The sequence below is a fragment of the Pseudomonas sp. B20(2017) genome, from assembly GCF_002113125.1.
Classification (GTDB): Bacteria; Pseudomonadota; Gammaproteobacteria; order Pseudomonadales; family Pseudomonadaceae; genus Aquipseudomonas.
The window spans coordinates 1-454959 of record NZ_NEJP01000001.1 but is presented as its reverse complement, the minus strand read 5'-3'; the positions used below and the strand labels follow the sequence as shown (position 1 = coordinate 454959).

445 protein-coding genes, 6 tRNA genes and 2 riboswitches (1 of these 453 only partly in view) are annotated in these 454959 nt (G+C 60.2%); of the genes, 294 read left to right on the top strand and 157 right to left on the bottom strand.

The features are described from left to right. From CAF63_RS02255 to CAF63_RS02215, 9 genes are all read left to right on the top strand, one after another. On the top strand, window positions 1–691 hold the 3' portion of the coding sequence (locus tag CAF63_RS02255; RefSeq protein ID WP_085683246.1) for an acyl-CoA dehydrogenase family protein. It extends 215 nt beyond the left edge of the window; the window shows 691 of its 906 coding nt (coding positions 216–906); its start codon lies off the left edge, out of view; its stop codon occupies window positions 689–691. Window positions 692–722: 31 nt separating this feature from the next. Then, a complete protein-coding gene (locus CAF63_RS02250) occupies window positions 723–1802 on the top strand; it encodes a serine hydrolase (RefSeq protein ID WP_085683245.1) in 1080 nt (359 codons plus the stop codon). After that, the gene (locus CAF63_RS02245; protein WP_085683244.1) at window positions 1799–2101 is read left to right on the top strand and encodes an amidase; all 303 of its coding nucleotides are present in this window, start codon (window positions 1799–1801) and stop codon (window positions 2099–2101) included. Before CAF63_RS02250 ends, CAF63_RS02245 begins: the two co-directional genes overlap by 4 nt. A gap of 143 nt (window positions 2102–2244) precedes the next feature. Further along, a complete protein-coding gene (locus CAF63_RS02240) occupies window positions 2245–3420 on the top strand; it encodes a M20 aminoacylase family protein (RefSeq protein WP_085683243.1) in 1176 nt (391 codons plus the stop codon). A gap of 79 nt (window positions 3421–3499) precedes the next feature. After that, a complete protein-coding gene (locus tag CAF63_RS02235) occupies window positions 3500–4810 on the top strand; it encodes a citrate-proton symporter (RefSeq protein WP_085683242.1) in 1311 nt (436 codons plus the stop codon). Further along, complete coding sequence (locus CAF63_RS02230) at window positions 4807–6264, top strand: amidase (RefSeq protein ID WP_085683241.1); 1458 nt, start codon at window positions 4807–4809, stop codon at window positions 6262–6264. Before CAF63_RS02235 ends, CAF63_RS02230 begins: the two co-directional genes overlap by 4 nt. Before the next feature lie 59 nt (window positions 6265–6323). After that, window positions 6324–7094 carry an IclR family transcriptional regulator gene (locus CAF63_RS02225; protein WP_085683240.1) on the top strand — a complete coding sequence of 257 codons (771 nt, stop codon included), beginning with the start codon at window positions 6324–6326 and terminating at the stop codon, window positions 7092–7094. An 81-nt stretch (window positions 7095–7175) separates the two neighbouring features. Continuing rightward, window positions 7176–7766 carry a YceI family protein gene (locus tag CAF63_RS02220; RefSeq protein WP_085683239.1) on the top strand — a complete coding sequence of 197 codons (591 nt, stop codon included), beginning with the start codon at window positions 7176–7178 and terminating at the stop codon, window positions 7764–7766. Window position 7767: 1 nt separating this feature from the next. Further along, window positions 7768–8925 (top strand): phosphatidylserine/phosphatidylglycerophosphate/cardiolipin synthase family protein, encoded by a 1158-nt coding sequence (locus tag CAF63_RS02215; protein WP_085683238.1) that lies wholly within the window; start codon window positions 7768–7770, stop codon window positions 8923–8925. Window positions 8926–9065: 140 nt separating this feature from the next. On the opposite strand, the gene bglX is transcribed toward CAF63_RS02215, so the two are convergent. After that, a complete protein-coding gene (gene bglX, locus CAF63_RS02210; RefSeq protein WP_085683237.1) occupies window positions 9066–11357 on the bottom strand; it encodes a beta-glucosidase BglX in 2292 nt (763 codons plus the stop codon). Here bglX and CAF63_RS28220 point away from each other — a divergent pair. From CAF63_RS28220 to CAF63_RS02190, 5 genes are all read left to right on the top strand, one after another. Continuing rightward, window positions 11356–11565, top strand: a complete 210-nt coding sequence (locus tag CAF63_RS28220; protein ID WP_143492416.1) for a hypothetical protein — start codon at window positions 11356–11358, stop codon at window positions 11563–11565. The genes bglX and CAF63_RS28220 overlap by 2 nt on opposite strands. Window positions 11566–11616: 51 nt before the next feature. After that, window positions 11617–12225 (top strand): LemA family protein, encoded by a 609-nt coding sequence (locus CAF63_RS02205; RefSeq protein ID WP_085683236.1) that lies wholly within the window; start codon window positions 11617–11619, stop codon window positions 12223–12225. A 13-nt stretch (window positions 12226–12238) separates the two neighbouring features. Further along, window positions 12239–12991 (top strand): YgcG family protein, encoded by a 753-nt coding sequence (locus tag CAF63_RS02200; RefSeq protein ID WP_085683235.1) that lies wholly within the window; start codon window positions 12239–12241, stop codon window positions 12989–12991. 28 nt (window positions 12992–13019) lie between these two features. Further along, window positions 13020–13637 (top strand): TPM domain-containing protein, encoded by a 618-nt coding sequence (locus tag CAF63_RS02195; RefSeq protein ID WP_085683234.1) that lies wholly within the window; start codon window positions 13020–13022, stop codon window positions 13635–13637. 90 nt (window positions 13638–13727) lie between these two features. Continuing rightward, a complete protein-coding gene (locus tag CAF63_RS02190) occupies window positions 13728–14945 on the top strand; it encodes an SAM-dependent methyltransferase (RefSeq protein ID WP_085683233.1) in 1218 nt (405 codons plus the stop codon). A 79-nt stretch (window positions 14946–15024) separates the two neighbouring features. Here the strand turns inward: CAF63_RS02190 and CAF63_RS02185 are convergent, their stop codons facing one another. Continuing rightward, window positions 15025–15930 carry a DMT family transporter gene (locus CAF63_RS02185; protein WP_085683232.1) on the bottom strand — a complete coding sequence of 302 codons (906 nt, stop codon included), beginning with the start codon at window positions 15928–15930 and terminating at the stop codon, window positions 15025–15027. Window positions 15931–16098: 168 nt separating this feature from the next. Here CAF63_RS02185 and CAF63_RS02180 point away from each other — a divergent pair, with 168 nt between their 5' ends. Beyond that, window positions 16099–16680 carry a DJ-1/PfpI family protein gene (locus CAF63_RS02180; RefSeq protein ID WP_085683231.1) on the top strand — a complete coding sequence of 194 codons (582 nt, stop codon included), beginning with the start codon at window positions 16099–16101 and terminating at the stop codon, window positions 16678–16680. A gap of 22 nt (window positions 16681–16702) precedes the next feature. Beyond that, window positions 16703–17047 (top strand): YegP family protein, encoded by a 345-nt coding sequence (locus tag CAF63_RS02175; protein WP_085683230.1) that lies wholly within the window; start codon window positions 16703–16705, stop codon window positions 17045–17047. Window positions 17048–17203: 156 nt separating this feature from the next. On the opposite strand, the gene CAF63_RS02170 is transcribed toward CAF63_RS02175, so the two are convergent. After that, window positions 17204–18085, bottom strand: a complete 882-nt coding sequence (locus CAF63_RS02170; protein WP_085683229.1) for a dihydrodipicolinate synthase family protein — start codon at window positions 18083–18085, stop codon at window positions 17204–17206. A gap of 26 nt (window positions 18086–18111) precedes the next feature. Continuing rightward, window positions 18112–18894 carry an aldolase gene (locus CAF63_RS02165; protein WP_064594034.1) on the bottom strand — a complete coding sequence of 261 codons (783 nt, stop codon included), beginning with the start codon at window positions 18892–18894 and terminating at the stop codon, window positions 18112–18114. Between the two features lie 108 nt (window positions 18895–19002). Between CAF63_RS02165 and CAF63_RS02160 the strand changes: the two genes are divergently transcribed. Continuing rightward, on the top strand, window positions 19003–19545 hold the full coding sequence (locus CAF63_RS02160) for a helix-turn-helix domain-containing protein (RefSeq protein WP_085683228.1): 543 nt from the start codon (window positions 19003–19005) through the stop codon (window positions 19543–19545). Between the two features lie 102 nt (window positions 19546–19647). On the opposite strand, the gene CAF63_RS02155 is transcribed toward CAF63_RS02160, so the two are convergent. Then, window positions 19648–20667 (bottom strand): DUF4917 family protein, encoded by a 1020-nt coding sequence (locus tag CAF63_RS02155; RefSeq protein ID WP_085683227.1) that lies wholly within the window; start codon window positions 20665–20667, stop codon window positions 19648–19650. Window positions 20668–20822: 155 nt separating this feature from the next. On the opposite strand from CAF63_RS02155, the gene yiaY reads away from it, so the two are divergent. From yiaY to CAF63_RS02130, 5 genes are all read left to right on the top strand, one after another. Then, on the top strand, window positions 20823–21971 hold the full coding sequence (yiaY, locus tag CAF63_RS02150; RefSeq protein ID WP_085683226.1) for an L-threonine dehydrogenase: 1149 nt from the start codon (window positions 20823–20825) through the stop codon (window positions 21969–21971). A gap of 68 nt (window positions 21972–22039) precedes the next feature. After that, window positions 22040–22948 (top strand): LysR family transcriptional regulator, encoded by a 909-nt coding sequence (locus CAF63_RS02145; RefSeq protein WP_085683225.1) that lies wholly within the window; start codon window positions 22040–22042, stop codon window positions 22946–22948. Window positions 22949–23050: 102 nt separating this feature from the next. Beyond that, window positions 23051–24244 (top strand): CaiB/BaiF CoA-transferase family protein, encoded by a 1194-nt coding sequence (locus CAF63_RS02140; protein WP_085683224.1) that lies wholly within the window; start codon window positions 23051–23053, stop codon window positions 24242–24244. Further along, window positions 24241–25167: a hydroxymethylglutaryl-CoA lyase gene (locus tag CAF63_RS02135; protein WP_085683223.1), complete on the top strand. Its 927-nt coding sequence runs from the start codon at window positions 24241–24243 to the stop codon at window positions 25165–25167. Before CAF63_RS02140 ends, CAF63_RS02135 begins: the two co-directional genes overlap by 4 nt. An 81-nt stretch (window positions 25168–25248) precedes the next feature. Then, on the top strand, window positions 25249–26580 hold the full coding sequence (locus CAF63_RS02130) for an MFS transporter (RefSeq protein WP_085683222.1): 1332 nt from the start codon (window positions 25249–25251) through the stop codon (window positions 26578–26580). A 34-nt stretch (window positions 26581–26614) separates the two neighbouring features. On the opposite strand, the gene CAF63_RS02125 is transcribed toward CAF63_RS02130, so the two are convergent. After that, a complete protein-coding gene (locus CAF63_RS02125) occupies window positions 26615–27103 on the bottom strand; it encodes a DMT family transporter (protein WP_085683221.1) in 489 nt (162 codons plus the stop codon). A 78-nt stretch (window positions 27104–27181) separates the two neighbouring features. Between CAF63_RS02125 and CAF63_RS02120 the strand changes: the two genes are divergently transcribed. The 8 genes from CAF63_RS02120 (at window position 27182) to CAF63_RS02085 (ending at window position 33005) form a co-directional block, all read left to right on the top strand. Next, entirely contained in the window at window positions 27182–28093 is a 912-nt protein-coding gene (locus CAF63_RS02120) for a LysR family transcriptional regulator (RefSeq protein ID WP_178081253.1), read from the top strand. A 20-nt stretch (window positions 28094–28113) separates the two neighbouring features. Further along, window positions 28114–28848, top strand: coding sequence for a hypothetical protein (locus CAF63_RS02115; RefSeq protein ID WP_085683219.1), 735 nt, complete (start codon window positions 28114–28116; stop codon window positions 28846–28848). A 35-nt stretch (window positions 28849–28883) separates the two neighbouring features. Beyond that, complete coding sequence (locus CAF63_RS02110) at window positions 28884–29603, top strand: hypothetical protein (protein WP_085683218.1); 720 nt, start codon at window positions 28884–28886, stop codon at window positions 29601–29603. A gap of 3 nt (window positions 29604–29606) precedes the next feature. Beyond that, a complete protein-coding gene (gene fos / locus CAF63_RS02105; RefSeq protein WP_085683217.1) occupies window positions 29607–30023 on the top strand; it encodes a fosfomycin resistance glutathione transferase in 417 nt (138 codons plus the stop codon). 60 nt (window positions 30024–30083) lie between these two features. Beyond that, window positions 30084–30722 (top strand): LysE family translocator, encoded by a 639-nt coding sequence (locus CAF63_RS02100; protein ID WP_007957940.1) that lies wholly within the window; start codon window positions 30084–30086, stop codon window positions 30720–30722. Window positions 30723–30802: 80 nt separating this feature from the next. Next, window positions 30803–32152: a bifunctional diguanylate cyclase/phosphodiesterase gene (locus CAF63_RS02095; protein WP_085683216.1), complete on the top strand. Its 1350-nt coding sequence runs from the start codon at window positions 30803–30805 to the stop codon at window positions 32150–32152. A gap of 118 nt (window positions 32153–32270) precedes the next feature. Further along, complete coding sequence (locus CAF63_RS02090; protein ID WP_077045875.1) at window positions 32271–32426, top strand: KGG domain-containing protein; 156 nt, start codon at window positions 32271–32273, stop codon at window positions 32424–32426. A 75-nt stretch (window positions 32427–32501) separates the two neighbouring features. After that, the gene (locus tag CAF63_RS02085) at window positions 32502–33005 is read left to right on the top strand and encodes a DUF4142 domain-containing protein (protein WP_085683215.1); all 504 of its coding nucleotides are present in this window, start codon (window positions 32502–32504) and stop codon (window positions 33003–33005) included. 48 nt (window positions 33006–33053) lie between these two features. On the opposite strand, the gene CAF63_RS02080 is transcribed toward CAF63_RS02085, so the two are convergent. Continuing rightward, window positions 33054–33464, bottom strand: a complete 411-nt coding sequence (locus CAF63_RS02080; protein WP_085683214.1) for a low affinity iron permease family protein — start codon at window positions 33462–33464, stop codon at window positions 33054–33056. A gap of 214 nt (window positions 33465–33678) precedes the next feature. Here CAF63_RS02080 and tam point away from each other — a divergent pair, with 214 nt between their 5' ends. Next, window positions 33679–34449, top strand: coding sequence for a trans-aconitate 2-methyltransferase (tam, locus tag CAF63_RS02075; protein WP_085683213.1), 771 nt, complete (start codon window positions 33679–33681; stop codon window positions 34447–34449). A gap of 40 nt (window positions 34450–34489) precedes the next feature. Here tam and CAF63_RS02070 read toward each other — a convergent pair whose 3' ends face one another. Beyond that, on the bottom strand, window positions 34490–35218 hold the full coding sequence (locus CAF63_RS02070; protein ID WP_085683212.1) for a bifunctional 2-polyprenyl-6-hydroxyphenol methylase/3-demethylubiquinol 3-O-methyltransferase UbiG: 729 nt from the start codon (window positions 35216–35218) through the stop codon (window positions 34490–34492). A 531-nt stretch (window positions 35219–35749) separates the two neighbouring features. On the opposite strand from CAF63_RS02070, the gene CAF63_RS02065 reads away from it, so the two are divergent. Further along, window positions 35750–36118 (top strand): DUF6124 family protein, encoded by a 369-nt coding sequence (locus tag CAF63_RS02065; RefSeq protein WP_085683211.1) that lies wholly within the window; start codon window positions 35750–35752, stop codon window positions 36116–36118. 80 nt (window positions 36119–36198) lie between these two features. Here CAF63_RS02065 and CAF63_RS02060 read toward each other — a convergent pair whose 3' ends face one another. The 16 genes from CAF63_RS02060 to CAF63_RS01985 form a co-directional block, all read right to left on the bottom strand. Then, on the bottom strand, window positions 36199–36558 hold the full coding sequence (locus CAF63_RS02060) for a type II toxin-antitoxin system HigA family antitoxin (RefSeq protein ID WP_085683210.1): 360 nt from the start codon (window positions 36556–36558) through the stop codon (window positions 36199–36201). After that, window positions 36558–36860 (bottom strand): type II toxin-antitoxin system HigB family toxin, encoded by a 303-nt coding sequence (locus CAF63_RS02055; RefSeq protein WP_085683209.1) that lies wholly within the window; start codon window positions 36858–36860, stop codon window positions 36558–36560. The genes CAF63_RS02060 and CAF63_RS02055 overlap by 1 nt, the downstream gene beginning before the upstream one ends. A 218-nt stretch (window positions 36861–37078) precedes the next feature. Continuing rightward, the gene (locus CAF63_RS02050) at window positions 37079–37486 is read right to left on the bottom strand and encodes a type II toxin-antitoxin system HicB family antitoxin (RefSeq protein WP_007957951.1); all 408 of its coding nucleotides are present in this window, start codon (window positions 37484–37486) and stop codon (window positions 37079–37081) included. Between the two features lie 34 nt (window positions 37487–37520). After that, window positions 37521–37700 (bottom strand): type II toxin-antitoxin system HicA family toxin, encoded by a 180-nt coding sequence (locus CAF63_RS02045; protein ID WP_085683208.1) that lies wholly within the window; start codon window positions 37698–37700, stop codon window positions 37521–37523. A 444-nt stretch (window positions 37701–38144) separates the two neighbouring features. Continuing rightward, window positions 38145–38218: transfer RNA gene (locus CAF63_RS02040), tRNA-Gly, on the bottom strand. Window positions 38219–38388: 170 nt separating this feature from the next. Beyond that, the gene (locus CAF63_RS02035) at window positions 38389–39273 is read right to left on the bottom strand and encodes an alpha/beta fold hydrolase (protein ID WP_085605494.1); all 885 of its coding nucleotides are present in this window, start codon (window positions 39271–39273) and stop codon (window positions 38389–38391) included. Window positions 39274–39589: 316 nt separating this feature from the next. After that, complete coding sequence (locus CAF63_RS02030; protein WP_085683207.1) at window positions 39590–40282, bottom strand: pseudouridine synthase; 693 nt, start codon at window positions 40280–40282, stop codon at window positions 39590–39592. 33 nt (window positions 40283–40315) lie between these two features. Continuing rightward, complete coding sequence (locus tag CAF63_RS02025; RefSeq protein ID WP_085683206.1) at window positions 40316–40534, bottom strand: cysteine-rich CWC family protein; 219 nt, start codon at window positions 40532–40534, stop codon at window positions 40316–40318. A 5-nt stretch (window positions 40535–40539) separates the two neighbouring features. Continuing rightward, complete coding sequence (locus tag CAF63_RS02020) at window positions 40540–42027, bottom strand: sensor domain-containing diguanylate cyclase (RefSeq protein WP_085683205.1); 1488 nt, start codon at window positions 42025–42027, stop codon at window positions 40540–40542. Between the two features lie 157 nt (window positions 42028–42184). Further along, window positions 42185–43957: an allophanate hydrolase gene (gene atzF / locus CAF63_RS02015; RefSeq protein ID WP_085683204.1), complete on the bottom strand. Its 1773-nt coding sequence runs from the start codon at window positions 43955–43957 to the stop codon at window positions 42185–42187. A 25-nt stretch (window positions 43958–43982) separates the two neighbouring features. After that, a complete protein-coding gene (uca, locus tag CAF63_RS02010) occupies window positions 43983–47597 on the bottom strand; it encodes an urea carboxylase (RefSeq protein WP_085683203.1) in 3615 nt (1204 codons plus the stop codon). A gap of 280 nt (window positions 47598–47877) precedes the next feature. Then, window positions 47878–48519 (bottom strand): urea amidolyase associated protein UAAP2, encoded by a 642-nt coding sequence (locus tag CAF63_RS02005; RefSeq protein WP_085683202.1) that lies wholly within the window; start codon window positions 48517–48519, stop codon window positions 47878–47880. A gap of 11 nt (window positions 48520–48530) precedes the next feature. Further along, on the bottom strand, window positions 48531–49256 hold the full coding sequence (locus CAF63_RS02000; RefSeq protein ID WP_085683201.1) for an urea amidolyase associated protein UAAP1: 726 nt from the start codon (window positions 49254–49256) through the stop codon (window positions 48531–48533). Between the two features lie 12 nt (window positions 49257–49268). Continuing rightward, a complete protein-coding gene (locus CAF63_RS01995) occupies window positions 49269–50057 on the bottom strand; it encodes an ABC transporter ATP-binding protein (protein ID WP_085683200.1) in 789 nt (262 codons plus the stop codon). Then, a complete protein-coding gene (locus CAF63_RS01990; protein WP_085683199.1) occupies window positions 50054–50869 on the bottom strand; it encodes an ABC transporter permease in 816 nt (271 codons plus the stop codon). Before CAF63_RS01990 ends, CAF63_RS01995 begins: the two co-directional genes overlap by 4 nt. An 18-nt stretch (window positions 50870–50887) precedes the next feature. Further along, window positions 50888–51955 (bottom strand): putative urea ABC transporter substrate-binding protein, encoded by a 1068-nt coding sequence (locus CAF63_RS01985; protein ID WP_085683198.1) that lies wholly within the window; start codon window positions 51953–51955, stop codon window positions 50888–50890. Window positions 51956–52018: 63 nt separating this feature from the next. Next, a riboswitch (guanidine-I (ykkC/yxkD leader) is annotated at window positions 52019–52119 on the bottom strand. Between the two features lie 284 nt (window positions 52120–52403). Here CAF63_RS01985 and CAF63_RS01975 point away from each other — a divergent pair. The 6 genes from CAF63_RS01975 to CAF63_RS01955 all read left to right on the top strand — a co-directional run bounded on the left by CAF63_RS01975 (window position 52404) and on the right by CAF63_RS01955 (window position 61114). Continuing rightward, window positions 52404–52667 (top strand): hypothetical protein, encoded by a 264-nt coding sequence (locus CAF63_RS01975; RefSeq protein ID WP_085683354.1) that lies wholly within the window; start codon window positions 52404–52406, stop codon window positions 52665–52667. Window positions 52668–52845: 178 nt separating this feature from the next. Beyond that, window positions 52846–53244, top strand: coding sequence for a hypothetical protein (locus CAF63_RS01970; RefSeq protein ID WP_085683197.1), 399 nt, complete (start codon window positions 52846–52848; stop codon window positions 53242–53244). A gap of 203 nt (window positions 53245–53447) precedes the next feature. Then, complete coding sequence (locus CAF63_RS01965; protein ID WP_085683196.1) at window positions 53448–54647, top strand: glycosyltransferase family 4 protein; 1200 nt, start codon at window positions 53448–53450, stop codon at window positions 54645–54647. 46 nt (window positions 54648–54693) lie between these two features. Further along, the gene (locus CAF63_RS01960; protein WP_085683195.1) at window positions 54694–55554 is read left to right on the top strand and encodes a hypothetical protein; all 861 of its coding nucleotides are present in this window, start codon (window positions 54694–54696) and stop codon (window positions 55552–55554) included. Window positions 55555–55556: 2 nt separating this feature from the next. Then, window positions 55557–55940: a hypothetical protein gene (locus CAF63_RS28215; protein ID WP_143492415.1), complete on the top strand. Its 384-nt coding sequence runs from the start codon at window positions 55557–55559 to the stop codon at window positions 55938–55940. Then, window positions 55937–61114 carry a calcium-binding protein gene (locus CAF63_RS01955; RefSeq protein ID WP_256574479.1) on the top strand — a complete coding sequence of 1726 codons (5178 nt, stop codon included), beginning with the start codon at window positions 55937–55939 and terminating at the stop codon, window positions 61112–61114. Before CAF63_RS28215 ends, CAF63_RS01955 begins: the two co-directional genes overlap by 4 nt. A 77-nt stretch (window positions 61115–61191) precedes the next feature. Here the strand turns inward: CAF63_RS01955 and CAF63_RS01950 are convergent, their stop codons facing one another. Next, window positions 61192–62304, bottom strand: coding sequence for an enoyl-CoA hydratase/isomerase family protein (locus tag CAF63_RS01950; protein ID WP_085683194.1), 1113 nt, complete (start codon window positions 62302–62304; stop codon window positions 61192–61194). Between the two features lie 132 nt (window positions 62305–62436). Here CAF63_RS01950 and ung point away from each other — a divergent pair, with 132 nt between their 5' ends. Next, window positions 62437–63132, top strand: coding sequence for a uracil-DNA glycosylase (gene ung, locus CAF63_RS01945; RefSeq protein ID WP_085683353.1), 696 nt, complete (start codon window positions 62437–62439; stop codon window positions 63130–63132). Between the two features lie 3 nt (window positions 63133–63135). Here the strand turns inward: ung and CAF63_RS01940 are convergent, their stop codons facing one another. The 4 genes from CAF63_RS01940 to CAF63_RS01925 are packed head-to-tail and all read right to left on the bottom strand — an operon-like array spanning window position 63136 to window position 67170. Beyond that, window positions 63136–64167 carry an AbrB family transcriptional regulator gene (locus tag CAF63_RS01940; RefSeq protein ID WP_085683193.1) on the bottom strand — a complete coding sequence of 344 codons (1032 nt, stop codon included), beginning with the start codon at window positions 64165–64167 and terminating at the stop codon, window positions 63136–63138. Further along, entirely contained in the window at window positions 64160–65674 is a 1515-nt protein-coding gene (locus CAF63_RS01935; protein ID WP_085683192.1) for a tripartite tricarboxylate transporter permease, read from the bottom strand. The genes CAF63_RS01940 and CAF63_RS01935 overlap by 8 nt, the downstream gene beginning before the upstream one ends. A 1-nt stretch (window position 65675) precedes the next feature. Beyond that, complete coding sequence (locus CAF63_RS01930; RefSeq protein WP_085683191.1) at window positions 65676–66134, bottom strand: tripartite tricarboxylate transporter TctB family protein; 459 nt, start codon at window positions 66132–66134, stop codon at window positions 65676–65678. Between the two features lie 58 nt (window positions 66135–66192). Further along, entirely contained in the window at window positions 66193–67170 is a 978-nt protein-coding gene (locus CAF63_RS01925; protein ID WP_085683190.1) for a tripartite tricarboxylate transporter substrate binding protein, read from the bottom strand. Between CAF63_RS01925 and CAF63_RS28740 the strand changes: the two genes are divergently transcribed. The 3 genes from CAF63_RS28740 (at window position 67169) to CAF63_RS01915 (ending at window position 69670) form a co-directional block, all read left to right on the top strand. Next, window positions 67169–67495 (top strand): hypothetical protein, encoded by a 327-nt coding sequence (locus CAF63_RS28740; RefSeq protein WP_158090780.1) that lies wholly within the window; start codon window positions 67169–67171, stop codon window positions 67493–67495. The two genes, CAF63_RS01925 and CAF63_RS28740, sit on opposite strands and share 2 nt — an antisense overlap. Window positions 67496–67620: 125 nt before the next feature. Then, the gene (locus tag CAF63_RS01920) at window positions 67621–68292 is read left to right on the top strand and encodes a response regulator (protein ID WP_085683189.1); all 672 of its coding nucleotides are present in this window, start codon (window positions 67621–67623) and stop codon (window positions 68290–68292) included. Then, window positions 68285–69670, top strand: a complete 1386-nt coding sequence (locus CAF63_RS01915; RefSeq protein WP_085683188.1) for a sensor histidine kinase — start codon at window positions 68285–68287, stop codon at window positions 69668–69670. The genes CAF63_RS01920 and CAF63_RS01915 overlap by 8 nt, the downstream gene beginning before the upstream one ends. Here CAF63_RS01915 and CAF63_RS01910 read toward each other — a convergent pair whose 3' ends face one another. Beyond that, window positions 69671–70492 (bottom strand): HDOD domain-containing protein, encoded by an 822-nt coding sequence (locus tag CAF63_RS01910; RefSeq protein ID WP_085683187.1) that lies wholly within the window; start codon window positions 70490–70492, stop codon window positions 69671–69673. A 35-nt stretch (window positions 70493–70527) separates the two neighbouring features. Continuing rightward, the gene (locus tag CAF63_RS01905) at window positions 70528–71469 is read right to left on the bottom strand and encodes a folate-binding protein YgfZ (RefSeq protein ID WP_085683186.1); all 942 of its coding nucleotides are present in this window, start codon (window positions 71467–71469) and stop codon (window positions 70528–70530) included. A 149-nt stretch (window positions 71470–71618) separates the two neighbouring features. On the opposite strand from CAF63_RS01905, the gene CAF63_RS01900 reads away from it, so the two are divergent. Both CAF63_RS01900 and CAF63_RS01895 read left to right on the top strand, forming a co-directional pair. Beyond that, window positions 71619–71873, top strand: coding sequence for a succinate dehydrogenase assembly factor 2 (locus tag CAF63_RS01900; RefSeq protein WP_065257636.1), 255 nt, complete (start codon window positions 71619–71621; stop codon window positions 71871–71873). Further along, window positions 71857–72309: a protein YgfX gene (locus CAF63_RS01895; protein ID WP_085683185.1), complete on the top strand. Its 453-nt coding sequence runs from the start codon at window positions 71857–71859 to the stop codon at window positions 72307–72309. Before CAF63_RS01900 ends, CAF63_RS01895 begins: the two co-directional genes overlap by 17 nt. Here CAF63_RS01895 and nadB read toward each other — a convergent pair. Beyond that, complete coding sequence (gene nadB, locus CAF63_RS01890) at window positions 72278–73894, bottom strand: L-aspartate oxidase (protein WP_085683184.1); 1617 nt, start codon at window positions 73892–73894, stop codon at window positions 72278–72280. The two genes, CAF63_RS01895 and nadB, sit on opposite strands and share 32 nt — an antisense overlap. 557 nt (window positions 73895–74451) lie before the next feature. On the opposite strand from nadB, the gene rpoE reads away from it, so the two are divergent. The 4 genes from rpoE to CAF63_RS01865 all read left to right on the top strand — a co-directional run bounded on the left by rpoE (window position 74452) and on the right by CAF63_RS01865 (window position 78278). Continuing rightward, window positions 74452–75033, top strand: a complete 582-nt coding sequence (gene rpoE, locus CAF63_RS01885) for an RNA polymerase sigma factor RpoE (RefSeq protein WP_003172477.1) — start codon at window positions 74452–74454, stop codon at window positions 75031–75033. Window positions 75034–75064: 31 nt separating this feature from the next. Continuing rightward, the gene (locus CAF63_RS01880; RefSeq protein ID WP_011332903.1) at window positions 75065–75652 is read left to right on the top strand and encodes a sigma-E factor negative regulatory protein; all 588 of its coding nucleotides are present in this window, start codon (window positions 75065–75067) and stop codon (window positions 75650–75652) included. A gap of 8 nt (window positions 75653–75660) precedes the next feature. Further along, complete coding sequence (locus CAF63_RS01875; RefSeq protein ID WP_085683183.1) at window positions 75661–76623, top strand: MucB/RseB C-terminal domain-containing protein; 963 nt, start codon at window positions 75661–75663, stop codon at window positions 76621–76623. Window positions 76624–76829: 206 nt separating this feature from the next. Continuing rightward, window positions 76830–78278: a DegQ family serine endoprotease gene (locus tag CAF63_RS01865; RefSeq protein ID WP_085683181.1), complete on the top strand. Its 1449-nt coding sequence runs from the start codon at window positions 76830–76832 to the stop codon at window positions 78276–78278. Between the two features lie 78 nt (window positions 78279–78356). Here CAF63_RS01865 and CAF63_RS01860 read toward each other — a convergent pair whose 3' ends face one another. Next, window positions 78357–79790 carry a M48 family metalloprotease gene (locus CAF63_RS01860; protein WP_085683180.1) on the bottom strand — a complete coding sequence of 478 codons (1434 nt, stop codon included), beginning with the start codon at window positions 79788–79790 and terminating at the stop codon, window positions 78357–78359. Between the two features lie 97 nt (window positions 79791–79887). Here CAF63_RS01860 and CAF63_RS01855 point away from each other — a divergent pair, with 97 nt between their 5' ends. Continuing rightward, complete coding sequence (locus tag CAF63_RS01855) at window positions 79888–80127, top strand: sulfurtransferase TusA family protein (RefSeq protein WP_007958011.1); 240 nt, start codon at window positions 79888–79890, stop codon at window positions 80125–80127. A gap of 32 nt (window positions 80128–80159) precedes the next feature. Next, window positions 80160–81230 (top strand): AI-2E family transporter, encoded by a 1071-nt coding sequence (locus tag CAF63_RS01850; RefSeq protein WP_007958012.1) that lies wholly within the window; start codon window positions 80160–80162, stop codon window positions 81228–81230. 123 nt (window positions 81231–81353) lie between these two features. Here the strand turns inward: CAF63_RS01850 and CAF63_RS01845 are convergent, their stop codons facing one another. Both CAF63_RS01845 and CAF63_RS01840 read right to left on the bottom strand, forming a co-directional pair. Then, window positions 81354–81827, bottom strand: coding sequence for a peroxiredoxin (locus CAF63_RS01845; protein WP_085683179.1), 474 nt, complete (start codon window positions 81825–81827; stop codon window positions 81354–81356). Between the two features lie 10 nt (window positions 81828–81837). Next, window positions 81838–82398, bottom strand: a complete 561-nt coding sequence (locus CAF63_RS01840; protein ID WP_007958014.1) for a glycine cleavage system protein R — start codon at window positions 82396–82398, stop codon at window positions 81838–81840. Window positions 82399–82710: 312 nt separating this feature from the next. On the opposite strand from CAF63_RS01840, the gene dapA reads away from it, so the two are divergent. The 6 genes from dapA to CAF63_RS01805 all read left to right on the top strand — a co-directional run bounded on the left by dapA (window position 82711) and on the right by CAF63_RS01805 (window position 87202). Continuing rightward, window positions 82711–83589: a 4-hydroxy-tetrahydrodipicolinate synthase gene (gene dapA / locus CAF63_RS01830; RefSeq protein WP_085683177.1), complete on the top strand. Its 879-nt coding sequence runs from the start codon at window positions 82711–82713 to the stop codon at window positions 83587–83589. Between the two features lie 17 nt (window positions 83590–83606). Then, on the top strand, window positions 83607–84722 hold the full coding sequence (gene bamC, locus CAF63_RS01825) for an outer membrane protein assembly factor BamC (RefSeq protein WP_085683176.1): 1116 nt from the start codon (window positions 83607–83609) through the stop codon (window positions 84720–84722). A gap of 4 nt (window positions 84723–84726) precedes the next feature. After that, window positions 84727–85485 carry an MBL fold metallo-hydrolase gene (locus CAF63_RS01820; protein ID WP_007958017.1) on the top strand — a complete coding sequence of 253 codons (759 nt, stop codon included), beginning with the start codon at window positions 84727–84729 and terminating at the stop codon, window positions 85483–85485. Between the two features lie 28 nt (window positions 85486–85513). Continuing rightward, window positions 85514–86227 carry a phosphoribosylaminoimidazolesuccinocarboxamide synthase gene (purC, locus tag CAF63_RS01815; protein WP_007958019.1) on the top strand — a complete coding sequence of 238 codons (714 nt, stop codon included), beginning with the start codon at window positions 85514–85516 and terminating at the stop codon, window positions 86225–86227. 84 nt (window positions 86228–86311) lie between these two features. Beyond that, a tRNA-Ser gene (locus tag CAF63_RS01810) sits at window positions 86312–86401 on the top strand. Window positions 86402–86662: 261 nt separating this feature from the next. Continuing rightward, on the top strand, window positions 86663–87202 hold the full coding sequence (locus tag CAF63_RS01805) for a YfbU family protein (RefSeq protein ID WP_158090779.1): 540 nt from the start codon (window positions 86663–86665) through the stop codon (window positions 87200–87202). Window positions 87203–87242: 40 nt separating this feature from the next. Here CAF63_RS01805 and CAF63_RS01800 read toward each other — a convergent pair whose 3' ends face one another. The 9 genes from CAF63_RS01800 to CAF63_RS01755 all read right to left on the bottom strand — a co-directional run bounded on the left by CAF63_RS01800 (window position 87243) and on the right by CAF63_RS01755 (window position 93657). After that, a complete protein-coding gene (locus CAF63_RS01800) occupies window positions 87243–88460 on the bottom strand; it encodes an Arm DNA-binding domain-containing protein (RefSeq protein ID WP_085683174.1) in 1218 nt (405 codons plus the stop codon). After that, complete coding sequence (gene xisR, locus CAF63_RS01795; protein WP_085683173.1) at window positions 88457–88672, bottom strand: excisionase family protein; 216 nt, start codon at window positions 88670–88672, stop codon at window positions 88457–88459. The genes CAF63_RS01800 and xisR overlap by 4 nt, the downstream gene beginning before the upstream one ends. Then, complete coding sequence (locus CAF63_RS01790) at window positions 88669–90471, bottom strand: DNA cytosine methyltransferase (protein ID WP_085683172.1); 1803 nt, start codon at window positions 90469–90471, stop codon at window positions 88669–88671. The genes xisR and CAF63_RS01790 overlap by 4 nt, the downstream gene beginning before the upstream one ends. After that, window positions 90464–90829, bottom strand: coding sequence for a hypothetical protein (locus tag CAF63_RS01785; protein ID WP_256574478.1), 366 nt, complete (start codon window positions 90827–90829; stop codon window positions 90464–90466). Before CAF63_RS01785 ends, CAF63_RS01790 begins: the two co-directional genes overlap by 8 nt. Next, on the bottom strand, window positions 90826–91257 hold the full coding sequence (locus tag CAF63_RS01780; protein WP_085683170.1) for a hypothetical protein: 432 nt from the start codon (window positions 91255–91257) through the stop codon (window positions 90826–90828). Before CAF63_RS01780 ends, CAF63_RS01785 begins: the two co-directional genes overlap by 4 nt. A 56-nt stretch (window positions 91258–91313) precedes the next feature. Continuing rightward, window positions 91314–91631 carry a pyocin activator PrtN family protein gene (locus CAF63_RS01775; RefSeq protein WP_085683169.1) on the bottom strand — a complete coding sequence of 106 codons (318 nt, stop codon included), beginning with the start codon at window positions 91629–91631 and terminating at the stop codon, window positions 91314–91316. Between the two features lie 158 nt (window positions 91632–91789). Further along, window positions 91790–92071 (bottom strand): phage antirepressor KilAC domain-containing protein, encoded by a 282-nt coding sequence (locus CAF63_RS01770; RefSeq protein ID WP_085683168.1) that lies wholly within the window; start codon window positions 92069–92071, stop codon window positions 91790–91792. A 10-nt stretch (window positions 92072–92081) separates the two neighbouring features. Continuing rightward, window positions 92082–92672 carry a hypothetical protein gene (locus tag CAF63_RS01765; protein WP_085683167.1) on the bottom strand — a complete coding sequence of 197 codons (591 nt, stop codon included), beginning with the start codon at window positions 92670–92672 and terminating at the stop codon, window positions 92082–92084. Between the two features lie 259 nt (window positions 92673–92931). Then, window positions 92932–93657, bottom strand: a complete 726-nt coding sequence (locus tag CAF63_RS01755) for an XRE family transcriptional regulator (protein WP_085683165.1) — start codon at window positions 93655–93657, stop codon at window positions 92932–92934. Between the two features lie 100 nt (window positions 93658–93757). On the opposite strand from CAF63_RS01755, the gene CAF63_RS01750 reads away from it, so the two are divergent. The 32 genes from CAF63_RS01750 to CAF63_RS01595 all read left to right on the top strand — a co-directional run bounded on the left by CAF63_RS01750 (window position 93758) and on the right by CAF63_RS01595 (window position 120297). Beyond that, window positions 93758–93982: a helix-turn-helix transcriptional regulator gene (locus tag CAF63_RS01750; protein WP_178081252.1), complete on the top strand. Its 225-nt coding sequence runs from the start codon at window positions 93758–93760 to the stop codon at window positions 93980–93982. A 327-nt stretch (window positions 93983–94309) separates the two neighbouring features. Next, entirely contained in the window at window positions 94310–94828 is a 519-nt protein-coding gene (locus CAF63_RS01745) for a phage regulatory CII family protein (protein ID WP_085683164.1), read from the top strand. Then, on the top strand, window positions 94821–95048 hold the full coding sequence (locus CAF63_RS01740; protein ID WP_085683351.1) for a TraR/DksA family transcriptional regulator: 228 nt from the start codon (window positions 94821–94823) through the stop codon (window positions 95046–95048). Before CAF63_RS01745 ends, CAF63_RS01740 begins: the two co-directional genes overlap by 8 nt. Further along, the gene (locus CAF63_RS01735) at window positions 95038–97257 is read left to right on the top strand and encodes a VapE domain-containing protein (RefSeq protein ID WP_085683163.1); all 2220 of its coding nucleotides are present in this window, start codon (window positions 95038–95040) and stop codon (window positions 97255–97257) included. The genes CAF63_RS01740 and CAF63_RS01735 overlap by 11 nt, the downstream gene beginning before the upstream one ends. Next, window positions 97250–97609 (top strand): hypothetical protein, encoded by a 360-nt coding sequence (locus tag CAF63_RS01730; protein ID WP_085683162.1) that lies wholly within the window; start codon window positions 97250–97252, stop codon window positions 97607–97609. Before CAF63_RS01735 ends, CAF63_RS01730 begins: the two co-directional genes overlap by 8 nt. 527 nt (window positions 97610–98136) lie before the next feature. Further along, window positions 98137–98481 (top strand): phage holin family protein, encoded by a 345-nt coding sequence (locus tag CAF63_RS01725; RefSeq protein ID WP_071550918.1) that lies wholly within the window; start codon window positions 98137–98139, stop codon window positions 98479–98481. Between the two features lie 166 nt (window positions 98482–98647). Further along, window positions 98648–99250, top strand: coding sequence for a terminase small subunit (locus tag CAF63_RS01720; RefSeq protein ID WP_085683161.1), 603 nt, complete (start codon window positions 98648–98650; stop codon window positions 99248–99250). Between the two features lie 4 nt (window positions 99251–99254). Further along, on the top strand, window positions 99255–101288 hold the full coding sequence (locus CAF63_RS01715; protein ID WP_085683160.1) for a phage terminase large subunit family protein: 2034 nt from the start codon (window positions 99255–99257) through the stop codon (window positions 101286–101288). A 1-nt stretch (window position 101289) separates the two neighbouring features. Continuing rightward, on the top strand, window positions 101290–101496 hold the full coding sequence (locus tag CAF63_RS01710; RefSeq protein WP_085683159.1) for a phage head-tail joining protein: 207 nt from the start codon (window positions 101290–101292) through the stop codon (window positions 101494–101496). Beyond that, on the top strand, window positions 101496–102980 hold the full coding sequence (locus CAF63_RS01705; protein ID WP_085683158.1) for a phage portal protein: 1485 nt from the start codon (window positions 101496–101498) through the stop codon (window positions 102978–102980). Before CAF63_RS01710 ends, CAF63_RS01705 begins: the two co-directional genes overlap by 1 nt. Beyond that, entirely contained in the window at window positions 102977–104119 is a 1143-nt protein-coding gene (locus CAF63_RS01700) for a head maturation protease, ClpP-related (protein ID WP_085683157.1), read from the top strand. Before CAF63_RS01705 ends, CAF63_RS01700 begins: the two co-directional genes overlap by 4 nt. Further along, window positions 104116–104460 (top strand): head decoration protein, encoded by a 345-nt coding sequence (locus CAF63_RS01695; RefSeq protein WP_085683156.1) that lies wholly within the window; start codon window positions 104116–104118, stop codon window positions 104458–104460. The genes CAF63_RS01700 and CAF63_RS01695 overlap by 4 nt, the downstream gene beginning before the upstream one ends. 64 nt (window positions 104461–104524) lie before the next feature. Further along, a complete protein-coding gene (locus tag CAF63_RS01690) occupies window positions 104525–105520 on the top strand; it encodes a major capsid protein (RefSeq protein WP_085683155.1) in 996 nt (331 codons plus the stop codon). Window positions 105521–105522: 2 nt separating this feature from the next. Further along, window positions 105523–105843: a hypothetical protein gene (locus CAF63_RS01685; protein ID WP_085683154.1), complete on the top strand. Its 321-nt coding sequence runs from the start codon at window positions 105523–105525 to the stop codon at window positions 105841–105843. After that, a complete protein-coding gene (locus CAF63_RS01680) occupies window positions 105840–106496 on the top strand; it encodes a hypothetical protein (RefSeq protein ID WP_085683153.1) in 657 nt (218 codons plus the stop codon). Before CAF63_RS01685 ends, CAF63_RS01680 begins: the two co-directional genes overlap by 4 nt. A 1-nt stretch (window position 106497) precedes the next feature. After that, complete coding sequence (locus CAF63_RS01675) at window positions 106498–107037, top strand: hypothetical protein (RefSeq protein WP_085683152.1); 540 nt, start codon at window positions 106498–106500, stop codon at window positions 107035–107037. Then, window positions 107034–107621: a phage baseplate assembly protein V gene (locus tag CAF63_RS01670; RefSeq protein ID WP_085683151.1), complete on the top strand. Its 588-nt coding sequence runs from the start codon at window positions 107034–107036 to the stop codon at window positions 107619–107621. The genes CAF63_RS01675 and CAF63_RS01670 overlap by 4 nt, the downstream gene beginning before the upstream one ends. 58 nt (window positions 107622–107679) lie before the next feature. Further along, on the top strand, window positions 107680–107943 hold the full coding sequence (locus CAF63_RS01665; RefSeq protein ID WP_085683150.1) for a hypothetical protein: 264 nt from the start codon (window positions 107680–107682) through the stop codon (window positions 107941–107943). A gap of 5 nt (window positions 107944–107948) precedes the next feature. After that, on the top strand, window positions 107949–108275 hold the full coding sequence (locus CAF63_RS01660; RefSeq protein WP_085683149.1) for a GPW/gp25 family protein: 327 nt from the start codon (window positions 107949–107951) through the stop codon (window positions 108273–108275). Next, window positions 108272–109156: a baseplate J/gp47 family protein gene (locus CAF63_RS01655; RefSeq protein WP_085683148.1), complete on the top strand. Its 885-nt coding sequence runs from the start codon at window positions 108272–108274 to the stop codon at window positions 109154–109156. The genes CAF63_RS01660 and CAF63_RS01655 overlap by 4 nt, the downstream gene beginning before the upstream one ends. 1 nt (window position 109157) lies before the next feature. Continuing rightward, window positions 109158–109763 (top strand): phage tail protein I, encoded by a 606-nt coding sequence (locus CAF63_RS01650; protein WP_085683147.1) that lies wholly within the window; start codon window positions 109158–109160, stop codon window positions 109761–109763. Next, complete coding sequence (locus CAF63_RS01645) at window positions 109760–111718, top strand: phage tail protein (RefSeq protein WP_085683146.1); 1959 nt, start codon at window positions 109760–109762, stop codon at window positions 111716–111718. The genes CAF63_RS01650 and CAF63_RS01645 overlap by 4 nt, the downstream gene beginning before the upstream one ends. A gap of 2 nt (window positions 111719–111720) precedes the next feature. Beyond that, on the top strand, window positions 111721–112164 hold the full coding sequence (locus tag CAF63_RS01640; RefSeq protein ID WP_085683145.1) for a phage tail assembly chaperone: 444 nt from the start codon (window positions 111721–111723) through the stop codon (window positions 112162–112164). Window positions 112165–112267: 103 nt separating this feature from the next. Beyond that, window positions 112268–113434, top strand: a complete 1167-nt coding sequence (locus CAF63_RS01635) for a phage tail sheath family protein (protein WP_085683144.1) — start codon at window positions 112268–112270, stop codon at window positions 113432–113434. 12 nt (window positions 113435–113446) lie between these two features. Continuing rightward, a complete protein-coding gene (locus tag CAF63_RS01630) occupies window positions 113447–113950 on the top strand; it encodes a phage major tail tube protein (RefSeq protein ID WP_085683143.1) in 504 nt (167 codons plus the stop codon). Between the two features lie 13 nt (window positions 113951–113963). Beyond that, window positions 113964–114278, top strand: a complete 315-nt coding sequence (locus tag CAF63_RS01625; protein WP_085683142.1) for a phage tail assembly protein — start codon at window positions 113964–113966, stop codon at window positions 114276–114278. Window positions 114279–114434: 156 nt separating this feature from the next. Then, the gene (locus tag CAF63_RS01620; protein ID WP_085683141.1) at window positions 114435–116984 is read left to right on the top strand and encodes a phage tail tape measure protein; all 2550 of its coding nucleotides are present in this window, start codon (window positions 114435–114437) and stop codon (window positions 116982–116984) included. Window positions 116985–116993: 9 nt separating this feature from the next. Next, window positions 116994–117839, top strand: coding sequence for a phage tail protein (locus CAF63_RS01615; protein ID WP_085683140.1), 846 nt, complete (start codon window positions 116994–116996; stop codon window positions 117837–117839). After that, window positions 117814–118020, top strand: a complete 207-nt coding sequence (locus CAF63_RS01610) for a tail protein X (protein ID WP_085683139.1) — start codon at window positions 117814–117816, stop codon at window positions 118018–118020. Before CAF63_RS01615 ends, CAF63_RS01610 begins: the two co-directional genes overlap by 26 nt. A gap of 88 nt (window positions 118021–118108) precedes the next feature. Further along, on the top strand, window positions 118109–119158 hold the full coding sequence (locus CAF63_RS01605; RefSeq protein WP_085683138.1) for a phage late control D family protein: 1050 nt from the start codon (window positions 118109–118111) through the stop codon (window positions 119156–119158). A gap of 30 nt (window positions 119159–119188) precedes the next feature. Then, window positions 119189–119752 carry a glycoside hydrolase family 19 protein gene (locus CAF63_RS01600; RefSeq protein WP_085683137.1) on the top strand — a complete coding sequence of 188 codons (564 nt, stop codon included), beginning with the start codon at window positions 119189–119191 and terminating at the stop codon, window positions 119750–119752. Next, window positions 119734–120297 (top strand): lysis system i-spanin subunit Rz, encoded by a 564-nt coding sequence (locus CAF63_RS01595; protein WP_085683136.1) that lies wholly within the window; start codon window positions 119734–119736, stop codon window positions 120295–120297. The genes CAF63_RS01600 and CAF63_RS01595 overlap by 19 nt, the downstream gene beginning before the upstream one ends. Before the next feature lie 48 nt (window positions 120298–120345). Here CAF63_RS01595 and CAF63_RS01590 read toward each other — a convergent pair whose 3' ends face one another. Further along, complete coding sequence (locus tag CAF63_RS01590; protein ID WP_085683135.1) at window positions 120346–120780, bottom strand: hypothetical protein; 435 nt, start codon at window positions 120778–120780, stop codon at window positions 120346–120348. A 173-nt stretch (window positions 120781–120953) separates the two neighbouring features. Here CAF63_RS01590 and CAF63_RS01585 point away from each other — a divergent pair, with 173 nt between their 5' ends. Then, window positions 120954–121748 carry a DNA adenine methylase gene (locus CAF63_RS01585; protein WP_085683134.1) on the top strand — a complete coding sequence of 265 codons (795 nt, stop codon included), beginning with the start codon at window positions 120954–120956 and terminating at the stop codon, window positions 121746–121748. 59 nt (window positions 121749–121807) lie between these two features. On the opposite strand, the gene CAF63_RS28205 is transcribed toward CAF63_RS01585, so the two are convergent. Further along, window positions 121808–122617 carry a hypothetical protein gene (locus CAF63_RS28205; RefSeq protein WP_143492411.1) on the bottom strand — a complete coding sequence of 270 codons (810 nt, stop codon included), beginning with the start codon at window positions 122615–122617 and terminating at the stop codon, window positions 121808–121810. A 107-nt stretch (window positions 122618–122724) separates the two neighbouring features. Next, window positions 122725–123405, bottom strand: coding sequence for an SOS response-associated peptidase (locus CAF63_RS01580; protein WP_085683133.1), 681 nt, complete (start codon window positions 123403–123405; stop codon window positions 122725–122727). A gap of 95 nt (window positions 123406–123500) precedes the next feature. Between CAF63_RS01580 and CAF63_RS01575 the strand changes: the two genes are divergently transcribed. Both CAF63_RS01575 and umuC read left to right on the top strand, forming a co-directional pair. Next, a complete protein-coding gene (locus CAF63_RS01575) occupies window positions 123501–123926 on the top strand; it encodes a LexA family transcriptional regulator (RefSeq protein WP_085683350.1) in 426 nt (141 codons plus the stop codon). Further along, window positions 123919–125196 carry a translesion error-prone DNA polymerase V subunit UmuC gene (umuC, locus tag CAF63_RS01570; RefSeq protein WP_085683132.1) on the top strand — a complete coding sequence of 426 codons (1278 nt, stop codon included), beginning with the start codon at window positions 123919–123921 and terminating at the stop codon, window positions 125194–125196. Before CAF63_RS01575 ends, umuC begins: the two co-directional genes overlap by 8 nt. 93 nt (window positions 125197–125289) lie before the next feature. Here the strand turns inward: umuC and CAF63_RS01565 are convergent, their stop codons facing one another. Both CAF63_RS01565 and CAF63_RS01560 read right to left on the bottom strand, forming a co-directional pair. Further along, a complete protein-coding gene (locus tag CAF63_RS01565) occupies window positions 125290–125790 on the bottom strand; it encodes a hypothetical protein (protein WP_085683131.1) in 501 nt (166 codons plus the stop codon). A 90-nt stretch (window positions 125791–125880) separates the two neighbouring features. Further along, window positions 125881–126900, bottom strand: coding sequence for a DUF4238 domain-containing protein (locus CAF63_RS01560; protein ID WP_085683130.1), 1020 nt, complete (start codon window positions 126898–126900; stop codon window positions 125881–125883). A gap of 171 nt (window positions 126901–127071) precedes the next feature. Here CAF63_RS01560 and CAF63_RS01555 point away from each other — a divergent pair, with 171 nt between their 5' ends. Then, a complete protein-coding gene (locus CAF63_RS01555) occupies window positions 127072–127407 on the top strand; it encodes a hypothetical protein (protein ID WP_085683129.1) in 336 nt (111 codons plus the stop codon). 991 nt (window positions 127408–128398) lie between these two features. Beyond that, the gene (locus tag CAF63_RS01545) at window positions 128399–128947 is read left to right on the top strand and encodes a hypothetical protein (RefSeq protein WP_085683127.1); all 549 of its coding nucleotides are present in this window, start codon (window positions 128399–128401) and stop codon (window positions 128945–128947) included. Window positions 128948–129202: 255 nt separating this feature from the next. Here the strand turns inward: CAF63_RS01545 and CAF63_RS01540 are convergent, their stop codons facing one another. After that, window positions 129203–130099 carry a DUF2950 domain-containing protein gene (locus CAF63_RS01540; RefSeq protein ID WP_085683126.1) on the bottom strand — a complete coding sequence of 299 codons (897 nt, stop codon included), beginning with the start codon at window positions 130097–130099 and terminating at the stop codon, window positions 129203–129205. After that, a complete protein-coding gene (locus CAF63_RS01535; RefSeq protein ID WP_085683125.1) occupies window positions 130096–131586 on the bottom strand; it encodes a DUF3300 domain-containing protein in 1491 nt (496 codons plus the stop codon). The genes CAF63_RS01540 and CAF63_RS01535 overlap by 4 nt, the downstream gene beginning before the upstream one ends. A gap of 258 nt (window positions 131587–131844) precedes the next feature. On the opposite strand from CAF63_RS01535, the gene ppk2 reads away from it, so the two are divergent. Beyond that, a complete protein-coding gene (gene ppk2, locus CAF63_RS01530) occupies window positions 131845–132669 on the top strand; it encodes a polyphosphate kinase 2 (protein ID WP_085683124.1) in 825 nt (274 codons plus the stop codon). Between the two features lie 59 nt (window positions 132670–132728). Here the strand turns inward: ppk2 and CAF63_RS01525 are convergent, their stop codons facing one another. After that, on the bottom strand, window positions 132729–132920 hold the full coding sequence (locus CAF63_RS01525; protein ID WP_085683123.1) for a DUF1508 domain-containing protein: 192 nt from the start codon (window positions 132918–132920) through the stop codon (window positions 132729–132731). Window positions 132921–133198: 278 nt separating this feature from the next. Here CAF63_RS01525 and CAF63_RS01520 point away from each other — a divergent pair, with 278 nt between their 5' ends. The 6 genes from CAF63_RS01520 to CAF63_RS01495 all read left to right on the top strand — a co-directional run bounded on the left by CAF63_RS01520 (window position 133199) and on the right by CAF63_RS01495 (window position 138779). Further along, window positions 133199–134167, top strand: a complete 969-nt coding sequence (locus CAF63_RS01520) for a glycosyltransferase family 2 protein (protein WP_085683122.1) — start codon at window positions 133199–133201, stop codon at window positions 134165–134167. Between the two features lie 3 nt (window positions 134168–134170). Continuing rightward, window positions 134171–134881, top strand: a complete 711-nt coding sequence (locus CAF63_RS01515) for a bifunctional 2-polyprenyl-6-hydroxyphenol methylase/3-demethylubiquinol 3-O-methyltransferase UbiG (protein WP_085683121.1) — start codon at window positions 134171–134173, stop codon at window positions 134879–134881. Window positions 134882–134901: 20 nt separating this feature from the next. Next, complete coding sequence (locus CAF63_RS01510) at window positions 134902–135264, top strand: GtrA family protein (RefSeq protein ID WP_256574476.1); 363 nt, start codon at window positions 134902–134904, stop codon at window positions 135262–135264. Further along, window positions 135261–137357, top strand: coding sequence for a DUF6311 domain-containing protein (locus CAF63_RS01505; RefSeq protein WP_085683119.1), 2097 nt, complete (start codon window positions 135261–135263; stop codon window positions 137355–137357). The genes CAF63_RS01510 and CAF63_RS01505 overlap by 4 nt, the downstream gene beginning before the upstream one ends. 72 nt (window positions 137358–137429) lie before the next feature. Further along, complete coding sequence (locus tag CAF63_RS01500) at window positions 137430–138356, top strand: LysR substrate-binding domain-containing protein (RefSeq protein WP_085683118.1); 927 nt, start codon at window positions 137430–137432, stop codon at window positions 138354–138356. A 57-nt stretch (window positions 138357–138413) separates the two neighbouring features. Further along, window positions 138414–138779, top strand: coding sequence for a 5-carboxymethyl-2-hydroxymuconate Delta-isomerase (locus tag CAF63_RS01495; protein WP_085683117.1), 366 nt, complete (start codon window positions 138414–138416; stop codon window positions 138777–138779). A 3-nt stretch (window positions 138780–138782) separates the two neighbouring features. On the opposite strand, the gene CAF63_RS01490 is transcribed toward CAF63_RS01495, so the two are convergent. Beyond that, window positions 138783–139718, bottom strand: coding sequence for a LysR family transcriptional regulator (locus tag CAF63_RS01490; protein WP_085683116.1), 936 nt, complete (start codon window positions 139716–139718; stop codon window positions 138783–138785). A 209-nt stretch (window positions 139719–139927) separates the two neighbouring features. Then, window positions 139928–141112: a cyanate transporter gene (locus CAF63_RS01485; protein WP_085683115.1), complete on the bottom strand. Its 1185-nt coding sequence runs from the start codon at window positions 141110–141112 to the stop codon at window positions 139928–139930. Window positions 141113–141409: 297 nt separating this feature from the next. Here CAF63_RS01485 and CAF63_RS01480 point away from each other — a divergent pair, with 297 nt between their 5' ends. The 4 genes from CAF63_RS01480 (at window position 141410) to CAF63_RS01465 (ending at window position 145652) form a co-directional block, all read left to right on the top strand. Continuing rightward, on the top strand, window positions 141410–143059 hold the full coding sequence (locus CAF63_RS01480) for a phosphoethanolamine transferase (RefSeq protein ID WP_085683114.1): 1650 nt from the start codon (window positions 141410–141412) through the stop codon (window positions 143057–143059). A 130-nt stretch (window positions 143060–143189) separates the two neighbouring features. Then, the gene (rnd, locus tag CAF63_RS01475; protein ID WP_085683113.1) at window positions 143190–144323 is read left to right on the top strand and encodes a ribonuclease D; all 1134 of its coding nucleotides are present in this window, start codon (window positions 143190–143192) and stop codon (window positions 144321–144323) included. Beyond that, window positions 144320–144613 (top strand): YcgL domain-containing protein, encoded by a 294-nt coding sequence (locus tag CAF63_RS01470; RefSeq protein ID WP_085683112.1) that lies wholly within the window; start codon window positions 144320–144322, stop codon window positions 144611–144613. The genes rnd and CAF63_RS01470 overlap by 4 nt, the downstream gene beginning before the upstream one ends. A 106-nt stretch (window positions 144614–144719) precedes the next feature. Further along, window positions 144720–145652, top strand: coding sequence for a D-2-hydroxyacid dehydrogenase (locus CAF63_RS01465; protein WP_085683111.1), 933 nt, complete (start codon window positions 144720–144722; stop codon window positions 145650–145652). A 126-nt stretch (window positions 145653–145778) separates the two neighbouring features. On the opposite strand, the gene CAF63_RS01460 is transcribed toward CAF63_RS01465, so the two are convergent. Further along, a complete protein-coding gene (locus CAF63_RS01460) occupies window positions 145779–146372 on the bottom strand; it encodes a nitroreductase family protein (protein WP_085683110.1) in 594 nt (197 codons plus the stop codon). A gap of 279 nt (window positions 146373–146651) precedes the next feature. Here CAF63_RS01460 and CAF63_RS01455 point away from each other — a divergent pair, with 279 nt between their 5' ends. Together CAF63_RS01455 and CAF63_RS01450 are read left to right on the top strand one after the other, a co-directional pair. Continuing rightward, window positions 146652–147101, top strand: coding sequence for a YcgN family cysteine cluster protein (locus tag CAF63_RS01455; protein WP_085683109.1), 450 nt, complete (start codon window positions 146652–146654; stop codon window positions 147099–147101). Window positions 147102–147121: 20 nt separating this feature from the next. Continuing rightward, complete coding sequence (locus CAF63_RS01450) at window positions 147122–148351, top strand: hypothetical protein (RefSeq protein WP_085683108.1); 1230 nt, start codon at window positions 147122–147124, stop codon at window positions 148349–148351. A 134-nt stretch (window positions 148352–148485) separates the two neighbouring features. On the opposite strand, the gene CAF63_RS01445 is transcribed toward CAF63_RS01450, so the two are convergent. From CAF63_RS01445 to CAF63_RS01430, 4 genes are all read right to left on the bottom strand, one after another. Beyond that, entirely contained in the window at window positions 148486–148863 is a 378-nt protein-coding gene (locus tag CAF63_RS01445; RefSeq protein WP_085683107.1) for a DUF2892 domain-containing protein, read from the bottom strand. An 81-nt stretch (window positions 148864–148944) separates the two neighbouring features. Beyond that, window positions 148945–149415, bottom strand: coding sequence for an RNA methyltransferase (locus tag CAF63_RS01440; RefSeq protein ID WP_007958066.1), 471 nt, complete (start codon window positions 149413–149415; stop codon window positions 148945–148947). A gap of 209 nt (window positions 149416–149624) precedes the next feature. After that, window positions 149625–149996, bottom strand: a complete 372-nt coding sequence (locus CAF63_RS01435) for a YajD family HNH nuclease (protein WP_007944009.1) — start codon at window positions 149994–149996, stop codon at window positions 149625–149627. A 49-nt stretch (window positions 149997–150045) separates the two neighbouring features. Next, window positions 150046–150732, bottom strand: coding sequence for a hypothetical protein (locus CAF63_RS01430; RefSeq protein ID WP_011332930.1), 687 nt, complete (start codon window positions 150730–150732; stop codon window positions 150046–150048). A 79-nt stretch (window positions 150733–150811) separates the two neighbouring features. Between CAF63_RS01430 and CAF63_RS01425 the strand changes: the two genes are divergently transcribed. Beyond that, on the top strand, window positions 150812–151105 hold the full coding sequence (locus tag CAF63_RS01425; protein WP_085683106.1) for a hypothetical protein: 294 nt from the start codon (window positions 150812–150814) through the stop codon (window positions 151103–151105). On the opposite strand, the gene CAF63_RS01420 is transcribed toward CAF63_RS01425, so the two are convergent. Further along, the gene (locus CAF63_RS01420; RefSeq protein WP_085683105.1) at window positions 151102–151575 is read right to left on the bottom strand and encodes a cyclic nucleotide-binding domain-containing protein; all 474 of its coding nucleotides are present in this window, start codon (window positions 151573–151575) and stop codon (window positions 151102–151104) included. The genes CAF63_RS01425 and CAF63_RS01420 overlap by 4 nt on opposite strands. Before the next feature lie 219 nt (window positions 151576–151794). Further along, window positions 151795–153849 carry a S9 family peptidase gene (locus CAF63_RS01415; protein WP_085683104.1) on the bottom strand — a complete coding sequence of 685 codons (2055 nt, stop codon included), beginning with the start codon at window positions 153847–153849 and terminating at the stop codon, window positions 151795–151797. Between the two features lie 228 nt (window positions 153850–154077). On the opposite strand from CAF63_RS01415, the gene CAF63_RS01410 reads away from it, so the two are divergent. From CAF63_RS01410 to CAF63_RS01400, 3 genes are read left to right on the top strand one after another with little or no spacing between them, the layout of a single operon-like run. Beyond that, entirely contained in the window at window positions 154078–154578 is a 501-nt protein-coding gene (locus CAF63_RS01410; protein WP_039772625.1) for a hypothetical protein, read from the top strand. 16 nt (window positions 154579–154594) lie between these two features. Next, complete coding sequence (locus tag CAF63_RS01405) at window positions 154595–155371, top strand: class II glutamine amidotransferase (RefSeq protein WP_025110635.1); 777 nt, start codon at window positions 154595–154597, stop codon at window positions 155369–155371. Window positions 155372–155384: 13 nt separating this feature from the next. Further along, window positions 155385–155927 carry a DUF2937 family protein gene (locus CAF63_RS01400; RefSeq protein ID WP_085683103.1) on the top strand — a complete coding sequence of 181 codons (543 nt, stop codon included), beginning with the start codon at window positions 155385–155387 and terminating at the stop codon, window positions 155925–155927. A gap of 36 nt (window positions 155928–155963) precedes the next feature. Here the strand turns inward: CAF63_RS01400 and CAF63_RS01395 are convergent, their stop codons facing one another. Beyond that, the gene (locus tag CAF63_RS01395) at window positions 155964–156875 is read right to left on the bottom strand and encodes a LysR family transcriptional regulator (protein ID WP_085683102.1); all 912 of its coding nucleotides are present in this window, start codon (window positions 156873–156875) and stop codon (window positions 155964–155966) included. A 146-nt stretch (window positions 156876–157021) separates the two neighbouring features. On the opposite strand from CAF63_RS01395, the gene CAF63_RS01390 reads away from it, so the two are divergent. From CAF63_RS01390 to CAF63_RS01375, 4 genes are all read left to right on the top strand, one after another. Next, window positions 157022–158308: an MFS transporter gene (locus CAF63_RS01390; protein ID WP_085683101.1), complete on the top strand. Its 1287-nt coding sequence runs from the start codon at window positions 157022–157024 to the stop codon at window positions 158306–158308. Between the two features lie 61 nt (window positions 158309–158369). Further along, window positions 158370–159122, top strand: a complete 753-nt coding sequence (locus CAF63_RS01385) for a 5-oxoprolinase subunit PxpA (protein WP_085683100.1) — start codon at window positions 158370–158372, stop codon at window positions 159120–159122. Continuing rightward, window positions 159119–159823, top strand: coding sequence for a 5-oxoprolinase subunit PxpB (gene pxpB, locus CAF63_RS01380; RefSeq protein ID WP_085683099.1), 705 nt, complete (start codon window positions 159119–159121; stop codon window positions 159821–159823). Before CAF63_RS01385 ends, pxpB begins: the two co-directional genes overlap by 4 nt. Further along, the gene (locus CAF63_RS01375; RefSeq protein ID WP_085683098.1) at window positions 159820–160737 is read left to right on the top strand and encodes a biotin-dependent carboxyltransferase family protein; all 918 of its coding nucleotides are present in this window, start codon (window positions 159820–159822) and stop codon (window positions 160735–160737) included. Before pxpB ends, CAF63_RS01375 begins: the two co-directional genes overlap by 4 nt. A gap of 134 nt (window positions 160738–160871) precedes the next feature. Here the strand turns inward: CAF63_RS01375 and CAF63_RS01370 are convergent, their stop codons facing one another. From CAF63_RS01370 to CAF63_RS01360, 3 genes are all read right to left on the bottom strand, one after another. Further along, the gene (locus tag CAF63_RS01370; protein ID WP_016771218.1) at window positions 160872–162050 is read right to left on the bottom strand and encodes a VWA domain-containing protein; all 1179 of its coding nucleotides are present in this window, start codon (window positions 162048–162050) and stop codon (window positions 160872–160874) included. Window positions 162051–162062: 12 nt separating this feature from the next. Next, the gene (locus CAF63_RS01365) at window positions 162063–162908 is read right to left on the bottom strand and encodes a MoxR family ATPase (protein WP_007911294.1); all 846 of its coding nucleotides are present in this window, start codon (window positions 162906–162908) and stop codon (window positions 162063–162065) included. Window positions 162909–163197: 289 nt separating this feature from the next. Then, a complete protein-coding gene (locus CAF63_RS01360; protein WP_085683097.1) occupies window positions 163198–164274 on the bottom strand; it encodes a DUF748 domain-containing protein in 1077 nt (358 codons plus the stop codon). Window positions 164275–164402: 128 nt separating this feature from the next. Between CAF63_RS01360 and cysK the strand changes: the two genes are divergently transcribed. Beyond that, on the top strand, window positions 164403–165377 hold the full coding sequence (gene cysK, locus CAF63_RS01355; RefSeq protein ID WP_085683096.1) for a cysteine synthase A: 975 nt from the start codon (window positions 164403–164405) through the stop codon (window positions 165375–165377). A 187-nt stretch (window positions 165378–165564) separates the two neighbouring features. Next, window positions 165565–166503: an aspartyl/asparaginyl beta-hydroxylase domain-containing protein gene (locus CAF63_RS01350; RefSeq protein ID WP_085683095.1), complete on the top strand. Its 939-nt coding sequence runs from the start codon at window positions 165565–165567 to the stop codon at window positions 166501–166503. A 43-nt stretch (window positions 166504–166546) separates the two neighbouring features. Here the strand turns inward: CAF63_RS01350 and CAF63_RS28195 are convergent, their stop codons facing one another. Both CAF63_RS28195 and CAF63_RS01345 read right to left on the bottom strand, forming a co-directional pair. Further along, window positions 166547–166726, bottom strand: a complete 180-nt coding sequence (locus tag CAF63_RS28195; RefSeq protein ID WP_143492410.1) for a hypothetical protein — start codon at window positions 166724–166726, stop codon at window positions 166547–166549. A 48-nt stretch (window positions 166727–166774) separates the two neighbouring features. After that, a complete protein-coding gene (locus tag CAF63_RS01345; RefSeq protein ID WP_085683094.1) occupies window positions 166775–167308 on the bottom strand; it encodes a hypothetical protein in 534 nt (177 codons plus the stop codon). Window positions 167309–167758: 450 nt separating this feature from the next. On the opposite strand from CAF63_RS01345, the gene CAF63_RS01340 reads away from it, so the two are divergent. Continuing rightward, the gene (locus tag CAF63_RS01340; RefSeq protein ID WP_085683093.1) at window positions 167759–168622 is read left to right on the top strand and encodes a DMT family transporter; all 864 of its coding nucleotides are present in this window, start codon (window positions 167759–167761) and stop codon (window positions 168620–168622) included. Window positions 168623–168679: 57 nt separating this feature from the next. Here CAF63_RS01340 and CAF63_RS01335 read toward each other — a convergent pair whose 3' ends face one another. Both CAF63_RS01335 and CAF63_RS01330 read right to left on the bottom strand, forming a co-directional pair. After that, a complete protein-coding gene (locus tag CAF63_RS01335; protein ID WP_085683092.1) occupies window positions 168680–169588 on the bottom strand; it encodes a DMT family transporter in 909 nt (302 codons plus the stop codon). A gap of 84 nt (window positions 169589–169672) precedes the next feature. Next, window positions 169673–171298 (bottom strand): methyl-accepting chemotaxis protein, encoded by a 1626-nt coding sequence (locus CAF63_RS01330; protein ID WP_085683091.1) that lies wholly within the window; start codon window positions 171296–171298, stop codon window positions 169673–169675. A 416-nt stretch (window positions 171299–171714) separates the two neighbouring features. On the opposite strand from CAF63_RS01330, the gene aceK reads away from it, so the two are divergent. The 5 genes from aceK (at window position 171715) to CAF63_RS01300 (ending at window position 179974) form a co-directional block, all read left to right on the top strand. After that, window positions 171715–173436 carry a bifunctional isocitrate dehydrogenase kinase/phosphatase gene (gene aceK, locus CAF63_RS01325; protein WP_085683090.1) on the top strand — a complete coding sequence of 574 codons (1722 nt, stop codon included), beginning with the start codon at window positions 171715–171717 and terminating at the stop codon, window positions 173434–173436. 196 nt (window positions 173437–173632) lie between these two features. After that, window positions 173633–177544 (top strand): ATP-dependent RNA helicase HrpA, encoded by a 3912-nt coding sequence (gene hrpA, locus CAF63_RS01315; protein WP_085683088.1) that lies wholly within the window; start codon window positions 173633–173635, stop codon window positions 177542–177544. A 331-nt stretch (window positions 177545–177875) separates the two neighbouring features. Beyond that, a complete protein-coding gene (locus tag CAF63_RS01310; RefSeq protein ID WP_085683087.1) occupies window positions 177876–178997 on the top strand; it encodes a beta-ketoacyl-ACP synthase III in 1122 nt (373 codons plus the stop codon). 135 nt (window positions 178998–179132) lie between these two features. Next, window positions 179133–179744 carry an RNA polymerase sigma factor gene (locus CAF63_RS01305; RefSeq protein WP_085683086.1) on the top strand — a complete coding sequence of 204 codons (612 nt, stop codon included), beginning with the start codon at window positions 179133–179135 and terminating at the stop codon, window positions 179742–179744. Beyond that, window positions 179738–179974, top strand: coding sequence for an anti-sigma factor (locus tag CAF63_RS01300; protein ID WP_085683085.1), 237 nt, complete (start codon window positions 179738–179740; stop codon window positions 179972–179974). The genes CAF63_RS01305 and CAF63_RS01300 overlap by 7 nt, the downstream gene beginning before the upstream one ends. Window positions 179975–180103: 129 nt before the next feature. On the opposite strand, the gene CAF63_RS01295 is transcribed toward CAF63_RS01300, so the two are convergent. Then, window positions 180104–181426 (bottom strand): putative porin, encoded by a 1323-nt coding sequence (locus tag CAF63_RS01295; protein WP_039772596.1) that lies wholly within the window; start codon window positions 181424–181426, stop codon window positions 180104–180106. A 279-nt stretch (window positions 181427–181705) separates the two neighbouring features. On the opposite strand from CAF63_RS01295, the gene CAF63_RS01290 reads away from it, so the two are divergent. Beyond that, window positions 181706–182830 carry a GNAT family N-acetyltransferase gene (locus CAF63_RS01290; RefSeq protein ID WP_085683084.1) on the top strand — a complete coding sequence of 375 codons (1125 nt, stop codon included), beginning with the start codon at window positions 181706–181708 and terminating at the stop codon, window positions 182828–182830. Between the two features lie 102 nt (window positions 182831–182932). On the opposite strand, the gene aqpZ is transcribed toward CAF63_RS01290, so the two are convergent. From aqpZ to CAF63_RS01265, 5 genes are all read right to left on the bottom strand, one after another. Beyond that, a complete protein-coding gene (gene aqpZ, locus CAF63_RS01285; protein WP_085683083.1) occupies window positions 182933–183628 on the bottom strand; it encodes an aquaporin Z in 696 nt (231 codons plus the stop codon). A 269-nt stretch (window positions 183629–183897) separates the two neighbouring features. Beyond that, window positions 183898–185730, bottom strand: a complete 1833-nt coding sequence (locus tag CAF63_RS01280) for an ABC transporter ATP-binding protein (protein WP_085683082.1) — start codon at window positions 185728–185730, stop codon at window positions 183898–183900. Window positions 185731–185818: 88 nt separating this feature from the next. Continuing rightward, a complete protein-coding gene (locus CAF63_RS01275; protein ID WP_085683081.1) occupies window positions 185819–186382 on the bottom strand; it encodes a peptidylprolyl isomerase in 564 nt (187 codons plus the stop codon). A 3-nt stretch (window positions 186383–186385) separates the two neighbouring features. Then, window positions 186386–187189 (bottom strand): alpha/beta fold hydrolase, encoded by an 804-nt coding sequence (locus tag CAF63_RS01270; RefSeq protein ID WP_085683080.1) that lies wholly within the window; start codon window positions 187187–187189, stop codon window positions 186386–186388. Between the two features lie 14 nt (window positions 187190–187203). Continuing rightward, entirely contained in the window at window positions 187204–188127 is a 924-nt protein-coding gene (locus tag CAF63_RS01265; protein ID WP_011332960.1) for a LysR family transcriptional regulator, read from the bottom strand. Between the two features lie 49 nt (window positions 188128–188176). Here CAF63_RS01265 and CAF63_RS01260 point away from each other — a divergent pair, with 49 nt between their 5' ends. From CAF63_RS01260 to CAF63_RS01250, 3 genes are all read left to right on the top strand, one after another. Continuing rightward, complete coding sequence (locus tag CAF63_RS01260) at window positions 188177–188491, top strand: hypothetical protein (protein ID WP_011332961.1); 315 nt, start codon at window positions 188177–188179, stop codon at window positions 188489–188491. Between the two features lie 159 nt (window positions 188492–188650). After that, window positions 188651–189250, top strand: a complete 600-nt coding sequence (locus tag CAF63_RS01255) for an FMN-dependent NADH-azoreductase (RefSeq protein ID WP_085683079.1) — start codon at window positions 188651–188653, stop codon at window positions 189248–189250. A gap of 359 nt (window positions 189251–189609) precedes the next feature. Next, complete coding sequence (locus CAF63_RS01250; protein WP_039772587.1) at window positions 189610–190491, top strand: carboxylate/amino acid/amine transporter; 882 nt, start codon at window positions 189610–189612, stop codon at window positions 190489–190491. Here the strand turns inward: CAF63_RS01250 and CAF63_RS01245 are convergent. After that, complete coding sequence (locus CAF63_RS01245; protein ID WP_085683078.1) at window positions 190436–191341, bottom strand: LysR family transcriptional regulator; 906 nt, start codon at window positions 191339–191341, stop codon at window positions 190436–190438. The two genes, CAF63_RS01250 and CAF63_RS01245, sit on opposite strands and share 56 nt — an antisense overlap. A gap of 170 nt (window positions 191342–191511) precedes the next feature. On the opposite strand from CAF63_RS01245, the gene CAF63_RS01240 reads away from it, so the two are divergent. Then, complete coding sequence (locus CAF63_RS01240) at window positions 191512–192153, top strand: hydrolase (protein ID WP_007956548.1); 642 nt, start codon at window positions 191512–191514, stop codon at window positions 192151–192153. A gap of 147 nt (window positions 192154–192300) precedes the next feature. Here the strand turns inward: CAF63_RS01240 and CAF63_RS01235 are convergent, their stop codons facing one another. After that, window positions 192301–193599: a mechanosensitive ion channel family protein gene (locus CAF63_RS01235; protein WP_085683077.1), complete on the bottom strand. Its 1299-nt coding sequence runs from the start codon at window positions 193597–193599 to the stop codon at window positions 192301–192303. Between the two features lie 191 nt (window positions 193600–193790). Here CAF63_RS01235 and CAF63_RS01230 point away from each other — a divergent pair, with 191 nt between their 5' ends. After that, window positions 193791–195131: a DEAD/DEAH box helicase gene (locus tag CAF63_RS01230; protein WP_085605653.1), complete on the top strand. Its 1341-nt coding sequence runs from the start codon at window positions 193791–193793 to the stop codon at window positions 195129–195131. Window positions 195132–195195: 64 nt separating this feature from the next. Here CAF63_RS01230 and CAF63_RS01225 read toward each other — a convergent pair whose 3' ends face one another. From CAF63_RS01225 to CAF63_RS01210, 4 genes are all read right to left on the bottom strand, one after another. Next, window positions 195196–195795 carry a hypothetical protein gene (locus CAF63_RS01225; protein WP_085683076.1) on the bottom strand — a complete coding sequence of 200 codons (600 nt, stop codon included), beginning with the start codon at window positions 195793–195795 and terminating at the stop codon, window positions 195196–195198. Between the two features lie 12 nt (window positions 195796–195807). Then, window positions 195808–196392: a papain-like cysteine protease family protein gene (locus CAF63_RS01220; RefSeq protein ID WP_085683075.1), complete on the bottom strand. Its 585-nt coding sequence runs from the start codon at window positions 196390–196392 to the stop codon at window positions 195808–195810. A gap of 251 nt (window positions 196393–196643) precedes the next feature. Next, window positions 196644–196919 carry a hypothetical protein gene (locus CAF63_RS01215; RefSeq protein ID WP_085683074.1) on the bottom strand — a complete coding sequence of 92 codons (276 nt, stop codon included), beginning with the start codon at window positions 196917–196919 and terminating at the stop codon, window positions 196644–196646. Between the two features lie 80 nt (window positions 196920–196999). Then, window positions 197000–197734: a thioredoxin family protein gene (locus tag CAF63_RS01210; protein ID WP_085683073.1), complete on the bottom strand. Its 735-nt coding sequence runs from the start codon at window positions 197732–197734 to the stop codon at window positions 197000–197002. Window positions 197735–197909: 175 nt separating this feature from the next. On the opposite strand from CAF63_RS01210, the gene CAF63_RS01205 reads away from it, so the two are divergent. Beyond that, window positions 197910–198299, top strand: coding sequence for a transcriptional regulator (locus tag CAF63_RS01205; protein WP_085683072.1), 390 nt, complete (start codon window positions 197910–197912; stop codon window positions 198297–198299). A 124-nt stretch (window positions 198300–198423) separates the two neighbouring features. On the opposite strand, the gene CAF63_RS01200 is transcribed toward CAF63_RS01205, so the two are convergent. From CAF63_RS01200 to CAF63_RS01190, 3 genes are all read right to left on the bottom strand, one after another. After that, a complete protein-coding gene (locus CAF63_RS01200; protein WP_085683071.1) occupies window positions 198424–199293 on the bottom strand; it encodes a DUF6279 family lipoprotein in 870 nt (289 codons plus the stop codon). A 77-nt stretch (window positions 199294–199370) separates the two neighbouring features. Further along, a complete protein-coding gene (locus CAF63_RS01195) occupies window positions 199371–200087 on the bottom strand; it encodes a TorF family putative porin (protein ID WP_085683070.1) in 717 nt (238 codons plus the stop codon). 217 nt (window positions 200088–200304) lie between these two features. After that, window positions 200305–200493 (bottom strand): hypothetical protein, encoded by a 189-nt coding sequence (locus CAF63_RS01190; protein ID WP_016985943.1) that lies wholly within the window; start codon window positions 200491–200493, stop codon window positions 200305–200307. Window positions 200494–200842: 349 nt separating this feature from the next. On the opposite strand from CAF63_RS01190, the gene CAF63_RS01185 reads away from it, so the two are divergent. The 3 genes from CAF63_RS01185 to CAF63_RS01175 all read left to right on the top strand — a co-directional run bounded on the left by CAF63_RS01185 (window position 200843) and on the right by CAF63_RS01175 (window position 203330). Continuing rightward, the gene (locus CAF63_RS01185) at window positions 200843–201679 is read left to right on the top strand and encodes a S1 RNA-binding domain-containing protein (RefSeq protein WP_085683069.1); all 837 of its coding nucleotides are present in this window, start codon (window positions 200843–200845) and stop codon (window positions 201677–201679) included. A gap of 45 nt (window positions 201680–201724) precedes the next feature. After that, complete coding sequence (locus tag CAF63_RS01180; RefSeq protein WP_085683068.1) at window positions 201725–202129, top strand: DUF2177 family protein; 405 nt, start codon at window positions 201725–201727, stop codon at window positions 202127–202129. A gap of 268 nt (window positions 202130–202397) precedes the next feature. Beyond that, entirely contained in the window at window positions 202398–203330 is a 933-nt protein-coding gene (locus CAF63_RS01175; protein WP_085683067.1) for a DMT family transporter, read from the top strand. Here CAF63_RS01175 and CAF63_RS01170 read toward each other — a convergent pair. Further along, window positions 203275–204456, bottom strand: coding sequence for an MFS transporter (locus CAF63_RS01170; protein WP_085683066.1), 1182 nt, complete (start codon window positions 204454–204456; stop codon window positions 203275–203277). The two genes, CAF63_RS01175 and CAF63_RS01170, sit on opposite strands and share 56 nt — an antisense overlap. Before the next feature lie 104 nt (window positions 204457–204560). On the opposite strand from CAF63_RS01170, the gene CAF63_RS01165 reads away from it, so the two are divergent. Beyond that, complete coding sequence (locus CAF63_RS01165) at window positions 204561–205454, top strand: LysR family transcriptional regulator (protein ID WP_007956575.1); 894 nt, start codon at window positions 204561–204563, stop codon at window positions 205452–205454. Window positions 205455–205596: 142 nt separating this feature from the next. Further along, window positions 205597–205725: a PA1414 family protein gene (locus CAF63_RS29115; RefSeq protein ID WP_003184145.1), complete on the top strand. Its 129-nt coding sequence runs from the start codon at window positions 205597–205599 to the stop codon at window positions 205723–205725. A 94-nt stretch (window positions 205726–205819) separates the two neighbouring features. Here CAF63_RS29115 and CAF63_RS01160 read toward each other — a convergent pair whose 3' ends face one another. The 6 genes from CAF63_RS01160 to speB all read right to left on the bottom strand — a co-directional run bounded on the left by CAF63_RS01160 (window position 205820) and on the right by speB (window position 211424). Then, entirely contained in the window at window positions 205820–206068 is a 249-nt protein-coding gene (locus CAF63_RS01160) for a hypothetical protein (protein ID WP_007956577.1), read from the bottom strand. A gap of 44 nt (window positions 206069–206112) precedes the next feature. Then, entirely contained in the window at window positions 206113–206838 is a 726-nt protein-coding gene (locus CAF63_RS01155) for an MBL fold metallo-hydrolase (RefSeq protein WP_085683065.1), read from the bottom strand. An 84-nt stretch (window positions 206839–206922) separates the two neighbouring features. Further along, window positions 206923–208302: a sodium:solute symporter gene (locus CAF63_RS01150; RefSeq protein WP_085683064.1), complete on the bottom strand. Its 1380-nt coding sequence runs from the start codon at window positions 208300–208302 to the stop codon at window positions 206923–206925. A gap of 171 nt (window positions 208303–208473) precedes the next feature. Next, window positions 208474–209985, bottom strand: coding sequence for a cytosine permease (locus CAF63_RS01145; protein ID WP_085683063.1), 1512 nt, complete (start codon window positions 209983–209985; stop codon window positions 208474–208476). A 55-nt stretch (window positions 209986–210040) separates the two neighbouring features. Next, window positions 210041–210463, bottom strand: coding sequence for a nuclear transport factor 2 family protein (locus tag CAF63_RS01140; protein WP_085683062.1), 423 nt, complete (start codon window positions 210461–210463; stop codon window positions 210041–210043). A gap of 10 nt (window positions 210464–210473) precedes the next feature. After that, window positions 210474–211424: an agmatinase gene (gene speB / locus CAF63_RS01135; protein WP_085683061.1), complete on the bottom strand. Its 951-nt coding sequence runs from the start codon at window positions 211422–211424 to the stop codon at window positions 210474–210476. 313 nt (window positions 211425–211737) lie between these two features. Here speB and CAF63_RS01130 point away from each other — a divergent pair, with 313 nt between their 5' ends. Both CAF63_RS01130 and CAF63_RS01125 read left to right on the top strand, forming a co-directional pair. Further along, on the top strand, window positions 211738–212631 hold the full coding sequence (locus CAF63_RS01130) for a LysR family transcriptional regulator (protein ID WP_039772530.1): 894 nt from the start codon (window positions 211738–211740) through the stop codon (window positions 212629–212631). A gap of 4 nt (window positions 212632–212635) precedes the next feature. Then, complete coding sequence (locus tag CAF63_RS01125) at window positions 212636–213229, top strand: tRNA-uridine aminocarboxypropyltransferase (protein WP_085683060.1); 594 nt, start codon at window positions 212636–212638, stop codon at window positions 213227–213229. A gap of 145 nt (window positions 213230–213374) precedes the next feature. On the opposite strand, the gene CAF63_RS01120 is transcribed toward CAF63_RS01125, so the two are convergent. The 3 genes from CAF63_RS01120 to CAF63_RS01110 all read right to left on the bottom strand — a co-directional run bounded on the left by CAF63_RS01120 (window position 213375) and on the right by CAF63_RS01110 (window position 218486). After that, window positions 213375–214736, bottom strand: coding sequence for an HlyD family type I secretion periplasmic adaptor subunit (locus tag CAF63_RS01120; RefSeq protein WP_085683059.1), 1362 nt, complete (start codon window positions 214734–214736; stop codon window positions 213375–213377). 10 nt (window positions 214737–214746) lie between these two features. Continuing rightward, window positions 214747–216906: a type I secretion system permease/ATPase gene (locus CAF63_RS01115; RefSeq protein WP_085683058.1), complete on the bottom strand. Its 2160-nt coding sequence runs from the start codon at window positions 216904–216906 to the stop codon at window positions 214747–214749. Window positions 216907–217127: 221 nt separating this feature from the next. Continuing rightward, the gene (locus CAF63_RS01110; RefSeq protein WP_085683057.1) at window positions 217128–218486 is read right to left on the bottom strand and encodes a TolC family outer membrane protein; all 1359 of its coding nucleotides are present in this window, start codon (window positions 218484–218486) and stop codon (window positions 217128–217130) included. A 531-nt stretch (window positions 218487–219017) separates the two neighbouring features. On the opposite strand from CAF63_RS01110, the gene CAF63_RS01105 reads away from it, so the two are divergent. Then, window positions 219018–227675: a retention module-containing protein gene (locus CAF63_RS01105; RefSeq protein ID WP_085683056.1), complete on the top strand. Its 8658-nt coding sequence runs from the start codon at window positions 219018–219020 to the stop codon at window positions 227673–227675. 157 nt (window positions 227676–227832) lie between these two features. On the opposite strand, the gene CAF63_RS28735 is transcribed toward CAF63_RS01105, so the two are convergent. From CAF63_RS28735 to CAF63_RS01075, 6 genes are all read right to left on the bottom strand, one after another. Continuing rightward, window positions 227833–228210, bottom strand: a complete 378-nt coding sequence (locus tag CAF63_RS28735; protein WP_085683055.1) for a DUF6124 family protein — start codon at window positions 228208–228210, stop codon at window positions 227833–227835. A 1043-nt stretch (window positions 228211–229253) separates the two neighbouring features. Further along, window positions 229254–231626, bottom strand: coding sequence for an AAA family ATPase (locus CAF63_RS01095; RefSeq protein WP_085683054.1), 2373 nt, complete (start codon window positions 231624–231626; stop codon window positions 229254–229256). Further along, on the bottom strand, window positions 231623–232327 hold the full coding sequence (locus tag CAF63_RS01090; protein WP_085683053.1) for an ABC-three component system middle component 1: 705 nt from the start codon (window positions 232325–232327) through the stop codon (window positions 231623–231625). The genes CAF63_RS01095 and CAF63_RS01090 overlap by 4 nt, the downstream gene beginning before the upstream one ends. After that, window positions 232324–233757, bottom strand: coding sequence for an ABC-three component system protein (locus CAF63_RS01085; protein WP_085683052.1), 1434 nt, complete (start codon window positions 233755–233757; stop codon window positions 232324–232326). Before CAF63_RS01085 ends, CAF63_RS01090 begins: the two co-directional genes overlap by 4 nt. 860 nt (window positions 233758–234617) lie before the next feature. After that, window positions 234618–235013 (bottom strand): YbaN family protein, encoded by a 396-nt coding sequence (locus CAF63_RS01080; RefSeq protein ID WP_085683051.1) that lies wholly within the window; start codon window positions 235011–235013, stop codon window positions 234618–234620. A 10-nt stretch (window positions 235014–235023) separates the two neighbouring features. Continuing rightward, on the bottom strand, window positions 235024–235611 hold the full coding sequence (locus CAF63_RS01075) for a YecA family protein (protein WP_007958400.1): 588 nt from the start codon (window positions 235609–235611) through the stop codon (window positions 235024–235026). A 276-nt stretch (window positions 235612–235887) separates the two neighbouring features. Here CAF63_RS01075 and recQ point away from each other — a divergent pair, with 276 nt between their 5' ends. From recQ to CAF63_RS01060, 3 genes are all read left to right on the top strand, one after another. Next, window positions 235888–238017, top strand: coding sequence for a DNA helicase RecQ (gene recQ / locus CAF63_RS01070; protein ID WP_085683050.1), 2130 nt, complete (start codon window positions 235888–235890; stop codon window positions 238015–238017). 134 nt (window positions 238018–238151) lie between these two features. Further along, window positions 238152–238586 carry a MarR family transcriptional regulator gene (locus CAF63_RS01065; RefSeq protein ID WP_085683049.1) on the top strand — a complete coding sequence of 145 codons (435 nt, stop codon included), beginning with the start codon at window positions 238152–238154 and terminating at the stop codon, window positions 238584–238586. 127 nt (window positions 238587–238713) lie between these two features. After that, the gene (locus CAF63_RS01060; protein ID WP_085683048.1) at window positions 238714–240501 is read left to right on the top strand and encodes a FimV/HubP family polar landmark protein; all 1788 of its coding nucleotides are present in this window, start codon (window positions 238714–238716) and stop codon (window positions 240499–240501) included. A gap of 6 nt (window positions 240502–240507) precedes the next feature. Here the strand turns inward: CAF63_RS01060 and CAF63_RS01055 are convergent, their stop codons facing one another. Beyond that, window positions 240508–242697, bottom strand: coding sequence for a patatin-like phospholipase family protein (locus CAF63_RS01055; protein WP_085683047.1), 2190 nt, complete (start codon window positions 242695–242697; stop codon window positions 240508–240510). Between the two features lie 72 nt (window positions 242698–242769). Here CAF63_RS01055 and CAF63_RS01050 point away from each other — a divergent pair, with 72 nt between their 5' ends. Beyond that, complete coding sequence (locus CAF63_RS01050) at window positions 242770–243057, top strand: SelT/SelW/SelH family protein (RefSeq protein ID WP_011332993.1); 288 nt, start codon at window positions 242770–242772, stop codon at window positions 243055–243057. Here the strand turns inward: CAF63_RS01050 and CAF63_RS01045 are convergent. Next, window positions 243051–243944 carry a DMT family transporter gene (locus CAF63_RS01045; protein ID WP_085683046.1) on the bottom strand — a complete coding sequence of 298 codons (894 nt, stop codon included), beginning with the start codon at window positions 243942–243944 and terminating at the stop codon, window positions 243051–243053. The genes CAF63_RS01050 and CAF63_RS01045 overlap by 7 nt on opposite strands. Window positions 243945–244016: 72 nt before the next feature. Next, window positions 244017–244781 carry an AraC family transcriptional regulator gene (locus tag CAF63_RS01040; protein WP_085683045.1) on the bottom strand — a complete coding sequence of 255 codons (765 nt, stop codon included), beginning with the start codon at window positions 244779–244781 and terminating at the stop codon, window positions 244017–244019. A gap of 132 nt (window positions 244782–244913) precedes the next feature. On the opposite strand from CAF63_RS01040, the gene CAF63_RS01035 reads away from it, so the two are divergent. Further along, complete coding sequence (locus CAF63_RS01035; RefSeq protein ID WP_007958385.1) at window positions 244914–245729, top strand: UDP-2,3-diacylglucosamine diphosphatase; 816 nt, start codon at window positions 244914–244916, stop codon at window positions 245727–245729. 117 nt (window positions 245730–245846) lie between these two features. On the opposite strand, the gene CAF63_RS01030 is transcribed toward CAF63_RS01035, so the two are convergent. Both CAF63_RS01030 and CAF63_RS01025 read right to left on the bottom strand, forming a co-directional pair. Next, the gene (locus CAF63_RS01030) at window positions 245847–246437 is read right to left on the bottom strand and encodes an HD domain-containing protein (RefSeq protein ID WP_085683044.1); all 591 of its coding nucleotides are present in this window, start codon (window positions 246435–246437) and stop codon (window positions 245847–245849) included. A gap of 24 nt (window positions 246438–246461) precedes the next feature. After that, window positions 246462–246773 carry a DUF962 domain-containing protein gene (locus tag CAF63_RS01025; protein WP_085683043.1) on the bottom strand — a complete coding sequence of 104 codons (312 nt, stop codon included), beginning with the start codon at window positions 246771–246773 and terminating at the stop codon, window positions 246462–246464. Between the two features lie 167 nt (window positions 246774–246940). Between CAF63_RS01025 and CAF63_RS01020 the strand changes: the two genes are divergently transcribed. Next, complete coding sequence (locus CAF63_RS01020; protein WP_218191758.1) at window positions 246941–248002, top strand: AraC family transcriptional regulator; 1062 nt, start codon at window positions 246941–246943, stop codon at window positions 248000–248002. Here the strand turns inward: CAF63_RS01020 and CAF63_RS01015 are convergent. Next, window positions 247959–249413, bottom strand: a complete 1455-nt coding sequence (locus CAF63_RS01015) for a TrkH family potassium uptake protein (protein ID WP_085683041.1) — start codon at window positions 249411–249413, stop codon at window positions 247959–247961. The two genes, CAF63_RS01020 and CAF63_RS01015, sit on opposite strands and share 44 nt — an antisense overlap. A gap of 121 nt (window positions 249414–249534) precedes the next feature. On the opposite strand from CAF63_RS01015, the gene CAF63_RS01010 reads away from it, so the two are divergent. Next, window positions 249535–250101, top strand: coding sequence for a nitroreductase family protein (locus tag CAF63_RS01010; protein ID WP_085683040.1), 567 nt, complete (start codon window positions 249535–249537; stop codon window positions 250099–250101). A 108-nt stretch (window positions 250102–250209) separates the two neighbouring features. Here CAF63_RS01010 and CAF63_RS01005 read toward each other — a convergent pair whose 3' ends face one another. The 6 genes from CAF63_RS01005 to CAF63_RS00980 all read right to left on the bottom strand — a co-directional run bounded on the left by CAF63_RS01005 (window position 250210) and on the right by CAF63_RS00980 (window position 254418). Continuing rightward, window positions 250210–251550, bottom strand: a complete 1341-nt coding sequence (locus CAF63_RS01005; RefSeq protein ID WP_085683039.1) for a HAMP domain-containing sensor histidine kinase — start codon at window positions 251548–251550, stop codon at window positions 250210–250212. Between the two features lie 168 nt (window positions 251551–251718). Beyond that, window positions 251719–252168 carry a Spy/CpxP family protein refolding chaperone gene (locus CAF63_RS01000; RefSeq protein WP_085683038.1) on the bottom strand — a complete coding sequence of 150 codons (450 nt, stop codon included), beginning with the start codon at window positions 252166–252168 and terminating at the stop codon, window positions 251719–251721. A gap of 136 nt (window positions 252169–252304) precedes the next feature. Then, entirely contained in the window at window positions 252305–252982 is a 678-nt protein-coding gene (locus tag CAF63_RS00995; protein ID WP_085683037.1) for a response regulator transcription factor, read from the bottom strand. 7 nt (window positions 252983–252989) lie between these two features. Continuing rightward, the gene (locus CAF63_RS00990) at window positions 252990–253400 is read right to left on the bottom strand and encodes a translation initiation factor 2 (RefSeq protein WP_085683036.1); all 411 of its coding nucleotides are present in this window, start codon (window positions 253398–253400) and stop codon (window positions 252990–252992) included. Window positions 253401–253520: 120 nt separating this feature from the next. After that, a complete protein-coding gene (locus tag CAF63_RS00985; protein ID WP_064378589.1) occupies window positions 253521–253820 on the bottom strand; it encodes a YciI family protein in 300 nt (99 codons plus the stop codon). A gap of 1 nt (window position 253821) precedes the next feature. After that, window positions 253822–254418 carry a septation protein A gene (locus tag CAF63_RS00980; protein WP_011333003.1) on the bottom strand — a complete coding sequence of 199 codons (597 nt, stop codon included), beginning with the start codon at window positions 254416–254418 and terminating at the stop codon, window positions 253822–253824. 87 nt (window positions 254419–254505) lie between these two features. On the opposite strand from CAF63_RS00980, the gene CAF63_RS00975 reads away from it, so the two are divergent. The 8 genes from CAF63_RS00975 (at window position 254506) to arfB (ending at window position 262197) form a co-directional block, all read left to right on the top strand. Further along, on the top strand, window positions 254506–255369 hold the full coding sequence (locus tag CAF63_RS00975; protein ID WP_085683035.1) for a PHP domain-containing protein: 864 nt from the start codon (window positions 254506–254508) through the stop codon (window positions 255367–255369). Between the two features lie 13 nt (window positions 255370–255382). Then, window positions 255383–256012, top strand: coding sequence for an L-threonylcarbamoyladenylate synthase (locus CAF63_RS00970; protein ID WP_139831754.1), 630 nt, complete (start codon window positions 255383–255385; stop codon window positions 256010–256012). Between the two features lie 120 nt (window positions 256013–256132). After that, a complete protein-coding gene (locus tag CAF63_RS00965) occupies window positions 256133–256831 on the top strand; it encodes a ScpA family protein (protein WP_170929752.1) in 699 nt (232 codons plus the stop codon). 11 nt (window positions 256832–256842) lie between these two features. Then, window positions 256843–257862 carry an SMC-Scp complex subunit ScpB gene (gene scpB, locus CAF63_RS00960; RefSeq protein WP_085683032.1) on the top strand — a complete coding sequence of 340 codons (1020 nt, stop codon included), beginning with the start codon at window positions 256843–256845 and terminating at the stop codon, window positions 257860–257862. A 2-nt stretch (window positions 257863–257864) separates the two neighbouring features. Next, window positions 257865–258056 (top strand): DUF1289 domain-containing protein, encoded by a 192-nt coding sequence (locus CAF63_RS00955; protein WP_007958358.1) that lies wholly within the window; start codon window positions 257865–257867, stop codon window positions 258054–258056. A 153-nt stretch (window positions 258057–258209) separates the two neighbouring features. After that, entirely contained in the window at window positions 258210–259427 is a 1218-nt protein-coding gene (gene rluB, locus CAF63_RS00950; protein WP_085683031.1) for a 23S rRNA pseudouridine(2605) synthase RluB, read from the top strand. An 846-nt stretch (window positions 259428–260273) separates the two neighbouring features. Continuing rightward, a complete protein-coding gene (locus tag CAF63_RS00945) occupies window positions 260274–261692 on the top strand; it encodes an amino acid permease (RefSeq protein WP_085683030.1) in 1419 nt (472 codons plus the stop codon). A 91-nt stretch (window positions 261693–261783) separates the two neighbouring features. Further along, window positions 261784–262197 carry an alternative ribosome rescue aminoacyl-tRNA hydrolase ArfB gene (gene arfB, locus CAF63_RS00940; protein ID WP_011333010.1) on the top strand — a complete coding sequence of 138 codons (414 nt, stop codon included), beginning with the start codon at window positions 261784–261786 and terminating at the stop codon, window positions 262195–262197. Here arfB and CAF63_RS00935 read toward each other — a convergent pair. The 6 genes from CAF63_RS00935 to phhA form a co-directional block, all read right to left on the bottom strand. After that, a complete protein-coding gene (locus CAF63_RS00935) occupies window positions 262194–263381 on the bottom strand; it encodes an MFS transporter (protein ID WP_085683029.1) in 1188 nt (395 codons plus the stop codon). The two genes, arfB and CAF63_RS00935, sit on opposite strands and share 4 nt — an antisense overlap. A 94-nt stretch (window positions 263382–263475) precedes the next feature. Then, window positions 263476–263658, bottom strand: coding sequence for a hypothetical protein (locus CAF63_RS00930; RefSeq protein ID WP_085683028.1), 183 nt, complete (start codon window positions 263656–263658; stop codon window positions 263476–263478). A gap of 74 nt (window positions 263659–263732) precedes the next feature. Further along, window positions 263733–263864, bottom strand: coding sequence for a hypothetical protein (locus CAF63_RS28925; protein ID WP_007958347.1), 132 nt, complete (start codon window positions 263862–263864; stop codon window positions 263733–263735). 275 nt (window positions 263865–264139) lie between these two features. Beyond that, the gene (locus tag CAF63_RS00925; RefSeq protein ID WP_085683027.1) at window positions 264140–265333 is read right to left on the bottom strand and encodes an amino acid aminotransferase; all 1194 of its coding nucleotides are present in this window, start codon (window positions 265331–265333) and stop codon (window positions 264140–264142) included. Next, window positions 265333–265689, bottom strand: a complete 357-nt coding sequence (locus CAF63_RS00920; protein WP_003222798.1) for a 4a-hydroxytetrahydrobiopterin dehydratase — start codon at window positions 265687–265689, stop codon at window positions 265333–265335. The genes CAF63_RS00925 and CAF63_RS00920 overlap by 1 nt, the downstream gene beginning before the upstream one ends. 116 nt (window positions 265690–265805) lie before the next feature. Continuing rightward, complete coding sequence (gene phhA / locus CAF63_RS00915) at window positions 265806–266597, bottom strand: phenylalanine 4-monooxygenase (protein WP_039765515.1); 792 nt, start codon at window positions 266595–266597, stop codon at window positions 265806–265808. Between the two features lie 391 nt (window positions 266598–266988). On the opposite strand from phhA, the gene CAF63_RS00910 reads away from it, so the two are divergent. From CAF63_RS00910 to flhB, 54 genes are all read left to right on the top strand, one after another. Next, the gene (locus CAF63_RS00910; protein ID WP_085683026.1) at window positions 266989–268548 is read left to right on the top strand and encodes a sigma-54-dependent transcriptional regulator; all 1560 of its coding nucleotides are present in this window, start codon (window positions 266989–266991) and stop codon (window positions 268546–268548) included. 320 nt (window positions 268549–268868) lie between these two features. Then, window positions 268869–269609, top strand: a complete 741-nt coding sequence (locus CAF63_RS00905; protein ID WP_007958343.1) for a flagellar basal body rod protein FlgF — start codon at window positions 268869–268871, stop codon at window positions 269607–269609. 45 nt (window positions 269610–269654) lie between these two features. Continuing rightward, window positions 269655–270440, top strand: coding sequence for a flagellar basal-body rod protein FlgG (gene flgG / locus CAF63_RS00900; RefSeq protein ID WP_007958342.1), 786 nt, complete (start codon window positions 269655–269657; stop codon window positions 270438–270440). Between the two features lie 53 nt (window positions 270441–270493). Next, the gene (gene flgH, locus CAF63_RS00895; protein ID WP_085683025.1) at window positions 270494–271189 is read left to right on the top strand and encodes a flagellar basal body L-ring protein FlgH; all 696 of its coding nucleotides are present in this window, start codon (window positions 270494–270496) and stop codon (window positions 271187–271189) included. A gap of 27 nt (window positions 271190–271216) precedes the next feature. Beyond that, a complete protein-coding gene (locus tag CAF63_RS00890) occupies window positions 271217–272305 on the top strand; it encodes a flagellar basal body P-ring protein FlgI (protein ID WP_039765528.1) in 1089 nt (362 codons plus the stop codon). A gap of 11 nt (window positions 272306–272316) precedes the next feature. Continuing rightward, complete coding sequence (gene flgJ, locus CAF63_RS00885) at window positions 272317–273609, top strand: flagellar assembly peptidoglycan hydrolase FlgJ (RefSeq protein WP_085683024.1); 1293 nt, start codon at window positions 272317–272319, stop codon at window positions 273607–273609. Window positions 273610–273630: 21 nt separating this feature from the next. Then, complete coding sequence (gene flgK, locus CAF63_RS00880; protein ID WP_085683023.1) at window positions 273631–275676, top strand: flagellar hook-associated protein FlgK; 2046 nt, start codon at window positions 273631–273633, stop codon at window positions 275674–275676. A 13-nt stretch (window positions 275677–275689) separates the two neighbouring features. Next, the gene (locus CAF63_RS00875) at window positions 275690–277261 is read left to right on the top strand and encodes a flagellar hook-associated protein 3 (protein WP_085683022.1); all 1572 of its coding nucleotides are present in this window, start codon (window positions 275690–275692) and stop codon (window positions 277259–277261) included. A 117-nt stretch (window positions 277262–277378) separates the two neighbouring features. Next, on the top strand, window positions 277379–280972 hold the full coding sequence (locus CAF63_RS00870) for a glycosyltransferase (protein ID WP_085683021.1): 3594 nt from the start codon (window positions 277379–277381) through the stop codon (window positions 280970–280972). Window positions 280973–281195: 223 nt separating this feature from the next. Further along, window positions 281196–281459, top strand: a complete 264-nt coding sequence (locus CAF63_RS28920) for a hypothetical protein (protein ID WP_256574473.1) — start codon at window positions 281196–281198, stop codon at window positions 281457–281459. Window positions 281460–281484: 25 nt separating this feature from the next. Further along, the gene (locus tag CAF63_RS00865) at window positions 281485–283170 is read left to right on the top strand and encodes a calcium-binding protein (RefSeq protein ID WP_256574472.1); all 1686 of its coding nucleotides are present in this window, start codon (window positions 281485–281487) and stop codon (window positions 283168–283170) included. A 245-nt stretch (window positions 283171–283415) separates the two neighbouring features. Beyond that, window positions 283416–284189 carry a glucose-1-phosphate cytidylyltransferase gene (gene rfbF, locus CAF63_RS00860; RefSeq protein ID WP_085683020.1) on the top strand — a complete coding sequence of 258 codons (774 nt, stop codon included), beginning with the start codon at window positions 283416–283418 and terminating at the stop codon, window positions 284187–284189. Next, window positions 284171–285253 (top strand): CDP-glucose 4,6-dehydratase, encoded by a 1083-nt coding sequence (gene rfbG, locus CAF63_RS00855; RefSeq protein WP_085683019.1) that lies wholly within the window; start codon window positions 284171–284173, stop codon window positions 285251–285253. The genes rfbF and rfbG overlap by 19 nt, the downstream gene beginning before the upstream one ends. Next, on the top strand, window positions 285250–285810 hold the full coding sequence (gene rfbC / locus CAF63_RS00850) for a dTDP-4-dehydrorhamnose 3,5-epimerase (protein WP_085683018.1): 561 nt from the start codon (window positions 285250–285252) through the stop codon (window positions 285808–285810). Before rfbG ends, rfbC begins: the two co-directional genes overlap by 4 nt. Beyond that, window positions 285807–287033 carry a class I SAM-dependent methyltransferase gene (locus CAF63_RS00845; RefSeq protein ID WP_085683017.1) on the top strand — a complete coding sequence of 409 codons (1227 nt, stop codon included), beginning with the start codon at window positions 285807–285809 and terminating at the stop codon, window positions 287031–287033. The genes rfbC and CAF63_RS00845 overlap by 4 nt, the downstream gene beginning before the upstream one ends. Next, window positions 287030–287881: an NAD(P)-dependent oxidoreductase gene (locus CAF63_RS00840; RefSeq protein ID WP_085683016.1), complete on the top strand. Its 852-nt coding sequence runs from the start codon at window positions 287030–287032 to the stop codon at window positions 287879–287881. Before CAF63_RS00845 ends, CAF63_RS00840 begins: the two co-directional genes overlap by 4 nt. Continuing rightward, window positions 287878–288951 (top strand): class I SAM-dependent methyltransferase, encoded by a 1074-nt coding sequence (locus tag CAF63_RS00835; protein WP_085683015.1) that lies wholly within the window; start codon window positions 287878–287880, stop codon window positions 288949–288951. Before CAF63_RS00840 ends, CAF63_RS00835 begins: the two co-directional genes overlap by 4 nt. A gap of 17 nt (window positions 288952–288968) precedes the next feature. Next, a complete protein-coding gene (locus CAF63_RS00830) occupies window positions 288969–289706 on the top strand; it encodes a cephalosporin hydroxylase family protein (RefSeq protein WP_007958324.1) in 738 nt (245 codons plus the stop codon). Window positions 289707–289761: 55 nt separating this feature from the next. Then, window positions 289762–292677 (top strand): TIGR00180 family glycosyltransferase, encoded by a 2916-nt coding sequence (locus tag CAF63_RS00825; protein WP_085683014.1) that lies wholly within the window; start codon window positions 289762–289764, stop codon window positions 292675–292677. A gap of 25 nt (window positions 292678–292702) precedes the next feature. Continuing rightward, window positions 292703–293704, top strand: a complete 1002-nt coding sequence (gene pseB, locus CAF63_RS00820; RefSeq protein WP_011333032.1) for a UDP-N-acetylglucosamine 4,6-dehydratase (inverting) — start codon at window positions 292703–292705, stop codon at window positions 293702–293704. After that, window positions 293701–294858: a UDP-4-amino-4,6-dideoxy-N-acetyl-beta-L-altrosamine transaminase gene (gene pseC / locus CAF63_RS00815; RefSeq protein WP_085683013.1), complete on the top strand. Its 1158-nt coding sequence runs from the start codon at window positions 293701–293703 to the stop codon at window positions 294856–294858. The genes pseB and pseC overlap by 4 nt, the downstream gene beginning before the upstream one ends. 31 nt (window positions 294859–294889) lie before the next feature. Next, on the top strand, window positions 294890–295510 hold the full coding sequence (locus CAF63_RS00810; protein WP_085683012.1) for a pseudaminic acid biosynthesis-associated methylase: 621 nt from the start codon (window positions 294890–294892) through the stop codon (window positions 295508–295510). Then, window positions 295507–296202: a pseudaminic acid cytidylyltransferase gene (gene pseF / locus CAF63_RS00805; RefSeq protein WP_085683011.1), complete on the top strand. Its 696-nt coding sequence runs from the start codon at window positions 295507–295509 to the stop codon at window positions 296200–296202. The genes CAF63_RS00810 and pseF overlap by 4 nt, the downstream gene beginning before the upstream one ends. Then, window positions 296199–297701 (top strand): UDP-2,4-diacetamido-2,4,6-trideoxy-beta-L-altropyranose hydrolase, encoded by a 1503-nt coding sequence (pseG, locus tag CAF63_RS00800; RefSeq protein ID WP_085683010.1) that lies wholly within the window; start codon window positions 296199–296201, stop codon window positions 297699–297701. Before pseF ends, pseG begins: the two co-directional genes overlap by 4 nt. Continuing rightward, on the top strand, window positions 297698–298750 hold the full coding sequence (pseI, locus tag CAF63_RS00795; protein ID WP_085683009.1) for a pseudaminic acid synthase: 1053 nt from the start codon (window positions 297698–297700) through the stop codon (window positions 298748–298750). The genes pseG and pseI overlap by 4 nt, the downstream gene beginning before the upstream one ends. Window positions 298751–298976: 226 nt before the next feature. Further along, on the top strand, window positions 298977–299903 hold the full coding sequence (locus tag CAF63_RS00790) for a ketoacyl-ACP synthase III (protein WP_085683008.1): 927 nt from the start codon (window positions 298977–298979) through the stop codon (window positions 299901–299903). Window positions 299904–299989: 86 nt separating this feature from the next. Further along, window positions 299990–301282, top strand: coding sequence for a motility associated factor glycosyltransferase family protein (locus CAF63_RS00785; RefSeq protein ID WP_085683007.1), 1293 nt, complete (start codon window positions 299990–299992; stop codon window positions 301280–301282). Next, window positions 301279–301545 (top strand): hypothetical protein, encoded by a 267-nt coding sequence (locus CAF63_RS00780; protein WP_085683006.1) that lies wholly within the window; start codon window positions 301279–301281, stop codon window positions 301543–301545. The genes CAF63_RS00785 and CAF63_RS00780 overlap by 4 nt, the downstream gene beginning before the upstream one ends. Before the next feature lie 243 nt (window positions 301546–301788). After that, the gene (locus tag CAF63_RS00775; RefSeq protein WP_007958307.1) at window positions 301789–302649 is read left to right on the top strand and encodes a flagellin domain-containing protein; all 861 of its coding nucleotides are present in this window, start codon (window positions 301789–301791) and stop codon (window positions 302647–302649) included. A 71-nt stretch (window positions 302650–302720) separates the two neighbouring features. Then, entirely contained in the window at window positions 302721–303077 is a 357-nt protein-coding gene (locus CAF63_RS00770; protein ID WP_085683005.1) for a flagellar protein FlaG, read from the top strand. A gap of 81 nt (window positions 303078–303158) precedes the next feature. Continuing rightward, entirely contained in the window at window positions 303159–304622 is a 1464-nt protein-coding gene (gene fliD, locus CAF63_RS00765) for a flagellar filament capping protein FliD (RefSeq protein ID WP_085683004.1), read from the top strand. Window positions 304623–304751: 129 nt separating this feature from the next. Next, window positions 304752–305150 carry a flagellar export chaperone FliS gene (gene fliS / locus CAF63_RS00760; protein ID WP_064594357.1) on the top strand — a complete coding sequence of 133 codons (399 nt, stop codon included), beginning with the start codon at window positions 304752–304754 and terminating at the stop codon, window positions 305148–305150. 10 nt (window positions 305151–305160) lie between these two features. Beyond that, window positions 305161–305457 carry a flagellar protein FliT gene (locus CAF63_RS00755; protein WP_085683003.1) on the top strand — a complete coding sequence of 99 codons (297 nt, stop codon included), beginning with the start codon at window positions 305161–305163 and terminating at the stop codon, window positions 305455–305457. Between the two features lie 172 nt (window positions 305458–305629). After that, window positions 305630–307105, top strand: coding sequence for a sigma-54 dependent transcriptional regulator (locus tag CAF63_RS00750; protein ID WP_003222863.1), 1476 nt, complete (start codon window positions 305630–305632; stop codon window positions 307103–307105). A 110-nt stretch (window positions 307106–307215) separates the two neighbouring features. Continuing rightward, window positions 307216–308427, top strand: a complete 1212-nt coding sequence (locus CAF63_RS00745) for an ATP-binding protein (protein WP_085683002.1) — start codon at window positions 307216–307218, stop codon at window positions 308425–308427. Window positions 308428–308432: 5 nt separating this feature from the next. Beyond that, a complete protein-coding gene (locus tag CAF63_RS00740; RefSeq protein WP_085683349.1) occupies window positions 308433–309824 on the top strand; it encodes a sigma-54 dependent transcriptional regulator in 1392 nt (463 codons plus the stop codon). A gap of 127 nt (window positions 309825–309951) precedes the next feature. Beyond that, window positions 309952–310281 carry a flagellar hook-basal body complex protein FliE gene (gene fliE / locus CAF63_RS00735; protein WP_011333048.1) on the top strand — a complete coding sequence of 110 codons (330 nt, stop codon included), beginning with the start codon at window positions 309952–309954 and terminating at the stop codon, window positions 310279–310281. 15 nt (window positions 310282–310296) lie between these two features. Then, window positions 310297–312084 carry a flagellar basal-body MS-ring/collar protein FliF gene (gene fliF, locus CAF63_RS00730; RefSeq protein ID WP_085683001.1) on the top strand — a complete coding sequence of 596 codons (1788 nt, stop codon included), beginning with the start codon at window positions 310297–310299 and terminating at the stop codon, window positions 312082–312084. Then, the gene (gene fliG / locus CAF63_RS00725; RefSeq protein WP_007958288.1) at window positions 312077–313096 is read left to right on the top strand and encodes a flagellar motor switch protein FliG; all 1020 of its coding nucleotides are present in this window, start codon (window positions 312077–312079) and stop codon (window positions 313094–313096) included. The genes fliF and fliG overlap by 8 nt, the downstream gene beginning before the upstream one ends. Before the next feature lie 4 nt (window positions 313097–313100). After that, complete coding sequence (fliH, locus tag CAF63_RS00720; RefSeq protein WP_085683000.1) at window positions 313101–313907, top strand: flagellar assembly protein FliH; 807 nt, start codon at window positions 313101–313103, stop codon at window positions 313905–313907. Beyond that, on the top strand, window positions 313897–315255 hold the full coding sequence (fliI, locus tag CAF63_RS00715; protein WP_085682999.1) for a flagellar protein export ATPase FliI: 1359 nt from the start codon (window positions 313897–313899) through the stop codon (window positions 315253–315255). The genes fliH and fliI overlap by 11 nt, the downstream gene beginning before the upstream one ends. A gap of 6 nt (window positions 315256–315261) precedes the next feature. Continuing rightward, window positions 315262–315714 carry a flagellar export protein FliJ gene (gene fliJ / locus CAF63_RS00710; protein WP_085682998.1) on the top strand — a complete coding sequence of 151 codons (453 nt, stop codon included), beginning with the start codon at window positions 315262–315264 and terminating at the stop codon, window positions 315712–315714. Between the two features lie 101 nt (window positions 315715–315815). Further along, complete coding sequence (locus CAF63_RS00705) at window positions 315816–316121, top strand: STAS domain-containing protein (protein WP_085682997.1); 306 nt, start codon at window positions 315816–315818, stop codon at window positions 316119–316121. 5 nt (window positions 316122–316126) lie between these two features. Beyond that, complete coding sequence (locus tag CAF63_RS00700; protein WP_085682996.1) at window positions 316127–317830, top strand: fused response regulator/phosphatase; 1704 nt, start codon at window positions 316127–316129, stop codon at window positions 317828–317830. A gap of 30 nt (window positions 317831–317860) precedes the next feature. After that, on the top strand, window positions 317861–318208 hold the full coding sequence (locus CAF63_RS00695) for an Hpt domain-containing protein (protein WP_007951942.1): 348 nt from the start codon (window positions 317861–317863) through the stop codon (window positions 318206–318208). A gap of 105 nt (window positions 318209–318313) precedes the next feature. Continuing rightward, on the top strand, window positions 318314–319675 hold the full coding sequence (locus tag CAF63_RS00690; RefSeq protein ID WP_085682995.1) for a flagellar hook-length control protein FliK: 1362 nt from the start codon (window positions 318314–318316) through the stop codon (window positions 319673–319675). A gap of 212 nt (window positions 319676–319887) precedes the next feature. Then, complete coding sequence (fliL, locus tag CAF63_RS00685; protein ID WP_085682994.1) at window positions 319888–320391, top strand: flagellar basal body-associated protein FliL; 504 nt, start codon at window positions 319888–319890, stop codon at window positions 320389–320391. Window positions 320392–320400: 9 nt separating this feature from the next. Continuing rightward, window positions 320401–321369: a flagellar motor switch protein FliM gene (fliM, locus tag CAF63_RS00680; protein WP_003222890.1), complete on the top strand. Its 969-nt coding sequence runs from the start codon at window positions 320401–320403 to the stop codon at window positions 321367–321369. A 56-nt stretch (window positions 321370–321425) separates the two neighbouring features. Next, window positions 321426–321884, top strand: coding sequence for a flagellar motor switch protein FliN (gene fliN / locus CAF63_RS00675; protein ID WP_085682993.1), 459 nt, complete (start codon window positions 321426–321428; stop codon window positions 321882–321884). Then, the gene (gene fliO / locus CAF63_RS00670; RefSeq protein ID WP_085682992.1) at window positions 321885–322343 is read left to right on the top strand and encodes a flagellar biosynthetic protein FliO; all 459 of its coding nucleotides are present in this window, start codon (window positions 321885–321887) and stop codon (window positions 322341–322343) included. It begins immediately after the preceding gene. After that, window positions 322343–323101 carry a flagellar type III secretion system pore protein FliP gene (gene fliP / locus CAF63_RS00665; RefSeq protein ID WP_085682991.1) on the top strand — a complete coding sequence of 253 codons (759 nt, stop codon included), beginning with the start codon at window positions 322343–322345 and terminating at the stop codon, window positions 323099–323101. Before fliO ends, fliP begins: the two co-directional genes overlap by 1 nt. After that, the gene (fliQ, locus tag CAF63_RS00660) at window positions 323098–323367 is read left to right on the top strand and encodes a flagellar biosynthesis protein FliQ (protein ID WP_007951951.1); all 270 of its coding nucleotides are present in this window, start codon (window positions 323098–323100) and stop codon (window positions 323365–323367) included. The genes fliP and fliQ overlap by 4 nt, the downstream gene beginning before the upstream one ends. 3 nt (window positions 323368–323370) lie before the next feature. Then, window positions 323371–324156, top strand: coding sequence for a flagellar biosynthetic protein FliR (gene fliR / locus CAF63_RS00655; protein WP_085611525.1), 786 nt, complete (start codon window positions 323371–323373; stop codon window positions 324154–324156). A gap of 3 nt (window positions 324157–324159) precedes the next feature. Beyond that, window positions 324160–325299: a flagellar biosynthesis protein FlhB gene (gene flhB / locus CAF63_RS00650; protein ID WP_085682990.1), complete on the top strand. Its 1140-nt coding sequence runs from the start codon at window positions 324160–324162 to the stop codon at window positions 325297–325299. 184 nt (window positions 325300–325483) lie between these two features. On the opposite strand, the gene CAF63_RS00645 is transcribed toward flhB, so the two are convergent. After that, on the bottom strand, window positions 325484–325858 hold the full coding sequence (locus tag CAF63_RS00645; protein ID WP_085682989.1) for a DUF6124 family protein: 375 nt from the start codon (window positions 325856–325858) through the stop codon (window positions 325484–325486). A 524-nt stretch (window positions 325859–326382) separates the two neighbouring features. On the opposite strand from CAF63_RS00645, the gene CAF63_RS00640 reads away from it, so the two are divergent. Continuing rightward, window positions 326383–327051 (top strand): hypothetical protein, encoded by a 669-nt coding sequence (locus CAF63_RS00640; protein ID WP_085682988.1) that lies wholly within the window; start codon window positions 326383–326385, stop codon window positions 327049–327051. A 150-nt stretch (window positions 327052–327201) separates the two neighbouring features. Here the strand turns inward: CAF63_RS00640 and CAF63_RS00635 are convergent, their stop codons facing one another. The 4 genes from CAF63_RS00635 to CAF63_RS00620 all read right to left on the bottom strand — a co-directional run bounded on the left by CAF63_RS00635 (window position 327202) and on the right by CAF63_RS00620 (window position 333906). Beyond that, entirely contained in the window at window positions 327202–327576 is a 375-nt protein-coding gene (locus tag CAF63_RS00635; protein ID WP_085682987.1) for a DUF6124 family protein, read from the bottom strand. A 477-nt stretch (window positions 327577–328053) separates the two neighbouring features. Beyond that, window positions 328054–330360, bottom strand: coding sequence for a hypothetical protein (locus CAF63_RS00630; RefSeq protein WP_085682986.1), 2307 nt, complete (start codon window positions 330358–330360; stop codon window positions 328054–328056). Between the two features lie 242 nt (window positions 330361–330602). Further along, entirely contained in the window at window positions 330603–330962 is a 360-nt protein-coding gene (locus CAF63_RS00625) for a DUF6124 family protein (protein WP_085682985.1), read from the bottom strand. A 568-nt stretch (window positions 330963–331530) separates the two neighbouring features. Continuing rightward, on the bottom strand, window positions 331531–333906 hold the full coding sequence (locus CAF63_RS00620) for a hypothetical protein (RefSeq protein ID WP_085682984.1): 2376 nt from the start codon (window positions 333904–333906) through the stop codon (window positions 331531–331533). A gap of 222 nt (window positions 333907–334128) precedes the next feature. On the opposite strand from CAF63_RS00620, the gene flhA reads away from it, so the two are divergent. The 14 genes from flhA (at window position 334129) to CAF63_RS00550 (ending at window position 348518) form a co-directional block, all read left to right on the top strand. Then, a complete protein-coding gene (flhA, locus tag CAF63_RS00615; protein ID WP_085682983.1) occupies window positions 334129–336258 on the top strand; it encodes a flagellar biosynthesis protein FlhA in 2130 nt (709 codons plus the stop codon). An 11-nt stretch (window positions 336259–336269) separates the two neighbouring features. Next, window positions 336270–337610: a flagellar biosynthesis protein FlhF gene (gene flhF, locus CAF63_RS00610; protein WP_085682982.1), complete on the top strand. Its 1341-nt coding sequence runs from the start codon at window positions 336270–336272 to the stop codon at window positions 337608–337610. Window positions 337611–337723: 113 nt separating this feature from the next. Beyond that, window positions 337724–338554 carry a flagellar synthesis regulator FleN gene (fleN, locus tag CAF63_RS00605; RefSeq protein ID WP_003222917.1) on the top strand — a complete coding sequence of 277 codons (831 nt, stop codon included), beginning with the start codon at window positions 337724–337726 and terminating at the stop codon, window positions 338552–338554. Next, window positions 338551–339291, top strand: a complete 741-nt coding sequence (gene fliA / locus CAF63_RS00600) for an RNA polymerase sigma factor FliA (RefSeq protein ID WP_085682981.1) — start codon at window positions 338551–338553, stop codon at window positions 339289–339291. The genes fleN and fliA overlap by 4 nt, the downstream gene beginning before the upstream one ends. Before the next feature lie 167 nt (window positions 339292–339458). Beyond that, window positions 339459–339830 carry a chemotaxis response regulator CheY gene (locus tag CAF63_RS00595; protein WP_003183998.1) on the top strand — a complete coding sequence of 124 codons (372 nt, stop codon included), beginning with the start codon at window positions 339459–339461 and terminating at the stop codon, window positions 339828–339830. A 17-nt stretch (window positions 339831–339847) separates the two neighbouring features. Next, complete coding sequence (locus CAF63_RS00590) at window positions 339848–340636, top strand: protein phosphatase CheZ (protein ID WP_085682980.1); 789 nt, start codon at window positions 339848–339850, stop codon at window positions 340634–340636. A 39-nt stretch (window positions 340637–340675) separates the two neighbouring features. Then, window positions 340676–342955 carry a chemotaxis protein CheA gene (locus CAF63_RS00585; protein ID WP_085682979.1) on the top strand — a complete coding sequence of 760 codons (2280 nt, stop codon included), beginning with the start codon at window positions 340676–340678 and terminating at the stop codon, window positions 342953–342955. Between the two features lie 49 nt (window positions 342956–343004). Beyond that, window positions 343005–344141 carry a chemotaxis response regulator protein-glutamate methylesterase gene (locus tag CAF63_RS00580; protein ID WP_085682978.1) on the top strand — a complete coding sequence of 379 codons (1137 nt, stop codon included), beginning with the start codon at window positions 343005–343007 and terminating at the stop codon, window positions 344139–344141. Then, entirely contained in the window at window positions 344141–344881 is a 741-nt protein-coding gene (locus CAF63_RS00575) for a flagellar motor protein (protein ID WP_085683348.1), read from the top strand. Before CAF63_RS00580 ends, CAF63_RS00575 begins: the two co-directional genes overlap by 1 nt. 12 nt (window positions 344882–344893) lie before the next feature. Next, a complete protein-coding gene (gene motD / locus CAF63_RS00570) occupies window positions 344894–345784 on the top strand; it encodes a flagellar motor protein MotD (protein ID WP_085682977.1) in 891 nt (296 codons plus the stop codon). A 43-nt stretch (window positions 345785–345827) separates the two neighbouring features. Further along, window positions 345828–346616 (top strand): ParA family protein, encoded by a 789-nt coding sequence (locus tag CAF63_RS00565; protein WP_085682976.1) that lies wholly within the window; start codon window positions 345828–345830, stop codon window positions 346614–346616. A gap of 2 nt (window positions 346617–346618) precedes the next feature. Beyond that, window positions 346619–347566, top strand: coding sequence for a CheW domain-containing protein (locus CAF63_RS00560; protein ID WP_085682975.1), 948 nt, complete (start codon window positions 346619–346621; stop codon window positions 347564–347566). Window positions 347567–347639: 73 nt separating this feature from the next. Then, a complete protein-coding gene (locus tag CAF63_RS00555) occupies window positions 347640–348125 on the top strand; it encodes a chemotaxis protein CheW (protein WP_007959223.1) in 486 nt (161 codons plus the stop codon). Then, entirely contained in the window at window positions 348126–348518 is a 393-nt protein-coding gene (locus tag CAF63_RS00550) for a DUF2802 domain-containing protein (protein ID WP_085682974.1), read from the top strand. A gap of 112 nt (window positions 348519–348630) precedes the next feature. On the opposite strand, the gene CAF63_RS00545 is transcribed toward CAF63_RS00550, so the two are convergent. Next, window positions 348631–348960 (bottom strand): EscU/YscU/HrcU family type III secretion system export apparatus switch protein, encoded by a 330-nt coding sequence (locus CAF63_RS00545; RefSeq protein WP_007959228.1) that lies wholly within the window; start codon window positions 348958–348960, stop codon window positions 348631–348633. Further along, window positions 348957–350531, bottom strand: a complete 1575-nt coding sequence (locus CAF63_RS00540; RefSeq protein WP_085682973.1) for a flagellar hook-length control protein FliK — start codon at window positions 350529–350531, stop codon at window positions 348957–348959. The genes CAF63_RS00545 and CAF63_RS00540 overlap by 4 nt, the downstream gene beginning before the upstream one ends. A gap of 197 nt (window positions 350532–350728) precedes the next feature. Between CAF63_RS00540 and ccmA the strand changes: the two genes are divergently transcribed. From ccmA to CAF63_RS00480, 12 genes are all read left to right on the top strand, one after another. Beyond that, window positions 350729–351364 carry a cytochrome c biogenesis heme-transporting ATPase CcmA gene (gene ccmA / locus CAF63_RS00535; protein ID WP_085682972.1) on the top strand — a complete coding sequence of 212 codons (636 nt, stop codon included), beginning with the start codon at window positions 350729–350731 and terminating at the stop codon, window positions 351362–351364. Beyond that, window positions 351361–352029: a heme exporter protein CcmB gene (ccmB, locus tag CAF63_RS00530; RefSeq protein ID WP_007959235.1), complete on the top strand. Its 669-nt coding sequence runs from the start codon at window positions 351361–351363 to the stop codon at window positions 352027–352029. The genes ccmA and ccmB overlap by 4 nt, the downstream gene beginning before the upstream one ends. 78 nt (window positions 352030–352107) lie before the next feature. Then, on the top strand, window positions 352108–352863 hold the full coding sequence (gene ccmC, locus CAF63_RS00525) for a heme ABC transporter permease (protein ID WP_011333084.1): 756 nt from the start codon (window positions 352108–352110) through the stop codon (window positions 352861–352863). Then, the gene (gene ccmD / locus CAF63_RS00520; RefSeq protein WP_011333085.1) at window positions 352860–353036 is read left to right on the top strand and encodes a heme exporter protein CcmD; all 177 of its coding nucleotides are present in this window, start codon (window positions 352860–352862) and stop codon (window positions 353034–353036) included. Before ccmC ends, ccmD begins: the two co-directional genes overlap by 4 nt. Next, complete coding sequence (gene ccmE / locus CAF63_RS00515) at window positions 353033–353488, top strand: cytochrome c maturation protein CcmE (protein ID WP_011333086.1); 456 nt, start codon at window positions 353033–353035, stop codon at window positions 353486–353488. Before ccmD ends, ccmE begins: the two co-directional genes overlap by 4 nt. Window positions 353489–353491: 3 nt before the next feature. Further along, window positions 353492–355480 carry a heme lyase CcmF/NrfE family subunit gene (locus CAF63_RS00510; protein WP_085682971.1) on the top strand — a complete coding sequence of 663 codons (1989 nt, stop codon included), beginning with the start codon at window positions 353492–353494 and terminating at the stop codon, window positions 355478–355480. Continuing rightward, window positions 355477–356013 carry a DsbE family thiol:disulfide interchange protein gene (locus CAF63_RS00505; protein ID WP_085611514.1) on the top strand — a complete coding sequence of 179 codons (537 nt, stop codon included), beginning with the start codon at window positions 355477–355479 and terminating at the stop codon, window positions 356011–356013. Before CAF63_RS00510 ends, CAF63_RS00505 begins: the two co-directional genes overlap by 4 nt. Next, window positions 356010–356480 carry a cytochrome c-type biogenesis protein gene (locus tag CAF63_RS00500; protein WP_085682970.1) on the top strand — a complete coding sequence of 157 codons (471 nt, stop codon included), beginning with the start codon at window positions 356010–356012 and terminating at the stop codon, window positions 356478–356480. Before CAF63_RS00505 ends, CAF63_RS00500 begins: the two co-directional genes overlap by 4 nt. Further along, complete coding sequence (ccmI, locus tag CAF63_RS00495; protein ID WP_085682969.1) at window positions 356477–357679, top strand: c-type cytochrome biogenesis protein CcmI; 1203 nt, start codon at window positions 356477–356479, stop codon at window positions 357677–357679. Before CAF63_RS00500 ends, ccmI begins: the two co-directional genes overlap by 4 nt. Window positions 357680–357704: 25 nt before the next feature. Further along, window positions 357705–358112 carry a hypothetical protein gene (locus CAF63_RS00490; RefSeq protein ID WP_085682968.1) on the top strand — a complete coding sequence of 136 codons (408 nt, stop codon included), beginning with the start codon at window positions 357705–357707 and terminating at the stop codon, window positions 358110–358112. A 236-nt stretch (window positions 358113–358348) separates the two neighbouring features. After that, window positions 358349–358561 carry a type II toxin-antitoxin system HicA family toxin gene (locus tag CAF63_RS00485; RefSeq protein WP_085682967.1) on the top strand — a complete coding sequence of 71 codons (213 nt, stop codon included), beginning with the start codon at window positions 358349–358351 and terminating at the stop codon, window positions 358559–358561. After that, window positions 358561–358965 carry a type II toxin-antitoxin system HicB family antitoxin gene (locus CAF63_RS00480; RefSeq protein WP_085682966.1) on the top strand — a complete coding sequence of 135 codons (405 nt, stop codon included), beginning with the start codon at window positions 358561–358563 and terminating at the stop codon, window positions 358963–358965. The genes CAF63_RS00485 and CAF63_RS00480 overlap by 1 nt, the downstream gene beginning before the upstream one ends. 47 nt (window positions 358966–359012) lie before the next feature. Here the strand turns inward: CAF63_RS00480 and CAF63_RS00475 are convergent, their stop codons facing one another. After that, window positions 359013–360200, bottom strand: a complete 1188-nt coding sequence (locus CAF63_RS00475) for an MFS transporter (protein ID WP_085682965.1) — start codon at window positions 360198–360200, stop codon at window positions 359013–359015. Between the two features lie 241 nt (window positions 360201–360441). Here CAF63_RS00475 and CAF63_RS00470 point away from each other — a divergent pair, with 241 nt between their 5' ends. Beyond that, window positions 360442–361062, top strand: a complete 621-nt coding sequence (locus tag CAF63_RS00470) for a DUF5666 domain-containing protein (protein ID WP_085682964.1) — start codon at window positions 360442–360444, stop codon at window positions 361060–361062. A 55-nt stretch (window positions 361063–361117) separates the two neighbouring features. Here the strand turns inward: CAF63_RS00470 and CAF63_RS00465 are convergent, their stop codons facing one another. From CAF63_RS00465 to gcl, 8 genes are all read right to left on the bottom strand, one after another. After that, a complete protein-coding gene (locus CAF63_RS00465) occupies window positions 361118–362116 on the bottom strand; it encodes a sulfate ABC transporter substrate-binding protein (RefSeq protein WP_085682963.1) in 999 nt (332 codons plus the stop codon). 106 nt (window positions 362117–362222) lie between these two features. Beyond that, window positions 362223–363047: an ion transporter gene (locus CAF63_RS00460; RefSeq protein ID WP_085682962.1), complete on the bottom strand. Its 825-nt coding sequence runs from the start codon at window positions 363045–363047 to the stop codon at window positions 362223–362225. Window positions 363048–363068: 21 nt separating this feature from the next. After that, entirely contained in the window at window positions 363069–363983 is a 915-nt protein-coding gene (locus tag CAF63_RS00455; RefSeq protein ID WP_085682961.1) for an urea transporter, read from the bottom strand. A gap of 151 nt (window positions 363984–364134) precedes the next feature. Next, window positions 364135–365550: a pyruvate kinase gene (gene pyk / locus CAF63_RS00445; RefSeq protein ID WP_085682960.1), complete on the bottom strand. Its 1416-nt coding sequence runs from the start codon at window positions 365548–365550 to the stop codon at window positions 364135–364137. Further along, entirely contained in the window at window positions 365547–366821 is a 1275-nt protein-coding gene (locus tag CAF63_RS00440; protein WP_085682959.1) for a glycerate kinase, read from the bottom strand. Before CAF63_RS00440 ends, pyk begins: the two co-directional genes overlap by 4 nt. Window positions 366822–366981: 160 nt before the next feature. Then, entirely contained in the window at window positions 366982–367875 is an 894-nt protein-coding gene (locus CAF63_RS00435) for a 2-hydroxy-3-oxopropionate reductase (RefSeq protein ID WP_064594449.1), read from the bottom strand. 150 nt (window positions 367876–368025) lie between these two features. Further along, entirely contained in the window at window positions 368026–368808 is a 783-nt protein-coding gene (hyi, locus tag CAF63_RS00430) for a hydroxypyruvate isomerase (protein WP_085682958.1), read from the bottom strand. A gap of 51 nt (window positions 368809–368859) precedes the next feature. Next, window positions 368860–370635 (bottom strand): glyoxylate carboligase, encoded by a 1776-nt coding sequence (gcl, locus tag CAF63_RS00425; RefSeq protein ID WP_085682957.1) that lies wholly within the window; start codon window positions 370633–370635, stop codon window positions 368860–368862. Window positions 370636–370903: 268 nt separating this feature from the next. On the opposite strand from gcl, the gene CAF63_RS00420 reads away from it, so the two are divergent. Together CAF63_RS00420 and CAF63_RS00415 are read left to right on the top strand one after the other, a co-directional pair. Further along, window positions 370904–371344, top strand: coding sequence for a heme-binding protein (locus tag CAF63_RS00420; RefSeq protein ID WP_007959289.1), 441 nt, complete (start codon window positions 370904–370906; stop codon window positions 371342–371344). A gap of 210 nt (window positions 371345–371554) precedes the next feature. Continuing rightward, window positions 371555–371980: a transposase gene (locus tag CAF63_RS00415; RefSeq protein WP_085682956.1), complete on the top strand. Its 426-nt coding sequence runs from the start codon at window positions 371555–371557 to the stop codon at window positions 371978–371980. Between the two features lie 107 nt (window positions 371981–372087). On the opposite strand, the gene CAF63_RS00410 is transcribed toward CAF63_RS00415, so the two are convergent. Next, complete coding sequence (locus CAF63_RS00410; RefSeq protein ID WP_007959290.1) at window positions 372088–372693, bottom strand: TetR/AcrR family transcriptional regulator; 606 nt, start codon at window positions 372691–372693, stop codon at window positions 372088–372090. A 134-nt stretch (window positions 372694–372827) separates the two neighbouring features. On the opposite strand from CAF63_RS00410, the gene CAF63_RS00405 reads away from it, so the two are divergent. Continuing rightward, window positions 372828–373742, top strand: coding sequence for a DUF808 domain-containing protein (locus CAF63_RS00405; RefSeq protein ID WP_085682955.1), 915 nt, complete (start codon window positions 372828–372830; stop codon window positions 373740–373742). 63 nt (window positions 373743–373805) lie between these two features. On the opposite strand, the gene CAF63_RS00400 is transcribed toward CAF63_RS00405, so the two are convergent. Continuing rightward, window positions 373806–374594: a VacJ family lipoprotein gene (locus tag CAF63_RS00400; RefSeq protein ID WP_085682954.1), complete on the bottom strand. Its 789-nt coding sequence runs from the start codon at window positions 374592–374594 to the stop codon at window positions 373806–373808. Next, on the bottom strand, window positions 374587–375885 hold the full coding sequence (locus CAF63_RS00395) for a serine protein kinase PrkA (protein WP_007959293.1): 1299 nt from the start codon (window positions 375883–375885) through the stop codon (window positions 374587–374589). The genes CAF63_RS00400 and CAF63_RS00395 overlap by 8 nt, the downstream gene beginning before the upstream one ends. Window positions 375886–376108: 223 nt before the next feature. Here CAF63_RS00395 and CAF63_RS00390 point away from each other — a divergent pair, with 223 nt between their 5' ends. Further along, a complete protein-coding gene (locus tag CAF63_RS00390) occupies window positions 376109–376477 on the top strand; it encodes a hypothetical protein (protein ID WP_085682953.1) in 369 nt (122 codons plus the stop codon). 121 nt (window positions 376478–376598) lie between these two features. Here CAF63_RS00390 and CAF63_RS00385 read toward each other — a convergent pair whose 3' ends face one another. Then, window positions 376599–378194, bottom strand: coding sequence for a beta (1-6) glucans synthase (locus tag CAF63_RS00385; protein ID WP_085682952.1), 1596 nt, complete (start codon window positions 378192–378194; stop codon window positions 376599–376601). Between the two features lie 287 nt (window positions 378195–378481). Here CAF63_RS00385 and CAF63_RS00375 point away from each other — a divergent pair, with 287 nt between their 5' ends. From CAF63_RS00375 to CAF63_RS00365, 3 genes are all read left to right on the top strand, one after another. Beyond that, complete coding sequence (locus tag CAF63_RS00375) at window positions 378482–379333, top strand: glycine betaine ABC transporter substrate-binding protein (RefSeq protein ID WP_007959306.1); 852 nt, start codon at window positions 378482–378484, stop codon at window positions 379331–379333. A 230-nt stretch (window positions 379334–379563) separates the two neighbouring features. Then, on the top strand, window positions 379564–379875 hold the full coding sequence (locus CAF63_RS00370; protein ID WP_085682951.1) for a DUF485 domain-containing protein: 312 nt from the start codon (window positions 379564–379566) through the stop codon (window positions 379873–379875). Further along, window positions 379872–381530 (top strand): cation acetate symporter, encoded by a 1659-nt coding sequence (locus tag CAF63_RS00365; protein ID WP_085682950.1) that lies wholly within the window; start codon window positions 379872–379874, stop codon window positions 381528–381530. Before CAF63_RS00370 ends, CAF63_RS00365 begins: the two co-directional genes overlap by 4 nt. Before the next feature lie 839 nt (window positions 381531–382369). Here the strand turns inward: CAF63_RS00365 and gltA are convergent. After that, window positions 382370–383659: a citrate synthase gene (gene gltA, locus CAF63_RS00360; protein WP_007959044.1), complete on the bottom strand. Its 1290-nt coding sequence runs from the start codon at window positions 383657–383659 to the stop codon at window positions 382370–382372. Window positions 383660–384023: 364 nt separating this feature from the next. On the opposite strand from gltA, the gene sdhC reads away from it, so the two are divergent. The 12 genes from sdhC to CAF63_RS00300 all read left to right on the top strand — a co-directional run bounded on the left by sdhC (window position 384024) and on the right by CAF63_RS00300 (window position 398426). After that, window positions 384024–384398 carry a succinate dehydrogenase, cytochrome b556 subunit gene (sdhC, locus tag CAF63_RS00355; protein WP_011333113.1) on the top strand — a complete coding sequence of 125 codons (375 nt, stop codon included), beginning with the start codon at window positions 384024–384026 and terminating at the stop codon, window positions 384396–384398. Next, window positions 384392–384760, top strand: coding sequence for a succinate dehydrogenase, hydrophobic membrane anchor protein (gene sdhD, locus CAF63_RS00350; RefSeq protein WP_007977503.1), 369 nt, complete (start codon window positions 384392–384394; stop codon window positions 384758–384760). Before sdhC ends, sdhD begins: the two co-directional genes overlap by 7 nt. Window positions 384761–384763: 3 nt before the next feature. Beyond that, window positions 384764–386536: a succinate dehydrogenase flavoprotein subunit gene (sdhA, locus tag CAF63_RS00345; protein ID WP_085682949.1), complete on the top strand. Its 1773-nt coding sequence runs from the start codon at window positions 384764–384766 to the stop codon at window positions 386534–386536. An 11-nt stretch (window positions 386537–386547) separates the two neighbouring features. Beyond that, the gene (locus CAF63_RS00340; RefSeq protein ID WP_085683347.1) at window positions 386548–387252 is read left to right on the top strand and encodes a succinate dehydrogenase iron-sulfur subunit; all 705 of its coding nucleotides are present in this window, start codon (window positions 386548–386550) and stop codon (window positions 387250–387252) included. A 253-nt stretch (window positions 387253–387505) separates the two neighbouring features. Next, a complete protein-coding gene (locus tag CAF63_RS00335) occupies window positions 387506–390337 on the top strand; it encodes a 2-oxoglutarate dehydrogenase E1 component (RefSeq protein WP_085682948.1) in 2832 nt (943 codons plus the stop codon). 42 nt (window positions 390338–390379) lie between these two features. After that, window positions 390380–391606 (top strand): 2-oxoglutarate dehydrogenase complex dihydrolipoyllysine-residue succinyltransferase, encoded by a 1227-nt coding sequence (odhB, locus tag CAF63_RS00330; protein ID WP_085682947.1) that lies wholly within the window; start codon window positions 390380–390382, stop codon window positions 391604–391606. Between the two features lie 97 nt (window positions 391607–391703). Then, a complete protein-coding gene (gene lpdA / locus CAF63_RS00325) occupies window positions 391704–393140 on the top strand; it encodes a dihydrolipoyl dehydrogenase (RefSeq protein ID WP_085682946.1) in 1437 nt (478 codons plus the stop codon). A gap of 199 nt (window positions 393141–393339) precedes the next feature. Then, window positions 393340–394506 (top strand): ADP-forming succinate--CoA ligase subunit beta, encoded by a 1167-nt coding sequence (gene sucC, locus CAF63_RS00320; RefSeq protein ID WP_007959029.1) that lies wholly within the window; start codon window positions 393340–393342, stop codon window positions 394504–394506. Further along, a complete protein-coding gene (gene sucD, locus CAF63_RS00315) occupies window positions 394506–395390 on the top strand; it encodes a succinate--CoA ligase subunit alpha (RefSeq protein ID WP_011333119.1) in 885 nt (294 codons plus the stop codon). The genes sucC and sucD overlap by 1 nt, the downstream gene beginning before the upstream one ends. Window positions 395391–395719: 329 nt before the next feature. Further along, a complete protein-coding gene (gene brnQ / locus CAF63_RS00310; protein ID WP_007959023.1) occupies window positions 395720–397033 on the top strand; it encodes a branched-chain amino acid transport system II carrier protein in 1314 nt (437 codons plus the stop codon). Window positions 397034–397287: 254 nt separating this feature from the next. Further along, a complete protein-coding gene (locus tag CAF63_RS00305) occupies window positions 397288–398025 on the top strand; it encodes a DUF599 domain-containing protein (protein ID WP_011333121.1) in 738 nt (245 codons plus the stop codon). Next, complete coding sequence (locus tag CAF63_RS00300) at window positions 398025–398426, top strand: MAPEG family protein (protein WP_085682945.1); 402 nt, start codon at window positions 398025–398027, stop codon at window positions 398424–398426. The genes CAF63_RS00305 and CAF63_RS00300 overlap by 1 nt, the downstream gene beginning before the upstream one ends. 77 nt (window positions 398427–398503) lie before the next feature. On the opposite strand, the gene CAF63_RS00295 is transcribed toward CAF63_RS00300, so the two are convergent. Further along, window positions 398504–398740 carry a hypothetical protein gene (locus tag CAF63_RS00295; RefSeq protein ID WP_085682944.1) on the bottom strand — a complete coding sequence of 79 codons (237 nt, stop codon included), beginning with the start codon at window positions 398738–398740 and terminating at the stop codon, window positions 398504–398506. Between the two features lie 158 nt (window positions 398741–398898). On the opposite strand from CAF63_RS00295, the gene CAF63_RS00290 reads away from it, so the two are divergent. The 4 genes from CAF63_RS00290 to CAF63_RS00275 all read left to right on the top strand — a co-directional run bounded on the left by CAF63_RS00290 (window position 398899) and on the right by CAF63_RS00275 (window position 402607). Further along, complete coding sequence (locus tag CAF63_RS00290) at window positions 398899–399375, top strand: PaaI family thioesterase (RefSeq protein ID WP_085682943.1); 477 nt, start codon at window positions 398899–398901, stop codon at window positions 399373–399375. Next, a complete protein-coding gene (locus CAF63_RS00285) occupies window positions 399372–399824 on the top strand; it encodes a PaaI family thioesterase (RefSeq protein ID WP_085682942.1) in 453 nt (150 codons plus the stop codon). The genes CAF63_RS00290 and CAF63_RS00285 overlap by 4 nt, the downstream gene beginning before the upstream one ends. Window positions 399825–399905: 81 nt before the next feature. After that, window positions 399906–401810 carry a molecular chaperone HtpG gene (htpG, locus tag CAF63_RS00280; protein WP_085683346.1) on the top strand — a complete coding sequence of 635 codons (1905 nt, stop codon included), beginning with the start codon at window positions 399906–399908 and terminating at the stop codon, window positions 401808–401810. A 68-nt stretch (window positions 401811–401878) separates the two neighbouring features. Beyond that, complete coding sequence (locus CAF63_RS00275; protein ID WP_085682941.1) at window positions 401879–402607, top strand: dienelactone hydrolase family protein; 729 nt, start codon at window positions 401879–401881, stop codon at window positions 402605–402607. A 42-nt stretch (window positions 402608–402649) separates the two neighbouring features. Here CAF63_RS00275 and CAF63_RS00270 read toward each other — a convergent pair whose 3' ends face one another. Together CAF63_RS00270 and CAF63_RS00265 are read right to left on the bottom strand one after the other, a co-directional pair. Further along, the gene (locus CAF63_RS00270; protein WP_085682940.1) at window positions 402650–403540 is read right to left on the bottom strand and encodes a pirin family protein; all 891 of its coding nucleotides are present in this window, start codon (window positions 403538–403540) and stop codon (window positions 402650–402652) included. Between the two features lie 61 nt (window positions 403541–403601). Beyond that, complete coding sequence (locus CAF63_RS00265) at window positions 403602–404018, bottom strand: OsmC family protein (RefSeq protein ID WP_039769799.1); 417 nt, start codon at window positions 404016–404018, stop codon at window positions 403602–403604. Window positions 404019–404165: 147 nt separating this feature from the next. Here CAF63_RS00265 and CAF63_RS00260 point away from each other — a divergent pair, with 147 nt between their 5' ends. Together CAF63_RS00260 and CAF63_RS00255 are read left to right on the top strand one after the other, a co-directional pair. Further along, on the top strand, window positions 404166–405203 hold the full coding sequence (locus tag CAF63_RS00260; protein WP_371807385.1) for an amidohydrolase family protein: 1038 nt from the start codon (window positions 404166–404168) through the stop codon (window positions 405201–405203). Window positions 405204–405333: 130 nt separating this feature from the next. Continuing rightward, complete coding sequence (locus CAF63_RS00255) at window positions 405334–406959, top strand: methyl-accepting chemotaxis protein (protein ID WP_085682938.1); 1626 nt, start codon at window positions 405334–405336, stop codon at window positions 406957–406959. Window positions 406960–407020: 61 nt separating this feature from the next. On the opposite strand, the gene CAF63_RS00250 is transcribed toward CAF63_RS00255, so the two are convergent. From CAF63_RS00250 to purM, 3 genes are read right to left on the bottom strand one after another with little or no spacing between them, the layout of a single operon-like run. Next, complete coding sequence (locus tag CAF63_RS00250) at window positions 407021–407734, bottom strand: DUF3108 domain-containing protein (protein WP_007950391.1); 714 nt, start codon at window positions 407732–407734, stop codon at window positions 407021–407023. 8 nt (window positions 407735–407742) lie between these two features. Then, window positions 407743–408393 carry a phosphoribosylglycinamide formyltransferase gene (gene purN, locus CAF63_RS00245; RefSeq protein WP_007950392.1) on the bottom strand — a complete coding sequence of 217 codons (651 nt, stop codon included), beginning with the start codon at window positions 408391–408393 and terminating at the stop codon, window positions 407743–407745. Beyond that, on the bottom strand, window positions 408393–409451 hold the full coding sequence (gene purM / locus CAF63_RS00240; protein ID WP_085682937.1) for a phosphoribosylformylglycinamidine cyclo-ligase: 1059 nt from the start codon (window positions 409449–409451) through the stop codon (window positions 408393–408395). Before purM ends, purN begins: the two co-directional genes overlap by 1 nt. A gap of 376 nt (window positions 409452–409827) precedes the next feature. On the opposite strand from purM, the gene CAF63_RS00235 reads away from it, so the two are divergent. The 5 genes from CAF63_RS00235 (at window position 409828) to CAF63_RS00215 (ending at window position 414501) form a co-directional block, all read left to right on the top strand. Continuing rightward, window positions 409828–410886: a DUF2066 domain-containing protein gene (locus tag CAF63_RS00235; protein ID WP_085682936.1), complete on the top strand. Its 1059-nt coding sequence runs from the start codon at window positions 409828–409830 to the stop codon at window positions 410884–410886. A gap of 35 nt (window positions 410887–410921) precedes the next feature. After that, window positions 410922–411995 carry an AI-2E family transporter gene (locus tag CAF63_RS00230; RefSeq protein WP_085682935.1) on the top strand — a complete coding sequence of 358 codons (1074 nt, stop codon included), beginning with the start codon at window positions 410922–410924 and terminating at the stop codon, window positions 411993–411995. A gap of 210 nt (window positions 411996–412205) precedes the next feature. After that, window positions 412206–412910, top strand: a complete 705-nt coding sequence (hda, locus tag CAF63_RS00225) for a DnaA regulatory inactivator Hda (RefSeq protein WP_085682934.1) — start codon at window positions 412206–412208, stop codon at window positions 412908–412910. 214 nt (window positions 412911–413124) lie between these two features. After that, complete coding sequence (locus CAF63_RS00220) at window positions 413125–413745, top strand: C40 family peptidase (RefSeq protein ID WP_007950397.1); 621 nt, start codon at window positions 413125–413127, stop codon at window positions 413743–413745. Between the two features lie 219 nt (window positions 413746–413964). Further along, window positions 413965–414501 carry a C40 family peptidase gene (locus CAF63_RS00215; RefSeq protein ID WP_011333136.1) on the top strand — a complete coding sequence of 179 codons (537 nt, stop codon included), beginning with the start codon at window positions 413965–413967 and terminating at the stop codon, window positions 414499–414501. Between the two features lie 65 nt (window positions 414502–414566). Here the strand turns inward: CAF63_RS00215 and CAF63_RS00210 are convergent, their stop codons facing one another. Then, a complete protein-coding gene (locus CAF63_RS00210; protein WP_085682933.1) occupies window positions 414567–415880 on the bottom strand; it encodes a sorbosone dehydrogenase family protein in 1314 nt (437 codons plus the stop codon). A gap of 65 nt (window positions 415881–415945) precedes the next feature. Further along, window positions 415946–416530 carry a hypothetical protein gene (locus tag CAF63_RS00205; protein ID WP_085682932.1) on the bottom strand — a complete coding sequence of 195 codons (585 nt, stop codon included), beginning with the start codon at window positions 416528–416530 and terminating at the stop codon, window positions 415946–415948. 166 nt (window positions 416531–416696) lie between these two features. After that, window positions 416697–416922: riboswitch (cobalamin riboswitch) on the top strand. A gap of 82 nt (window positions 416923–417004) precedes the next feature. Between CAF63_RS00205 and cobO the strand changes: the two genes are divergently transcribed. From cobO to CAF63_RS00140, 14 genes are all read left to right on the top strand, one after another. Beyond that, window positions 417005–417616: a cob(I)yrinic acid a,c-diamide adenosyltransferase gene (gene cobO / locus CAF63_RS00200; RefSeq protein ID WP_007950401.1), complete on the top strand. Its 612-nt coding sequence runs from the start codon at window positions 417005–417007 to the stop codon at window positions 417614–417616. Beyond that, on the top strand, window positions 417613–418908 hold the full coding sequence (locus tag CAF63_RS00195) for a cobyrinate a,c-diamide synthase (protein ID WP_085682931.1): 1296 nt from the start codon (window positions 417613–417615) through the stop codon (window positions 418906–418908). Before cobO ends, CAF63_RS00195 begins: the two co-directional genes overlap by 4 nt. Next, window positions 418905–419555 carry a 5,6-dimethylbenzimidazole synthase gene (gene bluB / locus CAF63_RS00190; protein WP_085682930.1) on the top strand — a complete coding sequence of 217 codons (651 nt, stop codon included), beginning with the start codon at window positions 418905–418907 and terminating at the stop codon, window positions 419553–419555. Before CAF63_RS00195 ends, bluB begins: the two co-directional genes overlap by 4 nt. Further along, window positions 419552–420460, top strand: a complete 909-nt coding sequence (gene cbiB, locus CAF63_RS00185) for an adenosylcobinamide-phosphate synthase CbiB (RefSeq protein ID WP_085682929.1) — start codon at window positions 419552–419554, stop codon at window positions 420458–420460. Before bluB ends, cbiB begins: the two co-directional genes overlap by 4 nt. Next, window positions 420453–421460: a threonine-phosphate decarboxylase CobD gene (cobD, locus tag CAF63_RS00180; protein ID WP_085682928.1), complete on the top strand. Its 1008-nt coding sequence runs from the start codon at window positions 420453–420455 to the stop codon at window positions 421458–421460. The genes cbiB and cobD overlap by 8 nt, the downstream gene beginning before the upstream one ends. Beyond that, window positions 421457–422959: a cobyric acid synthase gene (locus tag CAF63_RS00175; protein ID WP_085682927.1), complete on the top strand. Its 1503-nt coding sequence runs from the start codon at window positions 421457–421459 to the stop codon at window positions 422957–422959. The genes cobD and CAF63_RS00175 overlap by 4 nt, the downstream gene beginning before the upstream one ends. 99 nt (window positions 422960–423058) lie before the next feature. Beyond that, window positions 423059–423580, top strand: a complete 522-nt coding sequence (gene cobU, locus CAF63_RS00170) for a bifunctional adenosylcobinamide kinase/adenosylcobinamide-phosphate guanylyltransferase (protein WP_085682926.1) — start codon at window positions 423059–423061, stop codon at window positions 423578–423580. Beyond that, the gene (gene cobT / locus CAF63_RS00165; RefSeq protein ID WP_085682925.1) at window positions 423577–424632 is read left to right on the top strand and encodes a nicotinate-nucleotide--dimethylbenzimidazole phosphoribosyltransferase; all 1056 of its coding nucleotides are present in this window, start codon (window positions 423577–423579) and stop codon (window positions 424630–424632) included. Before cobU ends, cobT begins: the two co-directional genes overlap by 4 nt. Further along, window positions 424629–425204 (top strand): alpha-ribazole phosphatase family protein, encoded by a 576-nt coding sequence (cobC, locus tag CAF63_RS00160; protein ID WP_085682924.1) that lies wholly within the window; start codon window positions 424629–424631, stop codon window positions 425202–425204. The genes cobT and cobC overlap by 4 nt, the downstream gene beginning before the upstream one ends. Before the next feature lies 1 nt (window position 425205). Beyond that, a complete protein-coding gene (locus CAF63_RS00155) occupies window positions 425206–425937 on the top strand; it encodes an adenosylcobinamide-GDP ribazoletransferase (RefSeq protein ID WP_085682923.1) in 732 nt (243 codons plus the stop codon). Between the two features lie 56 nt (window positions 425938–425993). Then, on the top strand, window positions 425994–426398 hold the full coding sequence (locus CAF63_RS00150; RefSeq protein ID WP_007950413.1) for a MarR family winged helix-turn-helix transcriptional regulator: 405 nt from the start codon (window positions 425994–425996) through the stop codon (window positions 426396–426398). 53 nt (window positions 426399–426451) lie between these two features. Then, complete coding sequence (locus tag CAF63_RS00145; RefSeq protein ID WP_039769832.1) at window positions 426452–427660, top strand: MFS transporter; 1209 nt, start codon at window positions 426452–426454, stop codon at window positions 427658–427660. Continuing rightward, a complete protein-coding gene (locus CAF63_RS28915; RefSeq protein WP_256574471.1) occupies window positions 427657–427779 on the top strand; it encodes a hypothetical protein in 123 nt (40 codons plus the stop codon). Before CAF63_RS00145 ends, CAF63_RS28915 begins: the two co-directional genes overlap by 4 nt. 55 nt (window positions 427780–427834) lie before the next feature. Next, window positions 427835–428395: a glutathione peroxidase gene (locus tag CAF63_RS00140; protein WP_085682922.1), complete on the top strand. Its 561-nt coding sequence runs from the start codon at window positions 427835–427837 to the stop codon at window positions 428393–428395. Between the two features lie 97 nt (window positions 428396–428492). Here the strand turns inward: CAF63_RS00140 and CAF63_RS00135 are convergent, their stop codons facing one another. The 3 genes from CAF63_RS00135 to CAF63_RS00125 form a co-directional block, all read right to left on the bottom strand. Continuing rightward, window positions 428493–429764 (bottom strand): OmpP1/FadL family transporter, encoded by a 1272-nt coding sequence (locus tag CAF63_RS00135; protein WP_085682921.1) that lies wholly within the window; start codon window positions 429762–429764, stop codon window positions 428493–428495. 146 nt (window positions 429765–429910) lie between these two features. Then, window positions 429911–430393, bottom strand: a complete 483-nt coding sequence (locus CAF63_RS00130; RefSeq protein WP_085682920.1) for a hypothetical protein — start codon at window positions 430391–430393, stop codon at window positions 429911–429913. A gap of 276 nt (window positions 430394–430669) precedes the next feature. Next, window positions 430670–430894: a hypothetical protein gene (locus tag CAF63_RS00125; protein ID WP_007950419.1), complete on the bottom strand. Its 225-nt coding sequence runs from the start codon at window positions 430892–430894 to the stop codon at window positions 430670–430672. 954 nt (window positions 430895–431848) lie between these two features. Here CAF63_RS00125 and CAF63_RS00115 point away from each other — a divergent pair. Together CAF63_RS00115 and rmuC are read left to right on the top strand one after the other, a co-directional pair. Then, window positions 431849–432172 (top strand): hypothetical protein, encoded by a 324-nt coding sequence (locus tag CAF63_RS00115; RefSeq protein ID WP_081493545.1) that lies wholly within the window; start codon window positions 431849–431851, stop codon window positions 432170–432172. Window positions 432173–432347: 175 nt separating this feature from the next. Continuing rightward, the gene (gene rmuC, locus CAF63_RS00110) at window positions 432348–433727 is read left to right on the top strand and encodes a DNA recombination protein RmuC (RefSeq protein ID WP_178081256.1); all 1380 of its coding nucleotides are present in this window, start codon (window positions 432348–432350) and stop codon (window positions 433725–433727) included. Here rmuC and CAF63_RS00105 read toward each other — a convergent pair. Then, on the bottom strand, window positions 433724–437194 hold the full coding sequence (locus CAF63_RS00105) for a hybrid sensor histidine kinase/response regulator (protein ID WP_085682918.1): 3471 nt from the start codon (window positions 437192–437194) through the stop codon (window positions 433724–433726). The genes rmuC and CAF63_RS00105 overlap by 4 nt on opposite strands. Window positions 437195–437328: 134 nt before the next feature. Further along, window positions 437329–437871 (bottom strand): TetR/AcrR family transcriptional regulator, encoded by a 543-nt coding sequence (locus tag CAF63_RS00100; RefSeq protein ID WP_085682917.1) that lies wholly within the window; start codon window positions 437869–437871, stop codon window positions 437329–437331. Window positions 437872–437962: 91 nt separating this feature from the next. On the opposite strand from CAF63_RS00100, the gene CAF63_RS00095 reads away from it, so the two are divergent. From CAF63_RS00095 to CAF63_RS00080, 4 genes are all read left to right on the top strand, one after another. Further along, a complete protein-coding gene (locus CAF63_RS00095; protein ID WP_085682916.1) occupies window positions 437963–439150 on the top strand; it encodes an MFS transporter in 1188 nt (395 codons plus the stop codon). A gap of 53 nt (window positions 439151–439203) precedes the next feature. After that, the gene (locus tag CAF63_RS00090) at window positions 439204–439515 is read left to right on the top strand and encodes a cupin domain-containing protein (RefSeq protein WP_085682915.1); all 312 of its coding nucleotides are present in this window, start codon (window positions 439204–439206) and stop codon (window positions 439513–439515) included. Between the two features lie 105 nt (window positions 439516–439620). After that, window positions 439621–440772: a TDT family transporter gene (locus CAF63_RS00085; protein WP_085682914.1), complete on the top strand. Its 1152-nt coding sequence runs from the start codon at window positions 439621–439623 to the stop codon at window positions 440770–440772. A 111-nt stretch (window positions 440773–440883) separates the two neighbouring features. Then, window positions 440884–442758 carry an MFS transporter gene (locus tag CAF63_RS00080; RefSeq protein WP_085682913.1) on the top strand — a complete coding sequence of 625 codons (1875 nt, stop codon included), beginning with the start codon at window positions 440884–440886 and terminating at the stop codon, window positions 442756–442758. 121 nt (window positions 442759–442879) lie between these two features. Here the strand turns inward: CAF63_RS00080 and sugE are convergent, their stop codons facing one another. The 3 genes from sugE to rdgC form a co-directional block, all read right to left on the bottom strand. After that, the gene (sugE, locus tag CAF63_RS00075) at window positions 442880–443194 is read right to left on the bottom strand and encodes a quaternary ammonium compound efflux SMR transporter SugE (RefSeq protein ID WP_085682912.1); all 315 of its coding nucleotides are present in this window, start codon (window positions 443192–443194) and stop codon (window positions 442880–442882) included. 118 nt (window positions 443195–443312) lie between these two features. Then, a complete protein-coding gene (locus CAF63_RS00070; protein WP_085682911.1) occupies window positions 443313–444278 on the bottom strand; it encodes a bile acid:sodium symporter family protein in 966 nt (321 codons plus the stop codon). Between the two features lie 148 nt (window positions 444279–444426). Further along, window positions 444427–445347: a recombination-associated protein RdgC gene (gene rdgC, locus CAF63_RS00065; RefSeq protein ID WP_085682910.1), complete on the bottom strand. Its 921-nt coding sequence runs from the start codon at window positions 445345–445347 to the stop codon at window positions 444427–444429. A 159-nt stretch (window positions 445348–445506) separates the two neighbouring features. Between rdgC and CAF63_RS00060 the strand changes: the two genes are divergently transcribed. The 4 genes from CAF63_RS00060 (at window position 445507) to CAF63_RS00045 (ending at window position 446040) form a co-directional block, all read left to right on the top strand. Beyond that, a tRNA-Val gene (locus tag CAF63_RS00060) sits at window positions 445507–445582 on the top strand. 19 nt (window positions 445583–445601) lie between these two features. Continuing rightward, window positions 445602–445678, top strand: a tRNA-Asp gene (locus tag CAF63_RS00055). Window positions 445679–445868: 190 nt separating this feature from the next. Then, window positions 445869–445944 (top strand) — tRNA-Val (locus tag CAF63_RS00050). 19 nt (window positions 445945–445963) lie between these two features. Continuing rightward, window positions 445964–446040, top strand: a tRNA-Asp gene (locus tag CAF63_RS00045). Between the two features lie 146 nt (window positions 446041–446186). On the opposite strand, the gene CAF63_RS00040 is transcribed toward CAF63_RS00045, so the two are convergent. Both CAF63_RS00040 and CAF63_RS00035 read right to left on the bottom strand, forming a co-directional pair. After that, the gene (locus tag CAF63_RS00040) at window positions 446187–447323 is read right to left on the bottom strand and encodes a catalase family protein (RefSeq protein ID WP_143492421.1); all 1137 of its coding nucleotides are present in this window, start codon (window positions 447321–447323) and stop codon (window positions 446187–446189) included. 26 nt (window positions 447324–447349) lie between these two features. Then, window positions 447350–449158 carry a di-heme-cytochrome C peroxidase gene (locus CAF63_RS00035; protein WP_085682908.1) on the bottom strand — a complete coding sequence of 603 codons (1809 nt, stop codon included), beginning with the start codon at window positions 449156–449158 and terminating at the stop codon, window positions 447350–447352. Between the two features lie 270 nt (window positions 449159–449428). Here CAF63_RS00035 and CAF63_RS00030 point away from each other — a divergent pair, with 270 nt between their 5' ends. The 6 genes from CAF63_RS00030 to CAF63_RS00005 form a co-directional block, all read left to right on the top strand. After that, window positions 449429–450145: an FKBP-type peptidyl-prolyl cis-trans isomerase gene (locus CAF63_RS00030; RefSeq protein ID WP_085682907.1), complete on the top strand. Its 717-nt coding sequence runs from the start codon at window positions 449429–449431 to the stop codon at window positions 450143–450145. 294 nt (window positions 450146–450439) lie between these two features. Next, window positions 450440–450895: a YkvA family protein gene (locus tag CAF63_RS00025; protein ID WP_007950434.1), complete on the top strand. Its 456-nt coding sequence runs from the start codon at window positions 450440–450442 to the stop codon at window positions 450893–450895. A 114-nt stretch (window positions 450896–451009) separates the two neighbouring features. Continuing rightward, window positions 451010–451351, top strand: coding sequence for a helix-turn-helix transcriptional regulator (locus CAF63_RS00020; protein ID WP_007950435.1), 342 nt, complete (start codon window positions 451010–451012; stop codon window positions 451349–451351). Then, window positions 451348–451719: a hypothetical protein gene (locus tag CAF63_RS00015; protein WP_003223109.1), complete on the top strand. Its 372-nt coding sequence runs from the start codon at window positions 451348–451350 to the stop codon at window positions 451717–451719. The genes CAF63_RS00020 and CAF63_RS00015 overlap by 4 nt, the downstream gene beginning before the upstream one ends. After that, window positions 451720–452127 (top strand): SEL1-like repeat protein, encoded by a 408-nt coding sequence (locus CAF63_RS00010; protein ID WP_085682906.1) that lies wholly within the window; start codon window positions 451720–451722, stop codon window positions 452125–452127. A gap of 225 nt (window positions 452128–452352) precedes the next feature. Beyond that, the coding region (locus CAF63_RS00005) for a DUF6531 domain-containing protein (protein ID WP_143492406.1) at window positions 452353–454959 on the top strand (2607 nt) is incomplete at its 3' end.

Below are 454959 nucleotides of genomic sequence, written 5' to 3'. Positions count from 1 at the left end.
CGGTGCGTTGTGTGCGACCGAACAGCGCAGCCTGCGTCCGGCGGACATGCAGACCCGGCTCACGGATCTGCGCCTTACCGGGCAAAAGGATTTCGTCACCGCCGGCGATGCGGCGGACTGGCTGCTGATCGCCGCGCGCAGTGAGCAACCCGGCGAATCACCGCGCCTGAGCCTGGCGGTGGTGTATCCCGGCGAGCCCGGCGTGCGGGTGGAAAAACTCCCGGCGCTGCCGTTGATGCCGGACATCAGCCATGGCCGGTTGCATCTCGACGAGGCGTTGTGTGAGTTACTCGCGGGGGATGGTTGGGATGCCTACGTCAAACCGTTCCGCACCCTTGAAGATGTTTACGTGTTGAGTGCAATGACCGCGTGGCTGTACGGCGTCGGTCAGGACGGCGGCTGGCCGCAGCCGCTGCAATTGCGTTTGCTGGCGCTGTTGGCCGGGTGTTCCGAAGTCAGTCGTCAGCCGCCGAATAATCCCGCCGGGCATGTGTTGCTCGGTGGATTGTTTGCGCAGTTCGACGGGCTCAAAGCGGAGGTTGATCAGGCCATGCGTGACGGCAATCCTGAGTGGGCAGCGATGTGGCAGCGCGATCAATCGGTCATGCAACTGGCAGCAGGTGCGCGGGCCAAACGACTGGCAAAGGCGTTGGTTGAAAGCCAAAACACATCTGTCATGAACGCCGGCTAGTCTTCTCAGGTTCATCCCCAGAGCCCTCACCATGTTCAAAGGCCTGTCCCTGTTTCTGCTGTTGATCAGCTTCACGGTTCAGGCCGAACAATGGCCGGGCGAGCAATGGCCGACCGGCCCGAAACTCAACGGCCAGGCCGTCGAGGCATTGGAGGTCTACACCTTCCCGCCCCGCGATGACAACACCCGAAAAGGCATCCGCACCGACGCCTTGCTGGTGATCCGCGACGGCCAGCTCATCTACGAACGCTACGCCGCCGCGACCACCGCCGACACACCGCACCTGACCTGGTCGATCAGTAAAAGCCTGATGGCCACGGTGTTCGGCGTGGCGTACGGCGAAGGCCTGTTCAAGCTCGATGACCCGGCCGCGCAATATTACCCGGCGCTGGAAAAACACCCGGCCATCACCGTCAAGGATCTGCTGCACTGGGCCTCGGGCATCGACTGGCAGGAAGACTACGAATACGCCCCACTGAAATCCTCGGTGGTGGCGATGCTCTACACCCGTGGCCACCGCGACATGGCCGCCTTCACCGCCGATCACGACAGCTACGCGCCAGCGGGTCAGGCGTTCCGTTATTCCAGCGGCGACAGCAATCTGTTGGCCGCCGCACTGAAAACCATCGTCGGCCCACAGCGTTATCCGGACTATCCGTGGACAGCACTTTTCGATCCCCTGGGCATCCGGCATGCCACGTGGGAAACCGACGCGACGGGCACCTTCGTCGCCTCTTCCTACGCTTATATGACGGCCCGGGATCTGGCGCGAATCGGCCTGTTGATGGAACGTGACGGACGCTGGAACGACCGGCAGTTGCTGCCCAGGGATTGGGTCGCCTTCAACCGCCAGCCCTTCGCCGGCTACAAGGCTCATCAGGACGAAGCCGTGCCCGGCGGGCAGTGGTGGCTCAATCGCCCGGCAGACGGCGCGCCTTCTCCGTGGCCTGACGCACCGCCCGACACCTTCGCCGCCCTCGGCCACTGGGGCCAGGCGCTGTACGTGATCCCGAGCGAAAAACTGGTGATCGTGCGCTACGCCGATGACCGCGACGGCAGCTATCGCCACAACGAATTGCTCAAGCGTGTGCTCGGGGCGGTGCGGCCATGAAACTGTTCAAACGAATCCTGTTGGTGCTGCTGGTCGTGCTGCTGGGCTGGGGCTGGCACGAGCGCGAAAACCTGTGGGCCTTCCCGGACATCATCAGCGCCTACACCGCCAAGGAATATTGTTCGTGTCGTTACGTGATGAACAACGACGCCGAGTATTGCCGGGGCTATGTGACGCAGTGGTTGCCCAGCGAACTGACCGATGACCGCACGCAAAAAATCGTCACCGCCAGCGGCCTGGGACGCAGCAACAGCGCCCAGTGGCAAGGCGAACGCCAGGGCTGTCGCCTGCAACCCTGATCCGGTTCCACCCTGTGGAACCACATTCGATTGTCCTCTCGCGTGTCTCACGGTTATCTGGCGGTGAGCACGACCTGCCGCTCATGTGTCGTGAATTCATAGCGAACAACAAGACCGGGAACACCCGCGCGAGGAGAACCGTCATGCCCCGACATCAGCACATTCTGGCCTGGCTCAACGATGTGGCCAGCGACCTGCACGCCACCCGCCAGGACATTCACGCCCACCCTGAACTCGGTTTCGAGGAAAGCCGCACCTCGGCGCTGGTCGCCAGGTCGCTCGAAGACTGGGGTTATGAAGTCCACACCGGCGTCGGCAAGACCGGCGTGGTCGGCGTGCTGCGCAACGGCAGCAGCACACGCAAACTCGGGCTGCGGGCCGACATGGATGCGCTGCCGATTATCGAGAACACCGGTGTCGCCTACAGCAGCCGCAATCAAGGCTGCATGCACGCCTGCGGCCACGACGGGCACACCGCGATGCTGCTCGGCGCGGCGCGTTATCTGGCCGCGACCCGTCAGTTCGACGGCACCCTGACGCTGATTTTCCAGCCCGCCGAAGAGGGCCAGGGCGGGGCCGAGGCGATGCTCGCCGATGGCCTGCTCGAACGCTTTCCGTGCGATGCGCTGTTCGGCATGCACAATATGCCGGGCCTGCCGGCGGGACATCTGGGCTTTCGCGAAGGGCCGATGATGGCTTCGCAGGATCTGCTCACGGTGACCATCGAAGGCGTTGGCGGTCACGGCTCGATGCCGCATCTGGCGGTGGACCCGCTGGTCGCCGCAGCCAGTGTGGTGATGGCTTTGCAAACCGTGGTCGCGCGCAACATCGATGCGCAGCAGGCGGCGGTGGTGACGGTCGGCGCATTGCAGGCCGGCGAGGCGGCAAACGTGATTCCGCAACAGGCGATCCTGCGCCTGAGCCTGCGTGCGCTGAATGCCGAAGTCCGCGTTCAGACACTGGACCGCGTGCGCTCGATCATCGAAGCCCAGGCCGAAAGCTTCGGCTGCACCTCGACCATCGAGCACCGTCCGGCCTACCCGGTGCTGGTCAACCACGCCGCTGAAACCGAGTTTGCCCGTCAGGTCGGCGTCGAACTGGTCGGTGCTGACGCCGTCGATGGCAATACACCCAAACTGATGGGCAGCGAGGACTTTGCCTGGATGCTCCAGCGCTGCCCCGGCGCCTACCTGTTCATCGGCAACGGCGTGGCGCGGCCGATGGTGCATAACCCGGCCTACGACTTCAACGACGACATTCTGCTGACCGGCGCGGCGTATTGGGGCGCGCTTACCGAGAGCTGGCTCAAGCCGGTCTGATTTCTTCACTTTTTGCTGCCGCTGGAACGCAGGTGCGCACGTGCCTGCGTGGTCAACCAACAGCTTCTGGAGAATCCCCATGCAGACTTCGAACGCAGGCGTTTCGCGCACCCGGCAAGTGGTCGCCGCCGTCATCGGCAACGCCCTGGAATGGTACGACTTCATCGTTTACGGCTTTCTGGCGAGCATCATCGCCCGGCAGTTTTTCCCGTCCGACGACGACTACGCTTCGCTGCTGATGGCGCTGGCGACCTTCGGCGTCGGCTTTTTCATGCGCCCGGTGGGCGGCATCCTGCTCGGCATTTATTCCGACCGCAAAGGGCGCAAGGCCGCGATGCAGATGATCATCCGCCTGATGACCGTTTCCATCGCCCTGATCGCGTTCGCGCCGAACTACGCCGCCATCGGCATGGGCGCGCCGCTGTTGATCGTGGTGGCGCGGATGCTCCAGGGTTTTGCCACGGGCGGTGAATATGCGAGCGCCACGGCGTTTCTGGTGGAGAGCGCGCCGGCCCATCGCAAGGGCTTGTACGGTTCGTGGCAACTGGTCGGGCAATGCCTGGCGGTGTTCAGCGGCGCGGCCATGGTGGCGCTGGTCACACACCTGTTTTCCCCCGAAGCGCTGGACAGTTGGGGCTGGCGGATTCCATTCGTGCTCGGTCTGCTGATCGGCCCGGTGGGCTTGTGGATTCGCAAGCACATGGAAGAACCGGAAGAGTTTCTCGAAGCGCGCAAGAAGGCCAAAGGCGCAGCACCGGGCCTGTGGCAGGTGCTGCGCGAACATCGCCGCAGCCTGCTGGTGTCGATGGGCTTGGCGTGCGGGGCAACGGTGTCGTTTTACGTGGTGCTGGTGAACATGCCGACCTTCGCCCACAAGAACCTCGGCCTGCCGCTGGATCAGGTGTTGCTGGTGCAGATGCTCGCGGTGGCGTTGATGACCGTGGTGATTCCGCTCGCCGGCGCACTGTCGGATCGCCTCGGTCGGCGGCCGGTGCTGATGGCGTTTACCCTGGCGTTTTTCGTCATGGTCTATCCGCTGTATGTGTGGGTCGCGGCCGCACCGTCGATCGAGCGTCTGCTGGTGATGCAACTGCTGCTGTGCACGGCGATTGGCGGGTTCTTCGGCCCGGCTCCGACGGCGCTGGCCGAGCAGTTTCCGATTGAAGTGCGCTCCACCGGCGTGTCAGTGGCCTACAACGTGGCGGTGATGGTGTTCGGCGGTTTCGCGCCGCTGATCGTCACTTGGTTGAGTAAAGTTCTGAACACCCCGGTGGCGCCGTCGTTCTATGTCTTGTTCGCTTGCCTGCTGACCCTGCTCGGTACTTACTGTTTGCAGGAGGCACCCCGCGCAAAGAAATCCGTTGCGCTCAACCTGGGAGTGAAACCGTGAGTCCGTTAGCCATTGATCCGATTGTCGCCCTCGACGCCGATGCGCTGTCCCGGGCGATCCATGCCCGCAAGGTGTCGTGCCGCGAGGTGATGCAGGCGTATCTGACGCACATCGACCGCTTCAACCCGGCGGTCAACGCGCTGGTCTCGCTGCGCCCGCAGGACGTGCTGTTGCGCGAAGCCGATGAATGCGACCGGCAACTGGATCGCGGCGAGTCCCGAGGCTGGATGCACGGCATGCCTCAGGCGATCAAAGACTTGGCGGCCACCGCCGGGTTGCGCACGACGCTGGGCTCACCGCTGTTCGCCGAGCAAGTGCCGCAGCACGATGCGATCAGCGTGGCGCGGGTTCGCGATTGCGGCGCGATCATCATCGGCAAGAGCAACGTTCCGGAGTTCGGCCTCGGCTCGCAGACCTACAACAGCGTGTTTGGCACCACCACCAACGCCTACGATCCGGGCCTGATCGCCGGCGGCAGCAGCGGCGGGGCGGCAGTGGCGCTGGCCCTGCGCCTGCTGCCGGTGGCCGACGGCAGCGACATGATGGGATCGCTGCGCAACCCGGCGGCGTTCAACAACGTGTTCGGCTTCCGCCCATCCCAAGGCCGCGTGCCTCACGGCCCGATGCCGGAAGTGTTCGTCCAGCAACTGGCCACCGAAGGACCGATGGGCCGCACGGTCACCGACGTCGCGCGATTGCTCTCGACCCAGGCCGGCTACGATCCGCGCGTGCCGCTGTCGCTGGCTGATGAGCCACGGGATTTCGGGCTGGATCTGCAACAGGACTGCAGCGGTCTGCGCCTCGGCTGGCTCGGCGATTACAACGGCTATCTGCCCATGGACGACGGCGTGTTGAGCCTGTGCGAATCGGCGCTGGCGGATTTCAGTGCCTTGGGCTGTCAGGTCGAGGCCTGTCAGCCGGACTTCTCCATGGAACGCCTGTGGCAAACCTGGCTCACCCATCGGCATTTCCTGGTGCAGGGCAGCCTCGGCGCGGCCTATGCCGATCCGCAAAAACGGGCGCTGCTCAAACCCGAAGCGCAATGGGAAATCGAGGGCGGTCTGCGTCTGACGGCAGCCGAGGTCTATCAGGCGTCGGTCGCGCGCAGCGAGTGGTATCGCGCGTTGAGCGAGTTGTTCGAACGTTACGATTTCCTGCTGTTGCCCACCGCCCAAGTGTTCCCTTTTGATGCACAGCAAGCGTGGCCGCGAGTTGTCGGCGGGCAGACCATGGACACCTATCACCGCTGGATGGAGGTGGTGATCGGCCCGACGCTGGCGGGGTTGCCGAGCATCAGCGTGCCGGTGGGGTTCAGCCCGGCCGGGTTGCCGATGGGCCTGCAAATCATCGGCCCGGCCCAGGCGGATCGGGCGGTGCTGCAACTGGCCTATGCCCATGAACAGCTGACCCGCTGGGTCGAACGGCGACCGCCGGCATGCCTGCAATCGACCTGAGCGGCCCGCATCTTGCTGCACGAAGTGATCTTTCATCCGTATCCATGGAGGTCGAACACATGGGCAGCAAGGCAGACACCGGCAGCGTGCGCTCGGTCGAACGGGCGCTGGCCATCGTCGAGTTGCTCGGCGAGCATCAGGCGTTGGGGCTGGAGGAGTTGCACTACCTGACGACCCTGCCCAAGGCCACGGTGTCGCGGATGCTCGCGACCTTGCAGGAGCAGGGCTGGATCTATCGCGGCCTCAGCGACCGCCGCTACCGGTTGTGCGCCAAGCGCCTGTTCGGTGATCGCCAGCAACGCTTCAAGCGCCATCTGGTGGAAAGCGCCGCGCCGATGCTGCTGGAACTCAGTGAGCGCACCGGGCTGGTGGCGGATCTGTCGTGTTTCGACGGTGAACGGGTCGAAGTGATGGAAAGCGCGATTCCGCAGGTGTTGCGAAAACGCTATCCAACCAACTGCCAGATCGTCGGCCATCACGCCAGCCTGTTCCATTCGGCGATGGGCCGCGCATGCCTTGGCGAGCTCGACAGCCAGGACGTCAAACGTCTGGCCGAACGCGAACAGTTGGCGGACGACGGTGTATTGCAAGCCACCGAGCAAGCCTTGCATCAGGGCTTCGGCCAGCGCACCGAAGGTTACTGGGAATATCCGGTGCGCCTGCCGTTCCTGATTCGTGCGGTGGCCTTGCCGATCCGTGCCCAAGGGCGATTGGTCGGCAGCATGGCGCTGCACTGGCCGATGGACCAGGCGCCGGTGGAGCGGGTGCTGAGCCTGCACCTCAACAGCCTCGCGTCGACCATCGGCGAGGTGCAGCAGGCGCTGGCCTGAGCGTTTGCAGAGACGGACAGTTTGCAATAACGCCACGGCCAGTTAAGGTTCGTGCAGGTTTATCAGCCCCACGAGTCTTCAATGTTCAACCGTTCTCTGTGCAACGCCTTCGCCGGCCTGCTGCTGGGCGCCGCTGCGCTGCCGGCCCAGGCCAACTGGTATCTGGACGGCGAGTCGTCGCGGCTGTCGTTCGTCAGCACGAAAAACGCCAATATTTCTGAAGTGCAGCGCTTTCTGGTGCTGCACGGCAAGGTCGATCCCGATGGCCGCGCCGTGGTCGAAGTCGAGCTGGATTCGATCAACAGCGGCATCCCGCTGCGCGACGAGCGCATGCGCAAGGAGCTGTTCCAGATCGAGCAATTTCCCGAAGCGACCATCACCACCCGGATCGACCTGCGCCCGATCAACGATCTCGCCCCCGGCGCGCAGCTTGAATTGCGCCTGCCGCTGACCGTCACCCTGCACGGCAAACAGCATGAGTACCCCGCCGAACTGCTCGCCACGCGCCTCGATGACCGACGCTTTCAAGTGGTGACCCTGGAGCCGCTGGTGATCAGCGCCGAGGATTTCGATCTGCTGCCGGGCCTGGAAAGCCTGCGCAACATGGCTGGCCTGTCGGCCATCAGTCTGTCGGTGCCGGTGGGTGCGGTGCTGATCTTCACGGCGCGCTGACATGCGCGGCGCGGTGTTTCCGTGGCGTGATGGCAACCGCTTCGAGCTGTTGATCGATGGCCCGCAATTCTTCCCGCGCATGCTCGACGAGATCGCCCGCGCCCGCGAGCAGATCGAACTGGAGCTGTATCTGGTGGAAGCTGGCGCCTGTGCCGAAACCATCGTGCAGGCGCTGGTGCTGGCGGCGGAGCGGGGCGTGCGGGTGCGCTGCCTGTTCGACGATTACGGCAGCCTCGCCTTCACCCTCACGCTGCGCCGGCGGCTGACCGGGGCCGGGGTCGAGCTGCGTTTTTACAATCGGCTGAACTGGCGGCGCTGGGTCGGCAATTTCTATCGCGACCATCGCAAGCTGTTGCTGATCGACCAGCGTCTGGCGGTGGTCGGCGGCACCGGGGTGACCGATGAATTCTGGACACCGGGCCACGACACCAGCGAATGGCACGAGGTCATGGTGGAAATCACCGGCCCGTTGGTGCTCGATTGGCAATTGCTGTTCGACCGCCAATGGATCGCCAACCGCCATCGCCGGGCCTGGCGGCCCAACGCGCATTTCGGCCTGCCACGGCTGCCCCGCGTGCCGGACACGGGCGAGGGCATGGGCCGCGTGGCCTACGCCGACGCCCGTCAGCATCGGGACATTCTGCAATCGCTGTTCCGCGCGCTGAACAGCGGCCAGCAGCGGATCTGGCTGGCGACGCCGTACTTTCTGCCGACCTGGAAAATCCGCCGCTCCCTGCGCAAGGCCGCTGCCCGTGGCCTCGACGTGCGCCTGCTGCTGACCGGGCCGCGCACGGATCATCCGTCGGTGCGTTATGCCGGGCATCGCTACTACCCGCGCCTGCTCAAGGCCGGGGTGAAAATCTTCGAATACCAGCCGTGTTTCCTGCACCTGAAAATGGTGCTGGTGGACGACTGGGTGAGCATCGGTTCATGCAATTTCGATCACTGGAATCTGCGCTTCAACCTTGAGGCGAATCTGGAAGCGCTGGACCCGTCATTGACGGCAGCGGTGGCGGCGAGTTTCGAGAAGGACTTCGGCCTGAGTCAGCAGGTGAGTCTGGAGGAATGGCAGCGCCGGCCGTTGTGGCGGCGGGTGAAGCAGCGGATCTGGGGCTGGGTGGATCGGGTGGTGGTCAACTTGCTCGACAGACGCGGCTAAGCGCAATTGATCGTTCCCACGCTCTGCGTGGGAATGCCTCAATGGACGCTCTGCGTCCGCTTTGGGACGCGGAGCGTCCCGGGCTGCATTCCCACGCAGAGCGTGGGAACGATCAGATCCGAACGATCAGGGTGCCGGGATTACAGCAATTCAAAGCTCTGCTGCGTCACGTCCTGGGAGTCCAGGCCGATCTGCACGTTGAACTTGCCAGGCTCGGCCGCGTACTTGAGCTGGGCGTTGTAGAACTTCAGGTCATCTTCGGTGATGGTGAAGTGCACGACTTTCTGCTCGCCGGCCTTGAGCATGATTTTCTGGAAGTTCTTCAGCTCCTTGACCGGACGGATCATCGACCCGGTGACGTCCTGGATATACAGCTGCACCACGGTTTCGCCGTCGCGCTTGCCGGTGTTCTTGACCATGACGCTGGCGTCGAGCTTGCCGGTGGCGTTCAGGGTGGTCGAGGACAGCGCCATGTCGCTCAGGCTGAAGTCGGTGTAGCTCAGGCCGTAACCGAACGGAAACAGCGGCCCGGTCGTGTCATCGAAATACTGCGAGGTGTAGTTGCCCGGTTTGCCCGGCGTGAACGGCCGACCAATGCTCAGGTGGTTGTAGTAGGTCGGGATCTGTCCCACGGAACGCGGGAAGGTCACCGGCAGTTTGCCCGACGGGTTGTAGTCGCCGAACAGCACGTCGGCGATGGCGTTGCCGCCCTCGGTGCCGCTGAACCAGGTTTCCAGAATCGCGTCGGCCTGTTCTTTCTCTTCCAGAATCGTCAGCGGACGGCCGTTCATCAGCACCAGCACCAATGGCTTGCCGGTGGCTTTCAGGGCACGGATCAGCTCGCGCTGGTTTTCCGGGATGTTCAGGTCGGTGCGGCTCGACGATTCGTGGGACATGCCACGGGACTCGCCCACCGCTGCAACCACAATGTCGGCGTCCTTGGCGGCTTTCACCGCTTCGTCGATCAACACGTTGGCCGGGCGCGGGTCATCGACCACTTCCGGCGCATCGAAGTTGAGGAAGTTCAGGTAGTCGAGAACCTTCTTGTCGCTGGTGATGTTGGCGCCACGGGCGTAGATCAGGTTCGCCTTGTCGCCGATCACATTGCTCATGCCGTCGAACAGGGTCACCGATTGCGCCGGACGACCGGCGGCCGCCCAACTGCCCATCATGTCGATCGGAGCCTTGGCCAGCGGGCCGACCAGCGCAACTTTGGCGGTTTTCTTCAGCGGCAGGGTTTCGTTCCGGTTCTTCAACAGCACCAGACTGCGACGCGCCACTTCACGGGCGTCGGCGCGGTGCAGACGGCTGTCGGCGTAGGTGTCGGCCGGATCGTCTTCAGCCTTGCCGATGCGCAGGTACGGGTCCTTGAACAGGCCCATGTCGTACTTGGCGGCGAGCACTTCACGCACGGCGTTGTCGATGTCTTTCTGTTCGATCTCGCCGGACTTGAGCAGCCCCGGCAGCTCTTTGCCGTACAGGGTGTCGTTCATGCTCATGTCGATGCCGGCCTTGATCGCCAGCTTCGCCGCTTCACGACCGTCGCGGGCCACGCCGTGCTTGATCAGTTCGAAGATCGCGCCGTGGTCGCTGACCGCCAGGCCCTTGAAGCCCCAGTCCTTGCGCAGCAGGTCGTTCATCAGCCAAGTGTTGGCGGTGGCCGGGATACCGTTGATCGAGTTCAACGCCACCATCACGCCGCCGGCACCGGCGTCGATGGCCGCGCGGTACGGTGGCAGGTAGTCCTGGTACATCTTCACCGGGCTCATGTCGACGGTGTTGTAGTCGCGACCGCCTTCAACAGCGCCGTACAGGGCGAAGTGCTTGACGCTGGCCATGATGCTGTCGGCCGCGCTCGGGGTTTCACCTTGGTAAGCCTTGACCATGACTTTGGCGATGCGCGAGGTCAGGTAGGTGTCTTCACCGAAACCTTCGGAGCTGCGGCCCCAGCGCGGGTCGCGGGAGATGTCGACCATCGGCGCGAAGGTGATGTCTAGACTGTCGGCGGCGGCTTCTTTGGCAGCCACGCGCCCGGACTGACCGATGGCGTCCATGTCCCAGCTCGATGCCAGGGCCAGCGGAATCGGGAAAATCGTACGGTGACCGTGGATCACGTCGTACGCGAAAAACATCGGGATCTTCAGGCGACTGCGCATGGCCGCGTCCTGCATCGGACGGTTTTCCGGGCGGGTGATCGAGTTGAACGTGCCGCCGATGTTGCCGGCGGCGATCTCTTTGCGGATCAGCTCGCGGGGCATTTCCGGGCCGATGCTGATCAGGCGCAACTGGCCGATCTTCTCGTCGAGGGTCATTTGCTTCATCAGGTTGCTGATGAACGCGTCCTTGTTTTCCAGGGGTACCGGGGTCGTGGCGGCCAGTACTTGATGACTGGCCAGGCTGACGAACAGGCCCAGCAAACACAGCTTCTTCATGAATAGTTTTCTCAAGGGCCTAAACGGCGTTGCAACGCCGGCCAGCCAAAATGTAGGGAGCGACTATTGTTGTTCGGGTGCTGATTCAGAAAACGACAGCCGAATGTACGTCGAACGTCTCGGCGACATGATCGCGCAGGGCCTCTTTTTAGCCCATCGGCCCGCCGCAATCCAGTGGCGGGGCGATTATGCCGCAACCGCCGGCTAAGAATGTTTCGCGATTCATTATTCATGAAATGTGCAAGGGAGCACCCGTCCGATGAATGTCAGTCCTGTCTACCGCTCGCGTTTGCAGGTCGCCACCTTGCTGGTGCTGGCCACGTTGTTGACCGCTTGCGGCATCAACAATATCCCGACCCTCGACGAACAGGCCAAGGCCGCCTGGGGCCAGGTGCAGAACCAGTACCAACGGCGCGCCGACCTGATCCCCAATCTGGTGGAAACCGTGAAGGGTTACGCCAAGCACGAGGAAGAAACCCTGACAGCGGTGATCGATGCCCGGGCCAAGGCGACGTCGATCCAGGTTGATGCCAGCACCCTCGACAACCCGGAAAAGCTCAAGCAGTTCGATCAGGCCCAGAATCAACTGACCGGTGCCTTGAGCCGGTTGATGGTGGTGTCCGAGCGTTACCCGGACCTGAAGGCCAACCAGAATTTCCTCGCCCTGCAATCGCAACTTGAGGGCACGGAAAACCGTATCGCCGTTGCGCGCCGGGATTTCATTCTGGCGGTGCAGAAGTACAACACCGAGATCCGCACCTTCCCGGGTCGCCTGTGGCACAGCGTGATGTACAGCAACCTGCCGATCCGCGAGACCTTTGAAGCCACTAGCCCCGGCGCGGACAAGGCCCCGGAAGTGAAGTTCTGAGCCGGGGATGCCCATGCGTGTGTTGAAGATGGGCCTGGTGCTGATGCTGTGGCTGTTCGCCGTCAGCGCCCGGGCCGAGTTGACCTTTCCGGCGCTGACCGGGCGGGTGGTGGACGAGGCGCAGATGATCGAGCCGTCGGTGCGCACGCAACTGAGCCAGCAATTGCAGGCCCACGAGCAGGCGACCGGCGAACAGTTGGTAGTGGTGACGTTGCCGAACCTGCAAGGCGCGACCATCGAGGACTTTGGCGTCGAACTCGGCCGGCACTGGGGCATCGGCCAGAAGGACAAGAACAACGGCGCCCTGTTGATCGTCGCCCGGGACGAGCGCAAGTTGCGCATCGAAGTCGGCTACGGGCTGGAGGATCGCCTGACCGACGCGCAGAGTTCGGTGATCATTCATCAGGTGATCACGCCATCGTTCAAGGCCGGCAATTTCAGTAAGGGCATCAGCGACGGTGTCGCGGCGATGCTGGTGGTGCTGGGCGGCAATCCGCTGGACGAACCGTCCACGGTGTATGAATCGGCTGGCGATCCCGCCGATGATTTCGTCTCGCGGCACCCGGCGTTGTTCGTATTTCTGGTGATGTTGTTCATTCTGACTGTCTTTGTCTGCCAGATGCTCGGTATCCTTCCCGCCGGCCGGGGCGGCTCCGGAGGAGGGGGCGGTTTCGGTGGTGGTGGATTTGGCGGCGGCGGTGGAGGCGGGGGCTTCAGCGGCGGCGGTGGCAGTTTCGGCGGGGGTGGGTCCTCCGGCGGCTGGTGATAACAATAATGAGCAGGCACTTCACGACATGGCATTACTGACTGAACACGAACAACGCAAGGTCGCCGAGGCCATCGCCCGGGTCGAGCGCGACACCGACGCCGAACTGGTGACGGTGCTCGCGGCCCGCGCCGACGACTACGCGTACATCCCGCTGCTGTGGGCCAGCCTGCTGGCGCTGGTGGTGCCGGGGATCGTGCATTACCTGACGGGCTGGCTGACGATGCACAGCCTGTTGCTGGTGCAGTGGGTCAGTTTTGTCGTGCTGTGCCTGGTGTTTCGTCTGCCGAAGGTCACCACTCATCTGATCCCGCGTCATGTCCGGCACTGGCGCGCCTCGAATCTGGCGCGGCGGCAGTTTCTCGAACAGAACCTGCATCACACGGTGGGCGGCACCGGCATGCTGATTTTTGTCTGTGAGGCGGAGCGGTATGTGGAAATTCTGGTGGATGAGGGGATTTCCAAGAAGCTGGATAACAAGAGCTGGGACTCGATTGTCGCGGCGTTTACCGAGCAGGTGCGGCAGGGGCAGACGTTGCAGGGCTTTGTTACCTGTATCGAGGCGTGCGGCGAGTTGCTCAAGGTGCATGTGCCGGTGACGCAGGTGAGGAATGAGTTGCCCAATCGCCTGGTGGTGCTGGGATAAGCCGTTCGGGAAATTAGCCGTGCCCTTGAGCGCCATCCCCCCTAAACTAGCGGCCATTCCCGATTTGCCCGTCCGAGGCCGCTTTTTCTCATGTCTGTTACCGCCCCATCTGCCAAACCGGCACCGGATCATCACGTCCAATTCATCGAGCTGCTGCAAACCAGCCTCGAACAGAACGGCTTCATCAAACTGGTGCTGGCCAAGTACGTCGGCGAAGAAGCGGATCTGCAGCGGATCATCATCAAACCGGTGACGGTCAAGGCGCAGCCGAACCTGTCGTTCGTCTATCGCTACAAGACCCGCGACATCACCAAGAACCTGCCATTGGACGAAGCGGTAACGACGATTGCCGGGCTGCTGCCGGCGGCGTTCAAAAATGCGCATTTGCTGGCGCTGACGGACGAAGCCCAGCTCGAATACAGCAAAAAGGGCAAGAGTTCGCTGTTCAAGAGCAAACCTCAGCAATTACGCGAAGTGCCGTCCGCCGAGCACAACCGCGAGAAAAACCGCTTTCTCGATCTGAACCGACCGTTCCTCAAGGACCTGGGCGTGACCAACGCGCAACACGAGCTGATCCCGGCGATGTCGCGCAAATGGAAGCAGATCAACAAGTTCATCGAAGTCTTCAGCCACGCGCTGACCTCGTCGCCGCTGGCCCTGGACAAACCGGTGCGGGTGGCGGATTTTGGTTCGGGCAAGGGTTACCTGACGTTCGCCATCCATGACTATCTGCGCAACACGTTGAAGGCCGAAGGCGAAGTCACCGGCGTCGAATTACGCGAAGAAATGGTCAACCTGTGCAACACCGCCGCCACGAAGCTGGAACACCCGGGGCTGGTGTTCAAATGCGGCGATGTGCGCAGCGTGGCGCCGAGCGAGCTGGACGTGATGATCGCCCTGCATGCCTGCGACATCGCCACCGACTACGCGATCCACACCGGTATCCGCTCCGGCGCCTCGATCATCATGTGCTCGCCGTGCTGCCACAAACAGATCCGCTTGCAGATCCAGAGTCCGGCGCTGCTCAAGCCGATGCTGCAATACGGCCTGCACCTGGGCCAGCAGGCGGAAATGGTCACTGACAGCTTGCGTGCGCTGTTCCTCGAAGCCTGCGGTTACGAGACCAAGGTGTTCGAGTTCATCTCCCTGGACCACACCAACAAGAACAAGATGATTCTGGCGGTGAAGCGCGCCGAGCCGGTGGACCCTACTCAGCTGTTGGTGAAGATTCAGGAATTGAAGGCGTTCTATCAGATCAGCGAGCACTGCCTCGAAACCCTGCTGCTCGCTGACGGTTTGCTGGCTTGACCGTTGCCCTGTGGGAGCGAGCTTGCTCCGGGCGGCGATCCGACGAAGGGGCCATAACAGGCGACATCATCGTTGACTGTCAGTCCGTCTTCGCGAGCAAGCTCGCTCCCACATGGGGTCTGATGGCGGTCTTGCGCCCGAGCATCACTGTCGCGATCACCCCGCAGGCGAACAGCCAGGTGATCGGCTCCACGTGTTCGCCGAAGAACAGCGCGGAAAACGCGATGGTGAAGAAGATCTGCAACAGCTGGATCTGACTGACCCGTGCAATGCCACCCATGGCCAGCCCGGCGTACCAGGCGAAGAAGCCCAGAAACTGCGAAAACAGCGCGACGTAACCAAACGCCCACCAGGTTTTCGCCGACACCGCGCCTTGATGCTGGAAAGCCAGATACAGCACCGGGCCGATCAGCAGCGGCGTCGACAGCACCAGTGCCCAGCAGATCACCTGCCAGCCGCCCATCTCCCGGGCCAGACGCCCGCCCTCGGCATAACCCAGACCGCCCACCGCAATCGCTCCGAGCATCAGCAAGTCACCGGCCTGAATGCTGCCGGCGCCGGTGTACAACGCATAACCCAACACCAACGCACTGCCCAACGCGGCGCAGGCCCAGAAGGCTTTCGACGGACGTTCATGGGACAGCCACGCGGCGTACAGCGCCACGCACAGCGGCTGCAAACCGTTGACCAGCGCACCGTGGGACGCCGGCAAGGTCTGCATGGCCCACGCCGACAGCACCGGGAAACCGAGAATCACCCCGGCGATCACCAGGCTCAGGCCTTTGACTTGCTTCCAGGTCGGCCACTTTTCCCGTCGCCACAACAACAGCGCCGCCGCCGGAATCGCCGCGAACAACGCACGGCCCAGGCCGTTGAGCAGCGGGTGCAGTTCCTGCACCACGATGCGGGTGAAGGGCAGGGTAAGGCTGAAAATCACCACGCCGAGCAGGCCGAGGGCCATGCCGGTGTTTTCGCGCGAAGACATGAGAGCAAACCGATTCAAAGGTGGCTGGGAGGTGCCTTCATCTAGCCACAAACCACGGCAATCGGGCTGTTACAGCTGAGCGCAGAGTTATCCATACAGTTTGCGACGCCATCGCGATCCTTGGACTACTGTGAATATTCCTGCGCATTCACCAGAGGAGTCCTGCCCATGGCCGCGAAAAAGATTCTGATGCTGGTCGGCGATTACGTCGAAGACTACGAAGTGATGGTGCCGTTCCAGGCCCTGCAAATGGTCGGTCACACCGTGCATGCCGTGTGCCCGGACAAGGCTGCCGGCAAGACCGTGCGCACCGCGATTCACGACTTTGAAGGCGACCAGACCTACAGCGAAAAGCCCGGTCACCAGTTCGCCCTGAACTTCGATTTCGCCAAGGTCGATGCCAAGGATTACGACGCACTGTTGGTGCCCGGTGGGCGTGCGCCGGAATACCTGCGGCTGAACGAAAAAGTCCTGGATCTGGTGCGAGCCTTCGACAAGGCCGGCAAACCGATTGCTGCTGTCTGCCATGGCGCGCAACTACTGGCGGCAGCGGGGATTCTCGAAGGGCGCGAGTGCAGCGCCTATCCGGCCTGTGCCCCGGAAGTCCGGCTGGCCGGCGGCACCTACATCGACATCCCGGTCACGGACGGCCATGTCCAGGGCAACCTGGCCACCGCGCCCGCCTGGCCGGCGCACCCGAAATGGCTGGCGGGTTTCCTCGGGTTGCTTGGAACCAAAATCACCCTGTGACGCATCGATAAGGAGAAACACCATGTCCGGATGGTATGAGTTGAGCAAAAGCAGCAACGGCCAGTACAGGTTCGTGCTGAAAGCGGCGAATGCCGAAACCATTCTGACCAGCGAGCTGTACACGAGCCGCACGGCCGCCGAAAACGGCATCGCCTCGGTGCAGACCAACAGCCCGCTGGACGAACGCTACGAGAAAAAATCGACGAAGGACGGCCACCCCTACTTCAACCTCAAGGCAGCCAATCACCAGATCATCGGCAGCAGCGAATCCTATTCATCGGACGCGGCGTGTGCCAAAGGCATTGCTGCCGTGAAGACCAACGGGCCGACGAAGGTGATCAAGGACAAGACCTTGCCGGTTCTTTGAATCCAGCACAAAAACCTGTGGGAGCGAGTTTGCTCCGGGCGGCGATCCGACGATGACGGTTCATCAGTCGACATCGTTGTCGGATCTGATGGCTTCATCGTCGGATCGCCGCCCGGAGCAAGCTCGCTCCCACAAGGGGTGGTGTGTACCTTGAGATCAGCTCAGGCTTTTGAGAATGGCCTGCAACTGATTACGCCCGGCCTCGCTCAGCGGGAACACCGGCAAACGCGGATCGCCGACTTCCAGATCGGTCAGGCGCAGACCGGCCTTGATCGTCGCCGGCAAGCCGCCCTTGAGGATGAAGTCCAGCAGCGGCAACTGGCGGTAGAACAGCTCCCGCGCCTTGCCCAGATTCCCCGCCAGTGTGGCTTCGTACAAATCCAGATTGAGCTGCGCAATCAGGTTCGGTGCTGCCGTGCACCAGCCCTTGGCCCCGGCGGCGAACGCTTCCAGCGCCAGCGGATTGCAGCCGTTGTAGAACGGCACCCGGCCTTCGCCGAGCAGTTGCAGCTTGTGCATGCGCTGGATGTCGCCGGTGCTCTCCTTGACCATGGTCACGTTTTCCACGCCGTTGACGATGCGCAGGATCAGTTCCACCGACATGTCGGTGCCGCTGGTGGCCGGGTTGTTGTAGAGCATGATCGGCACGCCGATGCTGTCGCCGATGGCGCGGTAGTGGGCGAGGATTTCCGCTTCGCTGAGCTTCCAGTAAGAGGTCGGCAGCACCATCACCACGTCGGCGCCGTGGGCTTCGGCGAAACGTGCGCGGCGCACCGCTTTGGCGGTGGTCAGGTCGGACACGCTGACCACCGTCGGTACGCGTTTGGCGACGTGCTTGATGCTGAACTCGGCGACCTGATCCCACTCCGCATCGCTCAGGTAGGCGCCTTCGCCGGTGCTGCCCAAGGGAGCGATCGCGTGGACGCCGCCGGCGATCAGACGGTCGATCGAGCGGCCGAGGGCCGGCAGGTCAACGCCTTCGCCGTTGGCGCTGAACGGGGTGATGGTGTAGCCGATGATGCCGTGAATGTTGGACATGAGAGTGCTCCGCAAGGATGAGGTGTTCAGTTCAGGCAATCGGCGTGCTGACGCAGGTTCTGCCGGGCGTAGTAATTGAAGGCCGCGGCGTGGCGTTTGGGTTTGGAGACCCAGTCATGCGCTTCGCGACCCAGCTCGGGAATGATCGGCTTGATCGTCCCGGCGGCCATCGCCAGCAGTTGCAGTTTGGCGGCGCGCTCGATCAGTTGCGCGATGACACACGCTTCCTCGATGGTCGTGCCGGTGGACAGCTGACCGTGGTGGGAAAGCAGGATCGCCCGTTTGTCGCCCAACGCCCCGGCAATCAACTCGCCTTCTTCGTTGCCCACCGGCACCCCCGGCCAGCCTTCAAGGAACGCGCAATCGTCGTACAGCGGGCACAGGTCCATGTGGGAAATCTGCAGCGGCACTTCCAGCATCGATAGCGCGGCAATGTGCGTCGGGTGAGTGTGGATGATGCAGTTCACGTCCGGCCGGGCGCGGTACACCCAGCTGTGGAAACGGTTGGCCGGGTTGGCCATGCCGTGGCCTTCGAGCACTTCCAGGTCTTCGTTGACCAGCAGCAGATTGCTCGCGGTGATTTCATCGAAACCCAGTCCCAGTTGCTGAGTGTAGTAAGTGCCCGGCTGCGGGCCACGGGCGGTGATCTGCCCGGCGAGGCCCGAATCGTGGCCGTTCTCGAACAGGATCCGGCAGGTCAGGGCCAGCTTTTGCCGGTCTGTCCACGTATTATCCGCCAGGGTTTTTTGCATCTGGGTCAGCGCTTGCTTGACCAGTTCGTCTTTGGGTAGTGCTAATGTCTTCGCCATATCCGTGTCCTGTGGTGGTTGCCATGGATGACACTTACGAGGCTATATGACACTTTGTGTCATTGGCAAGGACAAATCGTCTTTCCTTTGCTGGATTAATCGCTTCGCATGTCTATCCGTTTGAAATTATTGAGAAAAAAACTTGGCGTAACCCTTGAGGCGCTGGCCGAGAAATCCGGCATGACCAAGAGTTACCTGTCGAAGGTCGAGCGCGGATTGAACACACCGTCGATTGCCGCCGCGCTGAAACTGGCCAAGGCGCTGAACGTGAAAGTCGAAGAGCTGTTCTCCGAAGACAACGTTAGCCTCGACAGCTACAGCCTGGTGCGCAGCCACGAACGCCAGTCGCTGGCGGCCAACGATCACAGTCTGGGTTATGCGGTGCTGGCCCATCAGGTCAGCGAACGCAGCCTGCTGCCGTTCATCATTTACCCGCCGAGCGAATTCACCGACAAAACCTTCAAGGAACATTTGGGCGAGGAGTTTCTGTTCGTCCACGAAGGCCAGGTCGAAGTAGACTTTGTGAACGAACGGGTGCTGCTGGAGCGGGGCGATGCGCTGCACTTCAATGCGCAGAAACCCCATCGCATCCGCTCAGTGGGCGAGGTGCAGGCGCAGTTGCTGGTGGTGGTGCACAGCAGCGAGGAGTGAGTTGACTGGACGTACGCCATCGCTAGCAGGCTAGCTCCCACAGTTGGAATGCACTTCCTTGTGGAAGCTAGCCTGCTAGCGAAGACGCCAAAAGCGTCGCCACTAAACCTCGACCGGCACTGACAGCTTCGGATTCCCTAGCGCATGGCTCTTGGAATCAAAGAACCGCAACTCGACGCCCGTGCCCTCGAACAGCTTCGCGTAGTGGCGCTTCTGGTGCTGGATGAACGCCGCGCTGCGCGGGTAGATCGAGATCGCCACGGTCTTCGGTTTCGCCAGACGCAGGGCGCGCACGACGTGGCTGTCCTGTTCGCCCAGGGCGTGGCCGAAGATGCACAGGTTGTCACCGTGACCGAGTAACTGGTCGTAGCAGAACGACAGGTAATCGGAACTGCGGATGGTCTTGAGCTTGTCGGCACTCGGCCCTTCGTTGACGAACAGCGGTACGTCGTCGAGCGTCTTGATCGTGTTGTTGATCGCGAAACTGCCGAGCAGCGTGCCCTCGGTGGCGGTCAGCTTGCGGGCGGTGCCGTCCTGGTTGCGCACCAGATGCAGACCGCCGTGCAAGTACAGCAGACGCGGTTTTTCAGTGCTGCTTTCACACAGATCGAAACTCGCATCGGGGCCGTTGAACAGGTCGTCGATCGCCTCGCCCTGATGTTGCAGCGCCCAGTAATTGAGCAGGTCGTAATTGGTGGTGAACACCGTGCGATAACTGGCCAGTTCGCGGTTCAGGATCGTCAGGGTCGACGCTTCGACCAGTCGCCACGGAATGTGCAAATCGTGGACGGCATTGATCAGCGCTTCCTTGATCGCGTAATAGCGATTGCGCGGCGCGGCCGAGCTGACAGCCAGTGCCTTGTTGACCCGGCTGGTGGTTTTCAGCGCGCCGAGTACCTGCTCGAAACTGCGCGTCTGCATGGCGTCGAACACGCTCAGTTCCGATGGGCTCAGGGGCTTTTCTTCCACCGTGCGGGCGTTTTCGAACAGCGAGTCGTAGCCGAAATCGTCCCACACCGCACGACTGGCGCCGTTGCCCAGCAGCAAACCGCTGAAGTCGGTGGTGGCGCGCAACGCGTTCCAGTCTTCGAGGGTGGCGTCGACATCCAGTAAATCAGTCATTGCAGGGCACGTCTCAAAACAAAGGGGCAGATGGACGGCGACTTTATCATGAGCGGGCATTGAGCCAGATCAACATCCGCCGTGACCGATCGGTCGATCCTGTGTGCACCCGCCGGATCGCAGAAGTCGATTTGGTCCCTGTCAGGAGACGCGCCATGAGCAGCACCTTTTTCATTCCAGCAGTCAACATCATGGGCAGCGGCTGCCTCGACGAAGCCATGAATGCCATCCGCAACTACGGTTTTCGCAAGGCGCTGATCGTCACCGACGCCGGGTTGGCCAAGGCCGGCGTGGCGACCATGATCGCCGAGAAACTGGCGATGCAGGACATCGACTCGGTGATCTTCGACGGCGCCAAACCCAATCCGAGCATCGCCAATGTCGAGGCCGGGCTGGCGCTGCTCAAGGACAACCGCTGCGATTTCGTGGTGTCCCTCGGCGGCGGCTCGCCCCACGACTGCGCCAAGGGCATCGCGTTGTGCGCCACCAATGGCGGGCAGATCCGCGACTACGAAGGCGTCGATCAATCGGCCAAGCCGCAACTGCCGCTGATCGCCATCAACACCACGGCCGGCACCGCAAGTGAGATGACCCGGTTCTGCATCATCACCGACGAAACCCGTCACGTGAAAATGGCCATCGTCGACCGCAACGTCACGCCGCTGCTGTCGGTCAACGACCCGGCGCTGATGGTCGCCATGCCGAAAGGCCTGACCGCCGCCACCGGCATGGACGCACTGACCCACGCGATCGAAGCCTATGTGTCCACCGCCGCCAACCCGATCACCGATGCCTGCGCGTTGAAGGCCATGACCCTGATCAGCAACAACCTGCGCCTGGCGGTACGCGACGGCAGCGATCTGGCCGCGCGGGAAAACATGGCGTATGCGCAGTTCCTCGCGGGCATGGCGTTCAACAATGCATCGCTCGGTTATGTGCACGCGATGGCGCACCAGTTGGGCGGTTTCTACGATCTGCCTCACGGGGTGTGCAACGCAGTGTTGTTGCCGCATGTGCAGACGTTCAACGCGCTGGTCTGCGCCGATCGTCTGACCGATGTGGCCCACGCCATGGGCGCCGACATTCGTGGTTTCAGCCCGGAGGAGGGCGCAAAAGCCGCGATTGATGCGATCCGTTGCCTGGCCCGAGACGTCGATATTCCCGGCGGTCTGCGTGATTTGGGCGCCAAGTGCACCGACATCCCGGTGCTCGCCGCCAACGCCCTGAAAGACGCCTGCGGCTTTACCAATCCGCGGGCGGCGGATCAACGGCAGATCGAGGAGATTTTCCGCAGCGCCTTCTGAGGCGGGCGCGAGGCGGGCGAACAGCGCTATGCTGCGTGTCCGTCCGCGCTGCCATCGCCGAGTCCTGCATGCTGCAAAAAAGCCTGATCCGCCGCCTCGACCTGATTACCCTGCAACTGTTCGTCGCCGTCCACGAGGAAGGCACGCTGACCCGTGCCGCGTCCCGCGAGGCGATTGCCGTGTCGGCGGCGAGCAAGCGCTTGATGGAGCTGGAGGAAGCGCTGGGCATCAGCCTGTTCGTGCGTCAGGCCAAGGGCATGACCCTGACCCCGGCCGGCGAAACCCTGTTGCATCACGCTCGGCAGATGTTGTTCAACGTCGAAAAAATGGGCCTCGAACTGGGCGAGCACAGCCACGGCGTGCGCGGCTATGTGCGGATGCTGGCGAACCTGTCGGCAATCATTCAGTTTCTCCCCGAAGACCTGCGCGACTTCGCCGCGCAACACCCGCAGGTCAAGACCGACCTTGAGGAACGGCCCAGCGCCGGGGTGGTTCAGGGCGTGCTCGATGGTGTGGCGGATCTGGGCATCTGCTCCTGCGACAGCGACATCAAAGGCCTGCACAGCGTGCGCTATCGCCGGGACAAACTGGTGGTGGTGATGCTGCCCGAGCATCCGTTGGCAGTGCGTGAATCCGTAGCGTTCTGCGAAACCCTCGACAGCGATTACGTCGGCCTGCATGCCGCCAGTTCGATCAACATGCGCACCCACGCCGCCGCGCGTCAGGCCGGCAAGGTGCTGCGCATCCGCATTCATGTGCCGGGTTTCGACGCGGTGTGCCGGATGGTGCAGGCCAACATGGGCATCGGCATCCTGCCGCAACGCGCCTATGAATTGTTCGGTCGGGCGCTGGGGCTGCAAGCGGTGCCGTTGACCGATGGCTGGTCGGATCGCGACTTGATCGTGGTGGTGCGTGACGAGGCCGGGTTGTCGCCGGTAAGCCGGATCCTGTTCGAGCATTTGCGCGCGGGCAGTTGAGCGTTCGCGTTTGGCGAACGGCCGTTGCCGAGTGACGGCTGGATTGCAGCAATCACGTTCCTCTAGCCTTGGCCGCAATTCCAAGAACAAGAGGTACCCGCGATGACTGCCCCCTTGAGCGCGATCAAAGTGATCGAAATCGGCACCCTGATCGCCGCGCCGTTTGCCGCGCGCATGCTCGCCGAATTCGGCGCCGAGGTGATCAAGATCGAAGCCATGGGTCAAGGCGACCCGCTGCGCAAATGGCGCAAGCTGCACGAAGGGACGTCGCTGTGGTGGTACCTGCAATCGCGCAACAAGAAATCCCTGGCGCTCAATCTGAAATCCGTCGAAGGCATCGAGCTGGTCAAGCAACTGGCGTGTGATGCCGACGTGATCATCGAAAACCTGCGCCCCGGCGCCCTGGAAAAACTCGGCCTGGGCTGGGACGTGCTGCACGCGCTCAATCCCGACCTGACCCTGGTGCGCATTTCCGGCTACGGCCAGACCGGTCCCTACCGCGACCGCCCCGGCTTCGGTGCGATCGGCGAGGCCATGGGCGGCATTCGCTACACCACCGGTACCCCCGGTTCGCCACCGGCGCGAGTCGGTGTCAGCCTCGGCGATTCGCTGGCTTCGCTGCACGCGGTGATCGGCGCGCTGATGTCGCTGCTGCGGGTCAAGACCGGGCAGGGCGGCGGGCAGATTGTCGACGTGTCACTGGCCGAAAGCGTGTTCAACGTCATGGAAAGCCTGGTGCCGGAATACGACATGCTCGGCCATGTCCGCGAACGCAGCGGCGGCGCGTTGCCGGGCATCGCACCCTCCAACACCTACCTCACGGCCGATGGCGCCTACGTGGTGATCGCCGGCAACAGTGACCCGATCTACAAGCGCCTGATGCAGGTGATCGGTCGAAATGATCTGGCCGACGCCGAAGAGTTCGCCCACAACGACGGCCGCGCCGCGAAGAGCGGTCTGCTCGACGCCGCGATTACCCACTGGACGAGCAGCCTGCCGATCAATGACGTGCTGGCGGCGCTGGAAGCCGCCGAGGTGCCGGCCGGTCGCATCTACTCGGTGGCCGACATCGTTGCCGATCCACACTATCAGGCCCGGGACATGTTGCTCGACGCCGAACTGCCCGGCGGGGCGACCGTGAAGATGCCGGGCATCGTGCCCAAGCTTTCGCAAACCCCCGGCGGGGTGAACTGGTCGGGCCCCGGCCTCGGTCAGCACACCGACGGCATCCTTGCCGGTCTCGGCCTGACCGCCTCGGACATCGAACGCCTGAAAAGTCAGGGGGTGGTGCAATGATCAGCGATTACTCGCAGAGCTTGATCGTCCAGGAAGTCTCGCCCCGGGACGGCCTGCAAATCGAACCGACCTGGGTCGAGACCGAAGACAAGATCGCCCTGATCGATCAACTGTCACAGGCAGGATTCAGCCGCATCGAGGCCGGCTCGTTCGTTTCGCCGAAAGCGATCCCGGCCCTGCGCGATGGCGAGCAGGTATTCAAGGGTATCCAGCGTCAGCCGGGGGTGATTTACGTTGCCTTGATTCCCAACCTCAAGGGCGCGCAACGGGCGCTGGAGGCCGGCGCCGATGAACTGAATCTGGTGATGTCCGCCAGCCAGACCCACAACCTGGCAAACATGCGCATGCGTTGCGAAGCCTCGCTGGCGGCGTTCGGCGAGATCGTGGGCTTCGCCAGCGGCTCGGGCGTGCGGCTCAACGGCAGCATCGCGACGACCTTCGGTTGCCCGTTCGAAGGCGCGATCGACGAGGACCGCGTGTTGCAAATCGTCGAGGCCTATCAGGAGCTGGGCGTTCAAGGCATCACCCTGGCCGACACCACCGGCATGGCCAATCCGCGACAGGTTGATCGACTGGTGCGACGGGTATTGCAGCGGGTTTCGGCGGCGGATCTGACCCTGCATTTCCACAACACCCGAGGCCTGGGATTGTGCAACGTGCTGGCGGCTTACGAAGCGGGTGCCCGGCGTTTCGACGCGGCGTTGGGCGGGCTTGGCGGCTGTCCGTTTGCGCCGGGTGCATCCGGCAATATTTGCACCGAAGACCTGGTCAACCTATGCGATGAAGTCGGTATCCACACCGGCATCGACCTGCCGTTGCTGCTGAAACTCTCCCGTGGCCTGCCCGCGCTGCTGGGCCACGAAGTACCCGGGCAACTGGCCAAGGCCGGACGCAATTGTGACCTGCACCCGATCCCCACCTGATTTCACACGCTCACTGACTCACCCGAACCAGACAACAAAAACAATCGGACGCCCACCGGCAGTCCGCCTGGAGAAAAAACTATGAGCCTCAATGTAATGGAGGCGGGCGCGAGCCCGTCCGTCGATCACGACGCCGAAAAAGCCCTGATCAGCAAAGTCGCTTGGCGCCTGATGCCGTTGATCATGGTCTGCTACCTGTTCGCCTTCTTCGACCGTATCAACATCAGCTTCGCCAAGTTTCAGTTGCAGGCCGACCTGAGCCTGAGCGACACCGCCTACGGTCTCGGTGCGGGGCTGTTCGTGGTCGGTTACGTGCTGTTCGAAGTACCGAGCAACATGATGCTGTACAAGGTCGGCGCGCGGCGCTGGATCGCCCGGATCATGATGTCCTGGGGTGTGGCGACGGCGCTGATGGTGTTCGTCAACAGCGAATGGCAGTTCTACGTGCTGCGCTTTCTGATCGGGGCGATGGAGGCCGGTTTCGCCCCTGGCGTGCTGTATTACCTGACGCTGTGGTTCCCGCAGCACTTCCGTGGCCGCATCACTTCGATGCTGTTCCTGGCCTCGGCGTTTGCCGGGCTGGTCGGCGCGCCATTCTCCGGACTAGTGCTGGAACACCTCGACGGTGTGCTGCAAATGCGCGGCTGGCACTGGTTGTTCCTGCTCGGCGGCGTGCCGTGCATTGGCCTGGGTTTTCTGGTGCTGACCTTGCTCAAGGACCGCATCGAGGATGCGCACTGGCTGACCCTGGAGGAGAAAAAATTGCTGGCCAGCCGCATCGCCCATCACGAACCGCACAAGAGCGGCGGCTCGTTGCTGGCGGCGCTGAAAATTCCGGGTTTCCTGACGCTGGGACTGATCTACTTCCTGATCCAGGTCGCGTCCTACGGCCTGAATTTCTGGGCCCCGCAACTGATCCGCAGTGCCGGTACCGAAAGTCCGGTGATGATCGGTCTGCTGACCTCGATCCCGTATATCTGCGGCGCGATCAGCATGGTGGTGATCGGTCGTCTGTCCGATGCCACTGGGGAGCGGCGCAAGTTTGTCGCGGGGCTGGTAATCGTCGGCGCCATCGGCTTCTTCAGTGCGGGGATTTTCGCCAGCCACACCACGTTCCTGATTGTCGCCCTTGGATTGCTGGGCGCCGGGATCATCGCGTCGATTCCGAGCTTCTGGACCCTGCCACCGAAGTTGCTGGCCGGCGCTGGAGCCGGTGCGGCGGGCGGGATTGCGGTGATCAACACCCTGGGGCAGTTCGGCGGCATCGTCAGCCCGGTAATGGTCGGCCGGATCAAGGACCTGACCGGCAGCACCACGCCGGCGCTGTACGTCATCGGCGTGGCGGCGCTGATCGCGGCGGCGTTACTGCTGTGGGGCCTGCCGCAGAAATTGCGCACGCTGGACAAGTACTGAGGCTTCGGGCTGGTCGTTCCGATAACGCGAACGATCAGCCCGCCGGTGCCATGGACCTGGCAGCCGAGTCACCAAACTGGATCAGTACCACTCCCGCCATCAACAACATCGCGCCGAACAGGCGCGGCAACGTCAGATGTTTCTCCACCAGCCCAAACAGGCCAAAGTGATCCAGCACGATTGACGTGATCATTTGCCCGGCCAGGGCCAGCGCCAGAAATCCCGAGGCCCCCAGCTTCGGCAGCAACACCACCGCCAATGCCACGAAGCACACCCCGAACGCGCCGCCGGTCCACATCCACAATGGCAGCTTGCTGGCGAGGGCCAGCGACGGCAACGGCAGGCGCAGGGCGACAAGCACCGGCAACAACACCAGCACGCTCACCACCAGCGAGGTGAGTGTTGCCCACAGCGGATGCCCCAACCCGCGCGCCAGATTGATGTTGATCGCACTCTGAAACGGCACCACCGCCCCGGCGAATACCGCCAACAGCAGCAATCCGACCCACTGCATCGTTCCCATGATCGTTCTCCGGCAAGATTTTGCTGGACTCTAGGGTATTCGTCGCGCAGATTTAAATTCTATTTTGGTATCCGGAACATGCATCGAATGAATGATCTACGCCGCATCGATCTCAACTTGCTGGTGATTCTGGACATGTTGCTAAGCGAGCAACACGTGACCCGAGCTGCCGAGCGTCTGCACCTGAGTCAACCGGCGGTCAGCCATGCGTTGGCACGTCTGCGCGACTTGCTCGGTGATCCATTGCTGGTGCGTGCCGGTTCGGGGCTGGTGCCCACCGCGCGAGCGCTGGAGTTGGCGGCACCGCTGGCCGAAACCCTGGCTCAGGTGCAATCGCTGCTGGCGCCGAATACCTTTGATCCGACCAGCGCCCGTCGGACCTTTCGCCTTGCGATGTCGGACTACGGCGCGGCGATCATCCTGCCCGGACTGATTCGCACCTTGCGCGCGGAGGCGCCGGGCATTGACCTGCAAATCAGCCATGCCAGCCGCGAAGGCATGGTCGAAGGCCTGCTAAACGGCGACATCGACCTCGCCGCCGGCGTACTCCCCGAGTTGCCCGGCGAACTGCGCAGCACGCCGTTGTTCGAGGAACGCTACGTCTGCCTCCTGGATCGCCAGAGCCTTCCCGCCGGAGGTGTTCTCGACCTGCCAACCTATCTCTCCCGTCCCCATGTCTTGCTGGAAATGCGCGGCAGCGGCACCCCGGAAATCGAACGCACCCTGACCGCCCTGCGCGAGCGCCGCCGAGTTGCCGTCAGTCTGCCGCACTGGAGCGTCGCGCCACGCTTCATCAGTGGCACGGATCTGATCCTGACCGTGGCTTCGCGGGCGTTGAATGAGGTGGATGACGAAGCACTGATCGTCGTGCCGGCACCGTTTGAAATTGCGCCGTTCACGTTTGTCTCGGCGTGGCACAAGCGGCGGGGTGGGGATCAGGCGTTGAACTGGTTGAATCGGCGGATTGAGCAGGGGATAGTGCGCGGCTGAAAAACATCAAGGAGCGGGGCGTGACAGTGAAGTCTGGGGTTGTTGTGGGACTGGCGCTTTTTGGGGCGCTGATGGCGGGGCAGGTGCTGGCTGATTGTGTGCCTGAGCCGGTGACGGGCGCGCGGGATTTTTCAGTGTGCAAGGCGTGGCCGGCTTATCCCGGCTTGAACCTGAATGCGGTCTCGAAGTTTGCACCCGATCCGGTGTATGGCAAGGACAATGACGTCGGCAGTTATGACCTTGGGTTGTCGGTAACGACAGATGAATCCAAAACGATTGCCACCTATCACTTGCCCTCTGCATTCATGTCTGATGCGATCGCATTGGAAAGCGTGGAGTTCGATACGGCGCGTTACAAGCTCACTCCCGAGCTTCGGGCTTTTGGCGTTCGTGTGAGATTCAAGGGCTCTTCCCGCGTCAATCCTATGGATCAAGTTCTGTTGTCGCTCTATGTGAAAGAGGGCGACAAGTTGCGTCCGGTGCTGGATCGACTGGTGATGTATGACTACGGTGGCGAGTGGGATGGTGGTTGTGCGGGGGAGCGTTATTACACGGATCGTACTATTGAAATCGGTAAAACCAGTTCGAACGGCTACGCCGACCTGATTGTTAAATCAGTCACTACCAGCCTTGTGGGCGAGGGGCCACCGGACACTTGTGAATTGAAGACCACGGCCGATAAACCCGTAATGACAACGCTTCGGTATGACGGAAAGTCCTACGTCCTGCCTAAAGGTTTCAAAGCCATCGAGTGATACAGAACCAATGCGACTTATTTCAAGGAAGAACAATGCTCAGCCCAACACGATTTTTCATCGCCCTAAGCTTTCTGGCCGTCACCACTCAGGCCCACGCTGCCTGTCAGGTAAAAAAACTCGACGGCCACTCCCTGTCACGCTGCAAAGTGTGGCCGGCCTTCCCCGACAAGGCGATTTCGGCGAAGTCCACGTTCGTGCCCGATTCCGAAGGTGACCAGGATGGAGTGTTCGACCTGGAACTGTCGCTGCTCAACGCTTCCGACGCCAAACCGCTGGCGACTTATACCAAGCCCGGCGCCTACAACTCTGATGCTACCCGGTTCGATGATCTGAAGATCGATACCGCCCGTTACCGTCTCGCATCGGACGTTCGCGCGTTCGGTCTGCGCTCGGATTTCTCTGTCCATCTCTCCAGAGCCAATCCCTATGCGAGGACAGACTTGGCGCTGTACGTTCGCGAAGGCGCCAAGCTTCGACCTGTTCTGGAAGGACTGGTCATTCGGAAGGAGTTCGGCGAGGGTACGGGGGAGTGTGAAAACAAGGACACGCAAATCCGCAGAACTGTGGAAATCGGTCCGTCCAGCCATAATGGCTTCTCTGATCTGATCGTTTCCTCAAGTGGTGTGATGTACACCTCGACTCTGTCAGGCAAAGAGTGCGTTTCCAAAACCACTGACCTGAAGAAAACCCAAATCACCCTGACCTACGACGGCAAGCAATACACTATCCCCGAAGACCTCCGAGGTTACTGACCGATGCTCACCGGCCTCAACCATCTGACCCTCGCCGTCAGCGACCTGGATCGCAGCCTCACGTTTTACCGCGACGTGCTGAAGCTGCGAGTCGAGGCCACCTGGGACGCCGGTGCCTACCTGTCGCTCCCGGGCCTGTGGTTGTGCCTGTCCCTCGATGCGCAACGCCAACCCCATCCCGCCCCCGACTACACCCATTACGCCTTCAGCCTCGACGCGGCGGATTTTCCACGGTTCGTGCAACAGCTTCGCGCCGCCAACGTGCAGGAATGGCGCGACAACCGCAGCGAAGGCGCGTCGTTCTACTTCCTTGACCCGGACGGGCACAAACTCGAAGCCCACGTCGGCGATCTGACCTCGCGACTGGCCGCGTGTCGGCAAAAGCCCTACGCGGGCATGCGTTTTTTCAACGAGCCATGAACATTCGCCAGACGCTGGGATAGACTGGCGGCCACGTTTTCCGGGACTTGCAGGTTTTCCATGACTCCATCGTTGCTAATGGCCGTGCTGGCCTCGGGTTTCATTTACGGCATCACGCCGGGACCGGGTGTGCTGGCGGTATTCGGCATCGGCGCCGCACGTGGGCGGCGGGCCGGGGCGGGATTCCTGTGCGGGCATCTGCTGGGCGATGTGATCTGGTGCAGCACCGCGCTGATCGCGATTGTCGGTGCCCGGGAAATCGGCAGCACTGCGTTCGATGTGCTTGGTGTGCTCAGCGGTCTGTACCTGTTCTGGCTCGGCTGGCGCGCGGTGCGGGCCAAGCGCAGCAACGGCGAACAGCCTCAGGGCGCGGCGCGTCAGCCGTTCTGGCACGGCATCCTGTTCGGCCTGACCAACCCCAAAGCCTACCCGGTGGCGGTGGCAACGTTCACTGCGTTGCTGTCGAGCCGCGCCGAACTGCTTAATTGGTCGATGCTGCCGATGCTGATCGCGTTGAGTTTCCTCGGCGGATTGCTCGCCTACGCTATCCTCATTGGCATCGTCGGGGCGCGGCAGGTGCGTACGCTGTACCAGCGCCATGAACTGGCGATCACCCGGTTGTGCGGGATCATGTTCATCGGTTTTGCCATCAATGCGCTGGTGCATGCGCTGCCCGGGCTGATGCCGAACAAGGCTTGAAATCATCGGACGCAGGATGCGAAGTTGCCAGGTCAGGGACGGTTGATCAGTGCTGCATTGCCGGACAGACACGCTGAACCATGGAAAACCGAAATTCCGCGCCCCTGGCGAGTTACATCGACCTGTTGCTGGACGCCGTTTGCGCCGTCGACAAGCAAGGCCGTTTCGTCTTTGTCAGCGCAGCCTGCGAGCGGATTCTCGGGTACACGCCTGACGAACTGATCGGCCAGTCGATGATCGACTACGTCTATCCGGCCGACCGTGAGCGCACCCTGGCCGCCGCCAGCGACATCATGGGCGGCGAACCGAAAAACAACTTCGAAAATCGCTACGTGCGCAAGGACGGCAGCGTCGTGCATATCCTGTGGTCGGCGCGTTGGTCCGAGGTCGACCAACTGCGCATCGCTGTGGCCCGGGACATCACCGAGCGAAAACTCGCCGAGTCGCGTCAGGCGGCCCTGTATGCAATCTCCGAAGCGGCCCATGCGGCGGAGGATCTGCTGGCGCTGTTCAAGCGCATCCACATGATCATCGGCGAATGGCTGCCGGCGCTGAATTTCTCCGTGGCGCTGTACGACGATCATTGCGCACAGCTGAATTTTCCCTATCACGTCGACGATGACGAGTTGCAACCGGAGCAACCCGGCACGGTCACCGGACGCCTGTGCGCGGAAGTGATCCGCAGCGGTCAACCAATTCTGCTGACCCCGGATTGCCCACATGCGCCATCGGGTTTCGCCGAGCTGGTGACGGGGCAGCAGTCTCCGTGCTGGCTCGGCGTACCACTGAGCTCGAAAGACCGCACCATCGGCGCGCTGATCGTCAAAAGCCTGCCCGGCGGCGAGCGCTACACCGAGCGCGACAAGGAGTTGCTGCAATATGTCTGCGCCCAGATCGCCACGGCCATCGAACGTCAACAACTGCATGCGCGTCTGCGGCGCATGGCGCAATACGATCAATTGACCCAGTTGCCCAACCGGGATTTGCTGCGTGAACGCTTCAAAACAGCGCTGGCCGGTGCGCGGGAGCAAGCCGGGTTCATGGCGTTGCTGTACGTCGATCTGGATCGTTTCAAACAGGTCAATGACACCTTTGGTCACGCTGTCGGCGACATGCTTTTGCAAGCAGTGGCCAATCGACTCAAGGGGTGCGTACGCGAGACCGATACGGTGGCGCGCATCGGCGGCGATGAGTTCGTGGTGCTGTTGCACAGCATTCACGCCGCGAACGATGCGGACAGCGTGGCTGACAAGATCCGTCAGGTTCTGGTGCAACCCATGCGGCTGGAGGGGCACAACCTGCACATCGAACCGAGTATCGGAGTCGCCCGTTATCCCGAGCATGGCGAAGAGGAACAGCAGCTGTTTCGCCATGCCGACCAGGCCATGTACGCCGCCAAACGCCTGAATCATCGAGCACCGGACAACTGATCGAGGGCCCGCCGTTCGTCGCGGGACCGGCAACTTTTCTAAACCTTTGGCGGTCAGGAAATTCTCAATCTAGGCGGGCACCTGCTCGCTTACGATCAATGCCAAGAGGTAGAGAATCATGCCTAACTCAAGAAACTCGAACTCGGGAAACTTCGCCAACGATCGAACGAAGGCGTCTGAAGCCGGCCGCAAAGGTGGGAAAACCACCACAACGACTGTCGACAAAGAGCCTAAAACCGACATGGGCCGCAAGCCTGCTCAAAAGTCGAAATAGTCGGTGAAGGTAGTTTTGATTGAGAGGCGGGGGCGCAAGCTCCCGCTTGAATTTTGAATGAAGGAGGGCGCGACCATGAGCCGGATGGCCACCCGAGTACGTAACATCAGTTTTGTCAGCCTGCTGGGGTTGTTCGCCAGCAGCGCGTTTGCCCAGTCGCCCGCCGACTTCATCAACGAGGCTTCGGCCAAAGGCATGGCCGACATCGAGGCCAGTCGTCTGGCGCACAGCAAGGCCGAGTCCAAAGAGGTCAAGGATTACACCATCGTCGTCATCAACGACCGCACCACCGCCAACCAGCACCTGGCGAAAATCGCCAAGAAACTGGACCTGCCGGTCGCGCCCCGCGAAGAAGTCGCCGACAAGGCCAAGGCGTTGATGCCGGAGGTCAAAGAGGGCGCCAGCTTCGATCAGGCCTACGCCGCCAGCCAGGTCAAGGCCACGGAAGAGGCCATCCAGCAGATCCAGCAGGAGGCTCAGACCACCGACGTGCCGGAGATCAAGGCGTTTGCCGACGAGACCCTGCCAAAACTGCAGAGTCATCTGGAAATGGCGCGAGCCCTTCAGGCCAGTCGCTGAATCGGCAGCAATGAAAACGGCGCTTTTTTAGCGCCGTTTTTTTGCCTGTCAGCACTCATTCAGATCCTGCTTCGGCTTGCTCTTGTCCCCCAGACCTTCCAGGTCAAACACCTCGTTCTCGCCCATCGCCCGGTAATGCCGACGCAGCGCCTCCAGCTGCTTGAGATCCAGCGACTCCAGCCCGAGCATCGCGTTCTGCGCCTCCTTGTTCACCCGCAGCAGTTCATCGAGTTTCAAATGAATGATATCGGTGTCGCGGTTCTGAGTGTTCTGGATCAGGAACACCATCAGGAACGTGATGATCGTGGTCGAGGTATTGATGATCAGTTGCCAGGTGTCGTTGTAATCGAAAATCGGCCCGCTCAACCCCCAGAGCCCGATCAGAATCAAAGCCCCCATGAACGTCTTGGGGCTGCCGGCCCAGAGGGCGAGCTTCTGGGAGATTTTTGCGAATTTCATGGTTGTGTTCCTTGTGGGGGGCGCTTGAAATTCAGACATCGGAGGGGGGCGGAAAATTCTACTTACAGTTTTCTGAGTTCCTGTGGGCACGGCGAAGACAGCGGTCCCGGCGATATCGGACATACGTAGGGGAGGGCAGATAAACACGATCGCTGTATCGTGACGGCAGCCGCTTTTCCACGTTTCGCCAGAACGTCCACGACAGGAGAACGCAATGACCTGGTCCGCCAAGCAATACGTCACTTTCGAAGATGAACGCACCCGTCCGGCCCGCGACCTGCTGGCGGCGATTCCCACGCCCGAGGCGCGTTCCGTGGTGGATATCGGGTGTGGTCCGGGCAACTCGACCGAGTTGCTGGTGGAGCGTTTTCCGGGGGCGAAAGTGCAAGGGCTCGACAGTTCGCCGGACATGATCGATGCCGCGCGCAAGCGTCTGCCGCAATTGCAGTTCGCGGTGGCGGACATCGATAAATGGGCCGATGAAGGGCCGTTCGATGTGATTTTTGCCAATGCGGTTTTGCAGTGGGTGCCGGATCACGCGACGTTGCTGCCGGCGCTGGCGGGCAAATTGGCGCAGGGTGGCAGTCTGGCGATTCAGATGCCGGACAACCTCAACGAGCCGTCCCATCGGTTGATGCGTGAGGTGGCTGCCAACGGACCTTGGGCCAGCAAACTGGCCGGTGCGGCAGGGCAGCGGACCGAGATGGCGGACGCCAGTGCCTATTTCTCGATGCTGCGGCCGCATTGCGCGCGGGTCGATGTGTGGCGCACCACGTATCACCACCAGTTGGCGGGCGGGGCCTCGGGTGTTGTCGAGTGGTTCAAGGGCAGTGGTTTGATTCCGTTCCTCAGTCCGCTGACGGAAACCGAGCGGGAGGAGTATCTGGCGCAATATCTGGCGGAGGTCGCGAAGGCGTATCCGGCGCTGGCGGATGGTTCGGTGCTGTTGCCGTTTCCACGATTGTTCATTGTCGCCACACGTTGAAATGAAAAAGGGCCGATTTGATCGGCCCTTTCTTTTGCGGTCAGCGCTGTACGGCGACCAGCATCATCATCGGTCGCTCACGCTCTTCAGCGAGGGCCGGTTGCGCGGCCACTTCGGCATCGCTCGGGCCCCATTCGTTGACGTGTTGAATCGTGAACCCGGTGTCGATCAACGTGTTGAGCAAAGTCCCGACCGTACGATGCTGCTTGATCACCCCGTCGGCCAGCCAGTTGGTCACCCGCTCGCCTTCCATCTGATAACTTTCCAGCGGCCAGCGCTTGTTGCCTTCGCTGTCGATCAGCCAGCCCGGATTGCGCGGCGCCATGAAGATCGGGTGCTCGATGGAAAACACAAAGTGCGCACCGGGTTTAAGCGCCGCGTGCAGCGTGGCAAACAACCCCGAGAGATCCTTGATGTAGTGCAGCGCCAGCGAGCTGTAGGCCAGATCGTAAGTGCATGCAGGCAAGTCGAGGTGTTCCAGGTCGGCACGTTCGTAGCGGATGTTCGCGGCCGAGGTGGTTTCTTTCGCTCGTGCGAGCATTTTCTCCGAGACATCCAGCCCCAGCACCTCGGCTGCGCCATGTTCGCTGGCCCAACGACAGAACCAGCCATAGCCGCAGCCGAGATCCACCACCTGCAAACCGTGCAGGGAGGGCAACAAGGCTTTCAGCGCGGGCCATTCCGGCGCGGCATCGAGGCCGCCGATGGAGCGGTTCATCTGGCTGTAGCCCTGGAAAAATTCAGGATCGTCGTAGATGTTCTGGGTCATGGGTTTGCTGCTCTTTTGAATTTGATATGGGTGGCTCGGAGGCCACGGTTTTTGAATCCCTCGGAAGGTGATGGCGCGTATTCGTCGATGGCCGCGCAGGGGGAGGGTGGTGGGCGATGGGGAAATGCTAGCGGGTCGTGGCGAGTGTGAGAACCGGGCGAGTGTTGGGGATCTGTAAGCGTGGTTTTTCGATTCGGGATGTTTAAAGAGTTGGCCCTGTTTACTGAACCTTCCCACAAGGTTTTCAGGTTGTCCGTCGGAAGTGCGGTCTCTAGCCTGTGAGGGTCGCTGATGAATCGGCGATCGGGATTGGAACCCCGGCGACTTCCCGAAAAAGCAAAAGCAGCTTTCATGACGTATGCTTGCCCGCCTTCATGGTGTGCATTCTTGTTATGGCGGCTGTGCGCGAGAGACTTCGAGTCTGTCGGGTTTTTGGCTTTTTTCGCCCGGGTTCCAACTCGCGTACAGCTGCCACCTCTTCGATTGGAACCGAGTAGGTCAGCTCCACCTATCGACCAGAAAGAAGCCATTATGAAGAAGCCAACCCCGAATCCCCCAGAAGTCGAAACCGACCCAACGTCCCCGTACGCCTCGATCGATTGCAGAAAACTCCACGACGCAGCGAACCGCGCCCTCGACCACTACCTCTGCCCAGGCGCCCATGTCATGGGCACAAACAACCAACCCGACCCGATGTACTTCGCCAACCCGGCCTACGACACCGAATCCCTGCTGGCCAACGCCAGCGAATCACTGGGCTCGGCATCCGAGATGCTCAACAACTTCGCCGCCACCCTCGACCCCGCCCACCGTAGAACCGCGATAGGCATTGCGCAGTTGGTGATGCTGGGGGAATTGGCGGTGAATCAGGCGCTGGATCATGTTGAGGTGAAGGACTGAATTGCAGCTGTTCTGGCAGGCATAAAAAAACCGGTCATCGCGACCGGTTTTTTCATTCCCGTATCCCTGGATGTTTTCTGTCAAGAAACGCCCGAAAGCAAACTTTCATAAGGAATTCGCAATCCATCGTGCAGACGTTTAATCATCGACAGGCTTAATTTTCGTTTGCGGTTCAGTACTTCTGACACGCGTCCGCTGGTGCCAATGAAAGGCTCCAGGTCACGAGGAGTCAGGCCTTGCTGTTCCATGCGAAATTTAATCGCCTCAATCGGATCAGACGGCGGTATTGGGTAATGTTCTTCTTCGTACTTCTCGATGAGTAGCACGAGGATTTCCAGTTCATCACCTTCAGTCGAGCCGACTTCGGCTCCCCAGAGCTGTTCCACTCGTGTCAACGCCGCAGTCAGGTCTTCCGGGCTGCGAATTGGCTTGATGTTCATTACACGGTCTCCGCGTTGATCTGGTCATATTGGGCATGGGTGCCGACGAACCGGATGAAGCCAAGCTGCCGCTGGTAATCAATTGCCAGGATCACTCGATATTTGTTGCCACCGATATTGAAGACAACCCTTGCACCCTTGAGGATGCTGGCTGTTCTGAGCTCGGCCTTGATCTCTTGTGGCGTGCGGTAGAGTGCCTTTTCCATATGGCGATACCATTCAACCAGCGGGGTCTGGGAATCAAGATGAGCCGGATTGCTCTCCCAAAATTCCCGTAAGGTTGCTCTTGCAATTATCCGCATCCATGCCTCCTCCCGTTTTGGGAGATATTAGTCTTCGCCTAACAGAGATGCAATCTCTGATATCCATAGAGCAAAGCGGGTGAGTCGCTTTGTCGTAAGCGTAGGGGCACACGTTGAAGCATGTGATCTGAATTATTTATCAAGGAGTGACGGCCTGAGGTTCCATCAAAGACAGACATTAAAAAACCGGTCATCAGGACCGGTTTCTCAATTCACTTTCAACGTTGTTGCAAAACCTTGAGCGCCGCCGAGGCCAGAAATCCGGAGCGGCTTTTCTCTTCCGGATGGTGCAACACGTACTCATCGATTCGATTGAGCAGGTAGCCCGGCAATGTGATGTTGAGTTTCTGAGCTTTGCCCAGGTATTTGGTCACATCGATATCCACCACCGCCCAAGTGCAGCCGGCGTATTTAGGGTTGGCAGCATGCAGCGTGACCTTGTTGGCTGGCGGGATAGGCGAGCCGTCTTCGGCCAGAATCTCGAAATGGCCTTCGATGGCTTCGCGAGCCATGGCCATTGCGTCGTCCAGATCATCTCCAGCGGAGAAGCAGCCCGGAATATCCGGCACCTCCACTCCCCAGGCATGTCCTTCATCACCCACTGAAATCGCGATCGGGTAAAGCATATGTCGTCCTCCACGGCGCAATTGACCTGACGGGTCAAAGTAGCGCCTGCTGCAAAATACTGATGGCCGTTTTCTTGAGCAGATCCTTCTTCGGGTGAGGCACTGTGACCAGACCAGGTTTGGTCGGATGCTTGAAGTGATGATGACTGCCCCTTACCCGCACCAGATACCAACCGTCTGTGACGAGCTGGCCAATTAGAAAACGGCTATTCACAACACCTCCCTGTGGTGCGCTTGGTGGGTACTATACCCACGATTTTTTATCGATCAACACTATAACCACCGAGCGGTCATCGTCCTTTGATGGGGGGCGGCGGTCACGAAGAAGTCTAGGCGGGGATACTCCAGCAGGATGGGGAGTGTATTGCAGGCCGTTTCCATGAAATCCAATGGGTTGGCGTTGAGGCTCAACAGGTGTGGGTTCCTGGCCAAAGTAAGTTTCTGAGGCGGCCTCTAATTCCAATATTTTGTGGTTTATCGCGATTTTGGCGTGATAACCCACAATGAAATGGAGTTAATGAAGTACAAGTAATGTCCGCTCTCGGAGTAGTGAACGGGATTTGCCCTAAACCCCAGACACAAAAAAACCGGCCATCAAGGCCGGTTTTTTCTATTTCCGCATCCCCCGTCAAACCACGACGCAGGACATAAATTCGATTGGAGCGGGTGAAGGGAATCGAACCCTCGTTATCAGCTTGGGAAGCTGGAGTAATGCCATTATACGACACCCGCTCAGAGCGGCTGACTTTGTACCAGACTCGGCCACGGATTTGAAGTTTTCTTTGCATGCGAACTACGGAAAGTCTTGAAACAGAGCCGAAATCGGTCAATCGCGGGCAAGCGCTGCGGGCTGGAGGACGGCTGAATCTCAGCTCTGCAGGCTTGCTCGCGAGGACGCTGTTTCAAATGGCCAATGCATGGTGATCCTGGACTAACTGGTAACGCGTTCGGCTGGCCTGTTGCGCCGGTTTCAGGAAACCGAGCAGGGCGTTCTGGCTGTCCCGGCAGGCGGACTTGTGTTCCATGTCGAGGAAGTGTCCGGTGGCCTGCAGGGTGGTGAAGGTGCTCTGTGCGACATGGCTGCCGAACAGGCGCGCATCTTCGGCGGCGGTGTATTCATCCCATTCGCCATTCATGAACAGCACCGGCACGTTGATTTTCTTCGCCGCGTTCAGATAGCACTGACGGTCGCTGTGCAGCACGTCGTTGATGTGGAAATGCATCTGCCCGTATTCGTGCTCGGCCAGGCTGCTGACGTGGCGATAGTTGAATCGCTTGAACAGCGACGGCAGGTGTTTGCCGATGGTGTTGTTGACCAGGTGCCCGACCCGGTCGCCGTCACGTTGGCCGAGGCATTCGACGCCGCGTTCCAGGTAATCGAGCATGTGTGCATTGATCACCGGGGAGAACGAGCTGATCACGGCTTTTTCAATGCGCCGAGGCTGATGGGCGAGGGCGACCATGGTCGCGGCACCACCCCATGAGAACGACAAAACGTGTTCGGCCGCGAAGTGATCGATCAGCTCCAGCAGGATCAGACCTTCGACTTCTTTCGTCAGATGTTTCTCGTGGCGATTGTGGACTTTCGACTTGCCCGCGTAGGGCTGGTCGTAGCAGACCACATTGAATTGCGGGTGCAGGTTTTTCACGGTTTGTGCAAACGACGCAGTCGTGGCCATCGAGCCGTTGACCAGGATGATGGTCTTTTCTGCGGCGTCTGCGCGATAGAACTCCGTGTAAACCCGATACTGACCCTGTATATCCAGCACAGCGATTTCTGGCCTCATGTCATAAGACTCCTGGCAAGCAAGCGGGTATGCGCGCAAATAGAGATTGCACGAGCTTTGTGACAGGTAGGCATACGCCTGGAATTTTGGAGCCCATGTCGATCCGGAACGGCAGGTCGACGGGTATTGTTATTGGCGGGCAATCTGCCGGCTGAGGCGCAGCCCGGAGGGCTGTCTACCGGCAAAAAGTTTCTTGGATGTTATGTGTGACTCATCGGTCACAATTTGGCCGACGACCTGATTCAAGCAGGGGGATCGGGATCGCGCAAGTGCCGTTGGTAAATTGTTCGACAACTTCTGCTGAGCGGTCGGCTGCTTAGAACAAATGAATCTCTTCGGTGCGCAAGGCGCGGTACTCGCCCGGTTTTAGCGCGTGATCCAGCGGCAGCGGGCCCATGGATTCGCGGTGCAGGCGCAGCACTTTGTTATTGAAGTGGCCGAACATGCGCTTCACCTGATGGTAACGACCTTCGACGATGCTCAACCGCGCAGTTCGCGGGCCGAGCACTTGCAGCTGCGCCGGTTGGGTGGTCAGGTCCTCAAAGGCGAAGTAGATCCCCTCGGCGAACTTGATCGCATATTCCGGGCCGATCTCCTGTTCGGTCTCGACGTAATAGACCTTCGGCAGTTTGGTCTGCGGCTGGGTCAGGCGCCGCGACCAGCTGCCGTCGTTGGTGATCAGCATCAGCCCGGTGGTATTGAAATCCAGACGCCCGGCGATGTGCAGGTCGTCCTTGTCCGGCTCGTGGATCAGGTCGAGCACGGTCGGATGTTCGGGGTCGCGGGTGGCGCTGACGCAGCCCTGCGGTTTGTACAGCATGAAGTAGCGCGCCGGTTTGCCGCTTTGCAGCACTTCGTCGTCGACTTCGACGCGGCTGAATTCCAGGACTTCGCTGTGGGGATCGCTGACGACTTTTCCGTCAATGCGCACGCGCTTTTCCACCAGCAACAGTCGAACCTGTTTGCGGTTGTAGCGGGGCAGGTTACTGAGGAAACGGTCGACACGCATGATCAGGAATCGGCAGGAAGCGGGGCGCGCATCTTACGGGATCGACGGCTTGGCCGCTTGCAGTTGCGCCTCGACCTGGGCGCAACGCGGGCATAGGCAGGACTTGTCGCGCAGTTCCGGCGGCAGGGCCTCGAGCACTGCCGGATCGATGGAAACGCCGTAGCACCAGCAGGCGCGGTCGGCGGTGCGCGGGTCGGCTAGGGTGCAGTCGTTGCGGGCGCCGCAGGCCGGGCAGAGGTCAGGTTTGGTCATGAGTGTCAGGCATAGGTCGAGTGAGGCATTTCCACGCAGGTGCGGTTACGGCCGGTCTGTTTGGCCCGGTACATCGCATGATCGGCCCGGGACAGCAGACTGTGCAAGGTGTCATCCCGTTGCAGGGTGGTGGCGCCGATGCTGACCGTCAGATTCAGGGTATGGCCGTTGTAGGCATATTCATGCTGTTCGACGTGCTGGCGGATCTTCTCGGCAATCTTCTGACCGGTCTCGCCGTCGGTGTCCTTCAGCAGAACGATGAATTCCTCACCGCCCCAACGGCAGACGATGTCGGAATGGCGCAGGCAGCTTTGCAGGTCACGGGCGAACCCGATCAGCACCTGATCGCCGGCCATGTGTCCGTAGGTATCGTTCAAGACCTTGAAGTGATCCAGATCCAGCAGCAGCGCGGTCAGCGGTTTCGGCTCGCGGTGCGCTTCGTGCAGCGCTTGCATGGCGAGCAGGTCGAAGCCACGGCGGTTGGGCAATTCGGTGAGGCTGTCGAGGGTAGCCTGGGCGTGGATCTTTTCCTGATAGCGGCGGATCAACCGGTTGACCAATGCCAGCACGATCAACGTCACCAACAGGCAGATCAGCAGGTTGAGGTACAACGACTGGCGGATTTCGCTCAGCGCGCCGTCTTCACGTTTGTCGACGAACAGGTACCAGTTCAACTCCGGAATAAACCGCACGTTGAGGAAATGTCCCTGGCCGTGGGCTGAATATTCGTAGCTGCCGCTGTGGGGTTTGGGCAACTGGCTGACCAGGCTTTTCATGCTGTCGAGATCGTTGAGGCTTTTCCCGACCCGCGCACCTTCCGGGCCGCCCTCGGCACCGGTCAAGACCAGTCGGCCGAAGGTGTCGACGAAGTAAACGCTGCGTTGATAGCGCTGCTGGTACTTGTCGATCAGCTTGATCACCGCATCCACCGTCAGCCCTACGCCGGCGGCGCCGATGAAGCGATCGTTGTAGTCATAGACCTTGTAGTTGATGAAGAAGGTCAGGTTGTCTTTGTTGGCCAGGTCCGGGTCGACGTTGATCTCGTACGGATCCTTCATGTCGCGCACGCGGAAGTACCAGGTGTCGCGCGGCTCGTCGATTTTCACCTGCTTCAACACACCTTTGGCGTGGTAGTAGGTGTGGGTGCTGTTGGAGACAAAGAACGCGGTGTAGGCGCCGTAATGGGTCATGACCTCGTCGAGGTAACGGGTCATCTGGTCGCTGTCTTTCTCGCCGTTCACCACCCAGTCGCGCATGAAGGTGTCGCGGGACATCATCGAGGAAATCAGGATCGGTCTGACAAGGTCTTTCTGGATTTCCGAGTACACCGTGTCGGAAGTCAGCGGCAGTTCGGTGTTGACGATGTTGTCGCGGATCGACGCGCGCGAGGCGTAGTAGCTGAGCAGCGAGGTGGCGAGGAAACCTGCGCCGAGGAGGGCGACCAGAGTCAGTACCAGCGAACGTTGGGAGTAAAGCGCAGATCTGAGCGGCATTGGCAATTCCGTCGACGGTGGCCCGATGGCAGCATTCTAGTGAGATGGCCGGGAAAAAACTGCGGGATTTGTGCCTGAAATGACGGGTAATCAGACGCCGCTCTTTCACCGACCCTCTCCAGCAGGGAGAGGGTCGGCGATTTGCCGGGTTTTCGGGTCAGTCGCGGCTGGCGAGGTAGGCGCGCCAGCCACCCAGATGGCTGATGTCGATCGCACCTTCCAGGCCGTAGGGTTCACAGATGAATCCGCTTTCCCAACGACCATCCGCCAGTTGCACCTTGCCCAGCCCGAGCGGGGCCGGAATGCCGGTCAGGAATGAACCGAGTTCGCTGCTCGGCAATTCCCAGACTTCCACCTCGATTGCCACGCCGCCCTCCGCCACGCGCAGCATGCCCGGACGCAATGGTGGGCCGCCGGCCAGCGCGTAGAGTTTGTAGTCCTTCGAGCTGTGGGTGGCTTCGATCAGGCGTGCGCCGCGTTGCTGCAACTGCCAGTTCAGGGCCAACCCATCAAGGTGCGCGCCACAGACCACCAGTCGCGCCCGGTCATTGCGCGCCGGACTCGCCGGTGTCGGCAGCGCCGGATTCTGCTGGCGCTGCAAGGCGTCCGCCAGGCCCAGCAGATACTGGTCGGTGAACGCCCGGCCAAACAGCGTTACGCCCCACGGCAAACCATTGTTCATGAGCGCACTGGGCACGGCGACGGCCGCATAATCCAGCAGGTTCATGAAATTGGTGTAGTAACCCAGTTCGGCGTTGCGCAGCACCGGCTCGGCGTCCAGTTCGGCCAGGGTCACCGGGCGGCCGATGGTGGGCGTGAGCACGCAGTCGAGTCCGTCGAGGGCCTGATCGCAAACAGCTTTGAGCGCTTGCAGTCGATACTGCGCACGGAACGCTTGCACGCCCGTCACCGCCGGGGCCTTGGCCAGCACCGCGCGGATCACCGGCAGCACGGCTTCGGGACGCTGTTCCATCAATTCGCCGGCGACGCTGTAACGCTCGGCGACCCATGGCCCTTCGTACAGCAACCGCGCGGCTTCGAGGAACGGTGACAGATCCAGTTCGACCGCTTCGCCGCCCAGAGCCTTCAGACGGTCGATGGCATCGCCGAACAGCAGCGGGCCTTCGGGGCAACCGAAAAACTCAAGATCCTGAGCACGCGGAACGCCAAACCGGAAGGGTTTGGGGGCGCCGAATGCCGAACCGTCATTCCACGCCGGATTGCTGCGGCTGTATTCATCCCGAGAGTCGAAACGGGCGGTCAGTGCCAGCAACTGGCTGGCCTCGCGTGCGGTGGCGGTGAAGGTCGTGACGCAGTCCAGCGTGCGGCAGGCCGGTACGACCCCAGCGGTGGAGATCAGCCCTTTGCTGGCCTTCAAACCCACCAGGTTGTTCAGTGCCGCCGGCACCCGTCCCGAGCCTGCGGTGTCGGTGCCCAGTGCAAAACTGGCGACGCCGAGCGCCACCGCCAGCGACGAGCCGGCGCTGGAACCACCGGAGGGATATTCCGGCAGCACGCTGTTCGGGCAAGCGCCGTACGGTGATCGGCTGCCATTGAGGCCGGTGGCGAACTGGTCGAGGTTGGTCTTGCCCAGCGGAATCGCGCCGAGCGCCAGCAACTGTTCGACGATGGTGGCCGAACGTTCGGGAACGTAGGCGAATGCCGGGCACGCGGCCGTGGTCGGGATACCGGCGAGGTCGATGTTGTCCTTGATCGCGAACGGCACACCATACAGCGGTAAGCTCTCTGGATCACGGCCGTCGAGGCTGGCCAGGTACCGCTCCAGTTCCTCGACGCTGAGCAGATGAATAAACAGGTGATAGTCGGGATTCAGCGCAGCGGCTTTTTCCCGCAGGGCCAGCAGCAATTTGCGCGGTGTGGTCTGGCCGTCGCGGTAGGCCTGGCGCAGGGCATCGAGTTGCAGATTCATGGGGTCATCCTTTGCAAAAATGGGTTCAGTCGAGTTCCAGCACCACGACCCGTTGACCGGCGCGTACCGCCGAACCGGGTTGCACGCGAATCTCTCGGACCACGCCGGGCAGCGGCGCGAGCACGGGGATTTCCATCTTCATCGACTCCAGAATCACCAGCGCATCACCGGCCGCGACGCGACTGCCGACCTCGACCTGGACCTGCCAGAGGTTGCCGGCGATGTGGCTGTCGACACTCTGTTGGCCGCTTTCCAGTGGTGTGTCTTCGGTGTTGTCCGGCAGCGTTTCTTCGCTGTCGAAGTGCGCCTGGCCGCTGGCGATCCAGCGTTCGCGCTCGGCGTTGAACGCGGCTTGTTGCTGCAGGCGAAAGGCGTGGATGCTCTCGGCCTCGCGGTTGAGAAACCCTTGATAGTCGCCGAGGTTGAGCTGGCTCTGTTCGATGTTCAGGTCGAAACGCCCGAGGGGAAAATCCCGGCGGATGCGCAGCAGTTCGTCGGCGCTGACCGGGTAGAAGCGGATCTGGTCGAAGAAACGCAGTAGCCACGGTTTGCCGTCGAACGCTGCGACTTCGCGATAGCGGTTCCACATCTGCAAGGTGCGCCCGACGAACTGGTAACCGCCGGGGCCTTCCATGCCGTACACGCACATGTAGGCGCCGCCGATGCCCACCGAGTTCTCGGCGGTCCAGGTGCGCGCCGGGTTGTACTTGGTGGTCACCAGCCGATGGCGCGGGTCGAGCGGTGTGGCGACCGGCGCACCGAGGTAGACGTCGCCGAGGCCCATCACCAGATAGCTCGCATCGAACACCGTGCGTTGCACCTCGTCGAGGTTGGGCAGGTCATTGATGCGGCGGATGAACTCCAGATTGCTGGGGCACCACGGCGCGTCCTTGCGCACGGTGGTCATGTATTTCTCGATTGCCAACTGGCAGGCCGGATCGTCCCAGGACAGCGGCAGGTGGACGATGCGCGACGGCACTTGCAGGTCAGTGGCGCTGCACACGGCATCCCACTCGCCAGCGACGATCCCGAGCAGATCGGCCAGCGGCAGTTGTTCGGGCTGATAGTGGATCTGCAGCGAACGAATGCCGGGTGTCAGGTCGATCACGCCGTGCAGGTTTTTGCTGTCCAGCGCCTGCATCAGCGCGTGGGCCCGGAAGCGCAGGACCAGATCCAGTTCCGGCGCGCCGATCTCCAGCAGCAGATGCGTATCGCCGGACAATCGGGCGACCAGTCGCGTGTCCCCCTGACCCACATCCAGCACCACAGGTGAAACCAGACCTTGTGGGAGCTGGCCTGCCAGCGATGAAGTGGGTGCGGTGTCTGCTCGAGCCCCATCGCTGGTCTCCCATTTCAGGGCGAGATCGCGTGCGGTCTTGAGGTCGACGGGAACGAACTGCACTTTGTCCCCGGCCTTGAGCTGGCCCAGTTGCCAGAGATCCGCCTCGATCACCGTCACCGGGCAGACAAACCCGCCAAGACTCGGGCCATCCGGGCCGAGGATCACCGGCATGTCACCGGTGAAGTCCACCGCACCGATGGCGTAGGGATTGTCGTGGATGTTCGACGGATGCAGCCCGGCCTCGCCGCCGTCGGCGCGCACCCACTCTGGTTTCGGCCCGATCAGGCGCACGCCGGTGCGGCTGGAGTTGAAATGCACTTCCCATTGCGTGGCGAAAAAGGTGCCGATGTATTTTTCAGTGAAATATTCAGGCGCGCCATGGGGGCCGTAGATGACGCGGATCCGGCGCACGGCAGGTAATACGCTGACGTGATGGGGGGCCAATGTCTGCCCGGCGCTGCGCTCACTCAAGGCCGGCACATGCAGCACGTCACCGGCGCGCAAGGCCCGTCCGCCATGGCCACCGAATTGACCGAGCGTGAAGGTGCTTTTGCTGCCCAGATAATCCGGCACTTGCACGCCGCCGCGCAGGCACAGGTAGCTGCGTGCCCCGGCGCCCACCAGATTGCCCAGATGTAATTGACTGCCTGCCGGGATCAGCAGGGCGGTGTTCATCGCCTGCGGCTGGCCGTCGAGTGTCAGGGCAATCGGTGCGCCGGTCACGGCCACCACCGCATCGCAATTGAAGCGCAGCAACGGCCCGCTCATGGTGATTTCCAGCGCCGCCAGGCCTTCATCGTTGCCCAGTAAACGATTGCCCAGACGCAACGCGCGGCTGTCCATCGGCCCCGAGGGTGGCACGCCGACCGCCCAGTAGCCGAGGCGGCCGGGGTAGTCCTGGACGCTGGTCTGGGTGCCGGCGCTCAGCACTTCAAACGTGTTGGCCCGGTACACCAGGCCTTCCAGGCAACGGGTCCAGGGCTGGCCGCTGGCGAACGGCGTATCGAGCAGAATCTGCCGCAGGTAGTCGCGGTTGGTTTCCACTCCGTACAGCTGGCTGTCGCCGAGGGCCTGATGCAGACCGGTGCGGGCCTGTTCGCGGGTCTGCGCCCAGCTGATGATTTTGGCGATCATCGGATCGAAGTAGGGCGGGATCTCACAACCGGCCTCGACCCAGGTGTCGATGCGCAGGTGCCGGCCATCGGCGACCGGGAAATCGACCGCCGTCAGCAGGCCGGGGCTGGGCTGGAAATCGCGGCCCGGATCCTCCGCGTAAAGCCGTGCCTGAATCGCGTGGCCCTCCGGTTTCAGACTCTCAAACAATTCGCTCAGCGGCGGTAGATCTCCCGCCGCCAGTTCAATCATCCAGCGCACCAGATCGACGCCCCATACCTGTTCGGTAACGCCGTGTTCGACCTGCAACCGGGTGTTCACTTCGAGAAAATAGAAGCGCTGCGCATCGCTGTCGAAAACGAATTCGACGGTGCCGGCGCTGCGGTAATTCACCGCTTTGGCCAGTTTGATCGCCGCTGCGCACAGCTCATCCGCCATGCCTTCGGGCAGGTTCGGTGCCGGGGTTTCTTCAAGGACTTTCTGATTGCGCCGCTGCACCGAGCAGTCGCGCACGCCGAGAGCGATCACCGCGCCGTGGCCGTCGCCGAACACCTGCACTTCCAGATGCCGCGCACGCTGGATGTACTTCTCGATGAACACGCCGGCGTCGCTGAAGTTGTTCTGCCCGAGGCGCTTCACCGCGTCGAACGACTCGCTCAGTTCGCTGGCGTTGCGGCACACGCGCATGCCGATGCCACCGCCACCGGCGGTGCTTTTGAGCATCACCGGATAACCGACCTGTTCGCCGGCAGTGAGTGCGGCCTCGAGGCTGTCGAGCAGTTCGGTGCCTTCGAGCATCGGCACACCGTGCTGTTTGGCCAGGGCGCGTGCGGTGTGCTTGAGGCCGAACACCCGCAGTTGCTCCGGTGTCGGGCCGATGAAGGCGATGCCATGGTTTGCGCAGGCTTCGGCGAACGCGGCGTTTTCCGAGAGGAAGCCGTAACCGGGGTGGATCGCAGTGGCGCCACTGGCTTTGGCGATGGCGAGAATCTTGTCGACGGCCAGATAGGTACCGGCCGCTGCGCCTTCGCCGAGGCTGTGCGCTTCTTCAGCTTGCAGGATGTGCAGGCTGGCGGCATCGGCTTCGGAGTAGACCGCGACGCCTTCGACGTGCAGTTCACGCAAGGTGCGCAGAATGCGGCAGGCAATCGCGCCGCGGTTGGCAATCAGGACTTTTTCGAACATGGCAAAACCCCTGAAGGGGATGCGGGCCGTCCCGCAGTTTTTCGATGAGCGCCGGGGTCGTCCCCGACGGCAAAATCACAATTTCGAAAGTCACCATTGACCTTGTGGGAGCGGGCTTGCCCGCGATGGCGGCGTGTCAGTCATCATCAATGTTGGCTGTGTCGACGCCATCGCTGGCAAGCCAGCTCCCACAGGGTTCAGGGGTGTTTTGGGGATTTCAGACACTGGCCGGAACGGGCCTGGCACAGGGCGAAAAGCCAACGGCGCAGACGGACGAATTTCAGTTCCATACCAGCAGCTCCGCAGGTGTCGGGTTGTAGGCGTTGCACGGGTTGTTCAGTTGCGGGCAGTTGGAGATCAGCACGATCACGTCCATCTCCGCGCGCAGGTCGACGTATTTGCCGGGGGCGGAAATCCCGTCTTCGAAGGTCAGGCCGCCCTCGGCAGTCACCGGCACGTTCATGAAGAAATTGATGTTCGGCCCGATGTCTCCTTTGCCCAGGCGCCCGTCGTGGGCGCAGGCGCGCAGGTAGTTGTCGCGGCAGCTGTGCATGTAGCGTTTTTCCAGGGCGTAGCGCACGGTGTTGCTCTCTTGCGCGCAGGCGCCGCCGAGGGTGTCGTGGCGGCCGCAGGTGTCGGCGATGATGGTCAGCATCGGTTTGCCGAGGTTGGAATACAAAACGCTGCCGGTGCTCAGGTAGACGTTGTTTTGTCGACGCAATGTGCGCTGCACGTCGTAGCGCTCACGGGGATTGGCGGCGCTGTAAAACAAGGTGTCGACCGCCTGATTGCCTTCCAGATCGAGGATGCGCAGGGTCTGGCCGGCCTTGACCTCCATCAGCCAGGGTTCGCCGGCGGGAATGGTGGCGCGGTATACCGCAGTGTCCGGTTGTTTTTGCGAAGTGGCGATAGCAACTGACATGGCGACGATCCTCAGGCGAACAAACGGTCGGTGTTGATAAAGCCGCGCTCGTTCTCCGGGCGCGAGGTACGGCAGTGCTCGGCGACGCTGGCGTCGGCGTTCATCCAGCTCAGCTTCAACGGTTTGGGGGCGTAGTCGGGCGATGGATCCATCGGGTGTTGCAGGGCGGTGAGGACGACCAGGGTGTCCATCGGCGCGTACAACTCGATGTAGTCGCCGGCTTTGGAATTGCCCTCGACGAAGTGGAAGTGCCCGGCCTCATCGACATTCACACGGCTGAACAGGTTGAGGGTCATCAGCAGGTCGGACAGGCCCAGCCCCCACTTGCCGAGCTCCACCAGCAGGTTGTCGGTGCCGTTGCGAAAGAAGCCGTTGCGCAGTTCCTGATAGCGGCCCTGGCCGTACTTTTGCGCGACTTCCTCGGCGCACAGCACACCGCCGAGACTGTCACTCCAGCCGCAGGTATCCGCCGTGATCGCCGCCAGCACGCGGCCCATGTCTGAGTAGAGGCAATGGCCCGCGGTCAGCTTGGCGGTGTGTTGACATTTGAGGCTGTCGGGCAGGTTCAGGCGCTCGGTTTTTTGGTTGGCGTTGAGCAAGGTCAGGCTGACGTTGGCACCACCGCGCAGATCCGTCAGGCGCAGCAGTTGTCCGCGTTTCAAGACGAAGGAGCGATGGCCGCCGCCGGGCAGGGTTTCTTCGGCGAAGGGCGGGAAAATTCGGGTTGAATCAGTCATGGGAAATTCCTCTCAAGCGGTTCGAAGGGCGCTTGCCAGTTGCACCGGCAGGGCGTCGACGGCGGTGCGTTGGGCACGGCGGTCGCTGTTCAAAGGGATGTCGTAAGTGATCCGGGCGCCATAGGCACCGGGGGCGTGCGGGTCGAGGCGGACCTTGTCGAACACCAGCAGACGGGTGCCGAGGCTGAAACCTTCGGACAGGTCGTGGGTGACCATGAACACGGTCAGTTGCGTCTCGCGCCACAGCTCCAGCAGCAGCGCGTGCATGTCCTTGCGAATGCCCGGATCGAGCGCGCCGAACGGTTCGTCGAGCAGCAACACGCGCGGCCTCATGATCAACGCTTGGGCGATCGCCAGCCGCTGTTGCATGCCGCCGGACAGCTGCGCCGGGTACTTATCCAGCGCATGGCCGAGGCCGACTTTTTGCAGCAGCGCCGTGGCCTGTTCGCGGGCGTCGCGTTTGGCGCTGCCGAACAGACGCCCGAGCAGTGGCGCCCGGGGCAGTTCGAGGCCGAGGGCGACGTTGTCCAGCACGCTCAAGTGCGGGAACACCGAGTAGCGCTGGAACACCACGCCACGGCTGGCATCCGGTTCGCGGGCCAGTGGCTGGCCGTCGAGCAGAATCTCACCGCGACTGGCGGTTTCCTGACCGAGCAGCAAGCGCAGGAAGGTCGACTTGCCGCAACCCGAGGCACCGACCAGCGTGCAGAACTCGCCCTCGCTGACATTGAGGTTCAAGCCTTCGAGCACCACTTGGTCGGCGTATTGCTGCCAGACGTTATTCACTGTGATGAAGCTCATTTGGCTGCCCCCTCATACCAGGGGAATGCGCGCCGGGTCAGGCGCTTGAGGCCCCAATCCATCAGCCAGGCGAGCAGGGTGATCCACACCACGTACGGCAGGATCACATCCATCGCCAGGTAACGGCGCACGAGGAAAATCCGGTAGCCCAGACCGTCGGTGGAAGCGATAGCTTCGGCGGCGATCAGGAACAGCCACGCCGAACCGAGCATCAGCCGCAGTGAAATCAGCAGGCGCGGCAACAGTTGTGGCAGCACCACACGCAGCATCAAGGTCCAGGTCGAGGCGCCGAGGGTCTGGGCCTTGATCAGCAGTTCGACGGGGATGTCCCGGGCGCGCTGTTCCAGATCACGGGCCAGGGCCGGGGTGATACCGATCACGATCAGCATCACTTTCGACAGCTCGCCAAGGCCGAAGACGATGAACAGAATCGGCAGGATCGCCAGGGGTGGCACCATCGATAACACCGTCAGCATCGGCGACAACGGTGCGCCGAACAGCGGCAGGGTGCCGGCCGCCATGCCCAGGCACAGCCCGGCCAGCGCCGCGATGCCGAGGCCGATGGCCAGGCGTTGCAGGCTCGCGGCGGTGTCCTGCCAGAGCAGATATGCACCGGTGCGGCTGTCGGCATTGAATGCCAGGCGTTTCACCGCATCGGTCATCTGCACGGCACTGGGCAGCAGTTTGTCGTTGGGGTTCTCCGCCAGACGTTCGGCCGAGCCCATGAAATAGGCGAACAGCACCAGGGCGAACGGCAGGATCACCAGCAGCAGACGACTGGCGCGATCCGGGTGGCGATTGATCAGGCGCATGGCCAAATCCTCCGTGGCTTACAGCTTGGCGTCGGCGGCCATCTGCACGTAGGTCGGATCGAAACGCAGCTTGAGATTGGCGGTATCGCCGCTGGTCACGCCGTTGGCGAACGCCATGCCGACCGCGCTGGTGTCCTTGGCGCCTTCGCCGAGCAAGCCGTGCTGGAACGAAAACTCGGCGACCCTGCGCATGGTTTCCGGCAGTTGCTTGCTGGTGGCGAACGCCAGGGCTTCTTTCGGCGTGGCGAACAGTCTGGTGGTGTCCAGTTGCGCCTGGAATCCGGCCAGGTCGGTGCCCGAGGCTTTGGCCATGTGCTCCAGCGCGGCTTTGCTCGCAGCGTTTTTCGCGTTCATCAACTCGACCACTTCGAACCATGCGCCGGTCAGCGCCTTGCCCAGCGCCGGGTTGTCTTTGAGGGTGGCGCTGTTGACCACCATCATGTCCATGATTTCGCCAGGGATCTGGCTGGAGTTGAAGACTTCGGTCACGCCCGGTTTGGCCTTGATGTCCGAAAGCATCGGGTTCCAGGTGGTGACGGCGTTGACCTGCTCGGTGTTGAAGGCGGCGGAAATGTCGGCGTCGGAGGTGTTGACCACTTTCAGGTCTTTTTCGGTCAGGTCGACCGAGTCCAGCGCGCGGGCCAGCAGGTAATGCGAGACCGACAGTTCGACCAGGTTGACGTCCATGCCCTTCAGGTCGGCGACTTTCTTGCCGTCGCCCTTGAGGACGATGCCGTCGTTGCCGTTGGAGAAATCGCTGACGATCAGCGCGGTGCTGTCGACGCCGCCGGCGGCCGGGATGGTCAACGCGTCCATGTTGGTCATGGTGCAGCCGTCGAACTGACCGGCGGTGTACTGATTGATCGATTCGACGTAATCGTTGAGCTGGACCACGTCGATCTTGATCCCGTATTTCTTCGCCCATTTATCGACAATGCCCTGGCTGCCGGCGTATTCCCATGGCATCCAGCCGGCGTAGATCGTCCAGCAGACACTGAAATGGTCTTTCTGGGCAGCCTGTGTCTGGCTGCTGAGGAGGGCGGCGAAGGCGGCGGCGAGCAGGGCGGGCAAACGTAGTCGGGACATGGTGGCTTCTCCAGTTGATCAAGGGCGGACAGGAAGGCAACGCGGCACCGCGAACGGTGGCTTGTCTCCCGGGCTTTTGTCCCGCCGTGTAACCTCAACTGGAGGTCGCCAACTCTCGGACCAGCCACTCGCAGATGCGAGCCGGAACCCTAGTCAGCCATTGCAAATTGTGGTGCCGCGAACCTGTGATGACTCCTGCACGGATTGGCTAAAGCGAGAGACGTGCCAAGTCGCGGCGAGCCGTCTGCCATGTGGCTTGCGGGTAGCAGGGCTCAGTTGGCAGGTGCCCGCGACGCTTTGTGTTGGTGCGCGCCTGCACCGTGATGCAGCGCGATGGCCGCTGATCCGATGCTCGGTGGGGCGTGGGCACTCGGTAACGGTTAGCCAGTCAAACCTGATGTCAGCCGGTCTGTGCCGACTGCTGTCACAGGTCTTTCAGGAGGCCGCCATGCGTATTTCAAAATGGCTGCGTCGGGTGCTGCTGGGAGCAGTGCTCGGTCTTGGGTTGTCCGGCTGTTACTACTACGCCGGCGGCTACGATGTTTATTCCTCGCCCTATTACTATCCCGGCTATTACTCGCCCTATTACTACGGTGGTTATTACGGTCCGCGCTACTACGGCGGTGCCCGCTATTACTACGGCGGTTATGGCTATCGCGGCGGCTATGGACGGGGTTATCACGGCGGCGGATACCACGGTGGGCACCACTAATCAGCGGCTGAATGACGGCGTTTGTGCATGAATAAGGTTTCATGAGCCACTTGTTTCAAGTTGTTGCAGAAACGCACCAGATTCCGAAAACGCTGTCAGATGTTTCGTCAGTCGCCGAATAAAAGACTGACGCCTGCCAGCGTCGCTGGTGTGGCTACCCGCGGTCCAGGAGGCCGCCATGTATCGCCGAATTCTTCTGTTTACCGTGATGCTTTTTTCCCTTGGCGGATGCGTCCCTTATTCCTACGGAGATGGCTACTACAGCTCAGAGGTCTACACATCGCAGGCACCTTCGTATTACAGCGGCGGCACTTATTACACGGGCGGTGGCTCGTATTACTCGGCCCCGCGTTACTACCAGCCAGCGCCACGCTATTACCAACCGGCACCACGCTACTACTCGGTGCCTCGTTACTACCAACCGGCCCCGCGCTACTACGAGAACCGTCGCTGGCACGGCCATGATCGCGGGCGCTGGGATGACCATCGTCGCGGTGGCTGGGATGACCGCCGGGGTCGTGGCAACTACGACCGTCACAGTGGACGCGGCGATTACAGACACGGCAACCGCTGGTAACCACCCACAAAAAAGCGGCGCATTGAGCGCCGCTTTTTTTGTGCCTGTTTTTTGTGTGAGTGTGGATTGCACCATCTCCTAGGAGGTTCTCGGAACCCTCCTACAGTTTTATTTCTGACCATTTGTTAGCGTTTGTATGCACATGTTGACGTTGAAAAACTTCAATTTCATGGATGTGTATAAGCGCGGGTTATTGCTCAGATATGAATCTTCTTATCATTCATCAGAATTTTCCCGGTCAATTTCGTCATGTGGCGTTGGAAGCATTGCGCAGGTGTTTTGGCGTCATTGCAATTGGACGCGATACAGCGCCAAGTATTGCCGGGGTGAAGTTATTTCGATATCGACCATCAAGGAAGATGACTAATGGCGCTCATGACTATTTGCATAAATATGAAGAAGCTGTTGCGGACGGGCAACAAGTTCAACGAATACTGAAGAGCATCAGTCAGGCAGGCTTTTGGCCTGATGTAGTTCTCGCTCATCCTGGGTGGGGTGAATCGCTATTCGTCAAAGATGTTTACCCCGATGTACCTCTGGTTCATTTCTGTGAGTACTATTACCGAGCGCACGGGGCCGACTCTGGTTTTGATCCTGAATTTCCCTGTGCGATGGACGCGACCTCAAGGCTTAGAGTCTTGAATTCGATGCATCTCCTGAATGTTGAACAGTGTGATGCCGGGATTGCACCTACACAATGGCAGCGCGGTCTTTTTCCTAAAACATATCAGTCTAAAATTCGCGTCATTCACGAAGGCATTGTTCAATTTGCCGAATCAGAAAAGGTCGAGTCTGTAACGCTGCCGAGTGGGTGCGTGATAAGAGCAGGTCAGCCTATCGTGACTTATGTCGCCAGAAACCTGGAACCTTACCGAGGCTTTCATAGTTTTATGAGATCCATTCCCTATATTCAGGAAAAGTGCCCGAGCGCGCAGGTCATTGTAGTGGGTGGGGATGATGTCAGTTATGGGCGGATGCCCATTGGATACCCGAACTGGCGAAGCAAGATGGTCGCGGAGGTGGATGTTGATATTTCCAATGTTCACTTTGTTGGGAAGTTGCCTTATCAAACATACAGGTCGGTTCTGAGTCTTTCAAAGGCTCACGTGTATTTGACATATCCCTTTGTTTTGTCTTGGTCTCTGTTGGAATCCATGGCATCTGGCTGTGTTGTCATAGGTTCAAATACCGCTCCCGTGCAGGAAGTTATCGAAGATGGAATCAGCGGGATACTTGTTGATTTTTTTGACGCTGAAGAAATCGCCACGGCAGTGTGCAGGGTTTTAACGTCTTTCGGTAGTTTTGAGTCTATGAAGGATGCGGCGAGGTTGAAGGCAAGCGAATTCGATGTGGTTAAAGGGGTAAGCGGTTACTTTGAAGTGTTTAAGGAGTTGATGAGGTGAGTTGTTTCGAGTGATGTGATTGGTCATTTTAAAATGGAGATTTGAAATGCTTAAGATGTCTCGCAAGGAAGTTTTCCGCCAGTGCAGAAGGGGAATTAAATATGGCGTGTTACTAGCGATCTGTTACTGGGTCGTTGATTTCTGTATCCGATGGGAGGAGGCCGCAGAAGCGCGGGAGATTTATCAGAAGAAACAAGGGGAATGCAGCAGGAAGCTGGCGGGTATGGAGCAGGTCCCGATACTTGGCGGCAGCCTGCTGGATCGTACAAGGATTCCAGGGTTCTATTTTGGATCGACATTAAGGAGCGACGGTTCCTGTATTGCCGATCTTCTTGATGGGTCATTCTGGTGGACGGGAAAAGAACTGGTTCCTGTGTATGAAACTCTTGGGGTAGAACCACCCACCAGCTGGACGCATTACCACGTTACCGCCAGGCTTTACACCAGAAGGGATACCACGGAACCGCACAATATGGGCGGGCGGCATGTGGATTGGCCGGATGAACTGATTGTTAAGCTGAAAAATTATCCAGGCCTGGAACTTTGGCTTACCGCGCCTCCACCCAGTATCAAAAATGAATTCTCTGTTCGAATTTTTGTTATGCAGGACTGGCGCCGGCGTGATGGAACACCACGGAAGATAAATTGTATTGGTTTAAACTCGCCCGAATCTAAAGCTTCTGCCAGTGGTTTGAGTAAAGCATATCTTTTGAAAATGGATAAGGAGCAGTTGGAGAATTTGGAGTTTGGGAGTTTACGTACGTATTGTACGGTCGAGTTGCACCATTTCGACTTTGCAGGTGGGGATGCTCGTATACATTTGGGTACCGAGGGCTTGCGGGGTGCTCCAGAAGCGCTTAAGGCTGTCAGCGACTATCTTTCACATTCAATTATTACAGGGAAGTGAATATGAGCTATATATTCAGTGATTTGGAAAAGTCGGAAATTTTGCAGGCTGCAAATATTTGTGAGGGAATGAAATTCAATGTCGAGGAGGAAGAGTATTTTGCGATGGCAGTGGAGGGGCGAAACTGCGCTGTACTTTATCGTACATTGTCGAATATTTTGGGTGGGAAATTTTTAGGCGGTTTTGCGTTCGATGAGAGCGTAATGGGCATTTTTAAAGATGCCAAACTCTGGCTCGATGTAGCAATTGATGCAAATGGCGGAGTGGGCGCTTATTCTGCATTGATCCGAACTTATACCCTGCGGCAGGGGGAGTTAAGGTTAAATAAAAAATCAGCGATTCGAAGATGCAACAGTCATCTAATCAGGTGGCTGTCAATCTCATGAATACGTTGATAAAAGGCTCCGTTGAGCATGATTTGGCTCCATGGACTGTGCCCTCCATAAGCCAAATTGCAGAAATCGATGCGAGCGCTATTGGTAAAGTATTATTTCGTGAAGATGTTGGTGACATTGATACAGCTACCAGTCGTAATGCGGGATGGTCTGGAACAATCGGCTTCAGCCTGTTGGGTGGAGAAAGACCCTATGAAACCTGGCGATTGATCTCCGCCGGTGATCCGGACTCCCACATCAAAGGTAATCATGATCTCGCCAAGTTCAATAGGCTGGACGATCTAAAGAATATTCTGTTTGCCGTGGACTCATACAGTGTTGCATTGCAGGCAGTGATTAAAAACTTCGGGTCGAATATGGTTGAAAGCCTGTTTTCAGTCCTGCCCGAACAGATAAACATCGCTCTTGCCAGTGGCAGCATCAATCCGCTGATTCAGCATGTGGTGAAAGGTACGCCCATCTCACCTATTGTCAGCCTGATATTGCGATATAACCTGAATGATTTTTTTGACATGCTCAGGCGAACCTACGACGGAAACTCGGCCGCCACGCCTACCACCGACGAAACCTTCGCCTCCAATGCCTACACATTTTTCTCCGCACTTTCTCCGTCTCAATCGCAAAGCATCGTTACCAGAACCATTGGCGAGTATGGCAGTGCCAAGGACTGGGCAACGTTGGCCAGTCAGGCAACGCCAATCGGCGCCGCGTTACGCAATTCCCTCAAGCAACTAAGCGAAATCGTGATTGAGCGAGCCGACGGTTTTTCCGGACGCGAACTGGAGCTTTACGATCCCGAAACGGGGGAGGGTTTCATCACTGAGCAGTGGCTTGCCGATCGTTCTGAAATGCTGGCCCGGCTGATTTCCCGAACCAATGGATCGTTCGGTCGAAACACCGTCCAGACCTTTTCCTATTCGGATTTGGCTTCAGGCAAACAGGCCCCGATGACCACAGGCGTCTCAAACCCTCTGGTCATGTTTGGTGATGACGGCGGACGATCATTTGGTGGCGGAACGAATACCGATCATCTTTACGGCGGTGGTGGCAACGATTCAATCAGCGGACTTTCCGGTAATGATTTTATCCAGGGGGCTCGCGGTAACGACTTTTTGAGTGGAGGCGATGGGAATGACGCGTTGCACGGGATGGTTGGTGATGATGTTTTGGTGGGTGGAAAGGGCAACGACTCTCTGACGGGAGGGGCGGGTAACGATCGATACGAGTTCTCCAGCGGAGATGGAGTCGACGAAATTTTTGATGCGGACGTTGGTGGCGCGTTGCTGATAAATGGACTTCCGATCCCACCTCTCGAACGCAGTGCTCCGCTCAGCAATATCTGGCTTACGGAAGATCGAGCCATCAGCTTGACGCTCATTGAAGATCTGGCTGAAAACACGCTGAACATTAAATACGGACTGAGTGATCTCATCGTCGTAAAGAATTTCAAGCCAGGGATGCTCGGCATTGATCTTCCTGATTACCAAAGCCAGACCCTCTCCGTCCCCGACCTGGTCCTTCAAGGCGACTGGAAAATTAAAGATAACGACCCCAATGTTCGCGGAGATCAGCCTTCCTTTGATGAGTTGGGCAACGCCGTGCATTTGCCCAATGTTAAGCAGAGGAACAAAGCTGACTTGCTTTATGGATCACCGAAAGACGACCTGATCGTTGGTCTTGGCGGTTCTGACCGATTGTTTGGCAAAGACGGGAACGACCGCTTGTTCGGCGACAAGCAGTCGACGCTTGAAAAAGCCTTGGCTGATGCCGCAAAGGGAAAGGCCAGCCGCGGCGACTGGCTGGATGGTGGGCAGGGTGATGACCTGCTTGTCGGCACTGCCGCGGGAGATGTGCTGCTCGGTGGGAATGGTCGAGATACCTTGGTCGGGGGGGCTGGTGATGACAATTTATCCGGTGATGAAGCAACGGGCGCACATGAGCAAAATTGGGAATACAAGCAAATCAACGTTCAAATCCCCGGTGGAGTCACTAGCTTTCGTACCGTCTTCGAGAACTCCTCTTTGAACCAACCCTTGGAGGGAGGCAATGACGTTCTCTATGGCCAAGGGGGCCGGGACTTTATCAATGGAGGCTGGGGAGATGATCTGCTTGACGGCGGAAGTGAAGACGACACGTTGGCCGGGGAGGGAGGTAATGACACGCTGGCTGGCGGGAGTGGCAATGACACATTGTTTGGAGACAACCTCGATTGGGGTGGCGGTCTCCACGGCAGCCACCATGGCAACGATTTTTTGCAGGGCGGCGATGGCGATGACGCTCTAGCCGGCAACGGTGGTAACGACGTGCTGTACGGTGGCGCTGGCAATGATGTTCTGAACGGAGATGACAGCGTACTGCAAGGAATTTCGGGTGATGCGGCGCATTTTTTCGGGAGTGATTTTCTGGATGGCGGCGCGGGGGACGATACCCTCTGGGGCGGAGGTGCGGATGACTTACTTTTCGGTGGCAGCGGTAACGACGAATTGGTTGGTGATTACCATGAGCACCCAATTCGTTACCACGGTGATGATTATCTCGATGGCGGTGCGGGTGACGACAAACTCCGTGGGTTGGGTGGCTCCGACACACTGATAGGCGGATCAGGCGCCGACGCTCTGGATGGCGATGAGCCCAACTTGCAAACGGGCGGAACCAACGATGATCACATTCAAGGTAATTCAGGAAACGATACGCTCTGGGGTGGTTTGGGCGCCGATACGCTTTTGGGCGGTGCCGATGATGACTTTTTGATGGGGGACTACGAGCAAACATCCGAAGCAGAACATGGCGCTGATTATCTTGATGGCGGTTCAGGCAACGACACTTTGCTGGGCGGTGGCGGAAACGACACGCTGGTTGGCGGGGAGGGAGTCGATTATTTACGCGGCGGCCCTGGCGATAACGTGTTTGAGGGTGGTGCCGGCAACGATTATCTGGAAGGGATGCAGGGTAACGATGTTTTTTACTTCGGAGTGGGCGATGGACTGGATGTTGTTACCGATACAGGTGGCAACAATGTCGTAAGTTTTGGTGATGGATTTTCTGCGGAGAACTTGCAGGCCAAGATCGTCAATCTTGATGTGGGCACGGCGTTGCGGCTGTCGAATGGTATTGGTGACGCGCTTCTGATTCTTCACCATGAAAAGTGGGCAGGTTCTACGTTCAGGTTCAGCGACGGCGTGATCCTGAATTTCCAGGATGTAATCAAATTGACGGTGCAACCGGTAGATGTAACGGATCCTTCTGCGACATTTGCTGCGGTACCCGATCCCGAAAAAAAGCAGGACATTGAGAGTGAGAGCGAAGCAGTCGTCCAGACACTGCCCGATGACTTAGCCGCTTCTACTGAGAGGGAAGGCAGTGAAACGGGTCGTCACACCCGGTGGGATAGCCTTTTTCGTTCGGAACTGAACACAAAGCGCTCAGCGGCCCGGCAGGCATCAGGATTTGCACTGAACGATCAGGGTGTTTGGGTTAGAAGTCATATTGCTACCGACGAAAGTGGCTATGCCATCAGCGCCGAACTGATCCATGAGGACGTTGAAGCCGGAGTCTTTTCCAATACACCTGAGTGGATGAAGGCGATTGCCGCAGACGCCGTGGTGAGTGAAAGGCAGTCAATTTCTGCAACGAAAACCACGTTCAAGTTTGTAAAAGCTGAAACTGCGCAATTACCGAAACAAAAGCCAAAATATTACCCGTCTGGCTCCAGTTATTCGGGGTTCTCGTTCAACGTGGGTGATGCTGTAGTCGAAGATATAGACCACTCGGGCGCTATTCTGGGGTGGTACGTGTACCCCGCTGGCAGTTTTGAAAATCATGAAACTGTTCGTAAAGCGTTTCGCTGGAGTTCTACTACCCAAACGATCAAACATAAAGTTGTTCATGGTAATGACGCTGGCGGCAGGGTAAATCTCGAAGTGGGAAATCTCTTTCATGGCGGTGCAGGAGATGACTTGGTGGTTACCTACGCTGATTCAGTGCTTGAGTACGGCGGAGTGAACGACAGGATCCCGGGTGCATTTTTATCGGCTGGCGCAGGCAACGACACGCTGCTCGGCTCTGCGGGAGCCGATTATTTGATCAGTGGGCCGGGAGAAGATTGGCTTTACGGTGAAAACGGTCCCGACACTTACATAGTTGAAGCGCATGATGGCGCAACCACCATTATTGCCGACGTGCTTAACCCTGTTTTTTTGCGTCCCGAGGTTGGAGTCTCTGGGTGGCATGAAGAGTTTGCGGGGCTTGATGTTGATACAGTCGTTCTTCCGGAAGAGGCGAAACCAGATAAGTTGACGCTAACCTGGGGCGCTGTGTTGGTTGAGACGGTAAATATTGAACTCTCACCGGCCCCACTGCGTGGTGCTCATCGTCAACCGCCTCGAGCCCAGATGCTGTACACCACACTCGATATCGAATGGGGCGGAACTCAAAAAGTACGAATCGTTTTGCCCAATCCGAACGATCTCAGTGGTTCCGGAATTGAAAGGGTGAGGTTTGCTGATGGTTCGAGCATCAATTTTAAAGACGTCGTTAGCCGCTTAGGCATTGCCCCCGATACTTATCATCATGGCATCACCGTTCAGTACGCTACTCAGGTTAAGTCTTTTCGAGACAGCCGTTTTCTACCGCTCGTGGGCGGTCGCGGTAATGACACCCTCAGCGGCGCTGGTGAAATAAGAGGGATGCAAGGAGATGATCTGCTCGGCGGTGGTTCAGGCGATGACGTGCTTTACGGTGGGCCGGGCAATGACACCTTGTCCGGTGGCGGGGGCAATGATGTTTATAAATATGATGGACTTGGGCGAGACCTGGTAGTCAATGCCGGTGGCGGAACCGACGGTATAGACTTTTCGGAGGCCGGACTGTCGATTGATCAACTCAAGTTTCACCGTGAACGGGATGATCTCGTCATCGTAGTGAGTTATGGCATGTCTCCAAAGATTAGTGTCTCCGAACACTTTTCAGGAGACGATGCCGCTATCAGCTTCATCAGCGTTCAAGGAGAAGAGGGCGCTGTTAAAAGTTACACGGCGAACCAACTCGCTGAGCTTTTGCACCCTCTACCTCCGTTACGGGACGTAGAGGACATCTTGGCGAGAAATGATGAGGAGGCGTTGCGGGCAATGAAGGAAATAATCGCGTTTTACGAGTTGAATGTTTGATCGCAGATATTTTCGCAACGGGCTCAAACTTCCCGCGACAGAGCTTAGGAGACTGCCATCGCGGGCAATGATCAGTTTTAGTATTGCGACAGATCCGCCAGCGGATGCCGCCCCTCCCACACCTTGTGAAAGTGCGCCTCGACCACCGCGTCCGGCACCCGGGCGATGTCCGGCCAGTGCCAGTGCGGTTTGTGATCCTTGTCGATCAATCGCGCCCGGACCCCTTCGCTGAACTCCGGATGCCGGCAGCAATTGAGGCTCAGGGTGTATTCCATCTGAAAAACTTCGGCCAGCGACAAGTGGCGGGCACGAATGATCTGTTCCCAGACCAGATGCGCGGTCAGTGGCGAGCCTTCGCTCATGGTTTTCGCGGCACGGGCAATCAACAGGTCGCTGCTGTCGCGATGCAGGCTGATGGCTTTCCAGGCGCAGGTCACGTCGCTGACATCCAGCCATTCATCGATCTGCTGCCGACGCGGCAGCCATTGGGCCTCCGGCATTTGTGCGACGGCTTCCTGCTGCAACGCCTTGAGCAGGCTGTTGAGCTGCATGGCGGTCTGTTCCTGCCAGTTCAACTGCAGCAAGCCGTCGATCAGTTCCTGCTGTTGTTCGTCGAGCAGGAAGCGGTCGGCCAGGTCCAGATCGATCGCATCGCGGCCATTCATGTGCGCGCCGGTCAAACCAAGGAACAAACCGAGCTTGCCCGGCAGACGCGACAGGAACCAACTGGCGCCGACATCCGGGTACAGGCCGATGCTGATTTCCGGCATCGCCAGACGACTGCTCGGCGTGACGATCCGGATGCTCGCGCCTTGTAGCAGGCCCATGCCGCCGCCGAGCACATAACCATGGCCCCAGCAGATCAACGGTTTCGGGTAGGTGTGCAGGCTGTAGTCCAGCCGATATTCAGCGTTGAAAAACTGTGCGGCCAGCGGTGGTACTTCACCGGGATGGGCGCGACAGGCTTCCACCAGGCTGCGCACTTCGCCGCCGGCGCAGAAGGCCTTGGCGCCATTGCCGCGCAGCAGCACGCAGACGATTTGCGGATCCTTGGCCCAGGCGTTCAGTTTGTCGCTCAGGGCGTGGATCATCGGCAGGGACAGCGCATTGAGCGACTTTTCGGCGTCCAGCGTGGCCACGCCGAGGCGCGCGCCATCGGTGCCGGTGAGTTCTTCGAAGTGCAGATTCATCGTGACCTCGATCGGGAATTTGAACGATCAGTATGATCGCTGTGTGGGAAAGTGCCGGATCTGCGTCAGATCAATTGACAAGCGTGGTCGGCTTTCCTAGGGTTCGCCCCATTGTTTTTGCCGGGTATGACCATGACTGCTGACGACCGTATCAAACTCGAACCGAGCTGGAAGGAGGCACTGCGTGCCGAATTCGACCAGCCCTACATGGCAGAGTTGCGCACTTTTCTGCAGCAGGAGCGGGCGGCCGGCAAGGAAATCTATCCGCCGGGACCGCTGATTTTCAATGCGTTGAATTCCACCCCGCTGGACAAGGTGAAAGTGGTCATCCTCGGCCAGGACCCGTACCACGGCCCGGGCCAGGCACACGGCTTGTGCTTCTCGGTGCAGCCGGGCGTACCGGCGCCGCCTTCGCTGGTCAACATCTATAAAGAGCTGAAGCGCGACCTGAACATCGACATCCCCAACCATGGCTATCTGCAGAGCTGGGCCGATCAGGGCGTGTTGATGCTCAACACCACCATGACCGTCGAGCGCGCTAACGCCAATGCGCACAAGGACAAGGGCTGGCAGTTCTTCACTGACCGGATCATTGAAGTGGTCAGCCAGCGCCAGCCGCATCTGGTTTTCATGCTCTGGGGCTCCCACGCGCAGAGCAAACAGAAGCTGATCGACGCGACCAAACATCTGGTGCTGACTTCGGTACACCCGTCGCCGCTGTCGGCCTATCGCGGTTTCCTCGGTTGCGGGCATTTCAGCCGCACCAATAAATTCCTGGAGCAGAACGGCGAAGCGCCGATCGAGTGGCGCCTGCCGTCGGTGGTCTGAAACTCAGGGCTGGCGGTTCCAGTATTTGAACAACGGTTCCGCCAGAAACAACACGAACAGCAACCGCATCACCTGCATCGCCGTCACCAGCGGCACTGACAATTGCAGGGTTTCTGCCGTCAGGCTCATCTCGGCGATTCCGCCGGGCATCATGCCCAGGGTCAGTGATCGCAGATCCAGATGAGTCAGTGCACTCAGCCCCAATGCCGCCAGGGTCGCGATCAGCATGGTCAGCGCCGTGCCGATCAACGTGCGTCCCATGAACGATGGCGCGCGGCGGAAGAACTGCCGGTTGAAGTGACAGCCCAATCCGCTGCCGATCAGCCACTGACCAATCTGACTGCCGCCATTGGGCAGGCCAATGTGCAGATCCCAGCCTATGCTCACCGCCGCGCTGACCAGCAGCGGGCCGAACAGCCACGGATTGGGCTGACGCAAACGTTGCCAAAACCAGGCGAGCAGGCCGCCCGCCGGAAAAAGAATCGCCAGCCAGCGCCAATCGACGCTGCCAGCGTGTGAAATCGGGGTGCCATCACCCAGCAGATATTTGAATGCCGCCGGCACACACAGCACCACCACCAGCACCCGCAAGCTCTGCCCGGCCGCGACATGGCTGAGCATCGCGCCGTTGCGGGCGCCGAGGTTGACCATCTCGCCGGAGCCGCCGGGCATGCTGGAGAAGAATGCCGTGGCGCGATCCTCGCCGGTGCGGCGCATCAGCCACACGCCGACCACCGCCGACAGGCTGGTGACCAGTGCGCCGAAGAAGATCAGGCCGAAGTGGCTGAGCACCTGCTCCATCACCAGCGGGGTGAAGTGCAAACCGATGCCGATCCCGACGATCCACTGGCCGCATTTGCGGCCGCCAGGGATTTCGGTCAATTGCCACGGGGTCAGGCAGCGCACCAGGATGATCGCCAGCAACGAGCCGACCATCCACGGCAGCGGCCAGCCGATCTGGCTGGCGATGTAGCCGCCAAGCAGACCGACCAGCGGGGTTCCCCACCAGGTTTTAAGGGAGAGCCGATCAGACATCGGCGATAGCGCGTTGCGCGGCAGAGCGTTTGCGCCAGATGCGCAGCAGTGGCATCAGCAACATGATCGCTGTCAGCACCCAGACACCGAAGGTGATCGGGCTCGACCAGAGAATCTCCAGCGCACCGTTGGAAATCGACAGCGCCCGGCGCAGGTTCTGCTCCATCAGGCCGCCGAGGATGAAGCCCAGCAGGACTGGCGACAGCGGGAAATCCAGTTTGCGCAAGATGTAGCCGAATATGCCGATGCCGACCATCAGGAACAGGTCGAACGTGGTCGCGTGCACGGCGTAGACGCCGATCCCGGTAATGATCGCGATCACCGGCACCAGTGCCCAGTTCGGCACAGCGAGGATGCGGGTGAAGATGCGGATCATCGGGATGTTCAGGATCACCAGCATGATGTTGGCGATGAACAGCGAGGCGATCAGGCCCCAGACGATGTCCGGTTGTTGCTGGAACAGCAGCGGGCCGGGAGTGATGTTGTACAGCGACAGAGCGCCGATCATCACCGCCGTGGTGCCCGAACCCGGAACGCCGAGGGTCAGCATCGGCACCAGCGCGCCGCAGGCGGAGGCACCGATCGCGGTTTCCGGGGCAGCGAGGCCGCGCGCGTCGCCCTGACCGAACTTGCCGCTGGCTCCGGCGATGCGTTTCTCGGTCATGTAGGCAACGGCGCTGGCCAGGGTCGCGCCGGCACCCGGCAACACACCCATGATGAAACCGAGCAGGCCGCAACGGATGTTCACCACGAACACCGAAGCCGCTTCCTTGAAGTTGAACATCATCCGACCGGTGGCTTTCACCGCTTCCTGGCCGCGATGGGTTTTCTCCAGCAGCAGAAGGATTTCGCTGATCGAGAACAGGCCCAGCACCAGCACCACGAACTGAATGCCGTCAGTCAGGTGAATGTTGTCGCCGGTAAAGCGGTACACGCCGCTGTTGGCGTCGATGCCGACGCTGGACAGAAACAAACCGATCAACGCCGCGATGAAGGTCTTCAACGGTCGGTCGCCGGCCATACCGCCGAGGCAGACAATCGCGAACACCATCAACACGAAGTATTCCGCCGGCCCGAAGGCTATCGCCCATTTCGCCAGCAGCGGCGCGAACAGCACCATGCCGCAGGTGGCGATGAAGGCGCCGATGAACGAGCTCCATGCCGACAACGACAGCGCGACGCCAGCCAGGCCTTTGCGGGCCATCGGGTAACCGTCGAGAGTGGTCATCACGGTGGAGGCTTCGCCCGGAATGTTCAGCAGGATCGAGCTGATCCGGCCGCCGTATTCGCAACCCAGATAAACCGCCGCCAGCAGGATCAGTGCCGACTCCGGCGGCAGCCCGAGGGCGAATGCAATCGGGATCAGCAACGCCACGCCGTTGATCGGGCCCAGGCCCGGCAACAATCCGACCACGGTGCCGATCAGCGTGCCGGTCAGGGCTGTGACCAGGTTGTACGGACTCAGCGCGACGCCGAAGCCCTGACCCAAATAACCGAGAGTATCCATATCAGTTCTCCAGAACGTCGAGCAGGCCGAGGGGCAGCGGTACGTCCATCACGCGGTCGAACAGCACGTACAAACCGATCGCCATCAGCGTCGTGACAATGATGCTGGGCACCCAGCGCCCGCCATACAGGCGCGCCATCGGGATGCCGATCAGAATGCTGCTGAGGATGAAGCCCAGCGGTTCGAACAAGCCGGCGAACACCAGCAGCAGGGCGACGCAGATCGAGATCTTGGTCAGGGTTTCGCGATCCAGCGGCGGTTCGTCCTCACTGTGTTTGATGGGCGCCGGGCGAAACACCATGTACAGCAGCGCCAGGCCCATCAGGCCCAGCATCAGCAGGGGGAATGCCCGAGGGCCGACCGGTTCGTAGGAAAAAGCCGCCTGATACGGCCAGGCCATCAGTGCCAGGCTGGCGCAGACCAGCAACAGCACCGAGGCAAAAATGCGTTGAATAAGCATGGGGAGCTCCTGGGTCACGACCCTGCGTGGCAGGGCCGTGAGCGCTAGACAGAGACGATCACTGAATCAGGCCGAACTCTTTGGCCAGCACCTTGTAGTCCGCCACTTGTTTCTTGACGTAGGTGTCCAGCTCGGGGCCGGTCATGGCGAAAGGGAACAGCTCACGCTGATCGCGCAGCTTGGCGAAGTCGTCGGAGGCCAGCAGTTTGTCGAAGGAGTCTTTCCACCAGGCGTAGTCTTCGTCGCTGACTTTCGGCCCGAGGTAGAAACCGCGCACCACCGGCCAGACGATGTCGTAGCCTTGCTCGCGGGCGGTCGGGATGTCTTTCATTTCCGGCTCGTCCAGGCGTTTCTCGGCAAACACGGCCAGCAGGCGCATGTCACCACTCTGGATGTGCGGCATGGAGTCGGAGATGTCGGTACTGCCGACCTGGATGTGGCCGCCGAGCAGGGCGGTGGCGATCTCGCCGCCACCTTCGAGGGCGACGTAACGCAGGTCGCGCGGGTTGATCCCGGCGGCTTTTGCAATCAGTGCGGTCTGCATCCAGTCCTGGCTGCCGACGGTGCCGCCGGAGCCGATGACCACGGAGCTCGGATCTTTCTTCAGCGCTTGCACGAGATCGTCGAGGGTTTTGTAGGGGGAGTCGTTTTTCACCGCGATGGCGCCGTAGCTGGTGCCGACCGCCGCCAGCCAGCGCACGTTGGTTTCATCGAACCGACCGAACTTGCCTTGGGCCAGGTTCAACAGTGAACCGCTGGACCACGCCACCAAAGTGCCCGCATCAGCCGGACGCTGCGCCACGACGGCGTTGTACGCCACCGCGCCGACACCGCCGGGCATGTAGGTCACGCGCATCGGCTTGGTCAGCAGTTTTTCGTTGACCAGCGCGCTTTGCGCCAGTTTGCAGGTCAGGTCGAAACCGCCGCCGGGTGAGGCGGGGGCAATGCATTCCGGACGTTTGGGTTCGGCCATCAGTTGGCCGGCGAACAATACGCAACCGGCGGCGAGGGCGAAACGGCGCAGGGATCGGTTCATGAGTGTCTCCATGGGAGTTGTTGTTTTTGGGGATATTTCAGGTGCGGCAGTTTCGCGCGTGCAGGCTGACAGGCTCAGACCCGGACGGGTTGAACGCCGCGCAGCCGACGATGGCGCTGACAAGCGAAAACAGGGAAATACGAGAGGAAGAATGAAACGGGTCAACCTGAAGCTGTGTGGACAGCATGATGCAGTACCTCGTTATTGTTCTTATTGGCGAAAACGCATCGTGGCGTTTTTCGAGAGCTACGTTTTGAAGCTATGGTGCAGCAACGGAGAAAACGGCGAAGGTCGGCAGTCGGGACCCTCGGTGAAGCGACTGTAACGGCCCAACCTTTCGCTAACCTTTCAGTATTCTTTCGCGTGTTTTCGGGCTTCACAGTGGCGGTTGCGGCTGTAAACTCCGCCGCAAAGAATGGCGTCGGCCATCCCTGAATGAGGTAGAGATCCATGCGTGTCCTGCTCGTCGAAGACCATTTGCCGCTGGCCGAAAGCGTTGCCCAGGCGCTCAAGAGCACCGGTCTGACCGTGGATGTCTTGCACGATGGCGTGGCTGCCGACCTGGCCCTGGGCAGTGAGGAATACGCGGTGGCGATCCTTGATGTCGGCCTGCCGCGCATGGACGGTTTTGAGGTGCTGGCGCGCCTGCGGGCCCGGGGCAAGAACCTGCCGGTGCTGATGCTGACCGCCCGCAGCGACGTCAAGGATCGGGTCCATGGGCTCAATCTCGGCGCTGACGATTATCTGGCCAAGCCGTTCGAGCTCACCGAACTCGAAGCGCGAGTCAAAGCCCTGCTGCGCCGTAGTGTGCTCGGCGGCGAACGCCAGCAGCGTTGCGGCGTGCTGGCCTATGACCTCGATACCCGGCGCTTCACCCTCGGCGAAGAATTGCTGACGCTGACCTCTCGCGAACAGGCAGTGCTCGAAGCGCTGATTGCTCGTCCGGGGCGGGTGATGAGCAAGGAACAACTGGCTGCGCAGGTGTTCGGTCTCGACGAAGAGGCCAGCCCCGACGCCATCGAAATCTACGTGCACCGCCTGCGCAAAAAGCTCGACGGCCATTCAGTGGCCATCGTGACCTTTCGCGGTCTGGGCTATCTGCTGGAAAGCCGCGATGCATAAGCCCAGCAGCCTGCGCTGGCGGTTGGTGTGGAACCTCGCGCTGCTGCTGGTGGTGTTGATGCTCGCCAGCGGATTGAGCGCGTACTGGAACGGTCGCGAAGCCGCCGACACCGCCTACGACCGCACACTTCTCGCGTCAGCACGAACCATCGCCGCCGGTCTGTCCCAGCGCGATGGCAGTCTCAGTGCCGACGTGCCTTACGTGGCGCTCGATACCTTTGCCTACGACAGTGCGGGGCGCATTTATTACCAGGTCAACGACATCAACCAGAAGTTGATTTCCGGCTACGAAAACCTGCCGGGCCCGCCGCCGGGCACACCGAGAACCGACAGCTATCCCGCCTTGGCGCGCTTTTACGACGCGAAATATCAGGGGCAGAACGTGCGCGTGGTGAGTTTGCTCAAGGCAGTGAGCGAACCGAACATGAACGGCATGGCGGAGATTCGCGTTGCCGAAACCGACGAGGCGCGCGTCAGCATGGCCCGCAGTCTGGCGGCCGATACGCTGCTGCGGCTCGGGATGCTGGCGATTGGCGCGTTGTTGCTGGTGTGGTTTGCGGTGAGTGCTGCGCTGCGGCCGATCGAGCGTTTGCGCACGGCAGTGGAAGAGCGTCAGCCCGATGATCTGCGGCCCTTGCCATTGGTGGAAGTGCAGCACGAATTGTGGCCGCTGGTGCGGGCGCTCAATCACTTTACCGAGCGCCTGCGCGGGCAGTTCGAGCGGCAGGCGCAATTCATCGCCGATGCGGCCCACGAATTGCGCACGCCACTGGCGGCGCTCAAGGCGCGGCTTGAACTGGGCTTGCGCTCGAACGAGCCGCAGACCTGGCGCGACACGTTGGAATCTTCGGCGCAAAGCACGGATCGCCTGACCCATCTGGCCAACCAGTTGTTGTCGCTGGCCCGGGTGGAAAACGGCGCCCGGGCGATTGCCGAGGGCGGTGCGCAGTTGCTCGATCTGAGTCAGTTGGCGCGGGAACTGGGCATGGCCATGGCGCCGCTGGCCCACGCGCGGGGTGTCGCGCTGGCGCTGGAGGCGGACGAGCCGGTCTGGCTGCGTGGCGAGCCGACGTTGCTCAACGAGTTGCTGAGCAATCTGGTGGATAACGCGCTGGCGCACACGCCGCCGGGCGGCAACGTGATCCTGCGGGTCACGGCGCCGGCGGTGCTGGAGGTTGAAGACGATGGGCCGGGCATTCCGCTGGAGGAGCGGGATCGGGTGTTCGAACGCTTTTACCGGCGCAACCAGCAGGTGGCCGGTTCCGGGCTCGGGCTGGCGATCGTCGGGGAAATCTGCCGCGCGCATCTGGCGCAGATCAGTCTGCACGATGGCGAGCAGGCGGGTTTGAAAGTGCGGGTGAGTTTTGTCGCCGGTTGATCAGTAGAACATCGACCGCGATTCTTCCAGATCTGCACACAGCGCCTTGTTTTCCGGGTCGATGCCAAGCTTGCGGAATGCCGGCACGCTGAACGGATCGATGCGGGCTATCGGGTGATCGGTGTCCTTGTGGCAATACAGACTGGCCACTTGCACGATGTCGACGTAATCGATCTGCTGCGATTCGCGTTTGAGGTCTTGATACAACCCCGGCAGCTCCACCAAGCGCTCGGGAAACTCCCAGACCCGCAGCAGCTTGTCGCCGAGCAGCGGATGGATCTGATCGATCACATGATTGAGGCTGACCGGATCGGACAGCAATTCGTAGTGGTCTTCGGCATAGGTCAGGATCGGCAGCACGCCGATCTGATGAACCAGTCCTCCGAGCGCGGCCTGATCGGGCTTGAGCTGGGTATAGCGGCGGCACAGGGCGTAACTGACACCGGCGATTTCCAGGCTCTTGCGCCAGACTTCGCGCATCTTCTGTTCGACCACGTCGGAGCGGGCGTGGAAGATCTGCTCCATCACCAGCCCGATCGCCAGGTTGCTGCTGTAGTTGACGCCGAGCCGGGTGATGGCGGTGTGCAGGTCGGTGACTTCCTGAGTGGCGCGCAGCAGCGGACTGTTGACCACTTTGATCAGGCGCGCCGACAGCGCCGTGTCGCGGCCGATCACTTTGCTCAGGTCGCTGACGCTGATGTCCGGATCTTCAGCGGCCTTGCGAATCTGCAGGGCCACTTCCGGTAACGTTGGCAGAACCAGGTCATCGTTATCGATGGCCTCAACCAAATCCTGTTGGACCTTATCCGCCAGCTCACTCATGTCGTTTCTCTAGGGTGTTGCAACAAATGCTGCGATCAACGCTGGATTTCGCGGTCGCGATCCAGTTCGTAAGGCAGGTCGAGCAAGTGCAGCGCCGGACCTTCGGCCGTGCCCAGATGCAAATCGCCTGCGTCGGCAGCTTCGGCCTGCAACACCGCCAGCAGTTCAATATTCTTTTCGGTACGGGCGGCCAGCACCACTTCGCCGATGGAGCTGCCGTGGCTCGGGGCGAACAGCGGGGTGCCCGGCTCCGGCAATTCACTGGCGTCCAGTTGCACGCGGTACAGGCGACGCTTGAGTTTGCCCAGGTACTGCATGCGCGCGACGATTTCCTGGCCGGTGTAGCAGCCTTTCTTGAAGCTCACGCCGCCGACGGCCTGCAGGTTGAGCATCTGCGGGATAAACAGCTCGCGGGTGCTCGGCATGACCTGACCGATGCCGGCGCGGATCTGGCCCAGCAGCCACTGATTGAGTTCGGTTTCGGTCAATTGCGCGGACAGCTTGCCTTTGACGGTGTAGGCCTGATCGGCTGGCACCCAGAGTTCGGCCCGGTTCGGGGAGACGCGAATCGCGATCAGCCCTTCGTGGCGAGCCACGCTGTCGGTATCCGCCGGCAGTTCCAGACCCAGGCTGCTCAGGGCGGCATCGCCATGATCCAGACCGAAGCGCACCCAGGAGGCGCTTTCATCGGTCAGTTTCGATTTGGAGAACACTGCGTACTTTTTCAGATCCGCCAGTTGCGGCTCCAGCAGCTCGCCGGCCATCGCCAGCAGTACGCCGTCGCCTTCCAGCACGATGCGGAAACTCGACTGCATCCGGCCTTTCTGCGTGCAACGGGCACCAAGGCTGGCCTGGGTTTCACTCAGGTAATTGATGTTGCAGGTCAGCTGGCCTTGCAGGAATTTGCCGGCATCCGCGCCGCGAACCGCGAGAACGCCTTCATGAGACAGGGTGCAGAAAAAAGCAGAATCGGCCATGGGTCATCGCTGGGTAAATAGACTGGGGCACATCATAAGGGGGCGGTGTTGAAATGGGTAGTTGATAAAGGATCGGTGGTGCCCGACCAAAGCCGACTGTTCGGCCCGCTTCGGGCCTGTATACTTGCGGCCTATTTGAGGAGGGCTCCATGGTCGAACAAGTTGAACTGAATCGCCTCTTTTGGCACAGCCGTCGCGGCATGCTGGAACTCGACGTGTTGCTGGTGCCGTTCGTGAAAGAGGTCTATTCGAATCTGAACGAGGTGGATCGCGCGCTGTATGTCCGCCTGCTGGAGTGTGAAGATCAGGACATGTTCGGCTGGTTCATGGAGCGCAGCGAATCGGAAGATCCCGAGCTGCAACGCATGGTTCGCATGATTCTGGATCGTGTCCAGCCCAAGTAATACGTTCGAATGCCGCTGGCATGCCTCACGGCAGTTGCTGGCGGCTTATCTTCTGGCCCAGGCATTCGCGCTGGGTTCTCTGTTTCTGTTATCGATTCCATTCTGGGCAGGTTTGCTCGGGGCTTTCGCGTGTCTCGGCCATGCTGCCTGGGTGTTGCCGCGGCAGATTCTGTTGACTCATCCCACGTCTTTTAGCGGATTTCGGCGAGACGCCGATGGTTGGCAGGTGTGGAACCGGGCCCATGGCTGGCAAACGGTGCAATTGCGCCCGGACAGTCTGGCGCTGCCGCTGATCGTGGTGCTGCGCTTTCGGTTGCGTGGTGAGCGGCGGGTCAGGTCGATCTGTGTGCCTCGGGATGCGCAGGCGACGGATTTGCACCGACGCCTGCGGGTACGGCTCAAGTTCAGCCGACGTAGGTGGGCGGCACCAGAATAGTGTCGAGTGCTTCGGGCAGCAGGTCCGGGTAGTCGAGGGTGTAATGCAGGCCCCGGCTTTCCTTGCGCTCCATGGCTGAGCGGATCATCAGTTCCGCCACTTGTGCCAGGTTGCGCAGCTCGATCAGGTCACGGCTGACTTTGTAGTTACTGTAGAACTCGTCGATTTCGTCCAGCAGCAGACGCACGCGATGTTGTGCCCGTTGCAGGCGCTTGTTGGTGCGCACGATGCCGACGTAGTCCCACATGAACCGCCGCAATTCGTCCCAGTTGTGGGCGATGATCACGTCTTCATCGGAGTCGGTCACCTGGCTGGCGTCCCAGGCGGGCAGGGCGCGCGGGATCGCGACGTCGGGCAGTTGCTCAAGAATGTCCGCCGCTGCCGAACGGGCGTAGACGAAGCATTCAAGCAGGGAGTTGCTGGCCATACGGTTGGCGCCGTGCAGTCCGGTGAAGCTGGTTTCGCCGATGGCGTAGAGACCGGGCACATCGGTGCGGCCCTGTTGATCGACCATCACGCCGCCGCAGGTGTAGTGCGCCGCCGGTACGACCGGAATCGGTTGCTTGGTGATATCGATGCCGAATCCGAGGCAGCGCTCGTAGACCGTCGGGAAGTGCGATTTGATGAAGGCTTCGGGCTTGTGGCTGATGTCGAGGTAGACGCAATCGACACCCAGGCGCTTCATTTCATGGTCGATGGCGCGGGCGACGATGTCCCGTGGTGCCAGTTCTGCGCGTGAGTCGAAACGTTGCATGAAGCGTTCGCCGTTCGGCAGCTTCAAATGGGCGCCTTCGCCGCGCAGGGCTTCGGTTACCAGGAAACTCTTGGCTTGCGGGTGATAGAGGCAAGTGGGGTGGAACTGGTTGAACTCCAGGTTTGCCACCCGGCAACCCGAACGCCACGCCATGGCGATGCCATCACCGCAGGCACCGTCAGGGTTGCTTGTATATAGATAGACTTTGGCAGCGCCGCCGGACGCCAGGATCACGAAGCGTGCACCGAAGGTATCGACTTCTCCGGTTTTGCGGTTGAGCACGTAGGCGCCGAGGCAGCGTTCGCCTTCCAGCCCCAGTCGACGTTCGGTGATCAGATCGACCGCTACCCGTTGTTCGAGCAATTCGATGTTCGGGCGTTCTTTGGCCTGGGCCAGCAGGGTTGTGAAGATCGCGGCGCCAGTGGCATCGGCTGCATGGATGATCCGTCGATGGCTGTGTCCGCCTTCGCGGGTCAGGTGGAATTCGAACCCCCCGTCTTCAGTACCGGATTGTTCATCGCGGGTGAAGGGCACGCCCTGGTCGATCAGCCACCGGATCGCTTCTTTGCTGTGCTCCACGGTGAAACGCACCGCGTCTTCATGGCACAGGCCGCCGCCGGCATTCAGGGTGTCATCGACATGGGACTCGACGGTGTCGGTGTCGTCCAGTACTGCCGCGACGCCACCTTGTGCCCAATAGGTCGAGCCGTTGGCGAGGTCGCCTTTGCTCAGTACGGCGATGCGCAGGTGACCGGGCAGGGTCAGCGCGAGACTCAAACCGGCAGCGCCGCTGCCAATCACCAGAACATCGTGTTGAAACTGTTGGCTCATTTCAGGATTCCGCTCAAAGCGACCCGGGTCGGGGTTGGCGCAGGACAGGCGCAGGGGCGAGTCGAGGCAGCCACACAGCCCACTAGTATATAGAGGGGTGGAGCGGCACAATAGCCGGGCCGATATGGCATTGTGAAACTACCGTGACGGAAAAATCCCGACGCTTTGTCGTCAGTTTTTTCAGCAGTTTTGGGGAAAAGCGACTGTATCGACGATGAAACAGGCTTTTTCCGCTCACGGTTGCCCAAGGTCGGTGCGACACGTCTATAAATATTTGGAACTTTTGCCAGAGGCCCAAGATCAATAGACAGTTGCCCGAAACAAGGGACAGTGTCGGCTTCAATGCGGAACCTGCGGTTGGGTTCTTGCCGGCGAGCCGATGACAAGATTATTCGCGCAGCCGGTTCATCCCGCGCTGCGTTTTTCGTGCGTGCCAAATCAGAGCTCGCAGGAAACTTGCTTGGAGGGGGAGAACTTTTGCGAAAAGCCCGAGTCTATGTTTGCAAGTCCGGTCGATTGGTCATGCAAGCCTCCTCCGAGTTTATCGAGGAGTGTTCATGCTAACCCAGGAAGAGGATCAGCAGCTGGTCGAACGCGTTCAGCGTGGCGACAAGCGAGCTTTCGATCTGTTGGTGCTGAAGTATCAGCACAAGATTCTCGGGTTGATCGTGCGATTTGTGCACGACACCCATGAAGCCCAGGACGTCGCACAAGAAGCCTTTATCAAGGCGTATCGAGCGCTTGGAAATTTCCGCGGCGACAGTGCGTTTTATACGTGGCTGTACCGTATCGCCATCAACACGGCGAAGAACTATCTGGTTTCACGCGGCCGTCGGCCGCCGGATAGCGATGTAAGTTCCGAGGATGCAGAGTTCTATGACGGCGATCACGGCCTCAAAGATCTCGAATCTCCTGAGCGTGCATTGCTGCGGGATGAGATCGAAGGCACCGTCCATCGAACCATTCAGCAACTGCCAGAGGATTTGCGCACGGCGTTAACTTTGCGCGAATTCGATGGTCTGAGTTACGAGGACATCGCGAGCGTCATGCAATGTCCGGTTGGTACCGTGCGCTCCCGGATTTTCCGCGCCCGGGAGGCCATCGATAAAGCCCTGCAGCCGTTGTTGCAGGAAAACTAAAGACAGCGGCGATAGCCAAGAGAGGAACGCCATGAGTCGTGAAGCCCTGCAGGAATCGCTGTCCGCAGTGATGGATAACGAAGCGGACGAACTGGAATTGCGTCGAGTGCTCAATGCACTGGACGATGTTGAAACCCGTGAAACCTGGGCTCGTTACCAGATCGCTCGGGCAGCCATGCACAAGGATCTGTTGCTTCCACGTCTGGATCTCGCTGCAGCCGTTTCTGCTGCGCTGGAAGACGAAGCGACCCCTGCCAAAGTGTCTCGCGGCCCATGGCGCAGCCTCGGTCGTCTGGCCGTAGCCGCTTCGGTGACCGTTGCTGTTCTCGCAGGTGTTCGTCTTTACAACCAGGACGAAATCGCCGGCGTCGAACTCGCTCAGCAATCCAATCAGCCAGTGTTGGCCACTCCTCAGGTCAAAGGTCCGGCGGTATTGGCAGGCTATAATGAGAGTTCGGAAGCTACTGGCCCAATGGCCAATGGCGTACTGCAAGGTCAGCCAGGCTGGCACGATCAGCGTCTGCCAGGTTACCTGCGTCAACACGCTCAACAGGCTGCCTTGAAAGGCACCGAGAGCGCGCTGCCATATGCACGTGCAGCAAGCCTGGAAAACCGTTAAGGGGGATCATGCGCGCCATACCTCTACTTTCGCTTCTGCTCAGCGGCTGGTTCATTGTTCCAGCTCATGCCGACGAGGCTCAGGACTGGTTGACCCGCCTGGGCCAGGCCGAGCAGCAGCAAAGCTTTCACGGCACATTCGTTTACGAGCGCAACGGTAGCTTTTCTACCCACAACATCTGGCATCGCGTCCAGAATGGCCAGGTCCGCGAGCGTTTGCTTCAGCTCGACGGTTCGGCCCAGGAAGTTGTGCGCATTGATGGGCATACTCAATGCGTCAGCGGTACTCTGATTGCGGGCCTGGGAGATTCTCCCAATTCCGCAGCTCGTCCTCTCGATCCTCAAAAGCTGAAGAACTGGTATGAGCTTGCCGTCGTTGGCAAGTCGCGTGTGGCCGGGCGTGAAGCGGTGATCGTATCGCTGATGCCACGTGATCAGCACCGCTACGGTTTCGAACTGCATCTGGACAAAGAAACGGGTCTGCCGCTCAAGTCGCTGCTGTTGAACGACAAGGGGCAGCTACTCGAGAGGTTCCAGTTCACGCGGCTGGATACTTCTGAAGTTCCATCTGATAAAGACCTGCAAGCCAACTCCGATTGCAAGACAGTCACGCTCGACAGTGACAAGGCATCTGCGGTCAAGACCGCGCAGGTCTGGCGTTCCGACTGGCTGCCTCCTGGTTTCGAACTCACCAGTAGTTCTTCGCACAAGGATCCGGAAACCAAGACCCAGGTCAACAGCCTGTTGTATGACGATGGTCTGGCCCGTTTCTCCGTTTTTCTCGAACCGCTGAACGGCGCAACCGTCACCGATACCCGGACTCAACTGGGCCCGACCGTTGCCGTATCCCGCCGTCTGACTACACCTCAAGGCGAAATGATGGTGACCGTGGTTGGCGAGATTCCAATTGGGACCGCCGAACGGATTGCCCTGTCGATGCGCAATGATGGCGCTGCAACCAGCAAGCAGTGAGCTGATTCCAGCTATCTCCACTTCGTCTTCGAGACGTGAAATGTTTGCTGAGCATTTTCATTTGCAAAACACCCGAAAATTTTTTATAGGTCAGAGCCTCTCGGCTCTGGCCTTGTTTGTTGTTCCCGGAACAAAAATGCCGGCCTGTGGTTTCCGGTGTTCCTTGCTCCATATCGCTTAACCCTGCTCGTCGTAACGGGAGCTGTATGTCGATACCAAGCTTGAAGTCTTATCTCTCCATTTTCGCCACTGTGCTGGTGCTCGGTCAGGCTGTTCCAGCAGTCCAGGCGGCTGAGGCGGCCAGCCCGGCCAATCTGCCGGATTTCACCCAACTGGTCGAACAGGCCTCGCCTGCGGTGGTGAACATCAGTACTACGCAAAAGCTGCCGGATCGCAAAGTGAACCAGCAGATGCCTGACCTGGAAGGCTTGCCGCCGATGTTGCGCGAGTTCTTCGAACGCGGCATGCCGCCGCAACAGCGCTCTCCGCGGGGTGATCGTCAACGTGAAGCGCAGTCGCTGGGTTCGGGCTTCATCATTTCGCCGGATGGCTACATCCTGACCAACAACCACGTGATCGCCGATGCCGATGAAATTCTGGTTCGTCTGGCTGATCGCAGTGAAATGAAAGCCAAACTGATCGGCACCGACCCACGTTCCGACGTGGCGCTGCTGAAAATCGAAGGCAAGGATCTGCCGGTACTGAAACTCGGCAAATCCCAGGATCTGAAAGCCGGTCAGTGGGTCGTGGCAATCGGCTCTCCATTCGGCTTTGACCACACCGTGACCCAAGGCATCGTCAGTGCCGTCGGCCGCAGTCTACCGAATGAAAACTACGTGCCATTCATCCAGACCGACGTGCCGATCAACCCGGGTAACTCCGGTGGCCCGCTGTTCAATCTGAACGGTGAAGTGGTCGGGATCAACTCGCAGATCTACACCCGTTCCGGTGGCTTCATGGGCGTGTCGTTCGCCATTCCGATCGACGTCGCCATGGACGTTTCCAACCAGCTGAAAAGCGGCGGCAAAGTCAGCCGTGGCTGGTTGGGTGTAGTCATCCAGGAAGTGAACAAGGATCTGGCCGAATCGTTCGGTCTGGACAAACCGGCCGGTGCGCTGGTTGCACAGATTCAGGATGAAGGCCCGGCTGCCAAGGGCGGTCTGCAGGTAGGTGACGTGATTCTGAGCATGAACGGTCAACCGATCGTCATGTCCGCTGACTTGCCACATCTGGTTGGCGCGTTGAAGGCTGGCGCCAAAGCCAATCTCGAGGTCATTCGTGACGGCAAGCGCAAGAATGTCGAGCTGACAGTCGGCGCTATTCCTGATGAAGACAAAGAGCTGGACGCCCTGCCGAAATCCGGTGCCGAGACTAACAGCAATCGTCTGGGTGTTTCGGTTGCAGAGCTGAGCGCCGAGCAGAAGAAAACCTACGACCTCAAAGGTGGTGTGGTGATCAAGGAAGTGCAGGACGGTCCTGCGGCCCTGATCGGTCTGCAACCGGGCGACATCATCACGCACCTGAACAATCAGGCCATTGGTTCTTCCAAGGAGTTTGCCGAGATCGCCAAGGCGCTGCCGAAGAACCGTTCGGTGTCGATGCGCGTTCTGCGTCAGGGCCGTGCCAGCTTCATCACCTTCAAACTGGCTGAATGATCCAGCTCTCTCAGAAGTAAAAAAAACCGCCTCGAAAGAGGCGGTTTTTTTATGTCCGGAATTTGTCTCGGCGCGGGCTTAACCCATCATGTCCTTGACCATGCGCTCCTGCTCCATCAGCTCGCGTTGGCGGGCATCGATACGCGACGACAGCGGGAAGTTGCTGCCGGCCTTGCGCTTGGCAAAGTCCAGTTGCTGGATCGCCTGACGGTAATCGCCTACCAAGGCGAAATACTCGGCACGGGCCTGATGCAGGCCAATGATGTTGCCGGACAATCCGCGTGTTTCTGCAACCTGATACCAGACGTCCGGATCGTCCGGTCGCGATTTCAACAAACCGTCCAGAGCTTTTTCCGCGTCGGCGGTACGGTTCTGTTTCAGCAACAGATCGACGCGCACCTGATTCAGCGGGTAATTGCCAGGATACTGACTGAGCATTCGGTCAACCCGGGACTGGGCATCGGCCAGCTTGTTGTTGGTGATGTCCAGATCGACCTGTGCGAGGTTGTAGATGATCTCGTTCGGCGATTTCTCCAGCAGTTGTTTGAGGTTCTCTCGCGCCTCATTCAGTTGGCCGCCCTTGATCTGAGCGATCGCCAGGCCGTAGCGGGCCACGTCATTTTTCGGGTTTTCATCCAGCTGTGCGCGGAAGCGTTTGGCGCCGAGACCTGGTGTTTCCTCGTAGATCAACTGCACCCGCGCCCGGATCAGTTGATAGCGCTTGCTGTCTTCGATACCTCCGGGCCTGGCCTGTTCGGCGCGGTTGCGGGTGTCGGCGATCCGCGATTCGGTGACCGGGTGAGTCAGCAGGAACTCTGGCGGTTTGGCGTCGTAGCGGTATTGACGCATCAAGCGCTCGAACATGGTCGGCATGGATCGTGGGTCGTAACCGGCTTTTTCCAGATTGAGAATACCGATCCGATCGGCTTCCTGTTCGTTCTGGCGCGAGAAGGTCCTTTGCGATTGAATCGCTGCCGCTTGGGTGCCGGCAATGGTGGCGATCCCGGCATCGCCGCCACCGGCAGCCGCGATGACGATCCCGGCCAGTAGCGCCGCCATCATCGGCACCTGCATCCGCTGCGAAGCCTCGACGCCGCGAGCGAAGTGGCGCTGGGACAAGTGAGCCAGTTCGTGAGCCAGTACCGAGGCATATTCGCCCTCGGTCTGAGCGTTGAGGAACAGGCCGCCGTTGACCCCGACAATCCCGCCCGGCGCCGCAAAGGCGTTGAGCTGCGGGCTATTGATCAGGATGAATTCCAGGCGTCGGTCATTGACTTGGCTGGTTTCCACCAGCTTATAGACGCTGGACTCGACGTAGTCCTTGAGCTGTGGATCGTTGAGCTGTGAAACCTGGCTGCGCAGCAACGCCAGCCAGGCGCGACCCAATTGATATTCCTGTTGTGGCGAGACGATGGCAGAGCTGGCGTCACCGAGTGACGGCAGGTCGTCGGCGAAGCCCGGTGAGGCGAGCAGGCAAGCGAGCGTCAGCAGGGTAGGGCGCAAAAAAGTCATGCACAAAGCCTTAGTCGACAAAGACCTTACTGTAGCCGGACACCGGGCTTGCGACCAGATATTCTAGGCAGCCTGACCACCTGATCCGGAGTGACGCATGACCGACGCTGTAGCCCATGACTGTGAACTGGACGCCAGTGGCCTGAATTGTCCGTTGCCGTTGCTGAAGGCCAAAATGGAGCTGAACAAGCTGCCCAGCGGAGCGGTACTCAAGGTGATTGCCACGGATGCCGGCTCGCAACGCGACTTTCGCACCTTTGCCAAATTGGCCGGTCATACGCTGCTGCGTGAAGAGGACGAGGCGGGTGTCTACCGTTACTGGCTGAAAAAAGCCTGAAACCGACCGCGTAAATGACTTAAGGAATATTGATGTTCAAAGTGTTGCGCGACTGGATTCAGCGCTACTTCTCCGATGAGGAAGCGGTGGTGCTGGCGGTTTTGCTGTTTCTCGCCTTCACCGCTGTGCTGACGCTGGGGGGAATGCTCGCGCCGGTGCTGGCCGGGATGGTGCTGGCGTACCTGATGCAGGGGCTGGTGGTCACGCTCGAGCGCCTGCGTGTTCCCGGCGGGGCGGCGGTCGGTCTGGTGTTTGCGCTGTTCATGGGCGTGTTGATGGTGTTCATCGTCGTGGTGCTGCCGTTGCTCTGGCATCAGTTGATTACGCTGTTCAACGAGCTGCCGGGAATGCTCGCCAAGTGGCAATCGCTGCTGTTGTTGCTGCCGGAGCGCTATCCGCATCTGGTTTCCGACGAGCAGGTGCTGCAAGCGATCGAAGCGGCACGGGGCGAGATCGGCAAGTTCGGCCAGTGGGCGCTGACGTTCTCGTTGTCGAGCCTGCCGCTGCTGGTGAACATCATGATCTACCTGGTGCTGGTGCCGATCCTGGTGTTCTTCTTCCTCAAGGATCGTGCAATGATCGGCGAGTGGGTGCGCGGCTATTTGCCGCGTGAGCGGGCGCTGATCACCCGGGTCGCCGAAGAAATGAACCGGCAGATCGCCAACTACATTCGCGGCAAGGTCATCGAGATCGTGATCTGTGGTGGCGTGACTTACATCGCATTCGTCGCGCTGGGACTCAACTACGCGGCGCTGCTGGCGCTTTTGGTTGGCGTGTCGGTGGTGGTGCCTTATGTCGGGGCCGTGGTGGTGACCGTGCCGGTGCTGCTGATTGCGCTGTTCCAGTGGGGCTGGAGCGATCAGTTCATCTATTTGATGGCGGTCTACGGCATTATTCAGACGCTGGACGGCAACGTGCTGGTGCCGTTGCTGTTTTCGGAAGCGGTCAACCTGCACCCGGTGGCGATCATCTGCGCGGTGCTGTTGTTCGGCGGGTTGTGGGGGTTCTGGGGCGTTTTCTTCGCGATTCCGCTGGCGACGCTGTTCAAGGCTGTGCTTGATGCGTGGCCACGCAAGGAGCCGGTTGTAGCTCCGCTGCTCTAGAAACCGGATTATTCGTTGGCTCTTATGGCCCCTTCGCGAGCAAGCCCGCTCCCACATTAGACCTCGGTCAACTGTGGGAGCGGGCTTGCTCGCGAAGGCGTCAGTGAAGTCGACGCAGAAATATCAGGCCTTGTTCAGCGCCTGAGCCGCAGCCAGCACTGCATCGACATGTCCTGGCACCTTCACGCCGCGCCATTCCTGACGCAATACACCGTTCTTGTCGATCAAGAACGTGCTGCGATCAACGCCCAGGTATTCCTTGCCGTAGAGCTTTTTCAGCTTGATCACGTCGAACAGCTGGCAGACCGCTTCGTCCTTGTCGCTGATCAGCTCGAACGGAAACTCCTGCTTGCACTTGAAGTTCTCGTGAGACTTCAGGCTGTCGCGGGAAATCCCGAAGATTTCCGTGTTGGCAGCCTTGAATGCAGCGTATTGATCGCGAAAGCCCTGGCCTTCGGTGGTGCAGCCCGGGGTGCTGTCCTTCGGATAGAAGTAGATCACCACTTGCTTGCCCTTGAGGGACGACAGGCTGACGGTCTGCCCGCTGGTGGCAGGTGCTTCGAAATCCGTAACCGGTTGGTCGATGACAACGGCCATGAAAGCTTCCTTACATTGGGTTCTGTGGGCGCCAAGGTTCGATCAGTGCATCCAGGTTCATGGCGTCGGCGAAATCCAGGAACTGGTCGCGCAGCCAGCTGATCTGGGTGCCGGCGGGCAGGGTCACGGTGAACGTGGCGTTGAGCATGGTGCCGCCGGTCTGCGGTGCCTGATAGGTATCGCACGTCAGGTTTTCCAGCTCGACGTTGTGATCCATGAAGAACTGGCACAGCTCGTTGATGATGTCCGGGCGGTAAGCCGAAGACACGTAAGCCACGTACGGCAGGGCTTGCGGGCGATTTTCCAGGGCGGCGCTGCGCACCACGTTGACGGTGAACGCATGACGCTTGGCCAGCACCGGCAGGCTGCCCTCCAGGCGAGCCAGGGCGTCCCAGCTGCCGGAGACTTCGAGCACCAGCGCGCTGCACTCGCCGTGGCGGGTCAGGCGCGAAGTGACGACCGCACAGCGATTTTCATGGCTGGCGCGGCACAGGACGTTGGTCAGCTCCATGGGATTGGCGCCGAGGGCACTGATGACAAGGAATTGTTCGCGAACTGTGGGGGTGGACATGCAGCATTCCTAAAGCGATGAGCGGTCGGTAGGGAGAGGGCGTTGATTGCCGGGGCAATGACTGTCCGGAAGGCCCGATTCGTGTGGCGCTACGGCTCCATTAAAAGGAAGCGTACGGCAACGACACTGGAACGGGGCCCGGGAGGCCGAAACGGGAGACTGGAACCCGGCGTACAAGCTGATCAGTACCGATCAAAGTCTGAAGGGTAGCGAAAAGCGGCGCCAAGGGGAATGGCGGCACAGTACTTCGCTTGTGCAAGCATCTTGGCGCCAGTACCATTACCGCTCTCTTTTTCCGGCAGGAGCGGTTTCATGATTGCGGGCAGTATGGTGGCACTGGTCACACCCATGGATGCACAAGGGCGTCTTGACTGGGACAGCCTCAGCAAACTCGTGGACTTCCATCTCAAGAACGGCACCCATGCCATTGTCGCGGTCGGCACCACCGGCGAGTCGGCAACCCTTGATGTAGAAGAACACATCGCCGTCATCAAAGCCGTGGTCAAACAGGTTGCCGGTCGCATTCCGGTGATCGCCGGTACCGGCGCCAACTCGACCCGCGAAGCGGTCGAGCTGACCCGCAATGCCAAGGAAGCCGGCGCCGATGCCTGCCTGCTGGTAGTTCCGTACTACAACAAGCCGACCCAGGAAGGCCTGTACCAGCACTTCAAGCACATCGCCGAAGCGGTCGACATCCCGCAGATTCTCTACAACGTTCCTGGCCGCACCTCCTGCGACATGCAGGCCGAGACCGTGATCCGCCTGTCCACCGTGCCGAACATCATCGGCATCAAGGAAGCGACCGGCGACCTGAAGCGCGCCAAGGCGATCATCGACGGCGTGAGCAAGGACTTCATCGTGCTGTCCGGCGATGATCCGACCGCCGTAGAGCTGATCCTGCTGGGCGGCAAGGGCAACATCTCCGTCACCGCCAACGTCGCCCCGCGCGAAATGGCCGACCTGTGCGAGGCCGCGCTCAAGGGCGACGCCGAGACCGCACGGGCCATCAACGAAAAACTGATGCCGCTGCACAAGGACCTGTTCATTGAAGCCAACCCGATTCCGGTGAAGTGGGCTTTGGTCGAAATGGGCCTGATGCACGAAGGCATCCGCCTGCCGCTGACCTGGCTGAGCGCTCCTTGTCATGAAACGCTGCGCTCGGCCCTGCGCCAGTGCAACGTCCTGGTTTAATTGAGGAAGTACAACGCATGAAGCGAATGGCCGGACTTTCCGCACTTGCCTTGATTATCTCCAGCACCAGTGGCTGCGGATGGATCTGGGGCCCGGAAGGTTATTTCCGTGACCGTGGTAGCGATTACCTGGAAGCGCAACAGACTGCCCCGATGCAACTGCCACCGGACGTCAGCACCTCCAAGCGCCTGGATCCGCTGCTGCCGATCCCGCGCAACGTGGCTGACGACACCGCCAAGGGTGAATACATCGTTCCGCGTCCTCAACCGCTGTCGGCCGTTGCCGATGCCAGCGACTACTCGCTGCAGAAGAGCGGTGACTCTCGTTGGGTCATGGCCCAGCACCCACCGGCCGAAGTCTGGCCAGTGGCGGTGCAGTACTTTCAGGACAACGGTTTCCGTCTGGATGAACAGCGCCCGCAAACCGGCGAATTCACCACCACCTGGCAGCATTCCGACGAACTGTCCGCCGCCATGGCCAAGCGCCTGAGCGCTGCCGGCGTCAGCACCGACAGCGAAACCCGCGTGCGGGTGCGCATCGAGCCGGGCGTGCAGCGCAACACCAGTGAAGTCTACGTGGTCAGCGCCGAGCGTCCTGCCGGCAGCACCGCCGACGTGGCCTTCACCAACCGTTCGGTCAACACCGGCCTCGACGCTGCGCTGGTCGACGACATGCTTGCGAGCATGAGCCGTACCTCCGAGAAGGGTGGTTCGGTGTCGATGCTGGCGTCGCGTGATTTCGATACCCCGAGCCGTGTCAGCCTGAGCGAAGACGGCAGCGGCAACCCGGTACTGAACGTCGGTACGGACCTGGATCGTGCCTGGTCGAGCGTCGGTCGTGCGCTGGAGCAGGGCGAATGGCGCGTTGAAGACATCAACCGCAGCCTGGGTCTCTACTACATCAACTTGTCCGAAAAGGCCGAGAAGAAAGACGAGAAGCCTGGTTTCTTCAGCAGCCTGTTCGGCAGCGCGCCGACCAAGGAAGAAGTTGAAGCCCGCGCCGAACGTTATCAGGTTCGCCTGAGCAAGGTCGGCGAGAACGTTCAGGTGACCGTCGAGAAAAACATCAACACCGTTGCGCCGGCCGATGTGGCCCGCAAAGTGTTAAGCGTGATTCAGGACAACCTGGGCTGATCCAATGCGTTTTGCCGTTCTCGGCAGCGGTAGCCAAGGGAACGGCACGCTGATCGCCAGTGCTGATACGTATGTGCTGGTGGATTGTGGTTTTTCCCTGCGGGAAACCGAAAAACGCCTGTTGCGCCTGGGTGTGAACCCGGCGCAACTGAGCGCGATACTCGTAACCCACGAACATGCCGACCACGTGCATGGCGTGGGTTTGCTGTCTCGGCGCTACAATTTGCCTGTCTACCTCAGTCGCGGCACACTGCGCGGGATGCGCAAACCGATTGAACCTGCCGGTTTCGTGACCGGTGGCGAGCAACTGCAGATCGGTGCTCTGAACATCGGGGTCATTGCCGTGGCCCACGATGCACAGGAACCGACCCAATATGTATTCAGCGATGGTGAGCGGCGTTTCGGCTTGCTGACCGATCTGGGTTCATACTGCGAGCGGGTGCTGGACGGTTATCGGGACCTCGATGCGTTGATGATCGAGTCCAATCATTGCCGAGACATGCTGGCCCGTGGTCATTACCCGTACTTTCTCAAGCAGCGGGTGGGCGGCGAGCTGGGACATTTGAATAACCATCAGGCGGCATTCCTGGTGGCCGAGTTGGGCTGGCAAGGCCTGCAACACCTGGTCCTGGCCCATCTGAGCAGCAAGAACAACCTGCCGCAGCTGGCCCGGCAATGTTTTGTCGACACCCTCGGGTGCGACCCGGACTGGCTGCAACTGGCCGATCAAGATTCAGGGCTCGACTGGCGCCACATCGCCTAGCCCATCTACTTAGCAAGCGGAGCCCATCATGGAAAAACGTGAAGAACTCTACCGCGGCAAAGCCAAATCGGTTTACAAGACCGACGACGCTGACCGCTTGATCCTGCTGTTTCGCAACGACACTTCGGCGTTCGATGGCAAGCGCATCGAGCAGCTCGACCGCAAAGGCATGGTGAACAACAAGTTCAACGCCTTCATCATGCAGAAACTCGAAGCGGCCGGTATCCCGACCCAGTTCGACAAACTGCTGGCCGACAACGAAGTGCTGGTGAAAAAACTCGACATGATCCCGGTCGAGTGCGTCGTGCGTAACTACGCCGCCGGCAGCCTGGTCAAGCGTCTGGGCGTCGAGGAGGGCATGAAGCTCAACCCGTACACCTTCGAACTGTTCCTGAAGGACGATGCCAAAGGCGACCCGTTCATCAACGAATCCCACGTCGTGGCCTTCGGCTGGGGCACCGCCGAGCAACTGGCGCGCATGAAAGAACTGTCGCTCAAGGTCAACGAAGTCCTGAGCAAACTGTTCGACGACGCAGGCCTCTTGCTGGTGGACTTCAAACTTGAATTCGGCGTGTTCAGCGACGGCTCCATCGTCCTGGGCGACGAGTTCAGCCCGGACGGCTGCCGTCTGTGGGACAAGGACACCAAGAAAAAGATGGACAAGGACCGCTTCCGCCAGGGCCTTGGTGACGTCATCGAAGCCTACGAAGAAGTCGCCAACCGTCTGGGCGTACCGCTTTAATCGACGCAAGCATCTGATAGCACGGAAAAAATTTCGTTTAGGGGTTTCCCATTCAGCGAAAGTGTTGTTATGATGCGCGCCGTTGGAGAGATGCCAGAGTGGCCGAATGGGACGGATTCGAAATCCGTTGTACCTTCACCGGTACCTAGGGTTCGAATCCCTATCTCTCCGCCATTATTGAACAAGATGAAACCCCCGTAATCATTGATGATTACGGGGGTTTTTTCGTTTATGGCGATTTGGTTAGGGCATTTTTAGGGCAAGAAACGCTGCTGTTACATCGCTCACGACCAGCGTTTGCATTTCTGAGAGGTTGCGTTTGCATGTGAGTCGGCAGTGGTGGCCGTTTGTCACTATGCTTGGTTCGGATCCCTTTTGCTTGAATGAAGTGTATCCACCGCATCCACTCTCAGAGGCAAGGAAATGCAACCTACAGTGATTGAACAGCTCACAGTTCACATGCTTTGCGCGATCTACAAAAAGCTCGGGATCGAAGATAGTTTTGATCCAAATCTCGTAAGCAGCGCCATTGCATCGAATGACCTATGGGTTCTCGAATGGGCTTACGATATTAAAGATGAGCAAAGTCATAACCCGCCGTACGTTACTGCCGTCGTTGATACTCTGGATATGTATTCGTTTCTTCGAGATAGCTTCGAAAGACTTTCTCCTGCTGAACAGGCGATAGTCGAGGGAGAGGTGCCTAACGCGGCTTTCCAGATTCAATTCCGTGGATATGACGGCAATAACGAACTTGACCACAGACGAGCTGCTCGTTACCTGGTGAATGATCTGGATCGATTCGAAACGATGAAAGATGTCGCTACATTGAATTCGCATAGTCCGGTAGTCGAAATGTATGCGCGGATGTATGAGGTATTTGAACCGATACGTACGCAACTCGGACGCCGCCTGATGGAGCCGCATGAGATTGTGGCTGTATTGCAGGCAGCAGTTCATCCAAGTAACCGCTGAAGCGAAAACGGATCATGCCCACCAATAAGTGGGCATGTCGTTAATTCTCCCGAAACCCAAGCATTTTTGACACTATTCCAGCCATGCTCTTGGTGTCCTTCGGTATCCATCTACCGTAATGCTTTCTCACCATTGTTGTGTCGGCATGTCCAAGTTGTCTGGCGACCCATTCGACAGGCACATAGCTAGAAAGCATTTGGCTGGCGAAGGTGTGGCGGCACTGATTGGCACCTCGGTGGCGTACCTCGGCCTTTCTCAGATGCGCTGTGAACCAGTTGCTCAATGTTTTACCGCTCCATATCAACCCGCTGGTGGAGCTGCGGAAAAGAAACCTGACTTTCATCTTTTTCGTCGTGATGTTGTCACGCTGGATGACGGTGATCTCTTCTGTGGGGGCTTCCTTGGCCGCAGCAACGATTTCTCGCATCAGCTCAAGTGCAGGATCTATCAGTTCAATGACCCGTACCCGGGAACGTTCCTTGGGGACTTTGTACTCGCCAACGACTAGCGCCCGACGGACCTGCACCAGGCCGGCGTCAAGATTGATATCCTCGACAGCGAGTGCAATGAGTTCGGATAGCGATAGTCCGGCCCAGCAGTTGAACTCAATCATCCTGGCATCAGGTCGTCGGTCCGGATCCGCTTTGCCGATCAAGTCGATTTCGGTACGACTGAAGGGATCGGCGTGCTCCAGGTCGACGTCCGAACCGACGTTGCTGATTCGGTCCAGCGGGTTGGCTTTCAAAATGCCGTCCCCAAAGGCGTCAGCCCAGACGCCTCGGACCACGGTGAAGATGTCGTTTACTGTCTTTGGGGATAGGCCTTGCTTCAGCAGTTGCGCTTGGAACAGCTCTATATCGCTCTTGCTAATGTCCACTATTCGGCGTTTGCCGAATTTATTTTCGACGTGCTTGGCCTTGCTGATGTAGTTAACGACGGTACTTGATGCTTTGAGTGCGCGCTGAACCTCCAGCCAGCGATCAATACCTTCCTTCACGGTACGCTTCAGCGAAGGGCCGCCAGTGCCGGTGAACATTGCAGCCCTGGGAGAGTTGGGGAAGTGGGCCGCATAGTCGAAGCGGCCCTCTTTGATCTCTGCGAGAATGGTACGGCGCTTGTTGTCGGCATAGGCAATCGCGGCTTTGTTTACCTTTGAAATCCCTTCCAAGGGTTCACGGCATCGCTGGCCATTGAAGATGAACCAGATGCGTAGCTGTTTGCCGTTCATCTCGACGCCTGTGGGCATCTTGTCACTCATGGTTGACCTGCCATCCACTTTTCGATTGCTTCCTTGTTGTAAACCAGCACATTGGCCGGATCTGTCCTGTAGTGCTTTCCCTCCAGCCAAAGCCCGCGGGACCGATACTTGCGGACCGCTTCTGTACTGAGCCCGAACACGGGATAGAGCAGGTCCTGGCGAAACCAGGCACCTGGTGTTATTTGAAAATCAATTTTCTCTGCGGCGCTCATGCTGCCTCCTCCATCTGGCCCACGCTCAATCCAACAGCGACTGGGCGCACCCACACCGGCATGTTGTTGAGCATGAAAGTCTCGCCAGCCTCTGCCAGCAATAGGGTCATTCCCATCACATGCGCGATGGCTTCGGCAGCTGCTGGTGGAACTGCGTTGCCAATGCGCTCTCGCCAAGCTTGATCACTCAAGCCGTCCAGTTCGAACTGTTCCTCCGGCTCGACCAGGCTCTGCAGTGCGGCCAGCTCCAACGTGGTGAATGGGCGGTGCCAAGTGCCGTCTAGGCTTTCGATCACACACGCCACTCGATCATCCGCCGCCGGCATGCGGGGATCCGCCACCGACCACCTACCGTTGTCTTGGCGAGCGCTCGCTGATACTGCACCCGCTTGATCTCCCCAACCGACAACACCGTAGTGTCCACCAGTCAGGTAAGCGTCGCCTTTCTGTCGCTTCATTCCTGGGCGAGGATCTGCGATGGAGAGGGCACCGCTGGCCACCTGCTGCGAGCCGGTGACAGTGCCAGCGGTGCTTGCCCATGGGCACACGCCTAGCTTGCGGTTGCTCGCTCCGGGGTGCCAGTTGTGATAGCGCGGATCCTGCACAGCGAATGCGCCTTGGCCAGTTGTGCTGCCAGCGATGACAGTGCCGGCGGATCGATCGAATGGGGTAACAAGGTACTTGCCGAATCCGTCACCCGGCCGACGTGGGTCAGCCACGCTGAATGTTCCTTGCCCGGGCGACTTCACGCCGATGACTGCACCGCTAGTCTCGTTCCATCGGCGAACACCGTACTGTTGGTATTGCAGGGCGCCGGCCTTTGCGCGTGGATCAGCTACTGAAAACGCGCCATTGGTGGGGTTGCTGCGTCCGGCTACGGTACCGGCAGTGTCGCGCCACTCGTGCACGCCTAGATACCCTGCGCGGTATTCAGGCACGATCACCAGGTCGCGTAGATAGCCATCCTCGATCACCAGATCATTGAGGCTGCGCCAGTCCTTGCCGGCCTGTACAAGGGCAAGACGAACCCAGGTCTTCCATTGCAGAGCCGGAACACGGTGCATTGGTCCGGCAGCTTCGATATCGCCGGCGAGAGGCATGCGTCCCAGAATCGAACCGACTGACTGCAGCGTCTTTTTTTCCGGTTCATAAAGGAACGGTGGCACTTTCTCGACGTGACGAGCCACGAGCAGGAAGCGCTTGCGGCTCTGCGCCAAACCACCAATGACACCACAATCGTGTGTGGTCTCGGCCACGGCGTAACCATAGTGGTTGAGTAGCTTGTTGATCTGGTCGAGCAGGTGCCGCCCGCGAGTGGCCAGACGCGGCACGTTCTCGAACACGATCAGAGAGACCGGGTCGTCCTTCCAGGCTTCGCACATCAGCCAGATGCAGCGCAGTGTCAGTTCGTTCAACGCCTGGTACTTCGGCGTGAGGCTCATTGTTTCGGACAGCAGGCCCGAGGCGCCTTTGCATGGGCTGGAAATGAACACCGCGTCTGGACGTTCGTTGTTCGCGGCGCGGCGAAGGTCATCGGCGCTCGCCTCCTTCCAGCCTGCGGGCGGCTCTTTACCGTGGAAACGGGTGTACTGATCGCGGGTGAACAGATCCATCAGCGTGCCAGGAACGCCGGACAGTCGCTCGAAGTCGCGCAGGCCGGCCGGATCTACGTCGACGCCACCGATGCATCGCCACTCGGCTTGGATGTGCCCAACGACAGGTTTGGCACGGTTGAAGCCTTTGGCACCACCGCCCAGGCCGCAGCACATATGGAAGTGATTGAGAACGCGCTTAAGCATTGGCGTTCTCCTCGGCGGTGCTCGTATACCCCTCAGCAGGCTGCGCGGGCGGGCGATTCGGAGCGGTTAGCGTTGCATTGGGTGTGGCTGCCTCGCGCAGCTTTTCGTGGGGTATAAGCGCCTCGGTGGTGCTGCTGGAAGGAGCAATAATGCCTGCTGCTGCGCAGCAGAAGCTGTTTGTTTCTAGTGTGTCGACGCTGGCTTTCTCGCGGAGCAAAGCGGTGGTGGATTGGGTTTCGTGCTGGTCCCTTTGCATACCGCTTTCCTCCGAGGTTCGATTGCGCGTTGGTGCATCGGGCGCTGGTGAGGCGTGAGCCGGATTGTGGTGTGTGTGGGATTGGGAGCAGGCCTGGCTCATGCGGCGTTCTCCTGATCAACTGGCTCCAACAGTGCAGCGATAGCGAGCGCTTGGTCGCGCAGGACGCGGGTTTCGCGTTCGAGTTTTTTTCCCGTGCGAAAGGCGGCGAAAGTCTCGGACGCGATCCGCAGTTTCTCGGCAATCTCCAGCAGGGTGATCCGTGCAGGTTCTCCAAGTTGTGAGGCCTCTACGGCGCGTCTGTAAAAGTCGTAGAGTTGCTCGTGTTTGTTTTGAACCTGCTTCAGCGATAGCGTGAGATTGCGGATCTCTTCAGATTTGTCAGCGCTCTGAACGGCTATGCCTTCGCTGTAGCCTTCTGTATGGCCCTCAGTGAGGCCGTTGTTGAATCCGTTCCGGTAGGCGAGCCAGTAAATGCCGGCGGTCATGAGGACGATTGCTATCAACGCGTAGATTTGAATTGCGGTCATTTGGTTTGCTCCTGGTTCAATTGCGGACTGGTGGTGGCAGTCCTTGTGATGTTGATTTAGTCGGTGGTCTCGTCCTGCTGCGATTGCATGTCTTCGTCGGCTTGGTAGGCACGAATGTCGATGAGCGATGCAACATGCCGAATGTGTGCGTATTTGGGCGCTTTCCGGCTTGAATCCAGCGTGGTGATCGGAAGCTGGATCCGGCCGCTGTTGATTTCCGACACGAACTTTTGCTCGTTGAGGTTGCGGAAATACTTCTCGCGCACCGTCTCCAGCGGAATCAGCACGTCACCGAAGGTGCGATAAAGCAGCTCGATGGTGGTGGATTCAGGGGCGGGACGTAGCCGTAGTGGAGCTTGGGCTGCGTTATTCATGGCTTTGTGTGGCCTCCTTGCGTTGTTTTCTTGCCGGATGGTTCCAAGCGTTCAGGCAGTGCCGTTTGGTCAGGTCCCGCAGATGCTCGGGCACCTCAAGGAGCGCGGCGTTGCGCTCCTCACGTGTCCGCATGGCGATGATCTGTCGGGCGTAATCCCTAGGCCACGTCACGGCGGTCTGCCGGGATGGCGGGTAGGTCGATGTCCAACTGGTCGGCCAGCCAACGAATGCCTGGTTGTTTCACTCTTGTCGATTGGCTGTACTGCATCCCAAACTTTTCGTGAAACCATTGGCCGTCCTTGACGCGCAGATACTCTTTGTCGCGTGTGGGGTAAGCAGGCAGGTTGCCCTTGAGCAGGTCTTTTTCCCGCATGAGGGAAATCAGCTTTGGACGGGTCAAGCCGAGTTGCGCTGCGGCTTGAGCGAGTGTGCGTTCCATGGCGTCTCCCTCATGCCGCGTGCGCAGCGGGAGTAGCCGCTGCGGCAAGGTGGTTGATGGACTCAATGACCTTTGCGTAGATCTCGGCATCGGAGTCGTACAGGGTGAAGCAGCGCGTATGCGGGCTCTTGTTGCCGATGCTCAAGATGGCGGTGACGCCGCGGCGCGAATGGGTGCGATGCAGCGCCACATGCAGTGGAAGCTCAAAACCCATGTCGAGGCTCAACACGCCACCGGTGTGCACCAGTTCGAATACGCGCTGCTTGTCCTGGACCTCAAAACGGCCGTATTGACGATCGGCATGCGCGAGATGCACCAGGTCGCTGGAGTTGCTCGCGTCGAACGGACCGTTGGCAATCTCTTCAATGAAGTCGGCCAGTTTGAGGTGCATCTTCTTGTCGTTTGGCAGGGTCAGCGTGTGGCGTTCGCTGCCCAGCTCTACTACAAAAGTGCTTTCCACGGTGCCGCGTTCAGCCTTCAGGCGGAATGCCAGGCATTCACGCTTCGGTGCTGTGCGCAGGACATGGTTGAAGGTCTCGGTCAGGTTGACCTGGGCGTTGAGCAACTGCAGGGTGCGGTTGTCGATCTTGTACTTGATCATGCCGCTTGCCCTCCATCGTTCGGATCGATAGGAGAGGGCTGGCAGGACTTGGCGACAAGCTTGGGTTTGCTGTTATGAATGACGACCAGACAGCCCGTGTCGAGCTGTAGCTGTTCGATCAGTTTGCGATTGCTGACGCACGCCGGATGGACGTGAAGGGTTGCGCAGGTTTGCATGGTTTTGCCTCGCTCTGTGGTGAAAGAGTGAGGCAAATATCACGCAGTGTGTTTTTTAAGTCAACACGATTTGTGTTTTTTAGTCACGTTGCGTGCAAAAAACGTGATGACTTGAGGATGCCGCCGACGAGGTGAATCTCAATCACGTCGGTCGCGGCGATATGGATTGGCGGGTGTTCGGCATTCACGCTGTCCAAGCGGTACATCCCATCTCTCAGGTAAATGAATTCCTTGATCATCGTTCGGCCTTCTGCGGTTCTGACCACAACCTCATCGCCGCTGAAGTAGCTTTTGTTGGGTTCTATCAGCACGTACTCACCATTTTTTATCCTGGGAAGCATGCTGTCGCCGGTAACCTTTAATCCGTATGCATCAGGGTCATCGCTGTGGATGCTCAAGTAGCCATCGCCGTGGCCTGGAGGAAAATCAAGCGCCTCAAAATATCCTTCATTGCCTAGCTGTGCTGTTCCAACCACCGGAACACTCCCTGTTTTCGCTCGTCCTACTGATGTTAATCCTTCGCTCTGGCTGGTCTTAAGCCGAGGGGGAAATCTGATGTCGAAAATGTTTCCATGTGCATCACCAGATAAATGGGGTAATGGTCCCTCGACATCTTTGACCAGCTCTGTCAGCGGCGTTTTCAGGGCGGCAGCAATTTTCCCTAGGTCCTGAAGGTTGGGTTGGCGTTGATCCTTCTCATAGTTACCAATACGAGACTGTGATTCCCAGCCACAGGCAAGTGCCAGATCTTTCTGGCTCATACCTTTAGCTTTTCGGAGTGATTTGATGCGTGAGCCTAGTGTGTTCATTTGTCTTTTTTACCACGCATTGAAATAAATTTATCGCACTTTGCGTGTTGTAAAAATCACGAATCGTGTTTATTCTGCGCTCCAGTTACAGGAGATCTTTATGAACAGGATTGCTGACCATCGAGAGAAGGCTGGTATCAAACAGCGTGATTTGGTTTTGATTCTGGGTTGGACGCAGACGCGGATTAGTAATTATGAATCCGGGCGCCGCATAGCCGGACTTGCAGAATCTCGTGCAATTACGGCTGCGTTGAATCAGCTCGGAATCAAATGCTCGCTTGATGATGTTTTTCCGCCGGAGATGGATTTCAAGAAAGTAGCTTAGAAAAAAGGCGACCCAAGGGTCGCCCAGTTCCTCCCGGCACGCACCACCACAGCGCTGTCGGGCCGCGATCGGCGTTGGCGGGCAAACCAAATGCAAAACCGCCCACACCTTTCGCGTTTTCCAAGGCTCGGAAGCCTTGGTGTTGCTGCCATTTCCACCACAGAGCTGGCAGCTGTTGCGCCAGGGGTGAACAACGGATTGTTCGCCTCGGCACGGTGCCGGTGTTGGTCTTAGGAACCTCGCCGGCGTTTGGGCCTATCAAGCCACACGACAAATGTATCACCACTCTCTGTCGTGCGGCACTGGCAACTTACAAGGATTAATGCCATGAGCCGTATCATTCTGAGCTCTCTAGACCGGGCGCAGCGGGAAGTCCTGCCGCTCGATCTTGCGCTTTACCATGCCGCACGGGACTACCCCGGTGGTGCCGCCGCTATCGCCGCCACCACCGGCCGGAATGCGACGACGCTGCAGCACAAGCTTTCCCCAACCCACCCAAGCCACACGGTGAACATTCAAGAGTTCGGCGAGATTCTGGAGCTGACCAAAGATCGCCGCATTCTGGATGCGGTGCATTCGTTAGTCGGTGACACGATCTGGCAGGAGCTGGCTGAGGCGTACACCAATGACATGCCTGAGACGTTGACCACCGGTATCGCGGAATACTTTCGCAAGGTGGCGGATCTGGCGGACACCTGGGCCAAGAGCATTGGTGACGGTGTCGTCACTGATGAGGAACTGGCCGCGATTCGCCTGCAAGTGTTTCGTGGGATTCAGGGGCTGCTGGGAATGTTCAACCGCGCCACGTACGTCAACCAGACCACGCGGGGTGTTGATCGTGGCTGATATCGCTGACTTTGCTAATGACTTGGTGCAAGAGCGCATCGATCAGGCGCTCGCTGCGCGCAACGCCACCAAGCCCGCCTTGGTGGCGCATTCGTTTCTGTTCTGCGAAACGTGCGATGACCCGATCCCGGAGGCCCGTCGTTTGGCGCAGCCCGGTTGCACGCAATGCGTGGGATGCCTTTCTCTCGCGGAACTGAAGGGGGCTCGCCATGCTGGATGATGTTCTGAGGCAGTTCGCCGATTACGGGCTTGAGCCAGCGCAGCCGCTCGTGTTTGGGAAGCTGACCCGCTGCAAGACGGCGCAGGATAAGGGCAAGGAAAAGAACGGCTGGTATGTCGTTCACGAGCAGCGTACGGAAAAGGGCGAGACGCTGATTTTCGGAGCGTTCGGTGATTGGCGCTCGGGCGAGTCGCAGAAGATCAAGGTCAAGGCTGGCCGAATGTCGCCAGAAGAGCGTGAGGTCATGCGCGCTCGGCAAGAAGAAGCCAAGCGCCGGGCTGCCGAGATCTCGGCCAATGCTGCACGTCGCGCGGCAAGTCGGGCGGCGGGGATGTTCAAGCGCATGCCGGAAAAAGGCCGTAGCGACTATCTTGATCGCAAGCAGATCGTCGGCTTCGGCGTTCGGTATGCGCCGCGAACCGGTGCATTCCTGGTGCCGATGAGCAATGTGCGCGACGAAATTGTCGGGCTGCAGGTGGTGTTTCCGACCAAGCAAGAAGACACCGGCCGGGACAAGTCCTATTGGCCTTACGGCATGTCGAAGGAGGGTGCTTTCCATCTGATCGGGCCGCACCCGGATCCGGGCGAGCCGGTGCTGGTGTGTGAGGGCTACGCCACGGGCGCAAGCCTGCATATGGCGACGTCGCTGACCGTGGCCATCGCGTTTGACGCCGGCAACTTGCTGGTGGTGTGCAAGGCGATGCGTGAGCGCTTCGCCGGCTGCCCGCTGATCATTTGCCGGGACGATGACTGGAAGACCACGAAACCGAACGGCGATGCCTGGAACCCTGGTGAAGAGAAGGCCAACAATGCGGCGCTGATCGTCGGTGGCCAGGTGGTCGCGCCGATCTTCTCCGGTGAGCGGGAGATCAAGTGGACCGACTTCAACGACCTGCATGTGGCCGAAGGTTTGGAGGCTGTGCGCCGTCAGGTACTGGCGGTGGTGAAGCCGCCGGCTGCTGGTGGCTGGAAGGACATGCTGGCTCGGAGTGAAAGCGGTGCGTTGATTGCGCACATGCAGAACGTCGAGTTGATCCTGGCCAACGATGAACGTTGGGCCGGGGTGATCAGTTACAGCGCGTTCAGTTCGAAGATCGTGAAGCTGCGTGCGGCGCCGTATGGCGGCGGTACGGGCGATTGGGCGGACATCGATGATGTGCGGGTGATGAAGTGGCTCGCGCAGCAGTACAACTTGCGGGTCAAGGCGTCGCATGTGATCGAGGCGGTGAGTGTTGTCGCGCATGACCATGCGTTTCATCCGGTACGGCAGTACCTGCGCAAGCTTGAGTGGGATCGCGTGCCGCGCCTGGAAAGCTGGCTCACAGACGTCATGGGCGTGAAGGCCACCGATTACTCTAGCAAGGTCGGTAAGCGTTGGATGTTGTCGGCCGTGGCGAGAGTAATGAAGCCGGGCTGCAAGGCTGACTCGGTGATGATTCTCGAGGGGGCGCAGGGCGCCGGTAAGTCGACGGCGATGAGCATTCTCGGCGGCGAGTGGTTCATGGATACGCCGTTCGCGCTGGGCGACAAAGATGGGTTTCAAGCGATCCGGGGCAAGTGGATCGTCGAGCTGGGCGAACTGGACAGCTTCAACAAGGCTGAAAGTACTAAGGCCAAGCAGTTCTTCTCGGCGTCCACCGATACCTACCGCGAGAGTTACGGCCGTCGCACGATGGATGTTCCGCGTCAGTGCGTGTTCGTGGGAACGACGAACCAAGACGAGTACCTGAAGGATGCGACCGGTAACCGCCGTTATTGGCCGGTGGCGTGTACAAAAGTGGATCTTGAGCTGTTGCGTTCGATCCGCGAGCAGCTGTGGGCTGAGGCGGTGTTCTGTTACGACGCGGGCGATCTCTGGTGGGTGACGCTGGATGAAGCGGCGATGTTCGGCGAAGAGCAAGACGAGCGCTTCGTAGTGGACGAATGGGAAACGCCAATCTTGACCTGGTTGGAAGAGTCGCAGATCGGTGAGACCACGACAGGCAGTGAGGTGTTGACGCAGGCGCTCAAGCTAGACCCGGGGCATTGGGGCAAGCCCGAGCAGATGCGGGTCGGGGCGATCCTGCATCGGTTGGGATGGCGACGATATCGGCTCGGAGCTATGACCAAGAGCCGGCAACGCCTGTGGGGATACAAGAAACCTGCGGATTGGGGCAGGGCGCCTGCTTTGGAGCAATCTGCTTTCGAGGAGCCTTGCTTCGATGATTAAGGAGATTGATTCGTTGCTGAAGCTGTGGGCTCAGGAGCTGCATTCCGAACATTCGAAAGGGGGGCTTGCTGGGGGGAACATGGTTGCCATGATGATGGAGAGCAATGGGCAACTGATTCGCGGGCGTCGTGCCTTTCGTGCACCGCTGGAGAGCTCTCTCGACATCGAGCTGATCGTGAATAAGCATCTGGCGCCCGAGCTGGTGACGGTTGTGCGGGAGCATTACTGCACACTCGATGTGGATATGCGCTTGCGTTACGCCCATTGCGGTTGTGGTCGCGACACCTACTACCAGCGTCTGCATGACGCACATCTGGTTATCTGGGGCATGTTTATGGGGGTGGCTGCTTGACCCCAGGCATGGCTCCGGCAGTTGTTGTCCTACCGGCCCGCCTTGTCCCACTATGTTTTGACGTAGTGGGACAGGTGCGGGCCTTGTCTTTTCAGGGTTGTCCCACCGTCCCACCTTGCAACGTCACCCGCCCGCATATGCGTAGCAGGCAGCAGTACGCGCGCTTCACGCGCAAGCGTGTTCTTTAAGTTCTTCCTTTACACGAGAAAGTAGAGAAAAAAGTAGGACGGTGGGGCAAAGCCCCGAGTTTAGGCGCTCTCAGGCGTCCCACTTCAATTCTGAATGGTGGGACGCATGGGACGCCGCCGAAACAACAGCATGCCGGGATGAGTTATTCGCCTACATTCGCTAGACGTTCACCCCACATTCACCACTTATTCACCGGGTGGCATTAAACCGGGGTTGCTGCCATCGGAATCGACCTGTAAAAAGTAGTCATCTTCGATAGGTGCGACCGCAGAGAGCGGCAGGCACCACACCACCAAACCCGGCCACTGCGCCGGGTTTTTGCGTTCATGGGGTAGGCGATGACAAGCGAGCAACAAGCACTGGCAGAGATGCCGATCTGGTTAGTGATCGTCCTGGCCCTGGTCGGCGGCGTATCGGGAGAGATGTGGCGGGCTGACAAGGACGGGGCGCGAGGCTGGGCGTTGTTGCGACGTCTTGCGCTTCGGTCAGGTGCCTGCATTGTCTGCGGAGTGTCGGCGATGATGCTGATGATCGCGGCCGGTATGACGATCTGGACGGCAGGAGCCTTGGGTTGCCTGACGGCGATGGCCGGTGCCGATGTGGCCATCGGGTTGTACGAACGCTGGGCTGCCAAGCGGCTGGGCGTCAGCGAAGTCCCGCCAGCCGGGGGCGAACAGGGGTGATGCACCGATCTGGGGCGCCGAAAACCGCCGGGGACCCTAGGGGTATCTGAAGGACACGGGGTCGGAAACCCGCGGGAAAGTGTTAGCGGGAGCGCCCCCAGCTTACTGAAATTCAATCCATTGAAATTGAAAGGTCTGCATTGAAAAGCCGTTGAAAGGAGGGCTTATGACAGAACCAACCTACCTGTCGAAAAGCGCCTTCGCGGCGCGGATCGGCAGGGCGCCGAGCTACATCACCTGGTTGAAAAACAACAACCGTCTGGTGCTGTCGCCGAACGGAAAACTGGTGGACGTGCAGGCCAGCGAAGCGTTGATTCGCGACACCGCCGACCCAAGCAAAGCCGCCGTCGCCGACCGACACCAACAAGACCGGATTCAGCGCGACGTGTACAACCAACTGTCCACGTCGGCAGAACCGACTTCCACGGCTGCGCCGCCGCAGGTTATCACCGGCGATGGCAAGCTCCCCGACTTCCAGAAAGCCCGCGCTCTGCGTGAGCACAACATGGCCAAGCTGGCCGAGATCGAGCTGGGCAAAGCCCAGGGCTCACTGGTCTCCAAGGAAGCCGTCGAGACCGGTGCCTACAACGCCGGCCGGTTGCTGCGCGATCAACTGTTCGGCCCCTTGCCGCAACTGTCCCACGACCTCGCGGTAATGACCGATCCCTGGCTGATCGAAAAACACCTGACGGCCACCTTCCGTCGAACGCTGGAGGAAGCCGAGCGCCTCTCTTCAGCCGACCTTGAACACGCCATGACAACGGACTGAACCCATGCACACGGAATTTCCTGACGGTGCAGAGGTGTACCGTGAGGCTTATTTCCGTGGACTACGCCCCGACCCAGATCTCTGGATCGATCAATGGGCCGACGAGTACATGCGGATCCCGCGAGACACCGGCGCTCCAGAGCCCGGCCAGTACCGCACCTCACGGACACCTTACGCCCGCGAGCCGATGCGTTGCCTGTCGCCGGCTCACCCCTGCAGGCGCGTGGTCACCATGGTGGCCTCGCAGTTGATGAAAACCCAGATCGCCCTGAACTGGATGGGCGGCCTGATTCACATGGCGCCCTCGAACATCCTGGCGCTGCTGCCGAGTCTGAGCCTGTCCAAACGGGTCTCCGGGCGGATCAGCAAGACCATTAAAGCGACACCAGTTCTGCGCGAGCGTGTCGCTGCTACCCGCTCGCGGGATGCACGTAACACGATGGACACCAAGGAGTTCGAGGGCGGCTCGCTGTATGTCACTACCGCCGGCTCTGCGGCCAACTTGTCAGAGCTGTCGGCGCGTTACATCTATGGCGATGAGGTTGACCGCTGGGAGAACGACGTCGGCCAGGAGGGTGATCCCATCCGACTGGCGGAGACGCGGGCGACCAACTTCGGCCGCAACGCCAAGATCTACTTTTCCAGTTCGCCAACGATCAAGGGCGCCTCGCGAATCGCGGATCTGTTCGAGTCCAGCGACCAGCGCCACTACTACGTGCCTTGCCCGCACTGTGGGCACATGCAGGTACTTGAGTGGGAAAACCTACTCTACTCGGCCGATTTCAGCGTAGTGCATTACAAGTGCGCGGCGTCCGGGATGGATTGTGATGTTCTGATCGAGGAGCATCATAAGAGCGATATGCTCGCTCGAGGCGAGTGGCGCGCTCATGCTAGTGGCGATGGCAAAACCGTTGGCTTCCATCTCAACGCACTGTACTCGCCGACCGGTTGGATGGATTGGGCATCGCTCGCCGTGGAGTTTGAAGACGCCAAAAAAGCTCAGGCCCAAGGCGACACGAGCCTGATGCAAGTGTTCTACAACACCCGACTTGCCAAGGTCTGGGATAGCGCACTCGAACAGACCAAGGCAGAAGTGCTGATCGCTCGGGCGCGGCAAGAGACCTATACCCTCGGCACGATGCCGGCCGGTGTGCTGATGCTGACTGGTTCTGTCGACGTGCAAGCCAATCGCCTGGAAATGATGGTGATGGGTTTTGGCGTCGGCATGGAGCGCTGGGTGGTCGATCACCAGGTCATCTGGGGCGATCCGGCCGACGAGCGCACCTGGGCAGTGCTGGACGAAAAACTCAAGGCTCGCTACCGGCATCCTTGCGGTGTCGGCTTGGGCATCCTTGCCGTTGGCGTCGACTCCGGCGGTCACCACACCGACGAGGTCTATCAGTTCTGCCGCGTGCGTCGTTGGCGCAACGTCTTCGCCATCAAAGGCGCGAGCAAACCGGGTAGACCGGTCATCGCACAGCGCCCGTCCCTGGTCGACGTGACCTGGAAAGGCCAGACCGAACGCAACGGCGCCGAGCTCTGGTTCGTCGGCACCGACACGGCAAAGGACTGGATCTACAACCGCTACCCGTTCCCGGACGGGCCGGGTTCGCTGCACTTTGCCAATGACCTGCCGGACGAGTTCTTTGCCCAGTGCGTCGCCGAGCGCAAGGTCGTGCGATACGTGCGCGGCCACAAGCGTATCGAATGGGTGAAGGGCAAGGCTGAGCGCAACGAAGCGCTCGACCTGATGGTGTACTGCCTCGCGATGGCTCATTACCTCGGCATCAACCGCTACCAGGAACACGACTGGGACCGGGTCCGTCAGGCGCTGGCCCAATCCGGTCTGTTCGACGATGCCTTGGGCATCAAGCCGGTTCAGGGGGAGCGCGTCGACGAAGGCGAAACGCCTGAACCTGCAGCTGTGCGGCAGGCTCAAGCCGCGCCACCACCACCTGCTGCGCCGGTCGTGCAGACACGTCCAGCCGCACCCCCTCAACGCCGCAGTTCCACCAGCGGTTATCTGAAGAGACGCTGATATGTCCTTTACCCAGAAACACCTCGAAGTCATCGAGCGTGCTATCGCGCGTGGCGAAAAGACCGTGCGCTACAGCGACCGAACGGTGGAATACCGCGACGTTGATGAGTTGCTCCGCGCACGGGAAGAAATACGCAGTTCGCTCTGCAGCGCTGTCGCTCCGCGCTCGCGGGTCGTGCGACTCAGTCACGGAGGCAAGGGAATCTGATGTCTCGACAATTTCCGGCACTGACGCGTAGCGGATTTTTGCTGCCATCGAACATCAAGGCCAGCTACGAAGGCGCCGGAGAGGGCCGTCGTTCGGCCAGTTGGGATGCTTCCGATAACGGAATCAACAGCATCAACACCCCGGCGCTACGCAACCTGCGAGCCCGGTCGCGGGCAGCGGTACGCAACGACCCGTACGCGGCCAACGCGATCAACAAACGCGTCAGTAACCTGATCGGCACTGGCATCACGCCGCGACCGAAGGTCAAGGACGAAGAACTGCGCAACCTGCTGCAGGAACTATGGGACGACTGGGCCGACGAGTCGGATGCAGACGGCCTCTGCGACTTCTATGGGCAGCAGGCGTTGGTCGCTCGCACCGTCGAAATGGCGGGCGAGTGCTTTGTCCGGTTGCGCCCGCGTGGTCTCGACGAGGGGCTGGTCGTGCCACTGCAATTGCAGACCCTGGCACCGGAGTTCGTTCCTCACGACAAATTCGAAACCACCCGCGACGGCAACATCATCCGCGCCGGGATCGAGTTCAACCCGGCCGGCAAGCGCGTGGCCTACTGGATGTACCGCTCGCACCCGCGTGACGCGTCGTCGCTCAACAGCGGCTACAACCAACTGGTGCGCGTGCCCTCCAGCCAGGTGCTACACATCTTCGAACCGCTGGAACCGGGTCAACTAAGAGGCGTGCCTCGCATGTCACCAGTGCTCAAGCGACTGCGCAGCCTGGACAACTACGACGACGCGGTGCTGTTCCGGCAGGAGGTCTCCAACCTGTTCGCCGGTTTCATCAAACGTCCGTCGCCGGACACGGGACAGGTTCCTCGCGACCCGGTCACCGGCCAGTTGATCACCGCCGACCGCGATGGCTTCACACCGATGGTCGCGCTGGAGCCCGGCACCATGCAGGAGTTGGGCGCGGGTGAGGAGGTCGAGTTCTCCAAACCACCGGACGCCGGCAACAACTACCCGGACTTCATGCGTCAGCAACTGATGGCCGCAGCGGCTGGTACCGACACGCCCTACGAGATCCTTACCGGTGACATGAAAGGCATCAACGACCGGGCGCTGCGTGTAGTGCTGAACGAGTTCCGACGCCGCCTTGAACAGCTGCAATTCAACGTCTACATCCACCAACTCTGTCGACCGGTACGCGCCGCGTGGCTGGACATGGCAGTGCTGGCCGGCGTGATCGAACTGCCGGACTACGCCAGTCGCCGCCGCGAATTTCTGCGCACGCGCTGGGTGCCGCAAGGCTGGGCCTACATCCAGCCAGTACAGGACGTGCAAGCGCGAATGCTGGAGGTCAACGCCGGATTCGCCTCGCGCAGTGAGATGTGTCTGCGCACTGGCTACGACGCCGAAGCCGTCGACGCGGAGAACGCGGCCGACGCCCAACGTGCCCGCAAGCTGGGCCTCAATTACCGAACGCTCGTCGAGGTCGATACCCACCCTGACGATCAGGAGAAACCATGAAACCGCCGTTCCCTCTACGGATCTTTAACAAACTGGACGGGCAACTGTCCGTGCAAGACAAACACTGGTACAGCCTCCGGGCCAGCGGGGAAGCCGAACAACGCACCATCGAGGTGTACGTTTACGGCGAGATCGGCACTTGGGGCATCACCGCCAATCAGTTTGTGCGTGATCTCGCCGAGCTGGATGACGGCACATCACCGATTGTGGTGGCGTTCAACAGCATCGGCGGCGACCTGTTCGACGGTCTGGCCATTAATAACGCCCTGAAGCGTTTGGGCGAGCGCTGCACCGGTCGGGTTGATGCTCTCGCTGCCAGTGCGGCGAGCGTTGCAGTCTGCGGCGCTCATCGGGTTGTAGTCGCGGAAAACGCAGCGCTGATGATTCACAACCCGTGGACGTACGCCTCGGGTGATGCCGAGGACATGCGCAAGGTCGCGACCGCGCTGGATCAAGCGCTGGAGCTCATAATCACGGCGTATAAAACCAAGGCGCCGAACATCGACGAAGTCGAGTTGCGGCGCTTGGTCAATGCAGAGACCTGGCTGACGGCCCGCGAAGCGGTGGCGCTTGGATTGGCCGACGAGGTCGGCGACGGTGTCCAGATCAAAGCATGCCTGGGGCAGGGCACGGTGATGCAGAAATACCAGCATACGCCCCAGGCGCTGTTAGATCTGCTCAACGAGCCCGCGAAACCGACCGAACCGGTGATCGACGATCCTGAAACACCTGAGCCTGGTGCGGATGCAGCGGCGCTGGCTCTGCTGATCAGCAAGTCCTGTAACCAAGGCGGAATGAGCAACCTCATCGAGCCACTACTGGCCACTACCAAGTTGGTCGATGAGGCGACCGTGAAGGCGGCCATCACTCAGGCCAAATCGATCCGCGATCTGTGCGTGGCCGCCCGGTTACCAGAGTTCGCGGTGGAGTTTGTGCAAGCTGGACTGGATGCCAGCGCCGTGCGTGCGCGGCTCTTCGACAAAGTCGTGGGGAAGGGCGGAGGCTTCGAGATCGACAACAGCCTGCCTCAGAGCGAAGACCCGCCGCCCAAAATTCAAGCCAAACAACCCGATCCGTCCTCGATCTGGGCAGCCCGTCAGGCCGCTCAGTCCCCAACCTCGAAAGGAGCAAGACCATGAACTCCAAACTGGAACCGATGCACGCAGGCGAATTCCTGCTGTCCGAGGGCGCCGGCAACATCTCCCGCGAAGCGATCAACGTCGCGGCAGGCCCGGCGCTGGAGCCCGGACAGATCCTCGGACTGGTGACTTCGAGCAGCGAATTCGCCCCGTACAACCCGACTGCCGAAGACGGCACGGAAAACGCCATGGCCATTCTCTACGGCCCACTCGGCGAGTCAGATGTCGTTCGTCGCGGTCGCGCTGTGGTGCGTCTGGCCGAGGTCAGCGAGGCCCATCTGACTGGCCTCGACCCGGCCGCCGAGAAAGCCTTGGCCGCGCACTTCCTGATCGTCCGCTAAGACGTTCCATCTTTCATATGCATCCCGCCGAGTGCGGGACTTTTCGTTTCTGGAGAGTACACCCATGGCCGATATCGCCATTTTTGAAGACGACGCCTTCAGCGTGCCCTCGCTGACCGCTGCGATCAACGAACAGGAATACCTGCCCGGCCGCATCAGCAGTCTTGGACTGTTTCGCGAGGAAGGCACTACCAACCTCACGGTGCAGGTCGAGAAGGACGGCGACACTCTCGCCCTGGTGCCGGCTGGTGAGCGCGGCAGTTCAGGCCTGGTGGTCGGTGGCAGCAAGCGTAATCTGATCCCTTTCAACACCGTGCACCTGCCGGAGCGCTTCACCATCAAGGCCGATGAGATCCAAGGCATCCGGGCTTTCGGTACGCGAACCGAGTTGCAGTCGGTACAGGACGTGGTCAACCGTCGACTTGCCAAGGCGCGGCGCCAGTTGGACGCCACTCATGAATTTCAGCGGATGGGCGCTCTGAACGGCCAGATCCTCGATGCTGATGGCAAGACGGTTTTGCTGGACATCTACAAGTCCTTTGGCGTGAACCGTCAGAAAATGCCCATGGGGCTCAATGACCCTGAAGCTGACCTGCGAGTGAATGCTGGTGAAGCGTTGGACATGCAGGCGGATGCGTTGGGCAGTGTGACCAGCTCGGGTTCTCGTGCCTTCTGCGGCAAGAACTTCTGGAACAAGCTGGTCAGTCACAAGTCGGTCAAGCAAACCTATCTCAACACTCTGCAAGCAGCGTCTCTTCGCGGTGATGCCCGCGAGAGCTTTGAATTCGGCGGCATTGTCTGGGAGCGCTATCGCGGCAAAGTGGCGGGCGTGCTGTTCGTGCACGATGACAAGGCGCTGCTGGTTCCCGAAGGTGTGCCGGATCTATACATCTCGGTCTTCGCACCGGCCGACTACATGGAGACGGTCAACACCGAAGGTCTGCCGTACTACAGCAAGCTCGAACCCTTGCCGTTCAACAAGGGTGTGGCCGGCGAAGCCCAGTCCAACCCGTTGCACCTGTGCACGCGACCACGGGCACAGATCCTCCTGGAACTCTGACCATGTCTTTCCGCGAGCTGCTGGAAGACATTGACGATACGGTGTTCGAAACGCTCGGCGACACGGCTCGGATCGAGGGCTACGACGAACCGGTGCTCGGCATGTTCGCTGCACCGTGGATGCAACCCAAGATGGGCAGCCTCAAAACGGCGTTGCGCGAGCCGAAGTTCGAGATCCGTGTCCGTGATTCGCACGGCCTGAAAAAAGGGCTGCTGGTGACCGTTGATTTACCGGCGTTGGATGGCGGCGGTGACTACGACCTGATGCAGCTGGAGCCAGGTGGTGACGGATTGGTCGCTTTGATCCTGAGGAAACGCCCATGAGTGTCGGCAGCTACTTTAAGCCCTCGGCCGGCGGCGGGATGATCTCCCTGCAGACCTCGGCGGCCGACCTGAAAGCCTTTCAGGATTTCGCCGCGCTGGTGCCGAAGGCCGCTGCTGCGGCACAGCGGCGAGCCATCAACAAAACGTTGCGATGGCTCGCCATGCAAATTGCTCGCGCCGTTGGCCGACAGGAGCGCATTGCGGTTGCTGCTGTGCGGCAGCGGCTGCGAGCTTACCCGGTCAGCGGTAGCGCGAACAGCGGTAAGCTGTGGTTCGGCCTCAACGCCATGGAAGCCAGCCGCATTGGCCGGCCTCGACAGAGCCGTTCCGGTGTGTCAGTGGCGGGGCGCCGTTTTCAGGGGGCGTTCTTCAAGAAGGTTTACGGCAACAGCGCGGATGTCTGGATCCGAACGGCCAGTAAGCATTTCGACGCCAGTGACTATCCCGATAGCGATGTCAGCGGGGCGGGCGGGGCCAGTTCGGGCTGGATCGCCGAACACGGCAGCCGCTTTCCACTGGCGAAAGCCAAGGTGTCGCTGGAGCAGGCGCGGCCACACTTCGAAAGCTGGATCCGCAAGGCCGATGAACAGTTGCTGCACGTCCTGCAGCAGGAACTCAATTTTGAACTGCAGAAACACCTGAAGGGGACATGACATGACGGATCAAGTCGATGAGCCGTTCAGCCTGGAGCAGTTGTATCAAGCCATTGAACGGCATATTCAGGATCACCTGCCAGGTATTCAGACTGTTGCAGTCTGGCCGAACATTGATGATCGCATCGCATTGCCGGCAGTTCTGATCGAGTTGGCGGAGATGGAGCCGGGACTCGATCCGGGAACGGGCGAAACGGGTCTGTCCTGCAAGTTCGAGGCGCGGGTGATTACCGACCCGATCCAGCCCGATCACCATCAGCAAGCGGTATTCATCGCCGGTCAGTTGGCCGTGCTGCTGCGAATGCAGTCGTGGGGCGTCGAAGTCGAACCGGCGGAGTTTGTTCAGGCCATGCAGGACTGGACCAAGCCGGAGCTGGATGGCTACACCGTCTGGGTTGTGGAATGGACGCAGCAGATCTACCTCGGCGAAACAAAATGGCCGTGGCTCGATCAGCCACCGGGCACGTTGCTGTTCGGCGTGGAGCCTGACACCGGCCTGGCCAACAAGGACAAGTACTTTTCGCCGGAGAATCTACCATGAGCGCCGGCTACGTGAGCGCCCAGCATGACCGCATGCTCGCAGGCCTGGTCAAGGACTGCTACGTGGTGGCGGTGGATCTAACGGCATCACCACCGGTGTGCCGCGTTTCGGACGGTGAATGGGTCAGCGGTTGGGTGCGCTGGCACAGCGTCGCCGCCGGCAAGGCACGGCACTGGCGAGCGCCAAGCCTGAATGAGCAGGGCACCTTAATCAGTGCCAGTGGCGAAGTGGCACAAGGCACGTTCATTCCCGGTTTATACGGTAACGGCGGGCCACCGCCTGACAACCGTGACCATGTCGAAGTCTGGCATTTCGAGGATGGCGGGCGCTTGGTCTACGACTGGCAGGACAGCATTTACAGCATCACGCTGCCCACCGGCACGGTCGTCATCAAGGTCGGGACAACCCTGGCCGAAGTGACCGACAACGCCGTCACCGTGAAGTCGGGAACGATCGATCTCGAAGGCAAAGTGAACATCAAGGGACCGGTGCATATCGACGGGCCACTGCACGCCACGCAAAACATCACCAGCGACGGTGCGATCCTGGACACCACCGGCAACACTGCCAACCACAAGCATTGATCACCCACCCATCCACCCAGCCCGCCGCGCGCGGGCTTTCTTATGCCTGGAGATACTCATGACCAAGGTCAAATCTGAAGTCGAGGCGTTCGCGGAAGCACTGCCAGTATCAGGGCTTGTCCCTGTTGCTCAGGGATTCCCCGGCCATGCCTCTGACCAGCTCATCAAGTTTCGCGACGCCCTCTACACCTCCCGCACGGTGGTTCTGCCGGACGGTCGCACCCTTCCCGTGGTCAATAGCCTGGTCATGGTCGAGGCGGGCGATGACGTCGCGCTGAAATACCTCAAGGTTCACCCTGAATACGAGCAGCTCAAGGAGTAGACCCGATGATCGGAATGGATCGCCACACCGGGCAGCCCATCTCCGGCATCGAGCATCTACGTCAGTCGGTTGCGGACATCCTCGGCACACCGTTGCTGAGCCGCCGCGAACGGCCGGAGTACGGCAGCAAGCTGCGGCGCATGGTCGACCTGCCGATCAACGAAGGTTGGAAGAGCGCGGCGCAGGCTGAGGCCGTGCGGGCACTCAACCAATGGGAGCCGCGACTCAAGCTTGAGCGCATCGTGGTTGTCTCCGTCCTCGGCGGGAAAATCAATTTCAAGATCAGCGGCGAATACCTCGGTGAGCGCGGCACGTTGGAGGTGTGGGTATGAGTACCCTGGTAGATCTGTCGGAGCTGCCGGCACCGGACGTGCTGGAACCGCTGGATTTTGAAGACACGTACAGCGAAGCGCTGGGCGTGTTCCGAGGGCACATGGGGCAGAACTGGACCGCCTCGCTGGAAAGCGATCCGGTGACCAAGCTGCTGGAGGTTGGCAGCTACATCAAGCTCGGTAACCGGGCACGTGTGAACGACGCGGCCAAGGCTCAGTTACTGGCCTACGCCACCGGCGCCGATCTGGATCACCTGGCCGCCAACGTCAACCTCAAGCGCCTGGTGATCCAAGCGGCGGATCCGCTGGCTGTGCCGCCGATTGCGGCGGTCATGGAGTCTCATGATGCGTTGCGCGAGCGTGTACAACTGGCCTATGAGGGGCTGACCACGGCCGGCCCCCGCAACAGCTACATCCTCCACGCACGAAACGCCTCGGCGCTGGTCGCCGATGCCACGGCGGAAAGCCCGGCGCCGGCCTGCGTCGACGTGACGGTGCTGGGATTAGAGGGCGATGGCACGGCTGGCCCGGAGTTATTGGCCTTGGTCGCTGTGGCTGTGAATGACGATGACGTGCGGCCGGTGGGCGACCGCGTCACCGTGCGCGGCGCCGAGATCCTGCGTTACCGGGTCGACGCCGTGCTGCACATGAAAGGCGCCGGCCCGGAGAACGACGCGGCGCTTACCGAGGCGATCCGTCGATTGGAAGCCTGGATCAATCCACGGCGCCGGCTGGGCATCGAGGTAGCCCGGTCTGGGGTCGATGCGCAGCTGCATGTCGCCGGTGTTGCGCGAGTGGAACTGAAAGATTGGCAGGATCTGAAACCCACCAAGGCGCAGGCCGCTTATTGCACGGGTTACACCGTTGTACTGGGAGGCTGACATGCGCAGTCTTTTGCCGCTCAACAGCACTCCCCTGGAACGGGGTATCGAGGCGACATTCGCCGAAACCACGTTGATTCCGTTGCGAACGTTGTACAACCCCGACACCTGTCCGGAGCACCTGCTGCCGCATCTGGCCTGGGCCTGGTCGGTCGACCGCTGGGATCCAGCCTGGTCGGAACCGGTCAAGCGCGCGGCCATCAAGGCGTCGTTCTTTATCCACAAACACAAGGGCACCATCGGTGCCTTGCGCAGAGTCGTCGAACCGCTGGGCTACCTGATCGAGATCGTCGAATGGTTCAACACGGTGCCAGAAGGCGTGCCGGGCACTTTTGCGTTGAAGGTCGGGGTACTGGATACCGGCATCACCGAGGAAATGTACCTCGAACTCGAACGCCTGATCGATGACGCCAAACCGGTCAGCCGCAAGTTGACGGGGCTGGCCATCAGCCTAGAGACGCAAGGCAACCTGAATGTGGGGGCATGCTTCTACGACGGCGACGAACTCGACATTTACCCGCCTGAAATGCAGGACATCAACGTCACCGGCAACTTCGGTGTGGTTGGGCGGGAACACTCCATTGACACCTTGGACATTTATTCATGATTGATGAGAATTCGAAGTTCTTCGCGATCCTCACGGACGTGGGTGCCGCCAAGCTGGCGAATGCCAACGTGCTTGGGGTTCCCTGGAACATTACACAGATGGGCCTGGGCGATGCGAACGGCACTGACCCGCAGCCCAGCGCCAAGCAAACCAAACTGATCAACGAGTGGCGCCGGCGGCCGCTGAATCAGCTACGCATTGATCCGGTCAATGCGGCAGTAATCATCGCCGAGCAGGTGATTCCAGCCGATGAGGGTGGCCGCTGGATTCGTGAGGTCGGACTGTACGATGCGGACGGCGACCTGATCGCGGTGGCCAACTGCGCGCCGAGCTTCAAGCCAATTCTGTCGCAGGGCTCGGGACGTACGCAGGTGGTGCGGATGAACCTGATTGTTTCCAGTACCGCGCAGATCAGTCTCAAGATCGATCCGGCGGTGGTGCTGGCGACGCGTGAGTGGGTCGACTCACGCATTCTGGAGGAACTGAGCAAGCTCGACATCAAGCAGTCGGTGCGAGCAGCCACCACGGCCAATATCAACCTGGTTGGTTTGCAGGTGGTGGACGGCGTTTCGCTGAACGCCGGTGACCGGGTGCTGGTGAAGAACCAAACGTTGGCCAAGGACAATGGCCCATGGGTGGCGGCGGTAGGTGCTTGGGTGCGAGCCAAAGATGCTGACAACAACACCAAGGTGACGCCGAATCTGACGGTGGCGGTCGAGGTTGGCGCAACTCAGGCCGACACGATCTGGCAGCTGGTAACGGATGGCCAGATTGTTGTGGGCACCACCGCACTGACGTTCAAGGACATCACCGACGGTTTTGCACGGTTGTTCTCGCCGACGTTCTCCGGCAACCCCACGGCCCCCACGCCTGCGCAGTTCGATAGCAGCAAGTCGCTGGCGACGACTGAGTTTCTCAAGCGGCGCGGTATCGAGTTCTCGGGGTTCACGACCAGCGATGCGAGCCTGGTGCTTTCGGCGGCGCACGTCGGAGGCCTTCACAGTTTCTCCGCCGCAGCACAGCTCACGGCGACCTTGCCGCCGACAGCAGGTGTTGCGCAGGGAGCCACGATCACGTTGGTCAGTGCTGGCCCGGGTGGCTTGAAAGTCGTGGGTTCGGGTACAGATGTGGTGTACACCTCGACCGGTGTGGCCGGGCCTCTGGTGTTGGCCCTAGGCGACACGGCCGAGTTTATCCGCCTGCAAGACCAGTGGCGACTGGTCGGCGGTTCGGCGCTATTGCGCTTTGCAGGCACGATGAGCGGCGCGCACTTCATCACGCAGCCGCAGTTCGATAGCGGCAAGGCGCTGGCCACGACGGAGTTTGCGCAGCGAGCACAGGGGAATTTTGCTGGGCGTGTGGATATCGGAGCATTGCCCGCAACGCTCAGTGCCTCGGCCGCGGGCTGCCGTATTGTGCTGGCGGCGTCCGGAACGCTGACCCTACCGCCTCTGGCGTCGGTGCCCAGCGGCACGAATTTTTATTTATTCAACTCCGCGCCTGGTGTGATCACCGTTGCTCGTCAGGGTGCGGATTTTATTGCCGCGCTTACCGGCAATTTGCTGACTTCTGTGACTCTGCAATCGCTTTCAACCATCGTGATAACGGCGGGGAACGGGCAATGGGTCGTTGAAAGCGGATTGTCTGCTTTGAAGTACGCGCCCGAGTTCGCTTGTAATAATGCCGTGGCCGGCTGGGTCAAGAACCCCAGCGGTTTGATCGAACAATGGGGCGTAGGGACAACGGATGCCAATGGTCAAGTTTACGTTTCTTTCCCGTTAGCCTTTTCCGGGGCCGGTGTGCGTAACGTTTCCCTATTGCATCAAGGCGGGCTGCCTGTGATGGCGTGTGTCGTCGCAGGAACTTTGAATAATTCCGGCTGCACTCTGCGCGTTGCGCAGGCCTCAGGCGGTCAAGCGGGATGGTCGGTTCTTTGGCGAGTAATAGGTTTCTAATCATGGATAAAGTCATTTTCTTTAGTCCTTCCACCTGCGGGGCTTACAGGTTGGATGTGCATGGCTCTGATATGCCAGCGGACGTAGTGGAGGTGCCCGAGGGCAATTGGCTTGGACTGCTCAAAGAGCTTGAAACCAGTCCTAAAAAAATGTCGTCCCGCCCCGATGGTCAGCCGGTGCTGATCGATCCGCCGCCGCTGGATGCTGCCGAGCTGGGGGCAGTCGAGCGGGCTTGGCGTGACGCACAGTTGGCCCTGACTGATCCGCTGGTTTCACGGCATCGCGACGAGCTGGAAGAAGGAGGCGAATCCTCGCTTACGGTTGATCAGTACTCGGAATTGCAGGCCTACCGCCGGCAGTTGCGCGACTGGCCGCAAGGCTCACAATTCCCGCTCGCGGAACACCGTCCGCCGGCGCCGACCTGGCTGGCAACGCAAACCACCTGAGCGCCCCGCACTGACGGGGCGTTTTTCATTCCGCCTCACGCTACATAAACACCTCAAGCCTCGCAGACAAGCGGGGCTTTTTCGTTTCTGGAGAACGAGCCTTATGAGTTTCTTTCACGGCGTCACGACCACAGCGGTCGACACCGGCGCGCGCACCATCACGCTGCCGTCTTCCTCGATCATCGGTTTGTGCGACACCTTCACGCCGGGTGTGTTGGGCGGCGGCACTGCCAAGGCTGGGGAACTGAAGCTGATCACCACCGAGCGCGAGGCCATTGCAGCGTTCGGCGCGGAATCGGCAATTACCCGAGCCTGCCAGGCGATCTACAAAAAAGCTAAGGCGGTGATCGTCGCCATCGGCGTGCCGAAGATGGACGATCCTGCGCTGCAGACATCGGCCATTATCGGCGGCGTGTTGGTTTCGGGTCAGCGTACTGGCCTGCAGGCACTGCTCGATGGCAAAAGTCTGTTCAACGCCCAACCGCGTTTGTTGATTGCACCTGGTCATTCGGCCACTAAGGCGGTGGCCACCGCCATCGATGGTCTGGCGCAGAAGCTGCGCGCCATCGGCATCATCGACGGGCCATGCACCACCGACGAGGAAGCCATGGCCTACGCCGACAATTTCGGCAGTCGCAACTTGTTTATGGTCGATCCCGGTGTGCAGTTCTGGGATACAGGAGTAAGCAAGACGGTGGATGCTCCCGGCTCTGCCTGGACCGCCGGCCTGTTTGCTTGGACGGATGCGACCTACGGTTTCTGGGCCTCTCCGTCGAACAAGGAGTTCACCGGCATCACCGGTACGACCCGCGCCGTCGAGTACCTGGACGGTGACGAAACCTGTCGGGCCAACCTGCTCAACAACGCCAACATCACCACGATCATTCGCGACGACGGCTACCGCCTTTGGGGTAACCGCACGCTGTCGAGCGATCCGAAGTGGGCGTTCGTCACCCGCGTACGCACGCTGTTCATCCTCATGGATGCGGTGCAGGCCGGCCACAAGTGGGCGGTCGACCGCTCGATCACCAAGACCTACGTCAAGGACGTCACCGACGGCCTGGAAGCGTTCATGCGCGACCTGAAAAACCAAGGTGCGGTGATCAACTTCGAGGTATTTCCGGATCACGAATTGAACACCGCCAGCCAGATCGAGCAGGGCAAGGTGTACTGGCGCATCCGATTCACCGACGTGCCGCCGGCTGAAAACCCGAACTTCCTTTTTGAGGTCACCAACGAGTGGATGACCGAAGTGCTTGAACCTGCCTAAGGAGGCACCCTGATGATTCCTGAAGTTCTCTCCAACTGCGCCGGGTTTATCGACGGCGTCAGTTTTGCCGGCGAAATGCCGAGCCTGACCCTGCCCAAGGTGGTGCTGAAAACCGAAGCCTATCGAGGCGGCGGTATGGCCGGTGAGGTCGAGATCCCGACCGGCGTGGAAAAACTGGAAGCCGGCTTTACCACCAACGGTGTGCGGCGCGAAGCGCTCAAATTCTTCGGTTTGTCCGACCGCACCGCCTGCAGCGCTGTATTCCGAGGTTCGTTCAAGGGGCTCAAGGGCAAGGTCACCCCGGTGATCGTCACCATGCGTGGCGGTATCAAGGAGGTCGACATGGGCGACTGGAAGGCCGGCGAGAAGGCCGAGACCAAACACAACATGGCATTGACTTACTACAAGCTCGAAGTCGCCGGCCGGGTGATTTACGAGATCGACATGCTGGGCATGGTGCTGGTCATCGATGGCGTCGACCAGCTCGCAGACGAACGTGCGGCCCTGGGCCTTTAAGGAAAAATACGAAATGAGCCAAGACATCCAACCGACAACCGAAAAACCGTTGCCGAAGTGGCTGCAGCTGTCTGACGACGGCTTTCGCATCAGCCTCAAGTACCCGACTGAACTGTCCGGTGTCACGGTCGACACCCTGATGATGCGCGCACCGTGCGTGCGTGATGTGCGAGCTGCGCAGGCGGCCTCCAATGGTGATGCCGAGCAGCGCGAAATGTCGTTGTTCGCTTCGCTGACCCAGACCCCTGAAGCGGATCTGATGGGTCTGAAGATGGTCGACTACCTGCGCCTGCAGGCCGGCTACTTTCGCCTGGTCACGGACGAGTAAATGCGACGGTTCTACGTTGAAGATCCTGGCCAAGCGCATGGCCAGGGAGACCGGGTTCTCTGCAGCTGAGATCACGGCCATGCCCTTCAACGAACTGGTGTGGTGGCTCTCCGACTGAGCCACCGCTCAACTCTTTCCGACGCATAAGGCACGCACATGGCGAAGAATCTCGCGCTTGGCTTTGTCATTGGCGGCGCCGTCGATCCGACGGTAGGCAAAGCGTTCAAGGACGTCGAAAGCAAGATCAAACACCTGGATTCGGTCGGTAGCAAAGCCCGAGTCCTGCAGAACACCATCGGCGACACCATGCGTCTGCGCGATGAGTGGCGCAAGGCGCACACGACCGGCGCCGAAGGCGCCGACAAGCTGCTGGCCAAATATGAAAAGAATCTCGAACTGCTAAAGAAACAGGGCGTTGAGGTGGGACGGTTGAGCAAGGCTTACGCCACGATGGGGCGCGTGGCCGCCGGTGCCGAACTCAAAGCACTCGGGCATCGGCAGATCGAGGAGGGCCGGTCCGGCCTGAAAAGCACCCTCGGTCAGGCTGGTGCGCTGACCGCCGCTGCTGCCATCCCGACCAAGGTCAGTGCTGATTACGGCGCGATCATTCGCGACATCGCGATCAAGGCCAACATTGCCAATTCACCGGAAGAGGCGCAGTTGTCCAAGACGGTGATCGACACGTCGCGCGACACCGGCATGGCGCGCAACCAAGTGGCCGAGGTAGTCAACGCGCTGGTCGGCGCCGGTATGGAGCTGGACAAGGCGTTGGCTTATGCACCGACGGCGGCCAAGTTTGCCGTGGGCCAGGGATCGGATGGCACTGAAACGGCCAAGATGATCAACGCACTGGGTCAGAACGCCAAGATCACTGACCCCAAGGTGATGGAAAAAGCGCTGGAAGCCATCGCCTATCAGGGCCAGGCAGGCAGCTTTGAAGCGGTCGACATGGCCAAGTGGTTCCCCGAACTGTTGGCCGGGATGGGCAAGCTGGGCATCACCGGCATGGACTCGGTGACGCAGCTGGGCGCCATGCTGCAGGTGCAAATGAAAACGGCCGGCGGTTCGGATGAGGCGGCCAACAACCTCAAAAACTGGATGGAAAAAATCGGTTCAGGCGAGACGGTCGACGCTTACAAAAAAGCCGGTATCGACTACAAAGGCTCGATGCAGACTGGTTTGCAAAACGGCATGTCCACACTGGAATCCAGTTTCGCCCTGGCGCAGAAGTACATCGAAGCGACCGATCCGAAACGGGCCGCCGAGATGGCCAAGGCCACAGCCGCGATCAGCAAAGAGGCTGATCCTGAGAAAGCCAAGGCCATGATGAAGTCTTTGGAGGAGGCTTTGCGTACCGGTGACCTGTTTGCCGACATGCAGGTGAAGGCGGCTCTGACCGCGTACATGCAGAACAAGGATCTGTACAACCAGCTGAAAAAGGATTCGGCCGGTGCCACCGGGATCCTCGACAAGAACCTGGCTGAGCGTCGACAAACCTCAGCGCAAAAATGGTCCGAGATGGCGCAGTCCATGGATGACGCCATGCGCAGCATTGGCGATGCGATCCGGCCCGTTACCGACGCAGTGGCTGACGGCATCAACAACGTCAGCCGCAAGCTATCAGGCTTCGCCGATGAGTTTCCACGGGTCACGCTCGGCATTGGTACGGCCGTGGCTGGGCTGGTCGCACTCAAGGGCGTCGTCAGCGCGTTTAAGGTCGGCAAGGGCCTGATGAACCTCGGTCGCGGCACGCTGATGGGCAACCCGAACATCCCGCAAAAAGTGATCGTCACCAACCTGCCGGGTGCCGGCGGTGGATTGGATGCCGGTGATCTGGATGGTGGCGAAGGCAAGAAGGACAAAGGCGGGAAGGACGGGAAGGCCGGCGACGGCAAGAAGAGCAAGGGCAGTAGGGGCGGCGGTCACGAAGGCGGCGGTCGCGGTGCCAAGATCGCCGAAGGCGTCAAGGGGCCGGCGTTCTTCGCGGTGGTTGACGCCGGCTTCAAAGCCTATGACACCTACGAAAATGCGGTGACTCAGGACGAAAAGGCCGAAGGTTACGGCGAGGCAGCCGGTGGGCTGGCCGGCACTTTGGCCGGTGCAGCTGCAGGCGCCGCCATCGGGTCGGCCGTGCCGATCATTGGCAACATCGTCGGCGGCATGATCGGCGGTTATCTCGGTTACATGGGCGGCGATGCGGCGGGTGGTTTTCTGGGAAAAAAACTGTTCGGCACCGACGAGTCGCTCAAGCGTGTACCGGACGCCGGGCCATTGATGATGGCCGATGCCGGAAAAAACCTGCCGCCGGTGATGGGGGACATTGCCCGGTCATTCGCGCCGAAATCCGCCACCGGCCCGCTTGCGCCGGGTGCAACACCACCTGCAGTGCCCACGGTCAGCAAGTTGCTCCCTGAGCGCGCAGACGACGCTGCAGCGCTGGGCGATGTCGCCCGCTCGTTGACCACGCCTGCCAGCGCTCCGATTCCACCACCTCTGCTGGCCGCGCCGATCCCGGCACCCCGATCCGAAACACCGAAGGTCGAACAACGGGTTGAGATCTCCGCGCCGCTGCACATTACCGTGCAGGGCGATGCCAAGGATCCGGCGCAAATGGCGCGAGAGCTGCAGCCCTACATCGCGCAGCAAATGCAGCAGGCCACGCAGCAGCTGCAGAACCGCAAACTCTATGATGAACCGCATGTGTAAGGAGGACTGATGGCTTACATGGAACAGTTGCAGTCGGGGCTCAAGCAACTGGCAGCGGCGGGGGAAACCGGGCGGCGTAGCCTCGACGGCATGATGGGACCGGTCAACGGCGCGATCAGCGAGATCAGCGGCGCGGCCTCGGAGCTGGAAGGCATACCAATTGTCGGTCCGGCAGTCGGTGAAAAACTGCAGCGCGTGATGCGCGGGGTAAACGCCGCCCAGGCCAAGGTCGGTCAGGTGGTGGCCACCTACAACAAGGCCACGCGTGCCGTGTCAGAGATCGATGAGCGCATGAGCCAACTGAATGAGCAAGCCGCCCGGGCGTCGACGGCGATCAACAAGATCGCCGGCAAGGTCAGCCCATCGCTGGGAAACATCCTGCCGACCGGTGCACTGGCCGGCAACGCGACGCCGGTACCGGAAGCGGTGAAGCCATTCCCGCACCTGTTGATCGTGCAGCCACTGGATCCCAAGGCTGTTCCGTATTACTTCAACCTGGACACTGCTGCCTTCGATGAACTGCGGCGCTCGACCGAATATCGCTGGGCCTCACAGGAACGCTTGACCCGGCGACCGGCGCAGCAAGCGGTGGGTATCGGTGAGGAAAAGATCACCCTCAAGGGCGCCATCTTTCCGGGGTTCAAGGGCGGCATCAAACAACTGGACACTCTGCGCAGCCTCGGCGCTCAACAACTACCGCTGACGCTGACCACCGGCTATGGTGACGTACTCGGCACCTGGTGTTTGAAGAACGTCGAAGAAGAACAGAGCGCGCTGCTGCAGGGTGGTATCCCGCGTAAACAGTCGTTCACCTTGGAGTTTGTACGTTATGGCGATGACCTGCAGAACGTCTGACGGGGATCTGCTCGACACCCTGTGTTACCACGCCTATGGGCATCTCAGCGGAACGGTCGAGGCGGTGCTGGATGCCAATCAGGGCTTGGCCGATGAGCCGCAGCCTTACCGTGCCGGTATTGTGATCGAGTTACCAGATCTGCCACAGCCGTCGGAGGACGGCATAGCGCTATGGAGTTGATGAACTAAAGTCACCCTTAGTTCTCGTTGCTCCTTTAGTTTCACCCCCTTCAAAGCCCGCCCTGTGCGGGCTTTTTTTGGAGCAAATAATGACCCCGACCTTTCGCATCGTCGCCGACGGTGCCGACATTACCCAGCGGATCAATGACCGCCTCCTGCAGCTGAAAACCACAGATAAACCGGGCATGGAGTCCGACGAGTTCGAACTGCGTATCGATGACCGCGACGGTGCGGTGGTTCTGCCCTCGCGTGGGGCCAGCATCGAGATCTACCTGGGCTACGCAGAAACCAGACTGACCCGCATCGGCCGCTACGTCGTTGATGAAATCGAGCTGTCCGGCCCGCCTGACACGTTGGTGATCACCGGCAAGGCCAGCGACATGCGCGGCAGCGGCAAGACCACTCGCAGCGGCAGCTGGGAAAACGTGCCATTGTCGCGGATCGTCGCCGACGTCGCCGCTCGCAACGGCTGGCAGGCGGTCTGCCCGGTGCAGACCAAGGTGCCCCGCGCCGATCAGCTCAACGAATCGGACTTCAATTTCATCACGCGTCTGGCCAGGCAGTACGACTGCACGGCCAAGGTGGCCGACGGCAAGCTGTTGGTGATGCCACGTCAGGGCGGGGAGAGCGCGTCGGGCAAAACGTTCGGTGTGGTGACAATCCGCCGTCCGGACGTGAGCCGCTTCCAGTTCAGACTCGGTGATCGCAACACCCACAAGGCCGTGTCGGCCAAACATCAGGACAAGAAGACCGGCAAGCTCGCCGTGGTCACCCTCGACAATGACGAATCTCCGGACGGCTTGCCGCCGGTGCATACCGACCGGCACATCTACCCGAACAAGTCAGCTGCCGAAGCGGCAGCCCAGGCGCGTCTCACCGCCTTCAACCGCTCCACGGCCGGCGTCCGGCTGGAGATGGCGGGTCGCACTGATCTGTTTGCCGAACGATCGATCAATGCCCAAGGCTTTAAGGTCGGGCTCGATGGCGAATATCTGGTCGACTCGGTGGAACAGGTATTCACCCAGGCCGGCTGGAGCACGACGGTCGAGTGCAACGGCGGCAAAAAAGGCAAGGCGAAAGCCAAAGGCAAGAAGAAAAAGCCGGCGAAGGATCTGAAGGTTGTTCAGATCAAGCAGTAGCGCTGCATTCCCATAACCCAGGAGAACTCCATGTCACTGACGGAACAAAAGCTACAACGCATCATGCCCAACGCCCGCCGCCAAGCGGGCGTTTTTGTTTCTGCGCTCAATGCCGCCATGGTCCGCCGGCAGATCAACACGCCGCAACGCCAAGCCGCGTTTCTCGCCCAGGTCGGGCACGAATCTGGCGAGCTGAATTACGTGCGCGAATTGGGCGGTGACCAGTACCTGAGCAAGTACGACACCGGCACTCTGGCCGTGCGGCTGGGTAACACGCCCGAGGCCGACGGCGATGGCCAGCGTTACCGGGGCCGGGGCCTGATTCAGATCACCGGCCATAACAACTACCTGCGCTGCAGCTTGGCGCTGTTCGGCGATGAGCGATTGCTGCGCACGCCGGAGCTACTGGAGTTGCCGCAGTGGGCTGCCGAGTCGGCCGCGTGGTTCTGGTGGGTTCGCGGGCTGAATGCCCTGGCGGATCAGGGCGAGTTCGAGGCAATCACCCGCAAGATCAACGGCGGCCTGAACGGTCTGCAGGAGCGCCTGCAGTTGTGGGGACGGGCGAGGGCGGTGTTATGCGCCTCGGCGAACTGATCCCGACGCCGTATCGGCTGTTTGGCGAAGTGGTGCTGCTGGCCACTCTGGTTGTCGGATCCGCGGCCATCACTTGGCAAGTGCAGGATTGGCGCTACGGCAAAGAGTTCGCCGAGCAGTCCCAGCTACACACCGAAACCCTCAATCAGTTGGCCCAGGCCTCGGCCGCGCAGCAGCGTGCCGACCAAGACAAACGCCTCGCGCTCGAGCAGCGCTTGGCATCCAGTGAACAAACCCACTACCGAGCCTTGAGCGATGTCCAACGTGATCAAGGTCGCCTGCGCGACCGTCTTGCCACTGCTGATCTGCGCCTGTCAGTCCTACTCGACGCCACCACCGGCGCCGGCAACGGATCGATGCCAGCCACCGCCACCACCGGCAGCGTGGTTTATGGCCCCACAAGAGCCGAACTTGACCCGGCGCATGCTCAACGAATTGTCGGAATCACCGACGAAGGTGACAGAGGATTGATGGCTCTGAGTGCGTGCCAAGACTATGTACGTCTGATATTTGACCGTGAGCGCGCGAGTGGCACTGCGCCATGAACACCGCTGAGTTTGGCGTTCATGGTTCAGATTTGAATGGTAGTGGTGCTATTTATTCGTGACGGTGGCGTTCGTTACTTTTCCGTCCGAGAACATCACCGTCAGCCCAGGACAAGGCACGTCACTCTCACTGCAAAGATAAGTGACTGACTTGGCGGTTAACTCTCCGGCCTTGTTCTTGTAAAACGAGATCTTGTGCCGGTCCAATCCGTATGCCGCATAGGCCAAACATTCAGGGTCGCCTATCTGCACACTCCGTTCAATCGCACGTGCCGCTTGTTCGCTCGTGAGTTGATGCGATGCAACGAGACGATCCATCACTGATGGATCTTGAAAGCCTTTCTTGACGCGAAAACTGCCACACGCTGCATACGCGTCTTCGTTGGTGTCGCCAGTCCAACCACTTTCATAGGCACTTGAGGGTTGGTTAGAGCATGCAGCCATTTGGGATACAACCAGCAGCAACAGCAATTTTTTAATCATGGAGGCAGCGTCCTTAGTCAATAAATGAAGCGGTCGGAATGGATGCGTCAACATTCAATCCGACCGCCGTCCCCGCAGATTGCCCCTGCAAGTCCGGCCTAGGCTCCAGCTTCGTGCACAAAGCGCGGCGAGCCTAGCACCTGTTTATTCATACAGTAAAGGTCTTGCTCTTAATGTCTACACCTATCATTCCTTGGATGGGCGGCAAACGCCGTCTGGCCGACCGCCTCATCCCGCTTTTTCCGCCACACGAATGCTACGTCGAAGTCTTTGCCGGCGGGGCCGCGCTCTACTTCATGAAGCCCCAGCCATCGCCCGTCGAAGTTCTCAACGACATCAACGGCGACCTGGTCACGCTTTACCGCGTCGTGCAGAACCACCTCGAAGAGTTTGTGCGCCAATTCAAATGGGCGCTCAGCTCGCGGCAGGTGTTCGAATGGCAGAAAATGACCCGCCCCGAGACCCTCACCGACATCCAGCGCGCCGCCCGTTTCTTCTACCTGCAGCACCATGCCTTCGCCGGCAAGGTCTCCGGTCAGACATTCGGCACGGCAACTACCGCACCGGCCATCAACCTGCTGCGCATCGAGGAAAACCTCTCGGCCGCGTGGCAACGCCTGTCAGGCACCTACGTCGAAAACCTCCCCTGGCTTGAATGCGCAGAACGCTACGACCGTGTCCACACCTTCCACTACATGGATCCGCCTTACTGGCAGACCGCCGGTTATGGCGTGGACTTTCCGTTCGAGAATTACGAACGGATGGCCGACTTCATGCGCCGCTGCAAAGGCAAAGTGATGGTCAGCATCAACGATCATCCCGATATTCGTCGCGTGTTCGACGGCTTCCACTTCGAGACGCTGGATATCCGCTATACCACCGCCAATCAACGACAGGGCAAAGCTGAGGTCACCGGTGAATTGGTGATCATGAACTGGGAGCCGGCGGCGCTTGGTGGATTGTTCTAACCTATGCGTAGCGCGAGATTCGTAAATCTCGCTCGCTACGCTGGATGACGCTTAAAAGCTCACCATATAAACCTTCCATCATACTCTTCGCCTTTTGCGTTTTTAATAATTTGAAAATCATACATTCCGAATTTGTACTTTTTTGTAATTTTCAACACAAAGCTCGCTTGCATCTGTAAAGAGTGTTCAGCGGAGCTAGGTTTTATTGCATAGTTTCGAGAAGATTCCAGAGCTACGCCGCTATAGGCAATTGCATCTAATTCGGGGTTTCGACTAAAAATTAAATTAGCAAGAATTCTTGAGTGAATATAGTTCGTGTTTTTTGCATTTTTGTCTTTTAATAATGAGGAGAGAAAGGAATCTGTGAATACAAAGCTTTTGCCGAATTCATGAGGCATGTTGCTCATGAATTTGTTTAGTAGGTTTCCTACAGTTTCAGACGTTAAGCCGCTGCCCCATCTGTTCATGTGGGTTATTTCGCCAATAGTCCCGCAGCGGATGGGGCGGTCTGCTAGTTGTTCATAGGCGACAATGTGTATATGGTCACCTTCTTCTGCTTTGATCTCGTCTAGAGTTGAATACTGATTGATTGATGTATACAGAATGGGGTCATTGACTTCGTTGAGTCTTCCTTCTCGCGTCAGCTCCTTAGGAGGGGGGCCAAGCTCTGATATATTGCCGAATCCATTTTCATCATTGCATTTTCTCGCACGCCAAAATGCATGGCTATAATGGAATTCGTAATTAATGACTTGATAATGATCAAGTATGAGGTTGAGTTTTTCACGAATGAATATAGGGTCTGTGCTTTTCAATATTAAAGATGATAGCTCGTCAAGGTAGCTGAGGTGCAGCGTGCTAAATTTCATTGAGAGACCCTGTTGATTTGGTGGACCCGCTACTCTGTGAGTTCCATTGGGAGTACCTGACTGTTGAACACTGTAAAGCAGTAGACGCCAAATTAAAGCTGACTAAATTAATCTATTCGGTTGATCAATTCAGGCCCGTGATTTCGTACATTGCCGATTGCTGGGTCCACCTTGAACCACTCGAACGCCTCGGTGTGCTCACCCTGCAGCAGCGCTATCTGCTCGGCGCGGTCTTTTGGCGTAGCCGGGTCCAGCCATTCGCGAGCCAATTCCGGCGATAGCGTCACAGGCCGACGGTCGTGAATGTCCACCATGCCACCAGCGCTGTCTGCCGTGATGATCACAAAGCCGTCGTGCTCCCCTGGTGGGTGTTCGGTGCTGGGGTACTGCCCAATCGCGGCGCACAGGATCGGCGCTCGGTCTCGCCGGCGAATCAAGTAGGGCTGCTTCTTGGGGCCGCCTTCGTCGACCCATTCAAACCAGTTGTTGATTGCAATTATCGCCCGGTGCGGCCAGATCGCACGGAAGAAGGGGCCATGGGCGACTTTCTCTACCCGGGCGTTGATCGGCGCGGCGCGGTCCTTCGCCCAGTGTGGACGCCATCCCCAGCGGACCATGTCGGCATGCAGGTACTGACCCTCCTGATGGAAAATCGCCAGCTGGGTGGTAGGAGCCGCGTTGTACCGCTCGAAAGGTTGGTCGCCGGTGTGATTGACCAGCGCGTTGGGCATGCTCAGCGCCGCTACAAAGTCGTGGATGCCGTCGTATTGTGAAAGTCGTCCGCACATATGTCGCCCGCCTATCAGATAATTCCTACAGAAATTGACCGCGAGCGCTTCTGAAAGTTAACTGTATGTTCGTACAGTATTGGAAGTCGTGCGTCATGAGCTATTCGATTTTAGGCCCAATTGCCGAGGTCGGCCTAAAGCTGCCTCTTTGTTTGTTCCAGGTGCCCGCTGGGTTTCCTTCGCCGGCGGCGGATCACATTGAGGCACACATCTCCTTAGATGAGGTGCTCAACATCCGTGCCCCGCATGTCTATCTTGTGAAAATCACCGGGGAAAGCATGCAGGGCGCGGGCATCTTTGACGGAGACCTAGCGGTAGTAGATCGTTCGCTGGAGCCGGCCCACGGTCACATCGTCGTTGCGCTGCTGAACAACGATCCGCTCTGCAAACGACTATGCATTCGGGGAAAGGACGTGATCCTTCTGTCTGAGAACCCCAAGTATCCGCCTCGCTATGTGCTGGAAGGTGATGAACTAGCCATCTGGGGCGTAATCATCGGCAGCGTGCGCAGCCATGTCTAAGGTGGCGCCGGTATTTGGCCTGATCGATTGCAACAGTTTCTACGCCAGTTGCGAACGCGTGTTCCGTCCTGACCTGGCCAAGGTACCCATTGTGGTGCTGTCCAACAACGACGGCTGCGTCATCGCCCGAAGCTACGATGCCAAGCCTTACGTGAGAATGGGCGAGCCGTACTTCCAGATCAAGCACAAGCTCAAGCAGCACGGTATCGTCCCTTTCTCCTCGAACTACGCGCTGTACGGCGACATGAGCGAACGCGTCATGACCCTGATCGAGGCAATGGTGCCGGCCGTTGAGGTGTACAGCATCGACGAGGCTTTTGCCGATCTCACAGGAATTGAAGGTCTGGACTCGCTGGGTCGGCAGATCCGCAGCAAAGTGCTGCGTTGCACCGGCATTCCGGTCGGGGTGGGAATCGCTCACACCAAAACCCTTGCGAAGTTGGCAAATCACACTGCCAAGCGGCTGCAGGTGCAAACGGGCGGCGTGGTTGATATCTGCGACCCGTTCAAGCGCGACTGGGTACTGCGTAATACCGACGTGTCTGAAGTGTGGGGCGTCGGTCGCAAGATGACACTTCATCTGGACGCCATGGGTATCAAGACTGCGATGGATTTGGCGAAGGCCGACCCATGGACGCTACGTAGGAAGTTCAGCGTGGTGATCGAGAAGACTGCCCGCGAGCTTGGCGGCACGCCGTGCTTGGAGCTGGACGAGCCGGATCCGCCCAAGCAGGAGATTTGCTGTAGCCGGATGTTTGGTAAGCGGCTCACGGAGCTGGCATCGATCAAGGAGGCGGTGGCCACCTACATGATGCGCGCCTCGGAAAAGCTGAGGGCCCAGAACTCGCTTTGTAAGAAGATCCGCGTCAGCATTCGCACAGGCATGTTCAATCCGGATGAGGCCAAGTACGCAAGCGGCATACTGATCGAACTGCCATATCCCACTGATGATGTGCGCCTGCTGACCAACGCCGCCGTAAACGCTGTCGAGCGCGTATTCCGGCCCGGATTCAAATACAGCAAGGCAGAGGTGATGCTCGTCAATCTTTGCCAGCCTGGTGAATTCACCGAGGATCTATTTGCCACTACGCAATCGGCGCGGGCGACGAACCTGATGACGGTGCTGGATAAGATCAACGAGAGGTGGGGCAGGGGAACATTGCGGTCTGCGGGGGTGCCGATCAATCCCGATTGGGCAATGCGGCGCGAGATGATGAGTCAAAGCTTCACGACCAAGCTTGATCAGTTGTGGACTATCCCGTGTAACTGAAACGAAGAATCCGTTGTAAGCCAAAAAATGCTAAAAATATAAAATTATGGCCTGTTGATAATGGCCGTCCATTTAATCGTGCGTCGGGCGTGGTTATCTAATTTTCCTCAGGATCTCTCGCATGCTCATGCGTTTGAGCATGCCATGCGAAATTGCCCTGAACGACAAGAAAAAGGTGCCAAACGAACCTAAGATGAGCATTATTGGAATGAAGAAAATTAGAAGTAGTTTAGACTGTGCTCCGTCGTCTCCAGTAGAGAGTTTTAATTGCACAATTAATGTGGCGATGATGGCGCCGCTTCCAAATCCTAATGCGAATAAGACTGTCGATTGGAGTGCTCTCTCTGCGGCATACAAAGAGCGGCGCTGAACAGGGCCAGGTTGGAATGCTCGTGAGCGATTATATAATAGCGCGGAAAATCCAAACAGTACCGCTAAGATGGGAAAGCAGAGAGTTGCTAAGACAAGGAAGTCTCTTTGTCGCAGATAATGATCCATTGCGCCAAAAAAAATAGTTGCACCAAATATCCAAATTGTAAAAAAGAAAAGTCTTGTAAATAATCTGTCAATTAATCGTAATATTTTGGCTGCCATATTGGTTCCATATTTAATGGGTAATGAAGTCTGCTTGAGAACTATCCAGTTGGCGCTGCTCCACCGGTTGTTAGCTTGTTTACGATCGTATTATCTCAGTTCGGCCTCCGCCTCGCACTGATTTTTATGCCAGCTTTCCCAAGCCTCAGTCTCTTGCTTATAGGTTTCCGCACATACGAGTCGAGGTTGAATTATATCGACATCGCATGGGTCTAGCGAAAAAACGTAACGATCCGAATGTTGAATGATGATTTTACGTAATAGGTGAGCCATACCAGTTTCTAACACCGTACCGCGCATCCAGGAACGCTTGCCAATGCTCGTATGCAAAAGATGTTTCGGGCTCAGTGGCAGGAGTATGTCAGTGTTCGTCACCCCCCATCCCCCCCCGAAGTTATAGTTGTTAGGGTCTTGATAGTTAAGTCTGATTAGAGGATTGTCTGACGTCGGCCATGATACACCTGCCGGAGCGTGGAGCACAGTCCAGCGTTGTCGGGGAATACGTTTTAAGGTGCTGGTTAGAAGGTGTTTTATATTCCAAAGCCACATCCCTCTACCGATCGTTGCCTCGGCCTGCACCTTCCAACTTCCTGATGGAGGTTTCTCTATAGTAATTTTCAAAGGAAGCTTACCAGCCCCATCGATTTCATTAACCTGAATAGTACGTTTTTCAGCGAGGCTTCGTTCCAGATCATTAACGGTTTGCGCCAATGTCTTATCCATCAGCGGTTTCAATGTTTTATTTTGGCGAACAAGAAACTCTTTAAGCCGTGCAGGGGTGCGCACATCTTGAGCTATAGCAAAGCGAACCAAATGCCTCCAGTGATCAGGCGTGAGGCGCTGCTCGTTGATGACGCGATATATCGCTTCTTTAGCCGGACTTTCAAACTCCCTATCAAGCCAGCGTTCAATCTCATCTGTCTCCTCTTGCCCGATCAGAGCGGTATAGAGATGCCGACGAAAGGCAATACTTTTTAGGGGTAACCTTTCCCATAGAGGAAAACTGTCATGAGGAACCAGAAGCCGGTAAGTGGGAACTCTACCTTCATGCTCCCACTGCTTTAGATAAAGCTCCGGAACGTAATGGTTTCTAACGCGTAGCTGTTGCATTCGCTCTCCTTGCTCGACGGATGACCGTGCAGGCCATTATATGCTACACAACCTTGCGCTCTCTTGCGGTTCAACGATCAATTGCGGTCCATCACGCCCTGATATTGCCTAGCTCTCCTTGCAAAGGTGATATCGTTATGCCGGTGCGGGTCCTAATCCTGGGAGGAAATGATGAGTGAAGTGAAGGCTTTGGAAAAGCTTCTGGAAACCGGCAGCCTTGATAATGAAGATGCCAAGGTACGCGGCATTGCTCAACTCGCGGTGGACAAGGGCTTCGATCATTTGAGTGAGCCTCAGAAGAATGTTTTGCGGCCACATTTGACGAAGTCATGTGAAGGCGTGACGGATCCAGGTGGTTACCATAATGATTGTCAGACGGATCTTGAGGGTGATGAACTGGCGACTGCCCTAGAGAACCAAGCCTATTACGGCAGCCTCCTTTGCGAAAAATGTATTGATGAAGCAGAGCAATATGCTCGAGAGTGGGAGCGGATTGATCGAGAGTAGCCGTCACACGCCGGAGGGACTGGCCAAAAAAAAGCCGCCTAGTAAGGGCGGCTTTTTCGTGGCAAGTCCGGTTAGTGGCCGGGTTTACCTACTCACAGGGAGCATTCACGAATTCACAGGGTACAAGGTGGCACCAGTCCGCGCAATAATTAACGATTGGCGGTTTATTGGTGAGGAGCGCTTAACCCCATCGTGCCGGGGGAAGTATTTTTTGATTGTTTTTTGAGTAAATCCCTCACAATCCAAAAAATATCGAAAAAATGATTTCCTGCCAAAGCCCTACTGCGCCTTGCTTTGACCGCAAAACTACCCTTCTCGAACGCTCAATGTGCCGTTTCGCCGCGCCATGACGATATAAATGTCGTTAACATTAGGTCAGTTTCACGGGTGTCCCGGGTTATATGGGGAACATCCGCGTGACTACCTCCTGACACGGGCTAGTAATCCGTGCGGATAGCTCAGGTGGTGTCCACGAGCTTAGCCGTCTCACAGGGAGCATTCACGTGATCCCGAAGGCACACAAAACCGGTGAGTGTGCTGGAGGTTTGGCCCAACTATGGGAGGACCTGGCATGCGGAAAATTTTGAAGCATGTCTGGGGCGTCGTGGTGGTTTGTGTACGTGTGCATCACGTCTACGAATTACTGCGAGACTATTTTGACGGTCCGTAAGGATCAAGAAGTGCACCGCTTCGGCTTCGGACGAGGCGGTTTTTTTCGCGCATAGAAATGGCTATTGTCGTCGAGGTGCTGGTGTCTGTTATATACGTTAGGCGTTTGTGGAAAGCAAAAACAGACACCTTAACGGACACCAAGGAGAGGCGGAGTAGGCTGGAGGCCTTGAAAATAGTGGAGCGGGTGAAGGGAATCGAACCCTCGTTATCAGCTTGGGAAGCTGATTTTTGGGTGATATTGTTTTGATAGCGCGAGCGTAACTGTCTGAGTAGAAGCTCGCCCAATTCAATACGTACCACTGAAGGTAGGAAAGGCTTGATGAATAAGGCTGTTCTTTTGCTTGTCCCTGTTTTGCTGAGTTCTTGTTCCGCAATCCAGCATAAGCCGGTCCAAATTACCCCGCATACCGTTGAATTTCACGGCGCTAAGAACGCCATCAGTCCTGCAGCATCCGGCACGCCGAAGAGTGAATATCCATCCAATGGCCAGCCCAGGGCTACCCCGTATGAGGAGGTTTTTCCTCTGTCATACGCGGTGGAATGTAACGCTGCGAGGACTGCCTGCAAGCATGCTGTCGTTCAAACAGACCTGACATACGAAATTCACGAGGTAGGTTCTGAAGTTGAGATTACCGGGAACCTCAAGTCGACGATGGGTAGGAAGTTTACACAGAGGGTTGGGGGCCAGAACGGCTCATACCACCAGACCTCCCTGTCGGTGAGCGAAGATGTGGAGGTAATTGGAACTGGAACAGTTATCAAGCCATTTTCGTTCACCTACAGCCCAGGGAAGCGAGTAGTCGTTGACGGGCTTGGAGGCGTACAGGTCATCATCACCTTCGATCCTTTGAAGAAACCATCGGTGTAGTCTCCTATTCGCTGATGAGCAGCTGAGATCGATGGTTGAGTTTTAGGGCAAATTTAGGGCAGAACGTAGACCGTTGAGGGCCGGTTCTGGCCCATCAATCTGACGAATTCTCCCCATACTCACGGCCTGTAACGGTCTGTGATATGGGAGGCTCGGGTTCGAATCCCTATCTCTCCGCCATATATAGAAAAAGCCCCGTAGCTGAGAAGCTGCGGGGCTTTTTCGTTTCTGATCTTTTGTAGCTCGAAACACCAGCTACTTCTGCTCCGGATTCACTTCTTTCCAGCTGTCATCCGGATCAAAGCGCTTCATCGCCTTCGCAACCTTCTCCGAGTCAGGCCCCAGGTCCTTTTCGAATACCTGCCCCTCGTGACTGATCATGAAACTCATCACTCCGGTATCGGCATATTTCGCCGGCCATGCGATCAGCGCAAATCCCCGGCTCATCTTGTCGCCGATAAGGTAGCTGTAAGCGCCGCCGGGTGCGGACGGGCCTTGGCCATCGAGGATGCGGAAACGGTAACCGTGCCAGGCCTCGTCGTTGATGGCCTGGCCGAATGCCGGGCCCAGAGGGCTGATCTGATCGGTGTCATCGTCCGGCCAGTAGAGTCCGTCGTGTTTGCCGGGGGAGCTGATGATTTTCTGTGCGTATTCGAGGGCGCCGTCGCCGTCGCGATCCTCCGAGGCGTAGTCCATTTGTGCATCGTGATAGGCCAGGGCCGCTTGCACGGCATCCAGTTCGTTGCGGCCGATTTGCCGGGTGCGAATTTCGGTTCGAGCAGACTTCATATCGAAGCGCCAACCCGATGCTCCTTTGACGAGAGGAATGGGCAGCGTCCAGTGATCGGGTCCTACGGCAAGCACGGCTTTGTTGTCGCCGGTTTTTTCCAGTGTGTGCTGTTCGCGGTATTGCTGCAAAAAGGCATCGACATCACTGCGTTGTACGCCCTCCCGGGGAATGAAACTGTGCCATTCCTCGCCCAGCAGTTCAGTCAGGCGTTTCTGGTCGGCGTGGTCTGTTCCTAGGGCTTCGACGAAGGCCTCGACGGCTTTTTCCGGGGTTGGAAATGTCTGCTGGGCCATGGCAAAGCTTGACCACGCGAGGCCAAGTCCGATGGCCAGACAGCCCTTCACAAGAGAGTGGATGCTCATCGACGGCCACCTCCTCTTTGACGCATTCCCCCGCCGGATGGCCGGTTGATCTGATGTCCGACGGCTCGCGAGGTGTTCGGGCGTTGCGCGGACATCTGGCTGGCCCGGCCTCGGTCAGCCTGTAGTCGGGTTTGCGATGGCGAGCGGGCGCCGGCGAAGGCGTTATTGCGCGCACTGCCTGCGGCAGGCCGGGTTTGCGGCGTTTGGCGCGCTTGAGGCGTGCGCGCTTCACGCTGATTGGCACCGGGTTGCCGGGCCTCCCGCGTATTGTTTGCGTTCTGCCGGGCATCGCGAGCGTTGCCTTGAGCGCGGTCGGCCGTCCTGGGTCTGTCTGCGCCTCCTTGCATCCGGTTGCCGGCATTGGCGGATTGCGCTTCGCGAACCTGATTGCGGGCTTGCTGATTGCTGGTGGCGGGGCGTTCGAAACCGGCCCGGTCCATCGAACTGCGAGCTCTTTCTCGGGCCTGGGCTCGTTGCGCGTTGTCCCCACGATAGGCTTCGCGCTGAGCCGCACCGTCCAGTTGCCGGCCGTACTGGGTGCGGCTGCGGTTGTCTCGATAAGGCACGCCGTCGCGATGCACGGTGTTGTGTTGCCATTTGTTTTGGTTGTTGGTGATCCGGTTGTTGGCGTTGATGTTGTTGTAACGGTTCACATCGATGTCGATGTCGTTGTTGCCCCAGTCACAATTTCCCCACAACGACGCGACGACGGCCACGCCGGTCCCGAAGGCCAATCCGGCAACCAATGCCTGACCAGGGTAATAAGCGGGAGGCGGAGGGTAATAAACCGGTGGCGAGGCCGGATACGGCCAGGTGCCGTAAGTGGTGGTCGGGTTATAAGTCGGGACATACACGACCTGCGGATCGGCCGGTTGAATGATGATGGTGGAGGGGCTGGCGGCTGAATTGGAGGGTGTTGAAGTCGAAGTCGGGGCAGCAGGTGCAGGCGCCGTGACGTTCTGTACCGTCACATTCTGATATTGATTGCTTTGCAGGTTGCCCGCCGCCTGGGCCTGATGCCGCAAGCGCTGGACGCCCGCCATCAGATCGTCAGGCTGCGCCAAAAAGGCATCCCCCAGACGTTGTACCCAGACCGGATCCTGCCCCAGTGTCACCAATACCTGGGGAAATGCCACCAGTGCCTGCACGCTCGGATCCCATGTCTGGGTCGCTACTTGCTTGACGGCATCATCACCCTTGGCATTCGGATTGGCTTTGGACCAGGTCACTGCCTCGGCGACTTCTCCCGGATAGGTAGCGGCCATCAGCACTTGGGCGAGCAACGGATCCGGATACAACGCAATCGGCGCCAGCATCTGATCCAGCTGCTCCTGGGTAAACACGGCATCTTTGGCCGGAGCGGCGGCAGGACTGGTAGGCGCTGCCTGAGTAGTGGGCGCCGGGGGGGGATCCGCAGCTCGCACCAATCCGGGCGCAACGCTCAGGGCGAGCATGACTGAGGCGGCATAAAACAGTGAAGTGTGCATTACCTCTTCCCCACATCGAGTGGCAGGTTAGAGAAGTCGAGGTGCCAACGGCGAGCATTGGATGCTGCACCGTGATGGAGAATGGTTCGCTAATGGCGTTCCGTCAAAATCCGGCACAGTCTTTTTTGCAATAAGCACGTTGTCCGCGCAATGCCGCCGTTTACTTGCGTTTTGCGATAAATGACTAAACTTTCCGGTTCCAGGTCATGCGATGCCAGGGGGGCCCTGGCAGCCACTTTCAACCCGAGAGGTCTGGTCATGGCAAAGGGAAAGAAGAAAGACTCGCCCCGAGAGAAACCTGACGAACATACAAAACTGTCAAACAAGGACTACCTTGCCGAGCTGCGCCGTTTGCATATCGAACTGGTAAAAATGCAGGAATGGGTGAAGGCCGAAGGCATCAAGATCTGCATCATCTTTGAAGGCCGTGACGGTGCGGGCAAGGGCGGCACCATCAAGGCGCTGACCGAACGGGTCAGCCCGCGAGTCTTTCGCGTCATCGCGTTGCCGGCCCCGACCGACCGCGAAAAGAGCCAGATGTACATGCAGCGCTACTTGCCCCATTTGCCGGCGGCCGGCGAAGTGGTGATCTTCGATCGCAGTTGGTACAACCGAGCCGGCGTAGAGCGGGTGATGGGCTTTTGCACGGATAAACAGGTCGACAAATTCCTCAAGAGCGTGCCGCTGGTGGAACGAGCGGTTGTCGGTTCGGGGGTGATTCTGCTCAAGTACTGGCTGAACGTCAGTCAGGAAGAACAAACCCGTCGGCTGGAGGCGCGAATCAACGACGGTCGCAAAATCTGGAAGCTGTCGCCCATGGATCTCAAGTCTTACAGTCGCTGGTATGACTACTCCAGGGCGCGGGACGAGATGATCGAAGCGACCGACACCGGTTATGCCCCGTGGCTTGTGGCCAACTCGAATGACAAGCGTCGGGCGCGGCTCAATATCATCTCCGACCTGCTCAGTCGCATCCCCTACAAAGAGGTGCCGCGAGAGAAGGTGACATTGCCCAAGCGGCAGAAACCGGGGGGGTACAAGGAGTCGGATTATCCGTTCAGGCACATTCCCGAAAGGTTTTGAAGCAACTTCAGAAGTCGCCGGAGCTGCCAACACAGGCAGCCCGGCGTCTTGCGCAGTCCTCAGATCTCCTTGACCGGGGTCTCTCCCTGCACACCCTTGATCAATTCGATCACATGCAGACAATCCGACTTGTTCATATACGACTCCCCGCTGGCGACCGTCTCGTGGTTGCCTGCCCGTAGCCGCCAGCGCCATTGGCCCTTGCCGGTGCTCGGGGTGCCTTTGGACTGCCTGTAAATCTCGAAATACATTCGGTTCGCTCCATGCGATGTGTTTGTGCGACAACCTGTGTGTCGCCTCGACGCAAGCCTAGCGGAGCGCGGCTTTTTGGCTATCGGGGATTTGTTTCCAATCGTTCGTGAATGTTTCTGGAAAGCACGGGCCAGAGCGCTTGGATCGGCCTTTGGATTGGCCGGAACGCCGTTGTTTCACCCTTGCATGACATTCCGGGCTGCTGCTTAATACGGGGCGGCTCATGGCGTCGAACAGCGTTCGGCGACCGACAATCACTATAAGAAAGAGCAGTCCATTGACCCATTCGCACGGAACGCAACACGCGGGCCCGGTGACGTTGTCGCTGGTAGTGCCCGTATTCAATGAAGAGGAGAGCCTCGACGGCTTTCTCCTGCGCATTCGTCAGGTTTTCGAACAAGAGACGCTGGTCGAGCTGGAACTGGTGTTCGTCAATGACGGCAGTTCCGATACGACGCTGGAGCGCTTGCTGCACTGCCAGCGGAGCGATTCGCGCATCCGCGTTGTCGATCTGAGTCGCAATTTTGGCAAGGAAGCGGCGCTGTCCGCCGGTTTGCAGACGGCCACCGGGCAAATCGTGGTGCCGATCGATGTCGATCTGCAGGATCCGCCCGAGGTCATTCTGCAAATGATAGAGCGCTGGCGCGAAGGTTTTGAAGTGGTGCTTGGCCACCGCATCAGCCGGCGCAACGACTCCTGGGCCAAGCAGACCTCCGCCAGCTGGTTCTATCGTCTGCACAACAAAATTGCCGAACAGGCATTGCCGGAAAACGTCGGTGATTTTCGGCTGATGGATCGCTGCGTGGTCGACGCGCTGCTGACATTGCCCGAATCCCGGCGCTTCATGAAAGGCCTGTTCGCCTGGGTCGGATTTCGTACCACTCAGGTCGAGTACGAACGCCCGGAGCGGGCGGCGGGGCAAAGCAAGTTCAATGGTTGGCGGCTGTGGAATTTCGCCCTCGAAGGCATCACCAGTTTCAGCACCGAACCGTTGCGGATCTGGACGTATCTGGGGGCGCTGGTCTCTCTGGTGTCGTTTGCCTTTGCGATGTTCATTGTGTTGCGCACGCTGATCCATGGCGTTGACATGCCCGGTTACGCCTCGCTGATGGTTGCCGTGACGTTTCTCGGCGGCTTGCAGTTGATCGGCATCGGCGTGCTCGGCGAGTATCTGGGCCGCACCTATATCGAAGCGAAGCGCCGGCCGGTTTTCCTGGTGCGCCGCATCTACGAATCCAAGGACTGAAGCATGGACCTCAAGGAAACCGACATCCTCGGCGACAGCATCGGCGAGCATTGGTATTACTGCTCCAAAGCGGCCGCGACCCGCCGTTTGCTGGGTGAAGCGCCGATCAAGCGAATACTCGACGTCGGCGCCGGTTCAGGATTCTTCTCCCATCATTTGTTGACCCATACGGCGGCGCGAGAAGCATGGTGCGTGGACATCAGCTATCCGGCCGATTCGAGCGCCACCACCGCCGGAAAACCCGTGCATTACCGCCGTTCCATCGATGCGGTGGACGCTGATCTGGTGTTGTTGATGGATGTGCTGGAGCACGTTGATGACGACGTCGGGCTGCTCAAGTCCTATGTTGAAAAAGTGCCGTCCGGCAGCCGCTTTCTGATGACCGTGCCGGCGTTCCAGTTCATGTGGAGCGGGCACGATGACTTCCTCGAACACAAACGTCGATACACCTTGGCGCAGTTCGAAACCCTGGCCGCTGATGCGGGTTTGCAGGTGGAGCGGGGCGCCTATTATTTCGGCGCGGTGTTCCCCATCGCGGTTGCGTCCCGACTGTTGCCTGGCGCGGCGCATGGCTCGGCTCCGCGCTCGCAACTAAAGCGCCACCATCCGCTGGTCAACTCCGTGCTGAAGACGTTGTGCCGTCTTGAATTGCCTTTGATGGGCATGAATCGCCTGGCCGGTTTGAGTGTGTTTGTGCTGGCGCGAAAACCGTGACGGGCACCGAGAGAGCTGCGTTGATTCAGCGCGGCTTGCGCTTCGCTGTGACCGGTCTGTTCGTCACGGCGCTGCATGCGCTGGTGGCGATACTGTTCATCAACTTCGTCAGCCACCAGCCGCCCCTGGCCAACGGCGTAGCCTTTGCCGTGGCGACGGTGGTGTCCTACGTGATCAACACCACCTGGAGCTTTTCGGCCCGACTGCACGGTAAAACCTTGCTGCGTTTCATGCTGGTTTCGGCGGGCGGATTTCTGTTGGCGATGTTCGTGGCCTGGGCGGCACAAATGGCCGGGTTGCACTATCTGGCGGGTATCGGTGCCGTGGCGCTGACGATTCCGGCGTTCACGTTCGTACTGCATAACTTCTGGACGTATCGATGAAGGATTCACGCGAGCATCCGGCTCTATTTCTGTTGCCGTTGTTATTGGGTGTGCTGGTGTTCTTTGTGGTGGTCGGGCCGCAGGCGCTGAACCCGCAGAACATCGCCTGGCTGGAGCAGGGCGATCCGGCGACACATTATCTTGGCTGGGAATTTTTCCGGCATTCGCCTTGGACATTTCCTCTCGGGCTCAACCCGAATTACGGACTGGAGCTGGGTAGCGCGATCATTTTTTCCGACTCCAATCCACTGCTGGCGTTGTTGTTCAAACCGTTCAGTGCGTGGTTGCCGGACACCTTTCAGTATTTCGGGTTGTGGCTGCTGGCATGCTGCATCCTGCAAGCCTGGTTTGGCTGGAAACTGCTCGGGCTGATTACGGCCAATCCCTTGATCCGACTACTGGGCGCCGGGCTGCTGGTGTTCTCACCAGCGATGTTCTTGCGCATGGGCGGCCACCTTTCACTGGCGGGCCATTTCCTGATCCTGGCTGCGCTTTACCTTGCGCTGCTGCCAAATCTGCGTCGACGGCGCCTCGCCTGGGGAGCTTTGCTGGCGGCGACGGCTTGGGTGCATGCCTACCTGCTGGCCATGGTTGCGCTGATCTGGGTGGCGGATCTTCTGGGCAAGACGTTCAATCAGACAATGACCCGGCGTCAGGGGCTGATCGAAGGGGGCATGCTTTTCGCGCTGGTGAGCGTGTGTTGCTGGCAGGCCGGGTACTTCAGCATTGCCGATGGCGCGGCATCCGGTGGTTTTGGTTTGTACCGGATGAACCTGTTGTCGCCCGTCGACCCGGCCGGCTGGTCATTGATCCTGCCTGATCTGCCGGAGGGGGACGGGGATTACGAGGGTTTCAACTACCTTGGCCTGGGCGTTCTGGTATTGGTGCCGCTGGCGTTGCTGGCTTGGTTTCGAGATCGCCAGGCCTTGAAAGATCAAGTGCGCGCACGTCCATGGCTGTTGATGGCCTTGATCGGCTTATGGCTGTTCGCGCTGTCGAATCAGATCGGCATCGGGGCGTTGAACCTCGATTATCCGTTGCCGAAAAGTCTCATCGCGTTGGCCAATATTTTTCGTGCTTCGGGCCGGATGTTCTGGCCGGTTCTGTACGTCTGCATCCTGGCTGCGATTTTTCTGGTGGTGCGCGGTTATCGACCGCGTATCGCCATCGGTCTTCTTGCGGTGGCGCTGCTGATTCAGATCGCCGATACCCGCAACGGCTGGATGGGGCTGCGACAGGGAAAACAGGTGGCGTCTTCGTCGGAATGGGCCAGCCCGCTGACTGATCCATTCTGGGCAAATGCCGCTACGCGTTATGCCAATGTCCGCAGCCTGATGCCACAGAATCAGGGGGAGCGCTGGCAGATGATCGCCGGTTTCGCAGCGACCCACGGGATGAAAACCGATGCGGTGTATCTGGGACGCATGAGCACTTCAGCGCTGGCGCGGGCACAGCAGAAAGCTCGCGCGATGCTCGATTCGGGGCAGTACGACGCAGACTCTTTGTACCTCCTGGACGACGATGCTCTGGTCGATGTCGCCAGAACCATCAACAGTGAAACCGATCTGCTGACGCGCGTGGATGGGGTGGCGGTGCTGGCGCCGGGCTGGAAGCGGTGTGCGCAGTGTCTGTCCATGCAGGATGAGGGGCGGCGGATGTCACTGATCCCGCTCACTCGCTCGGGGCAAGCGCTGACCTTCAATTATCGAAACCGACAACTGGCCAGCGGCTGGTCGACGCCGGAAAGCTGGGGGACGTGGACGGAAGGGCAACAGGCGAAGATCGAATTGCGGGTGTTGCCGCCGGCGAATTCGATCCTGATCGACGCCTTGGCATTCATTCAGCCCGGCCACCCCGGCCAGCGGGTGATCGTCAGTCTGAACGGCCAACAGGTACTGGAGACCCGTTTGACGCAGTTTCAAGGCAATCGCCTGGAAATCCCGATCAGCGCCCAGCTTAGCCAGCGCCTCGGGAACGATGACCGGCTCGACATCGAATTGCAGCTGCCGGATGCCGCCAGCCCTAGACAGCTGGGTATCAACGACGATTCGCGGATCATGGGCCTCGGGCTGAAGACCTTGACGGTGCAATGACACGCCGTTTCGATGGACGCCGCCCCCAAGGCCTTTCTACACTGCCGCCATCTGGGGAACGGGGGGCAATGGATGAACCGCAATGAACTACGCAAGGCCGACATCAACCTGATGGTGGTGTTCGAGACGTTGATGCTCGAACGCAACGTGACCCGGGCCGCCGAGAAGCTGTTTCTCGGCCAGCCGACCATCAGTTCGGCGCTCAACCGTCTGCGCACCATGCTCAACGATCCGTTGTTCATCCGCGTCGGCCATCGCATGGAGCCGACCGCCCGCGCCGAAGACATCTATCGTCATCTCAAGCCTGCGCTCGACTCGCTGTCGGTGGCGCTGAGCCTGACTCGCGATTTCGATCCTGCCGTCAGCACCATGACTTTTCGCATCGGCCTGTCGGATGACGTCGAATTCGGTCTGCTGCCGCCGCTGTTGCGCGCCTTGCGCCAAGAGGCGCCGAGCGTGGTGTTCGTGGTGCAGCACGTCGATTACTGGCGGATTCCCGATCTGCTGGCCGCCGGCGATATCACCGTCGGCATCAGCCAGACCCGTGGCCTGCCGGCCAACGCAAAGCGCAAACTGCTGCGGCACATTCAGCCGAGCATCCTGCGCGCCGACAAATCCGACACGCCGCTGACCCTCGATGAATATTGCGCACGCCCTCACGTGCTGGTTTCCCACACCGCCAATGTCAGTGGCTATGCCGATGAGTGGCTGGCGGACATCGGTCGCACCCGTCAGGTGGTGTTGTCGGTGCCGCAATACAGTTCGTTGCCGGCGCTGCTGGCCGGCACCGATCTGATCGCCAGCCTGCCGGACTACACCGCCGAAGCCATGGCCGCTTCCGGGTTCTTGTTCAAGGAGCCTTTCCCGTTCAAGACGCCGACCCTCGATCTCTCGATGGTCTGGCTCAGCCACGTCGACAGTGACCCGGCCGAGCGCTGGCTGCGTTCGCGGCTGGAGCAATTCATGAGTGAGCGGCCGGTGATGTCGTCGCTGGCGTGAGTCAGGCGTTGCTGTGTTATATGTACGACCTTTCCGCCGAACCACTGGAGCACCGAGATGCCACACTTGCACCTGGAATACACCGCCAACCTGCCGCAACTGAACGCCGACGTGGCGTTGATCCGGCTCAATAACACGCTGGTGGGTTCCGGTCAGTTCGCGGCGGAGTTCGATATCAAGAGCCGTGCGCTCAAGGTTGAAACCTTCAAGGTCGGCACCGCCATGAACGAGCGCGCCTTTGTCGCGGTGAGGCTGGCGCTGCTCAGCGGTCGTTCCCCGGAGATCAAGAAACAACTCTCGCAAAACCTGTTGGCGGTGCTGCAGGACCTGTGCGAATGGCCGGTCGGTGTCGAAGTGCAGTTGAGCGTGGAACTGCTCGATATCGACCGCGAGTCCTACAGCAAAGTCGCCATCGGCGTGTAAGACTCAGGCTGCCTCCAGCTCCGCGCAGGTCTTGATGACCTGCTCGCGCAGCCAGAGGTTGGCGCTGTCCTGATCGACGTTGTGGCTCCACTGCATGTCAAGGGTGAAACCCGGCAAGCCGTTCGGCGCCTCGCAGTGGTTGAACACGGCGTCGTTGGTCAGCAAACGCTGGATCCGCCGGGGCAGGGTGAGGATGAAATCGGTGCCGGTGATCATCTTCAACGCCGCGCTGTAACTGTTGGAGCGGGCGACGATCTGGCGTTTCTGTGCCTGGCGCGCCAGCCAGCCATCGACCATGTTGGTGGTCGACGTCCACGGTGTAGGGAACACATGTCGACGTTCGGTGAAAGCTTGCAGGCTCAGGCGCGGCTCCAGCGGTGTGGCGCGTTTGTCGAAGACGCAGACCAGGTCATCTTCCAGCAGCATGCGTGATTTCAGGTCGGCGTGGCTGCGATGAAAGTGCGGGCCGAAGCAGATCACCAGATCGAGGCTACCATCGCGCAACTCATCGACCGGCACGTCGGTTTCGAACTTGTGCATGTTGACCATCACCGGCAAGTCATCGAAGTCGAAGCGCTTCAACATTCGCGGCAGGATCAGTTGCTCGAAGTATTCCGGGGCGCAGATGTTGAAGGTCACCGGTTGCGCCATCGGGTCGAAGGTCGGGGCGCCGGCGTGGCAAAGGTTGATGCTTTCGAGGATTTTCTGCACATGGCCATACATGCTGCTGGCCTTGTAGGTCGGACGCATGCCCGTGCGGGTGTTGACGAACAAATCGTCTTCGAAGCTGGTGCGCAGTTTTTTCAGGCAGTAACTGACGGTGGACTGACTGACGAACAGCGCCTCCGACACGTCGGTGACGCTGCTTTGCTCATACACGGCGACAAACACCATGAGATCCTGCATGTCGAGCTTTCTAAGCAAGTTACTGTTCAGCATCCGTTCTGTCTCGCTGTGCTCCTTGCGCCGAATCCGCGCAAACGTGTGCGCATGATCGTAACGGAACGATGGTGCCAGGAGAAAGCCCTGTAGGACTTTTCACGGTCAGTTGTGGGACAGAAAGTTTTAGTAACACGACGTACACAATCAACCACGGAAAAGGTGGCCAGAAGCCTTTATCCAGACGGGTCGGCCTGCCATTCGCCCGATCAGCCGATGTGCCGGGCGTAATGCCGCGGGTTGAAACGAAGCACCATCAACAGCATGAGCGCCATCACCGCCGTCAGTGACCACCAAGCCCACTCGAAGCTGCCCAACTGATCGCGAACCACCCCGGCCATCAGGGGCGACAGCCCGGCAATCAGGTAGCCGATGCCTTGTACGAATGCGGTCAGCCCGCCGGCGCGTTGTGGTTCGTCGAGGTGATCGAGGGATACGATCAGGCTCATCGGAAACAACCCGCCGATGCCCAGACCGAGCAGGCAGGGCCACAACAGGCTCAGGTGCTGCGGGTTGAGGATCAGCCCCAGGAATCCGGTGATGATCAGGCCGAGCAGGGCGCCAAGCACCAGGCGTCGGTCACGGCTGCGATTGGCAATGGCCGGCACCACCAGCCCGGAAATCACCTCCACGGCCGTCAGAAACCCCAGCATCAGGCCGGCATTTTGTTCGCTCCAGCCCTTTTCCACGTAGTACGGCGCCAGCCAGGCGAGCACGCAGGTGTAGGACGCGGTGCCGAGACCGAAGAAGATCGCGAGCAGCCAGGCGCGGGAATTTGTGAAGAAGGTTTCTTTTCTGATAACAGATTGGGTGACGTCCGGTGACGTAGTTCGGGTTGCCCACCACACAGGAATGGCGAGCAATGCCAAAACCGCCCAGACCGCCAGCCCCGCCCGCCAGTTGCCGGTTTGCATCATCACCCACGGTGCGAGCGAAGCGGTCAGCGCCGCGCCGCCCATGATCGAAGTGACGTAAAGACCCATGCACAGCGCCACGTTGTCGGGAAACCGCGATTTGATCAGCGCGGGCATCAGGGCCTGGATCAGGGCAATGCCGATCCCGGCCAGCACGGCGCTGGCGATCAAGCCGCCCGCCGAGTCGAGAAACAACCGCGAAAACGTTGCCACGCCAATGATCAGCAACGATAGCAGTACCGTGCGCTGTTCACCGAGGCGCTGGCTGACCGCCATGCCGAAAAACATCGCCAGCCCCATCGCCATCACCGGCAGCAGGGTCAGCAGCGCTGCGAGACTGAAACTCAGCGCCATATCGCCGCGAATGGCCGAGAGCAAGGGCCCGACCGCCGCCATTGATGGGCGCAGGTTGAGGGCGACCAGGATGATGCCGAGCATCAGCCAGACAGCGGGGCGGGCAGTGGCGCGAACGTTTTCCATCTTCAGACCTTTGAACCAGAGGCGGTTGATTAGGCGGGCAGGCGAGCGGGGCGGCAAATCAGAAAGTCGGGAGCGTTATCGAGAAATTCGATACGGCACCTCGTCGCCCGCGACTGAACCACAGCTGAACCATTCTCAAATACTCTGCAAGTTTCACGGTTATTTTACGGGCCAACTAATCGTTGGCTTCTTTTTCACAAAAAATTGATGGTTGCCTGCTTAAAGTTTGTGTTGTCTGAGTCAATGAAATTTTCACAATTGACGATGGCACTTCTTTCAAGGAAATAGCCCCTCGCCATGTTCAAGTTAAAAGCCGTGCGCCCGGAATGGGTGACGTTGTTTGCCAGCGCCTTTCTTTTGACCGGATTCAATTTCGTTCTCTGGCAACATCTGTTCGACATCACCACTGCGGACGGCAAGGGCATTGCCATGCGTATTGCGTTCGGGGTGATGATCTTCGCGGCGTATAACATCGTGCTGACGTTGCTGGCGTTTCGACCCGTGTTGAAACCGGTGTTGACGTTGTTGTTCATGGTCAGCGCCGGCGTGGCTTATTTCATGAGCCAATACGGTGTAATGATCGATGCCGGCATGTTTCGGAACTTTGCCGAAACCAATGCCACCGAAGTTCGCGACCTGCTTTCTTTTAAGTTGCTGGCTTATATCTTGTTTTTGGGTGTCTTGCCGTCCTGGTTGTTGTGGAAAGTTCCAGTCAACTATCGTCGCTGGCATCGCGAGTTATTAAGCAAAGTTGTGGTAAGTGTCGCGTCGGTCGCGGTCATTGGCGGCGTTGCGCTGGCTAATTATCAAGGGTTGTCCTCGCTGTTTCGCAATCACCACGAAATTCGCTTGATGCTGGTGCCGAGCAACTACATCGGCGCGTCGGCCGGGTATCTGCGGGAGCAGGTTGCTTCGGCGCAGCAACCGTTCGTCAAGATTGGCGAGGATGCCCAGCGTAACGCCGCCGTGCAGAACCATCAGCGTAAATCCCTGACAGTGCTGGTGGTGGGGGAAAGTGCCCGGGCGGAAAACTTCGGCATCCTCGGTTATGGCCGCGACACCACACCGAAACTGGACAAGGAAGCTGGCCTGATCGCCTTCACCGACGTGCATTCCTGCGGCACGGAAACCGCCGTGTCGGTGCCGTGCATGTTCTCCAACATGGGCCGCAAGGATTACGACGCCAGCAAGGCGAAGAATGAGGAAGGGCTGCTGGACGTGCTCAAACGTGCCGGGATCGACGTGATCTGGCGCGACAACCAGTCCGGCTGCAAGGGCACCTGCGATCGCGTCACCCTGCAGGATGTCAGCAACCTGAAAGACCCGGCACTGTGCGCCAACAGCGAATGCCGCGACGAAATCCTGCTGCAAGGCCTGCAAAGCTTCATCGACCACCTGGACAAGGACACCGTGCTGGTCCTGCATCAGATGGGCAGCCACGGCCCGGAGTACTTCAAGCGCTATCCCAAGGAGTACGAGCATTTCACTCCGGTGTGTGAAAGCAACGCGCTGAACAATTGCAGCCGCGAGAGCATCGTCAACGGCTACGACAACACGCTGGTGTACACCGACCATGTTTTGTCGAGCCTGATCGATGTGCTGCGCAGCAATCAGGACAAGGTTGATACCGCCATGCTGTACCTGTCTGACCACGGCGAATCCCTGGGCGAGTACAACCTGTTCCTCCACGGCACGCCGTACATGCTGGCGCCGGAGCAGCAGAAACACGTGGCGATGCTGGCGTGGTTCTCCGACAGCTATCAGAAGTCCTACTCGGTCGACACACATTGCCTGCAAATGAGCCGCGACAAGCCACTGAGCCAGGACAACCTGTTCCATTCGATGCTCGGTCTGCTGGAAGTGCAGAGCAAGGTCTACCAGCCGGATCTGGACATGTTTGCCGGCTGCCGGGGTGCGGTGATCGACGGGGTGTTGGCCAAGGACTGAGCCGGCAGACTCACTCTGTAAGACTATTCTTTCCTTCAGGCAGGAGATTTCATCAAGCTCTTGCCCTGTAGAGGCGCGGAAAGCGCCGGTGGCGATATATACTGCGCGCCATTCTTGAAGGGAGAGCCGTGTGGCCATCGATATTCACTGGATTCGCGACAACGATAGCCTCGCGCAGTTTTGCGCCGAGTGGCAGCAGCTGCCGTTCGTTGCCCTCGACACCGAATTCATGCGGGTCGACACCTTCTACCCGATTGCCGGCCTGTTGCAGGTCGGCGACGGCAAACGCGCCTACCTGATCGACCCGCTGACCATCAACGCCTGGCAACCCTTGGCCGCGTTGCTGGAAAACCCGGCGGTGCTCAAAGTCCTGCACGCCTGCAGCGAAGACCTCGAAGTCCTGCTGCGCCTGACCGGCAGCCTGCCGGCACCGCTGTTCGACACCCAACTGGCCGCTGCCTACCTGAACCTCGGGTTCTCGATGGGCTATTCGCGTCTGGTGCAGGAAGTGCTCGGCATCGAACTGCCGAAGGGCGAAACCCGATCCGACTGGTTGCAGCGTCCGTTGTCCGACACGCAAATCAGCTATGCCGCCGAAGACGCGGTGCATCTGGCGGAGGTTTTTGTCGAGCTGCGACCCAAACTGTCTGACGACAAATTCGCCTGGGTGCTGGAGGACGGCGCCGAGCTGGTCGCCAACCTGCGCCGCGAGACCGATCCGTACGAGGTGTACCGCGAGGCCAAACTGGCGTGGAAACTTTCCCGCGCCCAACTCGCCGTACTGCGCGAACTCTGCGCCTGGCGTGAACGCGAGGCCCGTGCCCGCGATCTGCCGCGCAATCGCATCGTGCGTGAACACTCGCTGTGGCCGCTGGCCCGGACCCAACCGGACAACCTCAGCGCGCTGGGCAAGATCGAAGACATGCACCCGCGTACCGTGCGTCAGGACGGCGAGTTTCTGCTTGATCTGATCAAGCGCTCTGGCAGTGTGGGGCCTGATCAATGGCCGCCAGCTGTGCCGGAGCCATTGCCGATCGAAGCCGCCGCACTGATCAAACAGCTGCGGGCGCTCGGTCAGGCCGAAGCTGAGCGTCTGGGCATCGCGCCGGAACTGATGCTGCGCAAGAAAACCCTCGAAGCGCTGGTCAAAAGCGGCTTCCCCGAGGGCCCTTACCAATTGCCTGATTCGCTGCGTGGCTGGCGCCGCGAGTTGATGGGCCAGAAGCTGCTCGACAGCCTGGCCACCGCCGGAGAACAGCCTTGAAACGTATTTGTTCCATTTATCAAAGTTCGAAGAAAAGCGGCATGTACCTGTACGTGCTCAAGAGCGACGCGCTGGAGCGCGTGCCGGAAGCTCTGATGGCGGCGTTCGGCAAGGCGAAGCATTCCTTCGATCTGGTACTGACTCCCGAGCGCAAGCTGGCCAGCGAAGATATCGCCGTGGTCCTGGAAAACCTCGACAAGCAGGGCTACCACCTGCAAATGCCGCCGGCCGAGGAAGAGTACATCGAGCACTTGCCGGAAGAGTTGCTGCGACGCAACGACCCGGTCTGATCCGCGAGGCCCTGTCCTGGGCCTCTTGTAACCCCTGGAACGGTTTTTACGGCGACGGCTGCCACGAAGTGGACGGCCGCCTGCACGGTTTGCGAAAGGTTTGAAGATGCGCGTTCTGATTGCTGAACACGACCACGCGATATACGCCCGACTGCTGCGTCAGGCGGCCCCGGAGCTTGAAGTGCTGACCAGCGGCGACTCCGCCGAACTGGCCCGCCAGGCCGTCGATTGCCCGGTTTGGCTGGGCCAGCCGGATCTGCTGGCGACCCTGTTGCGTCAGGGCCACCAGCCACAATGGCTGCAATCGACCTGGGCCGGGATCACGCCGCTGCTGGCCGACGGCCTGCGCCGGGATTATCGGTTGACCCGGGCGGTCGGCATTTTCGGTCAGGTCATGGCTGAATACGTGCTGACCTACATGCTCGGGCACGAGCGTGAAGTGCTGGCACGACTGGTCAGCCAGGTCGAGCGCAAATGGGACAACCGCACCGGCCAGAGTCTGGTCGGGCGCAAGGTGCTGATCGTCGGCACCGGTGATATCGGCCAGAGCGTGGCGCAGTTCCTGCTGCCGTTCGGCGTCGAGTTGTACGGCATCGCCAGCAGCGCCCGCGAGCAGGCGCCGTTTGCCGAAGTCGGTTCGATGGCGGACTTGCCGCGTCTGGTGGGCGAGGCGGATTACGTGGTCAATCTGCTGCCCAACACTGAGCACACTCACGACATTTACGACGCGGCGCTGTTCAAGCAATTCAAGCCGACCGGGTTGTTCATCAACGCCGGGCGCGGTGTGGCGGTGGTCGATGCAGATCTGGTCGAAGCGTTGAAGGAAGGCCATCTGGCCGGTGCGGTGATCGACGTTTGCCGTCAGGAGCCGCTGCCACAACGGCACCCGTTCTGGACCGCGTGGGGCTTGCTGCTGACCGGGCACAGCTCGGCGCCGACCTCGCCGCCGATGATGGTGCAGTTGTTTCTGGATAACTTGCGGGCGTATCAGGCGGGTGAAGCGCTGCGCGGGGAAGTGGATTTCGCACGCGGTTACTGATTCACCGCAGTGAAAAATGTGGGAGCGGGCTTGCTCGCGAAAGCGGTTTATCAGTCAGCCAAGTCGTCGACTGGTAAGCCCTCTTCGCGAGCAAGCCCGCTCCCACAGTTCGTTTTGCAGTGTGGCTTAGAGGGTGAAATCGCCTTCAGCCGCCAGCTCGCTCAGCGGACGACGCGGGCTCGGTGTTTCCCGTGCTTGCAGGTATTCCGCCAGGGTTGCCTTGTCACCCAGCTTGCCCACCGCAACGGCGGCGTGCAGCGCATAACCTTCTGGAATGTTCAGCTCCTTGCGGGTCAGCTCCTGATCGAAGCCGGCCATGCCGTGGGTGTGCCAGCCGCTCAGGCTCGCTTGCAGCGCCAGATGCCCCCACGCGGAACCGGTGTCGAAGGTGTGCCACAGCGCTGGCGTTTCCTCGGTCGCGCCCGGTGCGGTGAAGGTGGTTTTCGAAATCACGATCACCAGCGCCGACGCATGCTGTGCCCAGCTGCGGTTGAATTCGTTGAGCAGGCCCAGATAACGCTCCCAGTTCGGCGTGTCGCGACGGGCGTAGAGAAAACGCCACGGCTGCGAGTTGTACGCCGACGGCGCCCAGCGTGCGGCTTCGAAGAAGCTCAGCAGGGTTTCCTCGGAAATTGCTTCGCCGGTAAAGGCGCGGGGCGACCAGCGATCGGTGAACTGCGGGTGGATGGCGTATTCGGCAACGCGAGGGTTGGCACTCATCGAGAGATTCCTTGCTACGTTTGATGACAGGTTGGAAGCGAAACCCGGCGGGATCAGTTGGGCTGAACGATGGGGTCGTGGCGCAAGCCTGCAGTTCACCGGGTGCAACGCGGTCGAGCGTTAATGGCATCCGGCAAAGGCTTGGTGAGACCGGCAAAGCTACTTGGCCGCGCAAAAACTGACAAGCCCCGCACAACCGGCAGTCGCCAGCGCTTGGATCACGGGGCCTTGGGCACTAGACTGGCGACCTTTTCACCACCTGATGTTGATGCTTGAGCCATGGCCGCCAAAGTCGAACCGTTCTGGATACGCAAAACCCTCGATCAACTCGATCACGAGGAATGGGAATCGCTGTGCGACGGATGCGGTCTGTGCTGCCTGCAGAAGCTCGAGGATGAAGAAGACAACAGCGTCTATTACACGCGTATCGCCTGCAAACTGCTGGACCTGAAAACCTGCCAGTGCAGCGATTACCCGAACCGCATGAAATTTGTCCCGGACTGCATCCAGCTCACCCCGGGCCAGGCCGAACAATTCAAATGGCTGCCGCCGACCTGCGGTTATCGGCTGGTCAGCGAAGGCAAGGATCTGCCGCTATGGCATCACCTGGTCTGTGGTGATCGCGACGCGGTGCACCACGAACGGATTTCCCAGTCCGGGCGCATGCTCGCCGAAGGCAGCGTTCCGGAAGACGATTGGGAAGATCACCTGATTTTCCGCGCAGGTTAACGATTGACCAAGGAGCAGGTATGGCGACGGGATTGCGCCGGGCGCTGATCGTCACGCTGCTGGCGCTGAGTGCGCCGGTGTGGGCGGCGAAGAAAGCCGATCTGGATTATCAGGTACGCCTGCTGCCGCAGAGCGATCAGGCCGAAGTACGCATGACCCTCGCCAAGGGCGAAGCGGTGCGCAGCCTGGATTTCGACCTTGGCGATGGCAGCCGCTACAGCGATTTCAAGGCCGACGGCCAGTGGCAACTGACGCCGGGCAAACCGGCGCGCGGGGTCTGGCGCCCGACGGCGGACAAGGCCAGCCTGACCTACCGCGTGCGCATCAGCCATGGTCGCAAGAACGGCAGTTTCGACACGCGCATGACCCCGACCTGGGCGCTGATGCGCGGCGATGAACTGGTGCCGCCAGCCAGGCTCGATCAACAGGACGGCATCGAACTGGTCGCACGCCTGCACTTCGAATTGCCCGACGGCTGGAAAAGCGTCGAAACCGCCTGGCCGCGCATCGGCAAGAACAAATTCCGCATCGATAATCCGTCCCGCCTGTTCGACCGCCCGACCGGCTGGATGCTCGCCGGCCACCTCGGCAGCCGCCGCACGCGGCTGGGCGAGACCGAAGTCACCGTGGCCTCGCCGCAAGGGCAGGGCATGCGCCGGATGGATGTGCTGACGCTGCTGACGTTTGTCTGGCCGCAGGTGCAGGCGGTGTTTCCCCGTCATCCGACCAAGTTGCTGATTGTCGGCGCCAACGATCCGATGTGGCGCGGCAGCCTGGCGGCGCGGGAGTCGATCTACCTCAACTCGCGCTTGCCGCTGGTCAGCGAAAGCGGCAGCAGCGCGCTGGTGCGCGAGTTGGCGCAGGTGTTCGGACGGATCAACGACGAGCAGCGCAGCGACTGGATCAGCGAAGGGTTTGCCGAGTATTACGCCATCGAACTGGTGCGCCGTGCGGGGGGCATGAGCGACGAGCGTTATCAGGCGTTGCAGGCGAAACTCGTGAAGGACAGCCAGAAGGTCACGACCCTGCGCGGCGAGCAGATCAGCCCGACGCAGGTGTCGAAAGCGGTGCTGCTGTTACAGGAGCTGGACGGCGAGATTCGTCTGAAGACACGCAACAAGCGTTCGCTGGATGATGTGCTGCGCGGGGCGATGCATCTGGGGACGGTGGACACCAAAGAGTTCGTGCAACTCGCCGAAAGCATTCTCGGCGAGTCGTCCAAGGTCCTCGATACCGCATTACTGCAGTAATACCGCCTTCGCGAGCAAGCCCGCTCCCACATTTGATCGCATTACAGCTGACGGAGCGCGGTTGAATGTGGGAGCGGGCTTGCTCCGGGCGGCGATCCGACGAAGAGGCCAGAAGCTTCACCGCAAGTTCAGGATCAAACCCCGGCTTTCGGCGATTTCACCGAATCATTGCCGGTCACCGTGGCGGTGTTGGTCGCCGCTTCGGCATTGGCTTTGAGCTTGCTCAGCTCGTCGCCGGCCCGCTCGATCTTTGCCCGCACGTTGTTCATGTCCTGACGGCTTTTCTCCAGCAGGCTTTTCACCGAGCTGTGACCGGTGATGCCGCGGGCCATGGCCACGCCGCCAATCGCCACCTGAATCAGCCCGAATACGCCGCCACGGCGCAGGCCCTTGCCGACCATGATCACGCCGCCGGCCAGCGAGCCGATGCGCTCCCAGCCTTCGACGTTCTGCTCGGAACGGCTCTGGAACGGGGTGGATTCGATACGCTCGACGCGTTTGAGCTCGGTCATGATCTTTCTCCAGGCAATGAGTAATCGATAAACAAGCTGACTGCGCAGGCGGTCAGCTCGTTCCATCGGATGTGCGGTGTTTCAGCGGAATTTCGGCCCGGAGCGGGTGTTCAGGCCTTTGGCCATGCGGTCGTAAAGCACGACGTTGACCGTGGCGGCGAGGTTCATGCAACCGGTGGTCGGGATGTACACGACGTCTTCGCACCAGTCGCGGATCTCCTGATCCAGCGAACCATCTTCGGGGCCGAAGATGTACAGGGCTCGATCGGGGTGGGTGTATTCCGGCAGCGGGCGGGCGCCGTCGACCAGTTCCACGGCGACCGGGACGCAGTTCAGCGGCAGGATCTTTTTCAGGTCGTCGATGCCGATCAGCGGGATGTCGTAGTGCACGCGCTTGGTGTCGGTCACGAAGTCGGCGGCGCGCTCATAGCGCTTGCCGGTGTAGAACACGGTCGACACGCCGTAGCAGCCTGCGGCGCGCATCACCGAACCGACGTTTTCCGGTGATTTGGGATTATACAAACCAATGCAGCTGTACCGTTTGTCTGCCACGAGCGGGGTGCCTTCGGGAAAAAAGAGGGCGATTATACGGGGATTGGGGGAGGGGTGTTCAGTTTGAGATTGGTGGTGTCCGAGACACCGCCATCGCTAGCAAGCTAGCTCCCACAGTGATCTCTATCGTTCACAAATTCTGAGTACACCAGAGAAACCTGTGGGAGCGGGCTTGCCCGCGAAGAGGCCGGTGTGGCCAATGAAGATCTTCAGTCTTCTTTCTTCATCAACCCGGCCAGGGCAGCAAACGGATTATGTGTGGCCTTGGCGATTTTCGGCGTGCTCAGCGAGCCTTCGCCGAAGTACTGCTGGTCGGTGTAGCGCGAGTGTTCGTTGTCGTGGCAGTACAGGCACAGCAGCTCCCAGTTGGAACCGTCCTGCGGGTTGTTGTCGTGGTTGTGGTCGCGGTGGTGCACGGTCAGTTCGCTCAGGCGCTTGCCGGAAAACTCACGGGCGCAGCGGCCGCACACGTGCGGGTACATCTTCAGGGCCTTGTCGCGGTAGCCCATTTCCTTGTCACGCTGGTTGTCGGCGAGAATGCGATCCAGCTTCGAAGTGTTGGTCGGGGTGGACGAACTCATGGGTTCACCTTTGTAGAAAGACTAATGACGGTTATGAGGCAAGTTTAGCTCAGCCCTTGAGCTTCTCGGCAATCCAGATCGTGTGGCGCGTGCCCTTGTTGCCGTGGGCGAAGACCTGGACTTCCTCGGCCTTGAAGCCGGCCTTCTTCAGTTTGTCGGAAAACTGCCGGTCGGCGCTGGCCGACCACACCGCCAGCACGCCCTTGGGTCGCATCGCCTTGGCGCACGCGGCCAGGCCTGCGGCGGAATACAGCCAGCTGTTGGCCTTCTGGGTCAGGCCTTCGGGGCCGTTGTCGACGTCGAGCATGATCGCGTCGAAGCCGTTCGGCTCGCTTTGCAGCACCTTGGCCACGTCTTCCTGACGGATCACCGTGCGCGGGTCGAGCAACGGACGTCCGGACTTTTCACCGAGCGGGCCGCGATTCCACTCGACCACACCGGGCACCAGTTCGGCGACTACCACTTCGGCGCTCTTGCCCAGATGCTTGAGCGCGGAGGCGAGGGTGAAGCCCATGCCCAGGCCGCCGATCAGCACGCGCGAGTTCGGCCGGCCGGCGACCTTGCGGCACGGGATCTCGGCCAGCGCGTCTTCGGAGCCATGCATGCGGGTGTTCATCAATTGGCCGCCATCGCCGCCCTGGATCTTGATGACGAAGTCTTCGCCATACTCGAACAGGCACAGGGCGCCGCCGTTGTCAGGGATCGGCGTGGTGTCGAGCAGAACGAAACGTTTCATGGAAATCTCTACAGGGGGGAAGGCAAGGCGGCGCGTTGGGAGTAGCCTGAAGGCAGACTTCAGGCCAACGGAGCCCTTGATGAAGCGCACCATTCTAACGGTCATTACCCTGGCCGCGCTCTCGATAACTGCCGTACAGGCGCAACAGACGATTCCCGTCAACCCGATGCCGCCAGCCGGGTCGCCCGGTTCGCCCGGCACCGCGACGCCGACGCCGTATCCGCAGATCAACCCTGCACCCATTCCCAGGACCGGCCCCGGCAGCGGTGGCCCACCGTTGGTGCCGATCGAAATGCCCAGTCCGCCGACCAAGGATCAGCCATTGCCGGGTCTGGAACAGAACGACAACAAACCCAAATCCCCGGGAGGCTAGATCTGCTGGGCGGCGAGTTGGCCGTCAGCCATGCGCAGGCGTTTGGAGAGGGATACGGCGAGGGCACGGATGATCTTGGCGGCGATCTTCGGCGCGTCGTTGAGCATTTTTTCCAGTGAGTCCTTGCCGAGGTTGAGCAACTGACAGTTGCTCGCCGCGACGCAGGTTGCCGAGCGGCGTTCGCCATCCAGCACCGCCATTTCGCCGAATGCGCGACCGCTGCGCAGGGTAGCCATGGTCACGACCTGGCCGTCGCCGCCGGTTTTCTGCACGGCCACCTGGCCGGTGTGAATGATGCACATGAAACTGCCGGCATCGCCTTCGCGAAAGATCGCTTCGCCTTCAGTCACGGTGCTGATGCTGAAGTAGCCCGAGGCAGCGGCAAAATCCGCCAGTTGCAATTGATCGAACAGGCCGCAGTCCATCAGCCAGTCGCGGATTTCGTTGTTCAGTAGAGTGGGTTCTGACATGTCGTCACAGTCTTTTTGTTTTCACAGGTTGCAGGCACTACACGGATCGTTGTGGGAGCGAGCTTGCTTGCGAATGCGGTGGATCAGCCAATATCAGTCTCCACTGACCTGACGCCTTCGTCGGATCGCCGCCCGGAGCAAGCTCGCTCCCACAATGGGATCTGTGGTGTATCGACCGCCGGGGTCTGGAATTAAGACCCAAGTGACCGGCGGAGTTCCTCAGGCAATGCCCAGAACCTTGAAAACAAATGCATATTCGAGCGCTACGTCACGTAATCCCTGATAACGCCCGCTCATCCCGCCGTGGCCGGCGCCCAGTTCGGTCTTGAGCAGCAATGGATTGTCATCGGTCTTGGTCGCGCGCAACTTCGCTACCCACTTGGCTGCTTCCCAGTACTGCACGCGGCTGTCGTTGTAGCCGGCGATCACCAGCGTTGCGGGATACGCCTGCGCGGTGACGTTTTCGTACGGCGCGTAGGCCTTGATCCGCTCGTAGACCTCCGGCTCTTCGGGATTGCCCCACTCGTCGTATTCAGTGACGGTCAGCGGCAGATCCGGGTCGAGCATGGTGTTGAGCACATCGACGAACGGCACTTCGGCAATCGCCACGCCGAACAGATCCGGACGTTGGTTGAGCACCGCACCGATCAGCAAGCCACCGGCGCTGCCGCCGCTGATCGCCAGTTGTGGCGCGGTGGTGATGCCGTTGAGGATCAGGAATTCGGCGCAGGCAATGAAGTCGCTGAAGGTGTTGTGCTTGTGCTCCTGCTTGCCGGCGCGGTACCAGGCTTCGCCCAGTTCACCGCCGCCACGCACGTGGGCGATGGCGAACGCCATGCCGCGATCCAGCAGGCTCAGGCGAGCGTGGGAGAACCACGGATCAAGGCTCGAACCGTAGGCACCGTAACCATACAGATACAGCGGCACCGCTTTGCCGACCATTTCCCGTTTCATCACCACACTGATCGGCACCTGGGTGCCGTCCGGCGCAGTGGCCCACAGGCGTTGGCTGACGTAGGCGTCGGCGTCGAACGGACCGAGCACCGGGGTTTCCTTGAGGACGGTCTGTTCGCCGGTGGCGAGAATCAGTTGCCGAACCTGAGCCGGACGGTTCAGCGCTTCATAGCGCAGGCGAATGCGGTCGCTTTCGAATTCCAGGCTGTTTTGCACGTAGAGGCTGTAGGCCGCGTCCGGCAATTGCACGCGATAAGGCGCCAGACCGTGTGGGCGAACTTCAATGATCGGCAGACCACCTTCGCGCAGGCTCAGGGTCAAGGCTTCGGCATTGAGGGTCACGCCATCGAGCATCACCGAATAGCTGTGCGGGATCAGGTTCTGCCAGTCGGCTTCGCTCGGTACGATACCGGTGTCCGGCGCCTGATACAGGGCGAAGTTGATGCCGTCGCGGTTGGTGCGGATGAACCAGGTCCATTCGCCATCGAGCTTGCCGTGGTCGACGTCGTATTCGTGATTCTCGACCCGTGGCGCCAGGCAAGTGAACGGCTGCTGCGGCTGATTGGCGTCCAGCGCCCAGACTTCGCTGGTGGTCTTGCTGCCCAGCGACAACAGCAATTGCTGCTCGGAGCTGGCGCGGTAGCAATGCAGGAAGAAACGCCCGTCCGGCTCGTGGAATACTTCTTCGGCGGCAGTGCCGTCCAGGCGATAGCGGAACAATTTATGCGGGCGATGAGTGTCGTCGAGCACACCGAAGAACAGCGTCAGGCTGTCATTGGCCCAGGTCATGCTGCCGTCGCAGTCCTGGAATTCCAGTTCGCTGACGCGGTCGCTGGATAATTCCTTCACGAACAGCGTGTAAATCTCATCGCCCGAGGCGTCGACGCTGTAGGCCAGACGCTGGTGATCCGGGCTGATGCTGAACGCGCCGAGGGAGAAAAAGCCGCCGTTGGCCAGTGCGTTCGGGTCGAGCAGCAGCTGTTCGCGGCTTTCATCGAGGGTCAGGCTGTCGTCGGCCGGGCGCGGGCAACGATAGTGACGGGCATATTCGTCACCCGCTGTGGTGCGGGTGTAATACAGGTACGGGCCCCATGGCGAGGGGAGGGACAGATCGGTTTCGAGGATCCGGCCCTTGATCTCCTCGAACAGGGTTTCGCGCAGTTCGGCTTGATCGGCGGTCTGTGCCTGCTGATAGTCGTTTTCAGCCTTGAGGTAGTCGAGCACCGCGTCGGTGTCGCGTTCCTGCAGCCAGGCGTACGGGTCGTGACCGGCAGCCTTGTGGGCAATCGGGGCGCTGCTGACGTTGGCGGATACGGGCATGGAAAGCTCTCGAAAATATAACGGAATAGGGTTTCGCAACCTGTGGGAGCGAGCTTGCTCGCGAAAGCGGAGGCTCAGTCAATAATAGTGTTGAATCTGACGGACTCTTCGTCGGATCGCCGCCGGACCAAACTCGCTCCCACAATGTCCGGGGCTGACCGACTGGCATTGGGACAAGCCTGACGTGCGAAAAGTCGTTACTATAAGCGCCTCTTTGCCTGCCTTGCCATGGACACCATGACCGAGAACGACTATCTGATCGCCTGGGGCCTTTACGCCTTTGCCGCCGTGGGCTGCCTGCTGGTGTGGATGCGCATGACCCGCTGGATGTGGCGCTGGCTGCGCGAGCCGCTGCGTGTATTGATGGCGGTGTTGCTGTTCAGCCCGACCATCATTGACCCGGTGAAGGAAAAATTCGCCCCGGCCATCGCCATCACCGCGCTGGATCTGGCGTTCAAGGTCGGCAACAACGCCTGGCGTGCGATTTCCGAACTGCTCATGTACGCCATGATCGCGTTCGGCCTGTACCTGATTTTTGTGCTGATCCGCCTGCCGATCGAACGCGCCTCCAAGGCCCGCCGAGAACAGGCTGAAGCCGCCCGCGCAGCGGCCCGGGCCGATGACGAGCGGGACGCCGATCAACCGTTCGGTGGCGCCGGCGATGACCGCTATGGTCGCCCGCCAGTGCCGAGCAACCCGCAGCGCATGCGGGTCGAGCCGCGTCTGTAATCACGAGAGTCCGCACATGTGTGAATTACTGGGCATGAGTGCCAACGTGCCGACCGACATCGTGTTCAGCTTCACCGGGCTGATGCAGCGCGGCGGTCGCACCGGGCCGCACCGAGATGGCTGGGGCATTGCCTTCTACGAAGGTCGTGGGCTGCGTCTGTTCCAGGACCCGGCGGCCAGCAGCGAGTCGGAAGTGGCGAACCTGGTGCAGCGCTATCCGATCAAGAGCGAAGTGGTCATCGGTCATATCCGTCAGGCCAACGTCGGCAAGGTCTGCCTGTCCAACACCCATCCGTTCGTCCGCGAACTGTGGGGACGCAACTGGTGCTTCGCGCACAACGGCCAGCTCGCCGATTTCACCCCGATCAAGAGTTTCTACCGCCCGGTCGGCGATACCGACAGCGAGGCGGCGTTCTGCGATTTGCTCAACCGCGTACGTGCAGCGTTTCCGGAACCGGTCGATATAGAAGTGCTGCTGCCGGATCTGGTCGCGGCTTGTGCCGAATACCGCAGCAAAGGCGTGTTCAACTGCCTGCTCAGCGACGGCGACTGGCTGTTCTGCTATTGCTCGACCAAACTGGCGCAGATCACCCGACGCGCCCCGTTTGGCCCGGCGCGGCTCAAGGATGTCGATGTGATCGTCGATTTCCAGGCCGAAACCACGCCCAACGACGTGGTCACGGTGATTGCCACCGAACCCTTGACCGAAAACGAAACCTGGACCCGCTACGAACCGGGCCAATGGAGCCTGTGGCGACGCGGCGAATGCGTCAGCCAAGGCACGACCGAATAAGGATTGCACCCCCATGTTGCTCAGTTATCTACGGCTGGTGTTGTTTGCGGCGGGCCTGTTGATCGGTGTCCAGGTGCCAGGCTTCATCAACGATTACGCCAAGCGGGTCGAAGCGCACCTGATCGAGGCGCAGACCGGTCTGCGCGGTTTCCAGGGCACCGCCGAGCAGTTCTTCAAAGGTGATATCCAGGCACTGGTCGCCCACTATCGCGCCAGCGAGGACCCGGTGTTTCGCAGCGATGCCGACAGCCTGAGCGCCTTGCTCAACCGTCAGCTGGCGCTGGACAAGCAATTTCAGGCGATGCAGGGCCCGTGGTACATCCGCTTCCTGCAAGTGGTGCTGGCCGCCGACCCGGACATCCGCAAGGAAACCTGGAACGGCTACAGCTACCAGATCCTGCTGACGCCTGAGGCGATGATCTGGGGCATGAGCGGCGCGTTGCTGCTGTCGTTTGGTCTTGAATGCCTGTTCCGTCTGATCGACTGGGTGGTGCTGGGCGGCAAGCGCCTGCGCCAGAGCAGGCCGATCGAAGACCGGGATGTGCGCGGGCTCTGAGCTCCATGATCGTTCCCACGCAGAGCGTGGGAACGATCAACTTAGAACAATGTAATCCGTACCTACCTTGCGCGCGTATCCCTCCAGCACCTGCTGACACAGCGTCACGATCTCCTCGACCCATTCCACACCGACTCGCCACGACACCACCACCTGCAGATTCGGCGGGCGCTGTTCGATGTCGAGCAGGGTCAGTTCGCCCCGCGCCAGTTCCTCGGCCACCAGCACTGGCGGCAACGCGCCAATGCCGAATCCGTCGCGCAACAGCCGGGTGATCGCCGACACCGAATTCACACAGTTCAAGCGTGGCGCCAGCACACCCTGGGCCTGCATCAGCGCCAGGATGTCCTGATGTGGCCGGGAGTTTTTCGAGTAGGTGATGATCCGCTCCTGCGCCAGGTCGGCGAGGTTTGCGTAGTCGCGGTTGTAGATCGAGTTGCTGGCGACGATCCAGCCGATAGGGTGGCTGGCGAGTTCCAGGCTGCGCACACTTTCCTGGCGCACCAGATCGGTTTGCAGAATCAGATCGAGAAAGCCTTTTTGCAGCTGATCGCAGAGGTTCAGCGAGGTATCCGCCACCAGTTCGATTTCCACCCGAGGGTACAGATCGGTCATCTGCGCCACCAGCGGGCTGAGCCAGGTGTGAATCACCGTGTCCATCACCCCGATCCGTACCTGGCCGACCTTGCTCGAACGGGTCTCGATCGACTGCTTGAGCGCCTGCATCGTGTCGAGCATCTGCTCGGCATAGTCCAGCACTTTCAAACCTTCGGGCGTCAGGCTGACGCCGCGTGAATCACGCAGGAACAGCTTCACCCCGAGCTCGCCTTCGAGCACCGCGATCCGGCTGGAGATCGAGGCCTGGGTGGTGAACAGCTTGTCGGCGGTCAGGCGAAAACTTTTCAGCCGGGCGACCCAGACGAAGGTTTCGAGAAACTTCAGGTTCATGGCAACAAATTTTTCTTATGTCTTGGGCGGGTTTTTATTCGTTGGACGCGACCGGGTGACGCACCCAAGAATCGACGCATCCGGTTCCCACGATAGGCGTCGTCGGAGCTTCGAACAAGACCAATAAAAGCCTGCGGAGACATGCCATGAGTGCGCCCGACACCCTCGACCTCCCCAAAACTGCGGCCCGTCCCGGCCCGTTCGACTGGTATCGCAACATCAATCAGCAGGAGCGCCGGACCTTCTGGAGCTGCAAGATCGGCTACGGTCTGGACGGCATGGACACCCAGATGCTCAGCTTCGTGGTGCCGACCCTGATTGCGATGTGGGGCATCACCACCGGAGAAGCCGGCCTGATTCACACCAGCACCCTGATCGCCTCGGCCATCGGCGGCTGGGTGGCGGGGATTCTCTCCGACCGCATCGGCCGCGTGCGTACTTTGCAACTGACGGTGCTGTGGTTTGCCTTCTTCACTTTCCTTTGCGGTTTCGCCCAGAACTACGAGCAACTGCTGATCGCCCGTACCCTGATGGGCTTCGGTTTCGGCGGTGAATGGACTGCCGGCGCGGTGCTGATCGGTGAAGTGATTCGCGCCAAGGACCGTGGCAAAGCGGTGGGCATGGTGCAATCCGGCTGGGCCTTGGGTTGGGGCCTGACGGCGATTCTCTATGCGCTGCTGTTCTCGGTGTTGCCGCCGGAAGACGCCTGGCGCGCACTGTTCATCCTTGGCATCGTGCCGGCGGTGTTCGTGATTTTCGTCCGCCGCCTGGTGAAAGACCCGGAGATCTATCGCGAAGCCAAGGCCAGGCAAACTCCGGACAGTCCGTCGAAGTTCTACGAGATCTTCGCCCCCGGCATGCTCTTCACCACGATTCGTGCCTCGCTGCTGACCACCGGCGCCCTCGGCGGTTACTACGCGATCACCTCCTGGCTGCCGACTTTTCTGAAGAACGAACGCGGCTTGAGCGTACTCGGCACCGGCGGTTATCTGGCGATGGTGATCATCGGTTCCTACGCCGGTTATGTGATCAGCGCCTATTTGACCGACCTGTTGGGCCGCAAGAAGAACTTCATTCTGTTCGCGGTCGGCTCGTTCACCATCGTTCTGCTCTACACCCAATTGCCGGTCAGCAACGGCGTGATGCTGTGGCTGGGCTTCCCGTTGGGCTTCTTTGCCTCGGGGATTTTCAGTGGCATGGGCGCGTTTCTCACCGAATTGTTCCCGACGCGGATTCGCGGCTCGGGGCAGGGCTTCTGTTACAACATCGGCCGGGCGCTGGCGGCGTTGTTCCCGCTGTTGATCGGACTGCTCAGCCAGAAAGTGCCGCTGAGTGTAGGCATCGGTGCCTTTGCGGCAGTGTCCTACGGCGTGGTGATTCTCGCGGCGTTGAGCCTGCCGGAAACCCGTGGCAAACAACTGGACGCGCAGTAACTGATAACCTGCGACAACTGTCCTACAGCATAAAAAGACAACAGCTACAGGAGTGTTCACCGTGAGCCGCCTGCTATTGAACTGTGACATCGGCGAGAGCTTCGGCAGCTGGACCATGGGTCTGGACGCGGAAGTCATGCCCTTCATCGACTGCGCCAACATTGCCTGCGGTTTCCACGCCGGCGACCCGAGCATCATGCGCAAGACCGTCAGCCTGGCCCTCAGTCATGGCGTGCAGATCGGCGCGCATCCGGCCTATCAGGATCTGGTGGGGTTCGGCCGACGTTCCATGGCCTACACCGCCCAGGAACTGCAAGACATCCTGCATTACCAGATCGGGGCCCTGGACGGCATTTGCCGCGCCCAGGGTGGCAAAGTCAGTTACGTCAAACCCCACGGCGCGATGTACAACGACATGATGGCCAACCCGGCGCAGTTGCGGGCGGTGATTCAGGCTGTCGCGGCTTACGACCGCAGCTTGCCGCTGATGCTGATGGCCACCCGCGACAACACGGCCGCGCAACAGCTCGGCGATGAATACGGCGTGACCCTGTGGTTCGAAGCCTTCGCCGACCGCGCCTACGACAGCGCCGGCCGACTGGTCTCGCGGCAGCTGCCGGGCGCGGTGCACCACGATTCCGAAACCATCATCGGGCAAGCGCTGACCATCGCCCGTGGCGACAACCTCACCGCCAGCGACGGCAGCGCGCTGCATCTGCAAGCCAACACGCTGTGCGTGCATGGTGACAACGCCAGTTCAGTGGCAGCCGTGCAGCGCATTCGTCAGGCCCTGAACGAGCAGAGCGCACCATGAATCCGCGGGTGGAAGTGGTGGCGCTGGATTGCCTGATGCTGCGCCTGTTCGATGAAATCGCCGAAGCCAACATGCCGTGGATGCTCGCCGCCAGTGAGCGGCTGCGCACGGTGTTCGGTGAACATCTGATCGATCTGGTGCCGTCGTACACCACGTTGATGGTGCATTACGACCTGACCGCGTTGAGCCCGAATCAGGCCCGGGAATTGATCGCCGAAGCACTGATCGACCTGTCGCCGAATGCGCGTACCGGCGGCCAGTGTCACGTGTTGCCGGTGTGGTACGACCTGAGTGTCGGCCCGGAATTGAGCTTGCTGTCGCAACGCAGCGGTTTGTCGGTGGAAGAAGTGATCCGCCGTCACAGCGCTCGGGAATATCAGGTGTTCGCGCTCGGTTTTGCACCGGGTTTTGCCTTCATGGGTTTGGTGGAAGAGGTTCTCGCCGCACCGCGTCTGAATACCCCACGCAAGAAAGTCGCCGCCGGCAGCGTCGGCATCGCCGAGCGGCAGACGGCCGCGTATCCGGTGGTGTCTCCCGGTGGCTGGAACCTGATCGGTCGCACGCCGGCAAAACTGTTCGACCGTGAGCGCGATGGCTACAGCCTGATGCAGCCCGGCGATACCGTGCGTTTCGAAGCAGTGAGCCACGCCGAATTCATCCGTCTTGGCGGTGACGACACGCCTCTGGAGGCCTTGGCATGAGCCGACTGACAATTGAGGCGAGTACGCCGCTGTGCCTGTTACAGGACGCCGGGCGGTTTGGCGTGCGCCATCTGGGCGTGACCCAGGGCGGCGCGGCGGACTGGCGGTCGATGGCCTGGGCCAACTGGCTGCTGGGCAATGACCTGGACTTGCCGGTAATTGAAATCACCCTCGGCGGGTTTACGGTGGTGGCTGAAGAAGATTGCTTGCTGGCATTGGCCGGCGCCGATCTTGGCGCACAGATCGACGGTGAAGTGCTGGCGCCGTGGCGCAGTTTCAAACTGCGCAAAGGACAGACCTTGAAGTTCACCCAGCCGTTGCTCGGGGCGCGGGCCTATCTGGCAGCGCCCGGCGGTTTCAACGCGCCGAAAGTGCTGGGCAGCAGTGCCACGGTGATCCGTGAGGAACTGGGTGGTCTCGATGGTTTTGGCTTGCCGTTGGCCAAGGGCGCCTCGCTGAGTTATCAGGGCGAAACCCTATTGGTGCGTGACGTTCCGGCACAGCATCTACCGGACCTGCGCCTCGACGCGCCGCTCGATCTGGTACTCGGCGCGCAGATCGGTCAGTTCAGCGGGCAGAGCCTGTTCGATGTCTTCAACAGTGCCTGGACGCTGGACAGCCGTGCTGATCGCATGGGCATCCGCCTGTTGGGGACGGCGTTGCAGTATCAGGGCAAGCCGATGATTTCCGAGGGCATTCCGCTGGGCGCGGTGCAGGTGCCGCCGGACGGACAGCCGATCGTGTTGCTCAATGATCGGCAGACCATTGGCGGTTATCCGCGACTGGGCGCGTTGACGCCGTTGGCACTGGCGCGTCTGGCACAGTGTCTGCCGGGGGCGAAGGTCAGGTTGCGCCCGGTGGTGCAGGACGTGGCGCACCGGGAGCACATCGAATATCTACAGCGATTTACTTGATCGTTCCCACGTCGAACCGTCTGCGTTTGATCGTTCCCATGCTCCGCGTGGGAATGCCGCCCGGGACGCTCTGCGTCCCAGTGACGCAGAGCGTCACTTGATACATTTCCCCGCAGAGCATGGGAACGGTTCGGTTATTTGGACAGAAACCGCATCCCTTCTTCCAGCCCGCGCAACGTCAGCGGATACATCTGATCCTCGATCAAATCCCGCACGATATTGGTCGACGAGGTGTAGCCCCAGGTGTCTTTCGGGTACGGGTTGATCCAGATGAGCTTTTTGTACTTTTCCATGAAGCGCTGCATCCACACGTAACCCGGCTCTTCGTTCCAGTGCTCGACGCTGCCGCCGGCCTGGGTGATTTCATAGGGCGCCATCGCGGCGTCACCGATGAAGATCACTTTATAGTCGGCACCGTACTTGTGCAGCAGATCCTGGGTCGACGTGCGCTCGGAAGTGCGGCGCATGTTGTTCTTCCACACCGACTCATAAATGAAGTTGTGGAAGTAGAAGTACTCCAGATGCTTGAACTCGGTCTTGCAGGCCGAGAACAGTTCCTCACAGATCTTCACGTGGGCGTCCATCGAACCGCCGATGTCGAACAGCAGCAACAGCTTCACGGTGTTGCGCCGTTCCGGGCGCATCTGGATGTTCAGCAGGCCGGCGTCCTTGGCGGTGTGGTCGATGGTGCCGTCGATGTCCAGCTCTTCCGCCGCGCCCTGGCGAGCAAATTTGCGCAGGCGGCGCAGGGCGACCTTGATGTTGCGGGTGCCCAGTTCCACGGAGTCGTCGAGGTTCTTGTACTCGCGCTGATCCCAGACTTTCACCGCTTTGCCCTGGCGCTTGCCGGCATCGCCGACCCGGATGCCTTCCGGGTTGAAGCCGCCGGAACCGAACGGGCTGGTGCCGCCGGTGCCGATCCATTTGTTGCCGCCGGCGTGGCGCTCCTTCTGTTCTTCCAGACGTTTCTTGAACTCTTCGATCAGCTTGTCCAGACCGCCGAGGGACTGGATCTGCGCGCGTTCCTCGTCGCTCAGCGAGCGCTCGAATTCCTTGCGCAGCCAGTCTTCGGGAATCAGCGCCTGCAAATGATCGTCGAGCTTTTCCAGGCCATTGAAGTAGGCACCGAACGCACGGTCGAACTTGTCGAAATGCCGTTCGTCCTTCACCAGAATCGCTCGGGACAAGTAGTAGAACTCGTCCATGTCGGCGAAGGTCACGCGCTGTTTCAGCGCGTTGATCAGGTCGAGCAGCTCACGCACCGACACCGGCACCTTGGCTGCACGCATTTCATTGAACAGGTTGAGCAACATGGCATCAGCCTCTTAGCGGGTGCCGCGACGGCTCATGAACGCCAGGCGCTCAAGCAGTTGCACGTCCTGTTCGTTCTTCACCAGCGCACCGGCCAGCGGCGGGATGGCTTTGGTTGGATCACGTTCGCGCAGCACCGCCTCACCGATGTTGTCGGCCATCAGCAGTTTCAGCCAGTCCACCAGTTCGGAGGTCGAAGGCTTCTTCTTCAGGCCCGGCACCTTGCGCACGTCGAAGAACACGTCCAGCGCTTCGCTGACCAGGTCTTTCTTGATGTCCGGGTAGTGAACATCGACGATTTTCTGCAGGGTGGTGCGGTCGGGGAAGGCGATATAGTGGAAGAAGCAGCGGCGCAGGAAGGCGTCCGGCAGCTCTTTCTCGTTGTTGGAGGTAATGATGATGATCGGACGTTTTTTGGCCTTGATGGTCTCGTCGATCTCGTAAACGTAGAACTCCATCTTGTCGAGTTCTTGCAGCAGGTCGTTGGGAAACTCGATGTCGGCCTTGTCGATTTCGTCGATCAGCAGAATGACGCGTTCTTCGGACTCGAACGCTTCCCAGAGCTTGCCCTTCTTCAGGTAGTTGCGCACGTCGTGGACTTTTTCATTGCCCAGCTGCGAGTCGCGCAGACGGCTGACCGCATCGTATTCGTACAAGCCCTGATGGGCCTTGGTGGTGGACTTGATGTGCCAGGTGATCAGCTTGGCGCCGAACGATTCGGCCAGTTGCTCGGCGAGCATGGTCTTGCCGGTGCCCGGTTCGCCCTTGACCAGCAGCGGCCGCTCCAGGGTGATGGCGGCGTTGACCGCCAGCTTCAGGTCATCGGTGGCGACGTAGGCCTGGGTGCCTTCGAACTTCATCTGCTAATCCTCGAACGGTAACGCCGACCTGAACGGGCAGGGCGGGGACGAAATAATCGGATGCCCGACTATAACGCGCGGCCCGGTCGACTGTGAACGCAGACGGCTTATTCAGTCTCTGAATGGGGCGTCACATGTTGACTCAGTTTCGGCACGAGGCCAGCATTCAGAGACCATCGGTTTGGAAGTAGCCTGCTGAACCTGTCTGATTAGAGGATCGGAACCGATGTCGCCCAAGAAATTCAGATCGGCGCAGACACCTTGTATCTGGATGCGCTCACGCAGTGCGCTAACCCGCATCCGGCTTCGGCCGTTCATACCGGGCATTGAAGGCCTGGATGAATCCATTGCGCAAAATCTGCAAAAACGCTTCGAACGCGCTGATATCCTGCTGGTGTACGCTGCCACTGAGTTCGACCCGGGTGGCGAACTGGTTCTTGCCCTGGTTTTTCAGCACGGTTTCGGTGCCGCCGACCAGTGCTTCCCAGATCGAGCGGAAGATCCCCTTGTTCTTGTTCTCGACATCCTGCTGCCAGTTGAATACGTCGACGTCGCGCAGCAGCGGTTTGATGTAGCCCTTGAGCTGGCCCTTGGTGGCGGCGGCTTCGATGACCACATCGCCGTGGCCGGCGTTGAAGTCGAATTTGCCGTAGGCCGAGGCGAAGTCGTTCATGCGTTTTAGTTCGATGTCCCGGGCCCGCAGGCGAAATTCGAAGTCTTCGAAATTGCTCAAGGGGTCGAAGGTGGCTGTGGTTTCCAGCGGGGCATGGCCCAGCAGCAGAGCCTTGCCTTCGAAGCGAGCGTCGCGTTTGCCCTCCTTGTCGACCACGTTGGTCAGGTTATAAATGCTGGCGTCGACGTTGGTTGCATTCATGTTCACCGGTGGTTTGGAGTTGAAGTTGCGAAAGCTGATGCGGCCATCGTTGATCTGTACTTCGTCGAGGGTGATCGGCAGCAATTTGCCCAACTGCGCGCGCCAGTCGGTGCCCTGACCGGTCTGGGAATTCTGCTTGTCGGCCCCACCATCGACGAAGTTCACTTGTGGTCTGAAGAACTTTACCTGCGCCACCACGGCATGGTCGTACCAGAGCGAATGCCAGCTGACGGACAGGTCGATCAGCGGCGCATCGACGAACGGCACCGGCACCTTGCCGTCAACCTTGACGATTTTCAGGCCGTTGATCTTGTAGGCCCCGCGCCAGAGCGCCAGATCAACGTCGGTGATCTGGCCGCGGTAATCGCCCATGTTGGCCAGTTTGTCATTCAGATAGTCACGCACGAGGTAGGGCAGGGCGATGTGCAGGGCGACCAGCAACACCACGATAGTGGTGAGAACCCACAACGGCCAGCGGTAGCGACGCTTCATGGCAGCAAATCCTGAACGGTGTAAAGCGATTGACTGCCGCCCGCCGCAGACGTTCGGCCCGACTGGACTGACAGGGGCAACAGGCTTACCTTGGAAGGCTGAATTCAACGCTGCACAAGGACCCAGCCATGAGCCGTATTTTTGCTGACAATGCCCATTCCATCGGCAACACGCCGCTGGTGCAGATCAATCGCATCGCGCCCCGTGGCGTGACCATTCTGGCCAAGATCGAAGGTCGCAACCCGGGCTACTCGGTCAAGTGCCGGATTGGCGCCAACATGATCTGGGACGCTGAAAGCAGCGGCAAACTCAAGCCGGGCATGACCATTGTCGAGCCGACCTCCGGCAACACCGGCATCGGCCTGGCATTTGTTGCTGCCGCTCGCGGTTACAAATTGCTGCTGACCATGCCGGCCTCGATGAGCATCGAGCGGCGCAAGGTGCTCAAGGCGCTGGGCGCCGAGCTGGTGCTGACCGAGCCGGCCAAAGGCATGAAGGGCGCGATCGAGAAGGCTGCGGAGATCGTCGCCAGCGATGCGGGCAAATATTTCATGCCGGCCCAGTTCGATAACCCGGCCAACCCGGCCATCCACGAAAAGACCACCGGACCGGAAATCTGGAACGACACCGATGGCGCCATTGACGTGCTGGTGGCAGGCGTCGGTACCGGCGGAACCATTACCGGTGTGTCGCGGTATATCAAGAATACGGCGGGCAAACCGATTCTGTCGGTGGCGGTGGAACCCGTGTCTTCGCCGGTGATTACCCAAGCGCTGGCGGGCGAAGAGATCAAGCCGAGCCCGCACAAGATTCAGGGCATCGGTGCCGGTTTCGTGCCGAAGAACCTTGATCTGTCGATGGTTGACCGGGTCGAGTTGGTGACGGATGACGAATCCAAGGCCATGGCCCTGCGCCTGATGCAGGAGGAGGGGATTCTGTGCGGGATTTCCTGCGGTGCGGCCATGTCGGTGGCGGTGCGCCTGGCGGAAACCCCGGAAATGCAGGGCAAGACCATCGTCGTGGTACTGCCCGACTCCGGGGAGCGTTATCTGTCGAGCATGTTGTTCAGCGATCTGTTCACCGAACAGGAAAACCAGCAGTAAGTGGCGTGTTGATTCAGGTCAGCCAAGGTTCAGGATCGTTATGTTAAGAAGTGCTTTGTTGCGCAATCCTTAACAGTGAATCCTGAAACGGGCGGGTGTTTCCCGAAGCCGGTAATGTTTATCATGGCCGGCTGCCATGTCGGGTAAATGGCATTGCGCAGCGTTGTCTTTTTTCAAGGAGTTGTTGATGACCTTTCCGTTAGCCGCCAAGGTGTCGGTGTTGCTGCTGTTCGTGGGCAGCATCCTCTACGTGCATTTGCGCGGCAAGGCGCGTTTGCCGGTGCTGCGTCAGTTCGTCAACCATTCGGCGCTGTTCGCGCCCTACAACGCTTTGATGTACCTGTTCTCCGGTGTGCCATCCAAGCCCTATCTGGATCGCAGCAAATTCCCGGAGCTGGACGTGCTCCGCGATAACTGGGAAACCATCCGCGACGAAGCCATGCACCTGTTCGACGAGGGCTACATTCGCGCCGCCGAGAAGAACAACGACGCCGGTTTCGGCTCGTTCTTCAAGAAGGGCTGGAAGCGTTTCTACCTCAAGTGGTACGACAAACCGCTGCCATCGGCCGAAGCCCTGTGCCCGAAAACCGTGGCGCTGGTCAGTGCCATCCCCAATGTCAAAGGCGCGATGTTTGCGTTGTTGCCGGGCGGCAGCCATTTGAACCCGCACCGCGATCCGTTCGCCGGTTCCCTGCGTTATCACCTTGGTCTGTCGACGCCGAACTCCGACGATTGCCGGATTTTCGTCGACGGTCAGGTCTACGCCTGGCGCGACGGTGAAGACGTGATGTTCGACGAGACCTACGTGCACTGGGTCAAGAACGAAACCGACAAGACCCGGGTCATCCTGTTCTGCGACATCGAGCGGCCGCTGAGCAATCGTCTCATGACCCGCATCAACCGCTTCATCAGCGCCTGGCTGGGGCGCGCCACTGCACCGCAGAACCTCGACGACGAACGTGTTGGCGGGATCAACCAGGCTTATGCCTGGACCAAGAATTTCAGCGACAAGTTCAGCGGTGGGGTCAAACAGTGGAAACGTCGCAATCCGAAGGCCTATCGCGTAATGCGGCCGGTGCTGGCGGTGGTGGTGTTGACGTTGCTGGGGTATTGGCTGTTTGGTTGAGGCTGGATGCAGAAACAAAAAACCGCTCGTTCGAGCGGTTTTTTTATGCGGGGAAGGTAAAGGATGCGCCGGCGAGAACACCTCCCGGCTCTTCCGCTGCTGGATTAGCCAACGCCTCTCTGATTCGGAGTAACTCCTTTTCAGATAATTCTCCAGCAGAGCGCTTTTCTTTGGCCCTGGTCAATTTGGCGCCTGGCGCTTTGTTCTCAGCGACAGCTTTCATGGCGTCTCCGGCGTTGATCATTTAATGAACAGTGATTCGATACTAGACTTAGTCAATGGGCTTCACAAGACGACCTTCCGAGTCGAACTCAAACCCCAGTTGCCGATAAAGCGGTATTACTCCGGGAACAGGCTCCTGAATTTCGATTTGCTTGCTGCCTACGATTCGCGCGAAGTGAGTCACGGCGGTCAAGGCAAATGTTGCGATTCGGCTCTTGAGCGGGTGATCGTTTCCCGGCTTTCCTTCCAGGCGCACGATTTTTACTCTCAATCGGCTCTGGTTCGGGTTCGCAAAGCAGAGTCCGCATAGCTCATGATCAAACCAGATTGCTAAATCGAATCCCAGTGGTTCTCTGGCCTTCCACCTGACAACTTCCTGCCAGGAGAAATAAGGGTCCAGCCATTGTTCATAGGCATTCAGTGCCAAAGCGTCGATAGCTTCGAAACGAACTCTGGAGTGATCGACATCTACGATCCCTTTTTGCTCCAGGTCTTCTTGCAGCTTTGCGAAAGTGATGCCCGCGTACTTCCTGGCTTGCGATTTGTACAACTGATACCGCAGATGATTCCGTTCCCTTGGCATATGATCTCGCGCATTCCATGTCCCCCATCAATGGTCGTTGCAATTGCAAACGAGCCTATAAGCCTGCCTCCTGCCTGTCGCTACTGGCCCTTTGTCCAAGTCATTGCAATCCATGTCCCGCGCTGGTTATAGTCGGCGCTCGTGAGTCGCATGACTCACCTTCCAACCCTTCAAAAAAGATCAGCCCAGATGCCTGCATCCCTCATCAACGCGGTAGTCGATTCAGCGGTCAACGCTGGCGTCGTGCCGTGCGGGAATCAGCAGCCTGTGCAGATCAGTCATTACCCTCCACCTGTCAGTAGCACGCCGGTGTGCGCAGTCGTATCACCGCCGGGCGTTGGCGTTTCGGGCTGATCAGCGTTTTCTGCTGACCCCTGTGCCCGCCTGAAAAAACCTACTGAATTTCAGCTTCGGCTGAGTTGGCTATTTGCCTGACTACAGGTGGTATTCATGTTTGTCCTTTCGAAAAAATCCGCGCTCGCGGCGGCGTCCACGAGCCTGTTCGTTCTGCTGTGGAGCAGCGGGGCGATCTTCTCCAAGTGGGGGCTGGCCCACGCTTCGCCCTTTGCCTTTCTGTTGATCCGTTTTGTGATTGCCCTGTGCGGGCTAATGCTGCTGGTGCCGTTGCTCAAGTTGAGGTTGCCCAAGGGCGGCAAGCCGATGCTGTACGCGACGGCCACCGGCGTGGTGCTGTTGGGGGCCTATCAGATCTTTTATCTGCTGGCGCTGGATCTGAAAGTCACGCCCGGCGTGATGGCGACCATCATGGGCGTGCAGCCGATCCTGACGGTGGTGATCATGGAGCGGCAGCGCTCGGCGAGCCGGATCTTTGGTCTGGCGCTGGGATTTGCCGGTCTGATCATGGTGGTTTACCAGGGCATCGGTCTGGCCGGGATGTCGCTGGCGGGGATGCTGTTCGGTCTGCTGGCGTTGGCGAGCATGACCTTCGGCTCGATCATGCAGAAGCGCATCACCGACAACCCTCTCGGCACGCTGCCGGTGCAGTATCTGGCGGGGCTGTTGCTGTGCGGGATTTTCGTGCCGTTTCAGCCGTTCCACTTCGAGCACAGCGCCGGTTTCATCGTGCCGGTGTTGTGGATGGGATTGGTGGTGTCGGTGCTGGCGACGTTGCTGCTTTACCGGCTGATCGCCCAGGGCAATCTGGTGAATGTCACCAGCCTGTTCTATCTGGTGCCGGCCGTAACGGCGGTGATGGATTACCTGATCTTCGGCAATCGCCTGGCCGCGTTGAGCGTGCTGGGAATGCTGTTGATCATCGTCGGTCTGGTGTTCGTGTTCCGTAAGTCGGCGTAACCGCCGCGCATGAAAAAGGCCCGGGAGGAGACTCCCGGGCCTTTGTGCATCTGCGAATCAGCGAGTGGCGATTTCTGCCGGCTTCACCGCAGCGGGTTTCAACACCAGCCACAGCGCAATCGCGATCAATACCCCGCCATACAAGTGGGCCATCGACAGCGGTTCATCGAGAAACAGCGCCCCCCACAAGACGCCGAACGGCGGAATCATGAAGGTCACCGTCATCGACTTCACTGGCCCGATGGAACTCAGCAGGCGGAAATAAATGATGTAGGCAAACGCGGTGCAGCCCAGACCGAGGCCCAGCAGCGACAGCCAGACATTCCAGCCACCCCAGCTCACCGGCGGCTGGGTGATGACGCTGTAACCGAACAGCGGCAACAGAAACAGGGTCGCACCGAGCATGCTGCCCAGCGCCGACAGACGACTGTCGAGCCCGCCGGCCTGATCCAGCCAGCGTCGGGCAAGGAACCCGGCGAAGCCATAGCAGGTGGTTGCGAGCAGGCAGGCGAGAGCCCCCATCAGCAATGTCAGATCAAACGCTACCGGGCCTGCCCGGGTCAGAACACCCACCCCCAGCAGTCCGAGGAAAACGCCGGTCAGTTTGGCCACCGTGAGTCGTTCACTGAAGAACAGTCCGCCGATCAACACCCCCATCAATGGCGTGGTGGCGTTGAAGATCGCCGAATACCCGGCGGGCAGAACCTGAGCGGCGACGGAGTACATGGTTGCCGGGAGGCCCGAGTTGATCACGCCCAACAGCATCACGGTCTTGAGCTTGCCTTTGAAGTCCCAGCTGATGCGCATCAGACCGAGGATCACCAGCAGACCGACGGCAGCAATCGAAACCCGAAAGAATCCGGTCGGAACCGTACCGATCGCGGGGGCGATGATGCGCATGAACAGGAAGCTCGCACCCCAGATCGCAGCCAGCGACAACATGCGGAAAATATCGACAGGGCTCACGGGCCACTCCTTCCTTGATCGGGACGAGAGTGTTGCCGAGCGCCCTGACGATGGCAACCGCTAATCGGGCATTTAATTTTCCCGTCAGAGCACGAAGCGCGTCACCAGACCGTTGAGGTCGACGGCCAGACGCGACAGTTCCTGACTGGCGGCAGACGTCTGGGTGGCGCCGGCAGCGGTCTGGGTCGACAGATCGCGGATGGTCACCAGATTTTCGTCGACTTCCCGGGCCACCAGTGCCTGTTGCTCGGCGGCGCTGGCGATCACCAGATTGCGCTGGTTGATCTGCGAAATCGACGCGGTGATTTTCTCCAGTGCATGGCCGGCGCTGTTGGCCCGGCGCAGGGTTTGGCTGGCCTGCTCGGCGCTGTTTTGCAAGGCGCCGACGGTGGCTCCGGTGCCTTGCTGGATGCTGCTGATCATCAGCTCGATTTCTTCGGTGGAGTTCTGCGTGCGCTGGGCCAGCGAGCGAACCTCGTCGGCGACCACCGCAAACCCGCGTCCGGCCTCACCGGCCCGCGCCGCTTCAATGGCGGCGTTCAGGGCCAGCAGGTTAGTCTGCCCGGCGATGCCGCGAATCACCTCCAGCACCTTGCTGATGTCCTGGGCCTGAGTCGCAAGGCCCTCGGCCTGTTCGGACGCACCCAGCACCGCGCTGACCAGTTCCTGAATCGAACTGATGGTCTCGCTGACCTGCACGTGCCCGTGTTTGCTGTCTTCGTTCGAGGCTTCGGACGCCTCGGCGCTGGACACCGCATTGGCGGCCACTTCATCGACCGCTTTGCTCATCTCGGTGACCGCCGTGGCGGCCTGTTCGATCTGGTCGTTCTGCTGTTGCAACCCGCGGGTGCTTTGTTCCATCACCGAACTCATTTCCTCGGCGGCGGAGGCCAGTTGCTGGGCCGACTCGCTGATGCCGCGAATGGTCGAGCGCAGATTGCTCTGCATCTCGCTCAGTGCATCGAGCAACTGCGCCGCTTCGTCCCGGCCTACGCTGTCGATGCGACCGCTGAGGTCTCCCGAAGCAATTCGCCGTGCCACGTTCAGTGCCTGATTGATCGGCGCGGTGATGCTGCGTGTCAGCAGCCAGGCCAGCAGTAACGTGGCAATCAGGGCGATGACGATGATCGTGGCGACGATCCACAGCGCCTGCTGGTACATCGCCGCCGCGGACCTGGCCGCGACATCCGCGCCTTGCTGATTGAGGCTGATCATCTGCTCCAGGGTCTTGTCGAGCACCGATCCCTGGGGCGCCAGTTCATTGGTCAGGCGCGCGTAGGCCTGATCGTTCTGCCCGGCGTCGATCTGTTTGATGATCTGGTCGAGGATGCTCAGGTACTTGGCCGTATCGGCGCTCAGACCTTCCAGCATTGCCCGCTCCTGTTCATTGGCGATCAGGGCCTTGTGATCGTCGAGGCGCTTGAGCAATTCCTGGCGTTGCGCGGTGAGAAGGCCTTTGCTGCGTTCGCGAACGTTAGCCTGGGTGCTGGTGATAAGGCGCAGGGATTCGAGACGGATGCTGGCGATGTTCGCCGCTGTGTCATGGATGCTTTCGATGCTGGGCATCCACGACTCCTCGATCACCGCCGCGCTCTCGCGCAGGGTTTTCATCTGGCCCAGGCCGAACAGGCCGACCACCACCAGCAGACTGGCCAGAACGGCAAAACACAAACTGGCGCGCAAACCGATGCGCAGATTCCGGATAGACATCAATGTGCTCCTTAGGATGAGAGAGAGGATGTCCTCGTGAACCGAGGATCTTGTTGTGAGGCGGGTAATGGCGGGGTGTATATCAAAGTGCCATCATCTTGGTAAGGCCGGATTAATGTTCGAGGCCGTACGAAGTAGGCAGGCGTGGTCAATCAGGGAAAAGCCGCGGACTAGAGATGTCGCTTAACAATTGAATCCCAAGCCCAACGAAACCGTGGGCTGGCGCCGGCGCGGTCGGAGAACGGAGCGAGACGTTAATTGACCGAACGGTCGATTAAAAAAACTTTGATAAAAACTGTGTCGCTGTACAACCCGGTCGAGGATTTGGCAGAAATTGCGCTTCTCCTGCGCCCGCTTCCGTGGCTAAGCTCAGGCATTCGAGCACAGATTCTCCAATTCCCGCAGAGGTCTCATCTATGCCGCAGCAATGGCCAGCCACCGACATCGCCCGTCTGATCCTCGATGGCTTTGACGATTACCGCGAGCATTTCCGGCGGATCACCGACGGCGCCCGGGAGCGCTTCGAGCAGGCCCGCTGGCAGGACACGCAAACGGCGTCGGCGGCGCGGATCAACCTCTACGAAGAAAAGGTCGGTGAAACCGTCGCCCGCCTGCGCGAGTATTTCGAGCCGGACACCTTGATGGACGTCACCTGTTGGCCGCTGGTGAAAAGCGCCTACATCAGCATCATCGACCTGCGCTTCGACGATGAACTGTCCGAGACCTGGTACAACTCGATTTTCTGCGGCCTGTTCAGCCACGACCTGATCAGCGACGGCTGCATGTTCATCCACACCACGCGCCCGAGCCTGCGCCGGGCACGGGCGGCGCAAACCCGCACCTACAAACCGCAAGGGCAGATCTCGGGCATGCTCGCGAGCATCTTTGCCGATTACCGCTTCAGCGAGGCCTACGCCGATCTGCCCCGGGATCTGCAACGCCTGGAAGCGCAACTGCGCGAGAACCTGCCGGACTGGGTGTGCAAGGACCCGGAGCTGAGCGTCGAGCTGTTTTCCTCGGTGCTGTATCGCAACAAGGGCGCATACCTGGTCGGGCGCATCTACACCAACGACGATCAATGGCCGCTGGTGATTCCGCTACTGCACCGCGAAGGGCGGGGGATTCAGATCGACGCATTGATCACCGACGAAGCGGAGGTGTCGATCATCTTCTCCTTCACCCGTTCGTATTTCATGGTTGATGTGCCGGTGCCGGCGGAGTTCATCGGATTCCTCAAGCGCATCCTGCCGGGCAAGCACATCGCCGAGCTGTACACCTCGATCGGCTTCTACAAGCACGGCAAGTCAGAGTTCTACCGTGCCCTGATCAATCACCTGGCCAACACCGACGACCAGTTCATCATGGCGCCTGGCGTGCGCGGCATGGTCATGAGCGTGTTCACGCTGCCGGGCTTCAACACCGTGTTCAAGATCATCAAGGACCGCTTCTCGCCGTCGAAAAACGTCGACCGCGCCACGGTGATCGAGAAGTATCGATTGGTGAAAAGCGTCGACCGCGTCGGGCGCATGGCCGATACCCAGGAGTTCGCCGACTTCCGTTTTCCCCTGAGTAAATTCGAGCCGGCGTGCCTGGCGGAACTGCTGGAAGTCGCGCCGTCTACGGTGTCGCTGGAAGGTGAAACCGTGCTGATCCGCCACTGCTGGACCGAGCGCCGGATGACCCCGCTCAACCTGTATCTGGATAGCGCCAACGAAGCCCAGGTGCGCGAAGCGCTGGAGGATTATGGGCTGGCGATCAAGCAACTGGCGGCGGCCAACATCTTTCCCGGCGACATGCTGCTGAAGAACTTCGGCGTCACCCGCCATGGCCGGGTGGTGTTCTACGACTACGACGAGATCTGCTTTCTCACCGAAGCCAACTTCCGCCACATTCCGGCACCGCGTACGCCCGAGGACGAAATGGCTTCAGAGCCTTGGTACTCAATCGGGCCGCTGGATGTTTTCCCCGAGGAGTTTCCGCCGTTTCTGTTTGCTGACTCGGCGCAGCGCAAACTGTTCGATCAGTTGCATGGCGAGTTGTACAACGCCGACTACTGGAAGGGGCTACAGGAGGCGATTCGGGCCGGGAAAGTGATTGATGTTTTCCCGTATCGGCGCAAGGGCCTGGATAACGAATAACCCGTTAATGATCGTTCCCATGCTCTGCGTGGGAATGCCTCACCGGACGCTCCGCGTCCGCTTTTGGGACGCGGAGCGTCCTTGGCTGCATTCCCACGCAGACGGTTCGACGCCTCGACGTGGGAACGATCACAGTCAGGCATAAATCTGCGACAATCGCGTCCTTGCGCCACTAGACGACCGAATTGCGTACCCGATGACCGACGAATCGCCCTCCATCGACAAACTGCTGAAAAACCTCGATCACGCCATGCTCGCCGACCGTCACCGGCTGCGGCGGCAGTTGCTTGAGCTGCGCAAGAAACCCGACGAGGCCAAGCTGGCCCAGTGGGTGGCGCGCATGCAGGCGTCCTGCGATCAGGTGCTGGCGCGCAAGGCCAGCCTGCCGGTGATCCGTTACGACGACAGCCTGCCGATCGCGGCCAAGCGTGACGAGATCAAGAAAGCCCTGGAAAAGCACCAGGTGCTGATCATCGCCGGCGAAACCGGCTCGGGTAAAACCACCCAGTTGCCGAAAATCTGTCTGGAGATCGGTCGCGGCCAGCATGGTCTGATTGGCCACACCCAGCCTCGCCGAATTGCGGCGCGCAGTGTGGCCAGCCGGGTGGCCGAAGAACTCGGTACGCCGCTGGGTGCGCTGGTCGGCTATCAGGTGCGCTTCGAGGATCAGAGCGATTCCAACACCCTGATCAAGCTGATGACCGACGGCATCCTGCTGGCGGAAACCCAGAACGATCGCTACCTCGAACGCTACGACACGATCATCGTCGACGAAGCCCACGAACGCAGCCTCAACATCGACTTCCTGCTCGGTTACCTGAAAACCCTGCTGCCGCGTCGTCCGGACCTGAAAGTCATCATCACCTCGGCGACCATCGATCTGGAGCGCTTCTCCAAGCATTTCGACGATGCACCGATTGTCGAGGTTTCCGGCCGTACTTTCCCGGTGGAAACCTGGTATCGCCCGCTGACGCTTGAGCAGGATGAAGAGGGCAACCGCGTCGAAGACGACCTGACCGTGGATCAGGCGATCCTCGCCACCCTCGACGAAATCGCCGCTTACGAGCGCAGCGAGCGCCGCAGTCCCGGCGATGTGCTGGTGTTCCTGCCGGGCGAGCGCGAGATACGCGACGCCGCCGACATGCTGCGCAAGGCCCAGCTCAAACACACCGAAATCCTGCCGTTGTACGCGCGCCTGTCGCCGGCCGAGCAGCAGCGGATTTTCCAGTCGCATCCGGGCCGTCGAGTGGTGCTGGCGACCAACGTCGCCGAAACCTCGCTGACCGTGCCGGGCATCCGTTACGTGATCGACAGCGGTACCGCGCGGATCAGCCGCTACAGCTACCGCGCCAAGGTGCAACGGCTGCCGATCGAAGCGATTTCCCAGGCCAGCGCCAACCAGCGTAAAGGTCGCTGCGGTCGGGTCGAGCCGGGTATCTGCGTGCGCTTGTACAGCGAAGAGGATTTCCTCGGTCGCCCGGAATTCACCGATCCGGAAATCCTGCGTACCAACCTTGCCGCCGTGATCCTGCAGATGCTGCATCTGCGCCTCGGCGAGATCACCGCGTTCCCGTTTATCGAGCCGCCGGACGGCAAGGCGATCAGCGACGGTTTCAACCTGCTGCAAGAACTCTCGGCGGTGGATCGCAACAGTCAGTTGACCCCGCTCGGCCGTCAGCTGGCGCGCCTGCCGGTGGATCCGCGCATGGGCCGCATGCTGCTGGAAGCCGCCAAACTCGGCAGCCTGCAGGAAGTGCTGATCGTCGCCAGCGCCATGTCGATTCAGGACCCGCGCGAGCGTCCGCCGGAGCGTCAGCAAGCCGCTGACCAGGCTCACGCCCAATGGAAAGACGTCGATTCCGACTTCGCCGGGCTGGTCAATTTGTGGCGCGGTTTCGAAGAGCAGCGCCAGGCGCTGACCGCCAGCCCGCTGCGTAACTGGTGCCGCAAGAATTTCCTCAACTACCTACGCCTGCGCGAATGGCGTGATTCCCATCGTCAGTTGAGCCTGATCTGCCGCGACTTGCAGCTGAGCCTGAACAAAGAGCCGGCGGATTATCCGAAGCTGCACAAAGCGGTACTGGTCGGCTTGCTCAGCCAGATCGGCCAGAAAACCGAGGACGGCGATTACCTCGGCGCCCGTCAGCGGCGGTTCTGGATTCACCCGTCTTCGGGCATCGGCAAGAAGCGCCCTCAGTGGGTGATGACCGCCGAACTGGTGGAAACCACCAAGCTCTACGCGCGGATGGTGGCGAAGATTGATGCCGACTGGATCGAACCGCTGGCCGGGCATCTGATCAAGAAGAACCACTTCGAACCGCACTGGGAGAAGAAACGCGGCCAGGTCGTCGCGTTCGAACAGATCACCCTGTTCGGCCTGATCGTGGTCGGCCGTCGACCGGTGCATTACGGTCCGGTGGATCCGGTGGTTTCGCGCGAGCTGTTCATCCGCGAAGGCCTGGTGCGTGGCGAGATTCAGTCCCGGGCCAAGTGCCTGACCGCCAATAAGCAATTGCTGGAACAGCTCGACGAACTGGAGGCCAAGGCCCGTCGCCGGGACATTCTGGCCGACGAGGAAACCCTCTACGCGTTCTACGATGCGCGACTGCCGGGGGAGATCCACCAGACCGCGACGTTCGACAGTTGGTATCGGGTCAACAGCCAGAAAGACCCGCAACTGCTGATCATGCGCGAAGAGGACGTGCTGGCTCGCGAAGCCAGTGAAGTCACGGCCCAGCATTACCCGGATACGCTGCACATCGGCGATCTGGAACTGGCCCTGAGTTATCACTTCGAACCTAATCACCCACGCGACGGCGTGACCTTGCGTGTGCCAGCGCCACTGTTGCCGATGCTGCCGCCGGAGCGCCTGGAATGGCTGGTGCCGGGGCTGATCGAGGCCAAGTGCATCGCGCTGGTGCGCAACCTGCCCAAGGCCTTGCGCAAGAATTTCGTGCCGGTGCCGGACTTCATCAAGGCCGCGCTGCAACGCATGACCTTTGCCGAGGGTTCGTTGCCGCAAGCGCTGGGCCGTGAACTGCTGCGCATGACCGGCGCGCGAGTCAGCGACGAGGCTTGGGCCGAAGCGGCGCAGCAGGTCGAAAGCCATCTGCGGATGAACCTGGAAATCGTCGACGGCCAGGGCAAGTTCCTCGGAGAAGGCCGAGATCTGGCGGAGCTGACTGCACGTTTCGCCGAAGCCAGCCAAGCTGCGTTGGCCGTGCCGCAGAGTGCGAAAAGCCAGCAACCAGTGGAGGCCAAGGTTTTCGCCCCGGTGGCGGAAAAGACGCAGCAGAAGATTGCCGGGCTGTCGATGACGGTCTATCCGGCGCTGGTGGAAGAGGGCGGCACGGTCAAGGAAGGTCGCTTCTCGACCCCGGCCGAAGCCGAGTTCCAGCACCGCCGCGCCTTGCAACGTCTATTGATGCAGCAACTGGCCGAGCCGGCGAAGTTTCTGCGCGGCAAATTGCCGGGCCTGACCGAACTGGGTCTGCTGTACCGCGAACTGGGCCGGGTCGATGCGCTGGTGGAAGACATTCTGCTGGCCAGCCTCGACAGCTGCATTCTCGACGGCGAAGACCCGTTGCCTCGCGACGGCGCAGGGCTGGCGGCACTGGCCGAGCGCAAACGCGGCGGCTGGACCGAGCACGCCGAGCGCGTGGCACGTCTGACTCTGGAGATCCTCAAGCTCTGGCACGGTCTGCAAAAACGCTTCAAGGGCAAGATCGACCTGGCTCAGGCGGTGGCACTTAACGACATCAAACAGCAGCTCAGTCATCTGGTGTATCCGGGCTTCGTGCGGGAAACGCCGATGCTCTGGCTCAAGGAATTGCCGCGCTACCTGAAAGCGGTCGAGCAACGTTTCGAGAAACTGGGCGCGCAGGTGCAGAAGGATCGGGTGTGGAGCGGCGAACTCGCCGGCCTCTGGACGCAATACCAGACCCGCGCGGCCAAACACGCACAGGAAGGCAAGCGCGATCCGCAGCTCGAGCTGTATCGCTGGTGGCTGGAGGAGTATCGGGTTTCGCTGTTCGCCCAGCAGTTGGGCACGAAAGTGCCGATCTCCGACAAGCGTCTGAACAAACAGTGGACGCTGGTCGAACCCTGATTCCGAGGTTTGCACAATCACTTGTGGGAGCGGGCTTGCCCGCGAAAGCGGTGGGTCAGGCAACATTGATGTTGGATTTGGTGGCCCCTTCGCGGGCAAGCCCGCTCCCACAGTGGTATGTGATTGCTCCTGCAAAAGGGGCCAAAACCTTGGGTTTATGGCAAACTTCGCCACCATAAATGCCGTTTTCGCGTCCCAGAGCCTTTGCCGGGGCCGCGCAGCGGAATAAAGCGATGCCAGGTTTTTGCGTCCCTTGATACGGGAATGGACCCTTTGCGTGTTGGCACGTCGGTGCCAGCACTTTCTGCCTGAACAGATTAGAGAAACGACCATGCATAACGTCGTCATCAGCGGCACCGGCCTGTACACCCCGGCCAACAGCATCTCCAACGAAGAGCTGGTGCAGTCTTTCAATACCTACGTCGCCCAGTTCAACGCCGACAACGCCGAAGCCATCGCCAGCGGTGAAGTCCAAGCCCTGACCGAATCCAGCGCCGCGTTCATCGAAAAAGCTTCTGGCATCAAGAGCCGCTTTGTCATGGACAAGGACGGCATCCTTGACCCGCAACGCATGGCGCCACGCCTGCCGGAGCGTTCCAACGACGAATGGTCGGTGCTCTGCCAGATGGCCATCGGTGCCGCCGAACAAGCCTTGCAGCGTGCCGGCAAAACGGCTGCCGACATCGACGGTGTAATCGTCGCCTGCTCCAACCTGCAACGCGCCTACCCGGCCATCGCCATCGAAGTCCAGGAAGCGCTGGGCATCCAGGGTTTCGGTTTCGACATGAACGTTGCCTGCTCCTCGGCGACCTTCGGCATTCAGCAAGCCGCCAACACCGTGCAACTGGGCCAGGCCCGGGCGATCCTGATGGTCAACCCGGAAGTCTGCACCGGTCACCTGAATTTCCGCGACCGCGACAGCCACTTCATTTTCGGTGACGCCGCTACTGCCGTGATCATCGAGCGCGCCGATCTGGCCACCTCCAAGCACCAGTTCGACGTGGTCAGCACCAAACTGCTGACCAAGTTCTCCAACAACATCCGCAACAACTTCGGCTTCCTCAACCGCGCAGCGGAAGAGGGCATTGGTGCCCGCGACAAACTGTTCGTGCAGGAAGGCCGCAAGGTGTTCAAGGATGTTTGCCCGATGGTGGCCGAGCTGATCGGCGAGCACCTGGAAGAAAACAAGCTCAACGTCGGTGACGTGAAGCGCTTCTGGCTGCATCAGGCCAACTTGAGCATGAACCACCTGATCGTGCGCAAGTTGCTGGGCCGCGAAGCCACCGAAGAAGAAGCCCCGGTGATTCTCGACACCTACGCCAACACCAGCTCCGCCGGTTCGGTGATCGCGTTCCACAAGTATCAGGACGATCTGGCGGCCGGTTCGCTGGCGGTGTTGAGTTCGTTCGGTGCTGGCTACTCGATCGGTAGCGTGATTCTGCGTAAACGCTAAGAGCGGGTTCATTTCCTCTTAATCGCGCTGATATTTCCTACATCTGAATCGGCGCGAACGCTGTAATTTTCGAAAGTGGCGGCAGGCGAAGTCCTGCCGCTATCATTTTTGAAGTCAGGAAAAGGGGATTGGTGGATGGCGGTTGACGATACACAACTGCTTGGGCGGTTGTTGGCAGGCGAACAGAAAGCCTTCAAGGAACTGGTCAGCACCTATCAAAGCCCCATGCGCGCAGTGGCCTACGCGATTGTCGGCCAGCGTCATGTCGAAGAAGTGGTACAGGACGCCTGGCTGTCGGTGGTGCGCAATATCGGCCGTTTCGAGGGGCGCTCCAGCCTCAAGACCTGGCTGCTGACCATCACCGCCAACTCGGCCAAGAGCCGCTACAAACTCAATCGTCGCGAAGTGCTGCTGGATGATCTGCCATCACCCCACGGCACTATCGACGACGATCGTTTTTCTCCCGGCGACGGCCACTGGCTGGTTGCACCGTTTGCCTGGCACCAGGACACCCCCGAAGCGCTGCTGACGGAAGGCGAGCTGCGTGAATGCCTTGAGCACACATTGTTGAGCCTGTCGGAATTGCAAAGCAGCGTACTGTTGCTGCGCGAGCGTCAGGGGCTGGAGCTTGAGGAGATCTGTAATCTTCTGGAGATCTCGCTCTCCAATGTCCGCGTGCTGCTGCATCGGGCACGCTTGAAGGTCTTCGCGACCGTGGAGCATTTTGAGGAGACCGGCGAATGTTGACGTGCAAGGAGCAAGTAGCGCGGTCCAGCGATTATCTCGATGGCCAGTTGAGCTTTCGCGAGAAACTGATGGTGCGTCATCACCTGATGTTCTGCCGCAATTGCCGGCGTTTCATTCGCCAGATGCGTTTGATGCAGGCGACGTTGCGGGCGATGCCGCAGAAGCCTGAAAAGGACGTGGACGCGTTGGCCGAGCAGTTGGCACAGCTGCGGCGCAAGGATCGATCCTGAAAACACAGACTGGCGCGGCCGCAGCGAACGGATGATGGGGATCGCTGCTGCCGCGCCAGTCTGTTGAAGCCTCTTCAAACGATGGAACCGGATGTACAACCCATCGTTTGAAGTCTGTTGCCGGGTTGCTTAGAACTTCGCTTCCGCGTCCAGCTGCAGGGTATTGGTGTCGGCATCACGCTGGGTACGGCTGGAGAAGTCAGCCTTGGTCAGGAAGTAAGTCGCACCGATGGCGAAGTTCTTGTCGATGTCGTAACCGACCTTGAACTTGTGGCCACGGGAACCGGTGGTGCCGTTGGCGAAGTCCGAATCGGTGAAGGCGCCGACCACAGCGTTGCGCTGCACGTCACGATAGTTGTAGTCGAGGTTCAGGCCGAAGACTTTCGACTTGGCACCTACCAGCCACGCGGTGTCCTGATCGGTCACTGCATCGTTGTTCTTCACGTACTGACCGTAGAACGACAGCGGCATTGGCAGGCCGCCGATGTCGACCTGGCTGAAGCCTTCGTACAGACGGAATTCGTTGTCGGCCGAGTTGCCGTTGACGGCCAGGGCGCACGGCGTGGAGGTGCCGGTGCAACGGCTGTCTTCGTCGTTCTGGTAGGCGTAGACGCTGCCGCCCAGAGTCAGTTTCAGGTTGTCGGTGATCGCGAAGCGGCTGCCCAGCTGGCCGGCGGTCAGGCGCAGGTCGTGACGGAATTGCACACCGTCGCCGTCGACGTTGTCCTTGAGGTTGTAGTTACCCAGGCTGCCGAACAGTTCGACGCTGCTGCCCAATGGATACTTGTAGGTAACGGCCAGACCTTCCGGGTTGATGTCGCTGTCCCAGATCACATCGCCCATGCTCACCCACGGTTGCAGCATCTTGCCGCCGATGATGTGCAGGTTCTTGATCTGATCCGGGTGGTAGTCGATGTAGCCCAGGTCGAGCCAGATCTGCTTCTTGTCGAAGTAGTTGTCCTGGTCCTGGTTGGTCGAACGGGCGTCGTCGCCGCCGCCGGTGGCGATACGGATACCGGTGTCGACTTGCGGGTTGATCTCGGTGTAGGCACCCAGACGGGCACGGATGCGCTGACGATCCTTGTCGCGGCCGCCGTTGTTCGGCTCGCCATCGATCTTGATGGTTTCCTGACGGATACGCACGTCGCCCTTGAACTGGGTCTTGGCGGCCCAGGCCAGTTTCTGGTCGAAACTGCTGAGCTCGTTGGTTTTCTTCGCGGTCGCCGCGATTTGCTCGTTGGTTTCTTGCTGCGCCTGCTGCGCGATTTGCTGGGCCTTCTGATCCTTGGCCAGTTCAGTTTGCAGTTCAACGTACTGCGCCTGGGAAATCGAACCGTTAGCCTTGAGCATGTCGAGCAGTTTGGCGTCGACTGCGGCACTGGCCGGAACACTCATGGCCAGCAACAGGCCACCGCACAGGGCCGCCGCAGTTTTCGTGGAAGCAAGACGCATAGCAATCTCCGAAGATGAGAGGGATGGCTGAACCATCCTGGGCACAACCGACGGTTTGACGGTCGGAAAACAGTGTCCGGGTAGAACCCGGCGCTCTAAAAACAGGCGCCAGTATCGCGATGGTTTATGACAGAGCAGTGGCACGATGATGGCAGGTTGATGACGATACAAATGGCCGTGAACTATTGATCCAGAGCGGTGTCGCGCAATCTGACGTGGGCAACGCCCGGCCGATCAGCGATACTCGCCGGGCGTTCACGCCCGAAAGTGGAGAGGAAAATGCCGCTGCAACGTCTGCATAAACTGTTGGAAATTCCAGCGTCCGACTGGGATGTTCTGGTGCCGCAAAACCAGCCGTTTCTGCGCCACGCCTTCTTGGCTTCGCTGGAGGACAGCGGCAGCGTCGGCCCGCACACGGGCTGGCAAGCGGAGCATTTGCTGCACGCCGAAGCAGGGCGTGTAATCGCCGCATTGCCCGGTTATCGCAAGTGGCATTCCTACGGCGAATACGTGTTCGACCACGGCTGGGCCGATGCCTGCGCCCGGGCCGGCATCGATTACTACCCCAAGTTTTTAAGCGCGGTGCCGTTCAGCCCGGTCAGCGGTCCTCGGTTGCTGGCGGCGAACGTCGAAGACGGATTTGAACTGCTCAAGAGCCTGCCGGGGTATCTGGAAATCGAAGAACTCTCCAGCGCCCACATCAATTTCACCGACGCGTTCACCGATGCCGCCATGGCCGAGCAGCCGGGCTGGCTGCAACGTATCGGCTGTCAGTACCACTGGCAGAATCGCGGTTATCGCGATTTTCAGGATTTCCTCGACGTGCTCGCCTCGCGCAAGCGCAAACAGATGCGCAAGGAGCGCGAGCAAGTGGCGGGGCAGGGCTTCGAGTTCGAATGGCTGGAAGGTCGCGAGCTGGACGAGGCGCAGTGGGATTTCGTCTACGCCTGTTATGCCAACACCTACGCGGTGCGTCGGCAGGCACCGTACCTGACCCGGGAGTTCTTCAGCCTGCTGGCCGAGCGCATGCCGGAATCGATCCGCGTGGTCCTGGCCCGGCAGGGCTCACGGCCGGTGGCGATGGCGTTCAGTCTGGTGGGCGGCGACAGCTTTTACGGGCGCTACTGGGGATGCCTGGCCGAGTTCGACCGGCTGCACTTCGAGACTTGTTTCTATCAGGGCATGGACTATGCGATTGCCCAGGGTTTTCAGCGTTTCGATGCCGGTGCCCAAGGCGAGCACAAACTGATTCGTGGCTTTGAGCCAGTGATCACCCATTCCTGGCATTACCTGCGTCACCCTGGCCTGAAGGCTGCGGTCAAAGATTTCCTGCACCAGGAGCGCGCCGGTGTTCTGGCCTATGCCGAAGAGGCAAGAGCAGCCTTACCCTACCGCCAGGCCTAGATTCCAATGTGGGAGCGAGCTTGCTCGTGAAAGGTTGGTGTCAGTCAATATTTGCCTCATTGACACACCGCTGTTCGCGAGCAAGCTCGCTCCCACAGGAAATCAGTTGTCTTCCTTGCCCAGCCAGCGATAGATCACGCCGCCAACCACCGCACCGAGCAGCGGCGCGACCCAGAACATCCACAACTGCGCGATGGCCCAGCCGCCGACCATCAGTGCCGGGCCCGTGCTGCGGGCCGGGTTGACCGACGTGTTGGTAACCGGGATCGAGATCAAGTGGATCAGCGTCAGGGCGAGGCCGATGGCGATCGGTGCCAGCCCTGCCGGGGCGCGCTTGTCGGTGGCGCCGAGGATGATCACCACGAACATGGCGGTCATCACCAGTTCGGTGACGAAACCAGCGGCCATTGAATATTTACCCGGCGAGTGCTCGCCATAACCGTTGGAGGCCAGGCCGTTGGCGACTTCGAAACCTTCCTTGCCACTGCCGATGTAGACGATCAGCGCCGCCGCGAGAATCGCCCCGATCACCTGGGCGATGATGTAAGCGGGCAGCTCTTTGGCCGGAAACCGACCGCCGACGGACAAGCCGACCGACACTGCCGGGTTGAGGTGGCAGCCGCTGATATGGCCGATTGCAAACGCCATGGTCAGTACCGTCAGACCAAACGCCAGGGCCACCCCCAGCACTCCGATGCCCAGCGGTGAAGACGCGGCGATCACCGCACTGCCGCAACCACCCAACACCAACCAGAAAGTACCTAACAACTCAGTGACTGAACGTTTGAACAGAGACATGAGAGTGTCCTTGATAGGCGTGCTATCGAGACTGTATCGAGTTGTGCTTCCTTGCAGATTTACGACAGGTTCCGTTCCGGAGCCTTCGCTGATTACAGCAGGGTTTGTGCGGATTTCCAGCAGGCGATAAAAAACCGCCAGAGCCCGTGATTAAGGGGCTCTGGCGGTTTTTATCTCGCGTTGATCGTTCCCGCACAGACGGTTCGATGCCTCGACGTTGATCGTTCCCACGCAGAGCGTGGGAACGATCAGACCAGGCGTGAAAATGATCAGTCGATGCCGACAAACCCTCCGGTCTGGTGCGCCCACAGTCGCGCATACAATCCGCCGTGGGCCAGCAGTTCGGCATGGTTGCCGCTTTCGGCGATCTTGCCGTTCTCCAGCACCACCAGCCGGTCCATGCGGGCAATCGTCGAGAGGCGGTGAGCAATGGCGATCACGGTCTTGCCCTGCATCAGGGTTTCCAGGCTTTCCTGAATCGCCGCTTCAACCTCAGAGTCCAGCGCCGAGGTCGCTTCGTCCATGATCAGGATCGGCGCGTCCTTGAGCAGCACCCGCGCGATGGCGATCCGCTGCCGCTGACCACCGGACAGCTTCACCCCGCGTTCGCCGACATGTGCGTCGAATCCGGTGCGCCCCTCGGCGTCCGACAGCAGCGGGATGAACTCATCGGCGCGAGCTTTGCGCACCGCTTCCCAGAGCTCGGCGTCAGTGGCGTCGGGCTTGCCGTACAGCAAGTTGTCGCGGATCGAGCGGTGCAGCAGCGAAGTGTCCTGGGTGATCATGCCGATCCGCGCACGCAGGCTTTCCTGGCCGACTTCGGCGATGTTCTGGCCGTCGATCAGTATCCGCCCGCCCTCGACGTCGTAGAGGCGCAGCAGCAAGTTGACCAGGGTCGATTTGCCGGCGCCGGACGGGCCGATCAGACCGATTTTCTCACCCGGTTTGATGGTCAGGTTGAGGTCGCCGATGATGCCTTTCTTCTTGCCGTAGTGGAAATCCACGTGCTCGAAGCGCACTTCGCCACGGGCTACGGCCAACGGTTTGGCCTGCTCTTTATCGGTGACGCTGACGGGTTGCGCGATGGTCTGCAGACCGTCCTGGACCATGCCGATGTTTTCGAAGATGCCGGTGACCACCCACATGATCCAGCCGGACATGTTGACGATGCGGATCACAAGGCCAGTGGCCAGGGCGATCGCGCCGACACTGATCAGCGATTGCGTCCACAGCCACAGCGCCAGCGCCGTGGTGCCGACAATCAGCAGACCGTTCATGGTGGTGATGGCCACGTCCATGCTGGTGACCACGCGACCCGCCAGTTGGGCTTTTTCGGTCTGTTCCTGGATCGCTTCGCGGGCGTAATGCTGTTCGAAATTGGTGTGGGCGAACAGCTTGAGGGTGGCGATGTTGGTGTAGCCATCGACGATCCGGCCCATCAGCTTCGAGCGCGCATCGGAGGCTTCCACCGAGCGGTCCTTGACCCGTGGCACGAAGTAATAGAGCGCGCCGATGTAGGCCGCGATCCACGTCAGCAGCGGGATCATAAGACGCCAGTCGGCCTCGGCAAACAGCACCAGCGAACTGATCGCGTAGATCAGCACATGCCACAACGCATCCACCGCTTGCACAGCGGAATCGCGCAGCGAGTTACCGGTCTGCATGATGCGCTGGGCAATGCGCCCGGCGAAGTCGTTCTGGAAGAAATTCAGGCTCTGCTTGAGCACGTAACTGTGATTTTGCCAGCGGATCAGGCTGGTCATGCTCGGGCTCAGGGTCTGGTGCACCAGCATGTCGTGCAGGGCCAGGAAAAGTGGTCGCAGCAGCAGGGCCACTACGGCCATCCACGCCAGTTCGGCGCCATGCACTTTGAAGAAATCGACGTTCGGCGTGCCTTGGGCCAGGTCGATGATGCGGCTCAGGTAACTGAACAGCGCCACTTCGATCAATGCACCGAACAGGCCGACAATCAGCAGGGCGGCGAAACTGGGCCAGACCTGCTTCAGGTAATAGGTATAGAAGGGCAGCACACGATCCGGCGGGGACGCCGTCGGTGCGTCGCGGAATATGTCGATCAGTTGTTCGAAGCGGCGATAGAGCATCAGATAACCGCCCGGAGTACGGGCTCTCCTTTTATCAGTGTGAGCGGCGTGACATCAGGTCAGCGCCGCTCGATATGCCCTGTAAAGCTTAGTCGATGCGCTTGGCCGACTTGATGATCACAGGGTCGACAGGCACGTTTTGCATGCCCTGTTTGGTAGTGGTCTGCGAGTTGACGATGATGTCGACCACGTCCATGCCCTTGACCACTTTGGCGAACACTGCGTAACCGGCGTCACGGCCCGGATCAAGGAAGGCGTTGTCGGCGACGTTGATGAAGAACTGGCTGGTGGCCGAATCCGGATTGGAGGTACGCGCCATCGACAGGGTGCCACGAACGTTATGCAGGCCGTTGCTGGCTTCGTTCTTGATCGGGGCCTTGGTTTCTTTTTGCTGCATCTGCTGGGTGAAGCCGCCGCCCTGGGCCATGAAGCCCGGGATCACGCGGTGAAAAATCGTGTTGTTGTAAAAGCCGCTGTCGACGTACTCGAGGAAATTCTTGGTACTGATCGGCGCCTTGACCGGGTCCAGCTCGATTTCGATCGTGCCGTTGGTGGTCACCAGTTCGACGTGTGGCGCCTTGGCCGGCGTGGCAGCCATCAGGTTGGCAGCGAACAGCACGGTGCCGGCGGCGAGGGCGAGTTTTTTCAGCATGGGTCAGTGATCCTGAGGGTGATTATCGGCTGTGGCGAGGAACTCCAGCAGCGTTTGATTGAAGCGTTCGGGCTGGTCGAGCGGGGTGGCGTGGCGCGAATCGGCGATCACCACCAGCCGCGCATCGGGCAGCAGTCTGACATAGGTTTCTTTCAGCGAAACGGGGGTGTAGTCCCGGTCGGCGCTGACGACGAGGGTTGGACAGGTGACCCGGGAAAGTCGTTCCTGGACCCCCCAGCCAACAATCGCATCGAAGCTGGCGAGATAAGCACGTTTGTCGTTTTTTGCCCAGCGCTCTGCCATCTTCTGACGCAAATCGGCCTGCTCCGGTTTGGGGAACAGCTTGGCGCCAAGGGCTTTGCCGATGGTGGCGAGGCTGAGCAGATGCATCAGGCTCCAGCGTTTGAACCACTGCCAGTAGTCGTCGCGACTGCGCACCTTGACCTCGGGCGCACTGTTGACGATGGTCAGGCTCTTGAGCATCCGGGGCTCATCGACGGCCAACTGAAAGCCGATCATCCCGCCCATCGACAGCCCGACGTAATGTACCGGGCCGAGCTTCAGGTGCTCGATCAGGGCAACGATGTCGGCGCTGAAACCGGCGATGCTGTAGCGCTCGCGGGGTTTGTCGGAGCGACCGTGACCGCGCACGTCCGGGACGATCACCCGGTAGTGCGCGGCCAGCGCGGGAATCTGCATTTCCCAGTCCAGGGTGCTGGAGCCCAGACCGTGAACCAGCAGCAACGGATCGCCGTGGCCATATTCCTCGTAGTGCAGGTTGCAACCTTCATGCTCGAAATACGCCATCGGTGAACTCCGTGTCAGGCTTGTTCGGGGGCGGCGAACGGTGCGTCCAGCGGCAGGGTGTCGAAGGTGCGCAGCAGTTCGATGAGGATTTGCGTCGCTGGGCCCAAGGGTTTGTCCTTGTTCGAATACAGATAGAAACTGGAGTTGCGGTTGCCGCCTCTGTCCAACGGTAGCAGCTTGAGCGAGCCGTCTTTCAGTTCCCGCTCGATCATGTGGCGTGGCAGCCAGGCGAATCCCAGGCCACTGCTGACGAACGTCGCAGCCGTGGCGAGACTGCCGACGGTCCAGCGCTGCTCGGCGCCGAGCCAGCCGACGTCCCGAGGTTGCTGGCGGCCGGAGTCGCGGATCACCACTTGCATCTGGGTTTCCAGGTCTTGAAAGCTCAGCTCGCGGTTGAGCCGGTGCAGCGCATGATCAGGATGGGCGACGGCGACAAATTCGACATCGCTCAATTCCGCGCCAAGGTAACCGGGAATGCTCAGCCCGGTGATGGCCAGGTCGGCCACGCCTTCGAGCAGCACTTCTTCGACGCCCGACAACACTTCCTCACGCAGCCGCACCCGGCAGCCTCGACTCTGAGGCATGAACGCGGTCAAGGCGCGGACGATACGTGCGCTCGGGTAGGCGGCGTCCACGACAAGCCGCACTTCGGCTTCCCAACCCTGCTCCATGTGATGGGCGAGGTCTTCCAGTTGGCTGGCCTGTTTCACCAGTTGTCGCGAACGGCGCAGCAACACGCCGCCGGCCTCGGTCAGCACAGCCTTGCGGCCGTCGATGCGCAACAGCGGCACGCCGAGTTGATCCTGCATGCGGGCGACGGTGTAACTCACCGATGATTGCGAGCGATGCAGGGCCTCGGCGGCCTGGGCGAATCCGCCGTGGTCGACCACGGCCTGCAACGTTCGCCATTGATCAAGGGTCACGCGGGGCGCTTTCATCAATAGCTCCTCTTGTCCTAAGCTGGCGGTCCCTCATGGAGACTGCCGAATGAAAAAATTCTGTTGTGTGTTGCTGGCGCTGCTTCCGCTGACTGCGTTCGCGTACCCGATCGATGTGGAAAAAGACCTCAACGGCCTGAAGATCGACTACAACGCGTTCGACACCGATAACGACATCGGCTCCATTCAGGTCAACAACTACGGCGACGTCGACGCGACCTGCAAGGTGGTATTCACCAACGGCCCGGAAGCGCCGCGCACGCGCAATATCGAGGTGGCGGCGGGCAAGCATAAAAACGCCACGGCCAAATTCACCCGGACCATCATCAAGCTGCGCATCAAGCTGAGCTGCACCCCCAAATAGCGGCACGGGCCTGTGGGAGCGGGCTTCCACAGGCTGAGGCTTGCATCTAAACGAATTTTTCGATGCTTTGCAGCAATTATTTGCGCTTTTTCATCGATTCGACACTGTTTAACCTTCACTCCATCGACTTACAACATTCTCGGATGGAGGCTACACAACATGTCCCGCGTTCTGATCATCGAAAGCAGCGCCCGCCAGCAAGACTCGGTTTCCCGTCAACTGACCCAGACCTTTATCAGTCAGTGGAAAGCGGCGCACCCGGCCGATCAGATCACCGTACGTGACCTCGCCGTGAACCCAGTGCCACACCTGGACATCAATCTGTTGGGCGGCTGGATGAAGCCCGCTGACCAGCGCAACGCCAATGAACAATCCTCGCTGGATCGTTCCAACGAACTGACCGATGAATTGCTGGCCGCCGACGTGCTGGTGATGGCAGCGCCGATGTACAACTTCGCCATCCCGAGCACCCTGAAAGCCTGGCTCGACCACGTGCTGCGTGCCGGCGTGACCTTCAAGTACACCGAAACCGGCCCGCAAGGTCTGCTCAGCGGCAAGCGTGCCTACGTGCTGACCGCTCGCGGCGGGATCTACGCCGGCGGCCCGGCGGATCATCAGGAACCGTACCTGCGTCAGGTAATGGGTTTCATCGGTATCCACGACGTGACCTTCATCCACGCCGAGGGCATGAACCTGGGCGGCGACTTCCAGGAGAAAGGCCTCAACCAGGCCAACGCCAAACTGTCCCAGGTCGCTTGATATGTTAATCGCCAGATAATCGCCGATTGTTCTAGTGACCTGGCGCAACCCCTTCAAGGCTCTACGCGCATCGAACCTCCCTTTGCACTTGTTGCTCCTGAGTGCTCTAGCCCGATTGAACGCTTTAGCGAGATCGGGCTTTTTTTTGCCCGGGATTTTTGCAACGCAGCACATCCCCTGTGGGAGCGGCGGTGCGACGACTCGACTTGCACGCGATGGCGGCGTGTCAGCACACAAATCTATGGCTGACACTCCCTAATCGCGGGCAAGCCCGCTCCCACAGGGTCCACCGTTGTCTGAGGGTTCGCGATCAGAAGCAAAAACCGCTATCGTCGCCGCCATTCGAAATCGAGGCGAGCATGGGCTATCTACTTTTTGTCACGCTGATCCAGGCGTTTTCCTTCAGTCTGATCGGCGAATACCTGGCCGGTCATGTCGACAGTTACTTTGCGGTGCTGGTGCGGGTGGTGCTGGCCGGGCTGGTGTTCATCCCGCTGACCCGCTGGCGTTCGGTGGAACCGGCGTTCATGCGCGGCATGCTGCTGATCGGCGCGTTGCAGTTCGGCGTGACCTACGTCTGCCTGTATCTGAGCTTCCGCGTGCTGACGGTGCCGGAAGTGCTGCTGTTCACTATCCTCACGCCGTTGCATGTGACGCTGATCGAAGATGCGCTCAACCGACGCTTCAACCCGTGGGCGCTGATCGCGGCACTGGTGGCGGTCGCAGGCGCGGCGGTGATTCGCTACGACCGGATCAACCCGGACTTCTTCATGGGCTTCCTGCTGCTGCAACTGGCCAACTTCACCTACGCCGCCGGGCAGGTGCTGTACAAACATCTGGTGGCGAAGCACCCGAGCGATCTGCCGCACTACCGGCGATTCGGCTTCTTCTACCTCGGTGCACTGGCGGTGGCGTTGCCGGCGTTCCTGCTGTTCGGCAAATCCAACTTCCTGCCCGAAGCGCCGCTGCAATGGGGCGTGCTGGTGTTTCTTGGCCTGGTATCCACCGCGCTCGGTTTGTACTGGTGGAACAAGGGCGCGTGCCTGGTCAACGGCGGCACCCTGGCGGTGATGAACAACCTGCACGTGCCGGTGGGCTTGCTGCTGAACCTGCTGATCTGGAATCAGCATGAAGAGCTCGGGCGGTTGTTCCTCGGTGGCAGCGTGATTCTGGCGGCGGTGTGGATCAGCCGGTTGGGGATTCGCCAGTCGGCGCCAGTTGCTCCACCAGAAACCCGATAAACGCCCGGGTCTTCTGCGGCACCCGCCGCGCTGAGGAATACACCGCGTTGATGGTGATCGCCGGGGCTTGCCACTCGCACAGCACCGGCACCAGACGCCCGGCCGCCAGTGCTTCTTCGACGATGAAGTCCGGCAGCAGCGCAATGCCCATCCCGGCCTCGGCCGCTTGCGCCAGCAAGTCACCATTGTTGGCATGTAGCGGCCCGGTGACGTTGACGCGCTGGGTTTCCTTGCCGTTGCACAGTTGCAGGCTGACGCCGCTCTGCAGATAGCCGTAGTTCAAGCATTGATGCGAGCGCAGATCCTGCGGCGACCGCGGCGTGCCCGCGCGTTCGAGGTAAGCGGGGGAGGCGACCATGATCCGCGGCGCTGGCGCCAGTTGTCGGGCGATCATGGTCGAGTCAGGCATGCTCGCAATGCGGATCGTCACATCAAAACCGCCGCGCACCGGATCGACCTGCTGGTCGCTGAGCACCAGTTGCAGCTCGATGTTCGGGTGCTGTTCGTGGAACAGCGGAATCAGCTTGCCCAAGCGCCGCAGACCGAACGACATCGGTGCGTTGACCCGCAACACCCCGCGCAATTCACCCACCCCGTCCCGAGCTCGCTGCTCGGCCTCGTCCAGCGCCGCAATCACTTCCCGCGCCGCTTCGAAATACTCCGCTCCGGCCTCGGTCAGGTGCAGGCTGCGGGTGGTGCGTTGCAGCAGTTGCACACCGATGGCTTCTTCCAGCGCCTGAATCTGTTTGCTGACTTTCGAGCGGGGCACGTCCATGGCTCGTGCGGCAGCTGCGAAGCCGTTTTCGCCGACCGTTACCACGAAGGCGCGCATGCATTCGATGCGATCCATGATTGTCCCTTTTTTAGAATCAATGATTCTCGATTTTAGGGAATTGTCCCTTTATCGGCTAGCCCCTAAAGTGACATCCAAGCCGAGACAACAACGCCGAACACGGCAAGCCACTCGACTCACCCATTACCCAATCGAAATTTCTGAATCGACATCAAAAGGAACGCGCCATGTCTATCCGTGAACTGCTGAACCCAACCAATTCCGCCCTGATCCTGATCGACCACCAGCCGCAAATGGCGTTCGGCGTGCAGTCGATCGACCGTCAGACCCTGAAGAACAACACCGTCGGCCTGGCCAAGGCAGCGAAGATCTTCAACGTGCCGACCATCTACACCTCGGTCGAAACCGAAAGCTTCAGCGGCTACATTTGGCCGGAACTGCTGGCAGTTCACCCGGAGCAGAAGCCGATTGAGCGCACCTCGATGAACTCCTGGGAAGACAAGGCGCTGGTTGACGCGGTAAAGGCCACCGGGCGCAAGAAACTGATCATCGCCGCGCTGTGGACCGAGGTCTGCCTGACCTTCCCGGCACTGGAAGCTCTGGCCGAAGGCTACGAGGTGTACATCGTCACCGACGCGTCCGGCGGCACCACCAAGGAAGCCCACGACATGTCGGTACAGCGGATGATTCAGGCCGGCGCCGTACCGGTGACCTGGCAGCAGGTGCTGCTCGAGTACCAGCGTGACTGGGCGCACAAAGACACGTATCAGGCGGTGATGGACCTGGTGCTGGAACACAGCGGTGCGTACGGCATGGGCGTCGATTACGCCTACACCATGGTGCACAAGGCGCCGCAACGGCAGGCCTGATAAATCGGCATTTCGAAATAGATGCAGTACCTGTGGGAGCGACGGTGCGACGATTCGACTTGCTCGCGAAGGCGGTGGTTCAGTCAGTGATGAAGTGACTGATACTCCCTCATCGCGAGCAAGCTCGCTCCCACAGGTTTTGTGGCGTTACATCAGATGTTTTTCGGCTTGTGGAATGTGGCTCGCGCCAAGGACGGCCGGCAATATCCCGGAACGCAAATCCCCACCACTCGGCTGCTGATACAGGCTCAGCCCAAACTCCGGCAGCACCGCCAGCAGGTAATCGAAAATATCCCCTTGGATCCGCTCGTAATCGGCCCACACCGTGGTGGTGGTAAAGCAATAGATTTCCAGCGGAATGCCCTGGGCCGTGGTCTGCATCTGGCGGACCATGCAGGTCATGTTCGGCTGGATCTCCGGATGGCTCTTCAGATAGGCCAGCGCGTAAGCGCGGAAGGTGCCGATGTTGGTCATGCGCCGGCGGTTGGCCGACATCGCCGCGACATTGCCCTGCGCTTCGTTCCAGGCCTTGAGCTCGGCTTTCTTGCGGCCCATGTAGGCGGTCAGCAGGTGCACCTGAGAGAGTTTTTCTTCTTCATCGTCGCGGATGAAGCGCACACCGCTGGCGTCGATGAACAGGCTGCGTTTGATCCGTCGACCGCCGGACTGCTGCATGCCGCGCCAGTTTCGGAACGACTCGGACATCAGGCGCCAGGTCGGGATCGAGACGATGGTCTTGTCGAAGTTCTGCACCTTGACCGTGTGCAGCGTGATATCCACCACGTCGCCATCGGCGCCGACTTGCGGCATTTCGATCCAGTCGCCGACCCGCAGCATGTCGTTGCTGGTCAGCTGCACGCTGGCGACGAACGACAGCAGCGTGTCCTTGTAGACCAACAGGATCACTGCCGACATCGCACCCAGACCCGACAGCAGCAACAGTGGCGAGCGGTCGATCAGGGTGGCGACGATGATGATCGCGCCGAACACGTACAGAACCATTTTCGCCAGTTGCACATAACCCTTGATCGAGCGGGTGCGGGCGTGTTCGGTGCGGGCGTAGATGTCCAGCAATGCATTGAGCAGGGCGCTGACCGACAGCAGCAGGAACAAAATGGTGAATGCCAGTGCGACGTTACCGAGGAATACTGTGGCGGTTTTGCTCAGCTCCGGCACCAGGTGCAGGCCGAACTGGATCACCAGCGACGGCGTCATCTGCGCCAGACGCTGAAACACCTTGTTATGCCGAAAGTCGTTGATCCAGTGCAGGGCGGGTTGGCGACCGAGCATGCGGCTGGCGTGCAGGATCAGGTAGCGCGCCACTCGTCCGAGGATGAGCGCGATCACCAGCAGCAGAATCAAAGCCAGGCCGGCGTGCAGGAGCGGGTGCTGTTCGAGGGTGCCCCAGAGGTCTTGGGCGTTGAGCCAGAGCTGTTTGAAATCCATGAGAGAGACGATTCTTCTGTAAGACGCGACGGGCGATTAGAGCATTTAAGACGCTGTGTATTACCGTTGGAGACAAATCGAGCAACAAAAAAGCCACGGATTACAGCGTATTTCATAAAGAAACTCGGCCTGAGCGCTCGAAACCGGTAACCTATGCAGCTGATTTTTTGCATATCTTCGAGGTAGCACCCGTGTTTTCCCAATTCGCCCTGCACGAACGCCTGCTCAAAGCCGTGGCCGAGCTGAAATTTGTCGAGCCAACGCCTGTGCAAGCCGCGGCCATTCCGCTGGCGCTTCAGGGGCGTGACCTGCGGGTGACGGCGCAAACCGGTAGCGGCAAGACCGCCGCTTTTGTCCTGCCGATCCTCAACCGCCTGATCGGCCCGGCCAAGATCCGCGTCAGCATCAAGACCCTGATCCTGCTGCCGACCCGCGAGCTGGCCCAGCAGACCCTGAAGGAAGTCGAGCGCTTTTCGCAGTTCACTTTCATCAAGTCCGGCCTGATCACCGGCGGTGAAGACTTCAAGGTCCAGGCCGCCATGCTGCGCAAGGTGCCGGACATCCTGATCGGCACCCCGGGCCGGATGATCGAGCAACTGAACGCCGGCAACCTCGACCTCAAAGAAGTCGAAGTGCTGGTGCTCGACGAAGCCGACCGCATGCTCGACATGGGGTTCGCCGAAGACGTGCAGCGTCTGGTCGACGAATGCCCGAACCGTCAGCAGACCATGTTGTTCTCCGCCACCACCGGCGGCTCCGGCCTGCGCGAGATGATCGCCAAGGTGCTGAACAACCCTGAGCACTTGCAGCTCAACGCCGTCAGCCAACTGAACGACACCACCCGTCAGCAGATCATCACCGCCGACCACAACCAGCACAAAGAACAGATTGTGAACTGGCTGCTGGCCAACGAGACCTACCAGAAGGCCATCGTCTTCACCAACACCCGGGCCATGGCCGACCGCATCTACGGTCGCCTCGTCGCCCAGGAATACAAGGCGTTCGTGCTGCACGGCGAGAAAGACCAGAAGGATCGCAAGCTGGCGATCGACCGCCTGAAGCAGGGCGGCGTGAAGATCCTGGTGGCCACCGACGTGGCGGCCCGTGGTCTGGACGTTGATGGCCTGGATCTGGTGATCAACTTCGACATGCCACGCAGCGGCGACGAATACGTACACCGCATTGGTCGTACCGGCCGTGCCGGCAACGACGGTCTGGCGATCTCGCTGATCTGCCACGGCGACTGGAACCTGATGTCGAGCATCGAGCGTTATCTGAAACAGAGCTTCGAGCGCCGCACCATCAAGGAAGTCAAAGGCACCTACGGCGGACCGAAAAAGGTCAAGGCCTCGGGCAAGGCCGTCGGCGTGAAGAAGAAAAAGACCGACGCCAAGGGCGACAAGAAAAAAACCGCTGCCAAGACCCCGACCAAGCGCAAGAGCGCCAACCGTCCAAAGCCGGACGCACTGGTGAGCAGCGACGGCATGGCCCCGCTGAAACGCCGCAAGCCGGCAGCGCCAGCGGCGGAATAAGTCGTTTCAGGCTGGCAATAAAAAAACCCGGACATAGTCCGGGTTTTTTTATTGCCAGCATTTATCAGCTGCCCAGCAGGCCAGTGGTGTCGGCATCAAAGCGCCGCTTGGCCTGATCGGCTGCCGGTTTGAGCTGTGCGAGCAGGGCGGCCTCGCTGTACAGCCCGGTCAGCGCCAGCTCTTTTGGTGTTGGCTCGATCGGGATCAGCACGTCTTCGCCCGCTGCATGCAGCCAGATCGCCACGAGGTGCAGCGCCGACACAAACAACATCCGCAGTTCAACGGTTTTACCCTTCAGCTGCGGCGATTGCTCCGCCAGTTTCAGTGCATCAACCGTGGCGCTCGCCAGGTTGCCGTGGTTCAACGAGGCGAACTCGACGTGACCGCGTACTTCGGCCAATTGCGCATCGGCAATCGACACCCCGCCGGAAAACACCAAGTAATGCCAGTCGCCGACTCGGGCGTTTTTCAGGCCTTTGCCCTGGCTCAAGTCGTCCAGACTGAGCGAGTAACCGCGATAGGCCTCGCTGAGGCTGATCCCGGCGGGCACAGCACTGGCGAACTGGCGGTTGATGCCAAAACCCTGGGTCTGCAACGCGGCCTGCAGGGCCGGACGCAAAGTCTGCACGCCGTTGGAAGGCGCCTTTGGATAAGTCAGTTGCATGATGTCGCCCTCCTAATTTTTTGCCGTGAAGTAAGTGTGGGTCCAGTTGCCGCCGCCGTTGTAGGAACCGGGGAAGGAGCTCAGTGCGCGAGTCGAATAGCCGTAGATCGAATCCGCGACCAGCACGTAATTGCCGTTGGTGCCGTAGATCGCCAGAAAGTGCGCACCGCCGCCGTACCAGGCACAGCGCAGACCGATCGGGCGGCCCATGTTGATCTGGTTCTGGATGGCCGACATTTGCAGCGAGCCCGAATTCATGCCGTTGAAACTGCGGGTGATCTTCAGCGCAACGTCCAGATAGCCGTACACGTTGCACGGCCCTGGTTGATTGCAGCAGTTGCGATCCAGCGCGGCGCTGGCAACGGCGCATTGGGTCCAGGACCCGGTGCCGTAATAATTGCCGACCGAGGCGGAAGCGGCAGCCCAGCACCAGTTGGTCTGGGTCTGTTGCTGCATCGTGAAGTTCAGGCTGGCGGCGGCCAGGGCACTTTGTTGTACAGCTGCTTCGACCTCTACCAGTTGCGGGTCGAGCAGATGGCCGATCAGACATTCGGGCAGGGTGTTGCCGGTGAATGCCGTTGTTTCAGTGGTTAACATTTTTCAATCCTCCATGAATGAAAACAAACGTTCCGCGTTTGCGGGATAACGGTATCGCCGAGCGATCGGTGGGGAAGGGTTGCCATCTCCGATGGCCGGTTCCGATCAGGCTCGGGGTAACCCTAGGTATGAATATGCATTTGTGCAAATAACAAAATGCACTAATGCAAATCTCCGGATAAAAGGAAGCAGGCTTTTGGCATCGATCCCGCCTGATCGGTGCCAAAGCCTGCCGTTGTCTGAGCGGGCGGTTATCCCTCGGTTTTCTTTTCGGCTGACCCCAGCTCTTTCAAGCGCTGATCGATCAACTGGCATTTGTCTGGCAGATCGGCGGATGCCGTGCCCAGGTCCATTTTCTGCAATTCGGCGTTGATCTCCTTGGCCTTGGTCGGATTTTGCTCGGTGAGCTTCCCGACTTCTTTGGCCAGTTGCTCGCGTTTGGCGGTGGCTTCTTCCGGGGTACAGGCCCAGGCGGGCAATGCGCAGGCGAGGGTGGCGGCGAGGGTCAGCTTGAGCAGGGTTTTCATGGGGGCAGGCCTCGGTTCCGGTTAAGGCGGGTTAACCGGTTGAGGGCTGTGGCCGGTGAAAAGTTCAGTGTGTTTGGGGCTCAGTCACCATGGCAGCAACTGGATTTTGCTGCCCCGTCGTACCGGTCATGGTGCCGTACCCACTCCATGATCTCGTCCTCGTTCCGGCCCTTGGGCGTGAGGTCGAGGTAGTTGTAGGCGCCGACCAGCATGTCCAGGCCACGAGCGTACGTTGAGTAGGTGTGGAAAATGTCGCCGTTGTCGGCACGATAAAACACACTGAGCCCGGGCATTTCTTCCTCGGCGCTGTCGGTCTTTTCGTAGTTGTAGGTAGCCTTTTCGGCTTCGACATCTTCAGCGCGGGCACACACGCCAAAGTCGTAGTTGAAATCGCAACCGTCCGACGACACCCAATCGAACTTCCATCCCATCCGCCGCTTGAAGGCCTGGAATTCGGCGAATGGTGCGTGCGACACCGCCACCAGCGCAATGTCGTGATGGGCCAGGTGCTGATTGGCGCCGTCGATATGATCGCTGAGGAACGAGCAGCCCGGACAGCCTTCTTCCCAGCCCTTGGCGAACATGAAGTGGTAAACGACGAGTTGGCTGTGCGAGCCGAACAGATCAGCCAGTTTCAATTCACCGTTCGGCCCCATAAAGCAGTAATCCTTGTCGACCTTCACCCAGGGCAGAGCGCGGCGTTTGGCGCTGAGGCGGTCGCGTTCTTTGGTAAAGGCTTTTTCATCTGCCAGATGCTGCTTGCGGGCGGCGAGCCATTCTTCGCGCGACACCACCGGATGATTCTCAACGTTCATGATGATTTCTCCTGCGGGGTTGAAACCGTCTGTCTCAGACTAGTCGTTCAACAAACCGGGAAATCGACAGACCGCTGGTCGGTCGTTGCGGTAAATGAAGCTGAACGGCTATTACCTGCTCGGGTCACAACCTAAGACAGCGCCATTAATCACGCGCACCGGAGGTTGAATCAGGATGACGACTTATAACTGGGATTTGATTGAACGCCTGTTGCATGAAGTGCAGAACGGCGCGGGCCAAAGCTTTGCACCTCGGACCTTTGCCGAAGACTACGCGGCTGACAAAGCCGCAGCAGGTGAGCCAATCGAGAATCTGGATCACCTGAAAACGCTTGCCTGTGACTACGAAAAACTGCTGCTGGATCGCGGTTACATAACCCCTCGTGAAGAAGATGGCAGTACCGGCAATAACTTCAGCCTGACGCCGCGCGGTTCGAGCCTGTTGAGCCTGATCGACAGCAGCATTCCCGGCAATGATCATCCGCGTGAAGTGCTGGATGATCAGGAAGATGCGCTGGATGAGTCGACGTTTGATGAGGTGGCCTCCAAGGCGCAGATTGCCTGAGGCATTGCACAAAAAAATGTGGGAGCGAGCCTGCTCGCGATAGCGACCTGGCATTAGAAATCAGGTTGACTGACAAACCGGTATCGCGAGCAGGCTCGCTCCCACATTGGTTTTTTCATTGCTCTCAGCTTTTTTGTGCGGCCTTCAGGCACTTCAAATCAGTGAAGTCCTTGCGCACCCCTTCGATCTTTTTCAAAAGGCGCTGGCGCTGCTGCGGCGTGCTGTCAGCCATCAGGTCGACGAACAGCGAACGGGCCTGCGCCTCGGTATTGGCGTAGGCCTTTTGGTAATCCGCTGTCCATAAACGCTCGCGATCGACCAGAAGCGTCTCGATCCGTTGTGGGAATTCAGGACTTTTGCGTTGCGCCACCGCCGCGCTGAATTGCTTCTGCCAGTGGGCGCGGTTGGCGATCCACTGGGTGTTCTGATCGCCCAAGGCCGTCGACCAAGCCATCACCCGTTGTTCCTGAGCAGCGCTCAACGGGCCGAGCCAATCATTGAGGCGCTTGTCCATGCGCGCGCCACGTTCGGCAATCTGTTGTGACAGCGGTGGCTTGAGGTACTCCTGCTGGCGTTTACGCAGATCCTTGGCAAACGCCTCATTCATTTCGGCGACCTGCTGGTCATCCAGCCCTTGCAGCAATTCAATCGCCGACGGCGTGATTTCCCGGGCGGTTTCGGCGATCGCCTGCTTGGCTTCGGTGGTGCGAGCCTGAAGTGCTGCATCGGTCACTTGATTGGTTTCGACCATGCTTTGCAGGCGATCGAGCCAGTCGAGATAACCCGGTAACTGTGTGGTGCAATGCCAACTCAAATGTTCCTGCAGGCGCTCGTTGAACCAGCCCTTCTGTTCACCGTTCATGTCAAGGTAGTCGCTGAGCGTCCACGGAATGATCACGTCAAGATTGCGATACGCCAGGCCAACGCGGCTGCAGGCACCAAGGGCAAAGAGGATGAGCAGGAGGGTGGTGATCTGTGTGAACCAGCGAGACATGGGCGAATCCTTGCGTGAGCCTGGCTTCGAGGTCTGATTCTCATGTGAACGCAGGATGGACCCGGCAGTTCAGCCAATCAATAGAACGCGCGTTCGGCCTTGAGCGTCACCAGCCCGTCGCACTGGCTGTTATGCCCGGAATAGGCCGAGCAATCGCTGCCGCTGAGGCTGGAGTTGCTGTAGATCAGGTCGAGGTCGATGCCCATCACCGGGCGCGAAAATTTCACCGACCAATCGGTAAAACTGCTGACATAACCGCCATCCACCGAGACCGGCGTATTGAGCTGATGGGTGGTGTATTTCATGCTGATTCCGATGCCGAACGGCTGATTGCCGCCGAGGTCGGCAAACAGGGTGTTGTTCTGTTTATCCGGATCGTTGCTCAGTGCGATGCCGAAACGGCTGCCGAGCAGAGTCAGGCCACCGAAGAGTTCCTGACTGTCGAGGGTGTCGACCTTGGGATAGCTGTAATGGATCATCCCGACTTCGTAGCCGAGGGTCTGATCGAAGGGATGTTTAAAGCCGACGTAGGAATCGATTTCGAGATTCTTGCCTGGCGTGATGCCCATGCTCGGAGCGTACTGGCCGACATAGAGGCCGCTGTCGTGACTCAGATCCAGCCCGCCGTGAAACGAACCGGCAGCCGACGGTTTGACCAGTCCCTGGGCCATGCTGCGGCTGGGCGTGGTGCCGAGCTTGAGGTCGAAGTCGCCGAGCTCGCGCTGGAAAATCTGCGCGTGCGCCACCGGGCTCGCCAGCAGGGCTACAAGCAATAAACGGGAAGATTTGAGCATGCGTCACTCCTTGAGCAGCGAGCGCAGTGCGATAAAGACTGCTGAAACGCTTGATCCAGACGCGTGCAAGGATACCGGCGAATGATCGGCATCGAGGGCCGTTCGTCGATTTCTGTTGTTTTGTTGAGTTTGATTAAACGCGAGAGAGGTCTTGCGAGGGATCCGGTCCAGACGCTTCGAAGCTCAAAGCGCCTTTGGACTGGTGTGCTGCGGGGTGTTACTTCTTGCCCAGGCTGATCTGCTTGGACGGGCCGAACGTCTGGCCGCTGACGCCCTTGGCAATTTGCTGGATCTCGCCGCCAGACTTGAGGAACGCTGCGATCTGATCATTGATCGATTCGCTGGTTTCAACGGCTGGAGCTGGCTTTGCTTTGCTGGTGGATGCTTTTACACGCATGGCGGCCATTAACCTGTAGAAAAGTAACTCGGCCAGGCATCGTACAGGAATAACTTGACAATTGCTTGGTAAATATCCCTCGGATAACCCAGCGTGCAGGTGGATTATTCTTGATTAATTATTCGAAATATCCCGCTAACCTGCTGTTTTAAATAACAACATTTATTCGATTTCAGAATGCCGGGCCACGTCGTAATCACACGAATCCCGTCCCACTGGTCTGACGAGTGGCGCGCGCCAGACGCGAAAATCAACAAAATCAAGGCCTCGCGCACATTTTCAGCCGGCCCGTCGATCTGACGGGCAACGAACCCGGCAAACCGGGTAGAATGCCGCCCACGCAATGAGGGTATTGGAAATGGCTTTAGTCGGGCGTTACAACAGTTTGCAAGTGGTTAAACACACTAACTTCGGTTTATATCTGGACGGCGGTGCCGACGGCGAAATTCTTTTGCCCAACCGTTATATCCCCAAAGATATTCCCAGCGAAGATGAAGACTGGCTCAATGTTTTCATTTATCTGGACAGTGACGACAAACTTATTGCCACCACTGAAAAACCAAAAGTTCAGGTCGGTGAATTTGCCAGTTTAAAAGTTGTTGAAGTCAACAGCATCGGTGTGTTCCTCGATTGGGGCTTGCCGAAGGATCTGCTGCTGCCTTACTCCGAAGAAAAACGCCAGATGACCGCCGGCGAATACTGCGTGGTGCATGCCTACCTCGACAAGCACACCCGCCGCATCACCGCGACCGCGCGCCTGGATCGTTATCTGGACAAGACCCCGGCCAACTACAGCGCGGGCCAGGAAGTCGATCTGCTGGTGGCTGAAGCCACCGACATGGGTTTCAAGGCGATCATCAACAACAAGCACTGGGGCTTGATTCACAAGAATGAAATCTTCAAGTTCATGCGTGCCGGCATGCGCGAGAAGGGTTTCATCAAGGAAGTGCGCGCCGACGGCAAGATCAGCCTGAGCCTGCAACCGGTGGGGCAGGAAGCGGCCAGCAGCCTGAACTCGAAGATCCTCGCCAGGTTGCGCGAAAGCAACGGCACCCTGGCGGTCAGCGACAAGAGTGATCCGGCGCTGATCAGCAGTCTGTTCGGTGTCAGCAAGGGCAACTTCAAGAAGGCCATCGGTGCGTTGTACAAGAACGGCCAGATTGTCATTCATGCGGATCGCATTGAACTAACCTGAGCCTTGCGTGGCCCATCTTGCATGGGCTCATTTGAGGTCGGGCGAATGAAAAAAGTACTGATTGCCTACGTTGCCACACTGGTGACGTTTCTTCTGCTCGACGGGCTCTGGCTCGGCGTCCTGATGGCGCAGACCTATCGCGACCGGCTCGGTTCGCTGATGCTTGAAAAACCGTTGCTGGTGCCGGCAGCGGTTTTTTATTGCCTGTATGTTTTCGGATGTGTGGCGTTTGTGGTGTTGCCGGCGATGAGCTGGCAGCGCGCTGCACTTATGGGCGGGTTTCTCGGGCTGGTGGCTTACGGCACTTATGACCTGACCAATTGGGCGACGCTGCGAGGCTGGCCGGCGCAGTTGTCTCTGATTGACTGGGCGTGGGGTACGTTTGCGACGGCGATCGCCTGTACGGTGGGATGGATGGTGGCCACAAGATTCGGTCAATCCGCCGGATAATGTTTGTTGCCTGAACTGAGTCATCGCGAGCAGGCTCGGTCCCACAGTGAAATGCGATCCCACGTGGGAGCGAGCCTGCTCGCGATTGACGGCGCAGCCGTCAGCCAACCACCACTGACGCTTCAGGAGATTCTAATGTCTTTTCCAGACGGCTTTTTCTGGCTGACTGGTTAATAATCCACTCACTACTTTTCGCCCCGGACACAGAGCCGGGGCTTTGTTTGACCATTGGAAAAACTGCCATGTCGTGTGTGTTCGAGGTATTACGGTGAGCGCCGATCGGCGCAGCGCCGACGGTTTTGCCCTGCAAGTGATGATCGGCCTGTGCCTGATCTGGGGCGTGCAGCAAGTGATGATCAAGTGGGCGGCGACCGACATTGCGCCGGTGATGCAGGCGGCGGGGCGGTCGGGGATTTCCGCGTTGCTGGTGGGATTGCTGATCTGCTGGAAGGGCGGCTGGGATCAGGTCGGGGCCACATGGCGCGGCGGCTTGCTGGCCGGTGCCTTGTTCGGGCTCGAGTTCCTGTTCATTTCCGAAGGCTTGCAGTTGACCACGGCGGCGCATATGTCGGTGTTCCTCTACACCGCACCGATCTTCACCGCACTGGGTGTGCATTTTCTGTTGCCCAGCGAGCGCCTGCGGCCGGTGCAATGGCTGGGGATCTTCCTCGCGTTCGTCGGCATTGCCGTCGCGTTTGCCGGCGGCGTGTCGTGGGACAACCTCGACCGCCGCATGTTGATGGGCGATGCCCTCGGCGTGCTGGCCGGTGCCAGTTGGGGCGCGACCACCGTGGTGGTGCGCGCCTCGCGCCTGTCGGAAGCGCCTGTAACCCTGACCCTGTTCTATCAACTGATCGTCGGTTTCATCGGCCTGTTGCTGATCGCACTGCTCAGCGGCCAGATCACCCACGTCAGCCTGACCGTCGTGGCGGTGGGCAGCGTGCTGTTCCAGGGGCTGGTGGTGTCGTTCTTCAGCTACCTGACCTGGTTCTGGCTGCTGCGCCGTTATCTGGCGGCCAACCTCGCGGTGTTCTCCTTCATGACGCCGTTGTTCGGCGTGACCTTCGGCGTGGTCCTGCTCGGCGAAGAGTTGAGCCTGAACTTCGTTATCGGTGCCGTGCTGGTGTTGCTCGGCATCACTTTCGTCAGCGCGGAACAGTGGGTGCGTCGGCGTTTGCGCAAGGCGCTCGGTCAGCCGTAACCGATTTGCACGCCAGACCGCCGGCAATCAGCAGGCCGCTGCCGGCAATCACCAGCGCCGGTTGCAGGCCACCGCTGAAATGGCTGCTGACCGCCGCCAACAACGGCCCGCTGAGCTGGCCGATGGCGAAGCATGCGGTGAGCAGGCCGGCGTTGCGCTGGGTGTCGTGGGGCGCCAGTTCCCGGGAGCGTTGCATCACCAGTTGCATGCAGGCCAGGAACGGCGTGCCGCACAGGATCACGCCCAGTGCCAGGCCGAGGCCGCTGCCCAGCAGGCAAGCGAACACCCCGGCAGCCTGCAGCCACAACGTCGCCATCAACCAGTGCCGGGTGGTTTGCGAATCATGCCGACGCAAGCTCACCAGCAATACGCCAATCGCTGCGCCCAGGCCGAAGCAGGGCCAGAACAGATCGGCCTGCCATGGCCCGTGAAACTGCGCGTTGGCCATCTGCGACAGGAACGTGGCGGGGATGATGTAGCCCACACCGTACAACGCATAAACAATCGCTAAACGCCCTATGCCACGATTGGACGAACCGACCGCAGTCGGTGTGGCCGGCACACCGACGCCCGGTTGCGGCAGGATCCGCACGATCCCCAGCAACATCACCAGCGCCACGGCGGCGTAGATCAGCCACAGGGTGGCGGAAGTCTGCTGCGCCAGATGTGAGAACAACGCCAGCAGCCCCGTCAGAAAAATCCCCAGTCCCGGACCGGCAAACACAAGCGCTCCCAGACGTGGACGACCCGCCGCCGCAGCCAGCGGCTGACTCAACGCAGTAATCATCACCAGCACCCAGGCGCTCGCCACTCCGGTGCCGAAGCGCAGCAGCAGGTGCGACCAGAAACCGTTGGCCCAGAACGACGCCAGCGTCAGCAATACACACAACCACAGACCGCCATGCAGGCGCCGCTGCGCCTGATCCGGCCGGCGGGAAAACATCGCATCCACCGCGCCGAGCAGATAACCGAGGTAGTTGGCCGCCGCAATCAGACCGGCGCCGGTCAGGTCGATCTGCCCTTCGCTGAGCAGGTGCGGCAGTTGCGGGGTGAGGGCGAAACGCCCGATGCCCATGGCCATCATCAGGGCAATGAAACAGGCGGATAAGCGAATCAGCGGTGACATGGTCTGAATTCCGTTGGAGGTTCAATGACCGTCAGGCTAGGACTGATTGACTTTCTTTAAAATTGAATAATAGTGAGTAACTTGTTCTGTTCAGGAGAAAGGTTGTGGAGTTCAGCCAGTTGCGGATCTTCCAGGCCGTGGCGGAGGAGGGCTCGATCACCCGCGCCGCCGAACGTTTGCACCGCGTGCCATCAAACCTGTCGACCCGGCTTAAACAGCTGGAGGAGCAACTGGGCGTCGAACTGTTCGTCCGTGAGCGTCAACGTTTGCAGCTGTCGCCTGCGGGAAAAGTCCTGCTGGACTACACCGGCAAACTGTTCGCCCTGCGTGATCAGGCCAGTGCAGCGGTGATGGGCGGGCAACCGGCGGGGGATTTCGTGCTCGGCACGCTGTACAGCACGGCGGCGATCCATTTGCCGGCGCTGCTGGCGCGGTATCACAAGCAATATCCGGCGGTGAATCTTCAGGTGCAGTCCGGGCCCAGTGGCGAGTTGCTGGAAGGGTTGCTCACCGGGCGTCTCGATGCGGCGCTGGTGGATGGCCCGCCGCAACTGGCCGGGATCGACGGGGTTCCGCTGTGCAACGAGCGGCTGGTGCTGATCAGCGAGGCCGATCACCCGCCGATACGCAGCGCCAGGGATGTCGAAGGTCGGGCGGTGTTCACCTTCCGTCATGGCTGCGCCTATCGTGCGCGGCTAGAAGCGTGGTTCGCCCACTATCAGGCAGCGATGGGCCGGGCGATGGAGATCGAGTCCTATCAGGGCATGCTCGCCTGTGTGATTGCCGGCAGCGGTGTGGCACTGATGTCGGAGTCGATGCTCGCCAGTCTGCCGGGGCGCGAAAGCGTGGCGGTGCATCCGTTGGCCGAGCCTTTTGCCAGTGCGACAACATGGCTCATGTGGCGTCGGGGCATGGTCGGCGCCAATCTCAATGCATGGATTGAACAGCAGCAGGCGCTCTATCCCGTGGCTGGCGAAGATGTGCGGGAAACAGCTTGAACGATCGGTCAGGGATTCTGATCAATCCAGTAACAGATCATTGCGGATTTGGCCGAGCATTGCGTAGGACTTCGGACTATTATCAGTGCGAAGCGGCCTCAGAATTCCGGACGCTCAGCACCACCCTGAAGGGGGCATGACGATGAAAGAGAAAATTCAAAACTGGCTGCACGATTTGGGTGTTGCCCTCGGCTTGATCGAACCGCCTCTGCAACCGGTCCCGATTCGCACCGATGACGAACAGCGTCGGCGTCAGCCACGTCGGCGGTAATGCCCCGCTTTGAAGGATCAAAGGATTTAAACGACAGAAGATCGCACCCGGTTGCCATTCCATGGAGTGGCGACCGGGGCGATCTTTTGTTTTTTCAGTGACGCCCGATTTCCATCAGAAACCGGCTCAGGTCATTCGCGGTTTTCGCGGTCTTGAGCATCCGGTCCTCTTCGGCGGTGAAGGCCGTCAGTCCGAATTCATCTTCCAGATGGAAGATCAGATCCTCGATATCCGCTTTTTCCAGCCCCAGCTGCGCGAGGCTGGTGTTGTCGTCGAATTCACGATTTTCCAGCAGGCGCAGGATGAACCGGTGCACGGCAGCACGCACGGCAGCTCTTCTCATGGCAGATCTTTATTAGGGTTGGTCTGACTGGAGTACAGCAGGCCTCAGGCGTGCTGGCGCAACCATTCGTCAATCATCCCGCGCAGATGCGCTCCGGAAAAACTGCCGAAGTGTCCGCCATGCACCGTGCGGATTTTCAATCGCTGCAAACGGCGCAGGCTGGCGGCGTAGTCGTCGAGGTTGGAGTGGTAGGCGTCTTCAATCAGCGGGCCGTCGTAAATGATGTCGCCGCTGAACAGGGTTTCCGTGGCCGCTTCGTAGAGGCTGATCCCGCCCGGTGAATGCCCCGGCGTGTGCAACACCTGCAACGTGCGGTTGCCCAGGTCCAGCACATCGCCGTCCTCGACAAAACCGGTGGCCGGCGCGGCCTTGACCCGGTATTCGGCGTAGCACAACGGGCAATCCGGGTGCGCCTCGAACATGTCGTCGCCGACGAAGGCCCGGCTCAGATCATTCTCGCCATCCGGCGCTGCCAGAATGTCCGCCTCGGCGGGATGCACCAGCCGTTCAGCAAACTCGTGATGCCCGGCGATGTGGTCGAAATGGCAATGACTGGCCACCGCCACCAAAGGTCGTTCGGTGAGCCACGGCAGTTGTTCGCGCAGGCTCACCAGTCCCGAACCGCTGTCGAGCAGCAGATCCTTGTCCCGCCCCTGAACGTGCCACAGGTTGCAGCGGTAGAACGGGCGGATGAACGGCTCGTGAATCAGCCGAATGCCGTCGCTCAGGGTTTGCACTTCGAACCACTGATCGCGAGAAACAATCTTCATCAAATCTTTTCTCCAGACGAAAAAAACGGGTGTGGCAACCGACGCCACACCCGCCGAAGAAAGCATCAAGTTGTCGTGTTCAGCTTAGACCGCGCTGGCTACCACATTCGGGCGGCGGGACATCAGGCTGACCACCACAAAACTCACCAGACCCACAGCCAGGCTGTAGTAGATCGGGGTGTTGGCGTCCAGGCCGTCCTTGAACATGAACAGCAGGGCGGTGGCGAAGCCCATACCCATACTGGCGATGGCGCCGGCGGTGGTTGCGCGTTTCCAGAAGATTGCACCGATCAGCGGGATCAGCATGCCGCCCACCAACAGGTTGTACGCGAGGGTCAGGGCGCTGATCACGTCGTTGACCACCAGCGCGATGGCCAGGACCACTGCACCGGTCAGCAGGGTGAACAGGCGGTTCACACCCAGGCTCGACTGTTTGCCGCCACGCAGTTTCGGCAGCAGGTCTTCGGTCAGGGTAGTGGCCGCGGCGAGCAGGCCGGCGCTGGCGGTGGACATCATCGCGGCCAGGGCTGCGGCGATCACCAGGCCACGGATACCGTCCGGCAGCGACAGTTTGACGATCGCGGCGAAGGCGTTGTTGACGTTGTCCAGATCCGGAATCAGTACGTGTGCCGCCATGCCGATCAGAGCACAGGCCAGACCGTAGAGAATGCAGTAGATGCCCGCGAGGCTACCGGCGTACTGAGCCACTTTTTCGTTCTTGACGGTGAACACCCGTTGCCAGATGTCCTGACCGATCAGGATGCCGAAGAAGTAGATCATGAAGTAGGTGATGATTGTGTCCCAGCCGATGGTGGTGAAGTTGAACGCCGTCGCCGGCAGTTTCAGCACCAGCTCATCCCAGCCGCCGACGCGGTACAGGCAGATTGGCAGAAGGATGAACATCAGGCCCACGGTCTTGATGATGAACTGGACGATGTCGGTCAGGGTCAGCGACCACATGCCGCCGATGGCCGAGTACACCACCACCACGCCACCGCCGAGCAGCACCGAGACCCAGAACGGCAGGCCGAACAGCACTTGCAGCACGGTGCCGATGGCGAGGATCGAGGTCACGCCGATCATCAACGCGTAGGCCAGCATGATCGCCGCGCTCGCCGAGCGGGCCATCGGGTTGTAGCGTTTTTCCAGCACCTGGGTAACGGTGTAGATCTTCAGTTTCAGCAGCGGCTTGGCCAGGAACAGGTTCAGCGCCACGATGCCGCAACCCAGTGCCGCGCACAGCCAGAAACCGGAGATGCCGTGCACGTAGCCCAGACGCACGGTGCCGACGGTGGACGCACCACCGAGAACGGTCGCGGCCATGGTGCCCATGTACAGGCTCGGGCCGAGGTTACGCCCGGCGACGAGGAAGTCCTCGTTGGTCTTGGCCTTGCGCATGCCGAAGTAGCCGAGCAAGAGCATGCCGGCGGCGTAGATGAGGACGACGAATAAATCCAAAGCCATGATGGCGTGTCTCCGATTGTCTTTTTTATGGTGAAACAAATTGGTTCTATGAGGCTGCCCTTGTGGGAGCGGGCTTGCTCCGAGCGGCGATCCGATGAAGGCGTCGACACATTCAAAAGTGATGTGACTGACAGATCGCATTCGCGGGCAAGCCCGCTCCCACAGGGTTGATCAGGCGGCCTGACGCAGCGCCGCTTCAGCCGGCGCAAGCGCGCCTTTGCTCCGGGGATCCTTCGGGCCGTAGACCAGCGCCGGTTCCGGGAACAGGCTCAGCAGCATCAGGTACATCACCGAGGCCAGACCGAGGGTCACCAGCAGGCTGATGTCGATGCCGCCGGCCAGTTCACCCAGCGGGCCGACGAACTGCCCAGGCAGGTTGACGAAGCACAGGCCGACCGCCGCGCTCGGGATCCACGCGCCCAGGCCGCGCCAGTTCCAGCCGTGGCTGAACCAGTAGCGTCCGCCTTGCTCGCCGCGAGTGAACACTTGCAGGTCGTCCGGGCAGTAGAAGCCGCGACGCACCACCAGGCCGATGATCATGATCACCATCCACGGGGTGGTGCAGGTGATGATCAGCACGGCGAAGGTCGACACGCTCTGCACCAGGTTCGCCGCAAAGCGCCCGATGAAGATGAACGCAATCGACAGCACACCGATCAGCAACGTCGCTTTCACTCGCGACAGCAAACGCGGGAACACGCTCGACATGTCCAGCCCGGTGCCATACAGCGAGGTGGTGCCGGTGGACATGCCGCCGATCACCGCAATCAGGCACACCGGCAGGAAGAACCAGCTCGGCGACACCGCCAGCAGACCGCCGACGTAGTTGTTGGCCGCGATGTAGTCCGGTGCCTGGATCGCCACGATGGTCGCGGTGGTCAGGCCGAACAGGAACGGAATGAACGTAGCGATTTGCGAGAAAATCACCGCCGCCATGATCCGCTTGCGCGAAGTCTCACGCGGGATATAACGGGCCCAGTCACCGAGGAACGCGCCGAAGGAAATCGGGTTGCTCATGGCTACCAGCGCGGCGCCGATGAACGCGGCCCAGAAGCCCGGCTGGCCGAGGCTGACGGTGCCGGCGTAGTGCGAATCGAACGGGCCGGCGAAGGCAAAGATGCCCAGCAGGAACAACAGGCTCGCGCTCCACACAGCAACCTTGTTCACCCACAACAGGAAGCGGAAGCCGTAGATGCACACGGTCAGCACCAGAATCGCGAACAGACCGTAGGCCAGGCCCAAAGTCAGGTCGGTTTCCGGCAGGCCGATCAGGCGTTTCGCACCACCGATCAGCGCATCTCCCGAACTCCACACCGAGAGCGAGAAGAAGGCGATGGCGGTCAGCAGCGACAGGAACGAACCGACGATCCGCCCGTGTACGCCGAAGTGCGCACCAGACGACACGGCATTGTTGGTGCCGTTGAGCGGGCCGAACAGGCCCATCGGTGCGAGGATCAGCGAGCCGAGCAGCACGCCCGAGACAATCGCCCAGACGCCCGCCTGAAAAGACAGGCCGAACAGCACCGGGAAACTGCCGAGCACGGCGGTGGCAAAGGTATTCGCGCCGCCAAAGATCATGCGGAACAAGTCCACGGGACCGGCGGTGCGTTCGTTGTCCGGGATCTGTTCGACCCCGTGGGTTTCAATCTGCGTAAGGCTTTGGTCTTTGTTGTTGTTATTCATGATCTGCTCCGATCACAAAGGCGCGCTCATCGTGCGTGAGCGTCACCTGTATTGGCTAAGGGGGTGGCAGCCCTTCCGGCATTGCGGACAAATGTTCGTGGCAGGCCAGCCAATGGCCTTGTTGTTCTAGGCTCGACGCTTGTTTCCTGAAAACAATCGTCTCGCGCTCCTGGCTGAAGTGTTGCTCCCCTTGCATGCGCAGCTCGGTGGCCACGTCATGGATGAAAATCGCCACGTCACCCTGCAGGCTGACGAAGGCGTTGCTCGAGGTGCAGGACAGCACCTCGAAGCCATCCTCGGCGCGCCAGCTGTCCCACAAGGCCTGGTAGGCATCGCGCGACAGCAGGGGCTGTTCGAGGGTGTAGAACACGAAGCTCGCATCGGCGCTGAACGCGCCGAAGTAGGCTTCGCGATCGTTGCGGGCGAAGGCGGACACCAGATCGGCGGCCGCTTTCAGAACCTGATCACGTTCGTTCATGACCCGACCCTCAGCGGTGGACCACGCCCGGCAGTACGCAGAGCATTTCGTACAGCAGGTTGGCGGCCAGCAGCGAGGTGTTGCCGGTGGTGTCATAAGCGGGCGAGACTTCTACCAGATCGCAGCCGATCAGGTCGAGGCCCTGGCAGCCGCGAACGATTTCAATCGCCTGAATGGTCGTCAGACCACCGATTTCCGGGGTGCCGGTGCCAGGCGCCCAGGCCGGGTCGATGCCGTCGATGTCGAAGCTCAGGTACACCGGGCCGCCACCGACTTTCTCGCGTACTTCGGCCATCAGCGGTTCCAGCGACTTGTGCCAGCACTCTTCGGCCTGCACCACGCGGAAGCCCTGATCGCGGCTCCAGTTGAAGTCGTCAGCGGTGTAACCCTGCGCACGCAGACCAATCTGCACCACGCGATCGCAGTCCAGAAGACCTTCTTCGACGGCGCGACGGAAGGTCGTACCGTGGGCGATCTTCTCGCCGAACATGTGATCGTTCACATCAGCGTGGGCGTCGATGTGCACCAGACCGACCTTGCCGTGCTTTTTGTGGATCGCACGCAGGATCGGCAGGGTGATGGTGTGGTCGCCACCCAGGGTCATCGGGATCACGTTGTGCTCGAGGATGTTGTCGTAGGCTTCTTCGATGATGCGCACGGCGTCGAGCAGGTTGAAGGTATTGATCGCCACGTCACCGATGTCGGCAACCGACAGCGAATCGAACGGCGCAGCGCCGGTGGCCATGTTGTACGGGCGGATCATCACCGATTCGGTGCGGATGTCGCGCGGCCCGAAGCGGGTGCCGGGGCGCAGCGAAGTACCTATGTCCAGTGGCACGCCGACGAAGGCAGCGTCCAGACCGGCAGCGGAATCAAGGTGGGGGAGTCGGAGCATGGTGGCGATGCCGCCGAAGCGCGGCATTTCGTTGCCGCCCAGTGGTTGGTGAAGAATCTTGTCCACGGGTAGGGCCTCATCGTCTTTGTTTTATTTATGTCGGCGCGCCGCATTCGCAAGGTCACGGGCACCGCTGTGGGCCGATTCTGCGAAATGTAGTGCGGCGGAAGAATCGCTACGGGCAAATACTTAGTTCAGAATTTTCTAAACTAATGCCAGGGAGGTGGATAGACTTCTCGCTGATCGTTCCCACGCTCTGCGTGGGAATGCATCCGGTGACGCTCCGCGTCACAGCCGTGAAGCGGACGCAGAGCGTCCTGAGCGGCATTCCCACGCGGAGCATGGGAACGATCTACGCAGAACGATCCTTGGAGTAGACATGGCCAACGCTTTACCCGACCTGAAACTTTTGCGCATCTTCGTCAGCGTCGTGCGCCATCAGGGGTTTGCCAACGCGCAGCAGGAACTCAACTTGTCGACCTCGGCGATCAGCACCTACATGAGCCAGCTTGAGGCCGCGCTCGGTCTGGTGCTGTGCCATCGCGGGCGCGGCGGTTTCAGCCTGACCAGCAAGGGCGAGCTGTTCCATCAGGAAACCCTGCGCCTGCTGGCCGAGCTCGAAGGTTTCGAGCAATACGCGGCAGCACTCAAGGGCGAATTGCGCGGCACGCTCAACCTCGGGGTGATCGATTCCACGGTCAGCGACAAGGCCCTGCCATTCGCCGAGGCCATCGGCGCCTACAGCCAGGAACACCCGGCGGTGCATTTGCATCTGTCGGTGATGAGTCCTTACGAACTGCAACTCGGCGTGCAGGACAACCGCCTCGACCTGGCCATCGGCGCGTTCTCCACGCGCATGAGCGGTCTGGTGTACATGCCGCTGTACCGCGAGCAGCACTGGCTGTATTGCAGCAACCGTCACCCGTTGTTCAACGAGCGGCGGATTCCCGAGCAAGTCATCACCCAGCAGCGCATGGTCGGGCGCGGTTACTGGAGCCAGGCCGAATTGGCGCGCCACGGTTTCAAACACAGCGCCGCGACCGTGGAAAGTATGGAGGCGCAGCTGATTCTGGTGCTGTCCGGCGCCTACATCGGCTACCTGCCGGAGCACTACGCCCAGGCCTGGGCCGACAAGGGCGACCTGCGGGTGTTGCTGCCGGCGACCTTCGGTTATCAGGCGCCGTTTTCCATGATCATGCGCCGGGGCCGCAGCCGCGAGCCGCTGATCCAGACTTTCCGCGATCTGCTCAAAGCGCAGCTCAATCAGGCATAAGAACATGTCCAGACCCCAATGCCCGCGCTGCCTGCGCCCACAAACCCATTGCCTGTGCCCGCTGATCCCGAGTCTCGACAGCCGCACCCGCGTGTTGCTGTTGCAGCACCCGAGCGAGGTCAATCACGCACTCAATACGGCACGACTGGCGGCGCTGGGGTTGAACAATGCCGAGCTGATCGTCGGTGAAGTGTTCGAGGATTTGCCCGCGTTGTTGAACCGGCCGGGGTATCGGGCGCGATTGCTGTTCCCGGCGGAAGATGCGCAACCGATGCAGGCTTACGCCGCGTCCGATGAACCGCTGTTGCTGGTGGTGCCGGATGGCACGTGGCGCAAGGCGCGCAAGATGTTGCACCTCAATCCCTTGCTGGCGGCGTTGCCTCGGGTGACGCTGGCCGAGGGCGGGGTTTCCCGGTATCGGCTGCGCAAGGCACCGGGGCCGGGGGCTTTGTCGACGATCGAGGCGATTGTTCAAGCGTTGCAGACGCTTGAGGCGCCGGCGTCGTTCGAGCCGTTGCTCAAGCCGTTTGAGGCGCTGATCGAGGGGCAGATTGCGGCGATGGGGGAGGAGATCTTTCAGCGCAATCATTCAAAATGATCGCTGCCTGTCCCGACGCCTTCGCGAGCAAGCTCGCTCCCACAATGTCCCTGTCGAACACAAAACTTGAGTACGACGCCATACCTGTGGGAGCGAGCTTGCTCGCGAAGAGGCCAGATCATTCAGCATTCAATCCGGATCATCACTAGCGTTCGCGCATCGCTTCGGTCCGGGCCTTGAGCACCGGTTTGAGCAGGTAATCCAGCACGCTTTTCTCCCCGGTGATGATGTCCACCGTCGCCACCATCCCCGGAATGATCAGCAGCGGTTTCACATCCCCGCCCAAATGGTTTTTGTCGGTGCGCACCTGGATCAGGTAGAAGCTGTTGCCCTTGTCGTCAGTGATGGTGTCGGCGCCGATCAGCTCAAGCCTGGCGCTGAGCCCGCCGTAGATCGTGTAGTCGTAGGCGCTGAACTTGACCATGGCTTTCTGGCCCGGATGCAGGAACGCTACGTCCTGCGGCCGGACCTTGGCTTCGATCAGCAGGTTGTCTTCCAGCGGCACGATTTCCACCATGTCGCTGCCCGGTTGCACCACGCCGCCGATGGTGTTGACCTTCATTTGCTTGATCACCCCGTGCACGGGGGAAGTCACCGTGGTGCGGCTCACACGGTCGTCGATGGCGATGCTCGAAGCTGTGATTTTCGACAGGTCGGTGCGTTTCTCGTTGAGCTCCTTGGCCGCTTCGGAGCGGAAGGTCTGTTCCGATTCATCGATCTTGCTGCGGATCTCGGCGATGGCCGATTCGGCGCGGGGGATTGCCAGTGTCGTGGCATTCAACGAACCGCGGATCTCCACCGCGCTACGCTTGAGCCGCAGGATCTCCACTGGCGATACCGCACCCGTCTTGACCAGCGGTTCGGACATGTTCATTTCCTGATTGACCAGCGCCAGGCTTGAGCTGAACTGGCTTGCTTTCGAGCGAAACTCCGCCAGCTCCTGGGTTTTTTGCCGCAGTTGTTCTGACAGTGTCCGCTGTTCGCTGGCCAGGCGCCGTTGCCGTTGCTCGTACAGCGAGCGCTCGTCCTCGGCGACTTGCGGAGCCTTGGCGATCACCTCTTCCGAGAGCTTGAACGGCCGGCCTTCGGCTTCGGCGGACAAACGTTCGACCTGCGCGGTCAAGGCATAACGATCGGCCTCGCTTTCACCCTTGTTCGACAGAAAACGCGTGTCGTCCAGACGCAGCAACTTGTCGCCCTTGTCAACCATTTGCCCTTCACGCACGAAGATTTCGGTGACGATCCCGCCCTCGAGGTTTTGAATCACCTGAACCTTGCTCGACGGAATCGCCTTGCCTTCGCCCATGGTCACTTCCTGGAGCACGGCAAATTTGGCCCAGACCAGCGCGCTGATCAGCAGCGCCGCCGCCAGCCACACGGTGATGCGCGACCAGCGCGGCGAATCCTGCAGCGAAGCGCCGGCGGTTTCCGGCATGAATTCAGCCTCGGCGCTTTTGCCGAAACTGTCGAAGTAACCGCGCGGTTTTGAAGAGGACGAAGCAGACATGGGGCAACTCCTAGACCGCCGCCGAGCCGACCCGGCCCTTGCGCAGTGCATCGATGACCGCTTCTTTCGGACCGTCGGCGACGATCCGGCCGTTGTCCAGCACCAGCAACCGGTCCACCAGACTCAGCATCGAAGTGCGGTGGGTGACCAGCAGCAAGGTTTTGCCCTGCATCCAGCCGTGCAGTTTCTGACGCAGAACGTCTTCGCTGCTGTTGTCCATGGCGCTCGTGGGTTCGTCGAGCAACATGATCGGCGGGTCGAGCAACAGCGCCCGCGCCAGCAACACCGCCTGACGCTGGCCGCCGGAGAGCAGTTGCCCACGCTCGCCCACCGGCCGGTCGAAGCCTTGCGGATGCTGCCGGGCGAGCTCGGTGACGCCGGTCAGTTCGGCCACTTCAAGCATCCGCGAATCGCTGATATAGCGGGCACCGAGGGTCAGGTTGTCACGCAGGCTGCCGGCCAGCAGCGGCAAATCATGGGCGACGTAACCGATCTGCTGGCGCAGGTCGGCGACATCCAGCTGCCGCACGTCCAGGCCGTCGAGCAGCAACTGGCCTTCTTCCGGTTCGTAGAACCCCATCACCAGCCGCGCCAGAGTGCTTTTGCCCGAGCCGCTGCGGCCGATAATGCCGATCCGCTCGCCGGGTTTGACGCTGAAACTGACATTGCTCAGGGCCGGCGCGTTCTGGCCGTTGTAGTGGAAAGTCACCGCGTTGGCGTCGAGCGCCCCTTGCAGTTGCGTGCGCTCCAGCGGCCGCTGTTTGCCGTCGCGCTCTTGGGGCAGGGACATCAGCGCGTCGGTGCTTTTCATGGTCAGTTGCGCTTGCTGGTAGCGGGTGATCAGCCCGGCGATCTGGCCCAGCGGCGCGAGCACGCGGCTGCCGAGCATGTAAGTCGCCACCAGTGCGCCGACGCTGAGATTGCCGGCGATGATGCTGTAGACCCCGGCGACAATCGTCGCCATCCCGGAAAACTGCTGGATGAACAGCGTGCCGTTGGTGGCCAGCGCCGAGAGATTGCGCGCATGGCTGTCGAGGCGGGTGAGGGCGCCGTGGGTGCTTTCCCATTTGTGTTGGCGCTCGCTTTCGGCGCTGCACGCCTTGAGGGTTTCCAGGCCACCGAGGGTTTCGATCAGCAACGCCTGACGCTCGGCGCCGAGGCTCAGGCTTTTCTGCACGGTGTCGCGCAGGCGGGCCTGAATGATCATCGCGAACACGATCGTGATCGGAAACGCCAGCAGCGGAATCACCACCAGCCAGCCACCGAGCAGGCCGATCACCACCAGCATCAACACCACGAAGGGCAGGTCGATCAGGCTGGTCAGGGTCACGGCGGTGAGAAATTCGCGCAGCCCCTGAAAGTCGTGAATGCTCTGGGCGAATCCGCCGATGGTCGCTGGCCGGGCCTTCATCGCCATGCCGGTGATGCGCTCGAATAAAGTCGCGGAAAGGATCACATCGGTCTTCTTGCCGGCGGTGTCCAGCAGGTGCGCGCGGACCACCCGCAGCACCAGTTCGAAACCGGTGCCGATAAGCAATCCGATGGCCAGCACCCACAGGGTCGAGGTGGCCTGGTTCGGCACCACGCGGTCGTAGGTCTGCATGACGAACAGCGGCACCATCAGGCCCAGCAGGTTGATCAGGAAACTGGCGAGGATCGCGTCGCTGTACAGCCATTTCGACAGCTTCAGAGTGTCGCGAAACCACGCCTGCACCCGTGGCACCAGCGGCGAGCGCAGGTCTTCCAGCTCATGCCGTGGCCGGGCAAACAAGGCCTGGCCGCTGTAGTGTTCGGTGAGCTCTTCACGGCTGACCCATTGCTCGCCGCCGTCGGCTTCGCTGGGCAGGATCAGCGCCTTGCCGTCTTCGGCAAACCGCCGCAGCACCGCCGTGCGCCCGTTGCCCAGCAGCAACAGCACCGGCAGGTTGAGCGGGGAGATGTCCTTGAGGTCGCGGCGCAGCAGCCGCGCCTGCAAACCGGCCCGGGCGGCGGCACGGGGCAGCAGGTCCAGGCTCAGGCGTTGTTTGTCCAGGGGCAGTCCGGCGCTCAGGCTGGCGCGACTGACCGTCGCGCCATGGAGTTTGCAGAGGATCAACAGACCGTCGAGCAGCGGGTCATCGAAGCTCAGCCGCGGATCGATCCCGGTGTTACCGGGTTGCATGCTGGTCATATTGATCGCTCCCGTTGAGCTGGCTCGGCTATCCACATCAACCCTGTATTACTGCGAGGCGTTTAACCGTACTGATCGTTCCCACGCTCTGCGTGGGAATGCAGCCCGTGACGCTCCGTGTCACCGGACGCGGAGCGTCCCTAAAGGCATTCCCACGCGGACGGTTCGACGCCTCGACGTGGGAACGAGGTTGCGGCCTTCGGCAGCGCCTGCACGCGGGACTACTTCAGCTCGGGCAAGCGTGCTTCGTTTTTGACTTCGGTCGCGGCAATCGCATCGGCCGGCAGCACGATCCGCTGCTTGTTCAACAACTGGCCCATGTTCGCCAGCACGCGGTACATCGAATATTCCTCGGTGTAGCGGATCTCGGTGTAGCGACGGTTGGCGTTGTACAGCTCGTTTTCACTGTCGAGCAGGTCGAGCAGGGTGCGCTGGCCGAGCCCGAACTGATCTTGATACGCGGCGCGCACACGCTTGGTGGTTTCGGCGTATTCGCGGGCGGTCGGGGTCTGTTTCTTGGCGTTGACCATGGCGTTCCAGGCCAGGTGAATGTTCTCGTTGAGCTGACGCAGGGCGTTGTTGCGGATGTCCATCGCCTGGTTGATCTGGTGCGCATCGGAGGCCAGTCTCGCCTTGTCGCTGCCGCCACGGAACAGGTTGTAGTTCATCACCACACCGACCCGCCATTCGTTGTCATGGCCCTCGTCGCCCTGCACGTTGTTGTTGGCGCCGACCGCCGCTTCCGCATCGAAGCGTGGATAGAACGGCGACTTGGCGACTTCGTACTGGCTCTCGGCCGATTGCACGTCAGCCTGGGCGGATTTCAGATACGGGTTGTTTTCGACCATGCTCTGCTGGGCTTCGGGCAGAGTGGCGGGCAACTCGCCGCGGGTCGAGGCGGGGGTTTCCAGTTCATCCGGCATACGCCCGACCACGCTGTAGAAGTTCGACTCGGCGTCGGCCAGATCAACTTCGGCGGTGTCGAGGTTGTTCTGCGCCAGCGCCTTACGGGCAACCGATTGATCGGAGTCGGCGGTGCTGCCCACGCCGCGCTCGGTACGCAGGCCGATCTGGTCGTTGACGCGCAAATGCGCCTGCAGGTTGTTCTTGGCCAGGGTCACCAGTTCACGACGCTTGAGCACTTCGAGGTAGACCTCGATGGTGCGCAGGGCCAGGTCCTGGGCGGTGCCTTGCGCGTAATAGGCGCGCGAGTTGGAAACGCCCTTGGTGCGCTCGACCTCGTTGGCAGTGTTGAAACCGTCGAACAGCATCTGCCGCAGACGCAGCTCGGACTGGGTGTAATTGAGGATTTCGGTGTGGTGGTTACCGAAGGCCCGGGTGTTGGTGTTGTCGCTGTAGCCGCGCCCGTAGGCAGCGTTCAGATCCACCGACGGATAGAAGCCGCCCTTGGCGACCTTCACCTGTTCATCAGCCGACAGGCGCGCGTCCACGCGCGAGGCCAGTTCCGGGTGAGTCGCGATGGTGCTCTGAATCGCCTCGGTGAGGTTCATGGCCTGTGCCTGGGAAGTGCAAGGCATGGCCAGCAAAACCGCGCTGCAGAGGGGGGTTAGTACGCGCATGGGTGCATCTCCCTGAGTCCTGATGGTGTTCCGCTGTCGCCAATTTGTTGACGATATTTTTAGTAAAAAGCGTTTCATGCCTGTAACAACAGAGCTAAGAACATCCTGAAGCGTAGCTAAGAAAAAATTTTCATATGGGTTATGCCAAAAAAAACTTATGCGGTTCGCCAAATCCAGCACATTGTTCCACTCGAAAGCCTTTGTTTTATGCGCGTTAGGGAGCACAGAAAGGCTTGAGGAAAGTTCCACTCACTTTGCGACATACGGCGAAGTACTGCTAAAGGGGAGGGACGCGTAGCGGCTGATGAGCGACAGTTTTTTGTCACTCGGGTGATTCACCACCGTTACGTAGCGCTAGTGGGAATGCAGCATTTAACAGAGACTCCAACTACTTGATGGCATTGGCGTTTCTGGATTTGTGCAACCTGCGAAACGAACTGTCGAGGCGCGAGCGTCGCCCCGACAACCCGCTTGAGCCATGGGCTGCTTCGCGAACCAGCGCCGACGGTGGTCGGCAGCGGAGGAATGCACATGGCAACGCTCATCGGGATCGTCACTAAAGTCATTGGTCAGGTTTTCGCTCAGTCAGCTGACGGCAGTCGGCGCCCATTGGTCGAAGGTGATCGTCTGTTTGCAGGAGATCAATTGATCACCGGGGCGGAGGGGGCGGTTGCCGTCCATCTGCAAAATGGCCAGGAACTGACCCTCGGTCGGGACAGCAGCCTGACCATGACCGGGCAGTTGCTCGCCGATCAGGCCGCCCACGTCAATGCCCCGGAAGCGGTGACCCCGAGCGAGTCGCAACTGACCGACGTCGAACAGATCCAGAAAGCCATTGCCGCCGGCGATGACCCGACCCAATCCGCCGAAGCGACCGCGGCCGGCCCCGGAGCCACCGGTGGTGCGCCGGGCGCGCTGGGTGGCGGTCACAGTTTCGTGTTGTTGACCGAAGTGGCGGGCCGGGTCGATCCGGTCATCGGTTTCCCCACCGCCGGTTTCAATGGCATTCCCGAGTTTCCCGAAGAGCGGCATAACGCCGTGATCGACAACGGCGACGGCCAGGCCGCCCCGATTGTTCCGCCACCACCACCGGTCAACAATCCGGTGACCCTCTCCGGGCTGTCCGTCGCGGGCGGCGAACTGACTCTCAACGAAGCCAATCTGCCGGACGGCTCTGCTGCCAACTCCGGTGCGCTGACCCAGAGCGGCAGCTTCACCGTAAATGCGCCCGACGGGCTGACCAGCCTGATCATCGGCGGCATCAATGTGATTGTCGGCGGCGTGCCGATCGGTTTCCCGCAATCGATCACCACGCAACTGGGCAACACCCTGACCATCACCAGTTACAACCCGGCCACCGGCACGGTCAGCTACAGCTACACCCTCAACGGCAACGAAACCCACGCGGCGGGCGACGGTGCCAATAACCTCAGCGAACAATTCACCGTGATCGCTGGCGACAGCAACGGCGACACCGCCACTGGCACGCTGGACGTCAACATCACCGACGACGTCCCGAAAGCGTTCGATGACAACAATGGTACGGCGACAGAGACTCAACTGACGCTGACCGGCAACGTGCTGACCAACGACGTGCAAGGCGCCGACCGCGTACCCGTCGGCGAAAACGCCGGCCCGATCACCCCCGGTACATTCATCGGGACTTACGGCACTCTGGTGCTCAACGCCAACGGCACGTACACCTACACGCTGAACACCAATGATGCGGACTTCAAGAATCTGCATGGCGGTGGCAATGGCACCGAGACTTTCACTTACACCCTGACCGATGCCGATGGCGATACCAGCACCGCGAACCTCGTACTGCAGATTCACAACAACGACGATCCGGTGGTCATCAACGGGTTGAACGTCGAGGGTGGCGAACTCACCGTCTACGAGAAAAACCTCGGCGACGGCAGCAGCCCCGATGCTCCAGCCTTGACCCAAAGCGGCACCTTCACCATCACCGCGCTGGACGGCGTCACCACGCTGACCATCGGCGGCATCGCCGTGGTCACTAACGGCGTGGCAGCAGGCTTCCCGCAATCAACCGTAACTCCGTTGGGCAGCACGCTGACCATCACCGGGTTCAACGCGGCGACCGGCGTCGTCAGCTACAGCTACACCCTCGTCGATAACGAAGCTCACCCGACTGCCAACGGCGCCAACGTGCTCAACGAGCAATTCGCCGTGACCGTGGTCGATGACAACGGCACCACCGCCAACGGCACGCTGGACGTGAACATCGTCGATGACCTGCCAAAAGGCGTGGACGACAGCAACGCCGGCACCGCTTCGGAAACCAACCTCACGTTGAGCGGTAACGTCCTGACCAACGACGTGCAGGGCGCCGACCGCGTGCCGACCGGCCCGAATGCCGGCCCGATCACCGCCGGCACTTTCACCGGGACTTACGGCACCCTGGTGCTGAACGCCAACGGCACCTACACCTACACCCTCAACACCAGCGACGCCGATTTCAAAGCGCTGCACGGGGGCGGCAACGGCACCGAGACCTTCACCTACACCATCACCGATGCCGACGGCGACACCAGCACCGCGAACCTCGTCCTGCAGATCCACAACAACGACGACCCGGTGATCATCAACGGCCTCGACGTGAACGGCGGCGAACTCACTGTTTACGAGAAAAACCTCGGCGACGGCAGCAGCCCCGATGCTCCAGCCTTGACCCAAAGCGCCACCTTCACCATCACCGCGCTGGACGGCGTCACCACCCTGACCATCGGCGGCATCGCCGTGGTCACCAACGGTGTGGCGGCAGGCTTCCCACAATCGGTGACCACACCACTGGGCAGCACGCTGACCATTACTGGTTTCAACGCTGCAACCGGCGTCGTCAGCTACAGCTACACCCTGGTCGACAACGAAGCGCATCCAGCCGCCAACGGCGCCAACGTGCTCAACGAGCAATTCGCCGTGACCGTGGTCGATGACAACGGCACCACCGCCAACGGCACGCTGGACGTGAACATCGTCGATGACCTGCCAAAAGGCGTGGACGACAGCAACGCGGGCACCGCTTCGGAAACCAACCTCACGTTGAGCGGTAACGTCCTGACCAACGACGTGCAGGGCGCCGACCGCGTGCCTGTCGGAGAAAACGCCGGCCCGATCACCCCCGGCACTTTCACCGGCACTTACGGCACGTTGGTGCTGAACGCCAACGGCACTTACACCTACACGCTGAATACCAGCGACGCCGATTTCAAAGCCCTGCACGGCGGCGGCAACGGCACCGAGACCTTCACCTACACCATCACCGATGCCGACGGCGACACCAGCACCGCCAACCTGGTGCTGAACATCCACAACAACGACGATCCGGTGGTCATCAACGGGTTGAACGTCGAGGGTGGCGAACTCACCGTCTACGAGAAAAACCTCGGCGACGGCAGCAGCCCCGATGCTCCAGCCTTGACCCAAAGCGGCACCTTCACCATCACCGCGCTGGACGGCGTCACCACCCTGACCATCGGCGGCATCGCCGTGGTCACCAACGGCGTGGCAGCAGGCTTCCCGCAATCAACCGTAACTCCGTTGGGCAGCACGCTGACCATCACCGGGTTCAACGCTGCGACCGGCGTCGTCAGCTACAGCTACACCCTCGTCGATAACGAAGCGCACCCGACTGCCAACGGCGCCAACGTGCTCAACGAGCAATTCGCCGTGACCGTGGTCGATGACAACGGCACCACCGCCAACGCCACGCTGGACGTGAACATCGTCGACGACCTGCCGAAAGGTGTGGACGACAGCAACGCGGGCACCGCTTCGGAAACCAACCTCACGTTGAGCGGTAACGTCCTGACCAACGACGTGCAGGGCGCCGACCGCGTGCCGACCGGCCCGAATGCCGGCCCGATCACCGCCGGCACTTTCACCGGGACTTACGGCACCCTGGTGCTGAACGCCAACGGCACGTACACCTACACCCTCAACACCAGCGACGCCGATTTCAAAGCGCTGCACGGCGGCGGCAACGGCACCGAAACCTTCACCTACACCATCACCGATGCCGACGGCGATACCAGCACCGCGAACCTGGTGCTGAACATCCACAACAACGACGATCAGGTGTATCTCAACGGCCTCGACGTCAACGGTGGCGAACTCACCGTCTACGAGAAAAACCTCAGCGACGGCACCAGCCCCAACACCCCGGCACTGACCCAGAGCGGCACCTTCACCGTCACCGCGCTCGACGGTCTGCAAACCCTGACCGTGGGCGGCATTGCCGTGATTACTAACGGCGTCGCGGCAGGCTTCCCGCAATCTACGGTCACGCCGCTGGGCAGCACGCTGACCATCACCGGTTACGATCCGGCCACTGGCGTGGTCAGCTACAGCTACACCCTGGTCGACAACGAAACCCATCCGACCGCCAACGGCGCCAACAGCATCACCGAGAACTTCAACGTGGTGGCGACGGACACCGATGGCAGCACCGCCACCGGGCAGATCAACGTCAACATCATCGACGACCTGCCAACCGCCAAACCCGATGCAACGTCGGTGCAAGAGGGCGGCACCGTCAGCGGCAACGTGCTGGACAACGATATCGGCGGCGCCGACGGCCCGGCAGCCAGTGGCGCGGTAGTGGGCGTGCGCGCCGGCTCCGACACCTCGACCTCGGCCATCGGCGGCCTCAACAGCAACATCAACGGCACCTACGGCTACCTGACCCTCGACGCCAACGGCAACGCGGTCTATCACAGCAACCCGAATGCCGTGAGCGGCCCGGGTGCGGTGGACGTGTTCGTGTACACCGTGCGCGATTCCGACGGTGATGAAAGCACCACCACTATCACCATCGACGTCTACAACAGCTGCCTCAAAGCGGTCAGCGACACCGACGTCACCGTCTACGAAAAAGCCCTCGATCTGACCAAGGACGGCCAGGATCTGGCCGCCGGCTCGGTAACCGGCAGCGATCCGACCAGCACCGGGGAAACAGCGTCCGGCACGCTGGTCGGTTCGGTCACCGGCGCGGTCGGTGCGATCAGCTATGCGCTGGTCGGCAGCGCCACCGGCAACTACGGGCAGATCGTGCTCAACCCCGACGGCACGTACACCTACACCCTGACCTCACCGGCCAGCACCACCCCGCACGCCGATGACGGCGCCAACACCCTGACCGAAACCTTCACCTACCAGGCCACCGATTCGCTGGGCAACATCGTCACCAGCACCATCGTGGTCAACATCGTCGATGACGTGCCGAAGGCGATCAACGACAGCAACGCCAGCACCGCGTCGGAAACCCAGTTGACCCTCAACGGCAACGTGCTGACCAACGACGTGCTAGGTGCCGACGTGGTGGCGACCGGTCCGAATGCCGGCCCCATTACCCCTGGCACCTTCACCGGCACGTACGGGACTCTGGTGCTGAACGCCAACGGCACGTACACCTACACGCTGAACACCAATGATGGGGACTTCAAAAACCTGCACGGCGGTGGCAATGGCACCGAGACCTTCACCTACACCCTGACCGATGCTGACGGCGATACCAGCACTGCGAATCTGGTGCTGAACATCCACAACAACGACGATCCGGTGGTCCTCAACGGCCTCGACGTGAATGGCGGCGAGCTGACCGTCTACGAGAAAAACCTCAGCGACGGCACCAGCCCCAACATCCCGGCGCTGACCCAGAGCGGCACCTTCACCGTCACCGCCCTCGACGGTCTGCAAACCCTGACCGTGGGTGGCATCGCCGTGATGACCAACGGCGTGGCAGCCGGCTTCCCGCAATCGACCGTCACTCCGCTGGGCAGCACGCTGACCATCACCGGTTACAACCCGGCTACCGGCGTGGTGAGTTACAGCTACACCCTGGTGGATAACGAAACCCACCCGAACGCCAACGGCGCCAACAGCATCACCGAGAACTTCAACGTGGTGGCGACCGACACCGACGGCAGCACTGCGACCGGGCAGATCAACGTCAACATCATCGACGACCTGCCGACCGCCAAGGCCGACACCGGCTCGGTGGCGGAGGGCGGCACGGTCAACATCAGCGTGCTGGGCAACGACATCAGCGGTGCAGATGGCGCGGCGATCGTGGTCGGCGTGCGCGCCGGCGGCAACACCGCGACTTCGGCCATCGGCGGCCTCAACAGCAACATCAACGGCAACTACGGTTACCTGACCCTCGATGCGGCCGGCAACGCGGTCTATCACAGCAACCCGAACTCGGTGAGCCCGCCGGGCGCTACCGACACCTTCACCTACACCATTCGCGACAGTGACGGCGACGAAAGCACCACCACCATCACCGTCAACGTCGCCGACAGCAAACTCGTGGCCTCGACCGATCAGGACGTGACCGTCTACGAAAAAGCCCTCGATCTGACCAAGGACGGACAAGACCTGGCCCCCGGCACGGTCACCGGCAGCGATCCTTCCAATACCGGCGAAACTGCCAGTGGCACGCTGGTCGGTTCGGTCAGCGGCGGCAGCGGGGCGATCACCTACACCCTGGTCGGCAGCGCCACTGGGACTTACGGGCAGATCCAGCTCAACGCCGACGGCACGTACACCTATACCCTGACCTCGGCGCCGAAAACCACGCCGAACGCTAACGACGGGCCGAACACCCTGAGCGAAAGTTTCACCTACAAAGCCACCGATGCGCTGGGCAACAGCACCACCAGCAGCATCGTGGTCAACATCGTCGACGACGTGCCCAAAGCAGTAGCGTCGGATCGTTCGGTGGCGGCGGTGGAGATCGACTCCAACATCCTTATCGTCCTCGACATCTCCGGCAGCATGGCCGACGCCTCCGGCGTTCCGGGTCTGTCGCGGCTGGAACTGGCCAAGCAGGCGATCAGCGCCTTGCTCGACAAGTACGACGATCTGGGTGATGTGAAAGTGCAGCTCGTCACCTTCAGCAGCAACGCCACTGATCGCACTTCGGTGTGGGTCGATGTCGCCGCGGCCAAGACCCTTCTGGCCGGCCTGAGTGCGGGCGGCGGCACCAACTACGATGCGGCCGTGGCGACCATGCAGACTGCGTTCAACACCTCGGGCAAACTCACCGGGGCGCAGAACGTCGGCTACTTCTTCTCCGACGGCAAACCCAACGAGGGTGATATCAACGCGGCTGACGAAGCCGCCCTGAAAAACTTCCTCGATGCCAACAACATCAAGAACTACGCGATCGGTCTGGGCAGCGGCGTGAGCAACGCCAACCTCGATCCGCTGGCGTACGACGGCATCACTCACACCAACACCAACGCAGTGGTGGTCACCGACCTCAACCAGCTCAACTCGGTGCTCTCCGGCACTGTTGAGGGCGCGCCGGTCACCGGTTCGCTGCTGGGTGAGGGCGGCACGTTCGGCGCCGATGGCGGCTTCATCAAATCCATCGTGGTCGACGGCACCACCTACACCTATGACCCGAAAGCCAACGGCGGTCAGGGTTCACTGGTCGCCAGCGGCGGCGCCAACCACGGCACCTTCAACACGGTGAACAACACCCTGAGCATCGCCACCAACAACAGCGGCACGCTGGTGGTCAACCTCGACACCGGCGACTACAGCTACACCTCGCAGAAAACCACCACCGTGGTGATCACCGAAAACATCGGCTTCACCCTCAGCGACAACGACGGCGACCTCGCCAGCTCGACCCTGACCGTGAAAGTGATCCCCAACGCGCCTCCGGTGGCGGTGGACGACCACATCATCACCAACGTGCTGTCGGGCAACATCGTGGTGCCGGGCGAACTGTTGCTGGCCAACGACACCGACCCGAACGGCGACACCCTCAACGCCACGCCAACCTCGTTCAATACTGGCTGGATCTCAAAATCGGCGGACTTCACCGGCACCGGCGCGATCAGCTTCACCGGCACCAACGCCAACACCGCCGCCAACCAGAACCTGGCCAACGTGCGCAATTCGTTCAGCGCCAACGCCGCGACCATGACCGCCGTGCTGGTGGTCAGCGGCTACCTCGGCGCGGTGACCAACACCAACGCCAACGATGAAGACCGCATCACCGTCAACCTGCGCCAGGGCGAAACCCTCAACCTGGACCACAACCTGGCGGCCGGTCACATCACCATGGAGTACTCGATCAACGGCGGCGCCTGGATCGCCCTCGCGGACGGTCAGACCCTGACCGCGACGTCCGACGGCGTCTACCAGATCCACATCACCAACATCAGCAACACCACGGGCAACAACGTCAACGCGGCGGAAAACTACCAGTTGACCATGACCCTCAACTACGCCGGGGCCCACGACATCACTCCGGACTACCACGGCACCTACACCGCCAACGACAACCACGGCGGCAGCGACACGGCGAACGTGACCATCAGCTATCAGGACGGCCACACCCTGACCGGCACCTCGGGCGATGACGTGCTGGTGGCCGGCACCGGCGACAACATCATCAACGCCGGCGACGGTAACGATGTGCTCACCGCAGGTTCCGGCAACAACGAACTGCACGGCGGCGCCGGCAACGACTTGCTCTACAGCGGCCCGGGCAACGACCTGCTCGACGGTGGCACTGGCATCGACACCGCCAGCTACGCCCACGCGACCGCCGGGGTGACGGTCAACCTTGGCCTGCTCGGTGCGCAAAACACCATTGGCGCCGGCACAGACACCCTGACCGGCATCGAAAACCTTGTCGGCTCAAACTTCAACGACACCCTCACCGGCGACAACAATAACAACGTGATCAACGGTGGTCTGGGCAACGACATTCTCAACGGCGGCGGGGGCGATGACCTGCTGATCGGCGGGATGGGCAACAACACCCTCACCGGCGGGCCGGGCGCCGACACCTTCCAGTGGTTCAAGGGCAACAGCGGTCACGACCTCGTCACCGACTTCACCCCCGGCACCGACAAGCTCGACCTGTCGCAACTGCTGCAAGGTGAAAACGGCACGTCGGCATCACTGGATGACTACCTGCACTTCACCGTCACCGGCAGCGGCGCCTCGGTCATGACCAGCATCGACGTCAGCGCAATGGCCGGCGCCACGCCGAACCAGACCATCGACCTGGCCGGCGTCAACCTCGCCAGCCACTACGGTGTAACACCGGGGGCGGGCGGGTTGATCGCCAGCGGGCACGACACGGCGACCATCATCAACGGCATGTTGAATGATCATTCGTTGAAGGTGGACACGGTGTGAGCCGGGGCTGAAACGACAAAACCCGCCGCCCCGAGTAATCGGGACGGCGGGTTTTTTGCGCGTTGATCGTTCCCACGCTCTGCGTGGGAATGCAGCCCGGGACGCTCCGCGTCCCAAAATCCCGAGCCGAACACAGAACGCGGGAGCATGGAAATGATCAGGCTACAGCGGGCGCCTCAGCCTTCACCTCCAGATTATCCAGCACCCGATTCACCGCCAGCTCACCCAGCATGATCAGCTGCGCAATTCCCAGCAGCACATGCCGATGCGAACCGTCCACCAGCCCGGCGAAGTCATTGGCCATGACCTTGGCCGAAGTCAGTGTTTCGCAGGCGTCGGCCAGCAGTTCTTCGCTGTCGATGCCGGGAGCAATGCGGTAGCGGGTATTGGGTTTGAGCAGCGGTTTTCGGGGGAGCAGCGGATTGAGGTAATGATCGAGGGCGCGCTCGGCGGCCTCGTGGAATTTCTTGGAATCGAGGGTTTCGTAGGGGGAAGTCGTATCGGCTTCCGGCGGGTTTGGCGTGGGTTTGATCATGGCGAATCTCCGTGATTGGACTGAGCCGCCACGACTCATCGCTAAACAAGTAAAGGTGGCGGCTGTACGCAGGTTAGCGATCCGGGTCACAGAAACCCCGGGTAGACCCGAAGGTCTCCCACGCACAGCCACCATTACGCCAAGCGCAGAGAAAAGACTGCAATTGGTATTGGGCGTTGTTGCGTCTGTAGGGAGCCGGATCGCTAAACCCGATCGCTGCTTTTCAGCGACCGCCAAACAATAGAACCCGCCCCCAAGGCGCACAAGCCGGCGGATTCTGGCGGATGCGTAGGCAAAGGCGCAAGGTTGCGTGGCTTTGCGGACATAAGCTTAAACACTATTCAACAATGGTTTCCGAAGGCGCGAAAAAGACAAAGCCCACACTTTCGGTTCAAGGATGCGTGGGCTTTCATGGTCGGGAATGGCAAATAAATGAATCCTCTTTTCTATCTATTCCTTGTTAAACCAGGTTGGGTCGGTTTCACCTAAATCGCTCTGGTGAGAGATGATTAAGCGAGTTCTTTGAATTTACCCAAGAGATAGTCGCGCGTAGCGGAAAGTCCCGCTGAAGTTAATTAAGAAAGAATGCCAAAATCCGTCTCTCTGCAAAGTTATGGATGTGGGGGGGGCCGTAGCTGAGGCTGAGATATTAGCGATGAGAAAACGTGCAATTGTAGCCCATGCACTCACGCATAAGTTGCATGCTGGGGCGCTGAGCACCGCCGCTTCCCGCTAAGGTATGAATAGCATTCATCGGTAGCCCCGCAAATGTTGGAAGTCGTAAGCATTCAGAAGCTGGATGAGAAAGCTTCATGGCGCGGTGCATGCAAGCACGGTGGCGAATTCCTGAAGCCGGTAATCTAGAGTTTTAAGCGAGCATTGCTGACTGCAATAGATCGCAGCGGTGCGACCCTCCGGTGACATACCGCTTTGCCTGACGCCTTGTCCCCAAAGGTGAGATTTCCATAAATACAGAGTTGTAGGGGGCACAGGAAAAGCGGTAATAGGACATCGGCAATCTAAAGGCGAGGAGCAGCCTTTAACTAAGAGTTCGTGCTGTATTTGTATCTATTGCTTGGTACATATTCTCTGCGTTGCATTAGGTTCACGACTTTAACGCTCTCGCTATGCTTAATGTATTTGTATGTGAAGTATCTTGAAACTTTATCTTCATGAGTGGATAGTACGATTTGCTTGTCTTGGAAGTCGTTGCGTAATAGTTCTACCAATGAGGACATGTTGATATCATCCATCGTCTGGACTGGGTCATCGATTAAGATGGTTCCGAATTTTTTGGAGTAAACACGGTGCAATGCTAGCGTCAAAGCGATTACAACGGCAGAGATTTGTCCTGAACTCATTGTGTTTAGGATGTCGTGGTCGCTCTTCCAGTCCGAAACAAGGCGAACATTTTTTAACTCGTCCTCTCCGGTTGGATCTTTAATGAAGATGCCGTGACCGATTCCAGCTTGGTGGCTTTGAAGAATTTTTCCCGAGTAAATATAGAAGGGGATTTCAATATCTGTAATGAGATCTTTTCTGTATCTTCTGATCTGAGATCTGACAGTGGTTATGAGGTCTCCAATGTCGGAGAGTGCTCGATCAAAAAGCGAGTCGCTTTTTTGGAGCTTTTGCAGCTCAATAGCATGCGCTCTCATGTCGTTGCCATATTGCTCTTTTATATATGTCTCTTTCTGGATGAGGAGGTCTATAGGGTAAGCTGTTAATCTTTCAGGAGTCTTGTTAAAGTAATCTTTGAAAATACGGTCTAGCGTTGAAGGTGTGTGAGTTTCGTAAAAGTTATCTGGGGCTGGTCCGATAAGCGCTCTAATTCTTTCACATAATGCATCTGTCGCTTCGGCGATGTATCTGTCGCGGGCCGCGACGGGAAACTCTTCAGCGAGGAGGTCTTTATGTTCAATGTTCTCGGCGATCAGCCATTGTCGAATGTTTTCTAAGCGGTCTTTAGATGCGAACGCCTCTGCGAGTTTGTTCAGGTCAGTCTGGCCAGGCTCTACATTCACATCTAAGTAGACCTCGCATGCGTTGAGCAAATCTACTAGATGCTGCTTGGAGAAGTCCTCTCGAGCAGTTACAATTGCTTTATCTTTGTCTGAAAGCTCACTGCGGAGTAAATCGCCATGTTTGACGACGGCTGCTTTCAACGCGTCGTGAGTGTGATGGTCATGGCCACAGAAGAAGCAAAAATTTTCGGCAGGAGTAACTTCTAGAATGGGAGATAGTTTGGAGTGGTGGTTCAGGATTTCTGTGTAAACTGAATTAAGGCCCTTATTTTTTAAGATCAACGTGTTGAGTGATGTCAAGGCAGCACGGAAGTCGGCTCTGCCAGGTAGCTTGAGCACAGTATAAAGATTTTCTAAGCGGGAATTTTTAAGTATGTCGCTAATGTCCTCTTGCTGAAGAAGATCATATGAATTTTTAACCTCCTGATAGATTTTGCTATATTCTTGATGGCCATGGTAGTTCAGGTGTGTATTAGCATAGCCTACATAAAGCTCAAGCAGATTGCGTTGGTGCAATGCTGCATGATAATGGCGATTTCTCAAGTAGAAGCCACGGTTGTTTACTAGCCATTTTATGGCGTCTATTTCGGCGAGAGATGCACTCAACCTTTGTTCGGTCAGTTCGGATATTGTTTCTAAATCCCAATAGGGAGAGGTGTTGTTTTCAGCCAGCCAAGGAAACGCATACTGATGTGACTCTGTCGGCTCAGTCATGATTGCCAACTCAGAATCGAGGTGATATGTACGCTGTAGTTCGGAGATTCGATTTGTAATGGACTTTCTAGCGAGGTTGATTTTCTTTTGTTTGCTGATGAGCTTTTCTAGATTTTCGTCAGCCTCGCGAGTGTCCCCAAAAAGCTGCGCAAGCTCAGTGGCACGCTGAGTTTCATTATTTGTTTTTAGAAATCTTGATGTTTCTTCTTGCTGCACATAATGGAACAACAAAAAGTCTCTGGCGAAATCTTTGCTGTCAAAAAAATGTTCAAGAGCATCTTTCTTTGCTGGCTCGGCAATGCCATCGATGATCTCATTCAGCTCCCACAGTTCTGCGAATCTAGCTATCCGCTTCGAGGGGGCGGTAATATTGCTTTTGAGTTTACGTTGGAAAATTCTTGTGTTGGAGTTTTCGCCTTTGAACTCTAGCAATATTTCAACTGCGGCTGCATTTTTATGTGCTACAACGATATCCGCAGGGTTTTGGCGGTTGTCTAGGGTGATGAGCCTACTAATATTTCCCGTTAGCGCTAACTCGACCGCATCGAATATCGAAGTTTTACCATATCCATTCGGCCCATCTAGCAGAATGAGCTTGCTCCCTTCGAAACCAATAGAATAAGGTTCGCCGCCGAAAATCTTAAAATTTACCAACGTAATTTTGGTCAAGAATATCATGGTTCGACACTCCAGATTTTAGTCACCTCATCCAATATATTATCATCATCCCATTCGGTTTCTAAGGAAATAAGTTTTTTGTAGACTGAGTTGAGATTGGTTGTAAGGTTGTTTTCAATGTCTAATGCAAGATTGCTTAGCTTTTGCTCTTGAGGGGTGTAGATTAGGAAGGGTAGTTTGAGAGTGGTCTTGAGAACTATCGAGTACAATCCCTTTGTGGTACTTTGCTTGAATTCGAGGAAATTTTTTCCCCCATTAGAATTCAAAATATTATTAATCACGTCGTTGGTTATTTTTTCAATCTTGTTGTCTGAAAGATAGGTCTGCAAAGCAAGCAATTCACCCGTGGAATAAGTAAGGACGTTCTTTTTGAAGTTGTAGGGATCTTCCTCCAATGAAAATATTGTCTCTTTTTTTATTTTCATCGCTTCATGGCACACAATCATTGTGCAGTTTTTTTCAAAGAAACGTTCGGTCTTACCTGAGTTTCGAATTTTTTCAAAAATGATTTGGGCTTTTTCTTCCAAAAGCAGTATGGCCACTTCGTTTTCTTGCTCTTCAGCTTGAAGCGAAAGGAAGTACTCTTGCTTGCTCTCGTCGCTGGCTTTGAAAAGCATGATCATAAAGCCCGGTTCATCAAGGCCGAAGTCAACCCTTTGGTAGCCACTGTTAGATATAATATTGTTTATCAGATTTATCATTTGGCTAGCTCAATCTTGGCCTTTTGAAGTGGAATAATGCTAATGCTTTTAAAAGTCTCGGTTCTTTTTAGACGTTGATCAGCATCAGTTTCCATTGGTGCTTCGGTGTTTTTTTCAGCATCCGGATAGAATATATGCTCTGTTTCTCCGCAATGAATCAAGTTTTCTATTTCGTATAGAACTTCCGACAAGCAGGGATTCGAATGCATCTGCTTTGAGGTTAAATCAAGCCTTCCATTGTTTGTAATAGTGGTGGGTAGATAGTTTTGGAGTGGAGGGGTTTTGGAACGATAGGTGAATTGGTGACGTGTGGCATTGTGTTCAGACTTGGCGATGTCCACAGTGTGTAGAATCTTGAGCAGGTAGAGACGTATACCTTCATCATTATAAGTGAAAGCATTATTTGTATTGCTTGAGTCATCCAGAAGTAAATGGGGCGAAAAGCTTCGATAGTGCTCCCACAGATCGCGCGGGTGTAATGCTAGTAAAATGGCACATGCAGCTTGGAGGTTGCAAGGCTGATCATCACCTATATCAGGGTAATCTAATTCGTCACCCATGTATTGGTCGATTTGATATGAGAATCTTTCTTTGAACTTGGAAGACAGATAGTCCTTGCTGATATCTTCCAAGTCGGTCTCGAGTACGAGAATCAGCGTATTAATGCTTATGGAGATCTTTTTCGCATCAGCTATTGTTTTGTGGCGACCAATGATATGCCTGTCAATCATGCCGAGGTAGTGGTGAAAGGTTTTGTCGAGATGATCGTCGGTAATGATTTTTTTGCGAGCTTGAAAAGCAAGAGTGATTTGATTTTTTATCTTTTTATTGATGTCGTCTAGGTCGCAATATTTTTTCTTGTCGTCATACTCGTAGCTCTCAACTCTGCTCAGGGCATCATTTTTACCAGTAAGAACCTCCATCAAGATAGTGTAAAGGTCATCAGCCGACTTAGTAGGAAATGCATAACGTAAAATTGCTGAAGTTTTTGTAATTTTTTTAGAGTCTGAAGCTGCTTTCCCTATCGTCGTATCGACTTTGTCAGTGCTATCCTTGTACTCATTGCAAATGAGGGTAAGGTCATTTTTTATAGAGTCGGTCAGAGTAGTGAAACTAGGTCTGTTGTTGATGGCTTTCCAAGTGTGGACGAAGCCATAGACGGTTGGCTGTTTGTAAAGTTCAAGAGTTATTTCGATTAGCGCATTTGAGTATTTTTCGAAGGTGCTCTTGTTGTAAGCCTTTACTTGATGAATTGATACCGATTTATCATTTTTTTTTATCTCAAAATCTTCAGTTGACTCAAGCATAAGGCTATATGCTGAGAGGTCCGCGTCGGTAGTTTCTTTGTTTATCAGGACTAAAGCATAATAAAGCGCTACTTTTCCCTGGTAATTGAAACCGCTCCAAGAGGGTGATGCATCGAAAGCCATTAACAAAGTCTCCAGCACCAATTTCTGAGAGAGTGCGCGGGTGGAGCTATCGAATGCTTGTGCCCTAGCGCCTCCCTACGCGAAAACCAATACTAGGCTAGCTGGCTAGCATAATGCCATCTTTTGTGTGGATATTTGGAGCGTAGCAATACTACGCCTAGCGCGTTAGATGGGGCTGGGGCAGCCTCAATAGCGGTTTTCACGACGCACTGAAAAAACGGAGTTTGACCGAACTGCTGTGACTGCCATAGTGGCAGCGGCCATGATTGCTAGTCGGGGGGCTTAAAACATTGCGAAATTGTTGAGTCCACAGGAAGGATTCCCTCGGACGAAGGGCTCCCGCGCTGGGCAAGCCAACTACCCCTCCGTATTCTTGGACACTGCTGTAGACATCCCTCCCTGATCTGGTGAACAGACGCCCAGACAAAACTCACTTTCGTGTTCGTCGCTTAGGAAAACTCAAATCATTATCGGTATTGGGGGGACTTACGCGATTGGGTTCCGGGAACCTGCCGGGCCCTTGGATTTCTTGCCGGAAATCGTCATCGACAGGTCAGTGCTGCTGCCAATACGCTTGAATTACTTCATAACCTTTTCCATCGTATTAGTTTCCTCATCCCAAGCACTTGGATAACTGAGCGCGCTCAGGGAGGAATCGTGCTGAAGCAGGGCCGGTAGCATCTCAGGGTATTGCTGTAACGGAAGTCCCACACGCTGAGAAACTTTTTCCTAACATGAGACGATGTTGATTTCGCATCTGGAAGTGGGTGTTGCAGAGGCATTTTTATTGAACCTGTGGGGAGGAAGGAGGGGCAGGTCTAACAGGTGCTCAAGGTTTATCGACGAGCGGTTACCAGTGATCAGCGCTTGTTCAGCGTCTTCTGCCGCAAGATATAAACCGTCACCAACACCGCACTCGTCAGCATGAACCCCCGAGCCCACACCAGCGGCACCAGATAGCAGGAAAACAGAATGCTCACCCACATCAGCCCGATCGCGTAGACCTTGCCTTTAAGCGGTATACCGTTGCCATCGAGGTAGTCACGGATCCACGGCCCGAGCCGGGGATGCTCGACCAGCCATTGATAGAAACGCGGAGAGCTGCGGGCGAAGCAGGCGGCAGCCAGCAGCAGGAAGGGGGTAGTGGGGAGAACAGGCAGGAAAATCCCGATCACCCCCAATGCCACGCTAAGCCAGCCGACGGCCAGCAGGATGTAGCGCAACATCAGGGGGCGGTTGCCTATGGGGTTGTCCATAGGCTGATACTTAGTGGTGACGTGGCTTGAGGATCGCCGGTTTTTCGTCGGGTGCCTGGCACAACAGGTACAGCGCGGTCAGGGCTTCCGGGATCTGGACGATCATGTCGTCCATCAGATTGGCGTCTTTGGCGATGTCTTCGAACTCGGGCTGTTCGTCGAACAGGCCCGAACCGACCATGATCGGCAGCAACATTTCGCTGACTTCTTCTTCGGCGGTTTCGAACCAGGCCGCTTCACGCAGGAACACGCCTTCCATGAAACCGATGCACCAGCCGCGCAGTTCGGAATCGTCCGGGTCGTCGCCCAGGTCCAGTTCGCATGGCAGCTCGAATTCCTCATCCGACGCCAGTTGGCGGGCGATGTGAGCTTTCAGGCCGATCAGCGTGGCTTCGATCTCTTCACGCTGGGCTTCGCTGCTGTAATGCGGCTCTTCGGCGAACAGGGCGTCGATCCACTCACGATCCGGCACCACATCGGCGCAGATCGACAGCGCAGTCAGGTAACCGTGAGCGGCCACGTAATCCAGCGCCTCTTCATGCAGCTCGTCGGCGTCGAGGAAGACTTGCAGGCGGGTTAGTTGCTCGGCGAAGGACATTAAAGGGCTACCTTGGGGAATAAACAATGCGGGAATTCTAGGCCTTCTTGAGCCCTCAAGCCAGCCGCACGGCAGATTTGCCCGCACAAGCTTCTTATCGGCGGTGCCCTTTGCCGGGGAGGGCTCGGGTATACTGCCGCGCTTTGCGATCCCTGCCGGTGTCGCGGCTGATTATCCAGGGCGCGATGCAATGCGCCCTTACGTTTTGTTTAAAGCAGCCTCGGCTGTCTTGAACCAGCCTGTGCAGGGATGTTTCGGTGGATTTTTGGAGTTTTTATGCTCGAACAGGCTCAACGCGTCCTCAAGGACATCTTCGGCTACGACAGTTTCCGTGGCCGTCAGGGTGCAATCATTGAGCGCGTGGCCAGTGGCGGTGATGCCCTTGTCCTGATGCCGACCGGCGGCGGCAAGTCCCTGTGCTTCCAGGTGCCGGCCCTGCTGCGCGACGGCCTGGCGGTGGTGGTGTCGCCGCTGATCGCGCTGATGGACGATCAGGTTGCGACCCTCGAAGAGCTGGGCGTGGCCGCCGCCGCGTTGAACTCCACCCTGAGCGCCGAACAGCAGCGCGACCTCGCCACCCGGATCAAGCGTGGCGAAGTGAAAATGCTCTATCTGGCGCCGGAGCGTCTGGTGCAGCCGCGGATGCTGTCATTTCTGCAAGGTTTGAACATCGCCCTGTTCGCCATCGACGAAGCGCACTGCGTGTCGCAATGGGGCCACGACTTCCGCCCGGAATACCTGCAACTGGGGCAACTGGCGGAAATGTTCCCCGACGTGCCGCGCATCGCCCTGACCGCCACCGCCGACAAGCGTACTCGCGAAGAAATCGTCACCCGTCTGCATTTGCAGAACGCCGAGCGTTTCCTGTCGAGCTTCGACCGGCCGAACATCTTCTACCGCATCGTGCCCAAGGAGCAGCCGCGCAAACAGTTGCTGGCGTTTCTCGCCGAGCGGCGCAGCGATGCCGGCATCGTCTACTGCCTGTCACGCAAGAAGGTGGAAGAGGTGGCCGCGTTTCTCACCGAGCAGGGTTTCCCGGCGCTGCCGTACCACGCCGGTCTGCCCAACGATCTGCGCGCCTATCACCAGAAGCGCTTCCTCAACGAGGAAGGCCTGATCATGGTCGCCACTGTGGCGTTCGGTATGGGCATCGACAAACCCAACGTGCGCTTCGTCGCTCACCTCGACCTGCCGAAATCCCTTGAGGCGTATTACCAGGAAACCGGGCGCGGAGGCCGTGACGGTCTGCCGGCGGACGCGTGGATGGCCTACGGTCTGCAAGACGTGGTGATGCTCAAGCAGATGCTGCAGAACTCCGAGGGCGACGAACGCCACAAGCGTCTGGAGCAACACAAGCTCGACGCCATGCTCTCGCTCTGCGAAGAAACCCGCTGCCGCCGTCAGGCACTGCTGGCGTATTTCGACGAAGACATGCCCGAGCCATGTGGCCACTGCGACAACTGCATCGACGGCGTGCAGACCTGGGACGCCACCGAGCCTGCGCGTCAGGCGCTATCGGCGATCTATCGCACCGGGCAGCGTTACGGCGTTGGCCATCTGGTGGACGTGTTGCTGGGCAAGGACAACGAAAAGGTTCGCAGCTTCGGCCATCAGCACCTGTCTGTGTTCGGCGTGGGCAAGGCGCTGGGGGAGAGCGAATGGCGTTCTCTGTTCCGCCAATTGGTCGCCCGTGGCCTGGCGGACGTCGATCATGAAGGCTACGGCGGGCTGCGTTTGAGCGACACCTGCCGGCCGCTGCTCAAGGGCGAAGTGAGCCTGGAGCTGCGCCGCGACCTCAAGCCGCAAATCACCGCCAAGAGCGGCAGCAAGAGCCAGGCCAGCCAGCTTGTGCGTGGCGAAGAGCGCGAACAGTGGGAAGCGCTGCGTGCCCTGCGGCGCAAACTGGCGGAAGAACACGGCGTGCCGCCGTACGTCATCTTCCCCGACTCGACCCTGCTGGAAATGCTCCGCAGCCAGCCGACCTCGCTGGCTGACATGGCCCGGGTCAGCGGCGTCGGTGCGCGCAAGCTGGAGCGTTACGGCGAGGCCTTCCTCGAAGTGCTCGGCGGCGAGGCCGAGACACCGAAAGTGGTGGCCGACGTGCGCCACGAACTGATCACCCTGGCCCGCGCCGGCATGACACCGTTGCAGATTGCGGGTCAATTGCAGTGCTCGGAAAAGAACGTCTACACCATGCTCGCCGAAGCCATCGGCAAGCAGCAGCTGTCGCTGGAGCAGGCGCTGGATTTGCCGGAGGATCTGATGGGTGAAGTCCAGGATGCGTTCCTTGATGGCGAAGGCGAGTTGCCGTCGGTCGCCGAAGTGGCCGAGCTGTTTGCCGGTCGTGTTCCGGAAGGCGTGCTGTATTGCGTACGGGCTGCGCTGCAATCCGAGTTTGAAATGTAAGAGGGCGTTTGTGCCAACCGTTATACGGTTGTAACGATTCAGTACCGGACGCCTCTTGCCTATAGTCAAATGTCATGCTTAGCTGACTAATAATTAGTTTTTCTCTATTTGTTCAGTCTAATCATGAGTGTTTTATGCCGTTAACCGACCAACACCGTTTTGGCATGCAATTGGCCCAGATGTCCCGTGGCTGGCGTGCCGAACTGGATCGCCGGCTGGCCGGCCTGGGATTGTCCCAGGCACGCTGGCTGGTGCTGCTGCATCTGGCGCGTTTCGAAGAGGCGCCGACCCAACGAGAGCTGGCGCAAAGCGTCGGCGTCGAAGGGCCGACACTGGCCCGTCTGCTCGACAGTCTGGAAAGCCAGGGCCTGGTACAACGCCAGTCCGTGATGGAAGACCGCCGGGCGAAAAAAATCGTGTTGTGCTCACCAGCCCTGCCGCTGATCGAACAGATCGAAACCATCGCCACGCAACTGCGCAAGGAATTGTTCGAGGGCATCGATGAGGCGGACATGAAGGTCTGCATGCGGGTTCACGGACACATTCTGGCCAACCTGGAAAAGTCTTGAGGCATAACTGCGTGCCGATTCTTTGAGAGATCACGCTGGGCAGACTATAAGAACTACTAGGCAATATCGTGTTCGTACCGGATGTGCGAACGCATAGAAGTCGGTTTTGCTTATTTAAGGGATGCTCATGCTCGGAAGTCGGCACGTAGTACTGCGTTGCGCCAACTCGCTGCTGGTGGCCGGTGTATTGACCTGGTCCACCGCCTCATTGGCGCTGGGGCTCGGTGACATCACCGTGCACTCAGCCCTCAATCAACCACTCACGGCCGACATCGCCCTGGTGGATGTTGCAGGCCTCAGTGAAAGCGACCTCAAGGTCAGTCTGGCCACAGCGGACGAATTCGGCCGCGCCGGTATCGAGCGCGTGTTCTTTCTCAATGACCTCAAGTTCACCCCGATCCTGCGCGGCAATCGCAACATGATCCGTGTGACTTCGACCAAACCGGTCAACGAACCCTTTCTGAATTTCCTCGTGCAGCTCGATCAGCCCAACGGCCACCTGCTGCGCGAATACACCGTGCTGATCGACCCGCCGGGTTCGCCGGGAATCGTCCCGGCTACCGACGAACCGAATGCTCGTGCGCAATCGTCGGAGTTCCCGACCCCCGAGGCTCCGTCCGCAAAAGCTCCGACCAAACCTGCTGCGCCTTTGCAGCCACCGGCCTCGGTTGCGGACGCGCAGGCCGAGCAACTGGCGGCGAGCCTTGTGCAGAACCAGCAACTGCAAAAAACCATCGATGAATTGAACGTGAAGCTTCAGGCGCAGGAAGTCCTGATCGCTGACGGCAAGAAACAGCTCGGTGATTTGCAGGCCCGCCTGATTGAAGTGCAACAGGCGCCGCCGGTACCAGTAGCGCCCGTGGCGCCTGTGCCGGCGCCGGTCATTGCCCCGGTCGAGGCTCAGGAGGATTCACTCAATTGGCCGCTGCTCGGCGGACTGGTGGTGGTCTTGGGATTGCTGGTGGCAGGGTTGTATGTGCGCCGGCAACGTCAGCAGGCGCAAGGGGCTTCTGCGCCGACGCCGTTCCTGCCAGCACAAAACGAATCTCCGGTCGACGACGCCGAACCGATGCAGCCGAGTGCCGTTCACACTGCTGTCGAACATCGTGAGGACCACGCCAACGGCGATGTGCTGGAAGCGGTCGGCATTTATCTGGCCTACGGACGTTTGGGCGAGGCTGCCGGTTTGCTGCGTGATGCGTTGCTGCGCGAGCCGGAACGCATCGACCTCGGCGTGCAGTTGCTTGAAGTGCTAGGGCGGCAGGGCGATACGCCGGCCTACGACCGGCAGGAAAGCCACCTGCGCCAGCTCGGGGTCGAGGATCAGCGCTTGCAGGAGATTCGCGCCCGCTATCCGAAACTGGTCAGCGCTGCACCTGTGGTGGCGGTGGCCCCGGTGATTGCCGCGCTGCCGATCGAACCCACCACGCCTGTCGAACCCGTAGCCGAAGACAATTTCGAACTGAACCTGGATCAGCTCTCGATGGCCTCCAGTTGGGATCTTGAGGAAACTCGCCCGACCACTTCCGAACCTGAACAGGCGCCATCAACGCTCGGCTCCGATCTGCAGGTATTGCCACAGGATTTTGAATTGCCGGAAAGCCTGCCTGACGATGCCGAATCCGCCGAGCTGGAATGGATCGCCGAACCAGAAACGCAGCCGCTGGACGAGGACTTTCTCAACGAGTTTGGCGATCCCGGTTCGTCGCTGTCGCTGGAACCGCTGGAGCTGCATGCCCCGGAACTGGAACCCGAACCCTCGGACGCCGCCAACGCCGGCAAGCTCGAACAGGCCCAGACCTGCATCGACGACGGTGATATCGACAGCGCCATTGCTTTGCTCAACGAATTGCTCAAGGAAGCCGACGAACCCCTCAAGCAAACGGCGCGCACGCTGTTGGCGGGGATTCGCTGACCGCCGTCAGAAGGTCTGCCCGAGGTTCAGGTACACCGCCTGTTCATCCGCATCGTTCAGGCCATAGCTGAAATTCAATGGCCCCAGTGGCGTATCGAAGCCGATGAACACGCTGGCCGCATTGATGTAGCCGCTGTCGAATTCATTGTCGTTGTTCCAGGCCCGGCCGCGTTCCAGTGACGCACCGGCGTACAACGGGAAGTCCAGCGGCAGGTAAGAGCGCGGCGTGAGGCGGCGGTAATACACTGCGCGCATCAGACTGACGTTCTGTCCGGAGATCGCGTCCTCGCGGAAACCGGACAATTGCCGAGCGCCGCCGAGCAGGAAACTGGAGGTCACCACATTGGCATCGTCCAGCGTGCGGCCGTAACGGCCACCCAGAATCAGCGTATCCGGGCCACTGCTCATGGCCTTGTCCAGTTTGAATTCCCACTGCCGGTAGCGCGTGTCGGAACCCAGGCTCGGTTCGAACTGCACCAGCGTCAGGCCGATGTCTTCGCCTTCGTGGGGGTAGTAGACGTTGTCCAGCGAGTCGAAGGAATACTTCAGGGCATAGAACCCTTCGTTGAAGTTTTCGCTCGGCAGATCCTGATCGCCGATCCGCACATCCGCCTTGCCCCAAGCCTCGCCGACGCCGAAACGGACCTCGCCGCTGTTGCCGATCTGCCGCCCGACATTGAGGCCGAAGCCGTAGCGCTCGACGCGATACTGGGCGATCGGATCGTTGTCCAGAACCGAATCGACGTTCTGCGCGGCAAACGACGCATAGGGCGCCACGAAGTAGCGAGAGCCAACGTCCAATGGCTGATAGAACTCGCTGTACAACTCTTGTTTATCGCCGATCTGTGCCCGGGTAAGCCATTCCGCGCCGAGGCGGTTGATGCCGTTCATGCGGTAACTGGCGCCGAGGTTGAAGGCGCTGTCGCCGCGCATGTCATCCGACAGGTTGAGGCCGACCCGCAGATAGTCGGTGCCGGTGCGCTTGCCTCGCGCGCTGATCACCAACGTGTGATCCTGGCCCTTGTGCACCACGCGGTATTGCACCTGTTCGAAGTAATCGAGGCCGTACAGCGTGCCCATGTCGGTTTGCAGACGACCCAGATCCAGCGGTTCGCCGATGTGCTGGCGGATGTAGTAGCGGATCACGTCATCGCCGACTTTCGAGTCGTTCTCGACCTTGATCGCGGTGATGATCGGCGTGCGCTGGCCCGGTGCGCGCGCGGTGTTGAGTTCGGCGTCCTGCGATTGCGCGGGTTTGAGGCGGGCGAGGCGAACGTCCAGGGCCTTGGTCGCGCGATAGCCGGCGTCGATCATCTCCTGGCCGCGACCGAAATCGGTGGCGCCGAAGCTGGCCAGCGGCGGCTGGATCAGCACATCATCGGGGTGCAAGGACGCCAGTTGCTCTTCGGAATTGCGCCGGGTCATCAGGGTGATCGACTGGTTCAGTACATCGACGACGGTCACCAATTGCTTGCGGTTGCGCAGCGGAGTGCCGATGTCGACCACGATAGCCACATCGACGCCCATTTCCCGGGCCACGTCGAGGGGGATGTTGTCGGTCATGCCGCCATCCACCAGCAGACGGCCATCGAGTTCGACCGGAGCGAACACCGCCGGGATCGACATGCTGGCGCGGATCACCTGGGGCAGGTGGCCCTTGCGGAACACCACTTTTTCGCCGTTGGCGATATCCGTGGTCACGGCGCGGAACGGAATCGGCAGCTTGTCGAAATCCCGGGTGTCGCTGGTGTGGGCCAGCAGACTTTCCAACAGCAGCGCGAGGTTCTGGCCCTGAATCACCCCCAATGGCAGGCCGAGGCTGCCGTCGTCGCGAAAGCTCAGTTTCTGTTTCACCAGAAAGTCGCGGTCGTCCTGTTTGCGCCGGAATGGCACGTCTTCGCGGGGCGGGGCGTCGGACAATGCCTGCTGCCAGTCGATGGTCAGGGCGAGTTTTTCCAGCTCGTCGATCTTGTATCCCGAGGCATACAGCCCGCCGACCACCGCGCCCATGCTGGTGCCGGCAATCGCATCGATCTTGATGCCTTGTTCTTCCAGAGCCTTGAGCACACCGATGTGCGCCAGCCCACGGGCCGCCCCACCGGACAGCACCAGGCCGACTTTCGGGCGTGTTGCCTCACTGGCATGGGCCAGCAGGGGAAGGAAACCAAGCAACAGGCAGATCAGAAGACGACGCATCGTGAGTCTCGGGGCAAGCGATAAAGCCGGCTATTATAGCGGCGCCCCTCTGGCTCAGGAGTTTCAGCGATCATGACCGTCACAAAACCGGAAATCGTCATCACCTATTGCACGCAATGCCAGTGGCTGTTGCGCGCCGCGTGGCTGGCGCAAGAGCTGCTCAGCACCTTCGGCGATGACCTCGGCAAAGTGTCACTGGTGCCGGGCACCGGCGGGATATTCCACATTACCTGCAACGACGTGCAGATCTGGGAACGCAAGGCCGACGGCGGTTTCCCGGAGGCCAAGGTGCTCAAGCAGCGGGTGCGCGACCAGATTGACCCTGACCGCGATCTCGGCCACAACGACCGTACTCAGTGAGAGGCCGCCTCGGCCGCGACGGTTTTCTTGTCGCTGCTGCCTGACATTCGGCTCGACACCACGATGGCAACGATGATCAGCGCGCCACCAATCAGCATGCGCAGGGTCGGATCTTCATCGAACAGCAGCCAGGCCACGGTAATCCCGTACACCGGCTCCATGGCGAACACCACCGCGGCGGTGCGCGCCTTGATGACCGCGAGGCTGGCGACGAACAGACTGTGGGCGACGCCGGTGCAGAACATCCCGAGCAGACCGATCCACAACCAGTCGATGCCCCGCACTTGGCTCAGTTGCGGCGCCGCCACCGGCAGCAGACACAACGCCACCACCACGTTCTGACACAGCGCCGCCTGCACCGCCGGGATGCGCCCGGAGCTGGCGCGGTTGGTCAGGGACAACAGGGAAAACAGCAGCCCGGACAGGATCGCCCAGAGCAGGCCGGTGGTCGCGCCGCTGGCCAGATCGAACGCCGGGGTCACCAGCACCAGTCCGACACTGACCAGCACCACCAGCACGATTTCATTGATGCGGATGCGTTCGCGAAAGATCAGCCCTTCGAGGATCACCGTGAAGGCCGGGAAACTGGCAAAACCCAGGGTCGCAATGGCGACGCCCGCAACCTTGACCGCAATGAAGAAACTCACCCAGTGCCCGGCCAGCAGCACGCCGCTCAGGGCCAGTCGCCGCCAGTCGACGGCTTGCAGTTTCTGCCAGCCGCCCTGTTGGGCGAAACGGGCGAAAAAGGCCAGGGCCAGCACGGCAAACGCGGCGCGTCCGAACACGATGACGGCGGGCGTTGCGGCCGCGAGTTTGCCGAAGACGCCGGTCAAGCCGAACATCAGTGCGCCGATATGCAGGGCGCCGAGGGCGGTACGGGGAGTCATTGCAGTCCTTTTTCCAAACACGATTACAGGCACACATTGAAGCGTGTATCGACGGAAAAGTCTGTCGGCAGGCTATCGACTTTTGTCGTCAGCCTCGCGCCGCAATTGTGTAGGAGACGTACCGAACTCACGCAGGACGGCGGCCGAAAACGCGCTTTGCGAGTTGTAGCCGACCCGGCTGGCCACTTCACCGACGGGCAGCGTGGTGTTGCGCAACAGCGCCACGGCTTTATGCAGCCGGCGACTGCGAATGTAGTCCATCGGCGTCTGCCCGCATTCGGCGACGAACCGTGCATGCAACCGGGCGCTGGACAATCCGGCGACGCGCGCCAGATCCGCCACTTGCAGCGGATAGGCCGCGTACTGCTCGATGTGCGCATCGAGTGCCGCGTAGGGCAGGCGGCGCGCAGCGATTTCGGCGGGTGGCACGTGGTTCAGGCTCGCCAGCAGCAGCACCGCGCCCTGTTGCGCAATCAGCGGGTCGTCCACCGGACTGTTCGCCAGCCAGTTGACCAATTGACCTTGCCCGGCATCCAGCGACAACCGCGCGGCGTTGTCCAGCAGACGGCGGCTGGCATCGGCGTGATTGCCCAGCGAGCGCCTCAGCCATTGCTCGTCGGGCACATCCAGCACCAGACAGCGGCTGCCCTTGGGACTGCCGCACGCATGATGCGCGCCGGCGGGGATCACCACGAAGCTCTGCTGCAATACCTGACTGCCACGCCCTTCGACTTCGAAATCCAGCGCGCCGGACAGGCCGAACACCAGTTGCGCGTGGTCGTGGCTGTGGGCGATCAGGTCGTGGCTGTAATGGCGCAGGGTCAGGATCGGTTGCATGGCGGTCTCCGGGCGAGCCGCCAGTCTACACCGGCGCAGCGGCGACGCGTTTGTCACACGACTGACGCATACCTGTCATGGTCGATTAACCGGGCGCGCGCAGAGTGGCGAAAACATCGCAGAGGGTTGCCCATGACCAGCGCCGAGCTCGCCAGACCCAGCCGTAAACAACGGGTTCGCACCCTGTGGATCTCCGACGTGCACCTGGGCACGCGGGATTGCCAGGCCGAGCATCTGTCGCAATTTCTCAAGGGCTACCACGCCGACAAGATCTACCTGGTCGGCGACATCATCGACGGCTGGAAACTGCGCGGCGGCATGTACTGGCCGCAGGCGCACACCAACGTGATCCGCCGTTTGCTGACCATGAGCAAGCGCGGCACCGAGGTGATCTACGTCACTGGTAACCATGACGAATTCCTGCGCCGCTATTCAAAACTGATTCTGGGCAATATCCAGCTGGTCGACGAGGCGGTGCACGTCACCGCCGATGGCCGGCATCTGCTGGTGATTCACGGTGACCAGTTCGACGTGATCACCCGCTATCACCGCTGGCTCGCGTTCCTTGGCGATTCGGCCTACGAATTCACCCTGACCCTCAACCGCTGGCTCAATCACTGGCGGGCGAAATACGGTTACGGCTACTGGTCGCTGTCGGCCTATCTCAAGCATAAGGTAAAGACGGCGGTCAGCTTCATCAGCGACTTCGAGGAAGCCATCGCCCACGAATGCGTGAAGCGCGAGTTGCACGGGGTGGTCTGCGGGCACATTCACCACGCCGAGATCCGCAAGGTCGGCGAGGTGGATTACCTCAACTGTGGCGACTGGGTGGAGTCATGCACGGCGCTGATCGAGCACTGGGACGGCACGATCGAACTGTATCGCCTGGCCGATGCACAGGCGCGGGAGGCCGAATTGAAAGCGGCGAAGGTTGCCGAACTGGCCTGAGCGACGGCCCCTGTGGGAGCGAGCTTGCTCGCGAATGCAGTACATCAGACAAAGCAGTATTGACTGACACTCCGCATTCGCGAGCAAGCTCGCTCCCACAATGGATCGGGATTGTCTTTATGCGGGGGTGTGCTCTTCCATCGCCGCCTTGTAGATCGAGTTCTTCGGCTGGGCGAACACTCGCTCCATCATTGGCTCGAAGAAGCTCAGCGGCAGGGTGTCGTACTCGGGGTCGAACGCCGCCGCGTCGTATTTCGCACAGAACTCCGCAGTCGCCAGAAACTGCGGATGTTCGCTGAATTGCTCGCGCAGGTGCCGATCCATGCCCAGGTGATGGAAGAAGTAGTAGCCCTGGAAGATCCCGTGCTTCTCCACCATCCACAGGTTCTCGGCGCTGACGAACGGCTTGAGAATGGCGGCGGCGATGTCCGGGTGATTGTAGGAACCGAGGGTGTCGCCGATGTCGTGGAGCAGGGCACAGACCACGTATTCCTCGTCGCGCCCGTCGCGAAAGGCGCGGGTCGCGGTTTGCAGCGAGTGGGTCAGGCGATCCACCGGGAAACCGCCGAAATCGCCTTCGAGCAGTTTCAGGTGGGCCATGATTCGGCCCGGCAACTCGCGGGCGTAGGCGCTGAAGTCCGCCGCAATGATCGCCCAGTCTTCCTGTGTGCCGTCCTTCATGTGGGTGAAACGGGCAGTGGCATTCATCGGCAATCCTCTTGGTCGGAATTTCTAGAACGGCACGCGGCCCAGGATCATGTCGCGGTACATGACGAAGTCGCCGAGCAGGCTGTAGAACGGGTGCTGGAAGGTGGCCGGGCGGTTTTTCTCGAAAAAGAAATGGCCGACCCAGGCAAAGCTGTAGCCCGCCAGCGGCAACGCGAGCAACAGCAACCACGCGCCTTTGGCGATGGTCAGCGCGAGAATGAAGATAACGAGCGTCGTGCCGACGAAGTGCAGGCGACGGCAGGTGCTGTTGCTGTGTTCGCCGAGGTAGAACGGGTAGAACTCGGCGAAGCTGTTGAAATGCCTGATGGTTTCCACGACTGCGATCTCTGTGGTTGTTGTTCTGATTGCAAGTTGTTCGGCGGGTAGCTTATTTGAGTCTAGAGTGATCAATGGCGTCGGCCAGTGACAATCGGCGCCACTTTACTATCCTTGGAAAATCCGCCGTAGAATGCGGCTCATCATGTCATCCAAGAAAAAACGCCATGAGCGAACGAACGACTTCTGCAAGCTGGGCAATGGGGATTGTCAAAGCACTGGAAATGGACGGCCTGGATTGCCGGGTTTTGTTCAAACAGCTAGGGCTCGATTACGCGGCGCTGGATGATCCGGATGCACGCTTCCCACAGGATTCCATGACCCGACTCTGGCAACGGGCAGTCGAGCTGTCCGGCAATCCGGCCATCGGCCTGAACATGGGCAAAGTGGTGCGGCCGGCTTCGTTCCATGTCGCGGGTTATGCGCTGATGTCCAGTAATACGCTGGCGGAAGGTTTTCAGCGACTGGTGCGTTATCAGCGAATCATCGCCGAAAGTGCCGACCTGAGTTTTCGCCTGCTCGACGAAGGTTATGCGCTGATTCTGACGGTGCATGGCGATCACCTGCCGCCGACCCGGCAAAGTGCCGAAGCCTCGCTGGCCTGCGCGCTGGCGCTGTGCGGCTGGCTGACCGGGCGCACGCTGCACCCGCGCAAAGTGCTGGTGCAGGGCGACGAGCCGGATGATCTTGAACCCTACAAACAAGCCTTTCATGCACCGCTGGTGTTCAACGCGCCGTACGACGCGCTGATCTTCGAACGGGCCGACATGGAAGCGCCGCTGCCCACCGCCAACGAGGCGATGGCGCTGTTGCACGACCGGTTTGCCGGGGAATATCTGGCGCGGTTTTCCGAAAGTCGCGTGACGCACAAGGCGCGTCAGGTGCTGTGCCGCCTGCTGCCGCAGGGCGAACCCAAGCGCGATACGGTGGCGCAGACCCTGCATCTGTCGCAGCGCACCTTGCAGCGACGCTTGCAGGAGGAGGGCACCAGTTTTCAGCAGTTGCTCGACGACACCCGCCGCGAACTCGCCGAACAATACCTGGCGCAGCCGAGCATGACCTTATTGGAGATTGCCTATCTGCTGGGGTTTGCCGATCCGAGCAATTTCTTCCGCGCCTTCCGTCGCTGGTTCGACACCACGCCTGGCGATTACCGGGCGCGGTTGCTGGAAGCGCCGAACGCGATCAGTGACGCCAGAACGCCGGAATACACAGCACAAACACCGTAATGATCTCCAGTCGGCCGAGCAGCATGCCGAACGAAAGAATCCACTTGGCCGCATCCGGCAGGCTGGCGAAGTTACCGGCCGGGCCGATGGTCTCGCCCAGCCCCGGGCCGACGCCGGACACGGTGCTGGCGGCGCCGGTCAACGCGGTCATCCAGTCCACGCCCAGCAACGACAGCAGCAGGGCGATCACGCAAATGGTGATGGCGAAGAAGAACGAAAAGGTCAGAATCGAACGGACGATTTCTTCGTCGAGGCGGTGACCGTTGTACTTCTGCTTGATCACCGCGCGCGGGTGAATCAACTGGTTAAGGTTGGCCTTGAGCAGGATGTAGGCGACCTGGAAACGGAAGATCTTGATCCCGCCTGCCGTCGAACCGGAACAGCCACCGACGAAGCCCAGATAGAAGAACAACATCAGCGAGAAATTGCCCCACAGGCTGTAATCCCCCAGCGCAAATCCGGTGGTGGTGACCACCGACGTCACGTTCAGCGCCACATGACGCAGCGCATCCAGCCAATGCAGGTTGGTGGTCCACCAGTACCAGGTGCCAAGCACCAGCCAGGTCGCCAGCAACATCCCGAGCAAACCCTGCACCTGTTGATCCTTGATCAGCGCCCGGCGGTTGCCGCGCAGCGTCGCCACGTACAGGGTGAACGGCAGGCTGCCGAGAATCATCACCACCACCGCGACCCAGTGCACCGCCGGTTGCGTCCACTTGGCCAGCGACTGGTCGGAAGTCGAGAACCCGCCGGTGGAAATCGCCGACATCGCGTGATTGATCGCATCGAACGGGCTCATCCCGGCCCACCAGAACGCCAGGCTGCCGAGAATCGTGATGCCCACATAGGCCGCCACGATCAGCCGAGCCACCATGTGCGAGCGGGGCATGACCTTTTCCGAGCGGTCCGAGGATTCGGTCTGGAACAGGCGCATGCCACCGATGCGCAGCAGCGGCAGGATCGCCACCGCCATGCCGATGAAGCCGATGCCGCCGATCCAGTGCAGCAGCGAGCGCCACATCAGGATGCCGGGGGACATGTCGTCCAGATGATTGAGCACGGTCGACCCGGTGGCCGTGATGCCGGACATGCTTTCGAAGAACGAGTCGGTGTAGCTGATGTGCTGGGTCAGCAAAAACGGCAGCGCGGCAAAGATGCACACCACCAGCCAGCTGCTGACGGTCAGCAGGTACATGTCCCGGGGGCGCAGGTGAATGTGTTCCGGACGCCCGGGAATCACCAGCGCGAGGCCGGCGACGAAGGTGATCATGCTCGCCCAGAGGAACGACGGCAGATCGCCGGTGCGCTCGAAGATCAGCAGGGTGGCCATGGGCACGACCATGGCGATGGCCAGCGTGATCAGGAATATGCCGATGATGAAACCAATGATCCGTAAGGTCGGCAACGCCATGAAGTCTGCTCGGGCTGATGTGGGAAGGGCGCCATTCTACCTGCGGGCCAAGGCATGTAAACCGACGCGGCTGGATCACTTGCAGCTAGAATAGCCGGACATTTTTTACAGGAGGTGGCCGATGCAGGCTCTCGACGCTTTGCTCAACCGTGTTTCCGTTCCACGACTGATCGATCCGGCCCCCACCGCCGAACAGCGCGAAGTGCTGTTTGCCGCCGCGACCCGCGCACCGGATCACGGCCATTTGCAGCCGTATCGCTTCCTGACCGTCGAAGGCGCGGCGCGTGAGCAAATGGGCGAGTTGCTGGCCGAAGCGGCGAAAATGCAGGAAGGCGAAGTCACCGAAGCGATGATCGACAAGGCGCGCAACGGCCCGCTGCGGGCGCCGCTGGTGGTCGTGGTCATCGCCAGGTTGCAGGATCACGTCAAATACCCGAAGGCCGAGCAACTGCTGGCGGCGGGCTGTGCGGCGCACGGGATTTTGTTGGCGGCTTACGCGCAGGGGATTGGCGCGGTGTGGCGTACCGGTGATCTGGCGTACTCGAAACATGTCGCCAAGGGTCTGGGCCTGACGGATGACGAAGAGGTGATTGCCTTCCTGTACCTCGGCACGCCGCAGAAAGAACCGCGGGTGGCCGAGAAGGTTGATCTGGCGGAGTTTGTCAGCGCCTGGCCGGCAAAGGCTTGACACACTGGATAAATGTGGGAGCGAGCCTGCTCGCGATAGGAGTCAGCCAGTCACATCACAATTGACTGACAAAAAGCTATCGCGAGCAGGCTCGCTCCCACATTGGTTTTATGGTTGGACAACTGCCCCCGGTACGAGAGGCAATTCAAGACTGGCCACAAACCCGCCTTGCGGGTGATTGGCCAGCACCAGCGTCCCGCCATGCCGCTCCGCCGCCCGTCGGGCAATCGCCAGCCCCAAGCCATGACCCGCAGCGGTCTGTCCCGGCGCCCGATAAAACGGTTCGCCCAACTGGCTCAGATGCTCGGCCTGCACCCCCGGCCCATGGTCACGCACGCTGACCACGATCCGCTCGCCCTGACGTGACGCCTGCATTTCAATTGCCTGCCCGACCGGGTTGAAGCGCTGGGCATTGCGCAGCAGGTTGTCCACGGCGCGCTCGATCATGGTCGGCCAGCCCGTCAGATTGAGCGTCGGCTCGGCCTCCAGACGCACGGTCTGCTCTGGCGAACCGAGTTGCGCGTCCTTTTGCAGGGTGGCGAGCAAGGCATTCAGATCCACGTCTTCGGCGCTGGCGTTGTCGGCATCGACCCGCGCCAGTACCAGAATTTCACTGATCAACGCTTCCAGCCGATCACATTCGCGGGTCAGGCGCGGCCAGAGTTTTTCCCGTTCTTCGGGGCTCGCCCGTTCGGCCAGTGCCAGCGCGATGCGCAGCCGTGCCAGCGGTGAACGCAATTCGTGGGACACGTCGCGCAGTAACTGACGCTGACTGCCGATCAGGCTTTGCAGGCGAGCGCCCATGCGGTTGAAGTCGTTGGCGAGCACGCCGAATTCATCGCGGCGGTTGGCCAGTTGCGCCAGGCTGTTCTGTTGATAGGTGGTCTGGCCGAGGTCATGAACCGCGCCGCGCAGGCGACTGAGCGGGCGGGTGATAGAGAACGTCACCAGCAGGCTGAACAGGGTCAGCACCACCAGCGCGATACCCAGTGCACTCAATGGCCAGAGCAGGCTTTCGCGGTGCCAGGCGTCGAGTTCCGGGTGCGGGATGCGGTAGATGAAGAGGTAGGTGTCGCCGCTTTTTTCGCTGGTGAATTCGTCGGTCAGACGGCGCCAGGGCAGGCGTCGATCATCGTTGTTCTGCCGTGCTTCGAAGGCGGCCGCGCGACGGGGGAAGGTGCCGCGCACCACCGGGTCGCCGCTTTCGTTCAGCACTTGCACGTCGATGTGGTACTGGCGCTTGCGCTGTTCGAGGATGTCCTGGGCGGCCTCTTCGCCCTGGGCTTCGTAGGTCTGCGTCCATTCGGCGGCCAGGGTGTTGAGGCCCGGATGGCGGCTGAGGATCCACGCGTCCTGGTTGAGCATGTGCCCCAGCAGAATGGAAAGCCCTGCAACCAGAGCGATGGCCAGCCAGAAGCTGGCGAGGATACGCCAGAACAATGAACGCACAATTATTCCTCAGAACACACGCAAAACCCTGTGGGAGCGAGCTTGCTCGCGAATGCGGTGGATCAGACAAGAACATGCTGACTGACACTTCGCATTCGCGAGCAAGCTCGCTCCCACATTGGGCTGGATAAACAAAGACCCGACGGCGTGAACCGTCGGGTCAGAACATTATTGCGCCTTTTGCGGCTGTTGCGCTTTCCAGGCTTTGAACTCGGCCCATTCGGCGCGACGCTCGGCCTGTTTCTTCTGGATCTCGTCGAATTTCTTCTGTTGATCCGGTTTCAACACGGCGCGGACATCGGATTCGGCTTTCTTGTGGTTGGCCGCCATCTCGTCCTTCATGGCTTTCTGGTCGGCTGGCGAGAGTTTCTCCAGGTATTTTTCGACCGTCTGCTTACGTTCGTGCATCTGCTCGCCCATGATCTTGCGGATCTGCTCGCGCTGTTCGCGGGACAGGTCCAGCTCGCTGTACGGGCCTTTGCCGTGCATGCCGTGCATCTGACCGCCATGGCGCGGGCCGTCCAGCGGGCCACCCATCGGGCCGCCATCCTGTGGCAGGGCCATGGCGACGGTCGGCAGGGCAGCGGCGAACATCAGAGCGATAAGAGTCTTGCGCATGGTGAATCTCCTTTGTCTCGTTCCCGGTACGTTCCGGATGAGTACAGATTACGGAGATCAAGGTCAGCGGCGGTCAGCGCTGTGTAAAGCTTCGGTAAACACGTTTTCGCGCCGACCTGACAAAACTGACAGACGATCAGAGGCTGTAGTAGTAGCCACGGCTGCGCAGGGCAACGATGCGCGGGCGGCCGTCGGGGTGCGGGCCGATCTTTTTGCGCAGGTTGCTGACGTGCATGTCCAGGCTGCGGTCGTACAGGGTCAGCTTGCGGCCGAGGGCGATCTGCGCCAGTTCCTGTTTGTCCAGCGGCTCGCCCGGTTGCTTGAGCAGGGCTTCGAGCAGGCGGCTTTCGGAGACGGTGAGGGTGAATTCCTTTTCGTCGATGCTGACCACGCCGCGCACCGGGCTGAAGCTCAGGTCGCCCAGTTCGAGCTGGGTCGACACGGCGGCCGGATGACTGCGGCGCAGCACGGCGCGCAGGCGGGCGGTCAGTTCGCGCGGATCGCAGGGTTTGGCCAGGTAATCGTCGGCGCCCAGTTCCAGGCCGAGGATCCGGTCCAGCGGCTCGCCCCGGGCCGAGAGCATCAGCACCGGCAGGTCGGCGTGATCGCTGCGCAGTTGCTTAAGCAGTTCCAGACCGCTGCCGTCGGGCAGCATCACGTCCAGCACCACGGCCGCCGGCGCGGTTTCGGACAGCGCCTTGCGGGCGCTCTGACCATCGTGGCAGGCCCGGACCTGAAAGCCTTCCTGGCTCAGCCAGCTACTCAGGAGTTCGCACAACTCCTGGTCATCATCAATCAGTAACAGCTCGCTCATGACTCACTCAATTTAGCCATTGCCGACGTTTTCGGCTTGCTCCACTGGCAAAGATACCGCAGAGCAGCGCCAATAGCGCTACCCCGGCCCCGGTGACGAACCATTGCTGCTGCTCGGTCAACAGACGCGGCAGCGGGCTGGCCTGGGCTTCCTTGAGTTGCAGCTTCAGACGCTGGTTCTCCTGGCGCAACCGGGCAAGCTGAGGGCTTTCACGGGTGTTGTCGGCATTTTGCAGTTGTTTGCTCAGTTCTTCCCGTTGCTGCTCGCTGGCCTTCAGGCGCTGCTGCAACTCGGTGATCTGACTGCCCGCGCTCAACGAAAGTGGCGTGGAGTTGCCGCCTTCGGTGCTTTCTTCACCATGGGCGGGCGCCACGATCGACAACGTGACCAACATCAGACACAACGGACCCTTGCGCATCGCGACTCCTGTTTCCAAATGGATATTGGGCAGGTTGTCGGCCGGCAAACGAGAATAATGAGCGATTGAGAACGCGATGGACCGACAAGGTTCATCGCGTGGGGACATTGGCGGGGGTGGTTACGGCAGGACTTGCTTGAACGGCTTGACGATCACGTTGGCGTAGACGCCGGCGGCAATGTACGGGTCGGCATCGGCCCAGGCTTGCGCCGCGCTCAGGGAATCGAATTCGGCAACGATCAGGCTGCCGCTGAAACCTGCTGCGCCCGGATCATTGCTGTCGACCGCCGGGTGCGGGCCGGCCAGCACGATGCGGCCTTCGCCCTTGAGCACTTGCAGGCGTTCAAGGTGTGCCGGGCGCGCAGCGAGGCGGGCGTCCAGGGAATTGGCGACGTCGGTGGCAATGATGGCGTAGAGCATGTCAGTCCTCGGTTTTTGGCGTTGTGGTATCGGCGTCGTGCAGGTGACGGGACAGGTAAATGCCCTGACCGACCAGGAACAGCACGGTCATGCCCAGGCTGCCGAACACCTTGAAGTCCACCCAGATGCTCTGGAAAGTGAAGGCGACGAACAGGTTGGCGGCCCCGCAGAACAGGAAAAAGGCGATCCAGGCGATGTTCAGTCGGGTCCAGACCGGATCCGGCAGGGTCAGCGCGTGGCCCATGATGCGTTTGATCAGCAGGCGGTCACCGATGAAATGGCTGCCGATGAAGGCCAGAGCGAACAGCCAGTTGACCACCGGGGCTTTCCATTTCAGGAAGGTTTCGCTGTGAAAGGCCAGGGTCAGGCTGCCGAACACGAGGCAGGCGATCAGCGTCAGCCACTGGCTCTTCTCCAGCTTGCGCTGCTTGATGAAGAGCGCGCCGTACACCACCAGGGAGCTGATGATCAGCATGGCGGTGGCACTGTAAATGCCGCCTACCGTCAGTTCATGGCCGGCAACATCGACGGTGCGTGGATCGAGTTTGTAGACGATGAAGAACAGCAGAAGCGGGATGAAATCGATGAATTGTTTCACAGTGAGAGCCAGAAGCTGGATGTGCCGGCATAATAACAAACATATGGGCGCGCGATAGCGCCAGCTGATTTGAGGTTACACATCCCCGTGAATGTTGATTTGCACTGCCACAGCACGGCCTCCGATGGCGCCCTGGCGCCGGCGGCACTGGTTGCGCGTGCGTTCGAGAACGGCGTGCGAGTCCTGGCCCTGACCGATCACGACACCCTCGAAGGCCTCGTCGAAGCGCGCACGGCCGCCGAGGCGCTGGGCATGCAATTGGTCAACGGCGTCGAATTGTCCTGCACCTGGGGCGGGGCGACCATTCACGTGCTGGGCTACGGTTTCGATGTCAACGCCGCGCCGTTGGTCGAGGCGATTGCGAAATTGCACGACGGCCGCTGGCTGCGGTCTGAAGAAATAAGCCGCAAGCTGGCCCTCAAGGGCATGCCGAATGCGCTCGACGGCGCGCGGCAGATCCAGCAGGAACTGGGCGACAGCGGCAACGCGCCGGCCCGCCCGCATTTCGCTGACTGGATGGTGCGTGAAGGTTTTGTAAAGGATCGCGCCGAGGCGTTTCGCAAATGGCTTGGCGCCGGCAAACTGGGGGACGTCAAGCAACACTGGCCGACCCTCGAAGACACTGTCGGCACGCTGCGCGCCGCTGGCGCCTGGGTCAGCCTGGCGCATCCGTGGCACTACGATTTCACCCGCAGCAAGCGCCGAAAGCTGATTGCCGACTATATTCAAGCGGGCGGGCACGCGATCGAAGTGGTCAACGGTCACCAGCCTGCGGAGCAGGTGGGGAGCCTGGCAATCCTTGCCCGTGAGTTCGGTCTGCTGGTCAGCGCCGGCAGTGATTTCCATGGCCCTGGTGGCTGGTCCGAAATCGGCCAGTACCGGCCGGTGCCGGAGGACCTTCCACCCCTGTGGTGTCGGTTCAAACATGACACAGTTATTGCCGCCGTCTGAACAGGTAGAGAATGTGAGTCAATTTTTCCAGATTCATCCGGAAAACCCGCAAGCGCGCCTGATCAAACAGGCGGTCGAGATCATCCGCAAGGGCGGGGTGGTGGTCTATCCCACGGACTCTTCCTACGCAATCGGCTGCCAGATCGGCGACAAGAACGCCATCGAGCGGGTTCGACGCCTGCGTCAGCTCGACGAAAAGCACAACTTCGCGCTGATCTGCAGCGACCTGTCGCAACTGGGCAACTACGCCAAGATCGACACCGGGACCTTTCGAATCCTGAAAGCCCACTTGCCGGGGCCGTACACCTTCATTCTCAACGCCACCCGTGAAGTGCCGCGCCTGCTGCTGCATCCGAAGAAACGCACCATCGGTCTGCGGGTGCCGAGCCATCCGATCGCATTGGCGCTGCTGGCCGAACTGGGTGAGCCGCTGATGAGCGTGACCCTGATCATGCCGGGCGAAGAAGACCCGCTGAGCGATCCATACGAAATGCGCCAGTTGCTCGAGCATCAGGTGGACCTGATCATCGATGGCGGTTCCGGCGGCATCAAGGCCTCCACCGTGATCGACCTCACGGGCGACGATCCGGAAGTGATCCGCGTCGGTTGCGGCGACCCCGCTCCATTCATGGTCGAGGCCTGAATGTCCGCAGTGGAAACCGTTGATCCCCAGGCTGGTGCCCAGCAGGAACTGCCGTTTGCCATGGTCTATGGCCAGGCGGTCACGGAAATGCCGCTGGACCTGTACATCCCGCCGGACGCCCTGGAAGTCTTCCTCGAAGCCTTCGAAGGCCCGCTCGACTTGCTGCTGTACCTGATCCGCAAGCAGAACATCAACATCCTCGACATCCCGGTGGCGGAAATCACCCGCCAATACATGGGTTATGTCGAGCTGATGCAGTCGGTGCGTCTGGAACTGGCCGCCGAATATCTGGTGATGGCCGCGATGCTGGCCGAGATCAAGTCCCGGATGCTGCTGCCCCGGGCCGAAACCGTCGAAGACGAAGAAGAAGACCCGCGTGCCGAACTGATCCGCCGCCTGCAGGAGTACGAGCGGTTCAAGGCTGCCGCCGAAGGCATCGATGGCCTGAGCCGGGTCGGTCGCGACGTGATCGTGCCCAAGCTCGATGCTCCGGAAGCCCGCGCGCGGAAGCTGCTGCCGGACGTGGCACTGGCAGAAATCCTGATGTCCATGGCCGAAGTGCTGCGCCGGGGCGACATGTTCGAAAGCCATCAGGTCAGCCGCGAGGCGCTATCCACCCGCGAGCGCATGAGCGACGTGCTGGAGCGGCTCAAGGGCGGCGGATTTGTGCCGTTCGTCGAGCTGTTCACTGCCGAGGAGGGCAAGCTCGGCGTGGTGGTGACCTTCATGGCCATCCTTGAACTGGTCAAGGAATCCCTGATCGAGCTGGTGCAGAATGAGCCGTTCGCCGCGATCCACGTGCGAGCCCGAGCCGAATAAAGAGTCCCGATATGAACCTGACTGAACCCCGCGAGCTGGCGTCCCTGCTTGAAGCCTTTCTGTTGGCCTCGGGAAAGCCGCAATCCCTTGAGCGCCTGTATGAACTGTTCGAAGAAGGCGAACGCCCGGAACCGCCGGTCTTCAAGAAAGCCCTGACCCTGCTCGGCAAATCCTGCGAAGGGCGTGCGTTCGAGCTCAAGGAAGTTGCGTCGGGCTATCGCCTGCAAATCCGCGAGAAGTTCGCGCCGTGGGTTGGTCGCTTGTGGGAAGAACGTCCGCAGCGCTATTCCCGGGCGCTGCTGGAAACAATGGCGCTGATCGCCTATCGCCAGCCGATCACCCGGGGTGAGATCGAAGATGTGCGGGGCGTGGCGGTCAACACCAACATCGTCAAGACGCTCATGGAACGCGAGTGGATCCGCATCGTCGGTTACCGTGACGTGCCGGGCAAACCGGCGATGTTCGCCACCACCAAACTGTTCCTCGATCACTTCAATCTGAAAAGCCTCGATGAACTGCCACCACTGGCCGAACTGCGCGAAATGGAGGCCGATCCGGTGCTCGACTTCGACGACGCTCCCGTGCCGCCAGGATTGCAGGAGCTGGCCGACGCCAGCGCCGAGCCGCAAGAGCCGAAGGAAGAAACCAGTTTCCACACCCTGCTGCTGGAACTGGACAGCATGGAGGAGGGGATCAAGACCGACTTCGACGACTTGCTGCGTGACGGGGTGGACGGTGAATCGATGCCGACCGGGTTTGAATCCGATCCGGTCGAGCCGCCGGTTGAGGGTGAGTTCGAACCTGAATTCGAGCCTGAACCTGAGTTTGAGCCTGAATTCGAGCCAGAGCCCGAGCAGGAAGACGATGTGCTCGGCGTTGCCGAAGCCCGGGAAAAACTGCTGGCCGCCGTCGCCCGGCTGGAACAGCCCGCGCCAGAACCCGCTGCCGAGGAAGAGCTGAGCGAAGAAGAAGCCGAAGCCCGCGCCCTGGCCGAAGCCATCGAAGCCGAACGCCGCGAGTTCGAGGATTGAGCATGAGCTCGACCAAAGACCCGTGCATCAGCGTCTGCAAGTTCAGCGATGACATCTGCCTCGGCTGCGGCCGCAGCAAGCGCGAGATCCGGGCCTGGAAGAAACTCGACAAGGACGACAAGCGCACAGTGCTGGCCGAAGCCGCGCTGCGCCTGATCAAGCTCGGGGCCACCGGTCGGCGGAAAAAGAAATAACCTTGGTTTGATCGACTAGTCTCTGATGCGCGCGCGGCCACATCCGCGTATGATTCGCGACCCTTCGGCGATCCCTTCGCCCGAAACCCAGATTTCAACACTTCAGCGGCTCAATTCAGCGCCGCTGAACAGACCACACCGGGAGGTGCCCAGATGAGTGACATCAAGCAGAAAGACGACCAGGAAATCGGCCCAGCAGGCGAAAAACTGCAGAAAGTCCTCGCCCGTATCGGCGTCGGCTCGCGCCGCGACGTTGAATCCTGGATCGCTGCCGGCCGCATCAAGGTCAATGGCAAAGACGCCACCTTGGGCCTGCGTGTCGACATGCACGACGCCATCACTATTGACGGCAAGGTCATCAAACGCGAAGAAGCCGCCGAGTCGGTTCGCCGCGTGATCATGTACAACAAGCCCGATGGCGAGATCTGCACCCGTGACGACCCGGAAGGCCGTCCGACGGTGTTCGACAAGCTGCCGCGTCCGAAAGAAGGCCGCTGGATCAACATCGGGCGTCTCGACATCAACACCACCGGTCTGCTGATGTTCACCACCGACGGTGAACTGGCCAACCGCCTGATGCACCCGTCTTACGAGATGGACCGTGAGTACGCGGTGCGTGTGCGTGGCGAAGTCGATGACGAGATGATCGAGCGCCTGAAGGCCGGCGTAGTACTGGAAGACGGCCCGGCGCGTTTCACCGACATTCAACAGGCACCGGGCGGCGAAGGCTTCAACCACTGGTATCACTGCGTGGTGATGGAAGGCCGTAACCGTGAAGTACGTCGTCTGTGGGAATCCCAGGGTCTGGTGGTCAGCCGTCTGAAGCGCGTGCGTTTCGGTCCGGTGTTCCTCAACTCCGACTTGCCGATGGGCCGCTGGCGCGAAATGAGCCAGTACGAAGTCGACGTGCTGAGCGCCGAAGTCGGCCTGACCCCGGTGGCCATGCCGCAACTGAACGCCAAGAGCAAAGACAAGCTCGACCGCATGCAGCGCAAGTCGTCGCGTCCGATGGCCCGTACCGAGCGCGTGCGCACGCTGCGTCCGGCCAACGGTGCACCGGCAGCCGCCGGCCCGCGCCCGGTGCGTGAGCCGCAGATCGAAGGCGAGCGTCCAGGTCGCAAACCTGCTGCGCGTCCGGATGGCGAGCGCGGTCCACGCACCCCGCGTCCGGCCAATGGCCGTACCGAGCGGGGCGAAGGTCGCGGTACGCCGGTAGCTGATCGTCCAGCCGACACCAAGCGCCCGGCCAAGCCGGCGCCGAAGCGTCCAGGCATCAAGCTGGCTGACGATGACAAGCCGTCGGGCAAGCGCCGTGGCGCACCGGCCGGCTCCGGCCAGCGTCCGGGTTTCGGTCGCAAGAAGCCGGAATAAAGCCGTTGTAAGCTTCGAGCGGCAAGCTTCAAGCTGAAAACAGAAACGCCAACCTCAGGGTTGGCGTTTTTTTTGGACTTTTTATTTCTTTTTTCAGGCGTGTTTTTCTTGTTTTAAAACAAAAAACTTAACGCCTTTCAAATAGTTAGCCAGCTAACGTCAAGCGCCGCACCGGGCCTCGACGGCTCTGGAATGGAAACTTTACGTTACGCACTGTCAGTGAATATTTACGAAAAAGCCGCCGCAGTCCCGTGAATCGGGTGCCTTTTTCAGGCTGTAAGGAAAATCTGCCGGAGCCAGGCCCGCCGGGCCTTGCGCAGCGCTCTGGCGTGCTTGTTTCGGCGTCGTTTGGAAGGTGAGATGCGCTGCATGCCTGTCGTGCAGGTGCATAACAAGAAGGAGGCGCAATGAACGCCGTTATCCAATTTCACTTCTCCACGTGGGGCGGATTTTCCATCGCCCACGCCGATGGCCTGCAAAGGCCTGACTCAATTTTTGCAGCCGCCCGGGCCTCCCGGGGTGGACACATGCAATCCCGGCAACCGACACGCTGATCCGGCGAGGTCTGGCAGCAGGGGGTTAGCGGTGTACAATGCGCCGCGTTTTAACTGTGACCCTCTGCGTAATCGCGCAAACCTCAAGGTTTATCCGCCTTGTTCACTCCGCCGCGTCACAAGCGTGTCGGGTTCGATTTCGTCACAGATAAAAACAAACAGGTGACGCATGACCGTTGTAAAAAAGCTGAATTCCTGGTGCCTGCGCTGGGGTTTGATCAAGGTTGGCTGAAATCGCAACCTTGCAGCAACGTCTACTGAACATCATCAAACCTTGCGTGAGACCTTTTTCATGAGTGGACAAAACTCGCAATCAGGCGAGCTGAAACGCGGCCTGAAAAATCGCCATATTCAACTGATCGCCCTCGGTGGCGCGATCGGTACCGGATTGTTCCTCGGCTCGGCCGGGGTGCTGAAATCCGCTGGCCCGTCGATGATCCTCGGCTATGCCATCTGCGGCTTCATCGCCTTCATGATCATGCGCCAGCTCGGCGAAATGATCGTCGAAGAGCCGGTGGCCGGTTCCTTCAGCCATTTCGCGCACAAGTATTGGGGCGGCTTCGCCGGTTTCCTGTCGGGCTGGAACTGCTGGATCCTGTACATCCTGGTAGGCATGTCGGAGCTGACTGCCGTCGGCAAATACATTCACTACTGGGCGCCGGAGATCCCGAGCTGGGTCACTGCTGCCGCATTCTTCCTGCTGATCAATGCAATCAACCTGGCCAACGTCAAAGTCTTCGGTGAAGCCGAATTCTGGTTCGCGATCATCAAGGTCGTGGCGATCGTCGGCATGATTGCCCTGGGCAGCTACCTGCTGGTCAGCGGCCATGGCGGCCCGCAGGCTTCGGTCAGCAACCTGTGGTCCCACGGCGGCTTCTTCCCGAACGGCGTCAGCGGCCTGGTGATGGCCATGGCGATCATCATGTTCTCCTTCGGCGGCCTGGAAATGCTCGGTTTCACCGCGGCCGAAGCCGACAAGCCGAAAACCGTGATCCCGAAAGCGATCAACCAGGTGATCTACCGGATCCTGATTTTCTACATCGGCGCACTGGTGATCCTGCTGTCGCTGACCCCGTGGGACAGTCTGCTGGAAACCCTCAACGCTTCCGGCGATTCCTACAGCGGCAGCCCGTTCGTGCAGGTATTCTCGATGCTCGGCAGCAACACCGCCGCGCACATCCTCAACTTCGTGGTGCTGACCGCCGCATTGTCGGTGTACAACAGCGGCACCTACTGCAACAGCCGCATGCTGCTGGGCATGGCTGAGCAGGGCGATGCGCCGAAAGCGCTGGCGAAGATCGACAAGCGCGGCGTGCCGGTGCGTTCGATCCTGGCCTCGGCGGCTGTGACTCTGGTGGCCGTGCTGCTCAACTACCTGATCCCGCAACACGCGCTGGAACTGCTGATGTCGCTGGTAGTTGCAACGCTGGTGATCAACTGGGCGATGATCAGCTTCTCGCACTTCAAGTTCCGCCAGCACATGAACAAGACTAACCAGAAGCCGCTGTTCAAGGCGCTGTGGTATCCGTACGGCAACTACATCTGCCTGGCGTTCGTCCTGTTCATCCTCGGCGTGATGCTGCTGATCCCGGGCATTCAGATCTCGGTGTACGCGATCCCGGTGTGGGTGGTGTTCATGTGGGCCTGCTACGTGATCAAGAACAAGCGCGGTGCACAACAGGCACCGCACGCTGCGAGCGCAGTCAAGTAAGCGTCTTTGCAAAAAACAACAAACCCGGCCAAGTGCCGGGTTTTTTGTGCTTTCGCGGTATCCTGCGGGTTCTGAATACGGACGCTTTTCCATGCTGGTGATTTCCAACAACGTGCATCTGCCGGATGCCGAGATCGAACTGACGTACATCCGCGCCCAGGGCGCCGGTGGGCAGAACGTCAACAAGGTCTCCAGTGCCGTGCACCTGCGCTTCGACATTCCGGCCTCGTCCTTGCCCGAGTTCTACAAGGAGCGTCTGCTGGCGCTGCGCGACAGTCGCATCACCGGCGACGGCGTGCTGATCATCAAGGCCCAGCAGTACCGCACGCAGGAACAGAACCGCGCCGATGCACTAGAGCGTCTGACCGAGTTGATCCTCAGCGCCACCAAGGTCGAGAAGAAGCGCCGGCCGACCAAGCCGACACTGGGTTCAAAGAAGCGTCGGCTCGAATCGAAAACCAAGCGCGGCAGCATCAAGGCCGGGCGCGGCAAAGTGGATTTCTAGTCTTCGCGGTACTTCGCCGTGTGGCGGTACAGATAGACGCTCAGTGCCAGGCCGCTCAGCGCGGCGAGGGCGGCGAACAGGAAGATCGAGGCAAAACCGAAGCCCGCTGCAATCGCACCCGCCAGCGGCCCGGTGATGCCCAGCGACAGGTCGATGAACAACGAATACGCCCCGACGGCCGCGCCTCGGCTGGAGGCTGGCACCAGGTTCACGGCTTCCACACCCAGTGCCGGGAACACCAGCGAGAAACCGAAACCGCTCAATGCCGCACCGGCCAATGCCCAGTGCGCGTCGGGCGCGAGCCACAGCAACAGCAGACCGAGTGTTTCCACCGACAGGCAGGCAATCGCCACGCGGAAGCCGCCGAGGCGGTTGATCAGGTTGCCGAACAGCAGTCGCGCGCCGATGAAGCTGGCACCGAACAGGCTCAGGCACAGCACCGCGTTATCCCAGTGCTGCGTGGCGTAATACAGAGTGATGAAGGTGGCGATGGTGCCGAAGCCGATCGAGCCCAGCGCCAGTCCGCAGCCGTGCGGGAAGACGCGCCCGAGAACGTGCATGAACGGAAGGCGTTCGCCGGCTACGATCGGCGCGGCGGTTTTCGGCCAGGCCAGCAGCAACCCCAGCGTGGCCAGCAACAGAATGCTCACGCCCATGCTCCAAAGCCCGAAATGGCTGACCAGCCACACCCCCAGCGGGGCACCGACCGCCAGCGCGCCATAACTGGCGATGCCGTTCCACGAGATGACCTTGGCGGTGTTGGCGGCGCCGACCCGGCCGATGCCCCAGCCGATCGAGCCTGAGCCGACCAGGCTTTCAGCGCTGCCCAGCACAAGACGGCCGACGAACAGGCTGATCAGGCTCAGCAGCGGCAGGTGGGGTGTCCACGCGGAAATCAGCATGAACACACCGCTCAAGCCACAACCGGCTAGGCCAATCATCACCGCACGTTTGCTGCCCTGGTTGTCGATGATCTTGCCGGCATACGGACGGCTCAGCAGGGTCGCGAGGTATTGCACGCTGATCACCAGTCCTGCGATGACTGCACCGAAGCCCAGATCGCTATGGACGTACCCCGGCAACACAGCGAGCGGAATACCGATGTTGAGATAGCCAATAAAGGTGAACAGGACGATGGAAACGACTTGCAGCGTGACCGCCAGGGGACGCTGGGGTTCTGGCATAGAGGGCGACATGAATTACGATCCACGGGAAGAGCAGAATAGATAGGCTGCTCATGATACCGGTGCGGAAGCGTCTGGGGCGGGAAAAGTAAAACTATTTGGCCGGGGCGACCAATTGCGTGGTGACCAGAGCGGCCAACGCGTTTTCTTCGCTGCCGAAACGGGCGAGCAGGGCGGCCTGTTTCTCGGGCGAGAGACGGGTCCAGATCTCGATCATCTTCTCGGTGGCACCGATGAGAATTTCAGCCTGTTGTTCGTTAAAGGTTTCGTCGGTCATTGCAGGCTCAGGTTTCAGGCAGTGTGGAAAGCGCATGTTAGCGCTTTCCACACGGTCTGTACGGCGGGTGTTGCTTACTCTTCGCTGTCGGCCGGACGGCTCTCGGCGGCTTCTTTCGGCTCGGGCTGTTGGGCACCGGCTTGTTGCGTGGTCGTCTGCTCAGTTTCGTGCAGGCTTGGGAAGGGGAGATTCGGAATCTCGTGCATGGTTGCGCTCCTCGCTAAGTCTGTTGATAGATCTGGTAGATCCGCGCTTTCAGAAAGCTTGCGAAGGATACAGGAAGAAAAATGACAATCAGACTTTTATATCCATTTGTTGCGACAAATGGCCACATGGGGGGAGGCAGCACACAAACCACTGTGGGAGCGAGCTTGCTCGCGAAGGGGCCCTTTCAGCCGACGTGTGTGTCGACTGATCCGACGCTTTCGTCGGAACGCCGCCCGGAGCAAGCTCGCTCCCACAGGGTTGTGCGGTGTTTGGACTATTTGCAGACGTTGGCGATCGCTTCGGCCAGCAGATCGAGGCGCGTTGCATCAATCCCGGCGACGTTGGCCCGGCCCGAGCTGACCATGTACACGCTGTGATGCTCGCGCAGGTTTTTCACCTGCTCCGGTGACAGGCCGGTGTAGGAGAACATCCCGCGTTGCACGCCGATGTGTGCAAAACGCTCGCGCAGACCGTGCGGCTCCAGCGCTTCCACCAGACCGCTGCGCAACTGGGCGATGCGCAGACGCATGGCTTCCACTTCGTCGGCCCAGCGGCGTTTCAGCTCCGGGTCGGCGAGGATCGTGGCGACCACTGCCGCGCCGTGATCCGGTGGCGTCGACCACAGGTTGCGGGCGATGTGCGCCAGCTGGCTGCGGATGTCGATGAGCTTGTCGGCGGTTTTCGCGCTGACGATCAACGCACCGGTGCGATCGCGGTACAGGCCGAAGTTCTTGGAGCAGGAGCTGGTGATCAGCAGTTCAGGCAACTCGGCCGCAAACAGCCGGGTCGACCATGCATCCTGCTCCAGTCCGTCGCCAAAGCCCTGGTAGGCAAAGTCGATCAGCGGCAGCAGGTCACGGCGGCGTACCACCTCCAGCACTCGCTGCCAGTCGTCGTGGCTCAGGTCGAAACCGGTCGGGTTGTGGCAGCACGCGTGCAGCAGCACCACATCGCCTTTCGGTACTTCATTGAGCACGGCAAGCATTGCATCGACATCGAGGCGGTTGTCGCTGCCAACGTACGGGTAATGGCTGATCTTGACCCCGGCGGCCGCGAAAATCGTTTCGTGGATCGGCCAGGTCGGGTTGCTCAGCCATACGCCTTTGCCCGGCAGGCATTGGGCGATGAAATCCGCTGCCAGACGCAGGGCGCCCGTGCCGCCCGGAGTTTGGGTGGCGCCGGCGCGTTGCTCGGCGATCAGCGCCGAATCGGCACCGAGCACCAGTTCATTGATGACTTTGCCGAACAGCGGATTGCCGTGGCCACCGATGTAGGTCTTGGTGTCCTGGCTCTCGACCAGACGCGCCTCGGCGATTTTCACCGCTTCGGGGATCGGCGTCAGGCCTTGGGCATCCTTGTAGACGCCCACGCCGAGGTCGAACTTGCGCGGGTTGGAGTCCTGCGCGTAGGCCTCCATCAGGCCGAGGATCGGGTCGCCGGGCACCCGGCCGATGGCGTCGAAGTGCATTACTTGCGTCCTTCTGCGGTCTTGGCCACTTCGTCAGTGCGCGCGGCCATGATGAAGTCGTTGCGGTGCAGGCCCTTGATCGAGTGGCTCCACCAGGTCACGGTGACTTTGCCCCACTCGGTCAGCAGGCCCGGGTGGTGACCTTCGGCCTCGGAGATCTCGCCGACGGCGTTGGTGAAGGCCAGTGCGTGCTTGAAATTCTTGAACAGGAAGACTTTTTCCAGCTGCATGATGCTGTCGCGGACTTCGATGTTCCAGTCAGGGATCTGCTTGATCAGGATCGGCAGTTCTTCATCGCTGACTTGTGGGGCATCGGCACGGCACGCTTCGCAATGGGCTTGGTTCAAAGTGGACATGGTTTGATTCCTGAGATCGGATGTCTTTTTATAAGAGCTGTTACGGTCGTCAATGTCGCCACGCTAAACCAAAGCCGCGACGACTGACAGACTCACTTGTAAGTAAAAGCCACGGTTCACGCAGCTTTTGGTTTCGGCGGAAACTTCGGTGCGTGCAGACCCAGCTGCATGCCTTGCTTGACCATGGCCATGATGTCTTCGTGGGCCAGGTCGAACAGGCGCTTGAGGTTCGGCAGGACAAAATACAGCGGTTGCAGGATGTCGATGCGATAAGGCGTGCGCATCGCTTCCAGCGGATCGAAAGCCTGATGCTCGGGCTCGTCCGACAGCGAATAAACGGTTTCTTTCGGCGAAGACAGGATGCCGCCACCGTAGATGCGTTTGCCTTGCGGGGTGTCGACCAGGCCGAACTCGATGGTCATCCAGTACAGACGCGCCAGATAAACGCGTTCTTCCTTGGTCGCTTGCAGACCGAGCTTGCCGTAGGTGTGGGTGAATTCGGCGAACCACGGGTTGGTCAGCAGCGGGCAGTGGCCAAAGATCTCGTGGAAAATGTCCGGCTCTTGCAGGTAGTCCAGTTCTTCACGGGTGCGAATGAACGTGGCCACCGGAAACTGCTTGCTGGCGAGCAATTCGAAAAAGGTCTGGAAGGGGATCAGAGCCGGGACGCGGGCAACCTGCCAACCGGTGGTCTCGCCGAGCACCTTGTTGATCTCGCCCAGTTGCGGAATGCGGTCGTGGGGCAGACCGAGTTTTTCGATACCGTCCAGGTATTCCTGGCACGCACGCCCCTCGATCACTTTCATCTGGCGGGTGATCAGCGTGTTCCACACCGCGTGTTCTTCGGCGGGGTAGTCGATAAAACCTTGCGCATCGGGCTCGCGGGCCACGTATTGCGTCTGCTTCATACTGCTCTCCTGCGAGGGGAATTTCGTTCTTGTTATGTCCTGCGATGGACTGAGAAATACCCCGGAACGTTCGTTGTTGCAGCAGGTTGAAGAGCGGTCGAGTAGGAAAAGTCTCTTTGATTCGTAAAATTTTCGTTACGCTTCGTGCGATAAGTCGTGTTTGCGGTGACTGTCGGGTTTGAAAAGGCCGATGGCTGTCACATAATCTTGACGACTATTTGCGCGCCCAGGCAGAAAAAAAGACCAAGGTGCGCTGCAAAACCTCTGTGGGAGCGAGCTTGCTCGCGAATGCGTCGGCACATTCAGCATTGATGGGGCAGGCAAATCGCCTTCGCGAGCAAGCTCGCTCCCACAGGGTTTGTGTTCAACCCTTTCTTCGTCAGGCCTTTATATGCGTATCAAAGTCCACTGCCAGAACCGCATCGGCATCCTGCGCGACATTCTCAATCTGCTGGTGGAGTACGGGATCAACGTCGCCCGTGGCGAGGTGGGCGGTGAACATGGCAACGCGATTTATCTGCATTGCCCGAACCTGATCAACATTCAGTTCCAGGCGTTACGCCCCAAGTTCGAGGCGATTGCCGGGGTGTTTGGCGTCAAGCGGGTAGGGCTGATGCCCAGCGAGCGGCGGCACATGGAGTTGAATGCGTTGCTCGGCGCGCTGGAGTTTCCGGTGCTGTCGATCGATATGGGCGGCTCCATCGTTGCCGCCAACCGTGCGGCGGCGCAGTTGCTCGGAGTGCGGGTGGACGAGGTGCCGGGGATTCCGTTGTCGCGTTACGCCGAGGATTTCGACTTGCCGGAACTGGTGCGCGCCAACAAATCGCGAATCAACGGCATGCGGGTCAAGGTCAAGGGCGACATCTTTCTGGCCGACATCGCGCCGCTGCAATCGGAGCACGACGACAGCGAGGCCATGGCCGGTGCAGTGCTGACCTTGCACCGCGCGGATCGCGTCGGCGAGCGCATCTATAACGTGCGCAAACAAGAGTTGCGTGGCTTCGACAGCATCTTCCAGAGCTCGAAAGTGATGGCGGCGGTTGTGCGCGAAGCACGACGCATGGCGCCGCTGGATGCGCCACTGCTGATTGAAGGTGAAACCGGCACCGGCAAGGAATTACTGGCGCGGGCCTGTCACTTGGCGAGCCCGCGCGGCCAATCGCCGTTGATGGCGCTCAACTGCGCGGGGCTGCCGGAGTCGATGGCCGAGACCGAACTGTTCGGCTACGGCCCCGGCGCCTTTGAAGGCGCGCGGGTCGAAGGCAAGCTCGGGCTGCTGGAGCTGACGGCGGGCGGCACGCTGTTCCTCGATGGCGTTGGCGAAATGAGCCCGCGCTTGCAGGTGAAATTGCTGCGCTTCCTGCAGGACGGTTGCTTTCGGCGTGTGGGCAGTAATGAAGAGGTTTACCTGGATGTGCGGGTGATCTGCGCAACCCAGGTCGACCTGTCGGAATTGTGCGCACGAGGTGAGTTTCGCCAGGATTTGTATCACCGCTTGAACGTGCTGTCGCTGCACATCCCGCCACTGCGCGAATGCCTCGACGGTTTGACGCCGCTGGTGGAGCACTTCCTCGATCAGGCCAGCCGGCAGATCGGCTGCCCACTGCCGAAACTGGCGCCGGCGGCGATGGACCGACTCAGTCACTACCATTGGCCGGGCAACGTGCGGCAACTGGAGAACGTGTTGTTCCAGGCGGTTTCGCTGTGCGACGGCGGCACGGTCAAGGCCGAGCACATTCGCCTGCCGGATTACGGTGTGCGTCAGCCGCTTGGCGATTTCTCCCTCGAAGGCGGGCTCGACGAGATTGTCGGGCGCTTCGAGAAGGCGGTGCTGGAGCGCTTGTATTCCGAACATCCGAGCAGTCGGCAACTCGGCAAGCGGCTCGGGGTTTCGCACACCACGATTGCCAACAAGCTGCGTGAGTACGAAGTCGGCAAGGCGGAGTCATAGCCTGCAGATGCATCGTCTGTTATGGCCTCTTCGCGAGCAAGCTCGCTCCCACAGTAAAGCTTCATTTGGCGGCAGACCTTGTGGGAGCGAGCTTGCTCGCGAAGGCGGCGCTACAGGCAGTGAAAAGGTAATGCCTTGCCACATGGCGGCATGACACCGCCGGTTTTTCGACTTCGATACATTTCCCTCCTCCCCGCAAAATCCCTCAAGTCCTTTGTTTACCGGGTCCTCGGCCGCCAGAAAAAAGTTGGTCTGTAAATTGCTTATGGCTCAGCAGTACAGCGGTGGGCGGCAAACGTCCGGCATGCAGAGGAAAGAGTGTGGACAAGTACCTTTATGTGGCAATGACCGGCGCCAGCCAGAACGCACTGGCGCAAAAGGCTCATGCCAACAACCTGGCGAACATCTCCACCAACGGTTTTCAGCGCGACCTGGAACAGGCGCGTTCGATGCCGGTGTTCGGTGACAGCTTTCCGGCGCGTGCGTTTGCCATGAGCGAACGGCCCGCCACCGACTTCACGCCGGGCTCGCTGGTGCAGACCGGCCGTGACCTCGACGTGGCCGTGTCGGGCAACGGCTGGATCGCCGTGCAGAACCCTAATGGCGGTGAAAGCTACGTGCGCACCGGCAGCCTCAATATCGACGCCCTCGGCGTGTTGCGTGCCGGCAACGGCATGCCGGTCATGGGCAACGGCGGGCCGATCGCCGTGCCGCCGGAGCAGCAGGTGGAAGTCGGTGAAGACGGCACCATCAGTATTCGTGCGATGGGCGAGGGCCCGCGCGTCATGGCCGAAGTCGACCGGATCAAGCTGGTCAACCCGGACATCAAGAACATGAACAAGGGCCTGGACGGTTCGATTTACACCAAGGACGGCCAGCCTGCGCCGGCCGATGCCAACGTCAAACTGGTGTCGGGTTTCCTGGAGTCGAGCAACGTCAATGCCGTGGAAGAAATGACGTCGGTGCTGGCCCTGGCCAAGCAGTTCGAACTGCACGTCAAGATGATGAACACCGCCAAAGACGACGACCAGGCCATGGCTCGGGTCTTGCAGATCAGCTAATTATCAGAACGTCGCGCCGTAAAACAGGCGCACGAGGAGAATCGAATGCTTCCGGCTCTATGGGTTGCCAAAACCGGTCTGTCCGCCCAGGACACCAACCTGACCACCATTTCCAACAACCTGGCGAACGTGTCGACCACGGGTTTCAAACGTGACCGCGCCGAGTTCCAGGACCTGCTGTATCAGATCAAGCGTCAGCCAGGCGCCCAGTCGACCCAGGACAGCGAACTGCCGTCGGGTCTGCAAGTGGGTACCGGTGTGCGCATTGTCGGCACCCAGAAAAACTTCACCGCCGGCAGCCTGCAAACCACCGAGCAGCCGCTGGACATGGCCATCGACGGTCGCGGTTTCTTCCAGATCCTGCAGCCGGACGGCACCACGTCCTACACCCGTGACGGTACGTTCCACCTCGACTCCAACGGCCAGATCGTCAACGCCAGCGGTTTCGCTCTGGAGCCGGCGATTGTCATCCCGAACAACGCCCAGACCTTCACCGTAGGTCGTGACGGCACCGTGTCGATCACCGTTGCCGGCAACGCCGCATCGCAAGTGATCGGCAACCTGCAAACCGCCGACTTCATCAACCCGGCCGGTCTGCAAGCAGTGGGCAACAACCTGTTCCTGGAAACCGCCGCTTCCGGTGCACCGCAAGTCGGTACTCCGGGCCTGAACGGTTTCGGTACCACCCTGCAGAACACCCTGGAAACCTCCAACGTCAGCACCGTGGAAGAGATGGTCAACATGATCACCACCCAGCGCGCGTACGAGATGAACTCCAAGGTGATCTCCACCGCCGACCAGATGCTCTCGTTCGTAACGCAGAATCTGTAATCAAGTCTATGAGGCGGCCATGAGGTCGCCTGCAACACCGTGAGGTAAGGGTCATGAAGCGCTTTGTATCTGTTGTGGCATTGAGTGGGGTCGTCTCGCTCGCGGGCTGCGTCGCTCCGACGCCCAAGCCCAATGATCCTTACTACGCCCCGGTGTTGCCGCGCACACCGTTGCCGTCGGCCGCCAACAACGGCTCGATCTATCAGGCCGGTTTCGAGCAGAACCTGTACAGCGACCGCAAGGCGTTCCGGGTCGGTGACATCATCACCATCACCCTGAACGAGAAAACCCAGGCCAGCAAGAACGCCAACTCGCAGGTGGCCAAGAACAGCAAGACCGGCATCGGTCTGACGTCGCTGTTCGGCGGCAGCGCCACCACCAACAGCCCGTTCGGTGACGGCGACCTGAGCCTGAGCGCCAGCTACAGCGGCGACCGCGCGACCAAAGGTGACAGCAAGGCCGCCCAGGGCAACACCCTGACCGGCTCGATCACCGTGACCGTCGCCGACGTGCTGCCCAACGGCATCATCGCCGTGCGTGGCGAGAAGTGGATGACCCTCAACACCGGCGACGAGCTGGTGCGGATCGCCGGTCTCGTGCGGGCCGATGACATCGCCACCGACAACACCGTGTCCTCGACCCGGGTTGCCGATGCGCGCATCACCTACTCGGGCACCGGTTCGTTCGCCGATGCGAGTCAGCCAGGCTGGTTCGACCGTTTCTTCCTCAGCCCGCTGTTCCCTTTCTAGGTGGCTACGTTGAATTTCAGAAGTCTCATGGTGGCCGCGTTCCTGTTGTCGGCGGCCTTCAATGCACAAGCCGAACGGTTGAAGGACATCGCCAGTATTTCCGGCGTGCGTTCCAACCAGTTGATCGGCTATGGCCTGGTGGTCGGTCTCAACGGCACCGGCGACCAGACCACGCAGACCCCGTTCACCCTGCAGACCTTCAACAACATGCTCTCGCAGTTCGGCATCAAGGTGCCGCCGGGATCGGGAAACGTGCAGCTGAAAAACGTTGCGGCGGTATCGGTGAGTGCCGATTTGCCGGCGTTCGCCAAACCGGGTCAGCAGGTCGACATCACTGTCTCGTCCATCGGTAACTCCAAGAGCCTGCGCGGCGGCACTCTGTTGCTGACCCCGCTCAAGGGTATCGACGGCAACGTCTACGCTATCGCCCAGGGCAACCTGGTGGTCGGCGGTTTCGACGCTGAAGGTCGTGACGGTTCGAAGATCACCGTCAACGTTCCGTCGGCCGGTCGTATCCCTGGCGGTGCGTCGGTCGAGCGTTCGGTGCCGAGCGGTTTCAACCAGGGCAACAGCCTGACGCTGAACCTCAACCGTTCCGACTTCACCACCGCCAAGCGCATCGTCGACAAGATCAACGACATGCTCGGCCCAGGCGTCGCCCAGGCCATCGACGGCGGTTCGATCCGCGTCACCGCGCCGCTCGATCCGAGCCAGCGTGTCGACTACCTGTCGATCCTGGAAAACCTCGAAGTCGACCCGGGTCAGGCAGTGGCGAAAGTCATCATCAACTCGCGTACCGGCACCATCGTCATCGGTCAGAACGTGAAGGTGTCGCCGGCCGCCGTGACCCACGGCAGCCTGACCGTGACCATCACCGAAGACCCGATCGTCAGCCAGCCGGGCCCGCTGTCCAACGGCCAGACCGCCGTGGTGCCGCGCTCGCGGGTGAATGCCGAACAGGAAGCCAAGCCGATGTTCAAGTTCGGCCCGGGCACCACCCTCGACGAGATCGTCCGGGCGGTGAACCAGGTCGGCGCAGCACCGGGTGACCTGATGGCCATCCTCGAAGCACTGAAGCAGGCCGGCGCGTTGCAAGCCGACCTGATCGTGATCTGAGGACGGCGACCATGGATATGCGCAAAAGCGGTCTGGTCAGCAGCAGCGATTCGGGTTCGTACTCCGACCTCAATCGCTTGAGTCAGCTGAAGGTCGGCGACAAGAACAGCGATGCGAACATGCGCAAGGTGGCGCAGGAGTTCGAATCGCTGTTCCTCGGTGAAATGCTCAAGTCGATGCGTTCGGCGACCGAGGCGTTGGGGCAGGACAATCCGCTCAACACGCCGGCAGCCAAGCAGTATCAGGAAATGTACGACCAGCAACTGGCAGTTTCCCTGTCGCGCGAGGGTGGTGGTATCGGCCTGGCTGACGTGCTACTCAAGCAGATGTCGAAGAACAAACCGATGGCGCCGGGCGAGGCTGCGGCCGCGTCCGCCGCCAAGCAGGAAGAAGCCAGGGCCAAGGCCGCTGCCGTGGCCACGCCGATTGCCGCCGGCACCGTGGCCACCAATGGGCCGTTGTCGCGACTCAATGGCGAGCGTCCGTTGTGGGCGTCGCGTTCGGTGCATGCGCCGAACACCGAACTGACCCATCGCAATGACATGGAAATGATCAACCAGCGTCGTCTGGCGTTGCCGCCGAAACTGGCGGATCGCTTGCTCGCCGGTCTGGTGCCGTCGGCCACGCCGGCAGCCGCCACTCAACTGCCGCAACGCGCCACGACCGCCGCTGTCACCGGTTCCGGCCCTCTCTACAACGGCGACTGGCTGGCCCGCGCCGAAGCGGACAAGGCCTCCGGCGGACAGATGCAGATTTACGGCCGCGCCATGGCGCAGATCCCGCTGGCACCGGCCAAGCGCGCGTTCAGCAACGCTGACCAGTTCGTCAACACCATGCTGCCGATGGCGCAGGAAGCGGCCGCACGCATTGGCGTCGATCCGCGTTATCTGGTGGCTCAGGCTGCGCTGGAAACCGGCTGGGGCAAATCGGTCATGCGCGCCCAGGACGGCAGCAGCAGTCACAACCTGTTCGGCATCAAGGCCAGCAGCAACTGGAAGGGCGATTCGGCCCGGGCGATCACCAGCGAATTCCGCAACGGGCAGATGGTCAAGGAGACGGCCGAGTTCCGTTCCTACGCCTCGTACAAGGACAGCTTCCACGATCTGGTGACTTTGCTGCAGAGCAATAATCGCTATCAAGATGTGCTGAAGTCGGCCGATAACCCAGAACAGTTTGTACGCGAATTGCAGAAGGCCGGTTACGCGACCGACCCGAACTACGCAACAAAGATTTCGCAGATTGCCAAGCAGATGACGGTCAATCAGAACTACGCTGCGGCCGGCGTTTCGACAACGCCCTTATAAACACAAGGTAAGGTTTGAATCATGAGTTTGCTCAATATCGGGATGTCGGGGTTGAACGCGAGTTCATCCTCTCTGGCTGTGACAGGTAACAACATTGCCAACGTCGACACCGCCGGTTATTCACGCCAGCAAACCGTGCAGGGCACCAAGTCCTCGATTCAGTACGGTAACGTGTTTATTGGTACCGGTACGACCCTTGCCGACGTGCGCCGGGTGTACAACTCCTACCTCGAATCGCAGCTGCACACCGCCACCTCGCTGAGCAGCGAAGCCGACGCCTATGGCGCGCAGGCGACAGCACTGGACGGCTCGCTGTCCGACACCAACACCGGCCTGACCGGCGTGCTGCAGAAGTTCTTTACCTCGATGCAGGGCGTATCGACCTCGGCCACCGACGACACTTCGCGTCAATCGGTGCTGACCGGCGCGCAAGCCCTGACCAGCCGCTTCAACGCACTGGCCAAGCAGCTCAACGACCAGAACACCACGATCAACGGCAACCTTGGCGACATGGCGGCCCAGGTCAACAAACTGGCCACCTCGATTGCCAATCTCAACCAGAAGATCGGCGAGATTTCCACCAGCGGCGGCCAGCCGAACGATCTGCTCGACACCCGCAACGAAGCCGTGCGCCAGCTTTCCGAGCTGGTCGGCGCGCAGGTCGTCGAACGCGGCACCAGCTTCGACGTTTACGTCGGCAGCGGTCAGCCGCTGGTTGTCGGTAACACCACCAACACCCTGAGCACTGTGCCGAGCAAGGATGACCCGTCGCGCATGGGCATCCAGATGGATCGCGGTTCGAGCACCATCGACATTACTTCGGTGATCAGCGGTGGCGAAATCGGCGGTCTGCTGAGCTATCGCAAGGAAGTGCTCGACCCGTCGCTCAATGAGCTGGGTCGTGTGGCGCTGGTGATCGCCGATCAGGTCAACCGCCAGCAAGCCCAGGGCATCGACAAGAACGGTGACTTCGGCGCAGCGATTTTCAACAACATCAACAGTGCCGCGCTGATCAGTCAGCGCAGCATTGCCCAGGCGGGCAACAGCGCGGGTTCAGGCAACCTTGACGTCACCATCAAGGACACCGGCAAGCTGACCACCAACGATTACCAGGTCACTTTCACCAGCGCGACCAACTACACGGTCAAGCGCTCGGACGGCACCGACATGGGTTCGTTCAGCACCACGACCACACCGCCTCCGGTCATCGACGGCTTTACCCTGGCCCTCAATGGCGGTGCCCTGAGCGCCGGCGACACCTTCAAGGTGACCCCGACCCGTGGTGCGGCCTCAAGCATCCAGACCGTGCTTACCGACCCGAAAAAAATCGCGGCGGCGGCACCGTTGACCGGCGTGGCCAGTGCCAATAACTCCGGCACCTACACCCAGCCGACACTGACCGACACCATCGACATCTACAACCCGACTTCCCAGGCCGAGTTGCAGAACGCGCTCAAGTATTCGACCCCGGTCAAACTGGTGTTCGGCGCGGTCGCCAGCGGTAGTCAGTCGTACAACATGGTCGACGCCAAGGGCAACACCATCGGCACCGGGACCATCGTGCCGGGGCAGGCCAACACCCTGAACCTGAAGATCGGCATGGTCGACTCCACCGGCGCTCCGGTGATGGACACCAGCGTCACGCCGAACGTGCAGAAAACCTTCACCGTGCAGACCACCGTGGGCGCGACGCCGAAGGCCGGCGAAACCTTCACCATCAACCTGACCGGCGCGGCGTCTTCGGACAACCGCAACGCCCAGGCGCTGGTCGGCCTGCAGACCAAGCAGACCGTGGACACCGGTTCGGGCAGCAAGGGCATCAGCCTGACCGACGCCTACAACAAACTGGTGACCAACGTCGGTACCAAGGCCGCGCAAAGCAAGTCCGACATCGAAGCCACCACAGCCATTCTGGATCAGGCGCAGGGCGCGCGTGATTCGCTGTCTCAGGTCAACCTGGACGAAGAGACCGGCAACCTGGTCAAGTATCAGCAGTACTACACAGCGTCTTCGCAGATCATCAAGGCTGCGCAGGAAACCTTCGCCACGCTGATCAACAGTCTTTAAGGAGTCGTAATTCATGCGCATTTCCACCGCTCAGTATTACGCGACGCAAGCTGCTCAATATCAGCGCAACTACAGCAAGACTGTCGCGACCGCGAACGAAGCCAGCAGCCTGCAGCGCATCAACACCGCCGCCGACGATCCGATCGGCGCCGGTCGCTTGCTGAAGCTCGGCCAGCAGGCCGCGATGCTCGATCAGTACAAAGGCAACATCGATACCACCAAGAGCGCGCTGACCGTTCAGGAATCCACGCTGACGGCTATCACCGATGCCTTGCAGCGCGCCAAGGAAATCGGACTGGCAGCCAACAACGGCATTGCCACCGACAAGGACCGCCAGGCTTACGCCGCCGAACTGAGCCAGATCCAGCAACAAGTGCTGGGCCTGATGAACTCCAAGGATGCCAACGGCAACTACCTGTTCTCCGGTTCGAAGACCGACACCGCGCCGTACTCGCAGAACGCCGATGGCACCTACACCTACAACGGTGACCAGACCCAGATCAACCTGGGCATTGGCGACGGCCTGTCGGTGGCCACCAACACCACCGGTTGGGATGCTTTCCAGCAGACGATCAATACCGCCCGGACCCAGACCACCATGACGGCTCCGGCGGTCGATGACGGTCGTGTGGTGCTGACCAACGGGATCGTCGGCACCGCTGCGACTTACAACGCGAAATTCACCGCCGGCCAGCCGTACACCGTGGATTTCATCAGCAGCACTCAAATCAAGATCACCGATGCCCTGGGCAATGACGTGACTTCCGAGGCCAGCCAGAACGGTCTGATCAGCAACAGCAACGGCGCCAACCAGACGGTCAGCTTCCGTGGCGTCGACATGAAGCTGAACATCAACCTCAAGGCCGGCGATACCAACCCGGACGCGGTCATTGCCGGTCACAGCTTCCAGCTGTCGGCTTCGCCGGACTCGTTCACCGCTTCGCGCAGCCCGGGCAACCCGTCGACCGCGGTCATCACCGGTTCCAGCGTCACCAACCAGGCAGCCTACGACGCGGCCTTCCCGTCGGGTGGCGGCGCAGTCCTGAAGTTCACCAGCGCCACCGCGTTCGACCTGTACGCGGCGCCTGTCACTGCTGACAGCAAGCCGATCTCGTCGGGTACCGTGGCTGGCGGCAACGCCACGGCAGCGGGTGTGACCTTCGCCCTCGGTGGCACGCCGGCGGCCGGTGACCAGTTCTCGATCCAGTCCAACAACCACCAGACCCAGAACGTGCTCGACACTCTGGGCCAGATGGTCACGGCACTGAACACCCCGATCGACGGTGACCCGGTGGCCAAGCAGAAATTCCAGGGTGCGATGGAAGCCGGCCTCGGCAACATCGACAGCGCCGCCAACCAGATCGGCAGCGCGGTAACCTCCATCGGTGCTCGCGGGCAATCGCTGGATGACCAGAGCACCACCAACCAGAGCCTGCAGCTGGCAAACTCCACCACCCAGGGCACGATCCGTGACTCGGATCCGGCCGAAGTGATGACCCGCCTGACCTTGCAGCAGACCATGCTGCAGGCCTCGCAACTGGCGTTCAGCAAAATCTCTCAGTTGGGCCTGTTCAACAAGATCTGATGCCTGAGCGGGCGCGCAAGCGCCCGCTTGCTCAGATCGCTCTGTATCATTTGTCTTTTTTTGCGGTTTCATAGGGCTCGCTGTTCCGGGCGGGTTCCCGCCGCTTGCGAGTCCGCCGTGAATTCACTTCCCCTTGTCAGCCTCGTCATCCCTGCCTTCAATCCGCGCTTTTTCGAGCGGACATTGAACAGTGCCGTCAGCCAGACTTACAGCCCTCTGGAAATCATCGTCTGTGATGACAGTCGGGGTCCCGAGATCGAACGCATCGTTGCGTCGGTCATCGAGGAGTCCGGCGTCGAGGTGCGCTACGTGCGCAATCCGCGCACCCTGGGAATGATCGGCAACCTCAAGGCATGCCTGAGTCAGGCGCAGGGCGAATTCATCAAGTTCCTGTGCGACGACGATCACTTGTATGCCGACTGCATCCGGCAGCAGGCCCAGGAGATGATGCGTGAAGAGGTCAGGCTGGTACTGGCCCAGCGACTGTTCTGGGATGCGCAGGACATCATCCTGCCCGCGCGCCTGGAAAACACGTCGTTGTCGCCGCACAGCGGTCTGTTCAAGGGCGACGATCTGCTGGGCATCTTCGAGAAATTCCCGGTCAACGTCCTCGGTGGATTCACCAACGCACTGTTCCGGCGTGCCGACGTTGAAGAGCTGTTGCCGGCGCTGACTCAGGAAGGTCACCGCTTCGTCGCGTCGCTGGACTTTGCCCTGTACGTCTGCCTGCTGCGGCGCGGCAATCTGGCGGTGTCCAACAACGTGCTCAGCGCCGAGCGGCTGTACCCGGAACGCCTGAGTGCGCAACAGCCGATGAAAGACGCGCTCGAGGTCGAGCGTGAGTGGATGCTGCAGATGCTCAAATCGCGCAGCGGCGAAGCAGCGCCGGCGCCGGGATGGGTTCGCTATGTCCCGCTGAGCAAGGCCGATGAGTCTCCGCGGGTCTGGGAAGAGCTGCCGCTGAGTCGCACCCTGGGCTCCAAACAGAGCCGTCAGGAGTGGAGTGTCGGCATCGACAGCTGGAGTTTTGCCGAGCTCTACGCTCAGTGGCTCAATTGCCGAGTGCTGACTGAAGGTCAGCGCACGTTGCTGCCGGAAACCCTGGCCGGCTGGTCGCATCAACCACGGATCGTGCCGATTGTCATCGACGGGCAGGGCAGTCGTGACAGTGTCGAACGCACACTGGCGTCGCTCGCCGCTCAGGATTATCCGCCGGAGCTGATCCTTGTCCTGTCCGCCTCGTGTACCGAAACCGAGCTGGACGGGCGGGTGTTCCGCATGCCTTTGCAAGACGACGGCATGGAGCAGATCAATACGCTGCTGCCGCAACTGGCGGGAGCCGACTGGTTCTACCTGTTGCAGGCGGGTGATCGGCTGGTGGCGCCGGCGTTGCTGGTCATGGCCGAGCGCATCGTGCATTGCCCGTCACTGAAATGTCTGTACAGCGACGAGGGCAGCTTGCGTGACGGGGAGTCGGCAGAACCTGCGTTCAAGCCGGATTTCAACCTCGACCTGATGCGCAGCTACCCTTATGTGGGCCGGGCACTGGCGTTCGAGCGTGAGCGTTTTCTGGCGCTCGGTGGTTTTGCACCTGACTTCGCTCAACTCGCGCCGCACGATGTGTTGTGGCGTCTGGTCGAGAGCGATGGCACACAGGTTGTCGGCCACATTGCCGAGGTCATGCTGGAGTCGCCTTTCGACCTGTCGAAGTGGCTGGCGGCCCCGGGCGTCCTCGAACAGAATCCGCGCGTGCTCGAAGCGCATCTGCAGCGTCTGGGTCTGGCCCATGACATTCGCCGTGGCAGCTGCGAGCTGCTCAATCGTGTCGACTATCATCACGCCCGGCGTCCGCTGGTGTCGGTCATCATTGTGACCCGGGACCAGACCGCCGCCTTGCAGCGTTGCGTCGAGACGCTGCTGGAAAAAACCGCCTACACCGAGTACGAGCTGCTCCTGGTCGATAACGGCAGCACCAGTGCCGAAGCGCTGGCCTGGCTGGACGGCATGGCGCAGTTGGGCAGCGATCGGGTTCGCGTGCTGAATTTTGCGCAGCAGGGCAACGCAGCCGCCACGCTCAACTTTGCGGTAGGTCAGGCCCGCGGCGAATACGTGCTGATGCTCAATACCTTTGCGGTGATCACCCAGCCCGACTGGCTGGACGAACTGCTCAATCATGCGCAGCGCCCGGAAGTCGGGGTCGTCGGCGCCAAGTTGTACAATCCGGACGGTTGTGTGCTGCATGCCGGCCTGATTCTGGGCATGCAGGGCGCTGTGGGATTGCCCTTCTATGGTCAGTCGCTGCAGGCGGACGGGTACATGTTCCGCTTGCAGGCGGTGCATGACCTGAGTGCGGTCGGCGGTGATTGTCTGATGATTCGCAAGGCTGTCTACGAAGCTGTCGACGGGCTCGACGAACAGGATCTGGCGCAGGCCCTCAATGTGGCGGATCTGTGTCTGCGCGTCGGCCGGGAAGGTTACCTGGTGGTCTGGACTCCTTATGCCATGCTGGCCCTGGGCGCGCGGCCGACGGCCGAGGCCACGGCAGAAGAAGAGCAACTGCAGATTCAGGAGCACGAAACATTCTACAAGCGCTGGTTGCCACTGATTGCGCGCGATCCTGCGTTCAACGTCAATCTGGCGGTGCAGGGTGTCGGTGCGACCAGCTTCAGTCTGGAGCCGGGCCTGCGTACCGGCTGGAGTCCGTTTTCGCGCAAACAGTTGCCGAATGTGCTGGCGGTGCCCATCAACGCTTCCGCCATTGGTCACTATCGCATCAGCCAACCGATGATCGAACTGGAGGCGGCCAACCGTGCCGAGGGGCGGATCTGCTACGGTTTGCCTTCGATCATCGACATCGAGCGGCAGGCCCCCGATGTGATCGTATTGCAGGGGCGCTATTCGGAAAGTGCCATCGATGAAATTCCACCGCTGAAAAACTTTTTCAACGCCCGGCGGATCTACGAGCTCGATGACTATGTCATCGATGTCCCTCATCGCAACGCGCACATTCGCAACATGCCGAACAAGCAGGAAATGGAGCGGCTGGTGAGACGGGCGATCGGTCTGTGCGATCGGGTGGTGGTGTCTACCCAGCCGCTGGCCAACGTTCTGTCGGACATGCATCACGACATCCGGGTCGTACCGAACATGTTGTCGCGGCACTTGTGGACCGACTTGCGCAGTCAGCGTCGCACCTCGAAAAAGCCGCGGGTCGGCTGGGGCGGCGGCACCAGCCACCACGGTGATCTGGCGGTGATTGCCGATGTGGTCCGTGAACTGGCAAACGAGGTCGACTGGGTGTTTTTCGGCATGTGCCCGGATGACTTGCGTCCGTACATGCACGAGTTCCACGGCGTGATCCCGCTGGATGTGTATCCGGCGAAACTGGCCAGCCTCAACCTTGACCTGGCCCTGGCACCGCTGGAGTTCCACATCTTCAACGACTGCAAGAGCAACCTGCGCCTGCTGGAGTACGGCGCGTGCGGCTACCCGGTGGTCTGCACCGATACCGAGGCCTATCAGGGTTACCTGCCGTGCACCCGGGTCAAGACCAACTCCACCGAGGAGTGGCTGCAAGCGATCCGTATGCACCTGGCTGATCCGGATGCCAGTTACCGCATGGGTGATCAGCTGCGTGAAGTCGTACTGCGCGACTACGTGCTGCGCGGCGACAACCTGCGGTACTGGGAAAACGGCTGGCTGGCGGACTGACCGGCACTGCTGAAAAAAAGGCGACTTTCGAGTCGCCTTTTTTGCGTCTTCAACATTCCGTTTGTATCAGTATCGATACTTTTTTCACCGCAGAGCCTCAAGAATCGGGATTTTCCTGTCGATACTTCTCTATTCGCTGACCTCGGACGGTTGCTGCTGGCGTGATCGGCTTGTGCCCGTGAGGCAGGTTTCCCGATTCAACAACAACGCAAGGAAGACGCAAATGTCAGTAGTGAATGGAACGAGTGAGGCAGATGTCCTGTCGGGCACCGATGGCAATGACGAACTCTATGGAATGGAGTCGGACGATGTGTTGCTGGCAAGTGCGGGCAATGATCTGCTGGATGGCGGTGAAGGGTTTGATACGGCGAATTATTACGCCTTGTCCTCGGGGGTGAGCGTCGAGTTCAACGATACCTCGACGACCGTCACTGCCGCTGACGGCAAGGTCGATACGCTGATCGGCGTGGGGCACTTTTCAAAATGACACCTTCACCAGCAATGTGGCCGGCGTGACGCTGGAAGGCAGTGCCGGTGACGATGTGTATATCGTCGGCAGCGAAGGTGTAACGATCATCGAGGAAAACTATCTCGGCTACGACGAGCTGCGCACCAGTCTCAATACCATCAAGATGGACCCGTTCATCGAGAAGCTGACCTTTACCGGCACGGGCGACTTCAAGGGTTACGGCAATGCCAGCGACAACGAGATCATCGGTGGCACCGGCAACGACTGGCTGTGGGGCGGCGCCGGCGCTGATCACTTCGTGGGTGGCGAAGGCTTCGATACCGTCAGTTATAGCGACAGCCTTGAAGGTGTGAAGATTTCTGACTGGACCAACGACGGCTCGAGCATCGCCTATGGCGATAGCTTCACCAGCATTGAAGCGATTCAGGGTTCAAACTTCGACGACACCCTGTACCTGTTTGATGGTGCGATGATCGTCGATGGCGCCGATGGTTATGACACCGTGAGTTATCTCAACGCCTTTGACGGGGTCGACATCCAGATCGGCAATGGCGGTGGAACAACTGACGCCAGACTGCTGAATGTGGAGAAGGTCATCGGCACCTGGTTCCGCGACCATCTCACCGCCAACGTCGGCGGTCTGACCCTGGTGGGTGGGGCGGGCGATGACGTTTACACGATCAACAGCGAGGGCGTGATCATCGTCGAGGAGAATTTCCCCGGCGGCACCGATCAACTGAACACCAGCGTGTCGTCGATGCATATGGCAGCGTTCGTCGAGAACATGACTTATACCGGTACTGCAGACTTCACCGGGTATGGTAACGACCTGGAAAACACCATCATCTCCGGTGCCGGCAATGACGTCCTGTCAGGTGGTGCAGGTGCGGATCGCTTCGAAGGTGGTGCGGGTATCGACATCGTCAGCTACGACGACAGCACTGAAGGGTTGTACGCTGTTTTGAACTGGAGCATGCAAACCGGCATCGCCCTCGGTGACACCTTTATCGATATCGAAGGCCTGCGCGGCAGCCGGTTTGGTGATCACCTGTACGGTGACTCGGGTGACAACATCCTTGAGGGTGGCGCTGGCTTCGACTTCATTTTTGGTGGGGATGGTAACGACCACATTTATGGCGGTCTGGCGTCCGGTCTCGATGAGCAAGGCTATAACTCCGATTTGTTGTCGGGGGGCGCCGGTGACGACGTCATCATCAGCGATTCCCATGATACGAACACCCTCGCCAGTGGCGACGAGGGTAATGACACCATTACAGTGTTCGGCGGGGATGCTCGCGGCGGGGCGGGTAACGATGTCCTGACGGGCGCAGAGCGCAACTACCTGCTGACCGGCGATGAGGGTAATGATCTGCTGATCCTCAATCTTGCCGGTCAGTTGCATTCTGGCGGCAGTGCCTATGGCGGTACGGGTGATGACACCTACGTGGTGAACACCACCGGGCTGGTATCGATTCAGGACGAGGGCTGGGATATCAATGACACCCTGATCCTGAACACCATCGCCAATATCAGTCAGTTGAACGTCACCCGCATCGGTGACGACGCCTATCTGCATGGCGCCAACGACGGCAGCACCGGCGTTCCCGACAGCGGTGTGAAACTGCAGGGCTGGTACGCCGGGTACAACAACATCGAGCATATGCAGACCGCTGACGGTCAGGTCTACGACCTGCCGGCCACGGTCGACGGATTTGCGATGTTTGGCTGATCCGCCCGATTGATTGAAACAGCTTGGTGAAAGGGATGAGCCCGGCAACGGACTCATCCCTTTTTCATGCCCGGAGTTCCCGCCGACGCAGGGCTGGCGGAGCTGGCGCGTTTCCTGCAAGTCCCCCTCAAATCGCCATAAAACGAGCGCTCGCGGTCATTGACCTGCGCCCGGACTGGCAAAGGTTCAGCCGCAATGGCCCGCAATGGCGAGGCCGAGCCCTGTGACGCAGAAGAGGGGAGACGATGAAGGCAGTTATTTTGGCGGGTGGCCTCGGCACGCGCATCAGTGAAGAGTCGCACCTCAAGCCCAAGCCAATGATCGAGATCGGCGGCAAGCCAATTCTCTGGCACATCATGAAGCAGTATTCCGCCCACGGAATCCACGATTTCGTGATCTGCCTTGGCTACAAGGGCTACGCGATCAAGGACTTCTTCGCCAACTACTTCCTGCACACCTCCGACGTCACGTTCGACATGCGCAACAACCGCATGGACGTGCACCAGAACTACAGCGAGCCGTGGAGTGTCACCCTGATCGACACCGGCGAGGAAACCATGACCGGTGGCCGTCTGCTGCGTGCCGGCCGTTACCTCAAGGACGAAGAGGCGTTCTGCTTCACCTACGGCGACGGCGTCTCCGACATCAACATCGCTCAACTGGTCGACTACCACAAAGGTCATGGCCGTCTGGCAACCGTCACCGCCGTGCAGCCGCCGGGCCGCTATGGCGCCCTTGAGCGGCATGGCGATCAGGTGCTCGGCTTCACCGAAAAACCGCGCGGCGACGGCGGCTGGATCAATGGCGGCTTCTTCGTGCTGTCGCCAAAAGTGCTGTCTTATATCGCCGGCGACGAAACCACCTGGGAAGCCGAGCCGCTGGCTCAGTTGGCCCAGGACGAACAACTGAAAGCCTTCGAGCACGAAGGCTTCTGGCATCCGATGGACACCCTGCGCGACAAGAACCATCTCGAAGCGCTGTGGCAGAGCGGGGAGGCCCCATGGAAGCAATGGGTCTGAGTCCGGAGTTCTGGCGCGGCAAGCGGGTTCTGGTCACCGGTCACACCGGTTTCAAGGGCAGCTGGCTGACCCTGTGGCTGCAAAGCCTCGGCGCGCAAGTCAGCGGTTTTTCCCTCGATCCGTCGACCGAGCCGAGCCTGTTCGAACTGGCGCGCGTGAGCGAAGGCATCAACGATCAGCGTGGCGACCTGCGTGACCTCGGCGCCTTGCTCGAGATCATCGCCGACACCGAGCCGGAGATCGTCCTGCACCTGGCAGCCCAGCCGCTGGTGCGCGAAGGCTATCGCGATCCGCTCGGCACCTATTCCAGCAACGTCATGGGCACTCTGAACCTGCTCGAAGCGATTCGTCAGGTCGGTTGTGTGCGGGCCTGCGTGCTGGTGACCACCGACAAGGTCTACGCCAACAAGGAATGGCTGTGGCCGTACCGCGAGGACGAAGCCCTCGGTGGCCACGATCCTTACAGCAGCAGCAAGGCCTGCTGCGAGTTGCTGGCGCAGTCTTATGCGGCATCGTTCTTCCCGGCCGACAAGTACGCCGAGCACGGTCTGGCCCTGGCCACTGCGCGAGCCGGCAACGTGTTGGGCGGCGGTGATTTCGCCCCTGAACGCCTGATTCCCGACGTACTGAAAGCCTGGTCGGCCGACGAACCGGTGACCCTGCGTTACCCGCAAGCCGTGCGCCCGTGGCAACACGCGCTGGAACCGCTGGCCGGTTATCTGCAACTGGCTGCCGGCCTCTATGAAGATGGCCCGGAATACGCTGGGGCGTGGAACTTCGGCCCAGGTGAAGCGGACATGTGCAGCGTCGGCGAAGTGGTCAAACTGCTCGCCCACCGCTGGCCTCAGGCCCGTGGCCTGCGCATTGAAAAGAGTGACCTGCACGAAGCCGGCCTGCTGCGCCTGGACAGCAGCCGCGCCCGTCAGGTGCTGGGCTGGCAACCGCGCTGGTCGTTGCAGCAATGCCTGACCCAGACCCTCGACTGGCATCTGGCATGGCAGAACGGCGACGACATGCGCACCGTGACCCTCGGCCAACTGAACCTGTACCGGGGCGCGCTGTGAGCGAGTTTTCCTTGAAACAGTTACCGCTGGCAGGGTTGTTCAGCGTTCAGCACAAACGCTTCGAAGATCAGCGCGGGCACTTCGCCCGCCTGTTCTGCGAGGGCAGCCTGAAGGCGTTCGGCAGTGAATTTCACATCCGCCAGATCAACCATTCCTGCACCCGCGAGAAGGGCAGCGTGCGCGGTCTGCATTACCAGAACGCCAACGCCCCGGAAGCCAAGTTGATCACCTGCCTGCGCGGTGAAGTGTGGGACGTGGCGGTGGACCTGCGCCCGGATTCCGAAACCTTCCTGCGCTGGCACGCCGAGCACCTGAAGGCCGGCGACGGTCGCAGCCTGCTGATTCCGGCCGGCTTCGCCCACGGTTTCCAGACCCTCACTGAGGATGCCGAGTTGCTTTACCTGCACAGCGCCGATTACGCGCCGGAGCACGAGGGCGGACTGTCAGTGAACGACCCACGGCTGGCGATCGCCTGGCCGTTGCCTGTCAATAATTTGTCAGCGCGTGATTCCAGCCATCCCGCGCTCGATCAACACTTTGCTGGAGTGCGTCTATGAACTGCCGTGGGTGCGCCGCACCGCTGAGCCTGCCGCTGATCGACCTCGGCACCTCGCCACCGTCCAACGCCTATGTGCATGCCAATCGGCTGGAGCAGGCCGAACAATGGGTGCCGCTGAAGGTTGCCGTGTGCGAGCAATGCTGGCTGGTGCAGACCGAGGATTACACCTCTGCCGACAGCCTGTTCGACGCCGAGTACGCCTACTTCAGTTCGTTCTCCAGCACCTGGCTGGCCCACGCCGAGCGTTATGTGGCCGCGATGGTCGAGCGCTTCGGCCTGACCGCCGACAGCCGCGTGGTGGAAGTCGCCGCCAACGACGGCTACCTGCTGCAATACGTGGCCGGTCGCGGCATCCAGTGCCTGGGTGTCGAGCCGACCCGCAGCACCGCGCAAGCGGCACGGGAAAAAGGCCTGGAGATCCGTGAACTGTTCTTCGGTCGCGATACCGCCGCACAGCTGAAAAGCGAAGGCTGGGGCGCCGACCTGATGGCCGCCAACAACGTGCTGGCCCATGTGCCGGACATCAACGATTTCCTCGGTGGTTTCGCCACGCTGCTCAAACCGACCGGTGTCGCCACTTTCGAATTCCCGCAATTGCTGACGCTGATGGCCGGCGCGCAGTTCGACACGCTGTATCACGAACACTATTCGTACCTGTCGTTGACCTCCGTACAAACGCTGTGCGAGCGCAATGGTCTGGAAGTGTTCGACGTCAGCCAGTTGACCACCCATGGCGGATCGCTGCGGGTGTTCGTCCAGCGCAAGGACGGCGAACGCCGGGCCGTACAGCCGGCCGTGCAACAACAGTTGCAGGCCGAGCTCGACGCCGGGGTGAAAACCGCCGAGTACTACGCGACGCTGGCGCCGGCTGCCGAACGTATCAAGCATGACCTGCTGCGCTTCCTGTTGCAGGCCAAGGCCGATGGCAAGCGTGTGGTCGGCTACGGCGCTGCGGCCAAGGGCAACACCTTGCTCAACTACGCCGGGGTCAAGCCGGATCTGCTGGCCTGGGTCGCCGACGCGAACCCGCACAAGCAGGGCAAGTTTTTGCCGGGCAGCCGCATCCCGATTGTCGCGCCGGCGCAGATCGATATCGAGAAGCCGGATTACGTGCTGGTGCTGCCGTGGAACCTGCTGCATGAAGTCAGTCAGCAACTGGCTCAGGTGCGTCAGTGGGACGGTCGCTTCGTGATTGCCGTGCCTGAGTTGAGCGTGCTGTGAAAGTTCTAGTCACCGGAGCCACGGGCTTCGTCGGTCGTCATCTGGTCGCAGCGTTGCTGGCCCGTGGCTGCACGGTGCGGGCGGTGGCACGCGACGCGCAGAAAGCCGCGGACATGCCGTGGATCAAGGACGTCGAGTTCGTGAGCACGGATATTCACGCGGCGGATCTGAATGTCGCAGCGCTGACCGAGGGTGTCGATGCGCTCGCGCACCTGGCCTGGCCGGGGTTGCCGAACTATCGGGCGCTGTTCCATTTCGAGCACAACCTGATGGCCGACTATCGCTTCATCAAAGGCGCGGTAGAGGCGGGCGTGCAGCAGGTGCTGGTGACCGGCACCTGCTTCGAATACGGCATGCAGAGTGGCCCGTTGAGCGAACAGAACGACGCGCAGCCGGCCAATCCTTACGGTCTGGCCAAGCACACCCTGCACCTGTTTCTGCAAAATCTGCAGCAGGAGCATTCGTTCACCCTGCAATGGGCGCGGCTGTTCTATCTGCACGGCGCCGGGCAGAACCCCAACAGTCTGTTGGCCGCGCTGGACTGGGCAATCGATGCTGGCGATGCGACGTTCAACATGTCGGCCGGTGAACAGTTGCGCGATTTTCTGCCGATTGAAACCGCTGCCGGTCATCTCGTCGCGATCCTGCACAAACGCGATTTCGACGGCACGATCAACTGCGCCAGCGGCCTGCCGGTTTCGGTGCGGGCGCTGGTCGAACAGCGCCTGCGTGAGCGCGGCGCGAGCATCGGTCTGAACCTCGGCCATTACCCGTATCCGACCCACGAACCGCTGGCGTTCTGGGCGGTGACCGAGCGCTTGCAACAGTTATTGGGAGAGCCGCAATGAGGCACGAATTGTATCGGGTCACCGACCTGCCAGTGCTGCAGAACCGCACCTTTGCCGATCCCGAATCGGCGAAGGCATCGGCCAGCGCCGACATGCTGCTGGTGCAGGATGAGCGCAGCGGGCTGATCTTCAATGCAGCGTTCGATGCCGACAAACTCAGCTACGACGCCGACTACCAGAACGAGCAGGCCCATTCCGGCCAGTTCCAGAAACACCTGAGCGATGTCGAAGGCATCATTGCCCGGCACTTCAAGGGTCAGGAGCTGATCGAAGTCGGCTGCGGCAAAGGTTATTTCCTCGAGCTGCTCAAAGGCCTGGGCTACCGCATCACCGGCATCGACCCGGCCTACGAAGGCGAGAACGCCGACGTGATCAAGGCCCCGTTCACCCGTGGTCTGGGCCTGGAAGCGGACGCCATCGTGCTGCGTCACGTGCTGGAACACATCCAGGATCCGCTGAGCTTTCTGGCGGTGATCGCCGAAGCCAATCAGGGCGGTGGGCAGATCTACATCGAAGTGCCGTGCTTCGACTGGATCCTCGAACACCGCGCCTGGTTCGACCTGTTCTACGAGCACGTCAATTACTTCCGCCTCGACGACCTGCGCCGGATGTTCGGCACCGTGCACGAGGCCGGTCACCTGTTCGGTGGCCAATACCTGTACATCGTCGCTGACCTTGCCACGCTGCGCCTGACCCCCGAACAACCGGTGCCGCGCCTGGCATTGCCGGACGATTTCACTGCCAGCCTCGAGCGCGCGGTGCAGATCATCCTGGGCGCGCCCGAGCAAGGTTCGGCGATCTGGGGCGCCTCGTCCAAAGGCGTGATCTATTCGCTGTTCCTGCAACGCGCCGGCGTGGCGGTGGACCGGGTGGTCGATATCAACCCGGCCAAACAGGGGCGTTACCTGCCCCTGAGCGGCGCCCGGGTGTCCTCGCCGCAAGAGGCGATGGACGCTTTGCCCGAGGGCGCCAACCTGTTTGTGATGAATTCCAATTACCTCGAAGAGATCAAGCGGATGACCGGTGGACGCTACGTCTATCACGCCGTCGACAGTGCTTCGTTCCAGTGACCCTTGAGATTTTGAAAATGACCGACAACAGCATCAACAAAGCTTTCGAAGCCGAATGCCGCGAGCAGATCGCCCAACAGGGTGACGACCAGAAACTCACCGGCCTGGCCCGGGATTTCTTCAACGAATCGGCCAAGCACAAGTACAGCTACCACTTCTCGTGGATGGGCCGTCCGATCATCCAGCTGCCACAAGACATGATGGCGATGCAGGAAATCATCTGGCAGGTGAAGCCGGATCTGGTTATCGAGTGCGGCATCGCCCACGGCGGTTCGATCATCTACTACGCCTCGTTGCTGGAGCTGCAGGGTCACGGCGAAGTGCTGGGCATTGACCTGGACATCCGCCCGCACAACCGCGAAGCCATCGAAAGCCATCCGATGAGCAAGCGCATCAAGATGATCGAAGGTTCGAGCATCGACCCGGCCATCGCTGCCCAGGTACGCGCGGCAGCCGAAGGCAAGAAAGTCATTCTGGTACTCGATTCCAACCACACCCACGACCACGTGCTCGAAGAGCTGCGCCTCTATGCGCCACTGGTGTCGGTCGACAGCTACTGCGTGGTGATGGACACCGTGGTTGAAGACATGCCGGCCGACTTCTTCCCGGATCGTCCATGGGGCCCGGGCGACAACCCGAAGACCGCCGTGTGGAAATACCTGGAAGAGAACAAGGATTTCGAGATCGATGTTCAGTTGCAGAACAAGCTGCTGATCACCGTGGCGCCGGACGGCTATCTGCGTCGCGTTCGTTAATTCGCAACATCACAAAAGCGTTGTCTCGGCGAGTCGCCGGTTGTGGAGAGAAGTTATGCAAGGCAAGTTCGGTTCTGAATTGACGCTACCGCTCAACGAGCTGTTGACCGTGGTGCTGATTACGCACAATCGTCCGGCGTTCCTGCGTCGGGCGGTCAAGTACTACGGCAGCCTGCCCTGCAGAATCATGGTGCTGGACTCCACCGCCGAGCGGCCTGAAGGCGATTTTTCTTCGGTCGATTACCACCACGTGCCGCAATTCGCCTATTGGGGCATGCAGGCCAAACTGGCCTATGGCGTGGAGCAACTGACCACGCCATACATGGTGCTGGCAGCCGATGACGACTTCATCCTGCACGATTCGCTCGCCGAGTCGGTGGGCTTCCTGGAAGCGAATCGCGACTACGGCATGTGCCACGGCTACTGCCTGATGTACCTGACACTGGCCGGTGGCGTGAGCTACTACCGTCGCGACAAGAAAGTGCAGGAGGACTATGCGTCCGAGCGGGCGCAGGATCGGGTCCTGGACTACATGAGTCAGTACATCCCGCCGTTCTATGCGGTGACCCGTACCGACCTGATGAAAACCTGGCATTCGGCATTGCCGCCGGGCACCAGTTTCCAGTGGCAGGAAATCGGCCATGTTTACTTCCTGCTGGCCAGTGCCAAGGCACGGATCCTGCCGATACCGTACGTGGTGCGGGAGATCAACTATGGCAACTCCGAGCACAGCACCGAGGTGTACCACTCGCTGACTTACATCGATCCTAAATCAGTGGCCGAGCGCGAAGCCTTCGCCGAGTTTCTGGCGGGATTGCCGACTGGTATCAAGGATCTGAATGCAGAGCAGGGCAAGGCCTTTGCCCTTAAAAGTTTCGAGGCGATGGTCGACAGCCTTCAAACCAATCGGGCCCTGACGGCAGAGCTGATTATCCAGTCCACCTGGAACCAGGAACTCAAGCGTCCGGATCGCCGTTTCGGACCTCTGCAGTACGTCGAAATGCCGTTCTACAACCAGGCGTTCTTTGATCGCCTCGCGCAGTTTGAATTCATGCTGCACGCGATGCCGGCCGGCCGCATTCAACTGGAAGGTCTTGAAGGGGTGTGGACCCGTCAGGCGCATCTGATCGAGGCGCGCAACAACGATACCCCTGAAAGTGTGCTCGACCGTCTGTGGCAGGCCCACGACCTCAACGCGTTCAACCGCACCGTCGCCAAACGCCTGGCGGTGCAACTGGAACTGTCTGGCGAGGATGACGAAGCGCAGACGATGCGTGACTGGATCGCCCGCATGGAAGCGTTGACCGTCGCCGACCATCAGCAGGTGTTTGACAAGATGCAGTCCGGGCGTCTGCTCAAATGGCTGGCGTCGCGTCAGGCGGATGCCGGGCAGATCGCGTCGATTACCGAACACCTGGCCGCCAACGGTGGTGGCCCGCAGTTCGGCATCTTCCTGGTGGACATGGATAACGATATCGACAAGTTGCAGGTCAGCCTCGACAGCCTGCTCGAAGGTCAATCCAAGGCGTTCCGCATTGTCGTGTTCACCACTGGTGAAGCCCCGGCAGCGACCACTGCGCAGAACACCCTGCACTTTGTCCGTGTTACGCCGGACAACCTTGTCGACAAGCTTAACCAGAGCGCTCGTCAGTCGCCTTGCGACTGGTTGCTTCTGGCCGAAGCGGGGGATGAGTTCACCGCCGGCGGCCTCTTGCGCGCCAGCCTGGAGTTGATGAATGCCGACGGCATCAATGCCGTTTCCACGGACGAGATCCAGCGACGGGAAAACGGTGCGCTGATGGACGTGTTCCGTCCGGGCTTCAATCTCGACCTGTTGCTGAGCCTGCCGGGCCTGATGGCGCGGCACTGGCTGGTCCGGCGTGAAGTGCTGCTGGAAGTCGACGGCTACCGCGCCGATTTCAGCAAGGCGCTGGAGTTCGACCTGCTACTGCGCATCATTGAGCAAGGTGGCCTGAACTGCCTGGCGCACCTCGATGAACCGCTGCTGATCACTCAGGCACCGCAGCTGGAAGAGAACGCCCATGAGCGTCTGGCATTGCTGCGTCATCTAGGCAACCGCGGTTACAAAGCCAAGGTCACGTCGGCGCTGCCGGGTGTTTACCAGATCGATTATCACCACAGCGATCGTCCTCTGGTGTCGATCGTTATAGCGGCCGGGGACGATCTGCCTGCTCTGCAACGTTGCCTGGAAGGTGTGCTGTTGCGCACCCGTTATCACAAGTACGAAATCCTGATTGCAACCAAGGCTTCTCAATCGGCCGAGGTCAATGACTGGCTCGGGACTTATCAGCATCCGAAAGTCAGTGTGCTGCGTGCCGATCAATCGCTCAGCACGCCCGCACTGTGCAACGCGGCCAGCCAGCAAGCTCAGGGCGAGTTCCTGGTGCTGTTGGCGGCGGACGCCGAAGTGGTCAATCCGAACTGGCTCGACTCGCTGCTCAACCATGCCCTGCGTCCGGAAGTCGGCGTAGTTGGCCCGAAACTGGTCGACCGCGACGGCAAGGTCAGCCAGGCCGGCCTGATCCTGGGCATGAACGGTGGCGTCGGTTCGGCATTCGTCGGCGAGAAACACGATGCCGAAGGCTATCTGTACCGGTTGTCCGTAGATCAGAACTACTCGGCGGTTTCGAGCGTATGCCTGATGGTGCGCAAAGAATTGTTCGAGGCTCTGGGCGGTCTGGACGACAGCACGTTCGCTGCCGGCTTCAGCGATGTCGACCTGTGCCTGAAGGCCGGCCAGGCCGGTTACCTGACCGTCTGGACGCCATCGGTGCAAGTCATCCATCAGGGCGAGATCGATCAGGCAAGCCAGGCACTGGCTGCATTGCAGGAAAAATGGGCGGCGACTTTCGCCGGGGATCAGGCCTACAACGCCAACCTGAGCCTGATCGGCAAAGGCTTTGTTCTGAACGACAGTGCTTCGCTGAACTGGGCACAGTTGATCGCCTAGGTCGACAGGGAACGGGACTCAAGACATGTTCAACGGAAAATCGATTTTCATCTCCGGCGGCACCGGCTCGTTCGGGCGCAAGTTCATCGCGCGCCTGCTCGAGCAATACCAGCCCAAGCGCGTGGTGGTCTTCTCGCGGGATGAGCTCAAGCAATACGAAATGCAGCAGACGTTCAACGCGCCGTGCATGCGTTACTTTCTCGGTGACGTGCGCGACGCCGATCGTCTGCGTCAGGCCATGCGCGGCATTGATTACGTGGTGCATGCCGCGGCGTTGAAGCAGGTGCCGGCGGCGGAGTACAACCCGACCGAATGCATCCGCACCAACGTCAACGGCGCGGAAAACATCATCGCTGCCGCCATCGACAACGGCGTGAAGAAAGTCGTCGCGCTGTCCACCGACAAGGCCGCGAGCCCGATCAACCTGTACGGCGCCACCAAGTTGCTGTCGGACAAGTTGTTCGTTGCCGCCAACAACATCGCTGGCGAACAGCAGACGCGTTTTGCCGTGGTGCGCTACGGCAACGTGGCGGGTTCGCGCGGCTCAGTGGTGCCGTTTTTCAGCCAGCTGATCGCCGATGGCGCGACGGAGCTGCCGATCACCGACGAGCGCATGACCCGCTTCTGGATCACCCTCGATCACGGCGTGCAATTCGTGCTCGACAGCTTTGCGCGGATGCACGGCGGTGAAGTGTTCGTGCCGAAGATCCCGTCGATCCGCGTGGTCGATCTCGCGCGGGGAATGGCCGAGCACCTGCCGCACAAGAACGTCGGCATCCGTCCCGGCGAGAAACTGCACGAGCTGATGGTGCCGCTGGACGATGCGCGGATGACCCTGGAGTTCGCCGATCACTACACGATCCAGCCGTCGATTCGTTTTACCAGCGTCGACGTGGATTTTGCCGAGGACAAACTCGGTGAACGTGGCGTGCCGGTCGGCGAAGATTTCGAGTACCGCTCCGACACCAACCCGCACTTCCTCTCGGTGGGGCAGATCGCCGACCTGCACGCGAAGCTGTCGGTATGATTCCCTACGGTCGGCAGAGCCTCGACCAGACGGACATCGACGCGGTCGTCGAGGTGTTGCAGTCCGACTGGTTGACCCAGGGCCCGACCATCGAACGCTTCGAGCAGGCGGTGGCCGAGCGTTGTCAGGCCGATTTCGCCGTGGCGGTGTGCAACGCCACGGCGGCGCTGCACATTGCCTGTCTGGCGGCGGGGCTCGGCGCAGGCGACCGCTTGTGGACCACGCCTAATACCTTTCTCGCGTCGGCCAACTGCGGCCGTTATTGCGGTGCCGACGTGGATTTCGTGGACATCGATCCGCTGACCTGGAACCTCGATGCCGAAGTTCTGGCGAACAAACTCGATGCTGCCGAACGCGACGGTACGCTGCCCAAAGTGCTGGTGGCGGTGGCGTTCTCCGGGCAGAGCTGCGACATGCGACGAATCGCCGAACTGGCCGAGCGCTACAACTTTACCGTGATCGAAGATGCGTCCCACGCGGTCGGCGCAAGCTATGCCGGGCGCCCGGTGGGTTGCGGTGAATTTGCCGCGATGACCGTGTTCAGCTTCCACCCGGTGAAGATCATCACCAGCGGCGAGGGCGGCATGGTGCTGACCAATCGCCCGGAACTGGCCGAGCGTCTGCAACGCCTGCGCAGCCACGGCATGACCCGCGATCCGCAGCAGATGACCGAGCCCAGCCATGGCCCGTGGTATTACCAGCAGGTCGAGCTGGGATTCAATTACCGGATCACCGATCTGCAAGCCGCGCTGGGTCTGTCGCAGCTGAGCAAACTGGACGACTTCATCGCCCGTCGCCGGGAGCTGGCCGCGCGATACGACCGCTTGCTGGCGTACTTGCCGGTCACCGTGCCGAGCCTCCAGCCGGAGGCCGAATCGGCCTGGCATCTTTACGTGGTGCGTTTGCAGACCGAGCGCATCAGCCTCAGCCACCGTCAGGTGTTCGAAGGCTTGCGTGCCGCCGGCATCGGCGTGAACCTGCACTACATTCCGGTGCATCTGCAGCCGTATTATCGTGACCTGGGTTTCGCCGAGGGGGACTTCCCCGAAGCCGAGCGTTATTACGCCGAAGCGATCAGCCTGCCGCTGTTCCCGTTGCTGAGCGATCAGCAGCAGGACTACGTGGTCGAGCAATTGCGTCGGTTGACTGAATGATTGCCGCCGCGGCGGTGGATGGAAAACGGTAATGCGTGATCTGAGCGAGCAGGAACAATTCTGGCAGGGCGAGTTCGGCAACCAGTACGTTGACCGCAACGTCGGCCAGCCACTGGTGGCGGCCAATCTGGCGTTGTTCGCCAAGGCGCTGTCACGGGCCGGGCGGATCGACAGCCTGATGGAACTGGGCACCAACGCCGGCAACAACTTGCAGGCGCTGCGTCAGTTGCTGCCACGCTGCGAGCTGTTCGGGGTCGAAATCAATGCCAGTGCCTGCGCCCAGGCGCGTGCGCTGGAGATTGCGAACATCTGGCACGGCTCGCTGTTCGACTTTCCTCGTGAGCGCCAATACGACCTGACCCTGAGCAAAGGCGTGCTGATCCATCTGGCGCCGGAGCTGTTGGCGACAGCGTATGCGCAGTTGTATGAGTTGAGCTCGCGCTACATCCTGATCGCCGAGTACTACAACCCCTCGCCGGTGGAGGTGTCCTATCGCGGTAACAGCGGCAAGCTGTTCAAGCGTGATTTCGCCGGGGAAATGCTCGATCGCTATCCGGATTTGCAACTGCTGGACTACGGCTTCGGTTATCACCGCGATCCGCAATTTCCGGTGGACGACATCACCTGGTTCCTGCTGGAAAAACGTCCTTGAACAACGTCGCAATCATCCCGGCCCGCGGGGGCAGCAAACGCATTCCGCGCAAGAATCTCAAGCCGTTCGACGGTGTGCCGATGATTGTCCGTTCGATCCGCACGGCCCTCGATTCAGGGTTGTTCGAGCAAGTGGTGGTCAGCACCGATGACGAAGAAATCGCGGACGTGGCGCGGGCCAGCGGTGCTCAAGTGCCGTTCATGCGTCCGGCGGAACTGGCCGATGATTTCACCGGCACTGCGGCAGTGATCGTGCATGCGTTGCAACAACTGCCGGCTTTCGATTACGCCTGCTGTGTGTACGCCACGGCGCCGCTATTGCAGGCGCGGTTTCTGCGTCAGGGCTTTGAGTTGCTGGCGCAGCATCCGGACAAGTCCTTCGCTTTTTCGGTTACCGATTTCGGCTTTCCGGTGCAGCGCGCCCTGACCCTCGACGGGCAGGGCGCGCTGACAGCGATGTATCCCGAATTTCGCAATACCCGTTCGCAGGATCTGCCGGCTGCCTTTCAGGATGCCGGCCAGTTCTATTGGGGCCGTAGCGAGGCCTGGCTGGGTGGCGAGGTGCTGTATTCGTCGGCCAGTCTGCCGGTGATCCTGCCCCGGCATCTGGTGCAGGACATCGATACCGTCGAAGACTGGAAGCGTGCCGAATACCTTTACGCCGCCCTCAAGGCTGGTGGAGAGCTGCAATGAGAGTGCTGATCCGCGCCGACGCCTCGCCGACCATCGGCAGCGGCCACATCGCGCGATGCCTGACACTGGCGCGAGTGCTGCGCACGCAAGGCAGTCATGTCGCGTTCGCCTGTCGTCGTTTGCCGGGGCATCGGCTTGATGCGTTGCAGAGCGAAGGCTTCGAGACCTTCGCGTTGCCGGATCGCTATGTCGGTGAAGACCCGGAGCAGGCCATCGAATCGATGCTGCCGTGGCAGGCGGATATCGATGCACTGGCGACGCAGCTGGAAGGGCAGCCTGAGTTTGACTGGGTCATCGCCGATCACTACGGCCTCGACCATCACTGGCAGACCGCAGCTCGTCGCTTCGCACCACGGATCGCCGCCGTCGACGATTTGGCGACCCGATGCTACAGCGTGGACCTGTTGCTCAATCAGAACCTCTCCGGGCTCAGCGAAAACTATCAGCCGCTGCTGCCGGCCGGATGCCGAACGCTGCTCGGTCCGCGCTTTGCCATGTTGCGCGAAGAGTTCTGTGGTCCGGTCATCGAGATCAAGTCTGTGGCGCGTCGGGTGCTGGTGAATTTCGGCGGCTTTGATGCGGCGCGCCAGACTCATCACGCGATGCTGGCGCTGGCGGATTTTTCCGGGCTTGAAGTGGATTTCGTCGCCGGTGCCGACAACCCGGCCTGGGCAAAGATGCAGGCGCTGGCCGAAACGCGGCCACACTGGCGCCTGCACAGTTTCGTCAGCGATTTTCATCGACGCATGACCGAGGCCGACCTGTTTATCGGCGCCGGCGGCGGCACCAGTTGGGAACGCGCGGCCCTGGGCCTGCCGACGATCTGCATTGCGGTGTCGAACAACCAACAGGCCAACGGCGAAGTGATGGCGGCGGCCGGGGCGCATGTGTTCATGGGCGCGCGGGAGCAGGTCAGTGTCGAGCAACTGCGCGATGCCATCGGCTTTGTCGTGGGCAACTTTTATCTGCGACAGAGCCTGGCTGAGCGTTCGCGGCAACTGGTCGACGGGCGCGGTGCGCTGCGGGTGGCGGCGGCACTGGCCGGTGCGGTGCTCAAGTTGCGTCTGGCGACGCCGGATGACGCGCAGTTGCTGTTCGAGGGGCGCAATGCAGAGGCGGTGCGCCGCTGGTCACTGGACAGCGGGGCGATTGACTGGACGCAACATGTGAACTGGCTGGGCGCGAGCCTGCGCAATCCTCAGCGGTTGCTGCTGGTGGCCGAGGCGGATGACGGCCCGGTCGGCGTCCTGCGCTACGATCTGCGCGGCTTTGAGGCAGAGGTTTCGCTGTATCTGCTCGAGGGGCGTTTCGGTCTGGGTTGGGGCAGGGCGCTGCTGGCGCAGGGTGAAGCTTTTGTATCCGCGCACTGGCCGCAGATGACCGCCATCACCGCCCAGGTGTTGCCGGCCAATCGGCCCTCGATGAATGTTTTTCGTGACGCCGGGTTCACCCAGAGTGCCTGCGCGTTCAGCAAGGTTTTGAAGGAATCCAGTCAATGAGCAGTTTCAAGATCGGCAACCGCCAGATCGGTGCCGATGCGCCGCCGTTCATCATCGCTGAAATGAGCGGCAACCATAACCAGTCGCTGGACGTCGCCTTGCAGATTGTCGAAGCGGCGGCAAAGGCCGGTGCGCATGCCTTGAAACTGCAAACCTACACTGCCCAAACCATGACCCTGGATCTGGCGGAAGGCGAGTTCTTCATCAAGGATCCGAACAGTCTGTGGGCCGGTACTTCGCTCTACGACCTGTATGAAAAGGCCCACACGCCCTGGGAATGGCATGCGCCGATCTTCGCCCGGGCCAGGGAGTTGGGCATGCTCGCGTTTTCGACGCCGTTCGATGACAGCGCCGTGGACTTTCTCGAAAGCCTTGAAGTGCCGGCGTACAAGATCGCCAGTTTCGAGAACACCGACCTGCCGCTGATTCGCCGCGTGGCCGCGACCGGCAAGCCGCTGATCATTTCCACCGGCATGGCCAGCATCGCCGAACTCGACGAAACCGTGCACGCTGCCCGCGAGGCCGGGTGCAAGGATCTGGTGCTGCTCAAATGCACCAGCACCTACCCGGCGACCCCGATCAACAGCAACGTGCGCACGATCCCGCATCTGCGTGATCTGTTCGGTTGTGAGGTGGGGCTGTCAGACCATTCGATGGGCGTCGGCGTGTCGGTGGCGGCGGTGGCGCTGGGCGCGACGGTAGTGGAAAAACACTTCACCCTCGACCGTTCAGCCGGTGGGGTGGACGCCAGTTTCTCGCTGGAACCGGCGGAACTGGCCAGCCTGGTGGTCGAGACCGAGCGCGCCTGGCAGGCGATGGGCCTGGTGCATTACGGCGTGACCGAGGCTGAGGAAAAGTCGCTGGTTTACCGCCGGTCGCTGTACGTCACGGCCGATATGGCGGCTGGTGAACCCTTCACGGCGGCCAACCTGCGCGCCATTCGTCCCGGTCTCGGTCTGCCGCCCAAGCACACCGATGCCGTCCTCGGGCGCCGTGCGCGCCAGTCGATCAAACGCGGTACGCCGCTGGACTGGTCTTTGATCGAATGACCCGATCTGTCGCCGATTCGGCAAAATAGCGTGACCTGCGAGTCATAACGCGCATCTTCACTGTATTGTAATGACCGGGGAGATGGCGCCTGGCCCGTTTTCGGTTCCAGTGATAGCCCTTCGCGCTCCCCGTGGCTGCCCGTTGTGGCGGCCGTTTTCTGTTTGTCGGCGCCCCTCGAATCCTTGCGAGCGGTGGTATTGGGCTGTTTATTATTGGGAAGCCGTAATGATTGGCATAAAAAGCATTGCGAGCTACGTTCCTGTAGCCGGCGTGGACAATTACGCACAAGGTGCAAAATTCGAGAAGGATGAAGAATTCATCCTCGGCAAGATCGGTTCGGCCTTCCTGCCACGTAAAGACGCGGAACAGGAAACCTCCGATTTGTGCGTTGAAGCGGCCAATGCGCTGTTTGCCAGCAATCCGGATCTGAAACGTGAATCCATCGATGCGCTGATCGTCGTCACCCAGAACGGTGACGAAGAAGGCCTGCCGCACACCGCGGCCATCGTCCAGGACAAGCTCGGCCTGCCGACCAATGTCGCGGCGTTCGACATTTCCCTGGGCTGTTCCGGCTATGTCTACGGCATCTACGCGATCAAGGGTTTCATGGAAGCCGCCGGCCTGAAGAACGGTCTGCTGATCACCGCTGACCCGTATTCGAAGATCGTTGATCCGGAAGATCGCAACACCACCATGCTGTTCGGCGACGCCGCCACCGCGACCTGGATGGGTGAAGACCCGGTCTGGGCGCTGGGCAAGGCCAAGTTCGGCACCGACGGTTCCGGCGCACCGCACCTGAAAGTGACCGATGGCGTGTTCTTCATGAATGGCCGTCAGGTGTTCAACTTTGCGCTGCTCAAAGTGCCGGCGCACTTGCATGAATTGCTCGATGATTCTGGCCTGAAGGCCGATGACATCGACGCCTTCTGCATCCACCAGGGCAGCGCGGCGATTGTCGACGCCGTGGCCCGACGCTTCGAAGGCGAGCCGGAGAAGTTCATCAAGGACATGGTCGAGACCGGTAACACTGTTTCCTCGAGTATCCCGCTGTTGCTGGAGAAGCACGCGCTGGATTCCACCTGGAATCGTGTGGCACTGAGCGGTTTCGGTGTTGGTCTGTCGTGGGGTTCGGCGATTATTTATCGTCCTTGAATCCGCTAAAAACGACGAATACAAAAATAGCGTTCAAGGGTTAACCTTGAACGCTATTTTTTTGCCTGAAGGGAGCGCGAGGCGCCATGAGCGAGTTTTTCCAGGCCAACGCTGAAGTCATCGGACGACGCTGGCCGGCGCTGTTCGCACGATTGCTGAACGAAGACAGTTCGGCGATCGAGGCCGAGCTTACGCAAGGGTTGGGCTCGACCCTGAGCATCGGCGGCATTCAGCTTACCAGCCGGCATGACCGTGTCCGCGAAGCGCAGATACAGGCTGCCAGCCTGCCAACGGACAAGCCGCAGCTGCATGTCTACGGCACCGGCCTCGGGGATTTGCCCACGGTGTTGCTGGAGCGCGCCGGGCTTGAGCGCTTGTATGTACACATCCTCAACGGCGCGCTGTTCGCTCTGGTGCTGCAACTGCTCGATCAGCGGGAGTGGCTGCAGGATCCGCGAGTTGAATTGCTCTACGCCGGCGACCTGCCCGACATCTGCACGCCGTTCTTCGCATTGCCTGCCGAGATGCTATTGGCCGATGACTTCAACGCAAAGATCCGTGATCGGCTGGTCAGCGAGGTGCACCTGAGCTTCAACAACCGTGAGTTCGATCCGCAGTCACCGTTCATTCAGCAGCGTCTGCAGGATTGCTTGCCGGTATTGCTCGCTGACGACGATGTGGCGACGCTGTTCGGAACCTGTGCCGGTCGGGAGATTTATGTGATCGGCACCGGGCCGACACTCGAGCAGCATTTCGAACGTCTGGCGGCGATTCGCGAGCGGGCCGAGCGTCCGTTGTTTATTTGTGTCGATACCGCGTACCGGCCGCTGCGCGAGCATGGGATCGTGCCCGACTATGTGGTGAGCATCGATCAGCGCATCAGCTTTCGGCATTTGCCATTCGAGGAGTCCGCCGGCATCCCGCTGGTGTATCTGCCAATGAGTGATCCCGAGGTGCTGAGAGCCTGGAAGGGCAAGCGTTATGGCGGTTACTCGGCAAGTCCGGTCTATGCGGCATTGCGTGAGCAGCATCCGAGGGCGCTGTTGCATGTGGGCGGCAGTGTGATTCATCCGGCCGTGGACCTGGCGGTGAAGATGGGCGCTGCGCGCATCACGCTGTTCGGCGCCGATTTTGCCTTCCCGATGAACAAGACCCATGCCGGCTGGAACGACGGGGACCTTGGGCCGTCGGTGAATCAGGCGCGGCACTGGGTGCGTGACGGGTATGGCCAGCGCGTCAGTACCCAGCTCAATTTTCGCGGCTATCTGTGCGTGCTGGAGCGATACATCGCCGGACAGCCGCAGGTGGCTTTTTTCAACAGCAGCCGCGCAGGGGCGCACATTGCCGGGACCACGTTCAATCAGGAGTTCGTGCAATGACTGCGCTGAAAAAATGGGTAGAGGAATGCCGCCAATGCGCCGGCCTGTTTCGGTTGGGGCGTGATGTCGAGGCTGCGTTGGCCATGGTCGATGTGTTCGAGGGCGCCCAGCAGTCGTTGGTGTCGGCCGGCGCGCCGACACAGTTGGCCTGGGCGCAGTTGCTCACTCAAATGCTCGAGTGTCAGGAGCGTCAGGATTGGTTGGGCCTTGCCGATTTCATGGAGTACGAGCTGATTCAATTGCTGGAAGAACCGTCTGCTTGAAGAGGGACGAAGGCGCTGGCCCGCAGGTTTGCGCCACGGACGGTTTTATGACGTCATTTTTTCGAAGGTAAAGTGCTGCTAAGTCTTTGTTTTCTTGGGGGTGGCAGGTTGATGGCAAATTTTTTCAAAAAAGCCCTCAAGCAACCTGCAAACCCGACGATAACTATTACGAAGGTTCTCTAGGCCATACCCGGCGGTTGCCAGGGCCGGAAGCCGCAGTACCCAACCAACGAGGAATTCGTCATGGCTTTAACAGTAAACACCAACACCACGTCGTTGAACGTTCAGAAAAACCTGAACCGCGCTTCCGACGCTCTGTCGACTTCGATGCAGCGCCTGTCTTCCGGCCTGAAAATCAACAGCGCTAAAGACGACGCCGCTGGCCTGCAGATCTCCAACCGTATGTCTTCCCAGATCCGCGGTAACACCCAGGCAATCCAGAACGCCAACGACGGTATCTCCGTTGCCCAGACCGCTGAAGGCGCTCTGCAAGCTTCGACCGACATTCTGCAGCGTATGCGTGAACTGGCTGTTAAAGCACGTAACGGTACCAACGGCACTGCTGACCAGACCGCTACCAACGCTGAATTCGCTCAGATGTCCGACGAGATCACCCGTATCTCGGCTGCTACCAACCTGAACGGCAAAAACCTGCTGGACGGTTCGGCTGGTACTGTGACTCTGCAAGTTGGCGCAAACACCGGTTCGGCTAACCACATCGACCTGGTACTGAGCTCCAAGTTCGACGCCGTCAGCCTGTCCGTAGGTAGCGGTACTGTAGTTCTGACCGGTACTACCGGTACTGGCGCTGGTTCTGCTTCGCAGAACATCGACAACGCGATCACTGCAATCGACGCCGCTATCGCTGCAATCGGTGCAACTCGTGCCAGCCTGGGTGCTTCGCAAAACCGTCTGACCAGCACCATCCAGAACTTGCAGAACATCACCGAGAACACCACTGCTGCACAGGGTCGCGTACAAGATACCGACTTCGCCGCAGAGACTGCTAACCTGACCAAGCAGCAAACCCTGCAACAGGCTTCGACCTCTGTTCTGGCCCAAGCCAACCAACTGCCTTCCGCTGTACTGAAGCTGCTTCAGTAATTTCGGAATGAGTTTTAGCGGGGGAGTGCGCTTGCGTGCTCTCTCGCTTTTTACGTTATGAGGTGATGAGCATGGACATGAGCGTCAAGCTTAACGTGTCTTATCCGGCTCCCAAGCCAGCCAATACCGTTGCTGACAAGCCGGTGGAAACGAAGCCTCAGACCGTTGAAGCGGTTCCTGCCTCGAAAAAGAGCCAGGAAGCCGATGAAAACAAGCTGAAGCTGGCGGTGCAGGAGATCGAGAAGTTCGTTCAGTCGATCAAGCGCAATCTGGAGTTCTCGATCGATGAGCATTCCGGGAAGGTCATCGTCAAGGTGATCGCAAGCGAGACGGGCGAAGTCGTACGACAGATCCCTTCCGCAGAAGCCCTGAAGCTGGCAGACAGCCTCGCCAACGCAAGTCACGTGTTGTTCGACGCCAAAGTCTGATAACTGGCATGAATAGTGTTTGAAGTTCTTTAGGCGCCGGCAAGGGTCAAAAGACTGGCAACAACCCCAAGGGAGATGCACATGGCAAGTCCAATTTTACCGGGTTCGGGCCTGGGCTCCGGCCTGGACATCGGTGCAATCGTTACTGCGCTGGTCAATGCCGACAAGTCGCCGAAGCAGACGCAGATCGATAATGCGACTAAAACCAACACGCTGAAGATTTCCGGTATCGGCACGTTGAAGAGTGCGCTGACCGCATTCCAGACCGCGATGACCAATCTGGGCAGCAAGACCAATCCAGCGTTTGCCGGTTACACGGCAACTTCGGGCACTCCGGCCGTTCTGGGGGTTTCTGCGGATAACACCGCCGTCTCGGGTACTTACAGTGTTGTTGTGAATAATCTGGCTACCGGCTCGAAAATAGCCAGTGCATCCTTTGCCGGCGGTGCTGCCAGTGCCATTCCGAGTGGTACCCTGAAAATCACTCAGAATGGCACTGATTACAATGTCACGATCCCGGCCAATGCCACCTTGCAGAGTACCCGGGATGCGATTAACTCGGCTCAGGCCGTCAACGGTATTTCCGCCAACATTGTGACCGACAGCTCGGGTGCTTCGCGCCTGGTGATCAGTTCGAGCAAGACTGGCGCCGGCTCCGACATGAAAGTCAGCGGCATTGCCGGCCTGGAAATCGACGGTACCCAGCTGATGGGCTCCAACCCGGCCGCCGGTGACTCCGGCGCGGTCAATGGCCTCGCCAAGGATGCGTCGCTGACCATTGATGGTTTGGCGGTGACCAGCAAGAGCAACACGGTTACCGGTGCTATCAGCGGTCTGACGATGAACCTGGTAACGGCCAGCCCGGGTACGCCACCGACACCTGTCACGGTGACTGTCGACGGTAATACCAAAGGTTTGCAGACGTCGGTTCAGGCGTTCGTCGATGCCTACAACACCTTGAAAAACACCATCGACACCTTGTCCAAGGCGACCCCGGACGAAGATGGCAAGCTGACTGTTCAGGCGGCGTTCACCGGTGACTCCCTGGCGCGCTCGCTGGTTGCCGATATCCGTGGGCAAATTACCGCCCCGAGTGCAACCGCTGGCAGCCCGATAGCCTATCTGTCGCAGTTGGGGGTCATGACCGACCGCAATACCGGTAACCTGACGTTCGACACGACTGCGTTCAACAAGGCCATGTCTACGCCGGGCATGAGCGGCAAGGTCCAGGAGATGTTCACTGGCACCAACGACACCAATGGTCTGTTGGCGCGCATGAGCAAGGCCGTGGATCCTTACCTCAAGGCTTCGGCCGATGGCAAGACCACCACCGGCCTGCTGGATCAGCGCCTGACTATCCTGAACAACAACACACGTAACCTCACTTCCCAGCAACTGGCGCTGGATCTGCGTGTGGCCAACCTGACCAAGACGTTGACTGCCAAGTACAACGCCATGGACTTGCTGGTAGGGCAAATGAAGGCTACGGCGAGCAACATCACGTCGTTCTTCAGCTCGCTGAATGCTCAGCAATCCGCGAAGTAATATGCAAGAGCGACAAAAACCCGGCTACGCTTTCGAGCGTGCGCCGGGTTTTTGTCTTATGGTCTAAAGTTTTTCGACTCGCTGGCGATACACTGTTCATACGAGTCATAGTGGCAAATGAGGTAGAACATGAATCCGATGTTGGCCCTTCGGCAATACCAGAAAGTCGGCGCTCAGGCCCAGACGTCCGAAGCGAGTCCCCACCGTCTGGTGCAAATGCTGATGGAAGGTGGTCTGGACCGTATCGCTCAGGCAAAGGGCGCCATCGAGCGCAAGGACATTGCCGCCAAGTGCACGGCGATCAGCAAGGCCATCGGCATCGTCAGCGGCTTGCGTGAAGGTCTGGATCTGGAAAAGTCTGCCGATACGCTGGCTGATCTGGACGGTCTTTACATCTACATGATGAAACGTCTCGCCGAGGCGAACATCAGCAGCGACCCGCGCATTCTTGATGAGGTTGCCGGCTTGCTGAGCACCGTCAAGGAAGGCTGGGACGCGATCGCGCCTGCGCCCGCTCCGCAGTTCTGAGGAGATCACCATGAGTCTTGTTTTGCAGCGAATTGAAGAAACCCGAGTAGCCTTGGTCGGCGCCCTGGCCGAGCGCAACTGGGAGGCGATCGGTCAACTGGATCTCGATTGCCGTTCCTGCATGGAAGATGTCATGAGTGAGGCGTCTCTGGATGAAGTAGCGCTGCGGGACAATCTTGAGGAGTTGCTGCACGTGTACAAGCAGCTGCTTGAAGTCGCCATGGGTGAGCGTCAGGCGATAGTCGACGAGATGTCGCAGATCACCCAAGCGCAGAACGCGGCAAAGGTTTACCATCTGTTTGGTTAATTAACCCTCAGTTAATCCAGACATGTGCGCCATAAATTTGACTGTGCACGGTTTTTTGACTTAACTAGTGGCTGTTTTCAGATTTCAGGCGTCTACAGGCACAAGGTGTCCTGCAAGCGTCTCGCTTGCCCCTCATTTTGGGCATTGAGTTGACTAGGGAAGTTGCTATTGCATGTGGCGTGAAACCAAAATTCTGCTGATCGATGACGATAGCGTCCGCCGCCGCGACCTGGCGGTGATCTTAAATTTTCTTGGCGAAGAAAATTTACCCTGCGGAAGCCATGACTGGCAGCAGGCAGTCGGCTCTTTGTCGTCTAGTCGTGAGGTCATTTGTGTACTGATCGGGACGGTCAATGCTCCTGGTGCACTTTTGGGCTTGTTAAAGACACTCTCAACCTGGGATGAGTTCCTTCCGGTTTTGCTGATGGGCGATAATTCTTCGGTGGACCTGCCCGAAGACCAGCGCCGCCGGGTGCTTTCGACCCTCGAAATGCCACCGAGCTACAGCAAACTGCTGGACTCCCTGCACCGCGCCCAGGTCTATCGCGAGATGTACGACCAGGCCCGCGAGCGTGGCCGGCATCGCGAACCCAACCTGTTCCGCAGCCTGGTCGGCACCAGCCGCGCGATCCAGCACGTGCGTCAGATGATGCAGCAAGTGGCCGACACCGACGCCAGCGTACTGATCCTCGGCGAGTCCGGAACCGGCAAGGAAGTGGTTGCGCGCAACCTGCATTACCATTCCAAACGTCGCGACGCGCCATTTGTACCGGTCAACTGCGGAGCAATCCCGGCCGAGTTGCTGGAAAGCGAACTGTTCGGCCACGAGAAGGGCGCCTTCACCGGCGCGATCACCAGCCGTGCCGGCCGCTTTGAGCTGGCCAACGGCGGTACGCTGTTCCTCGACGAAATCGGCGACATGCCGCTGCCGATGCAGGTCAAGTTGCTGCGCGTGTTGCAGGAGCGCACCTTCGAGCGCGTGGGCAGCAACAAGACCCAGAGCGTCGACGTACGCATCATTGCAGCGACCCACAAGAATCTCGAAAGCATGATCGAGATCGGCACCTTCCGCGAAGACCTTTACTATCGCCTGAACGTGTTCCCGATCGAGATGGCGCCGCTGCGTGAGCGCGTCGAAGACATTCCGTTGCTGATGAACGAGCTGATCTCGCGCATGGAGCACGAGAAGCGCGGTTCGATCCGCTTCAACTCTGCCGCGATCATGTCCCTGTGCCGCCACGGCTGGCCGGGCAACGTCCGCGAGCTGGCCAACCTGGTGGAGCGCATGGCGATCATGCATCCGTACGGGGTGATCGGCGTGGTCGAGCTGCCGAAGAAATTCCGCTACGTCGACGACGAAGACGAGCAAATGGTCGACAGCCTGCGCAGCGATCTGGAAGAGCGCGTGGCGATCAACGGCCATACGCCGGACTTCACCGCCAACGCTATGCTGCCGCCGGAAGGTCTCGACCTGAAGGACTACCTCGGTGGGCTGGAGCAGGGCTTGATTCAGCAGGCGCTGGACGACGCCAACGGCATCGTGGCCCGCGCCGCCGAGCGCCTGCGCATTCGCCGCACCACGCTGGTGGAGAAGATGCGCAAGTACGGCATGAGCCGTCGTGAAGGTGATGAACAGGCGGATGATTGACGCCTGTTTTTCAACTGTTTCATTTATAAGCGGTTTTTTTTAGGCACGGGTATTGCTACGTCCCTCGCAACGTTCCGTTTAACTGACGGTCAGCCAAGCGAGAGAGCACAATGCCCCAAGCCTCCCAGATGTCTTCTGTTCCCGAGTCCTCGGGGCAACTGCCGTCCGTAGAGCAGGCGAGCCGCCAGGGGCTTGAGCAGGCATTCGCCCTGTTCAACCAGATGTCCAGCCAGTTGACCGACTCCTACAGCATGCTCGAAGCCCGGGTCACCGAGCTCAAGGGCGAGCTGGCCGTGGTCAGCGCCCAGCGCATGCAGGAACTGGCGGAAAAAGAACGCCTGGCCAACCGTCTGCAAAACCTCCTTGATCTGTTGCCCGGTGGCGTTATCGTCATTGATGGGCATGGCATCGTGTGCGAGGCCAACCCTGCCGCCATCGAATTGCTTGGCCTGCCGCTGGAAGGCGAGCTGTGGCGTCACGTCATTGCCCGCTGCTTCGCACCCCGTGAAGACGACGGCCACGAAATTTCCTTGAAGAACGGTCGACGCCTGTCGATTGCCACCCGCTCGCTGGATGCCGAGCCGGGGCAGTTGGTGCTGCTCAACGACCTGACTGAAACCCGTCACTTGCAGGATCAACTGGCTCGTCACGAGCGCCTGTCATCTCTGGGGCGGATGGTCGCGTCGCTTGCGCATCAGATTCGTACGCCGTTGTCCGCCGCGCTGCTGTACGCCAGTCATTTGACCGAGCAGGAATTGCCGGTCGCCACCCAGCAGCGTTTTGCCGGTCGCCTCAAGGAGCGCCTGCATGAACTCGAGCATCAGGTGCGCGACATGCTGGTCTTTGCGCGTGGCGAGCTGCCACTGACCGACCGTGTCACGCCGAATGCCTTGATGCAGTCGTTGCAGGCTGCCGCGTTGACCCATGTGCAGGATCTGCCGATCCGCTGGCAGTGCGACAGCCATGTCGGCGAGTTGCTGTGCAATCGCGACACGCTGGTCGGGGCGCTGCTCAATCTGATTGAAAACGCCATTCAGGCGAGTGCCGGTGAGGTGCGTCTGAAGGTGCATTGCTATACCCGCGACAACACCCTGCGTTTGTGTGTCAGTGACAGCGGCAGCGGTATCGATGCGGCAGTGCTGGCGCGGCTGGGCGAGCCGTTTTTCACCACCAAAGTCACCGGGACCGGCCTCGGCCTGACCGTGGTCAAGGCTGTGGCGCGTGCGCATCAGGGAGAATTGCAGCTGCGTTCGCGGGTCGGGCGCGGTACGTGCGCGCAGGTCATTCTGCCGTTGTTTTCTGCTGTACAGGGAGCTGAGTGAAGGTCATGGGCATCAAGGTTCTGCTGGTCGAGGATGACCGCTCGTTGCGCGAAGCGCTGGCCGATACGCTGTTGTTGGCCGGTCACGATTATCACGCGGTGGGTTCGGCCGAAGAGGCGCTGAACGCCGTCGATCGCGAAGCGTTCAGTCTGGTGGTCAGCGACGTCAACATGCCGGGAATGGACGGTCATCAATTGCTCGGCTTGCTGCGCATGCGGCAGCCGCAATTGCCGGTGCTGCTGATGACCGCCCATGGCGCGGTCGAGCGCGCGGTCGATGCGATGCGCCAGGGCGCGGCGGATTATCTGGTCAAGCCGTTCGAGCCCAAGGCTTTGCTGGATTTGGTGGCGCGCCACGCCTTGGGCAGTCTTGGTGCGAGCGATGCAGAAGGTCCGGTCGCGGTCGAACCTGCCAGTGCTCAGTTGCTGGATCTGGCAGCGCGAGTCGCGCGCAGTGATTCCACCGTGCTGATCTCCGGCGAGTCCGGCACCGGCAAGGAGGTACTGGCGCGCTACATCCACCAGCAATCCTGTCGCGCCAGTCAGCCGTTCATCGCGATCAACTGTGCGGCGATCCCAGACAACATGCTTGAAGCCACCCTGTTCGGTCACGAAAAGGGCTCGTTCACCGGCGCCATCGCGGCCCAGGCGGGCAAGTTCGAACAGGCTGACGGCGGCACCATTCTGCTCGATGAAATTTCCGAAATGCCCCTCGGCCTGCAAGCCAAGCTGCTGCGGGTGTTGCAGGAGCGGGAAGTGGAGCGGGTCGGCGCACGCAAGCCGATCACTCTCGATATTCGCGTGGTGGCGACCACCAACCGCGACCTGGCCGGTGAAGTAGCGGCGGGGCGGTTCCGTGAAGACCTCTATTATCGACTGTCGGTATTTCCCCTGGCCTGGCGTCCGTTGCGTGAGCGCACCGCCGATATCCTGCCGCTGGCCGAGCGTCTGCTGGCCAAACACGTCAATAAAATGAAGCATGCGATGGCGAAGTTCTCGCCCGAGGCGCAAGCATGCCTGATCGGTTACCCATGGCCGGGCAACGTGCGCGAGCTGGATAACGCCGTCCAGCGGGCCTTGATCCTGCAGCAGGGCGGTTTGATCCAGCCGCAGGATTTCTGTCTCTCCGGGCCTGCGCTGTTTGCTCCATTGCCGGCGGTGGTGCCGGTCGCGCCGGTCGTTCGTGAAGTCGAGATCGAGGCGGATTCGGCCGGTGCGCTGGGCGATGACCTGCGTCGCCGCGAGTTTCAGATGATCATCGACACCCTGCGTACCGAGCGCGGTCGACGCAAGGAAGCCGCGGAAAAACTCGGCATCAGCCCGCGCACCCTGCGTTACAAACTGGCGCAAATGCGCGATGCAGGCATGGATGTCGAAGGCTACCTGTTCGCCACCTGACCGGTTGCGCAAACGTTTGAAACGGCTTTTCTGAAAGCGGTGCCATGAGCTGGCACCGTTGTTGCTAACACCTGAGTACCCGCCGAGTGAGTGTCAAAAAATTGCGGGCCGCCCAAGAGAGTAGACCATGAGCCAAGGTATTGAATTTAATCGGTTGATGATGGACATGAAGGCCATGCAAATGGACGCCATGTCGAAGCCGAAATCGACTTCCGCTGTCCCGGAAGTGGCAGGCAGCAACTTTTCCGACATGCTCGGTCAGGCCATCAACAAAGTGAACGATACCCAACAGGCTTCGAGTCAATTGGCCAACGCGTTCGAAATCGGCAAGAGCGGCGTCGATCTGACGGACGTGATGATTGCCTCGCAAAAAGCCAGCGTGTCGTTCCAGGCCCTGACCCAGGTGCGCAACAAGCTGGTTCAGGCTTATCAAGACATCATGCAGATGCCGGTTTAAGGACGAGATTGAGTCATGGCAGAAGCAGTCGCCGATAACGTTCCGGCCAAGGCCACCCCGATAGACGGCAAACCGCCGTTGTTCGGCCTGTCCTTCCTGGAAAACCTCTCCGAGATGACCGTGCTGCGTCAGGTGGGCCTGTTGGTTGGCCTGGCTGCAAGCGTGGCGATTGGCTTTGCCGTGGTGCTGTGGTCGCAGCAACCGGACTACCGGCCTCTGTACGGCAGCCTTGCCGGCATGGACGCCAAGCAGGTCATGGACACCCTGGCCTCCGCCGACATTCCCTACACCGTCGAACCGAATTCCGGCGCCTTGCTGGTCAAGGCCGATGACCTGTCCCGTGCGCGGCTCAAGCTCGCGGCCGCTGGTGTCACTCCCAGCGATGGCAACATCGGTTTTGAAATCCTCGACAAGGAACAGGGTCTGGGCACCAGCCAGTTCATGGAAGCGACCCGTTATCGTCGCGGCCTCGAAGGCGAACTGGCCCGCACCATTTCCAGCCTGAACAACGTCAAGGGCGCACGCGTTCACCTGGCGATTCCGAAAAGTTCGGTGTTCGTGCGTGACGAGCGCAAGCCAAGCGCTTCGGTACTGGTCGAGTTGTACTCCGGTCGTTCGCTGGAGCCGGGCCAGGTCGTCGCCATTATCAACCTGGTGGCCACCTCCGTTCCCGAGCTGAGCAAATCGCAGATCACCGTCGTCGACCAGAAGGGCAATCTGCTGTCGGACCAGGCGGAAAACTCCGAAATGACCATGGCCGGCAAGCAGTTCGATTACAGCCGTCGCATGGAAAGCATGCTCACCCAGCGTGTGCACAACATTCTGCAACCGGTACTGGGCAACGATCGCTACAAGGCTGAAGTCTCGGCCGACGTCGATTTCAGTGCCGTCGAATCGACCGCCGAGCAGTTCAACCCGGATCAACCGGCCCTGCGCAGCGAACAGTCGGTCAACGAACAACGCACCGCCAGCAATGGCCCGCAAGGCGTACCGGGTGCCCTGAGCAACCAGCCGCCGTCGCCGGCCTCCGCACCGCAAACCACTGGTGGCGCTGCTGCCCCGGCGGGCATGGTGCAACCAGGCCAGCCACTGGTTGACGCCAACGGTCAGCAGATCATGGACCCGGCCACCGGCCAGCCGATGCTCGCACCGTATCCGGCGGACAAGCGTCAACAATCCACCAAGAACTTCGAACTCGACCGTTCCATCAGCCACACCAAACAGCAGCAGGGTCGCCTGAATCGCCTGTCGGTGTCGGTCGTTGTGGACGATCAGGTCAAGATCAATCCGGCCAACGGCGAAACCACCCGCGCGCCGTGGAGCGCCGACGAATTGGCGCGCTTCACCCGTCTGGTGCAGGACGCGGTCGGCTTCGACGCCAGCCGTGGCGACAGCGTCAGCGTGATCAACATGCCGTTCTCCGCCGAGCGCGGCGAAGTGATCGCCGATATTCCGTTCTACTCCCAGCCATGGTTCTGGGACATCGTTAAACAAGTGCTGGGTGTGTTGTTCATCCTGGTGCTGGTGTTCGGCGTGCTGCGTCCGGTGCTCAACAACATCACCGGCGGCGGCAAAGGCAAGGAACTGGCCGGTCTGGGCGGTGACGTGGAATTGGGTGGCATGGGCGGTCTGGACGGTGAACTGTCCAACGATCGCGTCAGCCTCGGCGGCCCGACCAGCATCCTGCTGCCGAGCCCGAGCGAAGGCTATGACGCTCAGTTGAACGCAATCAAGAGTCTGGTGGCAGAAGACCCGGGCCGTGTGGCCCAGGTCGTGAAAGAGTGGATTAACGCAGATGAGTGATAACCGAGCCGCCGTCGCCAAACTGTCCCGGGTCGATAAAGCCGCGATTCTGCTGCTGTCCCTGGGTTCGACCGATGCCGCACAAGTGCTGCGCCACATGGGCCCGAAAGAGGTTCAGCGTGTCGGCGTGGCCATGGCCCAGATGGGCAACGTCCACCGTGAGCAGGTCGAGCAGGTCATGAGCGAGTTCGTCGACATCGTCGGCGATCAGACCAGCCTGGGCGTCGGCTCCGACGACTACGTGCGCAAAATGCTCACCCAGGCCCTGGGTGAAGACAAGGCCAACGGCCTGATCGACCGCATTCTGCTGGGCGGCAACACCAGCGGCCTCGACAGCCTGAAATGGATGGAGCCGCGCGCCGTTGCCGACGTGATCCGTTACGAGCACCCGCAGATCCAGGCGATCGTGGTCGCGTACCTCGATCCGGATCAGGCCGGTGAAGTGCTGGGCAACTTCGACCACAAAGTGCGTCTGGACATCATCCTGCGCGTCTCGTCGCTGAACACCGTGCAACCGGCCGCGCTGAAAGAATTGAACCAGATCCTCGAGAAGCAGTTCTCCGGCAACTCGAACGCCTCTCGTACCACCCTGGGTGGCATCAAGCGGGCGGCGGACATCATGAACTTCCTCGACAGCTCGATCGAAGGCCAGCTTATGGACTCGATCCGCGAAGTCGACGAAGACCTGTCCGGTCAGATCGAAGACCTCATGTTCGTGTTCAACAACCTGGCCGATGTCGACGACCGCGGTATCCAGGCGCTGTTGCGCGAAGTGTCCTCCGATGTGCTGGTGCTGGCCCTCAAGGGTTCGGACGAAGGCGTCAAAGAGAAGATCTTCAAGAACATGTCCAAGCGTGCTGCCGAACTGTTGCGCGACGACCTCGAGGCCAAAGGCCCGGTGCGCGTCAGCGACGTGGAAACGGCGCAGAAGGAAATCCTCACCATCGCCCGCCGTATGGCCGAAGCCGGAGAAATCGTGCTCGGTGGCAAGGGCGGCGAGGAAATGATCTAAGCCCATGGAAAAGCACGACGACGATGTGACGGACCTGATCCGTGCCCGGGACGTCCGCGGTTTCGATACCTGGGCCTTGCCCAGCTTCGACCCGCCGAAACCCGAGCCCGAGCCGGAACCGGAGCCTGAACCGCCGGAAATGGAAGAGGTGCCGCTGGAAGAAGTCCAGCCACTGACTCTGGAAGAACTCGAAAGCATCCGTCAGGAGGCCTACAACGAGGGCTTCGCCATCGGCGAAAAGGAAGGCTTCCACAGCGCCACCCTCAAGGTGCGCCAGGAAGCCGAAGTGGTCCTGGCGGCCAAGGTCAACAACCTTGAGCAACTGATGGGCCACCTCTTCGAGCCCATCGCCGAACAAGACACCCAGATCGAAAAGTCGCTGGTCGACCTCGTGCAGCACATCGCCCGTCAGGTGATCCAACGCGAACTGGCCATCGACTCGACGCAGATCGAACACGTCATGCGCGACGCGCTCAAGCTGTTGCCGCTGGGCGTGGGCAATGTGCGGCTGTACGTCAATCCGCAAGATTTCGAACAGGTCAAAGCCCTGCGCGAACGTCATGAGGAAACCTGGCGCATCGTCGAAGACGAATCCCTGTTGCCGGGCGGTTGCCGGGTCGAGACCGACCACAGCCGGATCGACGCCAGCATCGAAACCCGCGTCAGCCAGGTCATGGCCAAGCTGTTCGACCAGTTGCACGAACAGGCCCTGCATCCGGCCGCCTCGGACCTGAGCCTCGACTTGCCGGAAACACCGAAGCCGGCACCGGTTGCAGAAGAGCCGCTCGCGGACGCCCCCGATGCGCCTTGAACGCACCAGCTTCGCCAAGCGCCTGAGCACCTACGCCGAGGCCATCGAAATCGCCGGTGCGCCGATTCTCGAAGGGCGCCTGCTGCGCATGGTCGGTCTGACGCTTGAAGCCGAAGGCCTGCGCGCCGCCATGGGCACGCGCTGCATGGTGATCAACGACGACACCTATCACCCGTCCCAGGTTGAAGCCGAAGTCATGGGCTTCTCCGGCAGCAAGGTGTTCCTGATGCCGGTCGGCAGCGTGGCCGGCATTGCCCCGGGCGCCCGCGTCGTGCCGCTGGCCGACACCGGTCGTTTGCCGATGGGCATGAGCATGCTCGGTCGCGTGCTCGACGGCGCCGGACGCGCGCTGGACGGCAAGGGCGGCATGAAGGCCGAAGACTGGGTGCCGATGGACGGCCCGACCATCAACCCGCTCAACCGTGACCCGATCAGCGTGCCGCTGGACGTCGGCATTCGTTGTATCAACGGTTTGTTGACGGTCGGTCGCGGTCAGCGTCTGGGCCTGTTCGCCGGTACCGGTGTCGGTAAATCGGTGTTGCTGGGCATGATGACTCGCTTCACCGAGGCGGACATCATCGTCGTCGGCCTGATCGGCGAGCGGGGTCGTGAAGTTAAAGAATTCATCGAGCACATTCTCGGTGAAGAAGGCCTCAAGCGTTCGGTGGTAGTGGCGTCGCCTGCGGACGATGCGCCGCTGATGCGTTTGCGCGCTGCGATGTACTGCACGCGGATCGCCGAGTATTTCCGCGACAAGGGCAAGAACGTCCTGTTGCTGATGGATTCCCTGACCCGTTTCGCCCAGGCACAACGGGAAATCGCCCTGGCCATCGGCGAGCCGCCGGCGACCAAGGGTTATCCGCCGTCGGTATTCGCCAAGTTGCCGAAACTGGTGGAGCGCGCCGGTAATGCGGAGAAGGGCGGGGGTTCGATCACCGCTTTCTACACCGTTCTGTCCGAAGGCGATGATCAGCAGGACCCGATTGCCGATTCGGCGCGGGGTGTGCTCGACGGGCACATCGTGCTGTCGCGGCGTCTGGCCGAGGAAGGTCATTACCCGGCCATTGATATCGAAGCCTCGATCAGCCGGGTGATGCCGGCGGTGGTGTCGCCGGAACACATGCAGCGCGCGCAATACTTCAAACAGCTGTGGTCGCGGTATCAGCAGAGTCGCGATCTGATCAGCGTCGGTGCCTATGTGGCCGGTGGTGATCGTGAGACCGACCTGGCAATTTCCCTGCAGCCGCAGTTGGTCAGATACCAGCGGCAGGGGCTGAACGACAAAATCAACATGGGCGAAAGCCAGGCTTATCTCGAAACCCTGTTCGCCCCGGCGGCGGGCGGCTAACCGCTCATGGCCGCTGTCAGTCGAGCCGCGCGTCTGGCGCCGGTGGTGGATATGGCCGAGAAGGCCGAAAAAACCGCCGTGCAGCGCCTGGGCTACTTTCAGGGACAGGTGAAGGTTGCTGAAAGCAAACTGGCCGACCTCAATGCCTTTCGTCTGGATTACTCTCAGCAGTGGATCGTGCGCGGCAGCACCGGTGTGACCGGGCAATGGCTGCTGGGTTTTCAGGGCTTTCTGGCGCAACTCGATACCGCAGTCGATCAGCAGCGCCAGAGCTTGCAATGGCACCAGAACAAGCTCGACAAGGCGCGTGAGGAATGGCAACAGGCGTTCGCCAAGGTCGAAGGCCTGCGCAAACTGGTGCAGCGTTATCGCGAAGAGGCGCAACGCCTTGAAGACAAGCGCGAACAAAAGCTGCTGGACGAGTTGTCCCAGCGTTTGCCGCGTCATCAGGTGTTCTGACGGGCAGATCTCTGACAGAGTCCGACGCTATCGCGCCTTGCCCCCATCCCCTCCAGCTGCTAAACCTTGTACACGTTCGTCAATGACAAGGAAGCCAGCACATGTCAGTCGTTACAGAAGTCTCTCCCGATGGTCAAAAGCTGACGATTTCGATCAAGGGTCGGTTCGATTTCGGTCGCCATCAGGAGTTTCGCGAGTCCTATGAGCGACTCAATAAAAAGCCCGACTCCATCGTGGTGGATCTCAAGGAGGCCACCTATCTCGACAGTTCGGCACTGGGCATGCTGCTTCTGTTGCGTGATCACGCCGGTGGCGACGACTCGGACGTGCGGGTGGTCAACAGCAATTCGGATGTGCGCAAGATCCTCGCCATCTCCAACTTCGACAAACTGTTCGACATCAGTTGACGGCCATGCAGCCGCAAGAGCCGCTGACGATCCTGATCGCCGAAGACAGCGCCGCTGACCGGCTGCTGTTGTCGACCATCGTCCGTCGCCAGGGGCATGAGGTCTTGACGGCCACCAACGGTGCGGAAGCGGTCGAAGCGTTTACTCGACAGAAGCCGCACCTGGTATTGATGGACGCCATGATGCCGGTAATGGACGGATTCGAAGCGGCGCGGCGGATCAAGGCGCTGGCCGGTGAAAGTCTGGTGCCGATCATCTTTCTGACATCGCTGACGGAAAGTGAGGCGCTGGCCCGATGTCTGGAGGCCGGAGGCGACGACTTTCTGGCGAAGCCGTACAACCAGGTGATCCTCGCCGCCAAAATCAAGGCGATGGATCGCTTGCGACGTTTGCAGGCGACGGTGTTGCAGCAGCGCGACCTGATCGCCAAACATCATGATTATCTGCTCAACGAGCAGCGGGTCGCCAAGGCGGTATTCGACAAGGTCGCGCATTCCGGCTGCCTGAGTGCACCGAACATCCGCTACCTGCAATCGCCCTATGCGCTGTTCAACGGTGATTTGCTGTTGGCGGCCTATACGCCGGCCGGGGACATGCATGTGCTGCTCGGTGACTTCACCGGTCATGGCTTGCCGGCCGCCGTCGGCGCCATGCCACTCGCCGAGGTCTTCTACGGCATGACCGCCAAGGGGTACGGCCTGGCCGAGACCCTGCGGGAAATGAATGCCAAGCTCAAACGCATTCTGCCGGTGGACATGTTCTGCTGTGCAACGCTGCTTTGCCTGAGTTCTCAGCGGCGTTCGGTCGAAGTCTGGAATGGCGGCATGCCGGACGGCTATCTGCATTGCATTGCCACGGGGGAGCGCACGCCGCTGGCGGCGCGGCACTTGCCGTTGGGGGTGCTGAGCCCGCAGGCTTTCGACGACCGTACCGAGGTGCACTCGATGGCGGTGGGGGATCGCGTGTTTGTGCTCTCGGATGGGGTCATCGACACCTGTGATGCGAGCGATCAGCTGTTTGGCGTTGAACGCTTGCAGCGGGTGTTTGCCGCCAACCGCCAGCCGGACCGGCTGTTCGAGGAAATCGAGCGCGCCTTGCAGGACTTTCGCGGTGAGGCCCGCGACGACGTGAGCATGGTCGAGGTCAGCCTGCTGGAGGCTGACCAGGTTCATGCGTCGGCGCCGGTGTATTCCGACAGTGGTCAATCCTGCCCTCTGGACTGGTCGGTGAGCTTCGAATTTCGCGGCGCCACGCTCAAGCGCTTCAATCCTCTGCCTTACCTGTTGCAGTTGTTGCTGGAAGTGCATGGATTGCGGGCGCAGAGTGGCGCGCTGTACAGCGTGCTGGCCGAGCTTTACTCCAACGCGCTGGAGCATGGCGTGCTGGGTCTGGATTCGAGCCTCAAGCGCGATGCGTCGGGTTTCGCCCGTTATTATGAGCAGCGCAATGCGCGTCTCGAGGCCTTGCGGGACGGTTACGTGCGCGTGCATTTACAGGTGCGGCCGGAAGGCGAGGGCGGTTGTCTGGTGGTGCGGGTCGAAGACAGCGGCCAGGGATTTGACGTCGCGCGCGTGATGGAGCGGCCGCTCGACGGTGTCCGTCTGTCGGGGCGCGGGGTCAGTCTGATCCGCCAATTGGCGCGTAATGCCAGCTGGTCAGACGATGGTCGCAGTGCCTGCGTGGAGTTTTTCTGGGAGGCTCTGGCATAATCCGCGCATTCTTGATCAAGGAGTGAACAAGTGGCTGATACACATGTGGACCACGAGGCGCTGAGCGCGCTGCGGGAAGTGATGGAAGACAGCTATCCGGAACTGCTGGATACCTTCCTCGCCGATTCCGAAAATCGCCTGCGCGAGTTGCAGCAGACTGCCGATGCTGACGCGTTGTCTTCCGTTGCGCACAGCTTCAAGGGCAGCAGCAGCAACATGGGCGCGACCCGTCTTGCAGTGCTGTGCCAGGAGCTGGAACAGCATGCCAAAGACAAAAGCCCTTCTGAGATCATCAAACTGGTCGCCGATATCCATAGCGAATTCGCCGATGTGCGGCCCGTTTATGTCGCCGAACGACAGCGTTCGCTGACGCACTGATCCTGCCGCCGGGCGGTTTTGTCGGAATTCTGACGAAACTGGCCCAGCACTTGCAGTCATCTATCCCAACTGTACCTACGATCCCAGTGCAGCGGAGACCGTGCCATGCCTGCAAGCCCCAACATTCTTCTTCAGACCGCCGCCCAGGCCAAGGCGCAAGCTGCCTCGGCCAAATCATCGGCAGTGGCCGCAGAGCCCGGGGACAAGGCCTCCAGCTTCGCTCAGGTGTTCGCCGATCAGGGCCCGAACAAGCCTTCGGTGACCGTCGACAATTCGGCAAAACCTGCCCGTGACAAGGTTGCCGATAATGGCGGCAAGAAAGACGTGGGCAAGGATCAGTCTGCCGCCCCCGAGCCGGCGGTTGCCGATAGCGGCAAAGCCTTGCCCGCCGACAAACCGGCGACGGCGGCAACGGACGACAAGACCGCTACTGATGACGAAACTGCCGATACCCCACCGACCCCTGTTGTCGACACGGCACCGGTGGATCCAGCACTGGTGGCAGCGGTAGAACCTGTCGTCGCTGCGCCGGTAGCGGCTACGCCCGTCATCGATACCGCCGCGAAGCCTGAAACCGACAAGCCAGTCGTGGCGGCATTGCCGGGTATGGTCAAGGATCCGACGCCAGCCACGGATCCGGCTTTCGACCCCGAAGCGGATCCGCTGGATTCGCTCCCCGCCGTGCGCATGGCCATGGAGCAGAGTGGTCACATTTCCGCTTCCAGCCAGTCCCAGCCCAAGTCCACCCCGGCCCAGGCTCAGGCTGACGGCGAATTAACCTCGGCGCAGAACTTCGCTGCCGGCATGGCCAGCATGCTCGATGTGCAGGCTGACAAGGACAGCACCAGCCAGGGCGGCGAAAAGGCATTCAGCGGTCTGATCGATGACGGCCTGAAGGACCTGAAGACCGCAACCAGCGACACCCGTGTCGATGATTTCGCCAACCGTCTGGCGGCGCTGACCCAGGCTGCCACACCGAAAACCGCCAACGCGGTGCCGGTGAACCAGCCGATTGCCATGCACCAGAACGGCTGGACCGAAGAAGTGGTCAACCGGGTGATGTACCTGTCGAGCAACAACCTGAAGGCGGCGGACATCCAGTTGCAGCCAGCGGAACTGGGGCGTCTGGATATCCGGGTGAACATGGTTCCGGACCAGCAGACTCAGGTGACCTTCATGAGCGCGCATCCGAGTGTGCGTGAAGCTCTCGACGGCCAGATGCACCGCCTGCGTGACATGTTCAACCAGCAAGGCATGGGGCAGGTCGACGTCAACGTTTCCGACCAGAACCGTGGCTGGCAGGGCCAGGGTCAGGAACAGGCGCAACAGGGGCAGAGCGGTCGTACCAGCGCTGCCGGCGGTCGCCTGGACTCGGCCGAAGAAGAGTTGACGCCGGCAGCCGTGGCTGAAGCGGCGGCTACGGCCACTCACGTGATCGGTTCCAGCGCCGTCGACTACTACGCCTGATATTCAAGGCAAATTGACTGTGGGAGCGAGCTTGCTCGCGAAGGCTTTTTGACGAACAACACCTGTGTTGAATGTTAAACCGCTTTCGCGAGCAAGCTCGCTCCCACAGTTGTTTGCGCTGCCCCTGCCTACCCCTCCGACACTTCTGGCATAACACTTGCTCTTGCCTTGCCGTGCGACTGTGAAAACCCGATTAGTGACGGATTATTGGCATGGCGAAGAGCGAAGCTGCAGCAGTAAAAGACCCCGCAACCAAAGGCAGACTCAAGATGATCATTGCGATCGTGCTCGGGTTGCTGCTGGCCATCGGCGCATCTGTGGGGGCGACCTGGTTCTTCATGCACAGTGCCCAGAGCAAGCCCGAGGCGGCCGCCGAAGCGGCTCCGGTCGGCAAGCAACCGGCGATTTTCGAGCCGATGGCACCGGCATTCGTGGCCAACTACAACCAGAACGGCCGTCAGCGCTACATGCAGGTGAGCATCACCATGCTGGCGCGCAATCAGGCGGATCTGGAAGCGCTCAAAGTGCACATGCCGGTGATCCGCAACAACCTGGTGATGCTCTTCTCCGGTCAGGATTTCGCCACGCTGGCGACCCCGGTCGGTCAAGAGATGTTGCGCCAGAAGGCCACAGCCAGCGTCCAGGAAGTGGCGCAGAAAGAGCTGGGCAAAGTGGTGATCGAACAGTTGCTTTTCACTAATTTCGTACTGCAGTAGGAACACGACATGGCCGTGCAGGATCTGCTGTCCCAGGATGAAATCGACGCGCTGTTGCATGGCGTCGACGATGGTCTGGTACAGACCGATAACGCTGCCGAACCCGGCAGTGTCAAAAGCTACGACCTGACCAGCCAGGATCGCATCGTCCGTGGACGCATGCCGACTCTGGAAATGATCAACGAGCGTTTTGCCCGCTACACCCGCATCAGCATGTTCAACATGCTGCGCCGCTCGGCGGACGTTGCCGTCGGTGGCGTACAGGTGATGAAGTTCGGCGAATACGTGCACTCGCTGTACGTGCCGACCAGCCTCAACCTGGTCAAGATCAAACCCCTGCGCGGCACCGCGCTGTTCATCCTCGACGCCAAACTGGTGTTCAAACTGGTGGACAATTTCTTCGGCGGCGACGGTCGTCACGCCAAGATCGAAGGGCGTGAATTCACCCCGACCGAACTGCGTGTGGTGCGCATGGTGCTGGAGCAGGCGTTCGTCGACCTGAAAGAAGCCTGGCAGGCGATCATGGAAGTCAACTTCGAGTACATCAACTCGGAAGTGAACCCGGCCATGGCCAACATCGTCGGCCCGAGCGAAGCGATCGTGGTTTCCACGTTCCACATTGAACTCGACGGCGGTGGCGGCGATCTGCACGTGACCATGCCGTACTCGATGATCGAGCCGGTGCGCGAAATGCTCGACGCCGGTTTCCAGTCGGACCTCGACGATCAGGACGAACGCTGGGTCAACGCCCTGCGCCAGGACGTGCTGGATGTCGACGTGCCGATCGGTGCCACCGTGGCCCGCCGCCAGTTGAAGCTGCGCGACATCCTGCACATGCAGCCGGGTGACGTGATCCCGGTCGAAATGCCGGAAGACATGATCATGCGCGCCAACGGCGTGCCGGCCTTCAAGGTCAAGATGGGCTCGCACAAAGGCAACCTTGCGTTGCAAGTGATCGAGCCGATCGAGCGCCGCTAAGCGGCGCCCTCACTCCCTGATTCTTTTACCGGTTTTTTGCCCGCCGAGGACAAATGATGAACGACGATATGAACACCCAGGACGATCAGGCACTGGCCGATGAATGGGCTGCCGCCCTGGAAGAGACCGGTGAAGCCGGGCAGGCCGACATCGACGCGCTGCTGGCCGCCGACGCTGGCGTTTCGAACTCCAACCGTCTGCCGATGGAAGAGTTCGGCAGCGTGCCGAAAAGCAACGAGCCGGTGTCGCTGGATGGCCCGAATCTGGATGTGATTCTCGACATCCCGGTGTCGATCTCAATGGAAGTGGGCAGCACCGACATCAACATCCGCAACCTGCTGCAACTCAACCAGGGTTCGGTGATCGAGCTTGATCGTCTGGCCGGTGAGCCGCTGGACGTGTTGGTCAACGGCACCCTGATCGCCCACGGCGAAGTGGTGGTGGTCAACGAAAAGTTCGGCATCCGTCTGACTGACGTGATCAGCCCGAGCGAACGCATCAAGAAGCTGCGCTGAGTGAAAAAGGTTCTGGGTGCTTTGTCCGGCCTGGCGCTGGCGTTGCCGTTCAGCGTGCTGGCGGCCGAGCCGGTGGCGACCACGGCAGCGGCGGCTGCGCCGGCCGTCAACAGCGGCGTGGCGGGTCAGCTGACGCAGCTGGTGCTGGGGTTGCTGCTGGTGCTGGGGTTGATCTTCTTCCTCGCCTGGCTGTTGCGCCGGGTGCAGCAGGCAGGTCCCGCCGGCAAGGGCCAGGTGATCGAGTTGATCGGTTCCCGCGCGCTCGGGCCGCGTGACCGTCTGATGCTGGTGCAGGTCGGCAACGAGCAGATTCTGCTGGGTCTCAGCCCCGGAACCATCACTGCGTTGCACGTGCTCAAAGAGCCGGTCGAGGTGCCGAACACCGCCGACAAAGCGACTCCGGAATTTGCCCAGCATCTGTTGAAGATCCTCGGCAAGGATCAGAAGGATAAGAAGTAATGGGTGCGTTGCGCATCGTCTTGACCCTGGCCCTGATGTTGGCCGCGCCGCTGGCATTCGCCGCCGATCCGTTGTCGATCCCGGCGATCACCCTGGGCACCAACGCCGAGGGTGCGCAGGAGTATTCGGTCAGCCTGCAGATCCTGCTGATCATGACGGCGCTGAGCTTCATTCCGGCCGCCGTCATCCTGATGACCAGTTTCACCCGGATCATCATCGTCTTCTCGATCCTGCGTCAGGCCCTGGGCCTGCAACAGACTCCGTCGAACCAGATCCTCACCGGCATGGCACTGTTCCTGACGCTGTTCATCATGGCGCCGGTATTCGATCGGGTGAACAACGATGCGTTGCAGCCGTACCTCAAGGAAACGCTGACCGCGCAGCAGGCAGTGGAAAAGGCTCAGGTGCCGATCAAGGACTTCATGCTCGCCCAGACCCGCTCCAGCGATCTGGAGCTGTTCATGCGCCTGTCCAAACGTACCGACATCGCCACTCCGGATGCTGCGCCGCTGACGATTCTGGTGCCGGCGTTCGTGACGTCTGAGCTGAAAACCGCGTTCCAGATAGGCTTCATGATCTTCATCCCGTTCCTGATCATCGACCTGGTGGTCGCGAGCGTGCTGATGGCGATGGGTATGATGATGCTGTCGCCGCTGATCATTTCCCTGCCGTTCAAAATCATGCTGTTCGTGCTGGTGGATGGCTGGGCGCTGATCATCGGCACCTTGGCCAGCAGTTTCGGAGGTGTATCGCCATGACGCCAGAAGTAGCGGTCGACATCTTTCGCGAAGCCCTGTGGCTGACCACGATGATGGTTGCGATCCTGGTGGTGCCGAGTCTGCTGGTGGGCCTGCTGGTGTCGATGTTCCAGGCCGCCACCCAGATCAACGAACAGACCCTGAGCTTCCTGCCGCGTCTGCTGGTGATGCTGGTAACGCTGATCGTCGCCGGCCCGTGGCTGGTGCAGACGTTCATGGAATACATCACGCAGTTGTACAAAAACATTCCGATGGTCATCGGCTAAGCCATGCAGTCGCTGCTTCAGCTGACCGACACCCAGATCAGTACCTGGGTAGCGACGTTCATGCTGCCGCTGTTTCGCGTCGCCTCGATGTTGATGGTGATGCCGGTCTTCGGAACCACGCTGGTGCCCCGGCGGATTCGTCTGTACTTCGCCTTCGCGATCACCGTGGTGATCACCCCCAACCTGCCGCCTATGCCGGCGGTCAGTCCTCTGGACCTCAGTGGGTTGCTGCTGATTGCCGAGCAGATCCTCGTGGGTGCGGTGCTGGGTTTCTCTCTGCAGTTGTTCTTTCAGGCCTTTGTGGTGGCGGGGCAGATCGTCGCGATCCAGATGGGCATGGGCTTCGCGTCGATGATCGACCCTACCAACGGCGTGTCGGTGGCGGTGATCGGGCAGTTCTTCACGATGCTGGTGACCTTGCTGTTCCTGTCGATGAACGGGCACCTCGTGGTTTTCGAAGTGCTCACGGAAAGCTTCACCACACTGCCGGTTGGCGGCGGACTGATGACCACACATTACTGGGAGCTGGCCGGCAAACTCGGCTGGGTGCTGGGCGCCGCGTTGTTGCTGGTGCTGCCGGCAGTCACCGCGCTGCTGGTGGTCAACATCGCTTTTGGCGTGATGACCCGCGCTGCGCCACAGCTCAACATTTTCTCCATCGGCTTTCCGCTGACCCTGGTGCTCGGCCTGTTCATTGTCTGGGTCGGGCTGGCGGACATTCTCAATCAGTATCAACCGCTGGCCACCGAGGCCTTGCAGTTTTTACGCGAACTGGCAAAGGCGCGCTGAGTCATGGCTGAGAGCGAAAGTGGTCAGGACAAAACAGAAGACCCCACGGAGAAACGCAAGAAGGACTCCCGGGAAAAGGGTGAGATTGCGCGCTCCAAGGAGCTCAACACGCTGGCAATCATGCTCGCCGGCTCTGCCGCGCTGCTGATTTTTGGCGGCATGCTCGCAGAAGAACTGATGGATCTGATGCGCCAGAACTTCACGCTGTCGCGGGAGGTGATCATGGACGAGCGCTCCATGGCGACGTTCCTGATGAGTTCCGGATTGCAGGCATTGCTGGCGATTCAGCCGATCATGATCACCCTGTTGCTGGCCGCTTTCCTCGGGCCGATTGCGCTGGGTGGCTGGCTGTTCGCCGCCGGTTCGCTGGCACCCAAGTTCAGCCGGATGAACCCGGCGGCGGGCCTCAAGCGGATGTTTTCGATGAAGGCCGTGGTCGAGCTGCTCAAGGCGCTGGCCAAGTTTCTCATCACGCTGGGTGTGGCGCTGGTGGTGCTCAATTCGGACATCGACGACCTGCTGCGCATCGCCCACGAGCCGCTGGACCGGGCGATCATTCACAGCTTGCAACTGGTGGGCTGGAGCTCTCTGTGGCTGGCGTGCGGTTTGATCATCATCGCCGCCGTCGACGTGCCCGTGCAGATCTGGGAGAGCATCAAGAAGCTCAAGATGACCAAGCAGGAAGTGCGCGACGAGCACAAGGACCAGGAAGGTCGGCCGGAGGTCAAGCAACGGATTCGCCAGGTCCAGCGCGAGATGTCGCAGCGGCGGATGATGGCGGCGATCCCGGATGCCGACGTGGTCATCACCAACCCGACCCACTACGCCGTGGCACTCAAGTACGACGCCGAGAAGGGCGGGGCGCCGATGCTGCTGGCCAAGGGTAGCGACTTCCTGGCGCTGAAGATCCGCGAAATCGCCGTGGCCAACAACGTCATGCTCCTCGAGTCGCCAGCGCTGGCGCGTTCGATCTATTACTCCACGGAGCTGGAAGAAGAAATCCCCGGCGGCCTGTACCTGGCGGTCGCTCAGGTATTGGCCTACGTCTACCAGATCCGCCAACATCAGGCCGGCAAGGGCAAGCGCCCCGATCCGCTCAGTGATGACTTGCCGATCCCGCCGGATCTGCGGCGCGATTCTTGACTTTGTGGTGATGAAAAAACCGCCTTCCGGTTGAACCTGATGGCGGTTTTTTCATACCCGATGAACTGTGTTGGCTGTGAGGCCGCCTTCGCGAGCAAGCTCGCTCCCACAATGGAATGCGGTCAACTGTGGGAGCGAGCTTGCTCGCGAAGGAGTCAGCGGCCACGACACATCTCTCAAGCCTTTACGCTGAAGTCTGCGACGACGGTATTTCCAGATTATCCAGCACCCGATTCAGTGCCAGCTCCCCGAGCATGATCAGTTGCGCAATACCCACCAGCGTCCTGCGCTGCGAGGCGGGCATGAGGTGGGTGAAGTCATTGACGATGGTTCTGGCTGATGCCAGGGTTTCGCAGGCATCAGCCAGCAGCTCTTCGTTTTTGAAGTCCGCGGTGACGGCGTACATTTTGCGGCCTCTGCGCGGTGGTGGCGTGGAGCCGGGCGGGCAGAGATAGTGATCGAGGGTGCGGTCGGCGGCTTCGTGAAGCTTTCTGGAATCGGCGGATTCGTAGGGCGAGGCGGGGTCGGTTTCGGGTGGATTGTGTGTGGGTTTGATTATGGTGAAGCTCCTGAGTTATGGAGCCACTCTTTCCCTGTCGCTAAACAGGTGAAGGTGGCAGCTGTACGCAGGTTAGCGAACCGGTCTCAGGCACCCCGGTAGACCCGAAGGTCTCCCGCATACAGCCGCCATAACGTAATTGCGGACGAAGATTCCCACAACGAAGCCATGAACGCTGATGCGCTGAGAAAGTCCGAGTCGCTAAACCCGATCGCTGATTCGTCAGCGACCGATCCACAATAAAACCCGACCCCAAAGCGCACAAGCCGGCGGATTCTGGCGTAGCTGTAGGTAACGGCGCAAGAATTCGTAGCCTCGAAGGCGTGTCTTGAGGTGTCTTTTAAACGCCAGAATTTAAAAGTCACGGGTGCCGTCGGTCTGAAATGTCCCGCGACCTGTTAGTTCTGACAGTAGACGCGTGTTGTTCCCAGGCGCCCTATAAACCCGGAATTCGCGCCGCTGCCTCTTCGCACTCTGCGAACGCAGCGGCTGATAACTCACTCATTGGAAATCCGGGGTAGATCATGACAAGGCGCGTTTACCGAAAACTGCCGGGCATGGAGATGGAGTTCGTTTCAGGGAAGCTGGAAAGGGACGCAGGAGAGCGGGCCATCTTCTATGAGGTGACGTTCGACCTGAAGCTGGACTTTCTCAACTTTCGGGTCATGGCCAATCAGTTCATTGCCAATTATCTGGATAATCCCATCAATGCGATCCGGCCTGAACTGACCGGGCTTGCGTATCACTACTCCTACAACTACTTCTTTGATGCGGCCGGTAATATCAGCAATAACCCGTCGTTGTTCGCTCTATTCTCCGACCCTGGTTATTACATGGACCAGTGGGCGAGTGATGGCGGGCCCATAGAGCGGCGATATGGAAAACCCTCGTTCACGGTGGTTGGCAACCAATTGCGCATCACGATACGGCAATACTTTCGGCTGGATGCGGGGGCTCCTCCGATCGAAATCGGCGACCTGCCATTCATAAGTTTCGAATGGGCTCTGAATCTGATGGAAGGTCATGTGGACTCCGCTGGCGTCGCGCCTGTCACCATGGTGGTGCTGATGTATACGCAGGAGGACTTTGTCGATGTCGGCGGTAACAACGTGTTCAGAGGCACGCGCTATCTGGATAATCCAGCCCTCTCTTTCGGTCCGATCACTGCGGCGCACATTCTGGTAGCCAGTTGACTGTCGAGGCTCCACCTCAGTGAGCATTGCTGAATAGGGGCGGACGCACGACGTGCGTGCCGCCCATTTGTGCATTCATCACCGCTTCCGTTTCACGCCTTGGCAAACGTTGGAAGGCTTCTTGCGGTAGCCGCCGTATCTCTCAAGCCTTTACACGGGGTTCGGCGACGGTGGTATCTCCAGATTATCCAGCACCCGATTCACTGCCAGCTCGCCGAGCATGATCAGTTGCGCAATCCCCACCAGCGTTCTGCGCTGCGAGGCGGGCATGAGGTGGGTGAAGTCATTGACGATGGTTCTGGCTGAAGCCAGGGTTTCGCAGGCATCGGCCAGCAGCTCTTCGTTTTTGAAGTCTGCGGTGACGGCGTATATTTTGCGGGCCTTGCGCGGTGGTGGCGTGGAGCCGGGCGGGCAGAGATAGTGATCGAGGGCGCGGTCGGCGGCTTCGTGAAGCTTTCTGGAATCGGCGGATTCGTAGGGCGAGGCGGGATCGGTTTCGGGCGGGTTGGGTGTTGGTTTGATCATGGTGAAGCTCCTATAAAGTGGAGCCGCCCGGAACTGTCGCTAAACAGTAAGGTGGCGGCTGTACGCGGGTTAGCGAACCGGTTATAGGCACCCGGCAGACCCGAGGGTCTCCCGCATACAGCCACCATAGCGGAGTTGCAGACATTGAATCTGCGACAAGGCATCGAGCGCTGGTGCACCTATTTATGATTCGAGTCGCTAAACCCGATCGCTGATTCGTCAGCGACCGATCCACAATAGAACCCGCCCCCAAGGCGCACAAGCCGGCGGATTCTGGCGTAGCTGTAGGCAATGGCGCAAGGATTCGTGGCCTGTAAGGCGTGTCTGGAGGTGTCTTTTAAACGCCGGAGTTTAATAGGTGAAAGATAGCGTGACTCTCTCTGAGAGCTATCCCATCAGACCCTTAGGGATTCGTCGTTACGCCGAGCATGGCGACATGCGCAATGCTCAGCGATATGACTGCAAAGGAGAAGCCGCTCAATGGAACATTGTGAAGTTATCCAAGTACGAGGCGGATGCTCCAATGGTTATATCTATAAATTTAATTTCTTTATTTGGTGTTTCTGTAATGTTAACCCATGCTCGTCTTTGTTCATCATATGGTGGGGTGGACTGAGTTTTAATTGGTTGTAGGTTTTCGTCATAGCATTTGTATGATGACGGGGTGTTAAAGTTTGTGGCAGTGCCGAATCTAATGCTTTTTGCTGGGTGGCTTAGTGTGATTCTTATAGTGGTGTCGGGGTACGTGAATAAATGCACTCCGCTTATATGAGGGGTATAACGAGTGGAGAGATGAGAGATGTGTAAAAGTCCTGCTACTACCTTAACGGTCATGCTGGGGAGCTTCTCTTCATCGCCAGGCTGCATGTATTGTTCTCTAGCTGTCTCAAAATCCTCTGAAGTCATTAAAGTGTTTTTCAATAGCTTTAAAGTCAAATTCGGAAAAATAACGGGCGTCGAATTGTCGGTGGCGCCTGGCAATACTTCAAAGGATACTGTGAATTCAGTGTCATGCTTCAGGGATGATAGTTGTTCTCTAGTTAGCGTTTCCTTTATTCCAGAGGTTATTTCTGGATCGGTTATTTTGTGGTTGGTCAATATCGGGATTGTGTGGTCGTTATTGTTATTGTCTTTTCCCGAAAGTTTTAGTTGCACAATGTTATCCGTGCTGATGCCTGTCCACGCCCGCACGGTAACCTCAGCGTTTCCTTGAAAAGAATTCAAATCCAGCACTTTGTCATCCGGTGCCTGTGGAATTTTTGGCGAGGGTAGCCGCGCATCTCCATCCGCGATCTTCAACAATGTCACCTTGGTCGCATCTGACTTACCCGCTTGTCCACCATTGCGATTCAAATTCCAGCGAAACTCGATCACTTTTCCATGCCGCGCGGAGAGAAACGCCGGGCTCAACACCGTGTTCACCCGCTTATTGCTGTTGAACTCCACCAGCGGAAACTGTGGCGAACCTGCTGGCGGATTGACTTCCACCAGTCGTGCGCGGTCTCCTTCCAGTGCGCCAAGATACTCGATGCGCACTGTCACCCCGTCGGGATAGGCCAGCACATCAATCGGATCAACGGCCGGTGCCACCAGTGTTGGCGGCTCCAAATCGACCGGGGCGGTTTCTGTCACCGTTGCGGTAGCTGTGTTGGAAATCCCCACCAAACCAACTGTGGGCCTGTGCAATTTATAATTCGCAGTCACCTTGCTGCCAGCGAAGACCTTGTCATTGGGCACTTCAAGGAAACAGGGCAGTTTCCCAATGAAGGGATCCTCTTCGACTTTGCCCCGGACTACCACGGGGTCGGATTGCCCTGTAGTGGTATAGGTCGCCACAATCTCGTCACCCACCACAAAGCGGTTGTCTTTGGTGATCACGACCAGCAGCAATGGATTACCCGCCAGTTTTTCCAGATCAATGATGCTCGCGTCATCACCGGGATAGTCCTCTTTACGTTCAAGCAGAATTGGCATTGGAAGTAAAACGCCATCCAGGTCCTCATCCACCGTCTGTACCGGCGACCACGGTGCATCAGTGTCCGGGCCGTTGCCGATCTGGTCGGTGACGGTGTAGGAAAAATGCAGTTTTTTGTCCTGACGTTTCGCCTCGTCCAGAAAGGCGCGGGTGATGGTGAAGCAACTGGTAATGGGGATTTCGTCACCGGGATTCGGTGGTTGCGGCGCCTGATTCGGATTGACCTTGGGCTTGGGCTCCAGCAGTTCGCCATTGCACTTGAGGGTAATGAGGTCATACGCCCGGCAATATGGATAGGCCACACACACTTCGGCGCTGACGAAATCCGGGCCGACGCCGTTCTTGATCGCGTCAGGCAGAAGGAGCTTGAGTTCAGAGTGGCCGCCGGGGTCGGTCAGGCGATCCTTCAGGCCGGGACGGATGCGGTTATAGAGTATTTCGAGCGGGGGCGTGGACGTCCCTAAATTGCTGCTTCCACGCCTGATCGTGTAGTACAGCTTGTTGACCCGGTCCGGATGTAGTCGACCCTTGGGAATACGCAGCGTGGTGCGTGCGTTCGGATCGACAATGGTTTCGCTGTCCAGTGCTGCCGGTTCCCCCTCAAGCCAAAGCTCCATGACGTCTCCGGGATCCATGGTGCCCGTCGACGGCGGATCGACGAGAACGACTGCACCTTCACCATCGGTGACCAGATCATAGGCGACCAAGGGCACTCCGATATGTGCACCTTCCACGGGCGTGGTCTGGCCATTGACGATTGGCGGATAGAGAACGAAAACGGTGTTGTCCGGTGGGGTTGAAGTGGTCACGGATAAGGCTCCTGCGCGGTGGGAACGGGCAGGAGCTATCAGAGTGCTAAACGATGAATTTCGCACCTGTCAGATCTGACAGGTGACGGCGGTTTTGCGACGAGTGGTCGTGTACTGTATGAAAAAACCGCCGTCCCGGTTGATTCGGAACGGCGGTTCTTTTTGTCTGGAAAGATGTGTTGCCTGTAAGTCAGCCTTCGTGAGCAAGCTCACTCCCACAGGAGGGCATCAGTGGCGACGCTTTAATTCGGCAATTCCAGATTATCCAGCACCCGATTCACTGCCAGCTCGCCGAGCATGATCAATTGCGCAATACCCACCAGCGTTCTGCGCTGCGAGGCGGGCATGAGTTGGGTGAAGTCATTGACGATGGTTCTGGCTGAGGCCAGGGTTTCGCAGGCATCGACCAGCAGCTCTTCGTTTTTGAAGTCTGCGGTGACGGCATACATTCTGCGGTTTTTGCGCGGTGGTGGCGTGGAGCCGGGCGGGCAGAGATAGTGATCGAGGGCGCGGTCGGCGGCTTCGTGAAGCTTTCTGGAATCGGCGGATTCGTAGGGCGAGGCGGGGTCGGTTTCGGGTGGGTTGGGTGTGGGTTTGATCATGGTGAAGCTCCTTTGAAGTGGAGCCGCCAAATCCTGTCGCTAAACAGGAAGGGTGGCGGCTGTACGCGGGTTAGCGAACCGGTCAAAGGCACCCGGCAGACCACAAGGGTCTCCCGCATACAGCCACCATAACGAAATTGCAGACATACATATCCGCAACGAAGCCTGGAACGCAGGTGCACCTTTAAATTGAGCCGAGTCGCTAAAACCGATCGCTGATTCGTCAGCGACCGACCCACAATTGGACCCGACCCAAAGCGCACAAGCCGGCGGATTCTGGCGTAGCTGTAGGCAGTGGCGCAAGGATGCGTAGCCTGTAAGGCGTGTCTGGAGGTGTCTTTTAAACGCCTGGGTTTAAAAGGCATTTTGTGCCGGCTTCTCGGGCCCCTTCGCGAGCAGGCGACATCCCGGTCAGCAGAAAAATCACGCCAAAACCCCCTCTGCTTCAATGGCTATTAAATACGCGTCCCCTTTTTCCTTCAAATAAATGCGTCCCCTTTTTCCTCCAAGTGGTTAGCTGCTAAGTAAGTGCCATTCCAATACGCCCCTTTTTTCATTCGTCCTTTTTTCATTGATCATCGTAAATAATCCTATATAGCTCACAGAAGGCGGAATGTCTTACCGGAGCCTGCTTCTGGAGGAACGAAAAACTATAAAATGATTTTCCGTTTGGGATCGTTAACTGGATCAGGTGAGCGGCATTCGGACTGTATGGCACTTGATGTCTATGGATGTCTTTCCCGTCAATGTCGAAAAAAGTTATTTCACTTAAAATTGTGCCATGTGGCGGAGGTTTGTTGCTGTCGTCCGCATTTCCTAAATGTTGGGAGCCAATAACAGTGATTGTTCGAGCGCTCTCTCCCTTTAGATGTAAAACTACGCTGGGTGTACCATAAGTAGGTCCTGTATAAGCGCCGTTCGATAACGTAACTTGTGAGTGAGTAAGGAGTACGCTTGCATATGCCGTCGGATTTCCAGTGATAAATTTGACAGTCAAAGTCGCGTGCCCTAAGTCACGGACTGTACCATTCGGGAGATCGCCCTCAGGCCCCCAATAATCAATCGTCACGGGCCCACGTTTGCCCGCGACGGTATAAGTGCGTAGCGCAAGGAGCACAGCTTTTTCTTTGTCGGCGCTTCCATCCAGGCTGACGGCACCTTCTATCATCAGTTTACTGTCGTGCTTGAGCTCGTTGAGCCATTCAACAGGTGCCGATGCTGACATTCCATTTGCCGATGGATTAGGCTCTCCCTTCCGTACATCCTTACTAATCGAGTTGCCCTGCTTATCAGTTCCATTTAAGGTTATCCAGGTTGGTTGGCCTGCCTTTTGTAGGGGCCATTTATCCGAAAGAATCTGCGCTCCTTCGTCCAGTTTTCGAACATCCAATACCCCTCCTGTTTCTCCCGCAATGTTCAGTGGCGGGAAGCGCGGATCATTCTCAGCAATAGGGCTTATGATCAGTGTCAAGTTCTTTGATTCGCCGACTGGTTTTCCTTCTCGAATAAGTTCCCAGCGCAACTTGGTGCTTGTCCCGCGCCGTGACACTAAAAACTCGGGACTGAGTTTGAAGTTGGCGCGTTTGTTTTGATTGAACGCAGTTGGTAGAAACGGCTTGGCATCAGGAGGCGGATCAACCTCCAGCAGTCGAGCCTGGTCATTGGGTAGTGCCGCAAGGTGCTCGATGCGCACGGTGACTCCGTTTTCGTAGGACAGCACATCAATGGGGTTGGTCGCCGGTGCCACCAGTGTTGGTGGCATTAATGCAATCGGAGCACTCCCCGTCACCGTAGCGGTCGCCGGTATGGAAGTGCCCACCAGATCACCGTTCGGCTTGCGCAGTTCGTAAGTCACGATGACGTTGCTATCGGCAAAGATCTTGTTGTTCGGCACTTCAAGGATGCAGGGTTTTTTCTGCCCGAACGGATCCGCTTCGACTTTGCCGCTGACGGGTACCACCACATCGGCGGGTTGTCCCGTGTTTTTCGCTGTGTACGTCGCGTTGACTTCGTAGCCCACGACAAAGCGTGGGTCTATCGTCAGGACCACCAGCAGTAATGGCTTGCCTGCCAGTTTCTCCAGCTCAATTTTCTCGGCGTCGTCGCCGGGATAATCCACCATCTGCTCCAGCAGGATCGCCTTCGGCAAGCGCGTACCATCCAGGTCCTCATCAACCGTTTGCACCGGCGACCACGATGCGTCGGGGTCCGTGCCGTTGCCGATCTGATCGGTGCCGGTGTAGGAAAAATTCAGTTTCTGATCCAGTCGTTTCGCGCGATCCAGGAAAGCGCGACCCACGATGAAACAAAACGTGATCGGTTCTTCGGAACCGGGATCGGGCGGTTGTGGTGCCTGGTCCTTACCCACAAAGGCCTTCATCAGTTCGCCATTGCATTTGAGGTCGATACGGTCGTAGGCACGGCCGTATGGATGAGAGACGCAGACTTCGGCGCTGACGAAATCCGGGCCGACACCGCTTTTGATCGCGTCTGGCAGCAGCAGTTTGAGTTCGGAGTGACCGCCGGGCACGGTCAATCGGTCTTTCAGGCCGAGACGGATGAAGTTGTAAAGCACGGTGAGTGGCGGGGAGGTGCCAATATTGCTGCTGCCACGCTTAATGGTATAGAGCACCTCGTTGACCCGGTCCGAATGCAACCGGTCTTTGGGTAGGCGCAAGATGGTCTTGGCGCTTGGATCACTGATGGTTTCGCTGTCCAGTACCGCTTCATCATCCTTGAGCCAAAGCTCTATGACATCCCCGGGATGAGTGGTGCCAGACAATGGTGGGTCGACGATTACAACGGCGCCCTCGCCGTCGGCCACCAGCTCATAGGCGGCCTTCGACAAGCCAACCATTGCGCCTGCAACGGGCTCAGTCTGGCCATTGATCTTTGGCGGACTGAGCGCGAGAACGATGTTTTCCGGCGGGGTTGAGGTGGTCATGGGGTGGGGCTCCTGAGTGGTGGGAGTGCAGGAGATATCAAAACGCCGTGTGGGGAATTACACACCTGTCAGATCTGACAGGTGGCGACGGATGGTCATCGATGAGCGGGGCAAAAAACAAAAAAATGCATGCTGCGCAGTTAATTGGAAGGCTTCTTGCAGTAGCCGCCCTGCGCCTGCTTCGGGCGTCAAAAGTTTGCTTTAAAGGAACGGGGAAAACCGGTGGATCGCTCTCAGTTAATCAACAGTGCTCGCTCGAACATTGCCGACCTCAGTCGGGGCAATCTGGGTGTGCCGCTGTTGCTGCTGGTCATGCTGGCGATGATGATGTTGCCGGTGCCGCCGTTCCTGCTCGACGTGTTCTTCACTTTCAACATTGCCTTGTCGATCGTCGTGCTGCTGGTCTGCGTGTACGCCTTGCGGCCACTGGATTTCGCAGTGTTCCCGACGATCCTGCTGGTGGCGACGCTGTTGCGACTGGCGCTGAACGTGGCGTCGACCCGGGTGGTGATGCTCCACGGTCAGGACGGCCACGCCGCTGCCGGTAAGGTGATCCAGGCCTTCGGTGAGGTGGTGATCGGCGGTAACTACGTGGTCGGTATCGTGGTCTTCGCGATCTTGATGATCATCAACTTCGTCGTGGTAACCAAGGGTGCCGGCCGGATCTCCGAGGTGAGCGCGCGTTTCACCCTCGATGCGATGCCCGGCAAACAAATGGCGATCGACGCCGACCTCAACGCCGGCCTGATCGATCAGGCCCAGGCCAAGGCCCGTCGTCAGGAAGTGGCTCAAGAGGCAGAGTTCTACGGTTCGATGGACGGTGCCAGCAAGTTCGTGCGCGGTGACGCCATCGCTGGTTTGCTGATTCTGTTCATCAACCTGATCGGCGGCATGGCCGTCGGTATCTTCCAGCACAACATGAGCTTCGCCGACGCGGGCAAGGTTTACGCCTTGCTGACCATCGGTGACGGTTTAGTGGCGCAATTGCCATCACTGTTGTTATCTACAGCGGCGGCGATCATGGTGACCCGTGCTTCCGGCTCGGAAGACATGGGCAAGCAGATCAATCGCCAGATGTTCGCCTCGCCCAAAGCGCTGGCGGTGGCTGCCGGTCTGATGGCGGTCATGGGCCTGGTGCCGGGCATGCCGCACTTCTCGTTCCTGAGCATGGCTGCCCTGGCTGCCGGTGGCGCTTACCTGTTCTGGAAGAAGCAGAACGTGGCCAAGGTCGTCGCGCTGGAAGAGGTCAAGCGTCAACAGGAACTGCTGCCGTCGCCGGCCCGCGCCATGGAAACCAAGGAGCTGGGCTGGGACGATGTGACCCCGATCGACATGATCGGCCTGGAAGTCGGCTACCGCCTGATTCCGCTGGTGGACCGTAACCAGGGCGGGCAATTGCTGGCGCGGATCAAGGGCGTGCGCAAGAAGCTTTCGCAGGATCTGGGCTTCCTGATGCCGACCGTGCACATCCGCGACAACCTCGACTTGGCGCCGAGTGCCTACCGCCTGACCCTGATGGGCGTGATCCTGGCCGAGGCCGAGATTTACCCGGATCGCGAACTGGCGATCAACCCGGGGCAGGTCTACGGCACGCTTAACGGCATTACCGCCAAAGACCCGGCTTTCGGCCTGGAGGCGGTGTGGATTGAAGTCAGCCAGCGCGCGCAGGCGCAATCGCTCGGTTACACCGTGGTCGATGCCAGCACCGTGGTTGCGACACACTTGAACCAGATTCTGTACAAGCACTCCAGCGAGCTGATCGGCCACGAAGAAGTACAGCAACTGATGCAATTGCTGGCCAAGAGCTCGCCGAAGCTGGCCGAAGAGCTGGTGCCGGGCGTGGTGTCGCTGTCGCAGCTGCTCAAAGTATTGCAGGCGTTGCTGGCCGAACACGTGCCGGTGCGCGATATCCGCAGCATTGCCGAAGCCATCGCCAACAATGCCGCCAAGAGTCAAGATACCGCCGCTTTGGTGGCCGCTGTGCGGGTCGGCGTTTCCCGTGCCATCGTCCAAAGCATTGTAGGGACTGAGTCGGAGCTGCCAGTTATCACGCTGGAGCCAAGGTTGGAACAAATATTGCTCAATAGTCTGCAGAAGGCAGGACAAGGCTCGGAAGAGGGCGTTCTGCTGGAGCCGAGCATGGCCGAGAAGCTGCAGCGTTCGCTGATCGAAGCGGCGCAGCGCCAGGAAATGCAAGGTCAGCCGGTGATCCTGTTGGTAGCAGGCCCGGTTCGCGCGATGCTCTCGCGCTTTGGTCGCCTGGCAGTTCCCGGACTGCATGTGCTGGCCTACCAGGAAATTCCGGACAACAAGCAAGTGACCATCGTTGCGACAGTAGGGCCCAACGGCTGAGGTAGTGGTTTATGCAAGTTAAGCGTTTTTTCGCCGCCGATATGCGTCAGGCCATGAAGCTGGTTCGTGATGAGCTGGGCGCTGATGCCGCCATCATTGGCAACCGCCGCATTGCCGGCGGCGTCGAGCTGACGGCGGCGCTCGATTACAAACTGTCGGCGCTGGCCCCGCGCGTTCCGAACATGGAACTCGAGGATGAGCTGCGCAAGACTCAGTCGCGCATCGTCACCGCCCAGGCCGAACTGAGCCTGCGTGGCGAAGCCGACGGCAACACCAATCGCCAGCTGTTCGCCGGGCTGCCGTTGACGGCCGGCCTGCCGCTGACCGCTGCCGAGCCGCTGACCGAACCGACCTACGAAGCGCCGGCCCGTCCAGCCCCGGCGCCAGCACCCGCTGCTGCTGGTGTTGACCCGCGTGCGCTGGACTCGATGCGTTTCGAGCTCAACAGCCTGCGCGAACTGATGGAAGTGCAACTCGGCACTCTGGCCTGGAACCAGCTGCAAGGCAGCCGTCCGGCCCAGGCCAATCTGTACCGTCGTCTGCAACGCATCGGTTTGTCCGGCCCGTTGTCCCGTGATCTGCTGTCGATGATCACCGAGATCGATGAGCCTCGTCAGGCCTGGCGCATGCTGCTGGCGCACCTGGCGCGGATGATTTCCGTACCCGAAGTCGAGCCGCTGGAAGAGGGCGGCGTGATTGCCATGGTCGGTCCTGCCGGCATGGGCAAGACCACCACCCTGGCCAAACTGGCCGCCCGCTACGTGCTCAAGTACGGCGCGCAGAACATCGCGCTGGTGAGCATGGACAGTTTCCGCATCGGCGCGCAGGAGCAGCTCAAGACCTTGGGCCGCATCCTCAATGTGTCGGTGACCCACGTCGATCCGGGCCAGTCCCTGGTGCAGGCGCTGGATCCACTGCTGCGCAAACGCGTGGTGCTGATCGATACCGCCGGCCTGCAAGCCAGCGATCCGGCGCTGCGCATGCAGCTGGAAAGTCTGGCCGGGCGTGGCATTCGGTCGAAAAATTATCTGGTGCTGGCAACCACCAGCCAGAAACAGGTTCTAACCGCCGCTTATCACAGTTACAAGCGTTGCGGGCTGGCCGGGTGCATCCTGACTAAACTGGATGAGACGGCCAGCCTTGGCGAAGTGCTGAGCCTGGCGATCAGTCACGAACTGCCGGTCGCCTACCTGACCGATGGGCCGCGTATTCCGGATGATCTGCATCTGCCGCGCCGTCATCAACTGGTCAGCCGCGCCGTCAGTGTGCAAATGCAGGAAGAACCCAGCGAAGAAGCCATGGCTGACATGTTCGCTGATATCTACCACAGCCCGACCAAGCAGGTTGGCTGAGGTAATGAACCGTTTTTGTACCTACATCGATGGTCTGCCATGCATTGTTCCGGTTGTGAACGCGCAGCCAGTAATGTGGCCTCCGTCTATGCAAGACAAGGTAAAGAAATAACATGGGCAGCATGCATCCCGTACAGGTGATCGCGGTGACCGGCGGCAAAGGTGGCGTCGGCAAGACTAATGTGTCAGTGAACTTGTCCCTGGCGCTGGCAGAGCTTGGCCGTCGGGTCATGCTGCTGGACGCCGACCTGGGGCTGGCGAACGTCGACGTTCTGCTGGGCCTCACACCCAAGCGCACCCTGGCCGACGTGATCGAAGGCCGCTGCGAGCTGCGCGACGTGCTGTTGCAAGGCCCCGGCGGGATCCGCATCGTGCCGGCCGCTTCCGGCACCCAGAGCATGGTTCACCTGAGCCCGGCCCAGCATGCCGGCCTGATTCAGGCGTTCAGCGACATCGGCGACAATCTCGACGTGCTGGTGATCGACACCGCTGCGGGTATTGGTGACTCGGTAGTCAGTTTCGTTCGCGCTGCGCAAGAAGTGTTGCTGGTGGTCTGCGACGAGCCGACCTCGATCACCGACGCCTACGCGCTGATCAAACTGCTCAACCGCGATTACGGCATGAACCGCTTCCGCGTCCTGGCCAACATGGCCCAGAGCCCGCAGGAAGGTCGCAATCTGTTCGCCAAGTTGACCAAGGTCACGGATCGCTTCCTCGACGTCGCCCTACAATACGTCGGCGCGGTGCCCTACGACGAAAGCGTGCGCAAGGCGGTGCAGAAGCAGCGTGCGGTCTATGAAGCCTTCCCGCGTTCCAAGTGCGCACTGGCGTTCAAGGCGATCGCACAGAAGGTCGACACCTGGCCGCTGCCCGCCAACCCGCGTGGCCATCTCGAATTTTTCGTCGAGCGCCTCGTGCAGCAAACGGCAGGACCTGTGCTATGACCGCCAGCGGTATGAACCTTTACAAAAAGTCGGCGCGTGACGCGCAGTACGAGCTGATCGAGCGTTACGCGCCACTGGTCAAACGCATTGCTTACCACTTGCTGGCGCGATTGCCGGCCAGTGTGCAGGTCGAAGACCTGATCCAGGCCGGGATGATCGGCCTGCTCGAAGTCTCGACCAAATACGACGCCAGCAAGGGCGCCAGTTTTGAAACGTACGCGGGCATCCGGATCCGTGGCGCGATGCTTGATGAAGTGCGCAAAGGGGACTGGGCACCGCGCTCGGTTCACCGCAATACCCGTATGGTCAGCGACGCGATTCGTGCAATTGAAGCTAAAACCGGCCGTGACGCTAAAGATCACGAGGTTGCGGCCGAACTCCAATTGAGTCTCGACGATTACTACGGGATTTTGAACGACACCCTGGGCAGCCGGCTGTTCAGTTTCGACGACCTGTTGCAGGACGGCGAACACGAAGGGCTGCACGAGGATGGCGCCAGTGCTCATCTGGAACCGTCGCGCGATCTGGAAGACGAACGCTTCCAGGCAGCGCTGGCGGACGCGATTGCCAATTTGCCGGAGCGTGAGCGACTGGTGTTGGCGCTGTACTACGACGAAGAGCTGAACCTCAAGGAAATCGGTGAAGTCCTTGGCGTCAGTGAATCGCGGGTCAGCCAGTTACACAGCCAGTGCGCGGCCCGCTTGCGGGGGCGTTTGGGGGAGTGGCGAGCGCGCTGAAGGCAGTGTGGGGACACTGCGAACGAGGCTGGTGCGGTGGTGAACGGCACCGGTCTCGATCTGTTGTGCTCCAGACAGTCATCGAGTGTTTTGCCGGATTGATTGAAATGGCGCGTCCAGGTGCTGGGCGCGTTTAAGACTGCTTGGAGGTCGAATTGAACAAAGACATGAAAATCCTCATCGTTGATGACTTCTCAACGATGCGGCGGATCATCAAGAACCTGTTGCGTGATCTCGGGTTCACCAACACCGTTGAAGCCGACGATGGCACCACTGCCATTCCGGTGCTCAACAGCGGCAGCATCGACTTTCTGGTAACGGACTGGAACATGCCAGGCATGACCGGTATCGACCTGCTGCGCCACGTGCGCGCCGATGAAAAACTCAAGCACCTTCCCGTGCTGATGGTGACTGCTGAAGCCAAGCGCGAGCAGATCATCGAAGCGGCCCAGGCCGGCGTGAACGGCTATGTGGTCAAACCTTTCACGGCCCAGGCGTTGAAAGAAAAGATCGAGAAGATTTTCGAACGCATCGGCTGATGACGCGCGGGGGAGCTATGGAGCACAACGAATCTTCACAGGGCGATTTTGAGTCGACCCTGAAAAAACACGCGGTCGAACTGGTCGAGAGCCTTGAAAAGGGCAAGTTCGGCGAAGCCGTGCAACTGATCCATGAGCTCAATCAGACCCGTGACCGTGGCCTGTACCAGGAAGTGGGCAAGCTCACGCGTGAATTGCACAGTGCGATCGTCAATTTCCAGATCGATCCGCACATGCCTCAGGCCGAGGAAGTGTCGCAGATCACTGATGCGACCGAACGCTTGGGCTACGTGGTCAAGCTGACCGAAAACGCTGCCAACCGCACCATGGATCTGGTGGAAAGCGCGACCCCTGTGGTCAATGGCCTGGCTGACGAAGCCCAGGCCTTGAGCGCCGATTGGGGCCGCTTCATGCGCCGTGAGGTCGGGGCTGAAGAGTTCCGTGAACTGGCGCGCCGGGTCGACGGTTTTCTGGCACGCAGCAGTGCGGACAACCGCGCGGTGTCGAGCAATCTGAACGACATTCTGCTCGCCCAGGATTACCAGGACCTCACAGGTCAAGTGATCAAGCGCGTGACCCAATTGGTCACCGAAGTCGAAAGCAACCTGCTCAAACTCGTACTCATGGCCAGCCAGGTGGACCGCTTTGCGGGCATCGAGCATGACCGTGCGGCGATGCTTGCTGAAAAAGATCCACAAAAACATCTCTCGCAGGGTGAAGGTCCGCAGATTCATGCCGATAAACGAGAAGACGTTGTGTCCGGTCAGGACGATGTGGACGATTTGCTATCCAGCCTTGGATTTTGAGTTTTTTTGGGTTTTTAGACCTGTAGGAGCACCCCATTAATGAGCTTCGGCGCCGATGAAGAGATCCTTCAGGATTTCCTGGTTGAGGCCGGCGAGATTCTTGAGCAACTGTCCGAACAACTGGTCGAGCTGGAAAGCCGCCCGGATGACGCAGATCTGCTCAACGCAATTTTTCGCGGTTTCCACACTGTAAAAGGGGGCGCCGGCTTCCTTCAGCTCAACGAGCTGGTGGAGTGCTGTCACATCGCCGAAAACGTGTTCGACATCCTGCGCAAGGGTGAGCGTCGCGTAGATGCAGAACTGATGGACGTGGTGCTTGAAGCGCTGGACGCGGTGAACAGCATGTTCGGCGAAGTCCGCGATCGCAGCCCGATCACTGCGGCTACCCCGGAACTGCTGGCCGCTCTGTCGCGCCTGGCCGAACCGCAATCGGCGGATGAAGCCCCGGCGTCGCCCGTTGCCGAGATGATCGAAGAGCTGGTCGTTGAAAACGAAACCGGCGACTCCGGCGACATCACCGATAACGAATTTGAACAGTTGCTGGACTCGCTGAGCGCCGTCAAGGCTGAAGCCGAAGCTCCGGCGGCTGCCGCCGCGCCTGCTTCCGACGCGGCGGCCAGCGATGAAATCACCGACGCCGAGTTCGAGTCGCTGCTCGACCAGTTGCATGGCAAGGGCCAGTTCGCGGCCGACGCCGTGGCCCCGGCGGCCGCTACCCCGGCGGCTCCGGCAGCGGGCGACAGCTCGGACATCACCGACGACGAATTCGAAGCCTTGCTCGATCAGTTGCACGGCAAGGGCAACTTTGCCGTCGATGCGCTGGAGTCGGCGATTGCTTCGGTTCCTGCGACGACTGCTCCGGCAGCCGCTGCGGCCGGTAGCGATCTGATCACCGACCACGAGTTCGAAGCGCTGCTCGACGATCTGCATGGCAAAGGCAAGTTCACTGATGTCGCCACCGGCGCCGTCGTGACCGCCGGTAATGCTTCTGCTGTTGCAGCGCCCGCTGCCAAGGCCCCGGCCGCTGCGGCAAAACCTGCTGCAAAAGCGCCTGAGCCGAAAGCCGAACCGGCCAAGCCAGCCGCCGCTGCGGCACCGGCTCCGGCCCGTGCTCCGGCGACTCCGCCACCGGAAAAACCGGCGAGCGAAGCCGAGACCACCGTTCGCGTTGATACCGCGCGTCTCGACGAAATCATGAACATGGTCGGCGAGCTGGTGCTGGTGCGTAACCGTCTGGTGCGTCTTGGCCTGAACAGCGGCGACGAAGCCATGCAAAAGGCTGTGTCGAACCTCGACGTGGTCACCGCCGACTTGCAGACCTCGGTGATGAAGACGCGGATGCAGCCGATCAAGAAGGTTTTCGGCCGTTTCCCGCGTCTGGTTCGCGACCTGGCACGTCAGCTCAAGAAAGAAATCAACCTGGAACTGGTGGGCGAAGAGACCGACCTCGACAAGAACCTCGTCGAGGCACTGGCCGACCCGCTGGTCCACTTGGTGCGCAACGCGGTCGACCACGGCATCGAGTCGCCGGAAGAACGCGAAGCCTCGGGCAAGGCCCGTGGCGGCAAGGTGATCCTGGCTGCTGAACAGGAAGGCGACCACATCCTGCTGTCGATCTCCGACGACGGCAAAGGCATGGACCCGAACGTCCTGCGCGCCATCGCCGTGAAACGCGGTGTGATGGACAAGGATGCCGCCGATCGCCTGAGCGACACCGAGTGCTACAACCTGATTTTCGCCCCGGGCTTCTCGACCAAGACCGAGATCTCCGACGTGTCCGGCCGCGGTGTCGGCATGGACGTGGTGAAGACCAAGATTTCCCAGCTCAATGGTTCGATCAACATCTACTCGACCAAGGGCCAGGGCTCGAAGATCGTCATCAAGGTGCCGCTGACGCTGGCGATCATGCCGACCCTGATGGTAATGCTCGGCAACCAGGCGTTCGCGTTCCCGCTGGTGAACGTGAACGAGATCTTCCACCTCGACCTGTCGACCACCAACGTGGTGGACGGCCAGGAAGTGGTGATCGTGCGGGACAAGGCGCTGCCATTGTTCTACCTCAAGCGCTGGCTGGTCAGCTCCGCCGCTCACGAAGAGCAGCGCGAAGGCCATGTGGTGATCCTTTCGGTGGGCACCCAGCGGATCGGCTTCGTCGTCGATCAACTGGTCGGCCAGGAAGAAGTGGTCATCAAGCCATTGGGCAAGATGCTCCAGGGAACTCCGGGCATGTCCGGCGCCACCATCACCGGTGACGGCCGCATTGCACTGATTCTCGATGTTCCGAGCATGCTCAAGCGTTACGCCGCACGGCGTATTTGAATCCGGGGCGGCGGGGCGACAACGTCCCGCTGCACCTAATGGAGTGTTTATGGCAGTCAAAGTCCTGGTGGTGGACGATTCGGGTTTTTTCCGCCGCCGCGTCTCGGAAATTCTTTCAGCGGATCCGAGCATCCAGGTTGTCGGCACGGCAACCAACGGTAAAGAGGCGATCGATCAGGCCCTGGCCCTCAAGCCGGACGTGATCACCATGGACTACGAGATGCCGATGATGGATGGCATCACGGCCGTGCGGCATATCATGCAGCGCTGCCCGACCCCGGTGTTGATGTTCTCCTCGCTGACGCACGAAGGCGCCCGGGTCACCCTGGATGCGCTCGATGCCGGCGCGGTGGATTTCCTGCCGAAGAATTTCGAAGACATCTCCCGCAATCCGGAGAAGGTCAAGCAACTGCTGTGCGAGAAGGTTCACAGCATCTCGCGCAGCAACCGTCGTTTCAGTGCTTACAGTGCGCCGGCGCCCGCCGCTGCACCTGCGCCTGCGCCGACTCCAGCTGCTGCGCCGTCGAGCTTTGGCAGCCACAGCGCTCCGGCCCGCCCGGCACCTGCGCCTGCACCGACTCGCGCGCCAGCGGCCAGTGCTTCGTCGCCGGCCCCGAAACGCAAAAACTACAAGCTCGTGGCGATTGGTACATCGACCGGCGGCCCGGTTGCGCTGCAACGGGTTCTGACCCAGTTGCCGGCCAGTTTCCCGGCGCCAATCGTGCTGATCCAGCACATGCCGGCAGCCTTCACCAAGGCCTTCGCTGAACGTCTGGACAAGCTGTGCCGCATCAGCGTCAAGGAAGCCGAGGATGGCGACATCCTGCGTCCGGGGCTGGCGCTGCTGGCACCGGGTGGCAAGCAGATGATGATCGACGGCCGTGGTGCAGTGAAAATCCTGCCGGGCGACGAGCGTCTGAACTACAAGCCGTGCGTGGACATCACCTTCGGCTCTGCGGCCAAATCCTACAGCGACAAAGTTCTGGCGGTCGTACTGACCGGCATGGGCGCCGACGGGCGCGAAGGTGCACGCCTGCTCAAGCAGGGCGGCAGCACGATCTGGGCGCAGGACGAAGCCAGTTGCGTGATCTACGGCATGCCGATGGCCATCGTCAAAGCTGACCTCGCCGACGCGGTGTACAGCCTGGACGATATTGGCAAACACCTGGTCGAGGCATGCGTCTGATGGATGTTCTAAGCCTTATCGGGATCATCATGGCGTTCGTCGCCATCATCGGCGGCAATTACCTTGAAGGGGGGCACCTCGGCGCGCTGGCCAACGGCCCGGCGGCGCTGATCGTGCTCGGTGGCACCATCGGCGCTGCGCTGCTGCAATCGCCGATGAGCGCGTTCAAGCGCGCCATGCAGATTCTGGCCTGGATCTTTTTCCCGCCGCGTGTGGACCTGGCCGGCGGCATCGACCGCGTCGTCAACTGGAGCCTCACCGCCCGCAAGGAGGGCCTGCTGGGTCTGGAAGGCGTGGCGGATGCCGAGCCTGACGCCTATTCGCGCAAGGGCCTGCAACTGCTGGTCGACGGCGCCGAGCCGGAAGCGATCCGCAGCATTCTCGAAGTGGATTTCTACACTCAGGAAGCCCGCGACATTGAGGCCGCCAAAGTGTTTGAAAGCATGGGCGGCTATGCGCCGACCATCGGCATCATCGGTGCGGTGATGGGCCTGATCCACGTGATGGGCAACCTGGCCGATCCGTCGCAATTGGGCAACGGGATCGCGGTCGCGTTCGTCGCCACTATCTACGGTGTGGCCAGTGCCAACCTGGTGTTGCTGCCGGTTGCCGCCAAGCTCAAGTCAATCGCGTTGCGACAGTCGCGTTATCGCGAAATGTTGTTGGAAGGGATCTTGTCGATCGCTGAAGGTGAAAACCCACGCTCCATCGAGTTGAAGCTTCAGGGCTTCATGGATTAAGGGACTAACCTCATGGCACGTCGTCGCCAGCATGAAGAGCACGTAAACCATGAACGTTGGCTGGTTTCCTACGCCGACTTCATCACCTTGCTCTTTGCCTTTTTCGTGGTGATGTACTCCATCTCGTCGATCAACGAAGGCAAGTACAAGATCATCTCCGAAGCGCTGATCGGGGTCTTCACCGACTCCGACCGCGCGCTCAAGCCGATCCCGATCGGTGAAGAACGACCGAAGACTGTGACCCCGGCCAAGCCGCTGGTCAAAGACGCCGAACAGGTCGACGCTGGCATCGCCGGGGCCAGCGATCCGCTGAAAAGCATCGCCGATGACATCAGTGCCGCGTTCGGCGACCTGATCTCCTCGAACCAGATGACCGTGCGCGGCAACGAGCTGTGGGTCGAGATCGAACTCAACTCCAGCCTGTTGTTCGGCAGCGGTGATGCGATGCCGAGCGACATCGCGTTCAACATCATCGACAAGGTCGCGGCGATCCTCAAACCGTTCGACAACCCGATCCACGTCGAAGGCTTCACCGACGATCAGCCGATCCGCACCGCGCAGTACCCGACCAACTGGGAACTGTCCTCGGCGCGTTCGGCGAGCATCGTGCGCATGCTGGCGATGCAGGGCGTAAACCCTGGCCGTCTGGCCTCGGTGGGCTACGGCGAATTCCAGCCGGTGGCCAATAACGCCACCGCCGAAGGCCGGGCGAAAAACCGTCGCGTGGTGCTGGTGGTGTCGCGCAATCTCGATGTGCGCCGCAGCCTGACCGGCACCGGAACCGCCAATGCAACACCGGACGCCGCGTTGAAGCGTGCTGGCACACAAACTGCACCGACCCCGGTCAAGACGCCGGGACGCGAGAGTGCCGTCAATTCTCCGTCGCCCGCATTAATACGCTGAACCATGTCTCGGCCGAGTATCCCGGCCGGGAGGAACGATCTGAATGAGAGTCTGGGCAGTCGCCAATCAAAAGGGTGGTGTTGGTAAAACCACTTCTTCCATCGCTTTAGCCGGTTTGCTGGCAGAGGCGGGCAAGCGCGTGGTCGTGGTCGATCTCGACCCGCACGGCTCGATGACCAGCTATTTCGGTTACGACCCTGACAGCCTGGAACACAGCAACTACGACCTGTTTCTGCACAAGGGCACGGTGCCGCAAGGCTTGCCGGGTCAATTGCTGTTGTCGACCAGCGATGAACGTATTTCCCTGTTACCGTCGAGCACCGCACTGGCCACCCTAGAGCGCCAGTCACCGGGGCAGAGTGGCCTGGGCCTGGTGATCGCCAAGAGTCTGGCGCAGCTGTGGCAGGACTTCGATTACGCGATCATCGACAGCCCGCCGTTGCTCGGCGTGCTGATGGTCAACGCCCTGGCCGCCAGTCAGCAACTGGTGATCCCGGTGCAGACCGAACACCTGGCCGTCAAAGGCCTGGAGCGCATGGTCAACACCCTGGCGATGATCAACCGCTCACGCAAACAGGCGCTGCCGTTCAGCATCGTGCCGACCCTGTTCGACCGCCGCACCCAGGCGTCGATGGGCACCTTGCGCGTGCTGCGCGACAAATTCCCCGACGAGATCTGGCAGGGTTACATCCCGGTCGATACCCGTCTGCGCGACGCCAGTCGTGCCGGTGTCACCCCTTCGCAGTTCGACGGCAAGAGCCGTGGCGTGCTGGCTTACCGCGCACTGCTCAAGCATCTGCTGGCGCAGCAACTCGTTGCGCAGGTGGCTTGAGCATGAATCGGCCGATCAAGCTGACGTCGAAGCCGCAACTGGCGCTGCAGTCCTATCTGGACGGCTTGCTGCAGGAAGTGCCGGACGAGGTCGAGCAGGAAATCGCAGCGCCGGTCGAGGTGGTCGAGAACACCGCGGCACTCGATGAATTCCAGGCCGCTGTCCTTGAAGAGCAGGCCCGGGATGCGCAAAAAGCCGCCCGACCGGTCGCCCCGGTTGCAGCACCTGCCGCTGTGGTGGCCAAAGCGCCAGCGACTCTGATCAAAGAGCCTGAGCCGGTGCGCGTGATCTCGACGCTGGCACCGCTGCTGCAAACCCAACTTCTGCAAACGCCTCCGGTTCCGGCGGCGCCAGAGCCTGAAGCGCCTGCGCCAGCCCCGGTCGAACCGACCCTGGTTGCGCCGCTGGTCGAAGTGCATCTGCCGCCCAGCAACACGCCGCCACCGGTAGAGACTGATGGCCGGCCGGCCTGGGCTTCGGAAGCGTTCGAATGCCTGTTGTTCGACGTGGCCGGATTGACGCTGGCGGTGCCGCTGGTGTGCCTGGGTTCGATTTATTCGCTGGCCGGCCATGAGCTGACGCCGCTGTTCGGTCAGCCGGAATGGTTCCTCGGGATTCTGCCGAGCCAGGCCGGCAACCTGAAGGTGCTGGACACCGCACGCTGGGTCATGCCGGATCGCTATCGCGATGATTTCCGTCAGGGCCTGCAATACGTGATTTCGGTGCAGGGTTACGAGTGGGGCCTGGCGGTGCATCAGGTCAGTCGCTCGTTGCGTCTGGACCCGAATGAAATCAAATGGAGAAGTCAGCGGGGTCAGCGGCCATGGCTCGCCGGCACGGTGATTGAACACATGTGCGCCTTGCTCGATGTCTCCGCACTGGCCGAGTTGATCGCCAGCGGTGGGGCAAAGCACATGTCCGGCAGTAAGCCGAACCACAAACCGACATAAAAGACACGCGCCGGCCCTGAAGCCGGCGCACAGAACACACACCGCCAGGCGCGGTTTTTCGAGGGGCTAGGGTATGAACGACAAGGCTACGGCGGCAAAGGGTTCCGAAGATCCGATCCTGCAATGGGTGACCTTCAAGCTGGACAACGAAACCTACGGCATCAACGTGATGCGCGTTCAGGAAGTCCTGCGCTACACCGAGATCGCTCCGGTTCCGGGTGCGCCAAGCTACGTGCTGGGCATCATCAACCTGCGCGGCAACGTGGTGACCGTGATCGATACCCGTCAGCGCTTCGGCCTGATGAGCGGTGAGATCAGCGACAACACCCGTATCGTTATCATCGAAGCCGACAAGCAAGTGGTTGGCATCATGGTCGACAGCGTGGCTGAAGTGGTTTACCTGCGTCAGTCGGAAATCGAGACCGCACCGAACGTCGGTAACGAAGAGTCGGCCAAGTTCATCCAGGGCGTGTGCAACAAGAACAACGAGTTGCTGATCCTGGTCGAGCTGGACAAGATGATGAGCGAAGAAGAGTGGTCGGAACTGGAGAACATCTGATTGATTCTCGAGGTAGCGGTCATTGTCCTGTTCCTGTTCTGGGCAGGCACGCTGGCAATGTTTCTGGCGTACATCAAGGCGCAGCGGGTGATCGCTGCGCAACAGGCCCAGGGCGATGCGCTGCGTGATCAGCGCATCAAGGATCTGGCCAAGCGTGTCGACGATTACCAGAACGGCAACGTGCGCATGGGCGAAGCCCTGCACGAGCTGCGCGCGGTGGTCAGTCCGATCCCGGACAAACTCGCCCAGCTCGAACAGCGCGATCCTTCCAGCCTGTCGTTCGCCCAGGCGGCGAAACTTGTCGGGATGGGCGCAAGTGTCGATGAGCTGACCCAGTCCTGCGGGTTGACCCAGGCTGAGGCGGAGTTGATGCGCAAGCTGCACAAGAACTGATTTTTGCGTTGAGGCTGATGGCCTATTCGCGAGCAAGCCCGCTCCCACATTAGATCGGTGTACGCCGAACCAATGTGGGAGCGAGCTTGCTCGCGAAGGCGTCTTTGAAGTTTCAATAATCGTCGCCGCGTTCGGTGACGTCTTTTTCGACCATCGGCGCATCCGGGTTGTGTCCCGCCGGGAACTTGCCCTTGAGGTTCCAGGCAAACGCGATGATCTCGGCGATCGTGCGGTACAGCTCTTCCGGGATGCTGTCGCCCAGTTCCATCCGCGCCAGCAACTTCACCAGTTCGGCGTTTTCGTAGATCGGCACTTCACAGTCGCGGGCGATCCGCAGGATTTCTTCGGCCAGTTCTTCATCGCCCTTGGCGGTAAGGGTCGGGGCGTGGCTGCCGTCGTATTTGAGGGCGATGGCCTGGCGTGGAGCGGTGGTGTCATTCATGCGGTTTCGTCGACCCAGCGGTGTTCGAGGCGGGTTTGGATGCCTTGCGGCGGGGTGCCGAGGTGGCAGTCGAGATCGCCGACGTTCAGCCCGGAATCCAGCAGGCGCTGACGCAGGGCGGTCAGATTGCTTTCGATCAGGCTCGCGGTGTATGGCCGCTCGGCCCATAGCTGACTGGACAGGCTGCCGCTGATCAATTGCGCCTGAATCTGCATCGGCCCCAGCGGTTCCATGTCGAACGCCAGATCGACGCGCCAAAGCTGTTGTTTCGGCTCCCGCTCATCGCGGCGCTGCTCGTTCGCTTCCTGTTTCTCCGGCGCTTCTTCGCGCTGGAACTTGACCTGCAACGGCACGATGTCCTGCAGGTTGCGCATCGGGATTTCCAGTTGCCAGGTGCTGAGCAGACGACCGTCATCGGTGACGCCGGTCTGTTCCAGGCTCGACAGCTGATGACTTTGCAGGCGCGACACGGCGGCTGCGGCGAGGCGCAGCAAATGTTCCAGATCACCTTCACCTTCCAGACTTTGCAGCAGCCGGTCGGGCAACGGGAAACTGCTCGGCACTGGTTTCGCGCTGACCTGACCGAGCATGCCGAGGGCGTTGCGCACGAAGCTCGGCAGCGCCTGGGCCAGCGTGTTCGCGGCGATGATCGCGTTCAGGTTGGTGTTGCCCGGCAGGCCGGGGGTGAGCTGGGCGATCAGCTTGAGCAGATCGGCTTTCATGTCCGGGGCGAGCGTCGGGTTTTGCCCGGTCAGCAGTTTGGTCTCAAGGAACACGCCGCTGTTGGCCAGCGCCTGGGCCAGACCCTTTGGAGTGCTCAGTTGCTGCACATCCGGCAGATTGGCGAGCAATTTGTCCACGGCGGCGCGCAAATCCTGGGACGTCTGATCGGTGGCGGGGGGCAGGCTCTGGAGTATTTTCAGCAAGCCGTCGAGCGAGCCCTGACGGCTTTGCTGACTGACCAGTTGCTGGCTGACCGCCAGTTGTTCCTGGCGATTGCTCAGCGGCAGGAACTTCAGGGTCTGCGAGTCCTGCACCAGTGCCGACAGCAAGGTGCCGATACGCAACGGTTGCGGGCTGTCGATGCTCAGCGTGCTGCCGCTCAACGCGGTGTTGAGCAGGCTGACCATCGAGCGATAAACCGTCGGTTGCCCCGGCACCTGCGGCAAGACCTGAGCCGTTAGCACTTTGCCTTGCAGCAGTGTGCCGACCGGCAGTTGCGCGGTGTCGATGCGGGTGAGGGTGGCGACGCTACTGGCGATGGCCTGTTGCACGGTGATCGCCAGATTGCCCGCCGACGGCTGGGTGATCGCCAGGCTGGTGCCTTGGGGCAGCGGCAGATTGCTGGTCGCTTGCACGGTGGTCTGACGGCCGCTGTCCAGCGTCACCTTGAGCAGCAACTGAAAGGTCTGATCCGCCTGCTTGAGCGACAACACCTCGGCCTTGGCGCTCTGGCCGGCGGCAATCAGCCCGTCGACCGGCGTCAGCAACTTCAGCAGCTCACCCACCTGCGGGCGAACGGTCGCCGGGGTGGTGGGCGAGAGCGGGAGGATGTTCATTTCGCCTGTCATACGCGGACACAACCTGAGGAAAATGCACTCTGGAGAGAGGATGGCGACATGTATAATGCCGCCCGTCCTTCCATTCGTTCAAAAAACATAGCAATTGTTTGACGCAGCTCTCTGGATTGAGCCGTCATTGCATTTATGCTGCAACTCTTTAACGGCCGCGCCAGAGCCGACTTGAACCGTATAAGGCCCGTGAACCCTTGACCAGTCCTGTCCTGCAAACCGTTGCCCTCGCGTGTGAACGTGATCTCAGACTGCTCTTCGACAATCTCGAATTGAGACTGGCCAGTGGCGATATGGTGCAGATCAGCGGCCCCAACGGCAGCGGCAAGACCAGCCTGCTGCGTTTGCTGGCCGGTCTGATGCAGCCGACCGACGGTCAGGTGCTGCTCAACGGCAAGCCGCTGGGCGAGCAACGCAGCGAACTGGCGCGCAACCTGCTGTGGATCGGCCATGCCGCCGGGATCAAGGATCTGCTCACGCCGGAAGAAAACCTCGCCTGGCTCTGCGCCCTGCATCAACCCGCCGAACGCGACGCGATCTGGCAGGCACTGGCGGCGGTTGGATTGCGCGGTTTCGAGGATGTTCCCTGCCACAGTTTGTCCGCCGGCCAGCAGCGCCGCGTGGCACTGGCGCGGTTGTATCTGGACAGCCCGCCGTTGTGGATTCTCGACGAACCGTTCACTGCGCTGGACAAACAGGGCGTGGCACAGCTTGAAGAACACCTGGCCCGTCACTGCGAGAAAGGCGGCCTAGTGGTGCTCACCACGCACCACACCCTGAGCCGGATGCCGGCCGGTTATCGCGACATCGATCTGGGGAATTGGGCGGTATGAGTGTGTTCGGCCTGCTGGTTGCCCGTGAATCCCGACTGCTGTTCCGCCGCCCGGCGGAGCTGGCCAATCCGCTGATTTTCTTCGCCATCGTCATCGCGCTGTTCCCGCTGGCCGTCGGACCGGAAACTCAAGTATTGCAAAACTTGTCCCCGGGGTTAGTCTGGGTGGCGGCACTTTTGTCGGTCCTGCTCTCGCTGGACGGGCTTTTCCGCAGTGATTTCGAAGATGGCTCCCTTGAACAGTGGGTCCTTTCGCCGCACCCCCTGCCACTTCTGGTATTGGCCAAGGTGCTGGCACACTGGCTTTTTTCCGGGCTGGCACTGGTTTTGCTCTCGCCGTTACTGGCGTTGATGCTCGGGTTGCCGGCTGCGTGTCTGCCGGTATTGCTGCTTTCGTTGCTGCTGGGAACACCAGTGCTGAGCTTGCTCGGCGCGGTGGGCGCGGCGCTGACGGTCGGTCTGAAACGCGGTGGCCTGTTGCTGGCGCTGCTGATTCTGCCGTTGTACATCCCGGTGTTGATCCTGGGCAGTGGCGCCTTGCAGGCGGCATTGCAGGGGATGCCGGCGATTGGTTATCTGTTGTGGCTTGGTAGCCTGACCGCCCTGGCGATAACCCTGACACCTTTTGCAATAGCGGCTGGCCTGAAGATCAGCGTCGGCGAATAATGAGGTCTGGTTAAAATTTAACCAGCAAAGACCCTGAGACTGCTCACACTGATGAGCGGCACCCGTGATGGAAACAGTATGAACTGGACCTGGTTTCACAAGCTCGGCTCGCCCAAGTGGTTCTACGGCATCAGCAGCAAGTTCCTGCCGTGGTTGAGCATCGCAGCGTTGTTGCTGATCTGCGTTGGCGTCATCTGGGGCCTGGCCTTCGCGCCGCCGGACTATCAACAAGGCAACAGCTTTCGCATCATCTATATCCACGTACCCGCCGCGATGCTCGCTCAGTCGATCTACGTGATGCTGGCGGTGTGCGGTGTGGTCGGTCTGGTGTGGAAGATGAAACTGGCCGACGTCGCCCTGCAATGCGCCGCACCCATCGGCGCGTGGATGACCGCCGTGGCGCTGGTCACCGGGGCGATCTGGGGCAAGCCGACCTGGGGTTCGTGGTGGGTCTGGGACGCGCGGCTGACCTCGATGCTGATTCTGCTGTTTCTGTACTTCGGCGTAATTGCGCTGGGCAACGCTATCAGCAACCGCGACAGCGCCGCCAAGGCCTGCGCGGTGCTGGCCATCGTCGGCGTGATCAACATTCCGATCATCAAATACTCGGTGGAGTGGTGGAACACCCTGCACCAGGGCGCGACCTTCACCCTCACCGAAAAACCGGCGATGCCCGTAGAAATGTGGCTGCCGCTGCTGCTGACGGTGCTGGGTTTCTACTGTTTCTTCGGCGCCGTGCTGTTGCTGCGCATGCGCCTTGAAGTGCTCAAGCGCGAAGCCCGCGCCAGTTGGGTGAAAGAAGAAGTGCAGAACAGCCTGGAGGCCGCTCGATGAGTTTCGCGTCATTCGGCGACTTCCTCGCCATGGGCCATCACGGCCTGTATGTCTGGTCGGCCTACGGCATCTGTCTGGCGGTACTGATCCTCAACGTGGCGGCGCCGATCGCGGCCCGCAAGCGTTATCTGCAACAAGAGGCGCGTCGTCTGCGCCGGGAGAACGGCAAGTGAATCCGCTGCGTAAAAAGCGTCTGATCATCATCCTGGCAATTCTGGTCGGGGTCGGCGCTGCCGTCGGCCTGGCCCTGAGCGCCCTGCAGCAGAACATCAACCTGTTTTACACCCCGACCCAGATCGCCAACGGCGAAGCGCCGCAGGACACCCGCATCCGGGCCGGCGGCATGGTCGAGAAAGGTTCGCTGCAGCGCTCCACGGATTCGCTGGACGTCAAATTCGTGGTCACCGACTTCAACAAGTCCGTGACCATCACCTACCGCGGGATCCTGCCGGACCTGTTCCGCGAAGGGCAGGGCATCGTCGCGCTCGGCAAGCTCAACGCCGATGGCGTGGTGGTCGCCGATGAAGTGCTGGCCAAGCATGACGAGAAATACATGCCGCCGGAAGTGACCAAAGCCCTGAAGGATAGCGGTCAATCCGCGCCAACCCCTGCGAAGGAGGGTTGATCGATGACATCCACCATTTTCATTCCCGAGCTTGGCCATCTGGCCATGATTCTCGCGCTGTGTTTTGCGCTGGTGCAGGCCGTGGTGCCGTTGCTCGGTGCGTGGCGCGGCGACCGTCTGTGGATGGGCCTCGCCCAACCGGCGGCGTGGGGGCAGTTCGCGTTTCTGCTGTTCGCCTTCGGTTGCCTGACCTACGCCTTCATGACCGATGATTTCTCCGTGGCTTACGTCGCGATGAACTCCAACAGCGCGCTGCCGTGGTACTACAAATTCAGTGCGGTGTGGGGCGCCCACGAAGGGTCATTGCTGCTATGGGCGTTGATCCTCGGTGGCTGGACCTTCGCGGTGTCGGTGTTCTCTCGGCAGTTGCCGCAAGTGATGCTCGCTCGCGTGTTGGCAGTGATGGGCATGATCAGTACCGGTTTCCTGCTGTTCCTGATTCTGACCTCCAACCCGTTTTCGCGGATCCTGCCGCAGATTCCGGCCGACGGTCGTGACCTCAATCCGTTGCTGCAGGACATCGGTCTGATCGTCCATCCGCCGATGCTCTATATGGGCTACGTGGGTTTCTCGGTGGCGTTTGCTTTCGCCATCGCCGCACTGCTCGGCGGTCGTCTCGATGCGGCGTGGGCGCGTTGGTCGCGTCCGTGGACCATCGTCGCCTGGGCCTTTCTCGGTATCGGCATCACCCTCGGTTCGTGGTGGGCTTATTACGAACTCGGCTGGGGCGGCTGGTGGTTCTGGGACCCGGTGGAAAACGCCTCGTTCATGCCATGGCTGGTGGGCACGGCGCTGATTCACTCGCTGGCAGTCACCGAGAAACGTGGCGTGTTCAAGAGCTGGACGGTGTTGCTGGCGATTGCCGCGTTCTCCCTGAGCCTGCTCGGTACTTTCCTGGTGCGTTCCGGTGTGCTGACCTCGGTGCACGCGTTTGCTTCGGATCCCGAGCGTGGTGTGTTCATTCTGATCTTCCTGCTGTTCGTGGTCGGCGGTTCGCTGACCCTGTTTGCGCTGCGTGCGCCAGTGGTCAAGAGCCAGGTCGGTTTCAACTTGTGGTCGCGGGAAACCCTGCTGCTGGGCAACAACCTGGTGCTGGTGGTGGCGGCGTCGATGATCCTGCTCGGCACGCTGTATCCGCTGATTCTTGATGCGATCAGCGGCGCCAAACTGTCGGTCGGCCCGCCGTACTTCAACGCGCTGTTCATTCCGTTGATGGCGCTGTTAATGCTGGTGATGGCGGTCGGTGTGATCGTGCGCTGGAAAGACACCCCGGTGAAATGGCTGGTCAGTATGCTGACCCCGGTGCTGCTGGGCAGTGTTGCGCTGGCCGTGGTGGCCGGCGTCGCTTACGGCGATTTCAACTGGGCAGTGATTGCGACGTTCCTGCTCGCGGCCTGGGTGTTGCTGGCCGGTGTGCGCGACATCTTCGACAAGACTCGCCACAAAGGCCTGATCAAAGGCCTGCCGACCCTGACCCGCAGTTATTGGGGCATGCAGATCGCGCACCTTGGTATCGCCGTCTGCGCGCTGGGCGTGGTGTTGTCGAGTCAGAACAGCGCCGAGCGTGACCTGCGTCTGGCACCAGGCGAGTCGATGGACCTGGCCGGCTATCAGTTCGTGTTCGAAGGCGCCAAACATTTCGAAGGCCCGAACTTCACTTCCGACAAGGGCACCATCCGGGTGATCCGCAACGGTCAGGAAGTCAGCGTGCTGCACCCGGAAAAACGTCTGTACACCGTGCAGAACTCGGTGATGACCGAGGCCGGGATCGACGCCGGTTTCACCCGCGACCTCTACGTCGCCTTGGGCGAACCGCTGGGCGATGGCGCCTGGGCGGTGCGGGTGCATGTGAAGCCGTTCGTGCGCTGGATCTGGTTCGGCGGTCTGCTGACCGGTTTCGGTGGTCTGCTGGCGGCGCTGGATCGGCGTTACCGGGTCAAGGTCAAAGCCAAGGTGCGTGAAGCGCTGGGCATGGAAGGAGCTGCTGCATGAGACGTTGGTTGATGCTGGTGCCATTGGCGATTTTCCTGCTGGTGGCCGTATTCCTTTATCGCGGTCTGTACCTGGATCCGGCGGAGCTGCCGTCGGCGATGATCAACAAGCCGTTCCCGGAGTTTTCCCTGCCGGCGGTGCAGGGCGACAAGACCCTGACCCGCGCTGACATTCTCGGCAAACCGGCACTGGTCAACGTCTGGGGCACCTGGTGCATTTCCTGCCGGGTCGAGCACCCGGTGCTGAACAAACTCGCCGAGCGCGGCGTGGTGATCTACGGCATCAACTACAAGGACACCAACGCCGATGCGTTGAAGTGGCTGGCCGAGTTCCACAATCCGTATCAACTGGACATCCGCGACGACGAAGGCTCGCTGGGCCTGAACCTCGGTGTCTATGGCGCGCCGGAAACCTTCTTCATCGACGCCAAGGGCATCATCCGCGACAAGTACGTCGGCGTGATCGACGAGCAGGTCTGGCGGGAAAAACTGGCGGCCAAATATCAGGCGCTGGTCGATGAGGCCAAGCCATGAAGCGCTTTTTTGCTGCCATGGTGCTGGGCTTGAGCCTGGCCGGTGTGGCCCACGCGGCCATCGACACCTACGAGTTTGCCAAAGAAGGCGATCGCGAGCGTTTTCGCGAACTGACCAAGGAACTGCGCTGCCCCAAGTGCCAGAACCAGGACATTGCCGACTCCAATGCACCGATTGCCGCCGACCTGCGCAAAGAGATTTTCCGCATGCTCGGCGAGGGCAAGGACAATCAGCAGATCATCGACTTCATGGTTGATCGCTATGGTGATTTCGTCCGCTACAAACCGGCGCTCAATGCCAAGACCGCGTTGCTCTGGTTCGGCCCGGCCGGCCTGTTACTGGGCGGTTTCGTGGTGATTGCCGTGATCGTCCGCCGCCGTCGCGGGCAACGCGCCGAGACGCCGCAATCGCTGTCCCCTGAAGAGCGTCAGCGCCTCGACCAACTGTTGGATAAAAACCAAGAATGATTGATTTCTGGCTTGCCGCAGGGCTGTTGCTTCTGGTCGCCCTGAGTTTTCTGCTGATCCCCGTTCTGCGCGAACGTCGCGCCCAGCGTGAAGAGGATCGAACCGCTCTCAACGTCGCCCTGTATCAGGAACGCGTCGCCGAACTGCAATCGCAGCAGGCCGAAGGCGTACTCGATGCTGCGCAAATGGATAGCGGCCGTGCCGAAGCAGCCCGTGAGTTGCTGGCCGACACCGAAGTTGTGGCGCCGGCGCGGGTGTCGCGTCTGGGTAAGCCGCTGCCTTTGCTGGCGGCCGTGCTGGTGCCGGTGTTGGGCCTCGGTCTGTACCTGCACTTTGGCGCGAGCGACAAGGTCGAATTGACCCGCGAGTTCGCCCAGGCGCCGCAGTCGATGGAAGAGATGACCCAGCGTTTGGAGCGCGCAGTTGCCGCACAACCGGATTCGGCTGAAGGCGTGTATTTCCTCGGTCGCACCTACATGGCCCAGGATCGTCCGGCGGACGCGGCAAAGATGTTCGAACGCGCGGTCAATCTCGCCGGTCGTCAGCCGGAGCTGCTCGGTCAGTGGGCCCAGGCCCAATACTTCGCCGATAACAAAAAATGGTCGGACAAGGTTCAAGCCCTGACCGATGAAGCGCTGAAAGCCGATCCGAAAGAAGTCACCAGTCTCGGCCTGTTGGGCATCGCCGCGTTCGAAGGCGAGCGTTATCAGGAGGCCATCGACTACTGGAACCGTCTGCTGGCGCAACTGCCGCCGCAGGATAAATCCCGCGAGGCCCTGCAGGGCGGCATCACCCGCGCCACCGAGAAACTGCAAGCCAGCGGCGGCAAAGTCGCCCAGGCACCGGCGACGAAAGCGGCGGCGCTGTTGAAAGTGCGTGTGGATCTGGCCAGCGAGTTGAAAGCCAAGGTGCAACCGGGTGACAGCGTGTTCATTTTCGCCCGCGCCACTTCGGGCCCGCCGGCGCCGCTGGCGGCCAAGCGCCTGACCGTCGCCGACCTGCCGGTGACCGTCGAACTGGGCGATGCCGACGCGATGATGCCGCAATTGAAACTGTCGAACTTCCCCGAAGTCCAACTGGTTGCGCGCATCTCCCGTGCCGGTCAGCCGACCGCCGGTGAGTGGGTCGGCCGCAGCGGGCCTCTGGCCAGCAGCACCACCGCGCCGCAGACACTGACCATCGACAGCCCGGACAAATAGCCGGAACCAACAGGAACGCACCGCCATGAACGCCATCGCCCGAATCACAGTCCTCACACTGGCCCTGGGCTTGAGCGCATGTGCGGTGCAACGACCGGAGCCGAGCACCAGGCTGCCGCCGATCCCGCCGTCACAACCCAGCCCGACCCCGTCGACCAGCCCGACGCCGAGCAAGCCGGGCATTCCGGCCAAACCCGCCAAACCCGTCCCGCGCACCTCCGCCAGCTTCGCCCCGCCACCGGGCGGCAACAGCCACTGGGACCAGAAGCTGGGCGTGTATGTGCTCGACGACCAGACCAACACCTTCTACCGCCAGCGCACCTACTATCGCTGGAACAACGGCTGGAGCCGCTCGATCAGCCCCAACGGCCCGTGGGAAGAAACCAACATCCACGGCGTACCGGCGGGACTGGGCAAGCAGTTCGGGGAGTAATGAAAAACGGCGATCTCTGGATCGCCGTTTTGCTGTCTGGGGTGATGAACAATGCCTCACTCGTATCCAGTCCTTACCGCCTGAGCTCTCTCTGCGAGAAGCGCCATCGCCTGCTCGCTGGGCCAGTGCATCAAGCACATGCTGCAAAACAACCGAACGTCGTGCTGCGAATTTCCGTGCTTGAGTAAAGATAACTCTAGGGTTACTTTTGTTAAGCCGAAGCAAGGAGGCGGTTGGTGCAGAGCAGGTTATTGATCGAGGAGCTGGAGGAGGCAGGCTGGACGCTGGACCGGATAACCGGCAGCCACCACATCTTCACGCACCGCTACAACCCATACACGATTCCCGTCCCTCATCCGAAAAAGGATTTGCCGGTCGGAACGGTCAAGAGCATCAGGAGGCGTGCCGGGTTGTACAACCCGCCAGCCAGTTACAGAGGAGATCCGTAATGCAATACCCAATCTGCATCGAATGGGGTGACGAGAACACCGCCATCGGGATTCAGATCCCCGATATTCCCGGCGCAGTAACGGCCGGGGATACGTTTGAGGATGCCTACAACGCGGCCGTCGAGATTGCCCACATCATGCTGCAGGAGATCGCGGCTGATGGCGCCTCGATCCCGATGCCGACTTCGGCGGCCGCCCATCGCAACAATCCGGAATTTGCCGACATGGGTTGGGGCATGCTGGAACTGGATATTTCGCCGTACATGGGCAAGACCGAAAAGGTCAATGTGACGTTGCCCGGCTATGTCATCCAGCGGATCGACCGCTACGTGCGTGAGCACAATGTCAAAAGCCGCTCTTCCTTTCTGGCGGATGCCGCCATGGAAAAACTGGTCCGGCATTGAGCATCAAGCACTGTCGGATCAGCGATCCGGCAGTGCTTTTCAGATTTCTAGGCCGTTGCCAGAACAGGTTTCTGCGAAGCACTCAAAAAACGCACCAGCGCCAGCAGCGGGAATGCGCTGCCAACAATCACGATCCACAACCAGCCGCCATGTTCGTACACCGCACTCGCCACCGACGAGCCGAAGGCGCCGCCGACGAAGATGCTGGTCATGTACAGCGCGTTGAGGCGGCCGCGGCTTTTTGCGTCGAGGGAGTAGACCGCGCGCTGGCCGAGCACCATGTTCATCTGTACGCAGAAGTCGAGCACCACACCGGTCACGGCCAGGCCGATCACGCTATAGGCCGGGTGGATGAAGGCGGGCAGGAAGCTCAGGCTGGCGAACAGCATGGCCAGCAACGAGGCGATGCGGGTGTGGCCGGCATCGGCCAGGCGTCCGCTGATCGGCGCGGCAATGGCACCGATCGCGCCGACCAGAGCGAAGATCGCGATTTCACTCTGGGACAGGCCATGGTTGCGCGCCAGTTCCAGCGGCACGGCGGTCCAGAACAGGCTGAACGTGGCGAACATGCAGGCCTGGTAAAACGCCCGCTGACGCAGCACCGGTTGTTTGCGCAGCAGCGTCCACAACGAACCCAGCAACTGGCCGTAGGACGCGCTGTGATCCGGTTGGCGCTTGGGCACGGTCAGCGCCAATACCACGCTGATCGCTGCCATCAAGGCTGCGGCGATCATGAACATCGCCCGCCAGCCGAGATGGTCGGCGACCACGCTCGACACCGGACGCGCCAGCAGAATCCCCAGCAGCAGACCGCCCATGATCCCGCCGACCACCCGGCCACGGGATTCCTCCGGCGCCAGATGCGCTGCCAGTGGAATCAGAACCTGCACCGACACCGAGCTGAAACCCACCAGCAACGAAATCAGCAGGAACATATTCGGTTGATCGGTAAACGCCGCACCCAGTAGGCTGGCAATCGCCACCACGGTGGTGATGATCATCAAGCGACGGTTTTCCAGCAGGTCCGCCAGCGGCACCAGGAAGAACAGGCCCAGCGCATAGCCGATCTGGGTCAGCGACACGATGAAGCTGGCCATGGTGTCGGTCAGGCCGATGTCCGGCGCGATCAGGCCGATGATCGGCTGGGCGTAGTAGATGTTGGCAACGATGGCGCCGCAGCAGAAAGCGAACAGCAGCACCATGCCTCGGGTCATTGCGTGAGTTGTGGCGGTCATAGGGTTTCTCGATCCAGCGAAAAGGAATGCGGTGAGGCTAAGGGACGGGCCGAGCCGGCAGTAGAGGCTTCTGATCGATATCAGTTATTCCGTTGCGGAACAGGTGGCGCCGAACATTCCATTGTTCATCGGCGAACCTTGCGTCCGACCGTTGAGCGACGATGATACATTCACTTACATCTTGTTCGATAGCGTGCTTATGTTGTGACCGGGTTTCCGCGTTCATCAACGGAGGATTGCGATGTTTCGTCAGTTGCTTCGCCACACCACAACGATTGCCCTGATCAGTCTGCTCGGCGCCACTGCCGCACAGGCCGCCGAAGCGCCCGGCATGCGCATGGGCGTGCGCGGCGAGATCACCGGGGTCAGTCCCGACTCGCTCAAGGTTCACGTCAACAGCGGTGAAAACGTGGTGGTCCAGTTGACCCCGGACACCAAGGTCCGCGCGGTCACCCTGGCCAATATCGAAGACATCAAGCCCGGCAGCTACATTGGCTCGGCCGCCATTCCCCAAGAGGATGGCACGCTCAAGGCGCTGGAGGTTCACGTGTTCCCGCCGGAGCTGGCCGGCAGCGGCGATGGCCATCGGCCGTTCGACCTGACCAAAGGCAGCAGCATGACCAATGGCAGCGTCGGCGATCTGGTGGTGAGCAACGGCCGGGTGCTGACCGTCAACTACAAGGGCGGCCAGCAAAAGATCCTGGTGCCCGAGGACGTGCCGATCGTCAACCTGACGCCGGGCGATCGCAGCCTGCTCAAGGTCGGGGTGAAGATCGTGACCTTCGTGACCCAGAGCGCGGACGGCACGCTGACCGCGCAATCGATCTCGGCGGGCAAGGATGGCGTGAAGCCGCCCATGTAGCCGCCCACAAAAAAGGCGACCTCTGCAGGTCGCCTTTTTCATGTCAGCTCAAGCCTTATTGGCCGTTGTAGATCTGGTCGAAGACTCCGCCATCGTTGAAGTGGGTCTTCTGCACGGTGCGCCAGTCGCCGAAGGTCTTCTCGACCGACAGGAAGTCGACTTTCGGGAAGCGATCGGTGTACTTGGCCAGTACCGCCGGGTCACGTGGACGCAGGTAGTTGGCGGCCGCGATTTCCTGACCTTCCGGCGACCACAGGAACTTCAGGTATTCCTCGGCAGCGGCGCGGGAGCCTTTCTTCTCGACCACTTTGTCGACCACCGACACCGGCGGCTCGGCTTCGGCGGAGACGCTTGGGTAGATGACTTCGAACTGGTCGCGGCCGAACTCGCGGGCGATCATTTCGGCTTCGTTTTCGAAGGTCACCAGCACGTCACCGATCTGGTTGGTCATGAACGTGGTGGTCGCGGCGCGGCCACCGGTGTCCAGCACCGGTGCCTGCTTGAACAGCTTGCCGACGAAGTCTTTCGCCTTATTCTCGTCACCGCCGTTTTTCAGCACGTAGCCCCAGGCGGACAGGTAGGTGTAGCGGCCGTTGCCCGAGGTTTTCGGGTTCGGCACGATCACTTGCACGCCGTCCTTGAGCAGGTCCGGCCAGTCTTTCAGGGCTTTCGGGTTGCCCTTGCGCACGATGAACACGGTGGCCGAGGTGAACGGCGCGCTGTTGTTCGGCAGACGGGTGACCCAGTCCTTCGGCACCAGTTGGCCGTTATCGGCGAGGGCGTTGATGTCGGTGGCCATGTTCATGGTGATGACGTCAGCCGGCAGGCCATCGATCACGGAGCGAGCCTGTTTGCTCGAACCGCCGAAGGACATCTGTACGGTGATGTTTTCGTTGTGTTCGGCCTGCCAGTGTTTCTGGAACGCAGTGTTGTAGTCCTTGTAGAAATCGCGCATCACGTCGTAGGAAACGTTAAGCAGGGTCGGTGCGGCCTGAGCCACGCTGCCGAAGGCAAGACCTGCGGCGAGAAGTGAGGCGCCAAAGAGTTTTTTCACTGCGCATTCCTTGTTCTGTAGGGGTGTTTTTTTACAAAGATGAGGCCATTTGCCAGCGACTATAGCGGGGCACGCATAGTCGTTTAAAGATTAAAAAGAACTTTGCTTATTCCATTTTATTGAACAACGCATTGCCGCAACGGGAGCAGAACGACGCTTCGTGTTCATGGCTGCTTTTCTTGCACACGGGGCAGTCGTGTTGCAGCTGACCGCCGCGCATGGCCGTGGCCAGTTCAGCGGTGAAAATCCCGGTCGGCACGGCGATGATCGAGTAACCGGTGATCATCACCAGCGACGAAATCACCTGGCCCAGCACGGTCCTCGGCACGATGTCGCCGTAACCCACGGTGGTCAGGGTCACGATAGCCCAATAGATGCCTTTGGGAATGCTGGTGAAGCCGTGTTCCGGGCCTTCGACCACGTACATCAGGGTGCCGAACACCGTGACCAGGGTGCAGACGCTGAGCAGGAACACGAGGATTTTCTGCTTGCTGCCGCGCAGGGCGTCGAGCAGGTAATGCGCCTGTTTCAAGTACGGCCCGAGCTTGAGTACCCGGAAGATCCGTAGCATCCGGATCACCCGGATGATCAGCAGGTACTGGGCATCGCTGTAATACAGCGCGAGGATGCCGGGCACGATCGCCAGCAAGTCCACCAGCCCGTAGAAACTGAAGGCGTAGCGCAGCGGCTTGGGCGAGCAGTACAGGCGCAGCAGATACTCGCCGAGGAAGATGACCGTGAAGCCCCATTCGATGTACGCCAGCACATTGGCGTAGTTCTGGTGGACTTCATCGATGCTGTCGAGGATCACGGTCACCAGGCTGGCGAAGATGATCAGCAGCAGGGTCTTGTCGAAACGGCGGCCGGCCACCGTGTCGGTCTGGAAAATGATCACGTACAGGCGATCACGCCACGTGTTGTTGCCGTTCATGCACATTGCTCTGGCGGTAAATCAGCGCAGCCTAGGTTGATTCTCCCCGTGAGCGCAAGGCGCGCCGTTGATCTGCGGTTGCTGCATCAGGCGAATGCCGGTGCGCAGCAGCCAGCAGGCGAGAATGAACGGTGCGGTGAGGGTCGCCAGCCCCAGGGCACTGAACAGCGGCGTCAGCAGCAGCGCCAGGCCGATGCCGAACAGCGGCAGCCACGGTTGCTGGCGCTGCGCGCTGAAGGCGAGGGCGGCGAGCACGGCGTTGTAACCCCCCAGACCCAGCAGCGCGACCTGGCTGTCGTGGTGCAACAGGCTGGAACCCAGACCAATCACCGAAGCCAGCAGCGCCCAGGCAAAAGCCCGGCGATCGGCGATCAGCAAACCGGCGGCGATCAATCCACCGGCCAACGGATGGTCGAGGAACATCACCTGACCGAAGCTTTTCAGCGCGGCACCGAGCAGGTTCACGGTATTCAGTTCAAGCGCCGGAGCCGGCGTCGAAGGCTCGGCGAAACACAGGAACAACCAGCTCAGCAATACGAACGGCGCAGTGTAGGCGGGCAGATACTCGGTGAGGCGTGCGCGTTTGAGCCACTGCTGCGTGATCATCGCGCTCAGCCCACCGGCCGCCAGAATCAGCGGCGGCAGCATCGGCGACCAAGGGAAATACAGGCTCAGCAACAGGCCGACCAGCACGCCGTTGTAGCTGAACAGTCCGGCCTGGCGATCCGCCTTGGCGTAGTTGCGCCGTTGCGCGGTGAGCAACCCGGCGACCGCGCCAAGCAGCGCGCCGGCGAACAGCACCGGCGCGGTGAATAAAATGGCCAGAAGGCACAGAAGTCCACACAGCGGATGGCGCTGGAGGAAGATTTGACTGAAACCGTTGAGCAAAGCCTCGGCCCAGTCAGGGCAGTGGGTGTTGAAATGATTGGCAGGCATGGCAGGTCATTCGGTACTGATCGTTCCCACGTCGAGGCGTCGAACCGTCTGCGTGGGAATGCCTCAAAGGACGCTCTGCGTCTGCTCTTGGGACGCAGAGCGTCCCGGGCCGCATTCCCACGCGGAGCGTGGGAACGATCTTGGTCAGTGGTTAAATCAATGTTTCGATCCGCAGCGAATTAGTCGACCCAGGCTGCCCGAACGGCACACCCGCGGTGATCAGCAACGTATCGCCACGCTCGGCCATTCCTTGAGCCTGAGCGATTTCCAGCGCGGTCGAGCACACTTCATCCACCTGACGCAGGCGATCATTGACCACCGAATGAATGCCCCACGCCACGCTCAAGCGGCGCGCGGTCTGCAGGTTCGGCGTCAGGTTGAGGATCGGCGCTTTCGGCCGTTCCCGTGCCGCACGCAGACTCGATGCACCGGACTCGCTGTAGTTGACCAGCACCGCCACCGGCAGCACGTTGCTGATGCGGCGAATCGCGCAGCTGATCGCATCGGACACGGTCGCTTCGGCTTTCGGTCGGCTGACGTCGAGTTGGGTCTGGTAGTCCGGGCCGTTTTCGACCTGACGGATGATCTTGCTCATCATCTGCACGGCTTCCAGCGGGTACTCGCCGGACGCGGTTTCTGCCGACAGCATCACCGCATCGGCGCCTTCGGCCACGGCGTTGGCAACGTCGGTGACTTCGGCGCGGGTCGGCGCCGGGGAGAAACGCATCGACTCGAGCATCTGCGTCGCCACCACCACCGGTTTGCCGAGCTGGCGGCAGGTGGTGATGATGTTTTTCTGGATCTGCGGCACGCTCTCGGCCGGCACTTCCACGCCAAGGTCGCCGCGGGCAACCATGATTGCGTCGCTCAGTTCGGCGATCTCGCGCAGTTGCTCGACGGCCGACGGCTTCTCGATTTTCGCCATCAGGAATGCCTTGTCGCCGATCAGCGCGCGTGCCTCGATGATGTCTTGCGGACGCTGCACAAACGACAGCGCGACCCAGTCCACACCCAGCTCCAGACCGAAGCTCAGGTCGCGACGATCCTTGGTGGTCAGCGGGCTCAGGTCGAGCACCGCTTGCGGCACGTTCACGCCTTTGCGATCCGACAGTTCACCGCCATTGAGCACGGTGGTGTCGATCGCGTCGGAGTATTTGGTGACGACCCGCAGACGCAGTTTGCCGTCGTCGAGTAGCAGGTCCATCCCGGCTTCCAGCGCCGCGATGATCTCCGGGTGCGGCAGGTTCACCCGGCGTTCGTCGCCCGGTGTGGCGTCCAGGTCGAGGCGGAACGCCTGACCGCGATGCAGTTGCACCTTACCGTCAGCGAACTTGCCGACCCGCAGTTTCGGCCCTTGCAGGTCCATCAGGATCCCGAGCGGATAGTTGAGCTGGCGCTCGACTTCGCGGATCCACTGATAGCGCTTGGCGTGGTCGGCGTGATCGCCGTGGCTGAAGTTGAGGCGGAAGATGTTGACCCCGGCCTCGACCAGCTCGCGGATGTCTTCGATGCCGTCGACGGCAGGCCCGAGGGTGGCGAGGATTTTGACCTTTTTATCAGGCGTCATGATTTAGAGCTCTCGAGGATCAGGATGGCGCGGAAGTCGTTGACGTTGGTGCGGGTCGGTTCGGTGACGATCAGCGCATTGAGCGCCTCGAAGTAGCCGTAACCGTTGTTGTTATCCAGCTCGTCGCTGGCGCTCAGGCCCAGGGCGGCGGCGCGGGCGTAGCTGTCCGGAGTCATGATCGCGCCGGCGTTGTCTTCCGAGCCGTCGATGCCGTCGGTGTCACCGGCCAGCGCATAGACGCCGGGCTGGCCCTTGAGGCTGTCGGTGAGGCTGAGAAGGAATTCGGCGTTGCGTCCGCCACGGCCATTGCCGCGCACGGTCACCGTGGTTTCGCCTCCGGAGAGAATCACGCACGGCGCCGCCAGTGGCTGGCCGTGATGGATGATCTGGCGCGCGATGCCGGCGTGGACTTTCGCCACTTCGCGGGATTCGCCTTCCAGGTCGCCGAGGATCAGCGTGCTGAAACCGGCCTGACGGCATTTCACTGCCGCGGCATCCAGCGATTGCTGAGGGCGGGCGATCAGCTGGAAGTGACTGCGGGCCAGGCTCGGATCGCCGGGTTTGACTGTTTCCGATTCCGGGCTTTGCAGCCAGCTGCGCACGGAGGCCGGAATCTCGATGCCGTAGCGCTTGATGATCGCCAGCGCTTCGGCGCTGGTGCTCGGGTCGGCCACGGTCGGGCCGGAGGCGATGACCGTGGCGAGGTCGCCCGGTACATCGGAAATCGCGTAGGTATAAACAGTCGCCGGCCAGCAGGCCTTGCCCAGCCGTCCGCCCTTGATCGCCGAGAGGTGCTTGCGCACGCAGTTCATCTCGCCGATGGTCGCGCCGGATTTGAGCAGGGCTTTGTTGATCGACTGTTTGTCGGCCAGGGTGATGCCTTCGGCCGGCAGCGCCAGCAGGGCAGAACCGCCACCGGACAACAGGAAAATCACGCGGTCGTCTTCGGTCAGGTTGCTGACCAGATCCAGCACGCGTTTGGCCACGGCCAGACCGGCTGCGTCCGGCACCGGGTGCGCGGCTTCGACCACTTCGATTTTTTCGCACGGGGCGCCGTGACCGTAACGGGTCACCACAAGGCCCGAGACTTCACCTTCCCAGCAGCGCTCGACCACTTGCGCCATGGCAGCGGCAGCCTTGCCGGCGCCGATGACGATCACGCGACCTGTGCGATCGGCCGGCAGATGAGCTTCGAGGACCTGGTTCGGATGGGCCGCGTCGATGGCTGTGGCAAACAGCTCGCGCAGCAGTTGTTGCGGATCGACCGACATGGCGGGCTCCCGGAATTCTTGTTATTCGAAAGGGCGATACAGGTCCTGTGGGAGCGAGCTTGCTCGCGAAAGCGGTAGGTCAGTCAATGTCCATGTCGACTGACAGACCCTCTTCGCGAGCAAGCTCGCTCCCACAGGTTTCAAGCGGTGCAGCAGGGGCTTACTTCTTGTCGCGAATCGAGAAGTTGGCCATGTGTTCCAGGCCCTTGATCAGCGCCGAGTGGTCCCAGTTGCTGCCACCGATGGCCGCGCAGGTGCTGAACACTTGCTGGGCGTTGGCGGTGTTCGGCAGGTTGATGTTCAGCTCCTTGGCGCCTTGCAGGGCCAGGTTCAGGTCCTTCTGGTGCAGGCTGATGCGGAAGCCCGGATCGAAGGTGCCCTTGATCATGCGCTCGCCGTGCACTTCGAGGATCTTCGAGGAGGCGAAACCGCCCATCAGCGCTTCACGCACCTTGGCTGGATCGGCACCGTTTTTCGAAGCGAACAGCAGGGCTTCGGCCACGGCCTGAATGTTCAGGGCAACGATGATCTGGTTCGCCACCTTGGCGGTCTGACCGTCGCCATTGCCACCAACCAGGGTGATGTTCTTGCCCATGGCCTGGAACAACGGCAGTGCGCGTTCGAAGGCATCGGCGTCGCCACCGACCATGATGCTCAGGGTCGCAGCCTTGGCACCGACTTCACCACCGGACACCGGAGCGTCGAGGTATTGCGCGCCTTTCTCGTTGATCTTCGCGGCGAAAGCCTTGGTGGCGGTCGGCGAGATTGAGCTCATGTCGATCACGACTTTGCCTTTGCCGATGCCGGCAGCGACGCCGTCGGCGCGGAACAGCACGTCATCGACCTGCGGGGTATCCGGCACCATGACGATGATGAATTCGGCTTCCTGGGCCACTTCGCGTGGGTTGGCCAGAGCGACGGCGCCAGCGGCGACCAGGTCGGCAGGGGCGGCATCGTGGTGCGCCGACAGGAACAGGCTGTGACCGGCTTTCTGCAGGTTCGCCGCCATTGGGTGGCCCATGATGCCGGTGCCGATGAATCCGATTTTAGCCATGAGAAAATCCTCTTGTTTTTGTATTGCTCAAGCAAATAAGGGGCTTTTGTGGGAGCGAACCTGCTCGCGATTCAGGCGCTGCGCTACATCAGTTGTACCGAGGTGATTTCATCGCGAGCAGGCTCGCTCCCACAGGGTTTTGCATTGTTCTTAAATCGCGTTATGGCTCTTCAGCCAGCCGAGGCCCGCTTCAGTGGTGGTCAGCGGTTTGTACTCGCAGCCGACCCAGCCCTGATAACCGATGCGATCGAGGTGTTCGAACAGGAAGCGGTAGTTGATCTCGCCAGTGCCCGGCTCGTTGCGGCCCGGGTTGTCGGCCAACTGCACATGGTTGATCTCGCTCAGGTGCGATTGCAGGGTGCGGGCCAGATCGCCTTCCATGATTTGCATGTGATAGATGTCGTATTGCAGGAACAGATTGGCGCTGCCGACCTGCTCGCGAATCGACAGGGCCTGCGCCGTGTTGTTCAGGTAGAAGCCCGGGATGTCGCGGGTGTTGATCGCTTCCATCACCAGTTTGATGCCGGCGGCTTGCAGCTTGTCGGCGGCGTATTTGAGGTTGGCGACGAAGGTCTTTTCAACGGTAGCGTCGTCCACGCCCTGCGGGCGGATGCCGGCCAGGCAGTTGACCTGGGTGTTGCCCAGCACCTGTGCGTAAGCGATGGCCAGATCGACCCCGGCGCGGAACTCTTCGACCCGGTCCGGCAGGCACGCGATACCGCGCTCGCCCTTGGCCCAGTCACCGGCCGGCAGGTTGAACAGCACTTGGGTCAGACCGTTGGCGTCGAGTCTGGCCTTGATTTCGGCGGAGCTGAAATCATACGGGAACAGGTACTCGACACCGCTGAAGCCAGCCTTGGCGGCGGCGTCGAAACGGGCAAGGAAATCCTGTTCGGTGAACAGCATGGACAGGTTGGCTGCGAAACGCGGCATGGTGGTCTCCCGTAAATCTTGTGAGGTTCCCCTTGTGGGAGCGGTCAGCAGTTAATCGAGCAGCGAAATCGCGGTAGGCGCATCGTTGCCGACCAGCGCCAGGTCTTCGAATTCGTTGACGGCGTTGATCTCGGTCCCCATGGAGATGTTGGTCACACGCTCCAGAATGATCTCGACAATCACCGGCACCTTGAACTCTTCGATCAGCTGTTCGGCCTTGCGCAGCGCAGGGGCGATGTCAGCCGGTTCGAATACACGCAGCGCTTTACAGCCAAGGCCTTCGGCGACTGCGACGTGGTCGACACCATAACCGTTGAGTTCCGGCGCGTTCAGGTTATCGAAGGACAGCTGCACGCAGTAGTCCATATCGAACCCGCGCTGGGCCTGACGGATCAGCCCCAGGTACGAGTTGTTCACCACGACGTGGATGTACGGCAGTTTGAACTGAGCGCCGACCGCCAGTTCTTCGATCATGAACTGGAAGTCATAGTCCCCCGACAGGGCCACGACTTTACGGTTCGGATCGGCCTTCACCACGCCCAGCGCTGCCGGAATGGTCCAGCCCAACGGGCCGGCCTGACCACAGTTGATCCAGTGACGCGGCTTGTAGACGTGCAGGAACTGCGCGCCGGCAATCTGCGACAGACCAATGGTGCTGACGTAGCAGGTGTCCTTGCCGAACACCTGGTTCATTTCTTCGTAGACGCGCTGCGGCTTGACCGGCACGTTGTCGAAGTGGGTCTTGCGTTGCAGGCTGGACTTGCGCTGCTGGCAGTCTTGCAGCCATGCGCTGCGGTTTTTCAACTTGCCGGCGGCTTGCCATTCACGGGCGACTTCGATGAACACGGTCAGCGCGGCAGCGGCGTCGGACACGATGCCCAGGTCCGGGGTGAACACGCGGCCGATCTGGGTCGGTTCGATGTCGACGTGAATGAACTTGCGGCCTTCGGTGTAAACGTCGACCGAGCCGGTGTGACGGTTGGCCCAGCGGTTGCCGACGCCCAGTACCACATCGGATTTGAGCAGGGTGGCGTTGCCGTAGCGGTGCGAAGTCTGCAGACCGACCATGCCCACCATCAGCGGGTGATCGTCCGGGATGGTGCCCCAGCCCATCAGGGTCGGGATGACTGGAATACCTGTCAGCTCGGCGAACTCGACCAGCAGCTCGCTGGCGTCAGCGTTGATGATGCCGCCACCGGCGACCAGCAACGGACGTTCGGCCTGGTCCAGCATCGCCAGGGCTTTTTCGACTTGCACGCGGGTCGCGCTCGGCTTGGCCAGCGGCAGTGGCTGGTAGGCGTCGATGTCGAATTCGATTTCAGCCATCTGCACGTCGAACGGCAGGTCAATCAGCACCGGGCCCGGACGGCCGGAACGCATTTCATAGAAGGCTTTCTGGAAGGCGTAAGGCACCTGGCCCGGCTCCAGAACGGTGGTCGCCCACTTGGTCACCGGCTTGACGATGCTGGTGATGTCGACGGCCTGGAAGTCTTCCTTGTGCATACGGGCGCGGGGTGCCTGGCCGGTGATGCAGAGGATCGGGATCGAATCCGCGGAGGCGCTGTACAGACCGGTGACCATGTCGGTACCGGCCGGGCCGGAAGTGCCGATGCACACGCCGATGTTGCCGGCCTTGGTGCGGGTGTAGCCCTCGGCCATGTGCGAGGCGCCTTCAACGTGGCGAGCGAGGACGTGATCGATGCCACCGACTTTCTGCAGGGCGGAGTACAGCGGGTTGATTGCAGCGCCTGGAATGCCAAAAGCGGTATCAACCCCTTCACGGCGCATCACCAGAACGGCGGCTTCGATTGCTCTCATTTTGCTCATGGTTTTGTGCCTCTTTACGTTTTGTAATTGTATACAAGTGGCTTTGCGCAGAGTGTATTCACGGCGGACGGCGCAGGTCAATCCATTTTCTCAAGCGCCTGTTTCATTCGTCGGAAGCCAATTCTGCTGTGGCTTTTCGTCGCATGAGGCGCTTTTCGGCGATTATTGTATACAAAAAAATAATTCATTGTGTTCTATTTGTTGCATCGGGCTGCGGCACTTGCGCGCAGTCCAACGACTTTCCCAATAACAAAATGAGGACGGCACCATGAGCGCTTTAACCTTGAAAGTCGCAGTCAAGTTGGTCAACGAAGCCATCAGCGCAGGGCGGGCCATCTCCGCCGCGCCGCTGACCATCGCGGTACTGGATACCGGCGGCCATCTGGTCACCTTGCAACGCGAAGACGGCGCCAGCCTGCTGCGCCCGAACATCGCCATCGGCAAAGCTTGGGGCGCCATCGCCCTGGGCAAGGGCTCACGCCTGCTGGCGCTGGACGCGCAACAACGCCCGGCGTTCATCGCCGCGCTCAACAGCATGGGGCAGGGCAGTGTCGTGCCGGCACCGGGCGGTGTGCTGATTCGTGATCAGGCGGGCAACGTGCTGGGTGCGATCGGCATCAGCGGCGATCTGTCGGACATTGATGAGCAGGTGGCAATCAAGGCCGTAGAGGCCCTGGACCTGCGGGCAGATGCGGGGGTGGCTGCGTGATTTGCGGCGTTTGAACTGACGCCATCGCTGACTGGCTCGCTCCCCATTGATTCGAAGTGTCGGGCACAAAATGTCTAACACTGCGAGCCCGCTGTGGGAGCGAGCTTGCTCGCGAAGGCGATTCAACAGACACATCCTGCCAAAGTCATCCGCAGTCTAATTCTGTTCGCGGATCTAACCTTTCAAATCTTCTATTGAAAGGGCAACGGAATGCCAAAATCATCAGCCTCACATCGACTGCGCTTGGGGCGTTATGACGAACCCAATCGCATTTATCTGCTGACTGCCAATACGTTGAGACGTGCTCCTTTTTTCAGGGACTACATGTTGGGTAGATTGGTCGCAGATCAGTTTCAAAGTGCTCAGGAGCAAGGCTTGGTTGATTCATTGGCCTGGGTGGTCATGCCTGATCACTTGCACTGGTTGATCAATCTGAAGCAGGGATCGCTCCGTGAGCTGATGCAGAAAACCAAATCCTTGAGTGCGCGGGCTGTGAATCTAAGCGCCGGGAGAAGCGGAAGTATTTGGCAGCCGGGGTTTCATGATCATGCGCTGCGTCGGGACGAGGATTTGGTGAAAATGGCCCGGTATGTGGTGGCCAACCCGTTGTGGGATGCGGTCTGGGCCTGTCGGTAAGAATGAGTCGCCCCGTTCGCGAGCAAGCTCACTCCCACAGAAGATTTGTGAACGCCACAGATCCAGTGTGGGAGCGAGCTTGCTCGCGAACGGGGCACCGCAGTCTTTCAGTCCGGCTCGCAGCCCTTGAGCACCAACCGGATGATGGTTTGTGCTGCCGCTTCATAGTCGGCTTCGTCGAGCTTGTCCTTGCCGGTGACGGCGGAGATCTGCCAGTCGAAGTCGGCGTAGGTCTGGGTCGCGGCCCAGATGCTGAACATCAGGTGGTTGGGGTCGATCGGGGCGATCTGGCCGCGGTCGATCCAGGTCTGGATGCAGTCGATATTGTGCTTGGCCTGACCGTTGAGCTGCTCGACCAGGTCGGCGCTCAGGTGCGGGGCGCCGTGCATGATTTCGCTGGCGAACACCTTGGAGGCGAAGGGCAGGTCGCGGGAGATGCGGATCTTCGAGCGGATGTAGCCGCTCAGCACTTCGCTCGGTACGCCGTCCGGGTTGAACGGGGTCGAGGCCTGCAGGATCGGCACGATGATACTTTCCAGCACCTCGCGGTAGAGGTTTTCCTTGGACTTAAAGTAGTAATAGACGTTGGGCTTGGGCAGTCCTGCCTTGGCGGCAATGTCGCTGGTTTTGGTCGCAGCGAAGCCCTTGTCGGCAAACTCTTCACTGGCTGCACGCAGGATCAGTTCTTTGTTGCGCTCGCGGATTGTGCTCATAAACCCGGTGGTTCCTTGCCTGTTCTGGCGGTTGCGCATGGTAGCACCGGCCTCGCGCGGCGCTCAACAATGCCCCGTGTGGCCTGCAGTCGCGGTATGCTGCGCGGCATTACTCACATAAGGAAACAAGATTCATGGCAGGAAGCAGTTTGCTGGTGCTGATCGACGACATCGCCACCGTTCTGGACGACGTTGCGTTGATGACCAAAATGGCTGCCAAGAAGACCGCCGGCGTGCTCGGCGACGACTTGGCGCTCAATGCCCAGCAGGTCTCCGGCGTACGCGCGGAGCGGGAAATTCCCGTCGTCTGGGCGGTGGCCAAGGGTTCTTTCGTCAATAAGCTGATCCTGGTGCCGTCGGCGCTGGCGATCAGTGCGTTCGTGCCATGGCTGGTGACGCCGCTCTTGATGGTCGGTGGCGCCTACCTGTGTTTCGAAGGTTTCGAAAAACTCGCGCACAAGTTCCTGCACAGCAAGGCCGAAGATGAAGCCGAGCACGCCCAGTTGGTTGAAGCGGTGGCTGATCCGGCAACCGATCTGGTGGCGTACGAGAAGGACAAGATCAAGGGCGCGATCCGCACCGACTTCATCCTTTCTGCGGAAATCATCGCCATCACCCTCGGCACCGTGGCCGATGCTTCGCTGACCCAGCAAGTGATCGTGATGTCGGGCATCGCCATTGTCATGACCGTGGGCGTTTACGGCCTGGTGGCCGGTATCGTCAAACTCGATGACCTCGGCCTGTGGCTGACCCAGAAGCCCGGCGCTGCGGCGAAACGTATCGGCAACGGCATCCTGCGTGCGGCGCCGTACATGATGAAAGGCCTGTCGGTGATAGGCACCGCAGCGATGTTCCTGGTCGGTGGCGGGATCCTGACCCACGGCATGCCGGTGGTGCATCACTGGATCGAAAGCGTCGGCGCAGCGGCCGGTGGCGCCGGGTTTGTGGTGCCGATGCTGTTGAACGGCGTGGCGGGGATCATCGCGGGTGCGGTGGTGCTGGCGGGCGTGTCCGTGATCGGCAAAGTCTGGAAATCGCTGAAGGGTTGAATCCTGAGGCAAACAAAAAGGCCATTCGACTCGCATCGAATGGCCTTTTTTGTGGCCGGCGCTTTACTCGGCGATCTGCAACTTGCGCGACTCGGTGTAGACGTAGCGCACCTTCTCGTACTCGAACGGTGAGTTCAGCTGACCGTAACGGAAGCTGGTCTGGTAACGCTTGTCGACGCCACGCAGTACCCAGACTTCCGGGTGGTTGGAGCTGACTTCCGAGACGTTGAGGAAGTTGATCGCGGACTCGGCGGTGTAGTCCACGGCGAGACCTGCGGTATCGCGCAGGTTCGACGGGCCGAGGATCGGCAGCACGAAGTAGGCGCCGCCCGGTACGCCGTAGAAGCCCAGGGTCTGGCCGAAGTCTTCGTTCTGACGCGGCAGGCCCATGGCGGTGGCCGGATCCCAGAGCCCGGCGATGCCGATGGTGGTGTTGAGCAGCAGGCGCGCGGTGGTTTCCATCGAGCGTTTGCCCTTGAACTGCAACAGGCTGTTGACCAGATTCGGCACGTCGCCAAGGTTGTTGAAGAAGTTGCTCACGCCGGTGCGCACGAAGCTCGGGGTGATGTAGCGATAACCATCGACCACCGGCAGGAACACCCATTGGTCGAAGCGGTAGTTGAAGTGGTAGACGCGCCGGTTCCACTCTTCCAGCGGGTCATAGACGTTCAGCGCGCTGAGGGTCGAGCGCTCGAACTCGCGCTGATCCAGCCCCGGGTTGAACTTGAGTTTGGACAGCGGCTCCTTGAAGCCGTCGCTGTCGATGACCACCGGTGCATTGGCTTTGCTGTTGTCGGCCTGGGCCATACCTGCACTGAGGAGCGCTGCAATCAGCAGGAGATATTTAGCCACGGAAGAACTCCAGCATGGCGTCGCTGTTGACGCGATAGTTAAGGTTGCCGCAATGGCCGCCCAGCGGATAAACGGTCAGGCGATCGCCGAAGGTGCGGCGCAGGAAACCGAGGTCGCCCGGGCCGAGGATCACGTCGTCGGCGTTGTGCATGACGGCTATTTTCGGGCTGTCGTGCAGGTAATCCTTCAGCGCGTACAGACTCACCTGATCGATCAGTTGCAGCAGGCTGCCGCCGTCGGTGCGGGCGCGCCACATCGGGATCACCTGTTCGGTGAGGTAGCAGTCGAAGTCACATTGCAGCGCACGCTTGAGGAACGGCGTGAGGCTGGTGCCTTCGGTGATCGGGAATTTCGGCGGGGTGATCAGGCCGCGACGGTTGATCAGGTCCGAAGTGAAGGCGATATCCGCCGCCGAGAAGCGGAACGAGGTGCCGATCAGCATCGCCATCTGCTCGTTGCTCAAGTGCTGCTTGGACTGCTGGAAGTCGTAAAGCAGTGCATCGTTGAGGTCGATGTAGCCTTTTTGCTGGAAGTAACGGGTCAGTTTGCTCAGCACCAGTTCATAGAACGTGGTGCTGTTGTTGATGCCCTTGACCTCGGTCTGCACCAGCTTGTCGAGGTTGGTAATCGAGGTGTAGAGGTTGACCGGCGGATTCAGCAGCAGGACTTTCTTGAAGTTGAAGCTGCGACGGGTTTCATCCAGATGGGCCACGAATGCCGCGTCCAGTGCGCCGAGGCTGTAGCCGCTGAGGTAATAGTCAGTGACCGGCAGTTTCGGATTTTGCGCCCGCACGGCCTGCATCACCCGGTACATGTCTTCGGCGTCTTCCTTGGTCACGCCGGGGGTGGCGAAACGCGAGGCGGCGCTCATGAAGTCGAAGCTGGTCGGCGATGACAGCTGCACCACGTGGTAGCCGGCCTTGTAATAAAGCTTCTTCAGGTATTCGTTGAGCGTGCTGTCGTAGCGCGCGCCGGTGCCGGCGATCAGGAAGATCAGCGGCGCGGCCTTGTCCTGGGTGGCGATGCGGTAAGTCAGTTTTTTCACCGGCCAGAAATTGTCCGGCAGGATGAATTCGCGCTCGGGGCGCAGGGTGACGCTGCGATCGGTCTGATCGATGTCATCGTCCAGTGGCAGTTCGGGGCGCAAGTCCGGCGGCGTGGTGGCGATGGTCGCCTCGAACGGGTTGGTCAGGGGATAGCCATAGCTGGCGGCGTCGATATCCACCGCCAGCGCGGACGCACTCAGAATAAGGCCGCCAAACAGGGCGGCGAAGCGCAAGGAACGGAGCATGACTGGATCCCTTAGAGGAAGGTGCCGAATGAAGTTCGCAGGCTATGACCACCGGGTTTGCGCCAAAGTGCCATGCCACGGCACCAAACTGACGGAATTCGGAGTAATAGTAGCCGGACGATACACTTTGCACGGAATGAATGACCAGTTAAGAGTTGTTAGCCCTTGCGTATGCGCGGCGGCAGATTAAGCTGGCCGCCGATTTCATCGATTGGAGTGTTCCATGTCCCGCCGCTTGCCCGTGATTTTGCTGCTCGTTCTGTTGCCATTGTGGCTGGCCGCCAGTTATGGCGCGCGATATGGCTTCATGGAGGACGCGCAGTGGGTGGGCATCTGCGTGGATGAGGCAAGCCGTTGGGAATGCTCGGTGCGCTCGAACCTGGGACTGATGATTCATTTCCAGATGCTGGGCTGGGCAGCGGTCGCGGCTGCGGTGATCGGTTTTGTCGTGCCGGGACGGGCAGGGTGGTGGCTGGCGGTGCTGGCGCTGGTGTTCGGGTTGCCGGCGTTGGCGCTATACAACACGACGCTGGCGGTGTTTGCGGTGGTGATTGCCGGGTTGCGACTGGTTAGAGAGTCTCGTGGCGTCTGACCGTCAGCCATCGTTGGCAAGCCAGCTCCCACACTTGATCTATGTCGACACAGAACTGTGGCAGACAAAAATCCTGTGGGAGCTGGCTTGCCAGCGAAGAGGCCGGTTCAGCCTCTGAAGATCAGCGGTTGCGAACCCGCAGGCAGCGCCACAACGCGGCCACCATCAACACGCTGACCAGCGCCCAGCCCCACGCCTGCTGATTCTGCAAACCTTCACGGAACAGCTGCGGCGCAATGCCGGCGCCGATGATGAAGGTCAGCAGGGCGATCTCCCGCCGAGCCACGGGTACCGGGCGGCACAGGTAAACCAGCGCCGGCAGAATGAACGCCACGCTCGGAAAACTGCGATAGCGCGGATCGAACACCATCTCAAGCATCATCACCGCAGCGGCGAAACCCGCTGCCGCAACCAGCCAGCCGGCCCGTCGCTCGAAAGCGTTGAACGCCCGTTCACGCCAGCCATTGCGGTCGCTCAAGGTCAGCGCGGCATGGGCCAGCACCAACAGATTCAGAGCTGTCAGTAACCCGACCCACAGCCATTCGCTGGCAAACCGCGTGGTCACCCGCGCCAGATCACCCCAGGCGCCGATCGAACAGGCGGCGAGGGCGCCGAGCAGCGGCAGGATCAGCGCCGAACGCGTTGTGCGAATCCGCCCACCCAGAAGCAATGTTCCAAGGAAAATCAGCCCGCCGACCACCAGCCACTGTGACCAGTACGGCACGTTCGACACCGGTCCGGCCAGCACGCCCTTGTCCTGGCGATCGGCATCGAACAGTCCCCAGTAACCGCCGACCGCGCCTTCACTGCCGCGCTTCCACGGCTGGTCGAACGCTTCGATCAGGTTGTAACGCCAGCCTTCCTGTTCGGCGAGGGTGACAAAACCACGAATGAACTTGGCCTCGTTGACCCGGCTCGGTAGCGCGGTCTCGCGCTGGCGGCCTTCGCTCGGCCAGCCGGTTTCGCCAATCATCACGTCCTTGGGCGCGAACTTGTTGCCGAACACCTGACGCACTTCCGCTACATGGTGCAGCGCGGCGTCGATGTTCGACGGATCGTCTTCCCAGTACGGCAATAAGTGAATGGTCAGGAAATCCACCGCCGGCGCGACTTCCGGGTGCTTGAGCCAGAATTCCCAGACATCGGCGTAGGTCACCGGCTGCTTGATGTGGCTTTTGACCTTGTTGATCAGCTTCACCAGTTGGGTGGCGGTCACTTCCTTGCGCAGCAAGGCTTCGTTGCCGACGATCACGGCGCTGACCACATCCGCGTTGGCGTTGGCCGAGGCAATCAGCAGATCGACTTCCTTCTCGGTGTCCACCGGATTGCTGTTGACCCACGCGCCGATCATCAACTTCAAACCGTGCTTGCGCGCCAGATCCGGCAGCGCTTCGAGGCCCGTCATTGAGTAGGTGCGAATGCATTCGAAACGGGTGGCGAGCAGGGCGAGGTCGGCGTCCATGCGCTCCGGGCGCAGTTTGAACGGCACGTCGAACGGCGACTGGTCTTTGTCGAACGGGGTATAGGAGGCGCATTGCAGCTTGTGAGTCGGGGTGGCGACGTCCGGCAGGATCACCGGTTTACCGAGGCCGTACCAGAAACCGCACAGGGCAAACAGCCCGAGCAGACAGGCGAACAGATAAGGAAGAAAGGGGAAGCGGGAGGTCGCGGACATGGTCAGGCCGAGTGGCTGCAAAGCGACGCATGTTACCTGCATTTATAAGCAGGTTGGTGGCCCGCACGATTTTGACATGCAAAGTTCGGGCGGATTGTCTGGCGCCAAATATCCGGAGGCAGTTAATGGCTTTCTGATGTCGTTTCTCGTTGCTTCGAGGTCGCTGGCAGAGCAGGTCTTAACGGGCGTCAGGTTGATGATCGGACTCATCAGTACTCCGCTGATGTTCGAACGAGTTCGCGAACGGGCGTGATGGGGGCGCCGAGCACCATAACAACACGTTGACGATGCCCGGCATCCGTCGGGCGCAGCATTTCGGGGAAGTAACGATGAAGATGCGACGACTTTTAGGCGCAGGTGCCGCTCTGGTGCTTGCGATGGGCTCCACACTCGCCAGTGCTGAAACCAAGACCCTGAACATCGGTTACGTTGACGGCTGGTCCGACAGCGTCGCGACCACCCACGTGGCGGCCGAAGTGATCAAGCAGAAACTCGGCTACGACGTGAAACTGCAAGCCGTCGCTACCGGCATCATGTGGCAGGGCGTTGCCACCGGCAAACTCGACGCCATGCTCTCGGCCTGGCTGCCGGTGACCCACGGCGAATACTGGACCAAGAACAAGGATCAGGTCGTCGATTACGGCCCGAACTTCAAGGACGCGAAAATCGGTCTGATCGTGCCTGAGTACGTCAAGGCCAAGACCATCGAAGACCTGAAAACCGACGACTCTTTCAAGAAACGCATCGTCGGCATCGACGCCGGTTCAGGCGTGATGCTCAAGACCGATCAGGCGATCAAGGATTACGACCTGACCGGCTATCAACTCAAGGCCAGTTCCGGTGCCGGCATGATTGCCGAGCTGACCCGCGCCGAGAAGAAAAACGAATCCATCGCAGTGACAGGCTGGGTGCCGCACTGGATGTTCGCCAAGTGGAAACTGCGCTTCCTCGACGATCCGAAAGGCGTGTACGGCGCGGCTGAAACCGTGAACAGCATCGGCAGCAAAGAACTGGCGACCAAGGCGCCGGAAGTGGCCAAGTTCCTGAAGAACTTCCAGTGGGCTTCGAAAGACGAAATCGGCGAAGTCATGCTGGCAATTCAGGACGGTGCAAAACCTGACGCAGCGGCCAAGGATTGGGTTGCCAAGCACCCTGAGCGTGTTGCCGACTGGACCAAGTGATTTAAGCCGAAGCGTCTAATCTGCGCTTCCCAGGGCCGCCCGACATGACAGTCGGGCGGCCTTTTTTGTTTGCCCACTATTAATAAGCAGCGTTGGCCGTTTTCGGCGGGTCTGGAAATTGGCAAAAACGTCATGGCGTTCTACTACTAAGGTCGTCTGGAACCCGGCTCGCAGCCGCATACAGTGGATATGTTCCAAAAATAAAAATCTGTGCTGCGAGGATAAAAACAATGAACGACAGCATTTACCTCTCGATTCAGAACAGCCCGCGCTTCAAGGAGCTGGTCAAGAAAAGAGAAAGGTTCGCCTGGATACTCTCGGCGATCATGCTCGGGCTCTACTCCGGCTTCATCCTTCTGATCGCGTACGGGCCGCAAGTGCTCGGGACGAAAATCAGTGCCGAATCATCCATCACCTGGGGCATCCCGATCGGTGTCGGACTGATTGTCTCGGCCTTCATCCTGACCGGCATCTACGTGCGCCGCGCCAATGGCGAGTTCGACGACCTGAACAACGCGATTCTCAAGGAGGCTCAGCAATGATCCGGCGTCTACTGGCTCTTTTGAGCATCGCAGCGTTCGCTCCGGCCGTCTGGGCCGCTGACGCCCTGACCGGCGAAGTCCACAAGCAACCGCTTAACGTTTCCGCGATCGTCATGTTCGTGGCGTTCGTTGGCGCGACCCTGTGCATCACTTACTGGGCGTCCAAACGCAATAACTCGGCCGCCGACTACTATGCGGCGGGCGGCAAGATCACCGGTTTCCAGAACGGTCTGGCAATTGCCGGTGACTACATGTCGGCGGCGTCCTTCCTGGGTATTTCCGCGCTGGTGTTCACCTCCGGCTACGATGGCCTGATCTACTCGATCGGCTTCCTGGTGGGCTGGCCGATCATTCTGTTCCTGATCGCCGAGCGTCTGCGTAATCTGGGCAAATACACCTTTGCCGACGTGGCGTCCTACCGCCTTGGGCAAACCCAGATCCGCACCCTGTCTGCCTGCGGTTCGCTGGTGGTGGTGGCGTTCTACCTGATCGCGCAAATGGTTGGTGCGGGCAAGCTGATCCAGCTGCTGTTCGGTCTCGACTACCACGTTGCGGTGATTCTGGTCGGTATCCTGATGTGCCTGTACGTGCTGTTCGGCGGCATGCTGGCAACCACCTGGGTGCAGATCATCAAGGCTGTGCTGTTGCTGTCCGGTGCCTCGTTCATGGCGCTGATGGTGATGAAGCACGTCAACTTCGATTTCAACACCCTGTTTTCCGAAGCCATCAAGGTTCACGCCAAGGGCGAAGCGATCATGAGCCCGGGTGGTCTGGTAAAAGACCCGATCTCGGCGTTCTCCCTTGGTTTGGCGCTGATGTTCGGTACCGCCGGCCTGCCGCACATCCTGATGCGCTTCTTCACTGTCAGCGACGCGAAAGAAGCCCGTAAGAGCGTGCTGTACGCGACCGGTTTCATTGGTTATTTCTACATCCTGACCTTCATCATCGGCTTCGGCGCGATCCTGCTGGTCAGCACCAACCCGGCCTTCAAAGATGCGGCGGGCGCTCTGCTCGGCGGCAACAACATGGCGGCGGTGCACCTGGCCAACGCCGTGGGCGGCAGCGTGTTCCTCGGCTTCATCTCGGCGGTGGCGTTCGCGACCATTCTGGCAGTGGTGGCAGGTCTGACCCTGGCCGGTGCTTCGGCGGTCTCTCACGACCTGTACGCCAGCGTGATCAAGAAGGGCAAGGCCAACGAGAAGGATGAAATCCGCGTTTCGAAGATCACCACCATCGCACTGGGCGTTCTGGCCATTGGCCTGGGCATCCTGTTCGAAAGCCAGAACATTGCGTTCATGGTCGGTCTGGCATTCTCCATCGCGGCGAGCTGCAACTTCCCGGTATTGCTGCTTTCGATGTACTGGAAGAAGCTGACCACCCGTGGCGCCATGATTGGCGGCTGGCTGGGTCTGGTGAGTGCGGTGGGCCTGATGATTCTTGGCCCGACCATCTGGGTGCAGATTCTGCATCACGAGAAGGCGATCTTCCCTTACGAGTATCCTGCGTTGTTCTCGATGATCATTGCGTTTATCGGGATCTGGTTCTTCTCGGTCACCGATAAGTCGGCCGAAGCCGAGAATGAGCGTGCGCTGTTCTTCCCGCAGTTTGTGCGTTCGCAGACTGGGTTGGGGGCTAGTGGGGCGGTTTCGCACTGAGGCTTTTTGTGTAGGTTGAGTTGAATGGAAAAATGCCCTGGTCGAGAGATTGGGGCATTTTTTTTGTGGGCGGTTATCGGATGTTCTTGGGGATTGGTGTATATCCGTTGCTGCGGTAACGGCTTCTTAGGGTTCCGCCCTTACGGCGGGTCACTTTTTCCAAACGCCGAAAAAGTAACCAAAAAGGCTTTACCCTGACGTACGGCCCTCGCTGTGGCTCGGGTTCCTTCGCTCCGGGATTGATCCGGGGGCATCGCCTACGGTTTGCTTCGCTGCACCTCCTCTCGATGCATGCGGCTGCGCCGCACGGTCGCTGCGCTCCCACCCCCGGATAAATCCCTCCACTCAGCCTTCCGACGGGCCCTGCGATCAAAAGCGGTACTCGAGCTAACGCTCATCGTGGTGAGTGGGGAGGAGCGTGGTGTGTTTGGCTTTGGCTCTGGCTTTTGATTTTTTGCCCCTTCGGCAGGCCGAGCGGAGGTGTTCATTAGGGGGTAGGCGCGCAGCGCCGTGCGGCGAAGCCGCATACATCGAGAGGAGGTGCAGCGAAGCAAACCGTAGGCGATGCCCCCTGATGGACACCGTAGCGAGGGAACACTGAGCCTAGGCGAAGTGCCGTACGCCGGGGCAAAAGCCTTTTGGTTCCTTTTTGGCGTTTGAAAAAGGGACTCGCTGTAAGAGCGAAACCGCCAGCGGCAGCACCCGAAGCAACGGATATACACCCAATCAACAAAAAACAGTCGGCCCAAAGGCCGCTGAGATGAAACAAACAAAAACGGCCCCCATTCACATGGAGGCCGTTCCCGGTACAACGCTAGGAGTCTATCGCAAGACAGCTCTTATTTGCGGTCTTCCAGCTTGGTGATATCCCGCGACTCGTAGCCGGTGTACAGCTGGCGCGGACGGCCAATCTTGTACGGGCTGGAAAGCATTTCCTTCCAGTGCGAAATCCAGCCGACAGTACGTGCCAGGGCGAAAATCACAGTGAACATGCTGGTCGGAATGCCGATCGCCTTGAGGATGATCCCCGAGTAGAAGTCGACGTTCGGGTACAGCGAGCGCTCGATGAAGTACGGGTCAGTCAGAGCGATCTCTTCCAGGCGCATGGCCAGTTCGAGTTGCGGATCGTTCTGGATGCCCAGTTCCTTCAACACTTCGTCGCAGGTCTGCTTCATGACAGTCGCGCGAGGGTCGCGGTTCTTGTAGACGCGGTGACCGAAGCCCATCAGCTTGAACGGATCGTTCTTGTCCTTGGCCTTGGCGATGAACTTGTCGATGTTCGAGACATCGCCGATTTCATCGAGCATGGTCAGCACGGCTTCGTTCGCACCACCGTGGGCAGGGCCCCACAGTGCGGCGATACCGGCGGCGATGCAGGCAAACGGGTTGGCACCCGAAGAGCCCGCCAGACGCACGGTGGAGGTCGAAGCGTTCTGCTCGTGGTCGGCGTGGAGGATGAAGATCCGGTCCATGGCCTTGGCGAGTACCGGGCTGATCGGTTTGATCTCGCACGGGGTGTTGAACATCATGTGCAGGAAGTTTTCCGCGTACGACAGGTCGTTGCGCGGGTACATCATGGGTTGGCCCATGGAGTACTTGTAAACCATCGCGGCCAGGGTCGGCATCTTGGCAACCAGGCGGATCGCGGAGATTTCGCGATGCTGCGGGTTATTGATGTCGAGGGAGTCGTGGTAGAAGGCCGAGAGGGCGCCGACTACACCACACATGACGGCCATCGGGTGGGCGTCACGGCGGAAGCCGTTGAAGAAGGTTTTCAGCTGCTCGTGAACCATGGTGTGGTTCTTCACGGTGCCGACGAACTGGGCCTTTTGCTCTGCAGTTGGCAGTTCGCCGTTCAGCAGCAGGTAGCAGGTTTCCAGGTAGTCCGACTTTTCAGCCAGCTGTTCGATCGGGTAGCCGCGGTGCAGCAGGATGCCGTTGTCGCCGTCGATATAGGTGATCTTCGATTCGCAGGAAGCGGTCGACATGAAACCGGGGTCGAAAGTGAAGCGGCCCGTGGCCGTCAGGCCCCGAACATCGATAACATCGGGACCAACGGTGCCGGTTAAAATGGGCAGCTCGACGGGGGCTGCGCCCTCGATGATCAACTGCGCTTTTTTGTCAGCCATGTGGCCTCCTATTTATGCTTGAAATCATCAGACAGACCCCCCACGCAGGGCCCGCACCACTATAGTGAGATAAATTCGAATGTCAATTTGCCTAAAGTCTTGCTCCAGAAGGCTTTAACCGTACTTTTTCCTCGAAATTGCCTGCCATTTACGCCTTTTATACGACTTGTGCAATCCGCTATTGGGGGTAGGCGATTGCGTTGTCATTAGTAGCCTAACTGTCTATACTCGGCGACCGACCGCCAAGGGCTTTTGGGCTCGCTTTCATTGGGGGTCGCATCCCTGGGTGGTGGTTACCTGACCAGTGCACTCCCCAACAACTTTGCCCTGATTGTTAGGGGCTCTTCAGTGTGAAAAAAAAGCCGTGAAAAGCCAACGACCTGTAAACCTAGACCTAAGGACCATCAAACTCCCCATCACCGGCGTTACGTCGTTTCTTCACCGTGTTTCCGGCATCATCCTCTTCCTGGGCCTCGGCATCATGCTTTATGCATTGGGCAAATCCCTGGGTTCCGAGGAAGGTTATGTCGAGGTGAAGGCATGCTTGACCAGCCCGCTGGCCAAGTTCGTAGCATGGGGCCTCCTGTCCGCTCTTCTGTATCACCTGGTTGCCGGTGTGCGCCACTTGATCATGGACATGGGCATCGGTGAGACGCTGGAAGGCGGCCGCCTGGGCTCGAAACTGATCATCGCCGTTTCCGTGGTGCTGATCGTTCTGGCAGGAGTTTGGATATGGTAACCAGCGTTACAAACCTTTCGCGTTCGGGCCTCTATGACTGGATGGCACAACGTGTGTCTGCGGTCGTTCTCGCGGCTTATTTCATTTTCCTGATCGGCTACCTCGCCGCGAACCCGGGCATTGGCTACGACCAATGGCACGGCCTGTTCGCCCACAACGGAATGCGTATCTTCAGTCTGCTGGCACTGGTTGCCCTGGGCGCTCACGCCTGGGTCGGCATGTGGACCATCGCGACCGACTACCTGACGCCAATGGCGCTGGGCAAGTCCGCGACTGCAGTACGTTTCCTTTTCCAGGCAGTATGCGGCGTCGCGATGTTCGCTTACTTCGTCTGGGGTGTGCAGATTCTCTGGGGTATCTGATTCATGGCTAACATTCCAACGATTTCTTTCGACGCCATCATTATTGGTGGCGGCGGTGCCGGCATGCGCGCTGCGCTGCAACTGGCACAGGGCGGTCACAAGACTGCCGTGATCACCAAGGTTTTCCCGACCCGTTCGCACACTGTGTCCGCACAGGGTGGCATCACCTGCGCCATCGCTTCGGCCGACCCGAACGATGACTGGCGCTGGCACATGTACGATACCGTCAAGGGTTCCGACTACATCGGTGACCAGGACGCTATCGAATACATGTGTCAGGAAGGCCCGGCTGCCGTTTTCGAGCTGGACCACATGGGTCTGCCGTTCTCGCGTACCGAAACCGGCCGTATCTACCAGCGTCCATTCGGCGGTCAGTCGAAGGATTACGGCAAAGGCGGGCAGGCTGCCCGTACCTGCGCCGCTTCCGACCGTACCGGTCACGCGCTGCTGCACACCCTTTATCAGGGCAACCTGAAAGCCGGTACCACGTTCCTGAACGAGTACTACGCTGTCGACCTGGTGAAAAACCAGGAAGGCGAATTCGTCGGTGTGATCGCGATCTGCATCGAAACCGGCGAAACCACCTACATCCGCGCCAAAGCCACCGTACTGGCTACCGGCGGTGCAGGTCGTATCTATGCATCCACCACCAACGCCCTGATCAACACCGGTGACGGCGTTGGCATGGCTCTGCGTGCTGGCGTGCCGGTACAAGACATCGAAATGTGGCAGTTCCACCCGACCGGCATCGCCGGCGCCGGTGTACTGGTGACCGAAGGTTGCCGTGGTGAAGGTGGTTACCTGATCAACAAGCACGGCGAGCGTTTCATGGAGCGTTATGCTCCGAACGCCAAAGACCTGGCTGGTCGTGACGTGGTTGCCCGTTCGATGGTTAAAGAAATCATCGCCGGCAACGGTTGCGGTCCGAATGGCGACCACGTGATGCTCAAACTCGACCACTTGGGCGAGGAAGTGCTGCACAGCCGTCTGCCAGGCATCTGCGAACTGTCGAAGACTTTTGCACACGTTGACCCGGTGGTTGCTCCGGTTCCGGTTGTTCCGACTTGCCACTACATGATGGGCGGCGTTGCCACCAACATTCACGGCCAGGCGATCACCCAGGACGCCGAAGGCGTGGATCAGATCATTCCTGGTCTGTTCGCGGTAGGTGAAGTGGCTTGCGTATCGGTTCATGGTGCCAACCGTCTGGGCGGCAACTCGCTGCTCGATCTGGTGGTATTCGGCCGCGCTGCCGGCCTGCACCTGGAGAAGGCGCTGACCGACGGCATCGAATACGACGACGCTACCGAAGCCGACATCGAAGCTGCCCTGGCGCGTCTGAACGCCCTGAACAACCGTACCGACGGCGAAGACGTCGCTACCCTGCGTCGCGAGCTGCAAAGCTGCATGCAGAACTACTTCGGTGTATTCCGTACCGGCGAATACATGCAGAAGGGTATCGCTCAGCTGGCAGATCTGCGCAAGCGCATCGCGAATGTGAAGATCAACGACAAGTCGCAGGCGTTCAACACTGCACGTATCGAAGCGCTGGAGCTGCAAAACCTGCTGGAAGTGGCTGAAGCTACCGCCATCGCTGCCGAAGTACGTAAAGAGTCCCGCGGCGCTCACGCCCGTGAAGACTTCGAAGACCGTGACGACGAAAACTGGCTGTGCCACACCCTGTACTTCCCGGGTGAGAAACGCGTCGCCAAGCGTGCCGTGAACTTCTCGCCGAAGACTGTTCCGACTTTCGAACCTAAAGTCCGGACTTATTAAGGGTGACCGCCATGTTGCAAGTCAGTGTTTATCGTTACAACCCTGATCAGGACGCTGCGCCGTTCATGCAGGAATTCCAGGTCGATACCGGTGGTAAAGACCTGATGGTGCTGGACGTGCTGGCCCTGATCAAAGAGCAGGACGAAGGTTTCTCCTATCGTCGCTCCTGCCGTGAAGGCGTCTGCGGCTCCGACGGCATGAACATCAACGGCAAGAACGGCCTGGCGTGCATCACGCCGCTGTCCGCAGTCGTGAAAGGTAACAAGCTGGTCATTCGTCCGCTGCCAGGTTTGCCGGTTATCCGTGACCTGGTTGTCGATATGAGCATCTTCTACAAGCAATACGAGAAGGTTAAGCCATTCCTGCAGAACGACACGCCGGCTCCGGCCATCGAGCGTCTGCAGTCCCCTGAAGAGCGTGAAAAGCTCGACGGTCTGTACGAGTGCATCCTGTGCGCTTGCTGCTCGACCTCTTGCCCGTCCTTCTGGTGGAACCCGGACAAGTTCCTGGGTCCAGCTGCCCTGCTGCAAGCGTACCGCTTCCTGGCAGACAGCCGTGACACCAAGACGTCCGAGCGTCTGGCGTCCCTCGATGACCCGTTCAGCGTCTTCCGCTGCCGGGGCATCATGAACTGCGTCAACGTATGTCCGAAAGGCCTGAACCCGACTAAGGCCATCGGTCACATCCGTAACATGCTGCTTTCGAGCGGCGTGTGATTCAGCTGCTGTACCCGCTGTACCCGTAGAAGGCTTAGGCGCGGGCTTCAACCCGCGCCATGGCTATAACCAGAGCAGCAGCCATAAGCTGCGGCTCTTATTTTGAAGAAATGAGACAAGCAGGGGCATCCGGGCTGGTACCCGGACTATCAGTGTGATCCTAAGTGGCTTGTTTTGGTCGCTGCATTCGGACTTCTGCAAGCTTGCTCGGTGTCGACACCGATGGTGTTCCCCTAACCGAGGGTGACCAAGCATGCAAGAAAGCGTGATGCAGCGCATGTGGAACAGCGCCTACCTTTCAGGTGGAAACGCTGCCTATGTGGAAGAGCTTTATGAGCTCTACCTGCACGACCCTAACGCTGTGCCAGAAGAGTGGCGCAACTACTTCCAGAAGTTGCCAGCCGACGGCAACTCCTCCACCGATGTTTCGCACTCCACAATCCGCGATCATTTCGTGCTGCTGGCAAAGAACCAGCGCCGCGCCCAACCGGTTTCCGCCGGCAGCGTGAGCTCTGAGCACGAGAAGAAGCAGGTTGAAGTGCTGCGATTGATCCAGGCCTACCGTATGCGTGGCCACCAGGCAGCCCAGCTTGACCCGCTGGGGCTGTGGCAGCGTCCTGCACCTGCAGACCTGTCGATCAATCATTACGGCTTGACCAATGCCGATCTTGATACGACCTTCCGTGCCGGCGACCTGTTCATCGGCAAAGAGGAAGCGAGCCTACGCGAAATTCACGAAGCGTTGCAGCAGACATATTGCCGCACCATCGGCGCTGAATTTACGCACATCACCGATTCCGAGCAGCGCCAGTGGTTCCAGCAGCGTCTGGAAAGCGTGCGTGGCCGTCCGGAGTATTCCGCCGACATCAAGAGCCACCTGCTCGAGCGTGTCACCGCCGGTGAAGGCCTCGAGAAATACCTGGGCACCAAATACCCGGGCACCAAGCGTTTCGGTCTGGAAGGCGGCGAAAGCCTGATTCCGATGCTCGACGAACTGATCCAGCGTTCCGGCTCCTACGGCACCAAGGAAGTCGTCATCGGCATGGCCCACCGTGGCCGTCTGAACGTACTGGTCAACACCTTCGGCAAGAACCCGCGCGAGCTGTTCGACGAGTTCGAAGGCAAGAAAAAGGTCGAGCTGGGTTCCGGTGACGTTAAATACCACCAGGGCTTCTCGTCCAACGTAATGACCGCCGGCGGTGAAGTTCACCTGGCCATGGCGTTCAACCCGTCCCACCTGGAAATCGTTTCCCCGGTGGTCGAAGGTTCGGTACGTGCCCGTCAGGACCGTCGTAACGACGCGACCGGCGAAAAAGTACTGCCGATCTCCATCCACGGTGATGCTGCATTCGCAGGTCAGGGCGTGGTGATGGAAACCTTCCAGATGTCGCAGACTCGCGGTTTCAAGACCGGCGGTACCGTGCACATCGTGATCAACAACCAGGTCGGTTTCACCATCAGCAACCCGCTGGACTCGCGCTCCACCGAGTACGCGACCGACGTTGCGAAAATGATCCAGGCGCCGATCCTCCATGTGAATGGTGATGATCCGGAAGCCGTATTGTTCGTGACCCAGCTGGCGATCGATTACCGCATGCAGTTCAAGCGTGACGTGGTGATCGACCTGGTCTGCTACCGTCGTCGTGGTCACAACGAGGCCGACGAGCCGAGCGGCACCCAGCCTCTGATGTATCAGCAGATTACCAAGCAGCGCACCACCCGTGAGCTGTACGCTGATCGTCTGACCCAGGCCGGTGTATTGGACGCAGAGCGTGTTCAGGCGAAAGTCGACGAATACCGCAACGCGCTGGACAACGGTCTGCACGTGGTGAAGTCGCTGGTCAAGGAGCCGAACAAAGAGCTGTTCGTGGACTGGCGTCCGTATCTGGGCCACACCTGGACTGCGCGTCACGACACACGCTTCGATCTGAAGACCCTGCAGGAACTGTCCGCCAAGTTGCTGGAAATTCCGGAAGGCTTCGTGGTTCAGCGTCAGGTCGCGAAGATCTACGAAGACCGTCAGAAGATGCAAGCTGGCGGCCTGCCGATCAACTGGGGTTATGCCGAAACCATGGCGTACGCGACCCTGGCGTTCGAAGGTCACCCGATCCGCATGACCGGTCAGGACATCGGCCGCGGTACGTTCTCGCACCGTCACGCTGTGCTGCACAACCAGAAAGATGCCGGTACCTATGTGCCGTTGAAGCATCTGTTCGAAGGTCAGCCGCGTTTCGAACTGTACGACTCGTTCCTGTCGGAAGAAGCCGTACTGGCGTTCGAATACGGTTACTCGACCACCACGCCGAACGCGCTGGTGATCTGGGAAGCCCAGTTTGGCGACTTCGCCAACGGTGCTCAGGTCGTGATCGACCAGTTCATCACCAGCGGCGAGCACAAGTGGGGCCGTCTCTGCGGTCTGACCATGCTGCTGCCACACGGTTACGAAGGTCAGGGCCCTGAGCACAGCTCGGCACGTCTTGAGCGTTACCTGCAGCTGTGCGCCGAGCACAACATTCAGGTGTGCATGCCGACCACCCCGGCCCAGATCTACCACTTGCTGCGTCGTCAGGTGATTCGCCCGCTGCGCAAGCCATTGGTCGTTCTGACTCCAAAGTCGCTGCTGCGCCACAAGCTGGCCATCTCGACCCTGGAAGATCTGGCCGAAGGTTCGTTCCAGACCGTTATCCCGGAAATCGATGCCCTGGACCCGAAAAAGGTCGAGCGCGTTGTTCTGTGCAGCGGCAAGGTCTACTACGACCTGCTGGAAAAACGTCGTGCCGAAGGCCGCGAAGATATCGCCATCGTGCGTATCGAGCAGTTGTACCCGTTCCCTGAGGACGACTTGAAAGAAGTCCTGGCTCCTTACACCAATGCCAAAGCGGCCGTGTGGTGTCAGGAAGAGCCGATGAACCAGGGCGCCTGGTACTGCAGTCAGCACCACTTGCGTCGCAGCATCAGCAACCTCAACAAATCTCTCGTACTTGAGTACGCGGGCCGTGAGGCTTCTGCTGCACCAGCATGTGGTTACGCATCGATGCACGCCGAGCAGCAGGAACAACTGCTGCAAGACGCGTTTACCGTTTAACGCCTTCGCGCACCTGAAACCGAATTTAAGGAACCACAGATAATGGCTATCGAGATCAAAGCCCCCACTTTCCCGGAATCGGTTGCCGATGGCACCGTTGCCACCTGGCACAAACAACCGGGCGACGCCGTCAAGCGTGACGAACTGATCGTCGACATCGAAACCGACAAAGTCGTACTGGAAGTGCTGGCTACCGCCGACGGCGTGCTGGGCGCAATCGTCAAGGGCGAGGGCGAAACCGTCCTGTCCGACGAAGTCCTGGGCTCCATCGTTGAAGGCGGCGCTGCTGCTGCCGCTCCGGCTGCCACTGCTGCTCCGGCCGCTGCTGCCGCTGCCGCTGCTCCGGCCGCCGATGGCGAAGACGACCCGATCGCTGCTCCTGCCGCGCGCAAGCTGGCTGAAGAGAACGGCATCAATATCGCTTCCGTTGCCGGCACCGGCAAAGGCGGTCGCGTGACCAAGGAAGACGTGGTTGCAGCGGTTGCTGCCAAGAAAGCCGCTCCGGCTGCCGCGCCTGCCAAGGCTGCTGCTCCGGCTGCCGCTGCTCCTGTGTTCGCCGCTGGCGATCGCGTCGAGAAGCGCGTTCCGATGACCCGCGTTCGTGCCACTGTTGCCAAGCGTCTGGTTGAAGCTCAATCGAACATGGCAATGCTGACCACTTTCAACGAAGTCGACATGACTGAAGTCATGGCCCTGCGTTCGAAGTACAAGGACCTGTTCGAGAAGTCCCACAACGGCGTGCGCCTGGGCTTCATGTCGTTCTTCGTGAAGGCTGCCACCGAAGCGCTGAAACGCTTCCCGGCAGTCAACGCTTCGATCGACGGCAACGACATCGTTTACCACGGTTATGCCGACATCGGCGTCGCTGTTTCCAGCGACCGTGGCCTGGTAGTTCCGGTTCTGCGTAACGCCGAACACATGAGCCTGGCTGAAATCGAAGGCGGCATCGCCACCTTCGGCAAGAAAGCCCGTGACGGCAAACTGTCGATGGACGAAATGACCGGCGGTACCTTCACCATCACCAACGGTGGTACCTTCGGTTCGATGATGTCGACCCCGATCGTCAACCCGCCGCAGGCAGCGATTCTGGGCATGCACAACATCATCCAGCGTCCGATGGCCATCAACGGTCAGGTCGTGATCCGTCCGATGATGTACCTGGCACTGTCCTACGATCACCGTCTGATCGATGGCAAAGAAGCTGTAACCTTCCTGGTGACCATCAAGAACCTGCTGGAAGATCCGGCTCGTCTGTTGCTGGATATCTGATAGAAGCAGTCGCGTGCTGCAAGCTTCAAGCTGCGGGAAAACGCAGCCTGGCTTGCAGCGCGCGGCTTGAAGCTTTTCGCTAAAGAGGATTTTTTGAATGTCGCAGAAATTTGACGTAGTAGTGATCGGTGCGGGCCCTGGCGGCTACGTGGCAGCTATCAAGGCCGCGCAACTCGGCCTGAGCACTGCCTGCATCGAGAAGTACACTGATGCTGAAGGCAAGCAAGCCCTGGGCGGCACCTGCCTGAACGTAGGCTGCATTCCTTCCAAGGCGCTGCTGGACAGCTCCTGGAAATACAAGGAAGCGAAAGAAAGCTTCAATGTCCACGGTATCTCGACCGGCGAAGTCAAAATGGACGTCGCTGCGATGGTTGGCCGCAAGGCTGGCATCGTCAAGAACCTGACCGGTGGTGTTGCCACTCTGTTCAAGGCCAACGGCGTGACTTCGATTCAGGGCCACGGCAAACTGCTGGCCGGCAAGAAAGTCGAAGTCACCAAGCCGGACGGCTCGGTTGAAGTCATCGAAGCCGAAAACGTCATCCTGGCTCCAGGCTCGCGTCCGATCGACATTCCACCGGCTCCGGTCGATCAGAAAGTCATCGTTGATTCGACTGGCGCTCTGGAATTCCAGACCGTACCGAAGCGTCTGGGCGTGATCGGCGCTGGCGTGATCGGTCTGGAACTGGGTTCGGTGTGGTCGCGTCTGGGTGCAGAAGTGACTGTCCTGGAAGCGCTGGACACCTTCCTGATGGCAGCGGACACCGCTGTTTCCAAGGAAGCGCTGAAAACCCTGACCAAGCAAGGTCTGGACATCAAACTGGGCGCTCGCGTAACCGGTTCCAAAGTGAACGGCGACGAGGTCGTTGTGAACTACACCGACGCCAACGGCGAACAGACCATCACTTTCGACAAGCTGATCGTAGCCGTTGGTCGCCGTCCGGTGACCACTGATCTGCTGGCTGCCGACAGCGGCGTGACCCTGGACGAGCGCGGTTTCGTGCACGTTGACGATCACTGCGCCACCACCGTACCGGGCGTTTACGCCATCGGTGACGTGGTCCGCGGCATGATGCTGGCTCACAAGGCCTCGGAAGAGGGCATCATGGTTGTCGAGCGCATCAAGGGCCACAAGGCCCAGATGAACTATGACCTGATCCCATCGGTTATTTATACTCACCCGGAAATCGCGTGGGTTGGTAAAACCGAGCAGGCCTTGAAAGCTGAAGGCGTTGAAGTTAACGTCGGCACCTTCCCGTTCGCAGCATCCGGCCGTGCCATGGCCGCCAACGATACCGGTGGTTTCGTCAAGGTCATCGCTGATGCCAAGACCGACCGCGTATTGGGCGTGCACGTGATTGGCCCGAGCGCTGCAGAACTGGTTCAGCAGGGCGCGATCGGTATGGAATTCGGCACCAGTGCTGAAGACCTGGGCATGATGGTTTTCTCCCATCCGACCCTGTCTGAAGCCTTGCACGAAGCAGCTTTGGCAGTGAATGGCGGCGCCATCCACATTGCCAACCGCAAGAAGCGTTAAGACACAATAAGAAACCACGGCGGTACGGCCCGTCGTGAGCCTTGCGTGCAAGACTCACCGCGGAATGTCCGCTGGACGCAGCCTTGCGTAGCTGCACCGGGTATCCGGAAAGGCTACGCAAGCAGCAGTCACAGGTGGCGCGGCACTCATAAAGAGCGCAGCGCCGAATGCGCAGTACCTAACGAAGACGGTAAAAAGCATGAATCTTCACGAGTATCAGGGTAAGCAGCTGTTCGCTGAATACGGCCTGCCAGTTTCCACTGGTTTCGCAGTAGACACCCCGGAAGCAGCAGCAGAAGCTTGCGACAAAATCGGCGGCAACGAGTGGGTTGTCAAAGCCCAGGTTCACGCCGGTGGTCGCGGTAAAGCAGGCGGCGTCAAGCTGGTTCGCAGCAAAGAAGACGCCAAAGCCTTCGCACAGCAGTGGCTGGGCAAGCGTCTGGTGACTTACCAGACTGACGCCAACGGCCAGCCAGTCACCAAGATCCTGGTTGAATCGTGCACTGATATCGCTAAAGAGCTGTACCTGGGCGCTGTCGTTGACCGTTCGAGCCGTCGCATCGTGTTCATGGCTTCCACCGAAGGTGGCGTGGACATCGAGAAAATCGCTCACGACACTCCAGAAAAAATTCTGAAAGCCACTATCGATCCACTGGTTGGCGCTCAGCCATTCCAGGGTCGCGAGCTGGCATTCCAGCTGGGTCTGGAAGGCAAGCAGGTTGCTCAGTTCGCCAAGATCTTCGTAGGTCTGGCCAAGCTGTTCAAGGATCACGACCTGGCTCTGCTGGAAGTGAACCCGCTGGTGATCAAGGCTGACGGCGATCTGCACTGCCTGGACGCCAAGATCAACATCGACGCCAACGCAATGTACCGTCAGCCTAAGCTGAAGACTTTCCACGATCCGTCGCAGGACGATCCGCGCGAAGCGCACGCTGCCAAGTTCGAACTGAACTACGTAGCGCTGGAAGGCAACATCGGCTGCATGGTGAACGGTGCCGGCCTGGCCATGGGTACCATGGACATCGTCAACCTGCACGGCGGCAAGCCAGCCAACTTCCTCGACGTAGGTGGTGGTGCTACCAAAGAACGCGTAACCGAAGCTTTCAAAATCATTCTGTCCGACAGCAACGTCGCTGCAGTACTGGTTAACATCTTCGGCGGCATCGTTCGTTGCGACATGATTGCCGAAGGCATCATCGGTGCAGTGAAAGAAGTCGGCGTGAAAATCCCGGTTGTTGTTCGTCTTGAAGGCAACAACGCTGAACTGGGCGCTAAAGTACTGGCAGAAAGCGGTTTGAACATCATCGCTGCTACCAGCCTGACCGACGCTGCTCAACAAGTCGTTAAAGCTGCGGAGGGCAAGTAATGAGCGTCCTGATCAATAAAGACACCAAAGTAATCTGCCAGGGCTTCACCGGTGCGCAGGGTACTTTCCACTCCGAACAAGCCATTGCCTACGGCACCAAAATGGTTGGCGGCGTGACTCCAGGCAAAGGTGGCACCACTCACCTGAACCTGCCTGTGTTCAACACCGTGAAAGAAGCTGTAGAAGCCACTGGCGCCACCGCCAGCGTAATCTACGTTCCGGCTCCTTTCTGCAAGGACTCGATCCTGGAAGCTGCTTTCGGCGGCATCAAGCTGATCGTCTGCATCACCGAAGGCATTCCTACCCTGGACATGCTGGACGCTAAAGTTAAGTGCGACGAGCTGGGTGTTACCCTGATCGGCCCTAACTGCCCAGGCGTGATCACCCCAGGCGAATGCAAGATCGGCATCATGCCAGGTCACATTCACTTGCCAGGCAAGGTCGGTATCGTTTCCCGTTCCGGCACCCTGACCTACGAAGCTGTCAAGCAGACTACTGACGCCGGTTTCGGTCAGTCGACTTGCGTCGGCATCGGTGGTGACCCGATTCCGGGTTCGAACTTCATCGACATCCTGAAGCTGTTCCAGGAAGACCCGAAGACCGAAGCGATCGTCATGATCGGCGAGATCGGCGGTTCGGCTGAAGAAGAAGCGGCTGCCTATATCAAGGCCAACGTGACCAAGCCGGTTGTTTCCTACATCGCTGGTGTGACTGCTCCTCCGGGCAAGCGCATGGGCCATGCTGGCGCAATCATCTCCGGCGGCAAAGGCACTGCAGACGAGAAATTCGCTGCTCTGCAAGACGCAGGCGTGAAAACCGTGCGTTCGCTGGCAGACATCGGCAAGGCCCTGGCCGAGCTGACTGGCTGGGAAGTGAAGAAGTAAGCTTCGGCTGACTTCTCTGCTCCAGCAACAAAGGCCGCCTTCGGGTGGCCTTTGTCGTTTCTGGCGTTCGGGTGGACGATGGCAATTTATAAGCACTCACCCAATAACATGCAAAAACGCGACACAGAAACGTCGCGTATCGGATAGTTCGCCCTCTAACAGTGCGTTTGTCAGGCAAATTCGTTAGGCTAGCAGCCATTTTTGCGTCTGCCGCCCACAAGGCATGCAACGCGCTAAACGGGTCAGTCTTATACGGATTGACAGCATTTCCCTAACCCCACAGGGAAATCCCCCTCTAAATTCCGATTCAGTAGTGTGGTATTTCCTTAATGAAAGTTTTGAAAGGTCAGGACATCCTGGCACTTGGCTTTATGACATTCGCCCTGTTCGTCGGGGCCGGCAACATCATCTTCCCGCCTATCGTCGGTTTGCAGTCCGGGCCAAACGTCTGGATGGCGGCGCTGGGCTTCCTGATCACGGCGGTCGGTCTGCCAGTGGTCACCGTGGTTGCACTGGCCAAGGTCGGTGGCGCAATGGACGCCCTGAGCAGCCCGATCGGCAAGATCGCCGGCGGCGTACTGGCTGCCGCTTGCTATCTCGCGGTCGGCCCGTTGTTCGCCACCCCGCGTACCGCGACCGTTTCTTTTGAAGTGGGTCTGGCGCCGTTGACCGGCGAGAGCCCGTTGGCACTGTTCCTCTACAGCTCGGTGTATTTCCTGCTGGTGTTCTTCATTTCGCTCTACCCTGGGCGTCTGCTGGACACCGTCGGTCGTTTCCTCGCGCCACTGAAGATCATCGCTTTGGCTGTGCTCGGCATCGCCGCATTTGCACTGCCGGCCGGTGACATCGGCGTGGCTACGCCGGAATACGTTGCGGCACCGTTCTCCCAAGGTTTCATCAATGGTTACCTGACCATGGATACCCTCGGCGCGCTGGTGTTCGGTATCGTCATCGTCAACGCGATCCGCTCCCGTGGCGTCGAGTCGCCGGCACTGATCACCCGTTACGCGATCATTGCCGGGCTGATTGCCGGTGTCGGTCTGGCGCTGGTGTACGTCAGCCTGTTTCGTCTGGGTTCCGGCAGCCATGAAGTGGCGGCGGGCGCGACCAACGGCGCCGCGGTGCTGCACGCTTACGTGCAACACACCTTCGGTTCGCTGGGCAGTGGCTTCCTTGCCGTGCTGATTTCCCTGGCTTGCCTGGTGACGGCGGTTGGCCTGACCTGCGCCTGTGCCGAATACTTCAGCCGCGTACTGCCGCTGTCGTACAAGACCCTGGTGATCATCCTGGCGGCGTTCTCGCTGCTGGTGTCCAACCTGGGTCTGACCAAGCTGATCGCGTTCTCGATCCCGGTACTGACCGCGATCTACCCGCCGTGCATCGTGCTGGTGGCCCTGAGCTTCTGCGCTGCGTTCTGGCATGAGCAGAGCCGTATCATGGGCCCGGTGATGCTGGTGTCGTTCGTGTTCGGCACCATCGATGCGTTGAAAGGCGCCGGTCTGGCTGACTGGATGCCATCGCAACTGGCCCACCTGCCGCTGAGCGAGCAAGGTCTGGCGTGGCTGGTGCCGTGCGTGATGACCCTGGTGGTTGCTGTGGTTTGCGACCGCCTGCTGGGCAAGCGCGCCGAAGCACTCGCCTAAGATTGCCGGGCCGCCACAAGCGGCTCCCGAGCGATTAAACAGAAATGCCCCGTATCAATCGATACGGGGCATTTTTTATGGGCTTCAGGCAGTGTCTTTTCCCGTGTTTCAGCGTCGAAGCAAGCGAAGCTTTCAGGTGGGAGCGAGCCTGCTCGCGATGGCGGTGCATCTGTCACATCTATTCAGAATGTGCCGGCGTCATCGCGAGCAAGCTCGCTCCCACAGTCCCGCGCTCATACTCCACAGGGAATTGCATGTCGTTCATCCAAGCCAACCTGATCCATCTGCTGGCCGCGCTCTGGTTTGTCATCTGCTGGGGCGGTTACACCCGTTATGCCACCTGGAAGGGCCGTGACACCGCGTGCCTGGCCAGCGTGCTGCACCTGTACCGCGAAGACTGGATGCGCCGCATGCTGCTGCGTGACAACCGTATCGCCGACGCCAGCGTGATCGGCAACCTTGAACGCAACGCCTCGTTCTTCGCCTCCAGCACGCTGATTATCCTGGCGGGCATCCTGACTGTGCTTGGCGCGTCCGAGCGCGCAGTGTCGTTGCTGGCGGATATTCCAATGGTGCAACAGGCTTCGCAGGGCATGTCGGAGATCAAGCTGCTGTGTCTGGCGCTGGTGTTTGTGTATGCCTTCTTCACGTTCAGTTGGTGCATGCGCCAATACAACTTCGCCGCCATTCTGGTCGGCTCGGCCCCGATGATCGGTGAGCGACAAGTGTCCGAGCAGGAGCGCAAGGCGTTCGCCTCGCGGGCGGCTCGAGTGATTTCGATGGCGGCCAACCAGTTCAACTTTGGTCTGCGTTCCTACTACTTCGGGATGAGCATGCTGGCGTGGTTCGTCAGCCCGTGGCTGTTCATGTTGATGAGCGCCGGCGTGGTGCTGGTGTTGTATCGCCGGGAGTTTCATTCCGACGTGCTCGATGTAATGGTCTATACCCCTACAGAGGCGCCATTGCCCGAAGCGAACAAAGAGGCTGCTTGATGAGTATTCCGTTCTGGTGTGTGTTTATCAGTGCATTGTTGATCTATGTGGCGCGGATGCCGGTCGGCAAGGCCATGAAAGAGCAGGGTGGCTACAACAACCACTTGCCGCGTCAGCAGCAGGCACAGCTCACCGGTTACGGAGCGCGGGCGCTGGCGGCACATCAGAACAGCATCGAAGCCTTCATCCTGTTTGCCGTTGGCGTGCTGATGGCGCATACCACGCAGACGGCGGGGTGGCTGATCGATACATTGGCGATCATCTTCGTGATCTCACGAATTCTCTATCTGTGGTTTTATCTGGCGGATATTCCCACGCTGCGCAGTCTGGTCTGGCTGGTCGGCTTAGTGTGTTCATTGTTGCTGATGATTAGTCCGACTTTTAGAACTGTCTTGCTCTAAGACGGCATCGGCACAAAATCACAGGCAAAAGAAAACCCGCACTTGGCGGGTTTTCTTTTTTGCCATCGAGAAGCGGCTTATTGCTTCTTGGCAGCTTCGTCTGCAGCTGCAGCGTTCGATTCGGCCTGATCTTTGGCGGCTTCGGCGTTTTCTTTCGCCGCGTCGTTCACTTTATCCTGAGCTTCATTCATTTTTTGCTGAGCTTGTTCAGCATGTTGGTTGGCATCTTGAGCTTTGTCCTCGGATTTTTTATCGCAGGCAGCGAGACCGAGGGAAGCGGTCAACATCAAGGCAATAGCTAAAGTCTTACGCATGGGGTGTTTCTCCTTATGGAAAATAACTACTGGCCTTAAGAGCTCAAGCCCAAGGGTTAAGTTCCTCATTTCTCACAGATATATAAGTTTGTTTTCTTGTGGAACTTTTGGTCCGTTCCTTAATACCGGAAATAGCCACTAACAAGAGTAATTATCAAATGGCCGAAAACCCCGTTTTTGAGCGTGCGACACGGTTTCTCTCGGCCTTGCGCCACTGTCAGGTGCTGGGATTGAAGGTGCACAGCGCAAGTAGCGAAGGCCTGACCGTGGTGCTGCCGTACAGTGCGCAAATCGTTGGCAATCCGCTGACCGGCGTGGTCCACGGTGGGGCCATCACGTCGCTGATGGACACCGCGTGCGGCATGTCGACCCTGTGCGTCCTGCCGGAATTTGAAGTCTGCCCGACCCTCGATCTGCGCATCGACTACATGCACGCCGCCGAGCCGCATAAAGACGTGTATGGCTTCGCCCAATGTTATCGAGTCACCACCGATGTGATCTTCGCTCGCGGCTTTGCCTATCAGGACGATCCCGAGCAGCCGATTGCCCACGTCGTCGGCACCTTCATGCGCATGGGCAAAGGCCTTAAAGGCACCAAAGGCTTTGGTGGCGCGATCAAGGGAGAAAAACGATGAGCGATGATTTCAAGCAGCAGCTGCAAGAAGCGCACGAGAAGGGTGACTACGCGCCGCTGCTGAAACTGATCCCCTACGCCGGACTCATCGGCGTCGAGTGTTCGCGAGTCGGGGATGACTTGCTGTTCAAGCTGCCGGCGAACAAGGACAACATTGGTAACCCTTTATTGCCGGCGATCCACGGCGGGGTGATTGCCGGGTTCATGGAGCTGTCCGCCGCTCTGTATCTGCTGATTTTTACCGGCGCGCCGGGCGTGCCGAAGATTATCGATTTTTCCCTCGATTACCTGCGGGCCGGGCAGTTTCGTGATACCTGGGCCCGGTGTCAGGTCTGTCGTCAGGGCCGGCGGGTGGCCAACGTCGCAGTCACGGCCTGGCAAAGCACCGAAAGCGAACCGATTGCCACCGCTCGCGCGCACTTCAAAATCGATGAGCCCTTGAAATCCTGAAGCACGCCCCCACCTCACAGAACAACCCGCCGCCGACCAGCAAGGTCGCGGCCAATGCCATCTGATTGGAGTTTGATGACCATGAGTGTGGAAACTCAAAAGGAAACCCTGGGCTTCCAGACCGAGGTGAAGCAACTGCTGCACCTCATGATCCATTCGCTGTATTCCAACAAGGAAATCTTCCTTCGCGAATTGATCTCGAACGCCTCTGACGCCGTCGACAAATTGCGCTTCGAAGCCCTGGCCAAGCCTGAGTTGCTCGAAGGTGGCGATGAACTGAAAATCCGTGTGAGCTTCGACAAGGACGCCAAGACCGTCACCCTCGAAGACAACGGCATCGGCATGAACCGTGACGATGTGATCACCCACCTGGGTACCATCGCCAAATCCGGCACTGCCGATTTCATGAAAAACCTGTCCGGCGATCAGAAGAAGGATTCGCACCTGATCGGTCAGTTCGGTGTGGGTTTCTACTCGGCCTTCATCGTCGCTGACAAAGTTGACGTGTACAGCCGTCGCGCCGGCACTGCTGCCAGCGAAGGCGTGCACTGGTCGTCGAAAGGCGAGGGCGAATTCGAAGTCGCCACCATCGACAAACCAGAACGCGGCACCCGCATCGTCCTGCATCTGAAAAAAGGTGAAGACGAATTCGCCGATGGCTGGCGTCTGCGCAACATCATCAAGAAGTACTCCGACCACATCGCGCTGCCGATCGAGCTGCCGAAAGAAGTGGCCGCTGCCGAAGGCGAAGAGAAGCCAGAGGTTGAGTGGGAAACCGTCAACCGCGCCAGCGCCCTGTGGACCCGTCCTCGCACTGAAGTGAAGGACGAGGAATACCAGGAGTTCTACAAACACATCGCCCACGACTTCGAAAATCCGCTGTCGTGGAGCCACAACAAGGTCGAAGGCAAGCTCGAGTACAGCTCGCTGCTGTACGTGCCGGCCCGCGCACCGTTCGATCTGTACCAGCGTGAAGCGCCGAAAGGCCTGAAGCTGTACGTTCAGCGCGTGTTTGTGATGGATCAGGCCGAGTCGTTCCTGCCGCTGTACCTGCGTTTCATCAAGGGTGTGGTCGATTCCAACGACCTGTCGCTGAACGTGTCGCGGGAAATCCTGCAGAAAGACCCGATCATCGACTCGATGAAGTCGGCGCTGACCAAGCGCGTGCTGGACATGCTGGAGAAACTGGCGAAGAACGAGCCTGAGCAATACAAGGGCTTCTGGAAAAACTTCGGTCAGGTCATGAAAGAAGGCCCGGCAGAAGATTTCGCCAACAAGGAAAAAATTGCCGGTCTGCTGCGTTTCGCATCGACCAATGGCACCGATGGCGAGCAGATCGTCGGTCTGGCCGAGTACCTGGCGCGTGCCAAGGAAGGTCAGGACAAGATCTACTACCTCACCGGCGAAACCTACGCGCAGGTCAAGAACAGCCCGCACCTGGAAGTCTTCCGCAAGAAAGGCATCGAAGTGCTGCTGCTGACCGACCGCATCGACGAGTGGCTGATGAGCTACCTCAGCGAATTCGACGGCAAGAACTTTGTCGACGTCGCCCGTGGTGATCTGGACCTGGGCAACCTGGACTCGGAAGAGGACAAGAAGGCCGCAGAAGAAGTCGCCAAGTCGAAAGAAGGTCTGGTCGAGCGTCTGAAAACCGCACTGGGCGACTCCGTTGCCGAAGTCCGGGTTTCCCATCGCCTGACCGACTCGCCGGCCATTCTGGCCATCGGTGAGCAGGACCTGGGTCTGCAAATGCGTCAGATCCTCGAGGCCAGCGGGCAGAAGGTGCCGGATTCGAAGCCGATCTTCGAATTCAACCCGAGCCACCCGCTGATCGAGAAGCTCGACAACGAGGCCAGCGACGATCGCTTCAGCGACTTGTCGCACATCCTCTTCGACCAGGCCGCGCTGGCGGCTGGCGACAGCTTGAAAGACCCGGCCGCTTACGTGAGCCGTCTGAACAAGCTGCTGGTTGAACTGTCCGCTTGATCAAGCTGTAGAAAAACCCGCTTCGGCGGGTTTTTTCATTCTGGTGTTCAACAATTCAGGAGTCAGAAATGAGCCAAGTCACTGTACGTTCCGTGGTCTATCAGATTGACGGCCAGCCTTATGAAGGTCGCCTGGCGTTCGACGCCGAGCACAAAGGCGCGCGTCCGGGTCTGTTGATGGCGCCGAACTGGATGGGTGTCAGCGCTGGCGCTGAAGAGATCGCCAAATCGGTGGCGGCCAAGGGTTATGTGGTACTGATCGCTGACGTGTACGGCCAGGCCGTGCGTCCGCAGAATGCCGATCAGGCCGGTGCGGCAATGATGCCGCTGAAGAATGACCGCGCGCTGCTGCGCAAGCGTATGCAGGCCGCGTTCGAACAATTACAGAAGCAGGGCGAGGCGGCGGTCGATACCTCGAAACTGGCGGTATTCGGTTTCTGCTTCGGCGGCTGCTGTGCGCTGGATCTGGCCCGCACCGGTGCGGCAGTGAAAGCGGCGGTGTCGTTCCACGGCACGCTGGATTCACCGAACCCGGCGGACGCGAAGAACATTAAAGGCTCGGTGCTGGTGCTGCACGGTGCTTCCGATCCATTGGTGCCGAAAGAGCAGTTGCCGGCCTTCGAAGAAGAGATGAACGCGGCAGGTGTGGACTGGCAGTTGCTGAGCTACGGCGGCGCGGTGCACTCGTTCACCGATCCGCACGCCAATGTGCCGGGCAAGATGATGTACGACGCGAAGACCGCAGCGCGGGCGTTCAAGTCGATGCATGACTTGCTGGAAGAAGTGTTCAAGGGCTGAATCGGCTGAAAACACTCCCACGCCTGGCGTGGGAGTATTCGTTTATAGCGGTGTCGGCTCGCTGCGCGATTTAGGCAGTTCAATCCGCTCGACTTCCCCCGGCACCGTCGGCCAGTCCCCGGCCGCCCACTTGCGCCGCGCCTCATCGATCGCCGCCGGATCGCTCGCGACAAAATTCCAGTTGATTCGCCGTGGCCCATCCAGTGGCGTACCACCGAACAACACTGCGTGACTGTCGCTCTCGGCAAACAGGCTCATTTCTTCCCCGGCCGGCAACACCACCAGCGCATGGGGTTCGACCGCTTCGCCATTCAGCTGCACATCACCACTCAACACGTACAGCGCCCGCTCTTCATGCTCGGTCGGGATCAGCAGTGTGGTCGCGGTTTGCATCTTCAGTTCGGCATAGAGCGTAGGAGAAAGCACCGGCACCGGTGATTCCAGGCAAAAGCCTGACCCGGCGATCATGCGGATCTGCACGCCGAGGTTATCGCTGACCGGCAAGGTCGAGGCCGGGTGGTGGCTGTAATGCCCCGGGCCTTGTTCGTGATCCTTGGGCGAGGCGAGCCAGATTTGCAGGCCGTGCATCTTGAAGCTTTGTTCCCAGAGCGGTTCGGGTGTGCGCTCGACGTGAGCGATCGCCGTGCCGGCCGTCATCCAGCTGACATCGCCGGCACTGACCACTTGATCCGAACCCAGGCTGTCTTTGTGCTGGATCTGTCCTTCGAACAAATACGTGAGGGTCGACAGGCCGATGTGCGGGTGCTGTCGGATATTCATGCCTTTGCCCGCCGGATAAACCGTTTCGAGCATGTGGTCGAAAAACACGAAAGGCCCGACGCTGCGGCATTTGGCTGACGGCAGCGGGCGCAAAATCGGCTGGCCTTCGACGTCTTCGGCGCGCGGGCGGATGATCAGGGGTTGGGTGTCCATGGTCCATTCCAGGCTGAGCGGGTGATGCGTGGAGCATAACCCGCCGGCGTCGTCGGGGTGATTACTGGCTGTCGAAGCCGACCGGGGCGTGGGTTTCGATGGTGACTTCGCTGGTGGTCATCAGCTTGTGGATCGGGCAGCGGTCGGCAACACGCAGCAGCTCTTCGCGCTGGGCATCGGTGAGCACGCCCTTGAGGGTGAGGGTCACGTGCAGGGCGTATTTGCCTTTCTGTTCCTGGCTGTTGTCGCGTTTGACCTCAACGCCGACGCCAGTCAGCGGGATGTCCTTTTTCTTCGCGTACAGCTTCAGGGTCAGGGCCTTGCAGGCGCCGAGGGCTGCGTCGAAGTAATCGTGCGGTTCCGGAGCCGAGCCTTCGCCGCCGGCAGTCGTCGGGACGTCTGTAAACAGCTCATGCTCATCGATCTGAACAGTGTGGCGAAAACCTTCGGCGGACACGGTATTGACGGTAACGGTCATGTGAACCTCGCAAGCTGTAGGAAAAGGGATTCGATCAAAAAAGACCTTGCAGGTATAGAGCATTTCCCACACAGGCGCGTTCCACTTTCTTGCCGGGTGAACCCTCGTTGCCCGGCAAGGGTCTAGGCTATGCCTGTCTGCCGGAGAATGCTTGTGTCCGTGTTTCGTTTGAGCCTTGTCGTCCTGATGGTTTTCACCGGCGCCGCCAGTGCCCGGGATTACACCTACAGTGATGCGCACCTGCATTACGTGGATTTTTTCCAGGAAACCGCTGGCATGCCGAAATTACTGACGGCCATGAAGGAAAACTCCATCGAGCACGTGATGATTTCCGGCATTCCCGTGGCGAAGAAATGGCACGAAGACGAGCCGAAACGCCCGCGTTATTACGCAGGCGATGACGCCGATGCCTATTGGTACAGCGCGACTGACGTGATCGTCGCCGACGCGGTGCAGAAGCTCACGCCGGAGCAACGCCACTACTTTCACCCGTTTCTTTCAGGCTTCAACCCCAACGACAAGAACTCCGCCGCGCACATCCAGCGCATGCTCGATCTGTATCCCGGCTTGTGGCAGGGCATCGGCGAAGTCTTCACCCGTCACGACGACCTCACCGCACTGACCTCCGGCGATACGCCACGCGCCAACAACGAAGCCATGACCCGCATCTATCACCTGGCCGCAGAAAACGATCTGCCGGTGATGCTGCATTCCAACATCACCTCCAAGCGTGAGAAGAATCCGCTGTATCTGAAGGAAATCGAAGAGCCGCTGCGTAATCATCCGCACACCCGGTTTATCTGGGCCCATGCCGGCACCAGTGCCGAAATCCATCGTCATCAGACGCAGCTGGATTTTCTGCTGCCGACCCTGACGCGAATGCTGGAGGCGTACCCGAACCTGTTCATTGATCTGTCGTGGAGCCTGTTGACGCCTTATCTGCTGGACGAAAAGGGTCAGCCGCGAGCGGAGTGGGTGCAACTGGTGGAGCGCCATCCGGATCGTTTCATGATCGGTTCGGACGTGGTCGGGCGATTCAACAAGCTCGGCAAGGAAATCCACGGCTTCAAGCCGTTTCTCGATGCCTTGCCCGAGGTTGTCGCGAAAAAAGTCGCACGGGACAACTTCCTGGCGATCTTGCCGCGAACAGCGCTCAAGTCCGGCAAACCCGCGCTGAATCGTTAATGCGCCAGGTTCGAAGTATCAAGGCCTTTTGATATCACGTTTTGGTCTTACGCAATTTTCCAAAGGGCCGATACCTTCTAGAGCAACCAGCTGCAGGGTTGATGCAGCGCTTTTGGAAGGAACCAGAGCAATGAGTATCCGTAGTCTCAATATTGCGCCCCGGGCCGGGCTGGGTTTTGGCGTGCTGGCGCTGATGGTGTTTGCCCTTGGGGCGTTTGCCCTGCTGCAGATGTCGAACATGCGCGCGCAGTCCGACGAGGTCGACAATAACTGGCTGCCCAGCGTGATGGCGGTGGGCGAGATGAGCCAGGACATGTTGCGCCTGCGCGCGCTGACCATGCGCCTGTTGCTCAATCGCGATCCGCAGGCGCTGGAGCAGAACGTGGCCAAGCTCAATGATCTGCGCGGTGTGCTGAGCGAAGCCCAGCAACGTTACGACATCCTGATCGTATTGCCCGAAGAGCGCGCGTTGTTCGACCGCTTCAAGGTTGCCGAACACAAGTACCTGGAGCTTCAGGCGCAGGTGATGGCGTTATCCGCTCAGGGACGAGTGGAGGAGGCGGCCGCCATTCTCAACGGGCAGATGAGCCCGCTGGCGGACGAAATTGCGGTGAGCCTGCGTGAACTGGTCGAACTGAACAAGCACAACGCCAACCTCGCAACCGAGGCGGCACGGCTGGTGTTCACTAATTCGCGGGTGTGGGTCGGGGTGATGATCGGCATTACCGCGCTGATTACCATCGCGCTGGCGTTGTTGCTGACCCGCAGCATCGTGCTGCCGCTGTCGCAATCGCTCAATGTGGCGGAAGTGGTGGCCGGCGGCGATCTGACCGGCGATATCAGCATTTCCGGCAAGGACGAACCGGCGCGGCTGCTGCACGCGCTCAAGAGCATGCAGCACAATCTGCGCGACACCATCCGCCGAATCTCGGAGTCCTCCAGTCAACTGGCCTCGGCCTCGGAAGAGTTGAGCTGCGTCACCGAGGACGCGACGCGGGGGCTGCATCAGCAGAGTCTGGAAATAGAACAGGCGGCCACGGCGGTCAATCAGATGACCGCCGCCGTGGAAGAGGTGGCGAGCAATGCCGTCGCGACTTCCGAGGCTTCCCGTGAGTCTGATCGCATTGCCCAGCATGGTCGCGAGCAGGTCCAGCAGACCGTGTCGTCCATCGAGTTGCTGGCGGACGATGTCACGGCGAATGCGGCGCAGGTAGAGGAGCTGGCGCAGAAGGTCTACAGCATCAGCAAGGTGCTGGATGTGATTCGCTCGATTGCCGAGCAGACCAACCTGCTGGCATTGAATGCGGCGATCGAGGCTGCGCGGGCGGGGGATGCCGGGCGGGGTTTTGCGGTGGTGGCGGACGAAGTGCGGGCGCTGGCCCATCGCACTCAGCAGTCGACGCAGGAGATCGAGCAGATGATCGGCGGCATCCAGCAGGGCACCGATTCGGCGGTCAGTTCGATGCAGCAGAGCAACGTCCGGGCACGCTCGACCCTGGAGCTGGCGAAAGCCGCTGGGGTGGCGCTGGAGGAAATTGCTTCGGCATTCACCTTGATCAACGAGCGCAATCTGGTGATCGCCAGTGCGTCGGAAGAGCAGGCGGCCGTGGCGCGGGAGGTTGATCGCAACCTGATGAACATCCGTGACCTGGCGATGCAGACCTCGGCGGGGGCCAATCAGACCAGCGCCGCGAGTCAGGAGCTGTCGCGGCTGGCGGTGGACCTGAACAGCATGGTCGCCAAGTTCTCGGTTTGATCACCGTTCGACAGGCGAAAAAAAGCCCCGCATTTGCGGGGCTTTTTGATTTTGCGACGGATCAGCTGCCTTTGACTGTCTTGCCGTTGACCGTGCCGTCCAGGAGCATGATGTTGTACTCCTTGCCGTCGGTTTCGACCTGTTGCAGGCGAACCAGCAGGTAATCCCAGTCCTTGGCGAACCACAGGACGGTGATGCGCTTGCTTTGTGTCGGATCGCGAACGCGCTCGACCTTGATCGCATCGATCTGGCCGGCCTTGGTTTCGACTTTCTCCGAACCCAGCACGCGGAAGTCGTAGGTATCGACTTCGCCATCATCGACCACCTGATAGCTCATGCTTTTCTTGCCGGCGGCCACATCATGCTGCAGCGCCAGTTGATAGGTGGATTTGTCGACCATGCCGCGGTTGAGCGGGATTTTCACCGCGTCGCCGCGGTCAGTGCCGGTCACCAGCTTGTTGGCCCAATCGAAGTCCAGATCAGCCTTTTTCGCCTTGCCCAGGCCACCGCGTTCGAAGTGGTAGGACTGTGGCAGCAGGGTGTCCTTGTCCAGGGTCAGGGTGCTTTCCTCGGACAGGCTGGCAATCATCATCGAGGCCTTGAAGCTGAGCTTCCAGACGCCGTTGGCCTGTTTGGTCAGGCTGCGCTCGGCGGTGCCGCTCATGGGCAGCTGTTTCCAGTCGGCGGTGTAGCTGGCGGAGAACGGTTGAAGGTCTGCCGCCTGCGCGAAGGGCAGGGCGAGCAGAGCGCAAGCGAAGAGCAGGGCGCGACGCATAAAATCTCCTAGTTTCGAATCAAGTGACCGCTGGCCCCAAGTAACTGGCCATCCAGTAAAGCACCTTGCTCGCCGAGGCTCAGCCGTCCTTCGGCGAACCAGCGTACGGCCATCGGGTAGATCAGGTGTTCCTGAACGTGAACCCGTTGCGCCAGACTTTGCGGCGAATCGTGCAACTCTACCGGTATTACTGCCTGTACGACCAGTGGTCCGCCATCGAGTTCCTCGGTGACGAAGTGCACGGAGCAGCCGTGTTCGGCGTCGCCGGCTTCCAGTGCGCGCTGATGCGTGTGTAACCCTTTGTATTTGGGTAGCAGCGACGGGTGGATGTTGAGCAGGCGACCCTGGTAGTGACGGACGAAGTCAGCGCTGAGAATGCGCATGAAGCCGGCCAGTACCACGAGTTTGGGGTTGAATTCGTCGATCAGTTCGATCAGGGCGGTATCGAAGGCCTCGCGGCCCTCGAATCCCTTGTGATCCAGCGAGCGGGTGGCGATCCCCGCGTCACTGGCGCGTTGCAGGCCATAGGCGTCGGCGCGGTTGGAAATCACCGCAGCGATGCGGACCGGGCTGTCGCCGGTCCGCGTGCTGTCGATCAGGGCCTGCAAGTTACTGCCGGTGCCGGACAACAGCACCACGACATCACAGGTATTAGGCATTAGTGAGCCTTGAGGTTTTTCAGCTCGACCTGGGCAGCGCCTTCGGCGGCGACACCGATCTGGCCGATGACCCAAGGCTGTTCGCCGGCATCACGCAGGGTGTTCAGGGCAACTTCAACGTGCTCCTGAGCCACGCAGATGACCATGCCCACGCCGCAGTTCAGCACGCGGTGCATCTCGGTTTCGTCAACGTTGCCTTTCTCTTGCAGCCAGTCGAAGACGGCCGGGCGGTTCCAGCTGGCCACGTCAACCACGGCCTGAGCGCCTTTTGGCAGAACGCGCGGGATGTTGTCGAGCAGACCGCCACCGGTGATGTGGGCCATGGCTTTGACCGCGCCGGTTTCCTTGATCAGCTTGAGCAGCGGCTTCACGTAGATGCGGGTCGGGGCCATCAGCAGTTCGGTCAGCGGCTTGCCGTCGAGCTGAACGGTTTCGATGTCGGCACCGGACACTTCGATGATCTTGCGGATCAGCGAGTAGCCGTTGGAGTGCGGGCCGGACGATGGCAGGGCGATCAGGGCATCACCGGTGGCGACTTTCGAGCCGTCGATGATTTCGGCTTTTTCCACGACGCCGACGCAGAAGCCGGCCAGATCGTAGTCTTCGCCTTCGTACATGCCAGGCATTTCAGCGGTTTCGCCGCCGACCAGCGAGCAGCCAGCCAGTTCGCAGCCTGCACCGATACCGGTGACCACGGTGGCGGCCACGTCGACGTTCAGCTTGCCGGTGGCGTAGTAGTCGAGGAAGAACAGCGGCTCGGCGCCGCACACCACCAGATCGTTGACGCACATGGCGACCAGGTCCTGGCCGATGCTGTCGTGCTTGTTCAGGTTCAGCGCCAGGCGCAGCTTGGTGCCGACGCCGTCAGTACCGGAAACCAGCACCGGTTGCTTGTAACCGGCCGGGATCTCGCAGAGGGCGCCGAAACCGCCCAGGCCGCCCATGACTTCCGGGCGCGCAGTGCGCTTGGCGACGCTCTTGATGCGTTCGACCAATGCTTCACCGGCGTCGATGTCTACACCGGCGTCCTTGTAGCTCAGGGAGGGTTGCTTGCTCATGATCCAGGCCTTTAGGGGAGGGGATTCAGGGGTAACGACCGAGTTCAGCGGGAACGCCGAATCCGACAGGGGCGATTGCCTCACGCGAAGTTCGGGGTGCCCGGCTGTTGCCGGTCTGCGAAGGCGCGCGATTTTATCAGGCTTGAGGGGCAGCGGCCATCCTCACGCCGACGGGCAGGGGCATATCGGTGGAAAAAATTTTGCAATTGACGCTGTGGGCGACATCACGGGTGCCTGTATAAGGAACCGTCTATCGTTAGGACTGTGCAAAAACTTACCGACCGCGTGTGAATGTTTTGCGATGGCCTGTGGTCACAGGCTTGCCACAACGGTGCACGCGGCCTGTTCCAGCCGCTCTTGTCGACGGGAATTCTCCATGCGTTTTTGTAAACTGCTGTTAGTAGGTGGCTTGTCTCTGATCAGCCTGGCGAGCCAGGCCGAAAATCTCAAAGGTCTTTATCAGGTGCGCGAACCGGTCACTGGCCAGTCGCCAGAGGAGCGCGATCGCGCGACCCAGGCTGCGCTGGATACGCTGGTGCTGCGCCTGACCGGCGACCCGAAAGCCCCGCAGAACCCGGGCCTGGCGCCGGTTCGCAAGGATCCGCAGCAGATCATCAGCCAGTTCGGTTTCGATGCCGGGCCGCCGGAAGTGTTGAAAGTCGATTTCGATCCGGGAACCACCGAACAGGCGTTGCGCCGTGCCGGGCTGGCGCTGTGGGGGGGCAACCGGCCCTCGATCCTGAGCTGGTGGCTGAACGATTCGACCGAGGGTTCGAGCCTGGTGGGCGACGGACAGACCAGTGCCGCACCGTTGCGCCGCGCTGCCCAGCACCGTGGGTTGCCGCTGCGCCTGCCGTTGGCGGACTTGAGCGAGCAATTGGTCGCCACGGCGCCGGCGCTCGAGGGAACCGACCCGGCGCCGTTGCGCAACGCTTCCGAGCGCTACAACGCTGACGCTTTGCTCGCCGTGCATGCCCGCGAAGAAGGCGGGCAATGGCAGGCCAAATGGCAATTGTGGCTGGGCGACAAAAAAGAGGCGGGGAATGCGCAGGGCGCGGATCAGGCCGCCGTGGCCGATGCGGTGATGCTGGCGGTGACTGAACGGTTGGCGCCACGCTTTGTTGCCAAACCGGGCGCGTCCGGCCAGCAGACCCTGGAAGTCCAGGGCATGAATCTGGAGCACTACGCGGCGCTGCTGCGGTTACTCGAACCGTTCGGCGTGCGTCTGCAGAGTGTCGATGCCGATCGCATTCTGTATCGGGTCAATGGCAGCGCCGATCAGTTGCGAGCGCAGTTGTCGCTGGCGAAGTTGCAGGAACTGCCGGCCGAGGCGTCCGCTCCGGTGGCTGCGCCGCAACCTGCGGTCGCCGGGGCACCGGCAGTCGTTGCGCCGACGCCGACACCGGTGGCGCCGTCTTTGCGGTTCCGCTGGTAGGTTTTCTTTCTTATATATAAGCAATGGAGTGTTACATGGCCGATACGCGGCGTTGGTTCTGGCTCGGTGGGGTGCTCCTGCTTTGCGCGTTTGTCTGGTTGCTGCATCCGATCCTCACGCCGTTTCTGGTGGCGCTGCTGCTCGCGTATCTGTTCGATCCGCTCGTCGATCGTCTGGAACGGCTGGGGCTATCCCGCACCTGGGGTGTGATCGCGGTGTTCGCCTTGTTCACCCTGATCGTCACCGCATTGTTGCTGGTGCTGGTGCCGATGCTCGCCAAGCAATTAGTACGGCTGTATGAACTGGCCCCGCAAATGCTCGACTGGTTGCAGCACACCGCCGTGCCATGGGCGCAATCTAAGCTGGGGTTGTCGGACGGCTTCTGGAAGTTCGACAAGGTCAAGGCCGCGATCAGCGAACACATGGGCCAGACCACGGATATCGTCGGTGTGGTGCTGAGTCAGGCGACGGCCTCGAGCCTGGCACTGATCGGCTGGCTGGCGAATCTGGTGCTGATCCCGGTGGTGAGCTTTTACCTGCTGCGTGACTGGGACGTGATGATGGCCAAGATCCGCAGTCTGCTGCCGCGTGATCGCGAAGAGCGCGTGGTGGCGCTGGCGGGGGAATGTCACGAGGTGCTCGGCGCGTTCGTTCGCGGGCAGTTGCTGGTGATGCTGGCGCTGGGCGTTATCTACGCGGCGGGCCTGATGATTGTCGGTCTGGAACTGGGCCTGTTGATCGGTCTGATTGCGGGGCTGGCGGCGATCGTGCCGTATATGGGGTTCGTGATCGGTATTGGTGCGGCGTTGATTGCCGGGTTGTTCCAGTTCGGTGGCGATCTGTATCCAATGATCGGCATCGTGGCGGTGTTCATGGTCGGTCAGGCGCTGGAGGGCATGGTGCTGACGCCTTTGCTGGTGGGAGACCGGATCGGTCTGCACCCGGTGGCGGTGATCTTCGCGATTCTGGCCGGTGGCGAGTTGTTCGGCTTCACCGGTGTGCTGCTGGCGTTGCCGGTGGCGGCGGTGATCATGGTGCTGGTGCGACACGTCCACGATCTGTACAAGGATTCCGATATCTATAGCGGGATAGATGAGCCGGAGTTGTAATCGTGACGCGCGGGCTGCCCGGTGGATCGCCGGGTTGGCCCGTCTCATGCAGGCCATGGCGCCAAAGAAACTGTCATAAAACCAGCACGTTAACGCAAACCTTTGATTTTGCTTGGGGTCTGTCGCATTGTGCGCTCCGCTTCACGGGTATAAACTTCGCTCACTTTACACAGAGGCCACTAACGGTTCCTTGGGAACTGTTCAGTCAGCATGAAACCGATTCAGCTGCCCCTAGGTGTGCGTCTGCGTGACGACGCCACCTTCATCAACTACTACCCAGGCGCCAATGCCGCTGCACTCGGCTATGTCGAGCGTCTATGCGAAGCCGACGCCGGCTGGACCGAAAGCCTGATCTATTTGTGGGGCAAGCACGGGGTAGGGCGTACGCATCTGTTGCAGGCCGCGTGCCTGCGCTTCGAACAGATGGGTGAGCCGGCGGTGTACCTGCCGCTGGCCGAGTTGATGGATCGCGGCGTTGAAATTCTCGACAACCTCGAACAGTACGAACTGGTCTGCCTGGATGACTTGCAGGTGATAGCTGGCAAGGCGGACTGGGAAGAGGCGATGTTTCATCTGTTCAACCGTCTGCGTGACAGCGGCCGACGTCTGCTGATTGCGGCGTCCACTTCGCCGCGTGAACTGCCGATCAAACTCGCCGACCTGAAATCGCGCCTGACCCTGGCGCTGATCTTCCAGATGCGTCCTCTCTCCGATGAAGACAAATTGCGTGCCCTGCAATTGCGCGCGTCCCGTCGTGGTCTGCACCTGACCGACGAAGTCGGGCATTTTATTTTGACTCGCGGTACCCGCAGCATGAGCGCGCTTTTCGATCTGCTGGAGCAGCTCGACCAGGCCTCTTTGCAGGCTCAGCGCAAGCTGACCATTCCCTTCCTGAAAGAAACCCTGGGCTGGTAAAACCGGGGCTTTCAGCCGGTTTCGGCATATTTCAGGCGCCAGAAAACCCGCTTTCCTGTGGGTTGCACAGGCCGCGTCTCGATTCAAATAGGCTTAAGCGCTTAGATGTTAACGAGAAACCGGGAAGTCACAAAAAGATCGATTGAATTTGCAAATGAGGCTGATAGCGGGCATAGTCTCGGCTTCTTTACAACTATCAGCCACGGTCGTGCCCATGCTAAAGCGCTTCGCACCCCTCGTGCCTCTCGCACTCGTCACCCTGTTGTTCGGTTGCGCTGCTCATTCACCTGTTAATCAAGAGCAGCAACAACAGGCTAAAAATTCTGCCACCGCCCAGTCTTCCGTTATTTACCAGGAAGAGCTGGACACCGAAAAAGAACTCGCCGACTTCAACGGCAAGAAGCCTTACCAGCTTCCGGTTCTGGCTGACAGCATCCTCGAACGCGGCATGTCCCTGATCGGTACCCGTTACCGTTTCGGCGGTACCTCTGAAGCCGGTTTCGATTGCAGCGGTTTCATCGGCTACCTGTTCCGCGAAGAAGCCGGCATGAACCTGCCGCGCTCCACCCGCGAAATGATCAACGTTGATGCGCCGCTGGTTTCGCGCAGCAACCTCGAGCCGGGCGACCTGCTGTTCTTCGCCACCAATGGTCGTCGCGGTCGTGTAAGCCACGCCGGGATCTACCTGGGCGACAACCAGTTCATCCATTCCAGCTCTCGTCGCAGCGGCGGTGTTCGCATCGACAGCCTGGGCGACAGCTACTGGAGCAAGACCTTCATCGAAGCCAAACGTGCTTTGGCGAACGCTCCAACCGTGGTAACCGCTCGCAAGTAATCACTCGATTGTCGCCACGCTCGTGGCGACAAAGCGGCCTTTCAGAGGCAATAGACTTAAACTTTACAAGGTGAAGTTAAAGTCTTACTTGAAGTTTGCCGCGTAGCCGCTAGAATCCTGATCTATATTGATGGCAAACCGCCTGCGTCCCAACGCAGGCGGTTTTGTTTTCTGTCGAATCGGCAGTCAAAGCCTCAGCCAGATCAGGATGTTCTGCATATGACGATGTCGGCCCGCTTTGCCCTGATGTTCTTCGCAGCGCTGCTCAGCGCCTGCGCCAGCCGCACTCCGCCGCCTGCGCCGGTGGTTCGAGCTCCGATCGTGTTCGGATCCTCCCAGGCCTTTTCTCCCGCTGCAGAAGACGTGCTGTTCCGCGCGCTCGGGCTGGTGGGCACGCCTTATCGCTGGGGCGGCAATACGCCGGATTCAGGTTTCGATTGCAGTGGCCTGATCGGGTTTGTCTACCGCGATGCCGCCGGCATCAGCCTGCCGCGTTCGACCCGCGAGATGATCGTCATGCAGGCGCCAAATGTCGGCAAGGAAGGGCTGCAGACTGGCGACCTGATCTTCTTCGCCACCAATGGCGGCTCTCAGGTCAGTCATGCGGGGATCTACGTCGGGGAAGGGCGCTTCGTTCATGCGCCGGCTACCGGCGGTACGGTGAAACTGGACAGTCTGTCGAAGGCGTATTGGCAAAAAGCCTACCTGAGCGCCAAACGCGTTCTGCAGCCGGAGCACCTGGCGCATAACCCGTAACCCGGATACAGAAAAACCCGTGGGAGTTGAATGGCTCCCACGGGTTTTTTAATGCCTGCAATACATTAGCGGGTCGCTGACACCCGCCACACCTTGTTACCCACATCGTCCGCCACCAGCAATCCACCTTGCTGGTCGATCACCACGCCCACCGGGCGACCCAAAGCGTTCTCGTCCTTGTCGAGGAAACCTGTCAACACGTCTACTGGCGTTCCGCTCGGCTTGCCAGCGGTGAACGGTACGAAAATCACCTTGTAGCCACTGTGCGGCTTGCGGTTCCACGAGCCGTGCTGGCCAATGAATGCGCCTTCCTTGAACTGCGCCGGCAGGCGATTGCCTTCGGCGAAGGTCAGGCCCAGTGACGCGGTGTGCGGGCCGACGGCGTAGTCGGGGGCGATGGCCTTGGCCACCATGTCCGGGCGCTGTGGTTCCACGCGCACGTCGATGTGTTGGCCATAGTAGCTGAACGGCCAGCCGTAGAAGCCACCGTCCTTGACCGAAGTGATGTAGTCCGGCACCAGATCGCTGCCAATTTCGTCGCGCTCGTTGACGGCTGTCCACAGCGCGCCGGTTTGTGGCTCCCAGGCCAGGCCGTTGGGATTGCGGATGCCCGAGGCGAAGATCCGGTGATTGCCGGTGGCGCGGTCCACTTCCCAGATCGCCGCGCGACCTTCTTCCTGATCGAGGCCGTTTTCGCCGACGTTGCTGTTCGAACCGACGGTGACGTACAGCTTGCTGCCGTCCTTGCTGGCGATGACGTTCTTGGTCCAGTGATGGTTGAGTGTGCCGCCCGGCAAGTCCACGACCTTGATCGGCTGGCTCTTGATTTCGGTTGCGCCGGGTTCGTAGTTGAAGCGCAGCAGGCGATCCGTATCGGCGACGTACAGATCGTTACCGACCAGGGTCATGCCGAACGGCGAGTTGAGGTTCTGCAGGAACACCGTGCGGGTCTCGGCCACGCCATCATGATCGGCATCGCGCAGCAGGGTGATGCGGTTCGGGCTCGGTACGCCGGCACCCGCGCGGCCCATGACTTTTTTCATCACCCAGCCGCGAATGCCCTTGCTGTCGTCGGGTTTGGGCGGGGCGTTGGTTTCCGCCACCAGCACGTCGCCATTGGGCAGTACATACAGCCAACGCGGATGATCGAGATTTTCGGCGAAGGCTGCCACCTGAGTACCTGCCGCTGCCGTCGGTTTCGCGCCGGCCGGCCAGCCGATGGCCGGGGCGATGTTCACCGTCGGAATCAGGGTCTTGTTCGGTTCGGGCAGTTTCGGTGACGGGCCAGTGCCGTCGGAGACTTGCAGGCTGGAGGATTCACCACAGGCGGCGAGCCCTCCGGCGAGCACGATGACGAAAACGAGCTGGGGCTTGCGCATTGCTGATCTTCCCTATGAATGCATTCTTAGTCATAGAGAAGCGCACAAGCCCGATGGTTCAACCCTCAGCCGCGGGCTTCCTTGAACAGCACGGCAATGCCGGGGTGATAGTTGCCGGCTTCGCTGCGCAATTTGCGGTAGGCGTAGGGAAAGTACCAGGCGACGGCGCAGGTGTGTTCCTTTTGCAGGTCATCGACCATGTCCTGCAATTCTTCCGGGCTGGCGCTGTGCTGGGCTTTTTGTGGGGCGACGAACAGGCAGCCGAGTTTCAGGTCGCTGGCGTAGCTGATGCGCTTGGCGTCGCTGGTGATATCCACCAAAGCCTGCGTCAGATTCAGGTTGGTGACGCGCGGCCAGCGTTGGGTGGCCTGGATGAAGGCGCGATCTTCGGCGCCAGCAATAAACAGGTCGGCGCGAGCATTGCGCTCGCCTTCTTCGTTTTGCTTGCGGGTGGCGGTGTCGCGCAGGGTGACCAGTTCGGCCATCCATGCAGCGGCCGACAGCAGGCCGAGGTTGGCTTTTTCGTCGTGCCAATAAGGTGTGTCATTGTCGCCGCGCACGGCGTTGTAGCGGTCGATACAGTCAAACCAGCGTTCCAGCACCGGGCGCAGGAATTCCAGCCGCGGATTGCTGATGATCATGCCTTGCATGGTGCTCTCCCTTGTTATTGTGATGTGCTCTCTGCAGTCAAAAAGCATGGCCCTTTGATATCACTCATGACAGTGTGGCACAACATTGGCGTCAGTTAATTGATCGGCGGCAGTTATTCGCCGCACAAGTCCCTCTTCAATTGACGCTCCACCCCCAACCCTCTAACCTTCGCGGCTTGTTTCAGGTGCTCTGTGGCGCATGTCGACAGAGTGAAACAGGGAAGCCGGTGAGGCGGGTCTTCAAGCGATGAACCCTCACGATCCCGGCGCTGCCCCCGCAACGGTAAATGAGTAAAAGCTGCGTCTGATGCCACTGCGTAAAGCGGGAAGGCGCGCAGCCAGGCACCAGCCGCTCATGAGCCCGGAGACCGGCCTGATCCATCCAGCGGCATCACGGTGGGCGATGCCAGGCTTGTTGCCGTCTATTCTTGTGCCTGCCCGCCGTTATCCAGCCTCAACGGAGAGCTCTCCCCCATGACTGATTCCCCCGAACGCGACGAGCGCCACCTGGCGCGCATGCAGCGCAAAAAAGCCGTGATCGACGAACGCATCGCCAATTCGCCAGACGAATGCGGCCTGGTGCTGGTGCTGACCGGCAACGGCAAAGGCAAAAGCAGCTCGGCATTCGGCATGCTCGCCCGCGCCATGGGCCACGGCATGCAGTGCGGCGTGGTGCAGTTCATCAAGGGCCGCAACAGCACCGGTGAGGAACTGTTCTTCCGCCGCTTCCCCGAGCAAGTGCGTTTTCATGTGATGGGCGAGGGCTTCACCTGGGAAACCCAGGATCGCCAGCGCGACATTGCCGCCGCCGAGGCTGCATGGGAAGTCTCCCGCGAACTGCTGCGCGATCCGTCGATCGGTCTGGTGGTGCTCGATGAACTGAACATCGCGCTCAAGCACGGTTACCTCGATCTGGATCAGGTGCTCAGCGATCTGCAGGCGCGTCCGCCGATGCAGCATGTGATCGTCACCGGTCGCGCTGCCAAACCGGAAATGATCGAGATGGGCGACACCGTCACCGAAATGGGCATGATCAAGCACGCCTTCCAGGCCGGCATCAAAGCGCAGAAAGGCGTCGAACTTTGAATCAACCACGTCACTGCCCGGCGGTTCTGATCGCCGCCCCGGCTTCCGGCCAGGGCAAGACCACCGTCACCGCTGCGCTGGCCCGTCTGCATCGCAATCAGGGGCGCAAGGTTCGCGTATTCAAGTGCGGTCCGGACTTTCTCGACCCGATGATCCTCGAGCGCGCCAGCGGTGCGCCGGTCTATCAACTGGACATGTGGATGGTCGGCGAGCAAGAAAGTCGTCGCCTGTTGTGGGAAGCCGCCGCCGAAGCCGATCTGATCCTGATCGAAGGCGTGATGGGTTTGTTCGACGGCACGCCGTCGAGTGCCGATCTGGCCCGGCATTTCGGCGTGCCGGTACTCGGTGTGATCGACGGCACGGCCATGGCTCAGACCTTCGGCGCGCTGGCTCTGGGGCTGGCGCGCTATCAGCCGGATCTGCCGTTCGCTGGCGTGCTGGCCAACCGTGTCGGCACCGTGCGCCATGCACAATTGCTCGAAGGCAGCCTCACCGAAGGCCTGCGCTGGTACGGCGCGTTGTCCCGGGAAACCGGGATCGAACTGCCGAGCCGCCATCTCGGTCTGGTGCAGGCCAGCGAACTCAATGACCTGGACGTGCGCCTTGATGCCGCCGCCGAAGCGCTGGCCGGCACTTGCGAGGTAGCGCTGCCACCGGCCGTGGAATTCGCCGCGCCTGAAATCGGCAAGACCGAAAGGCTGCTCGAAGGCGTGCGAATCGCCGTCGCCCGCGACGAAGCCTTCGCCTTTACCTACGGCGCCAGTCTCGATCTGCTGCGGGCGATGGGCGCCGAGTTGAGTTTCTTCTCGCCGATCCGCGATACGCAATTGCCCGACGCCGACAGCCTGTACCTGCCCGGCGGATATCCGGAATTGCACCACGTTGCCTTGTCGCAGAACGCCGACATGCTCAAAGCGATCCGCGCGCATCATGCGGCCGGCAAACCGCTGCTCGCCGAATGTGGCGGCATGCTTTATCTGCTCGACTCGCTGACCGATGTCGAAGGCACCCGCGCTGATTTGGTCGGCCTGTTGAGTGGCGACGCCGTGATGCAAAAGCGCCTCGCCGCGCTGGCGCTGCAAGAGGTCGACTTGCCGGAAGGCCTGCTGCGCGGCCACACCTACCACCATTCCTTGACTACCACCGAACTGACGCCAATTGCCCGTGGCCACAGCCCCAATGGCGGGCGCGGCGCGGAAGCGGTTTACCGGGAAGGACGGATGACCGCCTCATACGTGCATTTCTATTTCCCGTCGAATCCGTCGGCGATTGCCGCGCTGTTGGTGCCATGAGCGACAACGCCTTCACTGACGCCGAGCGCGAAGCGGTCTACCGCGCCATCGCCGAACGTCGCGACATGCGCCACTTCAGCGGTGGCGCGGTCGAGCCTGAGCTGTTGCGCCGATTGCTTGAAGCCGCGCATCAGGCGCCGAGCGTCGGCCTGATGCAGCCATGGCGCTTCATCCGTATCAGCGATCGCACCTTGCGTGGCCAGATCCAGAACCTGGTTGAAGAAGAACGTGTGCGCACCGCCGAAGCCCTCGGCGAGCGCAGTGACGAATTCATGAAGCTCAAGGTCGAAGGCATCAACGACTGCGCGGAAGTGCTGGTTGCGGCGTTGATGGACGATCGCGAGCGACACATTTTCGGTCGCCGTACGCTGCCGGAAATGGACATGGCGTCGCTGTCCTGCGCGATCCAGAACCTGTGGTTGGCGGCGCGTGCCGAAGGCCTGGGCATGGGCTGGGTGTCGCTGTTCGAACCGCGGGCGCTGGCCGACCTGCTGAAACTGCCAGCCGGGGCCAAGCCGCTGGCGGTGCTTTGCCTGGGGCCGGTCAAGGAATTCTATCCGGCGCCGATGCTGGTACTCGAAGGGTGGGCGCAGGCGCGTCCGCTGAATGAGCTGCTGTATGAAAATTTTTGGGGAGTGAGTCAATGAGTGTGGCGTTGTTGAGTGTCGCCGCGGTTGCGCTGGATGCGCTGCTGGGTGAACCGAAACGCTGGCATCCGCTGGTGGCGTTCGGCAATTTCGCCGGGCGCATCGAGCAACGTTTCAATAGCGCTGGTCGCGGCTGGCGCAGCCATGGCGTCACCGCGTGGGTGATTGCGGTGCTGCCGCTGACCCTGCTGGCCACGGCGTTTTCCTGGGCGCCTTACGTGGGCTGGATCGTCGAGATTCTTGCGCTGTATTGCGCCCTCGGCATGCGCAGCCTGGGTGAGCACGTCGAGCCGGTGGCCAAGGCCCTGCGCGCCGATGATCTGGAAGAGGCACGCAAGCGTGTGGGGTATCTGGTCAGCCGTCAGACCGATGAGCTGGACAGCACCGCCGTCGCCCGCGCCGCCACCGAATCGGTACTGGAGAACGGCAGCGATGCCGTATTCGCCGCGCTGTTCTGGTTTGCCGTGGCTGGTGCGCCGGGCGTGGTGCTCTATCGCCTGAGCAATACGCTCGACGCGATGTGGGGCTATCGCAACGAACGCTTCGAGCGTTTCGGCTGGGCGGCGGCAAAAATCGACGACGTCCTCAACTACATTCCTGCGCGGCTGGTGGCGTTGACCTACGCGCTGCTGGGCAAAACCCGACTTGCGCTGAAATGCTGGCGCACCCAAGCGCCGAAATGGGACAGCCCGAACGCCGGCCCGGTGATGGCTGCCGGTGCGGGTGCGCTGGGCGTCGAGCTGGGTGGCCCGGCGATTTACCACGGCGAGCTGCACGAGCGCCCGCAACTGGGCGAGGGCGCGCCGGCGGATGCCGATTCCATTGATCGCGGCTGGCAATTGGTCCAGCGCGGGGTATGGTTATGGCTGCTGATTCTCTGCGTGGGGGCTGAATTCTATGCTTGAGCACGGTGGCCGGCTGCGCAGGGCGGCGCTCGAATACGGTATCGCGGAAGAAGACTGGCTCGACCTGTCCACCGGCCTCGCGCCATGGCCGTTTCCGGTCCCGGAGATTCCGTTGCGGGCGTGGGCGCGCTTGCCGGAAAACGATGACGGTCTGGAGCAGGCCGCGTGCGACTACTACGGCGCCGCGCAAGTGCTGCCGGTAGCCGGTTCGCAGATGGCCATCCAGTTGCTGCCGCGTTTGCGCCGGGCCGGCAAGGTCGGCGTGCTGTCGCCGTGTTATGCCGAGCATGCCGAAGCCTGGCGGCGCAGCGGCTATATCGTCCGTGAAGTGCTGGAGCAGGAAGTCGATTTCTTTCTCGACAGCCTCGACGTGCTGGTGGTGGTTAACCCGAACAATCCAACCGGCCTGAACCTGACCCCGGCGCGCCTGCTCGACTGGCACGCGCGGCTGGCCCAACGCGGCGGCTGGCTGGTGGTCGACGAAGCGTTCATGGACAACACACCGCAGCTGAGTCTCGCCCCGCATGCGCATCAAGTGGGATTGATCGTGCTGCGTTCGTTCGGCAAGTTTTTCGGTCTGGCCGGTGTGCGGCTGGGGTTCGTGCTGGCCGAGCGCAAGTTGCTCCGGTTGCTGGCCGAACAGGTCGGGCCATGGGCAGTCAGCGGGCCGACCCGCGTGTTGGGTCAAGCCTGTCTGCGCGATACCGAAGGCCACACGCGTCAGCGCATCCGTAGCGACGAGGCCAGCGAGCGGCTGGCTGCGTTGCTCGAGCGTCACGGCTTCAAACCGCAGGGCGGCTGCGCGCTGTTTCAGTGGCTGATCACCGAACAGGCCGCTGCGTTGCACGAATTCATGGCCCGACGCGGCATTCTTCTACGCCTCTTCGCGCACAACAGCAGCCTGCGTTTCGGGCTGCCCGCCGATGCCGCCGACGAAGCGCGCCTTGAGCAAGCCCTGCAAGCATTCGCCAAGCATTGCTCCAAGGAAAAAACCGCATGACCACATTGATGGTGCAGGGCACCACCTCCGATGCCGGCAAAAGCACGCTGGTGACGGCGCTGTGCCGCTGGGCAACCCGTCAGGGCGTTGCCGTGGTGCCGTTCAAGCCGCAGAACATGGCGCTCAACAGCGCGGTGACTGCCGACGGCGGCGAGATCGGCCGCGCGCAAGCGGTGCAGGCCCAGGCGGCGTTCCTCGAACCGCACACCGACATGAACCCGGTGCTGCTCAAGCCCAACAGCGACACCGGCGCCCAGGTCATCATTCATGGCCGCGCGGTCACCAGCATGAACGCTGTCGCCTATCACGATTACAAAGCCATCGCCATGCAGGCCGTACTCGCTTCCCATGAGCGCTTGAGCGCCGCGTATCCGCTGGTGATGGTCGAAGGCGCAGGCTCGCCGGCAGAGATCAATCTGCGTGCCGGCGACATCGCTAACATGGGCTTTGCCGAAGCGGTGGATTGCCCGGTGCTGCTGATCGCCGACATCAATCGCGGCGGCGTCTTCGCCCATCTGGTAGGCACGCTGGAACTGCTGTCACCGAGCGAACAGGCGCGGGTCAAAGGCTTCATCATCAACCGTTTTCGCGGCGACATCGCCTTGCTGCAACCGGGCCTCGACTGGCTGGAGCAACGCACCGGCAAACCGGTGGTGGGCGTGCTGCCGTACGTGATGGACCTGCATTTGGAAGCCGAGGACGGCATCGACCAGCGTCAGACTGACAAGGTCGAGCAAGTCCTGAAAGTGGTGGTGCCGGTACTGCCGCGCATCAGCAACCACACCGATTTCGATCCGTTGCGCCTGCATCCGCAGGTGGATCTGCAATTCATCGGGCCGGGGCAAGCGATTCCGCCGGCCGACTTGATCATCCTGCCGGGCTCGAAAAGCGTGCGCAGCGACCTGGCGTATCTGCGCGCCAATGGCTGGGAAACCGCCATCCGCCGTCACCTGCGCTATGGCGGCAAGTTGCTCGGGATCTGCGGCGGTCTGCAAATGCTCGGCGAGCAGGTGCACGATCCGCTGGGCCTTGAAGGCGCGCCGGGTTCCAGCGCCGGTCTGGGTTTGTTGGCGTTTGAAACGCAGCTCGAAGCCGAAAAGCAATTGCGCAATGTGCGCGGGCGTCTGGCGCTGGAAGATGCCGAGGTCAGCGGCTATGAAATTCATGCCGGCGTGACGACGGGAGCGGCGCTGGAAAATGCGGCTGTGCGTCTGGACGACGGCCGTTGCGACGGCGCGCAAAGTCTCGACGGGCAGATTTTCGGCACTTACCTGCATGGCTTGTTCGAATCGCCGGCAGCCAGTGCCGCGCTGTTGCGCTGGGCCGGTCTGAACGATGTGCAGGAGGTGGATTACCACGGCCTGCGCGAACGCGATATCGAGCGGCTGGCGGATCTGGTGGAGAAGCATCTGGATACCGATCTGTTGTGTGAACTCTGTGGTATCCAGGCCGGATGTGATGGCCTCTTCGCGGGCAAGCCCGCTCCCACAGGGCGCTGAGGTGTACTCAAACGCCATGTCCGGCCGACAGCCATTGTGGGAGCGGGCTTGCCCGCGAAGAGGTCAGTTGTCTCAACGAATATCTTTCAGGATGCCTCCATGCTCCAGTTGATCCTCGGCGGCGCCCGCTCCGGCAAAAGTCGCCTGGCCGAAAAACTCGCCACTGACAGCGCGCTGGCCGTAACTTACATCGCCACCAGCCAACCACTGGATGGTGAGATGAATGAGCGCGTCGCCCATCATCGCGCTCGTCGTCCTGCCGAATGGGCGTTGATCGAAGAGCCGCTGGAACTGGCCCGTGTGCTGCGCGAAAACGCCGGCCCCGAGCGCTGCCTGCTGGTGGATTGCCTGACTCTGTGGCTGACCAATCTACTGATGCTCGAAGACACCGAACGCCTCGCCGCCGAACGCGAAGCCTTGCTCGAATGCCTGGCGTCGCTGCCGGGTGAAATCATTTTTGTCAGCAACGAGACCGGAATGGGTGTCGTGCCGCTGGGCGAATTGACTCGCCGCTATGTCGATGAAGCCGGTTGGCTGCATCAAGCTCTGGCCGAGCGTTGTCAGCGAGTCGTCCTGACGGTCGCCGGCCTGCCCCTGACTCTGAAAGGACCTGCGTTATGACTCAAGCCTGGTGGCTGAACCCGTGCAAACCAGTGGATACGGACGCCGTTGAAAACGCCGCGGCGCGTCAACAGCAATTGACCAAACCCGCCGGCTCCCTCGGGCAGCTCGAATCGGTGGCGGTGCAACTGGCCGGATTGCAGGGCCGGATCAAGCCGAATCTCGATCAGGTCTGGATCGCGATTTTTGCTGGTGACCATGGCGTTGTCGCCGAAGGCGTTTCTGCGTTTCCGCAGGAGGTCACCGGGCAGATGCTGCTGAATTTCGTCAGCGGCGGCGCGGCGATCAGCGTGCTGGCGCGGCAACTCGGCGCGCAGCTGGAAGTGGTGGATCTGGGCACCGTGACCCCGTCCTTGAACCTGCCGGGCGTGCGCCACCTGAACATCGGCCCGGGCACGGCGAATTTCGCCAAGGGCCCTGCGATGACTCAGGCCCAAGGCGAACTCGCCTTGCAGGGCGGTCGCGACAGTGCGCTGCGCGCGAAAGCGGCGGGCGCGCAATTGTTCATCGGCGGCGAAATGGGCATCGGCAACACCACCGCTGCCAGTGCGCTGGCCTGTGCGCTGCTGGATTGCCCGGTGGCGCATCTGACCGGCCCCGGCACCGGGCTGAATGCCGAAGGCGTCAGCCACAAGGCGCAGGTAATCGAGCGGGCGCTGGCACTGCATGCGGCACAGCGCGGTGATGCGTTGCAGACCCTGTTCAATCTCGGCGGCTTCGAGATTGCAGCGTTGGTTGGCGCGTATCTGGCGTGTGCTCAGGAAGGTGTGGCGGTGCTGGTGGACGGTTTCATCTGCACGGTCGCCGCGTTGGTGGCGGTACGCCTGAATCCGGCCTGCCGTGAATGGCTGCTGTTTGGTCATCGCGGTGCTGAGCCGGGCCATCGCCATGTGCTGGAAACCCTTGGCGCGGAGCCGTTGCTCGAACTGGGCCTGCGTCTGGGCGAGGGCAGTGGTGCGGCGCTGGCTGTCCCGTTGTTGCGTCTGGCCTGCGACCTGCACGGGCAGATGGCGACCTTCGCCGAAGCGGCGGTGGCGGATCGCCCGGCATGACTTTGCGTCTGGACCTCCTGCGCCACGGTGAAACCGAACTCGGCGGCGGCCTGCGCGGCAGTCTTGACGATGCGCTGACCGAAAAAGGCTGGGCGCAAATGCGCGAAGCGGTGATCGGGAAAGGGCCGTGGGATCGGCTGGTCAGCTCGCCCTTGCAGCGTTGCGCGCGATTCGCTGAGGAGTTGAGCGCGCAGCGGGATCTGCCGGTATCTCTGGACAAACATCTGCAGGAGCTGCATTTCGGTGCCTGGGAAGGGCAGAGTGCGGCGGCGTTGATGGAAACCGATGCCGAAGCGCTGGGTTTGTTCTGGGCTGATCCGTATGGGTTTACCCCGCCGCAGGGTGAGCCGGTCAGCGATTTCTCTGCGCGGGTGTTGGCGGCGGTGATACGACTGCACGCGGCACACGCCGGCGAGCGGGTGTTGCTGGTCAGTCATGGCGGCGTCATGCGTCTGCTGCTGGCGCAGGCCCGTAGTTTGCCCCGTGAACAACTGCTCAATGTCGAAGTCGCTCATGGCGCGCTTTTTTCGCTGATCGTCGAAGCCGACGGCTCCCTCAAGGAAGTGGGCTGACATGCTGCCTCTGTGGATCGCCCTGCAATTTCTCAGCAGCCTGCCGATTCGTCTGCCGGGCATGCCGGCGCCTGAACAGCTCGGTCGGTCGCTGCTGTTTTATCCGCTGGTGGGCTTGCTGTTCGGTGTGATTCTCTGGGCGCTGAACATTGCGCTGGCTGGCGCGCCATTGCTGTTGCATGCCGCGCTGTTGCTGACGGTGTGGGTGCTGCTCAGTGGCGCGTTGCACCTCGATGGGCTGGCGGATAGCGCCGATGCGTGGCTCGGTGGCTTCGGTGATCGCGAGCGCACGCTGACGATCATGAAGGATCCGCGCAGCGGGCCGATCGCGGTGGTGACGCTGGTGCTGGTGTTGCTGCTCAAGTTCGCCGCGTTGCTGGCCTTGATCGAACAACAGCAGGGCATGGCGTTGATCATCGTGCCGCTGATCGGGCGTGCGGCGCTGCTCGCGTTGTTCCTCACCACAACCTATGTCCGGGCCGGTGGATTGGGGCAGGCGCTGGCCGATCATCTGCCACGCAAAACGGGTTGGCAGGTGCTGGCAGTGAGTGCAGCGGCGTGTGTGGTCATCGCTGGGTTCAACGCGGTCGTTGCGTTGCTGCTGGTGGCCGTCGTGTTCATCTGGCTACGGCATCTGATGGTGCGGCGACTGGGCGGAACCACCGGTGATACGGCCGGTGCGTTGCTGGAATTGCTGGAGATGTCAGTGCTGGTCGGGCTGGCCTTGTTTTGATAAGTAACGTTGATCTGTAACTTGATTTAACACAGTCGCGGGTATATACACGCATCATGCTTCCTTCTCAGTGTTTGTGCACCAACCTGCGTCGCGCCGCCCGTGGCGTCAGCAGGCATTACGACGGCGCTCTCGACGGCTTCGGGATCAACGTTGCCCAGTATTCTTTGCTGTGCAATCTGCAGCGGTTGGATCAGCCGAGCATTTCCGAACTGGCCGAGGCCATGGGCCTGGATCGCAGCACCCTCGGGCGCAACCTGCGGGTGCTGGAAGGCGAGGGGCTGGTGGCGCTGGCCGAGGGTGAAGACATGCGCAACCGCATCGTCCGGCTCACCGAAACCGGTGCGCAACGCCTGGCAGCGGCCCTGCCGGCCTGGGAAGCGGCGCAACAGCGGTTGATCGACCGACTGGGTGCCGAGAAGCGTGAAACCTTGCTGCGGCTGTTGGATGAACTGGCCTGAGGGCCGGTTTTTCCGAATCTAAGCGGGTATATACCCGTGACTGGAGAATAACAATGAGTTCGATGTGGCGTACGTGCGGTTGGGTGTTGCTGGGGAGTGCGCTGATTCTGGCGTTGTCATTGGGTGTGCGGCACGGTTTCGGGCTGTTTCTGTCGCCGATGAGTGCCCAGTTTGGCTGGGGCCGTGAGGTGTTCGCCTTCGCCATCGCCTTGCAGAACCTGATCTGGGGTCTGGCACAACCGTTTACCGGCGCATTGGCCGACCGCTTCGGCGCGGCAAAAGTGGTGCTGATCGGCGGTGTGCTGTACGCCTTGGGCCTGGTGTTCATGGGCCTGTCGGAAACGGCGCTGGGTCTGTCCCTGAGCGCCGGTTTGCTGATCGGCATCGGGCTGTCCGGCACCTCGTTCTCGGTGATCCTCGGGGTGGTCGGCCGTGCTGTGCCGCCGGAGAAACGCAGCATGGGCATGGGCATCGCCAGCGCCGCCGGGTCTTTCGGCCAGTTCGCCATGCTGCCGGGCACCCTCGGGTTGATTGGCTGGCTCGGCTGGTCGGCGGCGTTGTTGGTACTAGGCCTGCTGGTGGCGCTGATCGTGCCGCTGGTGAGCATGCTCAAGGACAAGCCGCTGCCGGTGCTCGGCCATGAACAAACCCTGTCCGAAGCCCTGCGTGAGGCGTGCTCGCACTCCGGGTTCTGGCTGCTGGCGTTCGGCTTTTTCGTCTGCGGATTTCAGGTGGTGTTCATCGGCGTGCACCTGCCGGCGTATCTGGTCGATCAGCATCTGCCGGCCAGCGTCGGCACCACGGTGCTGGCGTTGATCGGCCTGTTCAACATCTTCGGTACTTACACCGCCGGTTGGCTCGGTGGGAGGATGTCCAAACCGCGCCTGTTGACCGGGTTGTACCTGTTGCGCGCCGTGGTGATCGTGCTGTTCCTGTGGCTGCCGGTGACGACGACCTCGGCCTATCTGTTCGGCATGGCCATGGGTTTCCTGTGGCTGTCGACGGTGCCGTTGACCAACGGTACGGTGGCGACCTTGTTTGGTGTGCGAAACCTGTCCATGCTCGGCGGTATCGTGTTCCTGTTCCATCAGTTGGGTTCGTTTCTTGGCGGCTGGCTGGGCGGGGTGGTGTACGACCGGACCGGGAGTTATGACTTGATCTGGCAAGTGGCGATTCTCTTGAGTCTGCTGGCGGCCGCGCTGAACTGGCCAGTGCGCGAGCGTCCGGTCGAGCGCCTGCAACCGCGTGCGAGCGCTGCATGAACCGTTACTGGCCGCAGATCGTCATCACCGCACTCGGCGCCGCGTTGCTGGCGCTGGTGTGGTGGGGCTGGCATCAGGGCGGGCTGGCGCTGATGCAGTTGGGCATGGGTGCTTGCTAGATCGGCGGGAGGGCGAGTAACGTCGAGGTCTGACGATTGCTCAAGGATGCCCGACATGCTCAAGCGCTGGTGTGCTGTTCCCGCGTTGCTGATGGCGTTGACCGGACTGGCCCAGGCCGCGGACTGTCCGGATCTGTTGCAAGGTTCGTTGCCCAAGTTGCGGGCCAAGGAATCCATCGACCTGTGTCAGCGCTACGCCGACAAACCGCTGGTGGTGATCAACACGGCTAGCTTCTGTGGTTTCGCGCCGCAGTTCGAGGGGCTCGAAGCGCTCAATCAGCGCTACAAGGCCCAGGGCCTGGAAATGCTCGGCGTGCCCTCCAATGACTTCAAGCAGGAATCCAAGGACAGCGCCGAGACCGCCAAGGTCTGTTACGCCAACTACGGCGTGACGTTCACCATGACCGAGCCACAGAAGGTGCGGGGCGACGATGCCACCCACCTGTTCCAGGTGCTGGCCAGACAGAGCAGCGCGCCGAAGTGGAATTTCTACAAATACGTCATCGACCGTCAGGGCAAGGTCATTGCCAACTTCTCCAGCCTGACCAAGCCGGATGATCCGGAATTTCTGGCAGCCATTGAAAAAGCCATTGCCTCCCAGCCGCTGAAACCCTGATCGACGCCCACTAAAAAGCCCCGCCTCTGTGAAGAGAGCGGGGCTTTTTAGTGGACGAGGCCTCAAACGCTAAAGAGATCAGCCTCGCCGTACAGCATCAGAAGCGGTAGGTTGCGCCGACACCGAAGCCGTTTGCCGAGTTTTCGTACTGCGAGTTGTAGCTCTGGCCACGATCGTTTTCGTTGCGGATGTTGACCTTCTCTTCCTTCAGGTACGAGTAGGCAACGTCGATGGTCAGGTCTTCGGTCGGGCTCCAGCCGGCACCGATGCTGAAGATGGTCCGGTCGCCGGTCGGGATGCGTGGCGAACGGTCGACGTTGTTGGTCGGCGCCTGGTCGAACGTCAGACCGGTACGCAGTACCCATTCCTTGTTCAGCTGGTAGGACGTACCGATGGCGTAAGCCCAGGTGTCATGCCAGTTCTGCTCTTCGGTGATCTCGCCGAACTGGCCAGCCAGCAGAGGCTGTACACCGGAGTTCTTGACGGTGATCTTTTCCAGCTGGCTCCAGCGGGTCCAGGTGGTACCGGCGTAGACGTTCCAGCGATCGTTGATCGCCTGAGTGACCGAGAGGTCCACGGATTCAGGCGTGGTGATCTTCAGCGAAGCGTCGTACTTCTGGTTCGCACCCAGGCCGATCGCGCCGAGTACGCCGTAGTTGACCTTGGTGTTGCCTTCGAGCTTGTAGTCGACTTTCGAGTGGTAGGTCAGACCCAGGCGAGTGGTGTCGGTAGCCTGTACCAGCACGCCGATGTTGTAGCCCAGTGCGGTGTCGTCACCCTTGATCTTGACCTTGCCGTCCGGCGCAGCCTGAGTGATCGACAGGTTGGATTCCAGCGAGCCGTCGATGCGGTTGATGGTCGGACCGAAACCGATCGACACCACGTCGTTGAATTTGTAGCTGACAGTCGGCTGGAAGGTAATGACCTTGACTTCGGACTTGCTGCCGAAGTAACGGCCGGCGAAGCCGTTTTCATAGTCGGTGATCAGGCCGAAGGGGACGTACACACCCAGGCCGAATGCCCAATGCTCGTCGATCGGCTTGACGTAGTAGCCCATAGGTACGGAGGTGAAGGGCACCATGTCGCCTTTGTTGCTGCCGCCGTTCGGGCTGGAGCTGGCGTCGCTGATATCGGTTTTTGCGTCGAGGAATGCAACACCGCCAGTGACTTGTTCGCGCGTGATGCGCGACATGCCGGCAGGGTTGCCATAAACAGTGCTTGCGTCGTCGGCAGAAGAAGATCGCCCGGCGTACCCAGTCCCCATCCCGCTGATGCTGTGTTCGTTGATGGCAAAGCCAGCTGCGAAGATCTGGGTGGATGCCACGGTTACGGCAAGGCTAAGGGTGGTTTTGAGCATGACTTTTTTCATTATTAGAACTCCTGGTGATCACCGGGGCGAAAATTACCAACATTTTCGTCCTAGCGCTATAGGCCGTATGCCTTGAGTTAGAGCGGTTTTGTAGGACAATCCGACCAGATTCGCTACTCGTTGGACGATGTTGCGAAACCGGCGGATCAGCAAGCGACCTGATTCAGCGGTGAAACACAGGTTTGCCAGGCGCGGGTGAAATCGCGCAGACGACCTTGAGGCTGGAAGGTCTGACGCCAGATGCGCGCCATGCCCAGCAGATCATCCGACTCGGGGAGGACGGGGTTTTGTTCTTCGACCAGCAGCCAGGCAATGGCCGTGGCGTAACGCAGGTTGACGGTCAGTTCGAGGTGCGGGCCGCTGAGGAAGGCATGCTGGCTTGCGAGGCCGCGAACCAGGCTGGCGCGTTCGGGATCCAGTGCCAGGTAATGATCCCAGAGCGCCTGGTGACGGTGTTCGGCAATCCGGTACAGGCCGTGGCCACGGCGGTCATGCAGGGCGGAACCGAGGGCGGACTGGCTGGCGGCGATGCCCAGCAACAGGGATTCGGCGGTGGCGCAGTGACGTCCCAGATAAATCAGCGTGGGACGGATCACATGGCGGCACAGTTCGCTGGCAGCGATACCCATAAAACCCTCGGATCTTGTTATTGGGCGGCGAGACCTGAAGGGGAGCTTGGCAGCTGTGGATCGAATCAGGCCCGCCGGAAGCGGATCACGCCGCTTGAGTTGAAGTGTAGTGTCATATTCGCGACGTAAAGGCCTGTTTTTAAAATATTTCCGGCGGGGCGTTATAACCGTTATATCAGTTGGTGCTTAAGTGGAAAGTCGCAAAAGCGAAACATCGGGCAATAAAAAGCCCCGCGTTTTAAGCGGGGCTTTTGCTTTTGCAGCCATTTCGGCCTCTCAGGCGATCAATGCCTGACGGGTGCGATCAATCACGGCCTGCAGCGGTTCGGCGCTGGAGTATTGATCGGGGTACAGACGCTCGCTGTGGCGGGCGATCCCGTGTTCATTGACCACGGTGAAGCTGAAGCAGCCTTTGCGAGCGGCCATGATCAGGCAGTTCATTGGAGCAAAAGCGTTGGTTAGGGTGCGAATGGCATCCTGAGTCTGGATTTGAGTCGACATAGTTATTAGGTGTTCCTACAAATGACACGGATAAGAACCGTGCAACGTTAAAACGTTCCAGTAACGTCAACCACCATTGGTCGAACGAAGAACCCGACTGGAACAAGGCAGCCAGTTCGAGCGCTATAAAAGTGGGCGCGCTTGGGCTGGCAGGTAGGTACTTAGGAGGACAGGCAACACATCGAGGGCAGAGGTTCTGGGCCCGGGGTGAAGATCCTGATCAATTTGCAGGTTGGTTCGGTCAGAGTAAGTGGTCTTCGCAACACCCTTTGCATTCGATTCAAAGGCTGTGTTGTCGCAAGATTTACCTGGAAACCATCGAGGGGTCGCTCCCGCTTTTGTCGGTGGCGGCTTCTGTGAAAGAAGGCTGACCGTGGGGTGTGTTCGACCGGAATTGACTTTCAGCTTGGTACTAACGCTGCGGATACTAACGGAACGATCCCGGGAAGGCAAACCCGCTGATCAAAAAAATTCCGGGGGACATTACCCAGGCCCAGCGTCTGCCCCGATCTGGCTCACATCATGACCGTCGGTCGCCACGACATGGCCGGCGCTGAAGCTCGGCGCAGGGGCTTGTCCCCAGCCTGAATGCCAAAACGACCCGAAAAGGCGCATCGATATAACCGCGTAACAGGTACTTGTGCACATTAGTTGCGCAGACTGTAACGGCGCTGTCATAACGATCCTGACTCCGATGGCTGCCTGCATCGAAAGTTTAAGTCAATGAAAAACATCGCTTTTTTTAACTGGTGAAAAAATCGTCAGTTTGACTGCGAGCCCCATTCCATAAGGCTTTGCGGCGACTGGAGGGCGGTTGTCCACTGAGTTATCCACAGCTTCTGTGGATTGTCCCGAGCGCTTGCTCTAGCACGGGCGTGCCGGGTTTTTTTCGACTTTACCTGTGCGAAAAAAAGAGTAGAGTGGCGCGCCTTCCGATCTGTCCCACAGTGCTTTATGAAGTTTCGTTCAGCTCCAGAATCTGTTACCTCCCAACCCCCTCGTGTTACCGCTCCCAAGCGATTTTCCGTGCGCGTGGCCGAATGGCTGCTGGACAGCCCGCGTCTGGGCGACAGCCAGAATGCCAAGCATCTCGCCGGCCGCCTGCTCAAGCAACCGGCCCGGGAAGGGGTGGTCGCCGCGCAAAGTCGTCTCGGTCAGTTGATGTGCCGCGAGTGCGGCAATGCCCGGGATCGCCGGATCGGCCAGGACCTGCTGCGCCAGGCCGCCCGCGCCGGTGACCGACGCGCGCAACAGGAACTCGGCCTGATCGAAGACTGAGCTGTCCAAGACTTGGCGCCTTGGTTAACCTTCAGGCTTTATCGGATCGGCGGGAGTCACTATGGCGATGGACTTGACCAGCATCTTGCTGGGGCTGGCAGGCGCGGCGGTGCCGCTGCTGGCACTGGCCTGGCAACTGCAACGTCGGGCCAGTCAGAACCAGTCTGAAGTCGCATTGCTCGAGGAGCGGCTGGCCATGGCGCAGATGGCCCAGGACGGCCTTACTGCACAGCTCGAAGCCAGTCGCGATGAAATCGCCGACCTCGGCCAGGCCAATGCCTCCAAACAAGCAGATCTCGCGGCCGCGCGCCGGGAAGTCGAGCTGTTGCAGATCGAGCGCGACGACGCCCGTGACGCCGCCCACGCCTGGAACATCGAACGCGCCAATAAGGAAGCCGAATTACGGCGCCTGGACGCCCAGGCGGCGTCGTTGAATGCCGAACTACGCGAGCAACAGGAAAGCCATCAACAACGCCTGGATGACCTGCAAGGTTCCCGCGACGAACTGCGCGCCCAGTTCGCCGAACTGGCCGGCAAGATCTTCGATGAACGCGAACAACGCTTCGCTGAAACCAGCCAGCAACGCCTCGGCCAGCTGCTCGACCCGTTGAAGGAGCGCATCCAGTCGTTCGAAAAACGTGTCGAGGAAAGCTATCAGGCCGAAGCCCGCGAGCGCTTCTCGCTGGCCAAGGAACTGGAGCGTCTGCAACAACTGAACCTGCGCCTCAGTGATGAAGCGACCAACCTGACCCGCGCTCTGAAAGGCCAGAAAACCCAGGGCAACTGGGGCGAGCTGATTCTCGAGCGCGTGCTTGAGCATGCCGGGCTGGAGAAGGGCCGCGAGTACCAGACCCAGGTCAATCTAAAAGGCCCGGACGGCGAGCGTTTCCAGCCGGACGTGATCATTTATCTGCCGGGCGACAAGCAGGTGGTAGTCGACTCCAAGGTCAGCCTTACGGCGTATCAGCAGTACGTGGCGGCGGACGACGACGCCATCGGCCAGATCGCCATGAAGCAGCACGTGCTGTCCCTGCGCAGCCACGTCAAAGGCCTGGCCGGCAAGGATTACAAGCGGCTGGAGGGCCTGCACAGCCTCGATTTCGTCTTGCTGTTCGTGCCCATCGAAGCGGCGTTTTCCGCCGCGTTGCAAGCCGAGCCGGCGCTGTTTCAGGAGGCTTTTGACCGTAACATCGTGATCGTCAGTCCGACGACTTTGCTCGCCACCCTGCGGGTCATCGACAGCCTGTGGAAGCAGGAGCGCCAGAGCCAGAACGCCCGGGAAATTGCCGAGCGCGCCGGCTGGCTGTACGACAAGTTCGTGTTGTTCATTCAGGATCTGGACGAAGTCGGCAATCGCTTGCAGCAACTGGACAAGGCTTACAGCGCGGCGCGCAACAAGCTGACGGAAGGGCGCGGCAATCTGGTCAGCCGCAGCGAACAGCTCAAGTTGCTCGGCGCGCGGGCCAGCAAAAGCCTGCCGGCGGATCTGCTGGAACGCGCGATGACCGACGCCGACGGCTTGGTCGAACTGCCTGAATATAAGCCGCTCTGCTAGAGCGGCAAATAGCGACTCAACAACGCCCGCAACGCCGCCGGCTTCACCGGTTTGGCCAGGTAATCCAAGCCCGCTGCATGCACCTGGGCCACGGTTTCCGGATGCCCGTCGGCGCTGATCACTACGCCGGGCACCGGTTCGCCCAGTCTTGTGCGCAACCAGGCCATCAGATCGGTGCCGGTTTCGCCGTGATCCAGGTGATAGTCGACCAATGCCAATTGTGGGCGCACGCCGTCGTCGAGCAGCGCCGCGCATTCTTCGCGGTTGCGCGCCGTCCAGACCTGACAGCCCCAGCGCGTGAGCAAACTGTTCATGCCGATCAGAATGCTGTCTTCGTTGTCGATGCACAGTACCTGCGCGCCGCTGTGCAACTTGCCATTGATTTCCATCGCCGGTGGCGGCTGCACGGTCTGCGCTTTGGCCAACGGCACGCGGACACTGAACACGCTGCCGCGCCCCGGCCATGAGCGCACGCGCAAGGTATGGCCGAGCACGCGGCACAGCCCATCGGCGATCGCCAGACCCAGGCCCAGGCCTTTTTCGGCGCGGGTCTGGTGGCTGTCGAGGCGTTTGAATTCCTCGAAGATCACTTGCTGTTTGTCCTCCGGAATCCCCGGCCCGCGATCCCACACTTCCAGACAGATTTCGCCTTTTCGTCGACGCACGCCCAGCAGCACCGGGCCTTTTGCGTAGCGGAACGCGTTGGTGAGGAAGTTCTGCAGGATCCGCCGCAGCAGCTTGATGTCGCTGTCGATGCGCAACTGACTTCCGCGTACCCGGAAGCTCAAGCCCTGTTCCTGGGCCAGTGCCTTGAACTCCGCGCCGAGAATATCGAACAGCTCATTGACCGCGAACGGCTTGCGATCCGGGTTGATCTTGCCGTTTTCCAGGCGGGAAATGTCCAGCAGGTCGCTGATCAGGTCTTCGGCCGAACGCAGCGAACTGTCCAGATGCTGCACCAGTTTCTGCGCCTCGGCGCTCAGGCCGTCTTCCTGATGGGAGAGGGCGGCGGAGAATAGCCGTGCCGCGTTCAACGGTTGCATCAGGTCGTGGCTGACCGCTGCGAGGAAGCGGGTTTTCGATTGGTTGGCCGCCTCCGCATTGCCCTTGGCTTCCGTCAGCGCGACGTTGAGTTGCGACAGTTCCTGAGTCCGTTCGCTGACCCGTTGCTCCAGCCCTTCGTTGGCCTCGGTCAAAGCCTGCTCGGCTTCGCGGAACGCGGTGATGTCGGTGAAACTCATGACGAAACCGCCGCCGGGCATCGGGTTGCCAATCAGTTCGATCACCCGGCCGTTGGGGAACAGTCGCTCGGAGGTGTGGGCGCGCCCCTGACGCATCCAGTGCAGGCGCCGGGCGACGTGGACTTCCGCTTCACCGGGGCCGCACAAGCCGCGCTCGGCGTTGTGGCGAATGATGTCGGCAATCGGTCGGCCGACGCTGATCAAGCCGTCCGGATAGTTGAACAGCTCCAGATAGCGACGATTCCAGGCCACCAGTTTCAGCGACTGGTCGACCACGCTGATGCCTTGGGTAATGTTTTCGATGGCGCCTTGCAGCAGCGCGCGGTTGAACTGCAACACTTCCGACGCTTCGTCGGCGATCCGGACGACGTCTTCCAGCTGCATTTCCCGACCTTCGATGGCGGCCTTTACTACAGCTCGCGTCGAAGAGGCGCCGAGAACACCCGCCAGCAATCGCTCGGTGTGGGCGATCCATTCGCCGTCGGCGTTCTGATTCGGATTGAAGCCTTTGCCCTGGCGATAGGCGAAGCGGATGAAGCTTTGCCGCGCACGTTCTTCACCGACAAAGCGCGCGGCCAGTTGCAGCAAATCATCGATTTGCACTGCCAACATCGAGCGTGCGCTCGGCCGTGCGCTGATTTCCTGACCGATAAAGCGTCCGGCTTGCCAGTGCTCCGACACCCGGGTGCGCGACAGCACAGAGACCCAGGCAAACAACGTGAAGTTGCCCGCCAACGACAGCACCACGCCTTGGGTCAGCGGGGTGATCGGCAGGTTCAGCGGGTTGCTGTGCAGCCAGGCGAGGCCGGGGAAACTGTCCAGCGACCAGCCGAGGCTGCGCGCAGCGATCGGCAGGATCAGGGTGTAGAACCACAGGAACGTGCCGGCGGCGAGACCGGCGAACACGCCGCGGCGGTTGGCCTGTTTCCAGTACAGCGCGCCGAGCATCGCCGGGGCCAGTTGAGTCACGGCGGCGAAAGCGATCTGGCCAATGGTCGCCAGGCTCGCGGTCGAGCCGAGCAAGCGGTAGCTGACGTAAGCCAGCAACAGAATCACGACGATGCTGACCCGACGCACCGAGAGCATCCACTGACGGAACACTTCGAACGGGCGTTCGGCGTTGTTGCGGCGCAGCAGCCACGGCAACAGCATGTCGTTGGAGACCATGGTCGACAGCGCCACACTCGCCACGATCACCATACCGGTGGCCGCTGATGCGCCGCCGATAAACGCCAGCATTGCCAGCGCCGGGTGGGCCTGGGCCAATGGAAGGCTGATAACGAAGGAGTCGGGGATGACCGAGCTGGGCAGCATCATCTGACCGGCCAGGGCGATCGGGACTACAAACAACGCGGCCAGTGCGAGATAGGCGGGGAACACCCACTTGGCCAGACGCAGATCCTGCGGGTCGATGTTCTCGACCACCGTTACGTGGAACTGCCGGGGCAGGCAGATGATCGCCATCATCGCCACGCCGGTCTGCACGACCATTGACGGCCAGTTGATGGTTTCTTTCCAGTATTCCTCAAGGCGCGGGGCGAGCATCGCCTGATTGAACAGGTCGTCGAAGCCGTCATACAGGCCATACGTCACGAAGGCGCCGACGGCAAGGAAGGCGAACAGTTTCACCAGTGACTCGAATGCGATCGCCAGCACCATGCCCCGGTGGTGCTCCGTAGCATCGAGGTTGCGTGTGCCGAAAACGATGGTGAACAGCGCCAGCACCAGCGACACGATCAGGGCCGTGTCCTGGGCGCGGGTGCCCATGGCATCGGCACCGGCACCGATCAGCAGGTTCACGCCGAGGACGATGCCTTTGAGTTGCAAGGCGATATAGGGCAGAACGCCGACCAGACAGATCAACGCGACGACCACCGCCAGCGATTGGGATTTGCCGTAACGGGCGGCAATGAAGTCGGCGATGGAGGTGATGTTCTCCTGTTTGCTGATCATCACCATTTTCTGCAGCACCCACGGCGCACCGAGCAGCAGCAGGATCGGCCCCAGGTAAATCGGCAGAAATGACCAGAGTTGTTCGGCAGCCTGGCCGACCGCGCCGAAGAACGTCCAGCTGGTGCAATAGACCGCCAGCGACAGGCTGTACACCCAGGCACGCACCCGTGGCGGCAGCGGTGTGCTGCGACGGTCGCCGTAGAAGGCGATGGCGAACATGATGGCCATATAGGCCAGGGCGACGGCGGCGATCAGCCCGGTGGACAACGACATGGAACACTCCCGACAGAAAACGACCGGACTTGCGCCCGGTCAGACAGTCTCGCACGGGCGCGACAGTTAGTCAGTGTCGACCAAGGTCGTGGCGCGGCGGGGTGTCGCACTCACGGAACCGGGCAGTTCTGTGGTCAGTCTGGTTTGAGCGCGATGTCGATCAGGCGGTGCAGTTCTTCGACTTCCAGCGGCGCCGCCGAGAACAGAATGCGGAACACCATCGGGGACACCACCAGATTGATCAGCCGATCCACGCTGGGCGCCGTTTCCTCTGGGTGGCGCTCGATGATGGTCTGCAATTGCGCACCGATGATCGTCACGCAATACCCCGGCGTCGCGCTTGCCTGCACATCGCGCATCATGTTGCGCCCGGGTTCAGAACTCATTTCGTCGAGATATTGTTCGGCCCATGCGCGGATATCGCTGCGCAGGCTGCCGGTTTCTGCCGGCTCGCTGTCGGGGCGCATGCGGGCGAGGGCGACGTCCGCGAGCAAGGCCGCCAGATCTCCCCAGCGTCGATAAATCGTCGACGGCGTCACCCCGGCGCGCGCCGCGATTTGCGGGACGGTCACCGTCGAGCGCTCCTGTTCTTGCAGAAGCGCGCGGACTGCCGAGTGAATCGACTCCTGCACCCGGGCACTGCGACCGCCCGGGCGTAAACCTTCTTTAATAGCCATGCGGCAGACCTTAACACAAAGAATTTGCTTTAAGCGCAAGCCGAGAGCACACTCCGCAAAAGCAAAAAATTAGCTTTTGCGGAGTGTGCCCATGACCAGCCTTGCTTCCAACCGATCCAGCCTGTGGTTTCTGGCGATCACCTTACTGAGTTTTCTCGCCGCTTCCACTGCGCCGACGCCGTTGTATCACCTGTATCAGGATCGGCTGCATTTTTCGGCAGCGGTGCTGACCCTGATTTTCGGCGTCTACGCGCTGAGTCTGCTGGCCGCGTTGCTGACAGTCGGGTCGCTGTCGGATCACCTGGGACGCAAACCGGTGATCTTCACTGCCGTGACGCTCAATGCGCTGGCGATGCTGCTGTTCATCTATGCCGACAGCGTGGGCTGGCTGATCGGCGCGCGTGTGCTGCAAGGCTTCGCCACCGGCATGGCCACCGCCGTGTTGAGTGCGACGCTGCTGGACACTGATCGCCAGCAAGGGCCGTTGATCAACAGCGTTGCTCCGCTGCTGGGCATGGCGTTGGGCGGCATGGGCTGCGGCTTGTTGGCCGAGTTCGCTCCGGCACCGTTGCAGTTGACCTATTGGTTGCTGCTCGCGCTATTTGTGTTGCAGGGGATTTATGTCTGGCGCCTGCCGGAAAGCGTCTCGCCGCAGGCCGGGGCATGGGCCTCGCTGCGGCCGACCCTGCATGTGCCGGTGCAGGCGCGTTCGACGCTGTGGCGAGTCTTGCCGCTGAACACCGCGACTTGGGCGCTCGGTGGTTTCTATGCCTCGCTGGCCCCATCGCTGGTGCGCACGGCCACTGGCTCCACTTCCAACCTGATCGGCGGCGCGACTGTGGCAGCGCTGACCGTGACCGGTGCGTTGATGATCTTCACTTTGCGCAATCGTCCTGCTTCCCGGGCGCTGCAAATTGGGGCGAGCTTGTTGCCGGCCGGTATCGTGTTGGTTCTGTTGGGCGTGCACAGCGCCAGTCTGTCGTTGTTTTTCTTCGGCACGTTGGTGGCCGGGTGTGGCTTTGGCTCCGGTTTTCTCGGTGCGGTGCGCAGCCTGGTGCCGTTGGCATTGCCTCATGAGCGCGCCGGGTTGATGTCGGCGTTCTATGTGTTGAGTTACCTGGCGTTCTGCCTGCCGGCGTTGCTGGCCGGGCATTTCACCCATAGCGCGGGCCTGCTGGCCACCACCGACGTGTATGGCGCGGTGCTGATTGTGCTGGCGGTCGGTGCGCTGCTGATGAGTTTCCGCGCGCAAGCGGTGAAGACCTGCAGCACTCCATAACACCTCTGGATTCGGTTAGCCTTGGCCAGCCCCTTCTTCTCACGGATCGACGCATGAAGATTATCCGCAGCAAGACCTTCACCGCCGAGCGCGCCTGGGGCGCACTCGACATCGCCAACATGAACGGCATCACCACGCGTCTGCACTGGACCGATCAGCCCTACAAATGGCACGTCAATGACGGTGAAGAAGTGTTTGTGGTACTCGACGGTCAGGTGCTCATGCACTATCGCGAAGAGGGCGAGGAAAAGCAGGTGCAGCTTGATGTCGGGGACATCTTTTACGCGTCCATTGGTACTGAACACGTCGCTCATCCGCAGGGTGCGGCTCGGATTCTGGTGATCGAAACCGAAGGCAGCGTCTGATTTAATATCAGTAAAACAGATAATAGTTAGAGATATTACCCGTTATATAGATATTCGATTCGGTTCTACCATGAACTCAACCTCACCTGAGGACAGGAGTTCATGATGATTTGCCCCAACAGCGCCAAACCCGGCATCAAGCCATTCAGCCAGCTTCAGCATCCGCGTGAAGTAATCCGCCAATTCACCCCGAACTGGTTCGCTGCGACCATGGGCACCGGCGTGCTGGCGTTGGCGCTGGCGCAATTGCCGGTGTCCATTCCCGGATTGCCCGCCGTGGCCGAAGGGCTGTGGCTGTTCAACATTCTGTTGTTCGTGCTGTTTACCGCTGCCTACGCCGCCCGCTGGATTCTGTTCTTCGACGAGGCGCGGCGGATCTTCGGGCACTCCACGGTTTCGATGTTCTTCGGCACCATTCCCATGGGCCTGGCGACCATCATCAACGGCTTTCTGCTGTTCGGTCTGCCACGCTGGGGCGAGGGCGTCATTCATTTTGCGGAAGTGCTGTGGTGGCTGGACGTGGCGATGTCGCTGGCCTGCGGTGTGTTGATCCCCTACATGATGTTTACCCGTCAGGAGCACAGCATCGATCAGATGACCGCCGTCTGGCTGCTGCCGGTGGTTGCCGCAGAAGTGGCGGCGGCCAGCGGTGGACTGCTGGCGCCGCATCTGGCCGATGCCCACTCGCAATTGGTGGTGCTGGTGACCAGTTACGTGCTCTGGGCATTTTCCCTGCCGGTGGCGTTCAGCATTCTGACCATCCTGTTGCTGCGCATGGCCCTGCACAAGCTGCCCCACGAAAACATGGCGGCCTCGAGTTGGCTGGCCTTGGGGCCGATCGGCACCGGCGCCCTGGGCATGTTGCTGCTGGGCGGCGATGCCCCGGCGATCTTCGCGGCCAACGGCCTGCCAGGCCTCGGCGAAATGGCTTCGGGCCTGGGCCTGATAGCCGGGATCACGCTGTGGGGCTTCGGTCTGTGGTGGATGTTGATGGCGCTGCTGATCACCGTGCGTTACCTGCGCGACGGCATCCCGTTCAACCTTGGCTGGTGGGGATTTACCTTCCCGTTGGGCGTGTATTCGCTGGCGACCTTGAAACTCGGCAGCACATTGAACCTGACATTCTTCAGCGTGGCCGGTTGTGGGCTGGTGACGTTGCTGGCGGTGATGTGGCTGATCGTCGGCAAGCGCACATTGCAAGGCGCCTGGCGCGGCGAGCTGTTTGTTTCACCGTGCATTGCAGGTTTGAAGAAATAACCTGCAAAGATTAGGTAATGTGTGGCCTGGATCGCGGTTCGAGATTCTTATAAGTGTAGCCGGGCCACTCGCTACCTTCTCTTTCCAAAAAACAACAGGGTCACACGGAAGATGAGTCACCCCTCACAGTTCAACCTGCTGCGCACTCGGCGCTTCCTGCCGTTCTTCATCACCCAGTCGCTGGGTGCGTTCAACGACAACGTGTTCAAGCAGTCGCTGATCCTCGCCATTCTCTATCGGCTGACCATCGAAGGTGACCGCTCGATCTGGGTCAACCTGTGCGCGCTGCTGTTTATTCTGCCGTTCTTCCTGTTTTCGGCGCTGGCCGGGCAGTTCGGGGAAAAATTCGCCAAGGATGCGTTGATCCGTCTGATCAAACTGGCAGAAATCGCCATCATGGCCGTGGGATCCGTCGGCTTCCTGTTCGATCACCTGTCGCTGATGCTGGTGGCACTGTTTGCCATGGGCACGCACTCGGCACTGTTCGGGCCGGTGAAGTATTCGATCCTGCCGCAGGCGCTGCGCGAGGATGAGCTGGTCGGCGGTAACGGATTGGTGGAAATGGGCACGTTCCTGGCGATTTTGGCCGGGACCATCGGCGCCGGGGTGATGATGTCGTCGGCCAATTACGCGCCGGTGGTGTCCGCCGCGATTGTCGGCATCGCCGTGCTGGGTTATCTGGCTAGTCGCAGCATTCCTCGCGCCGCAGCGGCGACCCCTGAAATGCGCCTGAACTGGAACATCTTCAGTCAGTCGTGGGCGACCTTGAAACTCGGCCTGGGGCAGACGCCAGCGGTGTCGCGTTCGATTGTCGGCAACTCGTGGTTCTGGTTCGTCGGGGCGATTTATCTGACGCAGATCCCGGCTTACGCCAAGGAGTGGATGCACGGCGACGAAACCGTGGTCACCCTGATTCTGACGGTGTTTTCGGTCGGTATCGCGCTGGGCTCGATGCTGTGCGAAAAGCTTTCCGGGCGCAAAGTCGAGATCGGCCTGGTGCCGTTTGGCTCGTTCGGTCTGACCGTTTTCGGGCTGTTGCTGTGGTGGCATTCCGGTGGAACTCCAGAAAGCGCTGTTGGCCATAGCTGGACCGAAGTGCTCGGTTTTGGCCATGCCTGGGCGGTGTTGATCGATGTGCTGGGTCTCGGGATCTTCGGCGGTTTCTACATCGTGCCGCTGTACGCGCTGATCCAGTCGCGCACCGCCGAGAACGAACGGGCGCGGGTAATTGCCGCCAACAACATTCTCAACGCGCTGTTCATGGTGATTTCGGCGATTGTCACCATCGTGTTGCTGAGCGTGGTCAAGCTGTCGATTCCGCAGTTGTTCCTGGTGGTTTCGCTGCTGAACATCGGCGTCAACGCCTACATCTTCAAGATCGTCCCCGAGTTCAGCATGCGTTTCATGATCTGGCTGCTCAGCCATTCCATGTACCGCGTCGAGCATCGCAACCTTGAGGCGATTCCCGACGAGGGCGCGGCGTTGCTGGTGTGCAACCACGTGTCGTTCGTCGACGCGTTGCTGATCGGTGGCGCGGTGCGTCGGCCGATTCGCTTTGTCATGTACTACAAGATCTACAACCTGCCAGTGTTGAACTTTATCTTTCGCACGGCAGGGGCCATTCCTATCGCCGGACGTCAGGAAGACATTCAGATCTACGAAAAGGCCTTCACCCGGATTGCCCGGTATCTGAAGGAAGGAGAGTTGGTCTGCATCTTCCCTGAAGGCAAGTTGACCGCCGATGGCGAGATCAACGAGTTCAAGGGCGGTCTGACGCGGATTCTCGAAGAGACGCCGGTGCCGGTGATTCCGCTGGCGTTGCAGGGGTTGTGGGGGAGTTTCTTCAGTCGCGATCCCGATAAAGGTTTCTTTCACCGGTTGTGGTCGCGAGTGACGCTGGTGGCGGGTTCGCCGGTAGCCGTTGAAGCGGCGCAGCCAGCGGAGTTGCAGGCGTTGGTCGGGGAATTGCGCGGGACAGTCAGATAATCATTGGCTGTGCCGGCCTCATCGCGGGCAAGCCCGGCTCCCACAGGATCTCCAGTGAACATGGATTTTGTGTACACCCGGAAACCTGTGGGAGCGGGCTTGCCCGCGATGAGGCAGTGGCTTAAGCGCTGACCTTGAGCCCGATCAATCCGGTGATGATCAGTGCAACGCTGGCCAGGCGAATCAACGCCATCGATTCGCCAAACAGGATGATCCCGGCAATCACCGTGCCCACGGCGCCGACTCCCGTCCAGATCGCATAGGCCGTGCCCAGCGGCAATTCCTTCATTGCCAGCCCGAGCAGGCCAAGGCTGACCGCCATGGCGGCGACGGTGAGAACGGTCGGAAGCGGACGGGTGAAACCATCAGTGTATTTAAGACCGACGGCCCAGCCGACTTCGAACAGGCCGGCGAAAAACAGAATGATCCAGGACATGAAAGACCTCCATCGATAGACGGGGCCGTCCCCAGATTGAAAACTCGATTGAGCCGCAGGGTCGTCCCCGCGTGGCGCACATACTACCTAAAATTGCGCGCCGCGCCTTGATCCGGGATCAGTCGGCCGCCTGTTGCGCCAACGTTTCACGGTCTTCTTTTTCGCTCATCCGTCGGAAGTACGTCGAAAGCAGCGCCCCGGAAATGTTGTGCCACACACTGAAAAGCGCGCTCGGCACCGCCGCCAGCGGCGAGAAGTGCGCACTGGCCAGCGCAGCCCCCAACCCTGAGTTCTGCATGCCGACTTCCAGCGCCAGAGATTTGCGCTGAGGCAGCGGCAGGCCGAACAGGCGTCCGGTGAAATAACCCAGCAGATAACCGAAGCTGTTGTGCAGCATCACTACGGCCATGATCAGCAGGCCGGATTCGGCGATCTTCGCCTGGCTGGCGGCAACCACGGCGGTAACGATGATCACGATGCTGACCACTGACACCAGCGGCAACACTTCCACCGCGTGGCGGACCTTGTCACCGAGCACACGTTGCGCGACCACGCCGAGGACGATTGGCAGCAGTACCACTTGCAGGATCGACCAGAACAACTCCATGAACGAAACCGGCAACCACGCCGAAGCCAGCAGCCAGATCAGCGTGGGCGTCAGCAGCGGGGCGAGGAGGGTGGTAACGGCGGCGATGGCCACCGACAGCGCCAGGTCGCCACGGGCCAGCCAGGTCATGACGTTCGATGAGGTGCCGCTCGGGCAGCAACCGACCAGAATCACGCCGACGGCAATTTCCGGTGGCAGATGAAAGATCTGGCACAGCAGCCATGCCATCCCCGGCATGATCACGAAATGCGCGACCACGCCCAGCGCCACACGCCACGGATGGCGGGCGACGGCGGCGAAGTCGTCGAGTTTGAGGGTCAGGCCCATGCCGAACATCACCAGCCCGAGCAGCGGCACGATCGCGCCTTTGAGGCCGAGGAACCAGGCCGGTTGCAGGAACGCGATCACCGCGAAAATCAGAACCCAGTAAGCGAAGGTGTTGCCGACAAAACGACTCAGTGCAGCCAGTGCGCGCATGGCCTGTTCCTTATTATCAATAGAACCGCAGAAACCAATGTGGGAGCGAGCCTGCTCGCGATGGCGGCGTTACAGTCGACAAAAAATGTTGAGTGCAATGGCCCTATCGCGAGCAGGCTCGCTCCCACAGTTTTTCACTCGGTAGAATTTAGATGCCCTGCGGAGTCTCTTCGCCGCCCAGTGCTTCAACCAGCGCCGGCAGGAAGTCGCCGAACGTCAGCATCATCAGGGTGAAGCTGGCGTCCAGTTGGCCGAGGGCTTCGTCGCCGCCGTCCTGTTCCGCCTGATCCTGCAACAGATCTTCGAATTTCAGGCGCTTGACGGTCATCTTGTCGTCGAGCATGAACGACAGTTTGTCCTGCCAGGCCAGCGACAGTTGAGTCACCACCTTGCCGGTGCTCAGGTGCAGCTGGATTTCTTCGCTGGTCAGGTCCTGTCGCTTGCAACGTACGATGCCGCCGTCTTCGTGGGTGTCGCGCAGTTCGCACTCGTCCAGGACGAAGAAGTCCGGGGCGGCTTGCTGGGTGGTGACCCATTCGGTCATTACGGCGGTCGGCGCGGTTTTCACGGTCAGCGGGCGAACCGGCAGGGTGCCGATCACTTCACGCAGCGTGGAGAGCAGGTCTTCGGCGCGTTTCGGGCTGGCCGAGTTGACCAGGATCAGGCCCTGTTTCGGCGCGATGGCGGCGAAGGTCGACGAGCGGCGGATGAAGGCGCGCGGCAGGAATGCCTGGATGATTTCATCCTTGATCTGATCGCGTTCCTTCTTATAGACCTTGCGCATCTGCTCGGCTTCGATCTCTTCGACCTTCTCCTTGACCGCGTCACGCACGACGCTGCCCGGCAGGATGCGTTCTTCTTTACGGGCGGAGATCAGCAGGAAGTCACCGCTGACGTGCACTAGTGGAGCATCTTCGCCCTTGCCGAACGGCGCGACGAAACCGTAGGTGGTCAACTCCTGGCTTGCACATGGACGCGCCAGTTTGGTGGTCAGTGCAGTTTCCAGCGCCTCGGCATCGACAGGCAGGTCTTGGGTCAGGCGATAGATAAGCAGGTTTTTGAACCACATGGGGTGAGTCTCTCCTTTATACAAAGGGGGGCATTATTGTCTTCGCCGGGTCATAGGCCAACCCTTCTCTAAGCCTTTGGAAGGGCTAAGAAAATTAATTAAAAAAGTGCTTGCCAGAGGTTGGGTCGCTCCGTAGAATGCGCGCCACACCGAAGCGAAGGGTGATTAGCTCAGCTGGGAGAGCGTCTGCCTTACAAGCAGAATGTCGGCGGTTCGATCCCGTCATCACCCACCATTCGTTTCAAGTGTTTAGCGCAGCGGTAGTTCAGTCGGTTAGAATACCGGCCTGTCACGCCGGGGGTCGCGGGTTCGAGTCCCGTCCGCTGCGCCATATTCGGTAACCTGGAACACTGAACGCCAGGTCACCACGGAAAAACCCGCCAAGGCGGGTTTTTTTCTGCCTCGAGTTGTATATGCGGGATGTGTCGTTTCACCGGTTTTCGGATTTTTTTGATAAAAACTTCAATTAAATCAACACATTACGAAAATCTGTGGCATAATGCGCCCCGTAACGAAGCGAAGGGTGATTAGCTCAGCTGGGAGAGCGTCTGCCTTACAAGCAGAATGTCGGCGGTTCGATCCCGTCATCACCCACCATTCGTTTCAAGCGTTTCGCGCAGCGGTAGTTCAGTCGGTTAGAATACCGGCCTGTCACGCCGGGGGTCGCGGGTTCGAGTCCCGTCCGCTGCGCCATATTCGGTAATCTGGAACACTGAACGCCAGATCACCACAGAAAGCCCGCCTAGTGCGGGCTTTTTGCTGTCCGGGATTTGGCTTTTGCCGGGCCTGAACATGAGAAAGCGACCTTTGACGGTCGCTTTTTTTCGTTTCTGGCGCTGCTATTGCGCCGAGTTGCGACTGTGGCGGTAATCGCTGACCGCTTCATACACCGCTTTACGCAACCGGTTGATCCCGCCAATCGGGCGATGGGCTTCGATGCCGAACCAGGGATTGAACGACAGGTTGTCGCATTGCAGGTTCAGCGCCGGGGTGTCGAAGTCCTGCGGGGGCAGGGTGATCCGAGCCACGGTTTCAAATGGGCTGTCCTGTTCGCGCCATTCGATGCTGGTGTCCTCGATCGGCATGTACTTGTTTGCGTCCTGCCGCTGGATCTGCAACACGAAACACGCCGGAATCCGATCGGTGGACAGCTGTTGATTCAGCGCGTTGCGCAGGAAGTTCGGCAGATCCTGGTTCTGTTTCGGCAAGGTGTAAGCGGGGCAGCGCTCTGGATCCGGCATCACCCGGAACTTGGCATTGGCCTCGCCGAACTTGTAGGGCGATACCGAGAAATATGTCGTGCGTGTCGGGCTGTCCGGCGGTGGCGACAGGGTCGCCAGTGCAATGAACAGATGCCGGATCTGCCAGCTGCGCGGATCCCATCCCGGGAAAAATGCCATAACCTTTTTGCCGTCAGCCTGCGCCGCCACATTCTGACGATACTCGGCGACATCGCTGACAAAGAAATTCGGATGACTGAACATCACAAAATCCTGCTCGTGCAGACCCTGACGGTCGCCCAGCAACTGCTTGCCCGGCACATCGAGCAATTTGAGCGCCATGCCCCGGGCATCGCGGATGCTGTCGAACTGCGGATAGGCGTTGCCGTTGGACAGGCGCATCGTCGCTTTCCACAGCTTGCCCGGTTCGCTGAAGACGCCCTGGCGCAATTCCTGAGCCAGATCCGGCAACACCTGCACGTCGGCCTTCACGCAGCCATGGGCCTTGGCATGAGCATCGCGCAGGTAGCGGGTGCTTTCACGGTGCTGATCGACGATGCGCACGGCGGTCTGAATCACGTCCTGGGTCATGGCGGCTTCGCCGTCCGGAATCTTCTCCAGCGCCGACACCGGACCACGGTGCTGCCAGGCGAACCACGCGGTGGTCAGAGCCCAGCCGATCAGACCGATCACCAGCAGGATCAACAGGGTTTTGCCCAGTAACCGTCCCAGCCAGAGCCAGAACCGCGCCAGCATCGACGGTTTTTTGAAGGAATTGAAGATCATGGTAATTGCGCCTCCAGTGGGCCGCCCAGCACTTTCAGGTATTCGAGCAGCGCCCAGCGTTCTTCAGGCAGCAGCAGTCGGCCGATGACGCCGTTGCCGCGTTCGCCGGCGCGGAATTCGTGGCCGCTGTTGTGGTTGCCAGTGATGCGGGTGTCGAACAGGAAACCATTGGTGAAGGCTTCGGTGCGGTAGCCCAGATGGCGCGGGTCGTATTCGAAGGTGCCCTTATAGAAGGTGGTGGCGCGCTCGTCCTGAGGCGACAGCAACTGATAAAGGCTCGGCACCGAGCCGTTGTGCAGGAAAGGGGCCGTGGCCCATACGCCGGCAAGCGGACGCGCCTTGTACGCGACTTTTTCGCGAACGCCGATCGGCAGGCCAAAGCCGTCGAGCTGTGGTTTCTCGGCAGCGGTGACGCCCGCTTCACGGTACGCACGGTTTTCTACGAAGGCGGTGACGTAAGCCAGTCCCTTGGCCACTGACAGCTGGCTGAGGTCCAGCGGTTCCTTGGGTTTGGGGTGCAACTTCACGTCCATTTGTTCAAGCTCTGCCGGGTTCCATTGCAGGGCGCTCAGGTCGAAGCGGTGATTGGCAATGTTGTTGGCGGCATTCGGGTCGGTGCCGATGACATCCACCGGGAGCATGTGCAGGTGTTGCACCCAGCGCTCGCCTTCCTGGGTCTGACGCGGGACGTGGCATCCGGCACAATTCTCGGCGAACAGGGCTCGCCCCTTGGCTGCCAAGGGTTTGTCGACGACGCCTAGCACCTCTTCAGGCCATGCCGGCGGTCGCAGTTTTTGCAGGGTTTCTTCGATCTTGTGCAGATCACGCACACGAACGCTGGAGGCATAGCGCTCATCGCCTTGCAGAGGCTGGCCGTTGGCGTCGAAGAAATTCAGAGTGGCGCCGACGCCCAAGGCCTCGCCGATATTGCGTGCCATCGGCTGCTGCGCCGAACCGTTCCACTGCACCCAGTCGAAGGTCCACATATCCCACAGCTGCGGGTAATCCACCGGGGCGTTGGCGACGCGATAGTTGCTTGGGGAGATCGCATCACCGAAGGTCGCGTTGGCGATACGGCCGAAGGCATCAGTGCGGCCGGGGCCTTCTTCGGTGGGGTAGAGGCCACGGTGAGTATCGTTCCAGGCCACTTTGATGAAGGTGTTCAGTGAGTTTTTGAAGTCTTTGCGCAGTTGTTCGTGGCGTGCATCGTAGTCGTTGCCCAGCACGTGCCGGGCGAAGCGCTCGAATTTCCACGGGTTGTAGTAAGTCGAGGTGAGACTGGCGACCAATGCCTGTCCGAAACTGCCGCCGCGCAATGTAGGAACGCTGGAAGGCAACACATGCTGAGCCGAGCCCCCGTCGATGCGTACTGCCTGGCCATTGAAGTGCAGTTCGCCGGTGTGGCAGGCCGCACAGGTGATGTCGAGATATTGCTCGGCGCTGCCGGGATTTTGATGCCGGGCGAAACCTACCGGCAGATTGCCCGGGTTGTCCGGCGTGGCTTTCTGCTGCGGATCGATCAGAAAGCCGAAGCGTGCGAGATATTCCGGGGAGGCAAAGCGTTGCTGCGAGAACGGCAGCTCCAGCGCCTGAAACCATTCGTAACGAAGGCCTTTGACCTGAGTCCCCTGCGGGGTGAAGTAGTAGGTCTGGCGCTCTTGCTCAGTCCACTGGTTCAGGTAATGCACCTGTTTTGCGGGCGCAGGGAAGGGCAATCTCGGATTGGCGACATAGTAAAGAACCACCGCCAGAACCAGTCCCAGCAGCACCACGATCAGCGTCAAACCACGGTATAAGAGGCGCAAGATAAACATCCTTGTCGAGTTGTTGCGCTGTTATGCCTGAGCCAAGCCGTGTGCGGCAAGTGGCCATTACGCCAAGTGTTGTGGGAAGCGGCATCAAACAGCGTCGGCGAAAGATGACAGAAGCTTCATCGTGCCTTTCGCCAAATGCTTTTTAATCCCTGAACTTATCGGAAGATTCCTGCTCTCATGCCGGTAGCCATTGGTCGTGGCGGCCTGATAAGCTCGCGGCTTTACTCGATTGCCCTTTCGGCGCATGAACAAGGAAATAGCATGAAACAGCATCGGTTGGCGGCGGCGGTTGCCCTGGTTAGCCTGGTCCTCGCGGGTTGTGATTCGCAGACCAGCGTAGAGCTGAAAACCCCGGCGCAAAAAGCTTCCTACGGTATCGGCCTGAACATGGGCAAGAGCCTTGCTCAGGAAGGCATGGATGACCTGGACTCCAAAGCGGTAGCTCAGGGCATCGAAGATGCCGTCGGCAAGAAAGAACAGAAGCTGAAAGATGAAGAACTGGTTGAAGCCTTCGCCGCACTGCAAAAGCGTGCCGAAGAGCGCATGGCCAAGATGAGCGAAGAGTCGGCAGCCGCCGGCAAGAAATTCCTCGAAGAAAACGGCAAGAAGGCTGGCGTGACTACCACCGCTTCCGGTCTGCAGTATGAAGTGGTCAAGAAAGCCGACGGGCCACAGCCTAAGCCTACCGATGTCGTGACCGTTCACTACACCGGCAAGCTGACCAACGGCACCGTTTTCGACAGCTCCGTCGAGCGCGGCAGCCCGATCGATCTGCCGGTCAGCGGTGTGATCCCGGGTTGGGTCGAAGGTCTGCAACTGATGCACGTTGGCGAGAAGTACAAGCTGTATATCCCTAGCGATCTGGCTTACGGCGCACAATCGCCAAGCCCGGCAATCCCGGCCAACTCGGTTCTGGTTTTCGACCTGGAACTGCTGGGTATCAAGGATCCAGCCAAAGAAGACGCCGCCGCCAAGTAATCTGCGCCGGTTTCAACAACAACGCCTCGCTTATGCGGGGCGTTGTTGCATCTGGACGATGGTCAGCGTAAACAGACCGAACCGATGCCGGTCATGGCAGTCCTAGACTTTAAGGTTGCCCGTGCTAGACGCCCGGAGCCGCCAAGTCAATGAAATATTGGGATTTTTTATGTGAGTAAAAAACGCCCGATCTGAGCGCAGCCCTTATGAAACGGGGCTCTCAGCGCTGAAATGCAGCTCTGTTCACAAGGTTATCCACAATTTGTGTGGATAACATTTCAACGGGAGAAATAAATGAAAGCGCCGTGGAATTTCGCCCGATTCCTTCCTCTGGCCGGACGATTGCTGGCGCGAGGCCGCTTGCCGACCTTGTTGTTCGCCGTGGCCAGCAAAGGCGCCGCCCAAGGCAATCGTCTCGGCAAACTGAAGGACGATCTGCGTCTGTTGCAGGCGTTGTGTCTGGCGTACTGGCGCGGCGAGTACCGCGCGATCAGCGCCAAGGCGATCGTTTCGGTAGTGGCCGGTCTGATGTATTTCCTCAGTCCGGTGGACGCCATCCCGGATTTCATTCCCATGTTCGGCATGCTCGACGACATCGCCGTCCTCGCCTGGCTGATGAAAACCCTCGACGATGAACTGAATGCCTTCCGCCTGTGGCGTCAGCGCCAGGCGCCGGAAAAGCTCAGAGTGGTCGAGCGCCTGCCCGATACCCCCGAGCAACTTCAGCTTCAGGGCCCAAAAAAGTCCTGAATTGCGACAGCCTCTTATTCAGATAGATACCCCCCACGACCTTGGCCGCTGTTAGGATTACACTTCTAGGGAAAAGTGCCGACTCGCTAAGTGTTGTTGTCCTACGGGGTAGTCATGGATATTCAGATAATTGCACGCGATGGCGAACCCGAATATGCGGTTCTGCCATGGGCTCAGTATCAGGCTCTACTGAAAGCAGCAGGCATTAACGAAGCACCGTCGCAACCGGCTCCAGCGCCGCTTGCGGCAACCCCGGACCCGATTCTTCCAGGTCTGGATCAGTTACGCAGTTTGCGCGAAGGGAAGGGCATCGCCATCGAGGCGCTCGCCCGCACGGTAGGCATCAGCCCGTCTTACCTGGCCATGATCGAAAGTGGCGAGCGTCTGCCCGACGCCGCGATTCGCCGCAGCCTGGCCTGGGAGTTGACGGTGCCAGGGTGGAGGGAACAATCGTGAGCGTACGCATCAGTCGTCAACATTGGGACGGATTGCTGGGGGAGCTGGATCAGGCGCGCAGGCAGCGCCATCTTTTGACTTATCGAGCCTTGCTCGAACGTTTGCAACTGCCTACGCCGGCCATGCAGACATTGACTGCTGCACTGGAGCATCTCGCGGCACTGGACGCGAAAGCCGAACAACCGTTGCGCAGCTCGCTGGTGATCAGCCAGGGTGCCAGTCGCCTGCCACGCACCGGTTTCTTTGAGTGTGTCGAGCGTCTGGGACGTTTTTCCGGGCCGTCCGACGGTGTCGCCGCCGCCTCCTGGCATGCCTCGGAAGTGGTGCGGGTGTTTGAGTACGAGTACCCGGAGTCGGCGGAGGCCTGAGTGTTTTTACGACTCAAGGCGCGGGCAAGTTACTGGCTCGCCCGTAGGCTGTTTCACTGGTCGTGGTTCGTCCGTCAGCCCCGCGGCTGGCGCTGGCTCGAAGGGCAGTTTGCGCGCATGGCCAACCTGGGCGACGTCGGCGCGCAAAGCTTCTACGGGCACATCCTGACGTTTCGCGGGGTTGGCCTGGGTGCGCGTGAAGAAGGTGTCCGGTTGCTGCGGCTGGCGGCGCTGGCCGGGGATGGCAAGGCGGCGTATCAAGTCGGCGTCATCAGTCTTGCAGGTACGCCGAGCAAGGCTCCAGATCCTTCGGAAGCTGCTCACTGGTGGACCATGGCGGCCAAGGCTGGACATCCGTTGGCCGAGCTCAAGTTGAAAGAGCTGGCCGGCCGGGATTCTTCTCGGTAAACAAATCCAGTGTTCCGTGAGCGGGGCGAGGGGGAAACCTCTCGCCCCGTTTTTGCGTCTGCCGTTTTATAACGATCATTTGCAGACTTCTCCTACATCCTCCGCCTACTCGCCTGACTTCTTTTCTGTTTGATCCCCCGCAAAGTCCCTCGCCTGATTTTTGCGCGAGGGAACGCATATGTTCGACCCGGTTTTTCGTTTCGCCATGCGCATGGAAATGCGCTGATGGATGCCGTCACCCGCATCGAGCAAGAACTCGACAGCTTTCCCCGCACCCTCGATCTCTATCGCAAACAGCTGAAGCACTGGCTCAGTCGCTCGGCAGACGGCGTCAGTCATGCGGCCGATCTGCCTTCGCTAATGGGGATGGAGCGGATCATCCGTTTCGGCGAACACAGTACGGCAGTCGCGATTGACGACAACCGCTTCTCTTCTGCAGTCGTGCAATGCCCGGAAAGCGGGCCGATGGAGATCGAGAGCAAGTTCGAGTCGGCGTACGACATTCCATTGGGCGACATCGTTGTCGATGTGGTGGCGGTGGAGGGCGGTGCAGTCAAGTCGGTCACCCTCGATGCTCAGGGCAAAGGGGTGTTCACCGGTGAAGCGGGCAAATTTTATCGGGTGGTGGTGCAAGGCGAGGCCAGCGAGAAGCAGGTTGATGCGCTGTTCGAGTCCTACGATGGCCTGACCCGGCAGCTGGATGGCTGGCTACGCAGCGAGTGGCAGGGTTTCAAGCCGCAGTGGTCGCAGTCGGTGGTCACTGCGGCCGGGAACGGCATGCTGGCCGGGAGCTGGGCGGCGATCGAGGGGGTGTGGGACAGCATCGGGTTGCTGTCGGAGATTCTCCAGGATCCCGGAAAGTTTGCCGAGCGGTTGGGCAGTGGCGCTGCACAGCTGATCGCGCTGGCAGAAACAGCGCCTGAAATGATGGAGAAGCTTCAGTTACTGGTCAGTGACGAGGCGGCGCTGTGTTTGTTGCTGCGTACTGCCAGCCTCTGGCTGGAGATGCTGCCACCCAATGAAATTGCCGGGAAAACTGCCGAAGCGGTATCGATGGTGGTGGTGCAGTTGCTGATCGATGTGTTGATCGGCGTTGTGCTGACCTTTGTCGGCGCCGGGGCGGGGATTGCGTATCTGACCTTGCGTCTGGCGGAGCGTGGCGCTCAGTTGCTGTCGGCGGTGGCGCGACTGGTGAAGGCGATGTTCGGCATCGTTAGCACCTTCATCGGCTACATGAACCAATACAAAGCCGTCGCCGCACGGGGCATCGCTGCCGGGGTGAAAAAGGGTCGCATGCAACTGCGCTGGGATGCCCGGCGTAATGCTTCCTTGAAAAAGGATGAGCACCACGACGACACGCCGGATCAGGCGAAGAACCCCAACGGTGACAGCGCCGATTGTGCACCGCTGACCTGCACCAATGGCTGTCCGGTGTCGATGGTCACTGGCGAAGAGTTGTTGACGCTGACCGACGGTGTGCTCGATGGGCTGCTGCCGTTCGAGTTCAGCCGGTTGTATCGCAGCAGTGCAGCCGAGATTGATGTCGGGTTGGGGTTTGGCTGGAGCCATTCGCTGGCGCATCGGCTGGAGGTTGATGGCGCTTCGGTGGTCTGGGTTGACCACGAGAACCGGCGGACGCGGTTTCCGTTGCCGAATGTCGAGCGACCGGCCGTTCACAACAGCCTGTCGCGGGCGGCGATCTTTCTCGGGGATGAGCCGGAGGAGTTGATTGTTGCGCTGGCGGGGGACGCGGCGCGGTTTTATCACTTTCGGGCTGGGCGTCTGACTGCGGTTAGCGATGCCTACGGCAATCGTCTGACGGTGCATCGGGATCTTTCCGACCGGATTCAGCGCCTGGATAACGGCGCTGGTCGTTCCTTGTTGCTGCGCTATGAGCGGGCGCATCTGGTCGCGGTCGATTATCAGGTTTTTCGGGAGTCTGCCTGGCGTACCGAGCAGACGCTGGCCAGTTACCGCTTTGATGCCCGTCATCGACTGATCGAGGCGACCAACGCGGTCGGTGAAAGCGAGCGTTACGACTACGACGACCAGCACGTCATCCTGCAACGGCAACTGGCCGGCGGCGCGAGTTTCTTCTGGGAGTGGGAGCGTGCCGGAAAAGCGGCGTGCTGCGTGCGGCACTGGGCCTCGTTTTCGCAGATGGACACGCGCTACGTCTGGGATGACGCCGGCAGCGTCACGGTGCATTACGTCGATGGGACTGAGGAAACCTACGTCCACGATGACACGGCGCGGCTGGTGAGTCAGGTCGCCGCCGACGGTGGTGAACAGCTCAAGGCCTATGACGCGCAGGGCCGGCTGGTCGCCGAGCAGGATGCGCTGGGGGCAGTCACCGAGTACCGCTATGACGACGCCGGACGGCTGATTGCGCTGATTCCGCCGGACGATGCGCCGACGTCCTACGAGTACCGCAACGGTTTCCTGCACAGTCGTTCACGTGGCGATGCGGTGTGGACGTACCGGCGTAATGCGCAGGGTGATATCACCGAAGCAGTCGATCCGGACGGCCACGTCACCCATTACCACTACGACGCGCAGGGGCGGTTGCTGTCGGTCCGTTATCCGGATTCCGGTCGCCATGTGTTCGTCTGGAACGGCCTGGGCCAGTTGGTCGAGGAGAGCTTGCCGGACGGTGGGGTTCGGAAGTTTTCCTACGACGCTTTAGGGCGGCGGACGACGGTTCAGGACGAACATGGTGCGGTCACCCGCCACGCCTGGGACGCCGTTGGCCGGCTGATCCAGACGACGCTGCCTACCGGAGCCACCCGCGCCTGGTCCTACAGCGCCTACGGCCAGATCACCGCCGAACGC

Coding starts and splice junctions, on each gene's coding strand:
- CAF63_RS02250 (WP_085683245.1), top strand. CDS start 723: ATGTTCAAAGGCCTGTCCCTGTTTCTGCTGTTGATCAGCTTCACGGTT.
- CAF63_RS02245 (WP_085683244.1), top strand. CDS start 1,799: ATGAAACTGTTCAAACGAATCCTGTTGGTGCTGCTGGTCGTGCTGCTG.
- CAF63_RS02240 (WP_085683243.1), top strand. CDS start 2,245: ATGCCCCGACATCAGCACATTCTGGCCTGGCTCAACGATGTGGCCAGC.
- CAF63_RS02235 (WP_085683242.1), top strand. CDS start 3,500: ATGCAGACTTCGAACGCAGGCGTTTCGCGCACCCGGCAAGTGGTCGCC.
- CAF63_RS02225 (WP_085683240.1), top strand. CDS start 6,324: ATGGGCAGCAAGGCAGACACCGGCAGCGTGCGCTCGGTCGAACGGGCG.
- CAF63_RS02220 (WP_085683239.1), top strand. CDS start 7,176: ATGTTCAACCGTTCTCTGTGCAACGCCTTCGCCGGCCTGCTGCTGGGC.
- CAF63_RS02215 (WP_085683238.1), top strand. CDS start 7,768: ATGCGCGGCGCGGTGTTTCCGTGGCGTGATGGCAACCGCTTCGAGCTG.
- CAF63_RS28220 (WP_143492416.1), top strand. CDS start 11,356: ATGAATAGTTTTCTCAAGGGCCTAAACGGCGTTGCAACGCCGGCCAGC.
- bglX (WP_085683237.1), bottom strand. CDS start 11,357: ATGAAGAAGCTGTGTTTGCTGGGCCTGTTCGTCAGCCTGGCCAGTCAT.
- CAF63_RS02205 (WP_085683236.1), top strand. CDS start 11,617: ATGAATGTCAGTCCTGTCTACCGCTCGCGTTTGCAGGTCGCCACCTTG.
- CAF63_RS02200 (WP_085683235.1), top strand. CDS start 12,239: ATGCGTGTGTTGAAGATGGGCCTGGTGCTGATGCTGTGGCTGTTCGCC.
- CAF63_RS02195 (WP_085683234.1), top strand. CDS start 13,020: ATGGCATTACTGACTGAACACGAACAACGCAAGGTCGCCGAGGCCATC.
- CAF63_RS02190 (WP_085683233.1), top strand. CDS start 13,728: ATGTCTGTTACCGCCCCATCTGCCAAACCGGCACCGGATCATCACGTC.
- CAF63_RS02185 (WP_085683232.1), bottom strand. CDS start 15,930: ATGTCTTCGCGCGAAAACACCGGCATGGCCCTCGGCCTGCTCGGCGTG.
- CAF63_RS02180 (WP_085683231.1), top strand. CDS start 16,099: ATGGCCGCGAAAAAGATTCTGATGCTGGTCGGCGATTACGTCGAAGAC.
- CAF63_RS02175 (WP_085683230.1), top strand. CDS start 16,703: ATGTCCGGATGGTATGAGTTGAGCAAAAGCAGCAACGGCCAGTACAGG.
- CAF63_RS02170 (WP_085683229.1), bottom strand. CDS start 18,085: ATGTCCAACATTCACGGCATCATCGGCTACACCATCACCCCGTTCAGC.
- CAF63_RS02165 (WP_064594034.1), bottom strand. CDS start 18,894: ATGGCGAAGACATTAGCACTACCCAAAGACGAACTGGTCAAGCAAGCG.
- CAF63_RS02160 (WP_085683228.1), top strand. CDS start 19,003: ATGTCTATCCGTTTGAAATTATTGAGAAAAAAACTTGGCGTAACCCTT.
- CAF63_RS02155 (WP_085683227.1), bottom strand. CDS start 20,667: ATGACTGATTTACTGGATGTCGACGCCACCCTCGAAGACTGGAACGCG.
- yiaY (WP_085683226.1), top strand. CDS start 20,823: ATGAGCAGCACCTTTTTCATTCCAGCAGTCAACATCATGGGCAGCGGC.
- CAF63_RS02145 (WP_085683225.1), top strand. CDS start 22,040: ATGCTGCAAAAAAGCCTGATCCGCCGCCTCGACCTGATTACCCTGCAA.
- CAF63_RS02140 (WP_085683224.1), top strand. CDS start 23,051: ATGACTGCCCCCTTGAGCGCGATCAAAGTGATCGAAATCGGCACCCTG.
- CAF63_RS02135 (WP_085683223.1), top strand. CDS start 24,241: ATGATCAGCGATTACTCGCAGAGCTTGATCGTCCAGGAAGTCTCGCCC.
- CAF63_RS02130 (WP_085683222.1), top strand. CDS start 25,249: ATGAGCCTCAATGTAATGGAGGCGGGCGCGAGCCCGTCCGTCGATCAC.
- CAF63_RS02125 (WP_085683221.1), bottom strand. CDS start 27,103: ATGGGAACGATGCAGTGGGTCGGATTGCTGCTGTTGGCGGTATTCGCC.
- CAF63_RS02120 (WP_178081253.1), top strand. CDS start 27,182: ATGCATCGAATGAATGATCTACGCCGCATCGATCTCAACTTGCTGGTG.
- CAF63_RS02110 (WP_085683218.1), top strand. CDS start 28,884: ATGCTCAGCCCAACACGATTTTTCATCGCCCTAAGCTTTCTGGCCGTC.
- fos (WP_085683217.1), top strand. CDS start 29,607: ATGCTCACCGGCCTCAACCATCTGACCCTCGCCGTCAGCGACCTGGAT.
- CAF63_RS02100 (WP_007957940.1), top strand. CDS start 30,084: ATGACTCCATCGTTGCTAATGGCCGTGCTGGCCTCGGGTTTCATTTAC.
- CAF63_RS02095 (WP_085683216.1), top strand. CDS start 30,803: ATGGAAAACCGAAATTCCGCGCCCCTGGCGAGTTACATCGACCTGTTG.
- CAF63_RS02090 (WP_077045875.1), top strand. CDS start 32,271: ATGCCTAACTCAAGAAACTCGAACTCGGGAAACTTCGCCAACGATCGA.
- CAF63_RS02085 (WP_085683215.1), top strand. CDS start 32,502: ATGAGCCGGATGGCCACCCGAGTACGTAACATCAGTTTTGTCAGCCTG.
- CAF63_RS02080 (WP_085683214.1), bottom strand. CDS start 33,464: ATGAAATTCGCAAAAATCTCCCAGAAGCTCGCCCTCTGGGCCGGCAGC.
- tam (WP_085683213.1), top strand. CDS start 33,679: ATGACCTGGTCCGCCAAGCAATACGTCACTTTCGAAGATGAACGCACC.
- CAF63_RS02070 (WP_085683212.1), bottom strand. CDS start 35,218: ATGACCCAGAACATCTACGACGATCCTGAATTTTTCCAGGGCTACAGC.
- CAF63_RS02065 (WP_085683211.1), top strand. CDS start 35,750: ATGAAGAAGCCAACCCCGAATCCCCCAGAAGTCGAAACCGACCCAACG.
- CAF63_RS02060 (WP_085683210.1), bottom strand. CDS start 36,558: ATGAACATCAAGCCAATTCGCAGCCCGGAAGACCTGACTGCGGCGTTG.
- CAF63_RS02055 (WP_085683209.1), bottom strand. CDS start 36,860: ATGCGGATAATTGCAAGAGCAACCTTACGGGAATTTTGGGAGAGCAAT.
- CAF63_RS02050 (WP_007957951.1), bottom strand. CDS start 37,486: ATGCTTTACCCGATCGCGATTTCAGTGGGTGATGAAGGACATGCCTGG.
- CAF63_RS02035 (WP_085605494.1), bottom strand. CDS start 39,273: ATGAGGCCAGAAATCGCTGTGCTGGATATACAGGGTCAGTATCGGGTT.
- CAF63_RS02030 (WP_085683207.1), bottom strand. CDS start 40,282: ATGCGTGTCGACCGTTTCCTCAGTAACCTGCCCCGCTACAACCGCAAA.
- CAF63_RS02025 (WP_085683206.1), bottom strand. CDS start 40,534: ATGACCAAACCTGACCTCTGCCCGGCCTGCGGCGCCCGCAACGACTGC.
- CAF63_RS02020 (WP_085683205.1), bottom strand. CDS start 42,027: ATGCCGCTCAGATCTGCGCTTTACTCCCAACGTTCGCTGGTACTGACT.
- atzF (WP_085683204.1), bottom strand. CDS start 43,957: ATGAATCTGCAACTCGATGCCCTGCGCCAGGCCTACCGCGACGGCCAG.
- uca (WP_085683203.1), bottom strand. CDS start 47,597: ATGTTCGAAAAAGTCCTGATTGCCAACCGCGGCGCGATTGCCTGCCGC.
- CAF63_RS02005 (WP_085683202.1), bottom strand. CDS start 48,519: ATGTCAGTTGCTATCGCCACTTCGCAAAAACAACCGGACACTGCGGTA.
- CAF63_RS02000 (WP_085683201.1), bottom strand. CDS start 49,256: ATGACTGATTCAACCCGAATTTTCCCGCCCTTCGCCGAAGAAACCCTG.
- CAF63_RS01995 (WP_085683200.1), bottom strand. CDS start 50,057: ATGAGCTTCATCACAGTGAATAACGTCTGGCAGCAATACGCCGACCAA.
- CAF63_RS01990 (WP_085683199.1), bottom strand. CDS start 50,869: ATGCGCCTGATCAATCGCCACCCGGATCGCGCCAGTCGTCTGCTGCTG.
- CAF63_RS01985 (WP_085683198.1), bottom strand. CDS start 51,955: ATGTCCCGACTACGTTTGCCCGCCCTGCTCGCCGCCGCCTTCGCCGCC.
- CAF63_RS01975 (WP_085683354.1), top strand. CDS start 52,404: ATGCGTATTTCAAAATGGCTGCGTCGGGTGCTGCTGGGAGCAGTGCTC.
- CAF63_RS01970 (WP_085683197.1), top strand. CDS start 52,846: ATGTATCGCCGAATTCTTCTGTTTACCGTGATGCTTTTTTCCCTTGGC.
- CAF63_RS01965 (WP_085683196.1), top strand. CDS start 53,448: ATGAATCTTCTTATCATTCATCAGAATTTTCCCGGTCAATTTCGTCAT.
- CAF63_RS01960 (WP_085683195.1), top strand. CDS start 54,694: ATGCTTAAGATGTCTCGCAAGGAAGTTTTCCGCCAGTGCAGAAGGGGA.
- CAF63_RS28215 (WP_143492415.1), top strand. CDS start 55,557: ATGAGCTATATATTCAGTGATTTGGAAAAGTCGGAAATTTTGCAGGCT.
- CAF63_RS01955 (WP_256574479.1), top strand. CDS start 55,937: ATGAATACGTTGATAAAAGGCTCCGTTGAGCATGATTTGGCTCCATGG.
- CAF63_RS01950 (WP_085683194.1), bottom strand. CDS start 62,304: ATGAATCTGCACTTCGAAGAACTCACCGGCACCGATGGCGCGCGCCTC.
- ung (WP_085683353.1), top strand. CDS start 62,437: ATGACTGCTGACGACCGTATCAAACTCGAACCGAGCTGGAAGGAGGCA.
- CAF63_RS01940 (WP_085683193.1), bottom strand. CDS start 64,167: ATGTCTGATCGGCTCTCCCTTAAAACCTGGTGGGGAACCCCGCTGGTC.
- CAF63_RS01935 (WP_085683192.1), bottom strand. CDS start 65,674: ATGGATACTCTCGGTTATTTGGGTCAGGGCTTCGGCGTCGCGCTGAGT.
- CAF63_RS01930 (WP_085683191.1), bottom strand. CDS start 66,134: ATGCTTATTCAACGCATTTTTGCCTCGGTGCTGTTGCTGGTCTGCGCC.
- CAF63_RS28740 (WP_158090780.1), top strand. CDS start 67,169: ATGAGTGTCTCCATGGGAGTTGTTGTTTTTGGGGATATTTCAGGTGCG.
- CAF63_RS01925 (WP_085683190.1), bottom strand. CDS start 67,170: ATGAACCGATCCCTGCGCCGTTTCGCCCTCGCCGCCGGTTGCGTATTG.
- CAF63_RS01920 (WP_085683189.1), top strand. CDS start 67,621: ATGCGTGTCCTGCTCGTCGAAGACCATTTGCCGCTGGCCGAAAGCGTT.
- CAF63_RS01915 (WP_085683188.1), top strand. CDS start 68,285: ATGCATAAGCCCAGCAGCCTGCGCTGGCGGTTGGTGTGGAACCTCGCG.
- CAF63_RS01910 (WP_085683187.1), bottom strand. CDS start 70,492: ATGAGTGAGCTGGCGGATAAGGTCCAACAGGATTTGGTTGAGGCCATC.
- CAF63_RS01905 (WP_085683186.1), bottom strand. CDS start 71,469: ATGGCCGATTCTGCTTTTTTCTGCACCCTGTCTCATGAAGGCGTTCTC.
- CAF63_RS01900 (WP_065257636.1), top strand. CDS start 71,619: ATGGTCGAACAAGTTGAACTGAATCGCCTCTTTTGGCACAGCCGTCGC.
- nadB (WP_085683184.1), bottom strand. CDS start 73,894: ATGAGCCAACAGTTTCAACACGATGTTCTGGTGATTGGCAGCGGCGCT.
- rpoE (WP_003172477.1), top strand. CDS start 74,452: ATGCTAACCCAGGAAGAGGATCAGCAGCTGGTCGAACGCGTTCAGCGT.
- CAF63_RS01880 (WP_011332903.1), top strand. CDS start 75,065: ATGAGTCGTGAAGCCCTGCAGGAATCGCTGTCCGCAGTGATGGATAAC.
- CAF63_RS01875 (WP_085683183.1), top strand. CDS start 75,661: ATGCGCGCCATACCTCTACTTTCGCTTCTGCTCAGCGGCTGGTTCATT.
- CAF63_RS01865 (WP_085683181.1), top strand. CDS start 76,830: ATGTCGATACCAAGCTTGAAGTCTTATCTCTCCATTTTCGCCACTGTG.
- CAF63_RS01860 (WP_085683180.1), bottom strand. CDS start 79,790: ATGACTTTTTTGCGCCCTACCCTGCTGACGCTCGCTTGCCTGCTCGCC.
- CAF63_RS01855 (WP_007958011.1), top strand. CDS start 79,888: ATGACCGACGCTGTAGCCCATGACTGTGAACTGGACGCCAGTGGCCTG.
- CAF63_RS01850 (WP_007958012.1), top strand. CDS start 80,160: ATGTTCAAAGTGTTGCGCGACTGGATTCAGCGCTACTTCTCCGATGAG.
- CAF63_RS01845 (WP_085683179.1), bottom strand. CDS start 81,827: ATGGCCGTTGTCATCGACCAACCGGTTACGGATTTCGAAGCACCTGCC.
- CAF63_RS01840 (WP_007958014.1), bottom strand. CDS start 82,398: ATGTCCACCCCCACAGTTCGCGAACAATTCCTTGTCATCAGTGCCCTC.
- dapA (WP_085683177.1), top strand. CDS start 82,711: ATGATTGCGGGCAGTATGGTGGCACTGGTCACACCCATGGATGCACAA.
- bamC (WP_085683176.1), top strand. CDS start 83,607: ATGAAGCGAATGGCCGGACTTTCCGCACTTGCCTTGATTATCTCCAGC.
- CAF63_RS01820 (WP_007958017.1), top strand. CDS start 84,727: ATGCGTTTTGCCGTTCTCGGCAGCGGTAGCCAAGGGAACGGCACGCTG.
- purC (WP_007958019.1), top strand. CDS start 85,514: ATGGAAAAACGTGAAGAACTCTACCGCGGCAAAGCCAAATCGGTTTAC.
- CAF63_RS01800 (WP_085683174.1), bottom strand. CDS start 88,460: ATGAGTGACAAGATGCCCACAGGCGTCGAGATGAACGGCAAACAGCTA.
- xisR (WP_085683173.1), bottom strand. CDS start 88,672: ATGAGCGCCGCAGAGAAAATTGATTTTCAAATAACACCAGGTGCCTGG.
- CAF63_RS01790 (WP_085683172.1), bottom strand. CDS start 90,471: ATGCTTAAGCGCGTTCTCAATCACTTCCATATGTGCTGCGGCCTGGGC.
- CAF63_RS01785 (WP_256574478.1), bottom strand. CDS start 90,829: ATGAGCCAGGCCTGCTCCCAATCCCACACACACCACAATCCGGCTCAC.
- CAF63_RS01780 (WP_085683170.1), bottom strand. CDS start 91,257: ATGACCGCAATTCAAATCTACGCGTTGATAGCAATCGTCCTCATGACC.
- CAF63_RS01775 (WP_085683169.1), bottom strand. CDS start 91,631: ATGAATAACGCAGCCCAAGCTCCACTACGGCTACGTCCCGCCCCTGAA.
- CAF63_RS01770 (WP_085683168.1), bottom strand. CDS start 92,071: ATGGAACGCACACTCGCTCAAGCCGCAGCGCAACTCGGCTTGACCCGT.
- CAF63_RS01765 (WP_085683167.1), bottom strand. CDS start 92,672: ATGATCAAGTACAAGATCGACAACCGCACCCTGCAGTTGCTCAACGCC.
- CAF63_RS01755 (WP_085683165.1), bottom strand. CDS start 93,657: ATGAACACACTAGGCTCACGCATCAAATCACTCCGAAAAGCTAAAGGT.
- CAF63_RS01750 (WP_178081252.1), top strand. CDS start 93,758: ATGAACAGGATTGCTGACCATCGAGAGAAGGCTGGTATCAAACAGCGT.
- CAF63_RS01745 (WP_085683164.1), top strand. CDS start 94,310: ATGAGCCGTATCATTCTGAGCTCTCTAGACCGGGCGCAGCGGGAAGTC.
- CAF63_RS01735 (WP_085683163.1), top strand. CDS start 95,038: ATGCTGGATGATGTTCTGAGGCAGTTCGCCGATTACGGGCTTGAGCCA.
- CAF63_RS01730 (WP_085683162.1), top strand. CDS start 97,250: ATGATTAAGGAGATTGATTCGTTGCTGAAGCTGTGGGCTCAGGAGCTG.
- CAF63_RS01725 (WP_071550918.1), top strand. CDS start 98,137: ATGACAAGCGAGCAACAAGCACTGGCAGAGATGCCGATCTGGTTAGTG.
- CAF63_RS01720 (WP_085683161.1), top strand. CDS start 98,648: ATGACAGAACCAACCTACCTGTCGAAAAGCGCCTTCGCGGCGCGGATC.
- CAF63_RS01715 (WP_085683160.1), top strand. CDS start 99,255: ATGCACACGGAATTTCCTGACGGTGCAGAGGTGTACCGTGAGGCTTAT.
- CAF63_RS01710 (WP_085683159.1), top strand. CDS start 101,290: ATGTCCTTTACCCAGAAACACCTCGAAGTCATCGAGCGTGCTATCGCG.
- CAF63_RS01705 (WP_085683158.1), top strand. CDS start 101,496: ATGTCTCGACAATTTCCGGCACTGACGCGTAGCGGATTTTTGCTGCCA.
- CAF63_RS01700 (WP_085683157.1), top strand. CDS start 102,977: ATGAAACCGCCGTTCCCTCTACGGATCTTTAACAAACTGGACGGGCAA.
- CAF63_RS01695 (WP_085683156.1), top strand. CDS start 104,116: ATGAACTCCAAACTGGAACCGATGCACGCAGGCGAATTCCTGCTGTCC.
- CAF63_RS01690 (WP_085683155.1), top strand. CDS start 104,525: ATGGCCGATATCGCCATTTTTGAAGACGACGCCTTCAGCGTGCCCTCG.
- CAF63_RS01685 (WP_085683154.1), top strand. CDS start 105,523: ATGTCTTTCCGCGAGCTGCTGGAAGACATTGACGATACGGTGTTCGAA.
- CAF63_RS01680 (WP_085683153.1), top strand. CDS start 105,840: ATGAGTGTCGGCAGCTACTTTAAGCCCTCGGCCGGCGGCGGGATGATC.
- CAF63_RS01675 (WP_085683152.1), top strand. CDS start 106,498: ATGACGGATCAAGTCGATGAGCCGTTCAGCCTGGAGCAGTTGTATCAA.
- CAF63_RS01670 (WP_085683151.1), top strand. CDS start 107,034: ATGAGCGCCGGCTACGTGAGCGCCCAGCATGACCGCATGCTCGCAGGC.
- CAF63_RS01665 (WP_085683150.1), top strand. CDS start 107,680: ATGACCAAGGTCAAATCTGAAGTCGAGGCGTTCGCGGAAGCACTGCCA.
- CAF63_RS01660 (WP_085683149.1), top strand. CDS start 107,949: ATGATCGGAATGGATCGCCACACCGGGCAGCCCATCTCCGGCATCGAG.
- CAF63_RS01655 (WP_085683148.1), top strand. CDS start 108,272: ATGAGTACCCTGGTAGATCTGTCGGAGCTGCCGGCACCGGACGTGCTG.
- CAF63_RS01650 (WP_085683147.1), top strand. CDS start 109,158: ATGCGCAGTCTTTTGCCGCTCAACAGCACTCCCCTGGAACGGGGTATC.
- CAF63_RS01645 (WP_085683146.1), top strand. CDS start 109,760: ATGATTGATGAGAATTCGAAGTTCTTCGCGATCCTCACGGACGTGGGT.
- CAF63_RS01640 (WP_085683145.1), top strand. CDS start 111,721: ATGGATAAAGTCATTTTCTTTAGTCCTTCCACCTGCGGGGCTTACAGG.
- CAF63_RS01635 (WP_085683144.1), top strand. CDS start 112,268: ATGAGTTTCTTTCACGGCGTCACGACCACAGCGGTCGACACCGGCGCG.
- CAF63_RS01630 (WP_085683143.1), top strand. CDS start 113,447: ATGATTCCTGAAGTTCTCTCCAACTGCGCCGGGTTTATCGACGGCGTC.
- CAF63_RS01625 (WP_085683142.1), top strand. CDS start 113,964: ATGAGCCAAGACATCCAACCGACAACCGAAAAACCGTTGCCGAAGTGG.
- CAF63_RS01620 (WP_085683141.1), top strand. CDS start 114,435: ATGGCGAAGAATCTCGCGCTTGGCTTTGTCATTGGCGGCGCCGTCGAT.
- CAF63_RS01615 (WP_085683140.1), top strand. CDS start 116,994: ATGGCTTACATGGAACAGTTGCAGTCGGGGCTCAAGCAACTGGCAGCG.
- CAF63_RS01610 (WP_085683139.1), top strand. CDS start 117,814: ATGGCGATGACCTGCAGAACGTCTGACGGGGATCTGCTCGACACCCTG.
- CAF63_RS01605 (WP_085683138.1), top strand. CDS start 118,109: ATGACCCCGACCTTTCGCATCGTCGCCGACGGTGCCGACATTACCCAG.
- CAF63_RS01600 (WP_085683137.1), top strand. CDS start 119,189: ATGTCACTGACGGAACAAAAGCTACAACGCATCATGCCCAACGCCCGC.
- CAF63_RS01595 (WP_085683136.1), top strand. CDS start 119,734: ATGCGCCTCGGCGAACTGATCCCGACGCCGTATCGGCTGTTTGGCGAA.
- CAF63_RS01590 (WP_085683135.1), bottom strand. CDS start 120,780: ATGATTAAAAAATTGCTGTTGCTGCTGGTTGTATCCCAAATGGCTGCA.
- CAF63_RS01585 (WP_085683134.1), top strand. CDS start 120,954: ATGTCTACACCTATCATTCCTTGGATGGGCGGCAAACGCCGTCTGGCC.
- CAF63_RS28205 (WP_143492411.1), bottom strand. CDS start 122,617: ATGAAATTTAGCACGCTGCACCTCAGCTACCTTGACGAGCTATCATCT.
- CAF63_RS01580 (WP_085683133.1), bottom strand. CDS start 123,405: ATGTGCGGACGACTTTCACAATACGACGGCATCCACGACTTTGTAGCG.
- CAF63_RS01575 (WP_085683350.1), top strand. CDS start 123,501: ATGAGCTATTCGATTTTAGGCCCAATTGCCGAGGTCGGCCTAAAGCTG.
- umuC (WP_085683132.1), top strand. CDS start 123,919: ATGTCTAAGGTGGCGCCGGTATTTGGCCTGATCGATTGCAACAGTTTC.
- CAF63_RS01565 (WP_085683131.1), bottom strand. CDS start 125,790: ATGGCAGCCAAAATATTACGATTAATTGACAGATTATTTACAAGACTT.
- CAF63_RS01560 (WP_085683130.1), bottom strand. CDS start 126,900: ATGCAACAGCTACGCGTTAGAAACCATTACGTTCCGGAGCTTTATCTA.
- CAF63_RS01555 (WP_085683129.1), top strand. CDS start 127,072: ATGAGTGAAGTGAAGGCTTTGGAAAAGCTTCTGGAAACCGGCAGCCTT.
- CAF63_RS01545 (WP_085683127.1), top strand. CDS start 128,399: ATGAATAAGGCTGTTCTTTTGCTTGTCCCTGTTTTGCTGAGTTCTTGT.
- CAF63_RS01540 (WP_085683126.1), bottom strand. CDS start 130,099: ATGAGCATCCACTCTCTTGTGAAGGGCTGTCTGGCCATCGGACTTGGC.
- CAF63_RS01535 (WP_085683125.1), bottom strand. CDS start 131,586: ATGCACACTTCACTGTTTTATGCCGCCTCAGTCATGCTCGCCCTGAGC.
- ppk2 (WP_085683124.1), top strand. CDS start 131,845: ATGGCAAAGGGAAAGAAGAAAGACTCGCCCCGAGAGAAACCTGACGAA.
- CAF63_RS01525 (WP_085683123.1), bottom strand. CDS start 132,920: ATGTATTTCGAGATTTACAGGCAGTCCAAAGGCACCCCGAGCACCGGC.
- CAF63_RS01515 (WP_085683121.1), top strand. CDS start 134,171: ATGGACCTCAAGGAAACCGACATCCTCGGCGACAGCATCGGCGAGCAT.
- CAF63_RS01505 (WP_085683119.1), top strand. CDS start 135,261: ATGAAGGATTCACGCGAGCATCCGGCTCTATTTCTGTTGCCGTTGTTA.
- CAF63_RS01500 (WP_085683118.1), top strand. CDS start 137,430: ATGAACCGCAATGAACTACGCAAGGCCGACATCAACCTGATGGTGGTG.
- CAF63_RS01495 (WP_085683117.1), top strand. CDS start 138,414: ATGCCACACTTGCACCTGGAATACACCGCCAACCTGCCGCAACTGAAC.
- CAF63_RS01490 (WP_085683116.1), bottom strand. CDS start 139,718: ATGCTGAACAGTAACTTGCTTAGAAAGCTCGACATGCAGGATCTCATG.
- CAF63_RS01485 (WP_085683115.1), bottom strand. CDS start 141,112: ATGGAAAACGTTCGCGCCACTGCCCGCCCCGCTGTCTGGCTGATGCTC.
- CAF63_RS01480 (WP_085683114.1), top strand. CDS start 141,410: ATGTTCAAGTTAAAAGCCGTGCGCCCGGAATGGGTGACGTTGTTTGCC.
- CAF63_RS01465 (WP_085683111.1), top strand. CDS start 144,720: ATGCGCGTTCTGATTGCTGAACACGACCACGCGATATACGCCCGACTG.
- CAF63_RS01460 (WP_085683110.1), bottom strand. CDS start 146,372: ATGAGTGCCAACCCTCGCGTTGCCGAATACGCCATCCACCCGCAGTTC.
- CAF63_RS01455 (WP_085683109.1), top strand. CDS start 146,652: ATGGCCGCCAAAGTCGAACCGTTCTGGATACGCAAAACCCTCGATCAA.
- CAF63_RS01450 (WP_085683108.1), top strand. CDS start 147,122: ATGGCGACGGGATTGCGCCGGGCGCTGATCGTCACGCTGCTGGCGCTG.
- CAF63_RS01445 (WP_085683107.1), bottom strand. CDS start 148,863: ATGACCGAGCTCAAACGCGTCGAGCGTATCGAATCCACCCCGTTCCAG.
- CAF63_RS01435 (WP_007944009.1), bottom strand. CDS start 149,996: ATGAGTTCGTCCACCCCGACCAACACTTCGAAGCTGGATCGCATTCTC.
- CAF63_RS01430 (WP_011332930.1), bottom strand. CDS start 150,732: ATGAAACGTTTCGTTCTGCTCGACACCACGCCGATCCCTGACAACGGC.
- CAF63_RS01425 (WP_085683106.1), top strand. CDS start 150,812: ATGAAGCGCACCATTCTAACGGTCATTACCCTGGCCGCGCTCTCGATA.
- CAF63_RS01420 (WP_085683105.1), bottom strand. CDS start 151,575: ATGTCAGAACCCACTCTACTGAACAACGAAATCCGCGACTGGCTGATG.
- CAF63_RS01415 (WP_085683104.1), bottom strand. CDS start 153,849: ATGCCCGTATCCGCCAACGTCAGCAGCGCCCCGATTGCCCACAAGGCT.
- CAF63_RS01410 (WP_039772625.1), top strand. CDS start 154,078: ATGGACACCATGACCGAGAACGACTATCTGATCGCCTGGGGCCTTTAC.
- CAF63_RS01405 (WP_025110635.1), top strand. CDS start 154,595: ATGTGTGAATTACTGGGCATGAGTGCCAACGTGCCGACCGACATCGTG.
- CAF63_RS01400 (WP_085683103.1), top strand. CDS start 155,385: ATGTTGCTCAGTTATCTACGGCTGGTGTTGTTTGCGGCGGGCCTGTTG.
- CAF63_RS01395 (WP_085683102.1), bottom strand. CDS start 156,875: ATGAACCTGAAGTTTCTCGAAACCTTCGTCTGGGTCGCCCGGCTGAAA.
- CAF63_RS01390 (WP_085683101.1), top strand. CDS start 157,022: ATGAGTGCGCCCGACACCCTCGACCTCCCCAAAACTGCGGCCCGTCCC.
- pxpB (WP_085683099.1), top strand. CDS start 159,119: ATGAATCCGCGGGTGGAAGTGGTGGCGCTGGATTGCCTGATGCTGCGC.
- CAF63_RS01375 (WP_085683098.1), top strand. CDS start 159,820: ATGAGCCGACTGACAATTGAGGCGAGTACGCCGCTGTGCCTGTTACAG.
- CAF63_RS01370 (WP_016771218.1), bottom strand. CDS start 162,050: ATGTTGCTCAACCTGTTCAATGAAATGCGTGCAGCCAAGGTGCCGGTG.
- CAF63_RS01365 (WP_007911294.1), bottom strand. CDS start 162,908: ATGAAGTTCGAAGGCACCCAGGCCTACGTCGCCACCGATGACCTGAAG.
- CAF63_RS01360 (WP_085683097.1), bottom strand. CDS start 164,274: ATGAAGCGTCGCTACCGCTGGCCGTTGTGGGTTCTCACCACTATCGTG.
- cysK (WP_085683096.1), top strand. CDS start 164,403: ATGAGCCGTATTTTTGCTGACAATGCCCATTCCATCGGCAACACGCCG.
- CAF63_RS01350 (WP_085683095.1), top strand. CDS start 165,565: ATGACCTTTCCGTTAGCCGCCAAGGTGTCGGTGTTGCTGCTGTTCGTG.
- CAF63_RS28195 (WP_143492410.1), bottom strand. CDS start 166,726: ATGAAAGCTGTCGCTGAGAACAAAGCGCCAGGCGCCAAATTGACCAGG.
- CAF63_RS01345 (WP_085683094.1), bottom strand. CDS start 167,308: ATGCCAAGGGAACGGAATCATCTGCGGTATCAGTTGTACAAATCGCAA.
- CAF63_RS01340 (WP_085683093.1), top strand. CDS start 167,759: ATGTTTGTCCTTTCGAAAAAATCCGCGCTCGCGGCGGCGTCCACGAGC.
- CAF63_RS01330 (WP_085683091.1), bottom strand. CDS start 171,298: ATGTCTATCCGGAATCTGCGCATCGGTTTGCGCGCCAGTTTGTGTTTT.
- aceK (WP_085683090.1), top strand. CDS start 171,715: ATGCCGCAGCAATGGCCAGCCACCGACATCGCCCGTCTGATCCTCGAT.
- hrpA (WP_085683088.1), top strand. CDS start 173,633: ATGACCGACGAATCGCCCTCCATCGACAAACTGCTGAAAAACCTCGAT.
- CAF63_RS01310 (WP_085683087.1), top strand. CDS start 177,876: ATGCATAACGTCGTCATCAGCGGCACCGGCCTGTACACCCCGGCCAAC.
- CAF63_RS01305 (WP_085683086.1), top strand. CDS start 179,133: ATGGCGGTTGACGATACACAACTGCTTGGGCGGTTGTTGGCAGGCGAA.
- CAF63_RS01300 (WP_085683085.1), top strand. CDS start 179,738: ATGTTGACGTGCAAGGAGCAAGTAGCGCGGTCCAGCGATTATCTCGAT.
- CAF63_RS01295 (WP_039772596.1), bottom strand. CDS start 181,426: ATGCGTCTTGCTTCCACGAAAACTGCGGCGGCCCTGTGCGGTGGCCTG.
- CAF63_RS01290 (WP_085683084.1), top strand. CDS start 181,706: ATGCCGCTGCAACGTCTGCATAAACTGTTGGAAATTCCAGCGTCCGAC.
- aqpZ (WP_085683083.1), bottom strand. CDS start 183,628: ATGTCTCTGTTCAAACGTTCAGTCACTGAGTTGTTAGGTACTTTCTGG.
- CAF63_RS01280 (WP_085683082.1), bottom strand. CDS start 185,730: ATGCTCTATCGCCGCTTCGAACAACTGATCGACATATTCCGCGACGCA.
- CAF63_RS01275 (WP_085683081.1), bottom strand. CDS start 186,382: ATGCTGAAAAAACTCGCCCTCGCCGCCGGCACCGTGCTGTTCGCTGCC.
- CAF63_RS01270 (WP_085683080.1), bottom strand. CDS start 187,189: ATGGCGTATTTCGAGCATGAAGGTTGCAACCTGCACTACGAGGAATAT.
- CAF63_RS01265 (WP_011332960.1), bottom strand. CDS start 188,127: ATGAAAGCGCCCCGCGTGACCCTTGATCAATGGCGAACGTTGCAGGCC.
- CAF63_RS01260 (WP_011332961.1), top strand. CDS start 188,177: ATGAAAAAATTCTGTTGTGTGTTGCTGGCGCTGCTTCCGCTGACTGCG.
- CAF63_RS01255 (WP_085683079.1), top strand. CDS start 188,651: ATGTCCCGCGTTCTGATCATCGAAAGCAGCGCCCGCCAGCAAGACTCG.
- CAF63_RS01250 (WP_039772587.1), top strand. CDS start 189,610: ATGGGCTATCTACTTTTTGTCACGCTGATCCAGGCGTTTTCCTTCAGT.
- CAF63_RS01245 (WP_085683078.1), bottom strand. CDS start 191,341: ATGGATCGCATCGAATGCATGCGCGCCTTCGTGGTAACGGTCGGCGAA.
- CAF63_RS01240 (WP_007956548.1), top strand. CDS start 191,512: ATGTCTATCCGTGAACTGCTGAACCCAACCAATTCCGCCCTGATCCTG.
- CAF63_RS01235 (WP_085683077.1), bottom strand. CDS start 193,599: ATGGATTTCAAACAGCTCTGGCTCAACGCCCAAGACCTCTGGGGCACC.
- CAF63_RS01225 (WP_085683076.1), bottom strand. CDS start 195,795: ATGCAACTGACTTATCCAAAGGCGCCTTCCAACGGCGTGCAGACTTTG.
- CAF63_RS01220 (WP_085683075.1), bottom strand. CDS start 196,392: ATGTTAACCACTGAAACAACGGCATTCACCGGCAACACCCTGCCCGAA.
- CAF63_RS01215 (WP_085683074.1), bottom strand. CDS start 196,919: ATGAAAACCCTGCTCAAGCTGACCCTCGCCGCCACCCTCGCCTGCGCA.
- CAF63_RS01210 (WP_085683073.1), bottom strand. CDS start 197,734: ATGAACGTTGAGAATCATCCGGTGGTGTCGCGCGAAGAATGGCTCGCC.
- CAF63_RS01205 (WP_085683072.1), top strand. CDS start 197,910: ATGACGACTTATAACTGGGATTTGATTGAACGCCTGTTGCATGAAGTG.
- CAF63_RS01200 (WP_085683071.1), bottom strand. CDS start 199,293: ATGTCTCGCTGGTTCACACAGATCACCACCCTCCTGCTCATCCTCTTT.
- CAF63_RS01195 (WP_085683070.1), bottom strand. CDS start 200,087: ATGCTCAAATCTTCCCGTTTATTGCTTGTAGCCCTGCTGGCGAGCCCG.
- CAF63_RS01190 (WP_016985943.1), bottom strand. CDS start 200,493: ATGGCCGCCATGCGTGTAAAAGCATCCACCAGCAAAGCAAAGCCAGCT.
- CAF63_RS01185 (WP_085683069.1), top strand. CDS start 200,843: ATGGCTTTAGTCGGGCGTTACAACAGTTTGCAAGTGGTTAAACACACT.
- CAF63_RS01180 (WP_085683068.1), top strand. CDS start 201,725: ATGAAAAAAGTACTGATTGCCTACGTTGCCACACTGGTGACGTTTCTT.
- CAF63_RS01170 (WP_085683066.1), bottom strand. CDS start 204,456: ATGTCACCGCTGATTCGCTTATCCGCCTGTTTCATTGCCCTGATGATG.
- CAF63_RS29115 (WP_003184145.1), top strand. CDS start 205,597: ATGAAAGAGAAAATTCAAAACTGGCTGCACGATTTGGGTGTTGCCCTC.
- CAF63_RS01160 (WP_007956577.1), bottom strand. CDS start 206,068: ATGAGAAGAGCTGCCGTGCGTGCTGCCGTGCACCGGTTCATCCTGCGC.
- CAF63_RS01155 (WP_085683065.1), bottom strand. CDS start 206,838: ATGAAGATTGTTTCTCGCGATCAGTGGTTCGAAGTGCAAACCCTGAGC.
- CAF63_RS01150 (WP_085683064.1), bottom strand. CDS start 208,302: ATGGCTTTGGATTTATTCGTCGTCCTCATCTACGCCGCCGGCATGCTC.
- CAF63_RS01145 (WP_085683063.1), bottom strand. CDS start 209,985: ATGAATAACAACAACAAAGACCAAAGCCTTACGCAGATTGAAACCCAC.
- CAF63_RS01140 (WP_085683062.1), bottom strand. CDS start 210,463: ATGAACGAACGTGATCAGGTTCTGAAAGCGGCCGCCGATCTGGTGTCC.
- CAF63_RS01130 (WP_039772530.1), top strand. CDS start 211,738: ATGGCCAACGCTTTACCCGACCTGAAACTTTTGCGCATCTTCGTCAGC.
- CAF63_RS01125 (WP_085683060.1), top strand. CDS start 212,636: ATGTCCAGACCCCAATGCCCGCGCTGCCTGCGCCCACAAACCCATTGC.
- CAF63_RS01120 (WP_085683059.1), bottom strand. CDS start 214,736: ATGTCTGCTTCGTCCTCTTCAAAACCGCGCGGTTACTTCGACAGTTTC.
- CAF63_RS01115 (WP_085683058.1), bottom strand. CDS start 216,906: ATGACCAGCATGCAACCCGGTAACACCGGGATCGATCCGCGGCTGAGC.
- CAF63_RS01110 (WP_085683057.1), bottom strand. CDS start 218,486: ATGCGCGTACTAACCCCCCTCTGCAGCGCGGTTTTGCTGGCCATGCCT.
- CAF63_RS01105 (WP_085683056.1), top strand. CDS start 219,018: ATGGCAACGCTCATCGGGATCGTCACTAAAGTCATTGGTCAGGTTTTC.
- CAF63_RS28735 (WP_085683055.1), bottom strand. CDS start 228,210: ATGATCAAACCCACGCCAAACCCGCCGGAAGCCGATACGACTTCCCCC.
- CAF63_RS01095 (WP_085683054.1), bottom strand. CDS start 231,626: ATGATATTCTTGACCAAAATTACGTTGGTAAATTTTAAGATTTTCGGC.
- CAF63_RS01090 (WP_085683053.1), bottom strand. CDS start 232,327: ATGATAAATCTGATAAACAATATTATATCTAACAGTGGCTACCAAAGG.
- CAF63_RS01085 (WP_085683052.1), bottom strand. CDS start 233,757: ATGGCTTTCGATGCATCACCCTCTTGGAGCGGTTTCAATTACCAGGGA.
- CAF63_RS01080 (WP_085683051.1), bottom strand. CDS start 235,013: ATGGACAACCCCATAGGCAACCGCCCCCTGATGTTGCGCTACATCCTG.
- CAF63_RS01075 (WP_007958400.1), bottom strand. CDS start 235,611: ATGTCCTTCGCCGAGCAACTAACCCGCCTGCAAGTCTTCCTCGACGCC.
- recQ (WP_085683050.1), top strand. CDS start 235,888: ATGCTCGAACAGGCTCAACGCGTCCTCAAGGACATCTTCGGCTACGAC.
- CAF63_RS01065 (WP_085683049.1), top strand. CDS start 238,152: ATGCCGTTAACCGACCAACACCGTTTTGGCATGCAATTGGCCCAGATG.
- CAF63_RS01060 (WP_085683048.1), top strand. CDS start 238,714: ATGCTCGGAAGTCGGCACGTAGTACTGCGTTGCGCCAACTCGCTGCTG.
- CAF63_RS01055 (WP_085683047.1), bottom strand. CDS start 242,697: ATGCGTCGTCTTCTGATCTGCCTGTTGCTTGGTTTCCTTCCCCTGCTG.
- CAF63_RS01050 (WP_011332993.1), top strand. CDS start 242,770: ATGACCGTCACAAAACCGGAAATCGTCATCACCTATTGCACGCAATGC.
- CAF63_RS01045 (WP_085683046.1), bottom strand. CDS start 243,944: ATGACTCCCCGTACCGCCCTCGGCGCCCTGCATATCGGCGCACTGATG.
- CAF63_RS01040 (WP_085683045.1), bottom strand. CDS start 244,781: ATGCAACCGATCCTGACCCTGCGCCATTACAGCCACGACCTGATCGCC.
- CAF63_RS01035 (WP_007958385.1), top strand. CDS start 244,914: ATGACCAGCGCCGAGCTCGCCAGACCCAGCCGTAAACAACGGGTTCGC.
- CAF63_RS01030 (WP_085683044.1), bottom strand. CDS start 246,437: ATGAATGCCACTGCCCGTTTCACCCACATGAAGGACGGCACACAGGAA.
- CAF63_RS01020 (WP_218191758.1), top strand. CDS start 246,941: ATGAGCGAACGAACGACTTCTGCAAGCTGGGCAATGGGGATTGTCAAA.
- CAF63_RS01015 (WP_085683041.1), bottom strand. CDS start 249,413: ATGGCGTTGCCGACCTTACGGATCATTGGTTTCATCATCGGCATATTC.
- CAF63_RS01010 (WP_085683040.1), top strand. CDS start 249,535: ATGCAGGCTCTCGACGCTTTGCTCAACCGTGTTTCCGTTCCACGACTG.
- CAF63_RS01000 (WP_085683038.1), bottom strand. CDS start 252,168: ATGCGCAAGACTCTTATCGCTCTGATGTTCGCCGCTGCCCTGCCGACC.
- CAF63_RS00995 (WP_085683037.1), bottom strand. CDS start 252,982: ATGAGCGAGCTGTTACTGATTGATGATGACCAGGAGTTGTGCGAACTC.
- CAF63_RS00990 (WP_085683036.1), bottom strand. CDS start 253,400: ATGCGCAAGGGTCCGTTGTGTCTGATGTTGGTCACGTTGTCGATCGTG.
- CAF63_RS00985 (WP_064378589.1), bottom strand. CDS start 253,820: ATGCTCTACGCCATCATTGCCACCGACGTCGCCAATTCCCTGGACGCC.
- scpB (WP_085683032.1), top strand. CDS start 256,843: ATGAACCTGACTGAACCCCGCGAGCTGGCGTCCCTGCTTGAAGCCTTT.
- CAF63_RS00955 (WP_007958358.1), top strand. CDS start 257,865: ATGAGCTCGACCAAAGACCCGTGCATCAGCGTCTGCAAGTTCAGCGAT.
- rluB (WP_085683031.1), top strand. CDS start 258,210: ATGAGTGACATCAAGCAGAAAGACGACCAGGAAATCGGCCCAGCAGGC.
- CAF63_RS00945 (WP_085683030.1), top strand. CDS start 260,274: ATGAGTGGACAAAACTCGCAATCAGGCGAGCTGAAACGCGGCCTGAAA.
- arfB (WP_011333010.1), top strand. CDS start 261,784: ATGCTGGTGATTTCCAACAACGTGCATCTGCCGGATGCCGAGATCGAA.
- CAF63_RS00935 (WP_085683029.1), bottom strand. CDS start 263,381: ATGCCAGAACCCCAGCGTCCCCTGGCGGTCACGCTGCAAGTCGTTTCC.
- CAF63_RS00930 (WP_085683028.1), bottom strand. CDS start 263,658: ATGACCGACGAAACCTTTAACGAACAACAGGCTGAAATTCTCATCGGT.
- CAF63_RS28925 (WP_007958347.1), bottom strand. CDS start 263,864: ATGCACGAGATTCCGAATCTCCCCTTCCCAAGCCTGCACGAAACTGAG.
- CAF63_RS00925 (WP_085683027.1), bottom strand. CDS start 265,333: ATGCACTTCGACGCCATCGGCCGGGTGCCCGGCGACCCGATCCTCGGC.
- CAF63_RS00920 (WP_003222798.1), bottom strand. CDS start 265,689: ATGTCCACTTTGAACCAAGCCCATTGCGAAGCGTGCCGTGCCGATGCC.
- phhA (WP_039765515.1), bottom strand. CDS start 266,597: ATGAAGCAGACGCAATACGTGGCCCGCGAGCCCGATGCGCAAGGTTTT.
- CAF63_RS00910 (WP_085683026.1), top strand. CDS start 266,989: ATGCGTATCAAAGTCCACTGCCAGAACCGCATCGGCATCCTGCGCGAC.
- flgG (WP_007958342.1), top strand. CDS start 269,655: ATGCTTCCGGCTCTATGGGTTGCCAAAACCGGTCTGTCCGCCCAGGAC.
- flgH (WP_085683025.1), top strand. CDS start 270,494: ATGAAGCGCTTTGTATCTGTTGTGGCATTGAGTGGGGTCGTCTCGCTC.
- CAF63_RS00890 (WP_039765528.1), top strand. CDS start 271,217: ATGGTGGCCGCGTTCCTGTTGTCGGCGGCCTTCAATGCACAAGCCGAA.
- flgJ (WP_085683024.1), top strand. CDS start 272,317: ATGGATATGCGCAAAAGCGGTCTGGTCAGCAGCAGCGATTCGGGTTCG.
- flgK (WP_085683023.1), top strand. CDS start 273,631: ATGAGTTTGCTCAATATCGGGATGTCGGGGTTGAACGCGAGTTCATCC.
- CAF63_RS00875 (WP_085683022.1), top strand. CDS start 275,690: ATGCGCATTTCCACCGCTCAGTATTACGCGACGCAAGCTGCTCAATAT.
- CAF63_RS28920 (WP_256574473.1), top strand. CDS start 281,196: ATGTCAGTAGTGAATGGAACGAGTGAGGCAGATGTCCTGTCGGGCACC.
- rfbF (WP_085683020.1), top strand. CDS start 283,416: ATGAAGGCAGTTATTTTGGCGGGTGGCCTCGGCACGCGCATCAGTGAA.
- rfbG (WP_085683019.1), top strand. CDS start 284,171: ATGGAAGCAATGGGTCTGAGTCCGGAGTTCTGGCGCGGCAAGCGGGTT.
- CAF63_RS00845 (WP_085683017.1), top strand. CDS start 285,807: ATGAACTGCCGTGGGTGCGCCGCACCGCTGAGCCTGCCGCTGATCGAC.
- CAF63_RS00835 (WP_085683015.1), top strand. CDS start 287,878: ATGAGGCACGAATTGTATCGGGTCACCGACCTGCCAGTGCTGCAGAAC.
- CAF63_RS00830 (WP_007958324.1), top strand. CDS start 288,969: ATGACCGACAACAGCATCAACAAAGCTTTCGAAGCCGAATGCCGCGAG.
- CAF63_RS00825 (WP_085683014.1), top strand. CDS start 289,762: ATGCAAGGCAAGTTCGGTTCTGAATTGACGCTACCGCTCAACGAGCTG.
- pseB (WP_011333032.1), top strand. CDS start 292,703: ATGTTCAACGGAAAATCGATTTTCATCTCCGGCGGCACCGGCTCGTTC.
- pseC (WP_085683013.1), top strand. CDS start 293,701: ATGATTCCCTACGGTCGGCAGAGCCTCGACCAGACGGACATCGACGCG.
- CAF63_RS00810 (WP_085683012.1), top strand. CDS start 294,890: ATGCGTGATCTGAGCGAGCAGGAACAATTCTGGCAGGGCGAGTTCGGC.
- pseG (WP_085683010.1), top strand. CDS start 296,199: ATGAGAGTGCTGATCCGCGCCGACGCCTCGCCGACCATCGGCAGCGGC.
- pseI (WP_085683009.1), top strand. CDS start 297,698: ATGAGCAGTTTCAAGATCGGCAACCGCCAGATCGGTGCCGATGCGCCG.
- CAF63_RS00790 (WP_085683008.1), top strand. CDS start 298,977: ATGATTGGCATAAAAAGCATTGCGAGCTACGTTCCTGTAGCCGGCGTG.
- CAF63_RS00785 (WP_085683007.1), top strand. CDS start 299,990: ATGAGCGAGTTTTTCCAGGCCAACGCTGAAGTCATCGGACGACGCTGG.
- CAF63_RS00780 (WP_085683006.1), top strand. CDS start 301,279: ATGACTGCGCTGAAAAAATGGGTAGAGGAATGCCGCCAATGCGCCGGC.
- CAF63_RS00775 (WP_007958307.1), top strand. CDS start 301,789: ATGGCTTTAACAGTAAACACCAACACCACGTCGTTGAACGTTCAGAAA.
- CAF63_RS00770 (WP_085683005.1), top strand. CDS start 302,721: ATGGACATGAGCGTCAAGCTTAACGTGTCTTATCCGGCTCCCAAGCCA.
- fliD (WP_085683004.1), top strand. CDS start 303,159: ATGGCAAGTCCAATTTTACCGGGTTCGGGCCTGGGCTCCGGCCTGGAC.
- fliS (WP_064594357.1), top strand. CDS start 304,752: ATGAATCCGATGTTGGCCCTTCGGCAATACCAGAAAGTCGGCGCTCAG.
- CAF63_RS00755 (WP_085683003.1), top strand. CDS start 305,161: ATGAGTCTTGTTTTGCAGCGAATTGAAGAAACCCGAGTAGCCTTGGTC.
- CAF63_RS00750 (WP_003222863.1), top strand. CDS start 305,630: ATGTGGCGTGAAACCAAAATTCTGCTGATCGATGACGATAGCGTCCGC.
- CAF63_RS00745 (WP_085683002.1), top strand. CDS start 307,216: ATGCCCCAAGCCTCCCAGATGTCTTCTGTTCCCGAGTCCTCGGGGCAA.
- CAF63_RS00740 (WP_085683349.1), top strand. CDS start 308,433: ATGGGCATCAAGGTTCTGCTGGTCGAGGATGACCGCTCGTTGCGCGAA.
- fliE (WP_011333048.1), top strand. CDS start 309,952: ATGAGCCAAGGTATTGAATTTAATCGGTTGATGATGGACATGAAGGCC.
- fliF (WP_085683001.1), top strand. CDS start 310,297: ATGGCAGAAGCAGTCGCCGATAACGTTCCGGCCAAGGCCACCCCGATA.
- fliG (WP_007958288.1), top strand. CDS start 312,077: ATGAGTGATAACCGAGCCGCCGTCGCCAAACTGTCCCGGGTCGATAAA.
- fliH (WP_085683000.1), top strand. CDS start 313,101: ATGGAAAAGCACGACGACGATGTGACGGACCTGATCCGTGCCCGGGAC.
- fliI (WP_085682999.1), top strand. CDS start 313,897: ATGCGCCTTGAACGCACCAGCTTCGCCAAGCGCCTGAGCACCTACGCC.
- fliJ (WP_085682998.1), top strand. CDS start 315,262: ATGGCCGCTGTCAGTCGAGCCGCGCGTCTGGCGCCGGTGGTGGATATG.
- CAF63_RS00705 (WP_085682997.1), top strand. CDS start 315,816: ATGTCAGTCGTTACAGAAGTCTCTCCCGATGGTCAAAAGCTGACGATT.
- CAF63_RS00700 (WP_085682996.1), top strand. CDS start 316,127: ATGCAGCCGCAAGAGCCGCTGACGATCCTGATCGCCGAAGACAGCGCC.
- CAF63_RS00690 (WP_085682995.1), top strand. CDS start 318,314: ATGCCTGCAAGCCCCAACATTCTTCTTCAGACCGCCGCCCAGGCCAAG.
- fliL (WP_085682994.1), top strand. CDS start 319,888: ATGGCGAAGAGCGAAGCTGCAGCAGTAAAAGACCCCGCAACCAAAGGC.
- fliM (WP_003222890.1), top strand. CDS start 320,401: ATGGCCGTGCAGGATCTGCTGTCCCAGGATGAAATCGACGCGCTGTTG.
- fliN (WP_085682993.1), top strand. CDS start 321,426: ATGAACGACGATATGAACACCCAGGACGATCAGGCACTGGCCGATGAA.
- fliP (WP_085682991.1), top strand. CDS start 322,343: ATGGGTGCGTTGCGCATCGTCTTGACCCTGGCCCTGATGTTGGCCGCG.
- fliQ (WP_007951951.1), top strand. CDS start 323,098: ATGACGCCAGAAGTAGCGGTCGACATCTTTCGCGAAGCCCTGTGGCTG.
- fliR (WP_085611525.1), top strand. CDS start 323,371: ATGCAGTCGCTGCTTCAGCTGACCGACACCCAGATCAGTACCTGGGTA.
- flhB (WP_085682990.1), top strand. CDS start 324,160: ATGGCTGAGAGCGAAAGTGGTCAGGACAAAACAGAAGACCCCACGGAG.
- CAF63_RS00640 (WP_085682988.1), top strand. CDS start 326,383: ATGACAAGGCGCGTTTACCGAAAACTGCCGGGCATGGAGATGGAGTTC.
- CAF63_RS00635 (WP_085682987.1), bottom strand. CDS start 327,576: ATGATCAAACCAACACCCAACCCGCCCGAAACCGATCCCGCCTCGCCC.
- CAF63_RS00625 (WP_085682985.1), bottom strand. CDS start 330,962: ATGATCAAACCCACACCCAACCCACCCGAAACCGACCCCGCCTCGCCC.
- CAF63_RS00620 (WP_085682984.1), bottom strand. CDS start 333,906: ATGACCACCTCAACCCCGCCGGAAAACATCGTTCTCGCGCTCAGTCCG.
- flhF (WP_085682982.1), top strand. CDS start 336,270: ATGCAAGTTAAGCGTTTTTTCGCCGCCGATATGCGTCAGGCCATGAAG.
- fleN (WP_003222917.1), top strand. CDS start 337,724: ATGGGCAGCATGCATCCCGTACAGGTGATCGCGGTGACCGGCGGCAAA.
- fliA (WP_085682981.1), top strand. CDS start 338,551: ATGACCGCCAGCGGTATGAACCTTTACAAAAAGTCGGCGCGTGACGCG.
- CAF63_RS00595 (WP_003183998.1), top strand. CDS start 339,459: ATGAAAATCCTCATCGTTGATGACTTCTCAACGATGCGGCGGATCATC.
- CAF63_RS00590 (WP_085682980.1), top strand. CDS start 339,848: ATGGAGCACAACGAATCTTCACAGGGCGATTTTGAGTCGACCCTGAAA.
- CAF63_RS00585 (WP_085682979.1), top strand. CDS start 340,676: ATGAGCTTCGGCGCCGATGAAGAGATCCTTCAGGATTTCCTGGTTGAG.
- CAF63_RS00580 (WP_085682978.1), top strand. CDS start 343,005: ATGGCAGTCAAAGTCCTGGTGGTGGACGATTCGGGTTTTTTCCGCCGC.
- CAF63_RS00575 (WP_085683348.1), top strand. CDS start 344,141: ATGGATGTTCTAAGCCTTATCGGGATCATCATGGCGTTCGTCGCCATC.
- motD (WP_085682977.1), top strand. CDS start 344,894: ATGGCACGTCGTCGCCAGCATGAAGAGCACGTAAACCATGAACGTTGG.
- CAF63_RS00565 (WP_085682976.1), top strand. CDS start 345,828: ATGAGAGTCTGGGCAGTCGCCAATCAAAAGGGTGGTGTTGGTAAAACC.
- CAF63_RS00560 (WP_085682975.1), top strand. CDS start 346,619: ATGAATCGGCCGATCAAGCTGACGTCGAAGCCGCAACTGGCGCTGCAG.
- CAF63_RS00555 (WP_007959223.1), top strand. CDS start 347,640: ATGAACGACAAGGCTACGGCGGCAAAGGGTTCCGAAGATCCGATCCTG.
- CAF63_RS00545 (WP_007959228.1), bottom strand. CDS start 348,960: ATGAATGACACCACCGCTCCACGCCAGGCCATCGCCCTCAAATACGAC.
- CAF63_RS00540 (WP_085682973.1), bottom strand. CDS start 350,531: ATGACAGGCGAAATGAACATCCTCCCGCTCTCGCCCACCACCCCGGCG.
- ccmB (WP_007959235.1), top strand. CDS start 351,361: ATGAGTGTGTTCGGCCTGCTGGTTGCCCGTGAATCCCGACTGCTGTTC.
- ccmC (WP_011333084.1), top strand. CDS start 352,108: ATGAACTGGACCTGGTTTCACAAGCTCGGCTCGCCCAAGTGGTTCTAC.
- ccmD (WP_011333085.1), top strand. CDS start 352,860: ATGAGTTTCGCGTCATTCGGCGACTTCCTCGCCATGGGCCATCACGGC.
- CAF63_RS00510 (WP_085682971.1), top strand. CDS start 353,492: ATGACATCCACCATTTTCATTCCCGAGCTTGGCCATCTGGCCATGATT.
- CAF63_RS00505 (WP_085611514.1), top strand. CDS start 355,477: ATGAGACGTTGGTTGATGCTGGTGCCATTGGCGATTTTCCTGCTGGTG.
- CAF63_RS00500 (WP_085682970.1), top strand. CDS start 356,010: ATGAAGCGCTTTTTTGCTGCCATGGTGCTGGGCTTGAGCCTGGCCGGT.
- ccmI (WP_085682969.1), top strand. CDS start 356,477: ATGATTGATTTCTGGCTTGCCGCAGGGCTGTTGCTTCTGGTCGCCCTG.
- CAF63_RS00490 (WP_085682968.1), top strand. CDS start 357,705: ATGAACGCCATCGCCCGAATCACAGTCCTCACACTGGCCCTGGGCTTG.
- CAF63_RS00480 (WP_085682966.1), top strand. CDS start 358,561: ATGCAATACCCAATCTGCATCGAATGGGGTGACGAGAACACCGCCATC.
- CAF63_RS00475 (WP_085682965.1), bottom strand. CDS start 360,200: ATGACCGCCACAACTCACGCAATGACCCGAGGCATGGTGCTGCTGTTC.
- CAF63_RS00470 (WP_085682964.1), top strand. CDS start 360,442: ATGTTTCGTCAGTTGCTTCGCCACACCACAACGATTGCCCTGATCAGT.
- CAF63_RS00460 (WP_085682962.1), bottom strand. CDS start 363,047: ATGAACGGCAACAACACGTGGCGTGATCGCCTGTACGTGATCATTTTC.
- CAF63_RS00455 (WP_085682961.1), bottom strand. CDS start 363,983: ATGCCTGCCAATCATTTCAACACCCACTGCCCTGACTGGGCCGAGGCT.
- pyk (WP_085682960.1), bottom strand. CDS start 365,550: ATGACGCCTGATAAAAAGGTCAAAATCCTCGCCACCCTCGGGCCTGCC.
- CAF63_RS00440 (WP_085682959.1), bottom strand. CDS start 366,821: ATGTCGGTCGATCCGCAACAACTGCTGCGCGAGCTGTTTGCCACAGCC.
- CAF63_RS00435 (WP_064594449.1), bottom strand. CDS start 367,875: ATGGCTAAAATCGGATTCATCGGCACCGGCATCATGGGCCACCCAATG.
- hyi (WP_085682958.1), bottom strand. CDS start 368,808: ATGCCGCGTTTCGCAGCCAACCTGTCCATGCTGTTCACCGAACAGGAT.
- gcl (WP_085682957.1), bottom strand. CDS start 370,635: ATGAGCAAAATGAGAGCAATCGAAGCCGCCGTTCTGGTGATGCGCCGT.
- CAF63_RS00420 (WP_007959289.1), top strand. CDS start 370,904: ATGAGCGCTTTAACCTTGAAAGTCGCAGTCAAGTTGGTCAACGAAGCC.
- CAF63_RS00415 (WP_085682956.1), top strand. CDS start 371,555: ATGCCAAAATCATCAGCCTCACATCGACTGCGCTTGGGGCGTTATGAC.
- CAF63_RS00410 (WP_007959290.1), bottom strand. CDS start 372,693: ATGAGCACAATCCGCGAGCGCAACAAAGAACTGATCCTGCGTGCAGCC.
- CAF63_RS00405 (WP_085682955.1), top strand. CDS start 372,828: ATGGCAGGAAGCAGTTTGCTGGTGCTGATCGACGACATCGCCACCGTT.
- CAF63_RS00395 (WP_007959293.1), bottom strand. CDS start 375,885: ATGCTCCGTTCCTTGCGCTTCGCCGCCCTGTTTGGCGGCCTTATTCTG.
- CAF63_RS00390 (WP_085682953.1), top strand. CDS start 376,109: ATGTCCCGCCGCTTGCCCGTGATTTTGCTGCTCGTTCTGTTGCCATTG.
- CAF63_RS00385 (WP_085682952.1), bottom strand. CDS start 378,194: ATGCAGGTAACATGCGTCGCTTTGCAGCCACTCGGCCTGACCATGTCC.
- CAF63_RS00375 (WP_007959306.1), top strand. CDS start 378,482: ATGAAGATGCGACGACTTTTAGGCGCAGGTGCCGCTCTGGTGCTTGCG.
- CAF63_RS00370 (WP_085682951.1), top strand. CDS start 379,564: ATGAACGACAGCATTTACCTCTCGATTCAGAACAGCCCGCGCTTCAAG.
- CAF63_RS00365 (WP_085682950.1), top strand. CDS start 379,872: ATGATCCGGCGTCTACTGGCTCTTTTGAGCATCGCAGCGTTCGCTCCG.
- gltA (WP_007959044.1), bottom strand. CDS start 383,659: ATGGCTGACAAAAAAGCGCAGTTGATCATCGAGGGCGCAGCCCCCGTC.
- sdhD (WP_007977503.1), top strand. CDS start 384,392: ATGGTAACCAGCGTTACAAACCTTTCGCGTTCGGGCCTCTATGACTGG.
- sdhA (WP_085682949.1), top strand. CDS start 384,764: ATGGCTAACATTCCAACGATTTCTTTCGACGCCATCATTATTGGTGGC.
- CAF63_RS00340 (WP_085683347.1), top strand. CDS start 386,548: ATGTTGCAAGTCAGTGTTTATCGTTACAACCCTGATCAGGACGCTGCG.
- CAF63_RS00335 (WP_085682948.1), top strand. CDS start 387,506: ATGCAAGAAAGCGTGATGCAGCGCATGTGGAACAGCGCCTACCTTTCA.
- odhB (WP_085682947.1), top strand. CDS start 390,380: ATGGCTATCGAGATCAAAGCCCCCACTTTCCCGGAATCGGTTGCCGAT.
- lpdA (WP_085682946.1), top strand. CDS start 391,704: ATGTCGCAGAAATTTGACGTAGTAGTGATCGGTGCGGGCCCTGGCGGC.
- sucC (WP_007959029.1), top strand. CDS start 393,340: ATGAATCTTCACGAGTATCAGGGTAAGCAGCTGTTCGCTGAATACGGC.
- sucD (WP_011333119.1), top strand. CDS start 394,506: ATGAGCGTCCTGATCAATAAAGACACCAAAGTAATCTGCCAGGGCTTC.
- brnQ (WP_007959023.1), top strand. CDS start 395,720: ATGAAAGTTTTGAAAGGTCAGGACATCCTGGCACTTGGCTTTATGACA.
- CAF63_RS00305 (WP_011333121.1), top strand. CDS start 397,288: ATGTCGTTCATCCAAGCCAACCTGATCCATCTGCTGGCCGCGCTCTGG.
- CAF63_RS00300 (WP_085682945.1), top strand. CDS start 398,025: ATGAGTATTCCGTTCTGGTGTGTGTTTATCAGTGCATTGTTGATCTAT.
- CAF63_RS00295 (WP_085682944.1), bottom strand. CDS start 398,740: ATGCGTAAGACTTTAGCTATTGCCTTGATGTTGACCGCTTCCCTCGGT.
- CAF63_RS00290 (WP_085682943.1), top strand. CDS start 398,899: ATGGCCGAAAACCCCGTTTTTGAGCGTGCGACACGGTTTCTCTCGGCC.
- CAF63_RS00285 (WP_085682942.1), top strand. CDS start 399,372: ATGAGCGATGATTTCAAGCAGCAGCTGCAAGAAGCGCACGAGAAGGGT.
- htpG (WP_085683346.1), top strand. CDS start 399,906: ATGAGTGTGGAAACTCAAAAGGAAACCCTGGGCTTCCAGACCGAGGTG.
- CAF63_RS00275 (WP_085682941.1), top strand. CDS start 401,879: ATGAGCCAAGTCACTGTACGTTCCGTGGTCTATCAGATTGACGGCCAG.
- CAF63_RS00270 (WP_085682940.1), bottom strand. CDS start 403,540: ATGGACACCCAACCCCTGATCATCCGCCCGCGCGCCGAAGACGTCGAA.
- CAF63_RS00265 (WP_039769799.1), bottom strand. CDS start 404,018: ATGACCGTTACCGTCAATACCGTGTCCGCCGAAGGTTTTCGCCACACT.
- CAF63_RS00260 (WP_371807385.1), top strand. CDS start 404,166: ATGCTTGTGTCCGTGTTTCGTTTGAGCCTTGTCGTCCTGATGGTTTTC.
- CAF63_RS00255 (WP_085682938.1), top strand. CDS start 405,334: ATGAGTATCCGTAGTCTCAATATTGCGCCCCGGGCCGGGCTGGGTTTT.
- CAF63_RS00250 (WP_007950391.1), bottom strand. CDS start 407,734: ATGCGTCGCGCCCTGCTCTTCGCTTGCGCTCTGCTCGCCCTGCCCTTC.
- purN (WP_007950392.1), bottom strand. CDS start 408,393: ATGCCTAATACCTGTGATGTCGTGGTGCTGTTGTCCGGCACCGGCAGT.
- purM (WP_085682937.1), bottom strand. CDS start 409,451: ATGAGCAAGCAACCCTCCCTGAGCTACAAGGACGCCGGTGTAGACATC.
- CAF63_RS00235 (WP_085682936.1), top strand. CDS start 409,828: ATGCGTTTTTGTAAACTGCTGTTAGTAGGTGGCTTGTCTCTGATCAGC.
- CAF63_RS00230 (WP_085682935.1), top strand. CDS start 410,922: ATGGCCGATACGCGGCGTTGGTTCTGGCTCGGTGGGGTGCTCCTGCTT.
- hda (WP_085682934.1), top strand. CDS start 412,206: ATGAAACCGATTCAGCTGCCCCTAGGTGTGCGTCTGCGTGACGACGCC.
- CAF63_RS00220 (WP_007950397.1), top strand. CDS start 413,125: ATGCTAAAGCGCTTCGCACCCCTCGTGCCTCTCGCACTCGTCACCCTG.
- CAF63_RS00215 (WP_011333136.1), top strand. CDS start 413,965: ATGACGATGTCGGCCCGCTTTGCCCTGATGTTCTTCGCAGCGCTGCTC.
- CAF63_RS00210 (WP_085682933.1), bottom strand. CDS start 415,880: ATGCGCAAGCCCCAGCTCGTTTTCGTCATCGTGCTCGCCGGAGGGCTC.
- CAF63_RS00205 (WP_085682932.1), bottom strand. CDS start 416,530: ATGCAAGGCATGATCATCAGCAATCCGCGGCTGGAATTCCTGCGCCCG.
- cobO (WP_007950401.1), top strand. CDS start 417,005: ATGACTGATTCCCCCGAACGCGACGAGCGCCACCTGGCGCGCATGCAG.
- bluB (WP_085682930.1), top strand. CDS start 418,905: ATGAGCGACAACGCCTTCACTGACGCCGAGCGCGAAGCGGTCTACCGC.
- cbiB (WP_085682929.1), top strand. CDS start 419,552: ATGAGTGTGGCGTTGTTGAGTGTCGCCGCGGTTGCGCTGGATGCGCTG.
- cobD (WP_085682928.1), top strand. CDS start 420,453: ATGCTTGAGCACGGTGGCCGGCTGCGCAGGGCGGCGCTCGAATACGGT.
- CAF63_RS00175 (WP_085682927.1), top strand. CDS start 421,457: ATGACCACATTGATGGTGCAGGGCACCACCTCCGATGCCGGCAAAAGC.
- cobU (WP_085682926.1), top strand. CDS start 423,059: ATGCTCCAGTTGATCCTCGGCGGCGCCCGCTCCGGCAAAAGTCGCCTG.
- cobT (WP_085682925.1), top strand. CDS start 423,577: ATGACTCAAGCCTGGTGGCTGAACCCGTGCAAACCAGTGGATACGGAC.
- cobC (WP_085682924.1), top strand. CDS start 424,629: ATGACTTTGCGTCTGGACCTCCTGCGCCACGGTGAAACCGAACTCGGC.
- CAF63_RS00155 (WP_085682923.1), top strand. CDS start 425,206: ATGCTGCCTCTGTGGATCGCCCTGCAATTTCTCAGCAGCCTGCCGATT.
- CAF63_RS00150 (WP_007950413.1), top strand. CDS start 425,994: ATGCTTCCTTCTCAGTGTTTGTGCACCAACCTGCGTCGCGCCGCCCGT.
- CAF63_RS00145 (WP_039769832.1), top strand. CDS start 426,452: ATGAGTTCGATGTGGCGTACGTGCGGTTGGGTGTTGCTGGGGAGTGCG.
- CAF63_RS28915 (WP_256574471.1), top strand. CDS start 427,657: ATGAACCGTTACTGGCCGCAGATCGTCATCACCGCACTCGGCGCCGCG.
- CAF63_RS00140 (WP_085682922.1), top strand. CDS start 427,835: ATGCTCAAGCGCTGGTGTGCTGTTCCCGCGTTGCTGATGGCGTTGACC.
- CAF63_RS00135 (WP_085682921.1), bottom strand. CDS start 429,764: ATGAAAAAAGTCATGCTCAAAACCACCCTTAGCCTTGCCGTAACCGTG.
- CAF63_RS00130 (WP_085682920.1), bottom strand. CDS start 430,393: ATGGGTATCGCTGCCAGCGAACTGTGCCGCCATGTGATCCGTCCCACG.
- CAF63_RS00125 (WP_007950419.1), bottom strand. CDS start 430,894: ATGTCGACTCAAATCCAGACTCAGGATGCCATTCGCACCCTAACCAAC.
- CAF63_RS00115 (WP_081493545.1), top strand. CDS start 431,849: ATGAAGTTTCGTTCAGCTCCAGAATCTGTTACCTCCCAACCCCCTCGT.
- CAF63_RS00105 (WP_085682918.1), bottom strand. CDS start 437,194: ATGTCGTTGTCCACCGGGCTGATCGCCGCCGTCGCCCTGGCCTATATG.
- CAF63_RS00100 (WP_085682917.1), bottom strand. CDS start 437,871: ATGGCTATTAAAGAAGGTTTACGCCCGGGCGGTCGCAGTGCCCGGGTG.
- CAF63_RS00095 (WP_085682916.1), top strand. CDS start 437,963: ATGACCAGCCTTGCTTCCAACCGATCCAGCCTGTGGTTTCTGGCGATC.
- CAF63_RS00090 (WP_085682915.1), top strand. CDS start 439,204: ATGAAGATTATCCGCAGCAAGACCTTCACCGCCGAGCGCGCCTGGGGC.
- CAF63_RS00085 (WP_085682914.1), top strand. CDS start 439,621: ATGATTTGCCCCAACAGCGCCAAACCCGGCATCAAGCCATTCAGCCAG.
- CAF63_RS00080 (WP_085682913.1), top strand. CDS start 440,884: ATGAGTCACCCCTCACAGTTCAACCTGCTGCGCACTCGGCGCTTCCTG.
- sugE (WP_085682912.1), bottom strand. CDS start 443,194: ATGTCCTGGATCATTCTGTTTTTCGCCGGCCTGTTCGAAGTCGGCTGG.
- CAF63_RS00070 (WP_085682911.1), bottom strand. CDS start 444,278: ATGCGCGCACTGGCTGCACTGAGTCGTTTTGTCGGCAACACCTTCGCT.
- rdgC (WP_085682910.1), bottom strand. CDS start 445,347: ATGTGGTTCAAAAACCTGCTTATCTATCGCCTGACCCAAGACCTGCCT.
- CAF63_RS00040 (WP_143492421.1), bottom strand. CDS start 447,323: ATGCTGGCGCGGTTCTGGCTCTGGCTGGGACGGTTACTGGGCAAAACC.
- CAF63_RS00030 (WP_085682907.1), top strand. CDS start 449,429: ATGAAACAGCATCGGTTGGCGGCGGCGGTTGCCCTGGTTAGCCTGGTC.
- CAF63_RS00025 (WP_007950434.1), top strand. CDS start 450,440: ATGAAAGCGCCGTGGAATTTCGCCCGATTCCTTCCTCTGGCCGGACGA.
- CAF63_RS00020 (WP_007950435.1), top strand. CDS start 451,010: ATGGATATTCAGATAATTGCACGCGATGGCGAACCCGAATATGCGGTT.